Source organism: Sphingomonas sp. RS2018, from assembly GCF_054489605.1.
Genome location: NZ_JBTMWL010000004.1, coordinates 1 through 329,259, shown reverse-complemented (window position 1 = coordinate 329,259; position 329,259 = coordinate 1). Strand labels below are relative to the sequence as shown.

The following is a 329,259-nucleotide window of genomic DNA, read 5'->3' as shown; positions in this document are numbered from 1 at the left end:
CCGGCGCTCGACAACAAGATAGTCTGCGTATCGGTGAGCTTCGTCATGCTGGTCTCCATCGATGGAGCAGCACACCGCTGCTCCCACCAGCATCAGCCCCATCCGACAGCATCGGTGGGGCGCGCCGCAGGCCTTACCCGCGACTCAAGGTCCAGCGCTGTTCGCTCTGTTGGCGAGCGAAGTCGAGGGAGTACCTCGGCCAGCTTTACCAACACGGGAATCTCGTTTGACGAAGCCCGTTTTCGGCCGAAGGCGTGCGGCGCCGTTGCCAACAGTGCTGTGACGGTCTGGCTTTGACTGGATATCGCGAGGCCAGCGCAAGGGCGCTAATCGCTGCTATAACTCTCGTCATCTGAATAATGTCATCGATCCCGGCGCAGAGGGGTCAGACAACCGCAAGTCCTCATTTCATTTCACCAATGGAAGTAAATTCCACCATTGAATGTTCCGATGGTAAGTTTATTGTCGTCTCGACGGCATCACCGGGCCGCGGAGAGGGAATGCAGAAGATGACGGCTCCGCTCGAAATGAGGCGCAGAGATGCCTTGTTAAGCCTTTCAGCTTTGGCGGCAAACGCAGCCCTTACTGGCGGGGCGTCTGTTGCATACGCCGCCGAACCAACGCGACCGACAGTGGATACTATGCTGTGGTACGCCCAGCCGGCTGCGACTTGGGTCGAGGCTCTACCGGTCGGTAACGGCCGGATCAGTGCGATGGTCCACGGCGGGACGGACAGCGAATATCTCCAACTGAACGAAGATACTCTGTGGGCCGGAGGGCCCTACGATCCGGCTAATCCAACGGCTTTGGCGGCGTTGCCGGAAGTACGGCAGATGGTGTTCGATGGCCGCTATGCTGAAGCGGCGGAGCGAACAAAGGAACGTCTTATGGGCACGCCGATGCGGCAGAGCCCCTATGCTACGATGGGATCGCTGGTAATCGACCGGGCAGGTTTCCGCGGTGTGCCGCCAGGACGCTCGCCGACGGGTACGTCGAGCCCCGTGACACCATTAGAGGCAGCGACGCCACTGCCGGGTTATCGCCGCGAACTAGACCTGGACGGTGCAATCGCGACGACGCGGTGGGAGAAGGACGGCGTAATCTACAGGCGCGAGGTTTTCGCCTCCGCGCCCGACCAAGTGATCGTCGTGAGACTATCTGCATCCTCGCCGGGCCATATCGACGTCGATCTCTCGCTGGCCAAGCCGACCGAGCGGTCGCAGGTGAGCACACCGAGGCACGACGAGCTCTTACTCGTTGGACGCAACGAGCCCGCAAACGGAACCGAAGGCGCGCTGCTCTATGAGACCCGCGCACGGGCGATACCCATTGGTGGCACGGTGGAGAGGGTCGACGACCAATTGCGAGTACGGAGCGCCAACGAACTGACCGTGCTTGTGGCGATGGCAACCAGCTATCGGCGTTTCGATGATGTCAGCGGCGACCCTGCGGCCAAGACTATCGCGCAGATCGCAAAGGCCGTCGCCGTTGGCACGGCGGCAAAACTGGTCGCGCGGCATCAGGCGGACCATCGCGCACTATTTCGACGCGTTTCTCTGGACCTCGGCCGGACCCCGGCCGCCGACCTGCCGACCGATCAGCGGGTTCGTTCTGGCGAAACCGGTCAGGATACCGCGCTCGCCACGCTCTACTTCAACTACGCCCGCTATATGCTGATCGCTTGTTCACGCCCAGGGAGCCAGCCGGCAAACCTCCAAGGTATCTGGAACGACACCAACCGTCCGCCTTGGGGCGGCAAGTACACCATCAACATCAATACCGAGATGAACTATTGGCCGGCAGAAATAACCGGCCTGCCCGAGTGCGTCGAACCACTGGTTCAGATGGTCAAGGAAATCGCGATCACTGGCGCACGCACCGCCCGCGTGATGTACGGAGCACGTGGTTGGGTCTGCCATCATAATACTGACCTATGGCGGGCGACAGCGCCGATCGACGGACCGAACTACGGCATGTGGCCGATGGGCGGCGCTTGGTTGTGCACCCATCTATGGGATCGGTACGATTATGGTCGCGATCGGGCGTATCTTCAGTCCATTTACCCGGTACTGCACGGCGCGGCGTTGTTCTTCATCGACGTGCTGCAGAAAGATCCAAAAAGCGGCTTCCTGGTCACCAATCCGTCAATCTCGCCAGAATTAAGCCATGGCCATGGGTCAGCTCTGTGTGCAGGGCCAACGATGGACATGGCGATCCTCCGAGACCTTTTCGACCAGGCTGCACAAGCTGCCACCATCCTGGGTCGCGACGCAGCTTTCGTACGGACGCTCCGCCAAACGCGCGAGCAACTTGCGCCGTACAAGGTCGGTGCGCAGGGACAACTGCAGGAGTGGCAAGAGGATTGGGATGCCGACGCCCCTCAGCACCACCGCCACGTTAGCCATCTGTACGGGGTTTATCCGGGTCACCAGATCAGCACGGAGGGCACACCCCGTCTTGCCGATGCCGCAAAGCGGTCACTTGACCTGCGCGGTGACGAGGCAACGGGCTGGGCGACGGCTTGGAGGATCGCACTATGGGCAAGATTGCGAGACGGTAATCGCGCGTACGACATCCTTCGGTTCCTGATCGGTCCCAAGCGCACCTATCCCAACATGTTCGATGCTCATCCGCCATTCCAGATCGACGGCAACTTTGGTGGGGCAGCGGCAATTACCGAAATGCTGATGAGCGGAGCAGAGGACAAGATCCTGCTGTTGCCCGCCTTACCCGACGCCTGGCCTGACGGCGCGGTTCGCGGCCTGCGCGCACGCGGCGGCGTCGAAATCGACATTACGTGGCGTGGCAAACGGCTGACTGAGGCCAGGCTGTCGAGCAAGATAGACGGAAAACGCACGATCAGCCACGCAGGCGTAACACGCTCCGTTATGCTGCGTGCAAACCGGGCCATTAAGCTGACGGGTGAGGATCTGCGCGTGTCCTAAGCGCCCCCGGAGCGCTCCGCCTGAATTTTAGCAGTCGCCTGCCGCGCCCGCTTACCCTTGATGTCGAAGGACAGACCACATGATGGGCATGGACAGACGTACGGCACTGGCGGTGGGCGCGGCGGGGCTGGCGCTTCCCTTCATCCCGTCGACCCATGCTGCACCGTTGCTGGGTGATATACCGGACCACGACTGGCGCCTGTGGATAGATCGTGAGGCGCCGTTCGCCGATGATCGCCTGTTCCTGCCCGACGACGTCGATCTGGCGACGCTGCCCGTCACTCCGCCAACCGGGGGCTGGAACGCGTTATGGGGCGGTGCGGGCATACCGGTCACCCTGCCGACGACGGTCGAGGAACATCACTGGGGCGACTTCGGCACGCGGCCCTATACCGGTGACGAATACCGCTACGCCGAGGACGATGCCGTGCCGCAGAACGGCGCTTATCGCGGTGTATCGTGGTGGTGGCGAGAGATCGACATTCCGACGTCGGCACAGGGGCAGCGCGTGGTGCTGCACATTCGCGGCGCGCGTCTGCGCGCGGAGGTGTTCCTGAACGAACGGCTGGTCGGCTACTCGATCATGTCGGAACTACCGATCCACTGCGACCTGACCACGGCGATGCGGCCCGGCGGCCGCAACCGGCTCGCAATCCGCATCACCAATCCCGGTGGACGGTACGACTGGCGCGATTCGACGACGATGGGTTGGGGCGCGGTGAAGTTGTTTGCCTCGCACGGCTTCGGCGGCATCGATCGCGGCATGACGCTGTCGGCGCATCCGCTCGACGCACACATCCGCGATGCGTGGGTGCTCAACACGCCCGACCCGCGCGAAGTGACCGCCCACATGGAGGTGGTGTTCGCCACGGCGCCTCGTCGCCTGCCGACGCGCGAGAGCGTTCAGTTGATCGATGCCGACGGCACCGTCGTGCCGGCAACGGTGAAGAGGGAGAGCGCGCACCTCGACGGCAATGTCGCCACCATCGTCTTTCGACTGCGCGCCGCCGATGCAAAGCTGTGGACGCTGGCGGATCCCAATCTCTACCGCATCCGCTTCGGCTGGGACGACGACACCCGGCTCGCCCAATTCGGCTTCCGCTGGTTCGCGGTCGATGGCGTCGGCACCAATGCGATGCTTCGGCTGAACGGGGATCGCATCAAGCTCTATTCGGCCATCTCCTGGGGCTATTGGGGCTACAACGGACTGTGGCCCACCCCCGAACTTGCGACCCGGGAAGTGACGGCAGCCAAGGCACTCGGCCTCAACGCCCTGCATTTCCATCGCAACGTCGGCAAGGAGGAAGTCTTCGCCGCGCAGGACCGCATGGGGCTGCTGCGGGTCATGGAGCCTGGTGGCGGTCGCCACGCGATCGGCCGCGACCTGAAACCTGGCGAGACGCTTTCGAACGCGGACCGGTTCAGCCGCGACTTCACGGTTGCAAAGTGCGTGGCGATGGCCCGAACGTTTCGCTCTCGTCCCAGCCTCGCCCACTATACCCTGCAGAACGAGATCGGCGCGAACCTTGCCAACCCCGACGTGCAGCGCGTTCTGAAGGCGATCCACGATACCGACCCCAGCCGCACCGTTATCCTGAACGACGGCTTCGTCGGCCGGGGTGCGGCACAGGCAATGTATCTAGCCTATGATGACCATTATTGCCGTTCCGACGTCGAGCCACACGGCGGCTGGTGGGTCAATCATCAGGGTGCGGGTGACCAATGGTACGACCGTTTTTATCAGTCGAAGGACAGCTACATCCACCGCCAGACGGGCAAGCCGTTCATCGTCGAATTTGGCGAGATGCAGGGCTGCGCGGTCGCCGATAACCATGCGAAAATCGTTGCCGAACTGACCGCGCGCGGCGGCAAGGGGTACGACATCGACGACCACCGTGTGATCCTTGCGGGGACGGAGGCGTTCCTCGACCGCTGGGGATTTCGCAAGGCGTTTCCGAGCTTGGAAGATCTGTTCCTGTCGATCGGGCGCAAATGCTATGACGCATGGGAGAATTACCACGACAACATCCGCATCGGCGATGCGGTCGACATCGCCGCGATCAGCGGATGGGAAACGACGGCGATCGAGAACCACTCAGGCATCGTCGACAATTTGCGTCACTTCAAGGCCGACCCGGCGATCATACGCCGCAGCCTGTCGCCACTGCGCCCGTGCGCGAAGCAACGGCGACTGGCCTATGACGTTGGCGAGGCGGCCGAGGTCGATCTTTACCTGTTCAACGACACCAACAGGGCGGTCCCCGGCACGCTGCGCCTGTCGGTTGTCGCGCCGGACGGGCGGCAGCGCATGGTCGGCACCTATCCGGTTCCGCTGCACGAACGCGATGTCTTCAGTTATCTGATCGCAGAAAAGGTGATGCTGCCAGCATTTACCGAGGCCGGCGAATGGCGTGTGCGGTTCGTCCATTCCGTCACGCCCGATGCGCCGTTCGAACGTGCGTTCTGGGTGGTCGCGGCAGCTCCCCGCCTGCCTCGGCGACCGCGTATCGCCCTGAGTGGAATCGCACGGTCGCTGCGGCTGAAACTGACGACGATGAACGATGCCATCTTCGAGGATTTTGTGAAGGGCGGGCGCTACGACGGCATCATCGCCTCCGGTTTGAAAGCGGACGAAATCGCGCGGCGAAATATCGGCGAGCAAACTGGGCTGGAAGCGCAGCCAAAGACGGGCGAAAAGCCTAAGCTTGCGCTCGGCGAACTGCCGGCGGACGTGCTTGCCGCGGTGAAGAGTGGCACGCCGCTGATCGCCCTGGTGCCTGAGGACGGGCTGGCCGACGGGGTCGCGCGGCAACTCGCCGCCCTTGGCCTGTTCCGCTATGAGGGACAGGTCGGCAATTTGCGCGCGCCGTGGATGGGCAATTGGAACTACCTGCGCGCGCATCCGCTGTTCGCTGGCATCCCCGCCGACCGCGCGACCAGCGTCTGGCATCAGGTGGAAGGGCAGCCCTCGAACGGCCTGCTGGTCGATGGCGAGACCGTGGAGGTCATCGCCGGCTACAGCCGCGATCATGATCGTCGCAACGGCGCTGCGAGCCTGATCGCGCGCAAGGACGGCATGCGCGTGGTCGTGCATCGCATGCCCGACATGGTCGCCCCGTTGCAACGGCGGCTGCTGGCGAACATGATACGCTGGCTCGCGGATCGCGACGACTGACGTTCGTTTCCTCACACCTGGCGCACCGGTCGATAAGCAAAGCGGCGCAGCCGAGACTGAGCGATCGCATGCTCGGCGCGCGCCAGAATGTAGCGGTCGCTACACGCTGCCACCGTCAAGCTGCGCTACGGTCGACAAAACTATGGCCTGCGTATCGGTGAGCTTGGCATGCTGGTCTACATAGAGACGGAGCAGCATGCTGCAGCAGCAGCCGTAGTCAACGGCAAGGGTAGGGCGCGGCGCGGGGACATCCGCTCGCGGACCAGCGTCTCGCGCTGTTCGCTATGTAGGCAAGGGCGAGTGCATGCTTCCCTTAAATCCTTGTTTTGATTAAAGTCCTTTGGGGTCAACGACGAAGCTGTCCTGGATCTACGACATCGTTGCTGGGGTGCGGCACGATCGAGCTTGTCGGCGCAGTGTGACGGCCAAGAACCCAGTCGTCGAGCTGCTCCAGCGTCTGTGATGCCAGCGGCGAAAAGCGTTCGGACGTCATATGGTCGATCAGTGATCGGCGCAGCGATGCCCGCCCAGGGCGATCCTGCTTGGGGTCTTCGCTCAGATCGAAAGCGCTGACCATCAAACGGCCGCCGCCGACACGTACGTCGAAAGCCAGGGCTGTGCGCAGGCTGCGGTTCCAGTCATCAATCGGCTGGACAATCGGACGAATGGTCCGGTCCAGCGCCTCAATGTTCATCGCCGTGGTCCCCTCGATCAGATCGACCCATTGCCAGTCGCAGTGGGCTTCTGTCGGAAAGCCTGCGAGCGCATGGTGCTCGACGTCGTTCAGCAAACCCAGCATCCAGGCCCGGCTCGGGTTCATAAGCCGGTTCCAGAAAATCGGTACGGTCGTCATTGCCAGGTCCGGATTGGGTTTCGGCGGATTACCCGACAGGAACAGCACACGTTTGTCCTCGGCCAGCGCGGTGCGCGCGATCGCCCAGTCCTGCGTAACAACGATGCCTTCGTTCGCTTTGGCGAGGGGCGACGACGGATAGACCCAGATCGACCAGCGATTGCGGATCGGCGTGCCGGCAAGTTCCAGGATCAGTTCGTACGCCGCAGGAGACGGCAGGCGCGACAGGTCGGCCGTTATTGTCCCGAGCGGTATGCTCTTTCCGCGTGGTGCGGCACGCTTGGGCATCGTTCCCGACGGTGCTGTCAAACCTAACGCACCAACGTTCCGAGTATCCAAGCTAACGTGTTCTTCAGGGGTAGTGCGCCATGCCGGTCGTGCTGTCAGTGCTGCGAACTTGCTCGGCTTGGTTCTGGGAACAGAGCCGTTCGCCTGCCGAAGGGCAGGCGAACGGGGCATAAACTCGCATCGGGTGCGCCCAGTGCAGTTGCTTTGACAGCGCCACTTGAAGCTGTCAGTGCTGCGAACCCGCTCGGCTATGTTCTAAGAACGCCGCCGCCTGTCTGCCGATGCGCAGGCCGTGGGGAAGAACTTCGCGCTGAGTTCGTATGGGGCCGTCGCTTTGACAGCACCCTTAATCTTTAACGCCACCTCTTCGATCGCGAGCTCCGCAGAAAACGGCGCTGTGCCGCCCTGCCAAAGGGACGTGTCCCTGCAAGCTAGCTCCCTACCCTCAAACAGCGATCCGCACGTGTAGAAACCTATGAGCATTAGACTGACAGCGCCCCTTGGGAGGTGAAAGGCTTTACGGCGAACCTGGAATTATCACGGCAAATTAAATTCACAGCACTGATAGCGAGCATTCACATAGATTTATTTTCTCGTCGATCAGGCAATGTACGCCTTACCCGGCTGCTGGGTTGATACGCTCCAGCGGCTTGGCAAAAGGATATCGTTTGCGACGGATACCTGACGTTCTGGCCATCATGGTCGCTCAAATACATGAAGCGCAGAAACTGATCGCGAAGGGCGACGCCGCGACGTTCGCATCGTTGAAACCCATCCGACTGCAAATGGCGGGCGCGGCTACAGGATGCTTCATAGCCTGTCAGCATGCGATCGATCAGAATGGATTGGTCAACAGCGACATGCATCTTGTCAGAGACGGATGGGAGCGTCTCGCGGGCCGGATGCGGGCGATCACAGCGGTCTATCAGTCGCCCCAGCATCCGGAATGGTTGGATTATACAGCCCAAGCAAGATCGCTCATGGCCGACCTTCTACGCCATATCGCCCTCACCCGGCGGGTAATCCTGGTAATGGATAGCGACGAGGCACGCCGTGCGTGCGTTCGATGATGATCAGTCGCCTGTTGTACATCAGCGATGCCCGGATATCATTTGACCGGCAGGTCGCAGATATTGTCGAGCGATCGCGGCTATGGAATGCGCGGGTAGAGATCACGGGCGCGCTGGTCAGGACCGACCGGCATTTCGTCCAGTTCATTGAAGGGCCCGCCGAATTCGTTGATGATATGGCACGAAAGCTGGCGTGCGATAACCGTCATGCGAACATGCGCATCATCGATACCGGGATCGATGACCGACGGCGGTTCTCGAAATGGAGCCTGGCCTATTCTGGACCGGACGACTTCATCGATCAGCGGCTTGTCGATCTGGTAACGGTGGACACCGGAAAGGACATCGGCGTCATCGCGCATCACCTGACGTCGTCGCTGGTTGGTATGGCAACGTACGGTTGAGCCGGATGCTGCGGCTATCATCATTGCCCAAGGGGCGGGCCCGGCACCCTACATCGGCACCTCCATCGTCTTCCTCGCATCTGATAGGTCGCACCGTAATTTTACGAAGCCGGTGCTTACCAATTGGTACGGAAAGGTTTGCCAACCAGCGCAAAGGAAGGAGCGCGGAATGGCGTTAGAGTCTCTATTGTATATCAGCGAGAGCACAATCGCGCCGAACGATACCGATCTCGAGGTGCGTCGCATTGTTGCCGCCGCTCGCTTAGTTAATCAAACCCTCGAAATCACAGGCGCGCTGCTGTTTACGGGGACCCATTTCGCGCAAGTCCTTGAGGGGGCGCCTGATTCCGTCGAGCGGCTTATGGCGTCGATCAGGCGCGACCCGAGACACCACGAGGTCGTTATCGTCGCTCGCGAGCCGCTCGAGACAAGATACTTTGCGGACTGGAGCCTCGCGTATAATGGCCCCTCACAGTTCGTCTCCAGGCATGTCACCCGGCTGCTGAATAGTCCCTTGCCGACGGAGATGCGCCGCTCCGCTGACTGGTTGGCCGAGTTGCTATTTGAGTTTTCAGCTAAGCGATAAGCACAGCAAAAACTTCAGCCACCACGTTTCAGGACTTTGCCGCAAACGTGATCACACGCTGCAGGGGGCGCTGTCAGAGCAAATGCACCAGCTGGTAAGCGCTACCGATTAGATTGGTGAGATGCCCCGCCCGCGCAAGCCAGCCAGTCCGTTCCGCTACTTCAACTCGTCGCCGGAAGTGATCCGGCTGGTAGTGTTGATGTACGTGCGCTTCCCGCTGTCGCTCCGGAACGTAGAAGACCTGCTGTTCGAACGCGGCATCGACATCTGCCACGAGACCGTCCGCATGTGGTGGAACAGGTTTGGGCCGATGTTCGCCGGCGAGATCCGACGCCAGCGGGTGAGCCGTATGCGGGGCTTCCGGCACTGGCGATGGCACCTCGACGAGATGTACGTGAAGCTGAACGGTGAGATGGGCTCCGTCAAACCAAATGCACTGATCAGTAAGCAAGGCGGGGTAGGGGCTGGACATGCCTCGTCCCTGCAAGCCAGCTTCGCCGTTCCGCTACTTCAACTCGTCCCCTGAGGTGATCCGGCTGGTCGTACTCTTGTACGTTCGCTATCCGCTGTCTCTGCGGAACGTGGAGGACCTGCTGTTCGAGCGCGGGATCGACGTTTGCCACGAGACGGTGCGGCTCTGGTGGAACCGGTTTGGGCCGCTATTTGCAGGGGACATCCGCCGCCAGCGGGTGAGCCGCATGCGCGGCTTCCGGCATTGGCGTTGGCACCTGGACGAGATGTACGTGAAGCTGAACGGCGAGATGGTCTACCTGTGGCGAGCGGTAGATCATGAGGGCGAGGTGCTCGAGAGCTACGTCACGAGAACCCGCGATAAGGCTGCAGCACTCGGCTTCATGAAGAAGGCGCTCAAGCGCCACGGCTCGCCGGAAGCGATCACGACCGACGGCCTGCGCAGCTACCGCGCGGCCATGAACGAGCTTGGCAATCGCGAGAAGCAGGAGGTCGGGCGCTGGGCCAACAACCGGGTCGAAAACAGCCACCTGCCGTTCCGACGACGAGAGCGCGCAATGCTGCGGTTCCGACAGATGAAGACGCTGCAGAAATTCGCCTCCGTCCACGCCAACGTCCACAAGCACTTCAGCCTGGAGCGCCACCTTATCGACCGACAGACCTACCGGGAACGACGCTCCGCCGCGCTGGCGGAGTGGCAGACGCTTGCCAGCTAGGCCGCGACCTTCAAAGACCGACGTGCATCATGTGGAGAGCGGTTCGCTTTAGACTGACAGCACCCTTTGGTGCCTTAGCCGATTGGAAACCGACCCAGGTTCCAACGCCACGCGGGCCTTTTACCTGCTGGATCACGTAGACAAGTTCGCCAGCTGCGAGACGCATTGCTGACGGAAGGAACTGACGATCGAAGGCGTTCCCCGTATCGGCCCAGAAGCCTTCCACTTCGACGATGTCCTTGCTCTCGGTGCGGTAGACGGTGGTGATCTCGGCCACCCGGTCGGCATAATCGTTTACCTGAAAGTCGCTGTTGCTCATCGTGTGCCGTGTCCCCGTCGCATCACGCTCGAAGAGCGTAACGAGAGCAACCTTCGCGACGAATTCATGCAGCAGTGAGGCGATCGGTGCTGTCAAACGTAATGCACCTCCGCCGCCGCAACGGGGGCATACGATATTTTTATCGGCGTTCTGGCATGCAGACGAAGCTGTCAGTGCTGCGAAACCGCGCGGCTATGTTCCGAGAACGCTGCCGCTTGCCTGCCGATGTGCAGGCATGCGGGGAAGAGCCACGCCCTGAGTGCAGATGGAGCCCTTGCTTTGACAATACCGACAGCACCTCTGTGGGAGCTGCATATTCGTTTGTAGCTGATGCGATGTGTTGTTGCGGCAGGGCCGCCCGTTCGGTGTCAAGGCGCGCTTTCGTCCGGCGCGAGAAGGTCGGCGGGGTCGAAGTCATAGTCCAGCAGGTCGCCGGGCTTGCAGCCCAGCACGGCGCATAGACGGTTGAGGCTGCTGAAACGGATGCCGCGGACCTTGCCCGAGCGGAACAGCGAGAGCTGCGTCTCGCTAAGGCCAACCTCCGCCGCCAGGTCGCGCGCCTTGATGCCGCGGGCGACGATCAGGTCGTTCAGGATGATCCGCACCGGCATCAGAACATCTCGTCCATCTCGCCCTGCAAGCGGACGGCATGGTCGATGACATACCCAAGCATAATGAGCGCGCCACCGAGAATCGCCAGCGTTATGCTGCCGACGTCGAACATGCCGTAGCCGCCGCGCGTCCCGAGGATCCATCGTATCACGTTAGTCACCACGAACACGTCGAGCACGCTGCCGATACCGATCGTCCAGCCGATCCGCCGCAGCGCCTGCGCGAGCGTCGCCTGCAACGGGCGCCCCTTCGCCAGCCTTCCCAGTGCGTGCCCCATGAAGACGATGCCCACGACGTAGCAGAAATCGGGCAGGCGCCGCACGATGTCCGCGACGAGGATGGGATGCGACAGCGTCAGGTCGCTGCGCAGCAGCGGCACGATCCACGACAGCGCGATCGCGCAGACGATGCCCCCGGCCGTCACCATCGCCAGTAGCCTGAGGCGTGCGCAGTCGGTGCGGAAGTGGGCGGCGGTCGCATATCTCATGCCTGCCATCCTATCACATTTATGTTTGACTTAAAGAACGAAGTCCTGTGAATTTAGATAAGACTTAAAGATTCGAGGGTCGATATGATTATGGTTCGGACGGAAGGCCTGACGCGGCGGTTCGGGGAGACGCTGGCGGTTGAGGATGTCGCGATGACGGTGCCGGCCCGGGCGGTCTACGCCTTTGTCGGTCCCAACGGGTCGGGCAAGACCACGACGCTGAAGATGCTGCTCGGCCTGATCGCGCCCACCGCGGGGCGGGTGCTGATCGACGGGCTGGATGTGGCGACGCACCGCGAGACGATTGCGCGGCAGGTCGGCGCGCTGCTTGAGGCGCAGGGGTTCTATGTCAATCTGACGGGGGCGGAGAACCTTGATCTGACCCGCCGGCTGATCGGGCTGCGGTCAAGCGAGATCGATCGGACGCTCGAACTGGTAGACCTGTCGTCCGCCCGCGACCGGCGCGTTGCGGGTTATTCGCTGGGCATGCGCCAGCGCCTGGGAATCGCGCGCGCGATGCTGGGATCGCCGCGCCTGCTGATCCTCGACGAGCCGACTAACGGGCTCGATCCCAACGGTATCGCCCAGATGCGCAGCTTCCTGCGCGACCTGCCCGAGCGCAGTGGCGCCACAGTCCTCGTCTCAAGCCATCTGCTGAGCGAGATCGAGCACAGCGCCAGCCACATCGGCATCATGCACCGCGGCCGCCTGGTCCGGGAGGGGCGGCTCGACGATCTGCGCGCGCTCGCTGCCCGTCGCATCCGGGTCCGGACGCCGGCATCCGCACGGGTTGTCGCCCGGCTGGCACCGACCTTCGCCGCCATTCTGGATGCGGACGATGTCGTCGTGCCCGTGACGCCGGCGACCGATATAGCCGACCGCGTCGCCGCAATCAGCCGCCTGTTGATCGAGGCCGAACTGCCCTTCACCGGCATTGGCGAGCAATCGACGACGCTCGAGCACCTCTACACCGCCAGCGTCTCCGCCGACCTGAAGGTGCCGGCATGAACGCTCCGTCCTTCGCGACCGTGCTGGGGGTTGAGATCCGCAAGCTCCGTCGTTCGCTCGCCGCGCTACTCGCGGTTGTCGCACCATCGATCATTGCGATCTTCATGTTTTTCAACGTCGTGCGGATGAGCAAGGCGGTGCCGTGGTTCGTCTGGATGGGCAACATGACCGGTCTGTGGGCGGCGTTCATGCTGCCGCTGTCGATCACCGCGCTGACCGCTCTGATGGCGCAGATGGAGCATGCTCCGAGGAGCTGGGATCACCTGCGCGCGCTGCCGATGCCGCGGTGGATGCCCTATGCCGCCAAGCTGTTGTGCACGGCGGTGCTCACCGCGATTATGAGCGTCATCCTGCTTGTGCTCTGCGTCGTGGCGGTCGAGGCGGCCGCGCTGGTGAAGCCCGCGATCGCGCCCACAGGCACGCTGCGACTCGCGGTCGTCGCGACCACGCTGCTGAAGATGTATTTTTCGTCGCTGCTGATGACCGCTATCCAGCTGTGGCTGGCGATCCGTTTCGCCAGCTTCGTACCGGCAATGGCGACGGGGATCGCCGGTGCCTTCTTCGCGATGGTGGCGAACGGCGCATGGCAGGGCGTGTTCCTGCCGTGGCAGATGCCGATCAACATGATGGCGAGGGACGCCTGGCGCCCCGACACCGCACTGATGCTGGGGATGGGCGGCGGCGCGATCGCCAGCGTGTTCCTGATCGCGCATCTGGCGAAACGGGAGGTGCTGTGATGACTGAACGCCACGCCCGCCCGCGCGTCGACGCTCACTTCTATCTCGCGCTCATCCTTGCCGGCCCAGTCACCTACCTGATCCACGAAGGCGCGCACTGGATCGTCGGGCGTGCCCTCGGGCTGGACGTGTCCTTCAGCCTCAACGGCGTCACACCGCGGGGCGGCGCGACGGAAGCGCGGATGCTGGCGCTGTCGGCGGCCGGGCCGGCGATTACCTACGCGCAGGCGCTGCTCGCCTATCTGGCCGTGCGCCGCAAGGCCAATCCGATCGCTTTCGCCTTCCTGTTATGGGCCGCGTTCATGCGCGTGGTGGCGACCGGCATCAGCGTCGTCCTGCCCAACGATGAAGCACGGGTCAGCCTGGTGCTCGGCGCCGGCTATTGGACGCTTCCGATCATCACGTCTGGCGCACTATGCTATTTGGCTTGGGCGGGATCGCGCATGTTCGACGCGCGTGCGCGGGACTATTTCGCATCATATCTGATCCTCTCCGCCGTGACGGCAGCGATCGTGTTTGGCGATCAGTACCTGTTGTAGCCAGCGCTGATCGCGACATCGTGGGCGTGGTCGATGGGATCGGCGCCTAGCGAAAGGGCGAATCGAGCATCAGCTAAAAGGCGAGGATGCCGTATGCCGCGACGAACCAACTCCGGCCGTTCGGCTGGCCGGAGCCGCTTCCCTGTTCCTGCCATTCGTTCATCACGAGAATAGCAGACCGTGCGTGAAGGCTGACACGAGCTTGTAGCCGACGCTTCGAGGAAGGCGGTCCATCCCCATGGATCTCGACCGGACAAGGGTGTTCCGTATAACGATTGTCACGGCACAGTCACCTTACAAGGCGCCGGCTAACAATCAGACAGCCGGGTTCGCCCAGGAGTATCCGATGCGTCTTGCCTTCGTTCTCATGATTTTGCCCCTGACCCCGCTGGTCATGGCAAGTGCGCCGATGCAGCTTCAGGCTGCTCCAGCCGCCGCACCCAGCAAGGCCCAAGACCTCGCGCTGCTGCAATTCCTTGACCGCGCCTATGACGAGCAGTTGGCGCTCAGCCCGGAAAGTCAGACACAGCTCGGGTTCAAGACCGACTACGGCAAGCTCGACGATTATACCGATGCCGCTGCGGTGCGATCGCAGGCGCTGGCCGAGCGACAGCTGAAAGCGATGCACGCGCAATTCCGGCCCGAGCAATTGGGCGAGAGCGCGCAGGTCAGCTATCGCCTGTTTGAATACCAAGTCGCACGCGACCGCGAATCCTTGCAGTTCCGCAAGCTGCGCTTCCCTGTGTCGACGAACGGCAGCCCGGCGGGCGACATCCCGGTCCTGCTAATCAACAATCACAAGATCGACACGGTCGCCGACGCGCAGGCGTACATCTCCCGCCTGCGCGATACCGAGCGCGTGATGCGCGAAGTCGCGGCGACGATGCGCGAGCAGGCGGCGGCGGGGATCATCCCCAACAAGGTCAATTTCGCGCCCGCCCGCGCCGATGCCAAGGCGGTCATTAGCGGCGCGCCGTTCGACACCGGCCCCGATTCCACCCTGCTGGCCGATTTCCGCAAGAAGGTGACCGCGCTGAGGGCGCCCGAAGCGACGAAGGCGAAGCTGCTGAACGACGCCAGCGCGGCTTTGACCGGCCCCTTCCGCCGCGGCTACGACACGCTGTTCGCGGCTCTGGATGCGATCGAGCCGCTGTCCAAAGGCAATTTCGGGGCATGGAGCCTGCCGAACGGTGCAGCCTATTATGCGGACCGGCTGAAGGGTTCGACGACCACCGATCTGACCGCGGATCATATCCACGACCTTGGGCTGCGTCAGGTCGCTGCGATCCGTGGAGAGATGGAGGCTATAAAGCGGGAAGTCGGCTTCGCCGGCACGCTGGAGCAGTTCTTCGACAGCATCCGCACCGATCCGAAGTTCAAATATCCGAACACCGCCGCCGGCCGCGAGCAATATCTGGGCGACGCCCGTGCGGTGATCGCATCGGTGATGGTCGCGGCCCCGCGCTATTTCCGTGTCCTGCCCAAGGCGCCTCTGGAAGTGCGCGCGGTAGAGAAATGGCGGGAGGGCACGGCTTCAACCGCCTTCTACAACCCGCCCTCCGCCGACGGGTCGCGACCGGGGATCTACTACGTCAATCTCGTCGATATGAACCAGACGCAGAAGGTGCAGGTCGCCGGCATCGCCGCGCATGAGGGCGCGCCGGGCCACCATTTCCAGATTGCCCGTCAGCAGGAGATGACCGGTATCCCCAAGTTCCGAAAGTTCGGCGGATACGGAGCCTATGTGGAAGGCTGGGGCCTGTATTCGGAGCGGCTGGCAAATGAAATGGGGGTGTACAAGGACCCGTATGCGCGGTTCGGCATGCTGTCGCTGCAAGTGTGGCGGGCGATCCGCCTGGTGCTCGACACTGGCATACATTCGAAGCGGTGGACGCGTGAACAGGCGGTCGCCTATTTCAAGGCGAACAGCTCGGTATCTGAGAAGGACATTGGCCGTGAGGTCGACCGTTACTTCAACTGGCCAGGCCAGGCGACCAGCTACATGGTTGGGCAACTCAAGATCGCCGAACTGCGCAAGCGGGCGGAACAGGAGCTAGGCCCCAATTTCGACATCCGCGACTTCCACGAAGCGGTGCTGAGCCAAGGCGCACTACCGCTCGCCGTGCTCGAAGAGCAGGTCAATCGATACATAGCGGCGACGAAGGCAAGGTAATTCATGGATGCGTCGGAGCACATTCTCCACTCGCTAAAAAAAGTCAGGACCGGCAGCCACTTCTGGTGGACAAGTTACCTGCCGCGCGACATCGCGGCAGGCTGGACCGACACCCGGTCACTCAAGGCCCATTAGATCGTTCTCGAGAGCGGACAATTGTTCATCGTGCCCGATCAAAGCTTTTGAAGGCGAGCTTGTGCGGGTGGGCGCGCTGAGCCCTCTTAACCCACCCCGCTTACCGACCGGTCCATCAGGTTTGACGGAGCCTTTTCTACGTCTGCCATGAGAATCGCTGATAGCTCCGCGCTGGGAACTGGCCGGCTAATCACATAACCCTGCACCAGATCACACCCAACCGAAGTCAGAAAGCGTAAGCACTCGTCATCCTCCACACCTTCCGCAACAACTTTAAGCCCGAGCTGATGAGCTAGATCGATCGTCGAACGAACAAGAACTGCGTCCGCAGCGTTCCGGTGCGCAAACTGCACGAAGCTCCGATCTATCTTTAGTTCGGCGAGCGGAAGGCGTTTGAGGTAAGTCAGCGTCGATTGGCCAGTACCATAATCATCCATCGAAATCGCAACGCCGAGGTCACGATAGCGGCAAAGGGCGGCGACGGCGGCATCGGGATCAGTCATGGCAGCGGATTCCGTGACCTCGAAAACCAGGCTTGAGGCGGGAATGGGTGCGGTCAGGAGGATGCGTTCGACCGCGCTATTGTACGGTACGTCGGACAACAGGATGGCGGAGATGTTGATGGCGGCCGTCACATCCGGCGTCGTGCGGCGCCAGTCGTCGACATCGCGAACGACCTGCCGGATGACGTGCAGCGTCAGAGCGGCGATCCGGTTACTTTTCTCGGCCGCCGGGATGAAAAGGTCGGGACCGATGAAACCACGCGTCGGGTGGCGCCACCTGACCAACGCCTCCACGCTGACGATCCGGCATTCGCGCAGATGATATTTGGGCTGATAGAAAACCTCTATATGTCCGGCCTCGATCGCCGCATCGAGTTCGCCCATCAGCGAGATCGATCGTTCGAGACCGTCCATGTCGGTCGCGGCCCGTTGCCAGAATACGCCCGCCGTTCGCGCAGCTTCGGCGGCGAGCGATGCGTCGCTCAACAACCGCTCGACATCGCGTCCGTCACCGGTGGCGATACCGAGGGTCGCGGCGACGTCCACCCGGCGACCGCCGACCTCAACCGGCTGCAACAACATCGCGCGCAGCCCCTGCAGCGTGTCATCGGCCATTTGCCCGGCGGTCAGGGCGAAGCTCAGCTGGTTCTCCGCCGTGCGGAAGTTCGTGCCGTTATCGGCGACCAGCGCGGTGCGCTCGCCGAGGCGGATCACGACATCGGCCGTCGCGAAATTGCCGAGCACCGCGCGAAGCGCTTCGTAATTATCGATCTGGACGACGGCCAACGTCAGTTCGACATCCGGCTTCGCCCAGTCGAACAACGCCCGCGCGTTCGGCAGTCCGGTCGCCTCATCCGTGCGCTGCTGGCTGCGGAAACGTCCGAGGACGTGCCGCACGATGCAGGCGACGGTCGCAGCGACGATCATCGTGATCGACGTCGCCATCGGATACGTCACGAGGAACCGATACTGCGCGACGAGCACGAACGCCGCGAGCATGACGATCGACATGCAGGCGAGGATCACGCTTGCCGGCCCCGACCGCATGCCCACGATTGCGGCGATAGCTGCTATGGCCATCGTCAAAATCGTAAGCCGTTCCCCGCGGGCCGGAATGCCCTGAAATAGGGTTTCCGCGGCAAGCGCCTGAACGACGACACCGGGAATGACCCCCCAACGCGGCGTACCATAGCGATCACCCATCTCGATCGCCGTTGCCCCAATGAGGATATCACGACCGCGCACGGCAGCGGGGTCGAAGCGACCGTCACGCACGCCAATGAAGCTGAAACGCGGGATGGAGGACGGGTCGATCGACATGTCGATCGGAAATTCGGTGTCCGCCGCGCCGGAACGTCCGGCGATGAAGGCCGCCAGGGACGGTCGGGGCGTGCCCTCGGTGATCGTTCCAAGCGGCATGTTCCGCACCTGACCATCGGGGTCGGGGCGGATGCTGACGGAGGCCAGGGCGGCGTGATCGCGAAAGGCGGGAAGCGGGAGTGCGTCGATGGTGCGCCGGTCCTGACTGCCAGCGACCTGTCCGAACGTCGGCAGCGCCACCAGTCCGTCGGCGCGTGCCAGAGCCTGCGAAAAGGCCCGGTCGCCCGCATCGTCGGACCGGGAGGAGAAATCGACGTCAAACACGATCGATTTCGCACCGGCCTTGCGAAGATTATCAACGACGCTGGCATAGTTCGATCGCGACCACGGCCAGCGCCTGATCGCCGCAGCACTGTCGGCATCCATCTCCACGATCGCGATCCGACCGCTGGCCGTGCGGTCGACGATGCCATAGCGCAACGGCATCAACGCACGATCGATCGACTGGCCGAATCCGGTCGCAAGCATCGCGCCGCCCATCAGGACGACGAGGACGACGATCAGCCATGACGACGGTCGCCGGCCGAAGCCGCGCGCTGACGATGCGGGCACCTAGAAAACCCGCGACACGCGGAATGAGACGCGGGGACGTTTGGTGCCGGTATCGAACCGGTCGGCGTTCAAGGGAAGGGCGACTTCGAACATTCCGTCGAGCTTGCCGCGACCGAGCCTGACCCCGGTACCCGTCGAGAGCAACGATCCACCACCGAACCCGCCGCGCAGATTGTCGACATAGCCGCCGTCCACAAACGTATAGAATTGCGTGCGCGCCACCACGTCCGCGATCGCGCCCAGATTCGCGCGCAGTTCCGCCGAGCCCAGCACGCCCTGATCCCCCGTGCGTTCGGCATAATCATAGGCGCGACCGAACGCCGGCCCGCCCGCCCCTATCTCCATCGTCGCCAGCAGCGGGCGCGAGGCGAGCTGACCCGACGAGGCCAGCACCACCGCAAGCGGACCGCCGAGTTCGATCGACCAGTCGATGACGTAATTCACGAGTCCGAAGCGTGCGTCACCATCCGCGCGGGACGTCAGCCGGTCCCCTGCCCGCGACATGCCGGCGAGCGGAAGGCCCCATATCGCCGCGACCTCGCCCCGCAGGGTGCCGACGCCGAGCGTTGCCGAGGCGGTCAGCGACCCCGTCAGGGTCGTCAGGCGGTCATCCCGCAATTCGGAACGCAGCAGGGACTGGTCGCTCCTGAGCGTCCGCAATTCGACGTTGGTCGACAGGCTGCGTCGCCGGCTGCGCAGGATCGGTCGGGCGTAGGCGACGGCGGCATCGAGGCTGTTGCCGACGACGTTCAGCGATGCGAGCGACGCGCCCGGATTGGCGCGCCCGTAGCTGCCGGAGAAGGTCAACACGTCGCCCGCCGCCGATACCGGCGATGTATAGCGGGCGCGCAGGAAGGCGAATTCGCCCGGTTGAAGGGGCGTGAGCGCGACGACGATCCCGAGCTCGTCGCCCGATTGGGCGACTCCGCGCAGGCTGGCAAGCATCGTCGACCGGATCGGGCCGACCTCCGCACTGCCGCGGTTGTCGACCTGGACGTAGGCACTCGCGCGATCCTCGACGACGTCGACCAGCAGGATGCCGAAACCGTCCTGCCGGACGTATTTGCTGTTCCTGACGCTCAGACCCGGAATGTCGCCCACGCGCAGGATCGCGCCTTCCAGCGCGTCGCTGCGGACGGCGGAGCCGGTGACGAGTGCCCGGCTGAGGATCGCATCGGCCAGCGGGCTGACGGCGCCGACGACCCGGACGGCGGCGATCTGTCCCTCATCCAGCGTGACGCGGAGGATGCCGCCGGACATGGTCTGCGGCGCGATCGTGGCGCTGGCGAAGGGGTAGCCGGCCGCTCGCGCCACCGATGCGACGTCGCCGGCGAGCCGCGAGAGATCATCGCCCGACAGCTCGCGGCCGATATAGCCGATGAGCGCAGGCGCGAAGGCCTGCGTCCGGACCTGCCGGTTGCCGTCGACAACGATCGCGCTGGCCACCCTGCGGAGACCGGGGCCGGACTGCGGCGAGGCAGATGGCAGAACCGGTGCGATCGGTGACGAGGAATCGGCCGGCAGCGCAGGCTGTGGCAGGGCCTGTTGCACGATTGACGGATCGGCGCGGTCCAGACGCACCTGAGCGGCGACGCCGGGAGCGACGCCGCCACACATCAGGGTGAGCAGCAAACGGCGGACGGGTGTTCTGAATCTCATCAGCGGCGCGTAACCGGGCAGCCGTTTTCAAAAGGTTAGTGACGAGCAAAAGATTAACCGGCCTTCACCCTACCTCGAAAGTCGATCGCAACGACCCTGCGACATAGGGGGCCGGATATGGCGCGTTGCCGAGTAGGAGTCACCGATGTCAAAGCGCTTGATCGCTATCCTGGCCGCAAGCTGTTCGACGATGGCGTTCGCGAACGAGCCGGTGTGGAAGATCAGCGAGGCCAGCGGTCCGGTTCGCGTGACGCGCAGTGGAGTGGTCAAGGTCGCCCTGCGTGGCGGCGTCGTATCGGCCGGCGACACGGTGACGACCGGCGCAAACGGCCGTGCCGTGCTGGTGCGCGGTGGCGAGTATGTGATGGTGGCACCCGCTTCGCAGCTGCGCCTGCCGGCCGATCAGCAGGCGACCGGTATGACCCGGCTGGTTCAGGACGCCGGCAACATCGTCTTCATGATAAAGAAGAAGCTGTCGCCGCATTTCGAGGTGAAGACGCCGTACCTCGCCGCCGTGGTGAAGGGCACGACGTTCAGTGTCGGCGTTTCCGACAGGGGCGCATCCGTGCAGGTGCTGGAGGGCGCCGTCGATGTGGCGACGACTGACGGCGGCGCACACGATCTGCTGCGTCCCGGCGGTATCGCGCTGGTGGGTGCGAACGACCTGTATTCGATGCAGATCCAGGCCAATGGCGTCACCCGGACGCTGGTGTCTCCGGCAGCCCCTTCGACGCCGGATGTTGCGACGCCCGCTACTACGACGACCGAGACGGCAAGCGCGCCCGCCACCCCGCTCGACACAGGCGCGCCGGCCGCGGAGACTGCGTCCGGTTCGACCACCGTTGCGGTCGCTGCGCCGCCATCCCCGCCGGTCATCGCCGTCACGGTGTCCGAGACACCGGTCGCACTCGCTCAGGTGACCAACGGACTGGTCAGCGGGAGCGTCGGCGGAAGCTTTTCGACCGATGCCGGTCAGGTTACCGCCGCGACACGGCTCGCGACGGAATCGTCCGCCTCCGCTGCCAAAGCCGTAGCGGCAGCGACGACCACGATGGTTGCGGCAGCGGAACAAGAAAAGACCGCCGTCGAGGCGACGAAGCAAACCGAGGCTGCGTCGGCGGCGGCAGACGCCAAGGCGGCGGCAGACAAGACGTCGCAGGAGGCAGCGCTTGCGGCGCAGCGTTCGGCCGAGGCGACGGCGCAGGCGGAAGCGGCGAAGGACAAGAGCGATGCCGCCGCGGCCGCCGCCGCCGCTTCCGCGCAGGCGGCTGCCAAGGCGGCGGAAGATGCCGCAGCCGACGCGGCGCGAGCTCAATCTGAGGCGGCAGCCAAAGCCGCCACGAAAGCGCGGGCTGACGCCGACGCGGCGGCAGCGTCTCGAGTGGCAGAGGCCGCGAACAAGGCCGCACAGGACAAGGCCAACGATGACGCGGCCAGGGCCGCGGCAATTGCTGCCGCTACCGCTGCCGATGAAGCCAAGCGTGCAGCTGATGCCGCTGCGGCCGCGGAAAGCGAGCGTGTCAGCAAGACAGCGGCACAGGCCGCGGCACAGACTGCGGCGGACGCAGCCGCCCGCGACGCTGCCAGTTCAGCCGCGAAAGCTGCAGCGGACCCGACACTGAAGGCTGCCGCCGATAAGGCCGCACGAGATGCTGCGAAGGCGGCCGAGGACGCGGCGAAGGCGGCACGAGAGGCGAGCGATGCCGACGCCGACAAGGCCGCAAAGGATGCGGCAAAGGCGGCTGCGGATACCGCTGCGCAAGCGCTGAGAGAAGCTGAAAAGGCCGCTCGCGACAATGCTGACAAGGCGGCGAGGGACGCGGCGCAGGATGCCGAAAAAGCCGCAAAGGAGGCGGCCGACGCCGCGGCGAAGGCCGCAAAGGCCGCGGAGGACGCTCTGCGCGCGGAGGCGGAGAAGGCGGCGCGTGATGCTGCTAAGGCCGCATCGGACAAGGAGGCGGATCGGGCAGCACGCGAAGCGGCCAAGGCCGCCGAAGAGGCTGCAAAAGCTGATGCAGACAAAGCGGCGAAGGCGGCAGCGGAGGCTGCCAAGAAGGCAGAACAGGAAGCCGCCAAGGCCGCAGCGGAGCTAGCGAAGCAACAGGAAAACGCAGCCAGGGAAGCAGCGAAAGCCGCTGAGGATGCTGCGAAGGCCGCCGAAAAGGCTGCCAAGGAGCTACAAAAGAAGGCCGACGACGCGGCCAAGGCCATCGAGGACGCGTTGAAGAAAGGCTTAGGTAGGTAGTGCTTCGCACGTCGATCAACGATGTATTTGAACAAAATGGAACTGAAAAACGACGATCGCGTCGCTTGAAGTCTTTTTTGCCGACTACACTCTTATCCGAAAACGTGATTGTCCGTGTCCATGTACTCGACATATCTACAAACGGATCACTACTTCACCTTAGGAATGCAGAGGTGGGCGCCGTGGTTGAGCTTAGGCTCAACGCCAAAAATCATAAAGCAACTGTTGCTTGGGCGCGTAACAATCGGGTTGGTTTGCAATTTCACAAGGAGATCGATCAAATCGAGCTTTATTCGGCGCTGTTCTTGACCTAAACGGAGTTAGGCGTGCGCCACGCCGGAGTTCAGCTGCGAACCGAGCAAGGCTTGTGGGGGTTGAGATCAGTTTAACGGGTGCTGTCAGACGTAATGCACCTACATGGGCGCAAGCAGGGGCTAACGATATTTTCATCGGCGCTCGGGCATGCAGACGGAGCTGTCAGTGCTGCGAACCCGCTCGGCTAAGTTCTGAGTAGGCTCCGTCAAACCAAATGCACTGATCGGTAAGCAAGGGACGGTAGGGGCCGGACATGCCTCGTCTCCGCAAGCCAGCCTCGCCGTTCCGCTACTTCAACTCGTCCCCTGAGGTGATCCGGCTGGTTGTGCTGATGTACGTGCGCTTCCCGCTCTCGCTGCGGAACGTGGAGGACCTGCTGTTCGAGCGGGGGATCGACATCTGCCATGAGACGGTGCGGCTGTGGTGGAACCGGTTTGGGCCGCTGTTTGCCGGCGACATCCGCCGGCAGCGGGTGAGCCGGTGCCGTCAAACCAAATGCACCGGTCGGTAAGTAAGGCGGGGTAGGGGCTGGACATGCCTCGTCCCCGCAAGCCAGCCTCGCCGTTCCGCTACTTCAACTCTTCCCCTGAGGTGATCCGGCTGGTCGTGCTGATGTACGTGCGTTTCCCGCTGTCGCTGCGGAACGTAGAAGACCTGCTGTTCGAGCGCGGTATCGACATCTGCCATGAGACGGTGCGGTTTTGGTGGAACCGGTTCGGGCCGCTGTTTGCCGGCGACATCCGCCGGCAGCGGGTGAGCCGGATGCGCGGCTTCCGGCATTGGCGCTGGCACCTGGACGAGATGTACGTGAAGCTAAACGGCGAGATGGTCTACCTCTGGCGGGCGGTAGATCACGAGGGTGAGGTGCTCGAGAGCTACGTCACGCGGACCCGCGATAAAGCTGCCGCTCTCGGCTTCATGAAGAAAGCGCTTAAACGCCACGGCTCACCGGAAACGATCACGACCGACGGCCTGCGCAGCTACCGCGCGGCCATGAACGAGCTCGGCAATAGCGAGAAGCAGGAGATCGGCCGCTGGGCGAACAACAGGGTGGAGAACAGCCACCTGCCGTTCCGACGACGAGAGCGGGCGATGCTCCGCTTTAGACAAATGAAGACGCTGCAGAAGTTCGCCTCTGTCCACGCCAACGTCCACAACCACTTCAGCCTGGAACGCCACCTCATCGATCGACAAACCTACCGGGAACGACGCTCCGCCGCGCTGGCGGAGTGGCAGACGCTCGCCAGCTAGGCTGCAGCCCTCAAAGACCCAGGTGCATCGTGGGGAGAGCAGTTCGCTTTAGACTGACAGCACCGTCGAGGCTGTTGAATGCCTGCTCCAGCCCCTCGTCGCTCGACTTGCGGGTGTAGATCGCACAGCGGACCGGCTTCATGCCGCGACCTTGCGCTGCTTGAGGCCAAAGAACCCCGGGCCCGACCACCGCGTACCGGTGATCGCGCGGGCGACTTCCGACAGCGAGTTGTAGGCGCGACCCTCCCAGTGGATAACGCGGTCCTCGCCGATGGTGACGATATGCACGCGACCCTGCCACTCGCGCACCAGCCGGGTGCCCGGCTGCACGCCGAGCGTGCGGGCCTTGCCAGTATCCAGCTCGACCAGCGTCCGCCGCGTCTCGCGCGACAAACCACCGAGGGCCAACGCCTGTATCTCCCAGGCAAGCGCCAGCCGCAGCAGGCTGGGGCTGATCCGCGGCAGCGGCGTGGCGGTCACACGCCGCCACTCGACGCGCAGCTCTGCCGAAGACAGCCCGGCCAACCGGCCGAGCTGCTCCTCCAACCTCGCGGTCACGCGGCCACCGCCACGGTGTAGCAGGTCTGCTCATCGCGCGTGCCACGCACCACCGCGTGCCCCTTCTTGCGCAGGCCGGTTAGCGCAGCGCGGGTCGTGTGCGGTAGCCATCCGGTCGCTTCGATCAGCTCGGCGAGTGTCGCTCCGCCGTCGCGCTGCAGTAGCGGCAGCACGGTGCTGGCCTTGGTGACGCGTGAGGTCGCTACGGGCGGGGCGGCAGGGGCAGGGGCCACGCTCTCACGGGGGCCGTCATCGCCAGCGTCGATACCGATCGCCGTCAGGCCCGCCTGCGTCACGTACATGCCGTATCGCACGTCGCCGTCGGCTCGGTATGTCTCGGCCGCCTGTTCAGTCTCGCGCTCAACCAGGAAGCCCCGATCGATGAGGGTCGTCAGCGCCTTCGTCAGGCGCGCGCCGCTCGTGGTGATGGTCGCGGGCAGGGGATACACGCTGCCGCCGTCGCGCTGTGCTGCGCTCGAGAGGATAATGGTCTGGGTATCGGTAAGCCTGGTCATGCTGGTCTCCATCGAGATGAAGCAGCACGCTGCCGCTCCCACCAGCATCAGCCCCAGCCGACAGCATCGGTGGGGCGGGGCGCGGGGCTTACCCACGACTCAAGGTCCAGCGCTGTTCGCTTCGTTGGCGGTGGAAGTCGAGCGGAGTGTACCGTTTTTCGTAATCAGAAATCTAAAATCCGAACGCTCAAAACATGTCGGGCACACGCTCTGCGGCGCTAGCAGAATGGCAGTCGCTGGCCAGCTAGCTGCTTCCTCAAATGTGAGGCGCAATGCGTAGAGAGCGGTTCGAGTTAGTCGGATAGCACCATCTCGGACGCCCTAGGCCCGGGGTCTCTGTCAACCGGTTAGAGCCGTTGGTGGCTTCTTTCCCGTACCCGCCGCAAGTGACAGTGGTAAGTTTCCGAGATCCGGGCGGTTGAGCTAGAACATGTCGCGCTATCCGTTTTGGGAACCGCCCTTACGGACATGCGGGGAGGGGGGCATCGTGTCGTATTTCCTACTCGAAAGCACGAACTTTGACGAAGGGGGGGCGGTTTCCCCTTTGAAGGGGCAGTCGCAGCGCGAAAGTTCGTGCTTTCGAGTAGGAAATGGCAACCGCTGCAAAAGGCCCGACATGTCGACCAGTCGACATGTCGGGCCTTCTGTAAGATCGCGTCCGATCGGGATTCCGCCATACGGCGGAATCCCCGGAGGCATTACAACCGCGGCAGCTTCACCCGCGCGCCGGCGAAGATGTAGCGACCGACCGACGACACCGGATAGGTATCGGTGCCGATGTCGGGACGTTGCCCGAAGACGTTGTTGACGCCGCCGAAGAACTGGAACTTGTCGCTCACATCGACGCTCGCATAGATGTCGTGCTGCCACAGTTCCTTCAGATACAGATATTCCGGCGCGACGATATCGGGGTTACCCGCGACCGTCTGGTTGCTGTAGCGCAGCGTCTTGTCGAACCACGACAGGCCGTAGTTCAGCGTGAACTTGCCGATCTGCCACGTCAGGTCGGTGTTGACCGTGTATTTCGGCGCGAACGCCTCGCCGCGCCGGTTCGTGACGTCGGCACCGGGCGTGCCGAAGAATTCCAGCTTGTCGAGATAGTTGGCGATGACGCGCAGGTTGAAGTCGCCGAACGACGCGGTGCGCAGCCGGTAGTTGACGTTCAGGTCGAGACCCGCGGTCGAGAAGCGGGCGACGTTCTGCGGCACCACCGTGAAGCTGGTGATGTTGCCCGGGTCCGCGGTGGTCGAGGCCGTCCGGGTCCGCGTGATGAGCGGGCAGAACGGATTGTCCAGGCTCGGCTGATCGACGCACAGCTCCGCCAGCTGCGTCGCGCTGACGGTGTTGATCGCGTTGGTCAGCTTGATGTCGTACCAGTCGGCCCGCACGGTCAGCCCGCTGAGGAAACGGGGCTGGAACACCGCGCCCGCGGTCCAGGTCGTCGCCTCCTCCTCGCTCAGGTTGCGATTGCCGCCGGCGAAGCCCGAGATGTTGGTCGAGCGCGCATCCTCATAGGCGGCGGGATTGGCGATCCCCAGGCTGCCCAGCAACGCCTGACAATTGGCGACGCGGAACTGCGTGCCGTTCTGCAGTTCGGCCCGGTCGCACGGGTCGGTGATGAAGGAGAAGGTCTGCGAATTGGCGCCGAACAGCTCGCCGATGTTCGGTGCGCGCACCGCCTTTGAATAGGTGCCGTTGAAGGTGATGTCGCGGATCGGCGACCAGGTCGCATTGGCCTTCCACGTGGTCGCGTTACCGATCGTCGAATAATCCGAGACGCGGACGGCCGCGCCGACTTCCAGACGATGGAAGAACGGTACGTCGCGCAGCAGCGGCGCGTTCAACTCGCCGAACACTTCCTTGACGTCGAACGCGCCTTCGTCGCGGCCGAGCGCATTGGTGAAGGTCAGACCCTGCGCGGCGATCGGATCCGGGATGAAGCGGCTCTGCTCCTTGCGATACTCGGCGCCGATCGCGAAGCCGACCGGACCGCCCGGCAGCTTGAAGAGCTGTCCGAAATCGCCCGACAGCGATGCGTTGACGACATGCTGGCGGATGCGCGAGCGATCCTGCGTGTTGGCGCGCACGAACGCCAGCGCCGCAGGGCTCGCCACATTGTCGCCGAACAGGTTCAGCGGCACGCACTCGCCCGGGCGGAACGTCGCGGGGGCGCCGGTGTAGCGGTCGGTATAGGGCTGATCCGGCAGCGCGGCGGGGTTCAGGTTCACGCGGCAGGTGATCTGCCCGTTCGCGGGGTTCCGCACCGCATCCAGCGCCGCCAGGAAACGATCGTCGAAGACGTCGTTGACGTAGTTGCTGGTCACGTTCGTCTGCCCGAAGACATAGGAGACTTCGTAATTGGCGTTCGCGCTGACCTCGCCGCGCGCGCCGACGACGGTGCGGAACGTCTCACGCTCGATGTTCTCGCCGCGCTGGCCGATATCGAAGTTGTCGCGCGTGAGCAGAACGCCGCCGTTCCCGACCAGCGCAGCCGGCAGATAGGCATTGTCGTCCGGGATCTGCAGATAATAGTCGAACGACGGCTGCCCCAATGTGAACGACTTCACGTTCGCATATTTGCCTTCGACGAACACCGTCAGCGCATCCGACACGTCGAAGTGACCGAGGACGTTGACGACGTGGCGCTTCAGGTCGGGCAGCAGGTCGTTCTGGTAATCGGCGACCCGCGTCGCGTTGCCGCCCGTCGAAAAGCCAGGCTGCACGGTCGTGCCGGCGTCGAAGGGAACGAGCTGACCGGCCGCATTGACGATGAAGTCGGGGAGGCCGTCGAAGTCGACGTCGATGCCGCCTTCGCGCGCCGTGTCGTTATAGCGGACGTCGCGCGTCGGGATACGATCGGGAATGCCGTTGCTGGCCCCACCGGTGTAGCCCGGACGGAACTCGGGATCGGCCGGGTTGCGGTAGAAGCCGGTGAGGTTGGTGCCGCGCAGGCGTGCGCGGTCGCGTGCTTCCAGGCGGCTCTCGTCGCCATATTCATACGCCAGCGCGACGTTGCCGCGCCCGTCGGCGAAATTCTTGCCGACGGTGACGCCCAGCAAGCGCTTGCCGGCATCGCCGAACTCACTGATCCCCGCCTGGCCGCGCGCGGACAGCCCCTCGAAATCCTTCTTCAGCACGAAATTGACCACGCCGGTCACGGCATCGGCACCGTAGATCGCCGAGACGCCGCCGGTCAGCACATCGACCCGGTCCACCAGGTCGATCGGGATGGTGTTGACGTCGACTGCCTGCGACCCCGGCACGCCCGCAACGTGGCGGCGGCCGTCGACCAGTGTCAGCGACCGTTCGGTGCCGAGGTTGCGCAGGTTGAGCAGGTTGAGGCCGGTCGCGCCGATGCCCGCGCCGCTGCCCGAATTGTCGGCCGAGGTCGACGATCCCTGCAACGCAGGGAAGCCGGTCAGGAAATCGGTGAGGTTGGTCGTGCCCGCCTGCTGCACGGTCGCCGCACCGAGCGAGATGATCGGGCTGGGGGAATCGAAATCCGGTCGCCGGATGCGCGAGCCGGTGACGATGATGTCACCGCCGGTGCTGCCGTCGGCGGGCGGGGTCTGCGTGCCGGCCTCGGCCTGCGCCGATGGCTCGGACGGGATCGGCAGCGTGGAATCGGTCTGAGCAGGCGCCTGCTGGGCCAACGCCGTGCCGCTCAGGCATCCGGCCACCAGGGCGGCAGCGGCGCATCCTGCGCGCAAGTCCAAGATACTCATCACAAATCCTCGCATACTGTCGAAGCATGCTAACAATGCGCATTGCCGACGACAGGCAAGGGCGGCATCGTTAATTTTCAGATATGTGGTCTGCGGGTCACACTGGAAGCGTAGGCTGGATCATGGCTCCGTCAAACCAAATGCACTGATCGGTAAGCAAGGCGGGGTAGGGGCCGGACATGCCTCGTCCCCGCAAGCCAGCCTCGCCGTTCCGCTACTTCAACTCGTCACCCGAGGTGATCCGGCTGGTCGTGCTTATGTACGTGCGTTTCCCGTTGTCGCTGCGGAACGTGGAAGACCTGCTGTTCGAGCGCGGGATCGACATTTGTCATGAGACGGTGCGGTTGTGGTGGAACCGGTTCGGGCCGCTGTTCGCCGGCGATATTCGCCGGCAGCGGGTGTGCCGCATGCGCGGCTTCCGGCATTGGCGTTGGCACCTCGACGAGATGTACGTGAAGCTGAACGGCGAGATGGTCTACCTGTGGCGGGCGGTGGATCACGAGTGCGAAGTGCTCGAGAGCTACGTCACCCGGACCCGCGATAAGGCTGCCGCTCTCGGTTTCATGAAGAGGGCGCTGAAACGCCACGGCTCACCGAAAGCGATCACGACCGACGGCCTGCGCAGCTACCGCGCGGCCATGAACGAGCTCGGCAATAGCGAGAAGCAGGAGACCGGCCGCTGGGCCAACAACAGGGTGGAGAACAGCCATCTGCCGTTCCGACGAAGGGAGCGGGCGATGCTTCGGTTCCGGCAGATGAAGACGCTACAGAAGTTCGCCTCCATCCACGCCAACGTCCACAACCACTTCAGTCTGGAGCGCCACCTTATCGATCGCGAAGGTGCTGTCAAAGCAACGGCACTACGTGCATTTAGCGCGAGGTTCTTGCCCACTTGCCTGCCCATTGGCAGGCAAGCGGCGGCGTGCTCAGAACATAGCCGAGCGGGTTCGCAGACTTACAGCTCCGTCTGCATGCCCGAGCGCCGATGAAAATATCGTAAGCCCCTGCTTGCGGCGACGTAGGTGCATTACGTCTGACAGCACCGATCCAAGCCCTCAACGACGACGGCCGCCCCTCCGAGCCTGGTCACCGGCAACGATGAACGGATCGGTGGCATTGGCCCGGGGATCGTAATAGCGGTCGATCCGGTTGCGGATCCGGTTCTGCACCCGGTTCTGAACGCGGCTCGCGATCCGGGCCATCGGCTCGATACCCGCCTGCTGCGCCGTCGTTTCGCGAGTCTGGCGCTGGCCGACCTGCCCGACCGAGGCGCTCGCAGTGCGACCGCCGGCATTGGTGTCGAGCGGCGTCTGACGTTGTTGCGGCTGCGCGGGCGGCTGCTCCTCGTCCTGGACGACAGTCGTCGCGGACGTACTTTGCCGCGACATTAGCTGCGCGCTGGCGGGCGAAGTCGCCGCGAGGCCGACGGCGATCAACAACAAGACGCGCATAGGGACCGCCTTCATTGCGCCGGCACCAGCTCGACGCGGTCGAACTGCCCCGACAGACCGGAAATCGCTTCCGATGGCCGCGCGGTCAGGACCAACGTCTGCGTCGGGCAGCCTGCCGGGACGCTGAACGTGCCGGTGAAATTGCCGTTGGCGACGCTGGAACCGGGCACCTCGACCCGCCCGAGCTCCTGCCCGTTCTGGCAGCGCAGCGTCCAGTAAGGGAGGGCGCTCGCCGCCTGCTCGATGCCGGTGCTGTGCCCCGTCAGGCGATAGGTGCCGGGGGGTAGCCACTGCATCTGCTGAAGCATCGGGCCGCCGACGCTCGGCGGGACCGCGAAGTCGAAAAGCCCGTCCTGGATATTGGCCGTCAGCCCGCCGCCATCGATCGGTACCCAGTCGAACGGCGAGGCGGTCGCCGGGTCCGCCGCGAAGTTCGGATCCCGCGAGCGACGGCGGTCGCGCGTCGGCCCGGCCGCGGCATAATAGGTCCACGCATCCTCGACCGACCCGCTCTTGACGAGGGCGTTGACCATCTTAGCTCGTGCCTGGGCCGGAACGGTCCCGCCGCGGCCGCGCAGATCGGTGAGCAGCTTCGCTGCGATCTTCGGATCGGGGGCGTTGCCCGCCACGTAATCGACGAAGAACGGACCCCAGGGCGGCGACTTGGCCAGCACCATAGCAAGCTCGACGCGAATGCCCGGCTCGTCGCTGGCCGCGGCTAGGATCGGAAAGAGGACTTCCCACATCCGCGGAATGACGCGCAGCGTGATGTCGTACTGGCGCAGCGTATCAGGAATATCGCCGCGCCGCACGGCATCCTCGATCATCCACAACTGGACCTGAAGATCGCGCCGCGAAAGCGTCTGGGCGTTCCGAAACCACCGCCGGGCGCCCCGCACATCACCGACGACCTCGGCATTCACCCCCAGCACCGAAAACGCGGCTACGGCCGTCGGATCCTGGCGGAGCGCCTGCAGTGCCAGCGTGTTCGCGCGCCGCCGATCCGCTAGGGTCGAGTCCGGGCCGGCGAGCGCCATTGCCGCCGCCGCGGTGATCCGGCCGTCGTAGGGAACGAGCCTGTGCGCGCGGACCGGATCGGACTTGACCACGAGCTGGCCGAGCGAAAAGGCGACGCTGAAGCCGCCCAGCACGGTCACCGACAGCGCAAGCGCGCCGCGCCCTGCCCATTCGGCAGGCGACCGACGGCGAAGCGCGCCGCGACGCGTCACGGCCAGCGCCCTACGCCTTGGCGTCGCCGCGTCCATAGCCATAGCCATATTCATAGCCATAATGCGACTTGCGGCTTTCGAACTTGGTCAACACGCCGCCGAAGACGCGCGAGTTGGCGCTCGCCAGACGGGCAAGCGCGGTGCGGACGAGCGTGGAGCGAATCCCGTGCGACTCGACGGCGTAGATCACGCCCTCCACCCGCGCGGCGATCAGCGGTGCGTCAGCCAATCCCATGACCGGGGGCGAATCGATGACGACATGGTCATAGTCCTGCTGCAGCCGCTCGATCAGCGCCGACAGCCGGTGACCCGTCAGCAGCTCGGCGGCATTGGGAGGGATGGGGCCGGCCGACATCGCGGTAAAGCCGAGGTCGGTCATCGGGAAGGTCAGCAACGGGATATTGTCCTCGCCCGACAGGAAGTTGCTGAGCCCGTGATCGTGGCTGACGCCGCCGAGGTGATGAACCGAAGGCGAGCGCATGTCGCCATCGACCAAAATGACGCGGCGGCCGGCGCGCGCCAGCGTCGTCGCCAGCGCCAGCGCCGTGGTCGACTTCCCCTCCGCCGGCCGGGTCGAGGTGACCGCGAAGGACCGCGGCACGCCATGCTCGGTGGTGAAGGCCAGATTGGTCTGCACGGCCAGATAGGCGTCGACCAGTTCGGACTTGCGGTTGAGCAACTCGTCGCGCGGCGACTTGCCGTCCGACACCTTGGGCACGGACCCAAGCAGCGGCAGGCCAAGGCGCCGCTCGAGTTCGGCCGGGTCGGCGATCGCCTCGTCCATCTGCTCCAGCACGAACGCGGCGACTGCACCGAGCGCAAGGCCGGCCAGAAGCGCGACGGCGAGATTGATCAGCAGGCGCGGGCTGGAAGGCCGCTGGGGCACTTCGGCCGCATCGACGACAGAGATGTTGTTCACGCCGACGCCGCCGGCGACCCCGATCTCCTTGAACCGCTGCAGCAGCCCGTCATACAGCGCGCGGTTGGTGTCGACCTCTTGCTGGAAGATATTGTATTCGATGCTGCGGCGCCGATTGTCGAGGAAGCTCGCCTTCAGCTCGTTGACCTTGGCCTGCAAGGTGCGCTCGCGCTGCTGCGCTTCGCTGAACTCGGCCTGCGCCGATCCCGATACCCGGCCCTCCTCGCGCGCGATCGACCGATCGAGCTGGTCGATTTGCGACTGCACCGCGCGGGCGGCCGGATAGCCGGGCTCGAACTGGACCATCAGCCGCTGGTATTCCGCGGCGAGCTCGGCCCGACGCTGACGCAGATTGTTGATCGCGACGTTGCGCAATGCCTCCGCCGACGCACCGGCGCGGCCGCTCTGTTCGGCGCGCGCCTGAGCCTGGATACGATCCGCGGTCGCTTGGGCCAACGCATTGTTCAGGGTCGCCAGATCGTCGGCGACGATCGACCGCTCGGCGGTCGCCTGGCCATTAGCGGCTCCTTGCGCGGGCAGGTTGATGATGCCCTGCTCCGTTGCATAGGCGACGAGCTGGCGCTGGCTGTTGTCGAGCCGCTCCTTCTGGATCGCGAGCTGGCGCTGCAGCAGATTGCGACCGTAGGACGTCGCCTGGAGCTTGCGCTCGAGGTTGGTCTGGATGAAATTGTCCGCCCACGCGTTCGCGACCTTGGCCGAAAACTGCGCGTCGGGGCTGGTGAAGGCGATGTCGACCAGACGCGACAGCCGCGTCGGGTTGACGGACAGGTTCTTGCGCAGGATTTCGCCGGCGACCCGCTGGCGCTCCTGACGGCCGCTTACCGGGTAGCGACCGTTGCTCAGCCGGAAGGCCGGGGCGTCGCTGGTAAAACCGAACATCTCGAAGAACTTCGGATCGTCGGTCAAGCGGAGCTGGAGTGCCACGCGCTCGGACAGCGCGCGCGACTTCAGCAACCCGTATTGCGTCTGATAGAATTCTTGGTCGATTGCGCTGGTTTCCCGTTCGACACCCTGAAAACTAGTGACCTGGTTCGATTCCCGCGCGATCTCGACCACCGACGTGGCCGTGTACTTCGGCGTCATCAGCAACGTCACGACGAGGCCTAGCAGCACGCACGCGATCGCGGTGCCGATAATGACATAGCGCCAGCGCAAGGCGATGCGCAGATATTGCCGGATGATCGGCACGCCCGCCGGTTCGGCGGCAAACGGAATGGACGCTGGGGTCGAAACGCCCCCGGACTGGGGCGAGGTCACGAGTTGCATGATCGTCTCGACCTTATTGTACGACCGCAATTAGCGGCGCGGCGAGGATGGGAGCGAGTGACACGACGTCACGGAAAAGACGACGCTGCGGCGAATCCCCGACGACGACGACATCGTTGGCATAGATCGGCGGATCGTCGTACGCGCCCCGACGGATTGCGCCGATATTATAGAGACCGGCCATCTTGCGTCCGTTGACGGTGCGCAGGATGACGACCTCCTCGAGCCGCGCGAATTCCGAAAGCCCCTTCGCGGAGGCGATCGCGCGCAACAGCGTCATCTGATTGGTCACCGGATACAGGCCGGGTTCGACGACCTGACCGTCGATGGTAACGACCTGGCTCACCGAGCTCTTGATGTTGACCGTCACCTCAGGATTGCGGACGTAGCGGCCGCGCAAAGCGGTCTCGATCGCCGCGCCCAGTTCCTGCGCCGTCTTGCCGCGGGCATCGACCGTACCCACCAGCGGCATAGCGATCCGCCCGCTTGCATCGACCTGCATTTCGCGGCTGAGATCGGGGACGTTGAACACGTCGATCTGGACGGTATCCAGCGGACCGATCAGCGCGGGACGATCCGCCGCAGTCAGATCCAGGCGGTTGGGCGGTGGCAAGGTCGCGGTATCTTGTACGACCGTCAGACGGTCGGTCGAAACCAATGGCTCCCGCCTTGAGCAGCCTGACAAGGCCAGGATCACCAACAGGCTTGTGCAGAACTTATGCATGCGTTTGGACGGACTTCCGGTGGGGGTAACGGACGAGGCGTCTATAGGGGGTCGTTGACAAAGGGTAAAGCGAATGCCCCGCACGCTTTCGCGCGGTCGGAAGCGTACGCAAGCGGGGAACGGCTCAGCCGTTGATGACCGCCAGATTGGCCCGGATATTGGCTTCGCTCGACGAACCGAATAGGATCGCATCGACCCCGCCATCATCGACCTTCGAGCGGACATACCGCACCGCTTCCGATGGGGACGCGCGCCCGGAGGCCAGGATCGACATGGCGATGTTATGGGTCCGGTGCGCTGCAAACGACGCCTCGCACGCCGCCGCAGAGGGGTTCATGCGAAAGCCGGCGATATTGTAATTGGCGCACAGCCAGGGGCGTTCCAAACCGATCCGGTCGCACAGAGTTTCCACCGCCTTGGGATGGTTCATGGTCACGAACCCCGGAATAACCCCGAGCCGCCGCGACACGGCGTTCGCGAAGTCCTCGATCACTCCGTACAGCTCCATCGCCATGACGAAATCGAACGCCAAGTTCTGGAGGAACACGCCGCGCAGCGGCAATCCCTTGCACGCCAGCGTTTCCATCCGCGTCAGCAGATGCATGATGCCGCCCGTCCGACCGGCCAGCAGACCGAGACCCGCCGGCACCATCGGCAGCGGATTCATCTGGCCGACGGTCGACATCAACAGGTATCCGAGGCCCCGTTCGGACAACTTGTTCCAGTATTTGTGCGCATAGGGGAGGCAAGGGGAGTAATACATGCGCGGAAACAGGTTCGAGCGGCGAATCTCCTCGAAGACGGCGTCGTAGCGCTCGTGGGTCGTGAACATAAAATCGCGCACGCCCGCGGTATAGGCGGCCGCGATGACTTCCAAAATCGCATCGGGATTCTTGAAGCGCTCGTATAGCTCGGCCGCCTTGGCCTGGTTCGCGTGATTGACGCCGAGAAACTGATTGTCGCCCAGGATAGCTCTGCCAAAGGTCATTTCAGTCCAGCCTTGCTAGCAATGAGATCGATGAGCCGGTCGACTTCGCATCCATCGGCCAGCGTAGCGGTGACGCCATCGGGAAGCGAGGGGTCGACGTGCGTCCCCGACTGGCCGCACATTTCGAGGAAATCCTCGAGCTCGAGCGAGAATTCCTCGCCGCGCAGGTAATAGGCGACATTGGCCGGTTGGACCGACAGGTCGATTTCTGCCCGATCCACCGCCGACAGGCTGCTGTCCGGGTGCCAGTTCACCTCCACCACCGAATTATCGACCCGAAGCTGTGCATGGTCAAAATCGGCGACGATCTCGATCACGGATTTCCGCTTGCTGGCGTCGGCCCAGTCGATGACGAGCGCGCCCGCCACATCGTCCGTCGCACTGGGGGGGCGATGCGTCCATTGCACGCTGGTCCGGTCGTCGGCGTTGACGCAGTGGACCCGAACCGCCTCCGCCGCCTCGACGTTCCGGACGGGGCCGAAGACGAAGCTGCACAGGTCGATGATGTGCGGACCATATTCGTTGAGGCACCCGCCGCCGCGCGCGAAATTGCCCTGCCAGCTATCCTCCGGCGGCGCCTTCGTCATTACGTTGCCGCGCATCGACGCGGTATAGCCGCGAAGCGCGCCGAGGCTGCGGTCGTGCACCACCGCCCGCAGGCGCTGGAAGCTGGCGACGTGGCGCATCACGAAGCCCACCTGCGCCGGAATCTGGCCCGCCTCCGCGGCCTGTCGAAGTTGCTCGCTGGCCGTGACGCTCAGCGTCAGCGGCTTTTCGATGAAAACCGGGATGCGGCGCTCAATCGCCCAGCGGCCAAGCGCGGCATGCGAACCGGTCGGCGTGGCGATCACCATGCCGCGGATGGACTTCAGTCTAGCCTCAGCCTTGTCCACGCTGGAGAAGGTCTGATAGCCAAGATATCGGAAGAACTGCCGTGTCAGGAAGCTCTTGTCGCACAGCGCGATGTTGCGCTTTCCAACATAGGGTGTGCACAGCGCAAGATGCGACATGCCCATCTTGCCACCGCCGACAACCAATAACGTCATATCACTTCCCCGCAATGAATAGGGTGCCGGCCGGCCGGCGGACCGGAACCGTTAGTCGAGCAGGACGGCCTTCGCGGACATTCTGATGCCGGACCGGATGACTTTCGCCGGAACGCCCACCGCGATCGAGCCCGCGGGAATGTCCTTGGTAACGATCGTACCCGCGCCAATTAGGCAATCGTCGCCGATCGTCACGCCCGGCAGGATCACTGATGCTACCCCGATGAAGCAGCGCTTGCCGATGTAGACCGGGCTGCGCAACGGCAATTCGGGGTCCGCCGGATCGCGATAGACGTGCTCGTGACACAGGATCGTCGTCGAACTCGCGATCAGGGTGCCTTCGCCGATATGGATGGACTCGGGAAACACCCGGTCCAGATTGACGTTGCGCTCGATGATGACGTTGCGGTCGATGTTGCGATAGCCCTTAGCCTGGAGCAGGCGATAGCGCCATCGCTGAACGACGGGGCCGAGCTGTTCCAGCACGACGATCCGCAGGCTCTTTCGCGACGTCACGCGACCTCCATCGACAAGATGACTTCCTCATAGGCCTGCCGGATGGCTGCCCAACTGTAGCACCGCTCGGCCGTCGCGCGCAGCGCGGCACCCGACCTGGCGAGGGCATCCGGCGGCGTATGCCGCGACAGCGCGACCAGTTCGTCGCGCGTCTCGAAGTAGAAGCCGTGCTCGTGCGTCGTGTAGCGGTTGAACGGCACGTCGAACGCCAGTGTCGGCAGCCCGGCCCACATCGCTTCGACGAGAACCGGATTGGTGCCCCCGGCGCTGTGGCCGTGAACATAGAGGCGCACGCGCTGGTGCAGCGCCTTGACCTTTGCGGGGTCATAGATCGGACCGATGAGCAAGAGATTCGAGTGCTGCCGGTATCGTTCGCGGATCGCCTGACCATAGGGCGACGACGCCCAGTTCGACACGAAGACGAGCGGCAGGCCGCTTTCGACATACGCATCGAGGATGAGCTCGAGATTGTTGTCTACCTGTGCCCGGGCCATCGCGAAATCATATCGCGCCGGCAGGTCGTGGTCGTCGAAAACCGAATGATCGGCGGCGATTGCCTCGAACTGGTCGCCACCATAGGCGATCAGGACGGACGGGCGATCGTAGGTCCGGCGGACATAATCGACCAGACCCTGGTTGTCGGCGATGAACACATGGGCGCTGCGAGCAGCCGCAGCCTCGTTGTACTTCAGGATGCGCTGGGCCGCGCCGCCCCATTTGGATCGCGCCCATTCGAGGCCCGCCATGTTCACGACATAGCGCACCCCCGGGAACAGTCGCCGCAACAACGGCAACCAGAACGTCGCCGATGTTCCCAGCACCAGGACGACCCCGCCCTGCCGGCTGCCCTTCCAGAGGCCCCAGGTGTCGAACAGGATCGACTGCCAGCCCGTCGCCCGCCACCGCAGCGGCACGAGCCGGGCACCCTTGTAGGTCGCACCCTGCCAATCGACCACCTGCTGTTCGCAATAGACCGTGCAGCCCACGCGGCGGATCGGTACCGAATCGAGCAGATAGTCTGCCAGCGTTTCGAAACCGCCGTAGTTTCCGGGCACGCCGACGATGCCCACGATATGCAGCACTATGATGCTCCGCGAAGGGGGGTGGCGCCGTACCGCGCCGACACCGGCGCGATGTCCTCGCCGGTGGCGCAATAGGCTTTGATAGTCGCCAGAGCGCAATTCGTCCAGGAATGCCGGGTGGCGACGTATCGCGACGCCTCGGCCGACAGGTCAGCGAGGTTCCACTCTTCGCGCGCCGCCGCCAGCAGGGTGTTCGCCAAGTCGTCCGCATCGCCAGCCCTGAACGTCAGGCCCGTTCGGCCATGGTCGACGACTTCCAGCATGCCGGGAATGTCGCTGGTCAGCACCGGAACGCCGTTCGTCATCGCCAGCAGCACGACGCCGCTCTGGTAGATGTTGTCATAGGGCAGAACGGCCAGATCTGCGCTCGCGAGATAGCGCGGCAGTTCCTCGTTCGGAATGTAGCGGGCGTGAAGCTGCACGATCGCCGACAGATTCTCGTCGGCAATTAGTCGATCGATCGCGGCCATATCGGAATCGGCGGCGCTGCCGGCGACCAGCAAACGGATGCGATCGCCGCTTCTCGACCGGGCGACCGCCGCCGCCTCGAGCAGCAGGTCGAGCCGCTTCACGCGCTTGAGCTGCCCGAAGAACAGGACGACGAACTCGTCGCTCGTATAGCCGAACGCCGCCTTTGCGGCGGATCGGGCAGGCAGCGGCGGCAGAAAGCCTGCATAATTGCCGTGCGGGACGACGAAGACCTTTTCGGCGGGCATGCCGAACGTCGCCGTGAGCATCTCCCGCCCACGTGCGCTGTACACGACGATCGCATCGCTGGCCTCGTAGAGCCGGCTCAGGATTCCTCGCGATTCACCGGCGCGGAAAGAGCCGACGTCATGGGCGCTGACGACGACGCGCAACCCAAACATCCGCGCGACGAGCACGCCGAAATATTGCAGCGCGCCGACGTGAAAGAAGTGGAAATGGGCGATCCGCGCGCCAAGGCGGCGCGCCTTCCACAGCCCCTTGACCGTCGCGCCGACGTGCCGAAGCCCGCGACGCCACTTGGGTCGCGGTCCAAAGACCCCCTGGAAAATCTCCCAGGCAGGATAGGTCCGGGCTGGGTCCGGCAGTGCTTGCGACGTCAGCAGGAGCGGCCGCCAGTTCGCCTCTGCCAGGGCGGTGCACAGCGAATGGTCCCAGAAGTCCATGCCGCCATGGCCGCCCACTGGTTCGACGACGACGACCCCCACCGACGTGCCGGCACGCGCTTCCGATCGTGACGTCTCCATCATTTCATCGCATCCGAAACAGCGTTCAACTGTAGCTGCGCGATGATAAAGGCGAAGAAGAACAGGGTCTGCTCGGGCACCAGCAGGAAGGTGCCCGTGACCATGGACGCAACCATCACGAACATCAGATTCGCAAGGACAGCCAGCAGCACGTCGTTGTGCGCATGGTCACCGCGCAGCGGCGAGACCAGGCGAAGGACCTTGAACAGGACGAGATACTGGATCGAGAAGAAGGCAACCCCGATCGCCCCGTAAACGAAGACCAGTCCGATGACGCCAAGGTCCGATGGATGGAAGTAGCCGAACATCTGCTGATAGCCGCCATTCCACTCGTTACTGACCGAGCCCGTCCCGATGATCGGGCTGTCGGCGATGAAAGGCCTAACCAGTTCCGTCTGGATGATGCGGGCGTTGGCCGAAATATCCTCGACGTCGTACGCGCCGGACACGGCGGCGAAAGCATCGCTGTACTTCGAGACCATGGTTGCGATCTTGTCGGGATTATAGAGCGCCACGGCGGAAACGACGAAAAAGCCGAACGCGATGGCAATAATGACATTTTTCGTTCGCCTTTTCGGGCTTCCGATCCAGGCAATCGTCATAAGCGACACCAGCAGGGAAATGTTCAGAATACGCCCGCTGTTACCTGCGACGATATATAGGACGAAGGGGAGGGTCACCAGGCCGTATTTCACGTTCCCGCTGAGGATATAGCGGGAGAAATACAGCATGGCGCCGAGAATAATAAACGCCATCGGCAGATGGAATTCGTTGAATACGCCGCCGCCGTCGCTGACCAGCGCGCCCAGCTCCGAATAATTGTTCGGATCGAGCAGGATCAGGACGGGTGCGCAAATCGCCAGGTTCACCCATGCGAGGATGATGAACGCACGCTCGAACTCGGCCAGGGTGAGCCGTCCGTTGCCGATCAGCTTGCCGGTTGCATATGCGAATAGCGCCAGGAGGCAGCCGCGCTGCGTCGCAAGGCCGTACAGCATGGGCTGGCCGAAGACGACGTAGGCACTGAAGGCGCCCAACACCGGGATCCCGAACGCGACCAGCATGATGTAAAGGTTGAACGAGCTGCGCGGTCCCGGACGCGTGCCGATATCGGCGAACACGGCCGCGCCGATCGCCACTAGGATGCCGATCTCCAGCGTCCATTTCGTGAGTGGAATGAAGCGCCCGACCGAAAAGAAAAGCGGCAGCGCGATAAGCAGGAACAGGACGCGATAGGGGCGGGCCGCGGTCGCCGGAACAGCCGGGGCGGGTGCCCGCCCGGCCAAAGGCAGATCCTCCATGATCAGCGCGGCGGTCACTGCACCACCTCCGCGGCCATCGGCGCCTGTTCCTGCTGGCGCCGTTCCGCGAACCAGCGCGGATCGACCGAACGCCGGCCCGCAAGGACCTGCAGGATCACTGCCGCTTCCGCCCGCCGGGATGCCACGCGCATGAACTTCGCGGCCCTTGCGAGGAGCGTCAACCACACCGTCGGATAGAAGCGCTTGCTGTGCTTTGCCGCGAACAACAGCTTGCTGCGCGTCTGGTAGAAGGTGGCGAGCCGGCTTGCGGACCCGGCCGCGCCTTCCGTGCCGATGCTGGCCCCGACCTTGTGATAGACGATGGAATCCGTCGCAACGCCGAGGCGGAAGCGCCCGCGCGCGCGAACGGCCCAGTCGATTTCCTCGTTGTATAGGAAATAGTCCTCGCACATCGGGCCTACCGCATCCAGGATGGCGGCGCGCACGAACATCGCCGCGCCCGAGACGTAGTTGATGCGCCGCTCCGCCCACTCGTCGGTGACGTCGGGGTCGTAGCGGCAGCAATCGCCCGGCGCCCATGCGCGCCCGGTGCGCAGCGAGTAGCACGACCCGCCATAGGATTGGACCGTCGTGCGGTCGGACGCATGGATCAGCGTGCTGCCGCACATGCCGACCGCCGGCTCGGCCGCCATCTTGGCGAGGAGCGCCGACAGGGCCGCTCGATCGACCAACGTGTCGCTGTTAAGGAACCAGAAGTAATCGGACCGCCCGGCCGCGGCGCGCATCGCCACGCCGACATTGTTGCCGCCGGCAAAACCGAGATTGTCGAGCGCCTGGACCAGGGTGACGTCGGGGCCGCCATCACCCGGCACATGACAGACCGCCCGGGAAACCCGGCGGCCGAGGTCGGACGGCACCGCGAGCGGCTCGGCGCGATAGCCGCGCTGCGTCAGGGCCTGGCCGATCGCGGCGAACGATCCGTCCGACGATGCATTGTCGGTGACCACGACCGACAGCTCGCAACCGGGGGGCGAAACCAGCCGGAGCGATTCGAGGCAGGCGATTGTGTCGGCGGCACCGTTCCAATTGACAATGATGGCAGTGACCGTGGTCATCTCGGTTCCAGTTGCAGTCGCGCGATCGAACCGGCGAGGCGAGGCCAGCCCCTCGCATACAACGGAAACGACCGGGACATGGAAATGCAGGTCGTATCACCGTCGCCCGGTTGACGGGCGATTAGATGATCGTGTCGCGATCAGAAAGGTCTTTTGTCGGACCGCGCGCCCGTTCGGGCAGGCACGCCGCAAGTCACGCGCTCATCTCACCGGGATCTTCGTCATCAACGCATCGACCCTTGCCGTCCAACTGCTGCCCTCGACGAACCGCTTAGCCGCCGCGCGGTTGCTCAGTTTTGGCAGGCTCCCTTGCGCGATCTGCGCCACGATCTGCGAATATTCCTGCGCTGTCGCATAGAGATGGACGTAGGGCTCGAACACCTCGGTCTCGCCATAGCGCAGGACGACGGCAGGCTTGCCCGCGCGAATATACTCATAGACCTTGACCGGATTGACCGAACGGATGAGCTCGGTGAGCCGGAACGGCATGATCAGGGCATCCGCCCAGTCCATGATCCGCGCGACCTCGTGGTGCGCGACCGGCGGGACGACGAAAAGCCTGGGGTGCGTCGGCGGGTCGATCTCGCGGGGGCCGACGATGACATAGCTGATGTCGTCGCGCTCCTCGAGCGTTCGCAGCACGATGTCGAAGTCGAACCATTCGGAGATCGTGCCGATATAAACCATCCGCTTGCCCACGGCATCGGCGGCGGGCCCAAGCAGGTCGCGCAGCGGCACCGCCGCGTTCGTGGCCTGTGCGGCGGCGCGCGGCGCCAGGTTGATGCCGTTGTTCACGACGTGCAGCCTGTCGTCCCCGATGCCGTAGCGATCGCGCAGCTTGGCCTTCAGATAGCGTGACGAGGCAAAGACGACGTCTGCCCGAGCCGCCAGCGCCCCCTCCAGTCGCGCCATCGCCTCCCGCTTCGCGGGATCGTGCCGCGTGTCGGGGAATTCCAGGACGTCGTCCATGCAATCGTAGATTAGCACCGCCTCCGCCCTGAGCGATTGGCGGACCAGGTCGAACATGTTCGGATGCGTGACCCAGACGATCGACGAGGACCGAACCTGTGGATGAAGTTGCAGCTGGGCGGTCAGCGCGTTGAGCGCGCGCACCGCCGCGAACCGGGCCAGCGGAAATCGGAAGATTCCGCCGATGTCGACCCGATCGTTCTGATCGCCCTTGCTGACCAACTTGCGGTTGAAACTCTGCACGAAACGGACGCTGACGTCGTAATAGCGCGCCAGCCCCTCTGCGACGAAGTGCGGGCGTTGCTTCGCCCATCCCCAATCGACATGCATCAGGTACAGCATGGATTTCTTCATCGTCGTGTCCGGCTCGTAAAGGGGGGGGCAGGCGACGACGACGGTGCGCAGGCGCGTCAGTCCGCCGATCGCATGCTGTTCCAGGTCCAGACGGAAATCCATCCGCCATGGGCGATATAGGCGATCAGCAGCCCGGTGGCGACACCGATGGCGCCAAAGTCGATGAGCAGGTAGGACACGCCGACATAGATTGCCGCCCAGCCCATGTTCATGATCCAGCCCTGCCAGATCCTGCCCTTGGCCACCATTACCTGACCAACGGCGGTACACATCGCCGACACCGCGGATGCCGCGACCATCAGGCTCAGCGCCGCGCCCGCATGCGTCGCCTCTACATCATAGACCCGCATGATCCATCCGCTGAACAGGGCGATCGCTAGCGCGATCGGCACCGCGACGGCGGCATTGGCCACGATCGCCGATTTAAGCACGGTGTTGGACTGCTGCCTGCCCTGCCTGACGGTCACATCGGTCAGCACGGGCAGGACGACCCGCGCCAGCGCCGTCGGCAGGAAGCTGACCGCCTGGAACCACTGAAAGCCGATCCCCAGGATCGCGACCTGGACCATGCCGCCGGACTGGTTGGCGAGCATCGCCTGGCACAGCCAGTGGACTGGCGCCACCATCATGCCACCGAGCAGGGACGGCAGAGCGTATTGATGCAGGACACTCCAGTCCGTGCGCTGGTGCCGGCGGTACGGAATCTCGCGTTCTTGCAACGCCCGATCGAGCACGACATGGCTAATCAGGCATTGCAGGAAGGACAAGAGCAGGACGCCGTAGACCGCGCCCGCTAGGCCCAGCTTCCACGTCAGCAGAAGCGATGCGGGCGTCGCAATGATGGCGGACAGGAACGTGCCCTGGACGCTCTGCTTGATATGCTCCAGTCCGAAGAGCGCCGCGTTGTTGTAGCCGTCGATCGTCAGGAACACGACCGTCGCCGCGGTGATCCTGACGTAGAAGGTCAGTTCGGGATGCCGAAAGATGTCACGAGCGATATACGGTGCCAGCAGCGCCAGCACGATCGCCACGACGATGCTGCCGACGATGGCTGTCAATCGCACTAGGCTGAGGATCCGGCCGAGGCGCTCGGGCTCTGCAGCATGGAGCTCGGCGGCGAACTTGGTCGCGACGACGCCGAGCCCCAGGCCCGCGAACACGCCGAACATGCCGAGCGTGTTCTGGATGATCAGAAACTGGCCGAACCGCTCGGTTTGCAGGATCCTTGCCAGCGCCACGCTGAGCAGCAAAGCCAGCAGCCGTGTGAAGATCGCGCCGACCACCCCCCATACCGCCCCCCGGAACAGGCGGCCGACGAGCGGGTTAGACGACCGGAAGCGCGCGAGAGGGATCACACGTTCCGCCCGGTTAGCGCCGCGGCGATCCGCCCCGCCGCCAGGCCATCGCCATAGGGGTTGGTCGTTTCGGCCATCCGTGCATATTGGCCTGCATCGTCGAGCAAGAGGGCCGCGGCCTGCACGATCCGCTGTGGATCGGTGCCGACCAGCTTCACGGTGCCGGCATCGACCGCCTCGGGACGTTCGGTATTGTCGCGCATGACGAGCACCGGCTTGCCCAGCGAAGGCGCCTCTTCCTGGATGCCGCCCGAATCGGTGACGATCAGATAGGCCCTGCTCATCAGATAGACGAACGGAAAGTAATCCAGCGGTTCGATCAGGTGGATATTGTCGCGATCGCCGATGATTCGGCGAACCGGCTCCTGGACATTCGGGTTAAGGTGAACGGGATAGACGATCTCCACGTCCGGCCGCAGCGAAATCTCATTGAGCGCGCTGCAGATGTTCTCGAAGCCCTGGCCGAAATTCTCGCGCCGGTGCCCGGTGACAAGGATCAGCTTTCTGTCCGCGTCAAGAAAGTCGAATGCGCCCGCCGTATCCGCGACCGCATCGTCGCCCCGGTCGATACGGTCGACGATTTCCAGCAACGCGTCGATGACGGTGTTGCCGGTCACATGGATGGTCGCGTCGTCGACCCCTTCCTCTAGGAGGTTCCGGCGCGCCGTCTCGGTGGGCGCAAAATGGATATCGGCGATCCTGCCGACGATCCGCCGGTTCATCTCCTCAGGCCATGGCGAATAGATATTCCGCGTCCGCAAACCCGCCTCGACATGCGCGACCGGAATCTGGCGGTAGAACGCGGCCAGGCTCGCGGCCATCGCGGTGGTGGTGTCGCCGTGGACGATCACGCGATCGGGCGTCCATTCCCCGAAGATCTCGCGCATCCCGACCAGGACCTGTGCGGTGATGTCGGTGAGGTCCTGACCCGCCTTCATTAGGTTGAGGTCGAAGTCCGGCACAATGTCGAACAGCGACAGCACCTGATCCAGCATCTGACGATGCTGGGCCGTGACGCACACCCTGACCTCGAACCCGGGCAGCGACCGAAGCGCCCGGATGACCGGGACCATTTTAATGGCCTCCGGCCGCGTGCCGAAGGTAATTAGGATCTTTTGCATCAGTCCACCGTCGAAAAGGAAACGCCGTCCGCGCGCCTGTCATTCACGAAAATTTAGACAAACGAGGCAAAAACAGAGTCTTATTTGACACTTCGGCTAGTTCGAATTCTGCGATAGTGGATCGCGAAAATGTTGGGAAGGCCAAAGCACGGACGCAGCGGCCCGAAGGGCGCTATCGCCGGACACCCTGCGCGCCGACCGCCACCCCGTCGGTATCGCCGGTCGGGACCCCCTCCTTGATCCGCAGCACCCCGGCGCCGTCGACCCATAGATGGTGGTTCCCCATCTTCAGATGCCCCCCGTTCCACCCCGATCCATGGTCGAAGAACTGCGCCCCTCCCCGGTCGTCCAGTCCCAGGGTACGCGCGCCCGTGCGCTTCAGCATAACGTCGGGCGCCGCTCGACCGTCGCCGAAGGCCAGCGCCTTGTGGAAGGGTTCGATCCGGAGATACGGTTCACCGCGAAAACGGTCGGTGTACCATTCGTCGGCCGCGATGCCGCCATCGGCCGCATAATGGCGGAGCGGCCCATAGACGACATCGAAATCCCGCTGCCGCAGGTTGTTCTCCAGCCCGGTCGTCTTGCCGTCTGGCCCCTCGACCAAGTCAAGCCCCGCGACCTTCGCGCCCGATGCGTCGGTGACGTGGATGATCGCGTCGCGCAGGCTGGCGAGGCGGAACGGCGCGATCGAGCCGGCGATCCGGCGGTACGATGCGGCCGGCGCGACCGCGCCGCGCAGCCTGACGGTGCCCCGCCGGACGATCAGCGCGCGGCCGACATTGCCCGATGGCCCGTTCCCGAAATGCCGCCAGTTCACCAGCTCGAGCGCGGTGGAGATGTCGTTGTTCTCGACCAGCACATGGCTTTCGGCCGGACCTTCCGTCCACAGGCCGTGAAAGATGTTCGGGACGTAGCCATCGCTGGCGCTGACGAGGTTGAAGCCGGCATCGTCCGCGGCGGCGCGGCCGTTATATTCGCAGATCGCGTTGAGGAACATGTTGCCGTTGGACGCCCGCCCTAGCCTAACCCCGGCACCGTCGTTCTGCACCGCGCGATAGGTCTCGAACAGGTTGGCGTTGGAAGGCCATGCGTTGGCCGGCTTGTCCCAATCGTCCTTTCCTTGGCCGATCTCCAGCCCGTGACCGCCGTTGCGCACGCATTCGACGTGGATGAAGCTGCTGCATCCGACCTGGAGCAATTCTATGCCGTGCGAACCGCACTTACTGACATGGACGTTGTCGATTCGGGCCCCGACCGCTCGCAACAGGCCGATGCCGACCTGTCGCGGCCGCGACCGGTCGCCGATGATCCCGAAGTCGCGCAGCGCGATGCCAGACCGATCGTAGGTGCCCTGCGTCGTGGACCGGGCATCGTTGCGCAGCACATGCCCCGTGGCGGTCGAGCGGATGATCGAGGCGTGCCGCCCATCGCCTTCGACGGACACGTTCTGCGGCACCGAAAGCGTGGCCGTCGTCCGATAGTCGCCGGCGGGCAGGTGGACGGTCGCGCCGCCCTTGCGCACATAGCCGAAGCCCTCGAACGCGGCGTCCTCGATCGACAATTGCCCCGCATGGTCGAGCGCGGCCTGGATCGCGGCCGTATCGTCGGCCCGGCCATCCCCTCTTGCGCCGAAATCGATAACCAATATCGCCGCGGCGCGCGGATTCGCGGCGCCCCGGCTGTCGGCCGGACGCGCCTGACGCACCGGAACGGCGGCGGCGGGGGCGCCGAAAAGCAGTGCCGCCAGGGTCCGTCGGCTGAGGGCAAAACGATCGAACACGGCAACCTCCGAAACCTACCGGCAAGCCGGACCTTCCAACGCATCCGCACTGAATGCCTGGTGAAGCAGATCGCTGCACGACAGGACGTCTGGCGAACGCCCGCCCTTACGGCGGAGGCGAGCGTACCGCCGGTTGCGGGAACTTTCCTTTATGACGCTAATCCCGTATCGCGCCCGCAATGACGCGCGTACCCCCATGGATGCAGAAGTATAAGCCGAGCCTTGCGTTCGTGTTGCTCGGGATGCTGTTCGGTGTGCTGTGGCTCGCGGGGGGCGCATCGCGTAGCGACGTCGCCGGCCAGTTGATCTCAAGAGGCGCGGCCTTTGCCGGGCTGATCGCCGTCCTGATCTTCTCCGAGCGCAGCCCCCTCGATGGCGCGGGGATCGTCGCCGGACTGTTCGCCGCAATCGTCGCCCTGCCGCTGTTGCAGCTTTGCCCGTTGCCGCCGGGGTTGTGGCGGTCGCTGGCGGGGCGCGAGGCGATCGCGCAATTGCTGCCCGAGACCGCCGAAACCTGGCGCCCGTTGTCGCTGTCGCCCGGCAACACGGTGAACGCGGCCATGTCGCTGATCGTACCGGCGGCCACGCTCGCGATGGTGTGGACCCTGCGCCCGCGCGAGCGCAACTGGCTGCCGTTCCTGATCCTGTGCCTGGTCCTTGCATCCACGTTCGTGGGACTGCTCCAGTTCTCAGGCGTCCATATCAGCCAGACGCTGATCAACTATTCGAACGACGTCCGGGGCACGTTCGCCAATCGCAATCATTTCGCCTTGCTGTTGGCGATCGGCTGCCTGATCCTGCCTTACTGCGCGCTTGCCGGCGGCGCGCGATCGTCGTGGACGACGCCGGTGGCGATCGGCCTGTTGCCGCTGCTGATTCTCACGGTGCTCGCCAGCGGATCGCGCATGGGCCTGCTGCTGACAGGCGTCGGCATCGTTCTCGGTGGGCTTGCCGTGCGTGAGCCGCTGAGCAGGCTGTGGCGGCGGCGCTCGCGCACGATCCTGGCGGGGGCGCTGATCGGATCGGCGTGCATCGGCGCGATGATCTTCGCTGCGATCAAGTTCGACCGTGCGGTGTCGATCGAACGGATCGCGAGCGCGGATGTCGGCCAGGACATGCGGGTGCGCGCGCTGCCGACGGTGCGCGGGATGTTATCTGAGTATGCGCCGGTGGGATCGGGCCTCGGGAGTTTCGACCCCGTGTTCCGCCTGCACGAACCCTTCGGCCTGCTGAAGCCCACCTATTTTAACCGCGCGCACAACGACTTTCTCGAAGTCGTGCTCGACAGCGGGATTTTAGGCCTCGTGCTGATCGCCGCGGCATCGCTGTGGTGGCTACTGGCAAGCTGGCGGGTCTGGCAGGCCGGCTTGGGAGACCGGGTCGTGCCGGGACGGCTCGGATCGGGGATCATCGTGCTGGTCGCGCTGGCGAGTATCGTCGATTACCCGGCGCGCACGTCGCTCGTAATGGCCATCCTTGCGATCGCCAGCGCGCTGCTCTGTTGGGGCGCGTATCGCAAATTTGCCAGTGACCGCACATAGATGCGCTTCAATGGCCCGGCGCCCGCGGCGCGACCCGGCAGCGTCGTCGGCAGGGCCCGGCCCCACGAACCCCATCCGTCGCTCGCTATCGACCGATCGCAGGTAGTCAGTTGCAATCTATGCCCAACCCTCGTCCCACCACCCGGAAATATTCCAGGGCCAGCATGCTGATCGCGACCCTGCTCGCCCGGGTCAGATATCAGGTCGTCTTCCTGATCGTCTTCGCGGTGCTGATGCCGATGCTGGCCTATCAGATCGTGTTCAGCCTGCCGAGCTTCATCACGGTCCAGGCGGCGACGATTATTGGCAGCAGCATCGCGCTGCTGCTGGCCTATGTCGGTTATCGCAAGCTTCTGGTGTTCCCCGGTATTTCCGCCGGGGGTTACGTCATCACCGCGACAACGATCTCGTTCAGTTGCCTGACCGCGCTGCTGGTGCTGCTGCGAGTCGATTATTCGCGGTGGCAGTTGTTCAGCAGCTACATACTGTCGAACGTCGCGCTGCTGCTGATCCACCTGCTGGTCGAGCGGCGCCGGCATCGCCGGTTCGCCTATATTCCCGGCGGCAAGACCATCAATTTGCCGCCCGTCGCGGGCATTTCCTGGCACGAGATTGACAGCCCGGAGGCCCGTATCGACGATGCCCACTTGATCGTGGTCGATCTGCATCACGAGCATGATCCGGCCTGGGAACATGCCATCGCGCGATGGGTGCTCGCCGGCATTCCCGTGTACGACAGCCGCGTCGCGATCGAACAGATTACCGGACGCGTGGAAATCCAGCACATCTACGAAAACACGTTGGGGTCGCTCAACCCGAACGGGCTGCTGATCAAAGCCAAGTCGGTCATCGACTTCCTGATCGCACTGATCCTGCTGGTCGTGGCGTTCCCGGTGATGATGCTCATCGGCCTCGCCATCAGGCTGGATTCGCCGGGGCCGGCCATCTTCCGACAGGAGCGGATGGGCTTTCGCGCGCATCCCTTCACCGTTTACAAGTTTCGCACGATGCGCGTGTCCAGCGCCCTTCTCAGCGACGAGCAGGCCCGTCACCAGGCGATGACCCAGAATTCCGACGCCCGCGTGACGCGCTTCGGCCGGTTTTTGCGCAGAAGCCGGCTCGACGAGCTGCCACAGCTCTACAACATTCTAAAAGGCGACATGAGCCTGATCGGCCCCAGGCCGGAAGCAATTTCGCTGAGCAAGTGGTACGATAGTGAAATACCCTATTATCACTATCGGCACATCATCAAGCCGGGCCTGACCGGATGGGCCCAAATCAATCAGGGCCATGTCACGACGGTCGACGAAATCAGGGAAAAGCTTCATCTCGACTTTTACTATGTGAAAAACTATTCGATATGGCTCGATATATTGATCGCCTTGCGGACGATCGCGATCATGATTACCGGCCACGGGGCCAGGTGATTTCGGGTTCTCCCAGCGACAGTCACCATTGACCATGGCCACGTTATTTCGGAGCAGATTCGTGTTATTGGCCAAGCTATTCGATTTGGACGGTTTGTGATGCCCAGCAACCCCGTCCTCATCCCCCCCCGCCGCCACGGCGACGCCCGTGGCTGGTTCACCGAGACCTACAACCGCGACACCTTTGCCGCGCTCGGCATCACCACCACCTTCGTCCAGGACAATCACTCGCTGTCCGCCCCCGCCTTTACCCTGCGTGGGCTGCATTTCCAGGCGCCGCCGCGCGGGCAGGACAAGCTGGTGCGGTGTATCCGCGGGCGGATCTTCGATGTGGCGGTGGATGTGCGGAAGGGTTCGCCGACATACGGCCAATGGGTCGGGGCGGAACTCTCCGCCGAGAACGGCCACCAGCTCTTCATTCCGATCGGCTTCGCGCACGGTTTCGTGACGCTCGAACCCGATTGCGAGGTCGTCTACAAATGCTCCGACACCTATGCGCCCGAAGCCGACGGCGGCATCGCATGGGACAGTGTCGGGATCGACTGGCCGCTGCCCCCCGGCACGCTGCCAGAACTGTCGCCGAAGGACGCACGGCAACCGCATATCAACGATTTCGACAGCCCCTTCCCCTATGACGGGCGTCCGCTGACCCCCCTCGCCTGAAGGACACACCCCTATGCGCATCTTCGTCACCGGCGGGGCCGGCTTCATCGGCTCGGCGCTCGTCCGGCATCTGATCGCCAACACCGAGCATGAAGTCCTCAACTTCGACAAGCTGACCTATGCCGGCACACTGACGACGGTCGAGGGCGTCGCGGCATCGAACCGCTATCGCTTCGTGCAGGGCGATATCTGCGATGCCGAGGCGGTGCGCAGCGCGATCGCCGACTTCCGCCCCGACGTCGTCACGCATCTGGCGGCCGAGAGCCATGTCGACCGTTCGATCGACGGGCCGGGCGCGTTCATCCAGACCAATGTCGTCGGCACTTACACGATGCTGGCTGAGGCGCGAGCGTACTGGCTCGGCCTCGACGAGGCGGCGAAGACGCGTTTCCGTTTCCACCACATCTCGACCGACGAGGTCTACGGGTCGCTCGGCGATACCGGCCTCTTCACCGAGGACACGCCGTACGACCCGCGCTCGCCCTATTCGGCGTCGAAGGCGGGCAGCGACCACCTCGTCTCCGCCTGGGGCCATACCTTCGGGCTGCCGGTGCTCGTCACCAACTGCTCGAACAATTACGGGCCGTACCACTTCCCCGAAAAGCTGATCCCGCTGATGATCGCCAAGGCGCTGGATGGCGAGCCCCTCCCCATCTACGGCAAGGGCGATCAGGTCCGCGACTGGCTGTATGTCGAGGATCACGTCCGCGCGCTGCAGGCGGTGTTCGAGCGCGGCGCGGTCGGCCGCACCTACAATGTCGGCGGGCATAACGAGCGGCAGAACATCGAGGTGGTACGGACATTGTGCGCGATCCTGGACGAACTGCGCCCGCGCACCGACGGTCGTCCCTATGCCGAGCAGATGACCGAGGTCGCCGACCGCCCCGGCCACGACAAGCGCTATGCGATCGACGCGAGCCGGATCGGCGACGAGCTGGGCTGGACGCCCGCGGAGACGTTTGAGAGCGGCATCCGCAAGACGGTCGAATGGTATCTGGCGAACGAGGACTGGTGGCGCCCGCTGGTCGCGGCCAAGGCCGCCGAGCGGCGCGGCGTGGCGTGATGACATGTAGGACTGTCGACATGGTGACAGGGCGATGACGCGCGCCATTCTCGTTACTGGCGGCGGCGGGCAGCTCGGCACCGAGTTGCAGCGCTGCGTCTGGCCGGATGGATGGGCGGTCGTTGCGATCGACCTCGCCGACCTCGACCTGACCGATACCGCCGCCATTGCCGCCAAGGTGGCAGCGGGCCATGACGGGCGCCCGTGGGCGGCGGTCATCAACGGCGCCGCCTATACCGCGGTCGACAGAGCGGAGAGTGACGTGACGACGGCCTGGGCGGTCAACGCGCTCGCCCCCGCCGCCTTTGGTGAAGCCTGTGCGAAGGCCGGCATCCCGATCGTGCAGGTTTCGACCGACTATGTCTTCCCCGGCGACCGCGATGGTGCGTGGGAGCCGGGCGACGCGGTGAACCCGCTGAGCGTCTATGGCGCATCGAAGCTCGGCGGCGAACTGGCGGTGCGGACCAGCGGCGCGCGCCACGCCATCGTGCGCACCGCGTGGGTGGTGTCGGCGCACGGCAACAATTTCGTGAAGACAATGCTGCACTTCGGCGCCGAGCGCGACACGATGCGGGTGGTCGATGACCAGCACGGATCGCCGACCAGCGCCGCCGACCTAGCGCGCGCGCTGGCGACGATCACGATACGGCTTGCCGAGGATGGCCAGGCACCGTCGGGCACCGTCCATTTCTCGAACGCCGGCGCGACGACCTGGGCGGGCTTCGCGCGCGAAATCTATCGCCAGTCGGCCGCGAGGGGCGGCCCCTCGGCCGATGTCGAGGGCATCACCACCGCCGACTATCCGACGCCGGCCCAACGCCCGGCCAATTCGCTGCTGAGCCATGCCGCGATCCAGGCGGCCTACGGCATCACCCCTCGCCCCTGGGCCGACGCGCTCGGCGACATTCTCGACGAACTTATCGGAGCACCCAAATGAAGGGCATCATTCTCGCCGGCGGCACCGGCACGCGGCTCCACCCGGCGACGCTGGCGGTGAACAAGCAGCTGCTGCCGGTCTACGATAAGCCGATGATCTATTATCCGCTGAGCGTGCTGATGCTCGCGGGAATCCGCGATATCCTCATCATCTCGTCGCCGGAATATATCGACAATTACCGCCGGCTGTTCGGCGACGGCTCGGCGTTCGGTCTCGCGATCCAATATGCCGAACAGCCGCGGCCCGAGGGGCTGGCGCAGGCGTTCACGATCGGCGCGGACTTCATCGGCGACGACAATGTCGCGCTGGTACTGGGCGACAACATCTTCTTCGGCGCGCACCTGACCGACCTGCTGGCGAGCGCGGTCGCGCGGACGAAGGGCGCGACGGTGTTCAGCTACCGCGTCGAGGATCCCGAGCGCTACGGCGTGGTCGAGCTGGCCGAGGACGGCCGCGCGCTGTCGCTGGAGGAAAAGCCCGCGGACCCGAAATCGAACCACGCGGTCACGGGGCTCTATTTCTACGACAACCGCGTCGTCGCTCTCGCCCGCGACCTGAAGCCGTCCCCGCGCGGCGAGCTCGAGATCACCGACCTCAACCGTTTGTATATGGAGGCGGGCGACCTCTACGTCGAACAGATGGGCCGCGGTTACGCCTGGCTCGACACCGGCACGCACGACAGCCTGCTGGAGGCGAGCGAGTTCGTCCGCACGCTCCAGCACCGCCAGGGCATCCAGATCGCCTGCCTGGAGGAGATCGCGTTTGAAATGGGCTTCATCACCGCCGACGAGGCCCGCGCGCGGGGTCAGCTGTTCAGCAAGACGGCGTACGGGCGGGCAATTCTGCGGGCTACCGAAAGGGTTTTGCGCGGCTAATCCGGAACTAAACGGCTGGCTCCGTCAAACCAAATGCACCGGTCGGTAAGCAAGGCGGGGTAGGGGGCCGGACATGCCTCGCCCCCGCAAGCCAGCCTCGCCGTTCCGCTACTTCAACTCGTCACCCGAGGTGATCCGGCTGGTCGTGCTTATGTACGTGCGTTTCCCGCTGTCGCTGCGGAACGTAGAGGACCTGCTGTTCGAGCGCGGGATCGACATCTGTCACGAGACGGTGCGGTTGTGGTGGAACCGGTTCGGACCGCTGTTTGCGGGCGATATCCGTCGCCAGCGAGTAAGCCGGATGCGGGGCTTCCGGCATTGGCGTTGGCACCTCGACGAGATGTACGTGAAGCTAAACGGCGAGATGGTCTACCTCTGGCGGGCGGTAGATCACGAGGGTGAGGTGCTCGAGAGCTACGTCACGCGGACCCGCGATAAAGCTGCCGCTCTCGGTTTCATGAAGAAGGCGCTGAAGCGCCATGGCTCGCCGGAAGCGATCAACACCGACGGCCTGCGCAGCTACCGCGCGCGGCGATGAACGAGCTCGGCAATAGCGAGAAGCAGGAGATCGGCCGCTGGGCGAACAACCGGGTGGAAAACAGCCATCTGCCGTTCCGACGAAGGGAGCGGGCGATGCTGCGCTTCAGGCAGATGAAGACGTTACAGAAGTTCGCCTCCGTTCACGCCAACGTCCACAACCACTTCAGCCTGAAGCGCCACCTTATCGATCGACAAACCTACCGGGAAAGACGCTCCGCCGCGCTGGCGGAGTGGCAGACGCTTGCCAGCTAGGCTGCGGCCTTCAAAGACCCGAGTGCATCAAATGGAGAGCGGTTCGCTTTAGACTGACAGCACCGGGAAGAGCCTTGAGCTGAGGGCGCGTGGTGCCGTTGCTCTGATAGCATTATGCGCAGTCGTACCGGGTGGGCGTTCAGCGTGCAGCGCGTCACCATCAACCAGCCTTCACGCTTCGCTTTCGAACACGCTATCTTAACGGGTCTCAGCCACTCAGTTTCAAAGAATGACTGTCGGGGATCGCGCGGTGAAAGGTGTTGTGTTTAATCTCCTGGAGCAGTCGGTTGTCGACGCTCACGGAGAAGATGCCTGGATCGACCTGCTCGAGGAAGCCGGGCTGGATGGCGCCTACACCTCGCTTGGAAGCTATCCTGACAGCGAGATCGTAGCATTGGTCGGCGCTGCGGCGACCCGGCTCGATCTGACACCAGCGGAGGTGCTGCGGTGGTTCGGGCGGGCGGCGATGCCCATGCTGGCAGAGCGCTATCAGGTGTTCTTCGCAGGCCATGTCTCTGCGCGTAGTTTGATCCTGAGCGTAAATGACATTATTCATCCAGAAGTGCGGAAGCTCTACTCGGGCGCTGGCTGTCCGCATTTTCACTTTGGCGAAGACGGTGATGGCCGCCTCGTCATCGGCTATCAGTCGCCGCGGCAAATGTGTCATCTGGCACACGGCTTTGTCGAAGGCGCCGCCGACCAGTTCGGCGAGCAAGTGTCGGTAGAGCACCTGGCGTGCATGCTGGACGGCGACCCGCTATGCCGCCTTGCAGTCGGATGGCGGCATTGAAGCATTTCAAACCCCCAGGGTCGAACGATCTGGAGGTCCGGCTCGCGCGTGCGGAGCGGCGGGTCGCTCGCGAGCGTGCGGCCCGACTGGAAGCCGAGGCGATTGCCGAACAGGGGTTGAGGCGGCTCTACGAAAGCCAGCAACGGCTGCTGCTGCTCCAGCGAATTACGGACGGCGCGAACCGAACGACCGAGATCGAAGAAGCGTTGCGCATCGCGGTGACGGAAATCTGCCGTCATATGGACTGGGCGTTCGGCAACGCGTTACTGGTCCAGGATCACGGCAACACCGTCGTCGGTTGCGACGTCTGGCATGCTGCCGACCCCGTTGCGATGTTTCCATTTGTCGAGGCATCCCGCTGTGCCAGCTTCAGGACGGGTGTCGGCTTGCCGGGTCGGATCCTCGCTGATGTTCGGCCGCACTGGATCGACGACGTTACATCCGAGGCGAACTTCCCGAGGCGGAATATTGCCGCCGACTGCGGATTGGCCGCCGCCTGCGCCTTTCCGGTGATGGTGGGGGAAGAGGCGGCGGGGGTGCTCGAATTCTTTGCCCGGAGGCTAATCACGCCCGATGACGATCTGCTTGGCATCATGGGCCAGATCGGCACTCAGCTCGGACGCGTCATCGAGCGCGACCGGGCTCGCCGCGGGCTGATCCATGACGCCCTTCACGATGCGATGACGCGGCTTCCCAACCGAACCTTTTTCATGGAACAGGCTGGGACGGCGTTCGACCGCATGAAGGCCCAGCGGCAAACTTGCGTGGCAGTCATGGTGGTCGATCTCGATGGCTTCAAGGCAATCAACGATTCGCTGGGCCATCAGGCGGGCGATGCCCTCCTCATCGACATCGCTGGCCGCATGCAGACGTGTGTGACCTCCGCCCAGCAAACCGCTCGAGAGGGCGGCGAATATTGGCGGGCGACGCTGGCCCGGGTCGGCGGCGATGAATTCAACGTGTTGGTCGATGAGGTCGATGACCCTGCTGCCGTCATTCGACTGGCGGACAGGATCCACCGTTGTCTCGCCGCTCCGAGCGTCATCGCGGGTACGCATGTCCGGTGCCAGGCATCGGTGGGTATCGCGTACAGCAATCCGGACTACAGCGATGTCGAGCAGATGCTGCGTGACGCGGACTTGGCGATGTACCGTGCCAAATCACACGGCCGCGGACGGTCGGTGACATTCACCGAACAACTCGGACTGGAGGTGAGACAGCGCACACAGGTCGAGCAGGAGCTACGCCAAGCGATCGCGGAGCGGCAGTTCGTTCTCCATTATCAGCCGATCGTGTCTCTGCACGATCCTGACGGCATCTGCGGCTTCGAGGCGCTGATCCGTTGGAATCATCCGTCGCGCGGGTTGCTGTTACCGGTCGATTTCATCGACGTTGCCGAGGACAGCGGGCTGATCCTCTTCATTGGTGATTGGGTCCTTCAGGAGGCATGCAGGCAAGCGGCCGCATGGCACTGGCGGACAGGTGGCGAACGCCTGCCGTTCGTCAGCATCAACATTTCGCCGCAACAGTTTCTTCAGCCCGAATTTGTCGCCCGCGTTCATGCAGTGCTGATGGAAACCGGAATCACACCCGCGGCGGTGCGGCTGGAGGTGACAGAAGGGGTGGCGATCATGGATGCGGCGCGAACCTCATTGATCCTGGAGGAGATCAGAGGCTGGGGCGTGAAAACCAGCCTCGACGATTTCGGCACCGGATTTTCCTCGCTCAGCTACCTTCAGGCGCTGCCGTTCGACGCCCTCAAGATAGATCGGTCGTTTGTCGCGGCGATGGATGCCAATGGCAAGAGCCGTCGCATCGTCCAGGCCATACTGGATCTGGCCAAGACCATGAACATGACCGTGATCGCCGAAGGCATCGAAACCGCCGAGCAGGAGGAGCTGCTTCAGCGGATGGGTTGCGACATGGGACAGGGTTTCCGATACGGCCGGGCCGAAAATAACGCGGATGCGTTCGCAAAGCTGGCGTTATGCTAACGGCGGGATAGTCTGACTGCTTGGCGCTATGTATCGCGGCGGCGGCATCCGGACACGAACCGGTTGCCTGGCCGGGTACGTACCTGACCCACGCGAGGCCTTTATACCGAAGGTCAGTTCGCATCTCCAGCAGCGGCGTTGCAATCTTTAACGCTGCGAAGCGCCATAAAGCAGTGCATTGAAGAGGAAGTGAAAGGTGCCGTAGCTCTGCGCGCGCTGCGCGACTTCGGGGCCCATCAGGAACAGCTTGCCGCGGCCGACATCGACGTCGGCGACCGCGATCGTGCCGGCGAGCCGCTCCTGCCCAACCGCCCAGCCGCTGCGTAGTACGTCCCGGCCTTCGAACCACGACACACGGCGCGTCCCCGTCGCGTTCTGCGCGGGCGCAAACGCCTGGGAGGAAGCGAAGAATATATCGACCTCATTGGGCATACCGAAGGCCAATGGCTGAGTCGGATCGACCTGCGCACGCAGCACGGTCCCGGGGATGAAGAAGTCTTTGATTTCGAGCGGGCGGGCGACGCCATCGACCTGGCGGGTTAGCGCTGGCTTAAGCGACGTGCCAAGCAGTTCGGCGAGCCGTCCTGAACTGCCGATCGCGACGACCGCGCCACCGCCCCTGACGAACTCCGCGACAGCAGGCGCAGTCTTCGCATCGGTCGCCTGGCCGAGCATATGGCGCATCTCGGGCGGCGCGTCCGCGACCTCTGGCTGACGGCTTGGACGGTCGCTGCCCCATGCGCCCGACGGCGGCATCGCATCGTCGGTGAACAGCAGCACATCAAAGTCCCGGCCCAGATTGCCGGCGTCGAGGCGCTGGGGATACACTTGCTCGAACGAGAATTCGAAGCGTTCGAGCAGCCAGCGCGTCCAGCCGGCCGGCATCAGCCCACCCCATCGGTCGACCAACCCGACTCTCACGGGCTTGAGCGCGATACTGGCTCCCGCGGGCTGCAAGGCGACCGCTTGGGCACTAATGCCGAGCTCGGCTGTCCCTCTGTCGACGATCGCGCGTGCCGTTGCGGAGGCCGGAACCCAGATCGCCCCGGGCTGGAACGCCTTGCCATCGGCGCTGACCGCACCTGACATCCAGCGTACCGGCACCCCCGCCTTCAACAGCCGGTTCGTCAGGATGAAGCTGTTATTCGTCTCGTGCCCGACCAGCCACCCGGTCTGCCCGGTTCCGACCACGCGACCGACGGGCGGCGACATCAGGTCCGTGACCGGCGTTAGCGGCGCTTCGAACGGATCGAGCACGCGGTCGAAGGTCACGCCCATCTGATAGGCGAGCGTGTAGCCGGTCACGTCGTACGGCGCCTTGGGCGGACCGCCGGGGTATTCCGTGTCGTGCGGATGGTCCTGTGGCTCGAACATGTCGAGCACGTGCGGGCGATACGCCTGCGCGGTCCGCACCACATAGGAGCCGGCGGGATAGCTTTTCCCGCCCGCACTGAACGGCCGGTCGGCGCGCTCCACCTCGACACCGTTTTTGATGAGCGCATTAAGGAAGGTGATTGCGGTCGGCAGGTCGCGCTGGTCGGCGGGTAGGACATAGGCGCGCGCATCGCGCTCGGCGGGTGCCTGCATCATCGTCTTGTAGAGCGCCGGATCGACCTTTCGCGCGCCACGGGCGTCCTTGATCGGTGCCGCCGTCTCCAGCCGCTCGACCTTCGTCGGGGTGGCCGTCCAGCTGTCTGTGCTGCCCCGTGCGATGCTGTTTGCGCCCATGCGCCAGATGTTAAACAACAGCCGCTCGCGATTGCGCGACGCGAAGTCGATCACTGCGCGGTTGAGCGTCCATTGGTAATCGAGCGTCTGCTGCAGGTGCCAGTCCTGCGGTGCGATCGGCAGCATCTCGTCGCCGCGCGGCAGCTGGGTCGTGGGCACCAGCGGGATCTTTTCCGGGGTCGGCCCGCCGACGATCTCGGTCAGCAGGCCGATGCTGTTGTGGAAATAGGCGACCGATCGCTCCATGCCATTGTGCCACGTCGAATAGCGGGCGGCGCTGCGCATGCCCGATCCAGCCTTGCCTTCGGTGATCAGGCGCGAATGCATCGCGAAACCGACCTCGCTCAGCTGCGACATGACGATGGGATCATAGTTGAAATTGAACGGGTCGCGAAACGGCGGCACGAACACCACCATTCCCTCGGGCCCGGTCTGGTGCTGATTGTAGACGATCTGCGGATACCACTGGCGGAACAGCACGCGATTGACGTTCGCCGTTTCCGGCATGTGCGCCATGTAGCTGTCGCGGTTGTTATCGTGACCGACATACTTCTGGTACAGGCGCGGCAGCGTCGCGAACTCGCGCTTCTTCGGGTCGGCGTGGCGCATATACCAGTTGCTGACCAGATCCATGCCGTCGGGATTGTCGTGCCCGAACAGCAGAATGCAGTCGTCCAGCGTGCGCAACGTCTCCGCGTCCGACTGGCTCAGCAGCTTGTGCAGCACCTGTATCTGCCCCTGCGACGTCACCGTTTCGGTCGCGTGCAGGCCGGCATCGATCCACACCATGGCCTTGCCGGTCGCCGCCAACTTGCGCGCCTCATCCTCGCTCACACGGCCGCGGGCCAGCGTCTCCGCAACGCGGCGATACTCCTCCAGGCGCGCGAGGTTCGCGGGTGACGAGACGATCGCCACCCACATCGTCCGCCCTTCCGCGGTCTTGCCGATATCGACCAGCTTGATCCGGTCGGACTCCCCGGCGATCCGCTTCAGATAGGCTTCGTACTCGGCATAGTTCGCCAGATAATAATCGCTCCCGATCGGCTGCTTGAAGAAGCGATCGGGCGCAGTCACCTGCGCCACGACGCCCGCAGGCGCGAGGGCAAGGGCGGTGGCGAACAGCAGCGCACGCAAGGACATGAACGGACTTTCTGTGATTCGCCGGGAGCTTAGCCAGAGAGAATGGCAGCGCTAAATACTACTTGCCCGTCACGGCGGGAGGCGCCCTCTTCACATATTTGTCGAACCAGTCGAACGTCTCGGCAAGGACATGCAGACGGGTTTCCCGCGCAGCGTAGATATGGTCCTCAAGCGGCAGCATCTCCAGCTTCGCGGTCCCGCCCAGTCCTTTCATCGCGTGAAACAGGCGCTGCGACTGGATGGGGAAGGTCCCGGTGTTGCTGTCGATCTCCCCATGAAAGATCAGGTACGGTTCGTTGATCCTGGGCGCTTGCATGAAGGGCGACATTTTCGTGTAGACCTCCGGCGCTTCCCAATAGGTCCGCCGCTCGCGCTGGAACCCGAACGGCGTCAGCGTGCGGTTGTACGCGCCGTTCAGGCCATAGCCCGCAGCGAACAGGTCGCTGTTGGCCAGCAGATTGGCGGTCATGAATGCGCCGTAGCTCAGCCCCGCGACGCCCATCCGCTTCGGGTCGGATACGCCCTTCGCGACCAGCATGTCGACCGCGGCCTTCGCGTTGGCGACCAGCTGCTCGACATAGGTGTCGTTCGCCTGCAGCCCGCCGACAATCGGCATCGCCGCATCGGCCAGCACGGCATAGCCCTGCGTCAGGAACAGCATGTAATCGGTGGGCGTCCGCGGCGACACCCCCGAATAGCCATAGGATGTGCCGCGCACCTGGCCCGCCCCCTTCACGTCGGCGAACTCGCGCGGATAGGCCCAGATGATCGTCGGGAGCCGTTGCCCCTTCTTGTACCTTGGCGGCAGGTACAGCGTTCCGCTGAGCGGCACACCATCGGCGCGCGTGTAGTTGACCTGCTCCTTGGAGGAATAGGCGAGCGCGGATGTCGGACGCGGCGTTCTGGTCAGCGCCGTTTTGGTGCCGTTCCCCCGCGTGTGGAAGAAGTAGTTCGCTGGGGTCAGGCTCGTCTCGTAACGCGTGACGATCCGATCCGCCTTGTCGTCGAGAACCGCGACAACCTGCTCGTAATTTTCGCCCTTCGTCTCGAACAGCTTCTCGGTTTTTCTGGTTGCCAGGTTGAACCGCGACAGGAACGGATGGTCGCCAGCAGGCGATCCGCCTTCGCTCACCAGATAGATCCAGCTCCCGTCCTGCCGCAGCACGGTGCCGTCGGCCGCATGTTTGGTGACGGGTACGCCCGGCGCGTTGTACCAGTCGTCGTCGTTGTGCGACCAAAGCTCGGTCGGCTGCGCGCCTGGACGATCCAGGTCCACCAGCCACATCTTCGTTTCGCGCGTGCCCCAGGCGAATTGCTTGACCAGCGCGCGGCCGGCGTCTTCGGTGAAGGCGAACAGGTCTCGCGATTGATAGCCCTCCCCGCCCGGCACGATGCGCGACGTGGTGCGCAGCAGCTCCTGCGCCTGGCCAGTGAAGGGCGCCCTCAGCAGCATCACGCGGTCGCGGTCCTTCGCCTCCCGCTTTGGCTCGCCGCCGTCGAGCGGCTCGACGTAGAGAAGCGCGGGCTTCGCGCCGGGTTTCCATGCAAAGCCGCGCGGTCCCGCGCCCGCCCAGCCAAGGCTCTCCGGCCCGCCATTGTTGGTCGGCACGCTCGCGACCCGTTGCACCACCGCGCCGCCCGCCGACAGGATCTCGACCTCCTTCGGGAAGCGGCTGGCGGGGACGAGGTAGGAATAGGGCGGGACGACGCGTACGGACAGGAGGTGCTTGCCGTCCGGCGAAGGCGTCAGCTCCTGATAGATCGCCGCCGTGCCGAGCGGAGTCTTCGTACCGCTTGCGACGTCGATCACCATCGGCTGCGACGTCATGTAATAGTCGAACAGCTTCTCATCGAACGCGCTGGTGAGCAGGTTGGTGAAGGTCCACACCGGAGCCTTCTTGCCATCGGTCTGCTGGATCGCGGGGCCGGTCGGCACGGGCATCACGGGCGCCGGGCCACGCCCGTCCGCAACGAAGTGGCAGAGCAGCCGTGCGTCGTCCATCCAGCTGCACGGCGCGTCCGACAGGTAGTCGATCGAACGCGCCGTGTTGATCGACGCCCCTGCCAGTTGCCGCATGGCGCCGGTCGCGACGTCCGTCACCCACAGCTCGACCCCGGTATCGACGGTGCGCAGGAACGCGAAGCGGCGGCTGTCGGGCGACCAGATCGGCGGGCCGAGCCGGTCGCCCGGCACCTTCATGATGCGCTGCTGCTGCGACTGGAGGTCCACCAGCGTATAGCCGGTTCCCTGTCCGGTGTAGGTCGAGTGCAGGTCGTAGGGATCGAGATCATAGGGACCGTTGGTGGCGACGTTGACGCGCACCCCGCCCAGCCGCTGCATCGGTGCCGCGCGGTCCTGGATCGTCGGCATGCCCTTTAACGACGTCAGCACCAGCCAGCGTCCGTCGGGGCTGTCGCTCGCAGCGGGTGCAGGCGGCAGGTCGAGGATATCAACGACCTCCTTCGGGGGCAGCCGATAGGCGTCCTGCGCGCTCGCGAGCAGCGGCATCACCCCGCCGATGGCCACTGCCGTCAACAGCGCGAGCCTGGTTCCAATCCGCATGTCCTGTTCCTCGCCTGATTGCCAATAGGGTGGGGGCCGGAGCGCCTGTCGCGCCCCGGCCCCGTCGGTCAGAAGTTCTTCGAGAAGCCGACGTAGAAGAAGCGGCCGATGTTATCGAACAGCGACCCATCGAACGCGCCGGTATAGGTCGATGGCGTGCGCGGCGGCTTCACGTCGAACAGGTTGTTGATACCAAGCTGCAGCGTCAGCCCCCCTGCGGTCGTGTAGCTGCCAAACGCGTCGTTGTAGAATCGCTGGTTGACCTTCAGGAAGCCGTTGAACTCGTCGCTGCGCTGGACGTCCAGGCTGGATTTCCCGACGTAGCGCAGGTTCCAGCCGAGGTTCAGCCCGCCCTGCTTGTACGCCGCCGACAGCGTTCCGCGCCAGGTCGGGTCGTCGAACTCGCCGTCCTCGATCAGCAGGCTGCTGGGGTCGCTGATGTCCACGAACTCCTCCAGCTTGTCGAGGTAGGTGACTGTAGCGTTCAGGCTCAGCCGTCCGTTCCAGCTCGACACCAGCCGGTCGAGTGCGGTGGTGTAGTTGATCGCGACGTCGACGCCCCGCGCATCGAGCCGGCCGATGTTGATCTGGCGCAGGTCGATGTTCGAGACGACATAGGGATCGTTGACGCCGGGCAGGCCGCCACGGCGGACCAACGCGCAGAAGGCATTGTCGAGCGTCGGCGAATCGACGCAATTATCGACGATGGTGTTGCCGTCGAGCGTCTGGATCGCGTCGTCGATCCGGATCTGCCAATAATCGGCCGACAGACGAAGCCCGGGCAACGGGCTCAGCACCACCCCGGCGGTCCACGAGTTCGACGTTTCCTCCCGCAGGTCCGGATTGCCGCCGAGCGCGGTTGGCAGCGCGAGCGCGGCGGCGGGATCGACCCAGCCGGCCGGGATACCGAGCGCCCGGCAGTTCGCCGCGCGGTTCGGCTGCAGGTTGATCTGCGTGACGTCGCAGGGGTCAGCGGTGATGTTGAGCGTGCCGAGCGTGTCCGGGCTGAACAGCTCCACGATGTTCGGCGCGCGAACGCTGCGCGAGCGCGTGACCCGGAAACGCAGCGCATCGATCGGCGCCCATTCGGCACCCAGCTTCCACGCCCAAGTGCTGCCGATCGTGCTGTAGGTCGAATAACGCGCCGCACCCTCGACCTGTAGCGAGTCGAAAAAGGGCACGTCCTTCAGCACCGGTACGACGATCTCGGCGAAGGCTTCCTTCACATCGGCGCTGGCGTCGACCGGGCCGCCGCCGTTATCGGTGCGATACAGCAGGCCGCGCGCGCCGAGCCCGTCGTCAAGCGTTCTGAGCCGGTCCTTGCGGTACTCGCCGCCGACGGCGACGTTGACCGCGCCGGCGGGCAGGTCGATCAGTTTGCCGGTGGCTTGGATGCCCGCCAGCGTCTGTTCGTTCGTGACGTCGCGCATGAAGGTGTACTGGAAATAGGCTTTCTGCGCATCGGTCAGCGCCCCGCCGAAGACGCTGATCGGCACGCAGCCGGCAGCGCGGGCGCTGGCGCTGCGGCACACGGTCTGTCCGGTCGTCGTGTCGCGGACCGCATCCACCGCCTCGAAGAACCGGCTCTCAATCCGGGTGTTGGCGGTACGATATTTCTGATCGCGGCGTCCGTACTGGTAGAACGCCTCCCAGTTGATCCGCCCGGCGATGTCGCCGCGCAGCCCCGCCGCGGCGGTGTAGGTATAGCGGCTGTTGGTGTATTGCTTGTTCCCGTAGATGACCTCGCCTTCGTAACCGACGGTCAGGGTTCGCAGACTGTTGGCGTCCATCAACGCGGTCACCGCTGTCGGTAATGTCGGGTTGTCGCGGCTGAGCGACAGGGTCGAATCGAAGAAGCTCTGCCCGTTGGTGTTGGTGTCGGAATAGGAGAATTCCATGTCCACGAACGCGGTAACCGAAGGCGCGATCTCGTAGTTCAGCCCGCCGATCGCGGCGAACGCCTCGCGCGGGTTGCGCAGGTTCCGCTCGCGGCTGTCGTAGCCGTAATTGCCGCCGGCGCAGGAGCCGCCGAAGCAGTTCGGGTTGGTGTAGGTGACGAGGCCGCCGTCATACACATAGCGTTGGCCGCGGATCACGAAGGTGGGTTCGTAGGCGTTGCCGATCGTCCGCGCGTTGCTGATGACGATCCGGTCGGGCCGGCCGTCCGCCGGTCCGGTATTGGCGGGATTGGTGACGAAGCTGAGCGCGCCGGCGCCGTAGGTATAGTCGCGGTCGGTGTAGCGGACGATGTCGTTCTTTTGATAGGTGATGCCGAGGCTTGCCGAACCCTTGCTGTCGGCGAACGTCCCGCCACCGTTGGTGGAGATCATGTAGGTCGCGCCATCGCCGCGTTCGGAGATGCCCGTCCGCCCCGTGACGTTGAAACCCTTGTAATTGTCTTTGAGGATGATGTTGACGACACCCGACACGGCGTCGGCGCCGTAGACGGCGGAAGCGCCGCCGGTGATGATCTCCACTCGATCGACCATGGTCGCCGGGATTGACGACACGTCGACCTGCGAGCCCTCGCGCGACCCGGAGACGCGGCGGCGGCCGTTGACAAGCACCAGCGTCCGGTTCGTGCCGAGCCCGCGCAGGTTGATGAACGTAGCGCCGATGTCGCGCTGGAAGGTGTCGTTGCTGGCTCCCAGTCCGACGCTGATCTGCGGCGTCTGTAGCAGCACGTCGCCGATGTCGTTCAGGCCGGTACGCGCGATCTGATCGGCGCTGATGACCGTAGTTGGGGTCGGATTGTCGAATCCGTTGCGCGCGACGCGCGATCCGGTGACGACGATGGCTTCACCCGCCTCGTCCTGGACGGAAGCACCGCCGTCCTGTGCGATGGCCGGCGCCGCCGTTGCCAGCGCCATCAGCCCTGCCGCTGCCAGTAGATGCATTTTCAAGTTTATGACCCCCAGTTGTTCTCGGCCCTTTCCGCAACGCAGCAATCGCAATCGTTCCGGATACGCCGATATTCCGCCGGTCAGGCCTCCAGCTCCCAACGATGGCAATCACAGCTATATTCTTCAGCTGTTTGCCCTGGCGCACTAAAAATGCGTTCGATGATCCTATCATGAAAGCATCTGCCCGATCATGCGCGTGTGACTGGGACATAGACGCTCGCGATCGGGCCAATTTGGCGCCTTACGAAACCGCCTCGGTGTAAGAATTGCTGCGACTGCGAAAGCGGCTTGCCGGTTCGACCTTCGTGATGTTACCGTTTCCCAATGGAGCAGGTTGGCACGCCGATCGATTGCGATAACGCGCCCTCCGCGGTGATGATGCGGGCGGTCGATTGCCCGTCGCGACTGCTGATCCCACGCCACGAACACCGCCGGGCGGAGCTGGTTTATGTCGCCTCCGGCACACTCGCTGTCACCGCGAACGACATGCTCCACACCGTGTCAGCGGGTCATGCGCTATTGATCCCGGCGGGGCTGACCCATGACATGCGGATGTTGAGCGACGCATCTTTGCTGACCGCCTATATCGCGCCGACGCCTGCGTTGGCGGGTGAGACGGACTGTCGGACGCTTCCCGCCTCCAGCCTCCTGCGCGAACTGATGCAAACCGCCGTCGGGCTGCCGATCGACTATGATCCGGACAGCCGCGACGGGCATGTCATGGGACTAATCGCGGAGGAGGTGACCTGGCTCCTGTCGCGCCGCCTCGACACGACGCCGCGCCTGCCGGCGCCGAAGGACCCACGATTGCAGCGGCTGTGCCGCCAACTCCTCACACAGCTCGACTATGCCTGGACGATCGACGAGGCAGCAACCGCGGCGGGAATGAGCCGCCGCACCTTTACGCGAAATTTCCGTCGTGAACTTGGTATGAGCTTCCTGACTTGGTGCGCTCACGCGCGCCTGAATGCTGCGGCCAGTCGACTTCACGCCGGAGCCTCGATCATCGAGGTCGCGTTCGCATCCGGCTATAACAGCCCTAGCGCGTTCGCCACGACGTTTAGACGCCACTTGGGTATGTCTCCGTCCAGCTTTCAGGCCACGGCAAGCGCGACCTAGTAATTGCCTATGGCGTATTGCTTTACAAAGGGCACCGCACGACCTGTCTTTTTGCGGCACTCGCAGGTGTCGTGACCTTCATAATTGATTGTGCCCGCTCGTTTGGCGTTTCGCCACTTGGTATCGAAGATTTGGACCTCTTCAACCCAAATGCGCCGGTCGGTAAGCAGGGCGGGGAGGCGGCCGGACATGCTTCGTCGCGGCGTTGTTAAATGTAACGCACCTACGCCGCCGCAACGAGGCTTACGATTTTCTTCGGCGTTCTGGCATGCAGACGGAGCTGTCAGTGCTGCGAACCCGCTCGGTTATGTTCCGAGAATGCTGTCGATTGCCTGCCGATGGGCAGGGAAGTGAAAAAGAACTTCGTGTTAAATGGGCGTGGTGCCGTTGCTTTGACAGCACCCGACCCGAGCTTATCGTCCCGATCGGGCTTCAGGCTCAGTCGCGGGAGGACCCTATGCCTCGTTCGCGACCCCAAACAACAGCGCCGCTGCGGCGATTGACCCCGATCTTGGCGTAGACGCGCGCGACATGATTGCGGACGGTATTGCGGGAGAGCGCGAGACGGTCTGCGATCATGCCGTCGTCCAAATTATCGCATATGAGTTCAAGGATTTCTCGCTCACGCGGCGTGAGATCGACGGCCGGCGCGGCCAGCGCAGGCTGGCGCAAGGTGGCCAGCTTGTCGAGGATCGATCTGCTCAGCCAGCTGGCGTCTTTAAACACCGCATCGATCGCATCCGCGAGTTCCCGCTCGCGGTTCAGCCGCTTCGTCACGTCCTGTAGCAGCCAGAGGATCGAGTGCGTCCCGATCGTTTCGGCAGAGACCAGGCAGTCGATCGTCCCGCCATCCGTCCTCGATACGCGGATTCCGCGATCACGAAGCGTGCCTTGCTTACTCAACTCCTGCTGCAGGGCCGTTCCTTGCTCGCCGTCCGGCCAAAGGCTCAAACGAGCCGTTCCGGCAGCGTCGTCCGAATCTGACTTGGAACCCGTCAGCGCGCGAAACGCGGCGTTGGTCGCTGTAATCGAATGATCGAGCCCTTTCGTGATCACCATCGCCACGGGCGCCATCTCAAAGACCGCGGAAAGATGTCGCTCGCTTGTGGCGAGTGCCATTTCGGCCAGCCGTCGCGGTTCGAGGTCGGCGAAGGTCACCAGCAGGGCATCGTCGTCCGTCACGTCGACCGGCTGGCCGGCGAACACCACGAGGCGCCGTCCTCCGTCGGCGACCCGCAATTCAGCCTCGCTCTGGGCGACGACATCGCCGGCTTCGAGGCTGTGACGGGTCGTGTCCGGATCGGCGACGCCCCGTAGCAGATCGAGCGCGAACAGGTTCTTGCCGACCAGCTGTTCCGGCGGGAAGCCGGTAAGCGCGAGAAACCCCGGATTCACCTGCAGGATGCGATGATCGCCCATCCTCACGATGATCGCCGGCGCCGGGTTTGCCCGGAACATCGCTGCGAAGCGGGCCTCCGCATCGACGCGGTCCGAAACGTCGCTGATGACGAGCGCTAGGCAATCCGGTTCGCCGCCGTCCTGGTCCAACACGACGTCGCGAACCTCATGAACCCATCGCACATCGTCTTCACCGGCCGGCGCGACCTCCACCGTAACGTCGGGCACGGAGTCGCCGGACAGCAGACGGAACAGCGGATATTCGCGTTGCTTGAGCAGGAGATGATCCGCGGACCACAGGGTGAAGCGTCGGGCATAGTCCTCGGCGGTCGAGCCCAGCCCGGCCAGATCGGTGACGCCATGCATCCTGAGGGCGGCAGGATTGGCGCTGAGTATCACACCCGACGGATCGATCAGGATCACGCCGTCAAGCAACTGCGCCATCAGCTGTTCGAGATGACGGAGCGTCGGCTGGAGGCGGGGCGGGGACGGACTCATCACCGTCCAGCGCACCTCGCGGCCACCGGTTCCACAGTTGGATACCACGTGTTCTGGTATTTCTGCACTATACCAAGCCTGCGCCGCCAACCGTCTGGATTGAACATCCGCGGTCGCCCGCTGGTTAGGTCGATCTCCAGTAACATTCGAAAGGGAGCAATCATGGGCCTCATCGTCCTACTCGTCGTCGGCGGTCTGATCGGCTGGGTCGCCAGCCTCATCATGCGCACCGATGGGCAGCAGGGGATCATCCTCAACGTCGTTGTCGGTATCATTGGCGCTCTGCTGGCCAGCTTCATCGTCACGCCCCTGATAGGTGGCGCGCCGATCACCAGCGGCGTCATCAGCGTTCAGTCGGTGCTCGTCTCGCTGATCGGTGCGGTCGTACTGCTCGCCATCATCAACCTTTTTCGCCGCGGTTCGGTGCGTTGAATTCAGGAGCTCAAAACATGACAAAGTTGGTATCAGCAATTTTCGACAATCATGCCGAAGCACAGGCGGCGGTCGCGGACCTGCGCAGCGCGGGCGTTCCAGATGGCGCACTGTCCGTCGTCACACAAGAAGGCGACGCCGCCTCAATCGGTGACGGCGATAGTGTGGCCGCGGGCGAGGAGCACGGCAGCGTGCTGCGTGGCATCCTTGGCGGTGGTGCCTTAGGCGCAGGCCTCGGCATCGCAGCGCTCGCGATCCCGGGCGTCGGTCCGCTGGTTGCGGCGGGCGCAATTGCAGCGACGGCGGTTCCAGGCGCCGCAGCAATCGGTGCGGCCGTCGGCGCCGCGGCAGGAACACTGAACGAGACGCTCGTGAAGCACGGCATCAGCGAAGATGATGCAGGCTATTATAGCGAGCGGCTCGACAACGGTGGCATATTGGTATCGGTCGACACCGCAACGGCCGGGGTGATGAGGGAGTCCGTGACGGACATTCTCTACCGCCATGGCGGCCATAGCACGTCGCAGGCGCGAGCCGCGGCCTACTGAATGTCGGCAGGCGGAGAGGCCTTACCTCTCCGCCTGCGGTCCCTGTGTCCTTCAGCTCTGGCAATTCAGCGCCGGGGCAACCTGATTCTACATAATCGGCGGAACGATCCAGTCGCCGCGTCGCTTGGGCGCTGACATGGCCAAGCTGATCTCAGTACCCGTCCGTTGAAAATCGGCATCATCGCGCATTTGCGTCATCCAATCGCTGCACCGTTCATGGGTGGCATGGAAGCGCATTGTCACCTGCTCACCCGCGGACTGATCGAACGTGGTCACGACGTGACGCTCTTCGCGAGTGGCGATAGCGATCCCGATCTGCCGATCTTTACCGTCATGCCCCGGCATTACGAGGCCGTTCTGCCCTGGGCGCATTGGCGCGGGACCGAACGGCTGTCGGAGTTCCAGGACAGGGCCTTCGTCACCGCTTGGCAAGCCATCCGCGAAAGCGGGTTCGACGTGGTCCACAACAACGCGATGCATCCAGCCATCCATGCTTGGGCCGCGCGGGATCATCAGCCGATGGTAACCTCGCTGCATGTTCCACCATTCGACGGACTGAGTAACGCCATTCAAGAGCAGGCCGGACCTTGGCTTCTACAGACCACGACATCGCGCTCGCATATGGCGGGATGGTGGTCGACCCCGCCATCGACGGCCTCGATCGTCCACAACGGCATCGATACGGATCGCTGGACGTTTCGCGCCGAAGGCAACGGTCGCGCGGTATGGGCGGGGCGGATCACACCGAACAAGGGCACCGCGCTCGCAATCCGCGCTGCGAAAGAGGCGGGGATCGCGCTGGACGTAATCGGCCCGATCGACTGCATGGACTATTTTAGCGAAAGCGTGGCGCCGCTGCTCGACGTCGATCGCGTCTATCACGGCCACATGGGCAGCGATGTGCTGGTCGATCATATCGGCGCAGCGTCGGTGCTGATCGCCACGCCGATGTGGGACGAGCCGTTCGGCTTAATCGCGGCGGAGGCGATGGCCTGCGGCGTGCCGGTCGCCGCGCTTGATCGGGGTGCGCTGTCTGAAGTCGTCGGCGACTGTGGCGCGTTGGCGGGCGACGAAGCCGCGCTGGTGGAGGCGATCCGTCGCGCCTTATCATTGCCGCGAAAGCAATGCCGGACACGCGTCGAGCGATATTTCTCGCTCGACGCCATGATCGACGGATATGAAGACGCCTATGCCGCGGCAGTGGCAGGTGGCTCCAACAGAGCCAATACGGTCGCCGAACTGGCATAGGGCTGGTGCTGCTGCTGCCGCGTCAGCGCGAGATCCGCTTCGGATACCTCGCGCAGCCGCACATGCTCACCATCCCTGAGCGCGACAAGCCCCATCAGCGTGAACGCGCGCAGCCAGTGCTCCATCGTGAAATGCCCCCACTTGTCGCGAAACCGCGCGGCGTTGGCGATGACGCTGTCGACGTGATGGACCGGGGGCATATGGTGCGGATGATACTGGTGATAGGCCCGCGCGCCACGACACCAGCGGATCGGCACGCCACTTTCGGAGACGATGCGACCGAAGTCAGTATCCTCTCCGCCATAGCCGACATATTGCTCGTCGAAGCCGCCCAGCGCCAGGAAGGTTGTGCGGCGCATCGCGAAATTCAGCGACCAGAAGCAGCGATAGTCGGTGCACACACCCAGCGGTTCGGTGGGCGGGCCGGCCCGTTCGGAATGCTGGACCGCCACGCGCTCGAACGCGGCGAAGTCGATCCCGTCCGCGGTCGCGCCGGAGGGCAGGTATAGCACCTCGCCCATCAGCAGCACGTCGATCGTATCGAGATAATGCGCATAGTCCGCGACAAAAGCGGGGGCAGGAATGCAATCGACGTCGAGGAAGATCAGCTGTTTGCCGGTCGCTGCCTGTGCAGCCCGGTTACGCGCCGCCGCCAGCGCAATGCCGTCGCTGCCGACCATGATCTGGCGAACGGGAAACGGCGTGTCGGGCAGCGTATAGGGCTGGTCCTGCATGACCGCTACGACCAGTTCGTCGGGCAGGCGAGCCTGCACGACGAGGCCATGGACCAGGTTGGCGAGATGCTCTGCCCGCCCCTTGGCGAGCGTACAGATCGAAACGGTCATGCGCGGCTTTCGAAGGGAGGCGGGGGAAAGGGTTCTTCGACCAGTTCGATCGTGGGCGGCCGCCAGCACTGCGTGGCCAGATCGTCGAGCCACGTGGCCGCCGTTGCCGCCGCGGTGGGCGATACGAGGGCGTGCTGTCGAGCGACATCGAGCGCGGCCGCTCTTGCCCAGCCGTCCGACCATGCGGCGGCATGCGACGGCCAATGCTCGATCGTCGCGGCAGCACCCGCCCGATCGAGCATCCGTGCCTTCCACAACTGCTCGTCGAAATATCGCCACTCCGGCACGACGATCCACGGCCGCCCGATCGCGGCGATCATATGGACGGTGGTGTTGCCGGCGGATGAGACGACGCGGTCGGCGGCGGCGATATGGAGGGCGGGGGTATCGACCCAGCCAAGATGCCGTAGGTTAGCGGGCGCGGTTGCGTGCCAATCATGCTCGACCGCGCCGATCGTCAGCCAGAGACTGTCAGGTTCGGATCGGGCGCCCAGTGTAAGTGGCGTGGCGGGCGTGCCTGCGCCCCCGCCGCCGGCGATGATCAGCACAACATCCGTATCTTGCGGCAGGCCGAGGATGCGGCGCGCCTCTGCTCGCGACGGTGCGGCCGCGACCTCAACGCCGACTCCCGGAGCATAGTGCGTTTTCTCGATCATCCAGCCGGGTCGGCCCGGTTGCTCCAGCGCGGGTGCATACGGTGCGAGAATGCCGATCGCGGATTGATAGGCCGCAAGGTGGCCGGGATCGTCGCGGCTCCCGTGCTGAAGCACGCTGACGCAGGGGATCGACGCGATGCGTGCGAGCTGCGCCAGTTCGGCAGAGACATCGGTCACGAAAAGCGCCGGTCGGGCGGTATCGAACCAGGTGGCGATCGTAGCGACGGCATGGGTGATCCCCGCCCAGCCGACCGGCGCGCAATGCATTGTATCCGGCGTGCGCAGCGCGGCGAGCGCCGGCACCTCGTCACCCGTCGCTTCGAACAGCGACGGAATTCGGCGGATCGTCACATGGGGTTTTAGCGGTGGGAATATGTCGTCGCGCGCGCTAAACATGACGACGGGACGAGTGTCCGGCAGGGCGTTGACGATCGCCGCCGCGCGTTCGGCATGGCCGCGCCCCTGATGATGCACGAAGTAGCCGAGCGGACGCGTCATGCCGCGGCGGACCGCGAATAGGCGCGCATCCCCTCGATCACGCCGGCGGCGTAGGGACGGCGGGCCAGATAGATGGTCGGCCGTCCGATCAGCGGCGTTAGCTCGGCGCTGTGGTTGGCGACGAGGATGCCGTTGCGACAGGCATCGAGCATGTCGAGATCATTACCGCTGTCGCCCGCTGCATAGACATGCTCTGGTGCGATGCCCAGCGCTTGGGCGACCCAGGTCATCGCGGCACCTTTGCCCGCCCGCATGGGCACGATATCGAGCAGGTTTCCGTGGCTGTGGATGACCCGCACCGGCAGATCGGCGGTGCTGTCGCGGATCGCTGCCACGACGGCGGGCTCGGACACGAAGTAGCTGCGCTTGTGACGGCGCTGTTCGATCGCCGGCTGACGTTCGACCCCGGACAGCGAAGCGACTCGTGCGTCGACCGCATCACCGTCCCACCCCGCGTCGATATGGTCCGCGTAGTCGACGTCGGCGATCAACCGTCCGCCCTCGCGCCAATAGATTTCGGCACCGACCGAGGTGATGAACACGCGTGGCGATGGCTGACGCCACTCCGTCAACAGCCGCTGTGCTTCCTGCAAGGACCGTCCCGTCGCTACGCCGAACGCCAGCGTCGAATTATCGGCGAGGAAGGCGGCCATGCCCTCGGCCCCGACGCGGCATCCCGTCAGCGTGTTGTCGATGTCGCACAGCAGGAGACGCCGCGCGCGGGGGCTTGCGACGACGGGTGCGCACAACGCGGACACGACGGCGACGAAGCTCGCCGCATAGTGTCGCCAGTCGAGTGCGCGCGCATTGATTCGCCCGGCGGCGGAAGCCTTAGCCCAGGCGATCGGGTCATCGAGCAACGCGTTGATCGCAGTAGCAAAGGCGACCGGATCGCGCGGGTCCGCCACGGAGCCATGTCCCAGGCGCGCGATGATGTCGGCCGGACCTCCGTTAGATGTGGCGACCACCGGCACGCCGTGCATCGCCGACTCGGTCAGCGTCAGGCCATAGGGTTCGGTTAGCGCGGGATTGACGAACACGCCGCCGCTGTGGCGAGCCAGCGCGAACAGCGACGCCACGTCCGCCTGCGTATGCCGCTTCGGCAACGCCAGCGTGCCGTAGAGGTCGTGCGCGTCGAGCCGTGACAGCAGGCCATTAACGACCCGGCGCTGTTCCGCTTCTCCGCAGTCGGGGCCGTCTCGCAGACCGGCCAGTATGACCAGATTGGCGCGCTCCCGTAGGCGAGGGTTTGCGCCAAACAGGTCGATCAGGCCCGTCAGGTTCTTCTTGTCGACCGGTCGCGCGACCGCGAGGATCATCGGTCGTTCGGGGTGACGCAGAAACGGCGCGATCAGCGCTCTGCCCGCCGAAGGATCGACGTCGTCGAGATCGATCGCGCGCATGTTCAGCCCTGCGCCGGGTTGGATGCAGTGGATCCTAGACGGGCACGCCGAGGGATAGAGCATGAGCTGACGCTCCGCCTCGTCCCGCGAGGATGCGACGATCGCATCGGCCGCCGCGATCGCCCGATCCTCCTCGGCGATGCGTTTCGTTAAGGTGCGGTCCGCCGGGTTCGCACCCGCCTTCTCGATCGCGAGGGAATGCGCCGTGTAGACGAACGGGATGCCGAACCTGACGCGTATGGCTTCCGCAACCTCTCCAGCGTCGGCAAAATGCGCGTGAATCACGTCCGGTCGGCACTCGAGCGCGGCGATATGCTCGATCAGCGCGGCGGTGAACGCGGGTCTATCCGTCGCATTAGCGTCTTTCGACAGATAGGCAGTGTTGCCGCTGTCGATCCGTCGGACAAAAAGCTTTTCCGCAACGTGTTCAAGCGGAAGGGCGTAGATCGGTCCGAGAGTCGCATCGTCGATCAAACGGGTGACGATCTCGACGCGATCCACATCGGCGCGCGCGGCTATCGCGCTTCCTGCGCCCAGCGCATAGGTGATGTGGCCGCCGGTATCCTCGGTAATCCCATATGAGACGGGTGGTCCCTTCAGACAGCCACCAAGCGCAATCGCCATCACGAACATCAACAAAGCCCCTACGTACGCACACCCGATCAGGGGCCGTCATGAACGGCCGTTCATTTTACAGGTTCCAGTTTCCCGCAATTAAAACATTTCATAACCTGGATTAATTATGCGCCCTACCTAAATGCAACGGCGAAAATATTTCAATACTATTCGTTTCTGCAAGTATCGGCAAAGAATAACGAGGTATAATTGGTTTCGGTGCATGGCTGGACATGGCTGACAAAAGTTCGCTAACAATCAGGTGATTTCACTTGGATCTGTCGAGCGATTGGAGACAGCGCAGTGCGTTTGGACGGCCCGCTGGCACGGCGTCATCAGGTCAGATTGCGCGGAGACGGTCGCAAACTCGTGATGTTTGCACCCGGTTTCGGCACCGATCAGACGTCATGGACGGCCGTGTTGAGCCGGATGGGTGATGAACATTCGATCCTGCTTTTCGATGTCGCCGGCGCCGGGCCGTTGCTGCCCGCCGACTTCAACCCCACACGGTATCAGTCGCTATCGGCGTTTGCCGACGACCTTCTCGCCTTGCTCGAGGAATTGGATGTCGAGCGGCTGCAGTATGTCGGCCATTCCGTGTCCGGCATGATCGGGGTGCTCGCAGCGATAGAGAACCCGGGTCGTTTCGAACGATTGGTCCTGCTGAACGCATCGCCTCGCTATCTCGATGACGAGGAGAGCGGGTATCGTGGTGGTTTCACGCACGAGGAATTGGAAGACTTGATCGGCCCGATGACGTCGAACTACCAGGCATGGGTGACTGGATTTGCCACGTCGGTGATTGGTAGCGATACGCCAAGCGCCATCGCCAATTTCTCCGCAGGACTGCGCGCCATGCGGGCCGATGTCGCCGTTCGGATTCTGCGTGTGATCTTCGAATCGGATGTTCGGGAACTGCTGCCGTTGCTGACTGTACCCACCGCGCTGATTCACTCGCGTGACGACATCGCCGTGCCCGAAACTGTGGCGCTGTATCTGCACCGGCACCTACGGCAGAGCAGCCTGACGTGGATCGACGCGATAGGGCACCTGCCGCACCTGACTGATCCGGACAAGGTTGCCGTTGCAATACAGGCGCAGCTTGCCCACTGAAGACACCCTCGCGTCGGCAGAACATGATCCGACGGCCGTACTTCTGCGCCTGCTGTGCGATCATTTGACGCCCTGTGTCTCGATGATTGGCCTCAGAAGCGGAGATGATCTGTTGGTCGAAATCGCAACCCGGTCTGGGATGGTGGGCAAGACGTTGCGCATGCCACCGGTCGCCGTTGTGGAGCATTCGGGCGGCATCATCGATGTATCATCCCTGCGCCTTTCGCTCGGTTGGACGCAGCTCTGCGGCTGGCGACCCGATTATGTGGCCGTTGAACCGATCCCGGAGCGCGATGAGTGCCTTCTGGTGACGGGCATCGGGAAGCAGCCGGGGCGGGAGGGGTTGCGTCAGTTTGCCGCAGCGATCGAGCCAGTTCTGTCGAAGGCCGACGGCAGCCGCCAAGCCCGCAAGAGTTCGAGCATTGCTGCCCTGATCGACAATCTTCCGCTGCCGATCGTGTTCGTCGATTCGCGCACGATTGAGGTTTTTCTGAATGGAGGCGCACGTCGATTGCTCGGTATCGAATCCGCAATTGCGACCGAGTTCGATATCGTCGAGGCGTTCGCGAGGCTGCTGCGGTCGACGGATGCAAGCGTGGCGGCGCGACTGTCGACGGACCCGACCGCGTCTCTCGATCTGGAGATCATCGAAAACGGCCGTGCCTACGCGGTCGAAAGCCGATGGATCGCGGACAATCGGCTGCTCGGCCGCCTGTGGATGTTTCGGGACGTTCACGAGGAGCGCCAGATCGCCCGATTCAAGGACGAACTGGTTTCGACAGTGAGCCACGAACTTCGAACGCCCCTGACTTCAATAAATGGCGCGATAGCATTGTTAAATAACAGCGTTGGGCAGGGCTTGCCCCCCGCCGCCGCTACATTGCTCGACATTGCGCTCCGTAATGGCAACCGGCTGGCGCTACTGGTCAACGACCTTTTAGACATCGATAAACTGCAGAACGACAAACTCGAAATTCGGCTGCAACGCGTCAACATCGCGGACCTGCTCACCGAGGCGGTGGCGCAGAGCGCACCTTACGCGCACAGCTACCGCGTTTCGCTCCGGCTGGACATTGACGACCCCGCCATCGTGGCTCCAGTCGATCCCGATCGGATGCTGCAGGTGATGGCGAATCTGCTGTCCAACGCGGTTCGGTTCTCACCGTCTGGAAGCAAGGTGGTGATCGGTTTGCGTCGCCTAATGCACGGGCTGCGTATCAGCGTCGCCGACGCAGGCCCCGGCATTTCGCCGGAATTTAGGGAACGCATGTATGAGCGATTTTCTCAGGAAGGGTCGGGGACGGCGAAAGGTGGAACAGGCTTGGGACTGGCGATCACCAAGGGTATTGTCGAACAGCATGACGGAACCATCGCGCTGGATGATACCGTCGCCGTAGGCTCGACATTTAATATCGATCTGCCGGTGCACGACTAGAGACTCGATCGAACCAGACACGCTTTTCGATAGGCAAATCGGGGCAGGGTGATGCAAACGGAGCGCGGGCTCCGTCAAAGCAAATGCACCTGTCGGTAAGCAAGGCGGGGTAGGGGTGTGATATGCCTCGTCCCCGCAAGCCAGCCTCGCCGTTCCGATACTTCAACTCCTCCCCTGAGGTGATCCGGCTGGTTGTGCTGATGTACGTGCGTTTCCCGTTGTCGCTGCGGAACGTGGAAGACCTGCTGTTCGAGCGCGGGATCGACATCTGTCATGAGACGGTGCGGTTGTGGTGGAACCGGTTCGGACCACTGTTTGCAGGAGACATCCGCCGGCAGCGGGTGAGCCGCATGCGCGGCTTCCGGCATTGGCGTTGGCATCTGGATGAGATGTACGTGAAGCTCAACGGCGAGATGGTCTACCTCTGGCGGGCGGTAGATCACGAGGGTGAGGTACTCGAGAGCTACGTTACCAAAACGCGCGATAAAGCTGCCGCTCTCGGTTTCATGAAGAAGGCGCTGAAGCGCCATGGCTCGCCGGAAGCGATCAACACCGACGGCCTGCGCAGCTACCGCGCGCGGCGATGAACGAGCTCGGCAATAGCGAGAAGCAGGAGATCGGCCGCTGGGCGAACAACAGGGTGGAGAACAGCCACCTGCCGTTCCGACGACGAGAGCGGGCGATGCTCCGCTTTAGACAAATGAAGACGCTGCAGAAGTTCGCCTCTGTCCACGCCAACGTCCACAATCACTTCAGCCTGGAACGCCACCTCATCGATCGACAAACCTACCGGGAACGACGCTCCGCCGCGCTGGCGGAGTGGCAGACGCTTGCCAGCTAGGCTGCGGCCTTCAAAGACCCAAGTGCATCAAATGGAGAGCGGTTCGCTTTAGACTGACAGCACCGACCGAGGGACTGCCAATGCTCGACATCCGCCCCGACCGCATGGCGATGTCGCGGATCGGCGTCACCGCCGGCGACGTCCAGGACACCGTCGCCGCCGCGATCGGCGGTCGCGAGGCCGGCGTGATATTCGAGGGCGATCGCCGCTTCCCGGTGGTGATCCGTCTGTCCGAAGCGTCGCGGTCGGACCTGACCGAGGTCGCGCAGGTGCCGGTGCCGACTTCGGCGGGCGGGTTCGTGCCGCTGTCGACGGTGGCCGACATCGCGGTCGTCGACGGGCCGAACCAGATCAGCCGCGAGAACGGCAAGCGCCGCGTCGTGGTCCAGGCGAACGTCCGCGACCGGGACGTGGCTGGCGTCGTGGCGGATGCGCAGGCCGCGATCGAAGCACAGGTGAAGATGCCGCCGGGTACGTATGTCGAATGGGGCGGGCAGTTCGCGAACCTGGCATCGGCGCGCGACCGGTTGCTGATCGTCGTTCCGGTGTGCTTCGCCGTCATTATGCTGCTGCTCTACGGTGCGCTCGGCTCGGTGCGCGATGCGGTGATCGTCTTCACCGGCGTGCCGCTGGCGCTGGTCGGGGGCGTGCTGGCGCTGGTCCTCCGGGGGATGCCGTTCTCCGTGTCCGCCGCCGTGGGCTTCATCGCGTTGTCGGGCATCGCAGTGCTCAACGGCCTCGTCATGGTGTCCTCGATCCACGACCTGATGGCGCGCGGCATGGACCGGGTGCAGGCCGCCCATGACGGCGCACTCGCACGGCTTCGTCCGGTGGCAATGACGGCGCTGGTGGCGAGCCTCGGCTTCGTGCCGATGGCGCTCGGCCACGGCGCGGGCGCGGAGGTGCAGAAGCCGCTGGCGACGGTCGTCATCGGCGGCCTCATCTCGGCGACGCTGCTGACCTTGTTCGTCCTGCCGACGCTCTACGCTCGCTTCGGCAGGTGGCGAGGGCAGACCGAACACGAATCCGCTAGCTGAACGAACGTCTTTAGCTGGTATGTCTGTAGGGTACGATGAATATCCGGGATTGGGTCTTGCCGGCCAGGAAGCTGTCAGTCGGCAAAAGCGTCATCTGCAGCCATACCGAGGCGTAGAGCGGTCGGTAATCGACCGACCGCAACTCGCCTGATCCGCAAAAATCTAACAGGCTGAGATGCGTCGCCTGCCGGCGAACCGGTGCTATTGCGACGGCCGCTACCGGATTGCATAAGAGCCAATCTTATCCCGGTCGCGACCGGACCTCGGGTGGGCGAGCGAAATCCCGATGACGTTTCGTTCGTTCGTGCCACGGATTTCTTGTCTTCTCTTTCAGAAAGCCTCCGATGCGTTTGCTTGCCTGCTGCCTCTGGATTTCCATGATCGCCGGCCCAGCGGTCGCGCAACAGCGGCCGGTGGTGACGGACGCCGACTATAGCCGTGCCATGCGGCAATTGGGTCCATGGACAACTCCACTGGTCGACCATGCGGTGCGCTCGGCCAATTGGGTCGATGCGCGGCGGTTCTGGTACGTCGATACCGATCACGGGGTGCCGACGATCATGCTCGTCGATGCGGAAAAGCGAACGAAGGCGCCGGCGTTCGATACGAAGCTGCTCCTTGGCTCGCTGAATGCGGCCGGGCTGAGGGAGCGGGATGCCACGAAGCTTTGGTTGAGTGGCTTCGAACCGGACTTCGCGAAGAACACCGCGACCGTGAGCGTGCGTGGGGAGCGATATTCGTGCGCGCTGATCCAGCCCTATGGTTGCAGCAAGTTGGCCGAGGCGCAGGCTGGCCGGTCAGATCAGCCGCCCGAGGTGCTGTCGCCCAATGGCAAGCGCGCCGTGTTCGTGCGGGCCTGGAACCTGTGGGTCCGCGACGTGAGCAGCGGGGCGGAGCGACAGCTGACGACCGACGGCGTGAAGGACTTCGGCTACGCGACCGACAATGCGGGCTGGCAGCATTCGGATCGCGCGATCGTGATCTGGTCCCCGGATTCCAAGAAGGTCGCGACCTTCCAGCAGGATCAGCGGGCGGTGGCCGATTTTTCGACCACGACGACGCAGGTAGGCCATTCGGTCGTCGAGACGTGGAAATATCCGTTCGTCGGCGACAGGGAAATTTTCCGGATCCACCGCGTCATCGTCGATACGGATGCGGGCACGGTGACGCGCCTGCGGATGCCGGCGGACCTGCATCGGTCGTCGCTGTGCGACGACGTGGTGTGCGGCGACGGGCCGCAGGACATGCAGTGGGCGAAGGACGGCAGGACGCTCGCCTTCGTTTCCACCTCGCGCGATCACAAGGTGGAAACCGTCCGCATCGCCGATGCGACCACGGGTGCGGTGCGCGACGTGTTCACCGAAACCGTGCCGACATGGTTCGACAGCGGGTACAACGACGAAGGGTTCAACTGGCGCTATCTGTCGCAGCGCGGCGAGATCCTGTGGTGGTCGCAGCGTCACGACTGGGGCCATTATTACCTGTACAGCGCCGCAACCGGCAAGCTGCTGCGGCAGGTGACGCGCGGCCAATGGAACGTCGATCACCCGGTCCACATCGACGAGCGCAGCGGAAAAATGCTGGTCGCCGGTGTCGGGCGGGAGCGCGGCGTCGATCCCTATTATCGCAGCATCTATGCGATCGACCTTAAGGGTGGCGCAGCGAAGCTGCTGACACCCGAGCGACAGGACCATATTGCGATCCCATCGAGCGATGGTCGCTACTTCGTCGACATTTATTCGACACCGCAAGAGCCGCAGACCGCCGTGCTGCGGCGCGCGAACGGCTCGGTGCTGAAGGAACTCGCGAAAGGCGACCTGACGCGCTTGCGCGCGGCGGGATGGCAGGCGCCGGAGAGTATTGCCGTCAGGTGCAGCGACGGCAAGACGCTGTGCCATGGTCTGCTGTTCAAGCCCGCGGGGCTGGATACGACGCTGAAATACCCGGTCATCGACTATATCTATCCGGGGCCGTTCATGGGCACGATCCCGTCGCGACAGTTCTCCCCGGCGGCGATTGACGCGGGGGCGCTGGCCCAGCTGGGCTTCGCGGTCGTGGAAATCGACGGGATGGGAACGCCGCGACGGTCCAAGGCCTTCCAGGACTATTATTATCGGGACATGGGCAAGCAGGCGGTGCCCGATCAGATTACCGGGATTCAGGACCTCGCCACGCGCTATGCCTGGCTGGATACCGATCGCGTGGGTATCTGGGGCCATTCGGGCGGCGGCAATGCGACCGCGGCGGCGATGTTCCGCTATCCCGATTTCTTCAAGGTCGGGATCGCCGAGAGCGGCAACCACGACAGCCGGAACTATGAAGACGATTACTACGAAAAATATCTCGGGCTACTGGAGAGTGACGGCAAGACGACCAACTATGACCTGCAGGCCAATCAGGATCTCGCCAAGAACCTGAAGGGCAAGCTCCTGCTCGCGCACGGGATGCTGGATGATAACGTGCCGGTTTCAGCGACGCTGCTGGTCGTCGATGCGCTGCAGAAAGCGAACAAGGACTTCGACCTCATCCTGTTCCCCAGAGCGCGGCACGGATATGGGGATCAGTCCAGTTACATGATGCGGCGCCGGTGGGACTATTTCGTTGAGCATCTGATGGGGGCGACGCCGCCGAAGGAGTTCAAGATCGTGGGGCCGGGCGCAGGCAAGTAGGACTTCTCAAGTCGTCGTCTTGCAGCCGTTAGCTCCGCTAATGAACAAGCGTCCGCTTCCCGAATAGCCCGAACCGGGCTGAGTGACCGCATTTCGGCCTTCGCTGTCGCGGGCGATGTGAGATTTGCTTGCAGTGATTGCTTGCGCCCGGCTCGTGCAGATAGGCCGTGCGATGCAAAAGAGATCGACGTACACGTACGAAGCCCGAGCGGGTTGGCTGCTGAAACGAGGATGAGCGATGAAGCTGAGCGCGCGTAATCAGATTTCTGGTACGATCGTCGCGATCGCTCCGGGCGCGGTCAACGGCACGATCAAGGTCGATATCGGCAGTGGCAACATCGTCACCGCAAGCATCACCGAGGAGGCGATCGCCGACCTCTCGCTGAGTAAGGGTGACACGGTGACGGTGATCGTGAAGGCAAGCGACGTCATGATCGGCAAATGAGATGAAGATTGGCCCGCTCTGGCTGAAGCTACAGATCGCCTGTGGCGATGCGCTCGCTCTGGGACCGGGCAAGGCCGATCTGCTCGCCGCGATCAAGGCGCATGGGTCGATCTCGGCCGCCGGGCGCGCGCTCGGCATGAGCTATCGGCGGGCCTGGATGCTGGTCGATGAGATGAACCGGTGTTTCGATCCCCCGGTGGTGGAGACGCTGCGGGGCGGGGGGCTGGAGCGGGGGGCCCGCGTTACCGACACCGGTATCGCCGTCCTACAGGCGTATCGCGAGATGGAAGCGGAGGCGGCCGGGATCGCCGATCGGCCAGCCTATGCGCGCTTGCGGGCGAGCCTCAGGCCCGAACCGTTGCCGCAGTCCAAGCGTTGACGCGAGCGTCCTCTATATACGATCAGATATGACCTCGATATACGTTCGAACATAACGAACGCGGACACCCGCGTCGGAGGGGTGTTCAATCGATGTCGAAATGGATCGCCGTTCTGCTGTGTAAGGTCGCCATGTCGGTCGTTGCGATGCCAGCGTTCGCACAAACGACCGCCACGACGCCCGACGTAACCCTGACCGACCCCGACATCGGTGAGGTGACGGAGGGATTGCCGGACGTCGTCGTCACCGCGCGGCGCCGCGCTGAAAACGCGCAAACCGTGCCAGCCGCGCTGTCGGTAGTGGGTGGCGAGCTGCTCGACCGGAGCTATACCGTCAACACGCAGGGGCTGACGACGCTGATCCCTAGCCTGAACTACAGCTCCGCGAACCCGCGCAATACCGCGTTCACGATCCGCGGCCTCGGATCGAGCGTCGTCGCGGTCAGCCAGGCGAACGACGGGCTGGAACCGGGCGTCGGCTTCTATATCGATCAGGTCTATCACGCACGCCCGGCGACCGCGGCGTTCGACTTCGCCGATATCGAACAGGTGGAGGAACTGCGCGGGCCGCAGGGGACGGTGTTCGGCAAGAATACCACCGCCGGCGCGCTCAACATCACCACCCGCGCCCCGACCTTCACACAGGAAGGGTTCGCAGAGCTTTCCTATGGCGAGCGCAATCTGGTGCAGGCCAAGGGCTGGATATCGGGGCCGATCACCGACAGCATCGCTTATCGCATCTCCGGCGTCTCGACCCGGAGCGACGGTGTGATCGACAATATCCGTACCGGCCGAGACACCAACACGCTCGGCACGCAGGCGGTGCGCGGGCAGTTGCTGTTCGCGCCGGACGACACGATCCGGATGCGGGTGATCGCGGACTTCACCAATTTCCAGGCGTATTGCTGTGGCCAGGTCTATCTGCGCACCGGCACGTCCCTACGCGCGGCGAACCGTCAGTTCGGCGGGCCGGCCGGTCTCGCCGCGCAGTTCGGCTACGCGCCCGCCAGCCTCAACCCCTACGACCGCGTCACCGACATCGACGGCCCGCTCGGCGTCGATACCAATGAGGGCGGCGTCAGCGCGATCACCGACTGGAACCTCGGCTTCGCGACGCTGACATCGGTCAGCGCGTGGCGGTTCTGGAACTGGGATGCCGAGAACGACCGCGACTATACCGGCATTCCGGTCCAGCTGTCGCAGCACATTCCGTCGCGGCAGGATCAGTACAGCCAGGAACTGCGCCTCGCCTCGAACGGCACCGGCCCGATCTCCTATGTCGCGGGTCTGTACGGGTTCCGGCAGAAGCTGGTCGGGCGGCCGATCAGCATCTACGGCCCAGCGGCGGCGCGCTATCTGATCGGCACTACCGTCACCACCGGCACCGCGCCAAATCAGGTGGTGACGGCGGTGCCCGCCAACCTGCTCGACGGCTATGGCCAGGACGGCCGTACCGACGTCCACAGCCTCAGCTCCGCCGCATTCGGCGAGGTCAACTGGCGGATCGTTCCCAGCCTCACCGCCACGGTCGGCCTGCGCTACACGCAGGAGGACAAGGACGGCCATTACACCACCACCGTCTCCGGCGGCCCGGCGACGACCAGCGCCGCGCTCGTCAATGCGCGCCTGAGTGTACTACGCCCGCAAAGCTACGAGGCGCATGACAGCGACGGCAGCCTGTCCGGTCGCGGCAACATCGCCTGGGCCGCGACGGAAAACATAATGGCCTATGCGAGCTACGCGCGCGGATTCAAATCGGGTGGGATCAACATGTCGGGCCTGCCGCTCGACAATAACAACCGCCCGGTGCTGGCGACCGCCGTCGTGCGTCCCGAGCGCAACGAGACCTACGAGTTCGGCATCAAGACCACGCTCGTCGATCGACGCCTGATCTTCAACGTCGATGCGTTCTACACCAAGGTGCGCGATTTCCAGGCGACCGTGGTTGAGAATTCGCTGACGCAGACGGTGCAGCTGCGCGGCTACCTCTCGAACATCCCCGCAGTGACAGTGAAGGGGGTCGAGGCGGACGTCACCGCGATCCTTCTTCCGGGACTGACCGCGCGCACGAGTTTCGCCTACTCGGATGGCAGGTACAGCGACTATCCTGCCGGCCCGTGCCCACTGGAGGTACAGACCGCCGCGACGACGCAGTGCAGCCTCACCGGCCGCCGCCTCGCGTCGCTGCCGCGATTGGCGGTGACGGCCGGACTGGATTACAGCCGGCCGCTGGGCGATGGCGCGGTGTTCGTCCATGTCGATACCGCCTCGCGCAGCGGCTATAACGGCGACCCCGGCCTGTCGCGCTTCACCTACATCCGCGGATACAACCTCACCAACGCCAACATCGGCTATCGCTTCGCCGATGGTACGGAAGTGATCGTGTTCGCCCGCAACCTGCTGAACGCCGATTATATTCAGAACCTGACGATCCAGGCGGGCAATTCGGGCCTGATCCTGGGCGCGCCGAGCGATCCACGTACGATCGGGGGTACGGTGCGCTTCCGGATGTAAACGAAAGGAACCATCTGCCAAAATGCCATAGCGAAACAGGTCCAGCCATTCACCACTCCGCCCAATCGGCGCATGAAACAATGTCCGAAGCTGGGCCGCAGCTAACAATCTGCGAATGTCGGGGCGTGGGTCTTGTCGGTCGATGTGGCAATGGTTCGCTTTCCAGGATCCCTAACCGACGGCTTGCCTGCATTGATTTGCGAGCGGGTCTCTTACCGGATAGCATTCCCTGCTGCACATTGCCGATCTCGCTCCAGCGGATGTAGGGGTGGCCAAGGAGTTGGACGAACGGTGTGATCGCCTGCCTTCGCCGCTTCGTTATGATGACGATCGCAACGGGCGCTATCCTGTTCGGCCCCCGGGCAAACGCGAACGAGGCTCCGCCGCCGGTGTGGGCGGGCGTGTGGCAGGGCACCGTCGGATCGCTGCCGATACGCGCCTGCCTCACCCGGCGCTACGACGGCGCCGGCGCCGGACTCTATTTCTACGACTCCCGCCTGCAGCTTATCGGGCTGGAACAGCAGGGCGGCAGCAAGGCGTGGCGGGAGGGCGCGGACGGGGCCAAGGCACCGCGCCCCGCCTGGCAGTTCGCCACGGTCGCCCGCAACGCCCTGACAGGCACCTGGACCGACGGCAGGCGGCAGCTGCCCTTCAGGCTCACCCGCCTGGCGAGCGAGATTGACGAGCCGTGCGGCAGCCTCGCCTTCAATGCGCCGCGCCTGAAGCCGCTCACGGTCACCCGGACCCGGGCGACGCTGGACGGCGTCGGCTATACTCGCATCGTCTTCGATGCCGGTCGCGCTCTCCGGGACGATGTAGCGCTGGAGACGTTCGCACTCGATGGCGCCGACCGTAAGACGGCGCGGATCAACGCCCGGCTGTTCGCGCCCTTCGCCGAGAAGCCCGCCGACAGCATGTGGTGGGGATGTATCGCCGGGGGCCTGGCATCGCCGGGGATGGGCGGCAACTACGATCAGTCGATTACGCCGACCCTCATATCGCCGCGGTGGTTGGCCGCCACGCTGTCGACGAGCTATTATTGCGGTGGCGCGCATCCAGACGGCGAAACGACATCGCTCGTCTTCGACCGCTCGACCGGGGCGGAAGTGGACCTGAACGGCTGGCTGAGCGCCGCCGCCGTCGAACCCCGGCCCGATATCGGCACGTCCGCTTTCGCGCTGAAACCCGCACTGCGTCGGCTGGCGATGGCGCAGGACAGGCAAATGGAGGCGGAATGCCGCGATCCGGTCGCCGAGGCGGAGTTCTGGGACATCGGCCTGACCCGCACCGGCCTCGCCTTCACGCCCGGCATGCCGCACGTGCTCGCCCCATGCGCCAACGCGATGATCGTCCCCTGGGCGGCACTCGCCCCCTATCTCAGCCAAGCCGGACGGGCCGGCTGGGCAAGTCTGAACGCCGCATACCCGCTGCGCTGACCAAGCTGCAGCTGCTGGGCGGCAGCTCCGTTGGCTTGTCGATCCGAAAATCTGAGGGAAACGTCCACTCGCAACGATCGCAGAACGGCACGGCGATGGCCCTTAGCGCCCATATTTTGAAATCGCGCTTGCAAATGTGAAACCTCTTGTTCACCTTGTATGAAACGACCGCATCAGCGGCGACAGGAGAGGAAGCGAAATGGCGAGCGGAGTGCGCTTGATTTAGAGCGCTCCGGCACGGGCCTGAACCGTGCCGACTGATTTGCGACAATCGGCGGGAGACGTGCGGACCATGTTCCGTGCAAGCGATGCTGCTTGGTACGCTTGGATCGCATTCCGATAGCAGCCGCTTGATACGACACGATATTTCCGAGGATTCGACAACGACAAGAGGGGATACCGACATGGCCAAGACATTGGCGCACGGTCTGTTGCTGGCGACGGCAATCGCGGCGACACCGGCGTTCGCGCAGCAATGGACCGGCGAGCGGCTCGATCGCGGCGTCGTCGCTCTGCCCGTGTCGGGTGAGCCCGGCGTCCTCGTGACCTGGCGGTTGCTCGGAACCGACACCGCCACAACCGGGTTCAACGTCTACCGCAACGGCACCAAGCTGAATGACGCCCCGCTGACCGGTGCGACGAACTATGTCGACGCGACCGGCAGCACATCGGCGACCTATGTCGTGAAGGTCGTCACGCGCGGCGTCGAGATGGACAAGGCCTTTACCGCCAACGTTTGGGCCGATGGCTTCGGCGTCATCGCGCTCGACAAGCCGGCGGGCGGCACCGTCACCAGCCCCGACGGCACCGGCACCAGCAGCTACACCTACAGTGCCAACGACGCGAGCGTCGGCGATCTTGACGGCGACGGCAAGTACGAGATCGTTCTGAAGTGGGATCCGTCCAATTCGCAGGACAATTCGCTGGCTGGGCTGACCGGGCCGGTGCTGATCGACGCCTATACGCTGGCGGGCAAGCGGCTGTGGCGCATCAACCTGGGCACCAATATCCGCGCCGGCGCGCATTACACTCAGTTCCAGGTGTTCGATTATGATGGTGACGGTCGCGCGGAGGTGGTCATGAAGACCGCCGACGGCACGACCGATGGCGAAGGTCGCGTCATCGGTGATGCGAACGCCGACTGGCGCAACCGGACCGGCACCGCGACGACGGGCGCCAGCCGCGTCGGCTTCGTGCTTGCGGGGCCGGAGTATCTGACCGTGTTTCAGGGCACGACTGGCCGCGCACTGTCGACGGTCAACTACGTGGTGGGGCGCCACCCCGACACACCGAACCCGACGAACAGTCAGATCCAGACCGTTTGGGGTGACAATTACGGCAACCGAGTCGACCGGTTCCTGGCGGGCACCGCCTTCCTCGACGGCACGAACAAGCCGTCGATCATCATGGCGCGCGGCTATTACACCCGATCGACGCTGACCGCTTGGGATTTCCGTAACGGACAGCTTACGCAGCGCTGGCTTTTCGACAGCGCGGCGCTGCCAAACCGGACCGATTACGAGGAACAGGGCAACCACAACCTCAGCATCGCCGATGTGGACGGCGACGGGCGTGACGAGATCATCTACGGATCGATGGCGATCGACGACAACGGCCAGCCGTTGTGGACCGCGAAGGTTGCCGGCCAGCGCCTGCGCCACGGCGATGCGATGCATCTTGGCGATCTCGACCCGACGCGCCCGGGACTGGAGCGCTTCAGCGTCCATGAATCGCCCGGAGCTAACGGCGGTATCGGCGCGTCGATGGTCGATGCCCGCACCGGCGAGGTGCTGTGGACGCTGCCGTCTACGGCCGACAACGGTCGCGGTATGTCGGCCGACATTGATCCACGCTATCCGGGCGAGGAAAACTGGTCGAGCCGCACGGTTCTGTCGACCGCGAAGGGCGAACCCGTCCCCGGTGGAGGCAAGCCCAACTCGACCAACTTCGGCATTTGGTGGGACGGCGACACGCTGCGCGAGCAACTCGATAATGTGTCGATCCGCAAGTGGGACTGGAACAGCCGCACGACGGCAACGATCCTGACGGCGGCCGATTCGATCTCCGCCAACGGGACGAAAGCCACCCCGGCCCTCTCCGCGGACATCCTGGGCGACTGGCGCGAGGAAGTCATCCTGGCGAGCGCGGACAGCACGAAGCTGCGCATCTTCACCTCGCCCTATCCGACCACCTACAAGCTCAAGACGCTGATGCACGACCGTGTCTATCGGCAGGGTGTGGCGTGGCAGAACACCGCCTACAACCAGCCGCCGCACACCAGCTTCGACCTTGGCACGACCGCGGTCGATACCGGAGCGCGATAAGGCGATGCGGACGATCCCCGGTTATCGAGACGGTTCGACCTTCGGCGGGGGCCGGGGCAAGGCCGCGCTCGCGGTCGTGGTCACGGCGGTCGCCGCCGGTGCGCTGGTGATGGCCGTCGGGCAGTCCGATGACAATGGCTCGGAAGGTATCGTCCGGGTCGAGGCATCGATGCCTGTGCTGCCCGTGAATGCGGCGGCGGCAGCGCCGGAACCGGTCGAAGCCCGGATGCTCTACGAGCTTCACGGCACCAGCCCCGGCGGTGCGCGTCCGACCGCGCTGCTCGCGCCCCACGGTGCGACGCCACGCTCCTTCGTAGCGGGCGAGAGGGTGGGGCCGGGCGTGGTGCTGGAGTCGGTCGCGCCGGGCCATGTCCTGCTGCGCGAAGGCGCGGCGTTGGTCCGCATCGACTTGCCCCCCCGTCTTGGCGGCAGCGGGGAGGCGGTGGCCCCGGCGGATCGCGGCCTCAAACCCGAGCCCCAGCCGCCGACCGGGGAACTGAGCGGCGCGCAGATGGCGTCGATCCGGGCGCAGCGCGGCGATCCGCCGCCGACGCTGCCCGGCGACGAACCGAGTACGAACCAGCAATAACAACATGCAGGGAGAGATCATGATCAAGATGTTCAAGGGCCTGTCGGCCGCGGCGCTGATGCTGTGTGGGAGCGTGTCGGCTGAGGCAGCGGTGTTGTCGGGCGGCTACGACGGCACCAATTTCAACGACGGCATCATGTTCGATGTGCGAACCCTGTCCGCCATCGACCTGACATCGCTGGCCGTGAACGCCGATTTCGGGACTTTCGATTATCAGGTGTTCTACCGCGCGGGTGGTGTCGGCGGCTTCCAGAACGATCCGGCAGCGTGGACCCCGCTCGGCTCGTTCGCGGCGCTGACGACGTCCGGCTATGGCGCAGCGACGACGCTTGATATCGCCGATATGACATTGGGCACCGGGCTGCACGGCTTCTACATCACCGATGGCGGCGCCTTTTCGATCTATTACGGCAACAGCGCCGCATCGTCGGGGTCGGTCCAGGCAGCAAACGCCCAGGCGCAGTTGCTGGTCGGCTACGGCATTTCGGGCAATTTTGGCGATGCAACCGCGGATCGCGCTTTCAATGGATCGATTACCTACGCCGCCGCCGTCCCGGAGCCGGCCATCTGGGCTACGATGATGCTCGGCTTTGGCGCAATCGGCTTCGCCGCACGGCGCCGCAGGCAGCATGTTTCGCGCGTCCGTTTCGCCTGATTGATACTCTCAGGCTCCGTCAAACCAAATGCACCGGTCGGTAAGCACGGGCAGGTGAGGGGCAGGGATATGCTCTGCACTCGCACGCCAGCATCGCCATTTCGCTACTTCAGTTCGTCACTGGAGGTGATCCGGGCGGTCGTGCTGATGTATGTCCGTGTCCCGCTTTCGGTGCGGAACATGGAAGATCTGCTTTTCGAGCGCAGGATCGACATCTGCCATGGGACAGTGCGGCTCTGGTCGACCGGCTCGGACCGCTGTTTGCAGGCGACATCCGCCGGCCGCGGGTCAGCCGCATGCGCGGCTTCCGCATTGGCGTTGGCAGCTGGACGAGATGTACGTGAAGCTGAACGGCGAGATGGTTTACCTTTGGCGAGCGGTAGATCACGAGGGTGAGGTGCTCGAGAGCTACGTCACGAAAACCCGCGATAAGGCTGCCGCTCTCAACTTCATGAAAAAGGCGCTGAAGCGTCACGGCTTGCCCGATATGATCACGACCGACGGCCTGCGCAGCTACCGTGCCGCGATGAATGAGCTCGGTAACGCCGAGAAGCAGGAGGTCGGTCGCTGGGCCAACAACCAGGTGGAGAACAGCCATCTGCCGTTCCGACGAAGGGAGCGGGCGATGCTACGCTTCAGGCAGATGAAGACGCTGCAAAGGTTCGCCTCCGTCCACAACGTGCTGTCAAACGTAACGCACTTACGCCGCCGCAACAGGGGCTTACGATATTTTCATCGGCGTTCGGGTATGCAGACGGTGCTGTCAGTGCTGCGAACCCGCTCGGTTATGTCTGAGAACGCCGCCGCTTGCTTGCCGATGGGCAGGCAAGACAGGAAGAACTTCCCGCTGAGTGGGCGTGGTGCCGTTGCTTTGATAGCACTGTCGGACATCGTAACCTCAAACGATCAGGTGCGGATGCGCGGCCGGCGGAACGACGCCGGGTCAACGCCAAATGTTCCCAACGCGACTTACCTCCTTCTGCGCCATCCGCAGATGTTGAGGCGATCATGAAACCGGAACGACATTGTCGTCGCTGTTGCGGTCGATGTACTTGTTGTACGGATCGACGCCCGCGAACCCCGGCTTGCGCGTCGAGACCATGCGGATGCGCTGCGTGCCGGAACGGATTGGCCGCCGTTCCATCCGGATGATGTCCTTCGCCGCGAACGCGCCGAGGCCCGGGCGAGCGTCGAACAGGCCGATCTCGATTTCGTCGGCGAGGGGCACGCGGCGTTCCTTGCCGGTCCCGTCGGCATAGGCCTTGTCGGCCGCGACGGTCAGTACGGTTTCCCAGGTGCCGTCCGGCAGCTTGCGGCTCGTCGCCGCAGTCGATTTCAGGTCGTAGAGCGTGATGCGCGACAACAGGTCGAGCACCAGCTCGCGTTCGGCGGGCGTGCGTGCAAGCGAGAGATAGCCGTCCACCAGATCGGTCGATCGCGCATAGGGCGCGCTCTTGAACCGGTAGCGATTGAGCAGCCGCGCAAGCATCGCGTTGACGCGGTCCTCGCCCAGCCGGTCCTGAAGCAGGTACAGCACCACCGAACCCTTGCGATAGTGGATATACTGCTGGTTCTCGACCCGAGCGAGCGGCAGTTCCTCGATCCGCGCGCTGCCCCGGGAGCGCAGGTAGTTGTCGAGTTCGTACTTGAGGAACCGGCGAATCTTGTCCTCACCATAGCGGTGCTTCATCACCATCAGCGCGCTGTACTGCGCCATGGATTCGACCAGCATGGTTCCGCCCTGCATGTCGGCGCTGATGAGCTGGTGCGCCCAATATTGATGCGCCAGCTCATGCGCCGTGACGTAGGAGACATAGTCGATCGCGTCCGGATCGCTCGTGTCGGAGATGAAGCCGATCGCTTCCGAATAGGGGATAGTGCCGGCGAACGCCTGCGCGAAGGTGGCGTAGCCGGGGAATTCGATGATCCGCGCATAGTCGAACTGATAGGGTCCGAACGCGCGGCGGTAATAGCTGAGCGACGTCTTCATCGCCGACAGCATGCGATCGACGTTGTAGCCATGCCTGGGATCGTAGAACACCGACAGGCGAACGCCGTCCGCATCGATGCTCTTCTCGGCATAATCCGCCGACTGGACCGAGAAGAAGGCGAGGATCGGCGCGCTCGATTGGAAGCGCGCGGTGCGGCGACCGTTGGTCACCGTGTCCGACAGCTTGCGTCCCGGCGCGATCGGCGTCTGCCCGGCGTCGGTGGTGACGGTGATGTCCGACATGACCCACGGCGCGTTGCCGACGTAGTTCCGCCGCTGCGCCGACGTGTCCTCCAGCTTCGCCATCCGCAGTTCGGCGGGCAGGCCATATTTGCGGCGTTTGACCCGATCGGTCAGCAGCGCCGAGCGGTCCATCCCGATCTGCGGGGCGATTTCGGCGTTGTTCAGGAAGCTGCCGTTGGCGATGATCGACGTATCGTCGCCGTTGGCACGCAGGCCCTGTTGGTGGCGGGTGGTCGCGAAGGTCATCGTGCCGACCGCGCCGGGCGCGAGCGGGCGGTCGAAGCGGTAGATGCGGTACTTCATCTCCGCATCGTCCATGGCCAGCCGCGCGCCCGGCACCGTGATCGTGTCGATTCGGGTAAGCGCGTCGGTCAGGCGCAGGTGCAGGTCGGACAGCGGCGCGCCGGTGTCGTTGACGAAGCGGTAGGCGCCGCGCGTCTCTACGCGGCGCTCCGCAGGGAACAACGCCACGTCGAGCCGGATGTTCTTGATCGAGGGCTGAAGCACGCTTTCGTACTTCAGATACTTCTTTTCGAACGCGGCGAGCTGTGCTTCCCGATCCTCGGCGGTGCGATATTCGTTCCGGACGTTCATGTTCCAGAAGAGCCAGCCGCCGGTCGTCACCGCGACGACGAGCGCACCCGCGAGGATCGCGCCGGGGGTTCCGACCAGCCGGCGTGGCAGGCGCCGCAGCCGGGGCATCAGCCGCGTCTCGGTCCCCCGCCGCCACAGCAGGTGCGCCAGCACCGCCAGCACGACCGCGACCGCCGCCCAGTAGAGCCGCAGCCACCAGCCGAGTGCTCCGCCGATCTGCGCGCCGTTCATGTCGGAGAAGCGCTGCCGGCCCGTCGCGCCATAGTTGTATAGCGGGTGCTCGAAACCCATGTTGCCGAGCGTGATGGTGGCGACCAGATAGAGCACCATGATGCCCCAGCCGACGTATTTGTTGGGGCTGAGCGCCTGGATGAACACTGCGAGAATGGCGAGGATGGCCATGTCGACGCCGGACGGCAGCAGATACCAGCCGAGATACTGGCCGAGTTCGATCGCGCCGTGGCCGCGCACGATTTGGAGAGCGATCGCGGCGAGCACCGCGACCGTCAGCGTCGCGAACAATACGCCGGTGACCGCCAGCGCCTTGGGCAGCATATAGGCCCAGTTCGGCAGTGCCGTCGCATCGACGATCTCGTGCATCCGCCGTTCGCGATCGCGCCAGACGAGTTCGCCCGAATAATAGATCGCGATGATGATCGGGATCAGGCCGAACGCGCCCTGCAGCGTCTGGATCAACGCGAAGGTGAGCGGTCGCGCCGGCGTGCCGTAGATCTCGTTCGCGAACATCAGCGCGCCGACCGTGTTGAACAGGCCGACCAGCAGAAGGACGATGAACGCCGGGCTCCGGAACACCAGCCGCATCTCGAAGCGGCAGCGGACCCAGAAGCGCGCCCAGGCGGCGGCGTCCTGCCGCGGTGCGGGCAGGCGATCGACGATCAGCGGCGGCGTCGCGGCAAGCTTCGCCTCCGCCCGCGCCTGTTTGCGAAGGCGCCGTTTCGACGCGCCGCGCTCGGCGAAGCTGAACCGGGCGTAGGCGAGAGCGAGGGCGGACAGGCCCACGCCGATCCAGATCGCGCGGTTCGCGAGCAGCGCACCGGTGACCGCGGGCACCATCGTGTTCGACTCGCTGGCGGTCCAGTAGCGCGTGACGTTGGTGACCGCCGCGAGCCCGAACGGTTCCAGATATCCGGTCATCTCGCGCAGTTCGGGCTTCGAGCGCATGACGGTATTGAGGACGATATACGCCACCAGAAAGACGACGACGCCGAGATAGCTGTACATCATCGATCGCGTCATCGTCGCGACCGCGAAAAAGATGCACGCCGTCAGGAACAGGTTCGGCAGCGCCAGTACGGTGTAGGCATAGGCGAAGGCGCCCCAGTTGGTCGGGCCCAGCGTCTCCGCGTCGATCCACGGCATCAGCGACCCGAACCAGATCGCGAACGGCACCGCGAGGAAGGCGATGGCGGAGGCGGCGAAGGCGCCCAGGAAGCGCGCGATCAGATAGTCGAACTTGCGGACGCGCGTCGACCGGACCATCGGCCCGAAGCCGCTTTCGTCATCGCGCACGATCACGTTCGCGACGAACGCCGTGGTCACGAACATGAAGAAGAGCGACAGGATCTGGTGCGTCTGGATGATCGCGACTGGCGCGTTCTTGTGGATGTTGCCGCCGCTGCCAATCTGGATCTGCTCGACGGTGACCGATCCGAAGGTCAGCAGGAAGAACAGGATGGCGACGACCCAGAAGACCGGGTTGCGCAACTGGTAGCGGAGTTCGAACGCCGCGATCTTGCCGAACATGGACGACCCCTTCAGGCGGCTTGGGCGACGGGGGCGCGACGCGAACGGGCCAGGGTGGAGAAATACACGTCCTCCAGCCCGCCATCGACGGCGGCAAAGCCATCGCCGGGATCGCCGTCCGACAGGATGTGGACGATGGTGCGGCCGGCGAACAGCCGGGTCGAGATGACTTCGTAGCGCGCGCGATAGTCGTCGAGCGCGTCGCGGTCGATCGTCCGCGCCCATACCGTGCCGCGGGCCCGCGCGATCAGGTCGAGCGGCGCGCCCTCGAGCTGGATGCGCCCACCCGCCAGCACCGCCATGCGCGGGCAGAGGTCGGCGACGTCCTCGACGATATGGGTGGACAGGATGATGACGACGTTCTCGCCGATCTCCGCCAGCAGGTTGAGAAAGCGGTTGCGCTCCTCCGGGTCGAGACCCGCGGTTGGTTCGTCGACGATGATGAGGTTGGGGTTGCCGATCAGCGCCTGCGCGATGCCGAAGCGTTGGCGCATGCCACCGGAGAAGCCGGCAATCGCCTTCTTGCGGACGGTCCACAGATTGACCTGATTGAGCAGCGTCTCAACGGTTTCCTTGCGTTCGCGCGCGGATGCGATGCCCTTCAGCACCGCCATGTGGTCGAGCATGTCATAGGCGGACACGCGCGGGTAGACGCCGAAATCCTGGGGCAGATAGCCGAGCCGTTCGCGCAAGGCTTCCGGATTGGCGATCACGTCGATGTCGCCGAACCGGATGCTGCCCGACGTCGGCGTCTGCAGCGTGGCCACGGTGCGCATCTACGTCGATTTGCCCGCGCCGTTCGGTCCGAGCAGGCCGAACATGCCCTTCGGCACGCTGAGGCTCACATCGTCGAGCGCACGGGTGCCGTTGCCATAGACATGCGTGACCGAAGCCAGTTCCAGCACCAGTGATTCTCCCCCTTGAGTATCACTAGTGTAATACACCTAACGGACTTGTGAAGGGGGCGCCGTCAAACCAAACGCACCGGTCGGTAAGCAAGGCGGGGTAGGGACCGCACATGCCTCGTCCCCGCAAGCCAGCCTCGCCGTTCCGCTACGTCAACTCGTCACCTGAGGTGATCCGGCTGGTGGTGCTGATGTACGTGCGTTTCCCGCTTTCGCTGCGGAACGTGGAAGACTTGCTGTTCGAGCGCGGGATCGACATTTGCCATGAGACGGTGCGGCTTTGGTGGAACCGGGAAGAAGGCTCTCAAGCGCCACGGCGCACCTGAGTTGATTACGACCGATGGCCTACGCAGCTATCGTGCCGCGATGAATAAGTTCGGTAACGTGGAGAAGCATGAAGTCGGTCGCTGGGCTAACAATCGGGTCGAAAGTAGCCACCTGCCGTTCCGACGACGAGAGCGGGCGATGCTCAGGTTCAGGCAGATGAAGACGTTACAGAAGTTCGCCTCTGTCCACGCCAACGTCCACAACCACTTCAGCTTGGAACGCCACCTAATCGATCGAGAAACCTACCGGGAACGATGCTCCGCCGCGCTGGCGGAGTGGCAGACGCTCGCCAGCTAGGCTGCCATCCTCAAAGCCCGACGTGCATCAGGTGGAGAGCGGTTCGCTTTAGACTGACAGCACCGCGTTCCGGCATGCAGATGAGCTGTCAGTGCTGCAGCCCGCTCGGCTATTTTCTGATAACGCTGCCGCTTGCCTGCCGAGGGGCAGGCAAGCGAGGAAGAACTTCGCGCTAAATGCGCATGGTGCCCTTGCTTTGACAGCGCCCTCAGTAATGCGGTCCACCGTGCTAAAATTTAGCTCGGAGCCCAAACGTTACGCGTCGCTCAGACAAGGCGTAGCTGTTGATCGCCGAGCGGTTGAAATTACTGATCTCGACCGTCGCCGAGTCTTTGGGCGTGAGGTTTTGCGCCTGCAGCGACAACGCGAAATGGTCCGAGATGTCAAAGCCGAGCTGCGCATCGAGCTGTGACCGGGCGGCGATTACGTCGGGACGGCCCTGGGTGAATTCGAACACCGCATCGTCGCGCCAGTTGTAGGCGACGCGGGCCGACAGCCGGCCCTTCTCGTACAGGCCGATCAAATTGTAGCTGTGTTTGGATGTCGCCACGAGCGGGAAGCCGTTGCTGTCCTTGCTGTCGGCGTAGGTGTAGTTGGCGATCACGCCGAAGCCGTCGAACGGTGCGGGGAGGAAATCGAGGAACTGGGTGATGCCGACCTCGAATCCCTGCACCTTGGCCGAGGCGACATTGTCGGGACGCACGACGCGGATGATGCCCAGGCTTTCGAAACCGGGAATGATCTGTTCGGTCGTGTTCGTCGCGATGAAGTTCTGCACGTCCTTGTAGAACAGCGCGCCCGAGATCAGCGACGTGGCGCTGGTGTAGTATTCCACCGACAGGTCGAGGTTGCTCGAAATCGGCGGCTCCAGCGCGGCGTTGCCGCCGCTCGACGTCAGGTTGGTGGCATCGACGAACGTCGATGGCGCGAGTTCGGCGAGACCCGCGCGCTGGAGCGTCTGCGATGCCGAGAGGCGGACGAGCAGCGCATCGGTGGCATTCACTGTCAGGTTCGCACTAGGCAGGACGTTGATGTATTTGTTGCGATCGGTCGTCGGGATCAGAGCCGTCCCGCGCTGAGTAAAGGTGTCGACCGCGAAGTCGGTGTGCGTGATGCGCGCGCCGGCGTTGACCCGGGCAGGACGGCCGAACAACTGTCCCTCCGCATCGAACATCAAATAGCCCGAGATCGTCTTTTCCTGCAGGTCGTAGTCGCGCGCGGCGTTGCGACGTAGCGTGCCGGCGGGATCGCCGGGCGTCAGGCTGGGTTCGGCCGCCAGCACGCGGGGGATGATAAAATCGGCGTCGGGAAAACCGCTGAGAAACTGCCTTGGGAAATTTCCGGCGATGCTCGACAGGAAGTCGGGATTGCCGGTCGTGAGATAGGGTTGCAGCGACGCGATCGGCGCGTCGGCGCGGCTGCGGAAGGCTTCCGACTTGGCGCGCAGGTCGACGTAGCGCACGCCCGCCTTCAGCTTCACGCCGCCACCGGTGTCATAGCCGATGTCGAAGCGTCCCGTGCGCTCGTCGAGCGTCGCGGGCAGGCTGTTGGCGCGCAGCGTCAGCAGGTCGGTGCGGGCGGGATAGTTGGCGACCGCGGTCGGATCGAACGCCGCGCCGGTGGCGGTCGTCAGCGTCAGGCTGGGGATCGTGTTGCCGCGGAAATCGAACCGGCCAATGACGGCATTGTTGGCCGTCTGAAGCGTCACGACCTCGATCTTCTGACGCAGCGTGCCCTTACTGTAGTAGGCGTCGCCCTCCAGCGTTAGCGTGCCGTCGTCGTACTTGCCGTTCAGGCCGAACAGGTAGCTGGCCGCCGGATCCTCGCGGTGCTGGTTGCCGGTGCGGATGTTGCCGGGCGCGGCACCGGCGAGGATGTAGCCGTTCTCGACCACCGCATCGTTGATGATCCGCGCGGTGGCGCTGGTGCCCAGATTCAGCGCGATGAATTCGTTGGTACGGTTCGCTTCGACCTTTGAATACAGGCCGTCGGCGGTCAGCACGAAATTCGGCGCGACCTGGAATTGGACCGATCCGTTGATGCCCAGCCGCGATCGATCGATATCGACATTCTCATATTGCAGCAGCCGCGGCGCGAAGAGGGTCGTCGTGCCGCCGTTCAGGCTGTTGAAGAAGTTGTTGCGCTCGAACAGCTGCAGCTTCGATGTGCGCTTCTGATATTCGCCCGAAATCAGCACGCCGATCCGTCCGTCGGCAAAGGTCGTCGTGAACAGGCCGGTGACGCCCGGTTCGAACTTCTCGGCCTCCTGCGACCAAGTACCCTGAACCTGCGCGGTCAGCGTCGTCTTCTTGAAATCGAACGGTTTGGGCGTAACCAGATTGACCGATCCGCCGAGGCCGCCTTCGACTTGGCTCGCGAGCGGCGACTTGCGCACTTCGAGGCGACCGAACAGCGACGATGGCACCGAGTCGAGGCCCGACGAGCGACCGAGATTGTCGTTTTCGGGCGGTGAGACACGGGCGGAGAAACCGAGCAGCGTACGGCCATCGACTTCCACGCGAACCTGCTGGAGACCGCGGATGTTGACCGCCTGCCCCTCGCCGAAGACGCGGGTGATCTGGACGCCGGTGACGCGCTGCAGCGCCTCGGCGACGTTGGCGTCGGGCAGCTTGCCGACATCCTCGGAGGTGATGACATCGAGCACCTGCGAGGCGTCCCGCTTGATCTCCGCGGCGCGGGCGATCGACTGGCGGATGCCGGTGACGACGATGTCGCCGCCCTCCGTTGCGGGATCCGGAACGTCCCGCGAGGGCGCGGTGGACTGGGAGAATGCGGGATCGCAGCCTGCGATCGCGACGATCGAAGCGCAGAGCAAGAACATCGCCTTCATGTCATATCCTCCCAATTGTCGCGCCTCATGGGCGTCATTTTAATTATGACCTCGTCGCTATGCGCACATGGCATACGCGTCAAGGATGTCTTACAACCTAGGTTTCCGTCGCACCGTAAAGCGATACTCTGTCGTTGATCGGAACGGCCGATCCGGCGTCACGATCGTGGTCGGAAAGTCCGGGCGATTGGGGCTGTCGGGCAGATGCTGCGTCTCCAGCGCGACGCCGGCATAGGCGGGATAGGCGACGCCTTCGCTGCCAGTCTCGCTGCCGTCGAAGCCGTTGCCGGAATTGAACTGCAGCGCCGGTTCGGTGCTGGCGATCGTCAGCCGCCGTCCGCTGGCCGGATCATCGAGGATAGCGACGGGCTCCGGACGACGGGCTGGGCGGTTTCGCACGACATAGCTGTGGTCGAAGCCGCTGGACGGGGCGAGCAGAGGATGGCGGCGCGCGGCGTCCGGAGCGATTGTGTGAGCGGTGCGGAAGTCGAGCGGGGTGCCGACGACCGAGGGCAGACGCCCGGTCGGAATCTTGCGGTCGTCGGTTTCGGCATAGCGATCCGCCGGCACCGTCAGGCGATGTGCGGCGATCGTGCCGTTACCGGCGCCAGCGAGGTTCAGGAACATGTGGTTGGTCGGGTTGAACGGTGTCGGCGCGGTCGTGGTCGCGCGGTATTCGAGCCGGAGGATGTTTGCCGCCCGCATCAGGCGATAGGTCACCTGCACCGTTAGTCGCCCCGGAAAGCCCTGGTCGCCGTCCGGACTGACGAGCGTGAAGGTCGTGGCCAAAGATCGCGCGTCGCGCGACGTGGCGACGCGCCACACGCGCTTGTCGTAACCGTCGCTGCCGCCGTGCAGGGTCACGCCGTTGCGGCCGGGTTCCAGTCGATGAAGAATGCCGCCGAGCCGGAACGCGGCGCCGTCGATGCGGCCCGCATACCGCCCGACGATTCCGCCCCAGCGTCGCGCGCTGCGTTCATAGGCGGGCATTTCGGGCAGGCTGAGGACGACGTTGCGCGATCGGCCGTGACGGTCGGGCACTGCGAGCTCGGTCACCGTAGCGCCGTAGGATATCAGACCGACCCGCATGCCGCGGTCGTTGGTCATCGTGATGCGCGATGCCGGCTGCCCTTTCGCCGTCGTCCCGAAATTGGCGACCGCGATGTCGGCTGCGTGCGCCGGCAACGTGATCATCAGCAGGGGTAGCGCAGCCCGGATCACACGCCGTCCATCCACAGGGTCGGCTGGCGCAGCGGCACGTTGCGGATGACTTCGCGCACTGCCGGGAGCGGCGGAAGCGAAGCCCAGAGCCGACGATAGTCGGGTCGCTCAAGTGCCTGGGCGCCGAAGAGCAGACTGACGTGCCGGATCGGCCATTCGTCGAAATATTCGACATCGCGGGCGTAGGGCCAGGTCCGCTTGTCGCGAATGAATGGCACCATGAACGCCAGCGCCTTGGCGAGCGAGCGACCGTCGGGCGTTGCGAACCGCCACAGGTCGTCACCCGGCGTCGAGGCGATCTGTGCCAGCGCCGCCAGCGCATCGAGATTGAACAGCGCGTAGCCGTATGGCTTGGTCCGCGCGAGTTCGAGCGGTTGCGATCCGTCGACGGCGATCTGGTCGGGGATCAGCCGTGTTCGAAAGCGATCCGCGCACAACGCGATCACGGCGAGGTTACCGGTCAGCCGCGCGAACTCTGCGGCCTGCAGCGCCCAGCAGGTACCGTGGTTGTTGCGCTCGTCGCGCTCCTCCACGCCGTTCTTCGACGTCATCAACCAGCCGAGATAGGCGCCGAACCAATCGCGGATTTGTCGGCCGTGGGCGAGCCGAAAGCGACCGCGGCGGGCACCGTCGAGGACCGCGACGGCACGTGCGACCTCGACCAGATGCAGCGTGTCGATCACGCCGATGCCGCGGCCGGTGTTCACCCCGATGATCGCCTGGGCATATTGCAGATTCGGTGTCATCGACGTGACGGGATCGACGAACCACGCATCGAGGAAGCGTTCGGCGTGGCGTGCATAGCGGGTGTCGCCGGTGGCTTTCCACGCCGCGGTCAGCGCCGGAACCGCCAGGCTCAGTTCGATCATCGCATCACGATGCTTGTCGAACTTGTCGGGGTTCGAAAGGCCGTCGCGACGGATATACGGTCCACGTGGGTCGGCGGGATCAGGCCACCAGTAATCGGCCTCGGAATAATAATCCCTCGGCCCACCCGGACTGCGCGGCGCGATGGCCGATGTCGTCGTGCGCGGGGCGAGCGAGAGATAGGTGTTCGCCTGCGCGATCAGCCGTCGCCGGTCGTCCCGCCCGATGTCGACCGCGGCGGACGGCACCGCCCAAAGCGCAGCGCCGCCGGCCAGAGCCATACGCCGGGTGATGCTCATCGGTAGCGCAGCTCCCAGCCGATCGTGAACGGCGCCGAAACTCTGGTCGCGCCGGCCGAGCACACCAGCTTCGTCGTCATCGCGCCGGTCGACGCATGATATTCGACATCGGGCGCTGCGGGCGTCGCTACGCACTGCGGCAGGCCGGTGGTGGTGAAGCTGCGCACCGCACCCTCGCCGAACCGGGTCGCGCGCCCTTGCGTGACGGGCTTTCCCGAGAAGGTGCCAAACGCCAGCGTCATACTCGCCACGTCGATGGGCGCGGTAGGGGTGAAGATGTCGGTTCGGCGGATCATGCCGGGCGAGAAGTCGTACCGCGTCGCGACGCTGAAGCGCGTGTCCGGCACCGGCGCCTTCTCGCCCATGCGATCGACCTCGCTCTGGCGATAGGTGACGATCGTTCGCGCGCCCTTCGTCTCGACTTTCGCATCGCGGAAATAAGCGAGCGGCATGAGAACCGTCCCATCCGCCAGCGCGATCCGTGGCACCATCAAAGGGGCGCCGCCGTCCGCAACGCCCTCCAGCATGCCGGGGGAGAAGGGGATCGGGAAATAGGGATTGTGATCGTGCTGGGAATCGCCGCCGTTGATGATCGGCAAGCTGACGACCCGCCCGCGATCCCGCAAGGTGACGAGCAGCCGATCATACTTGCCCTTGGCGAACCACGTCACCGTGCGCGTCGGCCGTGCGGCGGCGAACTTCGCGAACGCCGCCGTTGGCATCCGGTCGCGATAGCCCAGCGCGTTCCACGCGGCGTTCGTGTAATTGTATTGATGGGTGAGCGAAAGGTTCTCGCCCAGAATGCGGAACTTGCCACGATAGGCGTCGGTGCGGCGACCATCGTCCCACAGATTGACCGAGCCAGTGCGTGGATCGGTCCAGAATTCGACGTAATGCTGCGCGGCGCTGGATGAATAGGCATAGGCCAGGTCCATCTCGTCCCGGTTGAGCAAGCCGGTCGCGGCGGCGGCGGTCAGCACCTCGACCATCGAGGTTTCGCCATACGGGCCGATACTGCGGCCATATTCGAAGCCGTGACCCGACAGGTTGACCCGCTGCAGCATCACGTCGGCCGACTTGCGCAGCCAGCCGAGTACTTCGGCGGGTGGCTTCTCGCCGGTCTGGACGAAGCGCTGCGCGATCTCGCCGGCCAGCAGCACGCTGTAACGGTCGAAGCGACCGGCGCCATCGGTCTCGTCCGCGAACCCGTATTGGCCCGAATATTCGCGGTAATGCTTCACCATCGCGGCGTAGAGCCTGTCACTGCCTTCGCGCGGCTCCCAGCCCAATTGGGTGCGCAGCCGTGCGATCGCGAAGGCGACACAATAATAGTTGTTGGGGTGGTCGATCAGTTCGTAGCTGCCGGTGTCGACGAAGCTTCGCCAGTCCAGCCGGACCCGGAGCTTCGCCAGCGTCAGCCGGTCGATCGCCGCATCGAGCCGCCCTTGCTTCTTCAACTGGTCGATCGCCGAGATGTAGTAATAGATGCCCCAGCTATCGTTGGGATCGTCGACGGTCATCTTGGCGATCTTGCGGAAGCTGGCGAGATAGCCGGGCAGTCGCGGGTCGCCGTCGGGGATGTCGCCCAGGAAATCGGCGAGCCCGATCGCGATCTTGCCGGGCAGGAACTTGTCGCTGCCGTTGAAGACCGGAACGCCGTCGATCTTATAGTCCCGCCCGTCTCTGGCCAGGCCGATCAGCAGCTGCTCGGTCTGCGGCTGGATGTGCTGCGTCACCACCTGGTTCATCGGCATCGTGCCGCCCACGAACGGCCGGCGCTCCTGCGCGGCGGCGACCGGTGCGGCAGCCAGTCCGGCCAGCAGCATGCAGAGGGCGGGCAGGGCGGGGCGGGCGATCATGGTGTCGATCCTTTCGGCGATGATGGCCGGCGATAACGCAGAAGCATCCCGTCGCGCGGTTCGGATACGGCATAGCCTGCTGTGCCCCAGACGGACGCCGCACGGGTCAGCAGCGCGTCGAGCTCGCCAGCGGGCCAGTTGAGCTCCTTGTACGGCCACCGATCCTGCCGGCCGCGATAGGCGGCAAGATAGTCGGTCGCCTTGCGCAGGCCACGACCCTTGTCGTCGCTGTAGGACCAAAGGTCGTAGCCCAGGCACGTGCCCAGCGCCGCGACGTCGTAGGCCGGGCCCAGTGCGTAAAGCGAATAGTGGAAGCTGCGGGTGCGGGCGAGTTCGGCGGGCAAGGCGCCGGTCGGAGCGAACTGTGCGGCGATGCGGGTCTTCGGAAATGCAGTGACGGTGCGGGTCGCCACGTCGGGACGGCGCGCGAACAACGCGAACTGCGTCATCTGCGCGTCGTACCAGATGCCGTGGTTGTTGCGCGCGGCCTGCTCTTCCTTGCCGTTCGGGCTTTTCAGCATCCAGTCGACGTATCGGGCGAACCACGTCTCCAGTCCGCTCGTCTCGGCTGCGGTCAGTGCCCCCGCGGGCGCGATGAGGCCGGCGGCGTCGATGACGGTCATGAACCCGCTGGTGTCGAGCACGCCTTCGGCGCGGCCGTTCTCGCGCCCAGGAACCGCCTGCGCATAGGTCATGTTCGGGTTCATCGCGGTCGCGGGATCGAGGAACCATGTCCGGATAAGCTGCGCCGCCTTCGCCGCATAGCGGGGATCGTCGCTGTAGTAATAGGCGAGCGCCAGCGTTTCGCTGTCGCCGACCATGCGGCCAAGAGCGGTCCGGTCGAACGCCCTGGTATCGCGACGCGGATTCACTTCCCCGTCGCGGCGGATGTAGGGCGCCTTCGGGTCGGCGGGGTCGGGCCACCAATACGGTGCCAGGCTGAGATAGTCGTGGCGATCGTCGGACAGCGGGATGGTGGTCTTGTCCATCACCGATCCGGGTTTGCGCGCCAGCGCCGCATCAGCGCGCCGGATGAGGTCGGCATAGGCATTGCGGACGGCGGGATCGCTGTCGCGCACCGCCTTGATCGCGATCAGATCGGCCGGGTCGAGCAGGAACGTCCGCCGGCCGCCGAATGCGGCGGCGTGGCCCTCCACGCCCTGACAGGTCGCCGGTTTCGAAAGCTTCGGTACCGAAAAGTCCGCCGCCGCGAGGCTGGTGCTCGCGACGGCGGTGGCGGCGAGGATCGGGAAGGAGGTGATCCTGCCAAGTCGCATCACAGGCGGACCCGGAAGCCGAAGAAATACTGCGTCCCGCTGTTCGAGACCTCGGCGATGCTGTCGTACCCGCCCTTGTAGAAGATGTCCTTGGTGCCGGTGACGTTCAGCGCCTGCGCCTTCAGCTGCACCTGTTTGGTGACGTTGTACTGCGCGGACAGGTTCAGATAGCTGCCGGGTCGCACGCTGCGGTTGGTGCCGCCGTTCGGCTTGTAGTAGTCTGACCGGTAGCGATAGTTGGCACGCAGCGAGAGCCCCCACTTCTCATAATAGACCGATCCGCTGGCGGTGAATTTCGACAGTCCGATCAGGTTCTCTGGCGACAGATATGGTGCGAGCGGCGAGGTGTCGGGGAACTGGAAGTCGGCGAACGCACGGTTGGCCGATCCGTTGATACCGAAGCCGTCGAACGGTGCCGGCAGCCAGGTGAAGGCGTGGCTGAACGTCGCCTCGACGCCGTAGAGATGGCGGGTGTCGAGATCGTTGGCGGGGCCGACCGGGTTGATCGTGAAGGTCCGCGTGTCGCGCGGCGCGCCTGCAGCGGTCGTTGTGGTGGTGACGGTGATGTCGGTCGGGCGCGGTTCGGACCGGCCGACGACCGCGCCGTCGATCCATTTGTAATAGGCGGCGAGCGCCAGGATCGTGTCCTTCGACGCGTAGAATTCCAGGCTCGCGTCGGCATTCCACGCGCGCAGCGGCTTCAGGTCCGGATTGCCGGTGGTGGCATTGAAGATGATGTTGTTGGTGCCGGTGCCGGTCGAGGGATTGAGGTTGATGCCCGCGCCGAAGCTTTCGATGCCCGACCGGGCGATCGCGCGATAGCCGGCCAGACGGAGCTTCAAACGATCGTTCAGTTCGAACGCGACGTTGGTGCTGGGTAGCAGATACTGCGAACGCCCCTTCGCGGTCTGCTGGGTCAGCGTACCGGTTGGATCGACCGCGACGGTATAGGTGTCGGCACCCGGATCGATCGTGATGATATAGGCTTGGCGGAATCCGGTCGAGGACACGTCGGTGCGGACGTAGCGCAGGCCGATGTTGCCGCTGAACGGCAGCGATCCTTCGGATCGGAAACTGGCCATGCCGTAGGCGGAATAGATCCGCTCGGTGACGTCGATGTCGCTCGGATCGCGGCCGTCGGTCGGGTAGGGCAGGGCGTCGTCGCTGCCGGTGAAGGTGCGGAACAGGCAGTCGTTGTCGAACGTCGCCCACCGCGTCAGATTGGTGCCCTGGCCCGCCATGTACGACTGCGTCGTGAACGGCGCTCGGCAGTTCTGATTGGCGGCGGTGATGAGCTGTGCCGGCGTCTGACCGTTGATCGCGACCAACGTGTTCAGATCGTTGTTTCGGGCATTGTCGTTGGTACGGTGGTGGTCGGACACGCGCACGCCGAACTTCAGGTTGGTCAGGAACCCATCGAAGTTGCGCGCGACATCGAAGCGGCCCGCGACGATCTCGTCCTTACGATCGGTGACGAAGCGGTTGCGCGCATAGACCGCATTGGCCGCGGTCGCGAGGAAGCTGGCGGGGTTGGTCACGTCGAAATTGTCGAAGGTGACGTTCGGCACGACGAAATCATCGAGATAGGTCAGCGTGTAGCCGACCCGCGTCGTGGAGCGCATCCGCGTCTGCTTCTGCGTCTCGGTCCGATGCGCCTTCGAATACGAAGCGTCGGCGCTGACCGCCCAGTCGCCGGGCGTCCAATTCACGCTCAGACCGCCGCCGATGTAATCCTCGGTGCGGTTGCGGCGCTCGAGCTGGTCCTCGATGTTCGAATTGCCGCGATAGCTGATGAGCGCGCCGGTGCTGTAGCCGTTGGTGCCGTTGCCGACGACCAGCGGCTGGATACCGCGCAAGCCTTCCGTGATCTGCAGGACGTTGCGCTTTTCCAGGCTGGCGCGGTTGGAATATTGCCCATCCACCGAGATATCGAGATCGGGATGCGGCCGCCATTGCAGCGCGCCGATCACGGCATCGCGAACCTCGGACGTTTGCTGGGTACGGAAGCTGCGCGAACTGTTGGCGTAATAGACGTCGCCGCGCGTCTCACCGACCGTCACCGCCGCCGCGCCGGTGGCGGGAGCCGCGGTGCGCGGTGCCGTTGCCACGGTGCAGTTCACGCCGCTGCCCGCCGCGATCAGCTGCGCCTGTTGCTGCGCCGCCGTGCCGGTGCCGAGCACGAGGCCAGGGTTGAGTGCCGAGGTGTTGCACGGCTGGAACGTCGCGTTGGCGTTGTAGTAATCCTCCGGCGCCGTCGTGTCTTGGCGCTGGTAGCCGATGCTAATACCGATATCGCCGATGCCGGTCCTGAACTTGTCGGTATAGGAAATGTTGGCGCGATAGCCGAGGCCATCCTCCTGATAGACGTCGTCGGCCTTGGGCTGGAAATCGCCCCGGATCTCGAATTGGATGCGACGCTTGCCATAGTCGAGCGGCTTCAGTGACCGCAGCTCGATGATGCCGCCGACGCCGCCTTCGATGAAGTCGGCCTGCTGCGACTTGTAGACCAGCACACCATTGACCAGCTCGGAGGGGAACTGCTGGAACGCGACCGAGCGGTCGCCGCCCGCGGTGGATACTTCACGGCCGTTGAAGGTGGAGAAGCTGAGCGTCGGGCCGAGGCCGCGGACAGACAGTTCGTTGGCGTTGCCCTTGAACCGGTCGGCCGAGACGCCGGCGATCCGCTCCAGCGTGTCGCCGACCGAATTGTCCGGGGTCGCGCCGATCTCGTCGCTGACCAAGCCGTCGACGATGACGGACGAATTGCGCTTCAGCTCGATCGACGTTCGCTGGGTCGCGCGTGCGCCGGTGACGACGATGTCGCCGCTCGATGCCGCGTCGGCGGCCTGTGCGGCCTGGGCGATGGGATCGGATGGTTCGACCTGCGTCGGATCCTGCGGCGACCCTTCCGGCTTCACCGGATTGGACGGCACGCTGGGCGAAGCGGTGCTGGCGCCGACCGGCGTCTGCTGGGCGTGGGACGGCAGCGCGAGCATCAGCCCGGCGGTGGATGCCAACAGAGATGTCTTGAACGTCGCGCGCATGATCGCCCTCCCGATTTGTCGACCTGCCGGCTCGGCGGGTCGGACCCGGCTGATACCGGTGTCACAAAAGGTGTCTTACAACTCTGTTTCAGCCTGTCAATAGGTAGCTAAGTAATTCTGGAGCGGCGCTCTTCCGCCGAGCGTCAGGCGGTGCGACCGACGTTCAGGGACAAGGCACATCCTTCGCCGGGAGCAGGGCGACGGAGGACAATGTCAGCTGCGCCGCTCCCGTCGTCGACAGCGCGAACGGCACCGTGATCCGCGTCGGATCGATGCCCTTCAGGCACGCAAGTGACAGATGGATCGTCTGCCACCCTTTGCCGGCGATGGCAGACAGCGGCCGGGTGACGTCGACACGTGCAGAACAACCCGGCCCGCATGCCATTTCGACGAATGCCGCGGCAGCGGGTGCGCGCGTCACGCGGACCGCCAGCTCCAGCGCGAGTGGTCCGGCGGCGGCGAGGTTCACCGGGCGCGGGTTGGCGATCCGGAACGTGCCACGCGACCGGCCACTCCACGTCAGCTCGCGGGCATCCTCCTGCGCGTCGCGGTCGACCGGGCGGATGGCCAGTGCTTGATTGTCGGCTGCGCCGGAAATGGTCTGCGGGCTGTCGTTGGCGCCGTCGATCTGCAGCAACCGCGCGCCCACTGCGCGCCCGCGTGTGAAGATCGGGCCGGTGGGACGATCGTCGGGCGCGATGCCGGGGTCTTCGCCGAGCGGACGGGCGGGCGAGCGATCCCGCAGGGTCAGCCCATAACCATAGGGATAGAGTGGGCGATAGCCGACGTCGCCGACGTTCAGCGGCTGACCGCGCGCGTCGTTCGGCCAGGAAAAGGACAGCTTGCCGCGGAAGTCCGTCTTGCCGAACAGCACGTCGGCAACGCCGCCCCCCTCCGATCCCGGGAGCCAGGCCGCGACGAAGGCGTCGGACGCGTTGATGTGGCGATTGACCCACAAGGGGCGTCCCGACAGGAATACCGACACCGTCGGCACCCCTGCCGCTTTCAGGCGCCCGAGCAGGGCCAGGGTGCCACGGGCGTCGTCGAACATCAGGTCGGCGCGGTCGCCCTGGAATTCGGCATAGGGGTCTTCGCCGAACACGACGATCGCGACATCGGGCTTCGAGGTGTATCGCCCCTCGACCGACAGCTCGGCGGTGCCGCCGCCCGCCGTCACCGCGTCGCGCACGCCGGCGAAGATCGACGTCGCACCGGGGAAGTGTTCGGGCCGGGTGCCCGTTCCCTGCCACGTCAGCGTCCAGCCGCCCGACTGCTTGGCCACGTCGTCGGCGCCGTCGCCCGCCACCAGGATGCGGGCGCCCGGCTTGAGCGGCAACACGCCGTTGTTCTTGAGCAGGACCAGCGACTCGCGCACCGCCTGGCGCGCCACCGCGCGGTGATCGGCCGCGCCGAGGAGGTCGTAGCGTCCGGCCAGCGGGCGCGACGACGGCGGCCCGGCCTCGAACATCCCTGCGCGCAGTTTTACGCGCAGGATGCGACGCACCGCATCGTCGAGCCGCGCCATCGGCAGCGTGCCCGATCGCGCCGCGGCCAGCGTCGATGCATAGATGCCCTTCCAGCTGCCCGGTGCCATATACAGGTCGAGCCCCGCCGCCATGGCCGCCGGGCAGTCGGTCGGCGTACAGCCGGTGACCTTGGCATGCCCGTCCCAATCGCCGACGACCACGCCGTCGAAGCCCCAGCGCTGCTTGAGAACGCCGGTGAGCAAGCTGCGGTTGCCGTGCATCTTCGCGCCGTTCCAGCCGGAGAAGCTGGCCATCACGCTCTGCACCCCGGCGTTCAGTGCGGCGACATAGCCGGGTACATGCAGCCGGATCAGCTCGGCCTCGGTCACCTGGGTGTCGCCGCGATCGCGGCCGCCGGTCGTACCGCCGTCGCCGACGAAATGCTTGGCGGTGGCGACGACATGCGCGCCCTTCAGCCAGTCGTCCGCGCCGCGCTTCCCCTGCAGTCCCTCGACCAGCGCGGTCGCATAGTCGCGGACGATGCGCGGATCCTCCGAGAAGCTTTCGTACGTCCGCCCCCAGCGATCGTCGCGCGCCACTGCGATCGTCGGTGCGAACGTCCAGTCGAGCCCGGTCACGCGCAGTTCGATCGCGGTGATCTCTCCGATCCGCTTCATCAGCGCCGGATCGCGCGCTGCGCCCAGCCCGATATTGTGGGGGAATAGCGTCGCACCGACGATATTGTTGTGGCCGTGGACCGCGTCCGATCCCCACATCACCGGGATGCGTGGCAGCCGCCCGTTGGGCCGCATCGATGCTGCGTAATAGGCATCGGCTGCACTGACCCAGGCCGATGCCGGGCCGAATTCGTCACCGCCGGGCGACGAGCTGCCGCCGTTCAGCACGGACCCCAGATGGTAGCGCGCGACATCCTCGGGCGTCGTGCTGCCGATGTCGCCCTGCACGGTCTGGCCGACCTTCTGCTCCAGCGACATCGCGGCGAGCAGCGTATCGATTCGTGTCTCAAGGGCGGCATCGCGTGCCGAGGCCGCTACCGCCGGCCACCGGGCGGGATCGGCGACCTGGGCGCCGGCTGCACCGGACGTCGGCAGCATCGCGACCGCGCAAAGCAGGGCTGGGCGTTTCATGGAAATCCTCTCCGAAGCGGTCGGCCGCCCTGTCAGACCAGCATGTTCACCGACGGAGTTGTATGTCAACTGATCCATGACAAGGTTGTAAGTCAACCAGCCTGTCCATCACCGGATGTCTTCGGCCTATCGTCCGTCGACAGCCCGCGCGCGTTTCAAGGCAATGCGTTGCGGCTTTTCACCAGCACGAACACAGTCTGTTTGATACGATGATGGCGGCATGCTTTACGGAGCGCGGAGGTATCATGAGCGCAACCAAAGCGGCGTCCCTGGCGAATGATCTCGTCGAGCGCTTCGAAGCGGAAATCTACGCTGGAAACATGCCGCCGGGGTCACGTTTCCCCACGGAAAAGTCGATCACGGCGGACTTTGGCGTCAGCCGGCCGGTGGTCCGCGAAGCCTTCGCCCGGCTGGCGGCCCGCGGGCTGCTGGAATCGCGTCGGGGATCGGGCGCCTATGTTCCTGACGATGCCCGTTACCGCGCATTTCAGGTCACGCGGGCCGAAGTGACCGAAATCGACGACGTGCTGCGCCTATTGGAGATGCGGATTGGATTCGAAGTGGAGATGGCAGACCTTGCCGCCCGCCGCCGCACGGAAGAGAATCTAGCCGAGATGCGCGAAAGTCTCGCGGCGATGGATGCGAGTTGCGACGTCGATAGCTCGGTCACCGCCGATACCGCTTTCCATGCCGCAATCGCTCGGGCGACCTGCAACGATTATTATATTCGGTTTACCGACTTCCTGGGCGTTCGAATGATACCGTCCAGGCGGTTGTATCTCCAGGATAACAGCCCGGCCATGCATCAGCGATACTCTCGAATGATTAATAGCGATCATCAGAGTATCTATTCCGCGATCGAGGCTGGGGACGTCGTTCGTGCTCGTCGAGCGGCGCGGAGGCATATGGTCAAATCAATTGAAAGATATGACAAGATCAGATTCAAGATGCTCGAATGAAATGAGGGGTCGGTCGAGCCGTATGCACTTGTCGGCCACACCTTACTGCAAGGTCAGCGGGTCACCAACAGCTGTCTTGCCTCGAAATCGGCACGCGCGGTTTCCGGAACAGGCAAGCCTGAGCGGCAGCGATCACTGTGCGTGATCCCGCCCGCTCCGGCGGCCGCGGATATGGCGGGACGACAAGGCGGCGATGTCGTTGACGCCCGCGAGCGTCAGGGTGCGCTCGAACTCCTCGCGCAGCAGCGTCAGCAGGCGATCGACGCCCGGCTCCCCGCCCGCTGCCAGGCCATACAGGTAGGCCCGCCCGATCGAACAGGCGGTCGCCCCCAGCGCGAGCGCCTTCACCACGTCCGAGCCACGCCGGATGCCGCCGTCGCAGATCACATCCGGTGCGTCGCCGACAGCGTCGCGCACCGCCGCGATCTGGTCGACCGGGGCGGGGGCGCCGTCGAGCTGGCGACCGCCATGGTTGGAGATCATGACGCCGGTTGCGCCCGATGCGATCGAGCGGCGCGCGTCCTCCGGCGTCATTACGCCCTTGATCGCGAGCGGACCATTCCATTCGCGTGCCAGCCATTCGACGTCGCGCCAGCCGACCGAACGATCGAACTGGCCACCGATATAGTCGAACAGACTCATCGGGCCCGATGCCAGCGCATCGATCTTGTGACTGACGTTCGCGAGATCGAACTTGGACCCGGTCAATGCAGGCAGCGACCAGGCGGGGTGCAGGGCGAAGCTGAGCATGGACCGGAGCGTCAGCTTCGGGGGCAGCGACAGGCCACTGACCCGGTCGCGTTCGCGGTTTCCCGCGACCGGCGTGTCGACCGTCAGCGCAAGCCCGTGGAAGCCCGCCTCCCGACAGCGCGCCACGAACTCTGCGGTCAGGCCGCGATCCTTGAAGATGTAGATCTGGAAGACCTTCGGTCCGGCAAACGCTTGCGCCAGATCCTCCAGCCGCGTCGTGCCCATCGTCGACAGGCTGTAGAGGAGCCCGTGCCGTGCCGCTGCGCGAGCCACGGCGAGTTCGGCATGCCCATGGAACATCCGGGTGAGGCCGGTGGGCGACAGCATCAGCGGCCAGCGCGACGGTTGGCCGAAGATCCTGGTCTCTATTCGGATGTCGGACACGTCGTTCAGGACGTCGGGGACCAGCTCATAATCCGTGAACGCGGCGACATTCCGACGCAGCGACACCTCGTCGTCGGCACCACCCTCGATATAGTCGAAGATCGGCTGCGGCAGCCGGCGACGCGCCATCAGGCGCAGGTCGGCGACATTATTGGCTCGTTGAAGGCGCGTCGTGCGTCGCGGCATAGTGTCGCCTTAGTTCGAACCGCCGCGGGTGGCGACCGGTCATGTGTTGCCAGCGTAACTTAGGGATCGCCCGGCATCTCGGGGGCGACAAGCTTGCGCACATCCAGAATCCGTCGTCTGGAACTGGATTATCGCGATGACCGACGCGGCACGCTGCAAATCCTGACGCGTCGTGCTAAAATCGCAATATGCTCAAGTTACGAACCAAGCGCCGGCTGGGGCAGTCCGATCGCGCGCGTGAACGCCTGGACGCCATAGAGGCCGCAGTGGCTGCGCTGGGCGACGAGGACCTTCTCGACCTCGCCGACATCTTCGCGCAGGGCGATCCAACGCCGTTACGCGAAATAGCGGGAGCCGAGATGCGTCGACGCGATCTCAGCCTGTGAACCGATATCCTTCGCGCTTCCGACGCCTCGATGGCGCGCTCGCCGACTTGCCCGTCGAGGAGCCGATGTTGCTCACCGAGCTCGACGGGTTTCTCACCGGACTGATTATCTGCCCCGAACCGATTCCGCCGGATGAATGGATGAGGGTTGTGTGGGGAGCGGAAACCGACGGCATTCCGCCCTTCGACGATCCGCAGGATGTACAATGGTTCGCCAACGCGGTGGCGGCGCGACGTGACGAGATCGCGCGCGATCTCGCCCGCGGCAGGCTTCAACCGATCCTCGATCTCGACGAGCGCAATGGCGAGATCCTCTGGGAATATTGGGTGGACGGCTTGGCGGAAGCGACCGGGTTGCGTCCGGAAGCCTGGCAGGCGCTGGCCGACGATCCACGGATGGCGGCCCCATGGTCGCGACTGGCGACGTTGATCGCCGTCGCCCGTAACGAGAGCGATCTCGACAGCATGGAGGTCAACGCGCTGGAGGATCGGGCTGTGACCGAGCTGACGCAAGCCGTCCAGCTTCTCCATGCCGCACAGGCGCGGGCGACCGACGCGACGCCGATCGTCGCTGCTACGGCGACGAAGTCGAAAGTTGGTCGCAACGATCCATGCCCCTGCGGTTCGGGTATGAAATACAAGCGCTGTTGCAGCTGATCGGCGCACGGGAATAGCCGACGTCCGACGACCGCTACGCGGGATCAGCAGCGGTAGCGCACTTCCAGAAAATCCAGTTCCCGAACGAGCTTCCTTGCGGTTTCGCTGCCGATCTCGCGTGCCCGTACCACGTCGAAAATCGCATTTCGCTCGGCTCTCAATGCGGCCAGTCGAAGCTCTCGCTCGATTCCGTCGAGTTGTCGAGCCGCACCTGCATTGTCGTTGATCTGGGACCGGCTTTCGATGCGTTCGCGATACAGGTCCATGATGCGCGTACCGACGGCGGCATACACGTCCGCGTCGTTGCGCCCCTCGGCCAAGTCATGCTGGGTGCGCTCGATAGCCCGGATCGCGGCTTCGGCCGCGGCGATGCGCGCGTAATTTTCCTCGGCCTGCTTCGACGGTTCGGCCGGCATCGTCAGACCTCGCAACAGCAACGGCAGTCCGACGCTCGCCATAATCAGCGACACGATGATGACACCCGCCGCCAGGAAGATTGCCAGATCGCGCGCCGGAAATGCCGTGCCGTCGTTCAACGCCAGCGGGATCGTCAGGACGCCGGCCAATGTGATCGCGCCGCGCACCCCCGCGAACGACATGGCCGCGACCAGCCGCCAATCCGGACTGCGGAATGGAAGTTCCTCGCGCTTGCGCAGCAGGGTCAGACGCAGCGACACCCATACCCAGGCAAAACGCAACGCGGCGAGTGCAGCCATGATCGCCAGCACGTACACGCCGAGCCACCATGGGTTGCTGTGGTTGGTCAGCAGCACGGTCTGTTTGGAAGCGGCGAGGATCGCAGGAAGCTGCTCGCCGAGCAGCACGAAGATGATCCCGTTCAGCGCGAACTGTATTGTATCCCAGACCGAGTTGCGCCGCATCCGCGTGGCCGCGAGCGCCTGGCGCGAAATCTCGGCGAAGCTCATCGTAACACCCGCGGCAACGGCGGCAAGGATGCCGGAGCAGTGCAGATGTTCGGCCAGGATGTAGGCTCCGAACGGGATCAGGAGGCTGATCAGCACCTGAGCCCCGGTATCCTCACCAAAGCGCGCTGAAATCCACGCCTTGGTGCGCGTCACGAAGAGCGTGACGGCAACGCCGACGGCGATGCCGCCACCCGCCAGCCACAGGAAGGTGAGGCCGGCTTGCGTCGCGGAAAAGGAGCCGGTCAGCGCCGCAGCGATGGCAAAGCGCAGGCAGACCAGCCCCGACGCATCGTTGAGCAGCGACTCGCCTTCCAGGATGTGCATCATGCGTCTGGGGATCGGCACACGCGCCGCGATCGCCGACACTGCGATCGGGTCGGTCGGCGAAACCACCGCAGCAAGCGCGAAGCACACCGCCAGTGGCATCGCCGGGATCAGCCAGTCGATGAAGAAGCCGAGGCCGATCACCGTCAGCAGCACGAGGCCGAGCGCCAGTTCGACCACGGTCGACACGTCCTTCAGCAACTCGTCCTTGGGAATACGCCAGCCATCGAGAAAGAGCAGCGGTGGCAGGAACAGCAGCAGGAACAGCTCCGGATCGAGCTCGACCCGCAATCCTGCGGCTAGGCCGATCACGCCGCCGAGTGCGATCTGCACCAGCGGCGTGGGGATCGCGATCGGCAGCATGCGACTGATCGCGCCGCTGACCACCACGGCGAGCAACAGGATCAGTACGACCGAGACGCTTTCCACTCTTCAACTCCGCGCGCCGCTCACCGGGCGATGGCGGCGGCGAAAGCCGCCTTAAAGCGCCGCGCGTTCACTTGACAGCGCTGTCTGTCGGGGAGCTTTCGCCCTCATATTGCAAACCAACCTGTCCTACCAAACAAACCAATTACAAGCATATTGGTATATGATACGGTTGACACCAGTTCGCACTACCTCCAACATCATCCGAAATAGCAGGTGGGAGGGATTGCAGGATGGGAAGACGATCGATCGTCGAGTGCCGACATGTAACGCGTCACGCCTTGCATGTGACCACGTTGCTGACGGCCGTGTCGCTCGCCAGCATGGCCCACGCGCAGGTCGCGCCGGCGACTGCGGAGCAGCAACCCGCACAGCCAGACGAGCAAACTCAGGATATCGTTGTCACCGGAATCCGCAGCTCGCTGGCCAGCGCGCTGAACGAGAAGCGGACGTCCGACAATCTGGTCGAAATCATCCAGGCCGAGGACATCGGCAAGCTGCCGGATCAGAATCTGGCCGAGGTGCTGGAGAACGTCACCGGCGTCCAGATCACGCGCCAGGCCGGTGTCGGCAATGCGGTGCAGATCCGCGGCACCGACGCCAATCGGACCGAGATCAACGGCGTCTCGACGGTCGGCTCGGGCGCCGGCCGGTCGGGCATCAGCTTCGAGGATCTGCCGGCGGCGCTGATCGCATCGGTCGAGGTGACCAAGGTGCCGACCGCGCAGACGATCGAAGGATCGGTCGGCGGCACCATCAATCTCCGCACGATCCGGCCGCTCGACCTCAAGCGCCCGCTGATTGCCGCGCGTGCGCAGGTCGAGAACAGCGATCTGTCGAAATCCACCTTGCCCCGCCTGTCGGCGACGCTCGGCAACAATTGGAGCACGGGGATCGGCGAGGTTGGCGTCGTCGTCAGCGGCAGCTACGCCCGGCTGGACGTCGCCAATTTCGCGCCGCGCGTCGATCGCGACGCTGTGGTTCTGCCCGGCTCCAGCCTGAGCGCGCAGTCGTTTCCGTTCCTGCGCATCCAGTTCCTGCAGCAGGGTTTGGATAACTATGAGTACGAGACGTATAACGGCACCGCGGCGCTGGAGTGGAAGCCGAGCGACCGGCTGAAATTCTATTTCGACGCGACGATCAACAACCAGCAGCGATCGCAGGAAAGCCACCGCATCCAGGTATCGGGGACGGCGACGCCGTCCGTTGTCGATGCGATGAAGAACACCGCATTCGAGACGGTCGATTTCGGGACGCTGGACGGTCCGCGCGGGCCGATCGATCTGGGGTCGGTGCAGGCCGCGGTCGCCGGCACGATCGGGATCGGCGGCTCGACCGGGACCGTGGTCGATCCCAACCTGCGCATGTCGAGCGACACCGGCGCGCGCGTGACAAAGAGCCGCGTGTTCGATCTGGGCGGGACGTGGGAGCCGACCGATCGGCTGAAACTGCGCGCCGAGGCATCGCTGTCCACGTCGAAGTCGCGATTCCCCAATTTCTCGACGACGCTCGACTTCATCAATCCGAAGGGGCCGCAACCCGTCATCGGGCGCAGCATCGACAATGGCGTCCCGCTGGAGTTCGATCTGCGGAACGGTACGCTGCAATTCGGGATCGACCAGGCGAGCGCCTTCGCCCCGACGACGGCGCAGCTGCTGGACCCAGCCAACTACAAGCTGCAGCAGGTCGCGCAGGGCGCGAATTCGACGAACAACCAGGAGCGCGCCGCCCGCATCGACCTGTCCTACGATTCATCGCGGCTGGTGTCGTTCGTCACGTCGATCGACGCGGGCTATCGCTGGAACCGGACGTCGGCGGTCAACAGCGAGTTCGCGAACAACGTCAGCTACACAAACACCACCACCGCGTTCAACCGGCCGTCGGGCAATCTGTTCGCCGACGTGCTGATCCCGGGGCCGAGCAACTTCAACAGCGCCGACGACCGGCGACTGTATTTCCCCGACTTCCTGCTGATCGACGGCGGGCTGTCGTTCCGTGATCCCGCCGCGGTCCTGGCATCGCTCAACACGGCGATCGCGGCGAGCAATGCGGCGCGGACGGTCGGCCCGGCCATCCCATCGCTCGTAACGCCGACGGAATCCTTCGCCGGGTTCTTCAGCATTCGCGAGACGACCAATGCGGCCTATGTGCAGGCCAATCTTTCTGCCGATATCGGTCAGGTGTCGTTGCGCGGTAATGCGGGCGTGCGCTGGCTCAAGACGCGGTTGTCGTCGGTGGGCAACAACATCGCCAACGGCGCGGTTACGGGACAGACGGTCGCGAACAGCTCGTACGATTTCTGGCTCCCCCGCTTCAATCTCGTCATCGAGCCGGTCGAGAAGGTGCTGGTGCGCGCCGGCATCGCGCGGGACATCCGCCGGCCCAACTTCGACACGCTGTCGACATCCTTCTCCTTCAGCACAGGCGCAAATACGCCCGTCGCGGTCGGCAATCCCGATCTCGTCCCCGAGGCGGTCTGGTCCTACGATCTGTCGGGCGAATATTATTTCGCGCCGTCCAGCCTCATCAGCCTGGGCGTGTTCCACAAGAGCCGGACGAACCTGTTCGCCGCGCGCCAGCAGGATCCGGCACCCAATCTGGACGCCGCGGGCAATCTGAACATCGACATCACGCCGCCCTGCGAATCCGGCGGCATCTACAACCCGATCGCCAATCGCAACGTCAACAATCCGGTGCAAGGTGTTGGGATTTGCGTTCCGATCAGTTCGACGTTCAACGTGCCGGGCACGACGACGCAGACCGGCATCGAGGTCGCGTTCCAGCACAACCTGTCGGCTTGGGAGGACACGCTGGGCTTTGCGTCCGGATTCGGCTTCATCGGCAACTTCACCTTCCAGAAGACCGGCGGATCGGCACGCGAGTATCGTGCGGCGGACGGGCCGCGGACGGTGTTCACGCTGCTCGGCAAGCCCAATTCGCAGGATCTCATCACGCTGACGAACCTGTCCAAATATTCGTACAACACGACGCTGTTCTACGACAAATACGGCCTCAACGCGCGGCTGCGCTACACTTGGCGGTCGAGCTATGTGTCGAACGATCCGTTCTTCTTCGGCCTGCCGCGCATCAACGGCGCCCGGGGGCAGCTGAACGCCAGCATCAACTACGATGTTACCGATGCGATCAATATCGGCGTCGAGGGGATCAACCTGCTGCGCGGCGACCAGAACCAATATTGCGTGAACGACAAGGCGCTGCTGTGCTTCCAGGGGCTGACCGACCGTCGCCTGACCGCGGGCGTGAGCGTGAAGTTTTGACCGGCATGACGATGAAGCTGGCCACGGCGGCGATCCTGACGATCGTGTCGAGCGAAAGCGCGGCGCGATCGATCCAGGTCGCCACGCCGGCGGCGTATCGCGCCGCATTGAAGAGCGCGACGGCCGGCGACACGATCGTGCTGGCCAACGGCGTGTGGCGCGATTTCGACATGGTGGCCGATGGCCGCGGGACACCGGATCGGCCGATCACGATCGCGGCGGAGACGCCGGGCGGTGTCATCCTGTCCGGCGCGTCGCGGCTACGGATCGGCGGCACGCATCTGATCGTCTCGGGACTGGTGTTCCGCGACGGCGCGTCGCCGACCAAGGAAGTGATCTCCTTCCGGCGCGATTCCGATACGGTCGCATCCAACGTGCGTCTGACGCAGGTCGTGATCGACCGCTTCAACAAGGGCGATCGCCGCGCCGAGGATATCTGGGTGGCGATTTACGGCGCCGACAATCGTGTCGACCACAGCTGGTTCGCGGGCAAGGGCAACGCCGGGGTGACGCTGGCGGTGATCCGCCCCAAGGGGCAGCCGGGAGAAAACCGCATCCGGATCGATCACAACTATTTCGGCCCCCGCCCGCCGCTGGGCAGTAACGGCGGCGAGACGATCCGCATCGGCACCAGTGAGGAATCGCTGAGCGATTCCAAGACGGTGGTCGAGCGCAACTATTTCGATCGCTGCGACGGCGAGGTCGAAATCGTCTCGGTCAAATCGGGCGGCAACATCATCCGCGAGAACACGATCTATCAGTCGCAGGGCTCGATCGTTCTGCGCCACGGCAACGGCAATCTCGTCAGCCGCAACGTGATCCTGGCCGGCGGCAAGCCTTCGACCGGGGGCATCCGGATCATCAACGCGGGTCAGCGGGTGCGCGACAATTATATCGAGGGCAGCCGCGGTACGGACTTCACCTCCGCGATCGCGGTTATGAATGGCGTACCGAATTCGGCGATCAACCGGTACACGCAGGTGTCGGACGCGGTGATCGAGCGCAATTCGATCATCGATCCCAGCCGGATCGTGTTCGGCGCCGGTAACGACGCCGAACGTACCGCGCCGCCGATCGCCAGCCGGTTCGCCAGCAATCTCGTCACGGCGGCGAAGGATCCGTTCCGCGGCGAGGGCGACGTGTCGGGCATCGCGCTGTCGGGCAACATCGTCGACTTCGCGCCAGCGATGACCAGCATGACGCAGCGCACGATCAAACTGACGCGCGCCGCCAACGGCCTGCTCTACGCCGCCGGAACCGATGTCGGCGCGCCGCGCGACCTGACGCCCGTCACCAAGGCCGAGGCCGGTCCGTCGTGGTATGCGAAGGTCGACGATGTCGCCGCGTTCGGCAGCGGGCGAACGCGTTCCGTGCGGCCCGGCGACCTCGGGTCCGCAAGCGCCGCGGCTGGTGCGGGCGACACGCTGCGGCTGTCGGCCGGCAATTATGCAGTGTCGTCGCCGATCGCGGTGGCGAAGCCGCTGACGATCGCCGGCCCCGCCACCGCGCAGATCCGCTTCACGTCCCCTGCTCTGTTCCAGTTGGCGGAGGGCGGCAGCATTCGGATCGAAGGCCTGACGATCACGGGCAAGGGGTCGGTCGTGCGTTCGGCGCCGACCTCCACGATCGCCAATTATGCCGTCGAGATCGTCGGCACGACGTTCCGCGACATCGCCGGCGACGTGATCGCCACCACGCCATCGACGCTGGCCGATCATGTCACGATCGATCGCGCGACATTCGTGGGCGTGCGTGGCACGGTCGTCGCGGCGGCATCGGAAACGACGCGGCTCGGTCACTATCCGGTCGAACGCATCGCGATCACCCACAGTCGTTTCAACGATGTCCACCGCGTGGCGGATGTCGCGCGGCTCGGCACCGACGAAAGTACGTTCGGGCCAGGTTTCACGCTGACGGGATCGAGCGTCACCGGTGGCGGCGCCCCGGCCGTCGTACTGTCGGGTGTCCAGTCGACGACGATCGCACGCAACGGTTTCGATCGTGCGGGCGGCATCGCGATCCGGCACAGCGTCGGCGCACCCGACACCGTGATCGTCGGCAACCGCTTCACCGGCACGCCCGCGCCGATGCTGACCGCCCTCTATCCGCAGGGCGCGCCACGCGTGACGCTGCGCGACAACACCGGAATTCCCCAATGATCCGCCTCCTCGCGTCTACTGCTGTCGTTCTCGCCGCGCCCGCCTATGCGCAGGAGGCGCGGCCGGTGCTGAACGATCCGGCGGTGCTTGCCGAGATGGGTCGCGAGGCGGCGCGACTGCCGCTGCTCGCCGCCGACCTGACCCGCGCGCGGGCACAAGTCGACGCGAGCATCCGTGACGGCATCAACGTGCCGGTGCCCAAGGATCCGGGCGGCGGCGCGACGCACGAACAGCATCGGCGAAACTATCAGGCGATCTATGCCGGCGGGCTGCTCTATCGCATCACCGGCGAGCGGAAGTACGCCGACCACGCCCGCGACCTGCTACTCGCCTATGCCAAGCTCTATCCGACGCTCGGCAAGCATCCCGCTGCGTCGAACCAGGTGCCCGGGCGCCTGTTCTGGCAGAGCCTGAACGATAGCGTCTGGCTGGTCTACGCCGCGCAAGGCTATGACGCGATGCGCGACACGCTGACCCCGGCGGTTCGCGCGACCATCGACGCGCAGGTGTTCCGCCGGATGGCCGATTTCCTGTCGATCGAGACGGCGGCCAGCTTCGACCGCATCCACAACCACGCGACATGGGCGGCGGCGGGCGTCGGGATGACCGGCTACGTGCTGCGCGACCCGAAGCTGGTGACGCGCGCGCTGAAGGGCAGCGACGGCAGCGGCAAGGCGGGCTTCCTGCGGCAGCTCGACCTGCTGTTCTCGCCCGACGGCTATTATGCCGAAGGGCCCTATTACCAGCGCTATGCCCTGCAACCGTTCGTGATGTTCGCCAACGCAGTGGCGAAGAACGATCCGGCGCAGAAGATCTTCGCGTATCGCGACGGCATCGTGCTGAAAGCCATCACCTCCGCGATCCAGCTGACCTACGACGGCTATTTCTTCCCGATCAACGACGCGATGCCCGACAAGAGCCTGAAGACCGACGAGCTCTATCAGGCGGTGGCGATCGGCTATGCCGCGACGCGCGATCCGACGCTGCTCGGCATCGCTCAGTGGCAGGGTCGCACCGTGCTGACCGACGACGGTCTGGCGGTGGCGCGCGACGTGGCGGCCGGCAAGAGCCGGCCGTTCCCCTTCGCATCGAAGCTGTTTCGCGACGGTCCCGCCGGCGACCAGGGCGCGCTGGCGGTGATCCGCGATGGCGCGGGCGACGACGCGCAGGTGCTGGTCGCGAAGAACACCGCGCAAGGGATGGGGCATGGTCATTTCGACCGGCTCAACTGGCTGCTGTACGATCACGGCCAGGCGATCGTCACCGACTACGGCGCGGCGCGGTTTCTGAACATCGAGGCCAAGTCGGGCGGGCGCTACCTGCCCGAGAACGACAGCTGGGCGCAGCAAACGATCGCGCACAACACGCTGGTGGTGAACGAGACGAGCCACTTCGCCGCCAAGCTGAAGCCCGCCGAAGCCGTCGCGCCGAAACAGCTGTATTTCGGTGAGACCGGCGACACGCAGGCGTCGACCGCGGAGGAAGCGGGTGCCTATCCCGGCGTCACGTTCCGTCGGACGCTGGCGCAGCTGCGGGTCAAGGGTCTGGGCAGTCCGCTGGTCGTCGATCTGCTGAAGGTGACGGGTCGTGCGCCGGCGAAATACGACCTGCCGCTGCACTACAACGGCCATCTGATCGACACCGGCTTCCCGCTGCAATCGAACGTCGCGACGCGGCCGGTGCTGGGCACGAAGCAGGGCTATGAGCATCTGTGGGTCGATGCGACCGGCACGCCCGACGCGAGCAACGGTCGCGTGACGTGGATGACCGAAGGCCGCTTCTACAGCTATCGCATGGCGACGCCGGGAGTGCAGGTGATCCTTGCCGAGAGCGGCGCCAACGATCCGAAGTTCAACCTGCGGCGCGAGCCGGCGATCATCCAGCGGCTGGAGGGGGCGACGAACGCGACGTTCGTCAGCCTGCTCGAGGCGCATGGCCGCTACGACCCATCGACCGAAATGGTGTCGAACAGCGCCAGCGCGGTGGCGGGCGTCGTTCATGCGCGCTCCGTTGACGCCGACATCGTCACGATCACGCTGGTCGATGGTCGCCGCGTGACATTCGCCATCGCCGACGACGCCAACGCGACGAAGCCGCATTCGGCGACCGTCGACGGGCGGAAGCAGGCATGGACCGGCCACATTGGCCGCTTCGATCGGGAGACGGGCAAGTGACGAGCAGCCGCCAGACCTCGAAGCTGCGCTGGGCGGTCATCGCGATGATCGCGCTGGCGACCGTCATCAACTATATCGACCGCAACGCGCTGGCGGTCATGTGGCCCGAGGTGTCGAAGGACATCGGCGCCGACAAGGCCGACTACGCGCTGCTCGTCACCGTGTTCATGCTGGCCTATGCGTTCGGACAGGCGATTTTCGGGCGGATCTTCGATGTCGTCGGCACGCGGATGGGGTTTGCTTTAGCGATCATCGTGTGGTCGCTGTCGATCGGTCTGCACGCGTTCGCGCGGACGCTTGGCGTATTCGCGATCCTGCGTGTGACGCTGGGCATCGGCGAGGCGGGCAACTGGCCCGGCGCGGCCAAGGCCAATGCGCTGTGGTTTCCGGCGAAGGAGCGCGCGTTCGCGCAAGGCATCTTCAATGCCGGTGCGTCGCTAGGCGGAATCATCTCCGCGCCGTTCGTCGCGCTGCTGTTCGCCGGCTTCGGATGGCAGGGCACGTTCCTGGTCATCGCCAGCTTCGGCCTGCTCTGGCTGCTGCCATGGCTGTGGCTGTACCGCAGCGATCCCGCCACCCACCCGTGGCTGAGCGAGAGCGAGCGCGCGCATATCCTGGGCGGCAGCGGGGCGGACGACATCGCCGCGACCGCGGCGATCACGGGTTATTCTCCCGGATTCCGCGAGATGCTGACCCATAAGCAGAGCTGGGCGGTGATCGTCAGCCGCTTCTTCCTCGATCCCGTCTGGTGGCTGTTCGTATCGTGGCTGCCGATCTATCTCGCCGAGACGTTCGGCTTCGACGTCAAGCAGATCGGCTATTTCGCGTGGGTGCCGTTCGTCGGCGCGATGCTGGGCAGCCTGTCCGGCGGCTGGCTGTCGGGCGCGCTGATCGGGCGCGGGTGGAGCGCGCTGAATGCACGCCGCGTGATGATTACGGCGGGCGGCGTCATCATGATGCCGGCGCTGCTGCTGACGATGGGGGCCGCCGACCCGCTCTATGCCGTGCTGCTGATCGCGGTCGTGCTGTTCGGCTTCCAGGTCGCGATCAACAACATCCAGACGCTGCCGGCCGACTATTTCGGCGGCGGCACGGTGGGCTCGTTGGCGGGAATCAGCGGCACGGCCGCCGTCGCCGGCACGCTCATCACCACCTGGCTGGTGCCCGAACTCACCAAGATCAGCTTCGCGCCGATCTTCGCCATCGCGGCGGGCCTCGTCCCCGTCGCCGTCCTCTCCGTGTGGCTGCTCGGCGGCCGCACCGCACCCATCCAACCGAAACAGGGATAAGCCTCTCATGACATTCGCAAACAAGGTCGCACTGGTCACCGGCGGCGGACGCGACATCGGCAAGTCGGTGTCCGAAAAGCTCGCCGCGGGCGGCGCCAGGGTGATCGTCAACTATCGCAGCGACGAAGCCGCCGCACAGGCAACCGTCGACGGCATCGTCGCCGCCGGGGGGCAGGCGGTGCTCCACCGCGCCGACGTGACCAGGGCCGACGAGGTCGCCGGACTGGTCGAGGCCGCCGGCGAGCGTATCGACATCCTCGTCAACCTGGCCGGCGGCATGGTCGCGCGCAAGACGCTGGCGGAGATGGACGAGGCGTTCTTCGACACGGTCATGGACCTGAACCTGAAGTCGGCGTTCCTGGTCACCAAGGCGGCATTGCCGAAGCTCGGCAAGGGCTCCGCGATCGTCAACGTCGCATCGCTGGCGGGTCGCGACGGCGGCGGGCCGGGCGCGTCGATCTATGCGACGTCGAAGGGCGCGCTGATGACGCTGACGCGCAGCTGGGCGAAGGAGATGGGGCCGCAGGGGATTCGCGTGAATGCGGTGTGCCCGGGGCTGATCGGCACCAGCTTCCATGACATCTTCTCGAAGCCCGAGGGGCGCGCCGCGACCGCCGGCAACACGCCGCTGCGCCGGGAAGGCCATCCCGACGACGTCGCCGACCTGATCGCCTATCTGGCGTCGGACGCGGCATCGTTCCTGACCGGCACCTGCGTCGACATCAACGGCGGCCTGAGCTTCTCATGAGCGTGCTGCTGGCGATCGCGCTGCAGGCAGCGGCGCAGAAACCCGCGCGCACCGATGCGGCGAAGCTGGAGCCGTACAAGATCATCCTGGTCGGCGATTCCACGATGGCGCCGATGTCGGGATGGGCGTCGATGTTCTGCGCGCACCATGTGAAATCGTCGGTCGCGTGCCTGAACGTGGGCCGCGGCGGACGATCGACGCGCAGCTATCGCCAGGAGGGCTCGTGGGACATCGCGCTCGCCGAGGCGAAGGTCGCCGGATACAAGGCGACCTACGTCCTGATCCAGTTCGGGCATAACGACCAGTCGAGCGCGTCCGAGCGCTGGACCGACATGACGACCGAGTTCGGCCCCAACCTGACGCGGATGGTGCAGGAGGTTCGCGCGGCCGGGGCAGTGCCCGTGCTGCTTACCCCTCTCACGCGCCGCGAGTTCAAGGGCGGCAAGCTGAACAACACGCTGGAGCCGTGGTCGGCGGAGGTTCGCAAGGTCGCCACCGCGTTGAAGGTTCCGCTGGTCGATCTGAACGCACGCAGCGCCGCGCTGATCCAGCAACTCGGGCCCGAGCAGTCGATGCAGCTCGCGCAGGTCCCGCCCACGGCGGAGGAGCTGGCTGCCGCAAAGACGGGAAGTACCGCCAAACCGAGACCCGCCGAGGAAGCGCGCGCGCCCGACGCGCCGACGACCGCCACCGGCCCGCGCGGGCAGTTCACGCGAAAGTTCGACTATACCCACGTCGGCGATGTCGGCGCAGGCGTGTTCGCTCGTCTCGTCGCCAATGGCCTAGCCGTCACGGTGCCGGACCTGCGCAGCCAGATCGCCCCGTAATTGGTTGGACAGAATCATAAACCAATTGGATTGACACAGCTTCGCTAACTGGTGAGTAGGAAGATAGAGCGAAATCGCCAGGGAGAGGAAGTATGACAGGTCGCCACCAGATCGCGCGAAGGGTGTTGCTCGCATCGGCAGCCCTGCCGCTGCTGATCGCCGCCCCGGCCATCGCGCAGGATGCCACGGTCCCGACCACGCAGGATGCGCCCGCCGACGACGCCAGCGCGGATATCGTCGTCACCGGTATCCGGCGCACGCTGCAGACTTCTATCGAGCAGAAGAAACTGGAGACGGCGATCGTCGACACGCTGTCGTCGAACGAGATCGGCGACCTGCCCGCGCTGTCCGTCGGCGAGGCGATCCAGACGATCACCGGCGCGACCACGCATCGTGAAAAGGGCGGCGCGTCCGAAATCGCGCTGCGCGGCCTCGGCTCGTTCCTGTCGAACACCACCTTCAACGGCCGCGACGCCTCGAACGGATCGGGCGACCGTGCGGTGAACTTCAACCAGTTCCCGTCCGAGCTCATCAACGGCATCAAGATCTACAAGTCTCAGCAGGCCAACCTGGTCGAGGGCGGCGTGGCCGGCACGATCGAGCTGGAGACGCTCAAACCCCTGGATTTCAACCGCCGCCGTATCCAGGCGGAGATCAAGACCAACTACAGCCCGTACCAGGATCGCATCATCGGTTCGAGCGCGTGGGGCTGGCGCGGCACGCTGAGCTATGTCGATCAGTTCGACGCCGGCAGCCTTGGCCGTATCGGCATCACCTTCGGCGCCCAGCGCAACAAGACCAATAACCCGGAAGAAACCGTCGCGGCGTCGTCCACTTGGGTGGCCTGCAACCCCAACATCGTCGCGGCGGCAGCGAACTGCACCGAGGTGTCACGCGCGCAGGCCGCAGCGGGTACGCCCTTCTACCTTCAGCCCAATGCGATCACCTATCGTCAGATCAGCGAAAGCGACCAGCGCGACGCGGTGTTCGGCGCTGTCCAGTGGCAGCCGTCGCCGAACCTCGACATCAACCTGGACGTCCAATATTCGAAGCGCGACTATACCGAGCGGCGGTCGGACCTGAACCTGTCCGAGACGCGCTATGGCCTGCGCAACGTCGTCTATGACGCGAACCATATCGTGCAGAGCTTCACCGGGCTGACCTCGCTGGAGTCGACCGGCACGATCCTGGCGCGCGACGAGGAATATCTGGGCGGCGGCGGCAATATCGAGTGGCGCCCCGCAGACCGACTGACGCTGACGGCCGACGTATCCTATTCGCGGACGATCCGCACCGATGTCGAGCGCTCGGTCCGGCTGCGCACCGATCCCTTCGACGTGTTCAACGTGCGCACGCCGATCAACAACCAGCGCGTGCCCTATACCTATGAGATCAAGCCCGGCAATTTCGCGCCGACGATCACGATCGATCCGCGGTTCAACCTGAACGACCCGACGTTGTTCAGCGACGACGCCCGCTTCCGCCGCGACGAGTTGCAGCGGCGCAACGAGATCTTCGGCACGCGCTTCGACGCGACGTACAAATTCGATGGCTTCCTGAGCAGCCTCGCGGTCGGCGGACGCTATTCGCGGCTGACGTACAGCGACTATGACGACCGGGTAGAAGTGACGCAGGACGATCGCGCGCTCGACGCCACGGTCAACGTCGCCTGTCGCAACGGCACCTTCCCCCAGACCGACTATCTGAAGTCGGCCGAAGGCAATGTCATCAACCGCTGGGCGACGTTCGATCTCGAATGCCAGTTCGCGCGCTATCCGACCGCCCCCAAGGCACGCAACGCCGACCTGCGCAACGTCGCCAATCGCGATGTCACCGAGGATACCTATGCCGCCTACATCATGGGCGAGTATCGCGGCGATCTGGGTAGCATGCCCGTGCGCGGCAACTTCGGCGTGCGTGCGGTGCGGACCGATGTCGTGTCGAACGGCCTGCGCAGCGACCTGAACGTCGTCAACAACCCCGACGGCACGATCCGCCTGGTGCCGACGGGCAATTTTGACACGGTGACGATCGAAAGTTCGACGACGCGCTTCCTGCCCAGCGTCAACGCCGTGTTCGAGCCGCAGCAGAACGTGCAACTGCGCGTGGCCGGCTATCGCGGCATGTCGAAGCCCGCGCCGTCGGCGCTGGGCGCAGGCCGGACGATCCAGCTCGACGACGGCACCGGCTTCAGTGACGTGGCGGATGCGATCGCGCTCATCACCGCCAACGGGTCGCCGCGGCTGCGCCCGCTGATGTCGTGGAATGTCGATGCCGCGGTCGAATGGTATCCCAACCGCGATTCCATCGTCGCGGCGACGATCTACAAGAAATGGTTCACCGGCGGCTTCATCCCCGTCGTGCTGAACGAGGATTTCACGATCGGCGGCCGCGACGTCAGCGTGCCGGTGGTGCAGACGCAGAACAGCCCGGACAAGAGCAGCGTCTATGGCCTGGAAGTGACGCTCGCCAACCGCTTCTCCTGGCTGCCGGCGCCGCTCGACGGTTTCGGCGGCAAGGTCAGCTACAATTTCGCGATCTCGGATTTCGAGAACGAGGATATCCGGCTGGGCGACGTGCTCGATCCGACCACCGGCGTGGTGACCCCGGGGATGATCCCGCCGGCCAACCTGTCGGGCTATTCGAAGCACGTCGTTTCCGCGCAACTCTATTATCAGTGGCGCGGGCTGAACGTGCAGGGTGTCTACAACTACCGGTCGAACTATTATCAGGACTTCGTCGGCGGCAACTCGCAGCTGCGCTACGTCCGCGGGAACGAGACGTTCGACCTGCGCGCCTCCTACGACCTCAGCAAGGCGGTGCGGGTGCAGGTGGAGGCGGTGAACATCTTCGACGCGCCCAAGGTCACCGACATGCCGGTCGAGGGCAGCAGCCGGCAGTTCCACTATTACGGATCGCGCTATTTCCTGGGGCTGCGCGTTCGACTGTGATCGATCACGCCCGCTTGTCTTGATCGGCAGGCGGGCTAGAACTGTCGTCCGTCGCCAATGGGGAGCGCTGAGTGTCCGATCGCCTGTTCCAGAGTATCGCCGAGCAGATCACCGACCTGATCCGCGCCGGCGAGTTCGCGCCGGGATCGCGGTTGCCGGGCGAGCGGGAGCTGGCCGAGCGCTTTGGCGTCAGCCGGGTAACGATCCGCGAGGCTGAGATCGCCCTGCAGGCGATCGGGGTCATCCGGATCAAGACCGGGTCGGGCGTCTATGTCGCCGAGAATGCGCTGGCGGACACGGCCCGCCTGCCGAGCGTCAGTGCGTTCGAGGTGACCGAGGCGCGCGCGCTGTTCGAGAGCGAGGCGGCGGCGCTCGCCGCGCCGATCATGTCCGATGGCGACCTGGCGAAGCTCGACGGGTTCCTGGCGGTGATGGCCGAGGAGGCCGATCCCGAAAGCGCGCGTGCGAGTGCGGCCGACCGCGAGTTCCACATGACCATCGCCGCGGCATCGGGCAATCGCGCGATCATCCACGTGATCGGCGAACTGTGGCGGCTGCGCAACGAACTGCCCGAGGTCCGCACCACGCACGAAGCGGTTTGCCAGCGAGACAGCTCGACCCGGCACGACGAGCACGCCCGCGTCGTCCAGGCGCTGCGCGCGCATGACCCGAAGGCTGCACGAGTGGCGATGCGGCAGCATTTCCATCGCCTGCAACAGGCCATGCTCGACGTGACCGAGGAGCGCGACCTGAGCGAATTGAAGCGCAAATCCGCTGAGAGCCGCGAACGCTTCCTCATGAGCGTGCGCATCTGACCACCGACGGCGGTGCTGTCGAACGTAACGCACCTGCACCGCTTCGATAACCGCCCCGCTAAGCTCGCCTAATGGTCGTCCCGTCCTCGTTCAGGAGCGGTGCGGCAAACGGCTCGGGTCCTGGGGTGCGTGAAAATCCGATCGATCGCGTGACGCCGCGATAGGATCTGAGCGTCGGATGCGCGATCTCCGCCATCAGGTTTTCGGCGGCGACCTGCGGATCGTCGAACATGTCCTCGACGGCGCGGGCGACCGAACAGGGCACGGCATCCGCCAACAGCGTTTCCCAGTCCTGGGCGGATTTGTTCAACAACCTCTCGCGCAACCGGGGCACAAGCTCATCGGCGTGCGCCGCCCGCTTCTTCACGCTGTCGTAACGGGGATCATCGGCGAGGTCATCCAGCCCCACGCGCTCGCATAGCGCACGCCAGAATCGTGCAGTGTTGGCGGACAGGTATAGCCAGCCATCCTTGGTCGGGTGCAGCCCGGTGATCCCGCCCGAGCGCATGTCGCGGGAGATGTCGTGGCGCTCGCCCTCGGCCTGGACCATCCGTGCGGACTGCATCGTCATCGCGCTGCGCAGCAGCGACACGCCGACCTGCTGGCCCTTGCCGCTGCGCTCGCGTTCGTAGAGCGCCGACGCGACGCCGCCGGCGACCAGCGCCGCGGCGTAGTAGTCGACCGGCGACCCGTAGATCAGTTCGGGCGCTCCGCCGGCGCGACCCTGCAGGCGGGTCATGCCGGTCATCGCCTGCAGCACCTGATCGTACCCCGCCTTGCCCGCCATCGGCCCGCTCTCGCCATAGCCGGTGACCGCGCAGTAGATCAGGCGGTCGTTCAGCGCCGAGAGAGTCGGATAGTCGATGCCGAGACGTTCGGGCACGCCGGGGCGGAAATTATGGACGAGGACGTCGGCTTCGGACACGAGACCGAGCAAAATGGCGCGATCGTCGTCCTGTTTGAGATCCAGAACGACGCCGCGCTTCGACCGGTTTACGCCGAGGAACGCGCGGTTCTCGCCCTCCAGGGTCGATGGGTATTGGCGCAGATTGTCGCCGGCCGGCGGCTCGACCTTGATGACGTCGGCGCCCTGATCGGCGAGGATCGTGCAGCCATAGGGCCCGGCGATATAGGCGCTGAGATCCAGTACCTTCACGCCGGTCAGCGGACCGTCGGGACCGGTGCGCTTGGGGCTGCGGAACGCCGTCATGCGGCGTCTCCGGGCGCGAGCCGCAGCCACGTCAGCCGCCACGCGCCGTCATCGCGCCCGCCGATGCGGTAATAGGGTTCGAAGGCGATCGGCGCGCGGTCGAGCGGGTGCAGCATGAGCGTTTGGCCGTCGCCTGTCAGCGCTTCGTCCGACAGCCGCACGGTTTCCTCCGCCTTGAACCCATCGACCAACCCTGTTGCGTAAACGAGAGGTCCACGGGTGAGCGCGACATAGTCGTGCCGAAGCACCTCCTGCGCGACCGGCGTACCATCGGGTGCGAGCGATTCCTGCACGTTGCGCGACGCTGCGTGCTGGAGGCGAGGGGGCATCGGTAGCGTCAACGTAACGCGATCGGCGGTATTCACGCGGACATAGCTGTCGGCGACGAGCGGACCTTCGACACCGCCGAGAGTCGCGCCCTCGGCCCAGTCCGGGAGGCGGATCAGCAGCGGCGCCGTCGCGCCGCCGGCATCGACCGTGAACGTAATATCGCCGGCGAACGGATAGGCGGTCGTCTGCGTCACCGTCACCGCGCCGATCCCGGGCACGTCCAACGTCGCCTGCGACGGCCCGAGCAGGTTGACCGCGATCGCCCCGCCAGTGGTCACGCCATAGGCGATGCCTGGCAGCTCCTCGATGGCGATCGCGCCGCTCGACTTGCAGCAGCGCCAATAGGTGGTGTGGACCCGCCTGCCATTGGGGAAGCTGTAGTAGCACCAGTCCTCGCCGTCCGCCCCTTGCGCACCGAGCAGGTCGTTGTACGCGCTGCGCTCGATCGCCTGCGCGAATTTCGCGCCGCCCAGGATCGACAGCAGTTCGCGGTTGAGCTGAATCCATGCCATCGTCGAGCAGGTCTCAACATAGGCGTGGGGGCTGAACGTCGCGGGCGCGTTGAACACTTCGCGCGAGCGATGCGCGACCCCGCCCCACGGACCGCCGCCCAGCGTCAGGTGGTCGCGGCGGACCTTCTCCCACAGCGTGTGCACCGCAGTTAGATAACGCGGATTGCCGCTGGCGCGGTGGAGCTTGGCGACGCCGACGAGATTCCACAGCAGCTGATACGCCTTGCCGGTCGCGATCGCGGACGGGTCGTCGCCGTTCAGCGCGGCGGTCACGAACGCGCTGTGCGGATCGCTCTCCGCCTGATCGAGGATCAGCACCGCGAGATCTCGGTAGCGCGCCTCGCCGGTCGCGAAGTACAGCTCGCATGCCGGATCGATCAGCACCGTTGCCGACAGGCCGAAGTGGTTGCCCAGATCGGTGATGCGCACGTCGCCCTGCGTCAGCGTGCGCCAGACGAGGTCGCCGATCCGCCGCGCCGCCGTCAGGTAGCGATCGTCGCCGAGCGCGCGCGCCGCTTCGATCAGGCCGAGGATCAGATAGGCATGGGTCCATATGTCCCATGTCCGCACGCTGGGTTCGCCGTTCCAGCTGAACGGCTTCGGCGGCTGCGGCACCATGAAGCGGCGCAATGGCGGATAGTTCCCGAGATAGCCGTCCGCATCCTGCAACGTCAGCAGGTGATCGGCGACGGCACGGACGCGCGGCAACATCGCAACATCGCGCGAGCGCGCAGCGGCGTAGAGCCACTTGCCGGCATGCTCGCCGTACCAGTCGCCACCTTCGTTGGCGACAACGGTGTCGGGATCGAAGATCGCGATCGCCGGGCTGTCCGGACCGGTGACGAACGTCGCCAGCCGGCCGGCACGGTTCGCCGCGACCGCGTCGCCGAGCGGCCCGCCGAGCGCCACTGCACCCGGAGGGGCGAAGGTCATGAAACGATCAAAGGTCAACGGCGCACCGGAAACCGATACCGCCTGACCGATCCTTCGACGGGGCCATCAGCAGATACTTGCCGTGCTGATCCAGCGCATAGCCTTGCGGAAAATACCAATGCGAGCTGTGCGGCTGATACGGGCTGCCCCCGCGCAGCACCGCGGCGCGGACATGGGCGTCGCGATATTCGTCGGTCCACTGCCAGACGTGTCCGGTCATCGCCATCACGCCGAACGGGCTGGCACCGGTGGGATGGGCATCGACGTCGGCCAACGCGGGCATCGCGCGCTCCAGCGACGGTGGTGGTGCCGCATCGGCGCGCCAGTCGTCGCCCCAGGGGTAGCGGCGACCATCGGGCCCTTGCGCCGCATATTGCCATTCCCATTCGCGCGGCAGGCGCTTGCCCGCCCAATCCGCATAGGCGCGCGCATCCTCGATCCCGACCCAGACAACCGGCTGTCGTTCGCTGCCGGGGGCGGGTGCGCCGTCGACCCAGTGCCGCAGGAAATTATGCGTGTCGGCGGGTGCGTAATGGCTCGCATCGAGGAACGCCTTGAACTGGGCGTTGGTGACCGGAAAGCGGTCGATCGCGAAGGCGTCGAGCGCGATGCGGTGGCGGTGGAAGCGACGCGGGTTGGGTTCCCACGGATATTGGACGTCGACGCCCTCGGCTGCGTATCCCTCGATCACCACGCCGTGCACCGCGAAGTCGAAGGTCGCGGCCGGGATCGCGACCATGTCGGCGGGCGCATCTTCATATGTCCGTGTCGGAGCGATCGGCACAAGCGTCTGCTCGGCGGAAGCCCAGGTCGCCGACAAGTCCGAAAGCGGGGTGGCGGCCTGGGTCGCCATGTCGGCAAGGAAGGCGTCGAGCCCGGTGCGGTCGGCGCCGCCCTGAAGTTGCAGCAACGCGGCGAACCCGCGCGCTTCAAGGTCGCAATCGAACCACGCGCGACCATCGGCGACCCGGGGCGTCACCTCGCGTCCGTTCCAGACATCGAAGTAGCTTGCCCCATCCACATGCGCGACCGCGATCTGATCGCCCGACACCGCATATTCGTTGCGGTTGATTAGGGTCCACAGCGTTGCGTCCACGCCGGGCCAGCGACTGGCGAACACGCCGGACTGCAGCGTCCGGTCGTAGGGGATCCACTCGTCGGTCACGAAAAACGGCGCGAACCGCCGCTGGATCGCCGCGACGCGCCGCAGCGTCGCCGCGTCGCGGTCGGTCAGGCGATTGATGAAACCGAATACATTCTCCCACGCGACATAGCCGATGCCGTTGAAGAAGGCGTGTTGCAGGTCGCTCCAGCGGTCGCGGCTCCAGCGGTTCTCGATCTGGACGATGTGGCGCGGTTCGACCCATTTCAGTTTCAGGACGGCGGGGATCGACTCGTTGGGGACGCGCTTCGTCCAGCTCTGCAGGTTCCAGCTGAGGATATGGTCGCCGGCCTGCGCGGTCGATTCGGGCTGGAGCACCACCGGCATCCCGCGCGCCTCGCACGCGACATGAAACGCGCGCGGCACGCCCGAATAGGTGTCGCCGTTGATCCCGTCGGCACCGACCGCCGCGACGATGTCGGCCATCCGCTCCCAGTCGGGCGCGTGGCCTTCGCGCGTGCCATGGTCCCACGGCATCGTGGGCAGGAACACCCTGACCCCGCGCGCATGAAAGTCCGTGACCACCTGCTTCAGACCGTCGAGGCCGCCGGGCAGGTCGTGGACCAGATCGAACTGGCCGCGATCGTCGACGCCGATGTTGGGATAGATGTACCATAGCAGCACGCTGTCGACGCCGCCGAACCGCGCCTCCAGATCGTCGAGATAGCGGTCGACGGTATAGCGGCCGGTGTCGGGATCGTAGAAGTGCAGATCCTCGACCATCGTCAGCGCGTGGACGAAATTGCGCTGCGACCAGGCGAGGTCCGCCCGGCGGTAGAGGCTGTCGTCGAGGCCGATGCGCAAGCGATGCTCGCGTCGCCATTCGCGCAGGCCCGTGAGCCATTCATCGGCCGCGCCGGCGACGTCGATCGTCCAGCGGCCCATCTCCTGAAACGGCCATCCCGGCACCTTGCCTGGGGTGGGCAGATACGGGCCGGTCAGGGCGTGGCTGAATTTGACATTGCTGGTGGTGTGGTGGGGGGAGGTCATCGCATCGCTCAGATAGGGTGCGCGGACTGGCCGCAATAGGTCGAGAGCGCGGCCAGCGCCTGCGGATCGTCCGACGTGTCGGCCAGCAGCCGATCGACGTCTTCGCGCGTCGGGATGCTCGACTGCGCACCGGGACGGGTGGTCGCGAGGGCTGCTGCGGCGGTTGCCCTGCGGAGGGCGTCGGGCAGCGTTGCACCGCTCGCGAGCGAGGCGGCCAGCATGCCGCAGAAGGTATCGCCCGCCGCCGTCGTATCGGTCGCCTCGACGCGGAAGGCCGGCTGGAACAGCAGTTTGCCATCGACCCTCGCGCAGCAGCCGCGCGCGCCGAGCGTGACGACTGCGGCGGGCACGTCCACCGCGGCCAGCCGGTCGGAGATCCACTGGCCACGCCCCGCGATGATGACAAGTTCTTCCTCGTTGGCGACCAGTACGTCGACCGCCGCCAGCAATTCCGCCGACACGGACTGCGCCGGCGCGACGTTCAGCAACACCTTCACGCCGGCCGACCGGGCGGCGCGGGCGTAGGCGGTGACCGTCGCCATCGGCGTTTCGAGCTGCAGGACCAGCCACGCGATGCCAGTCAGGTCGGGCAGGTGATCGGGCGCCAGCGCGGCGTTGGCACCGGGCGCGACGGTGATCGCATTCTCGGCCGCGTCCGACACGGTGATGAGCGCGCCGCCCGTCGCACTATCGCTGCGAACGATGTGGAGCATCACCCCGGCATTCGTCAGCGACGCCTCCAGCATCGCGGCCGGGGCATCGTCGCCCAGCGCCACCAGCATCGCCGTGTCCGCGCCGCCCGCCCGGGCGGCGGCGACGGCCTGGTTGGCGCCCTTGCCACCCGGAACGATGGACAGGGCACCACCCATCACCGTCTCTCCCGGCGCCGGGATGTGGCTGGCGCGCACGACATAGTCGGCGTTGGCGGACCCGGCGACCAGCACCCGTCCGCCGACTGTCGAGATGGTCACGCGACCGTCCTTTCGTCCTGCGACCGCCCGGGGCTTCAGAAATCGCTGCGCAGGTTCAGCGACACTACCCGCCCGCGACCGGCGAAATAGTTCTGGAAGAAGTCGATCTGCGAGAAGGCGAGGAAATAATATTTGTTGAACAGGTTTTCCACGCCGAGCGAGAATTCGCCTACGCCCTTGGCCCGATACTTCGCGGTCAGGTCGAACAGCACACGGCCCGTGGTGCGCTCGCCCTGATTGGTTTCGCGACCCATCAGCTTGTCCATCCCGAGCGAGATCGAAGCGTCCGGGGTCGGTAGCCATGTTCCGGTCAGGCCGAGCTTGTCGGGTGAGATGTTGACGATGCCGAGTTCGACATCGACCGGCGTCACCACGTTGTTGGCGCGGGTCGTGAAGCCCTTCAGATGGCTGTAGAGCACATTGAAGCGGAGCTGCTGCGTGGGCCGCACTTCCGCCGTCGCCTCGACGCCCTCGATCCGGACCGGCCGCCGCTGCAGGATGAAGTCGAGCGTGACCGGATCGACTGCGAAGGTCGAGCCAAGCGGCGAGAAGGAGCGATAATAGGACGCCCCGACGCTGCCCCAGCGCCCGCGCCAGTTCGCGCCGATTTCCTTGTTTTCGAAGACGACGGCCTGCAGGTCGGTGATACCCTCAACGCTCTGGCCTGCCACGCTGATATTGCGCAGCGGAATACCGATGTTGGGCAGCGTGAATCCCTCGGTATAGGCACCGAAGATCGAGAAGCCTGCACCCGGCCTGACGACCACGCCGGCGTTGAGCAGGTCGTTGGTGTACTTCAGCGTGCCGCCCGACACGAAAGCCCGATTGCGGAAGTAGGTCGTGGTATAGTCATCGACCTTGATCCTGCCGTCTTCATGGCGAACGCCGCCGGTCAGCGTTACCGGACCCGCCTCGTAGGTCAGCTGCAGGTATGGCGCGTAGCTGGTGTACTTCAACGGCGGCACCCAGACCCGATCGGTCAGAGCGAGCCGCTGCTCGGTGGTGTCGTGGACCGCATCGAAACCGAAGCGGAGTTCGAAGCCGTCGACCACGAAATCGGGCCGCGTGTAGGAACTCCGCACGCCGTATTTCTTCGAATTGATCTCCGACTGATCGACCAGCGTGCCGAGCGGCGCGATCAGCGGATCCTGGCGGTCGACGCCGTTCTCGCCCGCGAAGCGCATCGCCTGCTTGGCGTAATAGGCGGTCGCGACGAGGCTGCCGCCGAACAGATCGTTGTGGCTATAGTTCAGCGCGGTCTGCTTGAAGTCGTTGAATTCCTGACGAAGGATGTTCTGCCCGTTGACGAGCTGCTGACCGCGCTCGGCGGTATCGGGAAGGCCCGAGGCGCGGCTGCCCGGGACGTAATAGTAGTTGCCCTTGCCCTCCAGCCGGAAATAGCTGCCCGTCAGTTCGAGCCGTTGCTCGCCAAAATCGAAGCCGGCCTTGGCGAAGACGTTTTTCTGCCGCGTGTCGGCGAGCGAAAAGGACGACGACAGGCCGATGCGCCGGCCACGTGCGTCGTACGCCATACCGCGATCGAGATATTGTGCCGCCACGAACACGTCGAAGCCGCCGGATTTGTAGGCGAGATCACCCTGAACCTTCCAGCTTTCGCTGTCGTCCTCCAGCTGCGTGCCGAACCGGCCGCCGGCGTTGATGTGCAGGCCGTCGCGGGTCGCGCGCTTGGAGATGTAGTTGATGACCCCGCCGGCGGCGCCGATGCCTTCTGCGGCGGATGCGCCACCGATCACCTCGATCCGCTCGATCACCGCCAGGTCGGTGAACGTCGCGTTGCGGCTGCCGTCGCGCAATGGAGTCGATTGCGGAATGCCGTCGAGCAGATAAAGCGCGACACGACCGCGCAGGGTCTGACCCAACGTATTCGAGGACTGGTTCGATTCCGAATAACTCGGCACGTTCTTCGACAACACCGCAGTCTGATCCTCGGTGATGGCCAGCGATCGCTGGACGTCCGCCGGCGAGACGATGGTGATTGCGCCCGGAACCTTGTCGACCGCCTTTGGCGTGCGGGTGCCGGTGACGATGACGTCGGGGCCGTCGCGCTCGTCCTCGTCGGCCGTCGTGTCCTGCGTGGTGGGTTGCGATGCGGCCTGTTGGGCGTGAGCGCCAGTCCAGGCCGTCGACATCAGAAGCGTAGCCGCCGTGGCGCGCGCGAAGTTCCTCATAATCCCCTCCCTTAGTTATTTGCGACGAGTGTATCGGCGGCGTTCGTCCGAATAAAACGGGCAGCCCTGCGTTCACACCACAGGTTTTACGCGGTGTGGCGATGTCGCTTGCGCCTCAGTCGCGCAACACGATAGCTTTCCTGTGGTCCGGCGCGTGCTCGCGGATGGACGAGGGGAGGGTCGCAATGCGTAGCAAGTTGTTCGTCCCGGCCGCGCGTCCCGACTTCTTCGCCAAGGCGCTGGCCGGAGATGCCGACGCGCTGTCGTTCGATCTGGAGGACGCCGTTCCGGCCGATGGCAAGGCGGCGGCGCGCGCGCGATTGCGCGAGTTTCTCGCCAGCGATGCGGCGCAGAGCAGCGCCAAGACGATCATCGTTCGCGTCAACGGCCTCGATACGCCGCACTTCGCTGACGACGTCGCTGCGCTGGCTGGCGTGCGCGTCGATCTGCTCAACATACCGAAATGCGACGACGCCGCGACCGTCGAGGCTGCGGCGGCTGCGATCGGCGGGGCGGCGCGATTGCTGCCCAATATCGAGACCGCGCGCGCTCTGGCGCGCGCCGCCGAAATCGCGTCGCATCCTTCGGTCGCGGGATTGCAGGTCGGGCTGAACGATCTGTTCGCGACGCTCGGCATCGAGCGTCGGCGCAGCGAGCATGTCCATGCCGCGCTGTGGACCATCCGGCTGGCTGCTGGCGAAGCGGGATGCTTCGCGGTGGATGGCGCCTGGCCCGACATCGCCGACATGGACGGGTTTCGACGCGAGGCGGAACTGGCGCGCAGCCTAGGCTACGTCGGCAAGAGCTGCATCCATCCGAGGCAGGTCGCGACGGCCAATGCGATCTTCGGCACCGACGCGGCGATGCTGGAGCGCGCGCGGCGGATCGTCGAGGGGGCGGACGCCGCAGCGGTGACGGGACACGGTGCCTTCACGCTCGACGGCGAGATGATCGACCGGCCGGCGATCGCGCAGGCCCGCGCCTTGCTTGGCCAGGATATGGGGGAATGACCGGAACGATGATCGCGCGCTGCTGGGCCCTGTGCTGGCTGATCTTGCTGACGGGCCTCGCCACGCCGGCGACGGCGGCGGAGGAGGGCGGTGTCACCGTGGTCCGATCGCGCGCCCTACCTGCGCTCGTCGGTCTGCCGGGCGCCGGCACGCCGATCGTGGTCGCGGTCGCGGGGCAGCCGGTCGCCATACGGGGCGGCGTCGCCGCGATCCTGCGCAGCGACAGCGGCTGGCAGCGGCTGTCGGCAACTGGGCTGGAACAGGGGGTGGCGGGCGTCACCGACGGTCAGCGTGGCATATTGCTGCTGGGCGGCGCGGGGCGGGTCGATCGGGCGGCGGAGGTCGCGATCGACGGCGACACGCTGCGCCTTCGACCACTCCCACCGCTGCCAGTCGCGCTGACCGGCCCGCAGGCCGCCGTGTCGCTCGATACGCTGGCGATTGCCGGCGCAGAGGGAGACGGCACACCGCAACTGTTCCGCCTGCCATCGACCGGGGGAGCGTGGACCGCGCTGCCCGCGTGGCCCGGCGGCGGCACGCCGGTCGCGCTGGCGGCACGGGGGACCGCGCTGTTCCTGACCGTTCGCGGCGCGAGCGGCGACCGCCAGTTGCGCTGGACGCCGAAGGACGCTTGGGTGGTTCGCACGACGGCACCCGGTCCGGTCGTCGCCGGATCGTCACGCGCGATCGGGCAGGCGTCGCTGCTGTATCTGGTCGGCGGCGGGGCCGATGCCGGCTGGTACAGCTACAGCACGATCACCGACGCCTGGGCACCGCTTGGATATCGACTGGCGCAGGGTGCTGCGATCGCGCCCTATGGCAACGGCATCGTCGCTGTCCGTGCCGACGGCACCGTGTCCGCCGCCGCGCTGGAGCTGCAGCGTCGCCCGCTCGGCTGGCTCGACTGGACGATCATCATCACCTACCTCGCCGGCATGCTCGGGATCGGCTTCTATTTCTGGAAGCGGTCGCGGATGGGGTCGACCAGCGAGTTCTTCCTCGGCAGCCGCGCCATCCCGTTCTGGGCGGCGGGCGTCAGCATGTTCGCGACCAACACCAGTTCGATCAGCTATCTGGCAGTGCCGGCCAAGGCGTTCGACACCGACTGGCAATATCTGATGTCGAAGATCGTAACGGTCTTCGCGCTGATGGCCGTCGCCTTCTGGGTCATCCCGCTGTTCCGACGGCTGAACCTCGTGTCGGTGTTCAGCTATCTCGAAACCCGCTTCCACCCCGCGATCCGCATGCTGTCGTCGGGCATGGCGATCCTGATGCACGTCGGCGGGCGGATGGGGATCGTGCTGTTTCTGCCCGCGCTCGCGATCGGGACGATCACCGGTACCAATGTCATCCTGTGCATCCTCATCATCGGGCTGTGCACGATCGTCTACACGGCACTCGGCGGCATGAAGGCGGTGGTGTGGACCGACGTGTTCCAGGTCATCGTGCTGATGTCGGGCGCGATCTTCGCGATCGGCTTCATCGTCCACGCCATCGGCTTCAGTCAGATCGTCGATACCGCCGCGCAGTTCGACAAGACGAAGCTGGTCAACGTCAGCTTCGACTTCACGACGCCGACGATCTGGGGGTTCATCATCCTCTACACCTTCGACACGATCCTGACCTTCCCGAAGGATCAGGTGCTGATGCAGCGCGTGCTGTCGACCTCGTCCGAAAAACAGGCGAGCCGGTCGGTGTGGTTCTTTGCGGCGATCCTGCTGCCGGCGGGCATCCTGTTCTATATCATCGGCACGACGCTGTTCGCCTATTACCGCGCGCGGCCGGACCGACTCGATCCGCTGCTGCCGGTCGATGCGGTGTTCCCCAGCTTCATCGGTACCGAACTGCCGCACGGCGTGACCGGCATCATCATCGCCGGGCTCTTCGCGGCGGCGATGGGGACGCTCAGCGGCACGATCAACTCGGTTGCTACATTGCTGTCGGTCGATTTCTACGAGAAGCTGAAGCGTACGCCACCGACGCAGAAGCAGGCGGTGCGCTTTGCCGAATGGATGACGGTGCTGGTCGGGCTGGTCGGCGTGGGCATCGCGGTCATCCTGTCGCGGCTGGAGATCCGCTCGCTGCTCGACCTGACGATCGAGCTGTTCGGCCTGCTGGGTGGCAGTTGCGCGGGCGCCTACACGCTCGGCATGTTCACCGTCCGCGCCAATTGGCAGGGCACGGCGATCGGCATTGTCGGCGCCGCGGTGCTGACGCTCATCGCTTGGATTTTCGCGCTGGTGCATCCCTATTTCTACTTGGCGATCGCGATCGTCGCGTCGATCGTGATCGGCTATATCGCCAGCTTCTTCTTCCCGCCGCCGACCCGCGGCCAAATCGACGGGCTGACCGTCTTCACCGGCGGCGGTCGGCGCGGTAACGCCAACGTGCAACCGGAGCGGCTGGCATAGACATTCACTTCCTGCGGACGTTCGTATCGGTGGTCGATCAGGGATCGATGGCCGCCGCCGCGCGCACGCTGAACCTCAGCCCCTCGGCCATCGCGCAGCAGCTGCAGGCACTGGAGCGGGAATTGGGCGCGCCGTTGATCGTCCGGGTCGGGCGGACGATGCGGATGACCGAACAAGGTGGGCGCATTCTCACCCACGCGCGCCAATTGCTGCGCGATGCCGCCGACCTGAAGAGCATCGCCAACGACGACGCGCTGAGTGGCGAACTCCATCTCGGCGCCTGCACGACCCCGCTGATGGGCATGCTGCCGGAGATACTGGCGCGGGTCAGTGCGCGGTTTCCCGACATCACCGTTCACATCGAATCGGGCAATTCGGCGCAGCTCTACGCGCAGGTCGAGGCGGGTAATCTCGACGCCGCCTTCGTGCTGGAAGCGCCCTATCCGTTGCCCAAGACCAGCGACTGGCGCGTGTTGCGCGAGGAGCCGCTAATCGTGCTGGCGCCGTCTCGACTGGCGCACCGCGACGTCCACGACCTGCTGAGCAACGAGCCGCTGATCCGCTACGACCGTAACCAGTGGGGCGGGCGCCACGCCGACGAATATCTACGCAAGGCCGGCATCCATCCACACGAACGCTTCGAGCTGAACGCGCTGAACGCCATCGCGGTGATGGTCGATCGCGGGCTGGGCGTGTCGATCGTGCCCGACTGGTCGCCGCCCTGGCCCGAGGGGCTGAACATCGCGCGGCTGCCACTGCCGACGCCTGAGATCGGTCGCCGCATCGGCATCGTGTGGTCCCGCAGCACGATCCGGCTGCGGCTGGTGAATATTCTGCTGGCAGAGGCGGTCGCGGCCTCCCGCGCGGTCGGTCACCCTTGAGCGGCGCGACGCGCCGGACGGTGCTGGCGGGCGGGCTGTCGCTGGCGACGGCGGGCGCGGCTTTCGGTCGGACCTGTGAGGCGCGGGTGACCTCCCCTGCGGGGCGGTTCGTGGGGCAGGCGTCGGACGGCGTCGCGAGTTTTCGCGGCATCCGCTACGGCCGTGCAGGCCGGTTCAAGGCCCCGGTCGCCCAGCCGCCTGCGCGCGACCCCATATCGGCGGTCGGCTTCGGTCCGGTCTGTCCGCAGCGGAGCAAACGGGGGCTGCAGTCGGAAGATTGCCTCGTCCTCAACGTCTGGACACCGGACGCCCGCGTGGGCGCAAAGTTGCCGGTGATGGTCTATATCCATGGCGGCGCCTATGCGTTCGGCAGCGGGGGCGATCCGATCACGGACGGTCAGCATTTGGCGCGGCGCGGTGTGGTGGTGGTGACCCTCAATCACCGGCTGAACGCACTCGGCTATCTCTATCTCGCGCGGCTCTCTCCCGACTATCCCGACAGCGGCAATGCCGGGCAGCTCGATCTCGCGCTCGCGCTGCGCTGGGTTCGCGATAACATCGCGGCGTTCGGTGGCGATCCTTCGCGGATCACGGCGTTCGGGGACTCGGGCGGCGGTGGCAAGGTGACCACGCTGTTGGCGATGCCTGCCGCACGTGGCCTGATCCACCGCGCCGCGACGATGAGCGGACAGCAGGTGACGGCGTCGGGACCGCTCAATGCCACGCGGCGCGCGCAGGCGTATCTGACGCGGTTGAAAGCGAGCCCGGCCGAGGCGGCGACCTTGCCGGTCGAGCGGCTGATCGCGGCGCTCGATACCGAAGACCCGCTCGTCGGGGGTGCACTCTACTTCGGGCCGGTGCTCGACATGCGCGTGCTCGATCGCCACCCGTTCTGGCCCGATGCGCCGCTGCAGTCGCGCGGTATCCCGATGCTGACGGGCAATGCGCGCGACGAGATGCGGGCGTTTTCCGACCCGGACGGTGACTTCGTGCGGACGATGAACTGGGGAAATGTGGGCGATCGCATCGCCGCCGAACTGCCGGTCGATATCGCACCCGAACGCGTCGTCGCCGAATATCGCCGGCGCCTGCCCGATACGAGCGCGGCCGACGTCTATTTCCGCGCCACGACGGACGGCCGCAGCTGGCGCGGGCAACTTGAGGTCGCCGAGGCCCGCGCACGGGCGGGAGCACCGGTATGGCTTTACCAGACCGACTTCACGTCGCGCACCGATCCACGCCGGGGAGCATTCCATTGCATCGACGTGCCGATGGTGTTCGGCACGCCGGACGCGCCGGGCGCGGGCATCGGCAATGACGCCGACGTGCGGTTCGTATCGAGGGCTTTGCAGGACCGCTTCGTCGCCTTCGCCGCATCGGGGGATCCGGCGGTGCGCGGGGCTATTCGCTGGCCAAAATATGAGCTTTCCCGCCGTGCGACCCTGATCGTCGATACAGCGGCTCGCGTCGCGGACGATCCAAGACGGTGGCAGCGCGAGCTGTTCGCCGGCGTGCCCTATGTTCAACCGGGAAGCTGACAGGCTTCGTCAATCCAAATCCGCCGGTCGGCAAACAAGGCGGGTAGGGGCGGGCACAGGCCTCGCGCCCGCAAACCAGCTTCAGATTTGTCAGACGATGTATACCGCCATCGTATGCGTTGTCGGAACTCAGCCGCTGCGAATTCGCATCTCGATACGAGGGTGAGGTCGGGCGCGGGCGCGCCCGACCAGTTAAATTACATCTTCATCAGCATCGCGATGTGAGACTGCACGACGGGCACGATCTTGGCCGCGGTCGCCTTCAAGGCTGGCGCCGTGCCGCTCGCGGAATAGGCCTGCTGCACCGTCAGCGCTTGGCCGTGTGCGGCCTTCTGCTGCGCGATATAGGCGGCATCGCGGGCCGGTCCCTGTTCGGCGCGCAGTTGGGCGATCATTTCGGCCTGCGTCGGGGTGAGCGCCGGCGCCTTCGGCAGCACGCGCGAGCGCACTGCGGCGGCGGTCACGTCAGCGGTGCTTTTCGTGTGATGCGCGATCATCATCGTCGCGAACGATCGCAGGTCGGCGTTGCGTGTGGTTTCGAGCACCAGTTGCGAGGACTGGCGCTCGTACAGGTCGCTCGCGCCGGCGGTGGTGACATATTCCGTCGGCGTCATGACCTGCGCCGCGGCGGGTATTGCGAGTACCGCCATCGGCAGGCCGAACATGAGGTCAAGTCGTTTCATGATGAATTCCAATCTTTGAAGGAAGGACGCGATCGCGATCAACGCCGGCCGAATGCCGTGCGCAGTCGCTCGATCGCGTAGGTGTTGGCGTCGTACGCGCCGCGGACGACCGCACCCATGCCGAACATCTCATGCGTCACGCCGGCGAAGGTGCGCTGCTCAACGCGGTTGCCCGCCGTGCGCATCGCCTCGGCCAGCGTTTCGCCGTCCGAGCGCAGCGGATCGATCTGAGCATTGACGATCGTGGTCGGCGGCAGACCGCGCAGGTTCGCCTTCACCAGGTTGATGCGCGGGTCCATCATGTCCGCAGGCGTGCGGGCGTAATAATGGCCGAACCAATCCAGCATCGCCGCATTCAGCGGCTTCGCGTTCGCTGAATCGGTGCGCGACGGCAGCGTCTTGCTGCTGTTCGCGATCGGATAGACGGAGAGGATATGCAGCGGCGCCGTCAGGCGGTTGTCGCGCGCATAGATGGCGGTGGCGACCGCCAGATTGCCGCCGGCGCTCTCGCCCGCGACTGCCAGCTTCGTCGTGTCGCCGCCCCAGGACGCGGCATTCTGCAGCACCCAGCGATAGGCGGCGGCGGCATCGTCGTGCTGCGCCGGAAACTTGAACTCCGGTGCGTGACGATATTCGACCGAGACGACGATCGCGTTCAACTGCTTGGAAAGCAGACGTGGTGCGGCGTCATAGGTGTTGACGTCGGCGATGACCCACCCGCCGCCGTGATAGTAGACGATGACCGGCAGCGTGCCCGATGTTGCGGCGACGGGCTTGTAGACGCGGGCGTATTGCATCGGATCGGACCCGTACGGCAGATCGCGCGTGGTCACTGCCGCATCGGGTGCGGTGGACATACCCTTCTGGCGCATCACTGCCTTCGTCGCATCGGCGGCGGACGGTTGGAGGCGGGCCTTAACCGGCGTCAGCGTCTCGATCGGCTGCGGACGCAGCGCGGCATGGGCGTCGAGCACGGCCTGCATGTCAGCCGCAGCCGCGGCAGGCTGGGTGGGCACCGGACGTGCGACCGGTGGCGGCGGCGCGTTCGTCGCGGCCATCGACTGGGCTTCAGCAAATGTAGGCATCATCGCAGCGAAGCTCGCGGATGCAATTATGGCGGCTCTTGTCGACATCAGTTTCATCGTGTTCCCTGTCACAATTGTCGTGAGCCAGAACAGCGTACCGGTGAGCAAGTTCCTCGACCTTTCAAGAACCTAACCTCGATCAGGTCGACGTCGCTCTTGGTACGAATGCGCACCAAAGATGATGTGTGCGCAACCTTTCGAGGTCGAGTTGAAAATAGCGAAATCAGGTTCGGTTCAGTGGCGAGGTCGCGTAGTTCTCGTGAAGGTTCGCGACGTCGGGGTAGATTGCGACGGCGCCGGGCTTTTCCAGCTCACGTCGCGAGAAGCCGCCCGACAGCACTGCGATGGTGGCGATCCCGGCCCCGCCGGCGGATTGCACGTCATAAGGTGTGTCGCCTACCGCCACTGCCGCACGCGCCGGCACGCCGAGCTTCTTCAGCGCGGCGGCGAAGATGTCGGGCGCCGGCTTGGTATGTTCGACGTCGTCGATGCTCGTCGTTGCGTCGATCAGATGTGCGATGCCCAGCAGCCCGATATAATGCTCCACCTCGTCCCGACTTGCCGAGGACGCCAGCGCGATCTTCTTGCCGTCCGCATGGACCCGCTCGATCAGCTGTCGGGCGCCGGGGAACGGCTTCGCTCGCTGGAGAAACTCCCGCTTGAACAGCGTACCGGCATCCTTTGCCAGTGTCCGCTGCGCCGGCTTGGTCAGGTTGGGCAAGAGCGCCGGAAGGAGATTGTCGCCACCCTTGCCGATCTGTCCGCGGATCGCGCCGGGATCGACCGAGTGGCCGGCTTCGATGAAGACCCGATGCCACGCCTCGACATGCAGATCGTTGCTGTCGATGAGCGTGCCGTCGATGTCGAAAAGCACCGCCTCGACCTTGTCCGAACGGCGAACGGGCAACTTGCGCCGCCAGCTGCGCGCCGCGGCTAGCGCGAGCAGGGCGATGCCGGCGACATGGCCGCGGCGTAGCAGCGCGAAACCGGCGGTCGCCGCGACGCCGTTCACGACGACGCCGATGACGGGTGCGATATTGGTCGTCGTCGTGCGGTCGCCGGGGTCGCCATCTTCAGGCTGCGGCTGCGCGAGAGATGGCGTCGCGGTGTCCTCGTCGGTAGCGCGGCCATCGACCTGTCGTTCAACCTCGGCATTCAGCTCGGCACCCAGCAGGAAGACATAGGCGGTGAGCCAGAGCCAGGTCAGCAACACGATCACCGCGCTGAGCGACCCATAGGTCGCGCCGTAATTGCCGAAATTGGAGACGTAGAGGCCGAACAGCGACGTACCGGCGAGCCACGCAAAGGTCGAAAGCAGGGCGCCCGCCGACAGCCAGACCCAGCGCGCCTGCCGGCGATCGGGCACGAAGCGGAAGAGCGCCGCCGCGGCGGTGACGACGAGGGCGGCGAGCACCAGATAGCCGCCGATCCTGACGAGCGACAGCACGAAGCCCGCCGCGTTCGGCATCAGGCTTTCGAGGAACGCGAGCAACATCGTCGACAGGACCGCGGCCAGAACGAGGACCACGCCGCCCGCGACGATGCCGAGGCTCAGCAGCGTCGTGCGGACGAAGCCGCGAGTCTCGCTGACGTCGTAAGCGACATTGAGGCCGGTGGTGATCGCGGCGGCGCCCTTGGTCGCGCCGTAATAGGCCAGCCCGAGAGCGAGCACGAGGCCGAAGCCCTGCTTGTTCTTGGAACTGTCGATTACCGTCAGCAGCTGTTCGGTGATAATCGTCGCCGCCTCGCGCGGCATCGCGGAGAAGATCGCCTCGACGTTGCGGCGCACGGTGTCGGCATCGGCAAACAGGCCATAGCTCAGCACCACCGCGCCCAGCGACGGCACGATCGCGGCGAACATGTAGAAGGCGATGCCGGCGGCGATCAGCCCGATATTGTCCTCGCCGGTTTCGGCCCAGGTGCGTTTCAGGATAGCGAGCCAGCCTGCCTTCGGAACATCTAGGGGCGAGTGCGCGCCGGCGCCGGCCGCGTCGTCGGGGTGGATCATGCCGCGGTCGCCGGGCAGCGGTAGACAGCGTTTGCGCGGGTCTTACGATATCTGTCGTGATGATGGCGGATCATTGGGGCTCCTCGCGATGCCAACCAACGAGTATGACGATCGTGCCGGAGCCTTCGACATATGTTAGCGAGCTGCCAGCATGCCGACCGGCGGTGCCGTCAAAGTGAAATGCGACGGTCTTTTAGCGATGCTGGACAGGACAGGGAACATGCCCCCCGCCCGAAACCCCGCTTGGCCGTTCCGGCTGGTCGTGCTGATGTAAGTCCGTTCTCGCTGTCGCTGTGGAACGTGACAGACCCGGTGTTCGGGCGCGGTAATGAGATCCGCCATGAGACGGTGCGGCTCGGGTGGAGCCGGTTCGGGCCGCTGTTTGCCGGCGACACCCGCCGGCAGCAGGACAGCACCCCCGCGACGCCATGAACAAATCGACGCGTGAGCATGGACATGCGCCGCCGCGATAGACGCTGATCGAAGGACATCGATCCTTACTGGCGCCGTTTCGCCCCCGCGGTCGTTGAGTGGCGCGAACAGGAGTTTCGTATGCATCAGATAAATCGCGGCGCTGGCAAGCCGCTCCTACTCATTCATGGTTTGGGTAGTAGCTGGCGTGCGTGGCAGCCAATTCTGGATGGACTGGCAACAGAGCGATCGGTCCTTGCCATCGATCTCCCGGGCCATGGTGCGACGCCGGCGGAGCAGGACAGCGGAACCTTCGCCGGGCTGGTCGATAGCGTTGAGCGCTATCTCGTCGATAACGACCTGGTCGGTGTCGATGTCGTCGGTAGCTCGATGGGCGCCCGGATCGTGCTCGAGCTGGCGAGACGAGGAAAGGTCGGCAACGTCGTCGCGCTCGATCCTGGTGGGTTCTGGCGTGGTTGGGAGCGGTCATTCTTCCGCGTCACAATAGGCCTGTCCGCAAAGTTGCTGCGTGTCCTGCGATCGCGCCTGCCAGCGATCAGTCGCAGTGCCACGGTGCGTACGGCGTTGTTGGCCCAATTATCGGCGAAGCCCTCCGCCCTGTCGCCCGAATTGGTGCGCACCGAGCTCACCAGCATCACCGACACCGAGACATTCGACGACCTCGTAGGTGATCTTGCCAGCGGCGCCGAACAGGCCGGCCCTGCGGCTGACCCGACGAAACGCATTGTTATCGGCTGGGGCAAGCATGACCGACTGTGCCTGCCCCGTCAGGCGGCCCGCGCGATCGCAGCATTCCCGTCCGCAACACTGCACTGGTTCGATCATAGCGGGCATTTTCCGATGTGGGACATGCCGGACGAGGCGACAGCGGTTATTCTGGAAGCAACAAGGTAAGCTATGATTGGTGCCGTAGGTTCGCGCGGAGATGCCAAAGCAGCTGCAATGACTGACGATCGGTCGGGAGGGTGGCTCAAATGCCTAATCCGGAAACGAGCAGCCCCTCGTGCTCCGTCAAATCAGATGCACCGGTGTCCGTGCGAGCTGCTCACGGCAGGACAAGGACATGCCCCGCGCGCGCAAGCCAAATTCGCCCTTTGAACACCTCAACCCGTTACTTGAGGTGATGCAGCTGGTCGCACTCATGTACGTCCGTTTCCCACTTAGCCTCAAGAAAGTGAAAGACCTGCCGTTCGAGCGAAGAAACGACTGCCGCCGCCGCTAGGCGACTCGCGAGCGCGGCGACCCGCAATGGTCGTTACGCTCGCGTAGGAATCGAAGCGTCACAAGAATAGATAAGCCGTCGGTTGTGTACGACAACGTGCACGGAAGTTAGCAATACGGAACGGATATATTACATCCGTGTTGTATGCGCCCTGCATTATACGGTATCAAGACTGCAGTCCTCGAGAGCATCTTCGTACGACGGCGTCCGTTGATTTTGCCAGTAATCACCTACATAGGGTATAGCCTTAGTCGTTAATCCGGCGTTAAGGGTTACGAACCGGGCGATCGGACGCTCCCAAGGGGGTTTCGTGGTATCGATCCGACGGAGGGAGAGCCGATGTATGGCGAAATCGGAGCGTTCGATTATATCTGGAGAGGCAGCGTACCCGCGTCGTTGCAGGGTCTGGTCGACCCGGCGCGACACGACAGCCCGATGTCCGAGCTTGGCGCCGAGGTGCCGGCAATGATCTCCCACAACGTCGCCATCGCGGCGCCCTCGGCGACCCTGGTGTCGCTCTCCGAATTTCGCAGCCGTTCGGTCGAGAGCCTCCCGGACAGCGCGGATGATACCTATGAGCCGATGGCCGGGATGATCCGCGAGCTGGGACGTGCGTTGACTGCCGACGGCGTCCTCGTGACCTGGCATGCCGACGATGCGCCGCCCGCCTTCCTTTTCGCCAGCGGCGCCTGCGAGCCGCATTCCGATGTCGAGCGCGAGATGATCGCCGCCGCGTGCGACGTCGCGGCAGACGGTCGCGCCGATCCGGTCCACTGGATGGCGGCGGGCACGGGGGCGGAGGGGTCGGTCGCGGTCCTGACGACGCGCATGGCGGCCGGCGAAGGCGTCGTCACGCTCACGACCTTCTTCCGGCGCCTGGGCGGCACGGCGCGAACCGGCGCGCGCGATGTCGCGGCCCGGATGCTGCCAATGGTCCAGGGGTTTTTCCGCATCTGGTCGTCGCGCGCCCGCGCCCTTGCCGCCAACCAGGGGCTGGCCGCCGCACTCAACAGCAGCGCCGTCGCGACGCTGATCGTCGATTCGACCGGGCGGCTGATCTTCGCCAACACCGTCGCCGAACACCTGCTGGCATCGAACGACGGACTGCGCCGCGCCGGTGCCATGCTGAGCGGTACGCGCCTGGCCGATACGATCCGGCTGCATGCGTCGATCGAACATGTGATTCATGCCGCCGACGCCGGATCGACGCCGTGTCCGGTGCTGGCGCTGAACCGCCGCAGCGGTCGCCCGCTGCTCGCCGCCGTGCTGCCTGCGCCGACGGCAGGTGGTGCGTCGGGGAACGCGGCGGCGGTGGTGCACGTCTTTGATCCCGATCATGATCTGGAACCGCTGTTGACCCCGGTCTGCCGGCTATACGGGCTGTCCCCGGTCGAGACGCGGCTTGCGTCGCTGCTCGCCCGCGGCATGGCGCTAGGCGATGCGGCAAAGGCGATGCACGTGCAGGAACAGACCGCACGCTCCTATCTGAAGAGCGTGTTCCTGAAGACCGATACGAACCGGCAGGCGCAACTGGTCTGGCTGATGCTGAAGAGCGCAGTGTTGACTGCGCCGGGGTGCCCCACACGGCTCATGTGAAACCACCCCCAAACGGGGGGAGAGCCATTGCCCGGTTGGGGGGCATGATCGGTCCCGTCCGGGGGGAGGTTAATAGACGGTAAACGCGCGATGACTGCGACGTGCCATTCCGGCGCCGCACCGCCCCGAAGTCCAGATGGTCCCATTCCGGATCGATCGGCGCCCGGCGTGGCGTATCGTTAGAGGAAGACAGATCATGAAATCCACGCTCCTTCGATCCTGCTCCGCCGCCGCCCTGCTGGTCGTCGCTCCGTCGATCGCCTCCGCTCAGGAAACCAGCGGCGCGAGTGCCGGCCAGGCAGCCGCGAACAACGGTTCGCTGGCAGCGGTCCTGACCGACAATTCGAACCGGTCGACCAACGACAGCAACAACAACAGCTCGACGACCACGAACTCGGTGGCTGACAGCAACAACAACAGCTCGACGACCGATAATTCGGTCAGCGTGGCGGACAGTGGCAACGACAGCTCCACCACCGACAACTCGGTCAACGTCGCCGACAGCGGCAACGACAATTCGACGACCGACAATTCGGTCGCGGACAGCGGCAACGACAATTCGACGACCGACAACTCGGTCAGCGTCGCCGATAGCGGCAACGATAATTCGATGACCGACAACTCGAATAATTCGACGACCGACAATTCGATCAGCGTTGCCGACAGCGGCAATGACAATTCGACGACCGATAATTCGAACAACTCGACCAATACGGCCGACAGCGGCAACGACAATTCGACGACGTCGTCCGCCGACGGCGGCCGGTTCGCGGCGAACGGCGGCAGCAGCGTCACCGACAACTCGAACAACTCGGTCAACACCGCCGACAGCAACAACGACAACTCGATCGCGGTGTCGGACAGCGGTAACGACAACTCGACGACCGACAACTCGATCGCCGTGGCCGACAGCGGCAACGACAATTCGACGACCGACAACTCGATCGCCGTGGCCGACAGCGGTAACGACAACTCGACCACCGACAACTCGATCACCGTTTCCGATAGCGGTAACAACAGCTCGACCAACGACAGCAACAACGACAACTCGACGACGACGTCGGCTGACGGTGGTCGGTTCGCTGCGAACGGTGGCAGCTCGGTGACCGACAATTCGGTCAACACGTCCGATAGCGGTAACGACAATTCGACGACGGACAACTCGATCAGCGTGGCCGATAGCGGTAACGACAATTCGATGACCGACAACTCGAATAATTCGACGACCGATAATTCGAACAACTCGACCAACGACAGCAACAACGACAATTCGATCAACGTCGCCGACAGTGGCAACGACAATTCGACGACGGACAATTCAAACAACTCGACCAACAACAGCAACAACGACAACTCGATCGCGGTTGCCGACAGCGGCAACGACAGCTCGGTGAACGACAGCAACAACACGACCCGCATCGCCACGGCGAACGGTGCGGCGAACGGCACCGGATCGGCGTCGACCGCCAGCGTGTTCGGCGACAACGCGATCGTCGCCAGTTCCAACCTGGCGAGCTTCGTGACCGGATCGAGCGTCACCTTCTCCGGCGACAGCAACGGCGCCGGTGGGAAGACGACCGACAACAGCATCAGCACGTCGGGCAGTTCGTTCCAGAACTTCGCCGGCATGCAGGCGCTCAACCAGAACACCGGGGTCGGGGCGTCGCAGAATGCGAACGTCAGCGTCGCCGTCTCGGCCGGCGACATCAACCCGTAGTCGCCGTTTGCCGGCCGGTGTCGACATCCGTCGCACCGGCCGGTTTCTTTTCCCCGTTCTCCCGGAAAGGAGAAGCGAATGCGCCCCTTTTCCACACACGTCGCGCCTATCGCGCTGGCGGTCGCGCTGATCGCGCTGCCGTACGCATCGGCGATGGCGCAGGTTACCCGGACCGACGCGGCCCCGCTCCCCGCCGCGGTCGTATCGCCGGCGGTACCGTTCGGAGAGGGAGCCGTCGCCGATGACGCGCTCGGCGCCATTGCCGGCCGTGAAGACACCAATCAGCTGTCGGTGGCGAACCTGAACGCCGGTGTATCGCGCAACAGCGTCGGCGATAACTCGACGACCGGCGACGCCCGTATCTCCGACAACGCGCTGCAAAATCTCTCCGGGCTGTCGATCCTGAACGTCAACACCGGCAATAACGTCGCGATCAACGCGGCGATGAACGTCAATATCTCGATCGCACCGCAGCAGTGAGGATCGCGCTCGCCCTGATCGTGCCGGCCGTGCTTGCGGGATGCGCCGATCAGGTCGGGGGATCGTCGCGCTTCGTCGCGCCAATGGGCGCGGTCGGCGATTACCGCGTTGCCGTGCGCAGCGTGCAGGACAATCGCTTCCACGGCGTCGTGCGCCAGCGCTATGACTTCAGCTGCGGATCGGCGGCGCTCGCGACGCTGCTGCGCTATCACTACGACCTGGATGTCGGTGAGGATGATGCCTTTCGCGGCATGTGGGCGAAGGGCGATCAGCCGCAGATCCGCCGCGTCGGCTTTTCCCTGCTCGACATGAAGCGCTGGCTGGTGACGCACGGCCTGACCGCCGATGGATATCGCGTCTCGCTCGACAAGATCGCCCAGACGGGCGTTCCGGGCATCGCGCTGATCGCGGTGAAGAACTATCGTCATTTCGTCGTCGTGAAGGGAGTGCGGCAGGACGAGGTCCTGCTGGGCGATCCGTCCTCCGGCCTGACGGTCATGCCGCGCGCCGACTTCCAACGGGCGTGGAACGGCATCTATTTCGTGCTGTCGCAGGATCAGGCGCGCGCGAAGTCGCAATTCAATCGCGAAACGCAGTGGGTAGCCTATACCCGGGCACCGATCGGCGGACGCTTCGCCGATCCGATCAGCCAGCAGGCGCTGTCGCTCACCAATCCCTTCCACGGAGAGTTCTGATGTTGTCGCTGCTGCTGCTGATGACGTTGGCACAGGATGTCCCCCTGGCGGCCGTGACCGTGCCCGATGCCGAGCTGGCGCGACAGCGTGGCGGCTTTCTGTTGCCGAACGGGATCGATGTCGCGCTGACCGTGCAGACGCAAACGTCGGTCGATGGGATGGTCGTGCTGCGGTCGGTGTTCCGCGCCGATCAGGGTACGCCGACGCTCGCCGTCTACGCGCCCAAGGCGGGCGAGACGGTCGCGTCGGAGGGGACGCAGACCACCGGCACGGGGTCGCCGGCGATGCCGACGATCAGTTTCGACGGTCGCGGCGGGGTGCAGATCCTGCCCGGGATCGCCGCCCGTACCGTGGCGGTGGGCGTGACGACGGCGAGCGACCTGCCGCCCGGCCTCGAACAGGTCGCGGCGGGGACAAGCCTGTCGACCGCCGCCGGTACCGTGTCGCAGGGCGGTACCGGCGGCCTGCAAACCGCAGAGTTGCGCGCCGCCGACCTGTCGATCACGCACCTTGCCGGCACCGCCTTCGGCTCGGCGATCGCGAATTCGGGCAACGACCGCGCGATCGATACTCAAACCAGCGTGGGGATAGAATTGCGCAATCTCGGATCGACGGTGATGGCGGGGGCGATGCTGCGCGCCGAGGATGTCGCGCTGTCGGCGCTGCGGGGGCGGCAATGAGCGGCGTGCGCACGGTGCGTGCCGCGCTGCTCGCCGGGCTGGCGCTCTCGGTCGTCGCGACGCCGGCTGCGGCGCAGCGGCGGGCGGCGCGCCCGTCGATCCAGAAGCAGCTCGACGCGGCCACCGCGCTGATCGAGGCGCAGCGGGCGCGGCTGGATGCGCAGGAAGCCCGGCTGACGGAGATGCAGCGGCGGCTGGATGCGCAGACGGCGGTCGCAGCGTCGTCGTCGACCGCGCCGATGCCCGCGGTGCTGGCGGCGCAAGGGGCCGCTCCCGGTGCGCCCGGCGATCCCGGCGGTGTGCTGCAGCCGGCGGTGACCCCGCTCGAGCGGGTCGGCCAGGCGCCCGTCGCCGAGGAGCGGCCGATCGAACTCGCCGTGCTCAACAGCCAGGGCAGCATCGTCACGCGCAGGGGGCAGCTGACCGGCGAGTTCCAGATCGACTATGCCCGCGCCGATCGCAATCGCGCGGTCTTCCGCGGGATCGAACTGGTCGAGGCGGTGCTGGTCGGCGTGTTCGACATCAACGAAAGCCGACAGGACGTCGTGACCGCATCGGGATCGCTGCGCTACGGCCTGACCGATCGGCTGGAACTGGGCGTGCGCGTGCCCTTCGTCCACCGCGCCGACAATTCGGTGGTCGCGCCGATCGCGGGCAGCACCAACAACGACCCCGCCGCGACGATCGACAGCTCGACCAGCGGCACCGGCATCGGGGATATCGAGGTCACCGCTCGCTATCAGGTGCTCGACGGTCATGGCGGCACGCCATATCTGATCGCCAACTTGCAGGGCGTCTTTCCGACTGGCAGCGATCCTTTTGCTATTCCCCGCGACGAGCTGGGCCGCGCGCGGCGCGCGGCGACGGGGGCGGGCTTCTACGGCATCTCGCCCAGCGTCACCGCGATCCTGCCGACCGATCCGGTCGTGCTGTTCGGCACGCTCGGCTATACGTTCAACCTGGCCAAGGACGTCAACACGACGATCCCGCCGGTCATCATCGACTATGTCGATCCCGGCGACGCGATCTCGGGCAGCGCCGGCATCGGCATCTCCTTCAACCAGCGGACCACGCTGAACCTGGGGTACGCCCACAGCTGGGCCTTCGGCTCCACGACGCGCACGCGCCTCATCACGCCCGGCCCCAATGGACCCGTCACCGCCGAAAGCCGATCGCGCGACCTGCAGATCGGGCGGCTGCTGTTCGGCGTGACGTACCGCGTGACCGATCGCGCCAGCCTGAACTGGTCGGTGGAGGTCGGCGCGACCGACGACGCCACCGACCTACGCACTGCGCTGCGCATCCCGCTGGTGCTGCTTACCGGGCGCTGATGCTGGAGTCGTCGTAGTTGCGGAATGTTAAGACGACCAGCCGTCATCCGGGCACCCGCATCCGGAACGTCGTCGGCGTTTCGGACAGCAGGGTCAGGTCTCCGCCATGCGCCCGGGCGATGCGGCGGGCGAGGGACAGGCCGATGCCCGACCCATCGGGCTTGGTCGTGTGAAACGGGCGGAAGATGCGGGTCCGGTCGGGTGCGGCGACGCCGGGGCCGCTGTCGGCGACGTCGATGGTCAGTCCGTCGCCATCCGCCGTGAGCAAGAGCGTCACCTGCGGCGGCGTGTCGCCCGTTGTTGCGGCTTCGCCGGCATTCTGCAGCAGTGCCCAGATCGCCTGGGTCATCTGGTCGCGATCGACTGCGGCGACCGGGGCGCCGGACACCGCCGTCGCCAACGTCGGTCGATCCCCGAAGCGATGCGCGAACAGGCGCGCCAGATCCTCAATCATTTCGCCGAGCGCGATCGGAGCGGGCACCGGTTCCGGCAGGCGGGCGAGCGCGCGATAGGCCTGGGTGAAGCGCTCCAGCCCCTCGATCCGCCGGGCGAGGGTGGCGAGGATCGCGGGCAGCTTCGGGTCGATCCGCTCGGCGGCGACCACCGCGCTGTCGGCGAGCGAAACGACCGGCGACAGGCCGTTGAGCAATTCATGCCCCAGGATGTCGATCATCTCGTCGTCGGCGCGCGACTGGGCGGCGCGTTCTTCGGCATCGATGTCGATCAGCACCGCCAGCGCCGGCCCGCGCGCGGCATCGACGCGGTCGATGCGAAAGCGCCGCCCCTCGTGCCGCAGGTGTCGCGCGGTGTCGTCGGCCAGCGCATCGGGCACCGGCAGGATACGATCGTCGGTCGCGAACAGGGCGCGCGCCGCCCGGTTCAGCGCTCGCGCCCCGCCGGCGTCGCGACGGAGCAGCGGTATGGGTATCTGGTCGAGCACTGCGCGGAGCAAGGCCGCGTCGGGCAGCCGGTCGGGCGCGGGAGCCGGATCGTCGGCCAGCGGCGCGCGCAGCGCGGTCCAGCAGCCGAGCCCGATCAGCCACGCCGTCACCAGCAACGCGCCGGCGAGCGTTCCCCACAGCCCTGCACGCCAGGCGACGATCATCGCGGCCCCGGCGCCTGTCAGGGCGATGCCGCTCACCATCTGGCTGACGGCGTGGCGCTGTCGCGACGATCGGGCGCCGTTGCCCTGAGCGGACGTGGCGAGCGGCGGCATCGGGCGGTCAAAGGCCATAGCGGGCCATCCTGCGGTACAGCGCGCCACGACTGAGGCCGAGCGCGGTCGCCGCGTGGGTGACATTATGATGGTGCTCGCGCAGGGCCGCCTCGATCATCGCGCGCTCGGCCTCGTCGAGGTCGAAGCGCGCCGCCTGTTCCGCGATCGGCGCGACGGGGGCGTCTGGCGACAGCAGGTCCGCATCGATAGCCCCGTCGCCCAGCAGCACTGCGCGTTCCACGGCGGCCTCGAGCCCGCGCACGTCGTCGGGCCAGCGCGTGCCGGCGATCATCTCCTCCGCCGCGGTGGTGAAGCGCGGCATCGGCTGGCCGTAGCGATCGGCGGCCAGCCGGGCGAAGTGCCTCGCCAGAAGAAGCGCGTCGTCGCCGCGATCGTGGAGCGGCGGCACCGCGATCGCGATCGCGGCGATGCGGCGGGCCAGCGCGGGGGCGATCAGAGCAGGCGTATCAGCGATGGCGATCGTCCGGATGGTGGTGGGCAGCCGGTCGAGCAGCCGTTCCTGTGCGACCGCATCGATCCGGTCGGGATGGCGCAGCAGAAACGCGCCGGCTGGCTCTGCCATCCGATCCCACGCCGGGGCATCGCGCAGGTCGATGCGGACGAGCGGTTCGGCGGCGTGACGGGACGCGGCGTGGAGGGCGGCGGCGACCAGACTGCGACCCGACCCCGCCGGTCCTGTCACGAGCACGCCGGCCGGCGTTGGGCCGATCCTGGCGATCAGTTCCCGCACTCGCGCTATCGCCGCGCTGTTCCCCAGCAACCGCGCAGGTTCGGCGGCGGCGGTGGCGATCGGCGCGACGGGTGCGGTGGCGGGCCCGCGCGCCACCGCGCCCTCGATCTTCTCGATCAGTTCGGCGTTGCGCCACGGCTTCATCACGAAATCGCGCGCGCCGGCCTGCATCGCCGCCACCGCGATGCGAATGCCGCTGTGCGCGGTGATGACGATGACGCAGGCGGCGGGGTCCTCCGCCAGGATCCGGGCGAGCACCGCCAGCCCTTCGTCCCCGCCGGTCAGGCCGGGCGTGTAGTTGAGGTCGAGCAGGATCGCGTCGTAGCGCCGCGCGGCGAGATGCGACAGCGCATCCTCCGGTCCCGCCGCCGCATCATGGCGATGCCCCGCCAGCTCCAGAGCGACGCCGAGGGATTCGGCGATGCGCGGATTGTCGTCGACCAGCAGGACGTTGAGACCGCTTGACGAGGCATCCGACCGTCCATTGGTGGACGGTGCGTCCGGACCCGGACGGTCACCGGCGGCTGCATCGGAGGAATATTCAGTCTTCATAGGCCTTTAGGTGTTTCGACCATCCTGGGTGACACTATGCCCATGATGACCGAAGCCAGCCAAGGTGCAATCCCGTCGCCCGGTGCCGCGATGGACCGCAAGGTCGCCCGGGGCCCGCGCCCGTGGTGGCGCCGCCGCGCAACCTGGATCGCGGCGCTGATCGTGATCGCCGCGGTCGCGCTGTGGCGGTTCCTGCCCGCCGCCGGGTCGACCGACATCGCCGCCGATGCGATCGAGACGGCCGACATCACCCGCGCGGCGTTCGACGATTATCTGCCGGTCCGCGCGGTCGTTGCGCCGCGCGTGACGACGCTGGTCGGCGTGCTGGCCGGCGGGCAGGTCGAGAAGCTGCTGGTGCAGGACGGCGCAATGGTGGTCGCCGGACAGCCGCTCGCGATGCTCGCCAACCCGGAACTCCGTCTCGACGTGCTGACGCGGGAGGCGCAGATCGCCAGTCAGCTGGGCGGGGTTGCCAGCGAGGGGCTGGGGATCGAGCGCAACCGGCTCGACCGTGCGGCGCAGGTGTCGCAGGCCGAATACGACCTCATCAAGGCGCGGCGCGACCTGTCGATCCGCCAGCAGCTGCACGACAAGGGCTTCCTGTCCGACGCCGGGGTGAAGAGCTTCGAGGAGGAGGCCCGATATCAAGAGCGCCGCCTGGCCCAGCTGCGCTCCGGCCGCGAGACCGAAGCGCGGATCACCGCCACCCAGTCCGCCCGCCTCGAAGAGACGCAGGGCCGTCTCGCCGGCAACCTGTCGGCGGTGCGCGCGGGGCTGGAGGCGCTGACGATCCGCGCGCCGGCCGGCGGGCGCCTTACCAACTTCGTCATCCAGCCCGGCCAGACGCTGAAGCCCGGCGACCCGGCCGGGCAGGTCGACAGCGAAGGATCGTGGAAGCTGGAGGCCGATGTCGACGAATTCTATCTCGGCCGCGTCGCGGTGGGCCAGCACGCGAAGACCGCGGACGGCGCGGCGCTGACCGTGTCGAAGGTGCTGCCCGCGGTGAAGGACGGCCGTTTCCGCGTCGAGCTGACCTTCGACCGTGCGCCGACCGGGCTCAATCGCGGCCAGACGATCGACATCCGCGTGACGCTGGGCGCCGCGAACCGGGCGCTGGTCGCACCGGTCGGCGGCTGGCTGGAAGCGGGCGGCGGCACCTCTGCCTTCGTCCTCGACGCCGACGGCGCACACGCCCGCCGCCGCGCGATCAAGACCGGCCGGCGCAATCCCGAACAGGTCGAGGTGCTGTCCGGCCTCACGCCCGGCGACCGCATCGTCACCAGCAACACCGCGTCCGTGAAGGGCGACATCCTGAACATCCGATAGGGGACCACACGTACATGATCCGCATGGAAGGCATCCAGCGCCGCTACATTTCCGACGAGGTCGAGACGACCGCGCTGCACGACATCGACCTGCATGTCGCGCAAGGCGAGTTCCTGGCCATCATGGGGCCGTCGGGCTGCGGCAAATCGACGCTGCTCAATACGCTCGGCACCGTCGATCGCCCGACCGCGGGCCGCTATCTGTTCGGCGATCGCGATCTGGCGGCGCTGGACGAGAAGGCGCTGTCGAAGTTCCGTGGTGCGACGCTCGGCTTCGTGTTCCAGAGCTTCAACCTGATCGACGAGCTGACGATCGAGGAGAATGTCGCGCTCGGCCTAGCCTATCGCGCCGATGCCGGCGACCGGAAGGGGCGGGTGGCGGCGGCGATGGACCGGGTCGGCATCGCCCACCGCGCCCGCCACTTCCCGCACCAGCTGTCGGGCGGCCAGCAGCAGCGCGCGGCCATCGCCCGCGCGATCGTCGGCGATCCGAAGCTGATCCTGGCCGACGAACCCACCGGCAATCTCGACACCGCCAATGGCGAGCAGGTGATGAACATCCTGACCGGGCTGAACGATGCGGGTGCGACCATCGTCATGGTCACCCATTCGCCCAGCCACGCCGACATGGCGAAGCGCCGCATCGACATGCTCGACGGCCGCATCGTCGCCAGCGCCATGCGCGCGATCTGACGGAAGGCCCTAAGCCCATGAACCGCTTCGCGCTCCTGTCGCTCTACCGCTCGCTCGTCCGCCACAAGCTCTATGCCGCGCTCAACATCGGCGGGCTGGCGGTGGGAATCGCGGTGTTCCTGGTCCTCGGCCTCTACGTCCGGTTCGAGACAAGTTTCGAGACATGGCTGCCGCGCCATGACGGCGTCTATGTCGTCCAGACGGTGTGGAGCATCCCGGAAAGCCCGTTCAACGGGCCATCGAACTGGACGATGGGCGGACTGCTCGAACAGATTCGCGAGGATTTTCCCGGCGTGGTCGGCACACGCTACCAGCCGACCGGCGGCAGCGTCATCCGCGGCGGCGTCGCAACCAGCGAAGACTTCGTGCAGGTCGATCCCAGCTTCTTCCAGGTGTTCGAGCTGCCGATGGTGCAAGGTAGCGGGGCAGCGCTTGCCGATCCGTCGAGCGTATTGCTGAGCGATAGCATGGCAAGGAAATATTTCGGCACGACCGATCCGATCGGTCAGACGCTGACCGTCGCGATCAACGATCAGAAGACATACCGTGTCGCCGGCGTGTTCCGGGATCTGCCGAAGAACAGCGAGCTGAAAATCTCGGCGTTGTTGGCCTTGCCCCGCACATCGACCTCGCAGTGGTGGTATAATTGGGGCAGCTCGTCGCTTCAGACGTTCCTGCGGTTCGACACGCCGCAGGCCGCGCGTAACTTTTCAGCGAAGATGCCATCTTTCGTCGATCGCCGCGGCTTGCGTGACATGGGCCAGAACGCGTCGAAGTCGCTCAACCTCGGCATCATGCCGATCGCCCGTATGCATCTCGAACCCGAAGGGAAGGCGAGCGCAAGCCAGAAGCTGACCGTCGTAACGCTGGGCATCGTCGGCATTCTGACATTGCTGATCGCGGTCGTGAATTATGTGAACCTGGCAACGGCGCGTGCCGGCCTTCGTGCCCGCGAGGTCGCGATGCGCAAGGTGCTGGGTGCCAGCCGCGGCGTGCTGATGCGCCAGTTCCTGGGCGAGGCGATCCTCACCGTGGCGCTCGCCGCACTCGGCGGCCTGATGCTGGCGGAGCTGGGTTTGCCGCTGGTTAACGCCACTGGCGGACTGTCGCTGGCGATCCCTTATATGGTCGTCGTCCCTGCGCTCATCGTCCTGACCGTCACGGTTGGGGTGCTTGCGGGCCTCTACCCCGCGGTCCTACTGTCGCGCTTTCCGGCCGCGGCGGTGCTGGCCTCTGCGCGCACCCCCGGCGGGGGGCGGACCGGCACGCGGACCCGGGAAGCGCTGGTCGTCTTTCAGTTCGGTCTGGCGATCGCATTCATGATCGGCACGCTGGTGCTGGTGGCGCAGACGCGTCACGTCCGCGCGGCCGATCTGGGATTCAAGCGCGATGGCCTGCTGATCCTGCCGGCCCTCGCCGACACGCTGGTCGATGCACCGCGCAAGCGCGCGATCCTGCAGGCGATCCGCGCCATCCCGGGTGTCACGAGCGTCGGCATCGCCGACAGCTCGGCCGGCGGTAGCGGTAACAACAATGCCGATAATGTTCCGCTTCCCGGCGTGCCGGGAGACGGCCCGTCGATGCGCCGGATCGCCACCGGGCCGGACTTCTTCGCGGCCTATGGTACGCGCGTCCTCGCCGGCCGCGTGTTCGATGCGGCACACCGCAGCGACGATGCCCAGTTCCTGAAGAAAGGTGAGGTGCGCAACATCGTCATCAATCGCCGCGCTCTGCCGACGCTTCGCTTCGCCTCGGCCAAGGATGCGATCGGCAAGACGGTCGGCGGCGCCCGTCCGCGTACGATCATCGGCGTTGTCGAGGACATGCGCTTCTTCTCGCCACGCCTCCCGCACGAGGCGGCCTACTACACCTATTATTCCAAGATGGAGGAAACGGATCTCAGCCCGATCGCCACGATCCGCTTCGCGGGCGATCCGCGGCAGGTAAATGCGGCGGTGCGCAACCTGTGGCAACGAATGGCGCCGATCGTGCCGTACAACGGCGAAACGGCCGACACGCGGCTGGCGGAATTCTACGAAGCCGACGACCGCGCCACGCGCCTGTTCGGTATCGGGGCGGGGCTCGCCGTGCTGATCGGCTGCGTCGGATTGTGGGGATTAGCCTCGTTCAACACCGCGCGGCGGACGAAGGAGATCGGCATCCGCAAGACGCTGGGCGCATCGGCGACCGACATCGTCCGGTTGCTGGTCGGGCAGTTCCTGCGGCCCGTCCTGATCGCCAACATCGTCGCCTGGCCGCTCGCCTTCGTCGCGATGCGGACGTGGCTGGCAGGGTTCGAGGACCGGATCGCGCTGTCGCCGCTCTATTTCCTCGGCGCGACGCTGCTCGCGACATTGGTCGCGGTGCTGACCGTGCTCGGCCAGTCGCTCCGTGCGAGCCGGGCGGCGCCGGCCTGGGCGCTGCGCCATGATTAGGCGCGGGGTGATCGCGGTCGCGCTGCTCGTCGCGCCCGCCGCGCATGCCCAGACGCTGCGCGAGGCGCTGGCGGCGGCCTGGGCGACCAACTCGGAGCTCGCCGCCGCCCGCGCCCGGCAGGATGCGCTGGCCGAGACGCCGCGGCAGGCGCGCGCCGCCGGCCGTCCGACCGCGTCCGTCGGCATCGACACCGGCTACGACCGGATCGGTCAGGGCCGGTCGGCGGGCGGGACGATCGGGGTGGCGCTGCCGATCTGGACCGGCGGGCGCGTGGGGTCCGCCGTGCGGGCCGCCAACGGCGATGTCGCGGCGGGGGCGGAGAGCCTGCGCGACACCGAGGCGGCGATCCTCGAACGCGTCGTCGGTGCCTATGCCGACCTACGCTACGCCCGGCAGGTGGTCGAGGTCGCCCGCGTCGGTATCGCGCGGCTTGATGCGCAGGTCGCGGAGGCGCAGGCGCGCTTCGGCCTCGGGCAGGGAACCCGTACCGACGTCGCCCAGCTGGAGGCGCAACGCGCGAGCGTCCTCGGCAGCTTGGCGGACGCGGAAGGCGCGGCGGCCTCCGCCGCAGCGGCCTATCGCGCCGTCGTGGGGCAGGATGCGGGCGTGCTGAGCGCCGCTGTCGCGACCCCGGTCGGCCTGCCACCCTCGCTGGCGGATGCGCGGACCGCGGCGGAGGCCAACCCGCTGCTGCTCGCCCGTCGCCGTGCGGTCGAGGCGTCGGCGGCGCGGATCGATCAGGCGCGGGCCGAACGCGCGCCGTCGCTGGACCTGGCCGGCGACTATGGGCGCGGCGTGCGATTGGCCGGCGGCGACCTGCGCGGGTTCGACGGTGCGGCGCGCGCGGGGCTGGCGCTGCGCGTGCCGTTGCTGACCGGCGGCCTGGTCGCCTCGCGCGTGCGGCAGGCCGCGAGCGCCTATCGCGCCGAGCGCGCCACCGCCGATGCCGCCGCCCGCCAAGCCATGCGCGATGCCGACACCGCCTGGGCCTCGCTCGCCGCGGCACAGGGGCGGTTACGGGCGAGCACCGCCGGCCTGGCTGCGGCCGACGTGGCGCTGAAGGGCGTGCGGGCGGAATATGGCTTCGGGTTGCGCTCGACGATCGACATTCTGGTCGCTGACCAGAGCTACCGCGGCGCGCAACTCGACGTCGCGCGCGCGGAGTCCGACCTGCTGACCGCGGAAGCGGCATTATTGCGCGCGACCGGGCGGATGGCGCCGGACGCGTTCGACTGACGGCATTTCTGTCGCAGGCCTGACGCCGGCATTCCGCGTGCGTTCACCGGCGGTGGCCTAGTCCGGAGCCATGCCGACGCAGCCCGTCGGTCAAAGCAGAGGAACAATCCATGCGTAGGCTCATCATCGCGGCCTTGGCCGCCAGCGTCATCGTCCCCACCGCGGCCAGCGCGCAAAGCTATGGCGAAGTGCGCCAGGGCCAGCGCGAAGTCCGTCAGGACCAACGCGCGCTCGACCGCGCCCGTGCCAGCGGCGACCGAAGCGACATCCGCGAGGCGCGACAGGAATTGCGCGAGGATCGGCGCGAAGTGCGGGAAGACCGCCGAGACTATCGGCAGGATCGTCGCGCTGGCGATCGCGATCGCTACGCCTATCGCGGCGGCGCCTATCGCGGCCCGCGCGGCTATCGCTACCGCCCGGTCGCCGTCGGCCATCGGTTCGCCCCGAGCTATTACGGGCGCAACTATTGGGTGAACGACTATGCCAGCTACCGGCTGGCGCGCCCGAACTACGGCTATCAGCGCTGGGTTCGGTACGGGAACGACGTCGTGCTGGTCGACACGCGTACGGGGCGGGTCGTTCAGGTTCGCCCGCGCTACTTCCGCTAACACTGCCGACCGGTCCGGGCATATCGCCCGGGCCGGTCGCGCGTTATCCATCCTAGAACCGCGATGCAGATTCTTCCCTCACCATCCACCCTCCATCACCGCTAAGCCTGCTCGCCATCGCGACGGGCCTGGATAGTGTCCACCGCCTCGTCGGTGATCTTCACCGCGGTCAGCACGCCGGTCTCGTACGCACCCGTATCGATGCCGATGCGGTGCGGCAGGACGACGGCCTTGTCGTCGATCCACGTGTGCCCGTGGACGATCACCGGCGGCGCAGGTGCGGCGTGCTCCAGGAACTCTTCGCGGATCCACAGCATGTCCTTGCGCGTCTGCTTGGCCAGCGGCACGCCCGGCCTGATCCCGGCGTGGACGAAGATATAGTCGCCGACTTCGATACACGGTTCGAGACGGGACAGCAGCCGCTCGTGCGCCGCCGGCATCAAGTCGAGCAGAGCGTCACGCATCGCGATCGCGGTGGCAGCGAATTCCAGACCCTCGTCGGGGACCGGGACGCCATAGGATTCGAGCGTCTGACGCCCTCCGAATTTCAACCATGCGCTGCGCTCGGCCGGGTCGTCCAGGAACTGGCGGAGCATGGCTTCGTGATTGCCTTCCAGCATCCGGGCCTCGACCGCGCTGGACCGTGCGAGCCATACCAGCGCGGCAAGCACCTTTGCCGTCGCGGGCCCGCAATCCACATAGTCGCCGCACAGGATGAGGATCGGCGTAACATCGGGATGCGACTCCCGCGCATCCCGCGATATCTCGGCGAGCAACGCCTGCAGCAGGTCATAGCATCCGTGGACGTCGCCGATCGCATAGAGCGGTCGCGCGCCGATGCGCGCGCCTTGCGTGGGAGCGTGGGACTGGCGGCTGATCGCGATCATCGCGCGAGGTTACTCCGGCGATCTTCCGCCTCATCGGCCAATTGCGACAGGTCTGCGGCGATCATACCGAAGATCCGCTCGGCATAGCCGGGCCGTGCGATGGCCTCGCCGCGCGCCCGCTCCAGTTCCAGTCGATAGTCTCGCAGCAATCGCGGGCGGACACCGACCGTTGCGGCGACCTCATACGCATGGGCAGCGCGTCGTTCCGCGATCTGGACGGGTGGGAAGGGATCGGGTTCGACGATCTCGTGGCGTACCATTTCCGGTGCTTCGACCCGTGCCACGATAACCGGCGGCGGTATGTCGACGCGGGGGATCGGCTGCGACACGGGAGCTGGCCGGCGATCGGCTTGCTGGATCGTTTGCGCACGTGCCCGCACAGGCTCCGGCCGTTCCGCAAGCGGCGCTGACCGTTCCGGTTGGGCGGGCGACTCCATGATAGAATCGGTGGCGGCGGCAACCGCCGTCGATCCGGGTTGGGACCGCACGGGCGGCTGCGATCTGGAGTGGCTGTCGGACGCCGCCAGTGGTGCCTGGATGCCGATCACATCCGCGCCCAAGAACGTGCCCGCGGCGATGGTGGCGGTGAGCATGACGGAGACGACCGCGAGGATTTTCGCGCGCGAATGCCCCGGCGCAGCCTCCGTCGATGTGTCCGCGACAGCGATCGCGGTCGTGCCCCGCGTGCCGGGGCCGAAGATCGCGAGCATATCCTCGACGACGGCGCGATCAGCAGCGACGGCATGACCTGTCGGCTGGTGACTATCGGTGGTTTCACGTTCGATCATCTGCGAACCTTTCGTGCCGCTTATCGATCGAACGTGGTGAACCAGCGCTGTACCTGTGGTTGTTCGACTGACAGTGTCGCTCCAGACCGCGGCATCGGAGCGCGCTCGGTCTGTCAGAACACCGGCTTTTCCTTCGCCACCAGCGCCTGCCACGCCGCGAGATCCGGCACATCGCCGCCGCGATCCCAGGCCGATCCGGCGTAATAGGTCAGCGGCTGGCCCGGCTGGACGCGGACGAGGATCAGGTAGTTTTCGGCGTCTTCGGCAAAGCCCTCGACCGTCGTCGGATCGACCAACACCGCCAGCCCCATGCGGCCGTGGTCGGCGTCGTCGGGCCCCCAGAAGATCAGCCGGCCGTTCGCCTTGTCGCGGATAACGGTCGGGCGGGTGCCGGGCGCGCCGACCTTGCCGATGCCGATGCCGACGATCAGCGGGTCCTTGCTGTCCGACTGCAGGGTCGATCTCATGCGGGTGAAGTGCGTGCCCAGCGGCAGGCTGAACTCGCGCGTCTCCCACACCTTGCGCGCGACATCGACCGGCCACGAGCGGTAGTCGACGGAGAAGCGCGCCACGTCGCCGCCGGTCTGCTGGATGCGGTAGGTGGAGAAGTTGCGGCTGGTCCACAGCTTGTTCTGATACCAGATGCCCAGCCCCCCGACGCCGCGGGTGCGGCCGACGTCGTAGAAGTCCAGCCCCTCGCCACGGTCGATGTGATAGCTGGGGAACTTCAGCTGCCGGTCCATGAACGGCCAGCGCACGCGCTTCGCCCAGGCGTCGATGCCCGATCCCGACGGCGGCTCCTTTGCCTCCAGCGCCGGGCCGTAGATGCGGTGCGCGACCAGATCATTCTCCCACAACAGGTCGTCGAGCCGGTCGGGCGCGAAGCGCGCGACGGCGCGTCGGCGCTGCTCGGCCACAGGCGGCGGGGCGAGCGGCGCGACATCGGCAGGGCGACTGAGCGTCGCGGGGTCGTAGCTGAGCTTCGCCACCGCCGACATCTCGGCAGCCCGGCGCGCCTGTTCCTCCGCGCCGACGACGGTCGCGGGAGGCGGTGGGGCGGGGGTGGTCGCGGCGATGCGCGCGGGCGTGTCGGGCGACGGCTCGCTCTGCGGCAGGCTCTGCGCAGGCCCGTTCAGGTCGGCGATCTCCAGCGCGGCGAGGATATAGGCGCCGTTGGCATAGGGGCCGGTCTCATCCGGCCGCGTGTGGACGGGCTGGTCGCCGGTCTTTTGCGCCGCGCCCAGCTGACCGCCGGGCGTAAGCTGGCGGTTGAGCGCCGCCCAGCCTTTCAATACGCGCGGCAGATAGGTCTTGCGGTCGAGTTGGCCGTGATTGATCCCCCACGCCATGCCGTAGACGAAGAAGGCGGAGCCGGACGTCTCGGCCTCCGGATACAGATCGGGTGCGAGCAGGCTTGCCGGCCACAGGCCATCGGGGCGCTGCAGCTCGGCGATGCGGCCGATCAACGTGCGGAACAGGTCGGTGTAGTAGCCACGGCCCGCATAGTCCGCCGGCATCGCCTCCAGCCAGCGCGCCAGCCCACCGACGACCCAGCCGTTGCCGCGCGACCAGAAGATCGGCTGGCCATTTGCTTCCTTGCGGTCGAGGAAGCGGGCGTCGCGGAAGAACAGGCGGTGCTGCGGCGACCACAGCAGCTTCGCCGTGCGGCGCCATTCCTTGTCGGCGGCGGCGAGATATTTCGGATCGTTGGTGATCGCCGACATGCGCGCCAGCACCGGCGGCGCCATGAACAGCGCGTCGCACCACCACCAGATCAGTTCGGGCGTCTCGGTGCTGCGCGCCAGATGCGGCACCTGCCAGTCGAGCCGCTGGCGCAGCGGCAGCAGCGTGCCGTCCTGCCGGCGGCGGCTGTAGAGTTCCTCATACAGGTCGCCGATCGCGAGATCGTCGGCGTTCAGCATCGTCGCGCCCGATCGTGCGCCGCGGACGCCGTAATTATAGTGCTCGGCGACCGCGGTCAGGAAACGCAGCGTTCGCGGATCGTCCGACACCCGCGCCAGCCGCGCAGCGCCGACGTAATAGGCGGCCGAGACCCAGTTCGACGCCATGTGATCCAGCGCACCGCCGGTCGACACCGGCAACGGCTTGCCCGCCATCGACGCGATCTGCGCGGCGGAAACGTACTCGGCCATCCGTATCGCCTGTTCGCGGGTCGGCAGGCGATCGGTGGGGATCGCTGGGCGAGGCAGGGGCGTCAGCCATGCGGCGTCGATCCCTGCCGGCACCTGCGCAGCGGTGGGGGCGGCGAGGGCTAGCGAGAGGGCGATGAGGGGAAGGCGCATCAGATGTTCTCTCGATCAGAAGCAACAAATTCCGTTCGTGCTGAGCCTGTCGAAGCACCGTTCTTCGTGCCGTACTTGATGCATTCGCGGCACGAAGAACGGTCCTTCGACAAGCTCAGGACGAACGGGGAGGGGGTGGGTGTATCGATCACGCCTTCGCGACCTCGACCGCATAGACGTGGTTCGCGCCATGCATGTTCGACACGAATACCAGCGACCGCCCGTCGGGCGTGAAGGTCAAATTCGGCTCCAGCCGATAGTCATGCGCGGACATGTTGACCAGTCGCTCGCGCCGCATCACCTCGCAGGTGATGAGGTCGTCGCGGTAGTTCTCGGGCTCGGCGTCGGGCAGCGGTTCGGGACGGAGCAGCGACAGCCATTTGCCGTCCGGCGCGTGCGCGACCATGTCCGCATCGCCGCCGTCGCTGGCGAACAGCCGGCCGTCTGCCGACCGATTGAAGTGCACCCCCCAGTCGTTACGATCGACCGACCGGTAGATGCGCTTTCCGGTCGCGAGATCGACTGAGGCGACCCAGAACACCTGACCGCGCGGCGTCTGCAGGTCGTAATAGACCTCGCGCCCGTCCGCGCCGAACCATTCGTGGCCAAAAATCTCGAAGTTCATCGTGCGGTCGTGGGTGCGGCGAAGGTCGCTGCCGTCGACGCGCATCGTCCACATCCGGTCGACGCGGTCCCACGGTCCTTCGTGGCAGAAGATCAGTCGTGTCGGATCGGTCGGCGAGAATTGGGTGTGGCCGATCCATTCGTTCGTTTTGTGGATGACGCGGCGTTCGCCGGTCTTCACGTCGAGGACGAAGATCTCCATCGGATAGCGCGCCGCCCAGCGCTGTAGCATCCGCACGCCTTTCGCCTTGGCGAAGTTCAGCGGCTTTCCGTCCGGGCCGGTCGCGGCATATTCGGCCTGATCGAACTTGCGGTTGCGCACATCGGCGAGGCCGGGCTGGAGCGGTTGCGAGCCATAGGCGACGAAGCCGAGGATCAGCGTGTCGTCGGCATTCATCGAATTGAGCTGCCCGTTCGGCATCCGCGCGACCCGCCGCGTCCGTTCGCTGTCGATATCGACCGCGAAGATCGTGCGCGGCCGGTCCATCGGCTGGGCGTCGCCGGGATCGCTGACCGAATAGAACAGCGTCCGCGATGTGCGCGCGGTGAACATCAGTTCGGCGCGGGTGTTCTTCACCAGCGTGCGCAGTTTGCGCGTCTTCAGGTCGACGACCGCGATCCCGTCGGGCACCGACATCGCCATCAGGTCGCCCTGCGGCGTGAAGCTGTTCTTGTAGAAATACAGCTTGCCGCCGCCGCCATCGGGGCTGAGGCGGACGATGCGGTGGCCGGTCTTTGCATCGACCCACTCGCGCGGCGGCGGGCCGGATGGCTTGGGCGTTGGCGTCTGCGCGGCCACCTTCGTCGCGGCGAGGGCGACCGATCCGCCCACCAGCCCCTTCAGCATGTCGCGCCGGCTCTCGTTCGTCATCGTCTCGTCCTCGTCATGGCGCGGGGGTGATGCCTTCGGCGCGGACGCGCCAGCCGGTCTTGGGGAAGCCGGGGGCGGCACCGTGCGATCCCTCCCAACCGCCCGCCATCAGGCCGACCGCCATCAGCAGCGCGCCGTTGGAGGGGAAGTATGTCTCGGCGGCGCGGCGGTAACCGGGGCCATCGGGGTTCTTCGCCATCGCGACGCCGGCCGCGCCGCCGCTGGTGGGCACCAGGTCGGCGGCATGCGCGTCGAGATGGACGCGCGGCGTCATGCCGGTCGAGCCCCACTGGTTGTTCTTGCCGTCCGCGAACAGCCAGTCGACCGCCTTGTCGGGCATGCCGAGCCGCGCCGCGGTCATCGCCATCATCGGGAAATCCCAGCCCCAGGTCTGGCGGAAGTCCCAGTTCGCCTCGGTCGCGGCGAAGGTGCGGCGCATCGTCGCCGGATCGATCCGCGCGCCCGGAATGAAGCCATAGGCCATCAGGAACGACGGATGGTCGCGGTTGCGGCACGGCAGCGCCTCGGCCTTGCCCTTGCACGCGGGGGAGGCGGCGGTGCGCCAGAAGTCGGGCAGGCTCTCGACCGGCAGGTACAGGCCATCACGCGTCGCCGGCGGGGCGATGCGCGCGAGCGTGCGGTCCCAGTCGGCGCGGCGCTTCAGCCCGCGCCGTTCGCGCCACGCCTGCGCCGTCGTCAGGCCCCAGCGGAAATACTCGACCTCGAAGGTCGGGTTCTTCGTGGTCGGCGGATCGTAATTCTCCTGCGCCGGGATCAGTGGCGGGCCGAGGTCGCGTCCGTCGAGTGGCCAGTTCGCCAGCAGCGTCGCCGTGTCCTCGACCAGCGCGGCATAGCGATCGAGCGTCGCGCGGTCGCGGCGGGTGCGCCAGACCAGCTCGGCGAGCAGGATCGGATGCGGCTGCTGCCACATCAGGAAGGGGGAGACGGGGCTGGGGCTGTTGCGCCCCTCCGGCCCCGTCATCTTCGGCCACCAGGCCCCGGCGATGCGATGCCGCGCCGCCTCCGCCCGCGCTTTTGGCAGGTGGCGGACGTACCAGCCGAGGCTGCGCTCCAGCAGTTCGGGGCGGCCCCATATCGCCTGCCACCCGGCATGCCACGGGTGCATCTCCAGATGGAATTTCCCGAACCAGCTGTTCGAGAACAACCCCTCCTCTTGCGGCGGCAATTCGCCCGCGCCGTTCACGGCGGAGAGATATTGCGACAGCACGACGCGGCGTTCGAGTTCAGGCGCGCGGGCATCGGTGCTGCCCGAGAAGTCGACCGCGCCCCCTGTCTTCCAGAAACTTCGCCATGCTGCGGGCGTCGCCGTCGCGGTCGCGCCGAGGGCCGGCATGGCGGGGGCGGCGGCGCTGCGTTCGAAGCGGACGGCGACGGTCAGCCGCTGGCCGGTGCCAGTCGCGCGCACCTCCGCCGGGCCGCTACGCGCGACGCGGCCGCTGGCGACGACGGTGGACCAGTAGCGGGTGGCGTCGATCGTGCGGGAGAGGCGGAGGCGCGCGGGCGTCTGGCTGACGATAGCGGTGGTGCCTGCGTCCTTGTCCCAGTTCGACGGGTCCGGATTTATGCCCTCGCTGACGCCGGGATAGCGCACGCTGACCGCCAGCCGGCCGCTGGCGATGAGCGGCGAATCAATTTCCGCCTCGATCAGATCCTGCGTCGGGTGGACGCGCGTCACCACCGTCACCGACTGGCCGGCATAGACGAAGCGGCTGGTCAGCTTGCCGGTCCACAGGTCCAGCGTCTGCCGGGTCTGCGCCAGCAGCTTCGCGTCGGGTGCTACGCCGTCGATCGTCATCGCGATGCGCGCCAGCGAGATGCGGTGCGGATTGGCGCGCAGCCAGCCGAGCGCCGGGTTGGTCTGTACCGCGTCGAAGCTCTGCATCCAGGCATAGGGCTGGGTGCCGCGCCCGGCGACCGGCACCTGCACCAGCCCGTCCGCCTCGGTATAGCCCTTCGGATTGGGAAAGCTGTGCCACGCCCATTGCGCCATCGTCAGCAAGGGCGAGAGTTCGGAATAGAGCGAGGGGAAGTTCTGCAGCCCGGTGATATCGGCGGTGAAGCCCAGCGCGCCGTTGCCCAGCATCAACGGCGCATGCGGATCGGGTGCGGTCAGCGTGATGGCGTGGCGGCGGACGAGGGCGGCACGGTCGATCGGCTGGGCGGCCAGCGGTGTGGCCAGCGTTGTCGTCACGGCCACGGCGAAACCGGCGATTCGGGGCAGCTCGGGCATCGTCCGTCTCTCCTCTCCGTCCCGCACTGGACACCGGTGTCAGCGTCGCACCCTCGTATCGGGTCGGTTCTACGCTGTTTCCTTCACCTCTGGCATGCCGTCGGTCGTTTGTTCTTGTAAAACCGACTTTGACAGATGAAATAGTGGGAACGAGGTTCGCATGCTAGGAAAATCTTCCGGCGGCGCCAATGGGAGAGAGCGAATGGCAACGGCGATATCGGCACGGCGGCTTGCCGTAGCGGTCGGGATGATGACGGCGATACCGTTGCTGGCGTCGGCCCCGGTCGCGGCGCGGGTGATCGGGACCAACCAGCCGGCACCGCCGCTGACCCGCGAACGCATCGCGACGCTGCCAGCGGCACAACGCGCGGTCTGGCTCGCCTATCTCATCCGGTCGGAAGCCGCGATGAAGGCGGATCGCGCTGCGCTCGCCGCCGAACTTCGCCCCGGCGAGACGCCGCCCCCGCCGCCGCAGGCGGTCGGCGGCGGGCACAAGCGCGCGTCCACCGATCGCGAACCGGCGTGGTACGCGACCGCCGAGGCCAAGCGGATCGGCGACACGATCGTCAGCTTCCAGACCCCCGCGGGCGGATGGAGCAAGAACCAGGACCGCGCCGGCCCGGCGCGGCTGCGCGGTCAGCGCTTCGCCAACGATGCCGAGACGATGGTGCTCGATCCCACCAACTTCGACGCGCCGGTCGACCGGTTCTGGACCTTCGTCGGCACGATCGACAACGACGCGACGACGCACGAGATGCACTATCTCGGCCGCATGGCTGCGACGCTACCGGGGCGCGACGGCGACCGCTATCGCGCCAGCTTCGTGAAGGGCGTGCGCTATCTGCTCGCCGCGCAATATCCCAACGGCGGCTGGCCGCAGAATTATCCGCTGGAGGGAGGATTCCACGACGGCATCACCTTCAACGACAACGGCGTCGCGCTGGTCGCGATGCTGCTGGAGGATGTGGCGGAGGATGCGCGCTATCGGTTCGTGCCGGCCGATCTGCGTCGTCGCGCGCAGGGGGCGGTCGCCCGCGTGACCGACGTCATGCTGCGCGCGCAGGTGCGCCGGGACGGACGGCTGACCGGCTGGCCGCAGCAGGTCGATGCGCTGACGCTCGCGCCGATCTCCGCGCGCAACTATGAGCCGCGTTCGGTCGCCAGCGGCGAGACGTCAGACATCCTGATGTTCCTGATGCGCCAGCCGCGGCCGACCCCGGTGGTGCGGGCGGCGATCGACGCGGGTGTCGCCTGGCTGCGATCGGTCGCGGTGTCCGATGTGGTCTTCACCCGGACACCGAAGGGGCGCAAGCTGCTGCCGAAGCCGGGGGCGGGGCCGCTCTGGTCACGTAACTACGATCTCGTCACCGGCAAGCCGATTTTCGGCGACAAGGACAAGTCGATCCACGACGACGTGAACGAAATCTCCGAAGGGCGTCGCAACGGCTATAGCTGGTGGAACGACGCGCCGGCCCGCGCGATCGCCGCCTATCCGGCATGGCAGGCGCGGGTGAAGGGCTGACACGTACCTCCCGCGAGCGGGTACTTCACCGATCACCAAGGAAACGATGATGACCCTCCGCCACCTGCTGCTCGCCACCTCCCTCCTGGCGCCGGCAGTGGCGGCGCCCGCGCAGACGCTCGTCGCGACCGAGGCGGTGCGGCCCAATCTCAAGGGTGCGACCGACCGCCCCATCCGCTACCGCCCGGACGGCGACGCCTTCGTCATCGAAAACGGCACGGAGCGCTTCAACCGCCCGCTCTATGGCGGCAACACCGCGTTCCGCGTCGATGGCGGCGACCGGCCGGAGTTCGTCCTGTACCTCCCTGGACGCGGCGGCAACCTGCGCTTTGCGGTGCGGTCGGCGGACGGTAGCGTGTGGTGGCTGCACGATGCGAAGTCGATCACGGCGCGCTATCGGCCCGGTGAGCTTGACTACCGGATCAGCGACCCGCGATTGGGTGGCGGCACGATCACCCTGACGCTGGTGGCGCTCGCCATCACCGAAGGCGCGGCGGTGCGGGCGAGCGCTACGGGGGGCGCGGCGGGAACGACGCTCCATTGGGCGTTCGGCGGCGTCAACGGTCAGCGCGGCAAGCGCGACGGCGACATCGGCACGGAGAGCGTGCCGATCAGCGAATGGTTCGGCTTTCGCCCCGCCTTCGCCGACAAGAACGTCGCGACGCGGGAGGGAAGCACGCGCTTCTCCCTTGCCGGACCACCCGGCCGCATCGCCGGTGCGGCGCTGAACGGGACGGTGGACGGCATCCGTTCGGGCGACGCATGGGAGAGTGCGGAGCAGCTGTTCGCGAGCGGCAGCGACGTCGCCACGCGCCCGGTCGTCACCGGATCGCTGAAGCTCGACGCCGGCGAGTCCTATCTCCTGCTCCAGCGTACCGCTTACGCGCCCGCCGCCAACGCCGACCTGTCGACCTATGCCGCGGTAAGCGCCGATCGCCGCGCCGCACCCGCGTTGCCGCCACTGGCCGCGCCCTATGCGCGCACGGAGCTGCCGGCGGTCTTTGCCGCGGCAAGCGCGCACGTCGCGGCGGTGCGTAGACGGGTGCGGATCGCGACGCCCGATCCATGGCTCGATGCCGCGGTCGGTGCGCTCAACGTTGCGGCGGACGCGGTGTGGGATGCTCCGCAATCGGCGATCATGCACGGCGCCGTCGCGTGGCGGACGAAGCTGCTCGGCTGGCGCGGCCCCTACGCGCTCGATGCACTGGGATGGCATGATCGCGCGCGCGCCAACTTCCGCGCATGGCTGCCTCGCCAGAACGTTTCGCCGATCCCGGCCGCGATCCCGCCGGCCGATGCCGACAGCAACCTCGCCCGCAGCGAGGCCGCACTGCATTCGAGCGGCGACTTGTCGAATTCACATTACGACATGAACGCGGTCTTCATCGACGCGCTGTTCCGCCATCTCGACTGGACCGGCGACCGGGCGTTCGCGGCGGAGGCATGGCCGGTGATCGAGCGCCATCTGGCATGGGAGCGACGCCTGTTCCGTCGCCCGTTCGCCGGGGGACCATTGTACGAAGCCTATGCACAGATCTGGGCGAGCGACGACGTTCAATATTCGGGCGGCGGCACCGCCTACGGCTCGGCCTACAACCTCTATCACAACACGCAGGCGGCGCGGATCGCGCGCACGCTCGGCAAGGATCCCGCGCCCTATGAGCGTGAGGCGGCAGCGATCGGCCGGGCGATGCGCGCCGAACTGTGGCTGCCGCGCGAGGGGCACTTCGCCGAATATCGCGACTGGCTGGGCGAGCGGGCCGTTCACCCGAGCGCGGGGCTGTGGAGCTTCTATCACAGCCTAGACTCGGGCGTGCCGACGCCACAGGAGGCATGGCGGATGGCCGATGCGGTGGCGCGGGAGATGCCGCGCCTGCCGGTCGCCGGTCCGGGCGTGCCGACCGATCGCGCGTACGGCGTCTATGCCTCGTCCGACTGGATGCCCTACACCTGGTCGGTCAACAACGTGACCATGGGCGAGAACTTGCACACCGCACTGGCGCTGTGGCGGGCGGGGCGCGGTGAAGACGCCTTCACGCTCGCGAAGGGCGCGCTGCTCGCCAGCATGTACATGGGGATCAGCCCCGGCAACGTCGGGTCGATGAACTATCTCGACGTCTATCGGCGCGAGGCGCAGCGCGACTTTGCCGACGGATCGGGCGTGATGGCGCGGACGATCGTCGAGGGGCTGTTCGGCGTAACGCCCGATGCGCTCGCGCGCCGGCTGATGCTGCGGCCGGGACTGCCGGCGGCGTGGGATCATGCCGCGCTGACCCATCCGGATGTGGGGGTCGATTTCCGCCGTGCGGGTGGAGTCGATCGCTGGACGGTGCGTCAGGCGGGCAACCGCTTCGGCCAATTGCGGCTGCGGCTGACCGCGTCGCACGATGCGGCCAGCGTGACGGTTGGTGGACGCCCGGTACGCTTGGCGATCGATCCCGACGCGATCGGCGCGCCGGCGATCCTGATCGATGTGCCATTTGGCGCGGAGACCGAAGTCGTCTTACGCTGGTCCGGACGGCCGATCGCCGCGACGACCGCCGCGGGATCGGACTTCGTGCAGAAGCGGCAGGGGTCGATGACGTGGTGGGTGCCGGTCGGAGCCGCGCCGCCGCTGTCACCCGTGCCCATGGTAGTGGACCGCGCGCCGACGGGGGCGCAGCGGCCGATCGACCTGTCGCGCGTCTTCAACGACGACGTCACCGCGACCTTCGCGCCCGGCAAGTACCGGAATCCCCGCTCGCCCTTCGCGTCGCTCGCGCTACCGTCTCAGGGGCTGGGCGCCTGGGCGGGGCATGTGAACGCGACCGCGGAGATCGACGACCGCGGCCTGCGCGGGGCAGGGGGCGAACTGCGCCTGCCCGACGGCGGCCGCTTCGCCACGCCTACCACCGGCCGCAACGCGGTATTCGTGTCGAAGTGGCAGAATTACCCGGCCGCAGCCACCGTTCCTCTGACCGGCAATGGTCGCTTCCTGCGCCTGCTGATGGCCGGCAGCACCAACGCGATGCAGAGCCGGATCGACAATGGCGAGGTGATCGTCACCTATGTCGACGGCGGCACCGCACGGCTGGCGCTCCACAACCCGACGACCTGGTGGCCGATCGAGCGCGACTATCTGATCGATGACTATCAGTTCCGCGCGCCGGGGCCCCGACCGCTGCGGGTCGATCTCGCCACCGGGCGGGTCCGTCGCGGTGGCGAGGCGGACGGCAGCGCAGGCAACGAACAGCGCGTGAAGGGCGGCTCGGCCACGGTGCTCGGCCTGCCGCTCGATCCGACCCGTCCGCTCAAGTCGCTGACCGTCCGTGCGCGGGCGAACGACGTGGTGATCGGCCTGCTCGCCGCGACCGTGCAGGACTGAAAGAAAAGGCCCGGCGTCCCGCAAGGGAAGCCGGGCCGAGGCGCCCCTGGAGGGGGATACGGTCAGAAGGTGATGATGGCGCCCGCGTAGTAGGTGCGGCCGAGGTTGACCGAGTCATACATGTACGGCGTGCCACCGCCGATGTCGCGATAGTCGCTTGGTGTGAACTTATCGATTGGCGTATTCAAAAGGTTCTTGCCTTCAGCGAATAGCTGGAAGTTCTTATTTACTGCGTATGCAGCGCGGGCATCGAGCGTTTCGGTTCCACTTTTAAACACTGGCGTCACTATCTTGTAATAGGACGTCGTGGTGGTCGCGCCGGTGACGCCAGGGATCGCCGGTACACGGCTTACAGCATTTGCCTGCGTCTGATCATAGTAGATATCACGCTTCTGATAGGCCACACGAGCACTCAGCTTGCCATCGTCGTACCAAAGATTGACGTTGTAATAATATTTGGACTCGGAGCGCGGTGGAAGCGCTTTGCCGGAGAAGACGTCGACAAAGGTATTCTCCTCGTTCGACTTCGTGAATGAGTAGTTGAAGCCGCCGCCAAAGTATCTCAGGAAGCTCGGCAGGAACTTGAACGCGGTGCGGCCTGCAATTTCGAAGCCACGCTGTCGCAGACCGCTCGGACCGTCCTGATAGCTTTGCACTTCGTAGGTTTCGCCGCCAAGTTCGTACGCGCCGATGCTCACGCCCTCCGGACGTCCGGAACGGACACTGATCTGGTATATCGCACCGGTCAGCTGCGTATCGCGATTGGGATACCATTCCAGCGACAGGTTCTGCGTGGTTGCACCATATCCCTTCAGTTCCGGATTGCCGATGCGACCCGAGCAGCGATTGACGAAGTTCGCCAGGACGCTTGCACCCTCGGCATCATCGCCGGTCGAGGGATCGTCATCCTGCACTGCGCCCGGATTGGCAGCGATGAACGCCTCCAGTGCGGCGCGCTGGGCCGGATCGACCAGACCGCAGGATACGGTTCCGTTGCCGGTCAATTCTAGCACGCTGGGCCGCGCCCGCTGGAGCGCGCCGGAATAGCGCAGGACCATCTTGTCCTCGATCGGCCAAACCGCAATGTTGACGCTCGGCAACCAGTCTTCGCTCGTACGGCTGATGTCGGCCACGTCGCGCCGGATCAACTGGTTCTCGATGTTGAAGCCAGGAAACGGCGTGGTGACCGCCGTCGCCACGCGGCGGCTGAAGTCGATCGCCGGCTGCCCGTCCACCTTTATCCGCTGGTAGCGTACACCGACGTTGCCGTTCACAAGCAGCCCCGCAGGGCGCATGTCGAAATCCATCATCGCATAGGCCGAGGACGTGACTTCCGCGGTCTTGAACGAGGCCCGGGGATAGACCTTCCCATCCGACGCTTTGCACTCGTACAGGCAATTGATGTCGCGGTAGCTCAGGTCGATATATTGCGCGAGCGTCCTCTGGAATGCTTCCACATCATAGGTACCCCATGACGAGAGAAGGCCTTCGCCGCTGCGTGACCCGGCATAGAAGTTCGCGCCTGGAAGTGCGATCAGGCTTGAGTTGATGATGTTCTGATATTGATCCCGCGTCAGCGTGTAGATGCGGGCCAACTGGTTGGTGCTAGTGGCGGAGGTATCGCGCGGGACCGATCCGAACTGACAAGGGGTGGCCGCAGGGGCGAGCGCGGGATCGCAGAACTGGATCAGGTCCAGCGATTGCGCGCGTGTCTGGTACAGACCTGGCGACAGGATCGCACCGGAGGTGCTTCGCCAACTCGCTTGATCGCGGGTGCGATGCTGAAAGCCTGCTTTCAAGCGGGTGATCGGACCGAAATTCTCGAACACGCGATCCACGTCGAGCTGGTAGTTCCACTCGCTGTTCCGGTCGTCGGACGGCGTATACTCATACTGCGACGACGCGCTGACGCCGTTGGTTCCGACTGTCGGATAATAGGAGGGCGAGCTGAACAGATCGACGTTCGGCACCGCGATATTCCACAGGCCCGTCTCTGGCTGCAGTCGGTAATTGGCTATGTCGATCGGCGCGAGAAACGAGAAGGCATTGTCTTCGCGGGTCGCTGTCGATTTGCTGTATTGAACACGCGCCTTGGCCGTCCACGGGCCGGAATAAAAATCGGCACCGGTCTGCGCATAATCCTGTCGGACCTTGCGCTGAATGTCGCGGACCTGGGTGGTGACGTTCAGCGTCGTAGAGAACTGGTTGCCGGTGCCGCGCGCGATATCAAAGGCGGTGACATAATGGTTCTCGTTCACCACGACGTTGCGGATATTACTGCCAGTCAGCGCGCCCGAGGTGTTAGTCGTGCCGACCGGCGTAGCGACGCTCCAGTTATAATCCTGTGACGAAACGCGACGGATATTGGGATTATAGGAGGCGAAGACCGTCAGGTCGCTATTGACGCGCCAGTCGGCGCGAGCCTGGATAGAGATATTTTTCGTCGACCGGATTTGACGACCCGGACGCGGGAATGACGGAACGAAGTCCTCCCACTGCGCATAGCAGTTAAGCCGGCTATTGATTCCCGTCGTCGACAGTGCCGCGCAGCCGGCCTTCGTCGTTACCGCTGCAGCGATCGGATCTAGCGGAGTCGTGAAGCTCTTTTGCGGCGAGTTGTCGTAGTCGCCAAGCGGGATATAGCCCGCCCGCTCGACCGCGACGCGCGCATAATCCGTGCCCACGATCTGGTTTTCATACGTACCGCTGACATACACGCCGACGTCACCACCGAAAAATTTCTGCGTGACGATGCCGTTGATGCGCGGCGTGTAGCGCTGGCTGAGCGACTGGTAAGCGCCCTGTACGTTGAGGCGATACAGCGGCTTCGCGAAGTCGAGGCCGGTGCGCTGTTCGATCCGCACGGTGCCGCCGACGCCGCCGGGCGTCATGTCGGCGGTCTGGCCCTTGATGACATCGACGCTTTTGATGAGGTCAGACGAAATTTCGCCGACCTGCGCTGCACGGCCGCCCTGATTGTTGGTCGGTAGCGTCGTCATGCCGTCGACCTCGACGCGGATCAGATCGGCTGCCTGGCCCCGGATCGTGAAGCCGCCCTGCTCGCCAGAGTCGGACACGTCCAGCGCGACGCCGGCGATGCGGGAGATCGCTTCGGCGGCGTTCTTGTCGGGGAACTGCCCGACGTCGTCGGCGACGATCGAGTCCTGCGCGGTGCGGGCGGTGCGCTTGCGGGCGATTGCGGAGGCTTCGGCGTTGCGGACGCCGGTGACGACGATGTCGCCTTGCGACGCGGCGGCTTCCTCGGCCACCGCCGGGGATACGTCGGTGCGCTGCGGCGCCGGGCCGGAGATCGTCTCGTTCCCCGGCACCGTGCTGTTGGCGATGCCGGGGCCGGCGACCGGAGCGGTCTGGGTCGGCGCCGTGCTGCTCGACGACGGGCGTTGCGGCATCTGGGACTGGGTGGTGGGCGTCTCGGCACCGGTCTGCGCCCAGGCGGCAGGCATGCTGGATGCGATGACCAGCGTCATCAGCGAGGCGCCGGTCCGGGATGCGATACGACGGGCCGCAATGGTGTTCATAAATCCTCTCCTCCTCACGGCCGAATTCCTCGGCTCGCTCGATCGCCCGGCTCATGTATCCGCGGATGGCCAACCGGTCCTCACCGGCCGCGTGGCATCACCCGCAAACCCTTGCGCTGGACGAATCCCCTGTTGCGGATCGATTGGCCTTCCCAAGCCTGACACCGATTACCCACTGTCCGAGTCGTAAGATAAATCCCATCAAATGGAAACAGGTTTTTATTAGTGACACAAACTTGTCGATAGGAAGCTATCGCTTGATGTGGGCATCACTCCGGTTTTCGCCGCCGCCACGCCGCGAAATCGGTCAGCGCCGCCTGCGGTCCGGTGCCGAACCAGGCATAGCCGCGCCGCCGCCCGGTGCTCAGCTCCATGACGTCGTCATGGATCGTCTTGTCGCGGTCGCCGAAAACCGGTGTGTTGGTGTCGACCGTGTAGAAGCGCGCCCACAGCAACGGCGCCGCCGAATCGGGGATCAAGCGCCGGCCCAGTCCGTCACCGGCATCGCGCCACGCCGTGTTGTGGATCGCACTTGCCGTTAGCCAGGCGATGCCCGCATCGACCGCGCGTGCGATCGCTGGCGTGCGGTGCGGCAGACCCATCAGGTAACGCAGCACTGCCGCGCTTTCCGGAGCCGCTAGCGCGGCGGGTTCGTAGTTGCGCGCCGAGGTTATGCGCAACGTCAGCGGATCGTGCTGCTGTCCCCATCCCGTCAGGCGTCCGCCGGCGGTGATCTGCATGCGCAGGATGCAGTCGATCCCGCGCGCCGCGGCGGCGGATGCCGCGCGCCGCACGTCGGCGGGCAGGGCGGCGAAATCGCCGCGGCCGGCGCCGGCATCGGTCATCAGCCCGAGCACCTGCGCCATCGCATTATCGTTCAGCGTGATCGCGTCGTGATAGCCGCCCTCGAGCGGCCAGACCTGCGGCCAGCCGCCATTGGGATATTGCGCCGCGAGCAGATAGCGCAGCCCGCGGACCGCGCCGGCGCGATAGCGCTCGCCCGCCACACCGGGCGCCGATGCAGCGACGCGGGCGAGGAACCGGATCTCGGTGATCGTCGCATCATTGTCGATCGTCCCGACATAGTGCCATGCCCCCGGCGCGTCGAAGTCGCCGGGCCTGGCGGCCATGTTCGAGTTGTTCGAGATGTAGAGCTGACCCGGTTGACGCACCGCGCCGTCGCGCGGCTGGTTCTTGCCCCAGCCGCCGGCGGGGGTCTGGAAACTCAGGATGACGTCCGCGACATGGCGCGCCTCGGCGCCGGCATACCAGGCCGGTTCGCGGGTCAGCGGCATCGTAAGTTCGCCGTTCCCGGTGGCGGGTTGTGGTGGAATGGGCAGGCCGGGCGTGCGTTCGGCGGCGAGCGCCGCTTTGTCGGCCCGCATCTGCGCCTGCGAGCGGGCGAGATAGGCGGTCCACACCGCGCGGTCCTTCGCGGGCAGCGCCGCGATCCGCTCGGCGGTTACCGCCAGCGCCGGCTGATTCATCGCCACGACCCGCGCAATTACCGGTGTCATCGCCACGGCGATCGTCGCTGCGGCGACCGTCATGGCCACCCTCGTTCTCAAGCCGAGCATCATCTTCTCCCCTTCGTCCCATCAAGCGGGACGTTTGTTCAGAGTGTAGAATGATTACGCATAGCGAGCCAACCCCTCTGTCGACCGAAGGTCGCGGGCGGGAAGACCGGGCAGCGCGAGATCGGCGCGGATGTGGAGGCGCTCTCGTGTGTGGCGGACCATCATTGCCAATCGCCGCTTCCTGTTGCGGCTGGTCGGCCTGGCGCGAAACGGTGGCTCGGCTACCGCCCCCCGCCCGGCAGCTTCTCCTCCAGATAGCGCGTCATCAGCGAGAAGAGGTGCAGGCTGGTGCCTGGCTTTTCGTAGATGCCGTGCGAGCGATCGGGATAGGCCATCATCTGGAACGGCTTGTTCTCGGCGACCAGTTTGTCGATCAGTTGTTCGAGGTTCTGGTAGTGGACGTTGTCGTCGCCGGTGCCGTGGACGATGAGCAGATTGCCCTTCAGGTTCTGCGCGAAATTGATCGGCGAGCCGTCGCGGTATCCGGCGGCGTTGCCGTCGGGCAGGCCCATGTATCGTTCCTGATAGATGGTGTCGTAGAGCTTTTGGTCGGACACGGCGGCGACGGCGATCCCGGTCTTGTAGAGATCGGGATAGCGGAACAGCGCGTTGAGCGTCATCGATCCGCCGCCGCTCCAGCCCCAAATGCCGACGCGATCGGCGTCGATATAGGGCCGGTCGGCCAGCATCCGGCGCACGCCCGCGGCGAGATCGGCGGAGGCGAGGATGCCGACCTTGCCGTAGATGCTCTTGCGCCAGGCGCGCCCGCGCGGCGACGCGGTGCCGCGCGGATCGATGCTGGCGATCAGATAGCCACGCTCGGCGAGCATGCGATGCCACAACGTGTTGCGGCCGCCGAAGCGGTCGGCGACGGTCTGGCCCCACGGCTCGCCATAGACCTCGAACAGGATCGGATAGCGCTTGGTCGGGTCGAAGCCCTTTGGTTTGGTCAGCCGCGCGTCGAGGACGGTGCCGCCCCCGATGTCGAGCCGCAGGAACTCGGTGGGGCTCAGCCCCTGCTGGCGCAGCGCCGCGTTCATGGCTTCGTTGCGCGCGAGCACGCGCAATGACCGCTGGCTGGTGAGATCGATCATCTCTGTCATCGGCGCGGTATCGAAGGTGGAGACGGTGTGCCGGGCGAAGCGGCCCCCCGGCGCGATGTCGTAGTTGTGCGTGCCCGATTGCCCCGCCGGCGTCACGCGTTCCACCTTGCGCGCGCCGGTCAGCGTGGCGCGGTAGAGATAGCGGTGGGTGGGATCGTCGGGCGCGGCGGTGAACCAGACCCAGCCGCTCTTCGCATCGACCTGCAATATGTCCACCACGTCGAAATTGCCGGGGGTGCGCAGATCGAGATGGCGGCCATCGGCGGTCGCGACATAGAGGTGCCGCCAGCCGTCGCGCTCGCTGATCCAGGTGAAGCGCCGTCCGGCATCGAGCCACGTCGGGTCCGGGTTCGCCTCCACCCAGGCGGCGTCGCGTTCGGCAAAGAGCGTCGTCGTGGTGCCGTCGGCGACGTTCGCCGACATGACGCGATACGTATTCTGGAGGCGGTTGCTATGCTGAAAAAGCAGCGTGCGTGAGTCCGGCGCCCAACTCATCTGCGGGATGTAGCTTTGCCGCGGATCGCCCTCGACCTTCACCCAGGTCGTGGCGCCGGTCGCGACGTCGATCGTGCCGACCTTCACCGCCGAATTGGCGGTGCCGACCTTCGGATATTGAAGCGGGATGACGCGAGAGTACTGGCCATCGGTGTTGGTGATAAGGTTGAAGGTGCCGACGCTCGACGTGTCAAATCGCCAGAAGGCGACGCGGCGCGAGTCCGGGCTCCAGCTCCACGCCTTGGTGAGGTAGAATTCCTCTTCGTACACCCAGTCGCCCAGCCCGTTGACGATCAGCGCATTGCCGTCGGTCGTCATCTGGCGCGGCTGGCCACCCTCGGTCGCCTCGACATAGAGGTTGTTGCCGCGGACATAGGCGATGCGCGAACCGTCCGGCGAGAAGGCGGCGTACATCAGGCTCGCGGGCGGCGCATCGCCGCCGACCTTGCGCAGCGTCTTGCGATCGAGATCGAGCAGCCAATAGTCGCCGAGCGCGTGCGTACGGCGGAACGGCTGGCCGTTGGTGAGGATCAGCAGCTTCCGTTGATCGGGCGAGAAAGCGTAGCTTTCGATGGCGATCGGCTTGTCGGCGCCCTTGGGCTTCAGCAGGGTCGCCGGCACGACGATGGTGCGCGCGTTGGTGGCGATGTCGTAGCGGACCAGATCGGTCCCGCCATCGCCCTTCGCATCCTCGATCGCCAGATAGGCCGCGCCGTCGCGCGTCCACTCGCCGCCCTTCACCTGTTCGGCGCGGATCGCGTCCTTGCCGAAGATGCGCTCCAGCGTCAGCGTCAGCGGCGCGGCAGCGGGCGGCGCCGTCTGTGCGGTCGCGATGGCGGGCGCCAGGCCGAGCAGGATGGCGACGAGCGGTGCACGACAGCGCATTTCAGACCCCCTTTCTTGCGAACGAAATCGCCCCTTCAGCAGACGTTCGCAGGGCGTTTTCAGCAGCTATCGGCGGCCAGTGCAACGGTGGACGACCGCCGTCCGACGTGGCGGCGCATTAGCCCTGGTATCGCAGTCTGTTCGCGAACCCCTCGTTCGTCTTGGTCATCCTGGCGATTTTCCTGAGGGTGGCGCGGACGTTCCGTTCGAAGCGCTGGTCGCCGTAAATGCCGGTGATCTGATATTCGTCTTGCGCGAGCAATGCCTTGAGCTGACCGGCGAAGGCTGCCTGGTCATCGGTGCGTCCGGTGGCGAGCAATGTCCGACAGACCCATTCTTCGGCGGCGGCCTTGTCGAAATCGTCCTGCGCCTCATAGCCGCGCCGATCCGCCGCCGCCTGTTCGAACCTTGCCGCCTTAACCCGGCTTTCCAGCCACCGGCAGACCAGATCGGCATCCCATGCCGTCGCGGTGTCGCTCATGATATCCCCCGGTTGATGTCGCGCGCGGCCTTATCCGAACGCGGACGGCATGGATATCGGCTTACGTCGGTTGGGTATAGTTTGGACAGGCCAGATGCTGACGGGCCGCCGCCGTCTAGCTGCGCGAGCGCGCGACGACCTGGCTGCGCTGGATGTCGAAGTCGGCCTCGGCCTGCTGGATCAATTCGAGGCGGGTTGCCTCCAGCAGGTCGTCGGTCACGCGATTGAGGTGCGTGCGCATCGCGGCGCGTGCGCCCTGGCTGTCGCGTGCCGCCAGCGCATCGACGATCGCGCGATGTTCGTCGACGCGCGGGGCGACGCCGGTGCGGCGCGCCTGCGCGAACATGTGCCGGCACATCGGCGACGTCTCGCGAATGTCCCAGAGCGAGCGCACCATCGCGTGGATCAGACTGTTGCCGGTCGCGGTCGCGATCAGCAGGTGGAACGCCCGGTCGATATCGACCTTGCTCGGCTGTTCCCGCCGGGCCGCCATGTCGTCGAGCAGCCCGCGGAGCTGCGCCAGTGCGTCCCCGTCGATCGCCACCGCGGCCAGCGCGGCGGCTTCGCCCTCAATAGCGGTACGTGCTTCGATCAGTTCGAACGCGCCGACGTCCATGTCGCCGATCGTGGTGCCCGCGCCGGCGTCGAGCACATAGATGCCCGATTTCTGCCGCGCCTCTACCAGCCCACGCATCTCCAGCGCGATCATCGCCTCGCGGATCGTCGGGCGGCTGACCGCGAACTCGCTCGCCAGATCGCGTTCGCCCGGCAAGCGCGTGCCGATGGGATAGCGACCGTCGGCGATGCGGCTGGCCAGCGTCTCGGCGATGCGCTGATAGAGTTTGCGGGGTTCGACGCTCATGGTGTCTTATCGGCCAGTGCTGGTCGACCGGCAAGCCAGCGTGTGAGGAGCTGGCCTGACAAGTCGCTTTCCAGCATCCTGCAATGACGCTATCTGGACAGGCCAGTTAGCCTTACGATCTGGAACGCCAATGAATTCGACGACTGCCGCCGCGATGATGACCCAGACTATGCGGTGGTTCGGCCCGGCCGATCCGGTCACGCTGTCCGATATCCGCCAGTCGGGGGCGAGCGAGGTCGTCACCGCGCTGCACGAGGTGCCGAACGGCGCGATCTGGACGCACGACGCGATCGCGGCGCGCAAGGCGACGGTCGCCGCGGCGGGCCTCGGCTGGACGGTGGTCGAAAGCCTGCCGGTGCATGAAGAGATCAAGACCGGCGGGGCGGAGGCGCCCGCGCTGTTCGACGCGTATCGCGAGAGTCTGCGCAATCTGGCGGCGAACGGCGTCGCCACCGTCACCTATAATTTCATGCCGCTGCTCGACTGGACGCGCACCGATCTCGACTGGCGCCTGCCCGACGATGCGCGCGCGCTGCGCTTCGAATGGGAGGCGGTCGCGGTGTTCGACCTGCACATCCTGCGCCGCGCGGGGGCCGAAGACGACTATACGCCAGAAGTGCGCGACGCCGCCGCGCACCGCTTCGCCGCCATGTCGGAAAAGGAGCATCAGCGTCTGGAGCGCACGATCATCGCCGGCCTGCCGGGGAGCGAGGAAAGCTTCACGTGTCGACAGTTCGCCGAAGCGCTCGCCACCTACGACGGCATTGATGCCGACCGGCTGCGCGCGAATCATGTCAGGTTTCTGGAGGCGGTGTGCCCGACCGCGGACGAAGTCGGCATCCGGCTGGTCGTGCATCCCGACGATCCGCCCTTCGCGCTGTTCGGCCTGCCCCGCGTGGTCGGGACCGAGGCCGATCTGGCCGCGCTGTTCGACGCGGTGCCGACGCCCGCCAACGGCCTGTGTTTCTGCTCGGGCTCGCTCGGCGCATCGCCCGACAACGACCTGCCCGGCATCGTCGAGCGCTTCGGCAGCCGTATCGGCTTCCTCCACCTGCGCTCGGTCGAGCATGAGGGCTATCGCACCTTCCACGAGGCGGCGCATCTGGAGGGCGATGCCGGCATGGCGACGCTGGTCGATGCCGTCCACACGCTGTCGTTGCGGGAAGGACGCTCGATCCCGATGCGGCCCGATCACGGCCATGCGATCCTCGACGACCTGACCCGTCGTACCAACCCCGGCTATGCGCTGCTCGGCCGGATGCGCGGGCTCGCGGAGTTGCGCGGCCTCGAACGCGGCATCGCGCATGCGCGCGCCATTACCCCGACACCGGAGACGATCTGACATGCGGCATTTCCTTCTGGCGACCTGTGCGGTGGCGACGCTCGCACCCGTCGTCCCGGCGACGGCGCACGACGCGTCGAACGTGGTGCGATCCGATCGCCGCACGTTCGACCTCAACCGTGACTGGGTGTCGAAGACGGGCGACCAGCCCGGCGCCGAGCAGCCCGGCTTCGCCGACGCCGGCTGGATCAAGGTGACGCTGCCCAACGCCTTCAACGAGCGCGAGGCGTTCGCGCGCGACATCAAGGATCTGTCGACCGGCATCACCTGGTATCGCAAGCGCTTCACCCTGCCCGCCGGCGCGACCGGCAAGGCGTTGCTGGAGTTCGAGGGCGTACGCCAGGCCGCCGAAGTGTGGGTCAACGGCCGCTCCGTCGCACTGTCGGAGCATGGCGCGATGGCGTTCGGCGCGGATATCACCGCGGCGTTGCGTAGCGGCGAGAATATCGTCGCGGTGCGCGTCGACAGCGACTGGCGCTACAAGGAGCGCGCGACCGGCAGCAGCTTCCAGTGGAACGACCGCAATTTCAACGTGAACTACGGTGGCATCACGAAGAACGTCCGCCTGCATCTGACGGGCGGCACCGCCTACCAGACGCTGCCGCTCTATTCGAACCTCGGCACGACCGGCCAATATGTCTGGGCGGACGGCTTCGACATCGCGCGACGTACCGCGACGGTGCATGCGCAGAGCGAGGTTCGCAACGACGGCACGGCGCCGCGCACCCTCGCCTATCGCGCCGAAGTCCGTGACCGCGCGGGCAAACTGGTCGCGACGCTGGAGGGCGGCCGCGCGACGCTGGCGCCGGGCGAGACGCGCGTATTGTCGGCGCAGGGGCGCGTGGCCGGCCTCAATTTCTGGAGCTGGGGTTACGGCTATCTCTACCGCGTGACGACGATCCTGTCGGACGGCGGCCGCGCGGTGGACGCCGTCGACACGCTCACCGGCTTCCGCCAGACCGCGTTCGGCGACGGCGTCATCCGCCTGAACGGTCGGGTGATGCAGGTGCATGGCTATGCGCAGCGCATGTCGAACGAATGGCCGGCGGTCGGCGTGTCGATCCCGCCGTGGATCAGCGATTTCTCCAACGCGATGATGGTGGAGAGTGGCGGCAACCTGGTCCGCTGGATGCACATCACCCCGTCGAAGCAGGACGTCGAGAGCGCCGACCGCGTCGGCCTGCCGCAGGCGATGCCGGCCGGCGACGCCGAGCATGACGTCGAAGGTCGCCGCTGGGACCAGCGCAAGGAGCTGATGCGCGACGCGATCGTCTACAACCGCAACAACCCGTCGATCCTGTTCTACGAAGGCGGCAACGAAAGCATCAGCGAATCGCACATGGCCGAGCTGAAGGCGATCCGCGATCGCTTCGATCCGCACGGCGGCCGCGCGATCGGATCGCGCGAGATGCTCGACAGCACGACGGCCGAGTATGGCGGCGAGATGCTCTACATCAACAAGAGCGCGAAGCACCCGATGTGGGCGATGGAGTATAACCGCGACGAAGGCGCGCGCGCCTATCAGGACGACTTCACCGCGCCGTTCCACAAGGATTCCCCCGCCTACAACCGCAACCAGGACAGCGCCGCGATCCAGGATGTCGCGACCTGGTGGGACTATTACCGCGTCCGCCCCGGCACCGGCCGGAGGGTCAGTTCGGGCGGGGTCAACATCATCTGGTCGGATTCGAATACCCACTATCGCGGCGACAACAATTATCGCCGGTCGGGTGAGGTCGACGCGGTGCGCCTGCCCAAGGAGGGTTATTTCGCGCACAAGGTAATGTGGAACGGCTGGGTCGTGCCGGAGACGCCCGCCAGCCACATCATCGGCCATTGGAACTACGCGGCCGGCACTGTGAAGGACGTTCACGTCGTGTCGAACGGCCAGGCGGTGGAGCTGTTTCTGAACGGTCGGTCGCTTGGGCTCGGCAAGCGCACGCTCGGCTTCCTCTACACATGGCCGGGCGTGGCATGGCAGGCCGGCACGCTGCGCGCCGTGGCCACCCATGCCGGCGGACGAACCTCACAGTATAGCGTCGAGACGGTCGGCGCCCCCGCCGTGCTGCGCCTCACGCCCCGCACCGGCCCGCGCGGCTTCGTCGGCGACGGTGCCGACATCGCGCTGGTCGATGTCGAGGTCGTCGATGCGAAGGGGCGCCGCGTGCCCGTCGCCAACGACATGGTCAGCTTCACACTCGATGGTCCCGCCGAGTGGCGCGGCGGGATCGCGCAGGGCGACACTTCGGGCAAGCCGCGTGCGGCAGAGGCGGTGCAGGGCGAGGTCATTCCCGGCACCACGCCGACCGCCGGCACCGCGCGGAACGAGGACAATATGATCCTGTCGAAGCGCCTGCCGGTCGAGAACGGCGTCAACCGCGTGCTGCTGCGCGCCGGCACGACCGGCGGCACCGTCCGCCTGACCGCGACCGCGTCAGGGCTGAAATCCGCGACCATCACCCTGCCGGTGGGCGCCGCGAAGCCGCTGACCGGCGGTCTCGGCACCGATTTCGCCGAGAACGCGCAGCCCGGCCTGCTAACGCGTGGAGCCACGCCGGCCGGTCGTTCCGACGTACCGACCCGCAGCACCGTCGTCCCCGTCTCGGTCATCGCAGGCTCGAACGCGGCTGAAGCCGTCAAGTCCATCGACGACAACGAACTGTCGCGCTGGTCGAGCGACGGGAAACGCGAGACCGCGTGGATCGAATATCGCTTCGACCGACCGGTGACGTTGAACGAGATCGAACTCAAGCTCGTCGGCTGGCGCTCGCGCAGCTATCCGTTGCGCTTCGTGCTCGACGGGCGGGAGATATGGCGCGGCGAGACCGAGCGGCAGCTGGGCTATGCCAATGTCGCCTTCCCGGTCGCGACGGGCCGCATACTGCGCATCGAGCAGACCGGGCCGGTCGCCGACAAGGATGCGTTCGGCAAGATCGTCGAACTGGCGACGGCGCGCCAGTCGGGCGACACCGGCGCCGATACGGTCCCGCCGGGCTGGCGCCTCGCGATCGTCGAGGCGGATTTCCACGGGCCGTTGCGGGCGGGGGCGCGCTGACGCGGGCGCGCCGTCCCGCCTTCAGTCGAGCGGCTGGGCGAGCAGCCACGCCCGGGCGCTGGCTTCGTCGTCGAACAACTCATGCCCGGCCAGTTGGGCCATCCGCTTCGCCTGCAGCCGGGACAGCGCGCTGGTCATCACCACTGCGGTGAACGCCTTCATCGCCGTCTTGCCGTGCGCGATGATGTTGGCGTGCGCTTCGGCCACGGCCTGCGACTGGATCGGATAGTCGGACATGTCGACGAGGATCCGGCGGCACCCGCCGCACGCGACCTGCAGGGCGTCGGTCTGGCGACGCAGCTCGGCGAGATAGGATGGGATCGCATCGGTGGGCCAGAAGCCGTGTACCTCGATCCGCATCAGCCGATGCTCGGGTTCGATGGTTACGTGATACACCGGCCACCCTCGACGCCACTACATGCTCGGATCAGGTGTAGCGCACGCGCCTGAACGAACCGTTAGCACGCACACGGAAAGGCGCCATTCTCGCCGCAAGTCGAATGCCGAGTCCTTTTCGTCGGCATCGCAAGATATCGGCCTGGCGCATTGCGTTCGGCCGCGAATGGCCGTCAAAGACCGTTATGGGCGAGATCAACGACTACGAAGCCAGGCGGCTGGAAGCGCTGGCGGATTACGGGGTGATGGACACGCCGCGCGAGGCGTCGTTCGACGAGATCGCCGCGCTCGCCGCGCGGCTGTGCGATGCGCCGATCGGCGTCGTGAACCTGATCGGCGATGGACGGCAGTTCTTCAAGGCCGAGGTCGGGCTGGGCGTCCGCGAGACGCCGCTCGAAAGCTCGTTCTGCGCCAAGGCGATTTTGGAGGAAGAGTTCCTGCTCATCCCCGACGCGACGCAGGATCCGCGCTTTGCGTGCAACCCGCTCGTCACCGGCGAGGCGGGGATGCGCTTCTATGCCGGCGCGGTGCTGAAGACCGACAATGGCCTGCCGATCGGGACGCTCTGCGTCCTCGATCATCGGCCGCGCGTGCTGAGCGATGTCCAGCAGGAGACGATCCGCGTCCTCGCGCATCAGGCGATGGCGCAGCTGGAGCTGCGGCGCGCGCTGGTGGCGCGCGACCGGGAGATCGAGGCGGCACGGGCGAGCGAGGAGCGCCTTCGCCTGATCGTCGACAGCGCGCGCGACTATGCCATCCTGACGATCGACGAGGGGCATCGGATCACCAGCTGGTCCGCGGGCGCCGAAGCCGCGTTCGGGCGGTCCGAGGCCGATGCGGTGGGCTGTTCGTTCGACGAGCTGTTCATGCCCGAAGATCGCGCCGCGGGCGTTCCGGCGGCGGAGATCCGTCGCGCGATCGCCGAAGGCTGCGCGCCCGACGTGCGATGGCACGTGCGCGGCGACGGGACGCGGGTGTTCATGAACGGCAGCACGCATCCGATGCTGACGAGCGAACCGGCCGCCTCGCGCGGCTTCCTGAAGATCGCGCGCAACGAAACCGATCAGCGCCGTCAGGCCGACGAACTGGCGCAGACCCGCGGCGAGCTGGTCGAGAGCGAAGCCCGCTTCCGCGCGCTGTTCGAGGCGATCGACGACGGTTTCTGCATCATCGAATTCTTCGACGGGCCGCACGGGCCGTCGAGCGACTATGTCCATGTCGAGGCCAATCCAGGCTATGAACGGCATACCGGGATCGCCGACATCGTCGGGCAGACGGTGCGCCAACTCGCTCCCGCCGAGGCGGACGGGTGGGTCGAGCTGTACGGGCAGGTGCTGCGGACGGGGGAGACGCTGCGGTTCGAGCGGTTTTTCGAGACGGCGGGGCGCTTTATCGAAGTGTCGGCAAGCCGGGTTGAGCCGCCGAGCCGTCGACAGGTGTCGGTGCTGTTTCGCGACGTGAATGCGCGCAAGCTGGCGGAGACGGCGTTGCGCGCGAGCGAGGCGCTGGCGCGCGAGAATATCCAGCGCGTCCAGCTGGCGCTGGCGGCGGGTGCGATCGTCGGAACGTGGCATTGGGATCTGCCGACCGATCGCTTCACGGTCGACGAGGGGTTCGCGCGGGCGTTCGGCATCGATCCCGCGCTCGGTCGCGACGGGCTGAGTCTCGCCCAGGTGGTCGCGACGGTGCATCCCGACGATCAGGCGGGGCTGGCGGCCGCGATCGATGAGGTGATCCTGCGTGGCGGCGCCTATGCGCACCAGTATCGCGTGCGCCGCGCGGATGGCCGCTATTACTGGATCGAGGCGAACGGGCGGGTCGATCACGGTCCGGACGGCACGCCGCTGAGTTTTCCGGGTGTCCTGCTGGACGTCGAGGAACGCCGGTCGGTGGAGGAGGAGCGCGATCGCGCGACCGCGGCGCTGCGCGCGCTGAGCGACACGCTGGAACAGCGGGTGCTGGACCGCACCGCCGAGCTGATGGCGGCCGAGGAGCAGCTGCGCCAATCGCAGAAGATCGAGGCGGTGGGCCAGCTGACCGGCGGCGTCGCGCATGATTTCAACAATCTGCTGACCGTCATTCGCGGGTCGGTCGACCTGCTGCAGCGTCCCAACATCACCGAGGAACGGCGCGCGAAATATATCGCGGCGATCTCCGATACCGCTGACCGGGCGACCAAGCTGACCAGCCAGCTGCTGGCATTCGCACGGCGGCAGGCGTTGAACGCCGAGGTGTTCGACGTGGCCGACAGCATCGGCAACATCCGCGAGATGCTGGGGACGCTGACCGGCTCGCGCATCCGGATCGCGGTCGAGACGCCGCACGGGGCCTTTCCGGTGCGGGCGGATCGCAGCCAGTTCGACACCGCGCTCGTCAACATGGCGGTCAACGCGCGTGACGCGATGAACGGCGAGGGCGTGCTGACCATCGGGATCGCGGAAGTGGACGGCATTCCGGCGGTGCGCTCCCATCCGTTCGTACCCGGCAGCTTCGTCGCCGTCGCGATCACCGACACTGGATCGGGCATCCCCGCCGATCAGGTCGATCGCATCTTCGAGCCGTTCTACACGACCAAGGGGGTGGGACACGGCACGGGTCTGGGCCTCAGCCAGGTCTTCGGCTTCGCCAAACAGTCGAGCGGCGACGTGCTGGTCGACAGCGTGCCGGGGCAGGGCTCGAGCTTCACCCTGTATCTGCCCAGGGCGACCGAAGCGGGTCCGGCGGACGGATCGTCGTCCGACACCGACTTCGTTCCGCTGGCGCCCGGCGCCCGCATCCTGGTGGTGGAGGACAATGACGAGGTCGGCTCCTTCGCGCTGCAGGCGCTGGGCGAGCTGGGCCATCGCACCATCCTGGCCGCCGACGCGGCCAGCGCGCTGGTCGAGCTCGGGCGAAAGGACGCTGGCTTCGATCTCGTCTTCTCGGATGTCGTCATGCCGGGCATGTCGGGAATCGAGCTGGAGCGCGAGATCCGAAGCCGTCACCCCGGCCTGCCGGTCGTGCTGACCAGCGGGTATAGCAGCGTGCTGGCCGAGCAGGACCGGCACGACTTCGAGATATTGAAGAAGCCCTATTCGCTGACCGAACTGGCGCGCGTGCTGGCGCGGGCGGCGGCGAGGACGAAGTCCGAGGCCGGGGAGCCTGCGCTGCCGAACTGAGCGCAGCATCGGTGCTCGCGGTGGTCGGGTCGGATTATTGAAGCGGGTTGTGACGGAAATGCTGCCCGGCATACTCTACCCTCTCGAAGGAGACGTGCCACGACACGCCACGACCTAGCCGCGTGGGTCAGCCGCGAGATACTGCCGCACGAGCGCGAAGTGCGTTCGTGGCTGCGGCGTCGCGTCGCGCATGCCGGCGATGTCGAGGACATCGTGCAGGACTGCTACTGCCGTCTCGCCCGGCTGGACGACGTGTCGCACATCACACAGCCGCGCGCCTATTTCTTCGCGGTGGCACGCAACCTCCTCCAGCAACAGGTGAAGGCCGCACGCGTGGTGCGGATCGAGGCGATCACGGACTTGGACACGGACTGGCAGAGCGATGAGCCGTCGCCCGAGGATATTGTCGTGGCGCGCAGCGAACTGGGGCGCGTCCAGGCGGCGCTGTCCACGCTGACCGAGCGCGCGCGGGCGATATTCGTGATGCGCCGGATCGAAGGGCTGTCGCAAAAGGATATCGCGCGCGCGATGGGCGTGTCGGAGGCGGTCGTCGAGAATGATGCCAGCCGCAGCCTGCGTACAGTGATGCGGCTGCTGACAGATCCCGACGAAGCGGTCCGGGCCAGCCCGCGCCAGCGGAGTGCGGCGCGTGGTTGAGGGCAAGGAGGACGCCGCGGCGCGCTGGGCCCTGCGCGAGCCGGAGAGCGATGCGGAGCGGATCGCGCTCGAGGCGTGGCTCGCCGAACATCCGCGCCATGCCGGCGCGCTGCTGCGCGCCCAGGCGGCACTGTGCAGCATCGATCGCGCGGTCGCGCCGCATCACGACGTGCCCTCATCGGCGGGGCGGGATCGATCCGCAGGCCGCGATCGTCGCTGGGTGCTCGCCGGCTTCGGTGGCGCTGCCGCGGCCGCCGCGGTGGCAGGGGTGGTGTGGTGGCCGTTTGCCGGCGGAGAGCGCGTCACGACCGCCCGCGGCGAGATCCGGCGGCTACCGCTTTCGGACGGCTCGATTGCCGCGATCGATACCGACAGCGAGATGCGCATCGCGCTGGCCAAGGACGCGCGCCGCATCGCACTGACGCGCGGGCAGGCGTGGTTCCAGGTGGCGAAGGACAAGCATCGGCCGTTCATCGTCGATGCCGGCGTGGCGCAGGTGCAGGCGGTCGGCACTGCCTTCTCCGTCCAGCGCGCCGGCGACGACGTTCGCATCGCGGTGACCGAGGGGCGGGTGGCGGTGTGGGCGACCGATGCCAGCGGTGCGGTCAGCATCCTGGAGGCGGGGCAGTTCGCCACCTTCAGCAAGAACGACCTGACCCCGCGCACCGGCAGCGCGCCGGGCGCGATCGAACGGTCGCTGGCGTGGCGCGACGGGGAGATCGCGCTGGAGGGCGAGACGCTGGAGGTCGCGATCGCGGCGTTCAACCGCTACAACCGCCAGCAGCTGGTGCTGGACGATCCGGCGCTGGCGCACGAGCGGCTGGTCGGCCTGTTCCAGATCAACAATCCGACCGGTTTTGCCGGCACGCTGGAGGCGACGCTGGAGGTATCCGCCACCGTCACCCCGGCCGAAATCCGCCTGACACGAAAAAAAACACCGGTGTCATGACGGAAACGGCGGTCTTCGCCTCTCTTACGTCATAAGGAACGCGCCGATGAAGGCGCGTCCGGACAAAGGGGAGGGGCTGAAAATGCGCCACATCGATCATATCCTGTTCGGCACCGTCGCCGTTGCGGCCATCGTTACGACTCCGGCCACCGCCGCCGCGCAGGTGCGCCGCTTCGACGTGCCGGCGCAGGCGGCGCGCACCGGCCTGCCGCAGTTCGCGCATCAGGCGGGTATCCAGATCCTCGCGCCGCAGGCCGCGACCGACGGCGTCACGCTGAACCCCGTGAAGGGGACGATGACCGTCCCGGTCGCGCTCGACCGACTGCTAGCGGGCACCGATCTGGTGGTGGAGAAGGTCGGCGGCGCGCTTGCCGTTCGCCGTCGCGCCACGGTCGCGCAGGCACCGGACCGCCCCTATCAGCAGTTCGCCGCGGTAACGGCGCCCCCGCCGTCCGCCGCTGCCGGGGCAACGCCGGTGCAGGCGAGCGATGCATCTCCCGCCGCGCAGAGCGAGGAAGCGGCGCAGGGCGAGGACATCGTCGTCACCGGTTTCCGCCAGTCGCTGCAAAGCGCGCAGGAGAACAAGCGCCGCGCGGTCAACACGATCGAGAGCATCATGGCGGAGGACATCGCCAAGCTGCCCGATCTCAACCTGGCGGAATCGATCCAGCGCCTGCCCGGCGTCGCCATCTCGCGCGAGGGTGGGGAGGGGCGCAACATCACGCTGCGCGGCTTCGCGCCCGACTTCACCCGCACGACGCTGAACGGGATGGAAGTGCCCGCCAGCAGCGACGGACTGGATTCCGGCGGCTTCACCGTGAATGCGGGGCGCGCGTTCGACTTCCACGTGTTCGCCTCCGAGCTGTTCAACCGGATCGACATCCAGAAGACGCAGACCGCGTCAATCGAGGAAGGCGGCATCGCCGGCACAGTCGATCTCTATTCGTCGAAGCCGTTCGACCATTCGGGCTTCAACCTCTTCGTGTCGGCGCAGGGCGGGTATAATTCGGTGTCGCGCACGGTCGATCCGCGGCTGGCCGCGGTCGTCAGCGACACCTTCGCCGACGATCGCATCGGCGTGCTGGTGTCGGCAGCGTATTCGGAACGCACCGTGCATCAGGAAGGCTATTCGAGCGTCCTGTGGACCACGCCGTTCCTGACCGGGGACAGCTGGGCCGACACCAATCCGCGCGTCACCGGCACGCCGAAGGGCGGGTGCGGCGCGACCGATCCGCTCGACTGCCTGTGGGCGCCGCGCCTGCCGCGTGCCGACTTCTTCGGCAACAACCAGAAGCGCTTCGGCATCACCGGATCGCTGCAGTTCAAGCCGGTCGACGGAATGGTCATCACCCTCGACGCGCTGCATTCGGAACTGAAGAACGACCGGTTCAGCTATAATTCGATGGAGTGGTTGCTGACGCACGGGCCGGCCGGCAACTTCGTCGGTCAGACGCCGTTGTCGTTCACCGTGGCGCCGGACGGCAAGCAGCTGATCGCCGCGAGCTTCAACGACGTGACCTCCTGGTACGAAAGCCGGCATCAGAAATCGACGTCCCAGTTCAACCAATATGTTCTGTCGGGCACGTACGACGTGTCGGACCGGGTCAAGCTCGACGCGCTGCTGGGCAAGGCGAGCGATGACGCGGACCGCACCGAGCTGCGCTTCTACGCGCGGTCGATCCCGCACCCCTATTCCTACGACTATACCGGGCATCCCTATGTGCCGGTGGTGGGGTTCGGCAGCTATGATCCGGGCAACGCGGCGAACTATACCAATGCCCTGACCGCGGCGAACCGCATCAACACGGTGCTGAAAGAGAATTATACCGGCAAGTTCAACGTCACCTACTCAGATGACACCGGTTTCTTGGCGAGGACCGGCTTCGCCTACAACAACCGCAAGGTCCGCTATGCGGAAGGGGCGGGGGCCAACGTAACCTTCAACCCGTCGCAATATATGGAGGCGTTCCCTTATGCCGACTTCGGCAAGGGCTTCGGCGACGTCGGGCTGCGGACGTTCGCGGTGGTGGATTTCGACGCGATCGCGCGCGGCAACGTGATCCCGAGCGGCTATACCCCCAACCCCTCCGCCGGCTGGACCGTTGGCGAGGAAACGCTGGGCGGCTATGTCGAGCTGAACGGCAGCTTCGATCTGGGCGGCATGCAGTTGCGGGCCAACACCGGCGTGCGGTATGTTAAGACCAATTTGACGTCGCAGGCGTCGATCAGCGGCAAGCCGGTGGAGGTCACGCGCAGTTATGAGAATTACCTGCCGTCGATGAACCTGGCGCTGGACATCACCGACAAGCTGATCGCCCGGCTGGCCTATTCGCGCAGCATGACGCGGCCGGGGCTGAGCACGCTGAACATCGCCGGACCCGTGTTCGGCTACACCACGCGCACGGTCGGCAACCTCGGCAATCCGGACCTGAAGCCGTATCAGTCCAACGACATAGATGCCGGCGTCGAATGGTATTTCGGTCGAGGCGGGCTGCTGGCCGTCAACCTGTTCAACAAGGACATCACGACGTCGCTGACGACGCAGGTGGTCACGCGGATGATCGATCCGGCGTTCTGGCCGGCGATCTATGCCGACCCGCAGTACGACCCGTCGTACAATGCCGATCCGGCGAAGGTGCCGTACACCTTCACCATCCCCGTCAACGCCGAGGGCGGCAACAGCGTGAAGGGGATCGAGCTGACCTACAACCAGCCGTTCACCTTCCTGCCGGGGGCGCTCAGCAACTTCGGCGTGGCGACGAACTACACGCTGGTGTCGGCGCGGGATTCAACGGGGCTGTCGCGCAATTCGTACAATGCGACGCTTTATTACGACTCGAAGAAGATCGGCGCGCGTATCTCGGCGAACAAGCGCGACGATTATCTGCTGATCCAGCCGGGTAACAGCGGCAACGTGCAGGAGCGGAAGTACGGGCCGACACACGTCGATTTCTCCGCGTTCTACAACGTCACGTCGCGCCTGACGCTCAGCGTCGAGGGCATCAACATCACCGACGAGGTGGAGCGCATCTACGGCACCGGCGACGGCACGCAGGATCTGACCCGCGAATATACCCACACCGGAGCACAATGGTTCGTCGGTGCGCGTTTCCGTTTCTGATCCGCTCGGCTTGACCGCGGCCCTCTCCCCGGTCCTGCTCTGCGCCGTCGCCCCGGCATCGCCCGCGACGGCGCAGAGCCTTTTGTCGATCGACGACAGCTTCAACGTCGCGCGGCGCTTCGCCGCCGATCGGGTTGAGCATCCCGAAATCCGGTTGCCGACCGTCGAGACGGTGGCGGGCCAGCGCATGCTGTTCGATCTGCGCTACAAGCAGATCGACGAGCGCGATCTGCATATCGACGTGTTCCTGCCGCCCAAGGGTACGTCGAACGGGCAGGGGCTGCTGCTGGTCCACGGCGGGGCGTGGCGGTCAGGCAACAAGTCGCATTCCTACCCGCTCGCCAACCTGCTCGCGCAGCGCGGCTATGCGGTGTTCATGCCCGAGTTCCGGCTGGCGCCCGAAGCGCCTTACCCCGCCGGCCTGGCCGACGTGACCGATGCGATAGCGTGGGCGAAGGGGCGGGCGACCGAGTTCGGCGTCTCGCCCGACAGGATCGCGATCGGCGGGGATTCGTCGGGTGGCCAGATGGCAGCACTGCTCGCCTACAGCGCGAGCACACGCGTCTCCGCGCTGATCGATCTCGACGGGGTGCTGGACATGACCGACCCGCTGGCGCTGACATTCGAGAATGCGGCAGGCGCGTCGTCGCCGTTCGCGCGCTGGATCGGCGGCGCGTTCGAAACGGCGGGACCGCGCTGGCGGGAGGCGAGCGCCGCATCGCACGTCGGTCCGCAGTCGCCCCCGACATTGATCCTTGGCAGCGGATCGCCGCGTTTCACCGCCGGGCGCCAGAGCGTGATGGCGACGCTCGACCGTCACCATATCCGCAATCGCTTCGTCGCCTTCGATCGTGCGCCGCACACCTTCTGGCTGTATGAGCCCTACCTCCCGCGTGTCGTCGATCAGATCGACCGCTTTCTTCGGAACCGCCCATGATTCTTCGCCTGACAGCCCTTGCGCTCGCCCTGTCGTCGACCGCGGCCACCACGGCGCAGGCCGCCGACGAACGCTATCGCGTCCGCGCCGACTGCGGCGCGCAACCGCGCTGCTTCGCGACGATCGGCGCGGCGCTGAGCGCGGCGGAGAGAAACGCCGCGGGCTGGGTGACGATCGATGTCGGCGCGGGCGACTATCGCGAGAAGCTGACGGTGCGGCGACGGCGGACGCGATTGACGGGGCAGGGGCCTGAGCGGACGCGCCTGCATTTCGATGCGGTGGCGGAGACGGCGGGCCGCTACGACCGCGCCGGCTGGGGCACGGCGGGGTCGGCGACGCTGACGATCGCCGCGAGCGATGTGGCGGTATCCGGCATGACGATCGCGAACGATTACGACTATCTGTCGAACGACGCGCTGCCCGCCGGCGACGCGCGCCGGATCGGCAACAGCCAGGGCGTCGCCGTCACGATCGATACCGACAGCGATCGCGTCGTTTTCGATTCCGTCGCGCTGCTGGGGTATCAGGACACGCTCTTCACGCGCGGCAGGCGGGCGGTGATCCGCAACAGCGTGATCGCGGGCAACGTCGATTTCATCTTCGGCAACGGCATGCTGCTGATCGAGGACAGCGAGCTGCGCACCCGCCGCCGTAGCGCGCCGACCGCTCCCGGCGAGTTCGCCTCCTTCATCGCCGCGCCGTCGACGCCGTTGTCGCAGCCCATCGGCATCGTCGTCTATCGGTCGCGGTTGACGCGCGAGGCGGGGGTCGCGGACGGATCGATCGCCCTGGCCCGGCCCTGGCACCCAACGACGACGTTCGCTGACGGGCGCTATGCCGATCCGAAGGCGGTCGGGCACGCGCTGTTCATCGACTGCACGATGGACGCGCACATCCATCCCGATGGCTGGACGTCGATGAACGGCACCGCGCGCGACGGCACCAAGACCGCGGTGTTCCGCCCGCAGGACGCGCGGTTTGCCGAGCGCGGATCGCGCGGACCCGGTGCGCGGCGACGCGACATCGGGATGCCGCGGATCGCCGTGCCGGGCATCGCCGCGATCCGCGCGGCGTTCGCCGCGGTCGAGCCGAAACCCTGAGCGATAGCGCGCCGCGTCAGGCTTCGCGTTCTGGCATCCGCTCTACCCACAGCTTCGTCACCAGAATCCACGTCGCCACCGTCAGCGGCCCGCCGAGCAGGACGCCGATCGGCCCGAACAGGCCGCCGAACAGGAACAGCGCGAACAGCGTCACCGCGGGTGGGATCGACACGGCGTAACGCATGACGAGCGGGGCCATCGCATTGCCCTCGATCTGCTGCCACACGACGAAGAAGCCGACCGTCCAGGCGAAGGTATCGACGCCGACGGTCAGCGCGATCAGCACCGCGGGCACCGCCCCCAGGAAGGGGCCGATGAGTGGGATGAATTCGAGCAGCCCGGCGACGATCGCCAGCGCGAGTGCCGACGGCACGCCGATCAGCGTCAGTCCGGTGAACACCGCAATGCCGGTCGCCGCCATCGAGATCAATTGCCCGAACAGCCAGTTGCGCAGTCCCTGCGCGGCCTCGGCCGTCGCTTCGCCGACGGGCGTGCGGGCGCGGGGCGGCAGCAGGCGCAGCGCGCCACGCTGGTACATGCCCGGACTGATCGCGAGATAGATACCGCCGAGGATCGCCAGCATCAGCCCGGACAGCGTCGTGGCGACCATTCCGAACGCCGATTGCGCGACCGACGCGACGGTCGATCCATCGGGCGAGATGCTGTCGACGACGCTCTGCACGCGATCCTCGCCCACCCATTCGGCGAAGCGCTGCCACGCGTCGGGCAGCGCGGCCGACAGTTCGGACAATTGCCCGCCGAGCTCCCGTCCGAACAACGTGCCGACCCCGCCGAGCAGCGCGACGATCAGCAATCCGGCCAGCGCAAGCGCGAACCCCTTCGCCAGCGGCAGGAACCGGCACAGCCCGTCCGCGGCGGCGTGCAGGATCACCGCGACGAGGATCGCGGCGAACACCAGCAGCAGCACGTCGTGCATCCGCCAGACCAGAACCGCGCCCGCGACGAGCGCGATGGCGACGAGGACGCGTGTCGCGAAGGCGCCGATCGCGCCGCGGTCGTCGATCTTCACGGGTTCCGGTGTCGGCATCGGCAGTTCCCCTAAAATTCGTATCGCTGGCAAACCGATCGTCGCACCGACGGGTCCGTCGCAGCTAAAAAATCCTCTGGCGATGCGGCCAGACGGCGGTTTGCACGTTTGGCAAAATTAGCCGGGCGATCCCGGCGGGGGATTGCGCGGACATGATCGACTGGCGTCACAGCTATTGTGGACCCGCGCCCAGCCCGGCGACGTGGGCGACGCAGTGGAATGCCGATCCGGTGCTGCTGATCGCTCTGGCGGTCGCGGTGGTGTCGTGCCTGCGGTTGCCCGGCGAGCGGCGGACGGCGGGGTTCGCCGCGATCGGAGTCCTTGCGCTGGCGTTCGTGTCGCCGTTGTGCGGCCTGACAACCGCGCTGTTCTCCGCGCGGGCGGTGCATCATGTGCTGCTGGTGACGGTGGTCGCGCCGCTGCTGGCGGTCGCGCTGCCGATGCGCAAGGCGCCGGGTGCCGTCGCGGGGCTGATCGTGTCCACGGTCGCACTGTGGATGTGGCATGTGCCGACGCTGTACGATGCGGCCCTCGGTCATGTCGGGATTTACTGGGCGATGCAGATCGCGCTGCTCGGCGGTGGCTGGGCGTTCTGGAACGCGGTGCGCCACGCGGCCCCGGCCGAGGCGGCGATGGCGCTGATCGGCGGGGCGATCCAGATGGGCTTCCTCGGCGCGCTGCTGACCTTCGCGGGGCGGCCGCTCTATGCGTCGCATCTGGCGACGACGGTGCCGTTCGGGATCGGCCCGCTCGCCGACCAGCATTATGCCGGGCTCATCATGTGGGTGCCGGGGATGCTGCCCTATGCGGTGGCGCTCGGCTGGCTCGCGGCGTGGCGCTGGCGCGCGATGACGGATGTCGCGGCATGATGCTGACGTTGGTCAAGGCGGTGCATATCGCCGCGCTGATCCTGTGGTGCGCGGGTCTCGTCGCGCTGCCGCTGGTGCTGGGCAAGCACGACACCGACGAGACGCAGGCGGATTACGCGCGGCTGCGCCGCATCACGCATTACGGCTATACCTGGATCGTGACGCCCGCGGCGGTCGTGGCGATCGCGGCGGGCACGGCGCTGATCTTCGTGCGCGGTGCGTTCGTGCCGTGGATGTTCGCGAAGCTGGTGGCGGTGGGCGTGCTCGTCGCGCTGCACGCGCTGGTTGGGCATACCGTCGTGCTGATGAGCGAGCGACGCGGCGAGTATGAGCCGCCGACGTCGGTGCCGCTGGTCGGCGCGATGCTGGCGACGATGACGGCGGTGCTGGTACTGGTGCTGGCCAAGCCGGCGATGCCCGATCTGATCCCGGCGTGGCTCGAGGCGCCGCAGGGCCGTCAATTGCCGTTGGAAGCGACCCCGACTTGATATTCGAACACCAACTTGCCGCCGTGCCAGCCGGTGAAACCGGTAAAGGCGACCGCGAACAGCGACAGCAGGATGCCGTAGGGCAGCACCGCCTGTTCGAACCCGCCGAGCCGGTAGCCCCAGTTCGCGCCGAGCACGGACAGCAGCATCACCGCGATGATGAAATGCGTCCAGCTCGCGGCGCGCGCGCGGATGCCGGGCACCCACAGCAGCTCGACCGTGCCGGCGATCCCGGCCAGCACGCCGAGCAGGAAGCCCGCGCCCGACGCCCACAGCGCCGCGCGCGCCCAGAAGATGTCGCCGGTCCACCAGTAGAACAGGTCGGCACCGAGCGTGGAACTGGTCAGCGCGATCGGGAAGGCGACCAGCATCGCATGGATCGGATGGCCGGCGACCGCGACCTTCGACGCGCTGCGATCCAGCGCCGGGTTCTCGGCGATCGGATCGCGCAGTCTCGTCTCGGTATCGGTCATCGTCGGGCCCCCGTCATCCTGTCGTGCGCGGCGATAACGGCCCTTGCGCTGTCGGGTTGCGCGGGGCCGTTGTCGACGATCGATCCCGCCGGACCGCATGCCGCCTCCGTCGCGAGACTGTGGTGGATCATGCTGGCGGGGGCAACGTTGCTCGCGCTGCTGGTGTTCGTCCTGCTCGCCGCGGCGTTCCGGCGGCGTGGGCGCGGGGTGGCGCGCGAGGGACTGTGGCTCGGCTGGCTCGGTCTGGCGATGCCGTGCGCGGTGCTGGCGGCGCTGCTGGTCTATGCGCTGCTGCTCGGCGGGCGGATGCTGCCGACGGCGGCGCCGGATACGGTGACGATCGGGGTGGAGGCGCGGCGCTATGCCTGGGCCTTCACCTATCCCGGACGCGCCTCCACCGAGAACGTGCTGCACATTCCGGCGGGGCGCCCGGTCGACCTGTCGATCACCGCGACCGACGTGATCCACAGCGTCTGGGTGCCGCGCCTGGCCGGCAAGATGGACGCGATCCCCGGCCACACCAACACGCTGCGCATCGTCGCCGCGCGGCCCGGCACCTATCGCGGCGAGTGCGCCGAATATTGCGGCGTCGGGCACAGGGAGCATGGTTTCACCGTGGTGGCGCATGACGGGGCCGGCTGGGCCGCATTCGTCGGAGGCGGGCGATGAAGGCGCTGAGACTGCACCGCGAACTGACCGCGATCTGGCGGACCGAGCCGGGCTGGCGCGGGACGACGCGATCGGTCAATCACTCTGACATCGGCAAGCGCTTCATCGTCGCGGCGTTCGTGTTCTTCGCGATCGGCGGCGTGCTGGCGATGCTGATCCGCGCGCAACTCGCCACGCCGCACAGCGCGTTCGTGGGGCCGGAGGTCTACAACCAGCTGTTCACGATGCACGGCAGCATCATGATGTTCCTGTTCGCCATCCCGATGTTCGAGGGGCTGGCGATGTACCTGCTGCCCAAGATGCTGGGCGCGCGCGACATGGCGTTCCCGCGGCTCTCGGCGCTGGGGTGGTGGTGCTATCTGTTCGGCGGCACGATCCTGATCGTCGCGATGCTGGCGGGCGTCGCGCCCGATGCGGGCTGGTTCCTGTATCCGCCGCTGTCGGGCAAGCAATGGACGCCGGGGATCAACAGCGATGTCTGGCTGCTCGGCATCACCTTTGTCGAGGTGTCGGCGATGTGCGCGGCGATCGAGATCGCGGTGTCCATCCTGAAGCTGCGCGCCCCCGGCATGCGGCTGGACCGGATGCCGCTGTTCGCCTGGTACATGCTGGCGACGGCGGGGATGATGCTGTTCGGCTTTCCGCCGCTGATCCTGGGATCGATCCTGCTGGAGGTGGAGCGTGCGTTCGGCTGGCCGTTCTACACACCGGCATTGGGTGGATCGCCGTTGCTGTGGCAGCATCTGTTCTGGCTGTTCGGCCATCCGGAAGTCTACATCATCTTCCTGCCGGCGGCGGGCGCGGTGTCGACGATCCTGCCGGTCATGGCGCGCACTAAGATCCTCGGTTACGGCGGATTGGTCGCGGCGGTGCTGGCGCTGGCATTCCTTAGCTTCGGGCTGTGGGTCCACCACATGTTCGCGACCGGCATTCCGCATATGGCGCTCGGCTTCTTCTCCGCCGCGTCGACGCTGGTCGCGGTGCCGACCGCGGTGCAGTTGTTCGCTTGGCTCGGCACCCTGTGGAGCGGGCGACCGCAGATGAAGCTGCCGATGCTGTACCTGATCGGGTTCTTCGTCGTCTTCGTGCTGGGCGGGCTGACCGGCGTGATGCTGGCGGTGGTGCCGTTCGACCAGCAGGCGCACGACACCGCGTTCGTGACCGCGCACCTCCACTACGTGCTGGTCGGCGGGTTCGTGTTCCCCATGCTCGCTGCGGCCTATTACTGGTTGCCGCACTTCACCGGGCGGGGGCGGGTGATGCGGCTGGGCGAGGCGGCGTTCTGGCTGATCTTCGTCGGGTTCAACCTCACCTTCTTCATGATGCACCTGACTGGGCTGCTCGGCATGCCGCGACGGATCGATACCTATCCGGACGGGATGGGCTGGACCGCGCTGAACCTGCTGTCGTCGGTCGGCAGCTTCGTGATGGCGTTCGGCTTCGCGCTGTTCGCGATCGACGTCGGGCTGCAGATCTGGCTGGGACGGCGCGGCAAGCGCAATCCCTGGGGCGCCGGGACGCTGGAATGGGCGATGGCGACGCCCGCGCCCGCCTACAACTTCGCCAGCCTGCCCGCGGTGACGAGCCGCGATCCGCTGGACGAGCGGCCCGATCTCGGCGTCGAACTGGCGCGGGGCGAGGGATGGCTGGGTGCCGCGCGCAACAATTGGCGCGAGACGCTGGCGGTCGACATGGTGACCGGTGCGCCGGAGCATATCGTGATCCTGCCGGGCAACAGCTCGCTGCCGATCGCCACCGCCGGCATGCTCGGCGGGTTCTTTCTGGCAATGCTGGCATCGCTCTACTGGATCGCGCCGCTGTTCCTGATCGGCGTGACGGTGCTGGGCTGGCGCTGGGCGGCGAGCAACGGGCTGCGCGCGGATGTCGGCAGGCTGGCCGCGGGCCCCGACACGACCCTGCCCGTCGCGGCGGAGGCGGATGGCACGACCGGTTGGTGGGGCAGCGTCTTCGCGCTGGCCGCCAGCACGACTCTCTTCGCCTCCCTGCTGTTCGGCTATGCGTTCCTGTGGACGGTCGCGCCGAACTGGCCGCCGCCCGCGCTGATCGCGCCGATGCTGTGGCAGCCGGTGCTGGCCCTGGCCGGGGCGGGCGTATCAGCGCTGGCGATCCGGCGCGGCGCGGTCGGTGCGGCGATCGGCGGGCAGGTGGCGATCGTCCTCGCGCTGATCGGCACGGTCGCGATGGCGCTGCCGTCGCCGACCGGCCATGCCTATGCCGCGACCGGGGCGGCGGTGGCGGGCTACGGCCTGTTCCACGCCGCGCTGGCGACGATCATGCTGGCCTTCTTGCGCAGCCGGATCGCGTCGGGCCATGTCGGCGGCGCGCGACAGGGCGAACGGCGGATCGTACGACTGTGGAGCGATCACGCCGCCGGCTCGGCCGCGGTCGTCATGCTGGTGCTCGTGCTGCCCGGATGGCTGGCATGACCGCGCTGCTGCGGATGAGTGGCGGGCTGATCGTCTGGGCGGTCGCGTTCTGCGTGCTCTATGCCCTGCACGGGATCGGCTGCGGTGCCGGCTGGGCGACGATGCGGATCGCGGGGGTCGGCCTGCACCGGGCGGCGCTGGTCGCGGCCTGGCTCGCGTGTCTGGCGGCGGGCGGGGCGGTGGTGCTGGCGACGCGATCGGGGCGCGACGGTGCGGCGCTGATTGAGCGTACGGCGTGGCGCATCGCGCTGGTCGGGCTGGCCGCGACCGCCATCACCGGCCTGCCGATCGTCACCATCCCGGCGTGCCTGTAATTTAGTGTTGCGACGCAGCCAAAGGCGGCCGGACCCGTTCGGGCGGTAACGGTCGCGTATCGACGATCGATGTCGCGGGCCGGGATGTCGCATCACACAGGGGGACGACCGATCATGACGACACCGCGCAAGCCCCGCCCGAAAATCGCTTTGGCCCTGCAGGGCGGTGGTGCGCACGGCGCCTATGGCTGGGGCGTCCTCGACCGTTTGCTGGAAGAGGATGTCGAGATCGTCGCGGTCAGCGGCGCGAGCGCAGGCGCGCTCAACGGCGCCGCGCTGGTCGCCGGCCTGGCCGAAGGTGGCACGCCGGGCGCGTGCGACGCGTTGGAACGCCTGTGGCGTGCGGTGTCGCAGGGCTCGCCGCTGCGGGCGTTCGACATGGCGGGGTGGGGCGGACCGGTGTTCGAGCCGTGGCTGCGCCGCTCGCTGGAGGTCAGCAAGCTGTTCGGCCGCTATGTCGCGCCGTTCACGCCGCACGTTCGCGACATGCGCGCGCTGCGCCACATCGTGCAGGGGAGCGTCGACCTCGACGCGCTGACCCGCCCCGACGCGGTGCCGCTGTATATCGCCGCAACGAAAGTCGCCAACGGTGCGGCGCGGCTGTTCACCGGTGCGGAGATCACGCTCGACGCGCTGATGGCCTCGGCCTGCCTGCCCGACCTGTTCGCGGCGGTGGAGATCGACGGCGAGCATTATTGGGACGGGGGATTTTCGGCCAATCCCGCGCTGGAGCCGCTGATCTTCGACGACCGCGGCGCGACCGACGTGCTGATCGTGCAGATCACGCCGTTTTCCAACGAGGATGTCCCGACGTCGCTGCCCGGCGTGATCGGGCGGATGAGCGATATCGGCTTCAACGCCTGCCTGTTGCGCGACCTGAAGGCGCTGACCGAGGTACAGGCGATCGCGCGCGAGACGCGCTCCGCTTCGCCCAAGCTGCGGACCCTGGCGAAGACCAACCTGCACCTGATGCGCGCCGCGCCCGAACTGGCGACGCGCGGCGCGGCGGGCAAGCTCGACACGCGCTGGTCGCAGATCGAGGGGTTGCGTGACCTTGGCCGCGCCACCGCCGATGCCTGGCTGATCGACCACGCGCACGCCTTCGCTCAGGATTCGACGCTCGCCGACCTGCCCGAGGCGGTGGCGGCATGAGCGTGCGCGAGACACTGCGTGCCGGGGTGTGGGGCGTGGTGCTGCTGGTTACGCAAGCGATCGCGGGGTTGCTCGGGCTGGCGATGGTCGCGCTCGGGCTGTGGCTGATCGTGGTTGGCGGCAATATCTATTACGCGCTATGCGGCGCGCTGCTGACGGTTGGCGCGATATCGTCGTGGCGCGGGCGGCAGCGACTGGGGCTGTCGCTGCTGGGCGGCGCGGTGCTGCTCAGCGTCGTCTGGGCGCTGTGGGAAATCGCTGGCAAGGGCTGGCAGCCGGTCTGGGCGATCGATCTGGCTGCGCGGATCGGTGTGATCGCCGGGCTGTTCGCGGTCGCGCTGTTGGCGTGGCTGTTGGGGCGGCCGGGTGGCGCGGCGCGCCGGCGCCCGGTGTGGGCGGTCGTGGGCGGACTGGTGATCGTGGGCGTCGCTGGCGTCGCGCTGGCGTGGGAGCGGCCGGTGGCGCCGCCCGGTTCGGGCAGCGTGATCGCGTCGCCCGCCGACACCGATTGGACCGCGTTCGGCGGCGACAATGCCGGACAGCGTTTCTCGCCCGCCGCGCAGATCACGCCGGGCAACGTGCGGCAGCTGCGAGAGGCGTGGCGTTTCGAAACTGGCGATGCCGCGCCCAACGATCGCGTGTCCTACGCCGCGCAGAACACGCCGCTAAAGGTCGGCGACAGCCTGTTCCTGTGCTCGCCGGGCAACATGGTATTCGCGCTCGATCCGGCGACCGGGGCCGAGCGCTGGCGGTACGATCCCAAGGTTGCGCCGCGTGCGATGGAATCGATGTTCATCGCCGCCTGTCGCGCGGTCGGCTATCATGCGCAGCCGGGCGATGGCGGAGCGGTGTGCGCGGCGCGCGTGTTCGTCGCCGCCGCCGATGGTCGCCTGATCGCACTGGATGCCGTGCGCGGCACGGTGTGCGGCGGGTTCGGGCAGGGCGGCACGGTGGACCTGACCGCGGGCATGGGGCTGCGCGAGCCCGGCCATGCCTCGAGCAATTCGGGACCGGCGGTGGTCGGCGACCTCGTGCTCGTCGGGCAGCAGGTCAGCGACAACCAGCGTCGCGATGCGCCGTCCGGCGTCGTGCGCGCCTATGACGCGACCAGCGGTGAACTCCGCCGGGCCTGGGATGCCAAGCGGATCGACCGTCCGGGTACGCCGCTGGCGCCGGGCGAAATTTGGCCGGTCGGCACGCCGAATGTGTGGAACGTGATCTCCGCCGATGAGCGTATGGGCCTCGTCTTCCTGGCGACCGGCAATGCCGGCAACGACCATTTCGGCGGCAACCGCGAGGCGGCAGACGATCGCTTCTCTTCCGCGGTGGTCGCGGTCGATCTGGCCAGCGGTGCGACGCGCTGGGTGTTCCGCACGGTCGAGCGCGACCGCTTCGATTACGATCTCGGCGCGCAGCCGGTGGTGACCGATCTGGCAATCGGCGGCAGCGTGCGTCGCGTGGTGATCCAGGGAACGAAGACGGGCTCGCTGTTCGTGCTCGACGCCGCGACCGGCCGTCCGGTCCGTCCGGTCGCGCGCGTCGCCGTGCCGCAGGGCGGCGTGCAGGGCGAGACGCTGTCGCCGACGCAACCGCAGTCGGTGTTCTATCCCAATTTCGCCGGCCTGCCCGGACGCGACCCGGAACGGATCGACGCGCGCCACGCGTTCGGCCTGACGCCGATCGACGCCGCGCTGTGCCGCATCCAGTTCCACCGCATGCGCTACGACGGCATCTACACGCCGCCGACCGACAAGGGGCTCGGCACCTTGTTGTATCCGGGGACGATCGGCGGGCTGAACTGGGGCGGGCTCGCGATCGATCCCGCGCGCGGGCTGGTCGTGACCAACAACAGCCGGCTCGCCAACCAGGTGCGGCTGATCCCGCGCGCCAAGGTCGACGATCCCGCGATCGGCGATGGTGGGCGCCGCCCCGATCAAGCGGTGGCGCCGCAGAAGGGCGCGCCGTGGGGTGTCGATCGCCCGATCTGGCTGTCGATCCTCGGCGTGCCGTGCAACACCCCGCCGTGGGGCTTCATCGCCGCCACCGACCTCGCGACCGGCAAGCTGGCGTGGAGCCGACCGCTCGGCACCGGGTTCGACGCGGGACCGCTCGACATCCCGATGCGGCTGCGCATCCCGCTCGGCACGCCGAACCTCGGCGGTGCGGTGACGACGGCGAGCGGCCTGACTTTCATCGCCGCGGCGCAGGACGACTACCTTCGCGCGTTCGAGACCGCGACCGGGCGGCTGCTGTGGACCGGCCGGCTGCCGGCCGGCGGACAGGCTTCGGCGATGACCTACATGCATCGTGGCCGGCAATATGTCGCGATCGGTGCGACGGGGCACAAACAGCTGAAGACGAAGGCAGGCGACGCGCTGGTGGTGTATGCCCTGCCGGACTCCGCCGGCGCCAACTGATCGCGGTTCGATGGCCGGACGTCGTCGGGTTTCCATCCCGTCCGATTGTCGCTAGCATCCTATGGGTCGGCATCGACCGGCGCGCCTTGATTTCATCGCGCCACTAGATCGAGTTGAATGCCGGTCGCCGACCGTTCGGGCATTCTACGGTGATCGAAGAAGGTGCCCGCCGCTGACCATCGTCCCGATTTGCATTCCGGTCCGCAACGAGGCCGCCCGACTGCCGAGCCTGTTCGCAGCGCTGGAGCGGCTGGTCGCGCAGGACGTGACGGTCGTCGTCTGCTTGTTGCTGGATCGATGCACCGACGACAGCGCGGCGATTGCGGAAGACTATCGCCGGACATCGTCGCATCGGGTGATGATCGAAACGGCGGCGGGGCCGGTCGGAAACGCCGGGACCGCCCGCGCGCAGGCGATGGCGATGGGCATCGCTGCGCCGGGCGAGGCGCCCGGTGTGCTGCTGACGACCGACGCCGACAGCTGTCCTGCGCCCGATTGGCTTCAGCACATGACGGTTGCGCTGCAGGCGGCCGATGTCGTCGCCGGGCGCATCGTCCGCTCCAATCATGTCGGCGCCAGCGTGCTACTCGATCGTATCGAGGCCTATTACGACACGCTGTTCGCGCTGCGTCGCCGGCTGGATCCGGTGCCGTGGGAGGCGTCCGCGACCCACCACTACACCGGCGGCGCGAACATGGGGCTTCGTGCCGATGCGTATCGCGCGCTCGGCGGGTTCCGGCCGATGGCGTCGGGCGAGGATGCGCAGATGGTCGACGACGCCGCGCGTTCGGGCTGGCGGGTGCGGCGGGATGCGGCGTGCGTCGTCACGACGTCGGATCGCCGACATGGACGCGCCGCCGGCGGGCTGGCGCTCGCGCTGCAGCGGTGCGACGAGGGGGATGCCGCCTCCACCTTCGTTTCGGACCCGGCCGGGGCGGCGTGGCAATATCGACTGCACGCACTGGCCCGCGCCATGTTCGCCAATCGCGACTGGCGGTCGGTCGGCGATGCGATCGGCCTGACTAGCGACCATGTGCTGGGGGTTGCGCGCGACTGTCCGAACGCCGAAGCGTTCGCGATGCGCATCGTCCCCGCTCCCGCCGCGTGTTTCCGCGAACTTTCGCTGCCGGAGGCCGAGGCGGAACTGGCCCGGCTGACCGACGCGCGGGTGGCGGCATGAGCGAGCTGCGTGACCGCATCGTCGCCCGGACCGGGGCGCTCGCGTCGCTGGCCGATCCTGCCGACGGCGACGCGCTGCTGGCGCTGCTGCGGACGCTCTACGCGGTGGGTCGCGAGGATCTGCCGCTCGGCCGGCTGTTCGAGGGGCATGTCGATGCGATGCAGATCGTCTCGCGTTACGGCAGCGAGCAACAGCGGGCGGCGCTGGCGGCCAGCGTCGAGCGTGGCGCGACGCTGGGCGTGTGGAATGCCGAGCTGTCGGGCGAGCCGCTGCAGCTGTCCGGCCACAGCCTGTCGGGTGGCAAGAGCTTCGCGTCCGGTGCCGGCATCCTGTCGCACGCGCTGGTAACGGTCGATGCGGCGGCTGGTCGCCAGCTGATCCTGCTCGACCTGTCGCGCACCTTGCCCGACATCGATCGCAGCTTCTGGGCGGTGGTCGGCATGCAGCGATCCGAGACGCATGTCGTGCGCTGGCAGGACGCGACGATCGGCGAAGACGATCTGATCGGGCAGCCGGGCGACTATGTTCGCGAACCGTGGTTCAGCGGCGGGGCGCTGCGCTTCGCCGCGGTGCAGGCGGGCGGCATCGCCGCGCTGGTCGATGGCGTGCGCGACCACCTCGTCGCGACGAGCCGTGCGGCGGACCCGCATCAGGCCGGACGCCTCGCGGCGCTCTATGCCCTGGCCGACGCGGCGGCCGGCGCGGTGCGGCGGGCGGGGGAGGGCTGGTTCGATGACGCTGACGCGCGGCTGGCGCTGGTCGCGGCGGCGCGTGCGGCAGTCTATGACGCGGGCGGGCGGGCGCTTGCCCTGACGCAGGAGGCGGTGGGTGCGCAGGCGCTGTTCGTCGGGCACCCGCTGGCCGCGCGGATCACCGACCTGGCGATGTACCTCCGCCAGCCCGGTCCCGATGCGCAGCGTATGGCGGTCGGCGCAGCGGTCGCCGCCGGCGTGCTGTCGCCGCGCCTGTGAGGCTGCGGATCGGCAATCCGGCGTGCGTGCTGGTCATCGCGCCGCATCCCGATGACGAGACAATCGCCGCGCACTCGCTGATGCACCGCCTGCGTCGCCGCGGCGTCGCGGTGCGCGTGCTGGTGGTGACCGATGGCGCCGCGTCGCATCCGAACAGCCCGCGCTGGCCGCGGCGTCGTCTGGTACGCGAACGCGAGCGGGAGACGCGGGCAGTGATGCGGCGGATCGGCATTACGGCTGGCGACATCGCGTTCCTGCGCTGGCCGGATGGTGCGCTGTCCGCGGTGATGGGGGCGGCCGCTCGCTCGGTCGCGGCGGCGATCCGCCGGGCACCGAAGCCGCTGGTCGTGCTTGCGCCCGCGCCCACCGACGACCATCCCGATCACCGCGCGGTCGCCGCCGCAGTGGCGTCGCCGATCCGCGGCACGCGCAGTCTGGCCTATCCGGTGTGGCCCGCCGGTCAGCGGCTGCGCGGCGCGCGGTCGCTGGCGATCACCGCACAGGAGCGGCTGGCGAAGCGGTGCGCGATCCGGCGCTATCGCACCCAGGCCGGCTGGATCGTCGACGATCCGAGCGGTTTTGCGATGACGCGAGCGCAGATCGCCGCGTTCAGCCGCTCGGTCGAGACGTTCGTGGAGATGTGGTGATGAGGCCGATCGACCTTGCCGGCTTCGACGCCAAGTTCGCGACCGACGCCGACCCGTGGCGGACGTTTGCCGATGCCGACGAGGCGCTGAAGCGCACCGCCATCCTGCACGCGATGGGGCCGGGGCCGTGGGGCCGCGTGCTGGAGATCGCGGCGGGCAACGGATCGAACAGCGCCGCGATCGCCCCGCGCGCGCTGCGTCTGGATGCGACCGAAGCGACCGCGAGCGGCACTGCGCTGGTGGCGAAGGCGATCCGCGGCAGCGCGCCCCGCGCCCGCGCGATCCAGCTCACCGTGCCGGGGCGCCTGCCGCGCGATCGCTACGACATCGTCGTGGTGGCGGAAGTGCTCTACTATCTCGACGCTCGCGCGATGCGACGCGCCGCGCGCGACGTGGCGAAGGTGCTGCGTCCCGGCGGCACGCTCGTCCTCGCGCATCACCGCATCGATTTCCCAGATTTTGCCCAGCACGCGGCGCATCTGCAACGCCGCTTTCTCCAAGCGGCGGGGCCCTGGCAGGTTCGCACGGTTCGGCGGACGGGGCGATGGGTCGTGCTGACGTGCCGCTGACCACGGACCATGTGCGGCAGACGCGGCTCAGGCCGGCCGGTCCATTCCTTCCAGCGCTTCGGTGAGCGTGTCGGCGGACATCCGCAGCGCGGCATCCTCGCGGTAGTCGAGCACGGGAAACAGCACCCGCTCGATCCCCTCGGCGCCGATGACGCAGGGCAGGCTCAGGCACAGGTCGGTCGATCCGTAGTGCCGGCCGATCCAGGCGCTGACCGGCAGGACGGCGTGTTCGTTGCGGACCACCGCCTCGCAGATGCGGACGATGGCGGTCGCGATGCCGAAGGAGGTGAAGCCCTTTCCGCCGACGATGCGATAGGCGGCGTCGCGGACGTCGATCGCGACAGCGGACAGGGTCGTTTCGTCGGCGAACGCGTCGATGGGTTGTCCACCGATCCGCACGGTCGAGAAGGCGGCGACCTCGCTGTCGCCGTGCTCGCCCAGCACATAGCCGTCGATCGCCCTCGCGGCGATGTCGAGCGACCGGGACAGCGCCGCGCGCAGCCGGCTGGTGTCGAGCAGCGTGCCGGTGCCGATCACCCTGGCCTGCGGCAGGCCGGCGTGGCGGATCGCCACCAGCGTCATCAGATCGACGGGGTTGGAGGCGACGATCAGGATGCCGCCGAAGCCCGCGGTGGCGAGGCTCGTCACGCATTCCGCGACGATGACCGCACTGCGCGCGGCGAGCGACAGGCGGGTTTCGTTCCCGTGCGACGCCGCGCCGGCGGTAAGGACGGCGATCCCGGCGCTGGCCGCGTCGGCATAGCACCCCGCCCAGATCCGCGCCGGGCGGGCCAGGGCGTTTGCATCGGACAGGTCCGCGGCTTCGGCGCTGGCCAGATCGGCATCGCTGTCGATCAGCACGATCTCCTGAAACAGCGCGCGGAGCATCGTGGCATAGGCGGCGGTCGCGCCGACATGGCCGGCACCGATGAAGGCGATCCGGCGGCCGACCGAGGCGATGTCGGGGGTGGTCATGAGGCGACCGGTAGCATCGGACCCGCACGCTCCGGATCGGCGAGCGCCGCATGCAGGACCGCCAGCTTGCGATGCGCGATCCGCGCCACTGCACTGTCGGCGTCGGCCGCCATCCGGTTCTCGCACCGCGTGCGCGCGCCGTGATAGGAAAACGTGTCCATGAGCTGATCTCCGTCAAGCGGGAGCACGTATGTCTCTCAGCCCTCGCTGCGCTGGGGCAGGATGCGACGGTGACCCGCTATACGCCAGTCTTCGTACTTAACCTAACGCGCCGGGCAACAGAACCGGCCGATCGGCACATCCTGCGATGTGGCGGAGCGGGTGGGGCCGGTCTATCGTGCGGTGATGAGCCCTGACATGTCGAGCACCGCCGATGCCCTGACCCTGCAACTGCGCGGCGGCCTCGTCGCAGGCGAGCGGGCAGGTGGCGTCGTTCGCTATCGTGACATTCCCTACGCCGCCGCGCCGGTCGGCAATGCCCGGTTCGAGCCACCACGGCCGGCACCGGCGTGGGACGGTGTCCTCCACGCCGCCGCGCGGGGCGCCACTGCGCCGCAGCGGGTGCGGTCGGTACCGGGGCTGGATGCCGTGCCGCTGATCGGGACGGGTTGGATCGAAGGCGACGCGTATCTGACGCTCGACGTCCTGCGGCCCACGGGCGATGCGCAGGGCCTGCCGGTGATGGTGTTCATCCACGGCGGCGGGTTCGTCGTCGGCAGCAAGGATGCGGGCGTCCAGGACGGTTCGACCTTCGCGCGCGACGGGGTCGTCTATGTCGCGATCAACTATCGCCTGGGGATCGACGGTTTCCTGCCGATCCCGGGCGTGCCTACCAACCTCGGCCTGCGCGACATGATCGCCGGCCTGTCGTGGGTTCGCGACGAGATCGCGGCATTCGGGGGCGATCCCGGCAACGTCACGGTCTTCGGTGAATCGGCGGGGGCGATGGCGATCTGCGATCTCGTCACCTCGCCGCTCGCCAAGGGGCTGTTCCGGCGTGCGATCGTCCAGAGCGGGCATGGCGCGATGACGCGCGACATCGGCGTGGCGCAGCGGCTGGTGCGCAAGGTCGCCAAGCTGCTCGGCGTGAGCCCCGACCGCGCCGGGTTCGCCGCAGTGCCCACCGCAGCCGCGCTCGATGCGCTGGAGACGATCTCGCTGCCGACGACGCGCATCGATCTGCGCGATGGCGAGGGGCGCGACCCGGTGTTCGGAATCAGCCGCTTCGTGCCCGTCCACGGCGACGACGTTCTACCGGTGAAGGCGCTCGACGCACTGAGGACCGGAGCGGGTGCCGACGTCGACCTGCTGATCGGCAGCAATGCCGAGGAGATGAACCTGTATCTCGTCACCAGCGGCGTGCGCGACAGGATCGGAAAACTGCTGTCGATCTTCGTGCTGCATCGGTCGCATCCGCGGGCGTGGCGGACGCTGAAGGCTTACGGTCTGGGCACGCGCAAGCCTGGTCACGTCCTGACCGACGCCATGAGTGACCTCGTTTTTCGCTGGCCGGCACGGCGCTTCGCCGAGGAGCATCGCGGGCGGACCCATGTCTACGAGTTCGACTGGCGGTCGCCGCGCTACGACGGCGCTCTCGGCGCGGCGCACGGGATGGAGCTGGGCTTCGTCTTCGATTCGCTGGCGACCGTGACCGGGCCCGAGGGGCTGTGTGGAGAAGCGCCGCCCCAGGATCTGGCCGACCGGGTCCACCGCATCTGGGTCGATTTCGCGCGCGACGGATCGCTGCCGTGGGCGGAGTACGACCGCGAGACGCGGCAGGTGTACCGGCTGGCAGAGGGCGTCGCGGCCTATGAGGCGCCGATGCCCTGCGCGCCATTCCTGCCCTGAGTTTTATCGTCTGACGCGGCGTTGCGTCGCCAGACTTCGCTCGCCAGCACGGGCGCGAAGCCCAGCCAGGCGGCGAGCGGCACCACGCTGGCGGCCGCGCCGCGATCGACCTTCGCAGCGGTGACGACCAGCGCGCCGGTGCCGACCGCCATCGCGCCTGCCGCGAGCGCGCTCGAACCCGTCTCGCGGCGGCGGAAGAACAGTTCGGTCCACCCGCCGATCATCGCGCTGTTCGCCAGCCACAGGCCGATTGCTGCGCTCCGCCGCGGTGAGGCGGGAGCCCGCAGCAGCCGGTAGCCGCCGACCGCCGCCAGCGTCTCCAGCACCGGCCACGCCGCGCCGAACACCGCGTCAGGCGGGGTGAAGCCGGGCTTGTCGAGCCGGCGATACCAGCGACGGATGCCGGGATGCGTCCGATCGGGTGCATTGCGCCGCCCGACCAATGCGCTCAGCCCCAGCACGCCGACTGCGATCGTGCCGGCGGCCAGCGGCGACAGGGGTCGCGGAGGTGAATCGTCGGCCGTGCTGACGGTCATAAGTTGATCCTCGTTAAAGCTCTCGCGCTCCAACCCCCGGATCGCCCGCATGTTCACCGAAAGCGCCTTGTATTTCTCAGGCGCGCGGGGCCGATCCGCCCTGCCGCTCGTTCAGTCCGCACAGGATTCCAGCAGGGCATTTGACAATGAGCGACGTGAAGACCGAAATCGGCAGCGGTGGTGAAACGCATCAGCGCGCGGAGGGCGATACGCCCGTGCTGACCACCAACCACGGTGTGCCGATCAGCGACAACCAGAACAGCCTGAAATCCGGTGCGCGCGGCCCGACGCTGCTCGAGGATTTCGTGCTGCGCGAGAAGATCTTCCACTTCGATCACGAGCGTATTCCGGAGCGGATCGTCCACGCCCGCGGCAGCGGCGCGCACGGCGTGTTCGAGGCGACCGACGACATCAGCGACCTGTCGAAGGCCGCCGTGTTCCAGAAGGGCGAGAAGACCGAGGTCTTCGTGCGCTTTTCGACCGTCGCGGGCGGCGCGGGTTCGGTCGATACGCCGCGCGACGTGCGCGGGTTCGCGGTGAAATTCTACACGAAGGAGGGCAACTGGGATCTTGTCGGCAACAACATCCCGGTTTTCTTCATTCAGGACGCGATCAAGTTCCCCGATCTTGTCCATTCGGTGAAGATGGAGGCCGACCGCGCCTATCCGCAAGCCGGCAGCGCGCACGACACCTTCTGGGACTGGGCGTCGCTGATGCCGGAGACGACCCACATGCTGATGTGGGCGATGTCGGACCGCACCCTGCCGCGGTCGTTCCGCACGATGGAGGGTTTCGGCGTCCACACCTTCAAGCTGGTGAACGCCGAGGGCAAGGCCAGCTTCGTCAAGTTCCACTGGAAGCCGAAGCTCGGCCTGCAATCGACGATCTGGGACGAGGCGCTGAAGCTGCAGGCCGCTGACAACGACTATCAGCGCCGCGACCTGTGGGAAGCGATCGACACCGGTGCGTTCCCTGAGTGGGATCTCGGCATCCAGGTGTTCGACGAGGACTTCGCGCGCGCGCAGCCCTATGACGTGCTCGACTCGACGAAGCTGATCCCGGAGGACGACGTCCCCGTGCGGATCATCGGCACGCTGACGCTGAACCGCAACGTCGACAATTTCTTTGCGGAGACGGAGCAGGTCGCGTTCCTGCCGACCAACATCGTGCCCGGAATCGATTTCTCGAACGATCCGCTGCTGCAGGGGCGGCTGTTCAGCTATCTCGACACGCAGAATTCGCGGCTGGGGACGACCAATTTCCACCAGATCCCGATCAATGCGCCACGCTGCCCGTTCGGAAATTTCCAGCGCGACGGCAAGATGCAGACGCATGTGCCCAAGGGTCGCGCCAACTACGAGCCCAACAGCCTCGCCGCGCACGGCGAGGACGGTGGCCCACGTGAAAGTGTCGAGCGCGGCTTTGCGACGGTGAACGCCGCGACTGGTCCGGACGAGAGCGGCGACAAGCTGCGCGTGCGTGCCGAGTTGTTCGCCGACCACTACAGCCAGGCGCGGCTGTTCTACCGTTCGCAGACCGAGAACGAGCAGTCGCACATCGCCTCGTCGTTCGTGTTCGAGCTGTCAAAGGTCGGCTTGCTGGATCAGGTGCCGCCGCGGATGCTGGCCAATCTGCGCAACGTCGACGAGGACCTGGCGCAGCGGGTCGCCGATGGTCTTGGGCTGGACCTGCCCGAGAAGGCGGCGGCGGCGCGTGAGCCGGTGGAGATGACGCCGTCCGATGCGTTGTCGATTCACAAGAACATGAAGGACACACTGAAGGGCCGCGCGGTCGGTATCCTGATCGCGGACGGCACCGACGCGGGCGCGCTCGATACGGTGATCGCCGCGGTCGAGGCGGCGGAGGCGAAGGCGGTCTTGATCGCGCCCAAGGTCGGCGGCGCGAAGCTGTCGGACGGCAGCGTGCGCAAGGCGGACGGACAGCTGGCGGGCACGCCGTCGCAGCTGTTCGACGCGGTCGCGATCATCCTGTCGAAGGAGGGCTGCGCGTCGCTGCTGAAGGAAGGCGCCGCGGTGCAGTTCGCGATGGACGCCTTCGGCCACCTCAAGGCGATCGGTGCCAGCGATGAGGCCAAGCCGCTGCTCGACAAGGCCGGCGTCGAGGCGGACGAGGGCGTCACCGGTCTGGGCGACGCGTTCGTCGCGGCAGCCAAGCGTCGCTTCTACGCCCGCGAACCCGGCGTCCGCACGCTGGCGTGATCCGGCACGCCCCTCCCCTGCGGGGGAGGGGCGACCGCGACTATGCGCCCTCCACCATGTCGCGGATGCGCGTCGCCAGTGCCTCGACCGCGAACGGCTTCGTTATCATCTGCATTCCGGGGTCGAGAAATCCGTTCGCCATCGTGGCGTTCTCGGCATAGCCCGTCATGAACAACACGCCGAGGTCTGGTCGCGACACCCGGGCGGCATCGGCCAGCTGCCGACCGTTCAGTCCCGGCAGGCCGATGTCGGTGACGAGCAGGTCGATCCGCGCATCGCTTTGCAGAATCTTCAGTCCCGAGGGGCCGTCCGGGGCCTCCAGCGCGCGATAGCCCAGCTCCTGCAACACATCGATGACCAGATCGCGGACCGCGGTCTCGTCCTCGACGACCAGCACGATCTCGCCGTTCTCGGCGCGGTGATCTTCGGTCGGCGCGAGTATTGCCTCGTCCGCATCCTCGCCCTCGCCGTAATAGCGCGGCAGGTAGAGCTTCATCGTCGTGCCCTTGCCAACCTCCGAATAGATCTTGGCATAGCCCTCCGACTGGCGCGCGAAGCCGTAGATCATGCTGAGGCCCAGGCCCGTGCCCTGTCCGATCGGCTTGGTCGTGAAGAACGGTTCGAACGCCTTCGCGATCACGTCCGAGGTCATGCCGACGCCCGAATCGGTGACGCAGATGCAGACATATTGCCCCGCCCGGACCTCCCGGCTCTGCGCGGCATAGGCGGTGTCGAGATGCGCGTTGCAGGTCTCGATCGTCAGCGCGCCGCCCTCAGGCATCGCATCACGCGCATTGATCGCAAGGTTCAGGATCGCGCTTTCGAGCTGATGCGGATCGCACAGCGTCTGCCACAGCCCGCCCGCCGTCACGATTTCCAGCCGGACCCGCTCGCCGATCGTACGGCGCAGCAGTTCCTCCATGCCCGTGACCAGCCGGTTGGCGTTGACCGGCTTGGGATCGAGCGGCTGGCGGCGGGAGAAGGCCAGCAGGCGGTGGGTCAGTGCCGCGGCGCGATTGGCCGAGGTCATCGCGGCGGTGGCGTAGCGCTCGACCTTCTCGGTGTCGCCCTTCGCCATGCGCCGCTGCATCATGTCGAGCGAGCCGATCACGCCGGTCAGCAGGTTGTTGAAGTCGTGCGCGATGCCGCCGGTCAACTGGCCGACCGCCTCCATCTTCTGGCTCTGGCGCAGCGCCTCCTGCGCATGCTCCAGCTCGGCCTGGGCGCGCACCCGGTCGGACACGTCGTAGGCCGTCTGCGACACGCCCATGATAGCGCCGTCGCGATCGCGCAACACGCCGAAGCGGACTTCGTAGGTGCTCCGCCAGAACCGTTCGTCGCCGAATTCGGCGACGATGGTGTATTCCTCCCCCTTCATCGCGCGGCCGAAGCCGGCGCGCATCTCCGCCTGATGCTTCGGGACATGGGCGAGCAGGTCGATGAGATTGTCGCCGACGCCCGCGATGAAGCCGAACGCGCGCATGATGCCGTCCGCGTTCGTGCGGTTGATGGCGAGGATGCGATAATCGAGATCGACGACGAGGATTCCGGCGCTCGAATTCTCGACGACGTCGGAGAATATCTTTCGTTCGGCCAGCGCCGCGGCGACCCGCTGCTCCAGCGTGTCGTTCAACTCGCGCAGCCGTTCCTCGGCGCGCTTGCGCTCGGTGATATCGACCGACGATCCCACCAGCCCGACCACCGCGCCGTCAGCATCTATGAATGGGGACTTGGTGGACAGCCACGTCGCCCGCGTGCCGTCGGGGAAGTCGACATCCTCCTCCAGCACCTCGGCGCGGTTCTCGGTCATGATCCGGCGGTCGTTCGCCATCACGCCGTCTGCCTGCACCGGGTCGTCGAGGAATTCGCGGTCGGTCCGCCCGACGATCTGCGACACCGGCTTGCCGACCAGTTCCGCGGTACCACGGTTCGCCGCCAGCATCCGGCCGTCCAGATCCTTGGCATAGACGACGCCCGGCACCGCCTCCATCACCGCGGCCAGCAGCTCGCTTGAGCGGCGGACGGCGTCTTCGGCCTCGCGGCGGTCGTCGATATCGATGACCGAGCCGACATGACCGAGGAACCGGCCGTCCTCGCCGAAGCGCGGTGCGGCGGCGTCGATCGCCCAGCGATAGGTGCCGTCGGCACGCCGCAGCCGATATTCGACGCGGAACGGCGCCTGATCCGCGACGGCGGCCAGGAAGGCCTGCTCGACCGTCGTCTGATCGTCGGGATGCGTCGCCTTCGTCCAGCCCAGCCCCAGCGCGTCTTGCTCGGTCTGACCGGTGAATTCGTACCAGCGCCGGTTGAGGTAACTGCAATAGCCGTCCGGCTCGGTCACCCACATGATGAGCGGCGCGTGGTCCGCCAGATTGCGGAACCGCGCCTCGCTTTCGCTCAGGGCATTCTGGCTCAGCGCGCGCTCGGTCATGTCGCGCGATACCGACAGGAGCATGCGTGGCGCGCCGTCCGCCCCCAGCACCGGCGACACCTGCACGTCCCACCATTTGGGCGTGCCTTTGGCGGTCGGGCAAAAACCGTAGAACCGCCCCGTCCGCCCGTGCCGCGCATCGTCCAGCGCGGTGCGGATCAATCCGTGCATCTCCTCCGGCCAAAGTGTCGCCCATTCCCGCCCGGTCACGGTCGCGAAATCGTCGATCTCCATGATGCACTGGCCGGGCAGGTTCATCGCTTGCAGCCGACCGTCGAGGTCGAGCATCTTCACGCAATCGGCGCTGCTTTCGAACAGCGTGTGCGCCAGCGCCTCGCTCTCGTGCCGCTGCCGTTCGGCCTCGTGCTGCGCGGTGCGGTCGCGGACTATCTTCAGATAGCCCAGATGCGCGCCGGTCGCGTCGTCCTCGAACCGCATCATCAGGCCCGACGCCCAGAAGCGGGTGTCATCTTTGCGCCGGTGCCACCGTTCGTCCTCGGCGCGACCCCGTTCGGCCGCCGTGCGCATCTCGCGCGCGCAGACGTCGCGGTCCTGATCCTCCTGCGTGAAGATCATGCACGCGTCCTGCCCGAGCGCCTCCGCCTCGGCCCAGCCGAACAGCTTCTGCGCGCCGGGATTCCAACTCGTCACCAGCCCGTCGAGGTCGGTCGTCAGGATCGCGAAGTCGGTCGCGCTGTCGACGATGGAGCGATAATGCGCATCACCCAGCCGCGATGCAGCCGGGCCGGGGGCGGCGCCGGTTCGATCGCCTGTCGGCGGCAGGTCGGGATCGGGCATGAAGTTCAGCTTCTAGAAAACCAGTGTCTGGACGCGCGTCATAGCCGGTTTCCGCCCCATGCGACATGCGTATGACGACAAACGGGATTTACGTCGCGTCAGTCAGAAATCCCGCCTGCCGCAGCCACCCTGCACATAGCGCCGGCCACTGCGCGACCGGCAGGTCGACCGTGTCGAGCGCGAAACCGTGGGGCGCGTCGGCGAACACGTGCAGCTCGACCGCACCGCCCTTGGCCTGCAGCGCCTCGGTCAGCCGCCAGGCGTTGGCGACGGGCACGACCGGATCGTTGCCGGCATAGACGACGAACGCGGGCGGTGGCGACGGCGCCAGTTGCGCATCGGGCTGCACCAGATCGTAGAAGCGCTGCTTGGCCGGGGGAGCGAGCGGCGGCTTGTCGGCGACGATCGTCCGCCCCGCGGCATTGGTGGAGATCGGCGCATAGCCGATCACCGCGACCTCGGGCCTGGGCGCTGGTTCCCGAGCAGGATCGTTCGTGAGCAAGGCGGCGGCGAGATGCCCGCCCGACGACAGGCCGACCACGCCCGTCGCGTCGTGTCCGCGACCCGCGATGATCCGCATCGCCTGCCGCGCGTCGTCCAGCGCGACCAGCGCATCGTCCTCGACCGTAGGAAAGCGATGGACCAGCACATAGGCGTGAAAGCCGAGCCCGTTCAGCCACCGCGCGACCGCCACCCCCTCGCGCCCGACCATCAGCTGCGTGTAGCCCCCGCCGCCCAGCACGAGCATCGCCTGGCCGTTCGGCTGTTCGGGTGTGAAGCCGAACAGCCACGGCCGGCGCACCGCCGTGACCACGGCGGTTTCCAGCGTGCCGTCCGGCCGATCGAGATCGAACGCGCCGTCCCGCGGACCGTCGTTCCACAAGGGGCAGGCATCGGTGGCGGAGAGCATGGCGTCGGGGGCTGGAGTCATGCCGCGGTCATCGCATCCGCCGCCGGGCCCGGCAATGCCGAGCAGTCGGTCAGATTCTCGAAGGTCGATCGGCGGCATCGAACATGTCCGCGATGCTGGCGTCGAAATGTCGGTCCATCATCGTCTGCGCGGCATCGGCGTCGCGGTCGGCGATAGTACGGGCGATCTCGTCGTGCAGCATCAGGATCGCGTCGCGCTGTTCGTCGGTGCGGCGCGTGTCCCAGGCGGCGGGGACGGCGGTGCGCATCAGCGGTTCGAACGACCGGATGATCTGCGTGAACAGCGCGTTGCCGCTGGCGCGCGCGATCGCCTGGTGGAAGGCGATGTCGTGGCGGATCAGCGTGGTCAGGTCGTGCGCGGACCTACGCATCTCGTGAACATGGCCGGCAAGCGCGCGGGCGTCGTCGTCGCTGCGGTTGACGGCGGCGAGCGCGGCGGTGCGCAGTTCGAGCGTGCGGCGCACGTCCCACACCTCGCCGGTCGAGATCTGCGCGGTCGTGACGGCGTGGTCGATCGACGTCGCCATCACCGATCCGTCGATCGCGCCGACCCGCGCCTTGCGCCCGTTGCCGACGTCGATCAGCCGCAGCGCCGCAAGCGCCCCGAACGCCTCACGCATCACCGCGCGGCTGACCCCCAGCTGGCTGGCGAAGGCGCCTTCGCCAGGTAGCGTGTCGCCGACCTTCAGGTCGCTGCGTCGGATATGGTCGCGCACCGCACGGATCGCCTGATCGACCAGCGACCCGCCATCGATGGCCGTCACCGCGTTCATGCCGCCGCCCGCAGCCGGGTGGGGGCGACGCCGAAGCGGCGCGAGAAGGCGCGGGTGAAGCTGGCGTTGTTGAGATAGCCGCAGGCATAGCCGACCGACGCGACCGGCAGGTTGGTCGACAACAGCATGACGCGCGCGCCGCCCAATCGCCGATCGGCGATCGCGTCGGCGATGCTGCGGTCGAACATCGCGCGGAAGCCGCGGGTCAGCTTGCCGCGGTTGATGCCGCAGGCGCGCGCGATCGCTTCCAGCGTCAGTTTCTCGTGCCAGCGTTCGTCGATCATCCGCTGCGCCGCGACGATCCGGCTGGCGTCGCTCGCCGACAGCGCGCGCGTGCCGCCGACCGGCACCAGCGCCCCTTCGTCAAGGCCGGCGAAGGTCGCGCAGAACAGTTCGATGCTCTTGGCGAGGCGCAGCGTTTCGCAGGCCGCGGCCGGCATCGCGCAGTCGCGGATCGCCAATGCGATCGACCGCACCGCGCTCGGCAGGTGCCAGGTTCCCGCGACATCCAGCGACAGGTCGAAGATCCGGCGACACGCCGACGCCGCGACGACCAGCACGACATCGGCGTCGGCCAACGCGTCGCAACTGGACGGGGCGGGATCGATCGCGACCGTGCCGGCGGCCAGATCATAGGCCATCGCATAGGCATTGAGAGGCCAGTCGAACGGCGACACTGCATCCATGCCGACGAAGGCGACCATCTCCGGTGAAACCTCGATTCTCGTCTTCATGCGACCCTCCGTTCCGACCGGTGTAACCTATCGGATAGCTATCGCCAATAGCTTTCAGATAGGTTGCGCGGTCGCTGAGGTCGGCGCGTGCCGCGCGGCGACTGCGAAGGCGACGACCGACGCGATGCTGACGCCGATACCAACGATCGACAGCGCCTCCCCGATCTTGGCTTCTCCACCCAGCACATCGCTGAGCGCGGCGACCAGGGTCGGCGCGATGCCGAAGCCGATGATGCCGGCAAAAGCGATGAAGGCACCGATACACAGCCCGCGCAATTCGTTGGGGATCAGCACGGTCAGCGACACGGAGGTGATGAGGCCGGTCACCGTCCCGCACAGCATCAGCAGGCCGAAGGCGATGGCGAAGCCGGTGACGTCGGGCATCACCGGAAAGGCCGCCGCCGGCACGCCGAGCGCCGCCGCCAGGATCGCACCGTACAGCAATCCGCCCCGTCGCCCGCTCTTCTGACCCAGATCGGCCGCCAATCCACCGAGGACGGCGCCGCCGATTCCGGCGCCCAGCAGCACCGCGCCCATCCAGCCCGAGAATTGCTCGGGTTTCAGGCCATAGCTGCGCGACAGCACAGGGGCCGCCCAGATGTTCGCGGCGGCATCGGCCATCACCACGCTGACCTGACCGATGAACAGCGGGATCAGGAACACGCGGCGTTGCCACAGTTCGGCGACGATCTGGCGCGCCGGGGCGTGGGTGCTCGATACGACCTCGCGCCGCTGCGGCTCGCGCAGCAGGCCGACCGGCATGACCAGCAGCAGCGCGATCACCGCCAGGACGACGTGGGTCGCGCGCCACGCGCTGAGCGTGCCGATCGGATCGATCGCGCCCTGCACGAACAGGCCGTAGAGCGCACCCGTCACCGCGAAGGCGGCGGCGGTGCCCAGCATCTTGCCCACGCTGACGATCAGCAGGGCGCGGCCGCGCTGTTCGGGCCGGCAGAAGTCCGCCGCGAGCGACAGCGCCGCGGTGAGCGCGCCGGTGGCGCCGATTCCCGCCAGCATGCGCGCGACGAACAGGATCGGCCCCGACCCGGCAAACCCGGTCAGCAGCGTGCCCGCCGTCCACAGCCCGGCGAGGATCAGCATCAGCCGGACGCGGTTGGTGCGATCGACCAGGATGCCGATCGGAATCGAGAACAGCGCCAGCGGAATCGCCGCCGACAGCCCCTGGATCAGGCTGAGGTTGTAGTCGGTCAGCGACAGTTCGGCCTTCGCGGCCTCCTGCACCGTGCCGAACGACGTCATCGTGGTGAAGCCGACCGCCATCGTCAGCGCCAGCGCGAACAACGCGACCAGCGGGCGGGTGGCGGCGGGGCCGACGGACTGGCCGGGGGCAGGGATGGTGGCCATGTCGGCGCTCCAGCGTCAGAGGGTGAAGATCTTGCCCGGATTGAACAGGTCGCGGGGGTCGAGCGCGCGCTTCAACGTGCGCATGATGTCCACAGCCTCGCCCAGCTCCTCGACCAGCCAGTCCTGCTTGCCGAGGCCGATGCCGTGTTCGCCGGTGCAGGTGCCGTCCATCGCCAGCGCGCGGCGGACCAGCCGCGCGTTGATCGCGTCGACCTCCAGCAGTTCCTCGGGCCGGTTCGGGTCGATCGAGAAGATCACGTGGAAATTGCCGTCGCCGACATGGCCCAGGATCGTCGCGGGCAGGCTGGCCTTGTCCAGGTCCGCGCGCGTTTCGAGGATGCAGTCGGGCAGGCGGCTGATCGGCACGCAGACATCGGTGCTCCAGCCGATCGCGCCGGGCCGCAGGTTGACCGCGGCATAATAGGCCTCGTGCCGCGCCTTCCACAATTTCGCGCGTTCCTCGGGCAGGTTCGACCAGGCGAATTCGCCGCCGCCGTTGGTGCCCGCCAGCATCGATACGGTCTCGATCTGTTCGGCGACGCCGGCGGGCGATCCGTGGAATTCGAAGAACAGCGTGGTCACCTCGGGCAGGGCGAGCTTCGACCAGGCGTTGACCGCGCGGATCTGCATCGCGTCGAGGAATTCTACGCGCGCCAGCGGTACGCCGAGCTGGATCGACTGCACCACCGTATCGACCGCACCCTGGATGCTGTCGAAGCCGCAGACTGCCGAACTGATCGTCTCCGGGATCGGATGCAGGCGCAGCGTCACCTCGGTGATGATGCCCAGCGTCCCTTCGCTGCCGACGTACAGCCGAGTAAGGTCATAGCCCGCCGCCGACTTGCGCGCACGCCGCGCGGTGCGGATCACGCGGCCGTCGGGGGTGACGACGGTCAGGTTCAGCACCGCCTCGCGCATCGTGCCGTAGCGCACGGCGTTGGTGCCGCTCGCGCGCGTCGAGGCCATGCCGCCGATCGTCGCATTGGCGCCGGGATCGATCGGGAAGAACAGCCCTTGGTCGCGCAAATGCAGGTTCAGCTCCTCGCGCCGGCACCCCGCCTGCACCGTGCAGTCGAAGTCCTCGGCATTGACCGCGATCACCGCGTCCATCTGCGACAGGTTGACGCTGACGCCGCCGCGGATCGGCAGAGCATTGCCCTCGATCGAAGTGCCCGCACCGAACGGCACGATCGGCACGTTCGCCGCGACGCAGAGGTTGACCAGATCGACGACATCCTCGGTCGACCGGGCGAACACCACCGCATCGGGCAGGGTGGTGGCGAAGTGCGACTCGCTGGTGCCGTGCTGAGCGCGAATGCCTTCGCTCAGGTGAAGGTTGAAGGCGAACCGATCCGACAGGCGCTCGACGAACGCGGGATCGAGCGGCTCGCGCTTGGGGGTGCTGGAAAGGTCCATCGTCGTGCCTCCTGATCCGCGCCGTTAGAAGCGGATCGCCGCCTCGGCGCCCACAGTCCGGGGCTGGATGATGGCGCCCGAATAGAAGGCGCCCGCTGTCGCGCTCGGTGCCGTCGCCTGCGGCGATGCCACCACGATCTGCCGTTCGTCCGTCACGTTGCGGACGAATGCGTTCACCGACAGGTTGCCGGCGGTCAGGCCCGCTCGCAGGTCGAAGGTGGCGTAGTCGTCGAGACGCTTGGGAAAGCGATTGCTATAGTCGCTGGTCCGATCGCCGACGTAGCTCGCCGTCGCACCGATCGTCAGCGCGTTGTCGCCGCTGAGCGGCACCGCATAGTCGGCGACGAGCGAACCCGACCAGCGCGGCACATAGGGGAGCCGATCGCCGCTCAGTCCGCCGGCGGCGGGCGCGTTGCCCCGCAACGTGGCATCGGTGTACGCAGCGTTCAGCGTCATGCTCAGCGCCCGCACCGGATTATACCGCAGCGTCAGTTCCGCGCCCTGGCTGCGCGCGCTGGCGGGGCTGTTGACGATGAAGTTGAAACCGCCCGCACTGGTCTGGATCTGGATCTTGTCCCAGTCGGTGTAGAACAGCGCCGCATCGGCCGACAGCGAACGGTCCGCGGTCTGCCCCTTGAATCCCAGCTCATACTGGATCAGCCGGTCGGGCGCGAAGGTGTTGGGAATGTTCCCGGTAGGCGGCGCCGGGTTCGGGCCGCCGGGGCGATAGCCGGTCGCGACCCGACCATAGAGCGTGACATTGTCGCTCGGCCGGAACCGCGGCGATACCATCCAGGTGGTGACCGTGGCGCTTTCGCGGCCGTTGGCGATCAGCGCCGGCTGGCCCGCGCTGGCGAGGATCAGCAGCCCGCTGTAGTTCTGCGAATACCGCTGCTCGTCATGCGCGACGCGGATGCCGCCGAGGACGTCGAACGTCTCGGCCAGCTTGACCCGCGCGTTGCCGAAGCCCGACCATTCCTTGTAACTCGACAGGATCGATGCGTTGGCGAACGCAGGCAGCACATAGGCGTTGCCGGTGGTCTGCGAGTACGAGTCGATACCCAGCAGGTTCTTGTCATCCTCGTAGGTCCAGTAGCCGCCGACCTGAAGGTCGAGCACGCCGCCGATATCGGTCGCGCCGGCGCGCAACTCCTGCGACCAGCGATCGGTTGATTTCACGAAGCGCGAGAGCAGGCCGACGTCGGCGGGAATCGTGAAGCCGAGCGCCGGGCCCAGCAGCGAGCCGACCAGCCGATAGAGCGGCACGAAGTTGCGGCGTGAGTCCACGTTGTCGCGGTTCAGGATCTTCTGGAAGGTGGTCGACGACACGATGTCGAGGCCGCCCAAGGTCGCGCGCAGCGTCGCGTTATAGAGGCGCAGCTTGGTCAGGCCGTATTCGACCGCCGAACGATCCTGCTTCAGGTCGCCGTAAATCGGACGCAGCGTCGCCGCATCGACGTCGACGGCGTTGCTGCCCTGGGTCGAGGTATCCTGCAGCAGGGCCGACAGATCGAGCGAGACGTCCGGGCTGAACCGCATCGACAGCACCGCACGGCCGCCGCGCACCGTCGCTTCGTTGACGTCGTTGCGGCCGATCCGCGGGTTCACATTGTCGACGTAGCCGGGATCGTTGCGGTAGAAGCCTGATGCGCGGAACGTGAGCTGGTCGGTCGCCAGCGGAATGTTGATCATCGCGCGGCCGGCGTAACCGAGCTTCCCGCCTCCGCTGACGCCGGTCAGACCCGCCGATGCGCGGACCGTCAGGTCGTTGAGGTCCGGGTTGACGGTCGTGAATTTCAGCAGGCCGCCGACCGCGCCGGCGCCATACAACGTCCCCTGCGGCCCCTTGAGCACCTCGACCTGGGCGAGGTCGGACGGGTCGAGGTCAGGCGTGATGGCATTGCCGCCGGTGTAGGCATTGACCGAACCGACCGGCGCCTCATCGATATAGAAGGCGGTGGTCGAACCCGGCTGAGCCGCACCGGTAGTGATGCCGCGCACCACGACCTGGGTCACGCCCTGGCGTGCGCTGGTGAGGCTGAGGCCCGGCACCTGCGAGGCATAGTCGGTGAAGCGAACGGCACCCTGTTCCAGCAGATCGGCGCCGGAGACGACCGATACCGACGCGGGTACGTCCTGCAGCCGTTCGTTGCGCTTCGTCGCGGTGACGATGATCTCGCCGACATTTTCGTCCTGCGCATCGGCACCGGTCGTGGGCCTCGATCCGTCCTGCGGCACTGGCGCGACAGCGGATGCCGTCTGCGCCTGCGCAGCGAGCGGCAGGGCCAGCGCCAGTGCGGTCGAAGCGGCGAACAGGGTGCGAAGGCGCATGGCAGACATCCTCTCTGATTTCGGCGAGTCGTCGCTCACCTGTCAGAAAGGTTGTGCCAGACTTGTGACCTATCAGAAAGGTCTGGTGGTTGTGCCGATCGGGTCGTTCGCTGCGCCGATCGGGTCACGAGAATTTCGGGTGCGATCGGCGGCTCAGCGGACGACGCGGGTAACGTGCCCCATTTTCCGCCCGGCGCGGACCTCGTGCTTGCCATAGAGATGAAGGTGCGTCTCGGGCTCGTTTAGAAACGTGGCCCAGCCCGCGGCGTCGTCGCCGATCAGGTTCGTCATCTCGACCCCCGTGCCGGTCACGTCGGTCGATCCCAGCGGCAGGCCGCAAATGGCACGAATGTGGTTCTCGAACTGCGAGGTGACGGCGCCCTCGATCGTCCAGTGGCCGGAATTGTGCACGCGCGGCGCCATTTCGTTGAACACCGGTCCCTCGGCGCCGACGAAGAATTCCAGCGTCAGGATGCCGACATGGTCGAGCGTGGCAGCGACGCGGCCGGCGAGCGTGGCGGCCTCGGTCCACTGTGCGGCGACCTGTGGCGGGGCGGGGACGGTGGAGGTCGACAGGATGCCGTCGACATGGACGTTCAACGGCGGCGGATAGCTGGCGATGCTGCCGTCGATGCCGCGCGCGAGCACGATCGAGAATTCATGGTCGAAATCGACGAAGCCTTCGAGGATCGCCGGCGCCGCGCCGATCGCATCCCAGGCCGCGCGCGCATCGTCCGCGTCCGCCAGCCGCGCCTGACCGCGCCCGTCGTAGCCGAAGCGCGAGGTCTTCAGGATGGCGGGGCAGCCGATGTCGGCGATCGCGGCCTCTAATTCGGCGAAGCTCGTCACCTCGCGCCACGGCGCCGCGCGGCCGCCCAGCCCCTCGACGAAGCGCTTCTCGCTCACCCGGTCCTGCGCGGTCGCGAGGCTGATGGCCGACGGGCGCACCGGAGCAAGCGGCGCCAGCGCGGCGATCGGGGCGAAGGCGACGTTCTCGAATTCGTAAGTGACGACATCGACGCTGCGCGCGAACGCCGACAGCGCGGCGGCATCGTCGTAGCGCGCGCGCGTCATCAGCGGGGATACGTCGTTGGCCGGTCCCGTCTCCGGCGCATAGATGTGCGTGCGATAGCCGAGCTGCGCCGCCGCCATCGCCAGCATCCGCCCGAGCTGGCCCGATCCGAGGATGCCGATGGTCGATCCGGGGGGGAGGGGGGCGGTGGTCATCAACTACACTCCGTTCGTGCTGAGCTTGTCGAAGCACCGTTCTTCGTGCCTCAGGATCATCGCTCGCGGATCGAAGAACGGCCCTTCGACAGGCTCAGGGCGAACGGGAAAAGGCGGGCGAATTACTCCGGCGTCTCCGCCACCCCGTCGGTCTGCGCGGTCCGCCATGCGATCAGCCGCGCTTCCAGTCCGGGATCGGAACCGGCGAGGATCGCGGCGGCGAGCAGCCCCGCGTTGATCGCGCCCGCCTTGCCGATCGCCAGCGTGCCCACCGGAATGCCGCCGGGCATCTGCGCGATGGAGAGCAGGCTGTCCATGCCCTTCAGCGCTTTCGATTCGACCGGCACGCCCAGTACCGGCAGATGCGTCATCGCCGCAGCCATGCCGGGAAGGTGGGCCGCGCCGCCCGCGCCCGCGATCACGACCTTCAGCCCGCGCGCCGCCGCGCCGCCGGCATAGTCGTACAGCCGCTGTGGCGTGCGATGCGCGGACACGACCCGCGTCTCATGTGCGACGCCCAGTGTGTCGAGGATCTCGGCGGCATGGCGCATCGTCTCCCAATCGGAGGTGGAGCCCATGATGATGCCGACCTGTGCCATCCGCAGCGCCTAGCGGGAGGCGCGCGCGAAAATCAACCGAATCATGGCTGTTCCGGCAATCCACCGTCGAGCACCCGCGCGGCGAACGCGCAGTGGAGCGCGACGCCCTTCGCCATCACCGCTTCGTCGATCGTCATGCGCGTGTTGTGCAGCGGCGGGTTCGTATCCGGATCGGTGCCGTCCGCCGCGACGCCGATGAACGCCATCGCGCCTGGCACCTCGCGCAGGACATAGCTGAAATCCTCGCCGCCCATCATCGGCGCGGGCATGGTGCGCCAGCCGTCCGCCCCGCCCATGTCCTCGGCGATGTCGCGCACCAGCGCGATCGCGCGCGGGTCGTTCATCGTGACCGGATAGCCCTGGTCGATCCGCACTTCGCCCACGCAATCATGCGCCAGCGCGACATGCTCGACGACGCGCGTCAGCCCGGTCTGCGCCAGCACGCGCGTTTCCGGCGACAAGGTTCTTAGCGTGCCGAGCATCGTTACCGTATCGGGCACGATGTTGTAGGCCGATCCCGCCTCGATCTTCGTGATCGACAGGACCGCGGGGTCGGCGACCGGTATGCGCCGCGCGATGAAGGCGTTGAGCGCGGTCACGATTTCGCACGCGACGGGGATCGGATCGACATTCTCGTGCGGCATCGCCGCATGGCCGCCGCGCCCGCGCACGGTGATGTTGAGCGCATCGGTCGAGGCGAGCAGCGGCCCGTTGCGGCTGACGACTACCCCGGCGGGGATGTTGGGCGAGATATGCAGCGCGAACGCGGCATCGGGCCGGGCGATATCGAGCAGCCCGTCGCCGATCATGAAGCGCGCGCCGTGATAGCCCTCCTCGCCCGGCTGAAACATGAAGACGACCGTGCCCGGCAGCGTGTCGGCACGTGCGCACAGCGCCTTTGCCGCACCGACCAGCATCGCCGAATGGCTGTCGTGCCCGCATGCGTGCATCCGCCCCGGAATGGTGGAGGCGAAATCGAGGCCGGTCTCCTCGGTCAGCGGCAGCGCGTCCATGTCGCCGCGCAGCAGCACCGTGCGCTGGTTGTCCCCACGCCCACCCGCGCCACCGCGCAAGATGGCGATGAAGCCGGTCGTCGAGGTCGATTCGTGAATCTCGAGCGGCAGGCCCTCGAGCGCGGCGCGCAGTTTCGCCGTGGTCAGCGGGCAGTGCAGCCCGACCTCCGGCTCGCGGTGGATCGCGCGGCGCAGCACGACGACATCGGCAAGTTGCGCTTCGCCGGCGGCGGTCCAGTCGGTGGTGGGGGCGTTCATGGGGCGACACTCGCTGAATAGCCCTCTCCCGCCTGCGGGAAAGGGTTGGGTGAGGGGGTGTGAAGCGTCGCGACGATCGTCGCGAGCACGCCGTTGATGTTGTCGATCACGTCGGTGTTCCAGAAGCGCAGGACGCGGAAACCGCGCGCTTCCAGCCACGCGGTTCGCGCGGCATCGCGCTCGTCGCCGTGCTGACCGCCGTCGATCTCGACGACCAGGCGCTGCTCCACGCACAGGAAATCGGCGACGTAGGGACCGATCGTCGCCTGTCGCCGAAACTTGTGACCGGCCAGACGTCTATTACGGACAGCCAGCCAGATGCGGGCTTCGCATTCAGTTGCATCGCGACGAAGGCGGCGAGCATAAGGATTGGTGGCGCCGATCAGTGGCATGCCGACAGCGTACCGTAGAACAGGCCTTCACCCAACCCTCTCCCGCAGGTGGGAGAGGGCTGGCCGATCACCCCCGGAACAACCCCCCCAGCACCCCGCGCACCAGCCCGCCCAGCAGACCCCCGCCCGCCGACGATCGCCCGCGGGTCTTCTTCCCCAGCACCGCGGCGGTCACCTCGTTTGCGATCACGCGGCCGACGGTGGAGCTGGCGGAGCGGGTGGCAGACGTGACCGCCTTGTTCCACGGGGAACTGGCCGCCTCGCGCTCGGCGGCGCGGGCAGCCTGGGCCTGCGCGCGGGCTTCGCGGTCGGCGGCCTTTTCGGCAGCCAAGCGATCGCGCTCGGCCTGTTTCGCCGCCTGCGCATCGGCCTTCGCCTGCTGCGCCGCCTGCTTGTCGGCCTCGGTCGCAGCCTTGGCGGCGGCGGCGGCGGCAGCGGCTTCGTTCGATTTCGCCGCCAGCAACTCCTCGGCGCTCTCGCGGTCGACCAGCGTGTCGTATTTCGCGCCGATCGCGTCGGTCTGGATCAGCACGCCGCGCTCGACCGGGGTCACCGGGCCGACGCGGGAGGAGGGCGGGCGGATCAGCGTGCGCTCGACCGGGGCGGGGGCGCCGTCGGGCTGGAGCAGGGAGACCAGCGCCTCGCCGACCTTCAGCTCGGTGATCGCGGTGGCGACGTCGACGCCGGGGTTGGCGCGGAACGTCTCGGCCGCCGAGCGAACGGCCTGCTGGTCGCGCGGGGTGAAGGCGTTCAGCTTGTGCTGGATGCGGTTGTTGAGCTGCGCGGCGACGGTGTCGGGGATGTCGATCGGGTTCTGCGTGATGAAATAGACGCCGACGCCCTTCGACCGGATCAGGCGGACGACCTGTTCGACTTTTTCCAGAAGCGCTCTCGGCGCACTGGAAAAAAGTAGATGCGCTTCGTCGAAAAAGAAGGCCAAAACCGGTTTGTCGGGATCGCCAATCTCCGGGAGCGTTTCGAACAACTCGGAAAGCATCCAGAGCAAAAACGTCGAATACAACTTGCCATTCGCCATCAGCTTGTCGGCGGCGAGGATGTTGACGATGCCGCGGCCGCGGTCGTCGGTGCCGATCATGTCCCTGAGGTCGAGCGCGGGTTCGCCGAAGAAATGCTCGCCGCCCTGGGCGCGCAGCTGGAGCAGTGCGCGCTGGATCGTGCCCACGCTCGCCTTCGACACATTGCCGTAGGTGACGGTGAGTTCGTCCGCGCGGTTCGCGCATTCGGCGAGCATCGCCTGCAGATCATCGAGGTCGAGGAGCAGCAGCCCGTCCTGATCGGCGACGTGGAAGGCGATGTTGAGCACCCCCTCCTGCACCTCGTTGAGATCGAGCAGGCGCGCGATCAGCAGCGGACCCATTTCCGACACGGTGGTGCGGATGGGATGGCCCTGTTCGCCGAACAGATCCCAGAACTGCACCGGTGTCTCGGCATAGGTCCAGTCGGTCAGCCCGATCTCGGCGGCGCGGGCGGCGAAGATGGCGTGGGTCTTCGACTGCGGCGATCCCGACATGGCGAGGCCGAACAGATCGCCCTTCACGTCCGCCACGAAACAGGCGACGCCCTCGCGCGAGAAGCCCTCGACGATACCCTGCAACGTCACGGTCTTGCCGGTGCCGGTCGCGCCCGCGATCAGGCCGTGACGATTGGCGCGGCGCAGGTGCAGCTCCTGTCGCACCCCCGCGGCGCTGGCACCGATGAAGATCGAGTCGGCCATGACGCAAAATCCCTCCCGTCGCATTGCGACGGGAGGGATAGCGCGAAACACGATGGCCCCGATAGGGTCGGTGTTATTTGATGCGGACGCCGATGAAACCGGCGGGGCCGCGGCCCCGCTGGACCAGCAGCAGCACCTGCGGCCGGCTCGCGGCCTTGGCGCGGGCGACCGCCGTGCTGAACTCCTGCGCAGTGCGGACGGGCGTGCCGTTCACCGCGCTGATGATGTCGCCGCGACGCAGCTTGCCAGACGCATCGCTGGACGATTCCACCGTGGCGATGACCACGCCCTGCGTTGCTGGATCGGCGCCGACCGCGCGGGCGATACCCGGCGTCAGCGGCTGCACCGTCATGCCGAGCGCGCTGCCGGCAGCAGCCGGTGCCGACGGCGTCGCGCTGTCGTCGTCGCCGCCGAAGCCGCCGCTGTCGTCGCCGCCACCGATCGTCGCGGCCAGCTGTTCCTCGCTGGGACGCGGGACCGGCGTGACGTTCACTGTCTGCGGACGACCTTCGCGCACGATGTCGAAGCGAGCCGCCGAGCCGGGCTTCACGTTCGCGACGAGGTACGACAGCGTCTGGTCGGGCGTCACCGCCTGATTGTTGATACGCACCACGACGTCGCCGGCGCGCAGGCCGGCCTTCGCCGCCGGACCACCCGGCGTGACGCCGGAGATCAGCTCGCCCTGACCCTTCGGCAGGCCGAGCGCCGCCGCCGCGTCGTCGTCGATCGAGCCGCCACCCGGCGGCAGCTGCACGCCGATATAGCCGCGGCTGAGCGTGCCGCCCTTCATGAAGGTCTCGATGATCGGGCGCGCTTCCTCGGCGGGGATGGCGAAGCCGATGCCGATGTTGCCGCCGGTCTGCGAGAAGATCTGCGAATTGATGCCGATGACGTTGCCGTTCAGGTCGAACATCGGGCCACCCGAATTGCCCTGGTTGATCGAGGCATCGGTCTGGATGAAGCGGTCATAGGCGCCGCCCTGACCGGTCACGCGGTGCGTGGCGGAGACGATGCCGGCGGTGACCGTGCCGCCGAGGCCGAACGGATTGCCGATCGCGACGACCCAGTCGCCGACGCGGGTCTTGCTGGAGTCGCCGAACTTCACGAACGGCAGGTTGGCGCCCTCGATCTTCAGCAGAGCGAGATCGGACTGCGTATCGCTGCCGATCACCTTGGCCGTATATTCCTTGCGGTCGGGCAGGGTTACCGTGATCGAATCGACCGTCGCGCCGCGCGCGCCGGGGCGGATGACGTGCGCGTTGGTGACGACATAGCCGTCCGCCGAGATGATGAAGCCCGAACCGAGCGACGCGCCCTCGCGCTTCACGGGCGGGGCGCCGGGCGCCGCACCCTGACCGCCGCCGAACAGGTCGCCGAACGGCGTGCCCGCGAAGGGATTGGTCTGCTGCTGCTGGACGATGGTCTGCTTGGTCGAGATGTTGACGACCGCGGGCTGCAGTTTGGCGACCATGTCGGCAAAGCTCATCGGCGCACCGGCGCGTGGCGCAGCGGCGGTAATCATGCCGGGTTCGTTCTGGGCGACCTGCGCGCCGGCGGGCGGCTGCAGGGCCACGGTCGCGGCGGTGCCGCCGAGGAGGAGGGCTGCGGTAAGGGCGTAGGCGTAACGCACGGTCGGTTCTGTCCTCTCAAGCTCTGTCGATGAGCATGGCCGGGGTAGGGCCGTTTTGCTGAACGCTCACTGAAGATGAATGGTTCTGCAGATACGTCGAAAGGTAGGAATGACCGCAAAGAAGCACAACGCCCTCCCCCCGCGGGAAGGGAGGGCGCGTGCTGCTAGCGTCCCTGGAATTCCTTCAGATACCCGTTCTGCGGGCTGAGGATGATCGACGTACCGCCGCGGCCCTGATCGGCAGCGCCGTCGGCGCCGAAGGTGTACCGGTACGACTGCATCGCGCGATAGAAGTCGTAGAAGGACGGATCCTTGCCGAAGCTGTCGGCATAGATCTTCGACGCGCCGGCATCGGCTTCGGCGCGGACGATCTGCGCGTTGCGCTGGCCCTGCGCGCGGATCGTCAGCGCCTGTTGCTGGCGGGCGGTGCGCATGCGGTTCAGCGCCGATTCCAGCGGCGTGCCGTCGGGCAGGTCGGCATGTTTGATGCGCACGTCGACGATCTGGACGCCGTACTGGCTGGCGAGACGCTGCAGCCGGGTCTGGATATTGTCCATCACCTCGCCGCGTTCGGGCGAGAGCAGCACCGCGAAGTCGCGCTTGCCGAGTTCGGCGCGCAGCGACGACGAGAACAGCGGCTGGAGCGCGTTGGTGACGCCCTCCTCCGTCCGCGCGGTGATGACCATCTTCAGCGGATCGACGATGCGGAAGCGGGCATAGGCGTCGACCGACAGGCGCAGCTGGTCGGTCGAGAGCACCTGCTGGTTGTCGAGATCGACGTCCAGCACGCGCTTGTCCACCCACACGATCTTGTCGATGAACGGGATGCGGGCGATGATGCCCGCGCCCGTGCGGCCGAAGTCCTGGCCGGCGACGTAGTTGTTGATCGGCCGGCCGACCGGCTGTTCGAACCGCAGGATCACCGCCTGCTTCGTCTCCGGCACGATCGCGAAGGTGCTGGCGAGCAGGATCAGCACGGCGAGCGCGACGATGCCCGCCGCCATCGGGTTGCGCAGCCAGGTCATTGGCCGCCCCCCTGCGTCGGTGCCTGCTGGACGGCGGGTGGCGTGGTCGTCGTCGCCTGCGGTTCGGTCAGCGGTTTGCGCACCTCGCCCAGCGGCAGGTACGGGGTCACGCCCGGCGCCTCGATGATCGTCTTGTTCGACTTGGCGAGCACCTGCTCCATCGTCTCGTAATACATGCGGCGGCGGGTCACTTCCGGTGCGAGCCTGTACTGTTCGTACATCTTGTCGAACTGCGCGGCCTCGCCCTGCGCGCGGGCGAGCACCTGCTGCGCATAGGCGCGGGCGTTGTTCAGATTGGCCTGCGCTTCCTGCTGGGACGCGCTGACCGCCTTGAAGTCGTCGTTCACCTGCGCGGGCGGATCGGCCTTGCTGATCGCCACGCCCTGAATGCGGACGCCCGAATTATAGTCGTCGAGCAGCTGCTGCGTACGCTCCTGCACGCGCGCCTCGATCACGGTGCGCCCGGCGCCGAGTGCCTGATCGAGCGTCACCGACGACACGACTTCGCGCATCGCGCTTTCGGACGCCGCGCGGACGGTCTCCTTGGGATCGCGGATCTGGAAGACGTAATCCTGCAGGTTCGCGATGTTCCAGCGGACGGCGTAGGCGAGATCGACGATGTTCTGGTCGCTGGTCAGCATCAGATTCTCGCCGTTGCCGCTGGCCGGGAAGGCCTCCGACCGGATGTTCTGCACATCCTCGGTCACCACCGAGTTGAACGGCGCGGGCAGCGTCATGCGGATGCCCGGCTCCAGCGTGCCGGCATATTTGCCGAAGAAAGTGACGACGCCGCGTTCCTGCGGGCTGACCGCGTGGAAGCTGGTGAAGACGATCCAGAGCGCCGCAATCAGCGCCGCACCGATCGCCCACAATTTGCCGCCGCCGAAATTGCCGGGCAGGCCGCCGAAGCCGCCGCCCTTGCCGCCGCCACCGCCGGATTTGGCGCGCTTCAGCAGTTCGTCGAGCGTGCTGGACGTACCGCGCGCAGGCTTGCCGCCCTCGGGCGGGAAGGCCCAGGGGTTGCGCGGGCCGCCGTCGCCGCCGCCGTTACCCGAATCCCCGCCGCCGCTGGGCTTGCCGCCCCACGGGCTCTTCGGGGGCTCGTTCCGCAGAACGCCCGCCGGGGAGCGCCATCCGTCCATCCATCTCATATCGGTGTGTATAGGTGCCTCCCCCGAGGAAAAACAGTGGCGGTGTCGCGGATGCGTCCTAAATCGCGTCGATGACCCCAGAACCGACGATACCGGGCCTTCCTGCCGGCGCGACCGCGCGCCTCGCCGATGGCCGCGCCAGCATCATCCTCGACGTGACCGGCCTGTCCCCCGCCGATGCCGATGCGCGCGAGGCCGAGGCGCGGGCGGCGGCGCTGGCAGTGGGTGCGACCGAGGTCCGGGTCGCGCGTACGGCGTCGCGCACGCAGCGCCGCCTGATCGCGGTGGCGAGCGGCAAGGGCGGCGTGGGCAAGTCGACCGTCTCGGCCAATCTCGCGGTCGCGTTGCACCGGAAGGGGCGGGCGGTCGGGCTGGTCGACGCCGACATCGCCGGCCCGTCGCAGCCGCGGCTGTTCGGGGTGGAGGGCGTGCGGCCCGAAGCGCGCGACAATCGCATGATCCCGGTGGCGACGCCCGAGGGCGTGCCGATTACCTCGATCGGCATGCTGGTGCCGCCGGGTCAGGCGATCGCGTGGCGCGGGCCGATGCTGGCGAACGCGCTGGGGCAGCAGTTGGATGCGCATTGGGGAGCGGCCGATCCGCTGATCCTCGACCTGCCGCCCGGCACCGGCGACGTGCAACTGACGATGATCCAGAAGCACCGCCCGGCCGGGGCCGTCATCGTCTCGACCCCGCAGGATCTGGCGCTGATCGACGCGACCCGCGCGATCGACCTGTTCGTGAAGGCGGGGGTGCCGATCATCGGCCTGATCGAGAACATGGCCGGTTACGCCTGCCCGCACTGCGGCGAGACGTCCGACCCGTTCGGATCGGGCGGGGCGGAGAGCGCGGCGGCGGGGCTGGGCATCCCCTTCCTCGGCCGCATCCCCTTGAGCATCGCGGTGCGCCGCGCCTCCGACGACGGCACGCCGCCGGCGGCGGGGAACGGTGCGGATGCCGCGGCGTTCGATGCGGTGGCGGAACGGGTCGCGGACTGGCTCGTCGCCAACGGAGGATAGGATGCCGCTGACCAGCGACGAGGATATCCGCGACCTGCTCGAGAACGCCCGGACGATCGCCGTCGTCGGCGCGTCGGACCGGCCGAACCGCCCGAGCTACGGCGTGATGCAGATGATGCAGGACCACGGCTATCGCACGATACCGGTCAATCCGCAGATCACCGGCGAACATGTCCACGGCGAATTCGTGTTCCGTGAGCTGTCGCAGCTGGGCGACCCGATCGACATCGTCGACATCTTTCGCCGCAGCGATGCAGCGGGCGATGTGGTCGACGAGGCGATCGCGATCGGGGCGAAGGCGGTGTGGATGCAGCTCGGCGTGGTGAACGACGCCGCCGCGGCGCGCGCGGAAGCGGCGGGGCTGAAGGTGGTGATGGATCGCTGCCCGGCGATCGAGATCCCGCGGTTGGGTATCGCGAAGATCGCGCCGTCTCAGGCGTAGGCGAGCGCGCTCCACGCCAGCCCGCCGCCGACGCCCGCCTGCACCATCGCGATCAGGGCGAGATGCGTCGAGAATGGCTGTTTGCGCGTCTTGTGCCGGAAATGGCGACGCGCGAGATAGGCGGCCGGCGTCCCACCCAAGAACGCCAGCTTCAGCAGGTCCGCCTCCGCGATGCGGCGCATGCCCGACTCCGCCCGCCGCTTGTCCGCACCGAAACAGGCAAAGGTCACGGCATTGAGCAGCAGCAGGGCAAGGACGATCGCGCCGATCATGCCAAGGTTTCTAGCGACCGATCGTTACCGAAGCCCTTCGCTCTCGCTCAATCCCGCAGCAGTTCGTTGATGCCCGTCTTCGATCGCGTCTGCGCGTCCACCGTCTTCACGATCACCGCGCAATAGAGGTTGGGGCCGGTGCCGCTGGCCGAGGGTGCGCTGCCCGGTACGACCACGGCATAGGGCGGCACCTCGCCGCGATATTCCTTGCCGCTCGCGCGGTCGATGATGCGGGTCGAGGCGCCGAGGTAAACGCCCATCGACAGCACCGCGCCCTCGCCGACGCGGACGCCCTCCGCGACCTCGGCGCGCGCGCCGATGAAGGCGCCGTCGCCGACGATGACCGGATCGGCCTGCAACGGCTCCAGCACGCCGCCGATGCCCGCGCCGCCCGAGAGATGGACATTGCGCCCGATCTGCGCGCAACTGCCGACCGTCGCCCAGGTGTCGACCATCGTGCCCTCACCGACATGGGCGCCGATGTTGACGAAGCTCGGCATCAGCACGCAGTTCCGGCCGATGAAGGCGCCGCGGCGCACCACCGCGCCCGGCACCGCGCGGAAGCCGGCGGTGCGGAAGGCCGCATCGTCCCAGTCGGCGAACTTCAGCGGAACCTTGTCGAAATAGCCGCCGGGCATCACCGCATTGTCGTTCAGTCGGAACGACAGCAGCACCGCCTTCTTCAGCCACTGATTGACGCGCCACGTCTCGCCGTCCGGCTCCGCCACGCGCGCCTCGCCTGCATCCAGCAGCGCAAGCGCCGCGTCCACCGCGTCGCGCACCGCGCCGGTGGTCGCGGTCGACAGGCTGGCGCGATCGTCCCACGCGGCGTCGATGATGGTCTGCAGGTCGGTCACGGTGCGTCTCCAAGCAAATCGGCCAGCCAGCCGGTCAGGTCGGCGGTCGTATAGTCGATGAAATCGCCGGCACCATGCCCGCCGCGCTCATGTCCTCCCTGGGCGGTGCCGCCATCGATCCACAATGTCGTCATGCCGATCGCCTTCGCCGGCGCGAGGTTGCGGATCATGTCGTCGGCGAAGAAGGCGCGCGCGGGCGCGATGTCGTGCGCCGCGCACAGCCCGGCATAGGCGGACGGCGCGGGTTTGGGCAGCATGTGCATCGCGTGGATGTCGTGAATGCCCTCGAAACTGTCGCCCAGCCCCAGCCGGCCGAGCACGCGCTGCGCATAGGGCAGGTCGCCGTTGGTGAAGACCAGCTTGCGCCCCGGTAACCGCGCAACCAGCGCGGCGAGCGGGGCATTGTGCTCCAGCACGTCCATCTCGACGTCGTGGACATGCTCAAGGAAGGCGCGAGCATCGACGTCGTGGTTCGCGACCAGCCCGGCGACGGTCGTCCCGTGTTCATGGAACCAGCGTTCGCGCAACACCCCGGCCTCCGCGCGCGACAGGCCGGTCAGCGTCTCGATATAGGTGGTCATCCGCTGCTCGACCTCGACGAACAGGTTCGAGCTGGCCGGATAGAGCGTGTTGTCCAGATCGAAGATCCAGGCGTCGATATGGGCGAGATCGGTGCGCATCGCGGGTGCGCTTAGGGGAGGGTGCGGCAGAAGGGAAGGTTCTCGCGGGCGTTCAAAGCAACCGTCAACCCGGACCTGTTCCGGGGTCCACCATGCCGTCCGCGTCGTGCGCGATTATCACCGTCACCGCTCGCCGCGCGGTGGACCCCGGAACAAGTCCGGGGTGACGTTTGGGGTCGGGCAGGCTGCCGACCACCCAAGCTTTTCTTTTCTGGCAGGCTCGGCGCGCCTTCCTACATCCCGTTGCATGACCCCATATTCGTTCCTCGACCTCGTCCCCGTCCTCGAAGGCGGCACCGTCGGCGATGCGCTCACCAATGCCGCGGCGCTGGCCGCGCATGCCGAGGCGCTCGGCTTCACCCGCTATTGGGTCGCCGAACATCACGGCATGCCCGGTATTGCCAGCGCGGCGACGGCGCTCGTCATCGGCCATATCGCCGCCGCGACCTCGACGATGCGGGTCGGGGCGGGCGGCATTATGCTGCCCAACCACGCTCCGCTGGTGATCGCCGAACAGTTCGGCACGCTCGACGCGCTTCACCCCGGGCGGATCGACCTGGGTCTCGGCCGCGCGCCGGGGTCCGACCAGCGCGTCGCGCATGCGATGCGGCGCTCGCTGGAGACTTCACCCGACGCCTTCCCGCAGGACGTCGTCGAGTTGCAGAGCCTGTTCGCCGACGACGGGCGCACCGGCATCCACGCGACGCCGGGCGGCGGCGCGAACGTCGCGCTGTGGGTGCTGGGGTCGAGCACCTATGGCGCGCAGCTCGCGGCGATGCTCGGCCTGCCCTACGCGTTCGCGTCGCACTTCGCGCCGGCGTCGCTCGATGCCGCTGCCGCGATCTACCGGCGCGACTTCCGCCCCTCGGCGGTGCTCGACAAGCCACACTTCATGCCCGCCTACAACGTCATTGCGGCGGACACGGACGAGGAAGCGCAGCTGCTCGCCACGTCGCAGCAGCAGGCATTCGTCGCGATCCGCACCACCGGCACCGGCATCCGCCTGCCGCCACCCAAGCCGGGCTATCGCGAGACGTTGCCCCCCAACGCCGCGGCGATGCTCGACGGCGTGCTCGAATGCACTGCGGTCGGCACGCCGGACACCGTCGCGCGCGGCATCGCCGCCTTCATCGCGCGGACGGGGGCGGACGAGATCATCCTGACGAGTTCGATCTACGACTTCGCGGCACGCAAGCGCAGCCTGACGCTGACCGCGGAGGCGATGCGGGCGGTATAGGGCGGCGACGCCCGTTCTTCTGACCATCGTGCTCCCGCGCAGGCGGGAGCCCAGAGTCTCACGCGTCCCCCTTCGTAACCCTGGGCTCCCGCCTTCGCGGGAGCACGGGCCCGATAGACCTAACTGCCCGAATGCGCGCCCGTCGCCGTAGCGACCGGCGCGGGCGCGGTGCGGCAGGGGATGATCGCTTCGGGGGCGGGGCGCTCCCCCTTCGGCCGGAACAGCGCGATATAGCCGCCGGCGGACGGCATCGCCTCCTGCGCGACGCGCTCGTATCCGACCGCGGCGAATTCGCAGGCCAGCAGCGCGGGCGGCGTGCCGTGGTTCTGCGTGCTGCGGTTGGCATCCACCACGACGACCAGCCCGTCGGGCCGGAGCGACGGGCGCAGGTGCCACAGGAACTCGTAGGGTTCCGCGATCTCGTGATACATGTGGACCATCAGCACACGATCGAAGCTGTTCGCCGGCAGCTTCGGATCGTCGGCCTCGCCCAGCCGGACGCTGACGTTCTTCAACTGCTCGCGCGCGACGCGGCTGGCGAGCGCGTCGCGGACGTCGGGCACGATGTCCTCGGCGAGCACACGGCCCTTCGGTCCGACCCGGCTGGCGAGGCGGATGGTGTAATAGCCTTCGCCCGCGCCGATATCGGCGATCGTCATGCCGGGGGCAATGCGCGCGCGGTTCATCACCGCCTCAGCCTCGTTCAGCCGGTCGCGCGCTTCTTCCGTCGACCAGCGCGCCGACACGATCTTCGCGACCGGCCGGTCGGCGGCGGGAAAGCGCGACCCTTCGTCATGCTTGTTGCCCAGCCGCACCGGCTCGCCCGAACAGGCGGCGAGCAACAGGCCGGACAGGATGGCCGCCCGCCCGATCAATCGACGTCCTCCACCTCGACCGCCTCGCCGGTCACGCGCTGCGACAGCGCCGCCGCCATGAACGCGTCGAGATCGCCGTCCAGCACGTCGCCGGGTGCGGTCGAGGTCACACCGGTGCGCAGGTCCTTAACCAGCTGATACGGCTGCAGCACGTACGACCGGATCTGGTGGCCCCAGCCGATGTCGGTCTTCGTCGCGTTCTCGGCGTTGGCGATCGCCTCGCGCTCCGCCAGTTCGCGCTCGTACAGGCGCGCGCGCAGCTGGTTGAAGGCCTCGGCCTTGTTCTTGTGCTGCGATCGCTGGTTCTGGCACTGCACGACGATGCCGGTCGGCAGATGGGTGATGCGCACCGCCGAGTCGGTGGTATTGATGTGCTGTCCGCCAGCACCCGATGCGCGATAGGTGTCGATGCGCAGGTCGGCGTCGTTCACCTCGACCTGGATATCGTCGTCGATGACCGGATAGACCCAGACGCTGGCGAAGCTGGTGTGCCGCCGCGCCGCGCTGTCGTACGGGCTGATGCGCACCAGCCGATGCACGCCGCTCTCGGTCTTCGCATAGCCATAGGCGTTCTCGCCCTTCAGCAGCAGCGTCGCCGACTTGATGCCGGCCTGTTCGCCGGAATGCTGGTCGATCAGCTCCACCTTCATGCCGTGGCGTTCGGCCCAGCGGGTGTACATGCGGCTGAGCATGCCGGCCCAGTCCTGGCTTTCGGTGCCGCCCGCACCCGCGTTCACCTCGACATAGGTGTCGTTCGCGTCGGCCTCACCCGCCAGCAGCGCCTTGATCTTGTCGCTGTCGGCGCGTTTCGCGAGCGTTCCCAGGCTGGCGACCGCCTCGGTCTCCATCTCGGTATCGCCCTCCGCCTCGGCCATTTCGATCAGCTCGACGGTGTCGGAAAGCTCGCTCTCGATCGCGCGGGTGGCGGTGATCGCCTCATCCAGCCGGCGGCGTTCGCGCATCACATCCTGCGCGGCCTTGGGATCGCTCCACAGCGCCTGATCCTCGACGCGCGCGTTCAGTTCGTCCAGCCGCCGCAGCGCCTGGTCCCAGTTGAGGAAGCGGCGCAGCAGCGCGAGCGCATCCTTGATCGTGTCGACATGTGCCTGCGCTTCGGCGCGCATAAGATAATACCTTCAGACGTATCCGGACGCCCTAATAGATTCCGCCCTCGCGCTGCAAGAAATCGCTGTCGCGTGGGCGGTCGTCGTGGGCGGCGCGGGTCTCGTTCGCCTTGGGCAGGGCATCGTCGGCGGCGGTGCGGCGGGCGCGGCGCGGCTCGCTCTGCGGCTTGAACGCTTCCCAGATCACCGCCGCCTTGGGATCGGTGTCGGTCGGGAAGGTGCCGAACACGGGCTTGCCGCTCGTGCGATCGATACGCACCATGCGGATACCCGGCGGCGCGCGGAAGGGCAGGACGGGGAGGCCCGCGAACGCCTTCTCGGCGAACTGCTTGAAGATGGGCGCGGCGAAGGTGCCGCCCTGCACCGCGCCGCCCAGGTTCCGCGGCGTGTCGTAGCCGATGTAGACCCCGCCCACCATCTGCGGGATGCCGCCGACGAACCACACGTCGGTGGGACCCGTCGTCGTGCCGGTCTTGCCCATGATCGGGCGGTTCAGATCGCGCAGCACGGTCGCGGTGCCGCGCTGGATGACGCCTTCGGTGATGTGCACCATCTGATATGCGGTCATCGCATCGATCGCCTGACGCCAGCGGATGCTGGGCCGCGGCATCGCACCGCCATTCCAGTCGGCGGCGTTGCAGCGGTTGCAGGCACGCCAGTTCTGCGGCCAGATCACCTTGCCGCGGCGATCCTGCACATAGTCGATCAGCGTCGGCTGCATCGCCCGGCCATGGTTCACCAGCATCGCATAGGCGTTGACCATGCGGCTGACCGTCGTCTCGCCCGCGCCCAGCGCATAGGAGAGATAGGGCGGGAACTTGTTCGTCGAGAGCCCAAGCCGCTGGATGTAATCGACCACCGCCGGCATGCCGACCGTGGCGGCGGTGCGCACCGTCATCAGGTTGCGCGACTGTTCGATGCCCCAGCGCATCGTGCGCGGTCCGGCGGCGCGCATGTTGCCGAAATTGCGGAAGCATTTGTTGCCCAGCCGCGCGCCCTGGAACACGCAGAACGGGCCGTCGACGACGATCGACGCGGGCGTCATGCCGTTGCCGAGTGCTGCGGAATAGACGATCGGCTTGATGGTCGAACCCGGCTGGCGCATCGCCTGCGTCGCGCGATTGAAGCTGCCGAGGCGGCTGTCGAACCCGCCCTGCATGGCGAGCACGCGGCCGGTCGCCGGTTCCTCGACCACGAACGCGCCCGACACCTTCGGCACGCTGCGCAGTGCCCAGTCGTCGCCCGATGGCGCGACGGCGATGATGTCGCCGGCCTTCAGCGCGGCGAAAGCGGTGCCGCCGACACCGCGCACCGGCATCTGTGCCGCCCAGCGCGGCAGGCGGGCGGTGCGGCCGTCGGTGAAACCGATCTCGGCGGCATCCGACGCCTTCGACGCGACGATGGCGATGCGCCAGTCCTTGTAATCCACGCCGAGCCCGGCCGTCACCAGCTGACGCTGCCAGCCGCCGTCGTCGATGTCGCGGTGCTCGATCGCGCCCGACCATGCGCCGGTGCCGGCATAGCGCAACAGGCCCGATCGCAGCGCGTCCTGCGCATATTCCTGCAGGCGCTCGTCGAACGAAGTGTGGACCCACAGCCCGCCCGAATAGACGCTGTGCGGACCGTCCTTCTCGCCGAAGCGGTCGATCAGCTGGCGACGGACCTCTTCGACGAAATAGCCCGCGCTGCGCTGGATCGGGGTGCTGCGGCGCGGCGCGGTGCCGAGCGGCTGGGCGACCGCGCCCTGATACTGCGCCTGGGTGATGAATTCGTTGCGCAGCATCTCGCCCAGCACCCAGTTGCGCCGGCCGATCGCGCGGTCGTAGTTGCGCTCGGGCGAATAGTTGGACGGCCCCTTGGGCAGGATCGCCAGATACGCGAGCTGCGCCAGCGACAGTTCGTCCAGCTCCTTGTCAAAATAGGCGTGGGCGGCGGCCTCCACCCCGGCGGCGTTGCGGCCGAGTTCGATCTGGTTGAGATAGAGTTCGAGAATCTGCGGTTTCGTCAGCGCATTCTCGATCTTGTAGGCGAGCAGCGCCTCGCGCGCTTTGCGGACATAGCTGACCTCGTTGCCGACGAGCAGGTTCTTCGCCACCTGCTGCGTGATCGTCGAGGCGCCGACCGGGCGCTTGTCGCTCTTCAGATTGGTGATGATCGCACCGACGATGCCGGGATAGTCGACCCCGTGGTGCTCGAAGAACGTGCGGTCCTCGGCGGCGAGGAACGCCTTCACCAGCAAGGGCGGATATTCGGGATAGCTGAGTTCCACGCGCCGCAGCCGCGCGAAGCTGTGCATCGGCATGCCGTCGCCTGCGCGCACGTTGGTCGGCAGCGGTGGCTCGTACGCGCGCAGCTTCTCGACCGACGGCAGGTCGCGGGCGACCGCCAGCCACAGCGCGACGAGGCCGAGCAGGCCGATACCGGCGAGATAGGCGAGGATCCGCACCCACCGCCGCCCCCAGCTACGCCGGACGAAGCCGGGGCCGCGGGGGGCTGCTGGGATCGGGTGCGCGTCGGACATCGCGGCGGTTTCTAGCCGCAGGCGCGGGACTTGAGAAGCGGGATGCGGTCACCCGACCGTTCGTGCTGAGCGAAGTCGAAACACCTTGCGGACAGCAGGCGTTCGACTTCGCTCAGGCCGAACGGTGCGTTTTCGCGCCTCACCCCAGAATATGCATCCACATCGGCTCGCCCGAAAGGCTCTGCGATCCGCGCAGCTTCTCCAGCGCGGCGGCGACGCAGCGTTCCGGCCCCTCGTGCGTGACGATCGCCACCAGCACATGACCGTCGGCGTTGGCGCCGCGCTGGATCAGGCTTTCGATCGAGACGCCGGCGTCGCGCATCGCCGCGGCGATTTCGGCCAGGACGCCCACGCGATCCACCACCGCGAAGCGCAGGTACGCGCGGCCACGGCGCTCGCCCGCGTCGGCGGCCGGCGGCGTCGTCAGGGCGGCAGCGGGCATCGCATAGGGCGGGCCATATTCGCCGCGCGCGATGTCGATCAGGTCGGCGACGACGGCGCTGGCGGTCGGGCCGTCGCCAGCGCCGCGCCCCTGGAAGAACAGCCGTCCGACGAAATTGCCGTCCGCGACGACGGCGTTAAGCGATCCGGTGGTGGTCGCGAGCGGATGGTCCGTGGGCACGAGGTGCGGGTGGACACGCTGGAACAGGCCGTGCGCATCCGCCTCCGCCACGCCGACCAGCCGGATGCGATAGCCGAGCGACGCCGCCTCGGCGATGTCGGCGCCCAGCACATGCCGGATGCCAGTCACCGCGACATCGCTGAACGCGGGCGTGGTGCCGAACGCGACGCTGGCGAGGATCGACAGCTTGTGCGCGGCATCGACGCCGTCGATGTCGAAGCTGGGGTCCGCCTCGGCATAGCCCAGCGCCTGCGCCTCGGCGAGCACTTCGGCGAAGTCGCGGCCTTCCGCCTCCATCTTCGACAGGATGAAATTGCAGGTGCCGTTGAGGATGCCGTAGACCCGGTCGATCGCATTGGCCGCCGCGCCCTCGCGCAGCCCCTTGATGACCGGCACGCCGCCTGCCACCGCCGCCTCGAACTTCAGCGCGACGCCATGCGCCTCGGCCGCCTGCGCCAGCTCCAGCCCGTGGTGCGCGATCATCGCCTTGTTCGCGGTCACGAACGCCTTGCCCGCGCCGATCGTGCGGCGCGCAAGGGTGAGCGCGGGGCCATCCGATCCGCCGATCAGTTCGACGACGACGTCGACATTCGGGTGTCCGGCAAGCTCGGTCGTGTCGTCGATCCAGTCGAAGCGCGAGAGGTCGACGCCGCGATCCTTCGCCCGGTCGCGCGCCGACACCGCGACGACCTCGATCGCGCGGCCGGCGCGCCGCTCGATCAGGTCGCGGTTGGCATCCAGCAGGCGAACGACACCGCCGCCCACGGTGCCCAGGCCAGCGAGTGCGATCTTCAGAGCTTCGGCCACGTCATAGTCCCCACCAATCGAGCGCGGCAGCGCGTAGCGGCGAAAGGGGTGTGGGGACAAGTCGGTGCTTCACAAAACCCCGTGCTCCCGCGCAGGCGGGAGCCCAGGGTAACGGACGATGACGCTCGTGGCCCTGGGCTCCCGCCTGCGCGAAAGCACGGGGCGGATGACGAAAACTACGCCTTGATAAGTCCGATCTCGACCAGCCGCTGGTGCAGATAGTCGTTGCTGCTGATCGGCTCCGGATAACGGTTCGGCCGGTCGGCGCTGATCGTGCCCGGCAGCGTCTCGATCACGAAATCGGGCGCGGGGTGCAGGAAATAGGGCATCGAATAGCGCGAGAAGCCGCGGCGTTCGGGCGCCGGATTGACTACGCGGTGGGTGGTGGAGGGCAGCACGTGGTTGGTCAGCCGCTGCAGCATGTCGCCGACGTTGACCACCATCGCGCCCTCGGGCGGCTTGACCGGCAACCAGCTACCGTTCTTCTCCAGCAGTTCGAGCCCGGCTTCCTCGGCGCCAAGCAGCAGCGTGATGAGGTTGATGTCCTCATGCGCGCCGGCGCGCACTTCGGGGGCATCGGCGGGGACGGGCGGATAGTGCAGCAGGCGCAGCACCGAATTGCCGTCGTCCACGGCATGTTCGAACCAGTTGGGGGCGAGACCCAGATGGATCGCGATCGCCGACAGCAGACGCAGGCCCGCGGCATCGAGCGCGGCGAACAGTTCGAGGAACGTCTCGCGAAACCCCTCGGGCCGGTCGGGCCAGACGTTGGGCGCCATGTCCTTCTCGAACCGGTGGCCCTGCGCCAGCTCGCGCCCGACGTGCCAGAATTCCTTCAGGTCGACATGCGTCGCGCCCTTGGCGATCTCGGTCTTGAACGGGGTATAGCCACGCGCACCACCGCCGCCCGCCTTGAAATAGGCGCGCTTCTCCTCCTCGGGCAGATCGAAGAACGCCTTGGTCATCGCCCAGGCGCGCGCCACGACGGCATCCGGCACGCCGTGGTTCTTCACCATCGCGAAGCCGAAGCGCTCGAACGAAACGCCGAGATCGGCGGCGAAACCCGCCAGATCGTCGCCCTGCGCGCCCATGTCGAGCAGCGGAACCTGGGCCTGGGAAGTGTCGAGCATCACGCGAGTCCTGATCGTATCCAAAGCAACGACATAGGCGGTTCCGCGCGATGCCGCCAGTTCGACCGCGTCAGCAGATCGGCGCATGTCCATATTCGATCGCGCGCGACATGCATTCGGTGCGCTTGCTCTCACGTTTGCGAAATTCTTCCTCGTCGCGGTATCGCTTCGCCTCGCCATCGCGCGCCGCCACGCGAACGCCGGATGCATCCGACGCGATCGACTCGTCGAGACCGTTCGAGAACCAGCCGGCGCGGGTCTTCACATAGTCGTAGGTCCAGCGGGTCGTGAAATCCGGGACGAGCACGGACGTGAATTGTCCGAACAGGCTGTCCTCCGCCGGGCGCTGCACCACCGTGAGGTCGTAGGAGCATCGCACGACGCCGCCGCCGCGCGGCGTGCAACTGAGGTTCGCGAGCGAGCGGCGGCGATAATAGGCGATGCCGCCGAAAGGCGAGGGCACGGCATGCTCCCCCGGCGTCGAGGTCAGGCTGCCCCCCTGATATTTCACGTTGGCGGCGGCGTGGGCTTTCAGGATGTCGGTGGCGGACGGCACGGCGCCGCTGACCGCCGCGGTGCGGGCAGCGACGGGTGTCGCGCGCGGGGCGACCGGCGTCGGTCGCCGGATGGGAGTGGGAGGTAAGGTCGCGACCGACCGTCGCTCCGGCGCGACGGCCGGCTTTGCAGCCAGTTGCTGGGCATCAAGACGTGCGATCGACTGCGCCGCCTGAGCATGGCCGGCCGACTGCGCCTTGAGAAAATAGGTTCGCGCCAATCCGGCTCTTCCGTCCGTCATGTGAACGAGGGCCAGATTGAAAAAGGCGTCTGCCAGCATGTCCGGTTGCGTGCGTGGGTCTTCGATCACTCTGCCGTACAATGTCGCCGCGATCGCCCGGTACTGCGTTGTCGCGTTTTCGTCGCTCTGGAGCGGATAGGCGAGTGCGAACCGCGCCTGCGGAGCGCCGGTGTCGGCGATCAGGCTGTTCAGCTTCAGCGCCGCGGCGCTCGGATCGGCTGGCGTCCCGACGCCCTTCCACAACCGCCCGGCGTAAGCGAGCGTCGCATCGAAGTGACCCGCGTCGGCGGCTTTCTTGATCCAGAGCGTGGATTGCGGAACATCGCGCAGGTCGCCGGCAATCTCCTTCACGGCCATCCACTTGCCGAACCAGTACATCCCCTCGACGCTGCCGAATTCGGCAGCGCGGCGCATGGTCGCATAGGCGGCGGATACGTTCTTTTCGGTTCCGTTGCCGTTGAACTGGCACACGGCGAGTTGATACAGTCCTTCGGGGTTATCGAAGGTGGCGGCGCGGCCAAACAAGTCGACCGCTGCGACCTGGTCCTTGGCGACCCCGTCCCCGTTGACCAGGTGGAAACCCGCCAATACCATCGCTTGCACCTGACCCAGCTCGGCCGCTCTGGCGAACCACCGATACGCCCGTGCGCTGTCTTTCGCGGTACCGTTTCCAGCAGACGTTAACGTACCCAGGACGACCATTGCGCGTGGTACGCCCGCCTCCGCCGCTGCCGTCGCATAGGCATGCGCGGCGGCGTAATCCGGCGCCCCCCATGTCGACGTCGCCAAGGCGCCCGCGGCGATGGCCATCGCCTCGACGTCGCCGGCCTTCGCCGCGCGCTCGATCTCAGCGCGCCGCTCTCCGGCGCGCAGTTTCGCCCGGAAGGCGTCCCCCGGCAGCACGAGCCAGTCGGCAGCAGACAGGCCCCAGTGTCGCTCCTGCGCACTCACCGGCGCCGTCCACACGATGCTCGCCCCGACCGCTGTCGCGATCACGCTCTTCAAACAGCCCATCCGATGTCCCCCCGCACCCCCGTGCGGCCATCGAGTTATACGACGATGCAAGGGGCGGCAAGGAGCGTCGGACGCCTTACCCCCCGATCGACAACTCGCTTTCGCTCTTGCCGTCACCTGCGGGCTTGGTCGTCAGGCGGAACGGCTTGCCCTCGTCGGTGGTGCCGGTCAGGTCGTCGCCGCTGGCTTTCAGCGTGAAGCCTTCCGCGGCCAGCTTGCCCTGGAACCATTCGCGCACGCCCGCGGTGCCGGTCGGGCTGGTGAAGCGCACGTTGACGCGGCCGTCGTTGCCTTCGCCCTTGTCGCCGGCGATGTTCATCGAGGAGATCGTCGATCCGGTCGGCAGGCCGACGCCGTTGATGTCGAAATCGTCGGCATCCAGCTTGATCTTGGGCAGGTCGATCGACGCCTTGAACCCCGGCGTGTCGATCGAGACGCGGCCGTCCTTGCCCATGCCGGCGGCAAAGTTGCTGCCGTTGCCGCCGTTGATGGCGATCGTCGTGCCGTCGGCGGTATCGTCGCCGCCACCGCAGGCGGTGAGCAGCAGGGCGGGCAGGGCTATCGCGAGCAGGCGCATGGATCATCTCCTGTATTAGTCTGGTAATACAGCTAATCCTCGCCTTCGGGCACGTCAATCTTTTCTGCGGTTGACCGTGTCGTACGCCGCGGTGCAGCATTCGGTCATGGCCAGCCTTCCCCCCATCGCGAACAATCCCGACGTCCGTTTTCTCGGCAAACTGCTGGGCGACGTCATCCGCAGTTATGACGGGGACACGCTGTTCAAGCGGATCGAATATATCCGCGCCGCCTCGGTCGATCGTGCGCGCGGCGTCGCGGGGGCGGAGGCGATCGACACCGGGCTCGACCGGCTGACGCTGGACGAGACGCTCGATTTCACGCGCGGCTTCATGCTGTTCTCGATGCTCGCCAACCTCGCCGAGGACCGGCAGGGCGTCGCGGCGGAGGATGGCGCCGACGTCGCCCATGCGCTGTCGCGGCTGGATGCGGAGGGCGTCGGGCGCGACGCGGTGATGGCGCTGCTCGACGGTGCGCTGATCGCGCCGGTGCTGACCGCGCACCCGACCGAGGTGCGGCGCAAGTCGATGATCGACCACCGCAACCGCATCGCCGACCTGATGGCGCTGCGCGACCGCAGCCTGGAAGAGACGGCGGACGGCGACCGCATCGACGACGCCATCCTGCGTCAGATCGCGCTACTCTGGCAGACGCGCGTGCTGCGCCGGGAGCGGCTGTACGTTGCCGACGAGGTGGAGACGGCGCTCAGCTATCTGCGCGACGTGTTCCTGCCGGCGCTCCCCGCGCTCTACGCGCGCTGGGACCGGTTGCTGGGCGAGCGCGTGCCGTCGTTCCTGCGGCCGGGCACGTGGATCGGTGGGGATCGCGACGGCAATCCCTTCGTCACCGCCGACAGCCTGGCGCTGGCGCTGGGCCGCGCCGCCGAAGCGGTGCTCGGCTATTATCTCGATGCGGTGCATGCGCTCGGCGCCGAGCTGTCGATCTCGACCGAGCATGTGAAGGTGGCCGACGGCGTGCTGTCGCTGGCGATCATGAGCGGCGACGATGCGCCGACCCGCGCCGACGAACCCTATCGCCGCGCGCTGTCGGGCATCTATGCGCGCCTTGCCGCGACGCACCAGTCGCTGGTCGGCAAGCCCGCGCCGCGACCCGGTCCGCTGACCGGCAAGCGCTATGCCGATCCGTCCGAACTGCGCCGCGATCTCGTCGCCATCGCCCATGCGCTGGAGGTCGACGATAACGGCCCAATGGCGAGCGGCGGTGCGCTTGGCCGGCTGATTCGCGCGGTCGAGACGTTCGGCTTCCACCTCGCGACGCTCGACCTGCGCCAGAACAGCGCGGTGCACGAACGCGTCGTCGCGGAGCTGCTGAAGGCCGGCGGCGTCGAGGCGGATTATGCAGCGCTGGACGAGGATGCACGCGTCGCGCTGCTGCGCCGCGAACTGGCGAGCCCGCGCCCGCTGACCAGCGCCTACGCCACCTATTCCGAAGAAACCGCGTCCGAACTCGCGATCGTCCGCGCCGCGGCGGAAGCGCATCGCAAGTACGGGCGGGCGGCGATCGTCAACTACATCGTCTCGATGGCGCAGTCGGTGTCCGATCTGCTGGAAGTCCATCTGCTGCTGAAGGAAGCGGGCCTCTACCGCCCCGGAGAAACGCCACAGGCCGACATCATGGCGATCCCGCTGTTCGAGACGATCGCCGATCTCGACGAAGCCCCGGCGATCATGGCCGACTGGCTCGCCCTGCCCGAAGTCGCCGCCATCGCCGCCGCGCGCGGCGTGCAGGAGGTGATGATCGGCTATTCGGACAGCAACAAGGACGGCGGCTATCTCACCTCCACTTGGGGTCTGTCGAAGGGGTCGGCGGCGCTCGCGCCGGTGTTCGAGGCGGCGGGCGTGCGGATGCAGCTGTTCCACGGGCGCGGCGGCGCGGTCGGGCGCGGTGGCGGCTCGGCGTTCCAGGCGATCCAGGCACAGCCACCCGGCACCGTGCAGGGCCGCATCCGCATCACCGAACAGGGCGAGGTGATCGCCGCCAAATACGGCACCCGCGCCAGCGCGACGACCAATCTGGAGGCGATGACCGCGGCGACCCTGCTCGCCAGCCTCGCGCCCGCCGACCTGCCCGAGCGCGACCGCACCCGCTTCCACGCGGCGATGGATACGCTCAGCGACAGCGCCTTCGCCGCGTACCGCGACCTGGTCTACGGCACCGATGGCTTCCGCACCTTCTTCCGCCAGGCGACGCCGATCGCCGAGATCGCCGGGCTGAAGATCGGATCGCGCCCCGCCAGCCGCAAGAAATCCGACGCGATCGAGGATCTGCGCGCCATCCCCTGGGTGTTCAGCTGGGCGCAGGCGCGCATCATGCTGCCCGGTTGGTATGGCGTCGGACAGGCGATCGACAGTTTCGCGGACAAGGGGCTGCTGCGCGAAATGGCGACCGCCTGGCCGCTGTTCGCCTCGACGCTCGCCAACCTCGAACAGGTGCTGGCGAAATCCGATATGGGAATCGCCGCGCGCTATGCCGCGCTGGTCGAGGATCGCGGCCTCGCCGACACCGTCTTCGGCCGGATCGCGGACGGCTGGCAGCTCACGCACGACGGCCTGCTCGACGTGACCGCGCAAGCCCGGTTGCTCGAAAAGCATTCCGCGCTGGAAGCCTCGATCCGGTTGCGGCTGCCCTATATCGAGCCGCTGAACCTCTTGCAGATCGAACTGCTCAAGCGCCATCGTGCCGGCGAAACCGACGAGCGGATCGGCGAGGGCATCCTGCTGTCGATCAACGCGATCGCGACGGCGCTGCGCAATTCGGGGTAGGTCGCCAACCGTCAGGCGAGAAACGTCGCCGCGACCTCCTTCGGCACGCGGATCAGCCGGCCGCTGGCGCGGTCGATGATTGCCCAGGTGGTGCGCGCCTCCACCTTCACCCGGCCATCGTCGCCGGTGAAGCGGACGTGGCGGTCGAAGCGGGCACCCTTCGGCGCGTCGCCGACCCAGGTTTCGGCAGTGACGCTCTCGCCCTCGGTCAGGTTGCCGCGATAGTCGATTTCGTGCCGGGTCACGACCCAGACATAGGCCTGCGCATGCTCGCTCGGCGCGACCGCGGTCCAGTGCGCGACCGCGATGTCCTGGATCCAGCGAACCCAGACGGCATTGTTGACGTGGCCGAGTTCGTCGATGTGCTCGGGGAGAGCGGTGAAGCGTCGGGTAAAGGGCGTCATCGCGTGAACGATAGGCTAACCAGCCGCGGGAGCGAAGCCTTCACCACCAGTTGCTATACGGGCGCGATGATCCCGATTCCCTCGTCCCGCATCTTCCGCAGCCGCTGGCGTGCGATCTGGTGGTCGATCTGCGTCATCGCCGGCGCTGTCATGTTCGTCGGCTTCGGCGATGCCCCCAAGGACGGCCATGCCGCAGCCGCCGCGGCCCACTCCACCGATGCGCTGGGCCAGCCTATCGACGACAAGGCGATGCGCGATCTGGTGAAGGCGCTGGAGGGGAAGTAGATCCTCGGTGCTCCCGCGCAGGCGGGGCTGGTACAACCCCGATCAGCGCGTGTCGTGTAGCCTCGGCACCGCGCGCAGCGAGGATTTCGGCGACCGCGTGCCCGTGCCGATGCCCTCGCGCAGCACGATCGGCTCGGGACAGCCGGCAACGCGGCGGTCGAGCGCATAGAGGTGCGATGCGGGCGGCTCGTCGCCCAGCTTGCGCGTCCTGGCGGTTGACGGGGCGGCGGTCTTCGTTGCCGTCTCCGCGCACCGCGCCGGCTTCATGTCGGGCAGAGCCGACGTCGGCAGGACCAGCATTAGCATCGCGATCATCGGCTCAACCATCCGTCGTCTCCCGTTCGCTCTCGTACTTCCAGTTACGGCGTTTGCCCTCGCGCAGCCAGGCGATCGCCTCGGCCGTGCGGCGCGCGCGGGTTTCGGGGCGCTTCGCCTCGCCGATCCACTCGCTGTATTCGCGGCGGCAACTGGGCGGGAACGCCGCGAAGGTCGCCGCGGCCGCCGCATCGCCCGCCAATGCATCGGCGAGTTCGGGCGGGACGGGCAGTTCGGGTTTCGGCGCGCGCGGCGGGCGGGCCGGTCGCACGCCCGCATCCGCCAGCGCTGCGGCGTCGCGCACCAATGCTTCGAAGGCCGCGGCGTCGGGCAGGTCGTCGATCGAGCCGATCCGCCCCATCTGGCCCATCGCCTCGCCCTCGCGTCCCGTCGCCAGCGCCGCGCGCTGCCAGAAGCCGAAGGTGGCGTGCGCCTTGAACGCAGCCATGTTGGCGAAAGGCCGACCGTTCAGGACGAAGGCAGGCATTCCCCATTTGATGCTTTCCGCGACGGTCGGCACCGCCACGTGGACCCGCTCGCGCAGCCACGCCAATATCGGCTGCGCGAAGGGCGCACTCTTGGCGATATACGCATCGACTTGGGGATCGGTCGGCATGGCGGCGATGCTGCCTCCGCCACGCCGACCGCGTCAAGGTCACGGTGGCATCACGGCTTCAGCGCGACATCCTCGCCGTCGTCCAGTTCCTCGTCGGCGTCCTCGGCTCCATCTTCGAAATCGACCTGCGCGTCGTCCTCGTCCAGATCCTCTTCTTCGGCGTCGGCATCATCGTCTTCCTCGCCGACCTCGTCCGACAGCATTTCGAGCGCGTCGTCGTCACCGTCGTCGGCCAGCGGCTCCTGCCCCAGGTCGGGGTTCATGTCGGTCAGGATCGCGCCGTCGGTCGGGCCGTCGCCGGTCGCCTCCAGGATTTCGGCGCGCTGGCTCTCGTCGTAACCGTCCTCGTCATAGCCGTCGTCGCTGGTGCCCATGCCAGGAATCTGGTGGCCGCCCATCGCATATCTCCGAAAAACGGGGCGCGGCGCGGTGCCGGCCCATCCGTCTTTCGAACGGTGCGCGGGCGTTAGCGTTCCGCCGGTGCGCGACCGGCCGCGCCATCCTGCGCCGGACGGAACAGCCGCCCGCGTTCGGCGATCAGCACGATGATCAGCGCGGTCAGCCCCATGGTCGTGAAGCCGATGTAGAGCGGCACCGTCGACCCGTCATATTGCTGGCCGATATAGGCACCGACCAGCGCGGCGCCGAGCGTCGCGACGAACCCCTGGATGCTGGCGGCAACGCCTGCGATGTCGCCCATATTCTCCATCGCCATCGCCGAGAAGTTCGATGTCGCGAGGCCGAAGCACGCCATCATCAGCGCTTGCACGATGATGAAGTTGACGAGGTTCTCCGTGCCCGACAGCGAGACGAGCAGATGCAGGATGGCGAAGGTGACGAAGCCGATCAGCGCGGTGTGCGAGATCAGCCGCGTGCCGAGCTTCATGACGAGGCGCGAATTGAGGAACGAGCCGAGCGCCATCGTGCCCGCAACCGACGCGAACACCACCGCCAGCAAGTGCGGCACCCCGAACACGTCGAACACGATCTGCTGGATCGAACCGATGAAGCCGAACAGTGCGCCCTGCAGTGCCGTGGCGGCCAACGTGTAGCCCAGCGCATAGCGATCCGACGCGACGCGACGCGCGCCGTCGATCAGCAGGCTGAGGCGCAGCGGCCGCCGGTCCTCGACCGCCAGCGTCTCGGGCATGCGGGCCACGAACCACACGAGCACCATCGACGTCACCAGCGCGATGCCGCCGAAGATCCAGCGCCAGTCGGCGACCAGCAGGATCAGCTGGCCGAACGTCGGCGCCAGCACCGGTGCCGCCATGAACACGATGAAGGCGAGACTCATCACCCGCGCCATCGCGCGGCCGGAATAGCAGTCGCGCACCAGCGCCACCGTCACCGTCCGCGCGCCCGCAACCATCGCGCCCGACGCGACCCGCGCGGCGAGCAGCAGCACGAAGCTGCCCGAGATCGCGGCGAGCAGATTGGTGAGCACATAGCCCGCCAGCGCGACGATCAGCACCGGCCGCCGCCCGAACCGGTCGGTCAGCGGGCCATAGACCAGCATCGCGAAGGCGAAGCCGATCATGAAGGCGGTGATGATGAACTGGCGCGAATTGGCGTTCGCGACATCGAGCGCCGCGCCGATCGCGGGCAGCGCCGGCAGCATCGAATCGATGCCGAGCGCGGTCAGCGCCATCAGCGCGGCGATCAGCGCGACGAATTCGACAAAGCCGATCGGGGCACCGCCCGCGGTCGGGACCTCGGGCGGCGGCAGGTCGGGGGAGGGCGCGGTCATGGCGGCGGGCTGTAAGGTGCGGGGTGGCATGCGTCGAGCGCGAACCGACCGCGGCGGCGGGGGTTCCGTGCGGGCTGTCGATTGATGCGCGCTAGCCCTTACCCGTTCGTGCTCACTCCATCCGTTCGTGCTGAGTAGCGGCTGAGCGAAGTCGAAGCCGCATATCGAAGCACCCGTGGCGGTCGTTCGATACGCCATTTCGACTTCGCTCAATGGCTACTCAGGACGAACGGAGTTTGGTCCTACCCCTTGTACAACCCGTCCAGCCGTTCCCCATACACCCGCCGCAGCACATGCCGGCGGATCTTCAGGCTCGGCGTCAGCTGCTCGTTCTCGATGCCGAACGGCTCGTCGGCGATGATGAAGCGGCGGATGCGTTCGGTGACCGACAGCTCCTTGTTCACCCGCTCTACCGCCGCGCCGATCGCGGTGCGATAGTCGTGCGCCCCCTTCAGCCGGGCGAAGTCGCAGCCGGCCTTCGTCTTCGCGCACCATTCCGCCGTCCATTCGGGATCGGGCACGATCACCGCGGTCATATACGGCTTGCGGTCGCCATAGATCATCGCCTGGACGATCTCGTTCTGCAGGGTCAGCATGCCCTCGACCTTCTGGGGGGCGATGTTGTCGCCCTTGTCGTTGACGATGATGTCCTTCTTGCGATCGGTTATCTTGATGCGGCCCTGCGCGTCGATCATGCCGATGTCGCCGGTGTGGAGCCAACCGTCTTTCAGGACGCGTGCCGTCTCCTCCTCGTTGCGCCAGTATCCGTGCATGACGAGTTCGCCTCGCACCAGGATCTCGCCGTCCTCGGCGATGCGCACCTCGGTGTCGGGCAGCGGCGGGCCGACGGTGTCGTGCTTCAGGCCGGCGGCGGGGCGGTTGCAGCTGATGACCGGCGCCGCCTCGGTCTGGCCATAGCCCTGCAGGAACGTCAGCCCGATCGACGAAAAGAAGGTGCCCACCTCCGGATTGAGCGGTGCGCCGCCCGACACCATCGCCTTCATCCGCCCGCCGAAGCGCTTGCCGATCTTCGGCTTAAACAGCGTGTTGAGCACCATGCGCATCGGCAGGTCGAGCGGGCTCGCCGTCCCCGCCGCATCGCGCCCGCCCAGCGACAGCGCGCGCTCGAGCAGGAAGGTCGACAGCTTGCCCTGCTTCTCCACCGCCTTGGTGATCCGCGTACGCAGTACCTCGAACAGGCGAGGGACGACCACCATCAACGTCGGGCGCACCTCCTCGATATTGCTCGCCAGCTTGTCGAGGCCCTCGCTGTAATAGATCTGCGCGCCCAGCCCGATCGGCAGGTGCTGGCCGCCGGTATGCTCATAGGCGTGGCTGAGCGGCAGGAACGACAGGAAGATCTCGTCCTCCCACCCGAAATCCTCCGACACGATCAGACTGGCACCCGCGACATTGTGCAGGATCGCGCCGTGATGCTGCATCACCCCGCGCGGCGCGCCGCCGGTCCCGCTGGTGTAGATGATGCAGGCGAGGTCCGCGCGCGTCGCGGAAACGCCGTTCGCCACCGCCTCGACATCGCCCCGGTCCGGCGCGGCGAGCGTCGCCCAGTCATGCACCTCGATCGCGCCCGGCTGCCCGGCGCGGAATTCCTCCATCGCGATGACGTTGCGCGCCGACGATGCGCTGAGCAGCGCCGGCATCAGCACCCGCGCCAGCTTCGCGGTCGAGACGATCACCGCGCAGGCGCCCGAATTCTCGACGATATGCTGGTGGTCGCGCTCGGTATTGGTGACGTAGGTCGGCACGGTCACGCAGTCCGCGGCCATGATGGCGAGGTCGCTGATGCACCATTCCGGCCGATTCTCGCTGACCAGCATCACCCGGTCGCCGGGCTTCAGCCCCAGCGCACGCAACGAGGTGGCCAGACTCGCGACCTGCTGCGCGGCCTGCGCCCAACTGATCGACTCCCACGTCCCCCGCGTCTTGCGCCACAGGAACGGGGCATCGCCCTTTTCGCGCGCGCGGGTGAAGAACATCGTCACCAGATTCGGGAAATGTTCGAGCTGGCGTACGGCTGTCATGATCTCTCCTGATGGGCGGCGTATATGGCGCTCTATCGACGTCAACTCTTTACCGCGCTTTCCGTTCGTCCTCAGTCCCTAAGCGGCACGAACGGAGATGGTTCACTCCGGCGGCCGGGTCGGATCCTTGCCGACGCGGCGTATTGTAGTAACGGCGCCGCTCTCGTCCCCGGCGACGCCCTCGCTGCGCGGGTCCGCGCCGCCGGCCCAGCGCCCGCCGACCCATTCGACCGCATTGGCCTTCAACCCCAGCGGGCGTATCTCGACCCGCTCGCCCAGCGCCTGGAGTGCCGGGACCATCGCCGCGCGCTCGGTGCCGGCCTCGGCCGCCGCCGTCATGCCCGGCGCATAGAGCAGGCCCATCGCGATCGCGTCCTGCGCGCTCATGCCGAAATCGACGACGCCCATCACCGCCTTGGCGATCTGTGCGATGATCGTCGGCCCGCCGGCCGCCCCGACCGCCAGCCGCACGCGCCCTTGCGCGTCATACACGATCGTCGGCGCCATCGAACTGCGCGGCCGCTTGCCGCCCTCGACCCGGTTGGCGACCAGATAGCCGTCCTTCGCCGGCACCGTGTCGAAATCGGTCAACTCGTTGTTCAGCACGATGCCGTTCACGGTCAGGCCTGAACCGTACACCCCCTCGATCGTGGTGGTGACGGCGACGACGTTGCCCGCGCGGTCCGCGACCGACAGGCTGGTGGTGCCGGGCGTCTCGGCGGGTTCGGCGCGGGTGCGCTGCGGCGCGCCCGGCGGGGTGCCGGCGGCGAAGCTCGCCATCGTCGCGGTGGGGGAGATCAGCGCGGAACGGCTGGCGAGATAGGCCGGGTCGAGCATCCCGGCCACCGGCACGCGGACATAATCGGGATCGCCGATGTAGAGGTTGCGATCGGCATAGGCGAGGCGCGACGATTCGGCGAACAGGTGCCACGCTGTCGCGCTGTCCTTGCCCATCGCGCCCAAGTCGAAGCGCTCGAGCTGCTTCAAGATCATCAGCACGGTCAGGCCACCCGACGACGGCGGACCCATCCCGCAGATGCGATAGGCGCGGTACGGCACGCACACCGGATCGCGCGGCTTCGCCTGATAGCTGGCGAGGTCGCCCGCGGTCATCTGCGACGGATTGCGCCGTGCGGTGCGCACGGTCGCAACCAGCGCCTGCGCGTCCGGCCCGACATAGAAGCTGTCCGCCCCGCGCGCCGCCAGCCGCTCCAGCAGCGCGGCCTGCGCCGGATTGCGCACCGTCGCGCCGGCGGGCAGCGGTGTGCCGCCCGGCGAGAAGATCGCGCGCAGTTCGGGCACGATATGCCCGCCGTTGCGCGCCAGTCCATCGACGAAGCGCGGGGAAAGCTGCCATCCGTCCTTCGCCAGCCGGATCGCGGGACCGAACAGCTGCGCCCACGCCAACTTGCCGCCCGTCCGGTGCGCCAGCGCCATGCCGCGCAGCGCGCCCGGCACGCCGACGCTCTTTCCGCCCGGCACCGCCTCGCCATGATCCATCGGCTGGCCGGCGGGGGTGTAGAACAGCCGCGGACCGGCGGCCATCGGCGCGGTCTCGCGCGCGTCGATCGTGTCGAGCCCGCCGCCCGCCGCCTGCCGCACCCAGAAACTGCCGCCGCCCAAGCCCGAACTCTGCGGCTCGACCACGCCCAGCGCCAGCATCGTCGCGATCGCCGCATCGGTGGCGTTGCCGCCGGCGCGCAGGATTTCGACGCCCGCCGCCACCGCGCGCGGATCGGCGGCGCTGACCATGCCGGACGGGGCGGTCGTCGGGGTCGACGCGACCGCCGGGGCAGGCGGCGCGACCGGAGCGGGACGGATGGCGCCCGGCGTGCAGGCGGCGGCGAGTGGCAGCAGCGCGAGGAGGATGGCTCTCATGGGGCCGACCCTAACGCATGCCGCCAGAAGGTCGATTCCGAAAATTGGCTCGTGCACACCGCACCCCGTTCGTGGTGAGCTTGTCGAAGCACTGCCCTTCTTCGGGCGGTATCGTCAGCGGCACGAAGAAGGGCAGCCCCCTTCGACTGCCTGCCTGCGGCAGTCGCTCAGGACAGGCTTCGCCAAGTTCAGGGCGAACGGGGGAGGGGACGGCGCCCGCCAACAACCGTTCGTCCTGAGCTTGTCGAAGGACCGTACTTCGCGCCGCGAACGCACGCCTTGCCGATCGAAGAACGGTGCTTCGACAAGCTCAGCACGAACGGAGGTCAGAGGTCTGAGCCCACCGCATCCGCCACAGTCGCAAACCCGTCCCGCGCCAGCAGCCCATCCAGCCCCTTCGCGATCCGCCGCGCCAGCCCCGGCCCCTCGTAGACCAGCGCCGAATACAGCTGCACCAGGCTCGCCCCGCCCCGGATGCGGGCATAGGCCTCCGCCGCGCTGTCGATGCCGCCGACCGAGATCAGCGGCACCGCCCCCCCGGCCGCGCGACGGAAATCCGCCAATCGCGCCCGCGCCAGCACCGCCAGCGGCGCCCCCGACAGACCGCCCGCCTCGCCCGCATGCCGTGACGTCAGAGTAGGGCGCGATACGGTCGTGTTGCTCACGATCAGCGCGTCGATGCGGTGATCGATCGCGGCCTTGGCGATGTCGTCGATCTGGGCTGCGTCCAGATCGGGCGCGACCTTCAGGAACAGCGGGGTCGCCCCCGCCGCCGCGCGCGATGCCGCCAGCAGTTCGGCGAGCGCGCTCCCGTGTTGCAGGTCGCGCAGGCCCGGCGTGTTCGGCGAGCTGATGTTGATCGTCACGTAATCCGCGACCGCCACCGCCTTCGCCACCCCGGTCGCATAGTCGGCAGTACGGTCCGCCGCGTCCTTGTTCGCGCCGACATTGATGCCCAGCACACCGGCGCGCGTATGCGGCAACCGCCCGAGCGCGCCGTCGATGCCGCCGTTGTTGAACCCCATCCGGTTCACGACCGCGCGATCCTCGACCAGCCGGAACAGTCGCGGCTTCGGATTGCCCGGCTGGGGCAGGGGGGTCAGCGTCCCCACCTCGACGCTGCCGAAGCCGAGCCCGAAGAAGCCCGCCACCGCCTCCCCGTCCTTGTCGACCCCCGCCGCCAGCCCGACCGGATTGGCAAAGTCGAGCCCCGCCACGCGCGTCGCCAGCCGCGGCGATTTCTCGACCCGCCCGGTGCGCGATCCCGCCAGCGCCAGCGCGCGGATGGTCAGGCGATGCGCGCGTTCGGCATCCAGGGTGAAGAGCAGGGGATGATACCAGGCCATGTCCGCGTCTTTGCCGGTTGACGCAGTGCAGCGGAACCCCCATTTGCCAATCGGATCGAATCCATCCGATTTGAGAATTGTTCGCAATATGCGCCTCACCGCCCAGGCCGATTATGCCGTCGTCATGCTCAGCGCCGCCGCGCGCCACTGTGGCGTCAGCGGCCGACTGAACGCGACGCTGATCGCGCAGGAGACGGGCCTGCCGCTGCCGACCGTGCAGAAGCTGGTCAGCCGGCTGAGCGCCGCCGGCCTGATCGAGAGCACGCGCGGCACCGGCGGCGGCTTTCGCCTGTCGCGACCGCCCGCGTCGATCACGCTCGCCGACATCGTCGAGGCGATCGAGGGGCCGATCGCGATCACGACCTGCGTCGATACCGAACGCCATGACTGCGCGGTCGAGGGCAACTGCCGCGTCCGTCCGCACATGTCCCACGTCAACGGCGCCGTTCGCGGCGCGCTGGCGGGCGTCAGCCTCGCCACCCTCTCCGCCGGAGTGCCTGTGTAATGGCCACCAAGAACGCCGAGGCCTATGCGGCCGTATCGAAGACCTATGAATGGGGCTTCAGCTCGGACATCGAGCAGGAGTTCGCGCCCAAGGGCCTGTCTGAGGACACGGTCCGCTATATCAGCGCCAAGAAGAACGAGCCCGAATGGATGCTCGACTGGCGGCTGAAGGCATTCCGCCTCTGGCAGACGATGACCGCGCCGGACTGGGCGAAGCTGAACATCGATCCGATCGATTATCAGGACGCCTATTATTATGCCGAGCCCAAGGCGAAGCCGAAGCTGGGGTCGCTGGACGAGGTCGATCCCGAAATCCTGCGCGTCTACGAAAAGCTCGGCATCCCGATCGAGGAGCAGAAGATGCTCGCCGGCGTCGAGGGCGCGCGGAAAGTCGCGGTGGACGCGGTGTTCGACAGCGTGTCGGTCGCCACCACCTTCCGTGCCGAGCTGGAGGCCGCGGGCGTCATCTTCCGCTCGATCTCGGAGGCAATCCGCGAATATCCCGACCTCGTCCGCAAATGGCTGGGCAAGGTCGTGCCGCAGCACGACAATTACTTCGCGACGCTCAACAGCGCGGTCTTCAGCGACGGGACGTTCGTCTATATTCCGGAGGGCGTGCGCTGCCCGATGGAGCTGTCGACCTATTTCCGCATCAATGCCGAGAACACCGGGCAGTTCGAACGCACGCTGATCGTTGCCGACAAGGGGTCGTACGTCTCGTATCTGGAGGGCTGCACCGCCCCGATGCGCGACGAGAATCAGCTCCACGCCGCCGTCGTCGAACTCGTCGCACTCGATGATGCCGAGATCAAATATTCGACCGTCCAGAACTGGTATCCCGGTGACGAGAACGGCAAGGGCGGCATCTACAACTTCGTCACCAAGCGCGCGCTGTGTCAGGGCAAGCGATCGAAGGTCGCGTGGACGCAGGTCGAGACCGGCAGCGCGGTCACGTGGAAATACCCGAGCTGCGTGTTGAACGGCGAGGACAGTGTCGGCGAATTCTATTCGGTCGCGGTGACGAACAACCGCCAGCAGGCCGATACCGGCACGAAGATGATCCACAACGGCAAGGGCAGCCGATCGACCATCGTGTCGAAGGGGATCAGCGCGGGCCGCAGCGACAACACCTACCGCGGCCTCGTCCGCGTCGCGCCGGGCGCGGAGGGCGTGCGCAACTTCACCCAGTGCGATTCGCTGCTGCTCGGCGACCAGTGCGGCGCCCACACCGTGCCGTACATCGAGGTCCGCAACCCCTCCGCGCAGATCGAGCATGAGGCGACGACCAGCAAGATCAGCGACGACCAGATGTTCTACGCCATGTCGCGCGGGCTGGATTCGGAGGCGGCGGTCGCGCTGATCGTCAACGGCTTCGCGCGCGAAGTGCTGCAACAGCTGCCGATGGAATTCGCGGTCGAGGCGCAGAAGCTGCTGGGGATCAGTCTTGAGGGGAGCGTGGGGTGATAGGTCTGCTATTTTTCTTTATCGTTATCCCTGCCATCGTTGAGATAATTATCCTCAACGTAATGTTTAATTTGTTACGAGACGGCAAGCAGAAGCGCGCTATTATAAATATTGTATGTGTTTGCGCAATACCAATTCAAATGGTCATCTATGTTTTGGTAACTACCGATTTCAATCGAAATGACAGCATGATGATGGTGTGGCTGTTTGTTATTTGCGCTCCTGTGCAATTCGCGGCGTCGTTTGGCGTGCTTGAGTATGAAAAATATCGCCGCAAGCATCGTCCCGTCGTAGGTATGTTTGGTAGAGTTGATAATGATGCTTAAAATCGAGAACCTCCACGCCGAGATCGACGGCAAGGAAATCCTCAAGGGCCTGTCCCTCACCGTGAACGCGGGTGAGGTCCATGCGATCATGGGGCCGAACGGCGCGGGCAAGTCGACGCTCGGCTATGTGCTGGGCGGGCGGCCGGGCTATGAGGTGACCGAGGGCTCGGTCACCTTTGACGGGCAGGACCTGCTCGAACTCGAACCGCACGAGCGTGCCGCCGCGGGCGTGTTCCTCGGCTTCCAGTACCCGGTCGAGATCCCCGGCGTTTCCAACGTCCAGTTCCTGCGCGAGGCGCTGAACGCGCAGCGTTCGCAGCGCGACGAGAAGCCGCTGTCGGGCGCCGAGTTCCTGAAGCTCGCCCGCGCGCAGGCGGATGGCCTGGGCCTGTCGCAGGACATGCTGAAGCGCCCCGTCAACGTCGGCTTCTCAGGCGGCGAGAAGAAGCGCAACGAGATGGTGCAGATGGGCATCATCGACCCGAAGTTCGCGATCCTGGACGAAACCGACTCCGGCCTCGACATCGACGCGCTGCGCATCGTCGGCGACGGCATCAACCGCATCATGCGGCGCGCGGACAAGGCGGTGCTGCTCATCACCCACTACCAGCGGCTGCTCGATTACGTGAAGCCGGACTTCGTCCACGTCCTCGCCGACGGCCGCATCACGCGATCGGGCGGGGCGGAGCTCGCGCACCAGCTGGAACGCGAAGGCTATGTCGACATCGCGCAGGGCCAGACCGCGTGATCCTCGCCCTCCTCCTCGCGCAGGCGGCGGCGGGCACGCCGATGCCGGCCGACGCCATGGTGCGCAGCCTTCAGAACTTCCGCGGCGTCGTCCGCGACGGCGGCAGCTGCACCGTCCGCCGCTCGACCGGCGACGCGGAGATCGACCGGATCGGCTGCGCCGCGATCGAGACGTGCATGCCGCAATATCAGTCGCGCCTCGCCGGCTCGAACGACCGCGCGATCCAGCCCGGCACGCGCCGCGTGATGCAGGCGGCGCTGGGCGCCGAACTGTCCGAATGCCTCACCGGCATCCACACGCGCATGGCGGGCGAACTCGCCGCTCGGCGAAAGGGGTCGTGATGATGGCCACCCTCGCACTCCCCACGCGTCGCGAAGAGGCGTGGCGCTGGTCCGATCTCGACACGCTGACCGCCGCCGCCGCGACTCCCGCCAGCGGTAGCTTCGACGACCCGGGCTATTTTTTCCTCGACAGCCTCGGCCCACGCCTCGTCTTTGTCGACGGCGTCCTCGACGCGCAGGCCAGCACCCCCGGCCGCGTGGCCATCGCCCCCCTCGACCTCACGACCGACCACCCGCTCGGCAGCCGCGCGACCGGTACCGGCTGGTCGCTGACGCTCGCCCCGGGACAGGCGGAGGGGCTGATCCAGATCGTCCACGTCTCGACCGGTGGGGAGAATCACCTGCCCGCCAGCATCGTCCTGGCCGAGGATGCGGTGGCGAGCATCGTCGAGACCTATGTCGGCACCGGCTGGGCCAACCGCCTGACCCGGATCGAGCTCGCCAAAGCCGCGCGGCTGCAACGCGCGGTGCGCATCCTGCACGACGGCGGCTTCGTGTCGTTGCGGGACGAGGCGCAGGTGGGCGAGGGCGCGAGTCTCGTCACCACCTTGCTCGGTGCGGGCGGCATGGGCACGCGCATCGACGGTGCGATCACGGTGACGGGCGATGCCGGCTATGCCGAGATGGGCGGCGCGCTGCTGACCCGCGAGCGCCAGCGCCAGGAATGCGCCGTGCGCGTCCGTCACGCCTCGGTCGGCGGCTCCAGCCACCAGACGTGGCGCGCGGTCGCCACCGACGTGTCGACCGTCAGCCTCGCCGCCGCGGTCGAGGTCGCGCGCGATGCGCAGAAGACCGACGGCGAACAGTCGCTGCGCGGCCTGCTGCTGAACCGCACCGCGACGGTGAACCTGAAGCCCGAGCTGGAGATCTTCGCCGACGACGTGAAATGCGCGCACGGCGCCACGGTCGGCGAACTCGACCGCAAGGCGCTGTTCTACATGGAAAGCCGCGGCATCACCCCGCCGCGCGCGCGTGCGCTGATGACGAAGGCGTTCGTCGCGGACTCGCTCGACCGGATCGGCGACGAGGCGGTGCGCGAGGCATTCGCGGCGGATGCCGATGCGTGGCTGGAGCGCGCGTTGTGATGCATGCGGCACCAATCCTCCCCGGCACGGGGAGGGGGACCGTCGGCGCAGCCGGTGGTGGAGGGGGGGCGCCGCGAGCGCATCGCCCGTGGCCCGCCCCCTCCACCGCCTTCGGCGGTCCCCCTCCCCGTGCCGGGGAGGATAAGGGCGCTGTCCTACACGCCCCCCATCTGCCACACCGCACGCCATGCCACGCATCGCGCTCCGCAGTATCCCCCGCAGCATGCGCCACTAACCCCTCCGAAGGTTCCGAGATGCGTCGTTTTCCCGGAACCTTCGCCACCTTCGGAGGCCGCGCATGAGTCGCGCCGACGCCCGCCCGCTCGACACGCTGGCCGACTTCCCGGCGATTCCCGCCGGCTGGGCGTATCTCGACACCGCCGCCACCGCGCAGAAGCCGCAAGCCGTGATCGACGCGATCACCCGCGCCTATGGGCAGGATTATGCGACGGTGCATCGCGGCGTCTATCAACGTTCGGCCGACATGACGCTGGCGTACGAGGCCGCCCGCCGCCGCGTCGCCGCCTTCATCGGCGGGCGCGAGGAGGAGGTCGTCTTCGTCCGTGGCGCGACCGAGGGGATCAACCTCGTCGCGCAGAGCTGGGCCGGCAGTCAGCTTCGGGCCGGCGACCGCATCCTGCTCTCCGCGCTCGAGCATCATTCGAACATCGTGCCGTGGCAGATGGTGGCGGAGCGGGTCGGCGCGCACATCGACGTTGCCCCGCTGACCGACGATCACCGTATCGATCTCGATGCGGTGGAGGCGATGCTGACCCCGGCGCACAAGCTGGTCGCGCTGTCGCACGTCTCGAACGTGCTCGGCTCTGTCCTCGATATCCGCCGCGCCGCGACCCTCGCTCACGCGGTCGGTGCGAAGCTGCTGGTCGACGGCTGCCAGGCGGTGGCGCGGCTGCCGGTCGATGTGGCGGCGTCGGGTTGCGACTTCTACGTCTTCTCGGGGCACAAGCTCTACGGCCCGACCGGCATCGGCGTGCTGTGGGCGCGTCACGCGCTGCTCGACGCGATGCCGCCGTGGCAGGGCGGCGGGTCGATGATCGACCGCGTGACCTTCGAGAAGACGACCTACGCGCCCATACCGACGCGGTTCGAGGCGGGGACGCCGCATATCGTCGGCGTCGTCGGCCTCCATGCCGCGATCGATTACGTGGATGGGCTGGGGCTCGACGCGATCCATGCGCATGAAACCGCGCTGGTGACCGCCGCACGCGATGCGCTGTCGCAGATCAACTCGGTCACCCTCTATGGCCCCGACGACAGCGCCGGCATCGTCAGTTTCGCGGTGGAGGGGGTGCATCCACACGACATCGGCACCATCTTGGACGAAAGCCGGGTGGCGATTCGCGCCGGTCACCATTGCGCGCAGCCGCTGATGGACCGGCTGGGCGTGCCGGCGACCGCGCGCGCCAGCTTCGGCGTGTACAACAGTCTCGACGACGTCGCCGCGCTGGCGAAGGGGATCGAGCGGGTAACGAGGATTTTCGGATGAGCGATCGGTTCGCCACCCAGGAAGTGGACGCGGTGACGGCACCGCCGAAGGCCCGCGTCGAGGACGCGGTCGAGGCACCGCGCGAGCGCGACTATCTGTCGGGCTTCCTCGCGCAGAAGCCGCAGGGGCTGGCGCCGGGCGAGCCGGGCGGCGAGGTGTATGAAGGCATCATCGCGGCGCTGAAGGACATCTTCGACCCCGAGATCCCGGTCAACATCTACGAACTCGGCCTGATCTACGGCGTGGAGGTCGGCGATGACGGCCATGCGGTGGTCATGATGACGCTGACCACGCCGCACTGCCCGGTCGCCGAATCGATGCCCGCCGAGGTCGAACTGCGCGTCGGCGCGGTGCCCGGCGTCGGCACGGTGGACGTCAATCTCGTCTGGGATCCGCCGTGGGATCCGTCCAAGATGTCGGACGAAGCGAAGCTCGAACTGGGCATGCTATGACGGTTTCGATCGAAGTGGTACTTCGATCGAGTTTGGGAATTTGGTGATGGCAACGACACTTCGCACACGTCCCGCAGCGCTGACGCTGACCGAGGGTGCCGAACGGCGCATCGCCGACCTGATGGCGAAGGCGCCGGAAGGGACTGTCGGCGTCAAACTCTCGACCCCGCGCCGCGGCTGTTCGGGCCTCGCCTACTCGGTCGACTATGTCAGCGAAGCCGCACCGTTCGACGAGGCGATCGCGACGCCCGGCGGCATGTTCTACGTCGACGGCGCATCGGTGCTCTACCTCATCGGATCGACGATGGACTGGGTGGAGGACGATTTCACCGCCGGCTTCGTCTTCGCCAATCCGAACGCGAAGGGTGCGTGCGGCTGCGGGGAAAGCTTCACCGTCTGACGCGGTGTCCGCGGGCTGTCCTACATCGACGGCGCGTGCTTGAAGCCACGCCGCTCCTTGAACCCGCCGCTCAATCGTTCGGATAGCGCGCGCCGACATGCCGCTCGCCGCGCGCTTCGGCCAGCTTCACCTGCCGCGCGCGTTCGGCATAGCGCGCCTGCGTTTCCGCATCGCGCGCGTTGTGGCAGGCGGGGCAGCTGACGCCTTCGACATAGTGCGGCGAGGCGCGCTGCTCCGGGCTGACCGGCATGCGGCACCCGTGACACAGGCTGTGGCTGCCCTGCGTCAGGCCGTGGCCGACCGCGACGCGCTCGTCGAACACGAAGCATTCGCCGTGCCACAGGCTCTCCGCCGGCGGCACGCTCTCCAGATAGCCGAGGATGCCGCCCTTCAGGTGGCGGACGTCGGCGATTCCTTCCGCCTTCAGCAGCGCGGTCGCCTTCTCGCAACGGATGCCGCCGGTGCAGAACATCGCGACCGTCTTCCCCTCCAGCTGCTCCCGGTTGGCGCGGAACCAGGCCGGGAAGTCGCGGAAGCTTGGCGTCGCCGGGTCGATCGCCCCGTCGAAGCTGCCGATCGCGACCTCATAATCGTTGCGCGTATCGACGACGACCGTCGCCGGATCGGTGATCAGCGCGTTCCAGTCGGCAGGCAGGACATAGGCACCGGTCGCGGTCGGATCGATGGTCGGCTCGCCCATCGTCACGATCTCACGCTTCGGCCGCACCTTCATCCGGTGGAACGGCCGCTCCGCGCAGCGCGATTCGCGGACCTCCAGATCGTCGCACCCCGGCAGCGCGCAGATGTGCGCCAGCACTGCGTCGATCGCGCCGTCGTCACCGGCGATGGTGCCATTGATTCCCTCCGGCGCCAGCAGCAGCGTGCCGCAGACGCCCTCCGCCTCGCACAGCGCCAGCAGCGGCGGGCGCACGGCGACGACGTCCAGCGGCGTGAAACGGTACAGCGCCACGACGCGGAAAGGGAGGGCGGGATCGGTCATCGAAAAGGGGGAAATGGTGCCCGGGGACGGGGTCGAACCGCCGACACTGCGATTTTCAGTCGCATGCTCTACCAACTGAGCTACCCGGGCATCCGCAGCGACATGGCCGCGAAAGAGCGCTGCCTTTAGTCGTGGGTTTCGAGGCTGTCCAGCCCCTGCGGGTCGACCGGCGGGCCGGGAACGCGATAACCTTCGCCCAGCCATTGCAGCAGGTCGCGATCGCGACAGCCCTGGCCGCAGAACGGGTGGTGAGCGGGGGATGCCGGCGCCTTGCAGAGCGGGCAGAGATTACGCGAAGCGGGCCTGGACATGGCCGCCGGATATGGCGAGCGCGGGGTCGCCCCGCAAGGCGACCGGCGCACCGAGCGTCGTCGACAGCGCCGCGATCCAGGCCGGATCGATCGCGGCTAGGACGGCCGGGTGCGCGGTCAGCGTCCGCTCGCCGGTGCCGCGGTCGCGCTCCGCCCGGCGCAGCAGCGCGCGGGCATGAGCGAGCGCACCGTCACCTGCAAAGACCTCGACCACCGACCGGCGGCGGCGCGGGCGCACGATCTGGACGAAGCCGAAGCCGTTGACGGCGGTCCGCTCGAACGGCTGGGGCAGGACATCGTCGATGGCGGCAGCCGCCGCCTGCCGGGCCACCTTGCCGGCCGCGGTCGGCAGGTCGATGCCGATCGATCCGCCGATATCGAGCCGCCGAATCGCCTGCGCGGCGGCACGCGCGCCCTCGACGGCCAGCGTGTCGGCGTTCGCCCAGCCATCGACGTCGATCAACGTCATGGCCGGGGTAGCGTGGAACGACAATGCCCCGCCGCTGAAGGCGACGGTCCGGCTCGCCGCTTCCTCCAGCAGTTCGGACCAGCCCGCTGCCTCCAACACATCCGCGTCGGTCGCGCGCAACACGCGGCCGGCGGGCAGCGCATCGGGCAGCGGTGCGTCGGCGCGGGCGGGGCGGGCCAGCGCCCGCTTGGGCTTGCCGACTTCGGGCAGCGCCGGGCGGACGATTTCCAGCGCGAACGTCGCTCCCTGCGTGACGCCGGCGGGCAGGAGAGAGACCAGCGCTTCGCCATCGGCCCAAGCGGCGATCCCTTGATTGCGTTCGGGCATGCGGGCGATCAGGCGGGCTTCGAGCCGCGTCCCGGCAACCAGCTCACCGTCCGGCAGGATGCGCGCTTCGACGACGCGGCCATCTTCGATCAGCGCGGCGCGGGTCTCACCGAGCCCCGCCTCGACGACCCAGCGATCAGTCAAGCGCAACCCCACTGGCCGCCAGCAGCGCGCGGGTTTCGAACAGCGGCAGGCCGACGACGGCCGAATGGCTGCCCGACAGGAAGCGGACGAAGGCCTCGGCCCGACCCTGGATGGCATAGCCGCCGGCCTTGCCCATCCCCTCGCCGCTGGCGACATAGCCGTCGATCTCGGCATCGCTCAGCCGCTTGAATGCAACGATAGTGGTCGCCGAGCGCAGCCGCACACGCCCCTCGCGGTCGATCACGCAGACGCCCGAGATGCAGCGGTGCCGCCGCCCGGACAGCAGCGCGAGCATGCGGCGCAGATCGCCCTCGTCGATCGGCTTCTCCAGGATGCGGCGGCCGACCGCGACGGTGGTATCGCCGGCCAGCACGATCTCCTGCGGCCCGCGCGGCACCGCCCGCGCCTTCACCTCGGCGAGTCGGACGACATAGTCGACGGGTGGCTCGCCCTTCAGCGGGGTCTCGTCGACATCGGGCGCAGCGATGCGCGCCGGCACGACGCCGATCCGCGCGAGCAGTTCCAGCCGGCGCGGTGACGTCGATGCGAGGACGAGCGACGGCGCGGAGATCGCAGACTCGCCGGTATCAGGCGCGCTTATTGCGGCCCCGGGCCGCCGCGGCCCGGCATGAAGCGATAGGTGATGCGGCCCTTGGTCAGGTCGTACGGAGTCAGCTCGACCAGCACCTCGTCGCCGACGAGGACGCGGATGCGGTTCTTGCGCATCTTGCCTGCGGTGTGGCCGAGAATCTCGTGATCGTTCTCCAGCCGCACGCGGAACATCGCGTTGGGCAGAAGCTCGACCACCTGGCCGCGCATTTCGAGCAGTTCTTCCTTGGCCAAACAAAAACCTCTTGTGAATTCTGGAATAAAAGCAGGCCGCGCCCTTACTCCGCAAGCGCGGAAAAGGGAAGGGCGGCCGCCTCAGGCTGGATTATGCTTGTCGAGGAACGTCTGCAGCGCGCGCAGAAACTCCAGCCGGTCCTCGCTGCGCGTGAAATGATGGTCGCCCAGCGGCTGTTCGATATAGGTGACGTCGCGCCGCGTTTCGCGCAGCCGTTCGGCCATTTCGCGCGACTGGGCGATCGGCACGACGGTGTCCGCCTTGCCGTGGACCAGCAGCAGCGGAATTGCCGACTTCTCGGGCGTGGCGATCGGAGACACCGCGCGGAAATCGGTTGCCTGCATTTTCAGCCAGTCGCTGCGCGCGCCGGAATTCAGGAACTGCGAGTCATAACGCCTCAGCCGTGCGAGATCGGACACGCCGGCATAGGACACTGCACACCGATAGACGGTCGGATCGCGCTGTGCCGCGCGCATCGCGGCATATCCGCCATAGGAGGCGCCGATGATGCAGACTCGCTTGGGATCGACGATCCCGTCCTTTGCCAGCTGTGCGATCGCGTCGTTCAGGTCGTCCTGCATCGCGAGACCCCATTGGCCCTGACCCTTCAACGTGAAGTTGGTGCCGTAGCCGGACGACCCGCGATAATTCGGCTGCACGACGGCATAGCCGCGCTCGGCGAGATACTGGGTCCACCAGTCCCAATCCTCGCTGTCACGCGCAAAGGGGCCACCGTGGGGCATGACGATCAGCGGCAGGCTCGTCGACTTGCCGCGCGGCAGGGTCAGCACCGCGGCGATCTCCAGCCCGTCGCGCGCCTTGTAGCGGATCGTCCTGACCGGGTTCAGCCGCGCGCTGCGGATCGCGCTGTTGGCATAGGCGAGCAACCGCATGTCCTTGCTGGCGCGATCGTAGAGGAAATAAGCGCCCGGCGAATTGGCCGCCCCGATGTCGACGATCGCTCGGCCGTGGTCGCGGCTGAAGTTGAGGATGGCGACCTGCCCGTTCTTCACAAAGCCTTGCACCTCGGCCTGCATGGCGATCAGATCGGGATCGATCCATTCGGTGCGTGCGCTGTCGTCACGATAGACGACGCCCGCCAGCGCATCGCCGGCATCGTTCTCGACGTAGCCGCCGAGGTCGAACCCCTTGCTGCCGTAGAGACGCTTGCCGAGCTCCAGCTTGGTGAGGTCGTATTCGTAGAGGCCGCTGAAGCCGTCGGCATCGTCGGCCATCGCCAGCGCCTTGCCGGGTTCGGCCAGGAACATCGCCGGGACGGTGTAACTGTCGCGGTTGGTCCGGGCCTTCACGATTGTCTTGAAGTCCGCGTTGGCGGCGTTGCGATAGAGGACGCGCGTCTGGCGGCCGTCGAGCGACCGTCCGATGCCCATGCGGACGACGCCCTTGCCATCGGCGATCCAGCTCATCACGCCTTGTTCCGGGTTCACCACACGCTTGGACTTGCCCGTCGCGACATCGACCTCGTCCACTTGCGGCCAGAAGCCGGCGTCCTCGGTGAAGATCGAGGTCTGATAGGCAAGCAGGATGCGCGACGAACCGTCGCGCGCGGTCCAAATCACGTCGTCCGCGCCCTGTGCGGCGTTGCGGGTGACGAGGGGCACGATCTTGCCGTCCTGCACGCCTACGCCGACCGCGCGACGGATATACCATTCGCCCGCGGTCGGTACCGGCACTTTGCCGCCCGTTCCGGCGACCAGCCAGTCGTCGTTGACCCAACGCCACCAATTGAGGTCGTTGTTTCCAGTCGCGATCAGTCGCGGGGGCGCAGCGCCGTCGACCGACAGGATCGCGAGGTAGAGCTTGCCTTTCACGGCGACCTGAGCCGCAAAGCGCTTGCCGTCGGGCGAGAGTTTGGGACCGACCAGCGCCGGCAATTCGGCGAATTGCTCGATCGGACGGCCCGAGGCCGGCTGAACCGGCGCAGGCGTCTGTGCGGTGGTTGCCGCGGCGGCCGAGAGACCGACGATGGCGAGAACCAAAAGCTTCATGCGATCCACTGTGCATCCCCCTTGCACGATCTGAAGAGATGCTAGGTCGGCGACCGCTGACGATCAACGGGATTGGTATGACGTTTCAGCCGACCGTGTATCATGGCGAACCGGTCGCCGCTTTGCATCGGGGAATGAGGACCAGCCGGCCGGCATCAAGCGCCGGCCGGCTGGTCGGGATCATCCAGCCCCGCCCGCGAGTGCTGCCAGCAGTAGCAGCGCGACGATGTTGGTGATCTTTATCATCGGGTTCACGGCCGGGCCCGCCGTGTCCTTGTACGGATCGCCCACGGTGTCGCCGGTCACCGCGGCCTTGTGCGCCTCGCTGCCCTTGCCGCCGTGGTTACCGTCCTCGATGTACTTCTTGGCATTGTCCCACGCGCCGCCGCCGCTGGTCATCGAGATGGCGACGAACAGGCCGGAGACGATCACGCCGAGCAGCATCGCACCAAGCGATGCGAAGCCCTGACCCTGGCCGGCGACCGCGGTGACGATGAAGTAGACCGCGATCGGCGACACCACCGGGAGCAGCGACGGGATTATCATCTCCTTGATCGCCGCGCGCGTCACGATGTCGACGGTGCGAGCGTAGTTGGGACGGCTGGTGCCGGCCATAATGCCCGGATCGTCGCGGAACTGGTCGCGCACGTCCTGCACCACGCTGCCCGCGGCGCGGCCGACCGCGGTCATGCCGAACGCGCCGAACAGATAGGGCAGCAGCGCGCCGAGCAGCAGCCCGACGATGACGTAAGGATTGCTGAGCGAGAAATCCACGGTGACGGTCGGGAAGAACTCCTTCAGGTCGGTCGTATACGCCCCGAACAGCACCAGCGCCGCGAGCGCCGCGGAGCCGATCGCATAGCCCTTCGTCACCGCCTTCGTCGTATTGCCGACCGCGTCGAGCGCGTCGGTGCGATGCCGTACCTCGTCGGGCAATCCCGCCATCTCGGCGATGCCGCCGGCATTGTCGGTGACGGGGCCATAGGCGTCGAGCGCCACGACCATCCCGGCCAGCGCCAGCAGCGATGTCGCCGCGAAGGCGACGCCGATGATCCCGGCGAGCTGATAGGTCGCGATCACCGCGACGACGATGACGAGCGTCGGCAGTGCGGTCGATTCCAGGCTGATCGCCAGCCCCTGAATGACGTTGGTGCCGTGGCCGGTTTCCGACGCCTTGGCGATCGACTTCACCGGTCGATAGCTTGTGCCGGTGTAATATTCGGTGATCCACACCAGCAAGCCGGTGACGACCAGCCCGATCATCATGCACCAGACGAGGTCCATGCCGGTGAAGCTCTGTCCCGGCACGGCTTCAGCGCCCAGCACGGCTTCGGTCGTCAGCGTGTCGGTCGCGCTTTCGAGGAAGCCCGCGCCGCCGATCGTGGCGTTGAGGTCGCCCAGCACATAGCCGCTGACGAAATAGATCGCGATCGCGGACAGCGCGACAGTGACCCAGAATCCTTTGTACAGCGCGCCCATGATCGAACCCTTCGATCCCAGCCGCACGAAATAGGTGCCGATGATCGAGGTGATGATGCACGCGCCGCCGACGAGCAGCGGCAGGCTCATCAGCGCGAGGAGGTCGGCGGAGGATGCTTTTACCAGCAGGGCGATCGATACCATCGTCAGGCCGATGGTGACGACATATGTCTCGAACAAGTCTGCGGCCATGCCGGCGCAGTCACCGACATTGTCGCCCACATTGTCGGCGATGACCGCGGGGTTGCGGGGATCGTCCTCCGGAATCCCGGCCTCGACCTTGCCGACCAGATCGGCGCCGACGTCGGCCGCCTTGGTGAAGATGCCGCCGCCCAGTCGCGCGAAGATCGAGATGAGCGATGCGCCGAACGCCAGCGCCGTCAGCGCCTCGACGATCTCGCGATCGTTGGGGGCAAGGCCAGCGGGACCGACAAGATAGCCGAAGATGCCGGCGATCGAGAGCAGGCCGAGCCCAGCGACCAGCATGCCGGTGATGGCGCCGGAGCGGAAGGCGAGGGTCAGGCCGCCTTGCAGGGAGGTGCGTGCCGCCTCGGCGGTACGGACGTTGGCGCGGACCGAGATGTTCATGCCGACATAACCGGCCACGCCCGACAGCACGGCCCCGATGAGGAAGCCGACCAGTGAGACCGTGCCGAGCGCGAAGTAGAGGATGAACGCGACGACGACGCCGACGACCGCGATGGTGGTGTACTGGCGGCCCAGATAGGCCTTCGCCCCCTCCTGGATCGCGGCGGCGATATCCTGCATCTTCGCGTCGCCGGCGGGCGCGCGCAACACCTGCATACTCGTCAGCGCACCATAGAGTACGGCCACGATGCCGCACGCGATGGCCAGATAAATGATGGTCATGTCCTGCCTCTCCCCGAGCAATGTCTGTCTTGCGAGGCGGCCCGACGCTGCCGGTCGGGTCCGCGGAACATGGCGAGCCTATGGAACCCCTGCGAAAACGCAAGCGGCGTGGCAATCAGTCGTGCTGCCAGCCGAGTGAGGCGGGGAGGGGGAGAGGGCGGCGGTGGTCGGTGAGCGAGAGGTCGGCACCGGATTGCATTTCGCCGATACGCGTCGCCGGAACGGGCGGAATGTCATGGGCGGGGAGGGTGAAGAGCAGTTCGTAATCGTCGCCGGCGGTCGCGGCGGCCAGCGCGTCGCCGCCCCATCCGCGATAGGCGTCGGACAACGGCACCGCGTCGAGCGCGATCATGACCCCGCATCCGCTGGCGGCCGCCAGCCGCTGTGCGTCGATCAGCAGGCCGTCCGACACGTCCATCATCGCGGTGACATGGGGGGCGAGCGCGACGCCTTCCGCCAGCCGGGGCGTCGGTCGGCGATAGCGCGCGAGCAGTTTGCCCGGTCCCTTGGCCCCTTGCGCGATGGCCAGCCCGGCACCGGCGTCGCCGATCGTGCCGGTCACCCACAGCGCTTCGCCGGCCCGGGCGCCGCTGCGGGTCGGTGAGACGGCGGCGCGTCCGATCGCGGTCAGCGCGAAGCTGCGCCCGCCCGAGACGGTGTCGCCGCCGAGCAGCGGGCAGTCGAAGGCGCGCAGAACTTCGCCCAGACCATCGAGGAAGGCGGCATCCCACGCATCGTCGCGGAGCGGATAGCCGAGCAGCACCCCCTCCGGCACTGCGCCCTTCGCCGCCAAATCGGACAGGTTGGTGGCGACCAGTTTCCACGCGACATCGGCGGCAGGATCGGTGGCGAGGAAGTGGATGCCCTCGACGATCATGTCGGTAGTGAGGACGAGCTCGCCGAGCCGCGCCGCATCGTCGCGCAGGTCGAGCGCGCCGGGGTGCAGCGGGAGGATGCGCAGGCGGGCGATGAAGTCGGCTTCGGTCATGCGATCTTCTCTCCTCCCTTGTGAAGGGAGGGGTCGGGGGTGGGTGGGTATGAAGCGAACGCTTCGCCCACCCTCGGGCCGACCCACCCCCAGTGTCAGGTAAACAGCGCCCCGCGCTGTTTAGGTCAAGCCGGGGGCTTGACCGACCTGACACTCCTCCCTTGTCCAGGGAGGGGAAAAAAGGTCATGCCTTCGCCACCACGCTCTCGGGCAGATCCTTGCCGAACACACGCTGGTAGTACTCGGCAACAAGCGCACGCTCCGCTTCGTCGCACTTGTTCAGGAACGACAGGCGGAAGGCAAAGCCGACGTCCTTGAAGATCTCGGCATTCTGCGCCCAGGTGATAACGGTGCGCGGGCTCATCACGGTCGAGATGTCACCGTTGATGAACCCGCGCCGGGTCAGTTCGGCGACGCGCACCATGTTCTCGACCAGATCCTTGCCGCCGGGCTTGTCGTAGTCGCCCGACTTGGCGAGCACGATCCGCGCCTCGGTCGCGGCGGGCAGGTAGTTGAGCGTAACGACGATGTTCCAGCGGTCCATCTGACCCTGGTTGATCTGCTGCGTGCCGTGATACAGGCCGGAGGTGTCGCCCAGACCGACGGTGTTGGCGGTGGCGAACAGGCGGAAGAACGGGTTCGGCCGGATCACGCGGTTCTGGTCGAGCAATGTCAGCTTGCCCTCCGTTTCCAGCACGCGCTGGATCACGAACATCACGTCCGGGCGGCCGGCGTCATATTCGTCGAAAACGAGCGCGGTCGGCGTCTGGAGCGCCCAGGGGAGCAGGCCCTCGCGGAATTCGGTGATCTGCTGACCGTCCTTCAGCACGATCGCGTCGCGGCCGATCAGATCGATGCGGCTGATGTGCGCGTCGAGGTTGATGCGGATGCATGGCCAGTTGAGGCGGGCGGCGACCTGTTCGATGTGCGTCGACTTGCCGGTGCCGTGATAGCCCTGCACCATCACGCGGCGGTTGAACGCGAAGCCAGCCAGGATCGCGAGCGTCGTGTCGGCGTCGAACACATAGGCGGGATCGAGGTCCGGCACGCGTTCGTCGGCGACGCTGAACGACGGCACCTCCATATCGATGTCGATGCCGAACACGTCGCGCACCGACTTCGTCTGGTCGGGTGCGTCGAGGATGGTCGTGTCGCGGCTGTCTGGCTGGATCGCGGTATCGGTCATGCGGTCGCTTTAGAGGAACCGCCCGCGCCGGTTCAATCGGCGATCTGCTCGGGCAGCGCGAAAAGGTCGATGAAGCGCTGCGCCAGCGTGCGGTCGCCGCTGAACGTCAGCGCGCCTGCCGCCTCCGCCTCCCCGAGCGGCCATTTGACGTAGACGATCGCAGCGAGCGTCGAGGGCGCGCAGGTGAAGGTCATGTCGGCGTCGTCCAATTCCCCGCGCACGACGTCGAGTCCGGCCGGGGTCAGCGAGGCGGCGAACGCATCATCCGGAAAGCGGAAGGCGATCCGCATGTCGGGGACGTCGCGGTCGTGCGGCAGCATCGTCCGCAGCGAGAGCATCGCCGAGGCGGGCGAGAAGAACAGCGTCGGATCGTGCCGGCGCGACCGCGTCGCCCAGCGGCCCATCGTCTGCAGCATCGGTTCGATCTCGTAGCCCCAGGGTGTGAGCTCGTAGACCTGCGCGTTGACGGGGGAGGGCAGGCGCCGCTTCGTCACCATCCCGTTCGCCTCGAGCCCCTCCAGCCGCTGCGTCAGGATGTTCGCGCTGATACCGGGCAGGTTGGCGCGCAGTTCGCCGAAGCGGCGGCCGCCGAACATCATCTCGCGCAGGATCAGCAGCGACCAGCGTTCGCCGACGAATTCGAGCGCCATCGCGGTGCCGCAGGCATCGTCGTACCAACGCTTCCCCTCTTTAGTTATCTTTTCTGACTCCATGGTTGCTTTTAATAACTCGCGAGCGCATCCAAGGCAAACGATGATTCGCAATTGAAGCCGAGGAGAGACCGACATGCCGAAAGAGATCTTCGTCAATCTGCCCGTCACCGACGTGGCCCGCTCGACCGCTTTCTATCAGGCGCTGGGATTCGAGAAGAACGACATGTTCTCCAACGAACAGGCGTCGGCGATGACCTGGTCCGATGGAATTGCGGTGATGCTGCTCGACACGACGTTCTATGTGACCTTCACGCCCAAGCGGATCATCGACGCGCACAGCGAAACCGGCGTGCTGCTGGCCCTCGCCTTCGACAGCCGGGCGGAGGTCGACACGATCACCGATGCGGCGATCGCGGCGGGCGGGCGCGAGGCGCATGATCCGGAAGACGAAGGCTACATGTACAGCCGCGCTTTCGAGGATCCGGACGGCCACGGCTGGGGTCCGTTCTTCATGGACATGGACGCGGCGAAGACGGCGTTTGCAGCCGACGCACCCGCAGACGCATGATGAGCGCGCGGCGCAGCGTCGGCTTCGGAGTCGTCGCGTTCGTCGTGACGGCACTGGCCATCGCCTGCCACGCGCCGATCGCCTGAAGGAGAGGATGTGATGACGATCACCATCACCGCATTCGACTGGGTACCCGATTTCGCGAAGGGGCAGGTCCGCGACCTGCGCGTGCGCTGGGCGCTGGAGGAAGTCGGGCAACGCTATGACGTCCGCTATCTGCCGCAGGGCGCGCAAAAGGCCGATCCGCACCGCATGCGCCAGCCGTTCGGTCAGGTGCCGACCTATGAGGAGGGCGACCTGACGCTCTTCGAATCGGGTGCCATCGTATTCCACATCGCCGAGCGGTTCGGCGGTCTGCTGCCGGCCGATCCGGCGGCGCGGGCGCGGGCGGTCGAGTGGATGTTCGCGGCGCTCAATACGCTGGAGCCGCCGATCATGGATCATTCGATCGCGACGATCTTCGAGGCAGGCAAGCCCTGGTCGAAGCCGCGACTGCCCGCCATCGCGGCGCGGATCGACGAGCGGCTGGGCGAACTGGCGCGGCGGCTGGGCGAGCGCGAGTGGCTCGACGGCGGCGACTTCACCGCGGGCGATCTGCTGACGGTCGCGGTGCTGCGGATCATCGATGGCAGCGACATGCTGGCGAAACATCCAACGCTTATCGCCTATGTGGAGCGTGGCACCGCGCGGCCGGCGTTCGGGCGGGCGCTGGAGGCGCAGATGGCGGGCTTCACCGGATCGCCGCCGCCCGGCTTTGCCGACTGGCTCGCCAAACAGAAGCAGCACGAAGGAGAGACGGCATGACCTATATCGAAGGCTTCATCACGCCCGTACCGACGGCGAAGAAGGACGCGTATCTCGCCCATGCCGAAGCCGCGCGGGCGCTGTTCGAGGAATTCGGCGTCCGCCGCATGGTCGAGACCTGGGGCGACGATATTCCCGAGGGCAAGGTCACCGACTTCGCGCGCGCCGTACAGAAGAATGAGGGCGAGACCATCGTCTTCAGTTGGTTCGAATATCCCGACAAGACCGCGCGCGATGCCGCGAACGCGAAGATGATGGCCGATCCGCGGATGGAGGAGATGGCGAAGGACATGCCCTTCGACGGAAGTCGCATGATCTATGGCGGGTTCGATTCGATCGTCGACGAGGGATCGGACCGGGGCGGTTATATCGATGGCTTCATCGCGCCGGTGAAACCGGAGAAGCGCGACGCCTATCTGGCGATGGCGACGAAGGCCGCGCCGATCTTTCGCGAATATGGCGCGGTGCGGATCGTCGAGGGCTGGGGCGACGACGTGCCGGAAGGAAAAGTCACCGACTATCGGCGATCGGTGCAGGCGGAAGGTGACGAGAACGTCGTCTTCTCCTGGATCGAATGGCCCGACCGCGCGACGCGCGACGCCGGTTGGGCGAAGGTGATGGCCGACGAGCGGATGCAGCCCGAGGGTGAGCAACCGTTCGACGGCAAGCGCATGTTCTGGGGCGGATTCCTGCCCATCCTCGACCGGTAAGGAGAGCGATCATGGCCGATCCGATGGGCACGCCGATCTGGTTCGAACTGAGCACGGCCGAACCCGACGCAGCGCAGAATTTCCTCGAACGGGTCGTCGGCTGGCGCTTCGCCACCTCCCCCCTGCCCGAACATGGCGGGTATCGCATGGGCGGGCCGGGCGAGCATGACGCGGTCGCCGGGCTGATGGACGGCGGATCGACCGCGGGCGGCTTGCCCGGCTGGTCGATCTATCTCGCCGCCGACGATGTCGATGCCGCGGCGGCGCGGGTTAACGAGTTGGGCGGCACGGTGCACTTCGGGCCGGCGGACATTCCGCAGGTCGGGCGTTTCGCGGTGGTGGCGGACCCGCAGGGCGTGATCTTCACGCTGATGCGCGGCGACAGCCCCGAGGACAGCCGCGCCTTCGTGCAGGCGGCGGACGGATCGGTAGAGGGACGCGGCGTGTGGATCGAGCTGGCGACGCCCGATCCCGATGGCGCCTTCGCCTTCTACGGCGCGCTGTTCGGCTGGACGAAGGCGGGGGCGATGCCGATGGGACCGATGGGCGATTATGCCTTCATCGGCGCGGCCGGGCCGACGCCCGACTGTCCCGATGCGCAGGCGACCGGGCCGGGCGCGATCATGTCGAGTAGCCTGACGAACGCACCGGCGCGGTGGAACTGGTACGTGCACGTGCCCGATATTGACGTGGCAGTCGCCGCGGCGAAGGATGCCGGCGGCACGTTGTTTCAGGAACCGATGCAGATCCCAGGCGGCGAATATTCGGCCAACATCGCCGACGCGCAGGGCCATCAGCTAGGCCTCGTCGGTCCGCGCAAGGGAGCAGCATTGTGACGAACGGCAAGCTGGTGACCTGTCTGTGGTTCGATCGCGGGCAGGCGCGTGCGGCGGCGGAATTTTATGCCGCGACCTTTCCCGACAGCCATGTCGGTCAAGGCGCAGCGGCGCCGTCCGACAATCCCGGCACGCAGGCGGGGGAGGAGATCACCGTCGAGTTCACGGTGCTCGGCCAGCGCTTCGTTGGGCTGAACGGCGGGCCGGACTTCGTGCCCAATGAGTCGGTCAGCTTCCAGATCCTGACCGAGGATCAGGCGGAAACCGACCGCTACTGGAACGCGATCGTCGGCAACGGCGGGCGGGAGAGCGAATGCGGCTGGTGCAAGGATCGCTGGGGCTTTTCCTGGCAGATCACGCCACGCACGCTGATCGAGGCGCTGAACGCCGGCGGCGACGAGGCGAAGCGCGCCTTCGACGCGATGCTGACTATGTCGAAGATCGACGTGGCGCGGATCGAGGCGGCACGGCGTGGAGACGCGGCATGAGCGCGTCGTTCGAACTGCGCATCGACCGCGTTATCGACGCGCCGCGTGAGGTCGTGTGGCGGGCTTGGACGCAACATCAGGACGAGTGGTTCTGCCCGCGCCCGTGGAGATCGGAAACTCTGGTGCAGGAACTGCGCCCCGGTGGCCGTTCGGTCATCGTCATGCGCGGGCCCGATGGCGAGGAGAACCGGATCGAGGGCGTGTTTCTCGACGTGGTCGAGGGCGAGCGTATCGTCTCCACCGATGCGTTCACCGGTGACTGGGTGCCGGCGGGGCCGTTCATGGTCCGCATCGACAGCTTCGCTGACGAGGGCGACGGCACGCGCTACACCGCGATCGCGCGCCACTGGACGCGCGAAGCGATGGAAGGGCATCAGGCGATGGGGTTCGAGGCGGGCTGGAACGCCGCGACGGACCAACTGGTCGCGGTCGCGCGTCGGCTGTCGGTCGATTGACATAGGTTGTCGAGATTCCTGGCGGCCTAACTCGATCCCGGTGCGTTGGAGAAGGACATGCGCCACGTGGCGTGTCTCCCGAAACGCAGAGGAATTCGACATGGGCCTGTTCTCCAAGGACATCGAGACGCTCGACGACCTGTTCCTGCACCAGTTGCAGGACGTCTATTATGCCGAGAACCAGATCACCAAGGCGCTGCCGAAGATGGTCGAGAAGGCCACCTCGCCCGAACTGAAGGCCGGGTTCGAGACGCACCTGACCGAAACCGAAGGCCAGATCCGCCGGCTGGAGCAGGTGTTCGACCTGCTGGGAGAAAAGCCGAAGGCGGTGACCTGCCCCGCGATCGACGGCATCATCAAGGAAGCCAATGAGGTCGCCGGAGAGATCGCCGACAAGGCAGTGCTCGACGCCGCGCTGATCGCCAGCGCGCAGGCGGTCGAGCATTACGAGATCACACGCTACGGCACGCTGATCGCGTGGGCCGACCAGCTGGGCCGTGGTGAGGCCGCCGCGATCCTGCAGCTGACGCTGGACGAAGAGATTGCGACGGATGGCAAGCTGACCGTGCTCGCCACGTCCAAGGTCAATGCGAAGGCCGAAAAGGCCACTGCCTGAATTAAATTCCGCCCCTTCCCGAACGGGAGGGGGCGGGCCTTACCGCACGTCGCGCGCCTCGCCGTCGAGCTCGGTCGCCTCGCGCACCACCGTCACCGTGTCGCCGTCGTCGCGCATCTCGTAGAGCTTGCCGCGTGCATTCTTGAACGGGCGATGGAGCATCATCATCAACTGCCCGTCGAAGCGGCGGAAGAGCATGCCATGGCCGCTGTCGGCGCGGACCAGTGGCGGCAGATGTTCCCACGGCCCGGCAAGTCCGCCAGACCGTGACCGGGCGATGCCCTGCACATAGCCGTTCCGATCGTAGCTGGACCACAGCATCACCAACGTGCCGGTGCGCGTGCGGTAGAGTTGCGGACCGTCGGTCACGTAGGTCGTCGTGCCGTCGGGCTGCGGCGATCCGCTCGCCCACGGCGCATCGGTCGCGCGGAACAAGGTGCGCGAGGGGCCGCTCGCTTTCAGGGCGTTGTCGAGCGGCCGTGCTTCCATCGTGCCGGCGCCGACCTGAAGCCACTCGTGCGCATAGACCAGCCACGGCTTGCCGGCGGGATCGACATACAGCGTGCCGTCAAGCGTCATGCGGTCGGCCTCGGCGACCGGTGCCCCCTGCCGTACCAGCGTGAACGGCCCGTTCAGCCGATCCGCGACCGCCAGCACGGTGGCGCGGCGATAGGACGGGCGACCGTGCGTGGCGGGCAGCGCCGCCTTTTCGTTGTGGAAGGTCGCGAAGAGATACCAGCGGCCCCGCCAGCGATGCACCTCCGGCGCCCACGCACCGCCGTTCGCCCATGTGCCGGGCGGTAGCGCGAAGACGACGCGCGGGCGGGTCCAGGTCTTCAGGTCACGGCTGATGTAGGCCATGATGCCGATGCGCGCGTCGCCGGTCATGCGGCGTTCGTTGCGGGTGAACAGCCAGTAGGTGCCGCTCGCCCGGTCCGCGACGATGAAGGGATCGTGCAGCGGCATGTCGGGCAGTCGCAACGCCGCCGGACGGGCGGGTGGCGCCACCGACTGGCCGGCGCTTGCGGGAAGGCTGAACGCGGCGAGGAGCAGCGGCAGGAACGATCTCATCCCACCAGCCTATCGCGGGCCGCGGGTTTTGTCAGACCTGTTTCGCGTCAAGCGAAGGCCGGCGCGCTCTTCAGATGCTGATACGCCTCGACCACCGCCTGCAACGCGCTTTCGTGGCGCCGATCGCCGCCGTTGCGGTCCGGATGGAATTTGCGGACCAGTTCCGAATAGCGGACGCGCAGCGCGCGGCGATCGGCATCGGGCGGCAGGTCGAGCAGCTTCAGCGCGCGGCGATCCTTGGTCGTCAGCGGCTTGCCGTCGGCGCGGCCCTTGGCCTCCGCCATCTTCTCGCGGAAGCGCGCGCCGATCGCGTCAAGCGGATCGGCGAAGTCGGACCAGGGCGGCGGCCGGTCCGCGCCGTTGGCGGCGAACGCACGGGTTTCCCGCTCCCAGCCGGCATAGGGGCGCTGGGCGGCAGTGATCTCCTCCGTGCTCATACCGGAGAAGAAATTGTAGCCGGCGTTGAACGCGCGGACGTGGTCCAGGCACAGCCAGCGGAACGATCCCGGCCCCTCGCTGCTGGCGCGCGTGCCGCCGGGGTCGGGGGCGCGGAACTCGCCCGGCTCGGCGCAGCCGGGATGCGCGCATGGCCGTCCGTCCGCCTCCACCCGGCCGTGGAAGCGTGCATTCGGTCTTTCCTTCTGGGGTTCGCCCCGCGCCACTCGACACCCTCGCGTGAAAGCGGCCTATATAGGGGCGATGACAGACCTCGCCACCGCTCCGCTCGACCAGATCATTGCCGCCCGCCTGACCGACGCGCTCGCCCCGTCGCATCTGGTGGTCAACAACGACAGCCATCAGCACGCCGGCCACATGGGCGACGACGGCACCGGCGAGACGCATTTCTCGGTCGAGATCGAAAGCGCGCGCTTCGCCGGACTGAACCGCGTGGCGTGTCAGCGGTTGGTGAACCATGCGCTCGCCGATCTGCTGGCGACGCGCATCCATGCGCTGGCGATCCGCGCCCGATCGCCCGGAGACTGACGTCGATGGCTTACAACCTCTGGTACTGGCCCAGCATTCAGGGTCGTGGCGAGTTCGTGCGGCTCGCGCTGGAGGCGGCGGGCATCGACTATCGCGATTGCGCTCGGGGTGGCGGCGAAGATGCGCTGATCGCCGATATGAAACGCTATGGTGGCCGAGCACCGTTCGCGCCGCCGTATCTCGAGATCGACGGACTGGTGATCGCGCAGGTCGCCAACATCCTCGCCTATCTCGGTAGCCAGCACGACCTCGCGCCGTCGAACATGGCGGATCGGTATTGGCTCAACCAGTTGCAGCTGACGATCGCGGATGTCGTCGCCGAGGTTCACAACGTCCATCATCCCGTTGCGATGATGGACTATTACGACGACCAGAAGGCGGAAGCCGCGCGCGCGGCGGCGCAGTTCCGCGAGCAGCGTCTGCCGAAGTTTCTCGGCTATTTCGAGACCGCGGTGGCGTGCAATCCGGGCGACTGGCTGATCGATCACCGCTGGACCTATGTCGATACCTCGCTGTTCCAGCTTGTCGAGGGGCTGCGCTACATGTTCCCGCAGCGGATGGGGCGACTCGAGCGCGACTATCCGGGCGTCATCCGCATCCGCGATCAGGTCGCCGAACTGCCCGGCATCCGCGCCTATCTGAAGAGCGAGCGCCGGCTGCCCTTCAACACCGATGGCATCTTTCGCCACTATCCCGAACTGGACGCCGCATGACGCACGACGACCTCATCGAACAGATACTGACGCCGGTCACGCATGACCTTGGCGGGTTCAAGGTGCATCGCACGCTGCCGGCGAAGGCACGGACGATGGTGGGGCCGTTCCTGTTCTTCGACCAGATGGGGCCGGCGATCCTCGATGCCGGCACGGGCATCGACGTGCGGCCGCACCCGCACATCAATCTGGCGACGGTCACCTATCTGTTCGGCGGCGCGATCGACCATCGCGATTCGCTGGGGACGCAGGCGCGGATCGAGCCGGGGGCGGTCAACCTGATGACCGCGGGCCACGGTATCGTCCATTCCGAACGCTCGCCAGGCGACGAGCGCGCGAAGGGGCCGGAGTTGTCGGGCATCCAGACCTGGATCGCGCTGCCCGAGGCGGTGGAGGAGATCGACCCCGCCTTCCAGCATGTCACCAGGGCCGAGTTGCCGGTGATCGAGGACGGCTGTGCCAAGGCCCGGATCATCATGGGGTCGCTGTGGGGCCGCACCGCGCCGACGACGACCTATGCCGGCACCATCTATGCCGACATCGTGCTGGCGCCGGGCGGCAGCATCCCGATCGACGCGGACGCCGACGAACGCGCGCTCTACCTGTGTGATGGCGAGGCGAGCGTCGAGGGTGTCGCGCTCGACCGGACCAACCTCTACGTCCTGCGCCCCGGTATCGCCGCGACCCTGCGATCGGAGCGGGGCGGGCGGGTGATGCTGTGCGGCGGCGAGGCGATGACGCCGCGCCACGTGTGGTGGAACTTCGTGTCGTCCAGCCGCGAGCGCATCAACGAGGCGAAACGCGCGTGGAAGGCGGGCGAATTCCCGAAGGTGCCGGGCGACGACAAGGAATGGATCCCGATCCCCGAGGTGCCGAAGACGGTGAGCTATCCGTGATGGAGACGATGATGGGCGACTATGATCTGCAATCGGTGCCGCTGGCGACGGGCATGACGCTGACCGTCGCGGTGGCGGGCGATCCTTCCGCGCCGCCGATCATCCTGCTGCACGGCTTTCCCGAATCGCACCGGACTTGGCGGGGTGTGATCCCCGACCTCGCCCGCGATCATTTCGTGCTGGCGCCGGACCAGCGCGGCTTCGCGGGATCCTCGAAGCCGGACGGGGTCGAGAATTACACGCCCGACAAGCCGGTCGCCGACCTGCTGGCGCTGGCGGACCATTTCGGGATCGATCGCTTCACGCTGGTCGGTCACGATTGGGGCGGGGCGATCGCGTGGATGGCGGCGCTGCAGAATCCGACCCGCATCGAACGGCTGGTGATCGTCAACGCGCCGCATCCGTTCGTCTTCCAGAAATCGCTGATCGAGGATGCGCAGCAGCGCGCCGCCAGCCAGTATATCCGCGCGTTCCGCACACCCGGCATCGAGGATCAGGTCTCCGCCATGGGGATGGAGGCGTTCTTCGACACGACGTTCGCGCGCCATGCCGATGTGGCGGAACTGGAGCCGGGCGAACGCGAGCGCTATATCGCCGACTGGTCGCAGCCCGGCGCGCTGACCGCGATGCTGAACTGGTATCGCGCGAGCGCGGTGCAGGTGCCGGGACCGGAGGACGAGGTGGAGCGCCCGGCCTTCCTCGACGCGCCGTTCCCGCCGGTGACGCAGCCGACGCTGGTGATCTGGGGCCTGCGCGACGTTGCGCTGTTGCCGATCCAGCTCGAGGGGCTCGACGCGCTGGTGCCCGACCTGACGGTGACGAAGGTCGATGCCGGGCATTTCGTGCCGTGGGAGAATGCGCCGGCGGTGGTTGAGGCTATGCGGGCTTGGGGGATTTGAACGGCACGGCGGCTATGCTCCTTTCCGTTCGGCCTGAGCGAAGTCGAAGGCCTGCTCTCCGCCAAGTGCTTCGACTTCGCTCAGCACGAACGGTGGTAGGGTGTGGCCTTTACTCCGGCGCGACGCCGCGCATCACATAGTCCGTGGTGGCAAAGGGCGCTGCCAGACCCTCCACCCACGCGCCATGCGCATGCGTCAGCGCGACGAGCTGCATCGGCACATCGCTTGGCCAGCCGCGCACGCGAACCTCATGCCGGTGGGCGTCGCGATTGGGCTCCATCATCACCCAACCGAGCGGGCGGTCGGGGGTGGCGCGGGCGCCGGCGGTGTGAATCGCGGTGCGGATGCGCTCCTGTCGCTCCGGCCCCAGATATTGCCAGACGACTGAATGGAGCAGCACGCGGGTGACGCCGGCCGGCTGCGGCTCGGCCAGTCGCGCCTCGACCCAGTCGGCGGCGTCGCCGCGATCCAGGCGGACGCCGTGTTCGCGCACCATCGCGATCGCCTTCGCCAGCCGCTCGACGCGCTCTATGGCATCGATCCAGACATAAGCCTGGAGACGCTCGGCCGCTGCCGGGTCGGTGAGGTCGACCGGTGAGACATCGACGCCGCGGATCGATTCGATCCGGATCGGCGACGGAGGCGGAGGCGGTCCGCGCCAGTCCGGACGGATCGTCAGGGCGGGATCGTCCGGCCCGACCCGCACCCCGCCCAAATCGAAGGCGTAGCGATCCATCAGCAGGTTTATCCCCGCGCTCGACCCGACCTCCAGAACCTCGAAACGCGGGCCATAGCGCTCTGCCAGATGCAGCAGGCCGGTCATCAGTCCGGCCGATCGCCCCGCCTCGTTGGTCTGCGGCGGCCCGGCGAGCCATGGCAGCAGCGCCGCATCGTTCGCTGCCAGCGCAGCGCGCGCCCTTGCGACCGTTACCTCACCGTCGAACAGGTCGGTGAGCGCGCGGGAGCGATAGGCCGCATGCAGCCCGCCCACCAGCCGCAGCGCCAGCGCGTCCGCGACCGGCTCGCCCGGCCAGTCGAGCACCGCCCGCCCGGTCGCGGTCGTGCGATCGAGTGCGTCGGCCAGCGCCTCGCAGATCGCCGCTGTCACCGGTGCCGCCATCGCGCGACAATAGCCCGCCTGGATGCGGAACGCCTGCCGGTTGTCGTCTTCGCTCGCCATATGTGCCACCGAGATTGCGCGCGTAGGGGCGCGCAAGTAAAGCCCGGCGCGACATGGCCGATCCGATCATCATCGCAGTGCCGAAGGGCCGCATCCTGTCCGAGGCGCTGCCGCTGCTGGCGCGGGTCGGGATCGAGCCGGAAGCGGCATTTATGGACGAGGACAGCCGCGCGCTGCGCTTCTCCACCAATCGCACGGACATCGACCTGATCCGCGTGCGCGCGTTCGACGTGGCGACCTTCGTCGCGCACGGCGCCGCGCATCTCGGCATCGTCGGATCGGACGTGCTGATGGAGTTCGCCTATTCCGAACTCTATGCGCCCGTCGATCTCGGCATCGGCCATTGCCGCCTGTCGGTGGCGGAGCCCGCGGCGATGGCGGCGAAGGACGATCCGCGCGGGTGGAGCCACGTCCGCATCGCCACCAAATATCCGCACGTCACCCGCACCCATTTCGAGGCGCGCGGCGTCGGTGCGGAATGCGTCAAGCTGAACGGTGCGATGGAACTGGCGCCCGTGCTGGGCTTGGCGCCGCGCATCGTCGATCTGGTGTCGTCCGGGCGGACGCTGAAGGAGAATGGCCTGGTCGAGGTGGAGGTTATCACGCAGGTGACCTCACGCCTGATCGTCAACCGCGCGGCGTTCAAGACGCGCGCGCAGGTGGTGCCGCTGGTCGATGCGTTCCGGCGGGCGGTCGAGCAAACTCTCCCCTCCCTGGACAAGGGAGGGGTCGGGGGTGGGTCGGTCGATGGGTTTACGCCGATAGCTACCCACCCCCAGCCCCTCCCTTCCAGGGAGGGGAGCGCCGCATGATCCGCCTCTCGACGACCGAACCCGGCTTCGCCGCCGCCTTCGACGCCTTGGTCGGTGCGCGGCGGGAGGCGGATGCCGATGTCGCCCGCGACGTGCGGACCATCGTCGCCGCAGTGCGCGACGAGGGCGATGCGGCGGTCGCCGCCTATACGAAGCGGTTCGATGGGCATGACTTGAACGACACCGGTTGGCGGATCGAGAAGGCGGCGTGCCTTGCCGCCTATCAGGCGCTGACGGACGAACTGCGCGCGGCGCTGGACCTCGCGGCGACGCGCATCGCCGCCTATCATGCCAAGCAGATCCCCGAGGATCGCGACGAGACCGATGCGGCGGGCGTCCGGCTGGGCGCGCGGTGGCGGGCGGTGGACGCGGCGGGCGTCTATGTGCCGGGCGGTCGCGCGGCCTATCCCTCTTCGGTGCTGATGAACGCGCTGCCCGCAAAGGCGGCCGGGGTCGGCCGGCTGGTGATGGTGACGCCGACGCCCAACGGCGGGATCAATCCGCTGGTCCTCGCCGCCGCGCATGTCGCCGGCGTGGACGAGATCTGGCGGATCGGCGGCGCGCAGGCGATTGCCGCGCTCGCCTACGGCACCGGGCGGGTCGCGGCGGTCGATGTGGTCACCGGTCCCGGCAATGCCTGGGTCGCGGAGGCCAAGCGTCAGCTCTACGGCGTCGTCGGCATCGACATGGTCGCGGGTCCGAGCGAGATCGTCGTGGTCGCGGACGGCACCAACGATCCCGAATGGATCGCCGCCGACCTGCTGAGCCAGTCCGAGCATGACCCGACCAGCCAGTCGATCCTGCTGACCGACGATGCCGCTTTCGCGGATCGTGTGGCGGCGGCGGTGGATATGCAGATCGGCACGCTGGCGACGCGCGACGTGGCGCGGGCGGCATGGGACGCGAACGGCGCGATCATCCTGACGAGCGACCTCGACGAAACCATCCCGCTGGTCAACGCGCTGGCGCCCGAGCATCTCGAAATCGCCTGCGACGCCGATGTGGCCGAGGCGTTGTTCGACCGGGTGCGCCATGCCGGGTCGGTCTTCCTCGGCCGGCATACGCCGGAGGCGGTGGGCGATTACGTCGCCGGGCCGAACCACGTCCTGCCGACCGGGCGGCGGGCGCGCTTCTCGTCGGGACTGTCCGTGCTCGACTTCATGAAGCGCACCAGCTTCCTCGCCTGCGACGAGGCCGCGCTGGCGGCAATCGGGCCGGCGGCGGTGGCGCTGGCGGATGCCGAGGGGCTGCCCGCACATGCGCGGTCGGTGGCGCTGCGGCTGGGGCAGTAGGCGTCGACATATGCGTACCGTGCTCCCGCGAAGGCGGGAGCCCAGAGCCGCTAACGCTGCATGTCGTAACACTGGGCTCCCGCCTTCGCGGGAGCACCCGAATAGGTTTGCCGGCCGCGACATGGACGTTTCCCCGCCGCGCGGTTAGGGGTTGCGCACCATGACCGCCAAAGCCAATTCCCGCACCCGCGCGCGATCCACCGCGCGCGCCGCCGCCCGCCTTGCTGCGGTGCAGGCGCTGTACCAGCACGATATGGAGGGGACGCCGGTCGTCACGCTGCTGCACGAATTTCACACCCACCGGCTGGGCGCGACGATCGAGGATGTCGAATATGCCGACGCCGACGTCGAGTTCTTCGACGACATCGTCACCGGCGCAACGACGCGCGCGGAGGAGATCGACCGGCGTATCTCCGAAAAGCTGAGCGGCAGCTGGAGCCTCGATCGCATTGACCGCCCGATGCGCGGCATCCTGCGCGCGGGCACCTATGAGCTGATCGCCCGCCCTGACGTGCCGGCGGGCGCGGTCATCAGCGAATATCTGGATGTGGCCGACGCCTTCTACGAAAAGCGCGAGAAGGGCTTCGTCAACGGCCTGCTCGATGCGATCGCGAAGGACGTGCGGAACTGATCCGCGCCGTTGTGCGCAGTCCGCTCGCGTCCTAGGTGGACGGCATGGCGCAGGATACACCGCTCGATCGTTTCAAATCCGTCCTCGGCGGCACCGCGCGGGTGCTGTCGTCGCGCGACGACGTCGAACTCGCTTTCACCGCCGATGCGCCGAGCCAGGCCGGGCGCCACCTGAAGGTGCCGATGCCCGCGCGTACGCTGCCGGCGGATCAGGTGGCGGAGGCGCGGGGGTTCGCGGACAGTTTTGCCCTGCGCCTGAAGCATCACGATTCGACGCTCCACGCCCGCGCCGCGCCGGGCGAGGCGGTGGCGCGCGCGGTGTTCGATGCGGTGGAGACGGCGCGGATCGAGGCGCTGGGGTCGCGCGGGTTTGCCGGGATTGCAGGCAACCTCGACCAGGCGCTGGCGCTGCGCATGAAGTCCGATCCGATCGCACGGGCGCGCTCCGCCGACGAGGTGCCGCTGTCGAGCGCGATCGGCCTGTTGGTGCGCGAGCGGCTGAGCGGGCGGCAGGCGCCGGCGACCGCGGCGACCGGTCTGGCGCTGGTGCGCGACTGGATCGAGGAGAAGGGCGGCGCCGATCTCGACGCGCTGGCGGTTGCGATCGACGACCAGCGCGCGTTCCAGAAGCTGACGGTGCGGCTGCTCGAGGATCTCGAACTGGTCGAGGGCGAGGTGCAGCCCGACGAGGCGGACGAGGGCGGCGACGAGGACGAGGGGAACGACGAGCAGGAGCAGGACGAGGGCGAGGAGGAGGACGGCGACGACGGCGCCGACGCCGCTGACGGCCAAGTCGATGCGCGCGGCGAAAGCGGCGAGAGCGAGGGCGACGAGGGCGAGGACAACGATCAGGGCGAAGACCCGCTCGACGACATGGACGGCGAGCCGGACGAGGGCGGCGACGATGGCATGATGCCGGTGCGGCCCAACCGGCCGCTGTCCGACATGCCGCCGCAGTTCGACTACAAGCCCTACACGACCAAGTTCGACGAGGTGATCGCCGCGACCGAGCTGTGCGACGAGGAGGAGCTGGACCGGCTGCGCGCCTATCTGGACCAGCAGCTCGTCCATCTTCAGGGTGTCGTCACGAAGCTGGCCAACCGGTTGCAGCGGCGGCTGATGGCGCAGCAGTCGCGGTCGTGGGACTTCGATCAGGAAGAGGGCATCCTCGATGCCGCGCGGCTGGCGCGCGTCATCGTCAACCCGATGTTGTCGCTGAGCTACAAGGTCGAGCGCGATACCGAGTTCAAAGATACGGTCGTCACGATCCTGATCGACAATTCGGGGTCGATGCGCGGGCGGCCGATCGGCATCGCCGCCATCAGCGCCGATATCCTTGCGCGCACGCTGGAGCGGGTCGGCGTAAAGGTCGAGGTGCTGGGCTTCACCACACGCGCGTGGAAGGGCGGGCAGGCGCGCGAGACGTGGCTGGTCGCGGGCCGCCCGCCGCAGCCCGGGCGGCTGAACGACATCCGGCACATCGTCTACAAACAGGCCGACGAGCCGTGGCGTCGGGCGAAACGCGCGCTCGGGCTGATGATGCGCGAGGGGTTGCTGAAGGAGAATATCGACGGTGAGGCGCTGCTGTGGGCGCACGGCCGGCTGATCGCGCGCGCGGAGGATCGCCGCATCCTGATGGTGATTTCCGACGGTGCGCCGGTCGATGATTCGACGCTGAGCGTGAACAGCGGCAGCTATCTGGAGCGGCACCTCCGCCAGGTGATCGGGTGGATCGAGACGCGATCCCCGGTCGAGCTGGTCGCGATCGGCATCGGTCACGACGTGACCCGCTACTACCAGCGCGCCGTCACGATCATGGATGTCGACCAGCTGGCCGGCACGATGATCGAGCAGCTCGCCGGGCTGTTCGACGATCCGCCCGCGGGCCGGCGCGGATGATCGCGGCGCCGCCCGGCGGCTTCGTCGGGCCGGTGAAGCGATCGATCACGATCGCCGGGCACCAGACCTCGATCAGCCTAGAGCCGGTGTTCTGGACGGCGCTGGAGAGGCATGCCCGCGATCGGACAATCCCGTTAAGCGCGCTCGTTGCGCGCATCGATGCGGTGCGGATCGACGCCGAAGACCCGCCCAACCTCGCGAGTGCGATCCGCAGCTGGCTGATGATTGCGGCGATACAGATCGACGGCAGAGATGATAATTACTCGCAATAGCCTTGACGGTGCGAGCGACTCTCAATAGCAGCACCCCCAAGCAAGGGGGAAGTCATGAGCCGTTCCATCGTTTCGTCCACATCGTCGTTCATCGCGCTGTCGTGCGTCGGGTTCATCGCGACCGCGCCGGCTGCGGCCGCCGACGGGTCCAAGGTCAAGCCGGCCGCTGTCGCCGTGGTCGCCGACCCGCAGACGCAGGCGCAGGAGCATGACCGCCGCGACATCATCGTGACCGGCGAGCGCGACGCGGAACTGGAATCGCCCAAGGCGACCGCACCGCTGCTCGACACGCCGCAGACGATCACCGTCATCAGCGACCAGACGTTGCGCAAGCAGAACCTGCTGACGCTTCGCGACGCGTTGCAGACCATTCCCGGTATCACCTTCGGCGCGGGCGAAGGCGGCGGCGGCTATGGCGACTCGATCAACCTGCGCGGCTATTCGGCCAACAACGACATCACCGTCGACGGCCTGCGCGACAGTGCGCAGTACAGCCGCACGGATCCGTTCAACCTGCAGCAGATCGAGGTCTACAACGGCGCCAACTCCGTGCAGAATGGTGCGGGGTCGCTGGGCGGGACGATCAACCTGGTGTCGAAGGTGCCGCAGCCGCGCGACCTGACCGTGCTGCAGGCCGGCATCGGCACCGACAATTACTACCGCGCGACGATCGACGCGAACAAACGGGTCAGCGACCTGGTCGCGGTGCGGCTGAATGCGATGTACCACCGCAACGACGTGCCGGGCCGCGATGTCGAGAAGTTCAAGCGCTGGGGCGTCGCGCCGTCCGTCACGATCGGGATCGACGGCCCCACCAGCCTGACGTTCAGCTATCTGCACCAGCGGGACGATAATATTCCGGCGTACGGCATCCCCTATTATGCGGTCGCCGGCGGCGTGCCGCAGGGGATCGATACCCGCGACTATTTCGGCATCGAGAACCTCGACCGGCAGGAATCGACCGTCGACCGGCTGACCGCGACGTTCCATCATGATTTCGGCGGGGGCGTATCGCTGCGCAACCTCACCCGCTGGCAGCGCGTGATCCAGGATTCGCACACCAGCGCGCCGCAGGGCACGATCTGCCTCGCGAGCGGCCAGACGCCGCTGGGCGTCGCCTGTCCGACCGGATCGAACACGCCCGGCACCTTCTATCCGAGTGGCCCGCGTGGGTACGTGCGCGACCAGATGAACGACCTGCTGACCAATCAGACCGACCTGCGCGTCGTGTCGGGCGAGAAGGGCGGTATCCGCAATACGCTGGCCGTGGGTGTGTTCGGCGCGCTCGAGGATTATGAGCTCGCCACCGGCCAGCTGCTGCGTAATCCGGGCGGCGCGCTGCCCAATCCGGTGCTGCCGCCGATCTCGCTCAGCAATCCGAACACCGTCTATACGGGTCCGATCAACTACGTGCTGGTGGGCAAGTCGTACGGCGATACCGACAATCTGGCGGCCTATGCGTTCGACACGCTGGAATTGGGCGCGCACTTCGAACTGTCGGGCGGCGTCCGCTACGAGCGCGTCCGCACCCGATTCCGCGCCGATACCTTCACCACTCCGGCGACCGGCGGCGTCTATGCGCGCGGCCCCGTACAGGACAGTGACGAGAAGTTGTTCTCCTACCGCGTCGGTGCGGTGTTCAAACCGACCAAGGCGACCAGCCTCTATATCGCGCACGCAACCACCGCGACGCCGGGGTCGGCCACGGTGCGCGCCGGGTGCGGCACGCTTATCGTGGCACCGGGCGGGTCGCTCGACCCGTGCAACGTGCCGCCGGAAAAGGGTCGCAACTGGGAGGTGGGTGCCAAGGCCGATCTGATCGGCGGCCGTCTGCAGCTGACCGCGGCGGCGTTCCGCAACGAGCGCACCAATTTCCGCGTCGCCACCAACGACCCGATCGTCACGACGCTGCCGGTGCTCGACGGGCGCAGCCGCGTCGACGGCATCGCATTGGGCGCGACCGGCAACATCACGCGGGCGTGGTCGATCTTTGCCAACTACACCTATCTCGACAGCACGATCCGCCAGGGCGTGTCGGACTATTGCCTCGCCAATCCGGGACCGCGCGGCACCGGCAGCGCCGCGACGAACCCATGCGGCAATTCGGCGGCGAACCCCGATCCGTTGGCTGGTCAGAAGCTGACGAACACGCCCAAGCATTCGGGCAGCCTGTTCACCAGCTATACGCTGCCGTTCGGTCTGCAGTTCGGCTACGGCCTGACCCATCAGGGCAAGTTCGCGCTGAACAACGCGGCGCTGGCGACCCCGCTGGTGCCGTCCGCGATCCTGACGACGGTGGCGGAATCGCTCAGCTACACCACGCACCGCGCGTTCGTGTCGTACGAGATCGGCAACGGCCTGACCGCGCAGGTCAACGTGCAGAACTTCACCAACGAGAAATACTATACCGGCATCCGCAACAATGGCTGGGCGGTGCCGGGCGAGGCGCGCTCGGTGGTGGCAAACCTGTTCTACAGCTTCTGAGCCAAAGGGGCGGGCGGATGGATCTGTGCGTATTCGTAAGGTCCATCCGCCTTGTAACTCGGCGCGTCCGGCATAGGGTGGCGCGATGATGCTGCCCATAACCGACGTGCTGGATGCCGCGACGCTGGCGCGGGTCCGCGCGCTAATCGACGCGGCCGACTGGGTCGATGGCAATGCCACGTCGGGGGCGCAGTCGGCGCTCGCTAAGCGCAACCGGCAGTTGCCTGAAGCCAGCGAGGCTGCCCGCGCGGCGGGGGGCGTGGTGCTCGATGCGCTCGGTCGTACGCCGCTGTTCGTCGCCGCCGCGCTGCCGCTCAAGGTGTATCCGCCGCTCTTCAACCGCTACGAGGGCGGGGAAGCGTTCGGTGCGCATGTCGACAACGCCATCCGCATGCAGCGCGGCACCGATTTCCGCATCAGGTCTGACCTGTCGTGCACGATCTTCCTGACCGACCCCGACAGCTACGACGGCGGTGAACTGGTGATCGAGGCGCCGGCGGGCGAGCAGCGCATTAAGCTGTCGGCGGGAAGCGCGATCCTTTACCCGGCCTCCAGCGTCCACCGGGTGGAGCCGGTGACGCGCGGCGTGCGCATCGGGTGCTTCTTCTGGCTGCAATCGATGGTGCGATCGACGGAGGACCGTGCGATCTTGTTCGACCTCGACCGCGCGGTGCAGCGGGTTGGGAGCGAGCTGGGGCAGGGCAGCCGGGCGGCGGTGGAGCTGACCGGGGTGTATCATAACCTGCTACGGCGGTGGGCGGAGGCTTGAGGGCGTATCGACCTTTAGCCCAGACGGGCCTGCAAAGCGCGGTTCTGCTGCGCGTCGGTGCTCACGTACCTGAAGTACGCTGCGCTCCGATGCTGGCAGAACCATCCTTTTCGGCTCCGCCTGAACTGAATGTCGATACGCCCTAGGCCCTTCATCCCTCCCTCGAAGGGAGGGGCTTAGGTGGGTCGGTATGTGGCGCGTGTGCCGTTTCCTCGAGGGCCACCCACTCCTGACCCCTCCCTTCCAGGGAGGGGAATGCGAATGGCCCGATCTCCCGCGCCTACTCCAGCATCCCCGCCAACACCGGCGACAGCGTCTCCACGCCGTCCCCGGTCACGAACCGCGCCGCCAGTCCCTCGCGTTCCGCCAGTGCCAGTCCTTCGCCCACGCCCAGCACGGTCAGCGCGGTCGCCCAGGCGTCGGCGGCCATGCAGTCGCCCGCCACGACGCTGACGGACACGACGTCGCTGTCGACCGGCCGTCCGGTTCGTGGGTCGATGGTGTGGCCGAGACGGCGGCCGTCGACCGTCAGATAGCGGCGATAGTCGCCGGAGGTCGCGATGGCGACTTCGTGTGCGGCGATGCGTAGCGGGGGGAGGGGAAGGCCGGGCGGCGCCTCCAGATCGACCCACCATGGCTGACCGTCGGGCTGGATGCCGGCGCCGACGATCTCGCCGCCGATCTCGACCAGGAAGTCGTGGACGCCGTGGCCGCGGCAGGTGACAGCGAGCGCGTCGACGGCGCGCCCCTTGCCGATGCCCGACAGGTCGAGTGTCACATCGCGCGTACGGCGGGCGCGGTCGTCGTCACGCTCGATCGCGTCCCAGCCGCTGCGGGCAAGCGCGCCCCCGATCGCGACGATGTCGGGCGGGATCGCCACCGGACCCGAGGGACCGAAGCCCCAGATGTCGGCGAGCGCACCGCCGGCCGCATCGAAGGCGCCTCCGCTAGCGCGATGCACCGCATCCGCCGCTTCCAGCGTTTCGGCTAGCATCGGCGGCAGCTGCTGCCATGCGGAGAGCGGCGATCGGTTGAAGCGGGAAAGCGCGGAGTCCGGTGCCCAGTGGCTGAGCGCCGCGATCGCCTCCGACAGCGTCGCCAGCAGCGCTGCTTCCAGGTCGGGGTGCGGGGCGACGACCTGCGCCGACCAGTTCGTCCCCATCGTCGCGCCGTCGAACCGGCGCACGCGCGCGCCGGCCGCGCGCCGGTGGAACGCGGCTTCGTCGACGGGCGGGAGCGCGATCCGCGCGCCCGCCGCCGTCGTGTGCGTCGTCAGCCGAGCACCTCGAGCGTGGTGGTGTAGCTCATGCGCTTCTCGCCGTTCGGGATGGTCGAGCTCTTGCCGGTGGCGGTCGTGTTCAGCCAGTACATCCCGGCGCCCGGCCACTTCACCGTCACCTGACCCTTGGCATCGGTTTTAAGCGTCATCTCGCCGACCTGCTCGCGATAGCGCGATCCGCCGGGGACGACGGTGACGGTCAGGCCGGCGGCGGGCTTGCCGTCGATCAGGAAGCCGAAGGTTGCGGCTTCGCCTGCGCTCAGGTCGTTGGGGTGGGTGACGGGGGCGAATTCCAGGCCCTGACCGGTCGGCTTCAGCACGGTCGTCGTCGGTGCGCCGGAGGTCACGAACACTTCGTTGCGGCTGCTGTTCTCGCCCAGCTTCACCTCGGTCGCGCCGGCGGGGACGGCGGTCGCCAGCTGCGCGGCGGTGGTGCCGCGGGGCAGGCGCTCCTGCTTGCCGTTCAGCATATAGCTGCCCATCACGCCGCTGTTGACCAGTGCCAGCTTCCACGTGCCGGGCTTGTCGACCTGCACGTCGAAGGTCGAGCGATACTTGCCGATCGCGAAGTTCTGGACCTTGCCCGTCGTGCCGTCGGGCGCGACGACCTGAGGCTCGGCGCGCAGCGGCTGGTGATCGGGGTAGAACAGGTCGTTGGACGCAGCTGCGTCGAAGGTGACCCAGCTGTCGGCGCCGGAGACGACGGTGGTGGACGGCAGCATCCACAGGCGGTGGGCGGACACGCCGGCGGGGATGGCGAGCGCGCCCAGCGCGGCGGCGGCGAGGATGATCGGACGGATGCGCATATCGGGGGGCTCCTTAGCGGACGATGAGAGTTGCGGCGCCGAGCTCGGTCTTGCCGGCGGCGGTGGCGCGGACGGGCTTGCCGGCCCAGGCGAAGGGCAGGCGGATGACCTCGCGCCCACCGACCTCGCGCGCGGCCTCGATCACCAGCGTGTACTGACCGGGCGTGAGCTTGCCGGCGGGGACGACCAGCTTGTGGGTGCCCGGCGGGCGGGTCGCGCCCGAGACTCCGTTGGCCGGCAGCGTCAGCGCGCGGCCCGAGGCGCGCCACCACGTGCGCAGATCGGTCAGCCACTTCTTGCCGCCGTTCTCGCGATTGTCGAGATCGTACCAGACCGCGACGGTGCGCGCCGGGGCGCCGGACGCCTCCAACCAGGCGGCGACATAGGGGGCGTGATATTCGGCAACGCTCATGCGCGGGATGGCGAGCGTGAGGTCGAGCGTCTGCGCGGCGGCGGGAGACGTCGCCGCGGCGGCGAGCGGCAGGCCTGTCAGGATGATGCGATACGTGATCGACATGGGTGGTTTCCCTTGGGTGATAGTCAGACGTGGATGAAGACGATGGCGAGCACCACCGGAATGGCGAGGCCGGAGATGACGAGCGGCCACGTCGATGGCCGCCGCCGCGAGTGCAGCCACAGCAGGACGAGGCCCGTCAGCGAGAAGACGAGGCATGCGGCGGCGAAGACGTCGATGAACCACTTCCACACAGGTCCGGAATTGCGCCCCTTGTGCAGGTCGTTGAGGTACGCGATCCAGCCGCGGTCGGTGACCTCGCTGGTGACCGCTCCGCTCGCTCGGTCGATCGCGATCCAGCCGTCGCCGCCGGGGCGGGGCAGCGGCAGGTAGATCTCGTCGGTGGACCATTCCGCCTCGCCGCGCGCCTCGGTCGGGTAGCGGTCGCGGATGTAGGCGGCGACCGGATCGGGGAGGGGCTTCTTCGCGTCGGCGGCGCCGTCCGGTGCGATGCTGCGGGCGAGGGCGGGGGGGAGCTGCGCGGGCGCGGTGCTGGTGACCGGCGTGCCGCCGATCTCTCCCGCGTGGTTGAGCGTAAAGCCCGTGACAGTGAACAGCAGCAGGCCGATCAGGCTGATCGCCGAGCTGATCCAGTGCCAGCTATGCAATTGTTTCAGCCAGAACGCCTTGCGGCCCGGCTTTGCCCGTGCGCTCATCGAACCTTGCGTCCACCCCAGTGTCGAAGAGCCGATAACGAGAATTATTCGCAAGAGCAAGCGATCGCGAAGGCGAATAGCGAGGCTATTCGCCGGCTCGGCGCGATCGCCGGCCGGCGGGGCACAGCCCCGACCGACGACGCGGCTTCGCCGCGGCGCCACACCCTCCATTAAGCCCCATTCGCCCTGAGCGAAGTCGAAGGGAGCACTCGCCCAAGTGCTTCGACTTCGCTCAGCACGAACGGAGTTTGAGCTGACGCCCTACCGCCCCAGCAGCACCCGTGCCTGTCCTGCAATCTGCGCCAGCATCGCCGCGTTCGGCGTCTGTGCGGCGCGGGCGCGGCGGATCAGGTCGGCGAATTGCGAAACGCGCGCGGCATTCGCCTTCAACCAGCGCTCGACTGCGCCCTCGGGATCGTCGCCCTCGCTGCGGGCGAGGAATTCGAGCCGCAGCTGCTGGAAATCGCGGGCGAGGCCGGCGATCAGCAGGCGTTCCCACGGGTCGCCGCTGGTGATGCGCGCAGCATTACCCTGCGCCCAGTCGAGGCCGAGCGCCTGCCCGAGATGGGTGAAGGCGCGGGTGAGCCGCGTTTCGTCGCCGCCGCGTCGCTGCGCCAGATCGGCGAGGCCGACCGCGCCGTCCAGTTCGAACAGGCGGACGATACGGCGGGCGAGTTCGGGGGGCGCCCCCGCCGCCTCCAGCCGCGTGGCGATGCGGTCGCTGCCGGCGCGCGCCTCCTCACGCAGCAGGTCGGTGGTCTGGCGGTCGAGCGCGTCGATGCCGGGCTTCAGCCGCTCGACGACCGTGCCCGGACCTTCGCCGGGACGCGCCGCGCGCAGCAGGTCGGCCATCTGCGCTCGGACGCCGACCGCGACCTCGTCGAGCAGCGCGATGCGGGCGGGCTCGGGGATGGCGGCGGTCTCGATCTCGTCCCACAGCTGCGGCAGGTCGAAGATGCGTTCGGCGACCACCAGCATCGCGGCGATGTCGCCCATCGCCGCGCCTTCCTCCTCCGCCAGTTCGAACGGGTGGAGCGCGCCCAGCCGGTTGATGACGCGGTTGGCGAGCTTCGTCGCGACGATCTCGTTGCGCAGCCGGTGCGCGTCGATCGCGGCACCGAACCGCTCCTGCATCGCGGTGGGGAAGGCGGCGTGCAGATCGGGGAGCAGCGCGTCGTCCTCGCCCAGCCGCCGCTGTTCGATCGCGTCCTGCAATGCGAGCTTCGCGGTCGCGAGCAGTACCGCCAGTTCGGGCCGGGTCAGGCCATGGCCCTCGGCGGCACGGCGCAGCAGCTCGGCGTTGGTGCCGAGCCCCTCCACCTTGCGGTCGAGGCGGCCACCGGCCTCCAGCATCTCGATCACGCGGCAATAGCTCGGCACCGCGATCGGCCCGTCATTCTCCATCACCGACAGCGCCAGCGTCTGGAGGCGGTTGTCCTCCAGCACCAGGTCGGCAACATCGTCGGTCATGCTGGCAAGCAGGGTGTTGCGGTCTGCCTCGGCGAGCCGCCTTTCGGTCATCTCGCGGTTCAGCGCGATCTTGATGTTCACCTCGTTGTCCGAGCAATCGACGCCGGCGGAATTGTCGATGAAGTCGGTGTTGATGCGCCCGCCCTGGCTGGCAAAGGCGATGCGCGCCGCCTGGGTGACGCCCAGATTCGCGCCCTCGCCGATGGCGCGTGCGCGCAGCTGCTCGGCATCGACGCGCAGGCGGTCATTGGCGGGATCGCCGACGGTGGCGTTATTCTCCGCCGCGGCCTTCACATAGGTGCCGATGCCGCCGAACCAGATCAGCCCGACCGGCGCCTTCAGGATCGCGGAGATGAGCGCGGCGGGTTCGATCTCGCCTGCCTCGATGCCCAGCACGGCTGCGGCTTCCTCCGACAGCTTCACGACCTTGTCGGTGCGCGCGAACACGCCGCCGCCCTGTGAGATCAGCGAGGCGGCATAGTCGGCCCAGCTGGAGCGCGGCAGCGCGAACATGCGCGCGCGCTCGTCCCAGCTTTTTGCGGGGTCGGGCGCGGGATCGAGGAAGATGTGGCGGTGGTCGAACGCCGCGACCAGCCGGATCGCCTTCGACAGCAGCATGCCGTTGCCGAACACGTCGCCCGACATGTCGCCGCAGCCGACGACGTCGATGCTCTCGCTCTGCACGTCGACGCCCAGTTCGGCGAAGTGGCGCTGGACGGACACCCACGCGCCCTTGGCGGTGATTCCCATCGCCTTGTGATCGTAACCGACCGAACCGCCGCTGGCGAAGGCGTCGCCCAGCCAGAAGCCGCGCTCCAGCGCGATGGCGTTGGCGACGTCGCTGAACGTCGCGGTGCCCTTGTCGGCGGCGACGACGAAATAGGGATCGTCGCCGTCACCGATGACGACGCGGTCGGGATGGACGACGGCGTTCTCGACCAGATTGTCGGTGACCGACAACAGCGTGCGGATGAAGATGCGATAGCTCTCCGTCCCCTCCGCCAGCCACGCATCGCGATCGGTGATCGGGGGCAGCATCTTCGGATAGAAGCCGCCCTTCGCGCCGGTCGGCACGATGACGGCGTTCTTGACGCGCTGCGCCTTCATCAGGCCGAGGATCTCGGTGCGGAAATCGTCGCGCCGGTCGGACCAGCGCAGCCCGCCCCGCGCGACCGGACCGGCACGCAGGTGAATGCCCTCGACTCGCGGGCTGTAGACCCAGATCTCGCGCCACGGCAGCGGCTTGGGCAGGCCCGGCACCTTCGCCGAGTCGAGCTTGAACGCCAGCGCCTCGGCAGCGGCGGGCGCGTAGAAATTGGTGCGCAGCGTCGCGGCGACGACACCGCGGATGGTGCGCAGGATGCGATCGTCGTCGATCGCCGACACGGCATCCAGCCCCGCCTCGATCGCCGCATCGGCCTGCGCCACCCGATCGTCGGCGCCGTCGCGTGCGTCGGGATCGTGCGCGGCGGCAAACCGCTCGATCAGCGCCGCCGCCACGCCGGGTGCTCGGCGGATCGCGTCGACGACGGTGGTCAGTCCGTAAGGCAGGCCGGTCTGGCGCAGATAGCGGAACCACGCGCGGAACAACGTCACGGATCGCGGCGCCATGCCGCCCTCGACGATCAGGCGGTTGAACGCGTCGTTCTCCGCCACGCCCTCCAGCACCGAGGCGATCGCCGCCTCTACCGTCGCCGCGTCGCTCTTCAACGCACCGCCGGGCAGGGCGACCAGGAAGTCGTGGACATAGGCGCCGCCGTCGTCGGTCAGTGCGGTCGGCACCTCCTCGATCACGCGGAAGCCGAAATTCTCGAACACCGGCACCGCATCCGACAGCGCGAGCGCACCGCCCTGACGATAGAGCTTGATCCGCAGCTGGCCATCGGCGGCGGCATGGTCGACGATCCGCGCCGAGCGGCTGCCGGTATCGCTCAGATCGGCGATGCGCGCGATGTCGCGGGCGGCTTCCTCGGGCGAATAATGGAGGCGATAGCCGTTGGGAAAGCTGTTGGCGTATTTCAGCGCGAGGCGAGTCGCGCGGGCGTCGCCGACCGCGGCGATCAGCGCCGCCTCGATCGCGGGCACCCAGCCGCGCAGCATCCGCTCAAGCTCGTCGTCCAGCGCGGCCACATCGGGCATACGCTCGCTGCCGCGCACGTCGAGCGTGTAGCGGATCAGCGCGACGCCGCCGTCCTCCAGCGCGATCGACCAGTTGAGCACGGTAGCGTCCGCCGCCTTCGCCAGCATGTCGCCGATCGCCAGGCGTCGTGCGGTCGTCACATCATCGCGCAACAGCCAGACGAAGGCGAAGATGTGCCGGCCGAGCGTGGAGCGGATGAGTTCGAGCTTGGGCCGCGGCCGGTCGGCCAGCGACATCGCGGTTAGCGCCAGTGCCTCGAGCTGGTCGGGCTGGAACGCGGTCGTCAGGTCGTGGGGCAGGGCGGTCAGCGCGTGGGTCAGCGCCTTGCCGGTATGACCCTTGGGGTCGAAGCCGAACTTGGCCTCCATCATCGCCAGCCGTTCGCGCAGCACCGGCACGTCACGCGGCGACGCGTGCAGCGCGCCCGACGTCCACAGCCCGGCGTGCATCGACAGGCCGGTGATCGCATCACCCTCCCGCACCGGGGTCAGCACCAGGTCGAGCGGAACGCGGCGGTGGACGGTCGAGATGCAGTTCGACTTCAGCAGCAACGGGGCGGCGCCGCCGCCACGGAAGAAGTCGAGCGCAGCGACCCGCGATGCGTCGGCGAGCAGCGGCACCTGGAACCGGTGGCGGGCAATACCCAGCGTGTTCTCCGACCGGCCGTCTTCATACCAGGTATCATGACCCAGCAGCGTCATCGCGCGATCGTTGAACCATTGCAGCAGCGCACCGCCCTCAACATTGCCGGCGGTCATCAGACGGCTGACGTCGGTTCGCATCGCCGCCTGCAACGCCGGCCAGTCGCCGACCGCGCTGCGGACATGCGCCAGATTGCGCGCCAGTTCGGCGGTGATGGCGTTGCGCACCTTCGCATCGGCGCGGTGCATCTCGATATAGACGAGCGATTCGAGCGGACCTTCGCCGAACGCTTCCAGCGTGCCGTCGGCATCGCGGCGGACCGGAACGACCGGGTGAATCACGCGATCGATCGGCACGTCGTGCGCGGCGATGGTGGAGGCGATCGAATCGACCAGGAACGGCATGTCGTCGTTGACGACGGCCAGCCGCATGCGGCGGCGATGCCCTTCGCTCTCCAGCGTGTCGAGTATGATGACCGGCGTGCCGGGCGGGCGCTGTGCCGCGGCTTCGGCGACGAACGCCGCGGCGGCATCGCGCTCGCGGCCGTCCAGCCCCTCGATCTCCCCCGGCAGTGCGCCCTCGATCAACCGGGCAGCCAATGCCGCCGGCAGCGTCCTCGTCTTCGTTGCCATCCCCGGTCTATGCGCCCGTCGCGTGACGGGCTCAAGGCATAAGTCGTATCAGATGTTACGAACTCAGGCGGCGGCGCGGCGCACCGTGCGCTCGGTCAGTGTCTTGTCGCTATCGACGCAGGCGACGACATCCAGCCCGCCCGTCGCATCGCGCCGCGCCAGTAGCACGACGAATTCGCCGTCGGCGCTCGCCGGATCGATCGCGACATGCGCCAGCGGCGCGCGCTCGCGCAATTCGGCGGCGATGCGCTCGTAAAGATCGGGTTGCGGGGCCGGACGCTTGAGCGCGCGTTCGGCGCCGACAACACCCTTCACCCCGCCGGGAAAGCTTTCAAGATAGGCGGTGAGGCCGTTCGCGCCGACCTCGTGCCGGGCAGCATGATTGAGCACGCTGGCATATTCGGCCAGGCGCGTCTTGTCGTGGCCGGCGCCGAAGACCAGCTTCACCACCGGCGTCATCGGCGCGCGGGCCTGCGCGGTGACGCCGGCATCGGCCAGCATCTCGGCAAAGCCTTCCGCATCGTCCCTGGCCGCGATCGCCAGCCCATGGGCCAGGCCGAGCGCGGCGTAGAGCGCGCTGCGGCTGCGGCCCTCGCTCGCGGCGAAGGCATCGGCACTGCGGCGTGCGGCGTCGAGGCGGTCGTGGATGCTCGCATCGTCGGCAAGAGTAGGGGCCGCATCGGTGTCGTCACCGTCGTCGAAACCGGCACCGGGGCCATCCGCCCAGACCGATGCCGGCACCACCGGCGCCCGCCGCGCCGCGGCCAGATCGTCGGTCAACTGCGCCTGCAGGTCGACCTCGACCAGTTCCTTCCAGTTGATGACGCCATAGATGAAGTCGATGCCGTCGCCGTCCGAGGAGAAGGGCATCAGGATACCGCGGTAGAGCGTGTTGTGCCCGCGCTGGCCGACGAATTCCGCCTCGAATCCGATCGGCGCACGGTTGGCGATGATCTGCAGATAATGCGCGGTCAGGCGTGACAGCAGCGAGCGGCTGGGGACGTCGTCGATGCGGACCATGCCGCTGACCACGCCGCATTCGTCGCGGAGCGCCCCGCCCAGAAACTGGATGCGCGGATTCTCGAGCCCCTCGGTGAAGTCGAGCAGCACGCTGTACGGACCGAAATCGGCGATCGAATTCGGATCGAGGTTCTCGATCGAGGGGAAGGCGCGACCCTGCAGCAGCGACACCCAATGGTTGTAGGCACGGACGTGCATCCGCCGCTCGTCACCGCCGATGTCGATCGGCGCGTCGCCGACCGCGCCGTCCTCGCGCGCCTCGCCAAAGCCCGTGTCACGGTCGATCTCACCCGCGATATCCATTGCGCGTTCCCCAACATCACCCCGACGGCCGGCGCCAGTGCGGGCCGGGTCCATGTCGTCGCCGTATTGCCCGGTGCGTGGTAAATACGGGGTAAAGACGCCGGCGCCGTTCGCCCCTCGCGAACCTGCTTGCCACACCGCCACACCACTGCTAATCGCCGCCACCACGCGACGGCTCCGGCCGACTTCGCATCGGCCGCCTTAGCTCAGCTGGTAGAGCATCGCATTCGTAATGCGGGGGTCACAGGTTCGAGTCCTGTAGGCGGCACCATCACTCTCAATAGGCAAATCTGAAACTTCCTTGCGGACGCGCGTTCGGCTGGGTCGGCGTTTGGGTGCTGCGTGGGGCGCCTTGCGAAGGGCGTGCGGCCCAGCCCGGCTAACATTCCTTGAGCCCAGTTGCGTCCACTCTTGAGCCGGTTCAGGACTGGCAGCTTTCAGCTGCTCGACTCACCAGATCGGTTGGTGCTGACTGTCGACGGTACGTCTGGGTTTGCAATTGTGAACTACCCCACAGCTATCGGCCGATGAGGCGAATAGTCCTTACGAACGCATTGTCGCGTTGCCCGGTTGGGGGTCTAACCGCCTTCCATACCGTCTAACCGCCCGCGAGGTATCAGCTTGTCGCAAGCCCAAGGGCTGGCTAGCTGATGCCAATGTTCGAAAACGCATTCAACAGCATTGATCGCGCGATGCGCAATGACGAGGGCCTGGCGTCGGAGCTCGATTATGCCGAGCAGACTAGCTGGATTCTGTTCCTGAAATACCTCGACGATCTAGAATCCGCGCAGGAAGATGAGGCCGAACTCGAGGGCCGCGAGTATCAATCGATCCTGGAACCTGAATATCGATGGGATGCATGGGCCGCGCCGAAGCGGGATGATGGCGAGATCGATCATCAGATCGCTATGACCGGTCAGGACCTGATCGATTTCGTCAATGGCAAGCTGTTCCCCTATCTAAAGGGCTTCAGCAAATCGGCCAACGATGCCGAGACCATCGAATACAAGATTGGCGAGATCTTCACTGAGATCATCAACCGCTTCCGCTCCGGCTATTCGCTGCGCGACGTGATCGACATCGTCGACACGCTCGATTTCGGCAGTAGCAAGGCCAAGCACGAGCTGTCCCACCTTTACGAGACCCGCATCAAGCGCATGGGCAATGCCGGGCGCAATGGCGGCGAATACTACACCCCGCGCCCGCTAATCCGCGCGATGATCAAGGTGGTCGACCCGAAAAACGGCGAGACGATATACGACGGTGCGGCTGGCTCGGCCGGGTTCCTGTGCGAGGCGTTCGAATTTCTGCGTCGGCCGGACCTATCGGCTGCCGAGTGGGACATTCTTCAGCGAAAGACCTTCTACGGCCAGGAGAAGAAGTCGCTCGCCTATGTGTTGGGCGTCATGAACATGATCCTCCACGGGATCGAGGCACCGCAGATCCGCCACACCAACACGCTCACCGAGAACGTGATGGACATCCAGCAGGCTGATCGTCACGACATCGTGCTGGCCAACCCGCCCTTCGGCGGGGGTGAGCGCAAGGAGGTGCAGCAGAATTTCCCGATCAAGTCAGGGGAGACTGCCTACCTCTTTATGCAGCACTTCATCCGCAAGCTGAAGGCAGGCGGGCGCGGCGCGGTAGTGATCAAGAACACCTTCCTAAGCAACACCGACAATGCCAGCGTCGAACTGCGAAAAGAACTGCTGATCAGCTGCAACCTCCACACCGTGCTCGATTGCCCCGGCGGCACGTTCCAGGGCGCGGGCGTGAAGACGGTGGTGCTGTTCTTCGAGAAGGGCGCGCCCACCCGGCAGGTCTGGTATTACCAGCTCGATCCGGCCCGCTCGCTCGGCAAGACCAATCCGCTCAACGATGCTGACCTTGCCGAGTTCGTCGCGTTCCAGCCGGACAAGGCGGACAGCGCAAAGAGCTGGACGGTGAGCATCGACGATCTCGACAAGGCGACGTGGGATCTGTCGGTCCGCAACCCCACTGCGCCGGAGCAAACGCCGCTGCGCGCGCCCGAGCAGATCATTGCGGACATGCTCGCCCGCGACGAAGAGACGCGGCTGATCCTCGAAGAGATCCGGGGGATGCTTTGACGAGCTTGTTGCCTCAGACGGTTGAATGGCGACCCCTTGGTGAGGTCTGCACGTTGCAGCGTGGTTTTGACCTTCCAGTCAGGGAGCGAAAACCTGGCAGTTATCCGCTGGTTACATCCAGCGGCCCTACGGACTTCCATAGTGAAGCACGTGTGCGGGGTCCGGGTGTGGTAACTGGCCGAAGCGGTAGCATCGGTAACGTGTTCTACGTCGAAGATAGCTTTTGGCCGCTTAATACGGCGCTTTATGTGAAGGACTTTCACGGCAACGACCCGCGCTACATCTTTTACCTGCTGCAATTCTTCGACCTCGGGCGGTTCGCGTCAGGTGCAGGCGTGCCTACGCTCAATCGCAATCATGTGCACGACGAGGGGGTATGGATTGCAACCGACCTAGACGAGCAGAAGCGGATTGTTGCGGTGCTGGATCAGGCATTCGCCGCCCTCGACCGCGCCCGCGCCCTCGCCGAAGCCAATCTCACCGACCTCGAACACCTCTCAGCGTCCGCCAGCCGGGCTGTCTTTGATGGTGTCGGGGGCGCCTGGCTGAAGCTCGGCGACATGTGCGAAATCTATCAGCCGAAAACTATTTCGGCCAAGGATTTGAAGCCAGATGGCGCATACATTGTGTTTGGCGCGAACGGGCCGATCGGGCGCTACGACAAATTCAATCACGAGGCGCCACAATTGCTGGTGACATGCCGTGGGGCGACCTGTGGCAGCGTCAACATTTCCGAGCCATTCAGTTGGATCACGGGCAACGCGATGGTAGTGCGGCCTGAAGATGATCGGATTTCAGTCGGCTATCTGGAGCAATTCTTCAGAGGAGCCATGGACTGGGGCAAGGTCATAACGGGCGCAGCACAACCACAGATCACGAGGCAGTCCCTTGCGCCCACCTTGGTGCCGGTTCCTGACAGAGACGCTCAAGACCAGCAAGCGTCAGCGCTCAAAGACTTGCAAGACAGGCTCGCGCAGATGGAAGGTCTGATCAAGACCAAGCTTGATGACATCGCAAGCCTTCGCCAGTCTTTCCTCAACAAAGCCTTTGCCGGGGAGCTGACCTGAGCCGATGCAGGAAACCGAAGCCGATACCCGCGCCAATCGCATCGATCCCGTGCTCCATGCCGCCGGCTGGGGTGTGGTCGAGGGCGCGCATATCAGGCGGGAGGCAATCTGCCCCGGTCGCATCATGCCCGGCGGCCTGCGCGGTGCGCCACTCTCGGCCGACTACGTCTTCGAATACCGCGGCCACAAGCTCGCCACGATGGAGGCCAAGCGCCGCGGCAAGGGTGCAGGTGCAGGTGTCGGTCAGGCCAAGGACTACTCGACCCGGCTTAAGGCCCGTCTCGCCTACGCCTCGGACGGTGCCGAGTGGTATGAGGTCGACATGCAGACGGGCAAGGAAGGGGCCATCGCCCCGCCTTTCCCGACGCCCGACGAGATGTGGCAGCGCTGCTTCCCGACCGGCAATGCCTGGCGCGAACGCTTCGGCGCGGTCCCTTTCGAGACCGGCGGCGGAAAGTGGCAGCCGCGCTATTACCAGCATAACGCCATAACCGCCGTGCTGGAGGCAATTGCCAAGGATCAGCAGCACATCCTGCTGACGCTCGCCACGGGCACCGGCAAGACCTCGATCGCGTTCCAGATCGCCTGGAAGTTGTTCCAGTCTCGCTGGAACCTGACCCGCGAGCCGACCCGCCGCCCACGCATCCTGTTCCTTGCGGATCGCAACATCCTTGCCGATCAGGCCTACAACGCCTTCAACGCCTTCCCGCCGGACGCGCTGTGCCGCATCAGCCCCGAGGAAATCCGCAAGCAGGGCAAGGTGCCCACCAATGCGAGCGTGTTCTTTACGATCTTCCAGACCTTCATGACGGACGGCAAGAGCGTGGAAGGCGGATTGACCTTCGAAGGCTATGAACCAGACTTCTTCGACTTCATCGTGATCGATGAGTGCCACCGCGGCGGCGCGCGCGACGAAAGCACCTGGCGCGGGATCCTCGAATATTTCGCGCCCGCCGTGCAGCTGGGCCTCACCGCCACCCCCAAGCGGGACGTGAACGCCGACACCTACCGCTATTTCGGCGACCCCGTTTATACCTATGCCCTTAAGGAGGGGATCGGCGACGGCTTCCTGACCCCGTTCAAGGTGCGCCAGATGGCGAGCACGATGGACACCTACACATTTAGCGATGAGGACGAGGTGGTGAGCGGGGAGATCGACCCTGGCAAGGAATACACCGAAGCGGACTTCAACACGAAGCTGATCATCAACGAGCGTGAGATGAGCCGCGTCCACGAGTTCATGGACCAGATCGACCAGCGCCAGAAGACGCTAGTGTTTTGTGCGACGCAGGATCACGCCGCCCGGGTCCGCAACTTCATCAACCAGGTGAAGACCAACCCTGATCCGCACTACTGCGAACGCGTAACGGCCGACGACGGCAAGCTGGGCGAACAACACCTGCGCGAGTTCCAGGACAACGAGAAGACCCTGCCGACCATCCTCACCACGTCGCAGAAGCTGTCGACCGGGGTGGATGCGCGCAATGTGCGCAATATTGTGCTGCTGCGGCCGGTGAAGTCGATGATCGAGTTCAAGCAGATCATCGGCCGGGGCACGCGGACGTTCGACGGGAAGGACTTCTTCACCATCTACGACTTCGTGAAGGCCTATGAGCACTTCAAGGACCCGGCGTGGGACGGCGAGCCCGAAGAGCCTGTAACGGGACCAGGTGGGCCGAAGCCACCGGGACCGTCCGAACCGCCCGATGATGGTGACCATCCGGTCGAGCCCACGCCTCCGGTCGAGAGGGTGGTCGTGAAGCTTGCCGACGGCAAAGAACGCAAGATCCGGTATGTCGCCGAGACGACCTATTGGTTCAACGGACGACAGATCACCGCGAAGGAGTTCATGGAGCAGCTGTTCGGCGATCTCGGCACCATGGTTGGCAGCGCCGACGAGCTTCGCGCGATCTGGATGGATCCCGACCGCCGGACTGCATTCATTCAACGGCTCGAAGAAATGGGCTATGGTGACGATCGCATGGACGACATGCGCCGACTGATCGATGCTCCCAATAGCGATATCTTTGATGTGCTCGCTTACGTGCGGTTTACGCTCAGTCCGCTTTCGCGCGCGACACGGGTCGAGGGTGCAAAGTCTACAGGACTGTCTGGCTACGAGGCTGAAATGCGGGAGTTCCTGACCTACATCCTGCAGGCTTACGAAATGCAGGGAATCCGAGAGCTCGCCCCGCACCGGATCAGCGATTTTCTGCAGATCAGGTATGGCGGCACCAATGATGCCAAACGAGCGCTTGGGTCGATTCCAAAGATCAGGGGTGCCTTCATGGACATCCAGAAGCACCTCTTTTTCCAGGCATAGAACGGCTCGTCCTGGGCCGAGTGCGGACTGGCAGGTATCGAACCGAAGACTGGCAAAATGGTCATTGCTCGTGTGGTCTTAGTTAGCCTTGCCGATCGGTAGATGTCGAAGGTATTCCCGTGACTGTTACCAAACCAAATTATTGACGCGCGGTGAAGAGGGGGCAGCGTTGATTGAAGGACTAAAAATCGCGGGATGCGCTAGCTACAGCGCGGAAGGCCAGAATCTTACCGAGCTCCGAAAGATCAACTTCATCTACGGCGCGAACGGTTCGGGCAAGACCAGCATCTCGCGCGTGATCGCCGCTCCGACCGATCACCCCACTTGCGTGATCCGCTGGGCCAACCAACGGCCTCTTGAGTGCCTAGTTTACAACGCCGATTTCGTGGGGCGGAATTTCAGATCCAGCCTCCCCGGCATCTTCACATTGGGCGAGCACGACGCTGCGGTACTGGACCAGATCGAACAGGCGCGGAAGGACGTTGCTGACATCGAGCGTGATATCAGCGCGCGCAATATCGTGTTGAACGGGAAGGATGGCGCTCCCGGTAAGCTGGGTGAGCGTGCCGCTCTGCGCGAAAATATCGAGAACGAATGCTGGAAACTCAAGAATCGCCACGATGCTAATTTCCAGTCCGCCTTCACGGGCGTGCGCGGCTCGAAGGCGAACTTCTGCGATAAAGTCCTCAGCGAGCGGGCTTCCAACCAGGCTGCGGTTCATCCGCTCGATGATCTCAAAAAGCGTGCGGCCGTCATCTTCGAAAAAGGTCTCACGCGAGAGAGCGCGGTCCGGGCGCCCGACAATGCCGAGCTGACGCGGCTAGAAGCGTTGCCTATCCTTGCAAAGAAGGTCGTCGGCCAAGGCGATGTCGACATCTCCGGTCTGATCGATCGGCTCGGCAACAGTGACTGGGTGAAGCAGGGCATCGGCTACTTCGCGCAGAGCACGCCACAATGCCCGTTCTGCCAGCAGGATGTCGAAGCCGATCTCGCCAAGCGCATCGGCGATTATTTCGACGAAGCCTACGGTCGCGACATCGCGGGTATCGCGCGTCTCGTTGCCGGATACGAGGCGGCGGGGGCGGCTTACCTTCAGGCCCTCGCCGGCATCTTGCAGACCGGTTCACGCTATATCGACGCGACGCAGTTGACCGGACTGATCGAGCGCGTGACCGCGCGGCTGACACTCAACGGACAGCACATTGCGCGGAAGCAGAAGGAGCCGAGCGCCGTCGTCACACTGGAGGACAACACCGAACTGTTCGCGGAGGTGCGGGATTTCCTCACGGCTGCTAACGCGGCCGTTGCCGAACACAATGAGGCCGTTGACGATATCGGCAATCAGAGGGCGAACCTTACGGCCGAAATCTGGAGGTACCTGCTGGAAGAGGCCCAAGGCATCCTCGATGCCTACCATGCCAGCAAGTCGGCGGTGGATGCTGCGATCAGTGGCATCGAGGCAGGCCTGACGACAAAGCGGGGCGACCTGACCACAGCGCAGCAGACGCTGCGCGATCTTGAGAAGGGCAGCACGAGCGTTCAGCCCACCGTGGCCGAAATTAATGCGCTGCTCGCCTCATTTGGCTTTCGGGGCTTCAAGCTCGCAACGGCGGGCGCTCAAGGCAATCTGTATGAGATCGTCCGCCTCGATGGGAGTAATGCGGTCAGAAGTCTGAGCGAGGGCGAGAAGACTTTCGTCACCTTCCTGTATTTCTACCATCTCATCCGGGGCAGCGTTTCCGAGTCAGGTATGACAAGCAACCGGGTCATCGTGTTTGACGATCCGGTTTCGAGCTTAGACAGCGATATTCTGTTCATCGTTTCCAGCCTGATCAAACGCGTGTTTGAGCTGAGCCACGCGCAGAGCAGCCTGATCCGGCAGGTGTTCGTGCTGACTCACAACATATATTTTCATAAGGAGGTGTCATTCGACCCTGACCGGAAAAAGGAGCTTCGCGCGCACGAAACATTCTGGATCGTAAAGAAGATCGACGATGTCTCCACACTGGAATCCTTCGATCACAACCCGATCAGGACATCCTACGAACTCCTCTGGTCCGAGGTGCGGAACGAAAACCGATCCAACCTTACCATCCAGAACACGCTGCGCCGCATTCTGGAGAACTATTTCAAAATTCTTGGAAACATGGACAAGGACAAGATCACCGAGAAATTTGAAGGCCGCGAGAAGGTGATATGCGCCTCGCTCTTTTCGTGGGTGAACGACGGCTCGCACAGCGCGCATGACGATCTCTACGTCTCCAGCGATGCCACCACGGTGGACGCCTATCTCGGCGTCTTCAGGCGCATTTTCGAGGAGACTGGACACACCCAGCATTATCACATGATGATGGGCACCGAGGCTGTGCCCACAGCCAATGTGCCTCTGATCGAGATTGCGTTTTCGATGCCGAATAACGGTCAAGATGCGGCATGAACGAACGGCTGCTTTCGGAGACACGCCAAGCCGCCGTAAATGACCAAATTGGGGCGCTAAGCCGCCATTGCGGAACGCGCAAACCCGACCATCTTATATGAGGGTACTGTCAGCCTTCGGTCCGCTCGCTGCAAACGCCTATTGCGCGCGCCGTCGAGCCTGACCATGATCGCCGGGCCTTCCGTGAAAGCCGGGGGGTGGGGCGTAGGAACCCCAGCCACTAGAACTCGGTCGACAGGATAACTGTGGCCGGGTGGCATGCGCGCATGTCCAGCCGGTTCGCCGGTAAAGGCGCATGCGCCTGCTCTAGTGGCTAGGTTCCTAACATCCGGCTTCGGCCGTCGCTCCGAGAGGTTACATAGGGGCGGCACGAGGGTTCAAGCCGAAGGTCGCTCCGTCAGGGGGCGACATCATCCATGCGGCATCACGAAACCACGTCGGCGCAACCCAGCCCCGGCGCGATGCCGCGCGTCCATCGTACATCATCAGGAGAAAAAACATGACCAAGTTTAAGGCCGCGGTCGCGGTCGTAATTTCGTTCATCCTCTTGCCGTCGGTCGCTTCTGCACAGTTGACTTCGCGTGAGCGGATACGGGCAGAAGAAGTTGCTCGCATACAGGCGAAGGCCGACGCGGAGGAGCGGGCAAAAGAACGCCGCGCACGACTCGACAGTGCTCAATCCGAATGCCGGTCCACCAGCCGGCAGTGGGATTATGCTAACCAGATCTGCAAGCCGCGCGGATCGGGGATCACCAGATAATTTGCGTCATCTGAAGGACTGTCGCGACCCTCGCAGTCGCGCCTCCTTCCGCACTTTCAAAATTCGTCGACTGCGCCGTCGTCTGTGAGGGCTTCGGCGCGTGCAATCCTCCCTTGGAGAATGTCATGAAAAGCAAACTTATGGTCCTGGCTGCCGTGCTCGCCATCGCAGGGTGTGACGACGCAAGCAAAACGAGCGCCACCGCTCCCCATCAAAATGACATCTCTGCCGGCGCGCCGATCGCAATGAAGCAAGCTGGCAAGGCGGACGGCATCGACTTCACCGTGACGAAGGTCACCACTCCGCCGAACATTGAATACGGCCCAAAGGCCAACGAAGGCGAGGTATTCGTCATTGTCGGCTACAAACTGAAGAACACAGCCGCCCAGCCGCTTGGATTGATGGATCGTCCTCCGCTGAGCCTTGTCGATCCGAGCGGGCAAAGCTACAAAATCGATGATTTTCTGACGGCATCGGCGGGAGTCGACGTCGCCGATCAGAGCTCGTTCGTGGCCGACATAAATCCGAACATCGCCGTCGAAGGGCGCGCGGCTTGGAAGATCGACAAGGCTGCCTTCGACCGAAAAACGTGGCGCCTCGTCGTCGCATCCGATCCACAACTCGTATTCGCGCTGCAATGAGGGCTTCGGCGCCGGCGCTGATTTTCTCACACCTCGCCGTGGCGGGCGGGGTGTACCTCAACACAGACAGGAGACCGATCGACACAGAGGTCAAACACACTGGGTTCTTCCAGATCGACACCTCGAAGGTGCTGGCGACGACGGTCGAGAGCCTCAGGCAAGAAAACAAACTGCTGGTGTTCAGTTACAAGGGCTCCTCGAAGGTCCGAACCGGCCGAAAGTGGCTGTGGCTGTTCAACGGCCAACAGGAGCTGATCGTCCCGGCCGCGGTCAACTACTACGTCGACCTGTCCGACCTTACCCTCGCCGACGTCAGCTACAACGAGACGGCGCAGATCGTCACCGTAAAGCTGCCGAAGGTCACGCTGGGAGACATCGCCTTCCAGCCCGAAAACGCAACCACGATTAACGGCGGCGTCCTGACCTACGGAGAGGAGACGGTAGAGGCGCTGCGCAAGCTCAACTATATCAAAGCGCGGCAGGCTATGGTCGCTCAAGCTCAGCAGCCGGGATTGAAAAACACAGCCGAGAAGCAAGCGATCGCCAACATCGAGCGCTACTTCTCGATACCGCTCCGCATCGCCGGGCAGCCCAACGTAAAGGTCGTGGCGACCTTTCGCTAACCTAGAACCCGAAACGCAACCTCACAGGCCCTCCGGAGCAATCCGGGGGGCCTTTTTCGTATGGAGAAACGACATGATTTCCATCCGCAGTTCCGCCGACATGGCGCGAACGCTGAACGGTCCGCTAGATCCGACGCTGCGACAACTTCTAGAACAACGACGATCGCAGTTGCTTGAATACGAACCTGCCGATCTCGGCGACCTCATACACATCGTGGTCGCCTATCCGGGCGACACAATCGAAACCGTCGAGGCGGCCGCGGGCGTGATGTTCGCGACAAATGCGATCAACGGAAAGCGCTTCGGCGATCCGGGATTCGTGGCGCTCTTCGAGTTCGTCGAACGGCACGGTCGATGGCTGGAGGCCGTCATCATCCTTTCCGACGACGGGTTCGGCGTCGCGCTCTTCGTACCCGACTGCATCACCGTCGACGCCGATCTGCGCAACCTACTGCTGGGCGCCGTCTGACAGGCCCGCCCCGCCTTCATCGTCATCCGCACAGCGTCCCAGCCGGGGCGCTTTTTTTATGTCCGAAAGGTATCGACCATGCTGCATTTCTACGATCGCGTGACCATCGCGCACGCTCTTTCGCTCGACCTTGACCCGCGGCTTCATAAACTGTTGGCGGTACGGATCGCGGCGCTCCCCGGCAGCCTCATCGACCACACGGAATATCTGGTTGTCGAAGCGGGCGACACCGAAGCTGACATTGTTCGCCACGTCGGGTTCAGTCCGCTGATCGAACCCATCGACGGCGCACGTTTCGGCGAGCCGGGCTTCCATCCTTTTTGGGATTACCTCCAAGATCGAAACGGCTGGTTTGAGATGATCGTCACGTTTGGATCGACCTTCGCTTACGTCCTGCTGATCCAAGATGCCGAAACGAGATTGCCGGAATTACTGACCATGTGCCGTCGTTGCGGCGGCCGCCCAGTCCAAGGAGGCTGGCTGAAAGATTGAAAATACCCGCTGAATAGGTAGTCTGGCATCTGCAAAGTGTGTGGAGATAGCCAAATGCCAGGCGACGGGAGCATTAAGGGCGCCAGCGCGAAGATCGCCGGCAAAAACCTGGATCAGTGGGACGATCAGTGGGAGGAGATGGAGGGGGGATTTTCCGTCGAGCATGCAAGTTTGGATGGAGTTGTCGGGCTATATCGAGCACGGCGGGGCAATCAAACCAAAATAATAGGTAGTGGAACTGATTTTGATAATGGCGGTCTGTCCAAGCGACTTCAAACGCTTCGGTCAGATATTGTTCAAAGCGGAAACAATCACGTCGCTGGGAATTATATTAGAGAAAATGCCTCTGTTTTGAAGCTGGACGTTATAAAGGTTGGCACGGGTGCGGGTATTGAGCTTGTTACTCGCAAGCTGGTCCAAGCAATGCGAAAAAAATACGGCCTTAGAAGGGGCGTCATTCCTCCGGATTAAGTAAATATCAGGACTTATTATTTTGGCAAGCGTTTTGATATTAAGGGGCGGAAATTGATGTAAAGGTTACGTCATTATAGCTGAAATGCTTTTAAAATCCAGTCTTCTGGAGGTTTGGAACTCAACCACAAACCCTGTCAGACGCCGATCATAACCCTCGGCTCGATGTTTGCCTATGTGCTACTCATCGGACACGACGGCTATGACTCCGTGCTAATCAAGCTTAGCAAGAGATATAGCGACCGGGGCGGGAAGGGTTCTTCTAAGCTTATGTCACTTTCATAAGGGAGTGTGATCGCCGCCCTTGTTGGAAGCCTTGCACCTTGCAAAAATAAATTCCCCTTAAGAAAGATCGATAGCTTAGACTTTCAATAAAACACGAATAACATGATATTGACGACCGATAAAATCGGCACACATGTGGGTCCCCCCGACGAATATCTCTGTGCGAGATTGCTATCGGGCAATTTGCAGACCGGCCTGATGCCGGCAACTGGGACACCACCAATGCACACGTTTATAACTCGCCGTGTATTTGATGAATCTACGTCTGTCATGACGGCGATCGATCATGAGCCCGATATCCGCCCCAACCTTTCGCGAGCGGGGTTAGCGATGACGTTGACGATTATCTACTGCCTGGTCTTTCGAGGCTTTGAGTCTCCGGCGGAAATCTACCGCTACCTCGAAGCGCGTGGTTCCAAATTTGATCGTGAGTCGATCGAATTTCTGATCGACGCGTACGAGGGCGATAACCCTGAGTACCATCTGTGGTGCCGAAACGAGCAAGGCCGCCGTGCACCGTTGTTGGGTGTGGACGAGGTGTCGGAGGCAGCGTGATCCGAAAGGTGTCGATGCCGCATCTCTTGCGGACCCCGTCCGACCGATGCGCGTCGGCACCAACCCCGTTTGTCTGCCGCGAAATCCGTCCAGTGCCGATGCCTCCCCGCATCAGTTTGCTGACTGCCTCGGGGTTATGCCTCGTTCGCTTGCCGCATGCCGCAACAGGCCGGTGAAGCGCCGCTCATTGAAGCCGTAGCCGAGAGGGTATGGCCGTGAATCTAACGACAACAGGGGTGGCGTCGTCACCTGTGGACGTCTCGACGCGTCCGCTAATGATGACTGCGTCGAACGGCGCCGTCTCTGGACTCAGCCGGTATCGGCCCTTCCTCGATCCTAACGTAAAGTCTTTTCAGCCGCCTCTCATTTAAGCGGCTTGAGTTATGGGCATTTAGCTTAGCCGAACCCGTTGAATGAGTCCTTCGCAGAAGGGCGACGCGCTATCTCCTGCTACCGTCTTGATGCGACGGGTCGCTAGCTTAGGACGCAAATATCGCTTTGTGGAATCGACGTTAGCGTATTCCAATCGCGCGATTGGGATTTCGATACTTGCTCCACGCAGCTGCGTTCCAAGCTGGAACGTAAGGTCACACCGAGTTACGGCGCGAAGTAAATCAACACGCCTGTGGACATCAACTTTCAACATCACATTGCGCATGTCGCGCTTTTCGTTGGCCGACCTTCATTAGGCCGGTGAACAGTGCTTTTCGAAGCCCAATCTTTTGGAAAAGTTCTTGGATACCTCTAAAATACGGGCGCCGCGGTCGCCCGGGGGCGGGTCTCCCCATCCCGAACGCCGCGAGGACCAGGCTGCTAACATCGACGTCGCGGAACCCCCGGCCTTTGTCGTCGAGTGGACGCCCACCAAGGCTGACTTCCGGTCATTTCCCGACCAGCCACCCGGCGTCGGCGCTCCACCGACAACCATTGCGAACGTCAGACACCTGCTCGATACGAATGGAATCGTCGCCGGGTACAACATGGTTCGTAAACGAACCGAGATATCGATTCCCGGTTTACCCGGTGTGGCCGACAACAGCGAAGGCGTCACTCTTACCCAAATTCGAAGCTTGCTATCGCTGCACGGTATGCACAACGGCGATACTCGCGCCATTGTCGATGCCATCGCCAGCGAACGGCCTTACAACCCCGTCGCGGACTGGATCGCTTCCAGGGCCTGGGACGGGGTCGACCGCCTTCCCGACTTCTATGCCACACTTCGCACTGTGACGGATTATCCGGTCTCGCTGAAGGAGGCGATTATGTACCGGTGGGGGCTGAGTGCGGTTGCCGCCGCTCTCATGCCTTCTGGGTTTTCGACCCGCCTGGTACTCACACTTCAAGGGCCGCAGAGCATCGGTAAGACCCGGTGGTGCATGAGCTTGGTTCCCGACGCAGCCCTTCGGGCGGGGGTGGTGAAAACCGATCATCACTTCGACGGCGGCGCGAAGGACAACATCATTACCGCGCTACGTTATTGGCTTGTCGAGTTGGGCGAGCTGACCAGCTCCTTTCGTAAGGACGAGGAGCGGGTAAAGGGCATTCTGACACGGGATCGGGATGTCGTTCGGTTGCCATATGGCGCCACGGACTCGGAATGGCCCCGCCGGACCGTTTTTATGGCCAGCGTGAACGGGTCGGACTTCATCGGTGATCCGACCGGTTCAACCCGCTGGGGTGTCATTGCTGTCGAAGCTATCGACTACGACCACGGCATCGACATGCAGCAGCTGTTTGCGCAGCTCGCTGTGGACTTCCACGCTGGAGAGCGGTGGTGGTTCGACAAAGCGCAGGAGGCTGAACTCGAAGCTTGGAACGATCGTCATCGGACCACCAGCATCATTCGGGAGGCGATCAGCGAGTTTGTCAACATCGACGCTGAAGAGAAGGAGCCGATGATGCGTCGGATGACCGCTAAGGAGCTGTTGATCGAACTGGGTTTCGATTCTCCGACAACAGCGCAGGCGCGAGAGGCTGGCTCGGTTCTCAGGGCTCACTTTGGACCACCGAAGAAGTCTAAAGGGTTCTTCCGCTGGAACCTCCCGATACGACATCGTGACGAAAGCGACGTCCCCAAACCGACACTGACCAAGTCCAAGTTCGACTAAACTTTTAATCCTCATCACCTGCCTAGGGGGGAGGGGGGGGAGGGGGGTAGGAGATGACGAAGCTGACCGGCGTGCTCGTCTGTCCGCCAGTCGGGTTTTGTGTTTCTTCTCCCCCCTGCCACCACCCGCCCCACCCCGGCGACTGCACCGAGCCTCGAATTGCTCAATCTCTTCGAGTCTGGTGCAAGGGTGCGAACGCTCACGGCGCCGCTGTGCCCTGGGAATCCACAACTGATGCGACAATAGCTCAGCGCGAAAGGCGTTAATGCTGGGCGCGCTGAACGATCGGCCCCGGTTTTAGTCCGCACAGCTGATCTATCTGCGTCCGCGAACCGGCATCGCTCTCAACCATCCGACGCCAACACCATCTGCGGACCTCCTCGAGGCCGCTGCACAGCTGTGCCCTTCTTCATGCCCACGCCGATTGGCCTTCCACGGAACCGATCCACAGGGCTCTTCTCAAAGGATATCTGATATGCCCAAGCTTAAGCTTGATTCCACCAACGCTCTGCTCGCGACCTGCGAAGAGGGGCGCAAAAAGACAGACTTCTGGGACACACACATCCGCGGTCTCGTGCTGGAAGTGCGTTGCACCGGCGGGAAGACCTTCTACCTTCGCTATTCCGACGCGCACGGCCGGCAGCGCCAGCACAAGATTTGTGCGTACGGTGACCTCACCGTCGACAAGGTTCGGAAGGAGGCTCAGCGTCTCCGATCCGAGGTCGTGCTCGGCGGCGATCCTTCGGCGGCGAAGGCGTCGGTCAAGGCCGTACCGACGTATGCAGACCTGTCCGCGATGCATCTTGCGCATGCGAAGACCTACCAACGATCTTACGACACGACCGAGATGTACATGCGTCGCCACATCGTTCCGCGCTGGGGCAAGCTGCACCTGACCGACATCGCTAAGCAGGATGTGGCCCAATGGCTGTCGGAGAAGTCGGGCGAAGGGCTGGCCCCGGCGACCGTCGAGAAAATCCGCGTCATCTTCGGCAGATCGTTCGAGTTGGCGATCGAGTGGGGCGTCCCCGGCGCGGCGCGAAACCCGACCCACGGTATCAAGCGACCGCCGATCAACAATGCCCGCAACCGCTATCTGAACGCAACGGAAGCGAAGCGTCTGCAGCAGGCGGTGGCGAACTCCCGCAACACACAGCTGAAGTACATCGTAGGACTGCTGCTACTAACCGGGGCGCGGGTGTCGGAGCTGCTGACCGCGGAATGGCAGCATGTCGATATCGAGAGGCGATCATGGCTGATACCGACATCGAAGACAGGCAAGCCTCGGCACGTACCGTTGTCTCAAGCGGCCGTAGACTTAATCGAACAGCTGCCACGTTTCGGTGGCTGTCAGTACCTTTTGCCCAACCCCAGAACGCGTAAACCGTTCACCGACATCAAGCACCCCTGGGACACCGCCCGGCGGGAGGCGTATCTGGGGTGACCTACGTATTCATGACCTGCGACATTCCGCCGCGTCTTTCATGATCAACGCCGGGATCGATCTGTTTGCGGTCGGTCGCGTACTGGGTCACGCCGATCACAAAAGCACGATGCGGTATTCGCATCTCGCCAACGATACCCTGCTAGCGGCCGTCGAAGCCGGGGCATCCAAGCAGCAGGTCGATTGGACTGCCGCCTGAGACTATCCTTCACCCGCCCGCACGCTGACTTCGGTCGGTGTGTGGGCGGGGCTAGGTCGCCGGCATTTTTTTTCGGAACCGGGCGGATCGCCGTCTGGCCGGGAAGGGCGCCAGAAGCCGTTTGGGCTAAGGCAGGACGGCCGTTCGGCCCCGCCGGGACCCACCCTCCACCCCGATCACCGGACCGCTCCTGCGCCGATGTCGCGCCGTGGCTCGAACATACTCAATCTGGTGCCGCTCGCCGCAAGGGGACAAAGATGGAGAAATCAGTGTTGCCGCGCCGGTGCGCGACGGCCCGCTCCTCAGAACCGCGGACAGGTCAACGCGACGCTCAACCAACCTTTGATTTTCTTATCTTCTAGTGATGATGGCTAGTCGGGCCGAGACGAGCAGTGCATTGTCGATGTCGCGGGCGGGTACCACTGAGTTGATCACCGCTAAAACGTCGAGGTCGAACGAATGAATCTTGTTGATGTGTCAACCGTAACGCCGGGCATGTCGACGCTCGCGCAGGCCTATGGCTTCGCCGGGAATGCGGCGCAATTCGCGATCGGCCACATCGAGACGCTGAAGCAGGCGGATAACGTTTTAGCCAACCGGTGTGGTCAGGTGCTTGAAGCAGCAACCTCGGGTTTCGGCGTCGGTCAGGAGACAGCGATGCTCCTGATTGGAGTTGGGCAAAGCCTTCTCGGCAACCCGCTAACTGGCAAGGTGATCATCGGCACCGGGAACCCGATCGTGATGACCTGCGCAGCGATCGGCGCCATTCACTACGGTTGGAAGGCTATGAATGACGACGATCGAACGGCGCTGCTTTCGACCGTCGGCGCCGCCTTCGACGTGGGCATCGAATTCCTAAAGGCGATCGGCAACTTCGCGTTCGACTTAATTCAGGCGCTGATGTCGCGCGAAAATTTCGAAGAACTCAAGCGGATCGTATCGTCGGTGGCTCAAGGCTTCGGTCGCCACCTCAGTGACATCACGCGCTTGCTGTCGGATCGTTTCAAAGAGGGCGCACAAATCGTTTATTCCGCAGCGGGCGGTGCGGCGGCCACAGCGTGGAGCTACATTCCCGCCATCCGTACATCGGAAGATGTTCGTTCACTCGGCGTGAACAAGAAGGACGATTAACTTACTGGTAGCTGCCTTCTTCCGCACGCTCTTCGGCTGCGTCTCGCTGGGCCTTCTCCATGTCGTTCTCGTCGCTATTCGGTGCGGGTGCGTCCTACAGTGTATCTTTGGACACGCTGGCCCCTTTGCCGGGTACGTTGCTCTCGTCACGCTCGAAGCCAAGCTCTTCGTTTGAGGGGGTGGTTGCCATTTGCCTTTTCCTTCAGCCCGATGAACGTCCGGCTTGCGAGGTTGACGCCGCCGGCTGGTCGCAAACTTCCGCGCGAGCTTCATCCGAGTCCGTTCCGCCCGTACCGCGAGAGGCCGCGTGCGACTGAAGCAGGCAGCGGCGCGTTGTGGAGGCAGAGGAGAAGATCATGTCTGATATCAACGCTGACGACCAGAAGACGCCCGATTTAAGTGAAGCCGCGCGCAAGAGCGAAGAGGCCGGCATCGCAGACGAGTCCGCCGCTTACGTCGATGCCATCGACAGCACCGATGATCAGCCGCCAGCCGCAGAAGCCGAAGCGCATCCTAGCTGAGGACGGCGGCAGTCCTTGGTGACCTCACGGCAGGCGTCGCTTTAAATGCCTCACGTGACGCCTACCGTAAAGCCGTTGCGGTCCCTCCGGCGGAGATCGTTAAGGGCGTCAGCAGTGTCTGCGGTCAGGCGTCCAAGATTGCAGAGTAACGTGACTTGCGCACGGCAGCTGTCGGGTGCCGCCACCTTGTCGACGTCCCATGTCAGCCCGAAAATCAGACCTTAGAAAATCGGCCGTCGCGACTTCGACCCTTGCCCGTTGTTCCTCTCTTGTTCTAACCATGTCGCACGCCGATTCGCGGCGTCTCGACATCGATGGAGCCTTGGCATGGAGCACGATCTCCGGCTGCGTGCGGCTGCGCGCGCGATTTATGACGCCTGCTATCCGAGCGACGAATGGGCACCGGTCGGGTTTGATGAAGCCGAGCGCTGCTCGACAGTGCATTACCGGCAGGCGGTTGCAGCCGCTCAACAGGCTCGCGCTGTCCTGGCAGCGCAGGGCGAGCAGCTACCGCTCCCCGTCTTCGCGTAACCCGGCATGTGGTTGGCGACCCGAAGACCCTGCACGACCTGCATCGTATCGAAGCGCAGGTCCGCGTCAGTTGCCGAAGCTGCCTGGCTACCGAGGTCTGGGATCTAGCGGCACTGATCGACGAGGTGCGGGCCAACGGCGGCAATACGGATTGGCGCGCGGCCCGGTCGGCGCTCAAATGCCCCAAGCGATGTGCGTCGCCGCTGATCCATCTCCTGCCCATTCCCTATGGCAAGCAGCGCGCTCGCCAGCGTGCGCACCGCCACGCCCTGATCAACCTCGCACTGCAGATCCTGCAGGCGGCGGCCTATCAGTCCAGCAGCAAGGCAGTCGGGACGATCGAGGTTCGCCTCGCGCTCCATGTGCTGCGTCCGTTTGTCCGCGATCCGAAGCTGCTCACAAAATATTGGACCGCTGCCACACTGGAGCCGCGGCACCCGTGGACGAGCTGTCATCGGTCGTACCGGGCGATCGTCGAGCGGCTTGTGATGCTGAAGGCCGATGTCGAGCCGAAGAATCTACCTTGATGCCGTCTGCCTGCAGTTGGTCGGAAGCGGACATTCTACAGCATCAGAGCTGGCTGACGCGCAACGAAAGCTGAATTAGAAGCGCGGATGTTATGAATGCCATAATCAATGGAAATTTTCGGCTAGGCTGGTGCATTCGAAGAAGTTCTTTTCGGTATATTCGATATATAACGAAACTCACCGCTAGGGAGATGACGATCAAGCTACTAAACACCGCGTTGCTATGATCGGCACTGCTTATCGGTATGGCCCGCGTGACGATCGTAACTATGACGAGTGCTATTGCCGCAACCAGC

Annotated in this window: 259 protein-coding genes, 2 tRNA genes and 7 pseudogenes; 146 read left to right on the top strand and 122 right to left on the bottom strand. The window is 66.2% G+C overall.

The genetic code is table 11. The features are described 5' to 3' along the window. The first annotated feature begins 641 nt into the window (after window positions 1-641). The gene (locus tag ACX40P_RS13740; protein ID WP_459126917.1) at window positions 642-2,945 is read left to right on the top strand and encodes a glycoside hydrolase family 95 protein; all 2,304 of its coding nucleotides are present in this window, start codon (window positions 642-644) and stop codon (window positions 2,943-2,945) included. Window positions 2,946-3,033: 88 nt separating this feature from the next. Beyond that, window positions 3,034-6,120, top strand: a complete 3,087-nt coding sequence (locus ACX40P_RS13735; RefSeq protein WP_459126916.1) for a sugar-binding domain-containing protein — start codon at window positions 3,034-3,036, stop codon at window positions 6,118-6,120. A 346-nt stretch (window positions 6,121-6,466) separates the two neighbouring features. On the opposite strand, the gene ACX40P_RS13730 is transcribed toward ACX40P_RS13735, so the two are convergent. Beyond that, a complete protein-coding gene (locus ACX40P_RS13730) occupies window positions 6,467-7,261 on the bottom strand; it encodes a hypothetical protein (protein WP_459126915.1) in 795 nt (264 codons plus the stop codon). A gap of 698 nt (window positions 7,262-7,959) precedes the next feature. Here ACX40P_RS13730 and ACX40P_RS13725 point away from each other — a divergent pair. The 5 genes and pseudogenes from ACX40P_RS13725 (at window position 7,960) to ACX40P_RS13705 (ending at window position 10,508) form a co-directional block, all read left to right on the top strand. Beyond that, window positions 7,960-8,331: a hypothetical protein gene (locus ACX40P_RS13725; protein WP_459126914.1), complete on the top strand. Its 372-nt coding sequence runs from the start codon at window positions 7,960-7,962 to the stop codon at window positions 8,329-8,331. After that, window positions 8,328-8,735, top strand: coding sequence for a BLUF domain-containing protein (locus tag ACX40P_RS13720; protein ID WP_459126926.1), 408 nt, complete (start codon window positions 8,328-8,330; stop codon window positions 8,733-8,735). The genes ACX40P_RS13725 and ACX40P_RS13720 overlap by 4 nt, the downstream gene beginning before the upstream one ends. 169 nt (window positions 8,736-8,904) lie before the next feature. After that, the gene (locus tag ACX40P_RS13715) at window positions 8,905-9,321 is read left to right on the top strand and encodes a BLUF domain-containing protein (RefSeq protein WP_459126913.1); all 417 of its coding nucleotides are present in this window, start codon (window positions 8,905-8,907) and stop codon (window positions 9,319-9,321) included. A 121-nt stretch (window positions 9,322-9,442) separates the two neighbouring features. After that, a pseudogene (locus ACX40P_RS13710) lies at window positions 9,443-9,733 on the top strand (IS6 family transposase); the annotation flags it as partial. 58 nt (window positions 9,734-9,791) lie between these two features. Next, on the top strand, window positions 9,792-10,508 hold the full coding sequence (locus tag ACX40P_RS13705) for an IS6 family transposase (RefSeq protein ID WP_459126912.1): 717 nt from the start codon (window positions 9,792-9,794) through the stop codon (window positions 10,506-10,508). A gap of 10 nt (window positions 10,509-10,518) precedes the next feature. Here the strand turns inward: ACX40P_RS13705 and ACX40P_RS13700 are convergent, their stop codons facing one another. The 3 genes from ACX40P_RS13700 to ACX40P_RS13690 all read right to left on the bottom strand — a co-directional run bounded on the left by ACX40P_RS13700 (window position 10,519) and on the right by ACX40P_RS13690 (window position 11,926). Beyond that, window positions 10,519-10,923, bottom strand: a complete 405-nt coding sequence (locus tag ACX40P_RS13700) for a hypothetical protein (protein ID WP_459126911.1) — start codon at window positions 10,921-10,923, stop codon at window positions 10,519-10,521. 272 nt (window positions 10,924-11,195) lie between these two features. Continuing rightward, window positions 11,196-11,438 carry a helix-turn-helix domain-containing protein gene (locus ACX40P_RS13695; RefSeq protein ID WP_459126910.1) on the bottom strand — a complete coding sequence of 81 codons (243 nt, stop codon included), beginning with the start codon at window positions 11,436-11,438 and terminating at the stop codon, window positions 11,196-11,198. After that, the gene (locus ACX40P_RS13690) at window positions 11,438-11,926 is read right to left on the bottom strand and encodes a hypothetical protein (RefSeq protein ID WP_459126909.1); all 489 of its coding nucleotides are present in this window, start codon (window positions 11,924-11,926) and stop codon (window positions 11,438-11,440) included. Before ACX40P_RS13690 ends, ACX40P_RS13695 begins: the two co-directional genes overlap by 1 nt. Window positions 11,927-12,010: 84 nt before the next feature. Here ACX40P_RS13690 and ACX40P_RS13685 point away from each other — a divergent pair, with 84 nt between their 5' ends. The 4 genes from ACX40P_RS13685 to ACX40P_RS13670 all read left to right on the top strand — a co-directional run bounded on the left by ACX40P_RS13685 (window position 12,011) and on the right by ACX40P_RS13670 (window position 16,383). Next, window positions 12,011-12,934 carry an ABC transporter ATP-binding protein gene (locus ACX40P_RS13685; protein WP_459126908.1) on the top strand — a complete coding sequence of 308 codons (924 nt, stop codon included), beginning with the start codon at window positions 12,011-12,013 and terminating at the stop codon, window positions 12,932-12,934. Beyond that, window positions 12,931-13,671, top strand: coding sequence for an ABC transporter permease (locus ACX40P_RS13680; RefSeq protein WP_459126907.1), 741 nt, complete (start codon window positions 12,931-12,933; stop codon window positions 13,669-13,671). Before ACX40P_RS13685 ends, ACX40P_RS13680 begins: the two co-directional genes overlap by 4 nt. Continuing rightward, complete coding sequence (locus tag ACX40P_RS13675; RefSeq protein ID WP_459126906.1) at window positions 13,671-14,210, top strand: hypothetical protein; 540 nt, start codon at window positions 13,671-13,673, stop codon at window positions 14,208-14,210. The genes ACX40P_RS13680 and ACX40P_RS13675 overlap by 1 nt, the downstream gene beginning before the upstream one ends. Window positions 14,211-14,577: 367 nt before the next feature. After that, window positions 14,578-16,383 carry a DUF885 domain-containing protein gene (locus ACX40P_RS13670; RefSeq protein ID WP_459126905.1) on the top strand — a complete coding sequence of 602 codons (1,806 nt, stop codon included), beginning with the start codon at window positions 14,578-14,580 and terminating at the stop codon, window positions 16,381-16,383. Window positions 16,384-16,604: 221 nt separating this feature from the next. On the opposite strand, the gene ACX40P_RS13665 is transcribed toward ACX40P_RS13670, so the two are convergent. Next, window positions 16,605-18,953: a putative bifunctional diguanylate cyclase/phosphodiesterase gene (locus ACX40P_RS13665; protein WP_459126904.1), complete on the bottom strand. Its 2,349-nt coding sequence runs from the start codon at window positions 18,951-18,953 to the stop codon at window positions 16,605-16,607. Further along, the gene (locus tag ACX40P_RS13660) at window positions 18,954-20,612 is read right to left on the bottom strand and encodes a ShlB/FhaC/HecB family hemolysin secretion/activation protein (protein WP_459126903.1); all 1,659 of its coding nucleotides are present in this window, start codon (window positions 20,610-20,612) and stop codon (window positions 18,954-18,956) included. Window positions 20,613-20,757: 145 nt separating this feature from the next. On the opposite strand from ACX40P_RS13660, the gene ACX40P_RS13655 reads away from it, so the two are divergent. From ACX40P_RS13655 to ACX40P_RS13640, 4 genes are all read left to right on the top strand, one after another. Beyond that, window positions 20,758-22,857 carry a FecR domain-containing protein gene (locus ACX40P_RS13655; RefSeq protein ID WP_459126902.1) on the top strand — a complete coding sequence of 700 codons (2,100 nt, stop codon included), beginning with the start codon at window positions 20,758-20,760 and terminating at the stop codon, window positions 22,855-22,857. Then, window positions 22,857-23,171 carry a PilZ domain-containing protein gene (locus ACX40P_RS13650; RefSeq protein WP_459126901.1) on the top strand — a complete coding sequence of 105 codons (315 nt, stop codon included), beginning with the start codon at window positions 22,857-22,859 and terminating at the stop codon, window positions 23,169-23,171. Before ACX40P_RS13655 ends, ACX40P_RS13650 begins: the two co-directional genes overlap by 1 nt. A gap of 254 nt (window positions 23,172-23,425) precedes the next feature. Beyond that, a complete protein-coding gene (locus ACX40P_RS13645) occupies window positions 23,426-23,683 on the top strand; it encodes a hypothetical protein (RefSeq protein ID WP_459126900.1) in 258 nt (85 codons plus the stop codon). Window positions 23,684-23,706: 23 nt separating this feature from the next. Then, window positions 23,707-24,423 (top strand): IS6 family transposase, encoded by a 717-nt coding sequence (locus tag ACX40P_RS13640; protein ID WP_459126899.1) that lies wholly within the window; start codon window positions 23,707-23,709, stop codon window positions 24,421-24,423. A 138-nt stretch (window positions 24,424-24,561) separates the two neighbouring features. On the opposite strand, the gene ACX40P_RS13635 is transcribed toward ACX40P_RS13640, so the two are convergent. The 3 genes from ACX40P_RS13635 to ACX40P_RS13625 form a co-directional block, all read right to left on the bottom strand. Beyond that, a complete protein-coding gene (locus ACX40P_RS13635; RefSeq protein WP_459126898.1) occupies window positions 24,562-24,981 on the bottom strand; it encodes a DUF2924 domain-containing protein in 420 nt (139 codons plus the stop codon). Then, window positions 24,978-25,496: a DUF3489 domain-containing protein gene (locus ACX40P_RS13630; RefSeq protein ID WP_459126897.1), complete on the bottom strand. Its 519-nt coding sequence runs from the start codon at window positions 25,494-25,496 to the stop codon at window positions 24,978-24,980. The genes ACX40P_RS13635 and ACX40P_RS13630 overlap by 4 nt, the downstream gene beginning before the upstream one ends. A 698-nt stretch (window positions 25,497-26,194) precedes the next feature. Then, window positions 26,195-29,221, bottom strand: coding sequence for a TonB-dependent receptor plug domain-containing protein (locus tag ACX40P_RS13625; RefSeq protein WP_459126896.1), 3,027 nt, complete (start codon window positions 29,219-29,221; stop codon window positions 26,195-26,197). Between the two features lie 179 nt (window positions 29,222-29,400). On the opposite strand from ACX40P_RS13625, the pseudogene ACX40P_RS13620 reads away from it, so the two are divergent. Continuing rightward, window positions 29,401-30,060, top strand: a pseudogene (locus ACX40P_RS13620) (IS6 family transposase); the annotation flags it as partial. Between the two features lie 216 nt (window positions 30,061-30,276). Here ACX40P_RS13620 and ACX40P_RS13615 read toward each other — a convergent pair. The 15 genes from ACX40P_RS13615 to ACX40P_RS13545 form a co-directional block, all read right to left on the bottom strand. Then, window positions 30,277-30,672 (bottom strand): hypothetical protein, encoded by a 396-nt coding sequence (locus ACX40P_RS13615; protein WP_459126895.1) that lies wholly within the window; start codon window positions 30,670-30,672, stop codon window positions 30,277-30,279. 11 nt (window positions 30,673-30,683) lie between these two features. Further along, window positions 30,684-31,901, bottom strand: a complete 1,218-nt coding sequence (locus ACX40P_RS13610) for a tetratricopeptide repeat protein (RefSeq protein WP_459126894.1) — start codon at window positions 31,899-31,901, stop codon at window positions 30,684-30,686. Between the two features lie 10 nt (window positions 31,902-31,911). Then, window positions 31,912-34,107 carry a GumC family protein gene (locus ACX40P_RS13605; protein ID WP_459126893.1) on the bottom strand — a complete coding sequence of 732 codons (2,196 nt, stop codon included), beginning with the start codon at window positions 34,105-34,107 and terminating at the stop codon, window positions 31,912-31,914. 13 nt (window positions 34,108-34,120) lie between these two features. Further along, entirely contained in the window at window positions 34,121-34,915 is a 795-nt protein-coding gene (locus ACX40P_RS13600) for a polysaccharide biosynthesis/export family protein (protein ID WP_459126892.1), read from the bottom strand. A gap of 40 nt (window positions 34,916-34,955) precedes the next feature. After that, a complete protein-coding gene (locus ACX40P_RS13595; RefSeq protein ID WP_459126891.1) occupies window positions 34,956-35,819 on the bottom strand; it encodes a hypothetical protein in 864 nt (287 codons plus the stop codon). Next, on the bottom strand, window positions 35,816-36,865 hold the full coding sequence (locus tag ACX40P_RS13590) for a Gfo/Idh/MocA family protein (RefSeq protein ID WP_459126890.1): 1,050 nt from the start codon (window positions 36,863-36,865) through the stop codon (window positions 35,816-35,818). Before ACX40P_RS13590 ends, ACX40P_RS13595 begins: the two co-directional genes overlap by 4 nt. A 51-nt stretch (window positions 36,866-36,916) precedes the next feature. After that, window positions 36,917-37,351: an acyltransferase gene (locus ACX40P_RS13585; protein ID WP_459126889.1), complete on the bottom strand. Its 435-nt coding sequence runs from the start codon at window positions 37,349-37,351 to the stop codon at window positions 36,917-36,919. 26 nt (window positions 37,352-37,377) lie between these two features. Then, window positions 37,378-38,463, bottom strand: a complete 1,086-nt coding sequence (locus ACX40P_RS13580) for a DUF1972 domain-containing protein (protein WP_459126888.1) — start codon at window positions 38,461-38,463, stop codon at window positions 37,378-37,380. Next, on the bottom strand, window positions 38,463-39,695 hold the full coding sequence (locus tag ACX40P_RS13575; RefSeq protein WP_459126887.1) for a glycosyltransferase family 4 protein: 1,233 nt from the start codon (window positions 39,693-39,695) through the stop codon (window positions 38,463-38,465). The genes ACX40P_RS13580 and ACX40P_RS13575 overlap by 1 nt, the downstream gene beginning before the upstream one ends. Then, window positions 39,695-41,014, bottom strand: a complete 1,320-nt coding sequence (locus tag ACX40P_RS13570; protein WP_459126886.1) for a hypothetical protein — start codon at window positions 41,012-41,014, stop codon at window positions 39,695-39,697. Before ACX40P_RS13570 ends, ACX40P_RS13575 begins: the two co-directional genes overlap by 1 nt. Next, the gene (locus ACX40P_RS13565; RefSeq protein ID WP_459126885.1) at window positions 41,011-42,072 is read right to left on the bottom strand and encodes a glycosyltransferase family 2 protein; all 1,062 of its coding nucleotides are present in this window, start codon (window positions 42,070-42,072) and stop codon (window positions 41,011-41,013) included. The genes ACX40P_RS13570 and ACX40P_RS13565 overlap by 4 nt, the downstream gene beginning before the upstream one ends. A gap of 201 nt (window positions 42,073-42,273) precedes the next feature. Further along, window positions 42,274-43,497 carry a glycosyltransferase gene (locus ACX40P_RS13560; protein ID WP_459126884.1) on the bottom strand — a complete coding sequence of 408 codons (1,224 nt, stop codon included), beginning with the start codon at window positions 43,495-43,497 and terminating at the stop codon, window positions 42,274-42,276. Continuing rightward, window positions 43,452-44,750 carry an oligosaccharide flippase family protein gene (locus ACX40P_RS13555; RefSeq protein WP_459126883.1) on the bottom strand — a complete coding sequence of 433 codons (1,299 nt, stop codon included), beginning with the start codon at window positions 44,748-44,750 and terminating at the stop codon, window positions 43,452-43,454. The genes ACX40P_RS13560 and ACX40P_RS13555 overlap by 46 nt, the downstream gene beginning before the upstream one ends. Next, window positions 44,747-45,871: a non-hydrolyzing UDP-N-acetylglucosamine 2-epimerase gene (gene wecB / locus ACX40P_RS13550; RefSeq protein ID WP_459126882.1), complete on the bottom strand. Its 1,125-nt coding sequence runs from the start codon at window positions 45,869-45,871 to the stop codon at window positions 44,747-44,749. Before wecB ends, ACX40P_RS13555 begins: the two co-directional genes overlap by 4 nt. Window positions 45,872-46,043: 172 nt before the next feature. Next, window positions 46,044-47,651: a right-handed parallel beta-helix repeat-containing protein gene (locus tag ACX40P_RS13545; protein WP_459126881.1), complete on the bottom strand. Its 1,608-nt coding sequence runs from the start codon at window positions 47,649-47,651 to the stop codon at window positions 46,044-46,046. 179 nt (window positions 47,652-47,830) lie between these two features. Between ACX40P_RS13545 and ACX40P_RS13540 the strand changes: the two genes are divergently transcribed. From ACX40P_RS13540 to ACX40P_RS13500, 9 genes and pseudogenes are all read left to right on the top strand, one after another. Continuing rightward, window positions 47,831-49,192 (top strand): O-antigen ligase family protein, encoded by a 1,362-nt coding sequence (locus ACX40P_RS13540; RefSeq protein ID WP_459126880.1) that lies wholly within the window; start codon window positions 47,831-47,833, stop codon window positions 49,190-49,192. A gap of 164 nt (window positions 49,193-49,356) precedes the next feature. Continuing rightward, window positions 49,357-50,619, top strand: coding sequence for an exopolysaccharide biosynthesis polyprenyl glycosylphosphotransferase (locus ACX40P_RS13535; RefSeq protein ID WP_459126879.1), 1,263 nt, complete (start codon window positions 49,357-49,359; stop codon window positions 50,617-50,619). 99 nt (window positions 50,620-50,718) lie between these two features. Next, entirely contained in the window at window positions 50,719-51,282 is a 564-nt protein-coding gene (gene rfbC, locus ACX40P_RS13530; protein ID WP_459126878.1) for a dTDP-4-dehydrorhamnose 3,5-epimerase, read from the top strand. Window positions 51,283-51,295: 13 nt separating this feature from the next. Next, window positions 51,296-52,345 (top strand): dTDP-glucose 4,6-dehydratase, encoded by a 1,050-nt coding sequence (gene rfbB, locus ACX40P_RS13525; protein ID WP_459126877.1) that lies wholly within the window; start codon window positions 51,296-51,298, stop codon window positions 52,343-52,345. 34 nt (window positions 52,346-52,379) lie between these two features. Continuing rightward, on the top strand, window positions 52,380-53,282 hold the full coding sequence (gene rfbD / locus ACX40P_RS13520; protein ID WP_459126876.1) for a dTDP-4-dehydrorhamnose reductase: 903 nt from the start codon (window positions 52,380-52,382) through the stop codon (window positions 53,280-53,282). After that, a complete protein-coding gene (gene rfbA, locus ACX40P_RS13515; RefSeq protein ID WP_459126875.1) occupies window positions 53,279-54,157 on the top strand; it encodes a glucose-1-phosphate thymidylyltransferase RfbA in 879 nt (292 codons plus the stop codon). The genes rfbD and rfbA overlap by 4 nt, the downstream gene beginning before the upstream one ends. A gap of 73 nt (window positions 54,158-54,230) precedes the next feature. Further along, a pseudogene (locus ACX40P_RS13510) lies at window positions 54,231-54,949 on the top strand (IS6 family transposase). 229 nt (window positions 54,950-55,178) lie between these two features. Continuing rightward, window positions 55,179-55,739 (top strand): heme NO-binding domain-containing protein, encoded by a 561-nt coding sequence (locus tag ACX40P_RS13505; RefSeq protein ID WP_459126874.1) that lies wholly within the window; start codon window positions 55,179-55,181, stop codon window positions 55,737-55,739. Beyond that, the gene (locus ACX40P_RS13500; protein WP_459126873.1) at window positions 55,727-57,733 is read left to right on the top strand and encodes a putative bifunctional diguanylate cyclase/phosphodiesterase; all 2,007 of its coding nucleotides are present in this window, start codon (window positions 55,727-55,729) and stop codon (window positions 57,731-57,733) included. Before ACX40P_RS13505 ends, ACX40P_RS13500 begins: the two co-directional genes overlap by 13 nt. Before the next feature lie 147 nt (window positions 57,734-57,880). Here ACX40P_RS13500 and ACX40P_RS13495 read toward each other — a convergent pair whose 3' ends face one another. From ACX40P_RS13495 to ACX40P_RS13485, 3 genes are all read right to left on the bottom strand, one after another. Next, the gene (locus ACX40P_RS13495; protein ID WP_459126872.1) at window positions 57,881-60,601 is read right to left on the bottom strand and encodes a M14 family metallopeptidase; all 2,721 of its coding nucleotides are present in this window, start codon (window positions 60,599-60,601) and stop codon (window positions 57,881-57,883) included. A 58-nt stretch (window positions 60,602-60,659) separates the two neighbouring features. After that, complete coding sequence (locus ACX40P_RS13490) at window positions 60,660-63,164, bottom strand: S9 family peptidase (protein WP_459126871.1); 2,505 nt, start codon at window positions 63,162-63,164, stop codon at window positions 60,660-60,662. 68 nt (window positions 63,165-63,232) lie between these two features. Beyond that, on the bottom strand, window positions 63,233-66,061 hold the full coding sequence (locus tag ACX40P_RS13485) for a TonB-dependent receptor domain-containing protein (RefSeq protein ID WP_459126925.1): 2,829 nt from the start codon (window positions 66,059-66,061) through the stop codon (window positions 63,233-63,235). A 381-nt stretch (window positions 66,062-66,442) separates the two neighbouring features. Here ACX40P_RS13485 and ACX40P_RS13480 point away from each other — a divergent pair, with 381 nt between their 5' ends. Then, window positions 66,443-67,186, top strand: coding sequence for an AraC family transcriptional regulator (locus ACX40P_RS13480; RefSeq protein ID WP_459126870.1), 744 nt, complete (start codon window positions 66,443-66,445; stop codon window positions 67,184-67,186). A gap of 438 nt (window positions 67,187-67,624) precedes the next feature. On the opposite strand, the gene ACX40P_RS13475 is transcribed toward ACX40P_RS13480, so the two are convergent. Next, complete coding sequence (locus tag ACX40P_RS13475) at window positions 67,625-69,082, bottom strand: PAS domain S-box protein (protein WP_459126924.1); 1,458 nt, start codon at window positions 69,080-69,082, stop codon at window positions 67,625-67,627. 162 nt (window positions 69,083-69,244) lie between these two features. On the opposite strand from ACX40P_RS13475, the gene ACX40P_RS13470 reads away from it, so the two are divergent. From ACX40P_RS13470 to ACX40P_RS13460, 3 genes are all read left to right on the top strand, one after another. Then, window positions 69,245-69,514, top strand: a complete 270-nt coding sequence (locus ACX40P_RS13470; RefSeq protein ID WP_459126869.1) for a GlsB/YeaQ/YmgE family stress response membrane protein — start codon at window positions 69,245-69,247, stop codon at window positions 69,512-69,514. A 17-nt stretch (window positions 69,515-69,531) separates the two neighbouring features. Continuing rightward, a complete protein-coding gene (locus ACX40P_RS13465; protein WP_459126868.1) occupies window positions 69,532-70,062 on the top strand; it encodes a hypothetical protein in 531 nt (176 codons plus the stop codon). A gap of 189 nt (window positions 70,063-70,251) precedes the next feature. Next, window positions 70,252-71,310, top strand: a complete 1,059-nt coding sequence (locus tag ACX40P_RS13460; RefSeq protein ID WP_459126867.1) for a glycosyltransferase — start codon at window positions 70,252-70,254, stop codon at window positions 71,308-71,310. Here ACX40P_RS13460 and ACX40P_RS13455 read toward each other — a convergent pair. From ACX40P_RS13455 to ACX40P_RS13445, 3 genes are read right to left on the bottom strand one after another with little or no spacing between them, the layout of a single operon-like run. Beyond that, window positions 71,250-72,155, bottom strand: coding sequence for a galactosyltransferase-related protein (locus tag ACX40P_RS13455; RefSeq protein WP_459126866.1), 906 nt, complete (start codon window positions 72,153-72,155; stop codon window positions 71,250-71,252). The genes ACX40P_RS13460 and ACX40P_RS13455 overlap by 61 nt on opposite strands. Then, entirely contained in the window at window positions 72,152-73,309 is a 1,158-nt protein-coding gene (locus ACX40P_RS13450; RefSeq protein WP_459126865.1) for a hypothetical protein, read from the bottom strand. The genes ACX40P_RS13455 and ACX40P_RS13450 overlap by 4 nt, the downstream gene beginning before the upstream one ends. Next, window positions 73,306-75,336: an HAD-IIB family hydrolase gene (locus tag ACX40P_RS13445; RefSeq protein WP_459126864.1), complete on the bottom strand. Its 2,031-nt coding sequence runs from the start codon at window positions 75,334-75,336 to the stop codon at window positions 73,306-73,308. Before ACX40P_RS13445 ends, ACX40P_RS13450 begins: the two co-directional genes overlap by 4 nt. A gap of 294 nt (window positions 75,337-75,630) precedes the next feature. Between ACX40P_RS13445 and ACX40P_RS13440 the strand changes: the two genes are divergently transcribed. From ACX40P_RS13440 to ACX40P_RS13380, 13 genes and pseudogenes are all read left to right on the top strand, one after another. Beyond that, window positions 75,631-76,440 (top strand): alpha/beta fold hydrolase, encoded by an 810-nt coding sequence (locus ACX40P_RS13440; protein ID WP_459126863.1) that lies wholly within the window; start codon window positions 75,631-75,633, stop codon window positions 76,438-76,440. Continuing rightward, window positions 76,430-77,875, top strand: coding sequence for a sensor histidine kinase (locus ACX40P_RS13435; RefSeq protein WP_459126862.1), 1,446 nt, complete (start codon window positions 76,430-76,432; stop codon window positions 77,873-77,875). The genes ACX40P_RS13440 and ACX40P_RS13435 overlap by 11 nt, the downstream gene beginning before the upstream one ends. 122 nt (window positions 77,876-77,997) lie before the next feature. Then, window positions 77,998-78,716: pseudogene (locus ACX40P_RS13430) on the top strand (IS6 family transposase). 65 nt (window positions 78,717-78,781) lie between these two features. Further along, a pseudogene (locus ACX40P_RS13425) lies at window positions 78,782-79,753 on the top strand (efflux RND transporter permease subunit); the annotation flags it as partial. A 377-nt stretch (window positions 79,754-80,130) separates the two neighbouring features. Further along, window positions 80,131-82,422 carry a S9 family peptidase gene (locus ACX40P_RS13420; RefSeq protein WP_459126861.1) on the top strand — a complete coding sequence of 764 codons (2,292 nt, stop codon included), beginning with the start codon at window positions 80,131-80,133 and terminating at the stop codon, window positions 82,420-82,422. A gap of 238 nt (window positions 82,423-82,660) precedes the next feature. Beyond that, window positions 82,661-82,867: a TOBE domain-containing protein gene (locus ACX40P_RS13415; RefSeq protein WP_459126860.1), complete on the top strand. Its 207-nt coding sequence runs from the start codon at window positions 82,661-82,663 to the stop codon at window positions 82,865-82,867. Between the two features lies 1 nt (window position 82,868). Next, the gene (locus ACX40P_RS13410) at window positions 82,869-83,246 is read left to right on the top strand and encodes a winged helix-turn-helix domain-containing protein (RefSeq protein ID WP_459126859.1); all 378 of its coding nucleotides are present in this window, start codon (window positions 82,869-82,871) and stop codon (window positions 83,244-83,246) included. A gap of 92 nt (window positions 83,247-83,338) precedes the next feature. After that, window positions 83,339-85,759, top strand: coding sequence for a TonB-dependent receptor (locus ACX40P_RS13405; RefSeq protein WP_459126858.1), 2,421 nt, complete (start codon window positions 83,339-83,341; stop codon window positions 85,757-85,759). 323 nt (window positions 85,760-86,082) lie between these two features. Continuing rightward, window positions 86,083-87,195: a hypothetical protein gene (locus tag ACX40P_RS13400; RefSeq protein WP_459126857.1), complete on the top strand. Its 1,113-nt coding sequence runs from the start codon at window positions 86,083-86,085 to the stop codon at window positions 87,193-87,195. Window positions 87,196-87,599: 404 nt separating this feature from the next. Beyond that, window positions 87,600-89,519: a rhamnogalacturonan lyase gene (locus ACX40P_RS13395; protein WP_459126856.1), complete on the top strand. Its 1,920-nt coding sequence runs from the start codon at window positions 87,600-87,602 to the stop codon at window positions 89,517-89,519. Window positions 89,520-89,523: 4 nt separating this feature from the next. Then, a complete protein-coding gene (locus tag ACX40P_RS13390; protein ID WP_459126855.1) occupies window positions 89,524-90,108 on the top strand; it encodes a hypothetical protein in 585 nt (194 codons plus the stop codon). 19 nt (window positions 90,109-90,127) lie between these two features. Next, the gene (locus ACX40P_RS13385; protein WP_459126854.1) at window positions 90,128-90,763 is read left to right on the top strand and encodes a PEPxxWA-CTERM sorting domain-containing protein; all 636 of its coding nucleotides are present in this window, start codon (window positions 90,128-90,130) and stop codon (window positions 90,761-90,763) included. A gap of 69 nt (window positions 90,764-90,832) precedes the next feature. Then, a pseudogene (locus ACX40P_RS13380) lies at window positions 90,833-91,454 on the top strand (IS6 family transposase); the annotation flags it as partial. A gap of 315 nt (window positions 91,455-91,769) precedes the next feature. Here ACX40P_RS13380 and ACX40P_RS13375 read toward each other — a convergent pair. The 3 genes from ACX40P_RS13375 to ACX40P_RS13365 are packed head-to-tail and all read right to left on the bottom strand — an operon-like array spanning window position 91,770 to window position 96,259. After that, window positions 91,770-95,354 (bottom strand): ABC transporter permease/M1 family aminopeptidase, encoded by a 3,585-nt coding sequence (locus tag ACX40P_RS13375; protein WP_459126853.1) that lies wholly within the window; start codon window positions 95,352-95,354, stop codon window positions 91,770-91,772. 11 nt (window positions 95,355-95,365) lie between these two features. Continuing rightward, window positions 95,366-96,130: an ATP-binding cassette domain-containing protein gene (locus tag ACX40P_RS13370; RefSeq protein ID WP_459126852.1), complete on the bottom strand. Its 765-nt coding sequence runs from the start codon at window positions 96,128-96,130 to the stop codon at window positions 95,366-95,368. Next, on the bottom strand, window positions 96,131-96,259 hold the full coding sequence (locus tag ACX40P_RS13365; protein WP_459126851.1) for a hypothetical protein: 129 nt from the start codon (window positions 96,257-96,259) through the stop codon (window positions 96,131-96,133). Between the two features lie 113 nt (window positions 96,260-96,372). On the opposite strand from ACX40P_RS13365, the pseudogene ACX40P_RS13360 reads away from it, so the two are divergent. Next, window positions 96,373-96,883 (top strand): annotated as a pseudogene (locus tag ACX40P_RS13360) (IS6 family transposase). 229 nt (window positions 96,884-97,112) lie between these two features. Here the strand turns inward: ACX40P_RS13360 and ACX40P_RS13355 are convergent. The 7 genes from ACX40P_RS13355 to ACX40P_RS13325 form a co-directional block, all read right to left on the bottom strand. Continuing rightward, a complete protein-coding gene (locus ACX40P_RS13355) occupies window positions 97,113-99,734 on the bottom strand; it encodes a TonB-dependent receptor (RefSeq protein WP_459126850.1) in 2,622 nt (873 codons plus the stop codon). A gap of 90 nt (window positions 99,735-99,824) precedes the next feature. Then, a complete protein-coding gene (locus tag ACX40P_RS13350) occupies window positions 99,825-100,928 on the bottom strand; it encodes an aldose epimerase family protein (RefSeq protein ID WP_459126849.1) in 1,104 nt (367 codons plus the stop codon). A gap of 23 nt (window positions 100,929-100,951) precedes the next feature. After that, window positions 100,952-102,121 carry an alginate lyase family protein gene (locus ACX40P_RS13345; protein ID WP_459126848.1) on the bottom strand — a complete coding sequence of 390 codons (1,170 nt, stop codon included), beginning with the start codon at window positions 102,119-102,121 and terminating at the stop codon, window positions 100,952-100,954. Further along, window positions 102,118-103,980 (bottom strand): hypothetical protein, encoded by a 1,863-nt coding sequence (locus ACX40P_RS13340; protein WP_459126847.1) that lies wholly within the window; start codon window positions 103,978-103,980, stop codon window positions 102,118-102,120. Before ACX40P_RS13340 ends, ACX40P_RS13345 begins: the two co-directional genes overlap by 4 nt. After that, entirely contained in the window at window positions 103,977-105,257 is a 1,281-nt protein-coding gene (locus tag ACX40P_RS13335; RefSeq protein ID WP_459126846.1) for an alginate lyase family protein, read from the bottom strand. The genes ACX40P_RS13340 and ACX40P_RS13335 overlap by 4 nt, the downstream gene beginning before the upstream one ends. Then, complete coding sequence (locus ACX40P_RS13330; protein ID WP_459126845.1) at window positions 105,257-108,301, bottom strand: TonB-dependent receptor; 3,045 nt, start codon at window positions 108,299-108,301, stop codon at window positions 105,257-105,259. Before ACX40P_RS13330 ends, ACX40P_RS13335 begins: the two co-directional genes overlap by 1 nt. A 163-nt stretch (window positions 108,302-108,464) precedes the next feature. After that, window positions 108,465-110,915, bottom strand: a complete 2,451-nt coding sequence (locus ACX40P_RS13325; RefSeq protein WP_459126844.1) for a glycoside hydrolase family 3 protein — start codon at window positions 110,913-110,915, stop codon at window positions 108,465-108,467. Window positions 110,916-111,160: 245 nt separating this feature from the next. On the opposite strand from ACX40P_RS13325, the gene ACX40P_RS13320 reads away from it, so the two are divergent. Then, window positions 111,161-111,874, top strand: a complete 714-nt coding sequence (locus ACX40P_RS13320; protein WP_459126843.1) for a FadR/GntR family transcriptional regulator — start codon at window positions 111,161-111,163, stop codon at window positions 111,872-111,874. A gap of 132 nt (window positions 111,875-112,006) precedes the next feature. Here ACX40P_RS13320 and ACX40P_RS13315 read toward each other — a convergent pair whose 3' ends face one another. Further along, the gene (locus ACX40P_RS13315; protein ID WP_459126842.1) at window positions 112,007-113,194 is read right to left on the bottom strand and encodes an alpha-hydroxy acid oxidase; all 1,188 of its coding nucleotides are present in this window, start codon (window positions 113,192-113,194) and stop codon (window positions 112,007-112,009) included. Window positions 113,195-113,382: 188 nt separating this feature from the next. Between ACX40P_RS13315 and ACX40P_RS13310 the strand changes: the two genes are divergently transcribed. Both ACX40P_RS13310 and ACX40P_RS13305 read left to right on the top strand, forming a co-directional pair. After that, the gene (locus tag ACX40P_RS13310) at window positions 113,383-113,580 is read left to right on the top strand and encodes a hypothetical protein (RefSeq protein ID WP_459126841.1); all 198 of its coding nucleotides are present in this window, start codon (window positions 113,383-113,385) and stop codon (window positions 113,578-113,580) included. Beyond that, window positions 113,577-114,236, top strand: coding sequence for a UPF0149 family protein (locus tag ACX40P_RS13305; RefSeq protein WP_459126840.1), 660 nt, complete (start codon window positions 113,577-113,579; stop codon window positions 114,234-114,236). Before ACX40P_RS13310 ends, ACX40P_RS13305 begins: the two co-directional genes overlap by 4 nt. A 44-nt stretch (window positions 114,237-114,280) precedes the next feature. Here ACX40P_RS13305 and ACX40P_RS13300 read toward each other — a convergent pair whose 3' ends face one another. After that, a complete protein-coding gene (locus ACX40P_RS13300; RefSeq protein ID WP_459126839.1) occupies window positions 114,281-115,915 on the bottom strand; it encodes a Na+/H+ antiporter in 1,635 nt (544 codons plus the stop codon). 284 nt (window positions 115,916-116,199) lie between these two features. Between ACX40P_RS13300 and ACX40P_RS13295 the strand changes: the two genes are divergently transcribed. From ACX40P_RS13295 to ACX40P_RS13260, 8 genes are all read left to right on the top strand, one after another. Then, on the top strand, window positions 116,200-119,190 hold the full coding sequence (locus tag ACX40P_RS13295; RefSeq protein WP_459126838.1) for a TonB-dependent receptor: 2,991 nt from the start codon (window positions 116,200-116,202) through the stop codon (window positions 119,188-119,190). A gap of 5 nt (window positions 119,191-119,195) precedes the next feature. Beyond that, window positions 119,196-121,349, top strand: a complete 2,154-nt coding sequence (locus tag ACX40P_RS13290) for a chondroitinase-B domain-containing protein (RefSeq protein WP_459126837.1) — start codon at window positions 119,196-119,198, stop codon at window positions 121,347-121,349. Beyond that, on the top strand, window positions 121,346-123,523 hold the full coding sequence (locus tag ACX40P_RS13285; RefSeq protein ID WP_459126836.1) for a heparinase II/III domain-containing protein: 2,178 nt from the start codon (window positions 121,346-121,348) through the stop codon (window positions 123,521-123,523). The genes ACX40P_RS13290 and ACX40P_RS13285 overlap by 4 nt, the downstream gene beginning before the upstream one ends. Further along, entirely contained in the window at window positions 123,520-124,812 is a 1,293-nt protein-coding gene (locus ACX40P_RS13280; RefSeq protein ID WP_459126835.1) for an MFS transporter, read from the top strand. Before ACX40P_RS13285 ends, ACX40P_RS13280 begins: the two co-directional genes overlap by 4 nt. Before the next feature lie 7 nt (window positions 124,813-124,819). After that, window positions 124,820-125,560 (top strand): SDR family NAD(P)-dependent oxidoreductase, encoded by a 741-nt coding sequence (locus tag ACX40P_RS13275; protein ID WP_459126834.1) that lies wholly within the window; start codon window positions 124,820-124,822, stop codon window positions 125,558-125,560. Continuing rightward, window positions 125,557-126,387, top strand: coding sequence for a rhamnogalacturonan acetylesterase (locus ACX40P_RS13270; protein ID WP_459126833.1), 831 nt, complete (start codon window positions 125,557-125,559; stop codon window positions 126,385-126,387). Before ACX40P_RS13275 ends, ACX40P_RS13270 begins: the two co-directional genes overlap by 4 nt. A gap of 92 nt (window positions 126,388-126,479) precedes the next feature. Beyond that, window positions 126,480-129,338: a TonB-dependent receptor gene (locus ACX40P_RS13265; RefSeq protein WP_459126832.1), complete on the top strand. Its 2,859-nt coding sequence runs from the start codon at window positions 126,480-126,482 to the stop codon at window positions 129,336-129,338. A gap of 71 nt (window positions 129,339-129,409) precedes the next feature. Continuing rightward, entirely contained in the window at window positions 129,410-130,153 is a 744-nt protein-coding gene (locus tag ACX40P_RS13260) for a FadR/GntR family transcriptional regulator (RefSeq protein WP_459126831.1), read from the top strand. A 58-nt stretch (window positions 130,154-130,211) separates the two neighbouring features. On the opposite strand, the gene ACX40P_RS13255 is transcribed toward ACX40P_RS13260, so the two are convergent. From ACX40P_RS13255 to ACX40P_RS13235, 5 genes are read right to left on the bottom strand one after another with little or no spacing between them, the layout of a single operon-like run. Beyond that, on the bottom strand, window positions 130,212-131,363 hold the full coding sequence (locus ACX40P_RS13255; RefSeq protein WP_459126830.1) for a CaiB/BaiF CoA transferase family protein: 1,152 nt from the start codon (window positions 131,361-131,363) through the stop codon (window positions 130,212-130,214). Further along, window positions 131,360-133,138, bottom strand: a complete 1,779-nt coding sequence (locus ACX40P_RS13250) for a glycoside hydrolase family 127 protein (protein WP_459126829.1) — start codon at window positions 133,136-133,138, stop codon at window positions 131,360-131,362. Before ACX40P_RS13250 ends, ACX40P_RS13255 begins: the two co-directional genes overlap by 4 nt. 7 nt (window positions 133,139-133,145) lie before the next feature. Next, window positions 133,146-135,290: an SUMF1/EgtB/PvdO family nonheme iron enzyme gene (locus ACX40P_RS13245; RefSeq protein WP_459126828.1), complete on the bottom strand. Its 2,145-nt coding sequence runs from the start codon at window positions 135,288-135,290 to the stop codon at window positions 133,146-133,148. 8 nt (window positions 135,291-135,298) lie between these two features. After that, window positions 135,299-136,261: a ribokinase gene (locus tag ACX40P_RS13240; protein WP_459126827.1), complete on the bottom strand. Its 963-nt coding sequence runs from the start codon at window positions 136,259-136,261 to the stop codon at window positions 135,299-135,301. A gap of 35 nt (window positions 136,262-136,296) precedes the next feature. Further along, entirely contained in the window at window positions 136,297-138,450 is a 2,154-nt protein-coding gene (locus ACX40P_RS13235; RefSeq protein ID WP_459126826.1) for a TonB-dependent receptor, read from the bottom strand. Window positions 138,451-138,635: 185 nt separating this feature from the next. On the opposite strand from ACX40P_RS13235, the gene ACX40P_RS13230 reads away from it, so the two are divergent. From ACX40P_RS13230 to ACX40P_RS13215, 4 genes are read left to right on the top strand one after another with little or no spacing between them, the layout of a single operon-like run. Next, window positions 138,636-139,460 (top strand): HpcH/HpaI aldolase/citrate lyase family protein, encoded by an 825-nt coding sequence (locus ACX40P_RS13230; protein WP_459126825.1) that lies wholly within the window; start codon window positions 138,636-138,638, stop codon window positions 139,458-139,460. After that, the gene (locus ACX40P_RS13225; protein ID WP_459126824.1) at window positions 139,457-141,871 is read left to right on the top strand and encodes a sodium:solute symporter family transporter; all 2,415 of its coding nucleotides are present in this window, start codon (window positions 139,457-139,459) and stop codon (window positions 141,869-141,871) included. Before ACX40P_RS13230 ends, ACX40P_RS13225 begins: the two co-directional genes overlap by 4 nt. Continuing rightward, window positions 141,868-142,752: a LysR family transcriptional regulator gene (locus ACX40P_RS13220; protein WP_459126923.1), complete on the top strand. Its 885-nt coding sequence runs from the start codon at window positions 141,868-141,870 to the stop codon at window positions 142,750-142,752. The genes ACX40P_RS13225 and ACX40P_RS13220 overlap by 4 nt, the downstream gene beginning before the upstream one ends. Beyond that, window positions 142,749-144,290, top strand: coding sequence for a carboxylesterase/lipase family protein (locus tag ACX40P_RS13215; RefSeq protein WP_459126823.1), 1,542 nt, complete (start codon window positions 142,749-142,751; stop codon window positions 144,288-144,290). The genes ACX40P_RS13220 and ACX40P_RS13215 overlap by 4 nt, the downstream gene beginning before the upstream one ends. A 197-nt stretch (window positions 144,291-144,487) precedes the next feature. On the opposite strand, the gene ACX40P_RS13210 is transcribed toward ACX40P_RS13215, so the two are convergent. Then, window positions 144,488-144,973, bottom strand: a complete 486-nt coding sequence (locus ACX40P_RS13210) for a DUF4142 domain-containing protein (protein WP_459126822.1) — start codon at window positions 144,971-144,973, stop codon at window positions 144,488-144,490. A gap of 38 nt (window positions 144,974-145,011) precedes the next feature. Then, on the bottom strand, window positions 145,012-145,956 hold the full coding sequence (locus ACX40P_RS13205) for an alpha/beta hydrolase (RefSeq protein WP_459126821.1): 945 nt from the start codon (window positions 145,954-145,956) through the stop codon (window positions 145,012-145,014). On the opposite strand from ACX40P_RS13205, the gene ACX40P_RS13200 reads away from it, so the two are divergent. Further along, the gene (locus ACX40P_RS13200) at window positions 145,955-146,191 is read left to right on the top strand and encodes a hypothetical protein (RefSeq protein ID WP_459126820.1); all 237 of its coding nucleotides are present in this window, start codon (window positions 145,955-145,957) and stop codon (window positions 146,189-146,191) included. The two genes, ACX40P_RS13205 and ACX40P_RS13200, sit on opposite strands and share 2 nt — an antisense overlap. Window positions 146,192-146,281: 90 nt before the next feature. On the opposite strand, the gene ACX40P_RS13195 is transcribed toward ACX40P_RS13200, so the two are convergent. Continuing rightward, window positions 146,282-148,066, bottom strand: a complete 1,785-nt coding sequence (locus ACX40P_RS13195; protein ID WP_459126819.1) for a YhjD/YihY/BrkB family envelope integrity protein — start codon at window positions 148,064-148,066, stop codon at window positions 146,282-146,284. Between the two features lie 300 nt (window positions 148,067-148,366). On the opposite strand from ACX40P_RS13195, the gene ACX40P_RS13190 reads away from it, so the two are divergent. From ACX40P_RS13190 to ACX40P_RS13155, 8 genes are all read left to right on the top strand, one after another. Beyond that, on the top strand, window positions 148,367-148,498 hold the full coding sequence (locus tag ACX40P_RS13190; protein ID WP_459126818.1) for a hypothetical protein: 132 nt from the start codon (window positions 148,367-148,369) through the stop codon (window positions 148,496-148,498). A 120-nt stretch (window positions 148,499-148,618) separates the two neighbouring features. Then, window positions 148,619-149,392, top strand: a complete 774-nt coding sequence (locus tag ACX40P_RS13185) for an alpha/beta fold hydrolase (RefSeq protein WP_459126817.1) — start codon at window positions 148,619-148,621, stop codon at window positions 149,390-149,392. 667 nt (window positions 149,393-150,059) lie between these two features. Further along, window positions 150,060-151,316, top strand: a complete 1,257-nt coding sequence (locus ACX40P_RS13180; RefSeq protein ID WP_459126816.1) for a helix-turn-helix transcriptional regulator — start codon at window positions 150,060-150,062, stop codon at window positions 151,314-151,316. A gap of 196 nt (window positions 151,317-151,512) precedes the next feature. Then, the gene (locus ACX40P_RS13175) at window positions 151,513-153,033 is read left to right on the top strand and encodes a beta strand repeat-containing protein (protein WP_459126815.1); all 1,521 of its coding nucleotides are present in this window, start codon (window positions 151,513-151,515) and stop codon (window positions 153,031-153,033) included. A gap of 78 nt (window positions 153,034-153,111) precedes the next feature. Further along, the gene (locus ACX40P_RS13170; protein ID WP_459126814.1) at window positions 153,112-153,513 is read left to right on the top strand and encodes a hypothetical protein; all 402 of its coding nucleotides are present in this window, start codon (window positions 153,112-153,114) and stop codon (window positions 153,511-153,513) included. Further along, window positions 153,510-154,208: a C39 family peptidase gene (locus tag ACX40P_RS13165; protein WP_459126813.1), complete on the top strand. Its 699-nt coding sequence runs from the start codon at window positions 153,510-153,512 to the stop codon at window positions 154,206-154,208. The genes ACX40P_RS13170 and ACX40P_RS13165 overlap by 4 nt, the downstream gene beginning before the upstream one ends. Continuing rightward, window positions 154,208-154,888, top strand: a complete 681-nt coding sequence (locus tag ACX40P_RS13160) for a hypothetical protein (protein WP_459126812.1) — start codon at window positions 154,208-154,210, stop codon at window positions 154,886-154,888. Before ACX40P_RS13165 ends, ACX40P_RS13160 begins: the two co-directional genes overlap by 1 nt. Then, a complete protein-coding gene (locus ACX40P_RS13155) occupies window positions 154,885-156,219 on the top strand; it encodes a transporter (protein ID WP_459126811.1) in 1,335 nt (444 codons plus the stop codon). The genes ACX40P_RS13160 and ACX40P_RS13155 overlap by 4 nt, the downstream gene beginning before the upstream one ends. Before the next feature lie 43 nt (window positions 156,220-156,262). On the opposite strand, the gene ACX40P_RS13150 is transcribed toward ACX40P_RS13155, so the two are convergent. Both ACX40P_RS13150 and ACX40P_RS13145 read right to left on the bottom strand, forming a co-directional pair. Beyond that, window positions 156,263-157,453 (bottom strand): sensor histidine kinase, encoded by a 1,191-nt coding sequence (locus tag ACX40P_RS13150; protein WP_459126810.1) that lies wholly within the window; start codon window positions 157,451-157,453, stop codon window positions 156,263-156,265. Next, the gene (locus tag ACX40P_RS13145; protein ID WP_459126809.1) at window positions 157,443-158,738 is read right to left on the bottom strand and encodes a sigma-54-dependent transcriptional regulator; all 1,296 of its coding nucleotides are present in this window, start codon (window positions 158,736-158,738) and stop codon (window positions 157,443-157,445) included. The genes ACX40P_RS13150 and ACX40P_RS13145 overlap by 11 nt, the downstream gene beginning before the upstream one ends. A gap of 45 nt (window positions 158,739-158,783) precedes the next feature. Between ACX40P_RS13145 and ACX40P_RS13140 the strand changes: the two genes are divergently transcribed. From ACX40P_RS13140 to ACX40P_RS13120, 5 genes are all read left to right on the top strand, one after another. After that, window positions 158,784-160,064, top strand: coding sequence for an efflux RND transporter periplasmic adaptor subunit (locus ACX40P_RS13140; protein WP_459126808.1), 1,281 nt, complete (start codon window positions 158,784-158,786; stop codon window positions 160,062-160,064). 14 nt (window positions 160,065-160,078) lie between these two features. Beyond that, window positions 160,079-160,756, top strand: coding sequence for an ABC transporter ATP-binding protein (locus ACX40P_RS13135; RefSeq protein ID WP_459126807.1), 678 nt, complete (start codon window positions 160,079-160,081; stop codon window positions 160,754-160,756). Window positions 160,757-160,773: 17 nt separating this feature from the next. After that, the gene (locus tag ACX40P_RS13130) at window positions 160,774-163,191 is read left to right on the top strand and encodes an ABC transporter permease (protein WP_459126806.1); all 2,418 of its coding nucleotides are present in this window, start codon (window positions 160,774-160,776) and stop codon (window positions 163,189-163,191) included. Continuing rightward, window positions 163,184-164,428 carry a TolC family protein gene (locus tag ACX40P_RS13125; protein WP_459126805.1) on the top strand — a complete coding sequence of 415 codons (1,245 nt, stop codon included), beginning with the start codon at window positions 163,184-163,186 and terminating at the stop codon, window positions 164,426-164,428. The genes ACX40P_RS13130 and ACX40P_RS13125 overlap by 8 nt, the downstream gene beginning before the upstream one ends. 110 nt (window positions 164,429-164,538) lie before the next feature. Then, a complete protein-coding gene (locus ACX40P_RS13120; RefSeq protein WP_459126804.1) occupies window positions 164,539-165,036 on the top strand; it encodes an RcnB family protein in 498 nt (165 codons plus the stop codon). 101 nt (window positions 165,037-165,137) lie between these two features. On the opposite strand, the gene ACX40P_RS13115 is transcribed toward ACX40P_RS13120, so the two are convergent. The 5 genes from ACX40P_RS13115 to ACX40P_RS13095 all read right to left on the bottom strand — a co-directional run bounded on the left by ACX40P_RS13115 (window position 165,138) and on the right by ACX40P_RS13095 (window position 172,760). After that, window positions 165,138-165,923 (bottom strand): metallophosphoesterase, encoded by a 786-nt coding sequence (locus tag ACX40P_RS13115; RefSeq protein WP_459126803.1) that lies wholly within the window; start codon window positions 165,921-165,923, stop codon window positions 165,138-165,140. Next, entirely contained in the window at window positions 165,920-166,711 is a 792-nt protein-coding gene (locus ACX40P_RS13110; protein WP_459126802.1) for a hypothetical protein, read from the bottom strand. Before ACX40P_RS13110 ends, ACX40P_RS13115 begins: the two co-directional genes overlap by 4 nt. A 113-nt stretch (window positions 166,712-166,824) precedes the next feature. Further along, a complete protein-coding gene (locus tag ACX40P_RS13105) occupies window positions 166,825-169,014 on the bottom strand; it encodes a glycoside hydrolase family 88 protein (RefSeq protein ID WP_459126801.1) in 2,190 nt (729 codons plus the stop codon). 148 nt (window positions 169,015-169,162) lie between these two features. Next, window positions 169,163-170,509 (bottom strand): oligogalacturonate lyase family protein, encoded by a 1,347-nt coding sequence (locus tag ACX40P_RS13100; protein WP_459126800.1) that lies wholly within the window; start codon window positions 170,507-170,509, stop codon window positions 169,163-169,165. A 13-nt stretch (window positions 170,510-170,522) separates the two neighbouring features. Then, window positions 170,523-172,760, bottom strand: coding sequence for a hypothetical protein (locus ACX40P_RS13095; protein ID WP_459126799.1), 2,238 nt, complete (start codon window positions 172,758-172,760; stop codon window positions 170,523-170,525). 202 nt (window positions 172,761-172,962) lie between these two features. On the opposite strand from ACX40P_RS13095, the gene pelA (ACX40P_RS13090) reads away from it, so the two are divergent. Both pelA (ACX40P_RS13090) and ACX40P_RS13085 read left to right on the top strand, forming a co-directional pair. Beyond that, window positions 172,963-174,282, top strand: a complete 1,320-nt coding sequence (pelA, locus tag ACX40P_RS13090) for a pectate lyase (protein ID WP_459126798.1) — start codon at window positions 172,963-172,965, stop codon at window positions 174,280-174,282. A 49-nt stretch (window positions 174,283-174,331) separates the two neighbouring features. Next, window positions 174,332-177,646, top strand: coding sequence for a DUF4450 domain-containing protein (locus ACX40P_RS13085; protein ID WP_459126797.1), 3,315 nt, complete (start codon window positions 174,332-174,334; stop codon window positions 177,644-177,646). A gap of 62 nt (window positions 177,647-177,708) precedes the next feature. On the opposite strand, the gene ACX40P_RS13080 is transcribed toward ACX40P_RS13085, so the two are convergent. The 5 genes from ACX40P_RS13080 to ACX40P_RS13060 form a co-directional block, all read right to left on the bottom strand. Beyond that, complete coding sequence (locus ACX40P_RS13080; RefSeq protein ID WP_459126796.1) at window positions 177,709-181,185, bottom strand: TonB-dependent receptor; 3,477 nt, start codon at window positions 181,183-181,185, stop codon at window positions 177,709-177,711. Between the two features lie 269 nt (window positions 181,186-181,454). Beyond that, window positions 181,455-182,735 (bottom strand): pectate lyase, encoded by a 1,281-nt coding sequence (pelA, locus tag ACX40P_RS13075; protein WP_459126795.1) that lies wholly within the window; start codon window positions 182,733-182,735, stop codon window positions 181,455-181,457. Between the two features lie 248 nt (window positions 182,736-182,983). Next, complete coding sequence (locus ACX40P_RS13070; protein WP_459126794.1) at window positions 182,984-185,245, bottom strand: S9 family peptidase; 2,262 nt, start codon at window positions 185,243-185,245, stop codon at window positions 182,984-182,986. Window positions 185,246-185,363: 118 nt separating this feature from the next. Then, window positions 185,364-185,726, bottom strand: a complete 363-nt coding sequence (locus ACX40P_RS13065; protein WP_459126793.1) for a hypothetical protein — start codon at window positions 185,724-185,726, stop codon at window positions 185,364-185,366. Window positions 185,727-185,841: 115 nt separating this feature from the next. Then, on the bottom strand, window positions 185,842-186,588 hold the full coding sequence (locus tag ACX40P_RS13060) for a FadR/GntR family transcriptional regulator (protein WP_459126792.1): 747 nt from the start codon (window positions 186,586-186,588) through the stop codon (window positions 185,842-185,844). Window positions 186,589-186,718: 130 nt separating this feature from the next. Here ACX40P_RS13060 and uxuA point away from each other — a divergent pair, with 130 nt between their 5' ends. Together uxuA and ACX40P_RS13050 are read left to right on the top strand one after the other, a co-directional pair. Beyond that, window positions 186,719-187,930, top strand: a complete 1,212-nt coding sequence (gene uxuA / locus ACX40P_RS13055) for a mannonate dehydratase (RefSeq protein WP_459126791.1) — start codon at window positions 186,719-186,721, stop codon at window positions 187,928-187,930. 1 nt (window position 187,931) lies between these two features. Continuing rightward, window positions 187,932-190,985: a glycoside hydrolase family 2 protein gene (locus ACX40P_RS13050; protein ID WP_459126790.1), complete on the top strand. Its 3,054-nt coding sequence runs from the start codon at window positions 187,932-187,934 to the stop codon at window positions 190,983-190,985. Window positions 190,986-191,006: 21 nt separating this feature from the next. Here ACX40P_RS13050 and ACX40P_RS13045 read toward each other — a convergent pair whose 3' ends face one another. Continuing rightward, entirely contained in the window at window positions 191,007-191,345 is a 339-nt protein-coding gene (locus tag ACX40P_RS13045) for a hypothetical protein (RefSeq protein ID WP_459126789.1), read from the bottom strand. 221 nt (window positions 191,346-191,566) lie between these two features. Between ACX40P_RS13045 and ACX40P_RS13040 the strand changes: the two genes are divergently transcribed. The 6 genes from ACX40P_RS13040 to ACX40P_RS13015 all read left to right on the top strand — a co-directional run bounded on the left by ACX40P_RS13040 (window position 191,567) and on the right by ACX40P_RS13015 (window position 201,303). After that, window positions 191,567-194,539 carry a PAS domain S-box protein gene (locus tag ACX40P_RS13040; protein WP_459126788.1) on the top strand — a complete coding sequence of 991 codons (2,973 nt, stop codon included), beginning with the start codon at window positions 191,567-191,569 and terminating at the stop codon, window positions 194,537-194,539. Window positions 194,540-194,698: 159 nt separating this feature from the next. Further along, the gene (locus ACX40P_RS13035; protein WP_459126787.1) at window positions 194,699-195,196 is read left to right on the top strand and encodes an RNA polymerase sigma factor; all 498 of its coding nucleotides are present in this window, start codon (window positions 194,699-194,701) and stop codon (window positions 195,194-195,196) included. Beyond that, complete coding sequence (locus ACX40P_RS13030; RefSeq protein ID WP_459126786.1) at window positions 195,189-196,145, top strand: FecR family protein; 957 nt, start codon at window positions 195,189-195,191, stop codon at window positions 196,143-196,145. Before ACX40P_RS13035 ends, ACX40P_RS13030 begins: the two co-directional genes overlap by 8 nt. A gap of 46 nt (window positions 196,146-196,191) precedes the next feature. Continuing rightward, complete coding sequence (locus ACX40P_RS13025; protein ID WP_459126785.1) at window positions 196,192-199,266, top strand: TonB-dependent receptor; 3,075 nt, start codon at window positions 196,192-196,194, stop codon at window positions 199,264-199,266. Window positions 199,267-199,276: 10 nt separating this feature from the next. Then, window positions 199,277-200,203, top strand: coding sequence for an alpha/beta hydrolase (locus ACX40P_RS13020; RefSeq protein WP_459126784.1), 927 nt, complete (start codon window positions 199,277-199,279; stop codon window positions 200,201-200,203). After that, window positions 200,200-201,303 (top strand): pectinesterase family protein, encoded by a 1,104-nt coding sequence (locus ACX40P_RS13015; RefSeq protein ID WP_459126783.1) that lies wholly within the window; start codon window positions 200,200-200,202, stop codon window positions 201,301-201,303. The genes ACX40P_RS13020 and ACX40P_RS13015 overlap by 4 nt, the downstream gene beginning before the upstream one ends. A gap of 16 nt (window positions 201,304-201,319) precedes the next feature. On the opposite strand, the gene ACX40P_RS13010 is transcribed toward ACX40P_RS13015, so the two are convergent. Further along, window positions 201,320-202,351, bottom strand: a complete 1,032-nt coding sequence (locus ACX40P_RS13010; protein ID WP_459126782.1) for an AI-2E family transporter — start codon at window positions 202,349-202,351, stop codon at window positions 201,320-201,322. A 152-nt stretch (window positions 202,352-202,503) separates the two neighbouring features. Between ACX40P_RS13010 and ACX40P_RS13005 the strand changes: the two genes are divergently transcribed. Further along, window positions 202,504-203,220, top strand: a complete 717-nt coding sequence (locus ACX40P_RS13005; RefSeq protein WP_459126781.1) for a cytochrome c oxidase assembly protein — start codon at window positions 202,504-202,506, stop codon at window positions 203,218-203,220. After that, entirely contained in the window at window positions 203,217-203,708 is a 492-nt protein-coding gene (locus ACX40P_RS13000; RefSeq protein WP_459126780.1) for a CopD family protein, read from the top strand. The genes ACX40P_RS13005 and ACX40P_RS13000 overlap by 4 nt, the downstream gene beginning before the upstream one ends. Here ACX40P_RS13000 and ACX40P_RS12995 read toward each other — a convergent pair. Then, on the bottom strand, window positions 203,678-204,181 hold the full coding sequence (locus ACX40P_RS12995) for a DUF2231 domain-containing protein (protein ID WP_459126779.1): 504 nt from the start codon (window positions 204,179-204,181) through the stop codon (window positions 203,678-203,680). The two genes, ACX40P_RS13000 and ACX40P_RS12995, sit on opposite strands and share 31 nt — an antisense overlap. A 69-nt stretch (window positions 204,182-204,250) precedes the next feature. On the opposite strand from ACX40P_RS12995, the gene ACX40P_RS12990 reads away from it, so the two are divergent. From ACX40P_RS12990 to ACX40P_RS12950, 9 genes are all read left to right on the top strand, one after another. Beyond that, window positions 204,251-204,850, top strand: a complete 600-nt coding sequence (locus tag ACX40P_RS12990) for a cytochrome c oxidase subunit II (protein ID WP_459126778.1) — start codon at window positions 204,251-204,253, stop codon at window positions 204,848-204,850. Further along, window positions 204,847-207,297, top strand: coding sequence for a cytochrome c oxidase subunit I (gene ctaD / locus ACX40P_RS12985; RefSeq protein WP_459126777.1), 2,451 nt, complete (start codon window positions 204,847-204,849; stop codon window positions 207,295-207,297). The genes ACX40P_RS12990 and ctaD overlap by 4 nt, the downstream gene beginning before the upstream one ends. Then, window positions 207,294-207,611 carry a hypothetical protein gene (locus tag ACX40P_RS12980; RefSeq protein ID WP_459126776.1) on the top strand — a complete coding sequence of 106 codons (318 nt, stop codon included), beginning with the start codon at window positions 207,294-207,296 and terminating at the stop codon, window positions 207,609-207,611. The genes ctaD and ACX40P_RS12980 overlap by 4 nt, the downstream gene beginning before the upstream one ends. 114 nt (window positions 207,612-207,725) lie before the next feature. Continuing rightward, the gene (locus ACX40P_RS12975; protein ID WP_459126775.1) at window positions 207,726-208,763 is read left to right on the top strand and encodes a patatin-like phospholipase family protein; all 1,038 of its coding nucleotides are present in this window, start codon (window positions 207,726-207,728) and stop codon (window positions 208,761-208,763) included. Then, window positions 208,760-211,180 (top strand): outer membrane protein assembly factor BamB family protein, encoded by a 2,421-nt coding sequence (locus ACX40P_RS12970; RefSeq protein WP_459126774.1) that lies wholly within the window; start codon window positions 208,760-208,762, stop codon window positions 211,178-211,180. The genes ACX40P_RS12975 and ACX40P_RS12970 overlap by 4 nt, the downstream gene beginning before the upstream one ends. A gap of 61 nt (window positions 211,181-211,241) precedes the next feature. Further along, window positions 211,242-212,360, top strand: coding sequence for a glycosyltransferase family 2 protein (locus ACX40P_RS12965; protein ID WP_459126773.1), 1,119 nt, complete (start codon window positions 211,242-211,244; stop codon window positions 212,358-212,360). After that, the gene (locus tag ACX40P_RS12960) at window positions 212,357-213,331 is read left to right on the top strand and encodes an acyl-CoA dehydrogenase (protein WP_459126772.1); all 975 of its coding nucleotides are present in this window, start codon (window positions 212,357-212,359) and stop codon (window positions 213,329-213,331) included. The genes ACX40P_RS12965 and ACX40P_RS12960 overlap by 4 nt, the downstream gene beginning before the upstream one ends. Further along, entirely contained in the window at window positions 213,328-213,978 is a 651-nt protein-coding gene (locus ACX40P_RS12955) for a PIG-L deacetylase family protein (protein WP_459126771.1), read from the top strand. The genes ACX40P_RS12960 and ACX40P_RS12955 overlap by 4 nt, the downstream gene beginning before the upstream one ends. Continuing rightward, entirely contained in the window at window positions 213,978-214,547 is a 570-nt protein-coding gene (locus ACX40P_RS12950) for a class I SAM-dependent methyltransferase (protein WP_459126770.1), read from the top strand. Before ACX40P_RS12955 ends, ACX40P_RS12950 begins: the two co-directional genes overlap by 1 nt. Window positions 214,548-214,574: 27 nt before the next feature. Here ACX40P_RS12950 and ACX40P_RS12945 read toward each other — a convergent pair whose 3' ends face one another. Together ACX40P_RS12945 and ACX40P_RS12940 are read right to left on the bottom strand one after the other, a co-directional pair. Next, complete coding sequence (locus ACX40P_RS12945; protein WP_459126769.1) at window positions 214,575-215,522, bottom strand: L-lactate dehydrogenase; 948 nt, start codon at window positions 215,520-215,522, stop codon at window positions 214,575-214,577. Then, a complete protein-coding gene (locus tag ACX40P_RS12940) occupies window positions 215,519-215,683 on the bottom strand; it encodes a hypothetical protein (protein ID WP_459126768.1) in 165 nt (54 codons plus the stop codon). The genes ACX40P_RS12945 and ACX40P_RS12940 overlap by 4 nt, the downstream gene beginning before the upstream one ends. Window positions 215,684-215,879: 196 nt before the next feature. Between ACX40P_RS12940 and ACX40P_RS12935 the strand changes: the two genes are divergently transcribed. Next, window positions 215,880-217,370, top strand: a complete 1,491-nt coding sequence (locus ACX40P_RS12935; RefSeq protein ID WP_459126767.1) for a carboxylesterase/lipase family protein — start codon at window positions 215,880-215,882, stop codon at window positions 217,368-217,370. Here ACX40P_RS12935 and ACX40P_RS12930 read toward each other — a convergent pair. Further along, window positions 217,331-217,906 carry a TspO/MBR family protein gene (locus tag ACX40P_RS12930; RefSeq protein WP_459126766.1) on the bottom strand — a complete coding sequence of 192 codons (576 nt, stop codon included), beginning with the start codon at window positions 217,904-217,906 and terminating at the stop codon, window positions 217,331-217,333. The two genes, ACX40P_RS12935 and ACX40P_RS12930, sit on opposite strands and share 40 nt — an antisense overlap. Window positions 217,907-218,052: 146 nt before the next feature. Between ACX40P_RS12930 and ACX40P_RS12925 the strand changes: the two genes are divergently transcribed. Continuing rightward, window positions 218,053-220,125: a catalase gene (locus ACX40P_RS12925; RefSeq protein WP_459126765.1), complete on the top strand. Its 2,073-nt coding sequence runs from the start codon at window positions 218,053-218,055 to the stop codon at window positions 220,123-220,125. A 40-nt stretch (window positions 220,126-220,165) separates the two neighbouring features. Here the strand turns inward: ACX40P_RS12925 and ACX40P_RS12920 are convergent, their stop codons facing one another. From ACX40P_RS12920 to hflK, 15 genes are all read right to left on the bottom strand, one after another. Continuing rightward, on the bottom strand, window positions 220,166-223,354 hold the full coding sequence (locus tag ACX40P_RS12920; protein ID WP_459126764.1) for a PAS domain-containing hybrid sensor histidine kinase/response regulator: 3,189 nt from the start codon (window positions 223,352-223,354) through the stop codon (window positions 220,166-220,168). 88 nt (window positions 223,355-223,442) lie between these two features. Next, window positions 223,443-224,285: an alpha/beta hydrolase gene (locus ACX40P_RS12915; protein ID WP_459126763.1), complete on the bottom strand. Its 843-nt coding sequence runs from the start codon at window positions 224,283-224,285 to the stop codon at window positions 223,443-223,445. Window positions 224,286-224,334: 49 nt separating this feature from the next. Then, window positions 224,335-225,057 carry a FadR/GntR family transcriptional regulator gene (locus ACX40P_RS12910; protein WP_459126762.1) on the bottom strand — a complete coding sequence of 241 codons (723 nt, stop codon included), beginning with the start codon at window positions 225,055-225,057 and terminating at the stop codon, window positions 224,335-224,337. Then, window positions 225,054-225,791 (bottom strand): helix-turn-helix transcriptional regulator, encoded by a 738-nt coding sequence (locus tag ACX40P_RS12905; RefSeq protein WP_459126761.1) that lies wholly within the window; start codon window positions 225,789-225,791, stop codon window positions 225,054-225,056. The genes ACX40P_RS12910 and ACX40P_RS12905 overlap by 4 nt, the downstream gene beginning before the upstream one ends. A 54-nt stretch (window positions 225,792-225,845) precedes the next feature. Then, window positions 225,846-227,156, bottom strand: coding sequence for an MFS transporter (locus ACX40P_RS12900; RefSeq protein WP_459126760.1), 1,311 nt, complete (start codon window positions 227,154-227,156; stop codon window positions 225,846-225,848). Between the two features lie 15 nt (window positions 227,157-227,171). Next, window positions 227,172-228,572, bottom strand: a complete 1,401-nt coding sequence (locus tag ACX40P_RS12895) for an FAD-binding oxidoreductase (protein WP_459126759.1) — start codon at window positions 228,570-228,572, stop codon at window positions 227,172-227,174. 24 nt (window positions 228,573-228,596) lie between these two features. Continuing rightward, complete coding sequence (locus ACX40P_RS12890; protein WP_459126758.1) at window positions 228,597-230,903, bottom strand: TonB-dependent receptor; 2,307 nt, start codon at window positions 230,901-230,903, stop codon at window positions 228,597-228,599. Window positions 230,904-231,056: 153 nt separating this feature from the next. After that, on the bottom strand, window positions 231,057-232,130 hold the full coding sequence (locus ACX40P_RS12885; RefSeq protein ID WP_459126757.1) for a 5-(carboxyamino)imidazole ribonucleotide synthase: 1,074 nt from the start codon (window positions 232,128-232,130) through the stop codon (window positions 231,057-231,059). 122 nt (window positions 232,131-232,252) lie between these two features. Continuing rightward, window positions 232,253-232,729, bottom strand: a complete 477-nt coding sequence (gene purE / locus ACX40P_RS12880) for a 5-(carboxyamino)imidazole ribonucleotide mutase (RefSeq protein WP_459126756.1) — start codon at window positions 232,727-232,729, stop codon at window positions 232,253-232,255. 41 nt (window positions 232,730-232,770) lie between these two features. Beyond that, on the bottom strand, window positions 232,771-234,000 hold the full coding sequence (locus ACX40P_RS12875; RefSeq protein ID WP_459126755.1) for a M20 metallopeptidase family protein: 1,230 nt from the start codon (window positions 233,998-234,000) through the stop codon (window positions 232,771-232,773). Then, on the bottom strand, window positions 233,997-234,392 hold the full coding sequence (locus ACX40P_RS12870) for an endonuclease domain-containing protein (RefSeq protein ID WP_459126754.1): 396 nt from the start codon (window positions 234,390-234,392) through the stop codon (window positions 233,997-233,999). The genes ACX40P_RS12875 and ACX40P_RS12870 overlap by 4 nt, the downstream gene beginning before the upstream one ends. A 67-nt stretch (window positions 234,393-234,459) precedes the next feature. Then, window positions 234,460-236,127 carry a helicase HerA-like domain-containing protein gene (locus ACX40P_RS12865; RefSeq protein WP_459126753.1) on the bottom strand — a complete coding sequence of 556 codons (1,668 nt, stop codon included), beginning with the start codon at window positions 236,125-236,127 and terminating at the stop codon, window positions 234,460-234,462. Between the two features lie 73 nt (window positions 236,128-236,200). Next, on the bottom strand, window positions 236,201-237,757 hold the full coding sequence (locus ACX40P_RS12860; protein WP_459126752.1) for a Do family serine endopeptidase: 1,557 nt from the start codon (window positions 237,755-237,757) through the stop codon (window positions 236,201-236,203). Window positions 237,758-237,921: 164 nt separating this feature from the next. Next, window positions 237,922-238,782, bottom strand: a complete 861-nt coding sequence (gene hflC / locus ACX40P_RS12855) for a protease modulator HflC (RefSeq protein ID WP_459126751.1) — start codon at window positions 238,780-238,782, stop codon at window positions 237,922-237,924. Beyond that, entirely contained in the window at window positions 238,779-239,933 is a 1,155-nt protein-coding gene (gene hflK / locus ACX40P_RS12850) for a protease modulator HflK (RefSeq protein ID WP_459126750.1), read from the bottom strand. Before hflK ends, hflC begins: the two co-directional genes overlap by 4 nt. 71 nt (window positions 239,934-240,004) lie before the next feature. Between hflK and ACX40P_RS12845 the strand changes: the two genes are divergently transcribed. Both ACX40P_RS12845 and ACX40P_RS12840 read left to right on the top strand, forming a co-directional pair. Then, on the top strand, window positions 240,005-240,952 hold the full coding sequence (locus ACX40P_RS12845; RefSeq protein WP_459126749.1) for an Mrp/NBP35 family ATP-binding protein: 948 nt from the start codon (window positions 240,005-240,007) through the stop codon (window positions 240,950-240,952). 1 nt (window position 240,953) lies between these two features. Beyond that, window positions 240,954-241,394 carry a CoA-binding protein gene (locus ACX40P_RS12840; RefSeq protein ID WP_459126748.1) on the top strand — a complete coding sequence of 147 codons (441 nt, stop codon included), beginning with the start codon at window positions 240,954-240,956 and terminating at the stop codon, window positions 241,392-241,394. Here the strand turns inward: ACX40P_RS12840 and ACX40P_RS12835 are convergent. The 3 genes from ACX40P_RS12835 to ACX40P_RS12825 are packed head-to-tail and all read right to left on the bottom strand — an operon-like array spanning window position 241,385 to window position 243,203. Then, window positions 241,385-241,666, bottom strand: coding sequence for a DUF1294 domain-containing protein (locus ACX40P_RS12835; protein ID WP_459126747.1), 282 nt, complete (start codon window positions 241,664-241,666; stop codon window positions 241,385-241,387). The two genes, ACX40P_RS12840 and ACX40P_RS12835, sit on opposite strands and share 10 nt — an antisense overlap. A gap of 47 nt (window positions 241,667-241,713) precedes the next feature. Continuing rightward, window positions 241,714-242,523 (bottom strand): 2,3,4,5-tetrahydropyridine-2,6-dicarboxylate N-succinyltransferase, encoded by an 810-nt coding sequence (dapD, locus tag ACX40P_RS12830; protein ID WP_459126746.1) that lies wholly within the window; start codon window positions 242,521-242,523, stop codon window positions 241,714-241,716. Beyond that, on the bottom strand, window positions 242,520-243,203 hold the full coding sequence (locus tag ACX40P_RS12825; protein ID WP_459126745.1) for a pyrimidine 5'-nucleotidase: 684 nt from the start codon (window positions 243,201-243,203) through the stop codon (window positions 242,520-242,522). Before ACX40P_RS12825 ends, dapD begins: the two co-directional genes overlap by 4 nt. A 247-nt stretch (window positions 243,204-243,450) precedes the next feature. Between ACX40P_RS12825 and ACX40P_RS12820 the strand changes: the two genes are divergently transcribed. Continuing rightward, window positions 243,451-244,440 carry an LLM class flavin-dependent oxidoreductase gene (locus tag ACX40P_RS12820; RefSeq protein ID WP_459126744.1) on the top strand — a complete coding sequence of 330 codons (990 nt, stop codon included), beginning with the start codon at window positions 243,451-243,453 and terminating at the stop codon, window positions 244,438-244,440. Window positions 244,441-244,559: 119 nt separating this feature from the next. On the opposite strand, the gene ACX40P_RS12815 is transcribed toward ACX40P_RS12820, so the two are convergent. The 7 genes from ACX40P_RS12815 to ACX40P_RS12785 form a co-directional block, all read right to left on the bottom strand. After that, a complete protein-coding gene (locus ACX40P_RS12815) occupies window positions 244,560-245,315 on the bottom strand; it encodes a class I SAM-dependent methyltransferase (RefSeq protein ID WP_459126743.1) in 756 nt (251 codons plus the stop codon). After that, the gene (prfB, locus tag ACX40P_RS12810) at window positions 245,312-246,439 is read right to left on the bottom strand and encodes a peptide chain release factor 2 (protein WP_459126742.1); all 1,128 of its coding nucleotides are present in this window, start codon (window positions 246,437-246,439) and stop codon (window positions 245,312-245,314) included. The genes ACX40P_RS12815 and prfB overlap by 4 nt, the downstream gene beginning before the upstream one ends. 31 nt (window positions 246,440-246,470) lie before the next feature. Further along, window positions 246,471-248,960: a penicillin-binding protein 1A gene (locus ACX40P_RS12805; protein ID WP_459126741.1), complete on the bottom strand. Its 2,490-nt coding sequence runs from the start codon at window positions 248,958-248,960 to the stop codon at window positions 246,471-246,473. 139 nt (window positions 248,961-249,099) lie between these two features. Then, the gene (locus tag ACX40P_RS12800) at window positions 249,100-250,389 is read right to left on the bottom strand and encodes a homoserine dehydrogenase (RefSeq protein WP_459126740.1); all 1,290 of its coding nucleotides are present in this window, start codon (window positions 250,387-250,389) and stop codon (window positions 249,100-249,102) included. A 176-nt stretch (window positions 250,390-250,565) separates the two neighbouring features. Then, complete coding sequence (locus ACX40P_RS12795) at window positions 250,566-251,519, bottom strand: isopenicillin N synthase family dioxygenase (protein WP_459126922.1); 954 nt, start codon at window positions 251,517-251,519, stop codon at window positions 250,566-250,568. Window positions 251,520-251,589: 70 nt separating this feature from the next. Further along, window positions 251,590-253,311, bottom strand: a complete 1,722-nt coding sequence (locus ACX40P_RS12790; RefSeq protein ID WP_459126739.1) for a tetratricopeptide repeat protein — start codon at window positions 253,309-253,311, stop codon at window positions 251,590-251,592. A 94-nt stretch (window positions 253,312-253,405) separates the two neighbouring features. Beyond that, window positions 253,406-253,906, bottom strand: a complete 501-nt coding sequence (locus tag ACX40P_RS12785; RefSeq protein WP_459126738.1) for a hypothetical protein — start codon at window positions 253,904-253,906, stop codon at window positions 253,406-253,408. A 106-nt stretch (window positions 253,907-254,012) separates the two neighbouring features. On the opposite strand from ACX40P_RS12785, the gene ppc reads away from it, so the two are divergent. Continuing rightward, on the top strand, window positions 254,013-256,688 hold the full coding sequence (ppc, locus tag ACX40P_RS12780; RefSeq protein WP_459126737.1) for a phosphoenolpyruvate carboxylase: 2,676 nt from the start codon (window positions 254,013-254,015) through the stop codon (window positions 256,686-256,688). An 11-nt stretch (window positions 256,689-256,699) separates the two neighbouring features. Here the strand turns inward: ppc and ACX40P_RS12775 are convergent, their stop codons facing one another. Then, a complete protein-coding gene (locus ACX40P_RS12775) occupies window positions 256,700-257,092 on the bottom strand; it encodes an acyl-CoA thioesterase (protein ID WP_459126736.1) in 393 nt (130 codons plus the stop codon). A gap of 66 nt (window positions 257,093-257,158) precedes the next feature. Here ACX40P_RS12775 and ACX40P_RS12770 point away from each other — a divergent pair, with 66 nt between their 5' ends. Further along, a complete protein-coding gene (locus tag ACX40P_RS12770) occupies window positions 257,159-257,377 on the top strand; it encodes a hypothetical protein (RefSeq protein WP_459126735.1) in 219 nt (72 codons plus the stop codon). 42 nt (window positions 257,378-257,419) lie between these two features. Here the strand turns inward: ACX40P_RS12770 and ACX40P_RS12765 are convergent, their stop codons facing one another. The 7 genes from ACX40P_RS12765 to ACX40P_RS12735 form a co-directional block, all read right to left on the bottom strand. Next, a complete protein-coding gene (locus tag ACX40P_RS12765; protein WP_459126734.1) occupies window positions 257,420-257,692 on the bottom strand; it encodes a hypothetical protein in 273 nt (90 codons plus the stop codon). Window positions 257,693-257,696: 4 nt separating this feature from the next. Further along, window positions 257,697-258,308 carry a YdeI/OmpD-associated family protein gene (locus ACX40P_RS12760; RefSeq protein ID WP_459126733.1) on the bottom strand — a complete coding sequence of 204 codons (612 nt, stop codon included), beginning with the start codon at window positions 258,306-258,308 and terminating at the stop codon, window positions 257,697-257,699. Between the two features lie 50 nt (window positions 258,309-258,358). Beyond that, a complete protein-coding gene (locus ACX40P_RS12755) occupies window positions 258,359-258,706 on the bottom strand; it encodes a DNA primase (protein WP_459126732.1) in 348 nt (115 codons plus the stop codon). A 68-nt stretch (window positions 258,707-258,774) separates the two neighbouring features. Beyond that, on the bottom strand, window positions 258,775-260,058 hold the full coding sequence (locus ACX40P_RS12750; protein ID WP_459126731.1) for a multidrug effflux MFS transporter: 1,284 nt from the start codon (window positions 260,056-260,058) through the stop codon (window positions 258,775-258,777). 242 nt (window positions 260,059-260,300) lie between these two features. Next, window positions 260,301-262,100, bottom strand: a complete 1,800-nt coding sequence (locus tag ACX40P_RS12745) for an AMP-dependent synthetase/ligase (RefSeq protein WP_459126730.1) — start codon at window positions 262,098-262,100, stop codon at window positions 260,301-260,303. Between the two features lie 102 nt (window positions 262,101-262,202). Beyond that, entirely contained in the window at window positions 262,203-263,978 is a 1,776-nt protein-coding gene (gene ggt / locus ACX40P_RS12740) for a gamma-glutamyltransferase (protein WP_459126729.1), read from the bottom strand. Window positions 263,979-264,304: 326 nt separating this feature from the next. Beyond that, window positions 264,305-265,324 (bottom strand): quinone-dependent dihydroorotate dehydrogenase, encoded by a 1,020-nt coding sequence (locus ACX40P_RS12735; protein WP_459126728.1) that lies wholly within the window; start codon window positions 265,322-265,324, stop codon window positions 264,305-264,307. An 88-nt stretch (window positions 265,325-265,412) separates the two neighbouring features. Here ACX40P_RS12735 and ACX40P_RS12730 point away from each other — a divergent pair, with 88 nt between their 5' ends. The 9 genes from ACX40P_RS12730 (at window position 265,413) to ACX40P_RS12690 (ending at window position 272,151) form a co-directional block, all read left to right on the top strand. Further along, complete coding sequence (locus ACX40P_RS12730; RefSeq protein ID WP_459126727.1) at window positions 265,413-265,829, top strand: RrF2 family transcriptional regulator; 417 nt, start codon at window positions 265,413-265,415, stop codon at window positions 265,827-265,829. Beyond that, window positions 265,829-267,292: a Fe-S cluster assembly protein SufB gene (gene sufB, locus ACX40P_RS12725; RefSeq protein WP_459126726.1), complete on the top strand. Its 1,464-nt coding sequence runs from the start codon at window positions 265,829-265,831 to the stop codon at window positions 267,290-267,292. Before ACX40P_RS12730 ends, sufB begins: the two co-directional genes overlap by 1 nt. Beyond that, entirely contained in the window at window positions 267,289-267,618 is a 330-nt protein-coding gene (locus ACX40P_RS12720) for a hypothetical protein (RefSeq protein ID WP_459126725.1), read from the top strand. Before sufB ends, ACX40P_RS12720 begins: the two co-directional genes overlap by 4 nt. Next, window positions 267,611-268,366 (top strand): Fe-S cluster assembly ATPase SufC, encoded by a 756-nt coding sequence (gene sufC / locus ACX40P_RS12715; protein ID WP_459126921.1) that lies wholly within the window; start codon window positions 267,611-267,613, stop codon window positions 268,364-268,366. Before ACX40P_RS12720 ends, sufC begins: the two co-directional genes overlap by 8 nt. Next, complete coding sequence (locus ACX40P_RS12710) at window positions 268,363-268,707, top strand: hypothetical protein (protein ID WP_459126724.1); 345 nt, start codon at window positions 268,363-268,365, stop codon at window positions 268,705-268,707. Before sufC ends, ACX40P_RS12710 begins: the two co-directional genes overlap by 4 nt. Before the next feature lie 2 nt (window positions 268,708-268,709). Beyond that, window positions 268,710-269,792 (top strand): SufD family Fe-S cluster assembly protein, encoded by a 1,083-nt coding sequence (locus tag ACX40P_RS12705; protein ID WP_459126920.1) that lies wholly within the window; start codon window positions 268,710-268,712, stop codon window positions 269,790-269,792. 298 nt (window positions 269,793-270,090) lie between these two features. Beyond that, the gene (locus tag ACX40P_RS12700; RefSeq protein ID WP_459126723.1) at window positions 270,091-271,299 is read left to right on the top strand and encodes a cysteine desulfurase; all 1,209 of its coding nucleotides are present in this window, start codon (window positions 270,091-270,093) and stop codon (window positions 271,297-271,299) included. After that, window positions 271,296-271,751, top strand: a complete 456-nt coding sequence (locus ACX40P_RS12695) for an SUF system Fe-S cluster assembly protein (RefSeq protein ID WP_459126722.1) — start codon at window positions 271,296-271,298, stop codon at window positions 271,749-271,751. Before ACX40P_RS12700 ends, ACX40P_RS12695 begins: the two co-directional genes overlap by 4 nt. A 46-nt stretch (window positions 271,752-271,797) precedes the next feature. Next, window positions 271,798-272,151 carry a HesB/IscA family protein gene (locus ACX40P_RS12690; protein ID WP_459126721.1) on the top strand — a complete coding sequence of 118 codons (354 nt, stop codon included), beginning with the start codon at window positions 271,798-271,800 and terminating at the stop codon, window positions 272,149-272,151. Between the two features lie 70 nt (window positions 272,152-272,221). Here the strand turns inward: ACX40P_RS12690 and trhO are convergent, their stop codons facing one another. The 11 genes from trhO to ACX40P_RS12635 all read right to left on the bottom strand — a co-directional run bounded on the left by trhO (window position 272,222) and on the right by ACX40P_RS12635 (window position 282,491). Continuing rightward, complete coding sequence (trhO, locus tag ACX40P_RS12685) at window positions 272,222-273,151, bottom strand: oxygen-dependent tRNA uridine(34) hydroxylase TrhO (protein ID WP_459126720.1); 930 nt, start codon at window positions 273,149-273,151, stop codon at window positions 272,222-272,224. 14 nt (window positions 273,152-273,165) lie between these two features. Then, window positions 273,166-273,241: transfer RNA gene (locus tag ACX40P_RS12680), tRNA-Phe, on the bottom strand. 35 nt (window positions 273,242-273,276) lie between these two features. After that, window positions 273,277-273,462 carry a DNA gyrase inhibitor YacG gene (locus ACX40P_RS12675; protein ID WP_459126719.1) on the bottom strand — a complete coding sequence of 62 codons (186 nt, stop codon included), beginning with the start codon at window positions 273,460-273,462 and terminating at the stop codon, window positions 273,277-273,279. Next, window positions 273,440-274,402, bottom strand: coding sequence for a ribonuclease (locus ACX40P_RS12670; RefSeq protein WP_459126718.1), 963 nt, complete (start codon window positions 274,400-274,402; stop codon window positions 273,440-273,442). The genes ACX40P_RS12675 and ACX40P_RS12670 overlap by 23 nt, the downstream gene beginning before the upstream one ends. After that, window positions 274,395-274,973: a Maf family protein gene (locus ACX40P_RS12665; RefSeq protein WP_459126919.1), complete on the bottom strand. Its 579-nt coding sequence runs from the start codon at window positions 274,971-274,973 to the stop codon at window positions 274,395-274,397. Before ACX40P_RS12665 ends, ACX40P_RS12670 begins: the two co-directional genes overlap by 8 nt. Window positions 274,974-274,999: 26 nt before the next feature. Further along, window positions 275,000-275,245 carry a translation initiation factor IF-1 gene (gene infA / locus ACX40P_RS12660; protein WP_026325702.1) on the bottom strand — a complete coding sequence of 82 codons (246 nt, stop codon included), beginning with the start codon at window positions 275,243-275,245 and terminating at the stop codon, window positions 275,000-275,002. 81 nt (window positions 275,246-275,326) lie between these two features. Next, window positions 275,327-277,255: an alpha/beta hydrolase family protein gene (locus ACX40P_RS12655; RefSeq protein WP_459126717.1), complete on the bottom strand. Its 1,929-nt coding sequence runs from the start codon at window positions 277,253-277,255 to the stop codon at window positions 275,327-275,329. A gap of 180 nt (window positions 277,256-277,435) precedes the next feature. Continuing rightward, window positions 277,436-279,604, bottom strand: a complete 2,169-nt coding sequence (locus ACX40P_RS12650; protein WP_459126716.1) for a sodium-translocating pyrophosphatase — start codon at window positions 279,602-279,604, stop codon at window positions 277,436-277,438. 115 nt (window positions 279,605-279,719) lie between these two features. Further along, on the bottom strand, window positions 279,720-280,592 hold the full coding sequence (thiL, locus tag ACX40P_RS12645; protein WP_459126715.1) for a thiamine-phosphate kinase: 873 nt from the start codon (window positions 280,590-280,592) through the stop codon (window positions 279,720-279,722). Between the two features lie 184 nt (window positions 280,593-280,776). Then, entirely contained in the window at window positions 280,777-281,778 is a 1,002-nt protein-coding gene (gene cobS, locus ACX40P_RS12640) for a cobaltochelatase subunit CobS (RefSeq protein WP_459126714.1), read from the bottom strand. 32 nt (window positions 281,779-281,810) lie between these two features. Then, the gene (locus tag ACX40P_RS12635; protein ID WP_459126713.1) at window positions 281,811-282,491 is read right to left on the bottom strand and encodes a winged helix-turn-helix transcriptional regulator; all 681 of its coding nucleotides are present in this window, start codon (window positions 282,489-282,491) and stop codon (window positions 281,811-281,813) included. Between the two features lie 73 nt (window positions 282,492-282,564). Here ACX40P_RS12635 and ACX40P_RS12630 point away from each other — a divergent pair, with 73 nt between their 5' ends. The 7 genes from ACX40P_RS12630 to ACX40P_RS12600 all read left to right on the top strand — a co-directional run bounded on the left by ACX40P_RS12630 (window position 282,565) and on the right by ACX40P_RS12600 (window position 286,908). Continuing rightward, window positions 282,565-282,999: a VOC family protein gene (locus ACX40P_RS12630; RefSeq protein WP_459126712.1), complete on the top strand. Its 435-nt coding sequence runs from the start codon at window positions 282,565-282,567 to the stop codon at window positions 282,997-282,999. 99 nt (window positions 283,000-283,098) lie between these two features. Then, the gene (locus ACX40P_RS12625; RefSeq protein ID WP_459126711.1) at window positions 283,099-283,803 is read left to right on the top strand and encodes a glutathione S-transferase family protein; all 705 of its coding nucleotides are present in this window, start codon (window positions 283,099-283,101) and stop codon (window positions 283,801-283,803) included. Next, window positions 283,800-284,513: a DUF1428 domain-containing protein gene (locus tag ACX40P_RS12620; RefSeq protein WP_459126710.1), complete on the top strand. Its 714-nt coding sequence runs from the start codon at window positions 283,800-283,802 to the stop codon at window positions 284,511-284,513. Before ACX40P_RS12625 ends, ACX40P_RS12620 begins: the two co-directional genes overlap by 4 nt. Window positions 284,514-284,524: 11 nt before the next feature. Next, window positions 284,525-285,349, top strand: a complete 825-nt coding sequence (locus ACX40P_RS12615) for a VOC family protein (RefSeq protein ID WP_459126709.1) — start codon at window positions 284,525-284,527, stop codon at window positions 285,347-285,349. After that, entirely contained in the window at window positions 285,346-285,837 is a 492-nt protein-coding gene (locus ACX40P_RS12610) for a VOC family protein (RefSeq protein ID WP_459126708.1), read from the top strand. The genes ACX40P_RS12615 and ACX40P_RS12610 overlap by 4 nt, the downstream gene beginning before the upstream one ends. Then, the gene (locus ACX40P_RS12605; protein WP_459126707.1) at window positions 285,834-286,292 is read left to right on the top strand and encodes an SRPBCC family protein; all 459 of its coding nucleotides are present in this window, start codon (window positions 285,834-285,836) and stop codon (window positions 286,290-286,292) included. The genes ACX40P_RS12610 and ACX40P_RS12605 overlap by 4 nt, the downstream gene beginning before the upstream one ends. 100 nt (window positions 286,293-286,392) lie before the next feature. Continuing rightward, window positions 286,393-286,908 (top strand): YciE/YciF ferroxidase family protein, encoded by a 516-nt coding sequence (locus ACX40P_RS12600; protein ID WP_459126706.1) that lies wholly within the window; start codon window positions 286,393-286,395, stop codon window positions 286,906-286,908. A 39-nt stretch (window positions 286,909-286,947) separates the two neighbouring features. On the opposite strand, the gene ACX40P_RS12595 is transcribed toward ACX40P_RS12600, so the two are convergent. Both ACX40P_RS12595 and ACX40P_RS12590 read right to left on the bottom strand, forming a co-directional pair. After that, window positions 286,948-287,979 (bottom strand): glycoside hydrolase family 43 protein, encoded by a 1,032-nt coding sequence (locus tag ACX40P_RS12595; protein WP_459126705.1) that lies wholly within the window; start codon window positions 287,977-287,979, stop codon window positions 286,948-286,950. A 47-nt stretch (window positions 287,980-288,026) separates the two neighbouring features. Further along, the gene (locus ACX40P_RS12590) at window positions 288,027-288,641 is read right to left on the bottom strand and encodes a J domain-containing protein (RefSeq protein ID WP_459126704.1); all 615 of its coding nucleotides are present in this window, start codon (window positions 288,639-288,641) and stop codon (window positions 288,027-288,029) included. Between the two features lie 37 nt (window positions 288,642-288,678). Here ACX40P_RS12590 and ACX40P_RS12585 point away from each other — a divergent pair, with 37 nt between their 5' ends. From ACX40P_RS12585 to ACX40P_RS12570, 4 genes are read left to right on the top strand one after another with little or no spacing between them, the layout of a single operon-like run. Further along, window positions 288,679-288,963: a BolA family protein gene (locus tag ACX40P_RS12585; protein WP_459126703.1), complete on the top strand. Its 285-nt coding sequence runs from the start codon at window positions 288,679-288,681 to the stop codon at window positions 288,961-288,963. Between the two features lie 5 nt (window positions 288,964-288,968). After that, window positions 288,969-289,676, top strand: a complete 708-nt coding sequence (locus ACX40P_RS12580; protein ID WP_459126702.1) for a glutathione S-transferase — start codon at window positions 288,969-288,971, stop codon at window positions 289,674-289,676. Beyond that, window positions 289,673-290,572 (top strand): pirin family protein, encoded by a 900-nt coding sequence (locus ACX40P_RS12575; RefSeq protein WP_459126701.1) that lies wholly within the window; start codon window positions 289,673-289,675, stop codon window positions 290,570-290,572. The genes ACX40P_RS12580 and ACX40P_RS12575 overlap by 4 nt, the downstream gene beginning before the upstream one ends. Before the next feature lie 11 nt (window positions 290,573-290,583). After that, entirely contained in the window at window positions 290,584-291,471 is an 888-nt protein-coding gene (locus ACX40P_RS12570) for an alpha/beta fold hydrolase (RefSeq protein WP_459126918.1), read from the top strand. Window positions 291,472-291,580: 109 nt separating this feature from the next. Here ACX40P_RS12570 and ACX40P_RS12565 read toward each other — a convergent pair whose 3' ends face one another. Next, window positions 291,581-292,651: a DUF2332 domain-containing protein gene (locus ACX40P_RS12565; RefSeq protein ID WP_459126700.1), complete on the bottom strand. Its 1,071-nt coding sequence runs from the start codon at window positions 292,649-292,651 to the stop codon at window positions 291,581-291,583. A 53-nt stretch (window positions 292,652-292,704) separates the two neighbouring features. Here ACX40P_RS12565 and hisG point away from each other — a divergent pair, with 53 nt between their 5' ends. The 7 genes from hisG (at window position 292,705) to ACX40P_RS12530 (ending at window position 300,809) form a co-directional block, all read left to right on the top strand. Then, window positions 292,705-293,463: an ATP phosphoribosyltransferase gene (hisG, locus tag ACX40P_RS12560; protein WP_459126699.1), complete on the top strand. Its 759-nt coding sequence runs from the start codon at window positions 292,705-292,707 to the stop codon at window positions 293,461-293,463. After that, complete coding sequence (gene hisD / locus ACX40P_RS12555; RefSeq protein ID WP_459126698.1) at window positions 293,460-294,755, top strand: histidinol dehydrogenase; 1,296 nt, start codon at window positions 293,460-293,462, stop codon at window positions 294,753-294,755. The genes hisG and hisD overlap by 4 nt, the downstream gene beginning before the upstream one ends. Window positions 294,756-294,915: 160 nt before the next feature. After that, complete coding sequence (gene nusB / locus ACX40P_RS12550; RefSeq protein ID WP_459126697.1) at window positions 294,916-295,386, top strand: transcription antitermination factor NusB; 471 nt, start codon at window positions 294,916-294,918, stop codon at window positions 295,384-295,386. 44 nt (window positions 295,387-295,430) lie between these two features. After that, window positions 295,431-297,284 carry a cobaltochelatase subunit CobT gene (gene cobT, locus ACX40P_RS12545; RefSeq protein WP_459126696.1) on the top strand — a complete coding sequence of 618 codons (1,854 nt, stop codon included), beginning with the start codon at window positions 295,431-295,433 and terminating at the stop codon, window positions 297,282-297,284. Beyond that, window positions 297,281-297,556, top strand: coding sequence for a ribbon-helix-helix domain-containing protein (locus ACX40P_RS12540; RefSeq protein WP_459126695.1), 276 nt, complete (start codon window positions 297,281-297,283; stop codon window positions 297,554-297,556). The genes cobT and ACX40P_RS12540 overlap by 4 nt, the downstream gene beginning before the upstream one ends. Before the next feature lie 54 nt (window positions 297,557-297,610). Further along, window positions 297,611-300,040 (top strand): TonB-dependent receptor, encoded by a 2,430-nt coding sequence (locus tag ACX40P_RS12535; RefSeq protein ID WP_459126694.1) that lies wholly within the window; start codon window positions 297,611-297,613, stop codon window positions 300,038-300,040. An 85-nt stretch (window positions 300,041-300,125) separates the two neighbouring features. After that, window positions 300,126-300,809, top strand: coding sequence for a Fe2+-dependent dioxygenase (locus ACX40P_RS12530; protein ID WP_459126693.1), 684 nt, complete (start codon window positions 300,126-300,128; stop codon window positions 300,807-300,809). 280 nt (window positions 300,810-301,089) lie between these two features. Here ACX40P_RS12530 and ACX40P_RS12525 read toward each other — a convergent pair whose 3' ends face one another. From ACX40P_RS12525 to ACX40P_RS12500, 6 genes are all read right to left on the bottom strand, one after another. After that, window positions 301,090-301,995 (bottom strand): FAD:protein FMN transferase, encoded by a 906-nt coding sequence (locus tag ACX40P_RS12525; RefSeq protein ID WP_459126692.1) that lies wholly within the window; start codon window positions 301,993-301,995, stop codon window positions 301,090-301,092. 86 nt (window positions 301,996-302,081) lie between these two features. Next, on the bottom strand, window positions 302,082-302,894 hold the full coding sequence (locus ACX40P_RS12520; protein WP_459126691.1) for a DUF4198 domain-containing protein: 813 nt from the start codon (window positions 302,892-302,894) through the stop codon (window positions 302,082-302,084). Window positions 302,895-302,907: 13 nt separating this feature from the next. Continuing rightward, window positions 302,908-303,411 (bottom strand): DUF2271 domain-containing protein, encoded by a 504-nt coding sequence (locus ACX40P_RS12515; protein ID WP_459126690.1) that lies wholly within the window; start codon window positions 303,409-303,411, stop codon window positions 302,908-302,910. A 23-nt stretch (window positions 303,412-303,434) separates the two neighbouring features. Beyond that, a complete protein-coding gene (locus ACX40P_RS12510; protein WP_459126689.1) occupies window positions 303,435-304,064 on the bottom strand; it encodes a PepSY-associated TM helix domain-containing protein in 630 nt (209 codons plus the stop codon). Window positions 304,065-304,325: 261 nt separating this feature from the next. Then, complete coding sequence (locus tag ACX40P_RS12505; protein ID WP_459126688.1) at window positions 304,326-308,948, bottom strand: NAD-glutamate dehydrogenase; 4,623 nt, start codon at window positions 308,946-308,948, stop codon at window positions 304,326-304,328. Window positions 308,949-309,011: 63 nt separating this feature from the next. Beyond that, window positions 309,012-310,271: a PAS domain-containing protein gene (locus ACX40P_RS12500; RefSeq protein WP_459126687.1), complete on the bottom strand. Its 1,260-nt coding sequence runs from the start codon at window positions 310,269-310,271 to the stop codon at window positions 309,012-309,014. A 195-nt stretch (window positions 310,272-310,466) separates the two neighbouring features. Between ACX40P_RS12500 and ACX40P_RS12495 the strand changes: the two genes are divergently transcribed. From ACX40P_RS12495 to ACX40P_RS12405, 19 genes are all read left to right on the top strand, one after another. Then, window positions 310,467-310,542 (top strand) — tRNA-Thr (locus ACX40P_RS12495). Between the two features lie 385 nt (window positions 310,543-310,927). Then, on the top strand, window positions 310,928-312,379 hold the full coding sequence (locus tag ACX40P_RS12490; protein WP_459126686.1) for a type I restriction-modification system subunit M: 1,452 nt from the start codon (window positions 310,928-310,930) through the stop codon (window positions 312,377-312,379). Next, window positions 312,376-313,446, top strand: coding sequence for a restriction endonuclease subunit S (locus tag ACX40P_RS12485; RefSeq protein WP_459126685.1), 1,071 nt, complete (start codon window positions 312,376-312,378; stop codon window positions 313,444-313,446). Before ACX40P_RS12490 ends, ACX40P_RS12485 begins: the two co-directional genes overlap by 4 nt. Window positions 313,447-313,450: 4 nt before the next feature. Beyond that, entirely contained in the window at window positions 313,451-315,769 is a 2,319-nt protein-coding gene (gene hsdR, locus ACX40P_RS12480; RefSeq protein WP_459126684.1) for an EcoAI/FtnUII family type I restriction enzme subunit R, read from the top strand. A 169-nt stretch (window positions 315,770-315,938) separates the two neighbouring features. Next, window positions 315,939-318,206, top strand: a complete 2,268-nt coding sequence (locus ACX40P_RS12475) for an AAA family ATPase (protein WP_459126683.1) — start codon at window positions 315,939-315,941, stop codon at window positions 318,204-318,206. Between the two features lie 499 nt (window positions 318,207-318,705). Further along, window positions 318,706-318,966: a hypothetical protein gene (locus tag ACX40P_RS12470; protein ID WP_459126682.1), complete on the top strand. Its 261-nt coding sequence runs from the start codon at window positions 318,706-318,708 to the stop codon at window positions 318,964-318,966. Between the two features lie 125 nt (window positions 318,967-319,091). Next, window positions 319,092-319,607, top strand: coding sequence for a DUF4352 domain-containing protein (locus ACX40P_RS12465; protein WP_459126681.1), 516 nt, complete (start codon window positions 319,092-319,094; stop codon window positions 319,605-319,607). Then, complete coding sequence (locus tag ACX40P_RS12460; RefSeq protein WP_459126680.1) at window positions 319,604-320,230, top strand: DUF4230 domain-containing protein; 627 nt, start codon at window positions 319,604-319,606, stop codon at window positions 320,228-320,230. Before ACX40P_RS12465 ends, ACX40P_RS12460 begins: the two co-directional genes overlap by 4 nt. A 100-nt stretch (window positions 320,231-320,330) precedes the next feature. Beyond that, window positions 320,331-320,699: a hypothetical protein gene (locus tag ACX40P_RS12455; RefSeq protein ID WP_459126679.1), complete on the top strand. Its 369-nt coding sequence runs from the start codon at window positions 320,331-320,333 to the stop codon at window positions 320,697-320,699. 78 nt (window positions 320,700-320,777) lie between these two features. After that, window positions 320,778-321,191 carry a hypothetical protein gene (locus ACX40P_RS12450; protein ID WP_459126678.1) on the top strand — a complete coding sequence of 138 codons (414 nt, stop codon included), beginning with the start codon at window positions 320,778-320,780 and terminating at the stop codon, window positions 321,189-321,191. Window positions 321,192-321,245: 54 nt separating this feature from the next. Beyond that, the gene (locus tag ACX40P_RS12445) at window positions 321,246-321,662 is read left to right on the top strand and encodes a hypothetical protein (protein ID WP_459126677.1); all 417 of its coding nucleotides are present in this window, start codon (window positions 321,246-321,248) and stop codon (window positions 321,660-321,662) included. Between the two features lie 555 nt (window positions 321,663-322,217). Beyond that, complete coding sequence (locus ACX40P_RS12440) at window positions 322,218-322,502, top strand: hypothetical protein (protein WP_459126676.1); 285 nt, start codon at window positions 322,218-322,220, stop codon at window positions 322,500-322,502. A 722-nt stretch (window positions 322,503-323,224) separates the two neighbouring features. Next, window positions 323,225-324,610: a VapE domain-containing protein gene (locus ACX40P_RS12435; RefSeq protein WP_459126675.1), complete on the top strand. Its 1,386-nt coding sequence runs from the start codon at window positions 323,225-323,227 to the stop codon at window positions 324,608-324,610. Between the two features lie 475 nt (window positions 324,611-325,085). Beyond that, window positions 325,086-326,054 carry a tyrosine-type recombinase/integrase gene (locus tag ACX40P_RS12430; RefSeq protein WP_459126674.1) on the top strand — a complete coding sequence of 323 codons (969 nt, stop codon included), beginning with the start codon at window positions 325,086-325,088 and terminating at the stop codon, window positions 326,052-326,054. Further along, window positions 325,954-326,253: a tyrosine-type recombinase/integrase gene (locus tag ACX40P_RS12425; RefSeq protein WP_459126673.1), complete on the top strand. Its 300-nt coding sequence runs from the start codon at window positions 325,954-325,956 to the stop codon at window positions 326,251-326,253. The genes ACX40P_RS12430 and ACX40P_RS12425 overlap by 101 nt, the downstream gene beginning before the upstream one ends. Before the next feature lie 474 nt (window positions 326,254-326,727). Continuing rightward, window positions 326,728-327,384: a hypothetical protein gene (locus ACX40P_RS12420; protein WP_459126672.1), complete on the top strand. Its 657-nt coding sequence runs from the start codon at window positions 326,728-326,730 to the stop codon at window positions 327,382-327,384. Between the two features lie 356 nt (window positions 327,385-327,740). Then, window positions 327,741-327,905, top strand: coding sequence for a hypothetical protein (locus tag ACX40P_RS12415; protein WP_459126671.1), 165 nt, complete (start codon window positions 327,741-327,743; stop codon window positions 327,903-327,905). Between the two features lie 327 nt (window positions 327,906-328,232). Then, window positions 328,233-328,436 carry a hypothetical protein gene (locus ACX40P_RS12410; RefSeq protein WP_459126670.1) on the top strand — a complete coding sequence of 68 codons (204 nt, stop codon included), beginning with the start codon at window positions 328,233-328,235 and terminating at the stop codon, window positions 328,434-328,436. 8 nt (window positions 328,437-328,444) lie between these two features. Beyond that, on the top strand, window positions 328,445-328,963 hold the full coding sequence (locus ACX40P_RS12405) for a hypothetical protein (protein WP_459126669.1): 519 nt from the start codon (window positions 328,445-328,447) through the stop codon (window positions 328,961-328,963). Window positions 328,964-329,259: the final 296 nt, after the last annotated feature.

Coding starts and splice junctions, on each gene's coding strand:
- ACX40P_RS13740 (WP_459126917.1), top strand. CDS start 642: ATGCTGTGGTACGCCCAGCCGGCTGCGACTTGGGTCGAGGCTCTACCG.
- ACX40P_RS13735 (WP_459126916.1), top strand. CDS start 3,034: ATGGACAGACGTACGGCACTGGCGGTGGGCGCGGCGGGGCTGGCGCTT.
- ACX40P_RS13730 (WP_459126915.1), bottom strand. CDS start 7,261: ATGCCCAAGCGTGCCGCACCACGCGGAAAGAGCATACCGCTCGGGACA.
- ACX40P_RS13725 (WP_459126914.1), top strand. CDS start 7,960: ATGGTCGCTCAAATACATGAAGCGCAGAAACTGATCGCGAAGGGCGAC.
- ACX40P_RS13720 (WP_459126926.1), top strand. CDS start 8,328: ATGATGATCAGTCGCCTGTTGTACATCAGCGATGCCCGGATATCATTT.
- ACX40P_RS13715 (WP_459126913.1), top strand. CDS start 8,905: ATGGCGTTAGAGTCTCTATTGTATATCAGCGAGAGCACAATCGCGCCG.
- ACX40P_RS13705 (WP_459126912.1), top strand. CDS start 9,792: ATGCCTCGTCCCTGCAAGCCAGCTTCGCCGTTCCGCTACTTCAACTCG.
- ACX40P_RS13695 (WP_459126910.1), bottom strand. CDS start 11,438: ATGCCGGTGCGGATCATCCTGAACGACCTGATCGTCGCCCGCGGCATC.
- ACX40P_RS13690 (WP_459126909.1), bottom strand. CDS start 11,926: ATGAGATATGCGACCGCCGCCCACTTCCGCACCGACTGCGCACGCCTC.
- ACX40P_RS13685 (WP_459126908.1), top strand. CDS start 12,011: ATGATTATGGTTCGGACGGAAGGCCTGACGCGGCGGTTCGGGGAGACG.
- ACX40P_RS13680 (WP_459126907.1), top strand. CDS start 12,931: ATGAACGCTCCGTCCTTCGCGACCGTGCTGGGGGTTGAGATCCGCAAG.
- ACX40P_RS13675 (WP_459126906.1), top strand. CDS start 13,671: ATGACTGAACGCCACGCCCGCCCGCGCGTCGACGCTCACTTCTATCTC.
- ACX40P_RS13670 (WP_459126905.1), top strand. CDS start 14,578: ATGATTTTGCCCCTGACCCCGCTGGTCATGGCAAGTGCGCCGATGCAG.
- ACX40P_RS13660 (WP_459126903.1), bottom strand. CDS start 20,612: ATGAGATTCAGAACACCCGTCCGCCGTTTGCTGCTCACCCTGATGTGT.
- ACX40P_RS13655 (WP_459126902.1), top strand. CDS start 20,758: ATGTCAAAGCGCTTGATCGCTATCCTGGCCGCAAGCTGTTCGACGATG.
- ACX40P_RS13645 (WP_459126900.1), top strand. CDS start 23,426: ATGCCTCGTCTCCGCAAGCCAGCCTCGCCGTTCCGCTACTTCAACTCG.
- ACX40P_RS13640 (WP_459126899.1), top strand. CDS start 23,707: ATGCCTCGTCCCCGCAAGCCAGCCTCGCCGTTCCGCTACTTCAACTCT.
- ACX40P_RS13630 (WP_459126897.1), bottom strand. CDS start 25,496: ATGACCAGGCTTACCGATACCCAGACCATTATCCTCTCGAGCGCAGCA.
- ACX40P_RS13625 (WP_459126896.1), bottom strand. CDS start 29,221: ATGAGTATCTTGGACTTGCGCGCAGGATGCGCCGCTGCCGCCCTGGTG.
- ACX40P_RS13615 (WP_459126895.1), bottom strand. CDS start 30,672: ATGCGCGTCTTGTTGTTGATCGCCGTCGGCCTCGCGGCGACTTCGCCC.
- ACX40P_RS13605 (WP_459126893.1), bottom strand. CDS start 34,107: ATGCAACTCGTGACCTCGCCCCAGTCCGGGGGCGTTTCGACCCCAGCG.
- ACX40P_RS13595 (WP_459126891.1), bottom strand. CDS start 35,819: ATGACCTTTGGCAGAGCTATCCTGGGCGACAATCAGTTTCTCGGCGTC.
- ACX40P_RS13590 (WP_459126890.1), bottom strand. CDS start 36,865: ATGACGTTATTGGTTGTCGGCGGTGGCAAGATGGGCATGTCGCATCTT.
- ACX40P_RS13575 (WP_459126887.1), bottom strand. CDS start 39,695: ATGGAGACGTCACGATCGGAAGCGCGTGCCGGCACGTCGGTGGGGGTC.
- ACX40P_RS13565 (WP_459126885.1), bottom strand. CDS start 42,072: ATGACCACGGTCACTGCCATCATTGTCAATTGGAACGGTGCCGCCGAC.
- ACX40P_RS13560 (WP_459126884.1), bottom strand. CDS start 43,497: ATGGATTTCCGTCTGGACCTGGAACAGCATGCGATCGGCGGACTGACG.
- wecB (WP_459126882.1), bottom strand. CDS start 45,871: ATGCAAAAGATCCTAATTACCTTCGGCACGCGGCCGGAGGCCATTAAA.
- ACX40P_RS13540 (WP_459126880.1), top strand. CDS start 47,831: ATGACGCGCGTACCCCCATGGATGCAGAAGTATAAGCCGAGCCTTGCG.
- ACX40P_RS13535 (WP_459126879.1), top strand. CDS start 49,357: ATGCTGATCGCGACCCTGCTCGCCCGGGTCAGATATCAGGTCGTCTTC.
- rfbC (WP_459126878.1), top strand. CDS start 50,719: ATGCCCAGCAACCCCGTCCTCATCCCCCCCCGCCGCCACGGCGACGCC.
- rfbB (WP_459126877.1), top strand. CDS start 51,296: ATGCGCATCTTCGTCACCGGCGGGGCCGGCTTCATCGGCTCGGCGCTC.
- rfbD (WP_459126876.1), top strand. CDS start 52,380: ATGACGCGCGCCATTCTCGTTACTGGCGGCGGCGGGCAGCTCGGCACC.
- rfbA (WP_459126875.1), top strand. CDS start 53,279: ATGAAGGGCATCATTCTCGCCGGCGGCACCGGCACGCGGCTCCACCCG.
- ACX40P_RS13505 (WP_459126874.1), top strand. CDS start 55,179: ATGACTGTCGGGGATCGCGCGGTGAAAGGTGTTGTGTTTAATCTCCTG.
- ACX40P_RS13500 (WP_459126873.1), top strand. CDS start 55,727: ATGGCGGCATTGAAGCATTTCAAACCCCCAGGGTCGAACGATCTGGAG.
- ACX40P_RS13495 (WP_459126872.1), bottom strand. CDS start 60,601: ATGTCCTTGCGTGCGCTGCTGTTCGCCACCGCCCTTGCCCTCGCGCCT.
- ACX40P_RS13490 (WP_459126871.1), bottom strand. CDS start 63,164: ATGCGGATTGGAACCAGGCTCGCGCTGTTGACGGCAGTGGCCATCGGC.
- ACX40P_RS13485 (WP_459126925.1), bottom strand. CDS start 66,061: ATGCATCTACTGGCAGCGGCAGGGCTGATGGCGCTGGCAACGGCGGCG.
- ACX40P_RS13480 (WP_459126870.1), top strand. CDS start 66,443: ATGATGCGGGCGGTCGATTGCCCGTCGCGACTGCTGATCCCACGCCAC.
- ACX40P_RS13475 (WP_459126924.1), bottom strand. CDS start 69,082: ATGAGTCCGTCCCCGCCCCGCCTCCAGCCGACGCTCCGTCATCTCGAA.
- ACX40P_RS13470 (WP_459126869.1), top strand. CDS start 69,245: ATGGGCCTCATCGTCCTACTCGTCGTCGGCGGTCTGATCGGCTGGGTC.
- ACX40P_RS13465 (WP_459126868.1), top strand. CDS start 69,532: ATGACAAAGTTGGTATCAGCAATTTTCGACAATCATGCCGAAGCACAG.
- ACX40P_RS13455 (WP_459126866.1), bottom strand. CDS start 72,155: ATGACCGTTTCGATCTGTACGCTCGCCAAGGGGCGGGCAGAGCATCTC.
- ACX40P_RS13450 (WP_459126865.1), bottom strand. CDS start 73,309: ATGACGCGTCCGCTCGGCTACTTCGTGCATCATCAGGGGCGCGGCCAT.
- ACX40P_RS13445 (WP_459126864.1), bottom strand. CDS start 75,336: ATGGCGATTGCGCTTGGTGGCTGTCTGAAGGGACCACCCGTCTCATAT.
- ACX40P_RS13420 (WP_459126861.1), top strand. CDS start 80,131: ATGATCGCCGGCCCAGCGGTCGCGCAACAGCGGCCGGTGGTGACGGAC.
- ACX40P_RS13415 (WP_459126860.1), top strand. CDS start 82,661: ATGAAGCTGAGCGCGCGTAATCAGATTTCTGGTACGATCGTCGCGATC.
- ACX40P_RS13410 (WP_459126859.1), top strand. CDS start 82,869: ATGAAGATTGGCCCGCTCTGGCTGAAGCTACAGATCGCCTGTGGCGAT.
- ACX40P_RS13405 (WP_459126858.1), top strand. CDS start 83,339: ATGTCGAAATGGATCGCCGTTCTGCTGTGTAAGGTCGCCATGTCGGTC.
- ACX40P_RS13400 (WP_459126857.1), top strand. CDS start 86,083: ATGACGATCGCAACGGGCGCTATCCTGTTCGGCCCCCGGGCAAACGCG.
- ACX40P_RS13395 (WP_459126856.1), top strand. CDS start 87,600: ATGGCCAAGACATTGGCGCACGGTCTGTTGCTGGCGACGGCAATCGCG.
- ACX40P_RS13390 (WP_459126855.1), top strand. CDS start 89,524: ATGCGGACGATCCCCGGTTATCGAGACGGTTCGACCTTCGGCGGGGGC.
- ACX40P_RS13385 (WP_459126854.1), top strand. CDS start 90,128: ATGATCAAGATGTTCAAGGGCCTGTCGGCCGCGGCGCTGATGCTGTGT.
- ACX40P_RS13375 (WP_459126853.1), bottom strand. CDS start 95,354: ATGTTCGGCAAGATCGCGGCGTTCGAACTCCGCTACCAGTTGCGCAAC.
- ACX40P_RS13370 (WP_459126852.1), bottom strand. CDS start 96,130: ATGCGCACCGTGGCCACGCTGCAGACGCCGACGTCGGGCAGCATCCGG.
- ACX40P_RS13355 (WP_459126850.1), bottom strand. CDS start 99,734: ATGAAGGCGATGTTCTTGCTCTGCGCTTCGATCGTCGCGATCGCAGGC.
- ACX40P_RS13350 (WP_459126849.1), bottom strand. CDS start 100,928: ATGATCACGTTGCCGGCGCACGCAGCCGACATCGCGGTCGCCAATTTC.
- ACX40P_RS13345 (WP_459126848.1), bottom strand. CDS start 102,121: ATGAGCATCACCCGGCGTATGGCTCTGGCCGGCGGCGCTGCGCTTTGG.
- ACX40P_RS13340 (WP_459126847.1), bottom strand. CDS start 103,980: ATGATCGCCCGCCCCGCCCTGCCCGCCCTCTGCATGCTGCTGGCCGGA.
- ACX40P_RS13335 (WP_459126846.1), bottom strand. CDS start 105,257: ATGCGACTTGGCAGGATCACCTCCTTCCCGATCCTCGCCGCCACCGCC.
- ACX40P_RS13330 (WP_459126845.1), bottom strand. CDS start 108,301: ATGCGCGCGACGTTCAAGACATCTCTGTTGGCATCCACCGCCGGGCTG.
- ACX40P_RS13325 (WP_459126844.1), bottom strand. CDS start 110,915: ATGAAACGCCCAGCCCTGCTTTGCGCGGTCGCGATGCTGCCGACGTCC.
- ACX40P_RS13320 (WP_459126843.1), top strand. CDS start 111,161: ATGAGCGCAACCAAAGCGGCGTCCCTGGCGAATGATCTCGTCGAGCGC.
- ACX40P_RS13315 (WP_459126842.1), bottom strand. CDS start 113,194: ATGCCGCGACGCACGACGCGCCTTCAACGAGCCAATAATGTCGCCGAC.
- ACX40P_RS13310 (WP_459126841.1), top strand. CDS start 113,383: ATGCTCAAGTTACGAACCAAGCGCCGGCTGGGGCAGTCCGATCGCGCG.
- ACX40P_RS13290 (WP_459126837.1), top strand. CDS start 119,196: ATGACGATGAAGCTGGCCACGGCGGCGATCCTGACGATCGTGTCGAGC.
- ACX40P_RS13285 (WP_459126836.1), top strand. CDS start 121,346: ATGATCCGCCTCCTCGCGTCTACTGCTGTCGTTCTCGCCGCGCCCGCC.
- ACX40P_RS13275 (WP_459126834.1), top strand. CDS start 124,820: ATGACATTCGCAAACAAGGTCGCACTGGTCACCGGCGGCGGACGCGAC.
- ACX40P_RS13270 (WP_459126833.1), top strand. CDS start 125,557: ATGAGCGTGCTGCTGGCGATCGCGCTGCAGGCAGCGGCGCAGAAACCC.
- ACX40P_RS13265 (WP_459126832.1), top strand. CDS start 126,480: ATGACAGGTCGCCACCAGATCGCGCGAAGGGTGTTGCTCGCATCGGCA.
- ACX40P_RS13255 (WP_459126830.1), bottom strand. CDS start 131,363: ATGACGGCGTTCCGCAGCCCCAAGCGCACCGGTCCCGACGGTCCGCTG.
- ACX40P_RS13250 (WP_459126829.1), bottom strand. CDS start 133,138: ATGACCTTCGCCCCTCCGGGTGCAGTGGCGCTCGGCGGGCCGCTCGGC.
- ACX40P_RS13245 (WP_459126828.1), bottom strand. CDS start 135,290: ATGACCTCCCCCCACCACACCACCAGCAATGTCAAATTCAGCCACGCC.
- ACX40P_RS13235 (WP_459126826.1), bottom strand. CDS start 138,450: ATGAGGAACTTCGCGCGCGCCACGGCGGCTACGCTTCTGATGTCGACG.
- ACX40P_RS13230 (WP_459126825.1), top strand. CDS start 138,636: ATGCGTAGCAAGTTGTTCGTCCCGGCCGCGCGTCCCGACTTCTTCGCC.
- ACX40P_RS13225 (WP_459126824.1), top strand. CDS start 139,457: ATGACCGGAACGATGATCGCGCGCTGCTGGGCCCTGTGCTGGCTGATC.
- ACX40P_RS13210 (WP_459126822.1), bottom strand. CDS start 144,973: ATGAAACGACTTGACCTCATGTTCGGCCTGCCGATGGCGGTACTCGCA.
- ACX40P_RS13200 (WP_459126820.1), top strand. CDS start 145,955: ATGTCAGCCGCAGCCGCGGCAGGCTGGGTGGGCACCGGACGTGCGACC.
- ACX40P_RS13205 (WP_459126821.1), bottom strand. CDS start 145,956: ATGCAGGCCGTGCTCGACGCCCATGCCGCGCTGCGTCCGCAGCCGATC.
- ACX40P_RS13195 (WP_459126819.1), bottom strand. CDS start 148,066: ATGATCCACCCCGACGACGCGGCCGGCGCCGGCGCGCACTCGCCCCTA.
- ACX40P_RS13185 (WP_459126817.1), top strand. CDS start 148,619: ATGCATCAGATAAATCGCGGCGCTGGCAAGCCGCTCCTACTCATTCAT.
- ACX40P_RS13180 (WP_459126816.1), top strand. CDS start 150,060: ATGTATGGCGAAATCGGAGCGTTCGATTATATCTGGAGAGGCAGCGTA.
- ACX40P_RS13175 (WP_459126815.1), top strand. CDS start 151,513: ATGAAATCCACGCTCCTTCGATCCTGCTCCGCCGCCGCCCTGCTGGTC.
- ACX40P_RS13170 (WP_459126814.1), top strand. CDS start 153,112: ATGCGCCCCTTTTCCACACACGTCGCGCCTATCGCGCTGGCGGTCGCG.
- ACX40P_RS13160 (WP_459126812.1), top strand. CDS start 154,208: ATGTTGTCGCTGCTGCTGCTGATGACGTTGGCACAGGATGTCCCCCTG.
- ACX40P_RS13155 (WP_459126811.1), top strand. CDS start 154,885: ATGAGCGGCGTGCGCACGGTGCGTGCCGCGCTGCTCGCCGGGCTGGCG.
- ACX40P_RS13150 (WP_459126810.1), bottom strand. CDS start 157,453: ATGGCCTTTGACCGCCCGATGCCGCCGCTCGCCACGTCCGCTCAGGGC.
- ACX40P_RS13145 (WP_459126809.1), bottom strand. CDS start 158,738: ATGAAGACTGAATATTCCTCCGATGCAGCCGCCGGTGACCGTCCGGGT.
- ACX40P_RS13140 (WP_459126808.1), top strand. CDS start 158,784: ATGACCGAAGCCAGCCAAGGTGCAATCCCGTCGCCCGGTGCCGCGATG.
- ACX40P_RS13135 (WP_459126807.1), top strand. CDS start 160,079: ATGATCCGCATGGAAGGCATCCAGCGCCGCTACATTTCCGACGAGGTC.
- ACX40P_RS13130 (WP_459126806.1), top strand. CDS start 160,774: ATGAACCGCTTCGCGCTCCTGTCGCTCTACCGCTCGCTCGTCCGCCAC.
- ACX40P_RS13125 (WP_459126805.1), top strand. CDS start 163,184: ATGATTAGGCGCGGGGTGATCGCGGTCGCGCTGCTCGTCGCGCCCGCC.
- ACX40P_RS13120 (WP_459126804.1), top strand. CDS start 164,539: ATGCGTAGGCTCATCATCGCGGCCTTGGCCGCCAGCGTCATCGTCCCC.
- ACX40P_RS13115 (WP_459126803.1), bottom strand. CDS start 165,923: ATGATCGCGATCAGCCGCCAGTCCCACGCTCCCACGCAAGGCGCGCGC.
- ACX40P_RS13110 (WP_459126802.1), bottom strand. CDS start 166,711: ATGATCGAACGTGAAACCACCGATAGTCACCAGCCGACAGGTCATGCC.
- ACX40P_RS13105 (WP_459126801.1), bottom strand. CDS start 169,014: ATGCGCCTTCCCCTCATCGCCCTCTCGCTAGCCCTCGCCGCCCCCACC.
- ACX40P_RS13100 (WP_459126800.1), bottom strand. CDS start 170,509: ATGACGAACGAGAGCCGGCGCGACATGCTGAAGGGGCTGGTGGGCGGA.
- ACX40P_RS13095 (WP_459126799.1), bottom strand. CDS start 172,760: ATGCCCGAGCTGCCCCGAATCGCCGGTTTCGCCGTGGCCGTGACGACA.
- pelA (WP_459126798.1), top strand. CDS start 172,963: ATGGCAACGGCGATATCGGCACGGCGGCTTGCCGTAGCGGTCGGGATG.
- ACX40P_RS13085 (WP_459126797.1), top strand. CDS start 174,332: ATGACCCTCCGCCACCTGCTGCTCGCCACCTCCCTCCTGGCGCCGGCA.
- ACX40P_RS13080 (WP_459126796.1), bottom strand. CDS start 181,185: ATGAACACCATTGCGGCCCGTCGTATCGCATCCCGGACCGGCGCCTCG.
- pelA (WP_459126795.1), bottom strand. CDS start 182,735: ATGACGGTCGCCGCAGCGACGATCGCCGTGGCGATGACACCGGTAATT.
- ACX40P_RS13070 (WP_459126794.1), bottom strand. CDS start 185,245: ATGCGCTGTCGTGCACCGCTCGTCGCCATCCTGCTCGGCCTGGCGCCC.
- ACX40P_RS13065 (WP_459126793.1), bottom strand. CDS start 185,726: ATGAGCGACACCGCGACGGCATGGGATGCCGATCTGGTCTGCCGGTGG.
- ACX40P_RS13060 (WP_459126792.1), bottom strand. CDS start 186,588: ATGAGCGTCGAACCCCGCAAACTCTATCAGCGCATCGCCGAGACGCTG.
- uxuA (WP_459126791.1), top strand. CDS start 186,719: ATGAATTCGACGACTGCCGCCGCGATGATGACCCAGACTATGCGGTGG.
- ACX40P_RS13050 (WP_459126790.1), top strand. CDS start 187,932: ATGCGGCATTTCCTTCTGGCGACCTGTGCGGTGGCGACGCTCGCACCC.
- ACX40P_RS13045 (WP_459126789.1), bottom strand. CDS start 191,345: ATGCGGATCGAGGTACACGGCTTCTGGCCCACCGATGCGATCCCATCC.
- ACX40P_RS13040 (WP_459126788.1), top strand. CDS start 191,567: ATGGGCGAGATCAACGACTACGAAGCCAGGCGGCTGGAAGCGCTGGCG.
- ACX40P_RS13025 (WP_459126785.1), top strand. CDS start 196,192: ATGAAGGCGCGTCCGGACAAAGGGGAGGGGCTGAAAATGCGCCACATC.
- ACX40P_RS13015 (WP_459126783.1), top strand. CDS start 200,200: ATGATTCTTCGCCTGACAGCCCTTGCGCTCGCCCTGTCGTCGACCGCG.
- ACX40P_RS13010 (WP_459126782.1), bottom strand. CDS start 202,351: ATGCCGACACCGGAACCCGTGAAGATCGACGACCGCGGCGCGATCGGC.
- ACX40P_RS13005 (WP_459126781.1), top strand. CDS start 202,504: ATGATCGACTGGCGTCACAGCTATTGTGGACCCGCGCCCAGCCCGGCG.
- ACX40P_RS13000 (WP_459126780.1), top strand. CDS start 203,217: ATGATGCTGACGTTGGTCAAGGCGGTGCATATCGCCGCGCTGATCCTG.
- ACX40P_RS12995 (WP_459126779.1), bottom strand. CDS start 204,181: ATGACCGATACCGAGACGAGACTGCGCGATCCGATCGCCGAGAACCCG.
- ctaD (WP_459126777.1), top strand. CDS start 204,847: ATGAAGGCGCTGAGACTGCACCGCGAACTGACCGCGATCTGGCGGACC.
- ACX40P_RS12980 (WP_459126776.1), top strand. CDS start 207,294: ATGACCGCGCTGCTGCGGATGAGTGGCGGGCTGATCGTCTGGGCGGTC.
- ACX40P_RS12975 (WP_459126775.1), top strand. CDS start 207,726: ATGACGACACCGCGCAAGCCCCGCCCGAAAATCGCTTTGGCCCTGCAG.
- ACX40P_RS12970 (WP_459126774.1), top strand. CDS start 208,760: ATGAGCGTGCGCGAGACACTGCGTGCCGGGGTGTGGGGCGTGGTGCTG.
- ACX40P_RS12965 (WP_459126773.1), top strand. CDS start 211,242: ATGGGTCGGCATCGACCGGCGCGCCTTGATTTCATCGCGCCACTAGAT.
- ACX40P_RS12960 (WP_459126772.1), top strand. CDS start 212,357: ATGAGCGAGCTGCGTGACCGCATCGTCGCCCGGACCGGGGCGCTCGCG.
- ACX40P_RS12950 (WP_459126770.1), top strand. CDS start 213,978: ATGAGGCCGATCGACCTTGCCGGCTTCGACGCCAAGTTCGCGACCGAC.
- ACX40P_RS12945 (WP_459126769.1), bottom strand. CDS start 215,522: ATGACCACCCCCGACATCGCCTCGGTCGGCCGCCGGATCGCCTTCATC.
- ACX40P_RS12940 (WP_459126768.1), bottom strand. CDS start 215,683: ATGGACACGTTTTCCTATCACGGCGCGCGCACGCGGTGCGAGAACCGG.
- ACX40P_RS12935 (WP_459126767.1), top strand. CDS start 215,880: ATGTCGAGCACCGCCGATGCCCTGACCCTGCAACTGCGCGGCGGCCTC.
- ACX40P_RS12930 (WP_459126766.1), bottom strand. CDS start 217,906: ATGACCGTCAGCACGGCCGACGATTCACCTCCGCGACCCCTGTCGCCG.
- ACX40P_RS12925 (WP_459126765.1), top strand. CDS start 218,053: ATGAGCGACGTGAAGACCGAAATCGGCAGCGGTGGTGAAACGCATCAG.
- ACX40P_RS12920 (WP_459126764.1), bottom strand. CDS start 223,354: ATGCCCGATCCCGACCTGCCGCCGACAGGCGATCGAACCGGCGCCGCC.
- ACX40P_RS12915 (WP_459126763.1), bottom strand. CDS start 224,285: ATGACTCCAGCCCCCGACGCCATGCTCTCCGCCACCGATGCCTGCCCC.
- ACX40P_RS12910 (WP_459126762.1), bottom strand. CDS start 225,057: ATGAACGCGGTGACGGCCATCGATGGCGGGTCGCTGGTCGATCAGGCG.
- ACX40P_RS12905 (WP_459126761.1), bottom strand. CDS start 225,791: ATGAAGACGAGAATCGAGGTTTCACCGGAGATGGTCGCCTTCGTCGGC.
- ACX40P_RS12900 (WP_459126760.1), bottom strand. CDS start 227,156: ATGGCCACCATCCCTGCCCCCGGCCAGTCCGTCGGCCCCGCCGCCACC.
- ACX40P_RS12895 (WP_459126759.1), bottom strand. CDS start 228,572: ATGGACCTTTCCAGCACCCCCAAGCGCGAGCCGCTCGATCCCGCGTTC.
- ACX40P_RS12890 (WP_459126758.1), bottom strand. CDS start 230,903: ATGCGCCTTCGCACCCTGTTCGCCGCTTCGACCGCACTGGCGCTGGCC.
- ACX40P_RS12885 (WP_459126757.1), bottom strand. CDS start 232,130: ATGACCACCGCCCCCCTCCCCCCCGGATCGACCATCGGCATCCTCGGA.
- purE (WP_459126756.1), bottom strand. CDS start 232,729: ATGGCACAGGTCGGCATCATCATGGGCTCCACCTCCGATTGGGAGACG.
- ACX40P_RS12875 (WP_459126755.1), bottom strand. CDS start 234,000: ATGAACGCCCCCACCACCGACTGGACCGCCGCCGGCGAAGCGCAACTT.
- ACX40P_RS12870 (WP_459126754.1), bottom strand. CDS start 234,392: ATGCCACTGATCGGCGCCACCAATCCTTATGCTCGCCGCCTTCGTCGC.
- ACX40P_RS12865 (WP_459126753.1), bottom strand. CDS start 236,127: ATGGCCGACTCGATCTTCATCGGTGCCAGCGCCGCGGGGGTGCGACAG.
- hflC (WP_459126751.1), bottom strand. CDS start 238,782: ATGACCTGGCTGCGCAACCCGATGGCGGCGGGCATCGTCGCGCTCGCC.
- hflK (WP_459126750.1), bottom strand. CDS start 239,933: ATGAGATGGATGGACGGATGGCGCTCCCCGGCGGGCGTTCTGCGGAAC.
- ACX40P_RS12845 (WP_459126749.1), top strand. CDS start 240,005: ATGACCCCAGAACCGACGATACCGGGCCTTCCTGCCGGCGCGACCGCG.
- ACX40P_RS12840 (WP_459126748.1), top strand. CDS start 240,954: ATGCCGCTGACCAGCGACGAGGATATCCGCGACCTGCTCGAGAACGCC.
- ACX40P_RS12835 (WP_459126747.1), bottom strand. CDS start 241,666: ATGATCGGCGCGATCGTCCTTGCCCTGCTGCTGCTCAATGCCGTGACC.
- ACX40P_RS12825 (WP_459126745.1), bottom strand. CDS start 243,203: ATGCGCACCGATCTCGCCCATATCGACGCCTGGATCTTCGATCTGGAC.
- ACX40P_RS12820 (WP_459126744.1), top strand. CDS start 243,451: ATGACCCCATATTCGTTCCTCGACCTCGTCCCCGTCCTCGAAGGCGGC.
- prfB (WP_459126742.1), bottom strand. CDS start 246,439: ATGCGCGCCGAAGCGCAGGCACATGTCGACACGATCAAGGATGCGCTC.
- ACX40P_RS12805 (WP_459126741.1), bottom strand. CDS start 248,960: ATGTCCGACGCGCACCCGATCCCAGCAGCCCCCCGCGGCCCCGGCTTC.
- ACX40P_RS12795 (WP_459126922.1), bottom strand. CDS start 251,519: ATGCTCGACACTTCCCAGGCCCAGGTTCCGCTGCTCGACATGGGCGCG.
- ACX40P_RS12785 (WP_459126738.1), bottom strand. CDS start 253,906: ATGCGCCTGCTCGCGATAGCCCTGCCCGCCCTGCTGCTCACCGCCTGC.
- ppc (WP_459126737.1), top strand. CDS start 254,013: ATGGCCAGCCTTCCCCCCATCGCGAACAATCCCGACGTCCGTTTTCTC.
- ACX40P_RS12775 (WP_459126736.1), bottom strand. CDS start 257,092: ATGACGCCCTTTACCCGACGCTTCACCGCTCTCCCCGAGCACATCGAC.
- ACX40P_RS12770 (WP_459126735.1), top strand. CDS start 257,159: ATGATCCCGATTCCCTCGTCCCGCATCTTCCGCAGCCGCTGGCGTGCG.
- ACX40P_RS12765 (WP_459126734.1), bottom strand. CDS start 257,692: ATGATCGCGATGCTAATGCTGGTCCTGCCGACGTCGGCTCTGCCCGAC.
- ACX40P_RS12760 (WP_459126733.1), bottom strand. CDS start 258,308: ATGCCGACCGATCCCCAAGTCGATGCGTATATCGCCAAGAGTGCGCCC.
- ACX40P_RS12755 (WP_459126732.1), bottom strand. CDS start 258,706: ATGGGCGGCCACCAGATTCCTGGCATGGGCACCAGCGACGACGGCTAT.
- ACX40P_RS12750 (WP_459126731.1), bottom strand. CDS start 260,058: ATGACCGCGCCCTCCCCCGACCTGCCGCCGCCCGAGGTCCCGACCGCG.
- ACX40P_RS12745 (WP_459126730.1), bottom strand. CDS start 262,100: ATGACAGCCGTACGCCAGCTCGAACATTTCCCGAATCTGGTGACGATG.
- ggt (WP_459126729.1), bottom strand. CDS start 263,978: ATGAGAGCCATCCTCCTCGCGCTGCTGCCACTCGCCGCCGCCTGCACG.
- ACX40P_RS12735 (WP_459126728.1), bottom strand. CDS start 265,324: ATGGCCTGGTATCATCCCCTGCTCTTCACCCTGGATGCCGAACGCGCG.
- ACX40P_RS12730 (WP_459126727.1), top strand. CDS start 265,413: ATGCGCCTCACCGCCCAGGCCGATTATGCCGTCGTCATGCTCAGCGCC.
- sufB (WP_459126726.1), top strand. CDS start 265,829: ATGGCCACCAAGAACGCCGAGGCCTATGCGGCCGTATCGAAGACCTAT.
- sufC (WP_459126921.1), top strand. CDS start 267,611: ATGCTTAAAATCGAGAACCTCCACGCCGAGATCGACGGCAAGGAAATC.
- ACX40P_RS12705 (WP_459126920.1), top strand. CDS start 268,710: ATGGCCACCCTCGCACTCCCCACGCGTCGCGAAGAGGCGTGGCGCTGG.
- ACX40P_RS12700 (WP_459126723.1), top strand. CDS start 270,091: ATGAGTCGCGCCGACGCCCGCCCGCTCGACACGCTGGCCGACTTCCCG.
- ACX40P_RS12695 (WP_459126722.1), top strand. CDS start 271,296: ATGAGCGATCGGTTCGCCACCCAGGAAGTGGACGCGGTGACGGCACCG.
- ACX40P_RS12690 (WP_459126721.1), top strand. CDS start 271,798: ATGGCAACGACACTTCGCACACGTCCCGCAGCGCTGACGCTGACCGAG.
- trhO (WP_459126720.1), bottom strand. CDS start 273,151: ATGACCGATCCCGCCCTCCCTTTCCGCGTCGTGGCGCTGTACCGTTTC.
- ACX40P_RS12675 (WP_459126719.1), bottom strand. CDS start 273,462: ATGTCCAGGCCCGCTTCGCGTAATCTCTGCCCGCTCTGCAAGGCGCCG.
- ACX40P_RS12655 (WP_459126717.1), bottom strand. CDS start 277,255: ATGAAGCTTTTGGTTCTCGCCATCGTCGGTCTCTCGGCCGCCGCGGCA.
- ACX40P_RS12650 (WP_459126716.1), bottom strand. CDS start 279,604: ATGACCATCATTTATCTGGCCATCGCGTGCGGCATCGTGGCCGTACTC.
- thiL (WP_459126715.1), bottom strand. CDS start 280,592: ATGACCGAAGCCGACTTCATCGCCCGCCTGCGCATCCTCCCGCTGCAC.
- cobS (WP_459126714.1), bottom strand. CDS start 281,778: ATGACCGATACCGCGATCCAGCCAGACAGCCGCGACACGACCATCCTC.
- ACX40P_RS12635 (WP_459126713.1), bottom strand. CDS start 282,491: ATGGAGTCAGAAAAGATAACTAAAGAGGGGAAGCGTTGGTACGACGAT.
- ACX40P_RS12630 (WP_459126712.1), top strand. CDS start 282,565: ATGCCGAAAGAGATCTTCGTCAATCTGCCCGTCACCGACGTGGCCCGC.
- ACX40P_RS12625 (WP_459126711.1), top strand. CDS start 283,099: ATGACGATCACCATCACCGCATTCGACTGGGTACCCGATTTCGCGAAG.
- ACX40P_RS12620 (WP_459126710.1), top strand. CDS start 283,800: ATGACCTATATCGAAGGCTTCATCACGCCCGTACCGACGGCGAAGAAG.
- ACX40P_RS12615 (WP_459126709.1), top strand. CDS start 284,525: ATGGCCGATCCGATGGGCACGCCGATCTGGTTCGAACTGAGCACGGCC.
- ACX40P_RS12605 (WP_459126707.1), top strand. CDS start 285,834: ATGAGCGCGTCGTTCGAACTGCGCATCGACCGCGTTATCGACGCGCCG.
- ACX40P_RS12600 (WP_459126706.1), top strand. CDS start 286,393: ATGGGCCTGTTCTCCAAGGACATCGAGACGCTCGACGACCTGTTCCTG.
- ACX40P_RS12595 (WP_459126705.1), bottom strand. CDS start 287,979: ATGAGATCGTTCCTGCCGCTGCTCCTCGCCGCGTTCAGCCTTCCCGCA.
- ACX40P_RS12585 (WP_459126703.1), top strand. CDS start 288,679: ATGACAGACCTCGCCACCGCTCCGCTCGACCAGATCATTGCCGCCCGC.
- ACX40P_RS12580 (WP_459126702.1), top strand. CDS start 288,969: ATGGCTTACAACCTCTGGTACTGGCCCAGCATTCAGGGTCGTGGCGAG.
- ACX40P_RS12575 (WP_459126701.1), top strand. CDS start 289,673: ATGACGCACGACGACCTCATCGAACAGATACTGACGCCGGTCACGCAT.
- ACX40P_RS12570 (WP_459126918.1), top strand. CDS start 290,584: ATGGGCGACTATGATCTGCAATCGGTGCCGCTGGCGACGGGCATGACG.
- ACX40P_RS12565 (WP_459126700.1), bottom strand. CDS start 292,651: ATGGCGAGCGAAGACGACAACCGGCAGGCGTTCCGCATCCAGGCGGGC.
- hisG (WP_459126699.1), top strand. CDS start 292,705: ATGGCCGATCCGATCATCATCGCAGTGCCGAAGGGCCGCATCCTGTCC.
- hisD (WP_459126698.1), top strand. CDS start 293,460: ATGATCCGCCTCTCGACGACCGAACCCGGCTTCGCCGCCGCCTTCGAC.
- nusB (WP_459126697.1), top strand. CDS start 294,916: ATGACCGCCAAAGCCAATTCCCGCACCCGCGCGCGATCCACCGCGCGC.
- cobT (WP_459126696.1), top strand. CDS start 295,431: ATGGCGCAGGATACACCGCTCGATCGTTTCAAATCCGTCCTCGGCGGC.
- ACX40P_RS12540 (WP_459126695.1), top strand. CDS start 297,281: ATGATCGCGGCGCCGCCCGGCGGCTTCGTCGGGCCGGTGAAGCGATCG.
- ACX40P_RS12535 (WP_459126694.1), top strand. CDS start 297,611: ATGAGCCGTTCCATCGTTTCGTCCACATCGTCGTTCATCGCGCTGTCG.
- ACX40P_RS12530 (WP_459126693.1), top strand. CDS start 300,126: ATGATGCTGCCCATAACCGACGTGCTGGATGCCGCGACGCTGGCGCGG.
- ACX40P_RS12520 (WP_459126691.1), bottom strand. CDS start 302,894: ATGCGCATCCGTCCGATCATCCTCGCCGCCGCCGCGCTGGGCGCGCTC.
- ACX40P_RS12515 (WP_459126690.1), bottom strand. CDS start 303,411: ATGTCGATCACGTATCGCATCATCCTGACAGGCCTGCCGCTCGCCGCC.
- ACX40P_RS12510 (WP_459126689.1), bottom strand. CDS start 304,064: ATGAGCGCACGGGCAAAGCCGGGCCGCAAGGCGTTCTGGCTGAAACAA.
- ACX40P_RS12505 (WP_459126688.1), bottom strand. CDS start 308,948: ATGGCAACGAAGACGAGGACGCTGCCGGCGGCATTGGCTGCCCGGTTG.
- ACX40P_RS12500 (WP_459126687.1), bottom strand. CDS start 310,271: ATGGATATCGCGGGTGAGATCGACCGTGACACGGGCTTTGGCGAGGCG.
- ACX40P_RS12490 (WP_459126686.1), top strand. CDS start 310,928: ATGTTCGAAAACGCATTCAACAGCATTGATCGCGCGATGCGCAATGAC.
- hsdR (WP_459126684.1), top strand. CDS start 313,451: ATGCAGGAAACCGAAGCCGATACCCGCGCCAATCGCATCGATCCCGTG.
- ACX40P_RS12470 (WP_459126682.1), top strand. CDS start 318,706: ATGACCAAGTTTAAGGCCGCGGTCGCGGTCGTAATTTCGTTCATCCTC.
- ACX40P_RS12465 (WP_459126681.1), top strand. CDS start 319,092: ATGAAAAGCAAACTTATGGTCCTGGCTGCCGTGCTCGCCATCGCAGGG.
- ACX40P_RS12460 (WP_459126680.1), top strand. CDS start 319,604: ATGAGGGCTTCGGCGCCGGCGCTGATTTTCTCACACCTCGCCGTGGCG.
- ACX40P_RS12455 (WP_459126679.1), top strand. CDS start 320,331: ATGGCGCGAACGCTGAACGGTCCGCTAGATCCGACGCTGCGACAACTT.
- ACX40P_RS12450 (WP_459126678.1), top strand. CDS start 320,778: ATGCTGCATTTCTACGATCGCGTGACCATCGCGCACGCTCTTTCGCTC.
- ACX40P_RS12445 (WP_459126677.1), top strand. CDS start 321,246: ATGCCAGGCGACGGGAGCATTAAGGGCGCCAGCGCGAAGATCGCCGGC.
- ACX40P_RS12440 (WP_459126676.1), top strand. CDS start 322,218: ATGACGGCGATCGATCATGAGCCCGATATCCGCCCCAACCTTTCGCGA.
- ACX40P_RS12430 (WP_459126674.1), top strand. CDS start 325,086: ATGCCCAAGCTTAAGCTTGATTCCACCAACGCTCTGCTCGCGACCTGC.
- ACX40P_RS12415 (WP_459126671.1), top strand. CDS start 327,741: ATGTCTGATATCAACGCTGACGACCAGAAGACGCCCGATTTAAGTGAA.
- ACX40P_RS12410 (WP_459126670.1), top strand. CDS start 328,233: ATGGAGCACGATCTCCGGCTGCGTGCGGCTGCGCGCGCGATTTATGAC.